The organism is Bacillus sp. JH7 (assembly GCF_001563515.1).
Lineage (GTDB): Bacteria > Bacillota > Bacilli > Bacillales > Bacillaceae_G > Bacillus_A > Bacillus_A cereus.
This window is the reverse complement of the sequence record NZ_LPUS01000001.1, coordinates 2,708,680-3,170,052: the sequence shown is the minus strand read 5'-3', so window position 1 is coordinate 3,170,052 and position 461,373 is coordinate 2,708,680. Positions and strand designations below refer to the sequence as shown.

Here is a 461,373-nt window from a genome sequence, read left to right as displayed (position 1 = left end):
GGATAAAGGGGAACAAGGGGATGACAAACATAGTACAGACAAACGGTATGAAAAAACTTGTTTGTTTTTATGAAGAGTGGCAAAAACACGGCGATGCAGAGAATAGTTTAAAGTTGTTTGAGGTGATTCAAAAATATAAACAAGAACAGCTTATGATAGCGTTCTGTGGTCACTTCTCTGCAGGGAAATCAACGATGATGAATCATCTATATAAAGCGCAGTTGTTACCAACAAGTCCAATTCCGACAAGCGCTAACGTTGTCAAAATTGAAAAAGGAATGGATCGTGTTGTTGTAACGGTTAAATCTGGAGAACAGTACGAGTATGACGGTGCATATTCAGCTGAAGAATTAAAACAAATTTGTAAAGATGGTGATGAGGTAATTGGTGTTCACATTTATCGGAATGATGCGCCAATTCCTGAAGGTGTTATGTTAGTAGATACACCAGGGATTGACTCAACAGATGATGCCCATCAATTAGCGACAGAATCAACGCTACATCTAGCAGACGTAATTTTTTATATGATGGATTATAATCACGTCCAATCGGAAGTGAATTTGCAATTTGTTAAAGAATTGAAACAACGTAATAAAACGGTTTATCTCGTTGTCAATCAAATAGATAAACATAAAGAAAATGAATTGTCGTTTGAGAATTATAAAGATAGTGTAAAGCAATCGTTCTCTAACTGGGATATTGAAGTAGATGGAGTATATTATACGTCATTACGAATGATGAACCATCCACATAATGAAATTGGAAGCTTAGAAACGTTAATTACTTCTATTATGAAAGAAAAAGAGCAGTATGTAAGGACTGGAATGGAGCGAGAAACAGAATATTTAATGGGGGAACATTTCTCGTTTATTGTTTCTGAAAATGAAAAAGCTCTTTTGAAATATGAGGAAGAGTTAGCATCACCACTTTCTATTTCAGAGGTAGTTGAAAAGAAGGAAGAGTTAACGGAAGCGAAAAATCGTGAGGCAAGTAAAGAGTCTCATGTGAGAAATGAATTTATAAAAGGCCTACAAGCTATATTAGATAACGCGTATTTAATGCCATTTGAAATGAGAGAATTGGCAAATGCGTACTTAGAAACGAAATTAACAAAGTTTAAAGTCGGTTTGCTATTTGCGAAAGGAAAGACGGAGCAAGAAAAACAAAGGCGTGTAGAGGCGTTTTATTCTGCCCTTCAAAAGACTGTTGAAACGCAGCTTGATTTTCATGTGAAGGAATTTATTGTAGCCTTCTTAAAAGAAGAAGGATTGTTCACGGAGGAAATTGGGAAAGACATATATGGGTTAGAAATTGCTTTCGGACCAGAAATGTTGGCTGAGGTAATTAAACAAGGCGCAGGTTTCACAGGTGATTACTTACTTCTTTATACAGCGGATGTAGCGAATGAACTAAAGAAGCGTTATTTTATAAAAGCACAGCAAATTTTTGATAAAAGTGCGGTCGTTTTAAAGCAAAAGGTGAGGGAAGCAGTTGCTCGTATTGAAGAAGAGATTGAAACATATACGATGTTGCAAACGGCGAAAGAAACACAATTACAATACAATAACAATTTGGCGGCATATGAAGACTATTTACGAAATGTTTGGCACGATCATGTTGCTACGCCTGAAGGTTTGCAAATAGATGAGATATTGCAAAGGGAAAAGCAAATTGTTAGTGAGAAATTTACACTACAAGAGCAGAAAATCGTAAATGATAACGTAGCGATTCATGAAGAAGAGCTGAAAGGAACGGCGGCTTTAAATATTCAGCGGATATTAGAGAAAGTGAAAAAAGCTGAAACGATATTAGAGCCATTGCCAGCGCTGAAACATGTACAGCAAGAGGTAATAGAGAAAAGAAGACGTGTAGAAACAAAACAATTTACAGTAGCGTTATTCGGGGCATTTAGTGCTGGAAAATCATCATTTGCCAATGCCTTACTCGGTGAGAAAGTACTTCCTGTATCACCAAACCCGACGACGGCAACGATTAATCAAATTTTGCCGGTTACAGAGGGAAAACCACATGGAACAGTAATTGTTCAGTTTAAATCAAAGCAAGCGTTATTAGAAGATATGAAAGCTGTTTATAAGCTGTTTCATTATGAGATTGCTACGTTAGATGAAGCGTTAGCACAAATTGATAAAGTTATGAAATATCCTTCACCAACTGGGAAGCAAAAAACAACATTTAGCTTTTTACGAGCGGTACAAAAAGGGTATGATGCAGTTTCTACTTATTTAGGAGAACAAGTACAAGTTACATTAGAAGAGTTCTCTGATTATGTAGCGAATGAAGAGAAATCATGCTTCGTTGAGTATATGGAACTTTATTATGATTGTGCTTTAACAAGGCAGGGAGTAGCGCTTGTAGACACACCTGGAGCGGATTCTATCAATGCTCGCCATACGGATGTTGCATTTCAGTATATTAAAAACGCAGATGCTATTTTATTTGTAACATATTATAACCATGTATTCTCTCGTGCTGACCGTGAATTTTTAATTCAGCTTGGTCGTGTAAAGGATACTTTTGCCCTTGATAAAATGTTCTTCTTAATTAATGCTGCGGATTTAGCAGAGTCTGAAGAAGAACTTGAAATGGTAAAAGGTTATATCGCAGATCAGCTACTGCAATACGGTATTAGAAATCCGCGTTTATTTGCAATTTCAAGTTTATGTGCGCTTGAAGAGAAACAAGGAAAGAATGTTGAAAAAGAGAAGTATGGTATTTTACAAAACTCTGGGATTACTAAGTTTGAGGAATCATTTACGTCCTTTATGATGAGAGATTTAATGCTTGTTTCTGTGCATGCTCTATATGGTGCGTTGCAAGGGGCAGATCAGCTTTTAGTAAACATGATAAAGGGTGCAAAGCAGGGGAATGAAGAGAAAGAGAAGCAAACGAAAAAATATGAAGCAGAGCGTGATCAACTACTTCATATCATTTCTTCATATAGTGTACTTGCTGAAGAACAGGCGATGCAAAATGAAGTGAAAGAGTTGCTTTATTACGTGCAACAGCGTCTATTCCTCCGCTATAATGATGTGTTTACTGAATTTATTAATCCGGCATCACTTCGAACGGATGGAAATGTGAAAACACAATTGCAACAGTGTGTTATGGAATTAGTAGCATTTATTCAGCATGATTTATTACAAGAAATGCGTGCGACATCATTACGCCTTGAAAAATGGATAGACGAAGCGATGAAGCGTGCAAAGGATGAAATTGTAGTGAACTGTAAAGTAGAAAATGAATCAATTTCTATGAATGGAACAGTGGAGTATGAATACAAAGATATTACACATAAAGAACCGTTCCCTTCAGTTGAAATAAAAGATTTCAAAAAAGCACTGGCACATTTTAAAAATGAGAAAAGCTTTTTTGAAAAGAATGACAAGGCTTTTATGCAAGAAGACGCTAAATCTGTATTAGAACCGCTCGTATCAAACTATGTAGCTGATGAAAAACATTTATTTGTTCATCATTATAAGCAAGAGTGGGATATGAAGTGGAATTTATTCGAAAAAGTGATGCAGCAAGATGTGATGAACTATTATGAAAGTATATTGTTTGCATTGGCTGAAACGATCGATGTATCTCTATATGAACAAAGTAAAGAACAATTGCAAAAGCAGTTAGTAGAGATTGAAAAAGAAATTTATGTTATATAGTCGTTATGAGAAAAAGATTCGTTCAATTTTCTTTTGAAGTACAGTATCTAAAGATTTTACAAATCCAGCAAATTCATCGGTAGAAATCATATGAGTAAGAACGAGTCGTCTGCCATCTGGTGTTTCACCGCATAAGACGAATGAAGAAAATTCATATGTTTTGTTTTCAACTACTAATTTTGGATAGGAATACGTGTCGCTTTTCTTCTTCTTTCCATCAATAGAGATGACGTTGCATTTTTTCTCATTGTTGTCCATGGTGAATCCCTCCTTTCTATTATTTATGGTAGACAAGGAGGGTTTAGAACAATAGAGAAGGGGGAATTTTTTATGTCTGTTGTAATAGAACGTATTTCAAAAGAGGCTATACCGAAGGCTTTATTGTTACTTGCTGATCCAAGTGAACGGCAAATAGCTACGTATGTACAAAGAGGATTAACATACGTAGCTAAGCAGGGGGGGAGCGTTATCGGTGTATATGTTCTTTTGGAAACAAGGCCAAAGACGATGGAAATCATGAATATTGCGGTTGCAGAGCATTTGCAAGGAAAAGGGATTGGGAAGAAGCTATTAAGGCATGCTGTAGAAACTGCTAAAGGATATGGTATGTCAAAACTTGAAGTTGGTACAGGCAATTCTAGTGTTTCACAACTTGCTTTATATCAAAAATGTGGATTTCGTATTTTTTCTATTGATTTTGATTACTTTTCGAAGCATTATGAAGAAGAGATTATTGAAAATGGAATTGTATGTCGTGATATGATCCGGCTTGCAATGGAATTGAATAAAAACGTATAACTATTTAGGGGGAAGAGAAGATGGAAGTACATAAAGCAATTACAGCACATTCTCGTAAACAAAATGAAAGTGTAAAAGCATGTTTACAATTAGATGCACAGCGTGAAGCAGCTATTGAAGCTGCCGTATCTCTTGCGTCAAATGGGAAAGAATTTTCGGTTGATGTAATTAATGTTGTAACGAAGCAGATTAATGATCTTGCAAAAAATGGTGTTACCTTGCAGCGTAAATATGTTACAGAAGAAATGGTTATGGAGTATGTAAGTCGTTTGAAAGAGAAAGAAGGTCGTTAAAGATGATAGTTACAGTCGAATGGTTACGTGAGCATATAGAAGATGAGAATGTCCGTATAATCGATTGTCGTTTTGATTTAGCGAATCCTAATTGGGGTAGAGAAAAGTATGAAGAAGGACATATTCCTCATGCGTTATATTTTGATTTGAATTTAGATTTATCAAGTCCTATAGCAGAACATGGTGGCCGCCATCCTTTACCAAATATTGAGGAGTTTGCAGACAAGCTTTCGAAGGCTGGTATTGATGAACATACGACAGTAATTGCGTATGACAGTCAAGCCGGTGCAAATGCTGCTCGTTTATGGTGGTTATGTAACTATGTAGGACATGAGAAAGTATATATATTAGATGGTGGTTTCCAGGCTTGGAAAGAGAATGGACTACCGACAACAGCGGAAATTCCTGTTGCTATACGAAAAACATTCAAAGCTAATATACAAGATCATATGCTTGTAACGATGGAAACGGTCAGAGAGAATATCCGTGCAGGTGCGGATGTTACATTAATTGATTCAAGAGAGCCGAAACGTTATGCTGGTGTAGAGGAACTTGTCGATCATAAAGCAGGACATATTCCAACAGCAGTAAACCATTTTTGGAAGGATGGAATGTTGCAATCAGGACAATTTAAGAATAAAGCTGACCAACAAGAACGATTCCAAAACCTGTCGAAAGATAAGGAAACCATTGTATATTGTGGTTCTGGTGTTACAGCGTGTCCAAACATCCTTGCATTAAAATTAGCTGGATTCCAAAATGTTAAATTGTATGCAGGTAGCTGGAGTGATTGGATTTCTTATCCAGAAAATCAAATTGCAAAAGAAGAAGATTAATCACTTGCATGCAAAAATAATTTGTATTAAAATAAGGTCACAAGCAAGAGATTGCTCGAAAAACTTTGTATTTTACACATTGGAAACAATGTGATAATATAACGACAAGTAAATAATACATCCTGCGGTGTGCGTAACTTATTTATGTCTAAAACCGATGTTAGTTATACGGAAGCTCAATATTTAGCGACCATCATCAAGCCTTCCTTGTGGAGGAAGATGTACGGTAACTGTGAGGGCATCCACCTGCGAGTAGCGGGTTTTTGGACATTTACGAGGAGCGGCACGTGCGGGGGTCTTATTTCAACTAACCTTATATAAAATTCCTACGGTGTACGTAGCTTATGCATGTCTTAAACCAATAAGTTTAATATGGAAGTTCAATATTTAAATGTAGCTAACATGCCATCTTTTTAAGAAGGAAGTTACAAACATTTGTGAGGGCATCCACCTGTGAGAGCAGGTTTATGGACATCTAGAGAGAACGGCATATGTGGGGCTATATAAAAACCTTACGTTTTATACGTAAGGTTTTTTTGTTGCATAGATATATTAATATTATCTTGATTCACCTGTGAAGTTTCCGTAATAAATGTAGCACTTTCTGTCTTCATCAATCTCTCTTGAATCCAAGGAGAATTCCATAGACATGCCGTCTCGCTGAATATATATAATATCTGAATGAAGAGATGGTAAAATTTCTTCGTAGTTCCATACATCTTGACTATCTACTAAGCTTGAACTCGTTTCACTTAGTTCTCTAATTTCAAAACCGATGTGGGAGTATGTAGGGTCTGAAGGGTCATTGGCGAAAACTTCTTTTTGAATATAAATAACTGCTGTTCCGTCTGGATCAACCGAAGTTGCAGTAACAACATAAGTATTTTTCTCTTTAATAAAATATTCACAAGTCATGCGTGCGATAATTTCAGAATTAGAAATATTGGCGTAGTTCCATAAAGCAGGATACCCTTTCGTTTCATCATTAAGTCGATATTCTAAGCGCATTTAATCCCTCTTCTTCCTTTTTCTTCTACTTTATCATGCCATCCTATATAATAGGAATAGAATTTAAAAAGGGGAGTGCGAAGGTGACAAAAACGAAATGGTTAGTAGGTGGTGTCGTAACGTCTTTAATGACTGGCACTTTATTTGGTTGCGCACAAGATCTTCCCCCAAAACCGAATGATAATAGTTGTTCTGATTGGGATTGGGATGATGAACTTGGGGTATGGCAGTGTGATGATAGTAGTTCAGGTTATCGTGGGCATTATTTCTATGGTGGGCGATACTATCAAAATAAATCCACTTTTAAAAATTCATCGGCGTTTAAATCGTATCAATCGTCTGCTGAATTTAAAGGTGGAATTGGAAGCGGTTCAAAGGGAGGATTTGGGGGCTAAAATATGTCGCAATACATAAGGGATCGAAAAGAATTTTATTTAAAATATCCGAATTTTTGGTCGGATTTATATGAATGTGAGTATAGTTTGTTTCATGTTTTTTCTATAACAAATCAGACTTTGGACCAATTACACTTAGCGACTGAACGAATGGGGAAAATATTTTTTAAGACTGCTAGACTGCTGCGTAATTTAAGTGACGAACAGCTTCTAGATCTTGGCTTTCCATCCGCGAGTTTATCATTCATTAGAATGAAAGGGCTTTATCCTGAATCTGTAATTTCGCGATTTGATTTTGCTGTAACAGAGGATAACAAAATTAAAATGCTTGAGTTTAATAGTGATACACCAACTTTTATTGTGGAATGTTTTCAAATGAATGGAAAAGTTTGTGAAAATCTAGGCTATGATGATCCAAACTCAGATCAAGAACGATTGCTATCTTCTGGTGTTACGAAAGCTGTAATGGAAGCGACAAAGGAATTAGACAATCCAAATGTTGTTTTTACAGCACATCATGAACATATCGAGGATTGGAATACGACTATGTATTTGAGTCAGCTATGCCATGTTGAAAATAAAGTAGTGCCAATGTCAGAACTTAGAATTACAAAAGATGCTCTAGTTGATAAAGATGGGGCGAAGATTGATGTTTTATATCGCCAAACATATCCGATAGAAGATTTAATTGAGGATCAAGATCCTGAAACAGGAGATTTGGTAGGTGTGGAACTGCTGCAACTTGTAAAAGCCGGAAAGCTTTTTATAATAAATCCTTTGTCAGCATTTTTACTTCAGCCAAAATCGATTCAGTGTCTTATTTGGGGGTTAGCAGAAGAAGAGGTCTTTTATACAAACGAGGAACAACAGTGGATTAAAGAATATATGTTACCTACATATTTAGAACCAGATTTATTTTTAGGAAAAGGTTCTTTCGTTCAAAAACCTTCATTTGGTAGAGAAGGAGATACAATTACGATTCGCGATAAGGATGAAAATATTATGCTTCAAAATGCACATCAAACGTATAAAACTGCACTGCCGATATTTCAAAAGTATACAGAACTGCCAGTCGTATCCTTGGAAACAGAAAAGGGGATGGAGAAACTGTCCTATGTGTTTGGTTCTTTTTTAATTGCTGGAAAAGCGAGTAGTATCGGTATTCGCGCGGGAGAAAAGATTACAGGAAATGAATCGTACTATTTACCGGTAGGTATAAAAAGGAGGAGGAAAAATGATTAATTTTTTATTATATTTAGCAGTAACACTTGGACTTTTATGTATTGGTCTGTTCTTGATGGAAGTGACAACGAAAGTTAAGGAATTTAAGTTAATGGCTCAAGGGAATAAGGCGGTAAGCTATGTGCTTGGAGGGCGATTACTTGGGTTAGCTATCGTTTTATATTCGACAGCAGCTAATTCAATTTCACTTCTTGATATGATTTCGTGGGGAGCAGTTGGGATTTTGGCTCAAATTATCGTCTTTTATTTAGCTGAGTGGCTTACACCACGCTTTAATATAAACAAAAGTCTTGAAGAAGATAATCAAGCAGTCGGTCTTTTTCTTATGTTTTTATCGCTTTCAATTGGGATTGTAATCGCTGGTTGTATAACTTATTAAAAACTTTACGTTTAAACGTAAAGTTTTTTATTTTATACCGCTATTTGCCGGACAGCCCGATTGGTGAGGGCTAATAATCAGTGGCGGATGAACAAAACCCCCACTGATGAAAGTTTCACTTTATATACGTTAGTTTGCCATACCATTTGAAAAAATTGTAGGCTACGGTTGACATCTATTTTAAATAAGAGTAACATTTTCAATGTAATGAAAATAAGTCTCTGTTAGGTGAGGCTCCTGTATAGAGAAATGCTACTGCCCAAAAATGTCGAGAGACGCCAATGGGTCAACAGGAATGATCGAATTAAGGTTTTTCTTAACGTAGCTGGTAATGTACCTATGCTATACAGTGCTAAAACTCGGTGAGGGAGAGGTCCGTAGATTTCTAATTATATTAGAAATCGTTTATTTGTGTATGTAATGGCCGCTACTCTCTTAAGGGTAGGGGTCTTTTTTGTTACCAAGCTATGAGTAATTTCATATTATAAACTATAAAATTAAACGAGGAGGTGAGGAGCATGTCAAATTCTGACTCGGTTCCGTTACCCATATACTTCAAATCAAAAATATATGATGTAGGCAGGAAACGATTTGTTCCTCCCTCTATATTTATCACAATGTAGCGTTTATAAAGCGCGAGACACTTTCACAGTAAAGTGGATAAATTGAGAAACAAAGCGTTTCTTCCTATGTTGTAAAGGAGGAGACGATAATATGTTATATGCAAACAAAACTGTGGGTAACACGTCATATAAACTAAGTAAAAAATCAATAAAAGAACAAACAATGCTCCAAAAAAATAAAGATTTATTAATTGAAATTGCAACAAGAGATGTAAAATCTGTATTTGCATATTTTAAAACAACAAGAGACGGACTATCAATGAAAGAGGCACAAAAACGTATTCAAGTATATGGCCGAAATGAACTAACTTCAAAAAGAGCACTTCTTGCGGAAGTAATGATGAAGCTAGGTGGCATGATTCCAGGTTTTTCAAAACAACGTGTGTGTGATGAATTACAACGTGAAACGATTACTGTATCTAGAGTAGAATATTCTAGTAGTACAGGGCTAAATAGTGAACTGAAAATGATGGAGATACCTGTGCAAGAACTTGTACCTGGAGATATGATTTTTCTTTCGGCTGGAGATGCTGTGCCAGCTGATGTACGTATTATTTATGCAGATGATTTATTAGTGAATGAGTCTGTGTTAACGGGAAACGAAGCGAATATAGAGAAGTTTGAGAGCTGCTATCACCTTGAACGTAAACGATTTATTCCATTAAAACGGATGAAAGATTATAATCCACTTGAGCTTGAAAATGTATGTTTTAAAGGTTCGCATATCGTTAGTGGAAATGCAAAAGCTATCGTTGTTTCTACTGGAAAAAATACGTATTCAGGTATCTTGCATACTTGTTGTAGTAGAACGTCTTAATGTGTTAATGATGCTAAATATACAAAAACAATGTATAATAGACAAAGTTGAGCAAAAACGTAGAATGGTAATCTATTTATATAACCTTACGTGATAACGTAAGGTTATTATTTTTTTAATAGGAGAGGAATTATGAAAAAAGTATTATTAGTTGATGGTATGGCACTATTATTTCGTGCTTTTTACGCAACAAGTGTCTACGGACAATTTATGAAACGACAAGATGGAACCCCTACGAACGGGATTCATGGTTATATGAAACACTTATTAACAGCTACGCAAGCGATCGAACCAACACATATCGTTACATGCTGGGATATGGGAAGTACGACATTTAGAACAGAATCGTTCTCGAATTATAAAGCAAATCGTGCAGCGCCACCAGAAGAATTAATTCCTCAATTTGATTTAGTGCAAGAAATGACTGCAAAATTATCCATTCCAGTTATCGGTATGAAAGGCTACGAAGCCGATGATTGTATCGGTACGCTTGCAAAACAATATTGCAATGAAGCTGAAGTTTATATTTTAACAGGTGATACGGATTTGCTTCAACTTGTTGATAAGAACGTTACAGTTATGCTTCTGCGTAAAGGAATTGGAAATTACGAATATTACACACCGGAGAAAATCATGGAAGAAAAAGGTGTAGAGCCGTGGCAAATCGTCCATGCAAAAGCTTTCATGGGAGATACAAGTGATAATTATCCAGGTGTAAAAGGTATCGGTGAAAAAACAGCGTATAAGCTTATTCAAGAGCACGGAACAGTATCCGCTGTACTAGAAAATGTAGAATCATTAACAAAAGCGCAGCGTACGAAGATTGAAAGTGATTTAGAGAACTTAAATATTTCGTTGCAATTAGCACAAATTCACTGTGAAGTTCCAATTTCATGTTTACTAGAAGAGGGATTACACACAATGGATGAAGAAAAACTTAGATTTGTTTGTGAAGAAATGAATTGGGGAAGACCTGAAATATTAATAAATATGCTATAAATAGTTTGGAAAGAGGGATGTTGCATAAGTCGAAATTTGACTTGGTGACACCTTCTTTTTGTTTTTGTAAACAGTATTATAGTAAATAAAATTATGTCGAACTCAATTTTAAATATATAAATGTTTCGACAAGATATAATGATAAAAGTTGAGGGGAATAGTAATTTTTATAATGAAGTGAATTAATTTCAACATAGTTTTAGAGAGTCTTTTTTTCGTGTTCACAAAGTTGTCAGAAAATAAACGGAATTTTCATATGAAGTTCAAATAGAATTCACAACAATCAATTATTATAAGGACACACAGATAATTCTTTATCTTTTATATAAACCATCCCCCAAGGAGGACAATGAAAATGAGAAAAAAAGTGAGAAAATCTTTTAAACAATTATTAATTGAAAATAAACAATCACTATTAAATAATAAAGAAAATATGAAAGAAATTGAAGAGAGAATTGAGAAACGACATGTAGCATATAGTGGTGCTAGTAATTAAATAAAATAAAAAAGATAGCCTATGTAGGCTATCTTTTTTATTTTATATTGAAAAAACGCTATTCATCTCTTTAATTTTGTAAATATGCAAGAAATTTTTATAGTGTTTTTCTATCAATATTACTCATTTTTCGAGGTTGAAATTGGTATATACCAATTTTTGAGATTCGCTATTCATAATATTACAAAAAATGTTACAATACACTCAAATTTATACTATAAAATCATTTTAATATGAAAAATTGGAATGAAAAGAAAGGAGAGGAATATGAATAAAGATGTCGCTTTGAAATGATTATTATCATTTCATTAGGAGTTGATGTAAAAAGATGAAGAGATACGAGGAATTGGATTCTATAAGAGGGATTTCTTCATTAATAGTAATGATCGGTCATCATTTAATGATTTTTTCAGCATTTCAAAATTACAGCTATGAAGATAATAAACCATTTGTTGTGTATCTATTAAAAGAAACGCCTGCTCGTCTTATTTTTAGTAGTGGTAACGAATCTGTTATTATCTTTTTTGTTTTGAGCGGATTTGTTTTGTATGAATCTATTCAAAAAACCTATAGTAGCTATGGGTCATACCTTTTAAAACGTATATGCAGAATATATATTCCTTATATTGTGGCAATAATTATAGCTATTATATGCCAAGCTACAATTAGTGAATATGGTATTTCTTATTTAAGTGAATGGTTTAATCGCTCATGGACGATTGAAAGTTCTCCAAGCTTAATAGCGCAACATATTTTATTGGTTGGGAAATATAATACAGATGCATATAACGGTGTGATTTGGTCACTTGTCCATGAAATGCGAATATCAATAATTTTTCCGTTAATTTTGATGATTTGTTTACGAAAAACGTTAAGGTGTTCATTACTATTATTGTTTAGTTTTAGTATATGTTCTGTCGTAATATTATTTTTGTTTCGCTCGGGCTTAACATTAACAAGCTATGCATTAACGTTGCATTATACGGTGCTGTTTTTACTCGGAGCACTAGTTGCGAAGTATAAAAATAATTTAATAGTTTTTTATAGTAATTGTACTAAAAATACGAAAATTGCATGGTTTTTATTTGCGATTTTACTTTTTATGTATGAAGGACTTATTGGAGAAATTAAAGTACTCAATAATTTTATATTTCGAGACTACGTAGTGGCGATAAGTGCAAGTCTATTTGTCATATTAAGTTTGTCAATATCAACTTTGTCATCCTTGCTACGCAATAAATACTTGTTATATTTGGGGAAGATTTCTTACAGTCTTTATTTATACCATATTATATCGTTGTTTTCCCTTATATACATGCTCCATGAAATATTACCGTTGCCTATTATTTTAATTTTTTCACTTATATTTTCGTTTATATTTGCAATACTTTCGTATATATATGTAGAAAAATTTGCATTCAGAGTCGGAAAGTATGTAACAAAACAAGTGGATAGAAAGAAGAGAGGGGTATCTGTAAAGAGTGACTTGCAGGATGTTATTCAGAAAAGGGCGGTGAAATAATTGAAGCAAGAAATGAGTATAAAAGATTTTCAACAATTATTGAAAAGAAGATTCGTAACGATTATTTTAACGATGTGTTGTTTAACCGCTTCTTTAGTTCTTATCTCTATGTATGTTTTAAAGCCGTCATATCAATATTCAACGCAAATTCTTGTTGGGAATTTAGATGAGTTTAATAAGGAAAATTCAACAAATAAAACACAAGAAAATAAGCAACTAGTAACATCGTATGTTGATATTTTAAAAAGCCCATTAATTATTTCAACAGTCAAAAAAACTTTGAAATTAGAGCAATCAAGTTATGAATTAGCACAAAAAATCTCGGTAGTGAATACGGACAACTCACAAATTGTAACTGTTACAGTAAAAGATTCCAATCCGAAAGTCGTGAAAGACATTGTAAAGACATTGGCAGAGCAATCACAAAAAAGTTTTCAACAGTACACAAATGTACAAGGTGTGAAAGTGTTGACGGATCCTGAGTTACAGGAACAGGCTGAAAAATTGTTTCCGAAATTTCAACTGATCATTCCTATTTCTTTAATTGTTAGTTTTTTTGTTGGGATAGGTTTAGCTGTATTTCGAGATTATTTTGATGAACGTATATACACGGAACAAGATTTAGAGAAAATAACAACAGTCTCTGTTATTGGTCACATAAATATGAAACCGAATAGAAAACAGAAATCTACAGAGGTTGATAAACAATCATCTATATATCGAGGTGAACATGTCGATGTTTAGGACAAAGAAACAGCTGCCATTCGATTTGCATGATGATCTGATGAAAGAGCAGTTTTATACGGTGTATCACGAGTTGAGAAAATCTGGAAAACAACTGTTCACAGTTAGTTCAACGAAGGACAGAGGTGTTGTTGCCTCGCTTATAGTAAATATGGGTCTAGTGTTTGCTGAAATGAAGAAAAAGGTGTTACTTATTGATGTGAATTTTTCTGACCCAAAATTACATGTATTATTACAAAGTGATCACATGATAACAGTAAACGATATAATAAGCTCTTCCCCCTGTAATTATGAATCTTTTTCTAGTAATTTGTCTAAATACTTATATTGTATTCCTGCAAAAAAAACAGTACACACAGGGACGCCCTTAGTTGCTATGGATGAATTTGATAATGCGATTGCTAAGTGGAAAGAAGATTTTGATTACATTTTCTTTTATTCTTCTGAAGTATTTGAGCTTCCTGCTACGCACATTATTGCAGGGAAATGCGATGGAGTGGTTTTAGCAGTTAAAAAGCGAAAAGATTCACTACGTACAGTGCAAAAAGTAATAGCGGATATAAATAGGAAAGAATGTGAAGTAATAGGTATAATTTTATATTCTTGAATGTGGGGGTAACGATCCATGATTCGTGAAACAAATCAAGCCAAGTTGTATACGATTCCGGCTCAAGAAAAGCCTAGCATATTGAATCGAAGTGTAAAACGCTTGTTTGATATTATATTTTCAATCATATTGTTACTATTAACAATACCAATTATGTTGTTCTTTTGTATTATGATTACTTTAGAAACATCAGGGGCTCCAATATACTTTCAAGAACGTTTAGGTATAAACGGGAAGAAGTTTAATGTATTTAAATTAAGGTCGATGGTAAAGGATGCTGAAATGAACGGACCACAATGGGCAACAGAACATGATCAAAGAATTACAAAAGTTGGATTGTTTATAAGAAAAACGAGAATTGATGAATTACCGCAACTTTTAAACATTTTAAGAGGAGATATGTCTTTTGTAGGCCCTAGACCAGAGAGAGAGTTTTTTTATAATGAGTTTGATGCGTATATTCCAGAATTTAAGGAACGTTTAATAGTAAAACCAGGATTAACAGGATGGGCACAAATAAATGGAGGGTATAATCTTGATCCAAAGGAAAAGTTGAGGCTGGACATGGAGTATATTGAAATGAAAACATTTCGGATGGACATCCGTATTTTATGTAAAACCGTTTTAATTGTATTGAACGGTAATGGTGCAAGATAAATATATATGTAAATAAACAACATATGTAAGTAGGTTACTTGCAAAGGAGAACTTGTATGGGTAGATCTATTCTAAACAATATTATCCATCTATTTTATAGTACGATTTTAGCTAACCTTCTTCAGGCCGTCAGTTTAATTGTTTTAGCAAACTTTTTTAACGCACAACATTATGGGATGTTTAGTGTTGCCATAGCAGTGACGTTTGTTATGTTATTCTTTACAGACTTAGGACTTAGTAATACGTTTCTTCGAGAAGGGGCAAAGGATGGAGCAGATTTAGAGCAGATTTTATCATCGTATATAAAAATAAGGATGATTCTACTTATTTTTATTTCTATCATCGGTTATATTGCTATTCATTATATGTATGCGGATAAAAATTTAATTTATATGATGATAAACGTAATGTTTTTCATGTTAATAGGATTAACTTGGCAAAACATAGGGATTGCCTATTTTCAACTGACGGAACGTATGAAGTATATAGCGCTCATAAAAGTTGTATCAGCATCAGTTGTCATTATAATTACATGTTTTTGTATTTTCGGAGAGTTACCGGTGTATGTAACGGCTCGCTTATATGCTTTTGGGTATATGATCGGCGGTTTATTCAGTATATATATCATGAGAAGAAAGACGAAAATGAATATGAAAGTCGTAATTCATAAAGCGTTATTTTGGCAATTAACTCCCTTTATTATAAGCGGTTTTTTAATAATGAGTACGCCACAATTAGCGCCTATCTTGCTTAACTATACATTGCCATTAAGTATAGTAGGTGTTTTTGCAGTGGCGTACCGGATGCCGGCAGCTTTATATCAAGTACCAGGGGTAATTGCAGGTGCATTTTTTCCAGTGCTTTTTAAGCATTATAACCAGAATAATATAGAAGAGCATACGAAATTAAATTTGCTTCAAATTAAATCAATGGCGATTGTAGGAATATGTATGACAATCGGTTTATATCATTTAGCACCATACTTTATTTCTATATTTTTTCATGAAGAATGGAGCGATGCAGTAGAACCACTCCAAATATTATCATTTCTTATTGTGCTACAAAGTTTAAATATTGCCATTGCTGACGGTTTAACGACGAGTGGATGTCAAAATAAGAGGACTGTTGTGCAGTGTGTAGCATTGGTGATAGGTGGGGTTATGCTTTATAGCTTTAGTAGTATTGGTGGAGTGATAGGAGCGGCATACGCTATGGTTTTATTTGAAATCGTCGCTTTAGTGGGATACATAGCGGTAAGTGTAGTGAAGAAAAAAATTGTATTCCAAATTGTAATACCGTATACAATTTATTTTGGTGTAACCTTTATTGGAGTGCAATATATATTGCATACATATCATTTAATTGCGCTTGTTCTTAATATATTAATCGTAGTAGCTGCCATATTCCTATATGATTATGAGCTGAAAAAACTTCTTCTTTCTTTTATAAGAAAAATACGCAAAAAGGATTATATTACGAAACAGGGGATATAGCCTATGGAAAATAATATGAAAGTATCGATGGGATGGATTATTCTTCTAATATTATTTGTTATGTTAAGTAAATACAATTTATATATTGGATTTTCATTGAAGATATATATGATTTTTTTAGTCATATATTTTTGTTTAACAATTAAAAACTTTCATATTCAAAAGTTATATTTTCATGAAGTTGTATTTTTACTGTTTTATTTCATTTATTGTTTAAGTGGAATTCTTTCTATGTATTTAAATGCTAGTATTCGTATGATTTTTGGCGTGCTACTCGTTTTAGGATGCTATTTTATAATGAGGAATTTATTGGGGAATACTGAAATAGTGGTACTTGAATCATCTATTGCTTATGTAGGAGTAGTATTTAATGTTGTAAGTCTAATACTATATATAATTGGTTTACAATACTTTAGTTTATACGGTGGAGAAGAGAGAGAAATTTTTGCTGGGTTATTAGTGGATAGAGGATATCCACGATTAATTGGATTGCTAGATGATCCTAACATTTTTATTTTTTATAATACAATATTTTTTATGTACTATATGACGAATTTACAAAATATTACTAACATCTTAGGATTGATTTTATGTGTTACGACAAGTCTATTAACCTTTTCAAGGGGCGGTATATTAGCGCTTGTACTTGTCGTTTTTGTATATATATGTATGTCTAGTTTCGCCAAAAAAATAAAAATAATTATGAGTTTAGTATTGTTTAGTGTAGTTATTTTTAGTTTATCGAATAGTGTAATGGGGGGCCAATTAGATGATATATTAAATAAACGAATTTCTGATTTTTCCCATGATAATGGAAGTGGTAGATTTACATTATGGGAAGCTGCTTTTAAATATTATTTATCCAATCCATATATTGGAATCGGCGCTTTTAACTTTTCGAATTATTATGAGTATCAATTTAATGAAAAATTATATGTACACAATACATTTTTAGAAATTTTGTCTGAATCGGGTACAATTGGTTTTCTTCTATATAGCGCGTTTTTATTCATATTAATGTTCAAGCTAGCGCAGCATACTTTGTTTCGTGAAAAACCATATCTTCTATTGACTATGATTGCATTTTTATTTCAGATGATGTCATTGTCACTCATTATTAACGAAGCGTTCTTTTTATTTTTAGCAGTTGTTGTGAAGTATATTTCAATATATGAAGGAAGGGGAAAGATAGATGGTAAAATGTCTATCAGCACATAACGAGCCGCCTTATGTTTCTGTAATAACACCTTCTTATAATAGTATACGATTTATAGGTGAGACAATTTCATCTGTACAGAATCAATCGTATGAAAACTGGGAAATGATTATCGTTGATGACGGTTCAACCGACCAATCTGCCGCAAAAATTAAAGAGATAATAGAAGAAGACTCACGAATTAGGTTATTATCATTAAAAGAAAATGTTGGTGCTGCTAAAGCTCGGAATTTAGCGATCCAAGAGGCAAGAGGAAGGTACATTGCCTTTTTAGATAGTGATGATATATGGTTGCCACATAAATTGAAGACACAATTGTTATTTATGGAAGAAATGAATATAGCTTTTTCATATGCGTCGTATAGTTTAATTGATGAAAATGGTAATGAATTAAATCGTGAAGTGAGTGTACCAAAATCTGTTGACTATCATTATTTAGTAGGAAATACAATTATCGGGTGTTTAACAGTGATGATTGATCGTGAAAAAATTCCGTATGTCGAAATGCCTAGTATACAGCCGGAGGATACAGCGTTATGGCTGAACTTATTACATGAAGGGCATGAAGCAAAAGGGATACAGCAAGTATTAGCGAAGTATCGAATTGTAGCAAATTCTGTTTCGAGAAATAAAGTTAGAGCAGCTTTTCGGTATTGGAAATTATTAAGGGACCAAAAAAGTCTTAATGCAGTGCAAAGCTTTTACTATTTTAGTAAGTATGCTTATCATGCTTATAAAAAAAATAAAATCAATGTAGTTGGGAAGACGCAATTATGAATATACTGTTGATGACTGATAAATTGATAACTGGCGGAGCCGAAAATTATTTCTGTAAATTAGAAAATAATTTGCGTTATGAGGATTTTAAGATTTATACAGCTGCAGGTGATGGAGAACTATATGAATCCCTTACTAGAAAAGAAAATTTTATCTTACTTAGTCGATGGAATCATTTGAGAAATATTTATTATTTACGAAACGAAATTTGTAAACGAAAGATAGAACTTATTCATGCAAATAGTTTGCGAATGGTATTATATGCTTTTCTACTTCAAAAGTTTATTAAAAAAAAGATGAAAATTGTTTATACGAAACACAATGTAACGATATTAGAAAAGAAAATGCCAACGCTTTTTCGTTATTTCATGAATAAATATGTGAACAATATTATTACAGTAAGTGAGTTTGAAAAGAACAATTTAATTTCAATTCATGTAGCAGAAGAAAAAATAAATACAATTTATAACGGTGTTGATATTGAAAAGTTTTTATTCCAGCAGAAAAAGAAAGAATCTACATATAAAATAGGGATATTAGCTAGACTATCCAAAGAGAAAAACCATCAACTATTTGTCAAAATTGCAAATGTGTTGAAAAAGAGAAATGATTTTATGTTTTATATTGCTGGTGATGGACCAGAGAAAGAATCGATTATGAAAGAAATAGAAAAATATGGATTGCAGCAAAGGGTGAAGATGCTAGGGAATATTTCAGAGCCGCATGAGTTTATAGGGAATATGGACGCCTTACTTTTATTATCTTTTCGTGAAGTGTTTCCAATGGTAGTAATTGAAGCGATGGCTACAGGGACACCAATTGTTTCAATAGATGTTGGTGGAATACATGAAGCGGTAATAGATGGAGAGTCAGGTGTTTTGATATCTGAATATTGCGAATCTGAATTCGCAAGTGCGCTTGAGGAACTACAAGGGAATGAAGAAAAGGTAACTGCTATTAGATTGAAAGCACGAGAGAAAGCAATGAGATATTTTTCGTTAACTAAAATGATAGAGGAAACGAAAAATATATATGAATTAAACAAATGACCGAGTAGGTCGTTTGTTTTTTTTATTATAGAAACTTTTAAGAGACAACTCACATATTATATGAAAAAGGTAATATGAGGAGTGAATTTATTTTGTCAGAATATATTTCATCCCAAGAAGATTGTGCGCCAGAAAGTAGCGTTCATATTGATTGTTTTGGCGCAGTTCCAAACTCGGGAAATGATAGCTCATTAGCAATTCAGCAAGCTATTGATTATTGTGTAGCGAATCGAATTTCGACGGTTAGAATTACAGGGATAAATACGTACAAAATTGTAAAGCCGATTGTTATTAAATCAAACGTAAGATTAGAGTTGGATCCTACCGTAACACTGCAAATTGATGGGGATTTTAATGCATTTGAGCTACAAAGTAACGCTTCGATAGTTGGTGGTACTCTTCAAGTTATAAATCCATTGTTTCAATCTGCTGTTATTTATGTTTCTGGTTCACAACAAATCGAAGTACCTAATCAATCTGTTATATCAAATATAAATATAATAAATACAACTCCATCGTATAAAGGAAAAGCTATACATTTTTATTGTCAAAAGGCATGGGATTTTATTAGTTTCTTTCAAGTTAAATTTATTCAAATTAAAAACTTTCAAACTGCAATACATTTGAAGACAGAATATATAAATGATATCAATACACCTTGCTGGATTAACGCCAATGTATTTCAATCTATATTTATTGATGGATGTGTGTATGGGATTGAAGTAGATGGAAATAGTGATTTGCCAAATGAAAGTTCAGGAAATACGTTTCATGATATTCAAGTGCAATGTAGACAACAAACGGAAAAAGTAATTCGTTGTTCAGGTGCGTATAATACATTTGATTGTATGATTTGGGATACGTACCGGATGAGTAGTGAACAAATTGTTATTGAATTTTCTTCCAATTCTCATCGTAACTACCTTTTTTCAAATCTGCTTTCGACAACTATTGTAGATAAAGGACAATACAATGTTTGTAAGTCTACTTATGAAGAATCCCTACGAATTCAGTTACCTTTGACGTTAAATAGACCTCATTTAATAGGAAATCAAGATGATATTTTAGTAAATGCTCAGCAGAAATATAATGTTAAACAAGTAAGTGGGAAAGTACCGTATGGGGGAAATCTAGCCAATTGCTTTAATTTAATAGATGAGCAAAGTGTAAACTATATTGACGTTCCAGATAGTAACCCAGTTGTCATTGAACTTGATTTTACGAAAAAACCAATACAAATGTTAAATTGTTTTGGAATGTATTTTGGGTGGGGAGAGAGTCCAAAGAAAATTAAAATTGAATATGCATTAAGTGCAACTGGAAGTTGGGTTATCGCGTTGGATGTTCCATTAAATGTTGGCGATACAATTATATCGAATATGAAGGCGAGTCAGTTATATAAAGTTAGAATTACATTAAGTGGTTATTCTCAAGACCATAAGCGTTTTCGAATTAATCGTATCTTTGCAAGATCTTCTATGGAAAATGGGAGTGCTTGGTTAGCGACAACTGGAGGAAGAATGTTTGGAGATATTGAAATAGAGGCAAGTAAAGGTATAATCATGAAGACTGCTAGTGGAGTGAAATGGAAAGTTACTATTAATGAAGCTGGCCAACTTATTACGACTAAAATAACTTGAGATGGTGTTTAATCGTATATCATTGGACGAGTTACAACGTAGTGGAATATAGGTAATGAAAAAGAGATTGTAATTTGGTTTCAACCAAACTACAATCTCTTTTTTGTTTCAATTACTTCCACCAAATCCAAGTCCAAAGGTAATTTCGTACATTTCGAGGAGTAATACGAATGAAGCGCTCACCGTCAAAGAAGCAATTTAAATTTGGAAGTGTTTCATCTGGATTTTCTGAAACAAAGGTGACGATGTTTTCGTTACTTGTAACGGTTACTGTAATTGGTGGGTCGGTAGGTGAGACTTGAAGTTGTAACGAAATATTGGCCGTATTTTTAAATTCATTATTAACAGGTGGACTTATTACTTGTACTGTGAATAACACGATAATTGTTTCGTTTGGTTCCAAATTAGTAGCGACTAGGAAACCGATATTCGGATTCGCTAGTGGAGAGCGTTCACCGTTAATAAAGACAGTGCCGTTTATAAATTGTAAACCTGCTGGAATAGTATCTTGTAATGAAATATTTGAGAGTGAAATTTTGGAAGTATTCGTAATGCGCACCGTGTAATCAAAATATTGATTTAAATAAGCAGAGCTGACGGAAGCATTTTTCGTGACTGTTGTAGTTATAAATTGAACTGGTATACGAACGATATTTGAATTAACAATGAAAGTAATAATTGGATCCTGTGGTGTCAATTGAAAGGCAGCGGTAACTGTTGCAGAATTTATAATTGTACTGTTTGAAGGAATAGAAGTTACGAGGACTTGAAATGTTATAGTTGCTACTGAATCTGCAGGTAAAGAGCCGATATTAATACCAGTGTCTGGACGAACATTTGGAACGGGAGTACCGTTAATTGTTACGCTGTTTTCTATAAATGTTGTACCAGCTGGAATTGTGTCTATAACAGAAGTGCTGATTGTCGGAATTGGGGAGTGATTAAATACCGCTAATGTGAATGTAATGATATCTCCTATAACGACAATAGATTTGTCAGCTGTTTTTTCAATACGAACCATTGGATCAATGACTGTCGTTGTAACGGTATTTGTTTGCTTTGTAATTGTAATAGGTGGTTTTGTTGGATCAATGATAACGGTATAGGAAACAGAAGCATCGTTATTAATTGTAGGTTGAAGAGTAGAAGAAGATATTGTCACTTGGAACGTAATAATGACAGAGTCATTAGGAGCAAGATTTCCTAACGTAATACCATTTTCAGGATTCTCATTAGGCTGATTGATTCCGTTAATCGTAACACTACCAGCAACAAAAGTCGTATCTATTGGTACGGTGTCTATGGCAAGAAGGTCTTCAATCGTTACATTACCGCTATTCGTAATCGTAATTGTATACGTTAAAGTTTGAGCAGGTAAAGCATTCGTTACATCAACAGATTTTATGGCAATGACATTATCATTTTGGACAGTAGTTGTGACGGTATTTGTTATAGTCGTATTTGTAACGGGTACGTTATTTGGGCTGACTATATAGTTAAAAGTAGTAATTGCGTTGTTGTTTAGTTCATTTGGTGTTGGAATAGAAGTCACAGTTACTTGGAATGAAACGATAGCGTCTCCACCTACAATTATAGTACCAATTGGTATGCCACTTACTGGATTCGCTCCTGGAAGAGTTTCTCCGTTTACAATGACGCTATTTTCTATAAACGTAGTACCTTGAGGGATAATATCTTGAATGATTACATCATTTACTGCAACATTACCGGTTTGATTTAGTGTAATCGTATACGTTAACGTATCACCAACCGTTGCAAATGCAAGATCAACAGCTTTATTACTATTCAAATTCGCGTGATTAATTTCTGTTGCGGCAGCTGATGAAATAATAGTTTCGGTAATAGGTGGTCGATCTGGTACCGTGTATTCATATTCAATTGTACTCGTGTTAGAGATTGGATTTGTTTGTGGAATCGAAGTAACCCGTACTTGGAATAGAATAGTTGCTGTCGTATTAGGCGGAATGTTATCAATTTGTATACCGTTAAGAGGGTTGTCATTTGGCCGAGCGTTGCCGTTCACGATAACACTATTCTCTATAAAGCTCGTATTTGCTGGGATGATATCTGTAACAATAATGTTTTCGACTTGTATATTTCCGTTATTTATGATGGAAATTGTATAAGGGATGATAGTTTGTAAGTCAGCATATTGGATAGGCGTTGTTTTTGTCGCAATTACATTAGCAGAAATAACTTCAGTGAAGGTAATATTGCTAGTCGATATTTGTTCTTCCACGTTTATTGTATAACGAGAAGTTGATTGATTTTGAACATGGCCGCTAGCAGGAAGAGCTACGACGGTAACAGAAAATGTGACTGGGATAGAAATATTAGGAGCAATCGTTCCTACAAGTATACCTACACTTGGGTTGGCGTTAAGCTGAGGAATGTTATTTACTAAAACGCTACCGTCAATAAGGGTTGTTCCATCAGGTATATTGTCTGTAAATACAACAGTAGTGGCATCCGTATTCCCTGTATTCGTTAAAGTTGTTGTATAAGTTAAAATGTCACCAATTGTTACAGAGGTCAAATCAACAGTTTTAAGTGAAATGATATCAGCATCATTAATTTGAACGAAAGTAGTATTGGAAGTAGTAGATTTTTGAATTGGCGCAAAGTCAGGATTGAAAATAAAGTCGTAAACGATGTTTGCAGTATTAGGTGTTGGATTTACAGCAGGTAAATTCGTAACGGAAACTTGGAATGTTATTGTAGCCATTTGACCTGCTGCGACATTAGGAATGGAAAAGCCGATATTCGGATCTGCTGCAGGAAGTACAGTATTGTTAACTATTACACTTCCTGGAATAAATACTGTTCCATCCGCTATAGTATCTGTAAAAAAGATGGAGTTAGTTGTAGTCGATCCATTATTTTGAATGAATACTGTATATTCAATGGTTTCATCAATGTTAGCTAATACAGTATTAGCGGATTTTGTAGCAATAAGAATAGCATCAATAAATTGTATATTTGTACTATTGGAAGAGGTTGTTTCTGAAATTGGTGGTCCGCTTGGGTCTGGTCGATACTCATAGTGAATGACGGCGATATTATTAATGTTATTTTGTGGCGGTATAGAGACTACGCTTACTTGGAACGTAACAATAATCGTATTATTTGGAAGAATTATATCAAGATTAATACCGGTAATTGGATTTTCGTTAAGTCTTGGTACGCCATCTACAAGAATGCTATTTGGAACGAATGTGGTGCCAGAAGCAATTGCGTCAAGTAGGAGAGTATTTGTAATAGGTATTGTACCGGCGTTTGTAACTGCGACTGTATATGTGATGATTTGACCGATACGTGTAATGGATCTGTTAGCGGATTTAATTGCACTAACATTTGCCGTTCGCACTTCAGTATTTACTGCATTTGATAACGATCTACGCTGAATAATTGGAGAACTAGGGTCAATTTGGTATTCGTACGAAGTGTCTGAAATATTAATGACTGTATTGCCCTCTGGTATATTTGTAAGTTGTACTTGGAATGAAATAGTGACTGTTTCATTTGGTTGTATCGTGCCGAGAGTTACTCCGTTTTCAGGATTAGCGCCAGGCTGAGTTACATTATTTATTGCTAAGCTATCCTCAATGAATATAGTACCTTCTGGAATGTTATCAATGAACACGGTATTGTTAGCCGGAACGGTTCCTATATTTTGTAGTGTATTTGTGTAGGTAATAATTTGCCCGATTGATATGAAATTTACATCCGCGCTTTTAACAGAAATAATATTTGCATTTTGAAGTGATGTTGTAACAATGTTAGAATTTGCAGAGCGATTTACTGGTGGGGCTGTAGGAATACTTACATATTGGTAAGTTGCTGAAGATTGATTTGCAATTTCGGTTTCAGTAGGTGGATTATTTGTTTGCACTTGAAATAGTATCGTTTTGGAACTGTTTGCTGGAATTGTTCCAATCGGTATTCCGTTTTCAGGATTTACACCTGGCTGAAGGACACCATTAATTGTGACACTATCGGGAACGAATGTAGTCCCAGCTGGAATAAAATCTGTGAAATTAATATTTATTGCGTCAACATTACCGATATTTTTCACTTCAGAAATATAAAGTATAGTTCCGCCAATATCTACAGTTGTTGGATTGGATGTTTTAGTAATTGTCAATTGTGCTTGCACGAAATTTGTAATGACGATATTACTAGTAGATGTTTCAGTAATAGGCGGTTGCCCTGGGTCTGGTTGGATTGTATATGTTGTATTGGATTGATTTGTAATCGATTCTTGCGAGAATGAATCGTTAATAAGAATTTGGAACGAAATAAGATGAGTAGCGTTTGCTGCTAGGGTAGGTAAAGTAACACCTACATTTGGATTAGCACCAAGTATAGTTGTTCCGTTAAGTGTAAAACTATTTTCTACGAATGTAGTATTTTGGGAGATAGTATCTGAAAATATGAGATTAGTAGCTGGAATATTTCCGGTATTTTCTAGTGTTATTGTGTAAGTCAAAATATCACCTGTTGTTGCTTGAGGTGCATTGACTGCTTTTAAAGAAAGGATAGTCGCATCCGAAATTTGTGTGAAAGCAGGATTAGACGTAATTGTTCGAGAGATGATAGGAGCAGTTGGATCGGCGATAAAAGTATAGTCAATACGGGCTGTATTAGAAATTGGGTTCACGCTTGGTATAGATTGAACGATAACCTGGAATGTTACAGTGACGATTTCTGACGGTGTGATGGAGTTTAATGGTATTCCTACGTTAGGATCGGCACCTGGAACAGAAACACCATTAATGGTAACGCTATTCAGAATAAATGCAGTTCCTTCTGGGACCAAATCTGTTAAAGTAACTGTATTTGCAGTAGTATTTCCGTTATTTTGAACGACTACTGTGTAAGTGATTGTACCGTCAGTAGATTGTACGAGAGAATCTGTACTTTTAATTACGGATAACGATGCATCAACAACAGCTGTATTAACCATATTAGACGAGGATGTTGCTGTAACAGGAGGTTGACTTGGATCGACAATATACGTGTAACTTGTAAGTGCTTGATTTATAATCGCTCCTTGCGGTGGAATAGAACTTGCAAGAAATTGGAACGTAATAGTAGCGGAATCACCTGGTGCGATAATACCAACTGGAATACCAAGAGTTGGACTTGCATCTGGAAGTGAACTCCCGTTGAGCGTAACACTATTTGGAACAAATAATGCTCCTTCAGGAACTCCGTTAATGAGTAATACAGAGTTTGCAGGGAAGTTTCCAGTATTCGTTAATGTTGCTGTATACGTAATTACATCCCCGATAGATACAATTGAACGATTTGCTTGTAAAACAGTTGTAACAGTCGCGTTATTAATTTGTGTTGAAGCGCTATTAGAATTTATCGTGCCTGTAACAGGAGGAGAGGCCGGATCAACGATGAATGCGTATTGAATAGATGCTACGTTTGTAATCGGATTTGAAGGTGGAGTAGATGTAACTATGACTTGGAAAGTAACGGTTAAGGAACTACCTGCGCTAACTGTTCCGATATTCACTCCGTTATTTGGATTTGCGCCTGGAATGGTACTTCCATTTACAGCAAAACTATTTTCAACAAAGGTCGTTCCTGATGGAATTAGGTCTGAGAAATTTACATTCGTAGCGTTTGTATTGCCGTTATTTTGAATCGAAACTGTATAAGTGATCGTATCTCCAATATTTGCAAAGGCTGTATTAGCAGTTTTTACAGCTGAAAGTATTGCTGAATTAATAGAGGTAACGAAGACGTTCGTTTCCACATTGCCAGGCTGAGCTAGTAATGCATTGCCTACGTTATATTGGAAGTTAACAAATCCTAAGTTTTGGAGTTCAGGTGTGAACGTTGTTGGATTACTTACGATTTGTACTTGGAATATGATTGTAACAGTTTGATTTGGATTGATTGTATTTATGCCAACACCGTCAATGATAGAAGCCGATGGTAATGGAGTGCCATCAACAATAACTGATCCTGCAACAAATTGTGTCCACGATGGTAAAGGGTCTGAGAATATAGCGTTGTTAGCAGGAATATTGCCTGTGTTCGTAATAGTCGTTGTATACGTAATCGTATCACCAATCGTTGCAAAAGTTTTATCTCCTATTTTAATAGTATTTAAAATAGCACTTTCAATTTTTGTTGTCACGTTGTTAGAAATAATATTTTTTGAAACTGGAGGATTAGCTGGATTAACGATATGTTGAAAGCTAACGCTAGCTTGATTAGTAATTGGATTTATAGGCGGAATTTCATTGGCGATAATGTGAAATGCTACGATGACAGATTCGTTTGGCGCGATATCACCGATTGGAACGCCTGTAATGATGTCTGCATTTGGGATGGTAGTTCCGTTTAGTGTAAAGCTATTCGGTTCAAAGGAAGTTCCGTCTGGAATAAGATCGGTAAAAATAACATTCGTTGCACTAACATTTCCGCCATTTGTAATTGTAACGGTGTAGGTAATATCCTGCCCGATATCTACCGTTGATACATTTGAATTTTTTTGTGCAGTAAGGATAGCGCTATTAATTTGTGTTGTCGTTGTATTAGATTGATTGGAAGTTGTAATAGGTGGCTGGCTAGGGTCAACGACATAATGATATGTGGTAGAAGCAGAATTAGAAATAGGATTAAGTGTTGGAAGTGTAATAACAGTTGCTTGGAATGTAACGATTGCCGTATTACCACCATTAATGGAACCAATATTTACCCCCGTTGATAAATCAGCGTTTAGAATGGTTTGCCCATTAACTGTGAAACTATTTGGAACGAAACTTAAATTGCTATTAAGAATATCGATAATAGTTACATCAGTTGCGGTCACATTCCCGGTATTAGGGAGGTTAAGTGTAAATGTTATTGTATTACCAATGTCCGCAAAAGTAAGATTAGCTGTTTTTGTGGTAATAATAGTTGCGTTGTTTATTTGAAGAAGTGTAGTGTTGGAAGTAGCTGCACTCGATGCTGGCGGATTACTTGGATTAACAGTAAACTCATACGTCGTTGATGCTGTATTTGGTGCAGGGTTACTAGGAGGAATGCTGTTCACTGTAACTTGAAAGACGATACTATATATTTCATTTGGTGGAAGTGTTGCAAGTAATACACCTGTATTTGGATTCGCGTTAGGTTGTAAAACACCATCAACAGTTAATGTGTTAGGAACAAATGTGAGTCCACTCGGTAATACATCCGTGAATACAATATTAGTCGCATCCGTATTTCCTATATTCGAAATAGAAGTAGTATAAAAAGCAGTTTGCCCGATATCTGCAAAGGATACACTTTCATTTTTCGTCATAGATAATATGGCTTCTTTAATCTGTGTTGAAACAGGATTACTAATTGAAGTTTCTGAGTCAGGTGGTGAGACTAATTGATACGATGTTGATGAGAAATTTACAATTGGGTTTTCGGTTGGTAATGATGTAACAGTAACTTGGAACGAAACTGTTACTGTAGTCCCGGCTGTTATTGTCCCAATATTCACACCGTTCGATGGATCCGCCTCACTTTGAGGAACTCCATTAATAGAAAATGTGTTTGCAATAAATGTAGTTCCACTTGGCACGGTATCTGTGAATATAACATTTTGTGCAGATGAGTTTCCATTGTTTGTTAAAGCGACAGTATAAGTGAGTGTGTCCCCAATACGACTAAAGGATTTATCGACTTGTTTTAATGAAAGAATGGTAGCTGTATTAACCGTAGTAAACACTGTGTTTGAAGTAACGTTTCTTGAAACAATAGGTGCATTGGGATCAGCAATAAATGTGTAAGAAGCAGTAGCGGAATTGGCAATAGGATTTTGAACAGGGGTAGAAGTAGCAGTCACTTGAAATGCTATAGATATTGAGCTGTTAGGGGCAATTGATCCAATCGTTATGCCTGTATTAGGATTCAATCCAATTTGTGTGATTCCATTTATTGTAACGCTGTCAGTAATAAATGTTGTACCATCTGGTATAAGGTCAGTGAAAGTAATATTCGTTGCATTTGTATTGCCGTTATTCGTTAAAATTGTCGTATAGGTAATGGTATCGCCTAGTGTTACAAGCGTTTGATCGACCGATTTTATCATCGTTATCATAGCATCTAATACTGGGTTTGTGACAATATTCGTTGAAGTAGAAGTAGTAGCAGGAGTTCCGTTTGGATCAACAGTATAAGAATATAATATTGTATCGTTACCCATAATTGAACTTGAAGGAGGAACAGAAATAACATTTACTTGGAAGGTAACAGTTACTGTTTCACCAGGCGCGATATTTGGTATATTTACTCCGAGTGCTGGCTGTGCACCAAGCTGTTGGATGCCATTTATTGTGACGGAATCTGGTATAAAAGTAGTACTAGGAGGAATTGCACTTGTAAAAGTTATATTTGTAGCTGGTGTATTTCCTGTATTTGTAATAGTTGTTGTATACGTAAGTGTATCCCCGACGGAAATAATAGATTTATCCACACTTTTTTGGGTTGTTAATATCGCACTGTTAATAGTTGTCGAAACCGTATTAGATACATTCGTTTGTGATACGGCAGGTTGGCTAGGGTCAACCACATGTGAAAATTGTACAGAACTAGAATTAGAAATTGGATTTATACTTGGAATGTTTGTAACAAGTACGTTGAGGGTAATAACGGCCGTTCCATTTGGGTTTATATTTCCAATCTGAATCCCGTTAGCTGGATTTCCGATTTGCTGTGTACCAGAATCGTTTGTAAGAGTGCCAGATATGAATGTCGTTCCGTCAGGTAAAATATCTGTGAAAATTATATTTTGTGAAGTGACATTTCCAGGGTTATTTAATGTAATCGTATAAGAAATTGTATCGCCAATTGTCGCGAAAGTTTTATCTACAGATTTGATTGCCACAATTTCCCCAGAATTTATTTGTGTCGAAACGGGATTAGATGTCGTATTTCTTGAAACGAGTGGTAAATTAGGTCCTGTCATAAATTGATAATCAATGGAAGCTCCGTTTACAACTGGTGAGTTTGGCCCCCCAGGTCCAATTGTGAAAATTGGATTTGGAATGCTAACTACTTGCACACGGAAGGTAACGTTTGTAAAATCTCCTGCAATAATATCCCCAATTGGTATCCCATTCGCGGGATTTACCCCAGGTAATAAAACCCCGCCTACTCGAACGCTATCCTCTATAAACACTGTATTATTTGGAATTGGATCTGTAAAAATGATATTCGTAGCAGTTGTGTTTCCTATATTCTCCAATAAAACAGTATACGTTAAAAATGAATTTCCAGGTGCTACGTCAGAAAATAGTCGATCCACACTTTTCGTTGCTTGAATAATTGCTTCGTTAATTTGAACTAAAGTTGGATTACTTGTAGCTGTTTCTGTCACAGGCGGCTGGGTAGGATCAACAATGATCAAGTATGTTGTGCTAGATTGGTTCAAAGTTGGATTGGTAGCTGGTATTGAGCCAACGATAGCTTGAAAGCTAATTGTTGTCGTTCCTCCAACTGGAATTGAGTCTAAAGAAATCCCGCTATCTGGTCTAAATCCAAGTTGTGGGATGGTATTAATTTGTACGCTATCAGGAACGAATGAAAGTTCAGGTGGTAATATATCGATAAAAACAGGTGTGTTTGCGGTAGTATTTCCGCTATTAGTGAGAGTAGTTGTATACGTAATTGTATCTCCAACAGCAGCAAAAGCACTGCTTGCAGTTTTTGTTGCGATAACAGAAGCAGTATTTACTTGTGTAAAAGTTTTATTAGATTGAACTGTTCGTGAAACTGGCGGTTCATTTATATCTACAATAAAGCTATATTGAAGCGATGATTTGTTCGGGATGGGATTCGGGTTTGGAAGTGTTGTAATGTTTACTTGAAAACTGAGTGTAGCAGATGCATTTGAATTCAAGTTACCAATATTGATACCGTTTTGTGGATTTGCATTCGGAACGGTTACACCATTTATCTTAAAGCTATTTGGGATAAAGGTAGTACCGTTTGGAATTGTATCAGTAAAAATAATGTTGTTCGCAATAGTATTTCCGGTGTTTGTAATAGATGAAGTGAATGTAATTGTATCACCAATTGTAGCGAAAGTTGTACTAGCGCTTTTATTTATTACTAAAGTAGCGTCAATAATTGGTGTAACTGTTGTATTTGTTACGGTGCTACCAACAGCAGGAGATTGGTTTGGATTCACGGTATATTCATAATTTACAAGAGCATTATTTGTTAATGTGCCACTAGGTGGTATCGCTAAAATTTGTGCTTGAAAAGTAATGAATACAGTATCTCCTGGCGAAATATCTGCCAAGTGAACACCAAGTGAAGGATCTAATCCTGGTTGTGGAACATTATTGATAGTTACGGAGTTTTGGATAAATGAAGCTCCTGCGCCAAGCCCATCTGTTAAAACAGTTGCACTAGCAGGGATATTACCTGTATTTGTTACTGCAATCGTATAGGTAACGATATCACCAATTGCAGCTGTCGGTGTATTCACAGACTTCGTAGCGACAATAGTAGCGTTATTAATTTGAGTTGTTATTACGTTACTTAACGTATTAGCGGATGCTGGAGGTAAGTTAGGATCTACGACATACTGGTACGTTGTATTGCTTTGGTTCGGGATTGGATTTGGATTCGGGATAGAATTTACTTGTACTTGGAACGAGATAATCGTATTTGCATTCGGATTTATTGGATCAATGGCAATTCCGCTTGCTGGATTTACATTAGGCAGTGTATTCCTATTTACTGTTACACTATTTGGAATAAAAGACGTCCCGCTTGGGATAGCATCTGTAAATACTATATTTGATGCAGGTGTATTCCCGTTATTCGTTAAAGTAGTTGTGTACGTAATAATATCATTTACGTTAGCAAACTGTTTATCTGCCGATTTAGTAGCGGCAATTGAGGCGTTATTAATAGTTGTCTGTACAGTGTTAGAAGCAACCATCTGCATTACAGCTGGTTTGGATGGATCATACGTATATTGGAATGTTGTGCCTGATTGATTTGTAATTGGGTTTACAGCAGGGATAGTTGGTACAAAAACTTGGAATGCAACGGTGCGTGATGAATTCGCTCCTATCGTACCAATCGAAATGCCGGTAGCAGGATTTGCATTAGCTATAGGGACATTATTAATCGTTACAGTATTAGGAATGAAGAGGGTACCCGCTGGAATGATATCTGTAAATGTTACATTAGCAGCAGGGATATTCCCGTTATTCGTTAAAATAGTCGCATATAGTATGACATCACCAATATCAGCGAAGTTTGTACTCGTTAGTTTTGTAGCAACGATATTAGCAGTATTAATTTGTGTAGTTACTATATTGCTAGCAGTGTTTCTAACAAGAGCAGGTAAGTTTGGATCAGCGATAAAGCTATATTGAAGTGCAGCGCTGTTTTGAATTGGGTTTGGTGAAGGTAGCCCATTTGCACTTATTTGAAACACAATCGTTGTAAAACCACCCGAAGGAATGGAGCCCACTTGAAGACCGGCACTAGGGTCTGCACCTAGTTGTAAAGCACCACCTATAAAAATACTATTTGGAACGATAGTGGTGCCATTAGGGATTATATCGGTAACAATAACATTATTTGCTGTAGTATTGCCAAGATTAGCTAAAGAAATTGTATATGTGATTGGTTGCCCGACGTCGGCGATAGTTAAATCTACTTCTTTGACAATAACTACATTTGCTAAATTAATTTGTGTACTTACAGTGTTACTTACAGATGTTTCTATAGTTGGTGGATCGCCCGGATTTAAAATAAAGCTATACTGTGTACTAGATGAATTTAATGTTGGATTTTGTGTTGGTAAAGAGGTGACGGTTACTTGATAAGAGACGGTAAGTGAGCCGTTAGCAGCAATGGAAGGTAGCGGAACACCTATATTTGGATCTGCGTTATTTTGAAGTACACCATTAATAAGAAAAGTGTTTGGAATAAAGGTAGTACCGTCTGGATTCGTATCTACGAAAGTAGGGCTATCAGCAGAAACACTTCCTGCATTCGTCAAAGTAACAGTATAAGTTAATATATCCCCTACGGTAGCGAACTCTCGATCCACTGTTTTGGCTGAAATGACATTTGCATCGTTTACTTGAGTAAATGTAGTGGTTGAAGTAGTGTTCTTACTTACAGGTGAAGTGTTTGGATCAACGATAAAGTTATAGGAGATGGAAGCGCTATTTGAAATAGGGTTTGGATTTGGAATGCTAGTTATTACTACTTGGAATGAAGCTGTAATTGTAGTATTAGCATTGATGTTACCAATATTGATGCTAGCTGGTGTAACGCCTGGCTGAGTAACACTGTTAACTATAACGCTGTTTGGGACAAAGGCGGTTCCATTCGCAATTGAATCAGATAGTAATACATTGTTCGCTGCAACATTTCCATCGTTAGTAAGAGCAAAGGTGTAAGTTAATACATCGCCAACTTCCGTAAATGTTTTATCTACAGATTTATTAACGTGGAGATTTGCTAGTCTAATTGTTGATGTAACAGAATTAGAATTTGCTGTTTTTGAAGTTGGTGGCAGACTTGGGTTTACAGTATACAGATAAGAAGCAAAGGCATTATTAATGATAGGGTTTTGGGCGGTAATATTGATGACTGTTACTTGGAAAGAGAGGGTAAAAGTAGCTCCACCAGGAATTGTGCCAATAGGTAAGGCGACGAGAGAATCTACATTTTGCAAAACTCCGTTTAGTGTTACAGTACCAGGATTTAATATCGTTCCATTTGGAAGTGGATCTGTTAGTTGTACGTTAGTAGCAGATGTATTTCCACTGTTTGTAATAAGAATTGTATAACTTATCGTTTCGCCAATTGTGGCAAATTGTTTATTAGTTGATTTTGTTAATGTTACATTCGCATTGTTAATTTGAGTGGAAACGAGATTAGAAGAAATGTTTTTCGTAACAGGTGATTGGCTAGGATTGACGGTATATTGATAAGAAGCGCTTGATCCGTTAGATACGACATTTGACACGGGTATTGTGTTTACTACTACTTGAAATGTAACATTTTTTGTTGTGCCTGTTGGGATAGATCCAATATTCACGCTGTTAGCGGGATTTGCGCCTACTTGTGTCGTGCCATCTATTGTTAAACTGTTTAGAACAAAAGTTGTGCCAGTAGGAATGACATCTGTAAAAATAACGTTATTTGCATTGGTATTACCTGTACCTGTAAAGGAAACGGTGTACGTTAGCGTATCACCAATATCTGCAAAATTTTTATCTACTGCCTTCGTCATTGATACAGTAGCATTATTCACTTGAGTGGAGACAATATTTGTCGTATCAGTCCCACTTACTGCTGGTTGATTAGGTACAGGAATGTATTGATATGTTGTTGTTCCACTATTTAATATTGGGTTTGTTTGAGGGATAGAAGGAACGAGCACTTGGAATGAAACAGTAGTAGTGGAATTTGCTGCAATCGAACCAATTGGTATACCATTAGCGGGATTTGCTCCGGCTTGAGTAACTCCGTTAACAGTTACACTACCTGGAATGAAAGTAGTTCCGCTAGGAATCGGATCCGTATATATAACGTTCGTTGCAGCGATATTTCCTATATTAGCTAAGGCAATACTGTAAGTTAATGTTTCACCAATATCGGTAAAAAGTTTGTTAACTGATTTTGTTCCATTAATATCTGCCAGATTAATTTGTGTTCCAGCAGAATTGCTTGTTGCAAGGCCGTTAAAGGTTGTTCCTCCAGCGATTGGTGTATATTGAAATGTAATATTAGCAGTGTTAGAGATAGGATTTTGACTTGGAAGAGAAACGACGGTAGCTTGGAAAGTTACTGTACGAGAAGCACCATTATTGATTGTTCCAAGAGATATACCAGCCGCAGGATTAGCATTTGTTTGTGGTACGTTATCTACTGTTACAGTGCCGGGTATAAAAGAAGTACCGTTAGGGAGACTATCTATAAAAATAGCGTTATTGGCAGGAAGAAGCCCGGTATTAGGGATCGTAACTGTATAAGTGAGAATATCTCCAATTGCAGCAACACTTTTATTCACGCTTTTCGTTGCTTGTATAGTAGGTGAATTTATGTTGATTTGTAAACCGACTGTATTTAACATATACGCATCTCCGTTAGTAGTTAAACGGATTGCGGCGGACACTTGTGAGTTTGTTAAATAAGGAGAAATATCAATAGAAGTAATATCCCAGCCCTGTCTTCCTGCTGAGATGTTTGTGCCTGTAGAAGCACTTTGATTTCGCGTTCCAAATGTCCCAGTTGTATCTAAGTTTCCAGCGGCATTATTAATTTGAGAACCGAAGAAGTTATTTACAGCATTATTTGGCCCAGATAAGGCATTTAATGAACTGAAATTTGGCCCAAATAAAGCTTGATCCCCGATTAAATCTGCATCTCCTTCAGTGGAGCTTAAAAATAATCTCCCGCTTACAGGCCCTCCTGCGGGTGTTAAAAATCCTGAAACAGCTACATCTGCACTACCAGTATCAGCAGAAACACGGTTACCAGCTACGTAAATAGTTAAATTTCTTGCAGGTAATGTCCCGTTTTGATAAGCGACAATGAGTGTCCATCCGGCCGAGTTAATGGATCCATTTGAAGCATCTAAAGGATCAACAAGTCCAGGGACAGCTCCTGTAGTATAAGAACCAGAACCGCCAGCTTGAATAAGAGTTGTTACGTCTGCTGAACGAGTATAAAAGCCAAATGTAATAGAGTTTGAAACGAACGTTTGATTTGAAGCTGTAACAGCTGAAGGAGTAATTGAGTATGTTGAAACGGGTGTTGTAAATGAAACGGGATTACCTAGAACACTCGTAATGTTTTGATCACGAGATAAATAGTTTCCACCCCAAACGAGTTCTGCGTAAAGAATAGTGCTACCAGCAGGGATATTTAAAATAGCGGTAGAACTATTTTGTGTATAGGTTAACGTTGTACCTGTGGGAAAAGTAGGTACTTGTAAAGCGGTATTCGTAGTTATAAACGCACCAATTGCCCCGATTGTACCAGCACGGTTTTGATTACTAATTTTACTTAATCCTAAAGTATTACCTGTAATAGCGAGTGCGCCGTTAGTGGTGGTAGAAAATCGATTCGTAATGGGCATGTTGTCACCTCATTTCCAATATAGTCTTGGTCAAAATAGGATATGTGTGTGATAAATAAATGGAAACATGTACAAGTTGATTTGATAATAATGATTTAAATGTCTAGATAAGGGGATGGAGTATGATTGAATTGGAAATTAGAGTGGAGCGTCTTAGGGAAGCAAAAACAGGGAATATTGTATCATTATCTTCTTATATTGGGTGGGATTATAACAGAGAAGAAATTGAGACTATTTTTAACGCAGGGATTGTATACGGTGTTTGGAATGAGAGAGAGGAACTAATTGCTAGCGCGGCAATAATATTATATGGGGAGAAATTAGCGTCTATCGGAATGGTGATTGTACATCCAGATTATAAGGGGAGAGGGATTGGAAAGATAATAACGGAAGCGTGCGTTAAAAGCGTATCAGCTCATACTCCAATTATGCTGATTGCTACGGATGAAGGGAAACCTTTATATGAAAAGTTAGGATTTAGGGCAGTAAGTTATGTTTCTAAATACATATGTAACTCATACAATGCGAAAGATTATTGTGTAAGAAATGAAGATTATGTGATGAATTATGAAGAGGGTGATTTAGAAAAAATAATAAAAATAGATGAATATGCGTTTGGAACAAATAGAAAAGAGTTTTTAAAGAAAAGAATTATGCAAAGTGAACAGTGTATCGTTGTAAGGGACAAGGAACAAAATGTATTAGGTTACGGTTTAAGCATACAAACACCAGAAAATAAGATAATAGGGCCGGTTGTTGCTAAAAATGATGAGATGGCAATGAGAATAGTACATGATTTAGCAAGAGGGCATAATGGTAAATTAAGAATTGATGTACTAGAAGGAAAGAACGATTTCATGAAAGAATTAGAGATTGCTGGTTTTAAAAAAGTGAATATACCACCAATTATGATGAAAAATAGTAATCGGTTATTAAAAAGAAATAGTGAACTATATAGTATTGCAGCGCAAATTTTTGGATAAAAAAGAATCCTTTTAAATGAAGGATTCTTTTTTGAGCCAATTTAATCACGATATTGGTCATGAGTTGGCTGAAAGAGGTCTTCCTCGATATCTCGCACCATAGAAAAATGATCAACGTTATAATGACCGTGTAAAGTTTTATTGTGATGACCAATAATTTGTTCTGCAGACAATACGTTAGAATCAGTTGTTGAATGACCGTTTTTAATTAATGTAACGTCAAATCCTTGTACAGTTGCTGTCCTAACGGCAGTGTCAATGCAATGTTCTGTTTTACATCCGCCTATAACAATATGATTAATGTTTTCTTCTTTTAAAAGTTCAAGTAAAGAAGTACCGTAGAATGAATTGGTTGCTGCTTTATTAATAAAGATTGCAGACTGGGGTACTTGAATTTGATTATGTACTTCAAATCCTTCGCCACTACCTGAAGCAACATCGATATCTCTTACAAAAACAATAAGAGCATTTGAATCTATTGCTTTCTGCAGGGCTATATTTAGTGTAGATAATAGCTCGGTTTTACGAAAAACTTCATTTTCTTGCTCATTTCCATCAATTAATTCTTGTTGAGCGTCGATAATTAATAGTGCTTGTTTCATCGTGTCTCCCCTTTAATATGAAATAAGTTCCACTGTACATATTCCTTCAGATTGTTAGGAAATCCTCTATTGTAAGAGGAGTAGAAGATTGATTTACAAAGTTGTCAAAGAAATTTCATTCTCATAGCGTGTAAAAACATGTATGATAGGAGATGGAGAATTTTTGAGTAGGTGGGAATAACATGCAAACAGTAGAAGATTATCTTTCATTCTTACATACGAAAGGATTTAAATTATCAGAGGAAGCACAAGGGTTTATTATGTTTGGACAAGGATATACTGGTGCGTCTGATGGGATTGTGAACGCAGCAATAGAAGCGACAATTAAACATCAATTGCAGTTTGATGGTAGTTATTTCGTTGCGTTATTAGAACGATTGAAAGAGGAAGAAATTACAGATAAAAAAAGCGCTAAGGCTTTTATGCGGAAGTTACAAGCGTAACTTCACGCAGCCTGCGCTTCTTTTTTTGTTTTGGAAGGTAATTCAACAAAAATCATGCCTAGAAAAATACATAGACATCCGATAATAGCAGAAATAGAAAGTTGTTCATTTGCAACGAGAACGCCTGTTAATGCAGCAAAAACGGGCTCCATTGCGAAAATAATTGCTACTCTCGTTGGAGAAGTGTGTTTTTGTGCCGATGTTTGAATGAAAAAAGCAATAGATGTTGCAAACAGGGCAGTTAGAAAGAGTGCGAATAAAAAGGATTGATTCGTCCATAGTGATACTGAAAATAACTTTTTCCAATCTTCAAACAAGAAAGCGCAAATAGAAGAAAATATACCAACAGCTAATACTTGAGATGTGCTTAATAATAAAGGTGATATTTTTTTAGAAAAGAAGCCGTTAATAAGAATATGGGCAGCGAAAGCGACTGCACAACCGAGAACAAGTATATCTCCTATATTTAATTGGAAAGAATCAGCAGCTGTTAATAAGTACAAACCTGTTGTAGCTACAGCAATGCCAAGTACGATGAAAATGGTGGCTTTTTGTTTTAAAAAGATAAAGGATAAGATTGGGACCATAACAATGCTTAGCCCAGTTAAGAAACCTGCTTTTGAAGAAGTTGTATAAAGTAAGCCAAATGTTTGTAATAAATAGCCGACAAATAAGAAGAACCCAACCATTAATCCAGCTAAACTACTATGTTTTAATTCTTGTTTTGAAGTTTTCTGTGAAAAAATAATTTGAACGAATAATAAAATAATTCCAGCGAATAAAAAGCGAATACCATTAAACGTAAATGGACCAACGAAAGACATAGCGTTTTGAACGACAACAAACGTAGCTCCCCAAATAAAAGAGACAAATAATAAAGCAAGAGGAGCAATCCACTCTTTTTTCACACTCATACCCCCGTTAATTTTGTAAGATAGCTTTTCTAGCTAATTCATCAGCTACTTTATTTTGACTACTTGGAATCCACTTAATAAAAAAGAGATCGAAGTTTTTTATGTACTGTAGTGCTTCATCTAAAAGAGGTGCAAATATTTTATTTTTTGCGTATTCCTTTTCAACAGCCCGCTCAACAAGCTGCGAATCTGTACGAAAAGAGACAGTGCTATAATTATGCTCAATGCAATATTTTAATGCTAGAAGTAAAGCGCGGTACTCTGCTTCATGATTGGACATTGTTCCAAGTGGTACTGATAATTGTACAGGCGGCTGAACGCCTTTAATAAACACTCCTGCACCAGAAGGACCAGGATTTCCTTTTGATGCACCATCAATATATACTTCAATCAAAATGAGAAACCTCCAAATTATAAGATTATCCCCTACTTAAATATTTTTTTGAAGTAGGGGATAGAGTAGTTATCCGATTGTGATGCTGTAACGACATGTAAATGTTTCATTCGCTTGTAAAGATTGAATTCCCTTTTTGTCCTTGAAATCTTTTGCTGGATTTACTTCATCAGCGATTCCATACCAAGGTTCAATACATAAGAAAGGTGCGTTATCCCCTGGTGTCCATACGCCGACAAATGGAAATCCATCAAATTCTACTTTTACAAATTTATTATGTTTATGAGAACGAATCGAAATTTCATTCGTATTCATATGTTCAAAAATAAGTGCATCATTTTTGAATAAATCGTATGTAAGTGGCAATTCAGTCGTATTTTCAGCGATTAATTGCTTTTTGTTTGAAAGATAAGGTCCTTCTAATACGCTTGTTTCTAAGCGTTCCGAACCATTAAACGATAAGTGATAATCTGTAAATGATTCACCGTCCAATAAAGGGAAGTTGAATCCAGGATGTGCTCCGATTGAGAAGAACATTTCTTTAGAAGTAGGATTGTTTACTTCATATGTTACATGAACACTTTGTCCATCTAGCTCATAAGAAACGAGTAATTCGAATTCGTATGGGTATTTTTTTAATGTTTCTTCATTACTAGTAACGATATAAGTGATCTTTGTTTCGCTTTGTTCTTTCACAGAAAAAGTAAGATCACGAGCGAAACCGTGTTGTGTTAATGAATATGGTTTACCGTCTACGTAGTATGTATTATCTACTAATCGACCGACAATTGGGAACAAAATTGGTGCACGGCGTCCCCAATAAGCAGAATCACCTTGCCATAAATATTCTATGTTGTCTTCTTTTAAGCGAACGCTCTGTAATTCTGCACCTTTGTCAGAAATGGAAACGATCACTTTTTCATTTTGAATTGTTGCTGTCATGAAGTGAAACCTCCTAAATCTTTCATATGTTTCATTATACGTTGTCTAAAAGAAAAAAGGTAGTTCACGATAGGAATCTATTGACGAAAGAGGGGCTACCACGTAAAATATAATCTTGTTGCTTAAAAACGAATAACGTGGTTCGAAACCATCCCACGTAAAAAAACTAAGGAGATTTTGTCATGAATATTAGAACATTAGTCGGTAATGGTATTTTAGCGGCATTATATATTGCTGTTTCTATGCTTATTCAGCCATTTGGCTTTACGAATGTACAGTTTCGTATTTCAGAGATGTTTAATCATCTCGTTGTATTTAACAAGAAAGCAATTTACGGAATTGTATTAGGTGTATTTTTAACGAATCTCTTTTTCTCACCTATGATCGCTTATGATTTAGTATTTGGAGTAGGTCAATCTATTCTTGCATTAGTTGCAACGATTATTTCTATGCGATTTATTAAAGGTGTTTGGGCTCGTATGATTTTTAATACAGTTATCTTTACGATTACAATGTTTATGATTGCAATTGAACTTCATCTTGCATTTGATCTACCATTTATGTGGACTTGGTTAACATGTGCAGCAGGTGAATTCGTAGTAATGGCGATCGGTATGCCTGTAATGTACTGGATTAATAAGCGAGTACAATTTGAAAGATTTATGTAATAGATGAAAGAGCCATTCCTTATATAGGATGGCTCTTTTTGTATGTGATTATATTGAATATAATTCTTTGACTCTTGATAAAATATAATAAAATAAAGTGAGGCTTCAATTAGCCGGATAAATAAGAAGTCTTACATAAGGGGAATGAAGTATGAAATATAAAATTCATTGGTTGTATAAAACAAAGCGCGGATTGCAGACGGAATTAACGACAGAGTATATGAACATAGAAGAAGTACTTCAATTTGCAGAGGATTTTGAGAAAACAGGAAGAGTAAAAGAATTTTCATTTTATGATGAAATGGACGCGGAATGGTCATTAAAAGAGATGAAAAAGTTAAGTAAGCAAGTAGAGGAAGAGCCCCAAGAAATACTCGTTTATTTTGATGGGGGGTATGATGTGCAAACGAAAGAAGCTGGCGTTGGTATATGTGTGTATTATAAAAAAGGAAATACAAACTACCGGATTCGCCGCAATGCATATATAGAAGGTATATATGATAATAATGAAGCGGAATATGCATCGTTACTATACGGTATGAATATACTCGAGGAATTAGGGATTAAGTATGAAGCAGTTACACTTCACGGTGATTCTCAAGTTGTACTGCAGCAATTAGCCGGAGAATGGCCTTGTTATGATGAGCATTTAAACCATTATTTAGATCAAATTGAACAAAAGGCGAAGCAAATGAAATTAAAATTTATATGTGAACCAATATCTAGAAAACAAAATAAAGAAGCACATCAATTAGCTACGCAAGCATTGGAAGGGACAGTTATTGATAGTCATAAAGAAATAACTGAATAGAGAGGTGCAAAGGTGGATAAAAAGCAACTCATTACAGAGGTAAATGACTTATTAGAAACGTATTGTGAAGGATGTTTCTTGCGAGAACATAATCGAAAGACAAATAGTAAATATTATGCCCATTCATTTTGTATACGGCAATGTACAGTTGGAGAAACATTGAAAAAGTATGGAGAACGGTTGTCATGAAAAAACATCCAGAGAAAATTCTCTGGATGTTTTTTAGTGTCTTGCTTCGTTTAGTTGATGCTCACATTTATTTAATTTCTTTTCCTCATTCATTAAAAATGGCTCATCTAAATCAGTTGCAACAGATTTCATAATTTCAAGCTGAGAGCGAGCTGCTTCTACAGCAGTAGTAGCATGCTCTAATGTATCTGGATCCATTGAAATTGTTGCTGATCCTACCATTTTTTGTGCTGTTTCTACACGGAATTTCACTTCTTCAAAATCATTTACTTCTGATCCCATTAATAATTCCTCCTTTGTATAGTGCGCATTTCACATAGTTTTTGCTCTGTAAAACGGAAATATACAAAGGAATAACAAAGGAGGTTACCAAGTAAGGCAACCTCCTGTTATATGTTGGATTAAAGTTTTACTACGTTAGCAGCTTGAGGTCCGCGGTTACCTTCAGTAATGTCGAAAGATACTTCTTGACCTTCTTCTAAAGCTTTGTAGCCGTCTCCTTGAATAGCAGAGAAATGTACGAATACATCGTCAGCGCCTTCCATTTCGATAAATCCAAAACCTTTTTCGTTGTTAAACCATTTTACTTTTCCTTGCATGTTACAATTCCTCCTAAAAGCGTTTACTATTTTCATTTAGTGAAATTCATTAAAAAAATAATATAAACTAAAAATGCTATATTCTTGAATATTCTGCTAAATGATTAATTTAAATATACACGAATTGGGAGAATTTAGTCAAGTAAGCGATTTTATTTTTTTGTATTTTTAAATAATTTTCCAGTCAAATTTTTAAATAGGTATAGGACAGGCCTTGTACGTAATATTCTTAATTGAATGCTATACATAATGAGGTGAAAGAATGAATAAGTCTTACTTATTAGATAATGAAGGAATGAGAACGAGAACCGACATACCGGATTGGGTTGCAAAAGAATTTGAGATTTTTTCAAATGTTGTGTTAGAACCAACTTTTCCATGTTATTTCGGTTTAACAGCTTTGAAAAAGAATGAACTTCGTTATTCATTTCTTTCTCATAATGATTGGAGTCATTTGCCGCATACAATGTTATCTTTTTTAGACTTAATGAAAGAGAGACCGATTGTAAGAAGGGGCTTTTTCCTTTTTGTAGAACCGGAATGTGAAGAACGATCACTCGAATATTACCGTGATTCTTTTTGGAAAGTGTTACAGTATTTACATGAAAACGATAATCAAGCATGGCCAAAGCAAATTCCTGAAGACCCAGACCATTATTTATGGGAATTTTCATTTGGTGGTGAGCCAATATTCGCATTTGGAAATGCGCCAGCTTATAAACAACGAAAAACTAGACATTTAGGGAATTCTCTCGTTATTGGGTTTCAGCCACGCACTATTTTTGATGGATTAGAGGGAGATCGTCCTAAAGGAACATATTCAAGACAAATGGTCCGTGAGCGAGTTGAAAAGTGGGATCAATTGCCGAAACATCCTAACATTAGTCATTATGGTGACCCAGAGCATCGTGAATGGAAACAATATTTCATAGGAGACGATGTAGAGCCAATAAAAGGGAAATGTCCTTTTATTCATAGGAGAGAAAAGTAAGAGCCATCATCTAGATGGCTCTTTTGTATATTTTGGATAAAAAAGGGTATTTTATTATGAAAGCTAGTCTATTTTTTAAAATTACATCATTAACTAGTAGTAAAGAGAGTAGAAAGGATAGAGCGATGATTGGAGCAATTATACAGCAAATCGTATTAGGTATATCATTAGCTGCGCCAGTAGGGCCGATTAATATTGAAATGTTAAAACGAGGAATTGAACGTGGGTTTTGGCACGCTTGGGTTGTTGGAATTGGTGGAATGACTGCAGATGTTTTATTTATGCTTCTCATTTATTTCGGTTTATCTTCTGTGTTTATGTATACATATGTACAAGCCTTCATGTATTGCACGGGTTTTTTCTTGTTATTTTATTTAGGATTTCAAAGTGTAAAACAAGGAATTTTCGAATCGAATATGGAATATAAAAAAGAAGAGGTAGGTGGCCTTAAGCAATCGTTTATGGCAGGATTTTTAATTGCGATATCCAATCCATTAAATCTTGTTTTTTGGTTTGGTATATACGGAAGTACACTTAGCTCATTACTTACGAAGGTAACGAAACAAGAAGCTTTTTTGTACAGTCTTTGCATTATTGTTGGTATTATTTTATGGAATTTAAATATTGCTTTTTCTGTACATTTTGGAAGAACTTTATTAAAACCAAAAGCGCTTGGCTACATAACAGCCGGAGCAGGTATTATTTTAGTAGGTTACTCTATACATTTTGCATACAAAGCTTTACAGTTGTTCACATAAGATTGAAGGGGAGATTTTTATGTATCGAACCACTATTGACGGAAAAGAAATTATAATTACGTTAGCGCCAAAAATCCGAAAAGAAATTACTGATAGAAATCCACTATATGAAGCGGTATTTCATAATGCTGCAAGATTGTTACAAACAAAGCAACCGACGTTTGCAGTAAATCATGAAATATTTGGGCTCATTATTGGAGAAGTGCAAAGAGGAGAAGTAACAGTGTTTGCAGTGGAACATATTATTCCGAAGCAAAATATATTTGGATCAAACAATTTTTTCTCGGCAATAGAACAGCAGGCAAATTTGTAAAGTGAATAGAATAAGAATAGAAAAGAAATAGTCGTAACGATATGTTGCGGCTGTTTTTTTGGAAAAGGGGGAAATAAGATGAAGAAAGTGGGGAAAGAGTTCTTTTTACAACATGATATTGTTATTATGTATAGCATTCTATTTATTTTCATTATTATTTTAAAAATGCAATTTTTTACGTGGTTTGGCATGTTAGCATGTATGTTTGGGATTGTTTTCTATACACTTAATGAATATATGACACATCGTTTTTTATTCCATATAAAGCCACCTAAAAACACATTTCTATTAAAAATGTTAAGAAGATTGCATTATGATCACCACGTATATCCAGATGATTTAAAACTTTTGTTTTTACCTGTATGGTTTAGTATACCTAGTTTTACTATATATTTACTTATAGCATATGGTATTACAAAAAGTGTTACTATTGCACTTTCATTTGGAATCGGAATGATTATCATGCTGCTCGTTTACGAATGGAAACATTATATTGCTCATAGACCGATTCGTCCCGTCACTAAGTTTGGAAGATGGCTAAAAAAACAACATATATTACACCATTATAAAAACGAAAAGTTTTGGTTTGGTGTTTCAAATCCAGTATTCGATTTTATATTTGGAACACTTAAAGACGGAAAAGATGTTGAGTTAAGCGAAACGGCTCGTAATTTAGAAAAGGAAAAAAAGACAAAAGTAGTGCGGTAAGCACTGCTTTTGTCTTAATGAGGATAAATAAGTAAGGTGTCACTTTATTTTGAAAAAGTATATTAAAAATTTAGGGGAAATTGCCGAAAAATGTCTATCAAAAAATCTTTGCATGAATGCATGGATTGTCTAAAATGAATATAAGTTTCTGAATATTTATAAAATTTAGTCTTTAGGTATGCAAGGGGGAAGTGTATTTTAAGTAAGAGAGGGGATCGGTTAATGAAACGAGACGATACGTCAGCACGTAAGTTGCAAAATGAGGTGAATTATACAGAGGTCGTTCAGTCGGAAGAATTTCAATTGTTATTAAATACGAAAAAGAAGTTTATCATTCCAATGAGTATTTTCTTTTTTAGTTTTTTTATCGCATTACCTATTCTAACATCGTATTCAAAGGTGCTTAATACACCTGCATTTGGAGACGTTACATGGGCGTGGGTATTTGCTTTTTCCCAATTTATTATGACATGGGCACTATGTATGATTTATAGCAAAAAAGCAGAATCATTTGATGAAATCTCCCGAAAAATTTTGCAAGATATGCAAAAAGGGAGGGGCTGAACTTGAATACTACTGCATTTGCACTATTTTTAATTATTGTTCTTGGTACGCTCGTCATAACCTATTTTGCATCGAAAAAAACGAAAAATGCGAGTGAATTTTATACGGCTGGAGGGGGATTAACTGGTTGGCAAAATGGTCTGGCCATTGCTGGAGATTACATGTCTGCTGCTTCATTTCTCGGTATAGCTGGAGCAATCGCATTAACTGGGTTTGATGGATTCTTTTATAGTATCGGTTTTTTAGTTGCTTATTTAGTTGTACTATATCTTGTTGCAGAACCGCTTAGAAATTTAGGAAAGTACACTTTGGCGGATATGATTGCAGCACGCTTTGACGCGAAAAAAGTTCGCGGAGTTGCAGCTCTTAATACGATGACGATTTCTATCTTTTATATGATTGCACAATTAGTTGGCGCGGGTGCACTTATTAAATTATTATTAGGGATTGAATATACGACATCTGTATTAATCGTTGGAACACTTATGACGGTGTATGTTATTTTTGGTGGTATGACAGCAACGAGCTGGGTACAAATTGTAAAGGCTGTATTACTTATGGCCGGTACGTTTATTATTTCTGTTATCGTTTTCGCAAAATTCAACTTCAGCGTGACTGAAATGTTTGCCCAAATGAAAACAGCTACACCATTAAAAGATTCATTTTTAAATCCAGGTGTAAAGTATAAGGATGGCCTTGATACACTTTCTTTAAATTTAGGACTAGTACTTGGTACAGCTGGATTACCACATATACTTGTCCGCTTTTTTACAGTACGTGATGCAAAAACTGCACGTCAATCTGTCGTATATGCGACATGGTTAATTGGTGCATTTTATATTATGACGATTTTCTTAGGATTTGGTGCGGCAGCGTTTGTAGGAAATGAAGCGATTATTAAAGCGAACCCAGCGGGTAATATGGCAGCACCTTTATTAGCCAAAGCGTTAGGTGGAGACTTCTTATTTGCTTTCGTATCAGCAATTGCTTTTGCAACAATTTTGGCTGTAGTGGCAGGTCTCGTATTAACGGCAGCATCAGCATTCGCTCATGATTTTTATAATGAGATTATTCGCAAAGGGAAATCAACGGAAAAAGAGCAAGTATCTATGGCTCGTTATGCATCTATTGGGGTAGCGATATTATCTATCATACTTGCATTATTTGCCCAAACATTAAACGTAGCATTTTTAGTATCATTAGCATTTGCAGTTGCAGCGAGTGCAAATCTACCAGTGATTTTATTTACAATATATTGGAAGCGTTTTAATACAACGGGTGCTATTTCCGGTATGATTGTAGGGCTCGTATCAGCAATTGTTCTCGTAGCGTTGAGTCCGAATGTTTGGAACCCTGTAGCTGGAAAAGCTATTTTTGTTGGGGAAGCGATATTCCCATATACGACACCAGGAATTATTTCAATTCCGCTCGGATTTCTTGCAGCATATTTAGGAACTGTTTTATCTAGTAAGAAAGAAGATGCAGCGAAATTTGATGAAATTCTTGTGAAATCTAATACTGGTCACGGTATTAGTGATGCGTCTTCACATTAAATAAAAGAGGAGCTTTTCGATAGATAAGAAAAGCTCTTTTTTCTTTTGTCATTTTCTTGTAAATATTACTGATTTGTAAGTAGGATTTGTCTTAATTTTGTGGAATGAAAATAGCAGGGAGAAATTTAAGTCATCATGGCACCAGCGCAGCTTTTGTGAAAAATAAGTTGTTATGGAAGGTGGAAGTAATGATGAAAACGAAGCAAACTGATGAATTATTAGCAAAAGATGAGCAATATGTTTGGCACGGAATGCGTCCCTTTAGTCCAAATAGTACAATGGTAGGGGCAAAAGCTGAAGGGTGCTGGGTTGAAGATATACAAGGAAAAAGATATTTAGATGGTATGAGTGGTCTTTGGTGTGTGAATAGTGGATATGGAAGAACGGAGCTCGCAGAAGCGGCTTATAAGCAATTACAAACATTATCATACTTTCCAATGTCACAATCTCATGAACCAGCTATAAAGCTTGCTGAAAAGTTAAATGAGTGGCTTGGGGGAGAGTATGTTATTTTCTTCTCAAATAGTGGTTCAGAAGCGAACGAAACAGCTTTTAAAATAGCAAGGCAATACTATGCGCAAAAAGGTGAACCACATCGTTATAAATTTATGTCACGTTATCGTGGGTATCACGGGAATACAATGGCGACAATGGCAGCGACGGGACAAGCGCAGCGTAGATATCAATATGAGCCGTTTGCTTCAGGCTTTTTACACGTAACACCACCGGATTGTTACCGTATGCCTGAAATTGAAGGGCAGCATATCTATGATGTAGAATGTGTGAAAGAAGTCGATCGTGTTATGACGTGGGAATTAAGTGAAACAATTGCTGCGTTTATTATGGAACCTATTATTACAGGCGGGGGCATATTAATGCCACCACAAGACTATATGAAAGCTGTTCATGAGACATGTCAAAAACACGGTGCCTTGCTTATAAGTGATGAAGTGATTTGCGGCTTCGGTCGTACAGGAAAAGCATTCGGATTTATGAATTATGATGTGAAGCCAGATATTATTACAATGGCAAAAGGCATTACGAGCGCATATTTACCATTATCTGCAACAGCTGTGAAAAAAGAAATATATGAGGCTTTTAAAGGTAAAGGAGAATATGAATTTTTCCGCCATATTAATACATTTGGTGGAAATCCAGCAGCTTGTGCATTAGCACTTAAAAATTTAGAGATTATGGAAAATGAAAATTTAATTGAGCGATCTGCACAAATGGGTTCCCTTTTATTAGAGCAACTAAAAGATGAAATTGGGGAACATCCGCTTGTTGGGGATATTAGAGGAAAAGGTCTATTAGTTGGAATTGAATTAGTAAATGATAAAGAGACGAAAGAGCCAATTGATAACGACAAAATCGCAAGTGTCGTAAATGCTTGTAAAGAAAAAGGGCTTATTATAGGACGAAACGGTATGACGACAGCAGGATATAATAACGTCTTAACATTAGCACCGCCGCTTATTATTTCAAGTGAAGAAATTGCCTTTGTTGTTGGAACGTTGAAGACGGCGATGGAACGTATTTAATGAATCGAGCGAGCTGTAATATACAGCTCGCTTTTGTTTATTATGTGAAATATGATAAATTTTTCAAAGGGAGGGGAATTATTATGAAGAAATATGATCCGAATCAACATTATCACATCGGATATTATGAAGATGGATATGATTTAGAAGTGACAGCGTACAAAAGAATACATGAACCAGTTTGGGATGCTTATATTCCGCACTATGAGGTGGACGATTTTTATAAGAAAGTGGAGGAAATGAAACTGGGTGAATATATAGATGATTATGGTATTAAGGTGTATTCATTTAGTAATGATATCAATGATGAAGAAGCACGAACTATTTTTGAAAAATGGTTAAAAACGAATGGAATTGTTTAAAGATAAAATGAAAAAGGAGATTGCTATCTTATAAAATAGCAATCTCCTTTTATTATAGTAAATTTATTTACTTGCTTTCATTGCTTTATCTTTTGCACCAAACGTGTATTTTAACATTGGTGGTGTAATCATTGTAGTTAAAATAACGACAATAACGATTGCTGTAAAGTAATCTTGTGCCAATAGACCTGAAGAAAGTCCTGTTCCTGCAATGATAAGTGCAACTTCACCACGAGAAACCATACCAGAACCGATAATTGCAGAAGACTTAGCATCAAATCCAGTCATGCGTGCACCAACACCACAACCAATTAGTTTCGTTAATACAGCGATTACTGTTAATGCTAAGATGAACCAAATTTGATTGCCAATACCGTCAAATGTAATATTCATACCGATACTAACGAAGAATACTGGAACGAACATAGCGTAAGCAATTGGTTCTACTTTCTTTTCTACTTCATGTTTGTAGTTTGTTTGAGAAATTGCAATACCAGCAGCGAAAGCACCGATAATACCAGCAATTCCTAATAGTTCGCCAAAATATGCGAATGAGAAACAGATGATAAGAGCTGCGCTCACGATAGACTCAGATACGCGCAGTGGTGATAACCAACGCATAATTGCTGGAACACCTTTCCATCCGATTAAAATAATAGAAGCGAAGAATACTACTTTCTTCAAGATAATCATTGTTAAGTTAACATCATCAGTGCCTAAGAAGCTCATTGCGAATGCTAATAAAATAACAACAAGAATGTCATCAAATACAGCGGCTCCAAGCATCGTCGTACTTTCACGTGTTTTCATTTTACCTAAATCACGAAGTGTTTGTACGGAAATACTAACACTTGTCGCACATAGAAGTAATCCTAAGAATACAGCGTTTCCTTGTTCCATTCCCATAACAAGGCCAGAAACGTAACCACCTATGAATGGAAGAATAATACCTCCGAGTGCAACTGCTAAAGAAGAATTACGATTGGCGTTTAATTCTTCTAAGTCTGTTTCAAGTCCAGCCATAAACATTAGAAGAATAACCCCGACATTACTTAATTGAGTTAGAAGCTCTGAATTTTCAATCCAACCTAATAAAGCTGGACCGATAACGATACCGACAATTAATTTACCTAGTACAGAAGGTTGACCTAATCTAACACTAAGATCACCAGCAAGCTTTGTACTTAATAAAATAAGTGCAATTTGAAAGAAAAATTCGAATTCCATCTGATCCTCTCCTCATCATTTTTAGTTTTATCATACGATTTCTCGGAATTTGCCTAATGAAAATATGTAAAACCCATTAAACAAAAGGGTCTGATTACAAGTTCTTTTGAACTCGTAATTTGAACCTGTAATTAATATATAATATATTTTGAAAAAAATCAATGAAAAAATGGGAGCTTTTTTAGAGAGAGATGGTGTTATTAGGGATATACATATAAGAATAGTGTGTGAATTTTTATATGTATAAAATAGTATGAAGTCCTTTTTCATTACAAATAATAAAGCCTAAATGCTATTTCACGAATTATAAATGTGAAAAGGAGGTTTTATCATTTGAATTCATTAAAAAATAACTTGTCTATTGTTGCTTTAGGTGGAGTAAATGAAATAGGAAAAAATATGTATGCTATCCAATATGAAAATGATATTGTCGTCATTGATTGTGGATCTAAATTTCCAGATGAAAGTTTATTAGGGATTGATTTAATAATTCCAGACGTCACATATTTGCAAGAAAATAAAGAAAAAATTCGCGGTTTAGTAGTAACGCACGGGCATGAGGACCATATTGGCGGAATACCATATTTTTTAAAACAACTAAATGTACCAATCTATGCAACAAAGTTAACGTTAGGTTTAATTGAAATTAAATTAAAGGAACACAATCTTCAAAATGATACGGAATTAATCGTTATTCATTCAAAATCAGAAATTGATTGTGGTTCTATTAAGGCAACCTTTTTTAAAACGAACCACAGTATTCCGGATTGTCTCGGTATTGTTTTTCATACACCAGAAGGTACTGTAGTACATACAGGTGATTTTAAATTTGATTTAACACCAGTAAATAATCAACATCCTGATATTCATAAAATGGCTAAAATAGGAAGTGAAGGTGTACTAGCTTTATTATCTGAAAGCACAAATGCAGAACGCCCAGGTTTTACTCCATCAGAAAGGTCAGTAGGAGAACGGGTAGAGGAAATATTTATGAAAGCAAATAGAAAAGTAATTATTTCTACATTTGCTTCTAATGTGAATCGTGTTCAGCAAATAGTTGAAGCTTGCATAAAAACAAATCGAAAATTGGCTTTGCTCGGGAGAAGTATGGTAAATGTAGTAGAAGTTGCTCTAGAGGAAGGGTATTTACATATTCCAGACGGCATGTTAATTGAAGCGAGTGAGATAAATCGTTTAGATTCAAAGCAGGTAGTGATACTTTGTACAGGAAGTCAAGGAGAACCGATGGCAGCTTTAGCGCGTTTAGCTAGTGGAAACTATAGACAAGTGGATATTTTACCAGAAGATACGGTTATTATAGCCGCGACCCCTATCCCAGGAAATGAACGTAACGTTTCTCGAATTATCGATAATTTATTTGCATTAGGAGCAAAGGTGATTTACGGATCAGGTAGTTCTACTGGAGTGCATGTATCCGGTCATGCATATCAAGAAGAGTTGAAGTTAATGCTTACATTAATGAAGCCAAAATATTTTATTCCAATTCATGGAGAGTTTAGAATGCTACATCACCATAGTTTGTTAGCAGAATCAATTGGTATTGAAAAGGAAAATATCTTTATCGTTCGTAATGGAGATGTTGTAGATATTAGTAATGAAGTGGCCGTTCAATCTAGAAAAATACAGGCTGGAAATATATATGTAGATGGATTAGGAATTGGTGATGTTGGAAATGCCTTATTACGTGATCGTAAACAACTTTCGGAAGATGGAATGCTCGTTATAGTTATTACTTTTAATAAAGTCGATGGAGAAATTATTTCCGGTCCTGATATTATCTCTCGTGGATTTATCTATGTTCGTGATTCAGAAGAGTTTTTGAAGGAATTAAATAAATTAGCTGTTATTACAATTAATAATTTGAAGAAAGAGAATGTGAATAGCTGGGGTATTTTGAAAAAAGAAGTAAGAGAGGCTTTAGGGAAGTTTATATATACTAATACGAAAAGAAAACCGATGATCCTCCCTATAATAATAGAGGTTTAATAGTAAAAAAGAATTCTCGTAGGGGAATTCTTTTTTGTTTTGAAGACAGAATGAACATATAATGAAATAAATAGAAATGGAAGGAAATAAAAGATGTTATTAAATAAACGTTTTACAATTGGAGAAATGGCAAAAATGCATAATATCGCAGAATCTACATTAAGGTATTATGATGAAAAAGGAATTTTTCATCCGTCTACTGTGGACTCGCAAACAAATTATCGTTATTACACAATCGATCAATTTTCACTATTAGATACGATTAAGTTTTTACGCCAATTAAACATTCCGTTAAAGGAAATTAAGAAATATATTGATGAAAGAAATCCAGCATACGCACTCAATTTACTGGAAAAACAACAAGAGATGATGCTGAAGAAACAAAGAGAAATTGAGTATGCTTTAGCGAAAATGGAGCATAGAATTCATTTAATTAAGGAAGCAACAAAAGCAAAAGCTGAACAAATGGTAATAAAAGAGATCCCGCAGCGAAAAATAACAGCTATTGCGGTTGCCCCGAATACGACGGATGATATGTTTGAGTACTACATTCATTCGTTGCAAAAAAATATGAGGCAAATGGATGATAGCTTATTTTCTGGAGATATTGGTGTAACTGTTGCGAAAAAAGGGTTAATGCAAAATGAGTTTCAAGCATATAGCAGTGTATTTATTCTTTTGGATTATATGCCTTTTGAAGTACAGAGTTCAGATGAAATTAAAGAAGGTATGTTTGCCTGTGTATATCATCATGGGCCATATGAAGAAACTGATGAAACATATAAGAAGCTAATGAAATATATTGATCAAGAAGGATACGAAATAAGTGGAGATGCAATTGAGATTGCATTAATTGATTGGTCTGTAACAGAAGATCCTGAGGAGCAAGTAACAGAAATTCAAATTCCTATAATGAAAAAACAAAGCAATAAGTTATAGGACTCGTATAATTACAAATGAGCATCAAACGCGATAATTAAGTCACCTATTTTTTAATTCTCTATTGACCTTAAAGTTACTTGAAGGTTTAAACTAAGAAAAGAGAGTTGAAAAAAAGGAGCATATTAGAGTATGGAAGCAACAGAAAAATTAAGAGAAAAACCAATTAAAAGCTTATTTATTTCTTATTTAATACCAGCAGTTCTTGGAATGGTATTAATGTCAGTGAATATTGTAATTGACGCGGTTATGATTAGTAGAGGAGTTGGGGCGAACGGTTTAGCAGGAGTGAACGTGGCTATTCCAGCCTTTTCGATTTTCTTCTCTATTTCATTATGGATCGGAATGGGCGGGGCAACGTTATACTCCATTGCATTAGGTGAAAATAAACGAGAAAGAGCAAGGTCTATTTTTACTCAATCAATGACGGTAGCAGTTGTTATCGTAGGGATTTTAGCAGCGATTTGCTTATGGAGAATAGAAGATTTAGCATACTTATTTGGTGCAAACGAAGTGATTCTACCATATGCGTTAGACTATTTACACGTATTATTAACATTTGGAATGATATACGTTTTAGAAAATATTTTAAGTACATTTATACGAAATGATGGAAATCCTAATTTAGCAATGGCTGGTCTTGTTGTAACGGCTGTATTAAATATAGTGTTTGACTATATCTTTATTTTTATCTTTGGATGGGGCGTAACAGGTGCTGCCTCAGCGACTATTCTTTCGGCAGCGATTGGTTTCCTTGTATTATTAACCCATTTCTTTAGAAAAAGTAGTATTTTAAAGTGGACGAAATTTCATTTTGAATGGGATACTGTCAAACAAATTATGGTGATTGGTTTCCCAAGTTTTACAGCAGAAAGTACGGTTGCAATCGTAACGATTGGTTTTAATATCGCATTTGTCCAATATGCAGGAGAAGTAGGAGTAGCTTCCTATGCGATGGTGAATAGTATTCATGCAATGACATTACTATTATTCTTTGGTGTTGGAGCAGCATTACAGCCAATTGCTAGTTTCCATTACGGGGCAAATTTATCAGAGAGACTTCGTGAAGGATTGAAGTTTGCTGTGAAAATTGCAGTTGTCCTTGGAGGCGTTGCGATAATTGTCGGATTATTCTTCGGGAAATATATCATTGGTTTATTTGATGTTCAATCTCCAGAATTATTGGAGTTAACCTTAACAGGTATTAGTTTATTCTTTATCCAATACGTATTTTTAGGTTATAACATTGTGTATGGAGAGTACTTCCAATCAGTGCGACAAACGAAGAAATCAGTACTTATTATAATGAGCCGAGGATTACTATTTATTATTCCATTGTTATGGATTATGCCGAAACTATTTGGTATAAATGGAATTTGGCTCGTTATGCCAGTTGCAGAAGTAATGACAGCGATTATCGTATTTACGATGAATCGTATGAAACATCCTGTTCCATTAAATATGGCAGGAGAGAAAGAAGCGATATGATAAAAAATCCCCTTAAGCAATTAAGGGGATTTTCTTATTCCTTTAAACTAATAGCAAAAGATCCATCCGTTTCTTGAACAGAAGCAAAGGCAACGTTTTTAATATTTGTAATTCCTTTTTCTTTTAATTCTTTATATAACCATTTTTCATCTTTATGTATTAACTTTAAGTTATCATATTGAATTTGTGAATCGACGATAAGTGCAATTGGTAATCCAGCATACTTAACATCTATGTTTAAATCTTTTGGAGTTAATGGTACAAGTTCTCTTTTTGGTAAAATACTAATAGCGCCGTTCGCTTCTAAAATAGCGTATTCAATTTCATGAACACTTGGATATCCTGCAACGCGAAGATTAGAAAGCAGTTCTGCAATGGGGTATCTACTTTTTTGTAAGTTCTCAAAAATAATATCACCATGTTTAATTAAAATGATAGGGTGTCCGAGAATAAAACGATTTAGTTTGTTGAATAGGCTTAATTTTGTAAGGAGTAAATGTAAACATGTGATAACAACCATACCGAGAAATGCTTGTAAAGCACCAGAGACGGGTATGGCCTGGAAAGCTAAATAAGATAAAAAAATTATAGCCCCAAAATCATGAGGAGTTAGTTGCGCTAACGCGGATTTACCGAGTAACTTAAGCGATAGCAAAAATAAGATGAAAAAGAACGACACGTTACATAAAAAGAGAAGCAATAGAGACACTCCTTCGTGTAAAGTTGTACTTACTATTCCCGAAAGTAATATAAATATTACCTTTCAGAGGATAAATTAGGGTTTATTGGAATTTGTCTGTATACAAACAAATAAATGGATATTATCATGAAGGAAGTAAAAGAAAATAGGAGTATATGAATATGAGAAAGAAGAAAATAATGAAGGGCATTTTAGTTGTTATAATGATTTGCGCCGTGTATGCGGGGTTTTTACAATATCACATTTATAAGCATGGGCATATGAATGCAACATACGATGCTGATTACATAATTGTACTAGGATCGAAAGTAAATGGGACGAAACCATCTTATTCATTGCAATATCGTATTGATAAAGCAGCTGAATATTTAAAATCACATGAGAAAACAATCGCTATCGTATCTGGAGGACAAGGAAAAGGCGAAGACATTTCAGAAGCATTAGCAATGAAACAAGGACTAATAAAACAAAATATCGCAGAAGACCGTATTATAATGGAGGACAAATCTACGAGTACAGATGAGAATATTACATTCTCAAAACCGTTAATTCCAGCCGATATGAAAAAAGGTATGATCGTAACAAACGATTTTCACATGTTTAGAGCGAAAAAAATAGCGGCCAAACAAGGTTTACAATTAGAAGGTCTTCCGGCAAAAACACCGAAACCAATCATCATTCCATCGAATGTACGAGAATATTTAGCAATTACACAGTATTGGTTTATGAATCGAATATAGTGAAAGTGATCCCGTCTGAAACTCAGGCGGGATTTAGTTTGAGGAAAATCTTACAAATATGTCACGTTCGTGAAAGGTAAAGCGATAGTTTCTAGAATGATTTCCTGACATAATGAAGGTAACAAAAACTATTTAGAGGTGAATCGGATGAAAGGAAATAATATTTTATCTTCGTTATGTTACTTTAGTATCTTTTTTGCACCATTTTTACTACCAATTATCGTGTACTTTGTTGCAGAAGATGAAGTGAAGTATCACGCGAAAAAAGCATTTTGGTCACATGTTTTCCCATACGCAATCTTATTTGGAGGACTAGCAGTATCAGGCATGTACGGTTTAGGTTTCAATCAATCTGACGGTGCTGGAATTGGAATGGCTATCACATATGCAGTGTTCATTCTTGTAGGAATTTACTACTTCATTTGGAATATCGTAAAAGGTATTAAAGTTTTGAAAACGGCGTAATAAGATAATTATAATTTCATTTACCGTATCGATAAACGTTTTAAAAAAGGGCAATTCAAAAAGAATTGCTCTTTTTGTGCTTATAAGTTGTGAAAATTGAAAAAGATATGTTAATTTTTCATTATGAAGAGAAAAAAGGAGTGATTTTCATGAATGAGATCATACATAAGATGGAGCAACATGTTTCAGTTCGTAAATATAAAGAAGAATCAATTCCGAAAGATGTAGTAGAAAAGATGGTGCATGCTGCGCAACATGCAGCTTCATCACATTTTGTACAGGCGTATTCTGTTATATATGTAACAGATCAGGAATTAAAGGCTAAACTAGCAGAGCTATCCGGAAATCGCCATGTGAAGGACTGTGCAGCATTTTTTGTTTGTTGTGCAGATTTAAAACGACTTGAAATTGCATGTGAAAAACATAGTACAGAGATAAAGCATGAGGGAGTAGAAGACTTTATCGTTGCGACGGTAGATGCTTCACTTTTTGCGCAAAACTTAGCACTAGCAGCAGAATCGTTAGGATACGGTATTTGTTATATTGGTGGTATTCGTAATAATCCGAGAGAAGTGAGTGAACTGCTTCATTTACCGGATAAAGTATATCCTGTATTCGGAATGACAGTCGGTGTACCAGATGAAGAACATGGAGTTAAACCACGTTTACCAGTAGCAGCAGTTCTTCATGAAAATGGATATGATGAACAAAAATATGATGAATTACTAAACGAATATGATGAAACGATGAACGCGTATTATAAAGAAAGATCATCAAACAAGAAAAACGTAACATGGACGGAATCAATGAGTTCGTTTATGTCTAAAGAAAAAAGAATGCATATGAAAGAGTTTTTAAGTGAAAAAGGATTAAATAAGAAGTGAGTAAAGAGGCAAACCTGTGATGCAGTTTTGCCTTTTTGAGAAGGAGAAATACCTAAGGCCAGAAAGTTGTTTATTCTTTCTGAACTTAGGTATTTTGTTTGTTATCATGTACATAGAAATAAAAATTAATAATTTTTTACAAAAGTGATAGAAAATGAGAATGAAATGCCAATAGTAAGTAAAAGCGGCATAAAAGCCGCTTTTTATCGTTTTATTTAGTATTTGATTTGAAATATTTTCCTTATGAAAGAAAGATTATTGCTAATTGTAAACTGTCAATAAAGTTATTTAAGTTTTGATATGGAATACCCCGCCGGAAAATACAGCAATAATTTCGTTTGAACATATCTGTTATTGCACGATCTAAAGCATCTTCTATAACAAGTTCAAACTTTCAATAAGAAGATAACCCCCTGTACAACTTAAAAGAATGTACGTAAATATTTTAAAAATCCGTTGATTAAGCCATTTAAAAATAATTTGACCTATAAACAAACCTAAAAATACAATTGGAATGGCATAAAAACTTGATTCCCAAATGGTTTTGTTTGTGCCAGTAAAGAGTATTTGAGTTACTAGACTAATGAAATATATAAACAGATAAAAAGCTAATGTAGTTGCTCTTAACTTCTCTTTTTCAGTATTAGTTCCTGTAAAATAAAGTAACAGGGGTGGACCTGGCATACCGATACTTGTCGTTAAAAGACCAGATAATCCGCCAACTATGAAATCTCTAGATTGTGTTGATCTAACCTTAACGTTGCATATTAGCAACAATGTTAATAGTAAGAGTAGGATGCTAACTGCTAATTTAAAAGTGTTTATGTTAACGGAAATGAAAATTAAAATGCCAAAAGGAACACCAACTATACTTCCAAAAATAAACCTTTTCAGTAGAACAAAATCAACGTCCATTCTTATTTTCCAAATGAGTGAAATGGAGATAATTAAAGATAAAATAATGTTTATTTGTATAGCTTCTTGTGGTAGAAATAACATAAGTAAGAAAGGGGTTGCCATTATGGAAAAGCCAAAACCTGTACTTGCTTGCAGAATAGAAGCCACTAATATAATACATATGAAAAAGAATGTGATACCCAAAACAGCCCTCCTATTTAATCAAGTTTAACTAGTTAAAGTCTATTATTTAAGTGCAATGTTTCACAAACTTATTTGTATTTTAACATAAATATCTAGTTTTTTCTCAAATAGTGTTGCCATATAAGGCTCTTTAACTAAAAAATCTGACTTGTGTTTTTAAACAATTTTATTATGGGGAAACAAATAATGAATGGGATCAAAATGTATTGATTATCATTAAATTATTCACTGAGATCCCCGCGATAAAACAAGAACAGCCATATAAAACTTACAAAAATACAGCATGTAGCTAATAAACAGCCAATCATTTGAGGAGAAAGAATTTCTAACAGCCCTCCTGTAAAAAACATCGATAACTGAATAAGAGATCCGTAAATGGAATAATGGAATGAAAAAACTTTACCTATCATATTTTCGTGTGTGTAAGTTTGAAGTAATGTCGTATCAAGTGGAACGATGATTCCTCCTGCTATGCGCATACAGAATAAAGTAATGATACCGATAATAAGTTGATCGGATAGAATGAATCCGAGAAAGAAAATTCCTTGTAATAAGTAGGCCCAACCGAATACTTTTTTCATTTTTTCTTTATTATGGGATATATAAAGATTAACGAGAAGGCTTCCTATCATAAGCCCAGCCCCTTGAACCGTATATAAAATCCCAATGTTCGTATGGAAAATTTTTTCGGCATAGATCGTTAGAAGTAGTTGATAAGCACCTCCAATAATCCCCCATGAAATGCCGACAAGAATTAATGTTAAAATGATTTTTGTTTGTAATATGTATGTATAACCACCTTTTATATCAGTGAAAAATGCTTTGTTCTTGTTACAAGTATCATGAGCAGGAATACTCATGTTATAAATAAAATAGGCTGAAATAAAGTATGATAGGCTATTTACTAAAAAAGCGAACTCAATATGTAAAGATTGTGCAATTACTCCGCCCAAAGAAGCCCCCATAATAGACATAAAACCATTAATTGTACTAGAAAGAGAGTTAGCAGTTACGAAATGATTTTGGTGTACGATATTTTTTAGAGTTGCTTGTTTAGCCGGTTCAAATAAACAAGAAAGTACAGATAAACATATATTAGCAATGAAAATAATCTCAATTTTATAGCCTGCGAGTAAGTATGTAAGGACTAGAATTCCCCGTGTAATATCGGTAAAAATCATAATATTCTTTTTAGAGAAACGATCTACAATTACGCCTATGAATGGACTAAGAAGAAGCTGTGGTAAACTTTTACTTATAAAAGTAAGTGCGATCATAAACGGCGATTCCGTTATGTTGTAGACAAATGTTAATAAAGCTACCGTATGGAACCAATCCCCAAGTACACTTAATGTTTGCCCATAAAATAGTTTATTGAAGTTTTTATTTGTTTTAAGAAGTGTGGAATAAGAAACTGACATAAATAGATTAATCCTTATGTAATGACGATGTTTGAATTTGTTCTTTCCACTCACTTAAATACACTTTTTCCGCTGTGGGAAGTCCAACAGGTAATTGTGCAATCAATTCTAAACTATTTCCATCAGGGTCGTTAAAGTATACGGCTGCATGTGCTAATTCCGGAAAAATAATCGGTTCAATTGGTTCCATTCCAAAGTCTTTTCGTGCTGAAATTCCTTTTTGATTTAGCCAATGAATCGCATTTTCTAAATCATGTAAACTTACTTGAAAGGCGATATGTCGTAAAGAGGGGTGATAATTCACTTTGTATTCTGTGCCTTCCCAAAGGCCGAGCCAACTCTCATTTTCTTTAATCCAAAAGAAAGCAATATTATCTCCTCTTTTATATAATTTTAGCCCTAGTGATTCATAAAAAGGTATTGATACTTTTAAGTTGCGGACAGGTAAATGTGCTTCGTAAAGACCTCTAATCATTGTAATCCCCCTTAGTAAAAATGTTTCTTATTCCATAGTAAACAATATGTTGCTAGTTGAAATCGCAAATAAGAGGGATATAAATTCATACGAAAGTATGAAAAAAACAGCTCATATTTGAGCTGTTTTTCTATAGTTTTTAGTTCATTTTTCAAGGATAGGATATATTAATATCCGTATCCGCCGCCACCCCAACAGCTACATCCGATGATGATTAGAAGGATGAATAGTACGATAAGCAAAGCAAATCCACCGCCGAAACCAGCGCAACTTCCACCATAACTCATATGTTTTCCTCCTTTTTAGTAAGTTAATCTATATGGTTCATGGACTACTATATACAGTATGTTTTTTGTATAGAAAACGAGCCAGTCTCATTTATAATTAGACAAATGCCTGTAGATTCATTAGGATTGCATGTTAGTGATTTGTAAATAAACCTTTACGTAATTCATAATTTAGGCATAAAAAATAAAAAATTGTAAAAAAAACCATTTTCTTATTTTTTTATGAGAGAATATGTACTATAATTTTACAAGTAATATTATGGGAAAAGGGAGTTTTAGTATAGAGATGGAGATGGGACAATTAAAAAATAAAATAGAAAACAAAAAGAAAGAGTTAATTCAACTTGTTGCGAGACACGGATTGGATCATGATAAAGTTTTGTTATTTAGTCGTGATTTAGATATACTTATTAATAAGTTTATGAACATAAAAGACAAAGTGCATAAATAAAAAATTTATAGTTTTTTATATTAAGATGTTTCACAGAAAGGAGAGGACAGTAATTGGAACATTTACAGGAAGAATTGTATAAACAAATAAAAGAAGAAAAAGGTACAGTTACAATTTTCTTAAAGAGTGGCGTTAGAATAGTAGGAGAAGTTGTTGGAGTGGATAAATTTACAGTTTTAATCTTAGTGGATGGAAAACAACAGCTTATTTATAAGCAGGCTATATCAACAATAATGAAATAAGACACTCTTGTTGAGTGTCTTATTTCATTATTGCTTGCATGCCTCAACATCAATGCCGGCAGCAATTAACTTCTTTTCTCCATCTTGTTCAATAATTTTTTGTAATTTAGATAGGAAAGAATCAAAGTTTGTATGCTTTGCTACTTGGAATGTCATTTTATGTTCAATTGGTAGCCACGTATCAATATCAGCTTCGTTATGCTGGATTTTCACCTCAAGTTTATCGAGTGCATTAGCAACTTGTGCTTCGTATGTTTCTTTCGCTTCAAACTCCATCCATAAGTCATATAATTCCTCGCCGAGAGAACCTGTTAACGTTTGTTTAATATTTAAAATAGCCTCCAGTTCATTTTTTTGTTTTTGTAACTGTAATTCGTGACTATTCATTGTATCAAAAGCAGGAATATCACCAGCTTCGGCTTCGACTAGGTCGTGAATAATAACCATTTTAAGTAATTTCTCAATACTTACTTTTTGATCCAAATAAGGTTCAACTAAAATGGCCATTAGAGACATCCGCCATGTATGTTCGGCAACACTTTCTTGACGTCCGTTGGAAAGCCAGCTATGTCGCATTTCATATTTTAGTTTTTCTGCTAATGCAATGACTTGTAAAATGTTGTGTTCCATCGTGATCCTCCTCATTTATTCATACCATAATTCTAATATAGAAATGAAATGTGTCAATTTCATGAGTATATTGCGATAAACAGATGATAAGCGTATAATACATGTTATATGTGAAAACGTATTATTAAAATAAAAAAATGTTATATAAAAATGGAAAGGAAAGGGCAGAAATATGGGAGAGAAAAATCAAGTATTAGCTAGACCACAAAGAAAAAAAAGGAAGTTTGATATTTCTAGCCCAGTGGGCATTATAGTAGGTTTCATTATAGTGATAGCGGCAATTATGCTTGGCGGCGGTGGAATAAAAGCTTTCAAAAACTTTTTAGATGTTTCATCTATTTTAATTGTCATAGGGGGAACAACAGCGACAATTGTTGTGGCATATCGATTTGGAGAAATAAAAAAATATACGAAAAGCATTTTTACTGTTTTACATAGAAGAGAAGAAGATTTAGAACAGTTAACGGATTTGTTTGTCGATTTTTCGAAAAAGTCTAAAAAGCACGGCTTGCTTTCTTTAGAGGTAGATGGAGAGCAAGTAGACAATCCTTTTATTCAAAAAGGAATTCGATTAATGTTAAGCGGTTACGATGAAGATGAATTAAAAGAAGTGTTATTGAAAGATATTGAAACGGAAGTGTATGAGTTAAGAAAAGGAGCAGTATTATTAGATAAAATTGGTGATTTTGCTCCAGCTTGGGGAATGATTGGTACGTTAATCGGTCTTATCATTATGCTCCAAAACTTACAAGATACATCGCAAATTGGTACAGGAATGGCAGTTGCGATGTTAACGACATTATATGGGTCTGTACTTGCGAATATGATTGCAATCCCTCTTGCGGAAAAAGTATATCGTGGTATTGAAGATTTATATACAGAGAAGAAGTTTGTAATAGAAGCAATTTCAGAATTGTATCGTGGACAAATCCCTTCTAAATTAAAGTTGAAACTGGATACATACGTATACGAAACAAAGGTAAAAAAGGTAAAAGGAGCAGCCTAATATTTCAAGGAGTGGTATGATGAGTAAAGGACCGCAAAAGGGATCGCCTCGTTGGATGACGACTTTTACAGATTTAACGATGTTATTATTAACTTTCTTTGTATTACTAGTTGCTACATCAAAGCAAGATGCAGTAAAATTGTCAAAGATGCTTGAAAAGTTTAGTGATACGGGGCAAGTAGATGCAAAAGTAATGGAAAATACAATACCGGATATTTCACATGAAAAAAATGATGAAAAAATGATTTCAAAAAAGAGAATGGATGAATTATATAAGAAGTTAAAAGCGTATGTAGATAATAACGGTATTAGTCAAGTGAATGTATATCGAGAGGATACAGGGGTAAGCGTCGTTATAGTAGATAATTTAATATTTGATACAGGCGATGCGAACGTTAAGCCCGAAGCGAAAGGGATAATAAGTCAATTAGTTGGATTTTTTCAATCCGTACCTAACCCAATTGTTGTAGAGGGACATACAGATAGTAGACCTATTCATAATGAGAAATTCCCTTCTAATTGGGAGTTATCTTCAGCACGAGCGGCAAATATGATTCACCATTTAATTGAAGTGTATAATGTGGACGATAAAAGGCTAGCTGCGGTAGGATATGCAGACACAAAGCCAATTGTACCAAATGATTCACCGCAAAACTGGGAAAAAAACCGTCGCGTTGTTATTTATATAAAAGAGTAGTATATTATTATTTTAATAATAAAATAATAAAAACACGAAAATTCTTTTAAAAAAATATTAAATTTTATCATTTTATTTTGTATAATGAGTGAGAATGATAAGGTGAAATATTAAGATATATTTATACATAGAAGGAGAGAATTAAAAAGAATGGCACATAAAATTTTGGTAGTAGACGATGCGATGTTTATGCGAACGATGATTAAAAACTTATTAAAAAGTAATGCTGAATTTGAAGTTATTGGCGAAGCAGAGAATGGGGTAGAAGCAATTCAAAAGTATAAAGAACTTCAACCTGATATTGTAACATTAGATATTACTATGCCAGAAATGGACGGGCTTGAAGCATTAAAAGAAATTATTAAAATTGATTCAAGTGCAAAGGTTGTTATTTGTTCTGCAATGGGACAACAAGGTATGGTATTAGATGCAATTAAGGGCGGGGCAAAAGACTTTATTGTAAAGCCATTCCAAGCGGATCGTGTAATTGAAGCTTTAACAAAAGTAGCAAATAGTTAATATAGAAGGGGTGCCACAAGGAATCAAAACAGTGATAGCGGATCGACGTGTGGCCCCCTTTTTTCTCATTGTAAAACACTAAATTGTTATACATAAATGAAATGTTTGTTAGACAGGTAGGGGATAAAAATGCAAACAGATCTATTAAATATATTTTTCGAAGAGTCAGAAGAACATTTACAGTCGCTAAATGAAAATGTGCTAGTGTTAGAACAAAATCCTGCTGATATGGATGTTGTAGGAGAAATATTCCGATCCGCTCATACATTCAAAGGTATGTCTGCGAGCATGGAATTTACGGAAATGGCTGATTTAACGCATAAGATGGAAAATGTGTTAGATGAAATTCGTCATGGAAATATAGTTGTAAATTCGGATATTATTGATGTGATTTTTGAGTGCATTGATAATTTGGAGAAGATGGTTGCAGATGTGCAACAAGGTGGAATGGGCAATATTGATGTAGCCTCAACTAAACAGAAATTAGAAGCATTATTGAACGGCAATGTAGAAACTCCTACGGAACATATAGAGCAAAATCATATAGACACCGATGATGCAGTTTCGCATGAAGTGCATATAACAGTTGAACAGCAAGCAATTTTAAAAGCGGTACGTGCTATTATGTGTATTGAAGCATTGCAAAATGTAGGGAATATACAAAAAACAGCTCCGAGTATTGAAGAAATTGAAGCAGATGCTTTCGGATTTGAATTTACAGTATTTATGGATACTGATTGTAGTATAGAAGAATTGAAACAAGTAGTACTTCATGTTTCTGAAATTGAGAAAGTGGAAGTAAAGCAAGGAGAACCTATATCGAAGGAAGTAGCTTCTAAAAAAGTCGTTACACAAGAAGTTGTGCAAGTAGAAGGAAAGCTACAACCAGCTGTGGCTACGCAGGTAGAATCACCAATAGAGGCAACGAATCAACCTTCAAGTGCTATGCCAGCTAAAAGTACTACAAAAACGAAAAATGCTAAAGTGGAGAATCGTTCAATTCGTGTTCAATTAGAGAAAATCGAAAGATTAATGAATATGTTTGAAGAAAGTGTAATTGAACGTGGGCGCATTGATGAATTGGCTCAAACGATTCAAAACAAGGAGCTAATTGAACATTTAAATCGATTAGGCGATATTTCAAAAGATATTCAAAATGTACTATTAAATATGCGTATGGTGCCGATTGAAACTGTATTCAATCGTTTCCCGCGTATGGTACGTATGTTAGCGAAAGATTTAGGGAAAAAAATCGATTTACAAATTACAGGTGAAGATACTGAAGTAGATAAAATTGTTATTGATGAAATCGGTGATCCGCTCGTTCATTTAATTCGAAATGCAATCGATCACGGTGTTGAAACTGTTGAAAAACGACGTGATGCAGGTAAAAATGAGACAGGTACGATTAAATTAGAAGCCTTTCATAGTGGAAATCATGTCGTTATTCAAATTACGGATGATGGAAACGGTATTAATAAAGGGAAAGTATTAGAAAAAGCGATTAAAAATGGCGTTGTAACTGAAGCGGATGCGAATAGATTAACAGATCGTGAAGTGTTTGATCTTATTTTCCAACCAGGATTTAGTACAGCTGAAGTTGTATCAGATCTTTCTGGACGCGGTGTCGGATTAGATGTTGTAAAACATACGATTCATAGTTTAGGTGGACATTTAATTATTGATTCTGAGGAAGGAAAGGGAAGTACATTTAGAATTGAACTTCCATTAACGTTGTCTATTATTCAATCTATGCTTGTTCAAACGAATGATAAGCGTTATGCTTTACCTCTTGGAAATATCGTTGAAGCAATTCGAATTAAGAGAGAAGACATCCAATCCTTACAAGGAAAAGATGTGTTAAATTATCGTAATCAAATTATTGAAGTGAAACATTTAAGTACTGTATTTGGTGAAAAAACAGTAGATGAGGCGTTTGCGTCATATGATGGTCAAATGGTTCCTGTGTTAATTGTTCGTAACACACATCGCAGCTATGGACTTATTGTAAACACAATTATCGGTCAAAGAGAAATAGTCTTAAAGTCATTAGGTGACTTCTTTGCAGAGAGTTCTAACTATTTCTCTGGTGCGACGATTCTCGGTGATGGACGAGTGGTCCTCATTTTAAACCCAGAAGGTTTATAATAGGAATGAAGGAAAGCTCCCCACTTGTATACAATTGGGGAGCTTTTTGGCTAATCGTTACGAATCTAATAATGGATACATAGTAACGTTTTATACTAATGAGTTTGCTAAAATAAGAGTTTATATTATTTGATAGAAAAACAGAAATGAGGAGGCAGGGAAAATGCCTGAGCAACACACAAAAGGGGATACGAGCACGATTGTGCTAGAAAAAGAAAATGAGCATTTAACGCCTCAAGAATGCGATATTCTTGGCGAAATTGCAAATATATCATTTGGTTCAGCTTCGACTGTATTATCAACAATTTTAAATAGGCAAGTAAGCATTACTGCTCCTCGTATAGAGTTGGTAGATTTATATGATTCAAGAGATGTCGAAGTTCCACATGTTGTATTAAACATTCATTTTACAAAAGGATTAGATATGGAAAACCTTCTTGTTCTTAAGCAAGATGTTGCATTGTCCATTGCTGATTTAATGATGATGGGAACAGGTGAAGTGGAGGACGGAAAAGAACTTGGTGAATTAGAGCTAAGTGCTGTACAAGAAGCGATGAATCAAATGATGGGATTCGCAGCTACATCTATGTCGGAATTCTTCCAAGATACAGTAGATATGTCTCCGCCGACGATTAAAGTTGTAAAGTTATCAGAAGAAATGGAGAAAATCTCTGAAATCGATGGGAATCATACGATTGTTAAAGTATCGTTTGATTTAAAGATAGATAATCTTGTAAACTCTAAACTTGTACAAATTGTTTCAGTTGAGCATGCGAAACAAATGGTAAATAAATTAATGCAATTATCTGGTGGAGTAGAAGAAACAGACGAACCAGCAGAAGTAGTGGAAACTGAGATTGTAGAAGAACAAGTTGAAAAAGAGCATTTAACACAAGAAGAGAAAGATGTTCTTGGTGAAATTGCAAATATTTCAATTGGTTCCGCTTCAACAGTATTATCAACGCTTTTAAATCAGCCAGTTACAATTAGTACACCAAATGTGGAAGCAATCAATGTTCGTCATTATGATGGAGTACCAGTACCATTTGTTATTTTAAATGTCGACTTTGTTGAAGGGCTAAAGAATGAGAATGTATTCGTATTTACGAAAGATGTTGCCTTAACAATGGTAGATTTAATGATGATGGGAACAGGGGAAGTTGACCCAGAGAAAGAGCTTACTGAATTAGAACTGAGCGGTATTAAAGAAATTATGAACCAAATGATGGGTCATGCTGCTACGGCGATGTCAGAAATGTTTCAAGAAAAAATGGACATGACGCCGCCAAATGTTAAATTTGTAACGTTAAAAGAAGAAATGGAATATTTGGGAGAGTCAATGGAAGTGGACGAACTCGTTCAAATTACGTTCAATCTTGAAATTGGCGATTTGCTTCAATCGAAGATGTATCAAATTTTGCCAATTTCCGAAGCGAAAGAAATGGTAAGGCGACTTCTGTATCCGATGGTGGAAGAAGAAGAGATTGCCACAGAAGAAATTGAAGAAGAAAAAATTGTAGAACCAGTTGTGCAACCTATTGAATTTAAAGAAGTAAAACAAATGGAACCAGTATATATGGACACGTCCATTCTACAAAATGTAGAAATGAACGTGAAATTTGTATTTGGAAGTACAGTGAAAACGATTCAAGATATATTAAGTTTACAAGAAAATGAAGCAGTTGTACTAGATGAGGATATTGATGAACCGATTCGTATTTATGTAAATGATGTATTAGTGGCGTATGGTGAACTTGTAAATGTAGATGGATTTTTTGGAGTAAAAGTGACGAAATCACTATAAGGCATTGAAATAGGAGTTTGAACTAGTAGATGAAAAACGTAAAGTTTTTTCTAATGAGTTGGCTATGCATACATGTGTGCTTGTTCTTCCCCTTGCAAAGTCAGGCTGAGGAACAAATTGAGTCAGATCAAAAAATAAATGAAGTGAATGTACAAGAAGAAAATAAGGAATCTCAAGAATCGTCAGAACAAGTGGAAACGAAGCAAGATGAAGAGAAACAAAAAGAAGCAGAGCAACAAGAAGTAGAACAACAAGAAGTAGCAAATAAACAATTGAATGAAAGAAAGATAGAAACGGAACAGGGAATTATTACAGTAAATAAGCCGGAGCTTAAAGTTGGCGAAGAAGTGCGAATTGCTGTAGAACCAAATGGGAAAAACATTCAAAGTATGAAAGGTATATTGCAGCTACAAAAAAATGGCGAGCGATATGCGCAAGAAAGAATACTATCTTTTGAGTATGATGAAGAAACGAAGAGCTGGGTTGCTAACTATAAAGCAGGGAATTTTGATTTGCAAGGTGATTGGAATCTTCAGCTCGTTCAAAGTTACAAAGAGAATGAGAAAGAAGAAATCGTAAAAAATGAAGTGAAAGTCCCGCTCATTCGTATTAAAAATGAAACGCCAACTATAGATAAAGAATTGCCTAAGTTACAGAAAGTTACTATTGATGAAGTAAAAGAGAACTTAGTTGAACGAAAACAGGGAGATTCTATACATATACGAGTAAAAGCGTCAGATATAGAATCGGTTGTAAAAGAAGTGCGCGTTACATTAAAAGGGAAAGAAAATAAAGAGCTTTCGTTTTTATTAGACTACAACAAGCATGATATGGATTGGCAAAAAGTATTTGAAATAACAGAAGCATTGCCGGCTGGGCCATACGAATTACTTGTAGAGATAATAGATGCAGCAGGTAATAAACTTGTTGAAGAAAGTGAATATACCATTTCTGTTTTGGCGCCAAAAAACGAAGATGATAAAAAGATAGAAGAGAAAGAGAAAGAAGAGAAATTAGATAATAAACTAGAAAATGAATTAGAAGGTAAGAAAGAAAATGAGAAGCAAGAAGATTTGAAAATCAAAAACCCGCTTCTAGAAGAAAAATTGCCGGTTGTTCAAATTCCGAAGCAAGATGAGAAAGTAAATAAGTTTATAAAAGAACCGTTGAAAGAGAAAGAGAAATTTACTTACGTTATAAAAGAGCCGTTCGAAGACAACAAGGAAGTACATAAGGCGAAGGACCAAAAAGAGAAAAATAACAAACAAGTTGTCTCTAAAAAGAAAGAACAAAAAGAAGAAACGAAAGACAAGGAAGAAGAAAAAGGTGAACAGGGAGTACAAGCTTCGGATGTATTTACTATCATGTCAGGTTTGTTCGTACTGTTTTTAGTTTTAAAGAGTAATAAAGAATGGGGCTAATTATTTCATAGTAGTGGAGGCGCTTAAATGGAGATTAAACGTACGACAATTGAAGATAAGACGCTACAACCATTAAAACAGCCTGCAGCTATTTCGGAACATGAAATCCAGAAAGAACGAAAGCGTAGCAATTTAGTGTTTACTGGACAGTCTAAAATTATTTCGAAAAATAATGAGATAGGTATTTTACTTGCAAGTTTAAGTGATGGAAAGATTATGAAGGAAATGCTTTCTAAAGAGATGGATACAGTGTTACAACTTTTTAAAAAGTTACATACGTTATCTGAAGAAGGAAAGCAATCAGAAAAAGTGTTTGAACAAGTAATTAGAAGCCTGCAAGGACTTGTTAAGCAGGCGCATATAAAAGAACTTCCTTTGTTAGATGGAACATATGATTTCGCTGAAGTGCAACTATCATTTGGTAGAAAAGTACATATTCCTTTACTAGATGTAAGTGCACTCATCTCTAGAGTGGAAAGTGATTCTTCAGAAGGAAATATAAATTTGATGGTAACGGTTATTACTGCTTATATAACGAAATTGTCTAACGAAACGATTTTAATTAGCGTTACAGACCGCATTGCTAAAGATCGGGATGTAAGTGTATGGAGAGCGCTTGCGGAAATGAACATGACACAATTATCACAGGCATTGAAACAAACGATGCAAGAACATAAATGGTCTATGACGTTTCTTTTTCTCTTCATATGGATTGTCGGTATTATTTTAATTCGAGTTATGTAAAAAGGTCGTCACTCCATTGTGACGACCTCTTTTATATTTTTTCGTAGAAGAATGTATCAAATCGCTGAAGATTGTAACGTTCGGGTGTTAAAATTTGTTCCGTACTACCAACAAATAGTACACCGCCTTTTCGTAAAGAACGACTAAATTTTTCGTAAAGTTTTACTCTTGCTTCTTCTGTGAAATATATCATTACATTACGACAAATAATCAAATCATAATTTGTATCGAATGACTGCATTAAAAGGTCATGTTGTTTAAACGAGACGTTTTGTTTAATGTTTTGATGCAATGAATATAGACCATTCTCTTTTGTGAAATGACGTTCTTTCAAATCAGTAGGTAATTCCTTTAACGAACGTTCTGTATATTGAGCGCGTTTTGCGGTTTCTAAAATATGAAAATCAAGATCTGTTGCTTGAATTTCAAAACGAAATGGAGCTAGATGCTTTGATAAAATTAAAGAGAGTGTATATGGTTCTTCACCAGCAGCGCAAGCGGCACTCCATACCTTTAATTTTCCGCTATTTTGTTCGAGTAATTTTGGTAGTGCTTTCGACTCTAAAGTTTGCCATCGTTCTTTATTTCTAAAAAACTCTGAAACGTTAATTGTAATATAGTCAATAAAATTTAAAAATAAATTTTGATCAGCGCGTAATTTGTTTAAAAAATTAGTGTAGTTTTCGAAGCCTTTTCTCGAAATGAAAGCATCGATTCTACGGCGCATTCTATCTTGTTTATATGAAGCGATGTCCATATTGAATTGTTGTTTAAAACTCGCGATAAAATGATCATAATCTTGTTCAATTATCATATTTACAATGGGCACAATAATGGTATTGTGCCTCCCCCTTTACATCATACGAATTTTTTGTTCAAAGCTTTTTTTCATTTGCTTTTCATGTAATCCTGGTAAATCATAAATGACAGCATCAATACCTGCTTCTTTTGCAACATCGACAGGGATGACAGATGTATGTTTGTCCCCGTTATAAAAACAGAGAACTAAATCAGTGTCTTCAATAATTTGTTTAACAAAAAACATATAATCTGATCGGTAAATGGAGTCAGAAGGATGATCAAAAGCAACATATTCGGCTCCGTGTTTTTTTAAGTAATCAACGACTTCTTGAAATTCATCTGTTATCGCTTGTAATGGTTGCAGCGTGTAAAGGCATAAATTTTGAGCGAGTCTTTCATTCTCAACGAAAAAACGAAGAACCTCATTTTCAATAGATTTATAACATAATATGTAAATTTTATGTTTGTGAGCATAGTCAGTTAAAAATTTTTTAATTTCTTCTTGATCTAATGCTGTTAATTGATTTGAACCACAAAGGAAAATATTCATAGAATTGTGCCACCTCATGCTAAATTGTAACATATCTTTTATAAAAAATAACTGCAAAATATTACTGTTCAGAGTATAATTATAAATAACTGGATTTTACGATTAAGTTTAGGAAGAAATAAAAAAATAAATAGGTGATATATATGCTACGTTCTATCTCGCATAATCCAATTTTATCGCATATACCGCCTGCTACTCAAATGCCGAAAGAAGCAAATGTCAGAACAGGACTTGCATTTTCGGATAATTTGCATGCAGATCCGAAAAAAGATAAATTACTAGAACAAATGGAAGCTTTTGTCGATAATATTGGAGAAATTAAAGAGAAAATTGAAATGGAATTAACGCTTGATAATGTAATGGAATACAAAAATACAGTAAAATCATTTTTGAATTTTTACGTGGATAATGTATTGCAGTATAAAGATGTCATGTCTCGTCACCCGCGTTACGGATATTCACAGAAAATGACGATTGTGAAACAGGCAGAAATGGGATTGAATGAATTAGAAGATGTTATGAATTTAATTAATACGAAAACAGGACATTTAGAAATGTTAAATCAAATTGGAGAAATCCATGGTTTAATTGTGAATTTAGTCTTGTAAAAGGAAGGAAGCTATATGTACATACAATTATATGAAAAACTCGTGATTATTCAAAAAGCGTATGAAAATATTCAAGCGCTTGGAGAGCAAATATATGAGAATTTAAAAAATAAAAATGTAAATGCAGTTCAAAAATTGCAAGTAGAGCAATTGCAGTACATTGATGGTTTAAAAGGGTTATCAAGCTCATTAGAAGAAATGGTTGTTCAGTTCTGTAAAGAACAAGGAGTTGAATCGTTTCGTGTAAGTGCGTTATTTTCGTATTTTTCTCAAGAAGAAATTGAAAAAATGGAAGAATTACAAAAAAACGTAACTGAATTAGAAGAGAATGTAAAAATGCTTCTTTTGAAAAATCAATATTACTTAAACGTACTATTAAAAACTACAGAAAGTATTGTGGATTCTGTTTCTGAATATAACTTAGAGCGAAACAATAATTCGCAAATCTTTATGAACGAACTATTGTAAAGGAGAAGTGAAGCTTTATGAGATTATCTGATTATAATACACCGCTATCGGGCATGTTAGCGGCTCAAATGGGGTTACAAACAACGAAACAAAACTTGTCTAACATTCATACACCGGGTTATGTTCGTCAAATGGTGAATTACGGATCTGCTGGAGGAAGTAAAGGGTATGCACCAGAACAAAGAATAGGGTATGGTGTACAAACGTTAGGTGTTGATCGTATTACAGATGAAGTGAAGACAAAGCAATATAATGATCAAATGTCACAGTTCTCTTACTATGCATATATGAATTCTACTTTGTCGCGAGTAGAGTCTATGGTAGGAACGACAGGTAAAAATTCATTATCTAGTTTAATGGATGGGTTTTTCAATGCTTTTCGTGAAGTTGCAAAAAATCCGGAGCAATCAAATTACTACGATACATTAATTGCTGAAACGGGGAAGTTCACAAGTCAAGTAAGTCGTCTTGCGAAAAACTTAGATACAGTGGAAGCACAGACGACAGAAGATATTGAAGCGCATGTTAATGAATTTAATCGACTTGCTGCTAGTTTAGCAGAAGCGAACAAGAAAATTGGACAAGCTGGTACACAAGTACCAAATCAACTATTAGATGAACGTGATCGTATTATGACAGAAATGTCTAAGTATGCAGATATAGAAGTATCGTATGAAGCTACAAATCCTAATATTGCAAGTGTTAGGATGAATGGTGTTTTAACTGTAAATGGTCAAGATACATACCCACTTCAATTACAGAAGGATAAAAAGCCAATGTCTGTACAAATATCTGGAACAGATATCCCATTAAGTGGTGGAACAATTTTATCGGCAATTGATACGAAAGCAAAGATTACAAATTATAAAGATAATCTGAATGAGTTTGTAAATTCGTTAAAAAAACAAGTGAATAATACTATGAAGAAAGAGCTTTTTGTAGGAGAAGATGCGAAGAAACTTGAATTGAATCCTGATTTTATAAAAGATATTTCAAAAATGAAAATTTCGGCTGAAACTGCCAACAACCTTGCGGCTATTACAGATAAAGGCTATAAGGATGGACTTACATATAAGCAAGCCTTAGATCAATTTTTAGTTGGTGTAGCCTCTGATAAAAGTTCAGTAAATGCATATCAAAATATTCATAAGGATTTATTAGAAGGTATCCAGCAAGAAAAGATGAGCATCGAGGGCGTAAATATGGAAGAAGAAATGGTTAATTTAATGGCCTTCCAGAAGTACTTCGTGGCGAATTCTAAAGCTATAACTACTATGAATGAAGTGTTTGATAGTTTGTTTTCGATTATTAGATAAGGAGTAGTCATGTATAGTTGGTAATTGGAAATATTTAAGGAGGAGATAGAAATGAGAGTATCTACATTTCAAAATGCAAACTGGGCAAAGAATCAGTTGATGGATTTAAATGTGCAACAGCAATACCACCGAAATCAAGTAACCTCAGGGAAGAAAAACCTTCTTATGAGTGAAGATCCACTTGCAGCAAGTAAATCATTTGCGATTCAACATTCATTGGCAAATATGGAGCAAATGCAGAAAGATATAGCGGATTCGAAAAATGTATTAACACAAACTGAAAATACTTTACAAGGTGTTTTGAAATCTTTAACAAGAGCAGACCAATTAACAGTACAAGCATTAAATGGGACAAATAGTGAAAAAGAATTGCAGGCTATTGGTGTAGAGATTGATCAAATTTTAAAACAGGTCGTCTATTTAGCGAATACAAAAGAACAAGGTCGTTATATTTTCGGTGGTGATAGTGCAAAAAATCCGCCATTTACAGAAGATGGTACGTACCAAGGTGGAAAAAATGATGTGAACTGGCAATTAAATGACGGTTATGAATTCAAAGCGTTCCGTAACGGAGAAGCATTATTATCCCCGGTTATAAAAACGTTAAAACAGATGAGTGAAGCGATGAAAAACGGTGACCAAAAAGCATTAAAACCGTTATTGGAAGGAAATAAGCAAAACTTAGATGGCATCATTAACCGTACAACTGAAGTTGGTTCGACAATGAACACAATGGAGACGTTTAAAACAATTTTAAACGAGCAAAATGTAGCACTTCAAGAAAACCGTAAAGAAATTGAGGATGTTGATTTAGCTGTCGCAATTTCTGATTTAGCTTATATAAACGCAACATACGAAGCAACATTAAAAGCTGTTAGTACGATGAGTAAAACGAGTATTTTAGATTACATGTAAATGATAAGGAGTGAAAAATATGGCAGGGACAATATCTAATTATGGTGACAGACAGCAAATATGGAATTTAGGAAATAACATAATAGATACAAAGAAGTTAGTAGATTTAGAGTTACAAGCATTGGAAATGAAAAAATCACCATACACTACACAAAAACAAACGTTAACAAATGAAAACAAAGTTTATGCGAGCATGAAAAAAGAGTTTGCAAATTTTGTGCAAGTATTCAAAGATTTAAACACATTTAAAGGTGATGAAAAGAAAACAACTTTATCCAAAGATGGTTTTATGACAGCACAGGCGGATGCTGCTGCAATTCCTGGAACATATACAATTACAGTAGAGCGAGTAGCAGAAAGGCATCAAATAACTACAGCTCCACTTACTCCCCCAAAAACTCCTGAAGGTACGGAGCAAAAGTTTAGTTTAGATTTAAAACTTGGAGTAGATGATGTATTTCAGATAAATGGAAAAGAAGTTAAAATCTCAAAAGATATGACGTATAAAGATCTTGTCAATAAAATAAATAATGGGAATTATGGTGCATCAGTATACACATTAGGGGATCAACTATTTTTCACATCGACTACTGCAGGAGAAGCTGGAGAGCTGAAATTAACGGATGGCGCCAATGGTTTTTTACAAAATATAGGGTTAGTTACTTCTGCGAAAAATCCGGATGGAACGAATGTTGTTGCACATCAAGTGACAGGAGCGATAAATGCTGAGTATACAATAAACGGAATTAAAGGAACTAGTAAAACAAATAAGATTGATACAATTCCAGGATTAACTATTAACTTAGAAAAGGTAACTACAGAGCCAATTAAATTAACTATCGAAGATTCAGATATAAAAAATTCGATAGATTTAATCAAAAAAATGAAAGATGAGTATAATAACGCTGTTAAAAGTTTAGATTTATTTTCTGGTGAAAATGGAGTAATGCAAGGGAATAATGTTTCATTTGCTATCAGTAATGCAATGACAAGCATTTTTAAATTTTCACAAGATGATAAGTATTTATTTTCTTTTGGAATTCAAATTGATAAAACAGGAAATATGACTCTTGATGAAGAAAAATTGAAAATAGCTTTTAAAGAGAATCCAGAATCTACAAAACAATTTTTCTTTGGCTTTAATGGTATTGGTCATGATATAGATAAAAAGCTTGAGGGAATCTTTGGAGATGAAGGGATTATCGGAAAACGCTCTAAAAGTATTGAAAAGCAAGTGACTGATTTAGAGAGAAAAATTCAAGATATTGATACAATTAATAAGAAAAAACAAGAATCAATTATTGATAAATATGCAAAGTTGGAAAGCCAGCTAGCATTGCTTGATAGTCAGCTGCAGACGATCAAAGCAATGACAAAAACCAAAAGTGATGATTAATGAAAGTTGAGGAAGTGATTATATGCAAGCATGGCAACGTTATATGCAAAATGATATTATGACTAGTAATCCAATTAAAAATACAATATTTATTTATGAAAGATGTATCGTAGAGTTTCGTAAATTAGAAGAACTTTTAAATACATTTAAACTTCAAGAAGGAGACGACCTTCTTGAAAAGTTAGAACGTATATTTGAAGAGTTGAAGCTTCAATTAAATCCTGATATTTCAAAAGATTTATATGACAGTCTATTTGGTTTATACGATTGGATTAGCATTCAAATTCAAACGATGAAAGTAACGCGTGAAGCAAAAGACATTGATGCGATTGTACAAGTGTTACAAGATTTAATAGACGGTTACCGTGGAGCACTTGAAAATGAACAATGATATTTATCGAACGTTTGTCAGCTGTTTTAATGAAATCGGTGAATTACAAGTGTCAGATGAAGAGTTTGCTGAGAAGAGTGAGATGTTAAATCGTTGGATGATGACACTAGATGAAGAAAGACGTGCACAAGTTGCAGCAGAAGTAAGCCCATTCATTATTAAGGCAGCGCAGCATATTCGAGATAAGCAAAAGATTTTAGAAGAAATGATTATGGAAAATGATGGGCGAATGAAAGCTAATTCATTTTATGGTAAATATTAATGATAAAGTATGGAAACGGATTGCCCTTTTTAAAAGGGGATCCATTCCTTTTTTAAGTAAAGAGTTCCGCTGATTGAGGTTTCACTTTATGCCTGTAATGAGGGAGTAATCTGAATAATATAAAAATATTTTGATTTATATTTCATATATCAAAATATTTCATGGATTACTGTGTGTATACAGTTTTTTGTATTCTTTTTTATATTTTTTTATTTTTCTAAAGACAACAATGGAAAAATGGAATAAAATATGTAAGGGTACATAATAGTAAATATTTTAATAAACACATATAAGAAAATAAATAATGAAGTGAAACTTCCATCAGTGGATCATTACGTTAGAAAAGAAAGGGTGTGGAATATGCCAGATTTAGTGAGTGATGTAAGCCATTATATGAATTATTTAGTGACGAAACGAAATACTGTTTCTAGTAATATTGCAAATGCGAATACACCTGGCTATAAAGCACAAGATGTAACATTTGCTGAGCAGATGAATAAAAGTAGTGCGTTATATAAAAATAATGCGGCTGATTTAAAGAGCAATCCAGATTTATATCAAACGAATGAAATGCACTTACCGACAGTAAATACGAAAAATACATATGCAAAGATTCAAACAAAATCAATGCAAACGAATAAAGATGGAAATAGTGTGGATGTAACGACAGAAATGCTAGATTTAATGAAAGCAAATCAGTTATACGGTATTTCAATTAACGCAATTAATACACAATATGCAATTAACCAAGCGGCACGCGGACGTTAAAAGTAGAAGGAGAGACAACGGATGTTTCAGGCAATTAATGCAAGTGGCTCAGGGCTAACGACAGCGAGAAAGTGGATGGAAGTTACTTCTAACAATATTGTAAATGCAAATACGACGGCGGCTCCGGGGGCAGATTTATATGAGCGTCGTAGTGTGGTGTTAGAATCAAACAATAGTTTTGCAAGTATGTTAGATGGGGCTCCTACTAATGGAGTAAAAATAAAAAGTATTGAAGCAGACAAAACGGAAAATTTAGTGTATGATCCGACGCATCCGCACGCAAATGAAGAAGGATATGTACGTTATCCAAATATTGATGTAACTGCTGAAATGACGAATGTAATGGTTGCTCAAAAAATGTATGAAGCGAATACGAGTGTATTAAATGCGAATAAAAAAATGCTTGATAAAGATTTAGAAATCGGCCGAGGATAAGGGGGAAGATAGTAATATGAAAATTCAACCAATGTTACATACACAACCATTTGGAGCAATTCAGTCAATTGGTGCACCGAAAACTTCTCAAACATCTGTAGTTGAGGGGAAAAAGTTTATTGATTTATTGGAAGATATGAATCAAACGCAAAACAATGCACAAACAGCAGTATATGATTTACTAACTAAAGGGGTAGGAGAAACACATGACGTTTTAATTCAGCAAAAGAAAGCTGAGTCTCAAATGAAAACGGCTGCTCTCGTACGTGATAATCTTATTGAAAATTATAAGTCACTAATTAATATGCAAATTTAGGAAAGTGGACGGGTGTGTTTAAATGGAAAAGATGAAAAATGTTATCCAATCGTTAAAAACGTGGCATAAGTTAGTAATCGGTGCTGCACTTTTAGCGATTGTAACAGGAGCACTTTTATACTTCACCTTGCCAGATAAATATGTTGTTGTATATCAAAATTTAAATGATGCAGATAAACAAGAGATTACAGCAGAATTATCGAAGTTAGGTGTCGATTACCAATTAGCGGCCGATGGTTCAATTCGTGTGCAAAAGAATGATGCTCCATGGGTTCGAAAAGAAATGAATGGGATGGGCTTACCGTTTAATTCGAAAAGCGGTGAAGAAATTTTATTAGAAAGCTCTCTCGGTTCAAGTGAACAAGATAAAAAAATGAAGCAAATTGTCGGTACGAAGAAGCAATTGGAGCAAGATATTGTAAGAAACTTTGCAACAGTTGAAACGGCAAATGTTCAAATTACATTGCCTGAAAAAGAGACAATTTTTGATGAAGAAAAAGCGAAAGGAACAGCGGCGATTACGGTTGGAGTGAAGCGTGGACAATTGTTAACAGCTGATCAAGTTGCAGGTATACAGCAAATGATTAGTGCAGCGGTTCCTGGTGTGAAAGCAGAAGAAGTAAGTGTTATTGATAGTAAAAAAGGTGTTATCTCAAAAGGCGCAGATGAAGCACATTCTAGTAGTTCCTCTTCTTATGAGAAAGAAGTAGAGATGCAGCACCAACTTGAAGGTAAATTAAAGCAAGATATTGATGCAACGTTAATGACGATGTTTAAACCGAATGAATATAAAGTGAATACGAAAGTATCTGTAAACTACGATGAAGTTACACGTCAGTCAGAAAAGTATGGTGATAAAGGTGTACTTCGTAGTAAACAAGAGCAAGAGGAAAGCTCTACTGCGCAAGAAGGGGCAGATACGAAGCAAGGTGCTGGTATTACAGCGAACGGTGAAGTGCCAAACTACGGTACGAACAATAATCAAAATGGTAAAGTTGTCTACGATAATAAAAATGGTAACAAAATCGAAAACTATGAAATAGATAAAACAGTTGAAACAATTAAGAAACATCCAGAATTAACGAAAACAAATGTTGTTGTATGGGTAGATAATGATACGTTAGTAAAACGAAGAATTGATATGACTACTTTCAAAGAAGCGATTGGAACAGCGGCAGGACTTCAAGCTGATCCGAACGGTAACTTTATAAATGGTCAAGTTAACGTTGTAACTGTTCAGTTCGATCAGCCGAAAGCCGAAAAAGAGAAAGAGCCAGAAAAGAGTGGTATGAACTGGTGGTTATTCGGTGGAATTACAGCTGGCTTATTAGCGATTGGTGGTCTAGTATGGTTCTTATTAGCAAGACGTAAGAGAAAGAAAGAAGAAGAGGAATATGAAGAATACTTAGCAGAAGACGAAATTGCTGCAAGTAATGAAAGTATCTTGGAAATTCCTGAAGAAAAAATAGTGCCAGAGCCAAAACCTGAACCAGAAGAACCGAAAGAACCAACGTTAGATGAACAAGTGCAGGATGCTACGAAAGAACATGTAGAAGGAACTGCAAAAGTAATTAAAAAATGGTTAAACGGACAGTAAGGGAGGAACAACGATGTTAGATGAAATCTCCTCCAAAGAAAAAGCTGCCATCCTTATTCGTACATTAGAAGAAGGGGTGGCAGCAAAAGTCATTGAATATATGACAGCTGAGGAAAAAGAAGTATTACTTCGTGAAATCGCGAAGTTTCGTGTATACAAACCAGAAACGTTAGAAAATGTACTAGGAGAGTTCTTATATGAACTAAATGTAAAAGAATTGAACTTAGTCACTCCAGATAAAGAATACATTCGTCGCATATTTAAAAACATGCCAGAAGACGAACTGGAAAAATTATTGGAAGACCTTTGGTATAACAAAGATAATCCGTTTGAGTTCTTAAATTCACTTACAGATTTAGAGCCACTTCTTACAGTGCTTAATGATGAGTCACCACAAACAATTGCAATTATCGCTTCTTATATTAAACCGCAACTTGCGTCTCAATTAATTGAGAGATTGCCAGATCATAAGCGCGTTGAAACGGTAATGGGTATAGCGAAGTTAGAACAAGTTGATGGTGAGTTAATTAATCAAATTGGTGAGTTGTTAAAATCGAAATTAAATAATATGGCATTTAGTGCAATTAATAAAACTGATGGCTTGAAAACAATCGTAAATATTTTAAATAATGTTTCACGAGGTGTTGAAAAAACAGTCTTTCAAAAGCTGGATGAAGTCGATTATGAGTTATCTGAGAGAATTAAAGAAAATATGTTTGTCTTTGAAGACTTACTTGGTCTTGAAGATCTTGCGCTTCGCCGTGTATTAGAAGAAATTACAGATAACGGTGAAATTGCGAAAGCACTTAAAATTGCAAAAGAAGAAATTAAAGAGAAATTATTTACATGTATGTCTTCAAACCGTAAAGAGATGATTCTAGAAGAATTAGATGGCTTAGGACCGCTTAAGATGACGGATGCTGAAAAAGCGCAGCAAACGATCACTGGTACAGTGAAAAAGCTAGAGAAAGAAGGAAGAATTATCGTTCAAAGAGGTGAAGGGGATGTCCTTATTTAAAAACAGAATTCCGAAGAATTCTGTTTCTTTTTCTGAAGAAACGTATGAATTACAATTTCCAAAACCAGCTTCAGTCCAAATAGAAGAGGAAGAATTACAAGCTGATCATGCAGAACTTCGTGCCCAGCAAGAATCATTACATATGGAAATGCATCAGCTAAGGCAAGAGCAGCAAATGCTAGAACGAGAGCGTCAGCAGTTATTACAAGATAAAGAACAATTTCAAATGCATATTCATGAACAAATGGAACAGATGGAAGCAGCGCGTGTGCAGTTTCAAAAAGAACAACAAGAAATAGCATATGAATGGACAGAGTTATTATGGGATCAATCATTTCATTTAGCAGAAAAAATCGTGAATCAAGCGGTAGATTCACGATTGCTTGATGTGTTACCTATTTTAACTGGCATCGTGCAAACATTGCCAACTTCGTTTGAAAAATTAATCATTACAGTACATCCAGAAACGTTTGAACGTATTCAAGAAGAGAAGGAGAATACGAAAGAATATTGGCTACTACAATTAGTAGAATGGAAATATGATTTCTCCCTGCAGTTTGGTGAATTTGTTCTGGAAGAAGAGAAAGAGTTCTTTGAATTTAAATTTGCACCTATATTTGCGAAACTTCGTCAGAAATGGGAAGAAGAGAAGTTATTTGAGGAGCAAAATGTATGAGCCGTCTGTTAATGAATGAGAACGAAAAATGGAATAAGTTCATTGAAACACCGCTGTATACGAAAGTAGGCAAAGTTCATAGTGTACAAGAACAGTTTTTCGTAGCAAAAGGGCCGAAAGCGAAGATCGGAGATGTTTGCTTCGTTGGAGAACATAACGTCTTATGTGAAGTGATTGCCATTGAAAAAGAAAATAATATGCTACTTCCATTTGAACAGACAGAAAAAGTATGTTATGGAGATTGCGTCACATTAATTTCAGAAGATGTTGTTGTGCCACGTGGTAATCATTTACTCGGAAAAGTGTTAAGTGCAAATGGTGAAGTGTTAAATGAGGAAGCTGAAAACATTCCATTACAGAAAATCAAACTAGATGCACCGCCTATACATGCATTTGAACGTGAAGAGATTACCGATGTATTTGAAACAGGAATAAAATCAATTGATTCTATGCTAACAATTGGTATCGGTCAAAAGATTGGTATTTTTGCTGGGTCAGGTGTTGGTAAATCAACTTTACTTGGAATGATAGCAAAAAATGCAAAAGCTGATATAAACGTTATTAGTTTAGTAGGAGAACGTGGCCGGGAAGTAAAAGACTTTATTCGAAAAGAGTTAGGCGAGGAAGGTATGCGAAAAAGCGTCGTTGTTGTAGCGACGTCAGATGAAAGTCATCTTATGCAACTTCGTGCAGCGAAACTTGCAACGTCTATTGCTGAATACTTCCGTGATCAAGGCAATAACGTATTACTTATGATGGACTCTGTTACTCGTTTTGCCGATGCACGAAGAAGTGTTGATATTGCTGTTAAAGAGTTACCGATTGGTGGTAAAACACTGTTAATGGAAAGTTATATGAAGAAGTTGTTAGAGCGTTCCGGAAAAACACAAAAGGGATCTATAACAGGTATTTATACGGTGCTTGTTGATGGGGACGATTTAAATGGTCCTGTACCAGATTTAGCACGTGGTATTTTAGATGGACATATCGTATTAAAGCGTGAGCTTGCAACGCTTAGTCATTATCCTGCAATTTCAGTATTAGATTCAGTAAGTAGGATTATGGAAGAAATTGTTTCGCCACATCATTGGCAACTTGCAAATGAAATGAGAAAGATTTTATCAATTTATAAAGAAAATGAATTGTATTTTAAGCTAGGAACGATTCAAGAAAATGAAGAAAATGCTTATATTTTTGAATGTAAAAATAAAGTAGAAGGCATAAATACATTTTTAAAGCAAGGTCGATCGGATAGTTTCCAATTTGATGATATCGTTGAAGCGATACAGCATATAGTATAAGGCCTCTGCATAAGAGGTCTTATTTTTTTGTTTTTTAATATTTCACAGATTTTTTTGGAAAAAAACTATATAATAGAAAAAGAGAACGTTATAATAGAAAGGGGTTATGAAAACAGGTGGATAAACAGCAGTACGACACAATAAAATTGCAAATAAATCAAGAAAAAGAACATATTTTAAAAGAAGTGTATGAATTAACAGCTGAAAAAAGAAAAATAGAACAAAAAAAAGAATATGATTTATATGTTGTGAAATCGCGTAGTAAAGTCGTACAAACTGGGCAACGTATTATGGCTGGTATGCTTTCTTCACATACGTTTTCACCTGAAAGAATAGAAGAATGGAATCGGAAAATTAAAAAAACGGAAGGTTTTATTCAAAAAAATGAAAGTCTTTTAGAGCAAGTAAAAGAAAAAGAACGTGTCATTGATGAGATGTATCAAGAAGATTGCAAAAAGCTTGCGAAAGCACAAGAAAAGCTGGAAGAAAAAATGCTTCTGGATTTGAAAATGTGTATGAATGGATGAGGTGAATGTAGTGATACAGTCTGTATTACCGGTGCAACAAAGTTTACCTCCGCAAAAAGAAAAAGGGCTAGAAGTACAATCAAAAAATGAAGATTCTTCATTCGATCGTACGATGAGAATGGAAAATAAAAAACAGCCGCAAACGGAGAAAACGAAACGAGAAGAAGCACCAAAAGAAGAGAGAAAAGATTATATTCTTTCTAAAAAATCGGTAACGGAAGAAGAACCTATTGTAAAGAAAGAAGAAAAAAAAGAGACAGAACAGTTGTTATTAGCTGTATCTGAGCAAATGGTTGCGATTGAGCAATTACATGTGCAGCCGGAATTGTTATATCAATACATACAAAAAATACAAGAGCTATATAAAGAATATGGCAATATTAAACTTAATGAATTACCTGCAGCTGAATTACAACAATTACAAGAACTTCTTTCAAATATGAATATCAAAAATGCTATATGTTTAGAAGATACAATGCAAATGGTATTAGACAAAATGAAGATGCCAGAGCAAACGATGCAAGCATTGAAGGCTGTAGAAACAGAAACTTGTAATATTGCAAAGAAACAAGAAGAGTTTAAAGACGTAGATCTTCCGAAAGCTGAGAGCGATGATGCAAAGGTAGAGTTGCCAGAAATTGATGCATTAAACGATTCGAGCTCTGCAGGTGCAGAATTATTAAATAAAGCGACGAGTATCGAACAGATAGGGAAATCAAATAGTGGTGCTGAGAAAGTTTCATTACCTGACTTAGGAAAGAAAATGGAAGCGCAAGTAGAAGCGCTGCAAAAATTTGTAGTGAAACAAGAACGTGTTTTATTTCAGTTAAATCCAGAAAAACTTGGTACATTAACAGTGTTTATGAAAAAACATGGAGATCAAATTGACGTTCACGTAGAAATGGAAAAACACGATGCGAAAAAACGTGTTGAAATCATTTTTGATGAATTGAAATTAAAGTTAAAAGAAAAAGAAATCAATATTCAAATTAGCTATTCAGATAAAGATGAAAATCGTAAAGAACAGCGAGAACAAGAGCAAAGGCAAAAACAGAAATTAGCAAATACAAATCATGAAAAACAACAATCAACAGAATTTGCGGGATTATTGGAGGAATAACGCGTGCCAACAGTTGGATTAAATACAACGAGTACAAATCATATTCCGTTACAAGCAGGGGCGCAAACAAAAAACGCATCTGTAAATGGTGTGCAATCGCCAGTTCAACAAACAAACGGAGTATCAGCAAGTAATCAAAAAACACCCGGTATTATGGATAAAGATGATTTTTTGAAACTATTTTTAGCAAGCTTTCAACATCAAGACCCGTTTAATGCGATGGATATGAACCAAATGATGAATCAAACGGCTCAACTATCGCTTATGGAGCAAGTACAAAATATGACGAAAGCAGTAGATAAACTACAATCAACGATGTATACGACAGCTCTTGATGGTGGGATGAAATTTTTAGGAAAGTATGTTAGAGGTATAAACAATAAGGGGGAGCAAGTGACTGGTCAAGTGGAAACAGTTCGACTTGCCGAAAATAACGATGTACAACTTATTGTTGATAATCAAGTTGTCTCACTTCGTTTTGTAGAAAGGGTTTCAGATAAACCGATAGCAGAAACAAATCCAGAAGATGAGAAGAAAGATGATATAGAGAAAAATGAAGAGGTTAAGCAAAATTAATCAAAGGAGTGTATATAGGTTATGATTAAAGCGTTATATACGAGTATTACAGGGATGAATGCGGCACAAAATGCATTAAGTGTTACTTCAAATAATATTGCAAATGCACAAACAGTTGGATATAAAAAGCAAAAAGCTATTTTTGATGATCTGCTATATAATAATACGGTTGGTTCACGTGGGGATGGTGCTTATGCTGGTACGAATCCAAAGAGTATCGGTAACGGTGTAAAGTTTAGTGGGACATCTACAGATTTTAGTGATGGTTCTATTACTTTAACTAGTGATAAGATGGAGACAGCCATAGAGGGAAATGGTTTATTTTTAGTTGGTGATCGTAATAGTGGAAATGTAGAGTATACGAGAAAAGGGTCTTTCGGTGTATCGAAAGATAACTATGTTACAAATACAAGTGGACAGTATGTGCTAGGTTATGGTGTGAAAACAGGAACACAAGAAATAGATTTTTCTTCACGACCAAGTCCAATTCATATTCCAATGGGATCAGCTGTTGGTGGAATTCAAACAGATAAAGCAACAATAGGTGGAAACCTTCCTAGAAATCAAAATGCATTATCTCACGAATTCACAGTTTTTGATGAGGAAGGGAACTCGTTAACGTTACGTGTAAATATTAAACAAAAGACTACAAAAGAGACTGTAGATGGTAAAGAAGTTGAAAAGCCTGTGCCAGGTGAATATACATATACAGTTTCTGTAAGAAATGATTCTAAAAACGAAAAAGAGTTTAAGCCTGTTGAAGGCATGACGGGCGAAAAAAATCTTAAATTTGATACATTAGGAAATCTAAAGGAGACAGATGAAGCTGTACAAAAAAATCCAGTAACTGGTGAAATTACTAAAGGTGGAACGGTTAAAATTCCTTTTGGTAAGGGACTGACACTGGACTTAAGTGGTTTAACAAATTATCCGACAGGGAAAACTATTTCTACAACAGAAGTAACGGGGCGTCCAGCTGCAATTGCAAATGACTATTCAATTTCTGACGGTGGTTTCGTTATGATGAGATATTCGGATGGTAGTATGAAGGTTGTAGGACAACTAGCTGTAGCTACATTCCCTAATTCAGGTGGATTAATGAAAACTGGGAATGGCAATTACATTGCCACACCATCAGCGGGGATTCCAGGGATAGGTGTTGCAGGTGAGAATGGTGCAGGTAATGTAAGAGGTTCAGCAAAAGAAAGTTCAAACGTAGATTTATCTGTAGAATTCGTTGACTTAATGTTATATCAACGTGGATTCCAAGGAAATGCGAAAGTAATTAAAGTGTCAGATGAAGTATTAAATGAAGTTGTAAACTTAATTCGATAATGTATTATAAAGAAAGATCGTAATGTAGTAGAAAGGGTTTTTATTCGTATGACAAGACAAGAACGAATTTTACAATTGCCATTTTTCGAAAATAAACGTGAACTTGCTGAGCAAGTGCTAAAAATGGAACGAGAAGAGCATGTATATTTACCAGATCAATTTGAAATTAAGCAAGTGCCCCCGTATTCATTTGCTGAAAAGGAAGTGATTATTGGTCGTATTCATGAGTTTTATTTCGTCAGTGTTGGCAGTGATGGCGCATGGAAGTATCAACTGTTTAAGGACGAGATGAAGTGCCGTGAGTTTTTTGTTACATTATCAGGCATTACGGATCAGCAAATTGCGTTTTGGTTCAACAATATCGAGTTGCTTAAAGGTGCTTAAAAGTGTTTTTAGTCTTAGGTGGCTCGGAGCTGTAAGAAGAGAACTATAGAAATGTACTGGAATGGTTGAACAATAATCTCTTTATAGCAAGCCAGTACTTTTTTATAGTCTGTGAGTTGTGACAATAGGGCAATGAAATGAGAGTATGCTAGTTTCATTTCATATGTTTGTGATGATAGATTTTTATAAAAGGAGAGGTGAGGAGAATGGCGCAAAATAAGTATCGCGTTACATTCATTTCGCCGAGTGAGGTTGAACAGCGGACTGTAATGGCGGCGAATAGTTTGCCAGATTTAATTCGTAAAGTAGAGAGTATTATCGCAGATCCAAACGGTTATTTTGTGAATGATAAAAAAAATAATTGTTATTTTAAAGTGATTAAAGAAAATGTTACGTTTATCCAATATGAGTTACTATTTTCGGATAAGGAAATTCATATTGAAAAATTAAAACATATAGCACCGGTGGTATTAAAGCGATTATTTGAAAAAATAAATGACCCGGAACTATATGCACTCGCGCTACTTGATGTTGATATAGCAACGAAAGAATATGTGCTAGCAGAAATGAATTCTGAGCTGAGAATAAGAGTAGAGACAGAGCTTTCGAAAAAATGGGAAGCAATGCCGACGGAAATTGTAGGAGCACAAGAAGTTTTATTAGAGGCACTTGCTTCTTTTATACAAGATTAATTGTTTTTTTATAAAATGAATCGTTCGACTATCTATATTTTTTATATAGGTAGTTGACTTTTTCTCTTTTATAAAGCTTAATAATTAGATATACGGAATTAATGGAAGGGGAGCGACACCTTTATGTCACAAGCACAAAGTATTTTATTAGAAAGCGGAACAAATGAATTAGAGATTGTTACGTACACTGTTGGTGAAAACCTATTTAGTATTAATGTTATGAAAGTACGTGAAATCATTAATCCATTTCCTGTTACAACTGTGCCAGAATCTCATCATGCAGTTGAAGGTGTTGTTCAAGTACGTGGTGAAATTTTACCTGTTATTAACTTGGCAATGGCTCTTAATTTAAAGTCAACAAAGCCACTTGATCAAACGAAATTTATCATCTCAGAATTAAACCAAATGAAAGTTATTTTCCGCGTTGATGAAGTGCATCGTATTCAACGTATTTCGTGGGAACAAATTGATGAACCAGCTTCATTATCTATGGGACTAGAAGAAACGACATCTGGTATTGTAAAACTAGATGGAAAAATCATCTTATTATTAGATTATGAAAAGATTGTATGTGAAATTAGCGGCACTGGTTATGACAATAAATCAATTGCAGGGTTAGAACAAAAAACAGATCGAGCTGAAAAAGTAATTTACATTGCAGAAGATTCAGCGATGCTTCGCCAAATATTAGAAGAAACATTATCATCAGCTGGATATACGAAAATGAACTTCTTCAGCAATGGTGCAGAAGCGTTAGCACAAATTGAAAAATTAGCGAAAGAGCAAGGCGAAAAAATGTTTGAACATATTCACTTGCTAATTACGGATATTGAAATGCCAAAAATGGATGGACATCATTTAACGAAAGTGGTTAAGGATAGTGAAGTAATGAATCGTTTACCAGTCATTATTTTCTCTTCATTAATTACAAATGAATTATTCCATAAAGGTGAAGCTGTAGGAGCAAATGCTCAAGTAAGTAAGCCAGATATTCAAGAGCTAATTGGTTTAGTTGATAAGTTAGTGCTTTAAAAGCTTCTATTTAGCCGGAATAGAAGCTCTAGCTAAGTGTTGAGCGGTCGGTGCTTAATAGAGCCCTATGCGATGTTGAGACCAGAGATATGGAGTGGTTATAGGTAAGTAGAAGAGCTGGCGTATAACATTTTTCTATTTAGTAGGAATAGAGGAACTACTTATGTAAGGAAGTTTTCAGTGCTTAATAGAGTCTCATGCGATGTGAGTTCAGAGGTATGAAGTAGTTTTAGGTAAGAAGAAGTGAGACTTTGATTGAGGATTTGAAGACTGGGTTTATAACTCTATTCTGTTAGATAGAGGAAGGAATTAGCCAATGCTACATATGGCTAATTCCTTTTTAGTATTCTATACTTTAAGCTGGTAGAAAAATGAAAGGTTTCTTGGGTGTTTGTCGCTGTATGTGTGAATAATCTTTATTTAGAGATTTTTGATTTAAAAATATAAGCAAACGTATTTTCGATTGTTATTTTAGTAATATTTCGTGGTAACGCAAATTTTTTCGGTGAAAAAACATTCAAAATACCATATAATATAATTAAATGTAATTAATATGCAATTTTGCATATTAATAAAAAAACATTTTCCAAATTTTTATACTTTCTATACATTTTTGTATGTTTATTATTTGACAGATAATTTCGAACTGTTATAATATGGATATGTAAAAATTGCTATTTTCTTAAAAGACATGGGAGTCAGATGAGAATTGTGAAAGGATGAGGGGGAGTGGCACAGATTATGTATCACCACACAGCAATTAATGTATTAGGTCTTTTGCAAAACATGTCAAATAATAAAATGAACGATATGCAACTAGAGGTGGAATTTAAAAAAATAGAAAAAGAATTCCAAGTAAAGTATGAAGAATTAGTTGATTTACATAATAGAATGGTATTATTTCAAATAGATATAGAAAAAAATGGCGGGGTGCGAGCATATGAAAAATCAGCAATTACATGGCTGAAGTCTGAACTAGAGCTACTGTATGAAGTGTATCAATTTTGTCAACGTCATGGTTTAAACATTTTAAATATTTCAAAATACGTAAGTAAAAATGAACTAAATCTTTTTCCAAAAACAGAAAGTCAATTGCAAAATACGTATTATAAATTGAAAAAACGTGAAATACCGTTTGAAAATATTGAAAAACAAAAACCAGGACGAAAGCGAAAATATATACCAGTAAAAGAGACAATCGTTGCAAGAAAACAAGAAAACGAGTACGAATTAAAAGGTGAAATTCAGCATAAAGAGGATGAAAAAAATCTTGTAACAGTTATATCTGGTATCGTTGATAACTTTGAAACAATTAATCAATGTAGTGAAAGGAAAGAAGACGAACTACATCAGTTTATGGAAGGTATTTATAAGCTTTCTAGCATGGCAGCAGGGCGTTCTAGAGAAGCAAAGAATACACGTAGTCTAGAAGGTGAATTGCAGTCGTTACAACTAGAAAATGAAAGGCTAAAAGGAGAGAAAGAAGAGCTTGTACAAGATATTAAAGGTATGACGCAGCTTTTAATTCATTTCATTACAAGTTCTGATATCGATCAAATTCGTAAATTACCAACTTTCGTACAAGATTGTAAAATGGAATTACATAAACTTGGGCTATATAATGCACAAGACGGAAAAATGAAAATAATGGTTGACCGTAGCGGACAAGTTATGACGGTAACACAGTAATAAAATTTGGGTACAAAATAAAAGGGAGATACATAGTTTATATGTATTTCCCTTTTGTTTTGTATGGAATCGTTCCAAAGATGGAAGATTCATTTTTATGATTGTAGTAGTTTAGAGACCATTTGCGGAATTTGGTTCGCTTGTGAAACCATACTAAGTGCAACTTCAGTCAATAATTTGAACTTTAAAAAATCACTCATCTCCTGCGCCATGTCTGCATCTTCAATTCGAGATGCAGCATCTGTTAACGCCATACTTTGACTATTTAAATTTTCAATATTAAATTGTAAACGATTTATCATAGCACCAAGGTCGGCACGATGAAGTGACACACTTTGCAAAGCATCTTCAATTTTAAGGATCGCTGCTCTTGCTTCTTGTTCTGTTGAAATCTTGATGTCATGTTGTGTAGGGGAAGGGGGAATTTGTTTCGTCATATGTACCGTATGACCGATATCGTCTAATGTAATAGGACGGTTTTGACCGTCAAATACGGATAAATCATTAAACTCAGTCGTCTCGACAATATAGCCAATTTCTTCTGTTAAAGACTGAAACTCTTTATTCAGCGAATTACGATTTTCATTTGAATTTGTACCGTTTGAGGATTGAACAGCTAAATCACGCATATGCTGCAAAATATTCGTCACAGTTTGAAGGGCAGCTTCTGCCGTGCGAAGCATTGATATCGCATCCTTATTATTACGAATCGCCACGCGCATACCACTTGCTCTCACATGCATTCGAGTCACAATTGCAATATTAGCGGGATTATCAGAAGCATAGTTTAACTTCTTACCAGTCGCCAAATGCTCCATTGACACATTCATACATTTCTCATTCTCATACAACGACTGCCTAGCATTCATACTTAAAACATTCGTACCAATACGCATAATAGACACTCCTTATAGATTGATATAGTCAGTGTTCTAAAGCTAATAAAAGGTCATGAAAAGATAAAAAGGCTTATGCTTATTTGCTATTTGTGTTTTAGCATAAGAGGGGATCAAGATAAGCACTAACCGCTTCTATGCACCGCAGATGCTCTCTTCCATCAAAAAAAAGAAGTTTTTATAAAAAATAAACCTCTCCGCAAGCAGAGAGGTTTATTCAGGAAACTAACTCAAATGGCTTATTGTAATAATTTAGAAACCATTTGTGGAGTTTGGTTTGCTTGAGAAAGCATGCTGATACCAGCTTCATTCAAGATTTTGAACTTAGTCATTTCAGACATTTCTTTCGCCATGTCAGCGTCTTCGATTTGAGAAGCAGCTGAAGCCATGTTAGTAGCTTGGCTTGTTACGTTGTTTAAGTTATGGTCTAAACGGTTTAATTGAGAACCGAAAGTTGCTCTTTCATCAGCAATTTTTTGAATTGCAGTGTCCAGTTTTGTTATTTCAGTTTCAGCAGTGGCTCTATCTGCTAAAGTAGTTAAAGTACCAGTTGTAATTGTTTTTGCATTCAGAGAGTCAATTGTCATTGTATCGCCAGAAGCATCAGAAAGTTGAACTTTGATATCAGCCGCACCACCCTTATCAGTACTTAAGAATTTAATACCATTGAAAGATGTTTTGTCAGCGATATGATCAATTTCACTTTTTAATGCTTCGTATTCTTTGTTTAAAGAAGCAGTATCTTCAGTGTTATTCGTACCGTTAGAAGCCTGTGTAGCAAGGTCACGCATACGAAGTAAGATGTTAGAAATAGATCCCAAAGCAGCGTCACCAGTACGTAAAGCAGACATAGCGTCTTGCGTGTTACGTGCTCCGACGTTTAATCCGCCTTCTTTTGCACGCATACGAGTAGCGATAGCTAAACCAGCCGCATCGTCAGCTGCACTGTTAATAGATTTACCGCTAGATAAACGATTCATCGCAGTATTCATTTTGTCTTGGTTTTGTCGCATGTACTCTTGCGTACGCATGCTGTTAATGTTTGTATTAATTCTCATGTTAAGAAACCCCCATTTTTTTATATTGATTTTTCTGTTAATTGTTAAACGTAAATATGCAAAAAAATCAATTTCGAGATTAATTGTAATCCTTGGTATATATCGTGTCAACGAATAATTGTAATTAATGAATATAAAAAAATGATAATTTCCTATTTGTTCATTTTTTTATTACAATATTATCAAAAGGATTATTGCAAACTTTAAAAAAAAACTCTAATATTAGATTATCTTTGTTTACCGAAAAGGTGATATTATGATAGTTGGAAATATAGTAAAAGAAGTGCTTGCATATAAGAAAGGACAAATTCAGCAAAAGCTAAGTAGTCCACAAGCATTTGTTAGTAGTCGTTTTCAAGAAAAGTTGCAGAGTGAACCTGTGAAGGAGACGAAGGCTACTACGCAACCGGCAAAAGTAGAAGATATGAGTCAGCCGGTACAATCTACGAAAATAGAAACGGTTGTTAATAAGCCGGAACAATCTATTAATAAAGTAGATGAAGCGAGTAAGCTCGAAGAAAAGGGTGAAACGAAAAAAGTAGATGAAGCGAGTAAGCCCGAAGAAAAGGGTGAAACGAAGGAAGCAGATGAAGTGCAAGTTGCGCAAAAAGAGTTTGAACGACGTTTCCCAGAAACGAAAAATGAGGCTGCTGATACGTGGGGATTAACGAAGAAGTATAATATTCAAAAAATACGTTCTTCCAATGAAGGGAAGTATGAGGATATTATTGATCGTGTAAGTCGTACATATGGAATTCCGAAAACGTTAATTCAAAAAATGATTGAGGTAGAGTCTAATTTTAATCCGAAAACGGTGTCACATGCCGGTGCGATGGGACTTATGCAGCTTATGCCAGCGAATGTGAAGGAGATGGGTGTGAAGAATCCCTTTTCACCAGCTGAAAGTATTGAAGGTGGCGTGAAAGAGTTAAGCGGTTATTTAAAGAAAAATAACGGCGACTTAGTATTGGCGCTTGCTTCTTATAATGCTGGTCCTGGTAATGTGAGAAAGTACGGAGGCGTACCGCCATTTAAAGAAACGCAAGGATATATTAAAAAAATATTAAATATCGACGTTTCAAAATAAGAAGTTTCATATATAGAGAGAACATGAAATTTTCGTGAACATGATATGGGAGTTGGCTAGATTTGAAATTACAAGATGATATTCCGTTAACAATTTATTTTGAAATCGGAAATACGAAAAAGAAAATTGAAGATCTGCTTCATATTACGAAAGGTACATTGTATCGTCTTGAAAATTCAACGAAAAATACGGTGCGTCTTATGCTTGAGAATGAAGAGATTGGAACCGGAAAGATTTTGACGAAGAATGGAAAGATGTACGTTGAAATCGTTGAATTGAAAAGGTAGGGAAGGGGATTGTCATGAGTGGCGAAAAATTAAGCCAAGAGCAAATTGATGCCCTGCTGAAGGCGGTAAATGAAGGCGAGGAAATGCCAGCTTTCGCACAAGAAGCAGGAAAGCAAGAGAAATTTCAAGAGTATGATTTTAATAGACCAGAGAAGTTCGGTGTTGAGCATTTACGTAGTTTGCAAGCGATTGCTTCTACGTTTGGAAAGCAGACGTCACAGACGTTATCAGCGCGTATGCGTATTCCAATTGAACTAGAACCTTCAACAGTTGAGCAAGTTCCATTTACGAGTGAATATGTGGAGAAAATGCCGAAAGATTATTATTTATATTGCGTAATTGATCTCGGTTTACCAGAGCTTGGAGAAATTGTTATTGAGATTGATTTAGCATTCGTTATTTATATTCATGAATGTTGGCTTGGCGGAGATAGTAAGCGTAACTTTACGATGCGCAGACCGTTAACAGCGTTTGAGTTTTTAACGCTTGATAATATATTCTTGCTTCTTTGTAAAAATTTAGAGCAATCATTTGAAAGTGTTGTTGCGATTGAACCGAAATTTGTAACGACGGAAACAGATCCGAATGCATTAAAGATTACGACAGCGAGCGATATCATTTCATTACTTAACGTAAATATGAAAACAGATTTTTGGAATACGACGGTGCGTATCGGAATTCCATTCTTATCTGTTGAAGAAATTATGGATAAGTTAACGTCTGAAAATATTGTCGAACATTCTTCAGACAAGCGTAAAAAGTATACGTCTGAAGTGGAAGTGAAAGTAAATCAAGTGTACAAACCTGTTCACGTTGCAATTGGTGAGCAGAAAATGACAATGAGTGAAATTGAACAAATTGAAGAAGGCGATATTATTCCGCTTCATACGAAAGTTTCGGATGAATTACTTGGTTATGTAGATGGAAAGCATAAATTTAATTGTTTTATTGGAAAAGATGGAACGCGTAAGGCGCTCCTATTTAAAAGTTTTGTAGAGTAGGAGGATCCATATGAAGCATGAAGTATCTCCTGTGTCATTAATGGGATTAGAAGATTTTGCAGGAAAGCGAAATGAAGCAGGTAAAGCACATATTGATACTGTCTCAGATATTTCGATTGAACTTGGTGTAAAGCTTGGAAAGTCATCTATTACACTTGGTGATGTAAAGCAGTTAAAAGTGGGCGATGTTCTGGAAGTAGAGAAAAACTTAGGACATAAAGTAGATGTGTATTTAAGTAATATGAAAGTCGGCATCGGTGAAGCAATCGTAATGGACGAGAAATTCGGTATTATCATTTCTGAAATTGAAGCTGATAAGAAACAAGCGGCGCTTATGAAAGCGCAAAGTCAAATGCAAGATAAAGAGTAGAGGAGGAGTCATATGTCGTATATGACGACCTTATTTCAAGTCGTTTTACTGTTTGGTGCGCTCGGCTACGGTGCATATTATATGACGAAAAAGACGCGCAAACAGCAGTTTTTTAAGCAGGGTGAAAATGGCCATATACAAGTAAAAGACGGCGTTTATTTAAATCATCAAACGAGTGCCTTTTTATTTGAAGTGGACGGCAAGCAAGTGTTCACTGTTATTAGTAATAACGGTGTGCAGTCTGTGCAATTAACCGGAACAGGAAATCAGTTTCAACAAGCACTAGAAGACGCGGTGAAGAGTGAAACGAAAAAAGTAGAGGATCCATCATGAGAATAAAGAAACAGTTATCATTATTAGCCGTTATTTTCGTATTTTCTATCGTTTTTTCAATTATTTTTGTAAATCCAGCGTATGCAGCCCCGAACGGTTTTATTAATTTCGAAAATGGGAAAGAGTTTACGAGTAATTCAAGTGTACAACTATTTGCGCTCGTTACCCTTTTATCATTATCTTCTTCTATCGTTCTATTATTTACACATTTTACTTATTTTATGATCGTTCTAGGGATTACACGTCAAGGACTTGGGGTAATGAATTTACCACCAAACCAAGTGCTTGTTGGACTTGCATTATTTTTATCACTCTTTACGATGCAGCCTGTACTCGGGCAACTGAAGAGCGATGTGTGGGATCCGATGACGAAAGAGAAAATAACAGTAAGTCAAGCTGCGGAAACGACAGCTCCTATTATGAAAGAATATATGTCAAAGCATACGTATAAGCATGATTTAAAAATGATGCTGAAAGTACGCGGAGAAGAGTTGCCGAAAGATTTGAAAGATCTTTCACTATTTACGCTCGTACCATCCTTTACGTTAACGCAAATTCAAAAAGGTTTACTAACAGGGATGTTCATTTATTTAGCGTTTGTATTTATAGATTTGATTATTAGTACACTTTTGATGTACCTCGGGATGATGATGGTACCGCCGATGATTTTAAGTTTACCGTTTAAGATACTCGTTTTCGTATATTTAGGTGGATATACAAAAATCGTCGACATTATGTTTAAAACGGTCGCCTGAAGCGTTTGATGCTATGTGATAGGAGTCATATAAATGAATACGTCACCAATTATAGATATTTTTCAAACCTTTTTTTATAAAGGGGTTATGATTTTAATGCCGGTTGCCGGCGTAAGTATGATTGTCGTTATTATCATCGCTGTCATTATGGCGATGATGCAAATTCAAGAGCAAACGCTGACGTTTTTACCGAAAATGGCGAGTATTGTCCTCGTTATTATCATTTTAGGTCCGTGGATGTTCCAAGAGTTAACGACACTTATTTTAGATTTATTTGATAAAATCCCATCGCTATTGCGTTCGTACTAAGATAGGTGAACTGAAATGAATATGGAATTATGGGCGGCAACGTTTTTTGCGTTTTGCCGCATTACTTCATTTTTATATTTTTTACCGTTTTTCTCAGGACGATCCATTCCAGCAATGGCGAAGGTTACAGTTGGACTTGCTCTTTCAATTACAGTGGCTGATCAAGTGGATGTCTCTCACATCAAGACAGTTTGGGACGTTGCAGCTTATGCAGGAACGCAAATTGTAATTGGATTATCACTTTCAAAAATTGTAGAAATGCTGTGGAACATTCCAAAAATGGCCGGGCATATTTTAGACTTTGATATCGGTTTATCACAAGCAAGTTTGTTTGATGTAAATGCGGGCTCACAGTCTACTTTACTATCAACCATTTTTGATATATTTTTTCTCATTATTTTTATTTCACTTGGCGGCATTAATTATTTCGTTGCCACGATTTTAAAGTCGTTTCAATATACAGAGGCGATTTCAAAATTGCTGACGACTAGTTTTTTAGATAGTCTACTCGCAACGCTATTATTTGCGATCACATCAGCGGTTGAAATTGCTCTTCCGCTCATGGGAAGTTTATTCATTATTAACTTTGTTCTTATTTTAATTGCAAAAAACGCTCCGCAATTAAACGTTTTTATGAATGCATACGTAATTAAAATTACGTGCGGTATTTTGTTTATTGCGATGAGTGTACCGATGCTCGGTTATGTGTTTAAAAATATGACGGATGTATTACTTGAAGAGTATACGAAACTATTTAACTTTTTCTTAACGAAGTAGGGGGACGCGCATGGCAAAGGATAATAAAACAGAAAAGGCCACCCCGCAGAAGCGTAAAAAATCGCGTGAAGAAGGGAATATTGCCCGGAGTAAAGATTTAAATAATTTATTTTCCATTCTCGTATTAGCAGTTGTCGTTTATTTCTTCGGAGATTGGCTAGGGTTTGAGATTGCGAATTCCGTATCGGTGCTGTTTAATCAAATTGGAAAAAATACAGATTCAACCGAGTATTTTTATTTAATGGGGATTTTATTACTAAAAGTATCGGCTCCAATATTAATACTCGTATACGCTTTTCATTTATTCAATTATATGATTCAAGTCGGCTTCCTATTTTCTTCTAAAGTTATTAAGCCGAAAGCGTCACGAATTAATCCAAAAAACTATTTTACGAGACTGTTTAGTCGTAAAAGCTTAGTAGATATTTTGAAATCACTGTTTTATATGGGATTAATCGGTTACGTCGCTTACGTTCTTTTTAAAAAGAATTTAGAGAAAATCGTGAGCATGATTGGATTTAACTGGACTGCGTCACTTACTGAAATTATTAGGCAAATTAAATTTATTTTCTTAGCAATTTTAATTATTTTAATCGTTCTTTCTATTATTGATTTCATTTATCAAAAATGGGAGTACGAGCAAGATATTAAGATGAAAAAAGAAGAAGTGAAACAAGAGCATAAAGATAATGAAGGGGACCCGCAAGTAAAAGGGAAACGAAAAAACTTTATGCATGCAATCTTGCAAGGAACAATTGCGAAGAAGATGGATGGCGCAACGTTTATTGTAAACAACCCGACTCATATTTCGGTCGTACTTCGTTACAATAAACACGTTGATGCAGCACCAATTGTCGTTGCAAAAGGGGAAGATGAGCTCGCATTATATATACGAACGCTTGCCCGTGAACAAGAAATACCAATGGTGGAAAACCGTCCGCTTGCTCGTTCTTTATATTATCAAGTCGAGGAAGATGAGACGATTCCAGAAGATTTATATGTAGCTGTAATTGAAGTTATGCGCTATTTAATTCAGACGAATGAACTTGAAGTATAATAGCGCGTTTGGAGGAGATCTCTTTGTTTAAGATAGATTCTGCAAGAACCTATTTTTCTATCTTTTTAGCAGCGTCATTCGTAGTGGCGCTCTTAATTCCACTTCCACCATTTATACTTGATATCATTATCGTTTTTCTACTAAGTATGTCAGTACTTATTTATATGCGAGCGACAAGTATTAACGAGTGGGATGAATTAAAGTCATTTCCAACGATGTTGTTATTAATCGGGATTTTCCGCGTATCGATTAACGTTTCGACGACGCGAGCGATTTTGACAGACGGAAATGCAGGTCATGTTATTGAAGAGTTCGGCCAGTTCGTAATTGGCGGAAACTTATTAATTGGTATCGTTATTTTTACAGTATTAATCATATTTCAGTTTATCGTTGCAAACGGTGCGTCTCGTACAGCTGAAGTAGCAGCTCGTTTTACACTTGATTCTTTACCAGGGAAACAAATGTCTATCGATGCTGATTTAAACCAGCGTATTATTTCAGAAAAAGATGCACAAGCAAAACGAAAAAAATTAAATATGGAAACAGAGTTTTACGGGGCGATGGATGGTGCCGGAAAGTTCATTAAAGGGGACGTTATTTTCGGGATTGTCATTTTATTCGTAAACATTATTTTCGGTTTAATTGTCGGAATGATGCAGCAAGGGATGAGCTTTGCAGATGCGGCTCTTCATTATACACAGTTAACTGTCGGTGACGGAATCGTAAACCAAATTGGATCGCTTATGCTTGCGATTTCAACTGGTATTATCGTAACTCGTGTATTTGACGGTTCACCGGATACAGTAACAGAAGGTATCTTTAAAGAGTTATTAGCGCATGAAGTCGTTGTATATGCGCTCGGTGGTTTATTTATCGCAATGGGTATTTTTACTCCGCTACCGTTTCTACCATTCGCACTCGTTGGCGGAACAATTATCTTCTTGGGCATTCGTAATAAAAATCGAATAAAGAAAGAAAAAGAAGACGAGCTTCAAAAAGAAATAGAAATGATCCAAGGCGAAGATGAGCAACTGCAACAAGTAGAAGATTCATTTGGAGTATTTACGGATAAATATCCAATTATAGTAGAACTCGGTTTAGATTTAGCAGCACTTGTAAAGCAGAAAATTAACGGGGAAACAGCTCGTGATAAAGTTGTTCTTATGAGGAAGTCAATTATTACTGACCTCGGTATTAACGTTCCTGGAATTAACTTTAAAGATAATACGAGCTTTAGACCACGCGGACGTTACATTATTCGAATTAAAGGTGCGAAGGCGGCTGAAGGTGTTTTAAAATCAGGTTATTTATTAGCACTGAAAACACCGAATGTAATGGCTGATTTAGATGCAGAGCCAGCGAAAGATCCAATTTTCGGTGAAGATGGATATTGGATTTTAGAGCATATGGTGCAAGATGCACAAATGAAAGGCTATCAAGTATTAGAGCCACTTAGCATATTAATTACACATTTAGATGTTGTCGTTAGACGTAATCTTCATGAATTAATTCAGCGCCAACATGTAAAAGACTTAATTAACTCGCTTGAAAATGATAATGGCGTTCTATTAGAAGAGATTAAGAAAAAAGAAATTGATTTATCACTTGTTCAAAATGTTATTAAACAACTTCTAAAAGAAGGTATTTCTATTCGTGATTTACCAACAATTATTGAAGGTATTATTGACGGCAAAGAAATTTATCAAAACCACGTGGATGGTGTAACATCATTTGTTCGTGAATGTATTTCAAAAGTTATTTGTGAAAATGCGAAAAATCCGGACGGAAAAATATATGCAGCGCTCTTCTCTGATTCAATCGAGTTAGATGCGGATGTTGTGAATAATTCATATCAAGGTTACTTATTAAACTGGGATTTAGATTTAGAAACACGTGTCGTTGAGCAAGTGCAGCGCGTCTTTAAGCAAGCACGTTTAATGGGAAGAGAACCAGTGTTATTAACACGTAGAAAAGATTTTAGATTTGCGATTGTAAGACTGCTAGAACGTTATCAAGTGGAAGCACAAGTACTTTGTATTAGTGAATTAGCACCAGAAATTGTTGTGGATCAAATTGCCTATATTGAATAGTAGGGGGTGAAGTAATGGAAAGTACAGAAAAGAAAGAAGCGTTAATGCGAATAAAAGCAGCTTCGAAAAATGAATTGTATCGAAAGTTATTTGACCAATATGGTACAGATTATTATTACGTTGTCGATGAAAGTGTAAAACGAAATATACCGTTTTTTTGGAAAAAGGATTATGAAATGTTAGTTGCATTTCCAGAAGAAAAACAGGAAGAAGTGAATGAAGGTACAGCTCAATTTCATGAACAATTAATGGATGTTGTGAATGATCCTTCAGAACAAATTGTGAAGGCGAATGGAATTCAATCAGTACTGCACAATTTAGAAAACGTAACGACTTCTATGTCATACGCGGCGATGCAAACAGGAAATAGTGAAGAATGGGCAAGAAAAAAAGAGAAACTATTAAAGCTGTTTGAAAAAGGAATCGTCGTTGTGAAACCGATGAAAGAAACGGAAGTAACGAAAAAGAAAAAAGTTGTGAAACAAGTCGTTCCAGTAAAGAAAGAAGAAGTAGCTCCAAAGAAAGAAAATCAAGAATCTGTACCGTTTATTATTCAAAAAGTAATTCGGATGCTAGAACAAAACGATGTGGAACAATATTTCATTCATGCATATGCTGAAAAGTTAAAAATAAAGTTTGAAAATGCAACGATGATTACGGAAGAAGAAGTTATCAGGTACATATTGGAAGATATGAAATCTCATTTTAATACGGAAAACGTCTTTGAAAAAGAAGTACAAACAATTGCATTAATAGGTCCAACTGGCGTTGGTAAAACGACGACACTTGCGAAAATGGCATGGCAATTTCACGGTAAGAAAAAAACAGTTGGTTTTATAACGACCGATCATTCGCGCATAGGGACAGTGCAGCAATTGCAAGATAACGTAAAGACAATTGGATCTGAAGTAATTGCTGTGCGTGATGAAGCTGCAATGACAAGAGCGCTTACGTATTTTAAAGAAGAAGCACGCGTCGATTATATTTTAATTGATACAGCAGGGAAAAATTATCGTACGTCAGAAACAGTGGAAGAAATGATTGAAACGATGGGACAAGTAGAACCAGATTATATTTGTTTAACGTTATCAGCTTCAATGAAAAGTAAAGATATGATTGAAATTATTACAAACTTTAAAGATATTCATATAGATGGTATTGTGTTTACGAAATTTGATGAAACAGCAAGTAGTGGCGAATTGTTGAAAATTCCAGCAGTATCATCAGCTCCTATTGTATTAATGACAGATGGCCAAGACATAAAGAAAAATATACATATCGCTACAGCTGAACATTTAGCAAAACAAATGTTACAAACATCGTAGAAAAGAGGTGAAGAATAAGGCGCTTGCCTTATTCAAACGAATATGAACGGTCTTTATATAGGTTCTATGGGCATGATGAATTACATGCAGCGCATTAATGTTCATTCGAATAACGTTGCAAATGCTCAAACGACAGGATTTAAAGCAGAAAATATGACGTCTAAAGTATTTGATGTACAAGACACATATCGCCGCGGAGATGGGGCGGTAACAAATATCGGTTCGGTTGATTACGCTGTAGTACCAGCTGCAACGCATGTGAATTTAGTACAAGGAAATATACAAATGACAAATAGCGCTACAGATTTCTTTTTAGATGACGGCGCGGCCGGCACAACATCATTTTTTGTTACTTCTAAAAATGATGAAACGTTTTTAACGAGAGATGGTAGTTTCACATTAAATAGTGATCGATATTTACAAACATCTTCAGGTGCTTTCGTAATGGGAGAGAATAATGAGCGTATTCGTATTCCAGAAGGAGCAAAGGTTGCTGTACAAGCAGATGGTACATTATATGATGAGGTAACACAAAATAATATTGCTCGTTTGCAAACAAAAACAGTAGATGCCGAAACGAATGCTCGTCTTGTGCAAAGAGAGAACAAAAGCTTTACACTAGCAGAAGGAAACATTGCTAATTTACCGAACGGAACAGGAATAGTAAAAAATCATATGCTAGAAAATTCAAATGTAGATATGACGAAAGAGATGGCAGATCTTATGACAGATCAAAAGATGATTCAAGCATCACAGCGCGTTATGACGTCATTTGATAAAATTTATGAAAAAGAAGCGAATGAAATATTGAGATAGTGGACTCCTAATAAAGGAGTCTTTTATTAATTTTAAATTTCAGAATTATCAATTGACTTCACGGAGTTTCTTTTTTATATTAGTAGGTATAACTATAACTACTAAAGAGGTGAGAGTATGACAACGGCATTATATTTAGAAGATGCATACAAAACGAGTTGCGAAACAGAAGTGATAAGAGTAGAGGGGAATAAAGTATTTGTAAAAGAAACAGTTTTTTATCCAACTGGTGGAGGACAGGAATGTGATACGGGTGTCATTGTACAAGATGGGTCTGTATTTGAAGTTGAAAAAGTAAAGAAGGAGCAAGGAGAAATAGTTCACTATATAAAAGATGAAGCTCAAGTAAAGTTAGGTCCAGTTAAATTAGAGATAAATTGGGAAAGACGTCATAATTTAATGCGTCATCACTCTTTACTGCATCTTATCGGAGCTGTTGTTTATGAAAAGTATGGAGCTCTATGCACCGGAAATCAAATTTATCCTGATAAAGCACGTATCGACTTTAATGAGTTACAAGAGTTATCGAGCGTGGAAGTAGAAGAAATTGTTGAGGAAGTGAATAAACTTATTAAGCAAAATAAAGAAATTTCCACTCGTTATATGAGCCGCGAAGAAGCAGAAAATGCTGTAGGAATGATTAAAACAGCAATAAATCTCCTGCCAACTACTATCCAAGAAATCCGCATTGTTACAATTGAAAATTTAGACGAACAAGCTTGTGGAGGCACACATGTGAAAAATACGAGTGAAATAGGAACACTTGTTATTGATAAAGTAAAAAGTAAAGGGAAGCAAAATCGTCGTTTTGAAGTAAGAGCGATTTAGAGTGTGAGGGGTTACCGATGGATGAAATTATAAAGGAATTACAAAAGTTAGGATTTTCCCAATATGAATGTAAAGCGTATATTGGATTGTTAAAACATTCCCCAGTAACAGGCTATGAAGTAAGTAAACAAACAGGAGTACCTCGTTCTATGATTTACGAGGTACTCGGTAAGTTAATGGATAAAGGAGCGGTGCATATTGTACCTTCTGAACCAGTTAAATATGTACCAGTACCAGCTACCGAATTAATGAATCGAATGCGAAAAGACTTTGAAAAGTCCTTTGAATTTTTAGATGAGAAATTAAATTGTTTAGAACAAGAGCGACAAATAGATGTAATTTCGCATATTCGTTCAAATGATCGTGTTTTGAAAGAAATATGCAATATAATTAGTAGAGCTAAGGAAGAGTTATGGGTTTCTGTATGGGAAGAACAAGTGCATGAAATTGAACCATACATTCATCAAAAGGAAGAGGAAGGCGTACATATATTTTCAATCTTATTTGGAGCTCCAGAAACAAAAATAGGAGCGACGTTTCATCATAATTATATGACGCCCCACGTTGTTGAAAAGAGAATGGGTGGTCATTTAACTGTTATTGCTCGTGATGGAGAGGAAGTATTAATTGCGAACTTCTCAAATGATAGCACTTCATGGGCCGTTACAACGTATGACCCAGCGCTAGTTCTCGTTGCTACAGAGTATGTGCGGCACGATATTATGGTTGAAGAAATCACAAAGGAATTTGGAGCTGATAAGTTAGATACGTTATGGCGTGAAAATATAGATTTAGTTCATGTCGTAACAGGAAAACGAACTTTAGAAGGAATGGAGGATGATAGAGATGAGTAAAGCTCAGGCACATGTAGCTTTGCAGAGTGACGATACATTTCAGCAAGGAGTAAAAGATTGTTTACCAACTGTATTTGGTTACTTGAGTATCGGTATAGCAGCTGGTGTAATTGCAAAAACAGCTGGTTTCTCCATCATTGAAATTGCGTTTATGTCCACTTTAATTTATGCAGGTTCTGCCCAATTTATATTAGCTGGTATGTATGCAGCCGGTGCTCCTGCTTCCGCAATTATTTTTACTGTATTTTTTGTTAACTTGCGCCACCTTCTTATGAGTGCTGCACTTGCACCATACTTTATGAAACTGCCTCTATTTAAAAACTTACTAATCGGTTCTCAAATTACAGATGAAACGTTCGGTGTTGCAGTGCAGCATGCAGCGCAAAAAGGATATTTAGGCGAAAGATGGATGATTGGGCTAAATGTAACGGCTTATTTAAACTGGATTCTTGCTACTATTATCGGCGGGCTATTTGGTGAGTGGATACCAGATCCACATACATACGGGATGGATTATGCATTACCAGCAATGTTTATCGGATTATTTGTACTTCAGCTCATAAGTAGTAAACCGAAACTAGCAATTCATTTAAGTGTTGCAATTGTAGCGATTATTATCGCATACGTTTCACACCTATTTATGCCAGATAGTATAGCGGTTATTATCGCAACCTTACTAGCTGCGACGATTGGAGTGTTGATTGAAAAATGGAAATGAGATTAGATGTATTATTACTTTTACTAGCAGCAGGAGCTGTTACAATCGTGCCACGTATTTTACCTCTACTCGTATTTAGCAAACTACAAATTCCTGACTGGGGTTTAAAATGGTTAAATTACATACCAATTGCGATATTAGCAGCGCTTTTAGCACAAGTTTTATTTATGCATGAAACGATGCAGTGGGATTATCTTATTGCAGCAATTCCAACATTTCTTGTAGCGATATATACTCGTAGTTTATTAGGTACAGTATTAACGGGAGTGATTGTGATTATTTTGTTACGTTTTCTTTTCTAAAAAGGATTACACTCATATCATAGCGAAAAGTGTAATAACATAAAAAATATAGGGGTGGTGTTATGATACTTTTAACGATAGGAGCAATTTTGTTAACGTTATTTATTTTCTTTATTATCGGCTTTATTACGTTTATGATGTTTGTTGATAAGGCGACACCTCAAATATATTATACACCTTGTGAATCAGTGACAGTGAAAACTAAAGGTAAACATAGAAGGAAGAAAAGTTGAACGTTAGCTTTTCTTCCTTCTTCTATTACATCCCGGAAAGAACTAACAACAATAATCCAAATAAAAAACTAGTCAAGGAAAGAAAACCGATACATATGGAGAATACACGATTATTTCCCCATTCACGCCAGAAAGTTATAAAACCTAAAATACAAAGGAAAAACCAAATGGGTAGGAATAGGAACTCACTAATTTTCTCGGGAAGTAACGAATAAAAAGTTATTACATATAAGATCCAATTAGTAAAAAATAAAAGGCAAACGATAATAGATTGTAAGTAGGGGCGGTTGAAAAATCCTCCTTTTTTTACGGTTATAAAAATGATAGTTAGCGCTGAGATAAAGGCAATGAGTATGAAAACAAGTAAGAGTAATGTCAGCGTCATTTTGAGTCTCCTGTATAAGATTGTTTTTATCACGTATGGGCAGTAAGACCCACACCTTAAAACTCAACGTAAGAAAAGAGATTAGGTGGGGGATGAACCCCCCCACTGATTGAAGTTTCACTTTACAAGAAATGAATCTATTAAATTGTATGCTTGTTTTGTAGAGTGCCCGTTATATTTTTCAGTGTACGGATTTAGAAATCCATGTTCACCGTGTAGTTGTTTTATTTCTAATAAAGGATTCTTTTGTTGCTGCAATGTGTGAATTAAAGAGGATACTGAAAAACTAGCCTCTTTTTCAGGGAATATAAGTAATGTAGAGCATGTAGGCTTTATGTGAACATAGTCGCGTATACGAGAACCGTAACATCCGATAATAAAATCTATTTTCGGATTGTTACTACATAGCCATGAGATGGTAGCTCCAACACTAAAGCCGATAAGTCCAATATGTGTATAACTACTAGAAAGATGGGAAATGAATTCTTCAATTTGCTTTTTTCCATCATCAAATCCAATATGATTTACAAAATGTTCATATGCTTTTTCTTCATCACGATAATGAAATGCGTGTTGTGATTGTAGAAGATTAGGACAGAATACATCTATATGAGATGAAGTAAAGTGCTGGGTAACGTGATGCATATGGTCGTTCACACCATATATTTCATGAACAATAACGAGAGCTAATTTTTCCTTCATAGTTATAAATTACCTCTATGAAACTTAAATTCTTTCTCAACAAGGCAAATACGCAGATGGAAGTTTTCATACCATTGCTCACGACCTCTTTTTTTCGCTTCTTTATGTAAGGTGTTCTTCTTCCAATTTTCAATCGCATCAAGTGATTCCCAATAAGAAATTGTTATTCCGAGTCCAGAATTACCTCGTGCACTTTCTACACCTAAAAATCCAGATTGTTGCTTTGCAAGTTTCTCCATTTCTTCGGCAACGGTATTATAGTCAGTTGTATTATTTGATAAATTAGAAGTGAATATAACTGCATAATAAGGCTTGTTTTTTTCTAAATTAGATGCCATTATTTTTCCCCCTTAATGTATAGTACAAATAATTAATCCATAGTTTGTATTTTAGCAGGTCACAAAAAGAAAAGAAGTAGAAAATTCTTATTTTTTTAGCTCATGTAAAATAAAGGATTGAAGAACTTTATAATAAGTAATCTGAAAGAAGAAAAATGCCACTTCAAAAGAGAAGTGGCATTTCTTATATTTCCTCTAAGCTATTAACTGGAACAGTTAATTCGCGTCCTGGGTTTTTTACTTCATATATGCGGGCGGTTTCATTGCTTTCATCGACGTGTTGAATCATAACAGGCATGCCTTGAAAATTGACATTGGCTTGTTCTGCTGACATAGAAAGCTCTATTGCACGTTGTATATTCATTTATATTCCTCCCATCATTATTATCTTTGCTAAAAAAGAGGAATAATATACCATTTAGAGACATTCTTAAAGTTTTTGTATTATTTGTAATATTTCTTTAATAAATGAAGTGAAGATGGAATCAGGATAGCTATCTATTGCTTGAACGGCTTCTTTTGCCTCTTTTAAGGCAGATTTTTTATCTTGAAGTTCTATATAGCAAAGGGCACGATAAGACCCAGCTGTTAATACCCACGATTGATCAAGTGGATGACTCATATAATCTGGTATGGTAGCGTGTTTTAATATTGCCAAAGCTTCCTTATAACGTTTTAAGCCATACAAAGATTTTCCTTTTTCAAGATAATATAATCCATCGTCTTGAAAGATTGGTTCATCTTTTAGTTTTTCTCGAAATTGTTCTAGATGTTTTAATGCGATTGTATATTCATTAGTAATTGTGTTGTAATAGTATGCTTTTAAAATATCAATAATTGCGATGGATAGAATATCTTCTGTAAAAATGGCAAATTGCTCAGATTTTTTTATGTAATATAAATATTGTTCTTTATCAGCTGTAATGACTTTTTGGTAAGATAAAATCCGGTAAAATTCATCTGTTTTATAATACACTTGATGCTTTTTTGAAAATGCAAGTGCATCTAAAATGACTTTTTCACATTTTTCATAATTGCCGTATGCGAGTAAAATAATGGCTTCTTTTAAGTATAGTTGTATATGTGTAATCAGATCCATTTCTAAATTCTTTGCTTTATATTCATCACGAATTGTAGCAATCATCTGTAAACATTCTTTATATTTTTTACGTTTGAAGAGCATATAGTAAAACAGTAGTTTCGTTTCAGTGCTTTCTCGATATAAAGTATATTTTTCAAATATAGAAACAGCAGTTTCAACGTAATATTCAATATGATAATCGTTCATAATAACTGCTCCTGTTAGGAACTGTTTATATAAGCGAGCTGTATTTAAAGTAGAAGGTAGCTCTGTTTGAACGATAGGTAGTAAAGTCTTGTATACTTCATCGCATTTATTTGCTTTTATTAATGGCTCCATTTTTTGAATGAGTTCTACAATTTCTCCTTCATCTTCTTCTAATAAAAAGCTCATTTTACATTCAAGTTTTTCAGCAATATATTGTAATGTTTTCATAGAAGGTGTAGCTTTTCCATTTTCAATTTGACTAAGCATACTTTTTGTCAGTTCCGAACCTACCAGCTCTGTTTGTGTAAGCTTTTTTTCTTTTCTTAATGTTTTAATTTTTTCGCCGAGAGTTGCCATATTATTGCTCCTTTATATTTAAAAAGTTAAATTATATTTAACTTTATGTTGTGGAAATCGGAAAATTGATTATATAATAAGTTTAACACAATTTAACTTTTAAGGGGAGAGAGTCAAAAATGGGAGATATAAGTATAGGACAACATGATTCAAGAATGAAGATTGCAACGAGAAACATCATTTTAATGATGATTGGAAAAATGACGTCTTTATTAGGCGCAAGTATTTATACGTTCGCAATGGGGTTATACGTATTAAAGACTACTGGTTCAGGGATGGGGTTTGCAACTACGCTCGTTTGCGGATCACTTCCAAGGATGATCTGTGGTCCAATTGCTGGTGCTGTAGCAGATCGCGTCAATCGAAAATGGCTTGTCATTGGTACTGATTTATTAAGTAGTTTAACGATGCTTAGTATGTTTATTCTTGCTACTATATTTGGACCATCACTTCTTTTTATTTATATTTCAGCAGCATTATTATCAATTTGTGCAAGTTTTTATTCCGTTGCATTAACTTCGTCTATTCCGAGTTTAGTAGATGAAGGACGTATTCAAAAAGCGAGTGCTTTAAATCAAACGGCGGCTTCTTTATCAAATATTTTAGGGCCGATTATTGGCGGAGTTGTATTTGGTTTCTTTTCAATTCAGTCGTTCTTTTTGTTGAATAGCATTACATTCTTTTTAGCAGTTATTTTGCAATTATTTATTGTATTTGATTTATATAAAAAAGAAGTGGCTGAGAGTAAAGAGCATTTCTTGACGAGTATAAAAGAAGGTTTTTCATATATAAAACGAAAACATGAAATATATGGTTTAATGAAAATAGCATTGTGGGTAAACTTTTTTGCGTGTGGTCTAACCGTTGCACTTCCATACATTATCGTACATACATTACATTTATCTTCAAAGCAACTTGGTATTGTAGAGGGAATGTTAGCAGTCGGGATGTTAATTGGTGCGATTGCTTTATCGGTGCGTAAAGAAGTGAATAATCCGTTTCGTTCAATTTATACTGGACTGTTTTTGTTTGCAGGTTTAAGTTTATGTACAGTCTTTCCGTTGTTAGTTATCATTCCAAAAGTAGCAAGTTTTATTTACTATATTGCTTTTATGATGTTAACTGGTATAGCAATTATGATTGTAAACATTCCAATGCAAGTACATATGCAAAAAACGACAGATCCGAGCTACCTAGGGCGTGTGTTTGGCCTACTTGAAACAATTGCGACTGCAATCGCACCACTTGGTATGATTGTATATGGACTACTATTAGATATGTTGCCAACTAGCATTGTTATGATGACAATAGGTGGAGGTTTATTGTTAGTTGTATTAGTTGGAGTAAAGCAACATATGGCGAAAAAACAACTAGATGTGTCCGCTTGAAAATAAGAAAATAATAAAAATTTGACTTATCATTATAAAAATGACTAAATTAGTATTTTAGTTTTTGAAACTCTTTTTCATGTATGTTAAAGTAAAGTGAGCTTGCAAAGAAAAGGAGACAACAGCATGAAAAAATTAAGTTTTGTTATGCTTTTTCTATTAGTCGTAATGGCTGGATGTAGCAATTATGACACATATATTGAAACAGGTATGCAATCATTGAAAGATGAAAAATATAGTGATGCAACAATGTGGTTTGAAAAAGCAGAAAAAGAGAAATCCGGGAATGAAGCGAAATCATATAAAGAAATGGCCGAGAAAATGGATCACGGAGCAACAGCATTAAAAGACGGTAAGTATTTAGAAGCGAAAGACATTGCAAATGAAGTGTTACAAATGAAAAAAGACGATGCACTTGAAAAAGCTGTAACATCAAATGCAGAGAATATGCTTCAAAAAGCAAAAGATGTGGAAGAGAAAGTAAATGAAAGAGTGGCAAAGCGTAGAAAGGTAGAAGAAGAAGGAATCGATAAAATTATTAAAGCTGTCGATAGTATAGATGAAGTGAAAGAAAAAGAGAAGAAAGTATCAGAAGCATTAGATAAGGCTGAAGAGGCGCAAGCGAAAATTGAGGCAAAGAAAAATAAATAGATTTATAGTTTAAAAGGCTGTCGTGCATAACGACAGCCTTTTAATTTTTTGTTGCAAATGAAGTGATGCTCTGTAATAAAAAAGAAATGATTTTAGAATTCCATCTGTCCTCATGATGAATCGTATAAATATTACGCTGAAATTCAAATTCAGGGATTGGTATATAGCATATCTCATTTCGTTGTATTTCTTGTTCGATAGCAAGTTTAGAAATCAAGGCAATTCCATTACCATATTTTAAAATTTGTTTCATCGTTTCTAATGAATCTAATTCAATTTCTGATTGGAATGTAATGTTGTGCGCTAACGTCCATTGTGTAAGTAAATCTCTCGTTGTAGATGGGTTACGATGCAATAGTATGCGTTCCTTTTCTATATTTTGTAACGATACATTGTCTTTTTTTGAAAAATGATGTTCTTTGGAAAAGGCAAGAACAAGTGTATCGGGCATTATATTCGTTTGTTTTAAAAGTGGTTCATCAAATGGAGCAGCGGAAATTATCCCAAGATCGATTTCGTGATTTTGTAGCATCATTCGAATTTCAGGGGCTGTTTTCACTAGTAGCGTTATTTTTATATTGGGAAATTCACATTGAAATTGATGAACGACTGCTGGCAAAAGATAAGTCGCTGGTACATAACTAGCGCCAATTGTTATAGCACCTTTATGAAAATCTTTAAACTCTTGCGTGACACGTCTAGCTTCTTTCATAAGTGCATCTATTTTACAAGCATAATGGTGCAAAGCCTCACCAGCCTCTGTTAAGAAATACCTTCCAGAACGTAATTCGAATAAAGACACACCGAGTTCTTCTTCTAAGCTTTTTATATGAAAAGTAATAGTTGGTTGTTTAACGCCAAGTTTTTCTGCAACGATTGTAAGCTTTTGGTATTTCTTAATAAGTACTACAATTTCTAATTTTAAGAGATTCATTATGAATTGCCGCCTTTTTTATTTTAACTATAGAAAAAATCTATAGAAATAAATAGTTTATTAGAAGTTTTTTAATTTAATCTTTACAGTGCATTAACATTCAGTATAAATCTTCCATATAGAATGAAAGCAGGTTAAGAATGAGGGGAGAGAGGTGAGACGATGGATATTAAAATTAATGGATTAGAAAAAACATTTGGAAAAACACAAGCGTTAAAGCCGTTGCAGATTGTAATGAAAAAAGGGGAATTCACTACACTTTTAGGACCTTCGGGATGTGGGAAAACGACTTTACTTAGAATGATAGCAGGACTTGAAGAACCGGATAAGGGAGAAATATATTTTGGAGACCAGTGCATGTATTCTGCTACAAAAAAGATAAAGACATCTCCTCATGAACGGAATATCGGTATGGTATTTCAAGATTTTGCTTTATGGCCGCACATGACTGTTTTTGAAAATGTTGCATTTGGTTTAAGAGCTACAAAGCAAACGAATCATTTACGAGAAAAAGTAGAGGATGCGATAAAGCGAGTTCGCCTGCAAGGTATGGAGAAAAGGTATCCACACGAACTTTCTGGTGGACAGCAACAACGTGTCGCATTCGCTAGAGCAATTGTAACAAAACCTCATTTTATTTTGTTTGATGAACCGCTAAGTGCACTCGATGCAATTTTGCGAGAAGAAATGAGAATAGAGCTTATGGATATCGTTCATTCCATTGGTTTAACTGCACTGTATGTCACTCACGATCAAACAGAAGCAATGTCAATGTCAGACCAAATTATTGTCATGAAACAAGGAGAAGTATTACAAAAAGGAACACCGGAAGATATTTATGTGAAACCGTCTCATGAATTTGTTGCCAAATTTGTTGGTAAGGCGAATTGGCTTGTAGAGGGTGAAAAAATGATTCGTCCAGAGCATGTGAGTTGGACAAAAAATGATGTGTGCGAAATGTATACAGGTGAAATTCAGCACGTTACATACGTAGGAGAGCGTTATGAAGTGAAAGTAAATATGGGGACTTTAGGCATCTGGACAGCCTATCACAATAGTAAGCTAAGCATCGGGAAACCAGTATCGTTATATGTACCCAAAAAATGTATTCATCATATAGGGGGAGAATCGTATGAAGAAATTCAGTTCGCTTAAGTCTTTATTTGTATGTACTTTACTATTTTCTACTGTAGTAACAGGTTGTAGTTCAAAGACAGGTAATGCAGATGCAAAAAGTAAAAATATGAATGAAAAGAAAATTGTTGTATATAGTGCAGGGCCAAAAGGGTTAGCAGAAAAAATTCAAAAAGACTTTGAAAAGAAAACTGGTATAAAGGTGGAAATGTTTCAAGGGACAACTGGTAAAATTTTAGCGAGAATGGAAGCTGAAAAGAAAAATCCAGTCGTTGACGTTGTCGTACTCGCTTCCTTACCAGCGATGGAAGGATTAAAGAAAGAGGGTCAAACGTTAGCTTATAAAGAGGCGAAACAAGCTGATAAGCTGCGTTCTGAATGGTCAGATGATAAAGGCCATTATTTCGGGTATAGTGCTTCAGCATTAGGGATTGTATACAATACAAAAAATGTGAAGACGGCGCCTGAAGATTGGAGCGATATAACGAAAGGAGAATGGAAAGGGAAAGTGAATCTTCCAGATCCAGCACTTTCAGGTTCAGCTTTAGACTTTGTAACAGGATACGTGAAAAAGAATGGACAAGATGGATGGAATTTATTTGAGCAGCTTAAGAAAAATGAAGTTACATTAGCAGGAGCAAACCAGGAAGCGTTAGACCCAGTTGTAACAGGTGCGAAAGATATGGTCATTGCGGGTGTTGATTATATGACGTATAGCGCAAAAGCAAAGGGTGAACCTGTTGATATCGTATATCCAAAAAGCGGAACAGTTATTAGCCCACGTGCAGCGGGGATTATGAAGGATAGTAAAAATGTTGAAGGTGCAAAAGAGTTTATTGATTATTTATTATCCGATGATGTACAAAAACAAGTTTCTAAAGCGTATTTATTGCCTGGTAGAACAGATATAAAAGCTGAAAATAGACCAAATGTAGAAGAGATTCCAGTATTAAATATTGATTGGAAAACAGTTGAGAAAGAGCAAGATGAAATAGGGAAACAATTTAAGAAAGTATTTCAATAAGATGGTGATTCCATGGTAAATCGATTCGTATCAGTAAGACAAGTTGGAATGACGATAGCGTTATTACTTGTCGCGATGTTAATCGTCATTCCACTTTTTCTTATTTTATTTTCTAGTGTATATGAAAATAGCAGTTGGAATTTTTTAAAGCCTTTTGAAGTGATGCAGAGTGGTGGATTAGCGGGGATTTTTCTAAATTCGATGCTTCTAGGTGTACTCGTTGTAATAGGTGCTACAATATTTGCATTTCCATTGGCATTTATTATGAGCAAAACAGATGTAGGAAAGTATAGTAAGTTAGATATTGTTTTTATGATTCCATTTATGACACCGCCGTATATTGGATCGATGGGCTGGATTTTGTTCATGCAACCTAACGGCTATTTTGAACAATTTTTCCCGATGCTAAAGACAGTTTCATCATTGTTTTTTAGTTTAGGAGGTATGGTCTTAATTATGAGTCTGCATTTATTCCCATTCCTTTATTTCATGCTGAAAAACACGTTACTTCAGATTGGGAGTAGTAAAGAAGAAGCTGCAGCAGTTCATGGCGGAAGTTTTTTCTATCGCTTAAGAAAAATAATATTGCCGTTATTAGTATCAAGTTATGTAATGGGTGCTTTACTCATTTTCGTAAAGACGATTGCTGAATTTGGAACACCGGCTACATTCGGACGTAGAATAGGATTCCACGTGTTAACATCAGAAATTCATAAATTTATTTCGAGTTGGCCAATTGATTTCAGTAGTGCAACAGCATTATCTTCTTTATTACTTAGTGCTTGTATGCTCATTTGGTATATGCAAAATGTATTGAATCGAAAGTATTCATATGCAATGGTTAGTGGAAAAGGTGTGAAATCTAAAAGATATACTTTGTCTATATTTACGCGCGTTGTAGCATGGATGTATGTAATTGGTTTATTAATCGTATCAATTGGAATTCCATACTTTTCTATACTTATTGCTTCTTTTTCAAAATTAAGAGGCGGCGGTTTACATGTAAATAACTTTACAACAAGCCATTATGAGGCATTGTTTACAATGGGATCTCCGGGATTAGAGGCTTTATGGAATAGTTTTCTTTTTTCACTCGTAACAGCGATTATTGCGGTAATTATTGGAGTCTTTTTGGCACTTATGATTCGAAAAGGGAAAAAAAACTCTGAAAAATGGCTTGATATGTGCGGTATGTTACCGAATATGGTACCAGGAATCGTTATGGTTGTAGGTCTTATTCTATTTTGGAATTCACCATATATGCCTATGTCAATTTATAATACACCAATTATGGTTATCATAACGTATGTTATTCTGTTTTTACCTTACACGGTGCAATATGTAAAATCATCACTCGGACAAATTGATGATTCTCTTGTACAGGCAGGAAGTATTTTTTCGGGAAATTATATTTATATTTTTAGAAAAATAATATTGCCTCTTATTATCCCAGGCATTCTTGCCGGATGGGCGATGACATTTACAATTTCAATAAGAGAGTTAGTAGCATCACTTCTCGTATTACCTCCATCAGTAGAAACGTCAGCAACGTTTATTTTTGCTCAATTTGAACAGGGTGAAGTATCTATAGGAATGGCGATGGCCGTTGTTTCTGTTGGACTTACAACAATGTGCTTATTACTGCTGCAACATATGGAGCAAACACGAAAAGGGGTAGCATGATGAGAATGGAAGTATGGGGAGGAGCAGGGGAGTACGGTCGCTCCTGCTATTTTGTAAAAAATAAAGAGACGAAAATAGTATTTGATTGTGGTATTAATCGATCATATGAGAATAGTTATCCAAAAATAGAGGGAGAAGTTGTTCCATTTTTAGATGCGGTATTTTTATCACATATTCATGAAGATCATACGATGGGTTTACCTTTATTGGCGAAGTATGGATATAAGAAAAAAATTTGGACGACTCGTTATACGAAGGAGCAACTGCCGTTATATTATGAAAAATGGAGAAACTATAATGTGATGCAAGGGTGGAAGTTACCTTATAGGGACCAACATATAAAAGATTTAAATTATGTATGTATTGATGAGATTAGTAATCCAAATGAATGGATACAAATTACTCCTACATTGCGGTTTCAGTGGGGGTATAGTGGGCATGTATTAGGAGCTGTTTGGTTTTTAGTTGATATGTGTAATACATACGTATTTTATTCAGGCGACTATTCAGCAGAGTCTAATATACTACGAGCTAATTTACCTGAGAAATTGGGCCACAATATAAAAGTTGCAATTGTAGATGCCGCTTATCACACAGATGATGTTTCGCAAAATGAAAGATTAGACGATCTATGTGCAGAAATTGAACGAGTTATGCAAAATGAAGGAATAGCATTATTACCGCTGCCACAACTTGGTAGGGCGCAAGATATAGTATTGTATTTATATGAACGATATAAAGAATTTCCGCTTATAGTAGATAAAGAAATTTTGGCTGGATTTGAAGAGATGTTCATATATAAAGGTTGGATAAAAAATAATGAAGAACTTAAATGGATTATGGAGAGTTTAAAAAGAAACATAATAGTGATGGATAATGACATTAGTATGCAAAATAGTTACGGAATAGTTGTAATGAGTGATGCGAATATGCAAACGAAACGAGCACAGTTATACTATGAACAACTTCGGAATGAAAAACGGAATGCCGTTATTTTTACTGGGCATATTGCGAAAGGGAGTTTTGCAGAAAAAGTTATGAAAGAACATGTAAGGAGTACATGTAGGGTGAAGAGAGTTCCGTATAAAGTTCACCAAAGTATAAGAGACGTTAAAGAGATGCTAAATACATTATTACCAGAACATACGGTGTTAGTGCACGCTTTGAAAGAGGATACGGATCGATTACAACAAAAGCTAAGTACAGCAGGGTATGAAAATGTATATTCACTTGCAATGGAACGTATAGAAGTCATTTGAAATGTAAAGGGGATAGGTATATGAAAAAAGTATTTGTATTCGTAAGCATTTTCTTTTGTTGTTTCCTTTATAACGTTAAGGAAGGGTTTGCAGCTAGTCCAATGAAACCTAGTTTTGAAGTAAAGTTATTATTGAAGCCAGAACAAGTATTAGGTGATAACAAAGAGATGAAGCAAGAGGTGCTAGAACATTTCCAGGCTGGTACAAAATATGAAAGAATACAAGTGCAATTTTTAGATACTGCGAATAAAAGTTTAAGCGAGGAAGGTTGGTTTGCTAGAATTCGAAAGAAAGAATTTAGTAAAGATTTTGAATTAACATATAAAAAAAGATATCCTATTCCAAATGGTGTAATTCAAGATGCACTAGAAGTAGCTAAAAAAGAAGGGTTCGATAGTAATACGGATAGTTATGAGGCGGAAATAGATTGGGGATTTGAGAAGAAAACATTAAGCATTTCAAATAAGAAAAGTTACAGCGCTAAAGGATATGGGATACTTGATTTACCAAATGAACAAGCTGCTCAAAACATGTTAGTAGAAAAATTACCAGGGAAAATGAACAAATGGTTGTATACAAATTGGGGAGAGGAAATGTTAAAGAATTCCCGTATTTACGGTCCTGTATTAATGAAACGATATACAGGAGAGTTTGAAAACATAAAAGCAAATATTGAAATTTGGCCATTAAGTAATACCGGAAAATTAGAAGATGACTTCGTAATAGAAGTGTCATTTAAAACAAATGAAGAAAGTATTGCGACAAAACAAAGGGAATTATTAATGGCGAGTTTAGAGAAAAAAGGCTGGTTGTTACCGAAAGATAGTTTGAAGACAGAGCTTATTTTTCAGTAAATGAGAAAAAAAGGAATCCATATTTCTTGGATTCCTTTTTCTAATATATGAGTATTAAGCTAAGTCAGCTGACACGAACATATCACTATTTTGAAGGTTTTTAGAGCGTAAACTATAAGCAACTACCTTCTTTTTATATTGTTTTACAACATCAACATGCTCCTCGTGACTATAAATATAAAATGTAAAATTCTTTTTGCCACGTTTTGCATTGATAATTAAAGGCGTACCCTCATTGTGTGGTGGTGCATAATAGCGATCTAAAAATAAACCTTCGTTAAAATCATGAATAATTTTTGATTTCTGTTCGCCTTCTACGTTATTTCCGTGAATTGTAATAGTCACATTCTCTTCTTCAAGTTTTGGATGTGTTTCGTACTTGCTAATAATGGATTCAATAACAGTGTTAGGAAGGCTAGAAACGATAATTTTAAATGCTCCAAATACAACTAACATTACAATAAACCAAGTCGTCATAGTATATCATCCCCTTTATTCTATTTAATAATATAACTCATATGGTAATAGTACATATGGTGAAGTTTTGTATAATTTGTGAAAAATATGCCATTTTCACGAATGAAATGTTAGAAAAATCAATTTTGTTACAAAAAGTTGAAATCGAAGTATTTTAAAAGAAAAAGGTTTATAATAAAAATATAACTAATAACCACATTACTAATTATAAGGAAGTGTAACTATGAGTACTGTAGCAATCGTATATGGTATTATTCTTTCCACAATTATTGTTTTGTTTTTCGTTGGGGTTTCACGTTATATTCATAAATGGAAAGAAGGCGTTGCGAAATTAAATCACATTGAAGAAGAACTTAGTGATTTAATGTTACATCATGGTAAGTAAACATTTATTTTTTAACTAAACAATGTGAAGAATATCACAAAACGTGCTTTCCTAATGAAGGCATGTTTTTTTGTTGTTTAAGAAAAGAAGTGTTTTTGTATAAATAATCTAATTATTACTTAAAAAGGGAAATTTATTTAGTATAATATATAATATGTTTATTTTAGGGGGAGTATCATGAGGGGATTAAAAGTTGTTGGAATTATAGCTGGAATTACTATAGTAGGCTGTATAGCTTTCTTTTCAGTGAAGGAATATGTCAATTCCAAAGAAGACTCTAATTATGTGCTAAATTACATAAAAGAACATAAGGATGATAAAACAACTTCTTTAATTGTTAAAAGAAATGGTGAAACATTGACATCAATAAATGAAAAAGAAAAATTACCGCTAGCAAGTATGTCGAAAATCGTTATAGCAATTGAATATGCTAAGCAAGTAGCTGAAGGGAAAATAAGAAAAGGCGAGAAAATTTCATTGAAAGAATTAGAAAAATACTATGTGAAAAATACTGATGGTGGTGCACACCCTGCATGGCTAGATGATGTAAAAGATAAAGAGTTAGTGAAGGGTGGTCAAACTTCTTTAGAAGAAGTAGTGAAAGGAATGATCCATTATAGTTCGAATGCGAATGCATCATATTTATTGGACAAGCTTGGAGCAGCGCGGATAAATGAAAGTTTGAAAGAGTTAGGCTTAAATAGTCACGATGAATTTTATCCAACGTATACAGGGGCATTATATATGAGGGGCTATGTTGAAAAAGAACTGCATATTCCTCAAAATAAAGCATTGGACAAGCTACGTAATATGTCTAATGATGAATATGTTAAGCATGTATGGCAAATACATGAATGGATGAAAGACGAGAAAGAATGGACAAAACGCGAGATATCGTTAAAAGCCGATATGGATTTTCAGCGTATTTGGTCAGATCGGTTTATAGGTGCAAATGCGAAGGATTACATGAGTTTATTGGAAAAGATAAATAGCAGAAATTATTTTACACCACAAATGCAAGGTGAGGTTGAGAATATATTTAAAGGAACCGTAGGAGAGGGTATATTCGAATTTGCTGGACAGAAAGGTGGTTCTACGGCATTTGTATTAACAAATAGTTTCTATGGTACTGATAAAAAAGGGAATAAGATTGAGATTGTCTTTATGATGAACAATTTGAGTGAAAAAGCATTTGAAAAACTTTTAAGTAATATGGATTACTTTATTCGAGATATTGTCATAAGTGAGGAATTCAGAAATAAATTATAATGAAATAATTTTATTATGTAAACAAAGGGGCACTTATGAAAAGTGCTCTTTTGTAATACAGGATTTTCCAATATTATTATTGAATATAGATGGAAAATAAGAAAGGAGGTTAAAAAATGACAACAATATATTTCGTTCGCCATGCCCATTCTACATATACAAAAGAAGAACGGGAACGACCTTTATCTGAAAAAGGCCACTGTGATGCAGAAAATGTAACGCATTTATTAAAAGATAAACATATTGATGTTGTTATTTCTAGTCCTTACAAAAGAGCAATCCAAACTGTACAAGGAATTGCGAATACATATAAATTATCAATACAAACTGAAGAAGATTTGCGTGAAAGATTATTGAGCACAGAGCCAGTATCAAATTTTAATGATGCTATGCAGAATGTGTGGAAAGATTGGAGTTTTGCATACGAAGGCGGAGAATCGAATACTGTAGCACAAAAGCGCGCTGTAATATGTATACAAAATATATTAAAAAAATATGAAGGTAAGAATATTGTAATAGGTACGCATGGAAATATTATGGTATTACTAATGAATTATTTTAATTCGAAATATGATTTGGAGTTTTGGAAAACACTTCATATGCCTGATGTGTATAAATTAAATTTTGATAAAAATCGTTTCATTTCTGCTGAAAGAATAGAGAAAACAGGTCATCGGTTAAATATTTTGTAAAAGTTTATCAAAAAAAGAGGAAAGAGAGAAGTTATTGTAGAAGTATGACTTTGTAACATAAAAATTATATGTTAAAGGAGGCTGTTTACATGTTTGAGAAAGAGAAAGAAGGGCTTATTGAAGTTCACAACGTATATGAAATTGCACCAGCAGATGGAACAATTATTGGTATGGCAACAGAAGAAGAAATGGAAATTGCTGCTGAACTAGAGCTGCAGTACTATGCCCATTCTCGTTTGCTAGAAGCAAATATTCAGTTAGACGGTTCCTCCTATAAAGAGTTACTTCAGGAGTTCCAGGAGTACGAAAGAAAATCAATGAGCTTTTGGCGAGCAATACATAAGCGTTTAGCTGTGCCATGGGCATGGGTATTACGTATTGATGTTGCGAATGGCCCTATTTATGTAAGTAATGGGAATGCTTATTACGAAGAAATCGATGATGAAGAAGATTATGAATAGATAAGTAAGGAAGCAACTTTAGTTGCTTCCTTTTTTTATTTATAGAGATTGAACAGCCCCAATAATAATATCAGGCCGATCAATTTCGATTCCGTGACCAGCATGTTCGGCAAGTATATATTGGCTATGTATTGAGAGTTGTAATTGTTCATGGATCAGTTCTTGCCACATTGCTTCAAGTTGTGTTGCTTCCTCTTTTGGCATGCCACCATTAGTCAATTGAGTAATAGAATATTGAGGATCTCTACCGATAACGATTAATGGTATTTCTAATGTTTTACATAGCTCTTTTAGTGAGAGAGCACAGTTTTTCCACTCCGATAGTTCAGAAGCTGTCGCTTTATATAATGAAGGCGAGGTAGAGAATCCAATTTGCTGTTTTGATTGATCGGTGAGAATAGGTTTTAGTTCATTATAAAGTGTGTCTACATCCATTTTGGAGTATGTATTATATTTTTCAAGCCACATATCATCCGAGTCAGTTTGATCAGAAATTGGTAAATGAAGTTCATCTAAACGGTGTAAGTTCATCGAAGTAGAATCAACTAAAATAAGTGCTTGCAGCTTATCTTCATGTAACATCGCAAAATGTTGTGCACATAATCCTCCATAGGAATGACCGATTAGAATAAATGGCTCTTGAATAGCTAGTTTGTTTAGTAACATATGCAGCTCTTTTGTAACTTGCCTTATTGTACGTGGTTGATTTCCTAGCTCACTTTTCCCGTAACCTGGGCGATGGTATGAAACGACTGTAAAGTGCTGTGAAAGCTTTTTTATAATAGGAAGCCAATCATAAAATGAGCAACTCATTCCGGTTTGAATGACTACAGTTTGTTTACCACCTCCTTTTATATGTACTTCTATATTTTGCCCCATTATTTCTACAAATTTATGAATGTTAATTCCTCCTAAGCTTGAAATAATTTTTGACAAGCAAAAACGATACACCAAACACCTATACCGAGTAGGACAGATGTACTAAGTGTAAATGAATTTTTTAAACCAATATAGACAATAAATAATAGTAGTGCTGATGCGGGGAATCCATATAATACCCCTAAAGCAAATTGACTCAATTCTTGTTTATTCCCGCCTTCAAATGAAATCCAAAATAGACTAAGTAAACTCACGAGAGGAAGGGCAGCAATAAAGCCACCTATCGTACTGTAGTGTTTAGCGACTTCAGTGATAACGCCGATAATAAGTGCCGAAACGATTACTTTAACGAGGAAATGCATATTTTGCCTCCTTCGCTAATAACGAAAATGCTTTTTCAATTAATTGTTGTTCTTCTTTTGATAACTGTGATTCTAATATTTTTATCTTTTCTTTATCTAGTAAAGTATGTTTTTCTAATACTTCAATTCCTTCAATTGTTAATGTAAGGTTTACCACTCTTTCATCTTTTTTATTTCTCTCTTTAACGATGAACCCCTTTTGAATAAGGCGCTTTATATGTTCAGATGCTGTGTTATGAGAAAGGCTAAGCTCAGTAGCGACTTTTCCAATTGTTATATCTTTCTCACGAGAAACGATTTGTAAAATACGAATTGCTTGGTGGGAAAGATTGTCCTCGTATTCGTATCGTAAGTGATAATAAATGCTCTCCCAATGTTGATTAATGTTGTTCATAATAATAAATCCCCTTTTTTATATCGTATAATAAGATATATTCGTTGTTTTAGAAATAAAATCCTTTTATTTGGATAAAAAATGTTGAAAAAGTTTATTTTTATTGAAATATAAGGTAATCTATGTGTAAAGGTATACATTTAGCAAGAGAGAGGATGATAGTTGTGAATACATTCAAATGGATGAGTCATGAACAGATGTATGTAGATGAAATACATGTTGAAAAATGTGGTCCTCTTTCAGTCGGCGTATATGGGGGAAATCAAGAAAGTGATGCATATGAACGAGGAGATGCGGTACTTGCTTGGTGGGACCCTGAATTACAATTTGAATTTGTTATGATTTTTGATACACACCACAAAACAAAAAATATTGATTATATAATAGAAGCGATTTCAGAAAGAAAAGAGAAATTAAAAGAGTTATTTTCCTATCCAATACATTTAGCTTTTCATCATACACATATGTACTTATTAGCGTTATTTACAGATGAGTTATTTATTAAAAAGTGTGATCAAGATGATGAGGAACTCGCTTGCTTAATTTGTTTACGAAAAGGCGAATTTTTATATTGGTTATCAGTTGGTGATTGTTTCGCGTATTTATTCCATTCTGAGAAAACGAAAAATGGAAAAGGACGATTAAATAAACGGAAAAATTACGAATATATTGGCAGGAAAAATATTTTTGCAGCAAATACACCTTGCTTTACGTCAGGTGTAAGAGGATTAGAAAAAGGAATGAATCACATTGTAATGGCAACGGACGGTATTTTAGAGTGTGACAAACGAAGGTTTGATGATGATCAATCTTTAGTAGAAATATTACACGACGGAAATAGCTTGCAGATTGAGCCCGTATTAACAAATGTACTGCAGTGGAAAGGTAGAGACTGTGCCACGATTATTGGATGGTCTATTGATACTGATAATAAACAATGTGCTAATTAATATAAAAGGAGTTCAAGGTTTTTATCCTTGAACTCCTTTTTGTTAAGCAATATGGATGTGATATGTTTTCAACCATTCATTTACTTGTAGCATATACTCCATGGCACTTCTTGCTTCAAAATTGTTAATCACTTTATTACTTTGATCAGCAATTGAAAGTAAGATGGAATGGTTAATAAGTGAGAAAATAGGATTGTTTTTATTGTTACACATATCAAGTGTTAAATTACGGATTGTTTGTAAGTAGTGTGGATCTTGTGAAGTTGGATAAGCGCTTTTTCTTCTATTGCGTACATCGTCAGGTAAAGCTGGTTGTAGTGCTCTACGTAAAATGCCTTTTTCAATATTATCAATACTTTTTATGTTGAAAGGAACATTCCATAAATATTCAACTAATCTATAATCGCAAAACGGTACACGAACTTCAAATCCAACAGCCATACTCATACGATCTTTACGGTCAAGTAAGAAAGGAAGGAATCTTGTTAAAAATAAATAAAACATTTGACGTTGTTTCGCGGATTTTTTACTTTCGCCTTCAAGAGTAGGTACTTCAAGTATCGCTTCTTGGAATCGTGTATCAATATAGTCTTCTAGATTACATTGGTTACTTACTTCATTTAGTAGAAGAGGAGATGTATTTTTCCAATTTGTTAGCCAAGGAAACTTATCTACATATAGTAGTTCTTCTTGATGAAACCAAGGATATCCACCGAATACTTCATCAGCCGATTCGCCGGATAAAGCTACGGTCGCATCTTTTTTCATTTCGCAAAATAGTAAATATAGTGAAGTTTCCATTTCACCAGCACTCGGTAAATCTTTTGCATGAAGGGGAACGAATAAGTGATTTGCTAATTCTTCAGCATTCACAATAATATCATGATGCGCTGTCCCGACATGTTCAGAAACGCGTTTTACCCAAGGAGCGTCTAAACCAGTGCGAGCAAATGTCAGTTCGAAATCTTTTGCGCTATTTACAAAGTCAACAGAATACGTATGAAGTGTTTTATTTTCAGCAGCAAATTCTTTACCCGCAAGTGCAGTAATACCGCTAGAGTCTAATCCGCCTGATAACATACAAACGAGAGGAACATCGGCAATTAATTGTCTTTTTACTGTATCTTGTAAAATAGATAAAATATGCGAAGATGTATCTTCTATAGAGTCTGTATGGAACTTACTTTCTAAATTCCAATACTTAGTAACTACTTTTTTATGACGTGTAAATGTTATAGAATGTCCAGCACGTACTTCTTGAATATGTTTAAAGACGCCACATCCTGGAGTGCGAAATAAGCCTAATCCAAATATTTCATTTATTCCATTCGCATCAATTTCAGCAGGGACAGATGGATGCGCTAATAATGCTTTAATTTCAGAGCCGAAAATAATACTGCCATTTCTTTCTGTAAAAAAGAGTGGTTTTACACCTAAATGATCTCGTGCTAAAAACAATTGTTGCTTCTGATCATCCCATAAGGCAAAAGCGAAAATTCCGTTTAAATGTCGTACGCAGTCTTCTTTCCATTCTAAATAAGCATGTAGTAATACTTCTGTATCTGAATGGGTTTCAAATGCATGCCCACATTTTTGAAGCTGCTCTCTCAGTTCACGGAAATTATAAATTTCTCCATTATAAGTAAGAGCATACGTATAATCACCAGCACGAAATGTCTTAGGCTGTGTCCCGCCTTCTGGATCAATTACAATTAAACGCCGGTGTGCAAAGGCCGCATGAGGTGAAAACCAAAATCCTTCAGCATCCGGACCACGATGCTGAATACTATTTGCCATCTTTTTTAAAATAACATGTTGATTTGCAAGGTCTTCTTTCCAATCTACCCAACCTGTAATTCCACACATACACATCTCATCTCCTAATTTTTAAAATAGATTAATGAAATAAAATGTACACTAAATTAAAGAGTGACTATATAAATAGTGTACTACATGAATTAAATTACAGACTTGAGAAAGTTTTCTTTGAATGCATAGTTATGTGAGAAAATGGCTAAGGGAAAGTATTCCATTCCATACAAAAAATAAAAAAGATGAGAGAAAAAATTTTCTCAGACGTTATATAGGGTGTAAAAGCTTTTACAAAACAATAAGGGGAATCGCTACATGAAATCAAATGAGAAAAATTTTATAAAAAGATTACAGCGGCAAAAAGAAGACGCGTTAGAATTCGTTGTCGATACATACTTACCACTCATAAAGGGGATCACGCATAAAGTTCTACTTCCCATTCAAAATGATGGACTCATAGAGGAATGTATAAACGATATATTTCTTTCCATTTGGAATAACGCAAATAAATTCCATGGAGAGCCGAGTGATTTTAAAAAGTGGATTGCAGCGATTGCGAAGTTTAAAGCAATTGATTATTACCGGAAATCGACTAAAACAGTAGAAATCATTTCAGATGAGTTTCATATCAGTACAGAAAAATCAGCAGAAGACGAATTAATCGTTATGGAAGATAGGGAAGAATTATTGAAGCTCATTAATCAATTAGAACCGCTAGATCAAAAGGTGTTCATTATGAAATATTTACTTGGTATGAAGACAGAGGAAATAGGTGACAAGTTAGGATTAACTCGGGCAGCAATTGATAATCGAGTGTACCGGGGGAAAAAGAAACTACAACAAAATGCTACGAATATTAGTTTTGGAGGTAGTGCAATATGAAAGACATTTATGAACTATTAAATGATATTGATATAGATGAAAAAGAACTAGAAGAAATTGAGGCTTCTGAAATTGAAAAGGAAAAAGTAAAACGAAATGTAAAACAATCGATACGTACGAAGAAAAAGATGAAAAGTTGGAAAAAAGGTGTCGCTGCTGCATCAATTTTAGTAGGGTTATCGGTTGCAACTCTTGGTATCGGTTTTCCTACATATGCCGGGGGATTGCCAATTGTAGGTGACATATTCCGATTTTTAGATAATGGTAGAACGGGATTATATGAAAATTATAAGGAATTTTCGACTGAGTTGAATATGACAAAAGAGAGTAATGGGGTTAAGGTTACAATTAATGATGTAATTTCTGATGGCAGAACATTATCTATAACGTATTCACTGGAAAGTGAGCAGGACTTAGGGGAGGATCCTATCATATTAGGTGGATTGGATATAATGGACGCTCATGGTAGTTCAGGCAGTGGTAAAATGACTAAAGTTACTGAAAAAAAGTATGTAGGTATGGTAACAACGACGCATCATGATAGCAATAAAAAGGACAAAGTAAACTTTAGATGGAATATAGAGAGAATAGAGATGCCAGATAGGAAAAAATCAATACAAGGTAATTGGAATTTCGCGTTAACTGTAAAATCAGTGGATAGTAAAGAGAGAACAATTGGTGGGAGTTCGGAAAAAGAAGGTATAAAAGCAAATATGGAAAAGGTCGCAATATCGCCAGTTTCATTTATTCTTTATTACAATCAAGAGGTTTCTAAGGGCGCGAGGAAAGAATGGGATAGTGTAGATGTTGAATTGACGGTTAAGGATGATTTAGGGAATATTTATTCGGGTGAAGGAAATGGGGGAAGTGGCAACGATCCTTACAATATCCATTGGAGTGCCACCTTCCAAAAACTAAACGAAAATGCAACAAAGCTTATCGTTACACCTCGCGTGCACTTGCGAGTACATACACCTGAAAATCATGGTGGAGTAGAGTATGTGAATGGGAAAGAGAAGAAAATAGAAGTACCGAAAAAAGAAGCGAAGAGTAAAGATATTGTGTTAGATGATATTGTCATTGATTTAAAGAAATAAAAGAGAGACTGCCTAAAATCATTTAGGCAGTCTTTTTTTTGTTAAGAACTAGTAACGAGCAATGCATGCGGATGCTGCGTTTTATATTCATCTTTCCACGAAATATTTAGTTGTTCCCACGATTCGCCGCTATCATTGGATTGAAAGACGCCATTGTTATTTAACGTGTAGAACGTATGTGGTTCGGCTTCGTTTGTCGCAAACATCGAAATGACTGTACCGATTGCAGATGGTAATCCTTGTTGTACTTGCTGGAACGGAGTATCTTTCGTTTTTCGATAAATATAAGATTCATAAGGGATACGATGATGAGCGAGATCAGCACTTGGCGCAGCAGAAACGAGAATCGTATCACAATCAGCTGGATCGATAGCCATGCTGTATAAATAATGATGTTCAAGTCCTGCACTACATGAGATCCAGCTGTTTCCATTGTTATAACTCTCAAGATAAGCACGATCAGGTCCGCCCATAAATCCGTCACCACATGATGCATAAAGGCGATTTGGTGCTTCAGGGTGCATAAGTAATTGATGAGCATCGATAGGAGCACCGAATTTTTTATCAATCCATGTATGCCCTTTATCATTACTTTGAATAACAGCACCAGCTTCGATTGAAACGTGTATTGTATTAGGGTTGTTTGGATCAACTGTAATCCAGCGTACGTGATGGGTAAAAGGTCTAGGCGGGAAAGCCCATGTATAAGAAGATAATAATGATTTCATATTTTTAAGTTCAGTCCACGTTTCACCACCATTTTCAGAGCGAAATAAAGCGCTCGGTTCTGTGCCGACATAAACGACCCCATATCCGTTAACTTGTTCATTTGAGCTTATTGTTATGGAAGTGATAGAGGAGTGCAAAATACCATCTTCTTTAGGGAAATCAAAGTAACGATAAGAATCTCCAATTGGTCGCCATGAATCCCCACTATCGTCACTTAACCATAGACCTCGTCCAAATGTTCCGCAATATACACGATTCTTTTGAAATGGATCAACAGCGATACAGGTAGGTTGCATATTTTGTAAGTGATAAGTCGTTTCATAGTTATCATTGTGTTCTTTCACTACAACAAGTTCACGTTCCATACAGAGAAATAAACGTTTCATTTAAGTAACCTCCTTAAAAATTCTTTCATTAGTAAACAATATGAAAATAAAAAAGAAGTAGTCTTGTTTTATTTGAGAAAAAGGGATTGTTTAAAAAATAGCGAAGTGTGTATACAGAGGAAGCGGGCGTTTACAATCAGTCAATTCGGGATAAAGATGGGGAGTTTGTTTCATACTAACATACAGATATTGTACTTAAAGGAGTATAAGTATGGGACATTCGCATGATCATGGTCATTTAAAAAATAAAAAGGCGTTACTAATTGCCTTCCTACTAACAACAAGTTTTATGATTGCAGAAGTTGTTGGTGGATTTGTAACAAATAGCTTAGCACTACTATCTGACGCGGGGCATATGCTAAGTGATGCAGTATCTTTAGCTTTAAGTTTACTTGCGTTTAAACTCGGAGAAAAAACAGCAACAACTGCGAAAACATACGGGTATAAGCGAGTCGAAATGTTAGCAGCATTATGTAACGGTGTCGTTCTTATTGTCATTTCGGTATACATTTTTATTGAAGCAATCCGTCGTTTTAAAGAACCAGTTGAGATTGCTAGTAATGGGATGCTCATTATTGCAGTCCTGGGTCTGCTTATTAATATTTTATCAGCTTGGATATTAATGAGAGGCGGAGATGTGAAAGGTAATTTGAATTTAAGAAGTGCTTTCCTGCACGTACTAGGCGATCTATTGGGTTCCGTCGGAGCGATTATTGCTGCGTTACTTATTAAATTTTTCGGATGGACTGCTGCAGATGCGATTGCTAGTATTCTTGTGTCTATTTTAGTCATTATTAGTGGATGGCGTGTAACACGTGATACGGTTCATATATTAATGGAAGGTGCACCACAGCACATAAATGTTGAAGAGGTAAAAAGTACGTTATTAAATATTCCGATTGTCAAAGAAGTTCATGATTTGCACATATGGTCTGTCACATCAGATTTTCAAGTATTAACATGTCATCTTATTATTAAAGGAAATGAAACGCAAAGTGTATTAAAAGAGGCTACGTATGTATTAAAGGAGAAATTTCATGTAGAACATGTCACCATTCAAGTAGAAATAGATGGTGAATTTAATCATGATGAGACAACTTGCAAAGTATGAAAGAAAAAGGATAAGAAAAAGTGTCATAACATTTTTCGCACGGCATACATATATATAATGTGGCCACAAGTACTTTGCAAGGTAAATATTTCATGAAATTACTTTACTTATAAAGAGTCATCTTTTATAATCAAAAGTGGTAATTGATAGAGATTATCATTTTCAATGATCGTAGAAAGGAGTTTTTTAAAAGATGAGTAGTCAACTCCGTTTTGCTGTTGAAAATCGTAAGAGGCATTTAATTGATGAGTTAATTGGAGCAGGTGTGTTTAAGATTCGCGACCGACAATTATACGAGCTGTCTTTAGAGGAATTGGAAAAAGAGTACGAAGATATGGAAGATTATGCGAATATTCAGGCGTAGCTATATAGATTAGTAAAAGGAGAGCTGGTTACGATTTTGTGTAACCAGCTCTTTTTTTACTTCGTAGAAATTATTTTTTGTATTTCTTTCATGGGACGGAGCCAGTTTTGGGTCATTATTTGTTCCATTTGTTTTTCGTCCTGCTTCTGTAATGCTTGAATGATAGAGTGATGTTCTTCAATAGATTGACTTGCTGGAACAAAGTTTTGGAAAAATAAATATTCAAGACGTAAAACGTGAAGTTGCATATTTTCTAGAAAGGGTTCAATATATTGGTTTTTAGCAATAGAAGAAATTGTATTGTGGAATTGTATATCTAATTCTAAAGCTTGTTTTGCGTTTTTTTTCTCTATAGAGTGCTGAAAATGATTATTTATTTCAGAAAGTAGTTGAATATCAGCGTCTGTAATGTTTTGAAGAGCTTGCTTTCCTATAATAGAGTGAAGACCAGCCATCGTTTCATAAATGATAGATACGTCGTCTAATTTAATAGGAGCAATTTTCGTTTTTTGCCCTGGTACCATTTCCACTAATCCAGAAAGCTCTAATATTTGAAGTGCTTCTCTTACAGGTGTTCTGCTTACTCCTAGTGCCTCAGCCAATTCCCCATCATTAATTTTTTCATTGGGCTTCAGTACACCTTCAATAATCCAATTTTGTAGTTGATTTAAAACGAGTGATTTTGCTGAAATTCTTCCTGGTTTTTTATAATTTTGAGGGACAGGCATAGTGAATTCAATCCTTTCATTGTATATTTTCCTTTTTTGTATGAACAAGCTTTAATTTTTGTTTCCCTTCATCTGGCTTTTGGCCTAAGATGAGCACCATTACAATGACACAAAAAGCGCCTAATAATTGAAAAGATTGAAATGGCACGTGCAATATAAGTACAGAAGAAATAATAGCTGCGAGTGGTTCTGTGCAACCAAATAATGTTGTTTCTTTCGGAGTCAGGTATCGTATGCTGTCTAAGTATAAATAAAAGGCAATAAGTGTCCCGAAAATGACGATAAATGTGATGAGCGGTAGGGTACTTAGTTTTACATATTTCATAGTTGATAATAAAATGAATTCGTTTGTAGAAATAAAGTGTACAATCGTTACACCAATACCCCCAATAATCATGCCCCATCCAACGATAACGGAGGAAGACCACTTTTCTAACAATTCCTTTGAATATAAACTATAAAAAGCGAGAGATAATCCAGATAAAATACCCCAAATAATAGCTGGTGTAGAAACAGCCAAGTTATGAACAGACCCGTTTGTTAGTAAGAGAAAAGTGCCTACTAATGAAAGGGTAATTGAAATGAAATCAATTTTTGATGGACGAACGTTCCATTGGAAAAGTAAGTATACAGTGATGAATATAGGAGCTAAATATTGCAATAATGTTGCGACGGCAGCATTCCCTTCTTTAATTGAAGCGAAATACGTATACTGTACAGCAAGCATACCGAATAGACCAAACAAAATCATTTTAATAGCATCAGATTTTTGTTTCCAAATGCCAAATATCTCTTTTTTTCTCGTTCCGAATGAGGAAATAATGAGCAAAATAATTCCAGATATAAGTAAACGGATCGTAACTAACCATTCGGTTGAAACATTGTCATATTGAAAAAGTTGTTGTGCAGCTGTACCAGATAAGCCCCATAAACAAGCACCGATTATGACCATTATAAGTCCTTTTAATCGATTTGAATCCATATGATCTAAAATTCTCCTTTCTAAAAATACAAATTGAATACAATATGCAATATATCAAAGAATGACTCATTAATAAACTGAAATTTCTAATTTGTTTTTTATGTATAGTAAAATATTGTAGAGGAGGGGGAGTATATGTTAGCTGGATTTTTAGTTTGTTTATTTGTTGGGTTACTTATCATTTTTTTAGGGTATCAAATACATGTGAAAAAGAGGGTGTTTTTGTTAGCAGGATATCAAGAAGAAACGTTTGTTGGAGATAAAAATAAATTAGCGAAGCTTTCAGGATCATTTTCTTATATAGTTGGAGTTGCTACTATAATATTACCGCTTGGCTTAGAAAAAATAGGTAATGTAGTTGGTATCGTATATGCTATATTAATTGTTTTAGGTACAATTGTATTCATAATTAAAGCAAACTTATTAAATAAGAGTGCTATAAAGTAAAAAGGCTTCATTCTACTGAAGCCTTTTATTAATTGTTATGAAGTATAAGTAAAAGCCGGGATAGGATCAATAAATGTATTCCAGTTTTGTTGCATTTCTTTTTCTGTTAATAGACAATCATCTAATGATTGTTCAATTAACGAACGGTTCATATCAATTCCAATAAATACGAGTTCGGTTATTCGATCTCCATATTGTTTATCCCAGTTTTTCAATACTTCTGGTTCTTCTGTAATCATTTGATTTCTTTCAGTTTCAGGTAATGCCGCTATCCACTCACCGGCTCCTTGAATTGTAATAGAGGAACCTGCTTGAGATAGAAGCCCTATCATATTATTACGAGATGCCAGCCAGAAGAATCCTTTCGCTCTTACAACATCTAAAGGCCATCTTTCTAGCCAATTCATAAGGCGCTCGGGATGGAAAGGATATTTGCGGCGGTAAACAAAGGAATTGATACCGTATTCTTCCGTTTCTGGTGTATGATGGTAACTATTTAATTCTTGTATCCAGCCGGCCGATTGACTGGCTTCTTCATAATTAAATAGATTTGTGTTTAAAATTTCTTGTAATGGTACTTTGCTAAACGAAGATTCAAGAACTTTTGCATTAGGATTTAATTTTTTTAGTAAATGATGAAGCTCTATCACATCTTCTTTTTCTAGCAAATCTATCTTATTAAGAATAATTACGTTTGCAAATTCAATTTGATCTATTAATAAATCAATAACTTCTCGGGTATCATTCTCATCGATGGCTTGTTTTCGGTCTAATAAACTTTCTCCATCTGCAAAATCATCCCAAAATCTATTTGCATCTACAACTGTAACCATCGTATCGAGGCGACAATTTTTCGTTAAATCAATGTTAAGGACTTCGTCTGTATAAGTAAACGTTTGAGCAACTGGAATAGGCTCACTTATACCAGAAGATTCAATAATAATATAGTCAATATCACCATTTTTCACAAGACGATTCACTTCTATCATTAAATCTTCTCGTAGTGTACAACAAATACAGCCATTTTGAATCTCTACTAGTTTTTCCTCCGTACGTGAAAAACCACCCTTTTTTATAAGAGATGCATCAATGTTTACTTCGCTCATATCATTAACGATAACAGCTACTTTTAAGTTATTCTTATTAGTCAAAATGTGATGTAGTAAGGTAGTTTTTCCAGATCCTAAAAAACCACTTAATACAGTGATAGGTACTTTTTTCATGAAATGATCTCTCCTTTAAATCGTAATGATTACGTTTTATATTAAACGATAGGGAAAGAAAAATCAATAATAAATCATAATGATTACGATTTAAGAATAGAAATAGACTATAAAATTTGTGCTGTAGTATGAAGCATTTGGACAAGCACATGTTTACATGTAAATAAAATGGAGGCGAGAAGCTTGGTCTTTAATAGAGTTTCAAAAGAATTAGTAGGCATAGCTCTTATCGCTATGTTTCTCTTTTTATTATTTTTTGTAGATTTTACAAGTCTAGTAAATTTGCACAAAAATATACCGCAGGAATGGCTGAATGTGAATACGGTATTTTTAAGTATCATTTTTGAAGCAATACCTTTTATTTTATTAGGGGTAATTGTTTCTTCATTTATTCAAGTGTTTGTGACGGAAGATATGATTCAAAAAGTAATGCCGAAATCTCCAATTGTTGCAATGATTCCAGCAGTATTTGTGGGAGTTCTTTTTCCAATGTGTGAATGTGTCATTATACCAATTGTAAGAAGACTCATTCAAAAAGGGCTACCACTTCATGTAGGCATTGTTATTTTATTGAGTGCACCCATTATGAATCCAGTTGTTCTTTTATCTACTGTATATGCGTTTCCAAAAAATGATTACGTTGTATATGCACGCTTTGGGATAACAATTTTAGTTGCTCTATTTATAGGGCTAATTGTGTATTACTGCTATCGCGAAAGAAATGTTTTAAAAGACGTAGAGGTTTCAGTTCAAATAAGCAAAAAAAAGAGTTGGAAAGATGTTATGAATCACATTGTAGATGAGTTTTTTGATACTGGTAAATATTTATTGATAGGTGCTTTTTTAGCAAGTGTATTTCAGACGTTTTTTGATCGGAATATACTGGATGCAGTAGCACATAACGAAGTAATTGCCCCTTTTATTATGATGGGATTTGGTTATGTTTTATCAATTTGCTCTGCAGCCGATGCTTTTATAGCTGCATCTTTTGGACATGTTTTCTCGGTAAAGGCACTTCTCGCATTTCTTGTGTTTGGGCCTATGCTTGATATGAAAAATACGTTAATGCTATTTGCGTATTTTCAAAAGAAATTTGTATTCTTTTTGATGGGAATTGTCATTGTATCTGTGTATACCATCCTGCAAATCATAATGTTATAGGAGGTGAGAAAGAATGGAGAAAGAGGAGCAGAAGGCGTATCATCGCTATATACGTGGCATTATTTTAATGGGTTTAGCAATGCTCTTATTTAAACTACTTGTAACAGGAAATATTTATAATTTTATCGCTCCAAAAATGATCAAATTTACGTATATAGCTTTTGTAGTAATTTTAATTTTTGGTATTGTACAAGTTTGGGGAGATGGAAGAGAAAAACAGCATGATTGTAATTGTTGTAAACATCATACAACATCAAAATCAGGGATAAAAAGTTTCTTTGTATATGTTTTATTTGTTGTTCCGATAGTTAGTGCTTTTCTCTTTGGAAGTGTAACAATTGATGGAAGTTTAGCAGGAAAAAGGGGTATGAATCAAAGTGTACAGGCGAGAAGTCTGGAAAGAAACGAAAAAGAGGGGAAACAGGTTAAGTTTGATGAGCGAGAAGTATTAGTTGATTCAGAAGAAACATCAAATTTAGCAACGACTTATAAAACGGAAGAGCAAGTAGTAAAAAGTATGTTAGGACAGCGTAAACTACAAGTAAAGGATAAGGATTATGTTCAAACAATGAATGTAATTGGTCAAAATATTAATTGGTTTAAAGGGAAAGAAATTACATTTTTAGGGTTTATATATAAGGATAAAGATGTGACGGGTAATAAAGCAGTAGTGGCTCGATATGGCATAACTTGTTGTATTGCGGATGCATCAGTCTGGGGGATGATTGTTACCGGGAAAAATATTGAAAAAATTCCAGAAGAAACATGGGTGAAAATAACAGGATTATTAGATGAAACGACATATAAAGGAACAGTCTTTCCACTTGTAAAAGTAAACAAAATCGAGAAAATTAATAAGCCAACTGACCCATATGTATATGATGCTTTACCTCAATAGAAAAGAATAAATTCTTCATATTTTCATGAAATAGAATCATAATCAAGGCGATAAAAAAATAAAGATAAGAGTAATTTGGTTTGTTAAAAATATGTGCAGAAGGAGTTATGCGATGAACTGGGTTACTCATAAACCATCATTTGAATTTGAAACATTTAGTCCTATTATTCGGTCACAATCTGCGTGGAGTGGACATTTAGATTTTGCATATGACTTAGTACGATTTGAAAAACCAGAAACTTTAGTTGAGTTAGGTACACATTTAGGAGCTTCCTTTTTTAGTTTTTGTCAGGGAGTAAAAGATGGAGGGTTATCGACTAAATGCTTTGCAGTAGATACTTGGGCTGGAGATGGGCATACAGGTCCATATGGAGAAGGGGTTTTTCAAATAGTAGAAAAAGTAGTGAGCGATAACTACCTTAATATAGGAAATTTAATTCGATCTACTTTTGATGATGCTGTAGACCGGTTTCAAGATGAAACGATAAATCTTTTGCATATTGATGGCTATCATACGTATGAAGCTGTTTCTCACGATTATAATACATGGCTACCGAAAGTCGCGAAAAACGGTATTGTATTATTTCATGATATTGAAGTTAGAAGTAGTGATTTCGGCGTATATAAGTTTTGGGATGAGGTAAAAGCGAAGTACCCTCATTTTCAATTTGCGCATTCATATGGACTGGGAGTGTTATTTCCGAAGGGTTGTAGTGATAAGTTTGAGGAAATACTTAAAAATAAAGAAGAAATACAAAATATGTATAAATAAAGGTAGGGCATGCATCATTTTAATGATGTGTGCCCTATTTTTTATGTAGAAAATAATGGTGTGAATTAAAAAGCGAAGATAGTTGTAAAAAGTTTTATTGCAGCAAATATTAAAAAAGTTAGTATGGTATTTTTCTTTGTAAATAAAGTGAAGCTTTAATACGTTCATATCAATTCGGAATTTTACAGTAGTTAATTTCTTACCTAAGTGCTTTGCACTTACTGAATTTTGAGACGGGGGTCTTATTGGCCGAAAATATCGGGATAAATAAAAATACAACATTTTTTATATTTTTCATTGCGAAAAACGTAATCTACTTTTACAATAGAAAGGGTTGTGAATATATTATACTGGAAAAATAAATCGAAATAATATGAAAATTTTGTTTTGTCTTCGCTAATTGTATATTACATACATGTAAGACGACATACGTCATGTTATCGACTTGTAAGGAGAGAAAAAAATGAAAAGTGTAAGATTACCATCGATGCTAGAAATCATAGTTCTTTTATTACTATTTCTTGCTGTTGTCTTTTCCTTCCAAACGATTTTTGATCTCCCAATTCAATTAGCGCTATTTATTTCATGGTTTTTAGTAATTGCGCTTGGATTAAGATTAGGATTTCGTTATCAAGAATTGCAAGATGCAATTACGAAAGGGATTTCTAACGGATTAGAAGCGATACTGATTTTAGTTGCAGTAGGTGCTTTAATTGGAACATGGATTGCTGGTGGGGTAGTACCAACATTAATCTATTATGGATTAGAATTTATTCACCCTAGCATATTCCTATTAGCAACATTAATTATTTGTTCTATAACTTCTATCGCAACAGGAACGTCTTGGGGAACAGTGGGAACAGCAGGTATTGCTATGATGGCGATTGGTGAAGGACTTGGTTTACCACTTCCGCTTGTTGCTGGTGCAGTTCTTTCAGGAGCTTATTTCGGCGACAAATTATCACCACTTTCTGATAGCACAGTTCTTGCAGCTTCTATGGCGAAAGTAGATGTTATTGCTCACGTTCGAGCTATGCTCGTATTAGATGTTCCAGCTTATATTATTACTAGTATTATGTTTACTGTAGCTGGTTGGATGTATGGCGGCGATAATGTAGATTTGAATCGAGTAGAATTTTTAAAAGAAGCTTTATTAAAGCAATTTGATATTAAAATATGGATGCTTGTTCCGGCGGTCATTGTTATCGTTCTATTAGCGATGAAGAAACCGTCTATGCCAACAATTGCAATGGGAGCTTTAATTGGTGCAATTTGGGCAACCCTTTTCCAAGGGATGAACTTTGGAGAGGCGATTGGAACAGCTTATAACGGATTCTCAATTCAATCTGGTGTTGAGTTTGTTGACAAGTTATTAAACCGTGGTGGAATTAACGGCATGCTTGGCTCAGTAGCCGTTATTATTTTCGGTTTAGGATTTGGTGGATTACTTGAAAAACTAGGTGTTTTAAAAGTAATCGTATCAAAATTTGAGAAGAAATTAAATTCTGCAGGTAATGTAACATTGTCTACATTAATCGTGGCATTCTTAGCTAATATATTTGGTTGTGCGATGTATGTATCACTAATTTTAACACCAAAAATTATGGAAGATAGCTATGATAAATTAAAAATAGACCGTCGTGTATTAGCGCGTAACTCAGAAGTAGGTGGAACGTTAACTTCAGGTATGGTTCCATGGTCTGATAATGGTATTTTTATGGCTGGTATTTTAGGTGTAGCAACGTTCTCATACGTTCCGTTTATGTGGTTAAGCTTCGTATCGTTAATTTTAGCAGTTATTTACGGATATACAGGCAAATTCATCTGGTATGTAGATGATGCCGATAAAGGAAAGCAAGCATCATAAAATAAAAATCACCTTCTACAATATGTAGAAGGTGATTTTTTTATTTTTTAATAGCATTTGCTGAAGTTATTTCATTCTCATATTTAGCAATTTTTTGTTGTATCTTTTTTAAGTTTTTTTCAGTGTCTTGAATGAGCTGTAAGACATTGGTCTCCTGTTGTTTCATTAATTCTAACCTTTGAAGGATGGTAGATTCTCCTTCCATAGACCAGTCGATAAATTGTTTTATTTTTTGAATTGGCATACCAGTGTTTTTTAAACACAAAATCATCTCTAAATATTTCAGTGCTTCTTCATCAAAAACTCGATCTCCTTTTTCGTTTCTTTGCAGAAAAGGAAACAGTCCTTGTTTATCGTAATAACGTATTTGAGAAATAGTTAAGTGTTGCATTTTGGCGACTTGCCCAATTGTATAATACATATCATTCATCCTTTTATTACCAAGGTATAATGCCATCTTTGTTAAGTATTTTACCATTATAGTTTGTTTCACTTAATGCATATTTAATAATAATTTTAGCACTTTCAGTGGTTGTATGGCCACCGGGGGAATTTCCATTAAGATCCGTAGTTGTAAAACCAGGAGTTACCCCAAATACTTCTGGACCGTTAGTGGCAAATTCTTTACTAAAAGCTAATGTTAAAGCATTAATAGCTGTTTTTGAAGAATTATATCCTAGTGTATTAATTGGATGTGTTTCACCATTAGCAAACATTGTTAGTGAGGCCATGTCAGTTGTTACATTTATTATTTTACTGTTGCTTGAATTCTTTAATAATGGTAAAAAGGCTTGCATCATTTGGAAAGTTCCAAAAAAATTAACTTCAAATCCTTGGCGTAAAGTTTCAATATTTAATTCACTAGGTAGCACATTGAAGTCTAGCGCTATGCCTGCATTATTAATTAATAAATGTAAGTAATCAGTCGTTTCGTAAATTTTCTTTGTTGCTTCTTGAATGGATTGTGAATTTGAAATATCTACTTGAATATAGGAAACGTTTGAAACATTTAAAGATTCTACGGCTTGTTGTCCAAGTTGTTCATTACGAGCACCTAAAAATACGTGATAATCTTTTTCTGCTAATTGACGAACAAGTTCATATCCAATTCCTTTATTCGCACCTGTTATAAAAGCATATTTTTTCATATTGAATTCCTCCAGTAATGTTATAGTAGGCTACAATGGAAAGGATACAGCCTAAACTTAAGTTTAGGTCAAGAGGAATTTTTTTAAATAAATATAGAATATCTATATATAAGAGTGAGAATTCTTATCATTTAAGAGAAAGTCTGTTATTATAAGAGATGTAGGTATTATATTTTCAAGGGGATGAAAACATGGAGTACAGAATTGAAAGAGATACATTAGGAGAAATAAAAGTTCCAGCTGATAAATTATGGGCAGCACAAACACAACGTAGTAAAGAAAACTTTCCAATTGGAACAGAGCAAATGCCGCTTGAAATTGTAAAAGCATTTGCAATTTTAAAGAAGAGTGCAGCGCTTAGCAATCAAAAATTAGGAAAGCTATCAGAAGAAAAAGCAGAAGCAATTGTAGAAGCTGCGGATGAAGTGATTGCAGGGAAATGGAATGAACATTTTCCGCTTGTCGTATGGCAAACAGGTAGTGGTACACAGTCAAACATGAATGTGAATGAAGTAATTGCAAATCGTGGGAATCAAATTTTGAAAGAGAAGGGATCTGACGTACATATTCATCCGAATGATGATGTGAACATGTCACAAAGTTCAAATGATACATTTCCAACGGCGCTTCATGTAGCTTGTGTAATCGCAGTAGAAAATCACGTATTACCAGCAATTACGAAATTAAAAGAAACTTTAGCAGAAAAAGTAACTGCATTTGAACATATTATAAAAATTGGTCGTACACATTTACAAGATGCAACGCCGTTAACTTTAGGGCAAGAAATTAGCGGATGGCACCGTATGCTTGAAAAAACAGAGCGTATGATTGCAGAGAGCAATACATATATGAAAGAGTTAGCAATTGGTGGAACTGCGGTTGGAACAGGTATTAATGCTCATCCTAAATTTGGTGAGATGGTATCAGAGGAAATTAGTCAATTTACAGGTAAACAATTTGTTTCTGCACCAAATAAGTTCCATGCATTAACGAGCCATGATGAAGTTGTATATACTCACGGTGCATTAAAAGCATTAGCTGCGGATCTAATGAAGATCGCTAACGATGTACGTTGGCTTGCAAGTGGTCCACGTAGTGGTCTTGGAGAAATTATTATTCCAGCAAATGAACCGGGAAGCTCTATTATGCCAGGTAAAGTAAATCCAACGCAAAGTGAAGCGTTAACGATGGTTGTAGCGCAAGTAATGGGAAATGATGCAACAATCGGATTTGCTGCGAGCCAAGGTAACTTTGAGTTAAATGTATTTAAACCTGTTATTGCTTATAACTTCTTACAATCAGCTCACTTATTAGCGGATGCAATTGTTTCGTTTAATGACAATTGTGCAGTTGGTATTGAAGCAGATGAAGAAGTAATTAATGAAAATGTGAATCGCTCACTAATGCTTGTAACAGCGCTAAACCCACATATCGGATATGAAAATGCAGCGAAAATTGCGAAGCATGCTCATAAAGAAGGATTAACTTTAAAAGAAGCAGCATTGCAATCTGGGCTACTAACAGAAGAGCAATTTGATGAAATTGTAGATCCAAAGAAAATGATTGCTCCAAAAGAGTAATAGAAAAAGCCAGGGTTCTGAGTATAGAATCTTGGCTTTTTTGATGTTCATTTTTATGTTTCATCTACTTGCAATACTACAAGCTTCAAAATATATTATTTGTTAGCAGGCGTATTCATTACTTTCATCTGTGGGCAGTTCTCTTTTAAGAGTGAAATGAATTTTTCTTCTTCTTGTGGTACGAAAGAGGTCACTGAGTCAAATAAATTATAATTAATTTCTAATTGTTGCCTAGTCCATTTTTTTGAACGAAGTTTTTTGCCAGAGTGCTTAATATGGCGAATGTCTTTAAATGGGATTTCAGTACGAAGTATGAAACCGTGTTTTACAACAAGAGATGATTCCGTTACGTTGTAGTGAGAGAAATAGAATGAAGAAAGATTCACGATATTTAGCAGCATCATGAGAGTGAAAAAAATAGAATTTTCATTTTGAAAGAATAACGAAACGAAAAAAATAATTATAAATAATGTAATGAAAATGACGTGGAATGGATTTTTTTTCGCTTTAAATTTCAAGTTAGTCACCTCGGTATACTTGTTCTTTAACTAAATTAAATCATAACATTGTGATAAAACGTGTGAATATGCAGAATTGCATATTCACACGTTTTATTATTCATGTAAAATTTCTTGATGGGATAAATTCAAAAGAAGTTTTGTAATAGTGGAGTGGCATAAAGTGACTTACAAGAATAGAAAGATAGCGTTAGTCATAATTAGTTGTATGATGATTATGAGTAGTTGTGCTAATAAATTTGTTGAAGATAGAAATCGAAAGCATACATTTGTACAAGCAAGTAAGGTTTTAGTAGAGACTGTAAATAGAATATATAAAAAGTAAAGGATGTTTTCTTATACGAAAACATCTTTTTTGTAGTTAAAATTGAATACTGAAGTTTTGTAATGAGTGAATACCAGTTCCATATTCACTAATCGCATATGCGTTCTGTGCAATTTACTTAACGGTAAACCAAGGGTCTTGAAGAATATTCATGTTCTATTTTACATCCTATAAAATGAATTTGTATAAACATATTCGCTTTTCGTTGTATTAAATCCTTTCGATAGATGTTTTTATAAAAGTTTATAAAATGGGCAAACGAAACGTTGAAATGTTTGTTTGTGTTGTGATAAGATGATGAAGTAATAATAAACGATATAGCGATTTGTTTGGTTTTTAAATAAACATTTTGAAGGAGTGTTTAGTATGAGCGATATTTCAGAGAAGTTTTGGGATGCGTCAATAGAGGAATTAAAGAAAGGGTATGTGTTTGATGAAGAAAAAGAGGGGTACATTTGCTTAGCTTGTGGTGAAACATTTATTAAAGGTGTTATTTATCAAGATAATCAAGTTTTGTATGAAGCAGAGAAGTTCGTCCAATTGCATATTCAAAATGAGCATACGTCTATGTTTGATTATTTGCTAAATATGGATAAGAAATTTACTGGATTAACGGATTTACAAAAGAAAATGGTTCAGTTTTTCTATATGGGACTGAATGATAAAGAAATTGTAAAAGAGATGGATGGCGGAAGTACATCAACAATTCGTAATCATCGATTTACACTGCGAGAGAAAATGAAACAAGCAAAAGTATTTTTAGCGCTAATGGAATTATCAGAAGAAAAATCAAAAGTACAAACGAAATTTGTGCCAATTCATAGAACAGCAACGATGGTAGATGATCGATACAATATTACGGAAGAAGAAAATGATGAAGTGTTAAAAGCTCATTTTACAGAAGGGTTAGATGGACCTCTCTCTAAATTTCCGAAGAAACAAAAGCGTAAATTAATTATATTGCGTCATTTAGTGAAGAAGTTTGATAGTAATAAAAAGTATACTGAAAAAGAAGTAAATACAGTGATAGAAAATGTATACCCTGATTTCGTAACGTTAAGAAGATATTTAATCGAATATGGATTTTTAGATCGAACAGCCGATGGAAGTCAATATTGGGTGAAGTTATAATCATATGAAAAGAAAATGAATAGAAGCACAGTATTATAACAACTATACAAAGAGATAGATATTGAAAATAGATTTTTAAGAAAAGGAGAAATGAAATTTGAAACCACCTGCAGATAACAATAAAGAAGGTGCGGAGTCACATAAGTTGGAAAGTGAGAGTAAACCGATTTGGAAATCGATGTCGATGTTTTTAGTACCGTTATTATTAAGTAATGTACTACAATCAGTTGGACAATTATTTGGTATGGTAGTAGTAGGAAGATGGCTTGGAGTTAATGATTTAGCGGCCATATCAGCATTCTTCCCATTATTTTTCTTGCTCGTTTCATTTGTAATTGGTATCGGTTCAGGAAGCTCTATTTTAATTGGTCAGGCGTTTGGTGCTAAAAACGAAGATCGTTTAAAAGCTATCGTTGGTACGACGCTGACATTTACCTTTATTATTGGAGTTGTGTTGGCGATAATAGGAAGTATTTTTGCGATGGATATTATGCGTCTAATGGGAACGCCAGAAAATATTATTGAAATAAGTGTACATTATGCACGGATTTTATTTATATCGATGCCAGTATTATTTTTATATTTCGCATATACAACATTTATGAGAGGTACAGGAGATTCTAAAACGCCATTTTACTTTTTAATTGTAAGTACAGCACTAAATATGATTTTATTACCGGTTCTTATTTTTGGATGGTTAGGAGCTCCGAAATTAGATGTGTATGGAGCAGCCTATGCATCTGTTATATCTACAGTTATTACGTTTATTGTCATGCTTGTGTATTTAAAGAAGAAAAATCACCCATTACAACTAGATGGAACGGTTAGAAAATACCTTCGAATGGATGGGGAGTTATTAAAGCTATTGCTAAGGCTCGGTATACCGGCAAGTATAAATATGATATTAGTTTCATTATCTGAGATTGCCGTAATCGCATTTGTAAATCGTTACGGTTCGGATGCAACAGCTGCTTACGGCGTTGTGAATCAAGTTGCAAGTTATGTACAAATGCCAGCAGTTAGCCTTGGTATTACAGTTTCTATTTTTGCAGCACAATCAATTGGGGCGAATCAATTTGATCGATTGCAGAAAGTTGTGAAGGCCGGAATTATTATGAACTACGTCATCGGTGGTGTGTTAATATCTCTTATTTATTTATTCTCAAGAGACATTTTATCACTATTTTTAACGAGTCAAACTACAATTGAAATTGCTCATAGCTTAGTTATGATTACGTTATGGAGTTATTTAATTTTCGGTCATGCACAAATTATTAGTGCGACAATGCGAGCGAGCGGTACAGTACTTTGGCCAACTGTTATTGGAGTTGTTTCAATTTGGCTTGTAGAAGTACCCGTAGCATACTATCTTTCTTACCATACAAGTCTTGGAATAGAAGGCATTTGGATCGGGTATCCAGCAGCATTTATTGTCAGCTTACTATTGCAGTATGCATATTATAAGCTTTCATGGCAAAAGAAACGAATTACACGATTAGTTAGTTAAATAGAAAAATGTCCCTAAGTTATTAGACTTAGGGACATTTTTTCGTAAGTGCAGGTTTACAAATAGCTTTTTAAAGTTATATCAAAATGTTGTCTAATGAGTGTTTTATCACTCATATAAAACTCCCACGCTTTTTCCGGTTCACCGATAATCTCAAAGGATTCCTCTGTAATATATAAAGCGCAATTATCCTCCAGTGCAATTCCTTCTATATTCCCTTGATGATTTTGTAAAAAGGAATGGAAGGCGTTCATTCTGTTTAATTGATTATAATGTGGACAAAATCTTTTATTAACAATACCCCATCCGTTACTCTCTATGTAACCAGAACCTTCATAATCTGATCGGATACTAGACGTGAACCAACACATAGCACCAGCGCTATAACCAGCAATAAGTGTTCCTTGTTGCAGAGCCAATAATAATTTTTCATCAAGTCTATGTTCTTTCCATTGCGTAAGCATGTGAATATAGTTTCCGCCACCTAGATAAATTAAATCGGCTGAATGAATCATCTCCTCTATTTCATACTTAGAAGGTGAATCTGTTGTAATGCGTAAAATTTGTACTTCACAATGTAATTGTTTTTCAAACGTGTCTAAAAATAATTTTATATAGCTTTCATCATCATGACTAGCCGTTGGAATAAACAATACTTTTGGATACTGTTTATTTGTTAATTCTATAAGGCGTTCATTAATAGGCAAGTGATTTGAATCTTGTAAATCACCGCCACCAATGACAGCTAATTTCATAGTAAAGCACCACCTAATCATTTTTGTTATATAAAAATTCGATAGAAGAGAGTTACATTCCTTCCGTAATGTAATCAATAATTAGAAAATGTAGCTTAAGTATATCGGAATAGTAAAGAAACTACTGACTATATATACCAATACATTAGAAACCATTCATTGATATATAATATTTCATACTAATGTTTCAAAAAATGGAAAAAATATGTTTAAATAGATGTAATGAAGCATTCATTCATATTGAATTTATACTTATATTTTAAAAGGATATCGGAAATAATAGCGATTTTCTAAAACAGTTTTTACTTTTAATAGGAAGTTGTATTACAATATGGTAAAATTATTTCAATATATTTATTTAATATGAAATACAAAGAAGGAGCGTGAAAAAAGTGGATTTTCGATTTGAATTTACAACGAAGCTGAAAGAATACTTAGACGATGAGAAGGATGAAAAAATAATAAAAGATGGACATAGAGATGTAATTTTTCACTATTTATATGCGTTAGAGACTGAAATTGGCGTTGTTAAAAATCCTAATTTTACTTTTTTTGCATCAGGAAGACGTTCACATATAGTGTTAGAAAACGTTGAATTTAAAACAGAAGTAAATGTAAAAAGTAATATAATTGAAATTACAAAAATAGTGGATAATGTAGTTATTCCGTTAGATACTATCGTAGCGAAGAATCGGGAATTATTTGCACTTGGACGTAATGAAAAGTTTAGTGTACAAATATTAGAGCAGTATCTTTTTGATACATTTGGAGAAAAATTAGGTTTAAAATGAATGGAATAGCCTATGTATTTATGGGTAGTTAATTTTCATATATATCATTTACGTTTGACCTTTCATTTAATTTATACTACAATCCGTAGTGTGAAAGGAGTTGTACAATGTTTACTCAAAACTATAAGTTAAATGAGCACGGGTTAAATCATTTCTTTGGACCGCTTGAAGCGAAGATTATGGAGATTATTTGGTCTACTGAAGGTATTACTATTAAAGAAGTCCAGCAGAAATTAAGTGAAGAATCGCCTGTGAATTTTAATACTGTTATGACAGTTATGAACAGGTTAGTAGAGAAATTACACTTAGAAAAACAGACTGTAAAAAGAAGTGGCATATATCGTGCTATACAAACGAAAGAAGAATTCTTATCCAATCAAACGAAGAAAATGACACAGGAATTAGTGGGGGAATTTGGAGATTTAGTTATAACACATATGATAGATGAGTTAGAGCAGGCTGATCCGAATTTAATAAAAAAATTAGAAGACAAATTGAATCAGTTAAAAAAAGAGAATCGATGAAATGAAATGGCAAATGCGTAAAATCGTATTGTTAGCGCTCATTGTTAGTACCCTCTTTTTCAGCTTGTTATTGTATTATGTTACATATCCATTTCTCTTTCAAAATAAGGCATTCTTCCTTTCAAAGTTTTGCTTGTTTCAGTTAGAAAAACATATGAAAGAACTATCAATGGTTCGTATTATAATAGCGGGGTTATTATTAATTACTGTATTGATTGTGTGTAAAAGAATTTGGCGGCAATTTTTCTATAGTAAAAAAGTACAAAAAGTACTTATCCCATTTATTAGAAAAGGGAAACAAATATATATACTGCCGACTGCGGAAGTTGCAGCGTTTACAATTGGATTATTCCGTCCGAAAGTTGTCATGTCGGAAGGTTTGCTTCAGACGTTTTCAGATGAAGAGATTGATGCGATTATTTTCCATGAAGAATATCATCAAAATAATTGGGATCCGCTAAAATTATTTTGTTTTACGTTATTAGCAGAAGGAATGATGTACATCCCGATATTAAAAGAATTGTTACAACGATATCATACGTATCAAGAGTTAGCAGCAGATAAATATGCGATGCAAAAAATGGAATCTTCATTTGAGTTAGGTAGCGCATTATTAAAATTAATTAAAATAAAGACAATGGAAAATCGATGTGTTACAGCTTCATTTGCAAAAACAGCAATAAATTTACGAATCGAGCAAGTGTTAAATGAAAAGGTTGCTAAGCTTACTATTCCGTTACATACGAACTCGGTATATGTAACAATAGGGTTATTCTGTGTGTCGATTGTACTTATTGTCGGAGAGTGCATATAGCCTCTTTTTTTTAGGGTAAACACTACTCTATGTAGTGTGGATAGAGTGTTGTCATTTATATCATTATACTTTTTATCGCTATATATATCTTATTTATCATATATTACAGGTATTTTATTGTATACAAATCAAATGACGAAAATTACAGCATTCTTTATTCGTCTATTCGGTGGATTTACAGGTTTTTAAAAATGAGGAGGAAGAAAAGTGAAGAAACTAATTGCTATTATACTAGTAGGTGCTCTCGCTTGGGCGGGGGTTAACTTTTATAATTCAAAGAAAGAAGAAAAGGAAAGAAAAGCAAAGCAAGCAGAGTTACAAGAGAAAGAAGTATTACCACAAGTAGGTTTTAAAGCACCTGGCATCACATTAAAAGGATTAGACGGAAAGTTGCAGTCGTTAAATGATGCCAAGGGAAAACCATATATTATTAATTTTTGGGCATCATGGTGTGGGCCGTGTGAAATGGAGGCACCTGACTTAGTTCATATGTATGATAAATATAAAAAGGATGTTGAAATTTTTGCGGTGAATGCAACTGTTAGTGACCCAGTACAAGAAGCAAGCGCATTTGCTAATCGCTATGGATTTGAGTTTCCGGTTCTACTAGATATGGACGGAGTAGCTGGATTAGATTATAAAGTATTCTCTTTACCGACGACATTTTTTGTTAATAAGGATGGAATTATAGTAGATCATGTACGAGGTGTATTACCACCAGATCAATTAGAAAAGAAATTTAAGAAATTGATTGAGAGCTAAAAGGGGATTTCGTGATGATGGAGTGGATCGTGAGATTACAACCCGTATCTCTTATAATTGGAAGTCTATTTGGATTTATGTTGATGAAACGAAAGATGAGGCATCAAAATGCATCATATGAAAAAATGATGGATGCCGTAACAAATGCGTTTATTATCATCGTATTTGTATGGAAGTTTGCACCAGCAATTTTAAATCCTGTATGGGCTTTTAAATCGCCATTGCAAGCATTATTAGCTATAGGAAGTATGCAACATATTGTAGTAGGATGCGTAATTGCTAGTGTATACATTGTTTGGAAAAGTAAAAAGGAACAATTTTCGCTTCGTATTTTACTTGATGCATTGCCTTTTGGTCTGTGTGTAAGTATTATCTTTTATTTTCTATTACATCATGAAGTAGGTGTACAAACGACACTACCATGGGGAATGAATATATATGAATCTAAATTTTTGTATCATCCTATTTTCGTATATGAGATTATCCTCAACCTTTGTATAATGGGCTTGTTATGGATGAAAAATGAAAGGATCGGAAATGGAAAGAATATAAGTATTTTTCTAATTGTTGAGGGGTTTGCTCAAATCATTATTTCGCTTGTTAGTGAACAAAATTCGGTACAGTTTGGTCTATCAGCACAGCAAATAATGAGCTTTTGTATTATTAGTTTAGGGATTTTGTTGGTGCCGAAAAAATAAAAAATAGCCATTAACGGATATTCCCCGTACATGGCTATTTTTTATTACATATATTAAAAAATCGGCGGAGTAACAGAAAATAAGACTATCGCATTTTTCTCAAAATGATTCACCCATTTATGCTTTAAATAAGCAGGTATCTTTACACTGTCGCCGGTTTCTAATACGTATTCTTCCTCGTTTAAATATAATGTGATTTTCCCATCTAAGACAAATGCTAATTCTTCTCCTTTATGTTCTAGCACATTTTCTGATGAAGCTGTATTAGGCGGGACGGTCATAATTGCTGTTGCTAAATTTCCAGTGAAATCAGGTGAAAGCATTTCATATGATAAATTATCGATAATCATTTTCTTTCGTTTATGGGAACGTACAATTAAATCGTCTGTATTTGTATCTTCAAGTAAAAAGCTAAATGTTGGCACATCAAGAGCTTTAGCAAGCACTTTTAATGTTTGAATAGAAGGGTTAGCGGACCCACGCTCAATTTGACTTAACATAGATGGTGTAATATCGGCCATCTTTGCTAGTTCTTTACTAGTTAAACCTTTTTCTTTTCTTTGTTTTTCAATTTTTTTACCAATATCTATATTTTCCATAATGAAAATCTCCTTAAGGGTTATTAAATTATATTTAAATAAATTAAATTAAAATTAACTAAAGTTAACGATTTGTGTTAAACTATATTAAAATTAATTTAATTATAATTTATTATATGGTGAGCTACAAGGATATAAGGAGGAAACAAAATGAAAGAAATAGGGGCATTACAAGCAAAATACCCATTAGTGAATAAACTTATTGCAACAGAAGAAGTATTTTGGATAAATCCAAACATAGAAAAGTATGAAAGGGCAATAAAAGATTCACCACTTAATGAAGAGAATGTAAAAGATGCGGAAGAGAGATTAAAGCGTTTTGCACCATATATTGCGAAAGTTTTTCCTGAAACGAAAGGGACGAATGGCATAATCGAATCACCTTTAGTGAAAATATCTTCTATGAAAGAAGCTTTAGAGACAAATTACAAGCAACCTATTTTAGGAGAATTATTATTAAAATGTGATAGTCATCTTCCGATATCAGGATCAATTAAAGCTAGGGGCGGCATTTATGAAGTGTTGAAACATGCTGAACAACTAGCTTTGCAGCACGGTATGTTAACAGAAGAAGATGATTATTCCATTTTAGATAGTGATACATGTAGAGAGTTTTTTGCCAAATATTCAATTGCGGTCGGTTCAACAGGAAATTTAGGGCTAAGCATTGGGATTATGAGTGCGAAACTAGGTTTTAACGTAACGGTTCATATGTCAGCAGATGCGAAACAATGGAAAAAAGATTTATTAAGAAGTAAAGGTGTAAACGTTATTGAGTATGAAGCTGATTATAGTAAAGCAGTAGAAGAGGGGCGTCAGCAAGCAGATGCCGATCCTAGCTGTTATTTTGTAGATGATGAAAATTCCCATGATTTATTTTTAGGATACGCAGTAGCAGCATCGCGATTACAAAAGCAATTAGAAGAGTTAGAGGTTGTAGTAGATGAAAATCATCCTTTATTTGTTTATCTTCCGTGCGGAGTAGGAGGAGGACCTGGCGGGGTAGCATTCGGTTTAAAGTTATTGTATAAAGACAACGTGCACTGCTTCTTTGCGGAGCCTACGCACTCTCCATGCATGTTACTCGGTTTAATGACAGGACTTCATGATAAAATTGCTGTTCAAGATATCGGGATTGATAATGTAACAGACGCGGACGGACTAGCGGTAGGAAGACCGTCTGGATTTGTCGGTAAAACGATGGAACCATTTTTGAGTGGGAATTACACAGTAAGCGATGAAGAGTTATATAGATTGTTAAAAGAACTAGCTGACACGGAGAATATTTATTTAGAGCCTTCTGCACTAGCAGGTATGATAGGGCCAGTGAAAGTATGTAAAGAAGATGAGTATTTACAAAAGCAACAGTTAACAGAGAAGGTGAAAAAAGGTACTCATATTGTGTGGGGAACGGGTGGAAGTATGGTTCCAAAAGATGTAATGAATGAATATTATAGGAAAGGTTTGGAGTTAACGGTATAAGAAAAATGAGGCTAATTGTAGCCTCATTTTTTCATGTACATAAAAATCTTTGTTATTTTCACAATAGTTCTTTATAGTATATATAAAGGATAACTAATATTGAATAAATACAACAAAAAAGCTTTATTTTACATAATAAGAGGATGTGTATACGATGTCATTACAGACTAAATATATAGCGGGTATTTCGCTTGGGGTTATGGGTGTAGGCTTTGCGGCTTCTATCCCTTTTCAAGGAACGATAGCTGGAGAGATTATACAAGGGGGATTTGAAGCTGGGTTAGTTGGCGGGCTTGCAGATTGGTTCGCAGTTACAGCATTATTCCGTCACCCGATGGGAATTCCAATTCCGCATACAGCTTTGTTACCTAAAAACCGTAAACGAGTAACGAAAGGGCTCATCAATACGTTAGAAAATGAGTGGCTAACGAAAGAAAGTATTACGAATAAAGTAAAAGAAATGCAGCTAGCACAAATGGTGCTACAAATTGCAGAGAGAGAAATGCAGTCTGATGCTGTGAAAAAAGGCATTGTAACGATTGCTGAGAAGGCGATTGTTTCAATCGATACAGAAAAATTAGCGGTTATTATTGAAAAAGAATTAAAGACGTATTTACATACAATTAATACAAATAACATTTTACAAGTGCTTGTTGATCAATTAGTTGTGCAAGAATATGATGAAAAGACACTTGATTACATATTAGTGAAGGTAAAAGATTGGACAGCGCAAGATGAAGCTCGTTACCAGCTCGGTAGCTTAGGTATGAAGGCGATGGAAAATATAAAAGTAGATGGATTCTTGCAGTTTACTTTGAAATCATTTATGAATATTGTAGATGAAGATAAGATTGGCGGCATTTTGCAGAAGTTTATCATTAGTAATATTAACAGCTTACAAGAGGCTGATAATAGCACAAGACAACTTATATTAGCGAAGATTCGTCAAGAAATTATCAATGTAAAAGAAAATGAAGCCTTATTACAGGAATTAGAAAATTGGAAAGAAAAGTGGCTTGCGAATTGGAATGCTACTGACAAAATAAAAGAGATGCTAGAGCAAGTACAGCAAAGAGCAGTTGCTTTTGTAAATAATGAAGAATTTGCTGATAAATATGTTATTCCATTTTTACAAAAACAAATGAATAAAATAAAAGAAGATGAACAAACTGTTCAAAAAATAGAGGAGTGGTTACAAAAGCAAGTTGTCACACTTGTGGAAAAGAACCATTCGAAAATCGGTAAGCTTGTACAAGAAAATCTTGATAAGTTAGATGATAAAACGTTAATCGAAATGATTGAAAATAATGTCGGTAAAGATTTACAGTGGATCCGAGTGAACGGGGCGGTTTGCGGATTTATGATTGGATTAGTGTTAGAAGGAATTAAAGCGATTATATGAGAAAAACCTTCCGCAATTGCGGAAGGTTTTTTATTTTTCGAGAACACTCATATTCAAATTATAAGCTTTCTCAATATTTAACTTGTATGTCCCATTTCCAGTTTTAATCGAATTTTTATACCAATGTTCTTGGGTGTTTAATTCTGGATGTTCTTCTGAAGAAGTATTTTCGTTTTTCGTTAAATCTTCTACTTGTTCCCAAGGTGTACTTCCATGTGTTTCTTTTTGATTCGTTACTGCTGTTAAAGAAACATCACTCTCTTTTGCAAGATGGACAGACACTCTTGAGCTTTCCTGTACAAACCAATTATTTTGCAATTGACCTGGATAAAGAGATAGTTCGTTATTTGAAGCACGGATTTCCACATTTTTATTTTGCGGAAGAACAAGCGTTGGTTTCACCTGTGGTGCTGAATTAAATAACGTATGCTGAACAGGTAATGATTTTAAAGTGATATACATCGTTTCTCCAGCCGTTTGAACTGAAAGGAAATCATCTCGTTTTAAATTGAGTTTTTCATTTGCTTTCGTTGTCATTTCATAAGTTCCCAAAAGATGAATTTGATTTGTATTATTTCCCTCTATCGTTAGAGGCTGATGTCCTGCATCTACTACGATTTTTTTGATAGATTCAGGTATATCAAATTGTCCGTCTGGAATATTACTCGTTTGCCTCGTTGTATTAATAGAATGACGAACTTCTTCTAGTAATCCAGTTGATAATAAACAGTAAAAAGCAATTCCGACACTTCCTAAAACGCCGATAAAGAAAATACTAAAAATATCATATTTAATAAAAGATTGCTCTTTTTTAGAGAATAGAAGGTATAGTAAAACTTCAGCTCCAAGTATGATAAGTAAAACTGGCCACCATGCAGTTAGTGTATCTAATACTTGAATTCCTTTTACGACTGAAAAAAGTAAAAAGCATCCTAACGATATAATAGAAAGCCCCATTGAGAATGTTCCAACACGCCATGTTCTCATTCTTTTGTACCACCTTTGTTTTCTTTATTTCCAAGTAACAATTTAAAGCCGCCGCCAATTAAGAGGAGTGCAACGATAGATGTTTGGAAATAGCGATAATATAGCTCGCTAAGATGAATGTTAAATATAGTTGCAAAGTAATCATTCAAAATAGGAAGGACTGTTTGATCTAATAAATAATAACCACCGAGTGTAATTAACCCGATACCGATCCATCTTTGATGATTAATAAAATAATCAATGATAGGCTCGTCATTTACACGTTCTTTTCCATACTTTGCAGTTTGCTGTAAAGCGTCAAAGAAGCTATAGAACCAAATGATTGGAACTAAAAATAAAAACGCAGAAAGTCTTAATAAATCGAGTAAATATATTGAAAGTAAAAAGGCTGCCATAAGCTGAAGGCCGCGGCGTTGTAAGCCTAAATACATATGTCCTGCTCCGGGGAACATCGCTAAAATAGAAGCGAATGTTTTATTCTTCTTTCCTTGTTCACGATGTTCTTCAAACTCTTCGAAAATAGTACGATCATCTAGTTGCTCGCCACGTTCTTTTTTCTGTAGTTGCTGAACAACGTCAAAGAAATTATAAATCCATAAAACAGGTAACGTAATAAGGAAGATAAGAAAACTTTCTTGCGATGTTAAAAGTGCAACGAAAATGATCATACTTCCGATTCCTGTGCAAGCTACTAAAAATGTAAGTCCGCGTTGCATAAGTCCTAATTGGAAATGGCCAAGCCCAGGGATGATGGATAAGAGAATGATATAAAATCGTTCGCTCTCTTTAGAGGAATTTATCACTTCTCCAGCTTCTTGCTTTTTCGTTTGGTTTATAATGGTGATAACTAAATCTAGTAAGTTAATTACCCATAGAACAGCTAGTAAAAATAGAGAAAGAAAAGCAATATCACGTTCTCTTACTACTATGGTACAAAATACTGCAAAGGAGAATAGAAATAGTGATCCCCCGCTATATAAAATAAACCGTCCTAGCTTTTTTAAGTATAAATGTCCAAGCCCAGGAATTAGCCCTAATACAAGTGCTAAAAAGGGATTTTTATTCATGCTTTGAACCTCCGTCCTTTTTCGATGTGTCTACCGATTTGTTTACAATTTGTTGTGAAATAGAAGACTCGTTATGTTTTGAAGATTTCTCTAAATTTGATGTCGCTGTAAAAATATACTGAAATAAACCACTTACCATAAAAATAATTGTAGCCGCAGTCGCAATTATGTAATGAATGATCGTGCGCTTTAGTGAGGTTGTTTTTATATTTTCATTAGACTGTAGTGTTTCAAAATTAATTTGCGTCATAACTTCGTTCGTAAATGAATCATCATTTATCATTGGAAGGTTTTCATGTTGTTCATCAATACTTTCCATATAAAGTGCTAAACAATGATCACATTCATAAAGATGTTCTTCCATAGATTCACGTTCATTACTTTCTATAAAATCTAATGTATAATTGCGCCAATCTTCTTTTGAATAATGCATCATAGAAACTCTTCCTCCTTCCAATGTTTTTTAATCCATTTTCGTGCTCGATACAGTTTCATTTCGACTGTTTTTACTTCGATGTTTTCCTGTAAAGCAATTTCTTGATAGCTCTTTTCTTCTAAGTAATGTGCGAGAACAACGTCACGGTAATTTTCGGGAAGTTCTCGCAGTTTTTGAGCAATGAGTAATTTTTGCTCTTTCGTCAATAATAAAGCCTCAATATTATGAGAGGACTGTATATTTTCCTCAGCTTCTTTACATAAGGAGAGTTCTTCACTTTCTCTAGCTTTCTTTCTCTTATAATCAATAGCGTGATTGGTGGCAATACGTGCCATCCACGTTTTTAATCCGCGAAATTGATAATTTGGGAGAGAGGTGTGAATTTTTACGAATACTTCTTGTGTAACATCTTTCGAATCTTCTTCATGTCTTAAAATAGAAAAGATAACTTGAAAAATATAATGACGATATGTTTGTACAAGGATACGAAAAGCATGCTCGCTTCCTTGCTGTGCTTTTTCAATTAATTGTTTTTCCTCAATCGGTCTCTCCCTCCTTTTTGACGCATTCTATTATATAGACGTAAAGAATGATAAGTCACCCTACACATTTTGTAAAAAAAGAATAATATATTTTTTGCGGGAGAGCTAGATGAAAAAAGGTGTGAAAAAATGGTAAAGAGAAGTATATAATGAGCAAGTAGGAAATGTTACACGGAGAAAGGATGTGAATGTTAGTAGGGCAAGGTCCATACTAACAAACATGAAAATTAAAATATTAATAGCAGATGATAACTCTTTTATTAGAGAAGGCATGAAAATTATTTTAAATACATACGAAGAGTTTGAAGTAGTAGATACTGTAAATGATGGGGAAGAAGCTGTAGCGTATTGTAAAAAGCATGAAGTTGATATTGCTCTTTTAGATGTTCGTATGCCAAATATGAACGGGGTAGAGGCGACGAAGTTCATTTGTGAAGAGACGAAAACAAAACCGCTTATTTTAACGACGTTTGATGATGATGAATATATTTTGGATGCAGTAAAAAATGGAGCGAAAGGTTATTTATTAAAAAATAACGATCCGGAGCGTATTCGTGATGCGATAAAAGGAGTATATAACGGTCAAACTGTTATGCAAGATGTTATTCTCGATAAAATTAAGTCTAATTTAATGGAAAGTAAAGAGGAAGAATGTAAAATTGATAAGAGCCTTTTCACAGAAAGGGAGCTTAGTATTATTGCATTAATTGCAAAAGGTTTCTCAAATAAAGAAATTTCGAAACAGCTTTTTATATCTGAGGGAACAATTGCAAATTATATTACGTCAGTTTTAGGGAAAACTGGACTTGAACATCGCACACAAATTGCGATTTATTACTTAACAGGGAAAGTAGATTAATGATATGGAATTTTGGTTAACTGTAAGTAAATTAATTGTCTTTTTATATATTGTGTTCAGTTATATTTACGCAAATATAGCAAATTTACCGTGGGTTATATTTACTTTACTTATTTACCTCTCTGTAAACGTAATGATTTCTATATTTAAAAAAGATACGTATAAAAAAATATTAATCTGTATGTCCATTGGCGTAGTTATGTTATTTACATGGAGGGTTCATCCATTTTTTATTTTGTTTTTACCTTTGAACTTATACGAAATTACATTCTATTACATAGAAAAGAATTGGCCACGCTTTGTCGTTATGATGCTCCCAATTACGATTGCAGATGAAAGTATTCGAATGACTTATGGATTAATTGTTGCATTTTCTTTTCTCGTTTTAACTATTGCAGATCGATATATATCGCGTGTAGTAAAGCTTGAATCGCAAAATGATAAGATGCGAAAAGATATGCAACGACTTACGAAAAGCTTACATGAAAATAAAGAGTACATAAGACAATCTGAATACACATTTAAGCTAGAAGAGAGAAATCGGTTATCGCAAGAAATTCATGATAAAATTGGTCACTCGATGACGGGTGCACTTATTCAAATGGAGGCAGCAAAGAGGTTAATGGAAATAGATAAAGAAAAATCTGCGGAGTTATTACAAAATGCAATTCACATTTCAAAAGATGGAATTGAAAGTATTCGCATTACATTGAAAAATATGAAGCCACCAACTGAGCAAATTGGTATTCATCGTATGAAATTATTCATAGAGGAATTTGCCGGTAAGAATGATGTGAATATTCCTTTCGTTTATAAAGGGAACTTAGATATGATTTCTCCGATACAGTGGAAAATTATTGCTGAAAATGTTATGGAGGCATTAACGAACGCGATGAAGTATGCTGATGCGACAGTCATCTCAATTGATATTCATGTACTTAACAAGATGGTGAAAGTACAAGTGAAGGATAACGGAAAAGGTGCGGTTCTCGTTAAGAAAGGTCTCGGGATTATGGGGATGGAGGAGCGAACAGCGTCAGTAAACGGAAAAATTATTGTAGATGGAACAAGTGGTTTTGCAGTAACAATGTTGTTGCCGATATGAGGATGAATCATCTCATATGAAAAAAGTGAATAATCTCATGTGAAAAGAATGAACTTCTGCACTGAGCAGGTTCATTCTTTTTGTTTATACTAAAAGCAGAGAAACCGAAATAGGGGTGAAATGATGAATACATTAGAAATTAAAAATTTAACGAAAAAATTTGGTGATTTCATCGCAGTTGATAATATGTCTTTATCTATTAAAGAAGGAGAAATATTTGGCTTTTTAGGATCGAATGGTGCTGGTAAGAGTACAACGATTAATATGATTGCTGGTTTGTTAAGAAGTAATGAAGGCGAAATTAGCATACTAGGAAAAAATATAAAGAAACATAACCGATTTGCGAAGATGAATATCGGTATCGTTCCGCAAGATATTGCGATTTATGAAGAGTTAACTGCCTATGAAAATGTGAAATTCTTTGCTGGGTTGTACGGATTACGAGGAGCCGAATTAAAAGCTAGGGTAGAGGAAGCTCTTCAATTTGTAGGACTTAGTGATAAACAGAAAAGCTATCCGAAGAACTTTTCTGGCGGGATGAAACGAAGACTGAATATCGCTTGTGCGATTGCTCATAGACCGAAGTTAATTATTATGGATGAGCCGACAGTTGGAATTGATCCACAGTCAAGAAACTACATTTTGCAGTCAGTACGTAAATTAAATGAAATGGGAAGTACGATTATTTACACGAGCCACTACATGGAAGAAGTAGAAGAGATTTGTACGAAAATCGCAATTGTCGACCACGGTAAAGTGATTGCAGAAGGTACGAAAGAACAGTTAAAAGCGATTATTACAGATACGAAAGATATTTGGATTGAAGTGAAGTCAGTAGAAAATTTAGATGTAGAAAAGTTAAAAGAGATAAACGGTGTGAAAGCTGTTCAAATTGAAGAGAACGTAATCAAGGTAAACTCGGATGCAGGATTAAATAATTTAAATCAAATTATTCAGCATTTCATTAATCATGACATTGAAATTCGTTCGTTAGAGGAGCAGGCTCCAAACTTAGAAACAGTATTTCTTACGTTAACCGGAAGAAACTTACGAGATAAATAAAAGGTAAATGAAGAAAAGGTAAAGGGAGGTTCATCAATTGAACATCTTCAATATTGCAATTATGCATATTAAAAGAGATTTCAGAGACGTAAGAACTTTAGTTTTTATGTTAGCATTTCCGATTGTACTTATGCTTGTGTTAGGAACAGCGTTAACCAACGCATTTAATAGTGATAGTCATTCAATTAAAGATATACAAGTGCTATATAAAGATGAAGCGAGTAGCACGTTTTCTCAATCATTTGCAGCATTTACGAAAGAAGTGGATAAATCAGGTATTCATTTTAAAAAAGCTTCCGGCAGTATAGATGGGAAAGAAGAAGTGAAGAAAAATAAATATGCTGCTTATGTAGAGTTAAATAAAGATGGTGCAAAATTTTACGGAAGTGACAAAAGTAGTATTGAGGGGAGTATTGTGGAAGGAATGCTTACAACATTTGTTGATAAGTACAATGTAGCGGTCGAAGTTGCAAAAGTAGATCCTACTAAGGTGAGCACAGTTATTTCAAACGGAAACCATAATGATTATATAAAAGAAACATCTTTACAAGCTGCGAAAAAACCAGGTTCTATGGATTACTACGCGGTTGTAATGACAACGATGATTGCACTGTATGCTGCGATGGGAGCGAGTTCTTTAATTCGAGGAGAACGAATACGTAAAACAGGAGATCGTCTCATTGCTGCACCTATAAGTAAAGCTGAAATATTCATTGGAAAAGTACTTGGTAGCCTAGTAGCAAATGCCCTGTGCATATTACTCGTCATGTTATTTAGTAAATTTGTTTTTCAAGCGAATTGGGGCGACCATCTTGGAATCATATTTCTTATTTTATTAACACAAGTCTTTCTAGCAATTAGCTTCGGTTTAGGAATCGGATATATCACGAAAACAGCTGAAGCGTCTAGGGCAATTATTATGGTTGTTGTGCAATTAGCTTCTATTTTTGGAGGTGCATATTTCGTAGTAGAAGAAAATTTCGTTACGAATTTATCGCCATTAACTTGGGCAAATACAGCTGTTATGAAAATTATTTATGCAAATGATGTAGGGGCAGCACTACCAGTCATTTCTTTAAACATTGGAATTTCAGCACTCTTTTTATTAATTGCAATTATTGCATTACGTAGACGGGAGGGGCTATAGTATGAAGGATATTTTATGGCTCATACAAAAAACGTTATCTGTGCTTTTGAAAAATAAAAAAAGTTTACTAATTATAATTAGCTTGCCGATAATAGGGACGCTCATTTCCTTCTCGATATACGGAAATGCAGGGCAAGGAACGTTAAATATCGGGATTGTAAATAAAGAAAATGAGCCGATAGCAAATGATACGATAAAGTTTTTAGAAGGATTAAATCATGTGAATGTGAGTAAGGTTAAGGAGTCTCAAATAGAAGATAAACTCACTTCCAAAAAACTTGATGGAGTTATTACATTAGATTCTGGTTTTTCAAAAAGTGTTCGAGAAGGGAAACCAGAGCATATTGAAATTTCATCGATTAAAGGTGATCAAGTAACAGGATTTATAAAATCATATTTATATAATTATATTGATAATATAGCAGCTATTAGTAAAGTAGCCGGAACAGATCAAAGCACATTCGACAATATGTACGCAGGGTATCAAAAAAGTTCATTTAAAATGAAAACTGAGACGCTAGAAGATACTTCGAAAAATAAAGATATGACAAATCAAACGATGGGTTACCTTATTATGTTTATGCTGTTTTCAGCAGCGAACTTATCAGGTCATATTTTAAAAGAAAAAGAGAATAGAACGTACTTTAGACTATTATCAACGCCGATAGATGGGAAGAAGTTTATATTATCTAATGTCGGAGTAAATATGATAATACTAACAGTACAAATTTTGATTACAATCCTATTCCTAACGAATGTTTTTCATACGAATATCAATATGCCTTTCATAGTGATGATGGGCGTACTAATGCTATTTGCATTAATCGCAATTGGAATATCATTAGTCCTTGTAGCTTTTTCGAAAAACTCAGCATCGGCAAATGCGATGCAAAATATGATTATTGTACCAACATGCTTACTTGCTGGATGTTATTTCCCATATGACATTATGCCAAGTGCAGTACAAAAAGTAGCTAATTTTCTTCCGCAGCGCTGGTTGTTAGATACGATATCAAAACTACAGCAGGGAATACCATTCTCGGAGTTGTATTTAAACATTTTAATTTTATTCGCTTTCGCAATTGCATTCTTCTTAATTGCTATTTATAAGTTTGGAAGAAATAATGACGCGAGAAATTTTGTTTAATGTGAAAAGGTGTGGCTTAATGCCATACCTTTTTTGTTTGAAACTTAGAGTATCTTTTGTAGTATAGGAATGCTTTTGTAGAGCACTTCGTTATGTGAAGCATGCAAAACATATTTATTTCCCTCTAGAAGAAAAACGCTATGTAGAACAGCGTTACCGTCACCATGTTTTGTAAGTAAATCACCGACGACTTTGCCGTCTGTCCATTTCAGTTTGGAATGTGAAGGGACGACTTGTAAATATTGAGTTGTTTCCTCTCCATCTCCGGCAATGAGTGTCGTTTCAATATTTCTTTTTTGTATAATAAATCTATTTGTATTTAATATATCGAGGAAAGGGTTTTTCGTTTTCATCTTACTATAAGGAAGAAATGTAATAGAAGAGTCGGATTTTATAAATAAATAATTTCCGTAATCTTTACAAGGAATAACATCTTGTAATCCTGGAAAGTAAATGTGTATCGCCTCAACTTTATTCATTTTATGTAAGATGCTTAAGTAACAAATATATTGTTCCATATAAAAATGAACGATATTTATTTTAGAAGAGGCATGGATAGGGAGACTGCCTCCAGTCCAATAACTATAATTTGGTGGAGATCCAGCGTTTGGTGTGCAGAGTATTATAAGTTGATTCACATCATTTTTATATTCGTCACTTTGAACGTAAGAACGTCCAAGAAGGCCGCCCATACTATGACAAATTAAATTTAGTTTATCGCAACCTGTAATCTTTTTAGCATAAGCAATCGTTTGTAATAAATATTTTTGTGTAGAAAAAACAATACGCTGCCGCCAGTCATAAAAACAGATGAACAAGTCTTTATTTCGTTCGTAGCCCATACTTTCTAGCATCATGATGAATGGTTCGTAAACAAATGCAGAAAGTCCAAAACTCCAATTACCAGTGCCGGGAATAATAATATTGCTCATTGAACCGAAAAGACCTGGGATAAAAACAATAGGAGTTTTTCTTTTTCTCATATTCATATCTCCTTTAACTGTTTAGTATCAATAAAAATAAGAAATACATTTCGTATGAAAACATATTTAAATGAAACACTACGAAATAGTAAGGAATATGATTGGAAGGAAACCAAAATGATTAAAAAAATATTAAGAGTTACTTCTATTATTATTGCTATTTTCGTTTTTATTGTAATTTGTATGCATATCGATGTTACCTTAGGTAGGAAAATGGAAGCTGGAAAAAACATGCCGACAGAGTATGCGCCTCATTATAGTGATTTTCAATTATATGTAGAAGGGAAATCATTATATGAGCAGCTATTTGAAGATATTAAAAAAGCGAAAAGCTCTATCTACACTTATTTCTTCATTTTGTCGGATGATAAAAGTAGTCATACTTTTTTAAACTTATTAAAAGAGAAGGCAAAAGAAGGAGTAAACGTCTATTTATCAGTTGATCGCATTAATGATTTATCATTTGAAAGAAAGATGATAAATGAATTACGGGAAAGTGGTGTGCATTTTACATATAGTAGAAAACCTGCATTGCCATTCGGATTTTATTCACTTCACCATCGTAATCATCGCCGTATTACGACGATTGATGGGGATATTGGCTATACAGGCGGATTTAATATAGGAGATGAGTACTTAGGGAAAGATAAGCGATTTGGATATTGGCGTGATTATCATGTACGGCTTAAAGGAGAAGGAGCAAAAGATTTAGAACAGCAATTCGCTTTAGATTGGAAACGAGATACGAAAGAAGAGATAAAGAGGAGTACGAATAAAGCTAGTAAAGGGAATACATTACATACTATGACTAGTTACAATGGGCATTACGTTGCTGAAAAATATATAGAGCTCATAAAACAAGCTCAACACTCCATTGTAATTGCAACGCCGTATTTTATAGCAAAAAATAAAGAATCCATGAATGCTTTAATCGCAGCAAAAAAGCGTGGTGTTACAGTAAAAATACTTTGGTCATATAAACCAGATCTACCTCTTATAAAAGAAGCGGCGTATCCATACATACGTCAAGCTGTTAATAATGGGATTACTGTATATGGGTATAAAAAAGGAATGTTCCATGGCAAATTAATGCTTATTGATAATGAATTAACCGTTATTGGTACAACAAACTTTACTTCGCGTAGCTTCAATATAAATGATGAAATGAATTTTTATATTTATGGTGGTCCTATTGTAGGACAAGTTAATAAGGCGTTAACAGAGGATTTTCATGATTCGAAAGAAATGACGAAAGAGTTTTTTGAAAAGTTATCTTTTTGGGAGCGTTGTAAGGAGAAAGTGGCGGGATTGGTTGAGTTCTATTTGTGATGATGGATTAGAAAAGGGTGCCTACAAAAGGCACCCTTTTTGGTGGGAAATCATTATTTTTCATGCACCAGCATCGTAACATCATCATTAATCAACGTCCCCACATGTTCACCTAAACATATTTTTTTCATCACTCCAGGCTCATCAAAGTTAAAGACATGTGCTGGTAAATTGTAGTCCCGGGCAAGCAGTAATGCCGCTTGATCCATGACTTGTATATTTTGTCTAACGACATCATTATAGTTTAGTTTGCTGTACATTTTTGCTGATTTGTTATGCTTTGGATCACTTGTAAAAACACCATCGACACCTTGTTTTGCGACTAATATGGCATCACTATTCATTTCAATAGCCCTTTGTACACTTGGATAATCTGTTGTCACGAACGGTTGCCCGTTTCCGCCTCCAAAGATAACGATATAGCCGTTATCTAAATGGTGGACTGCACGTAAGCGAATGTATGGTTCAGCTACTGCATTAAATGGAATGGACGTCATAACGCGTACTTCTCTATTTGTTTTACTTGTTAAAACACCGCGAAGCATTAAGCTGTTAATGATCGTACCTAGTGTACCGATATTATCAGCTTCTACGCGATCAATTCCCCACTCTTCAGCTAGATGCCCCCTAAAAATATTACCGCCACCGATGACGATGGATACTTCGATACCTAAATCAACAATGGATAAAATTTCGTTTGCGATATGTTCTAATCGTTTGGAGTTAAAGCTATTTCCAGTTTGATCGGCAAGTGCACCGCCGCTTAATTTAATTAAGACACGTTTATATGGCCTCATAACAATTCCCCCTATATAGATCGCAATAAAAAAGGAACAAAGGCGAATGCCTTTGTTCCTTTTTAAGAAAATGAAAAAGAAAAGAAGAAGATAGGACGAATTGCTTTGTATAGTTTTTCATAACATCCACTCCTTTTCATTTTGATTTGTTTTAAGTATATATCTTTTTGATTATACGAAACAATCTGATTACTTATCAAGTTTATTTTATCGTTTTTTAACAAAATGGTGTCAATGAAAAAAAGAAGAAAAATATTTGAATTTTTTGTGACGAACTTGTAGGTTTTTGTATGATTTTGTAGGTTCGCTTATAAGATGTGTGAGTAGCTTTTATAAATTCAAATTGAAAGCGTTCGCATGAAGGGGATGAACATAAATGAAAAAATTCGGATTGGCAACACAAATTTTTGTCGCGCTTGTTTTAGGGATTGTAGTAGGGGCAGTCTTTTATGGCAATAAAACGGCGATTTCTTATATCACACCAATTGGGGATATATTTATTCACTTAATTAAGATGATTGTAGTACCAATTGTTATTTCAGCATTAATTGTTGCAGTAGCTGGTGTAGGAGATATGAAGAAGCTTGGGAAACTGGGTGGTAAGACAATTCTTTATTTCGAAATTATTACGACGATTGCTATTTTAATGGGATTACTTGCAGCGAATATATTCCAACCAGGTACTGGTGTTGATATGAGTAATTTACAGCAAAGTGATATTTCTTCTTATAAACAAACTGCAGATGCAACAGAGAAGAAAGGTTTTGCTGAGACAATTGTTCACATTGTACCGAAAAACGTATTTGAATCGATTGCACAAGGTGACCTATTACCGATTATATTCTTCTCAGTATTATTCGGCTTAGGAGTTGCGGCAATTGGGGAAAAAGGAAAGCCTGTCTTTAACTTTTTTGAAGGCGTACTCGAAGCCATGTTTTGGGTTACAAATCAAGTTATGAAATTTGCACCATTTGGTGTATTCGCATTAATTGCCGTTACGGTTGCAAAATTTGGTGTAGCAACACTACTTCCGCTAGGAAAACTAGTGCTAGCTGTATACGTAACTGTTATACTATTCGTTGTGATTGTATTAGGTATTAATGCACGAATGGTTGGAGTAAACATTTTTACATTAATAAAAATTTTAAAAGAAGAATTGATTCTTTCATTTACGACAGCAAGTTCAGAAGCTGTTTTACCTAATATAATGAGAAAAATGGAAGAGTTCGGTTGTCCAAAGGCAGTTGCCTCTTTCGTAATTCCGACAGGTTATACATTTAACTTGACTGGATCGGCTATTTATCAAGCGTTAGCGGCATTGTTTGTTGCACAAATGTACGGTGTGCACATGTCACTAACGGAGCAAATAACGTTATTATTCGTTCTTATGTTAACATCCAAAGGTATGGCGGGAGTTCCAGGTGCATCGTTCGTTGTTGTATTAGCAACGTTAGGTTCAATGGGGTTACCACTAGAAGGTATCGCATTAATTGCGGGAATTGACCGCATTTTAGATATGATTCGCTCATCTGTCAATGTATTAGGAAATGCATTAGCGGCCATTGTTATGTCGAAGTGGGAAGGCGAATTCGATAATGAGAAAGCAAAACAATATGTAGAAACAGTCAAAGAAACAAAAGCAGCATAAGAAACCGTTAAGGAGTGAATAATCATGGCAACATTAACTGAAGTTAAAAATGGTGTTCGAATTGAAAAAGATTTTTTAGGTGAAAAAGAAGTACCAAACTATGCATACTACGGCGTACAAACAATGCGTGCAGTTGAAAACTTCCCAATTACAGGATACAAAATCCATGAAGGTTTAATTAAAGCGTTCGCAGTTGTAAAAAAAGCTGCAGCGCTTGCGAATACAGATGTAGGAAGATTGGAATTAAACAAGGGCGGTGCGATCGCAGAAGCTGCTCAAGAAATTCTTGATGGAAAATGGCATGATCATTTCATCGTGGATCCAATCCAAGGCGGAGCGGGTACTTCAATGAACATGAATGCAAATGAAGTCATTGCCAATCGTGCTCTTGAATTATTAGGAATGGAAAAGGGAGACTATCATTATATTAGTCCAAATAGTCATGTAAATATGGCCCAATCAACAAATGATGCATTCCCAACGGCGATTCATATCGCAACGTTAAATGCATTAGAAGGCTTATTACAAACGATGGGTTATATGCATGATGTATTTGAATTAAAAGCCGAACAGTTTGACCATGTTATTAAAATGGGACGTACACATTTACAAGACGCTGTGCCAATTCGCCTTGGACAAGAATTTAAAGCGTACTCACGTGTACTTGAACGTGATATGAAACGCATTCAGCAATCACGTCAACACTTATATGAAGTGAACATGGGAGCAACTGCAGTTGGTACAGGCTTAAATGCAGATCCAGAATATATTGAAGCAGTTGTAAAACATTTAGCTGCAATTAGTGAATTACCGCTTGTTGGTGCAGAAGATTTAGTAGATGCGACGCAAAATACGGATGCTTATACTGAAGTATCTGCAGCGCTTAAAGTATGTATGATGAATATGTCTAAAATTGCGAATGACCTTCGCTTAATGGCATCAGGTCCGCGTGTTGGTTTAGCGGAAATTATGTTACCAGCTCGTCAACCAGGTTCATCTATTATGCCAGGGAAAGTAAACCCTGTTATGCCAGAAGTAATTAATCAAATTGCGTTCCAAGTAATTGGTAATGACCATACAATTTGCCTTGCTTCAGAAGCAGGGCAATTAGAATTAAACGTTATGGAACCAGTACTTGTTTTCAACTTACTTCAATCGATTAGCATTATGAATAACGGTTTCCGTGCCTTTACAGATAATTGCTTAAAAGGAATTGAAGCGAATGAAGATCGCTTAAAAGAGTATGTTGAGAAAAGTGTAGGAATTATTACAGCCGTGAACCCTCATATCGGTTATGAAGCAGCAGCTCGCGTTGCGAAAGAAGCAATTGCAACAGGCCAATCCGTTCGAGAACTTTGTGTGAAAAATGGTGTATTGTCACAAGAAGACTTAGAGTTAATTCTAGATCCATTCGAAATGACACATCCAGGGATTGCAGGAGCAACTCTTTTAAAGAAAAATTAAAAGAAGAGGGGGGACAATCCCCTCTTTTTTGTTTACAATATAGAAATGCTATATATGAATAGAGGTAGGGATGTTATGAGCAAGTTTACAGTAGCTTCTAATGGTGCATTAGAAACAACATTAAGAGGAGCAGAAGTATTATCAACACCACTTTTAAATAAAGGGGTAGCTTTCACACAAAATGAAAGAGAAGAGTTAGGTTTAAAAGGGTTATTACCGCCAGCGGTTTTAACGTTAGAAGAACAGGCACGCCGAGCATACGAACAATTTAGTTCTCAGCCGGATGATTTATTAAAGAATGTATACTTAACTGCGTTACATGATCGAAATGAAGTATTATTTTATCGTATATTAACAGATCATTTACGTGAAATGTTACCGATTGTATATACACCAACTGTCGGTGTAGCAATTCAAAGATATAGTCATGAATATCGTAAACCACGTGGTGTTTATTTATCAATTAACGATCCATCAGGTATCGAAGAAGCATTCACGAATATCGGTGCAACAGCTGAGAACATTGATTTAGTCGTTGTAACAGATGGAGAAGGCATATTAGGAATTGGTGACTGGGGCGTTGGTGGTATTAACATCGCAATCGGAAAATTAGCTGTTTACACTGCTGCAGTTGGAATCGATCCTAGTCGTGTATTACCGGTAATTTTAGATGTAGGTACAAACCGTGAGGAGCTATTAAACAATCCATTTTATATTGGAAATCGTCACCCTCGTATAACAGGTGAAGCTTACGATGAATTTATTGATACGTTTGTACAAGCGGTAAACAAACAATTCCCGAAAGCACTTTTACATTGGGAAGACTTTAGCTCTCGTAACGCACGAAAAATTTTAGATAAATATCGTCATGATGTTTGTACGTTTAATGATGATATTCAAGGTACAGGTGCAGTTTCACTTGCGGCAGTATTATCGGCAGTGAAAGCTTCTGGTGTACCGCTAAGTGAACACCGCGTTGTTGTATTTGGTGCTGGTACGGCTGGAATCGGTATCGCAGATCAAGTTAGAGATGCGATGGTCCGCGTAGGCGTATCTGAAGAAGAATCATATAAGCGTTTCTGGTGTATTGATCGTAACGGGTTAGTTACAGATAATATGGAAGATCTTCTTGATTTCCAAATTCCGTACGCAAGAAAAGAAGCAGAAGTAAGTGAGTGGAAAGAAAATGATGTGATCGGACTTGCTGAAGTTGTGAAACATGTAAAACCGACAATTTTAATTGGTACATCTACTGTTGCAGGTGCATTTAAAGAAGAGATTATTAAAGAAATGGCTTCTCACGTAGAAAGACCAATTATTTTACCAATGTCGAATCCGACGCCACTTGCTGAAGCAAAACCAGCAGATTTAATCGAGTGGACAGAAGGAAGAGCGTTAGTTGCAACAGGAAGTCCATTTGAACCAGTTACATATAACGGTGTAACGTATGTGATTGGACAATCAAATAATGCACTTATTTTCCCAGGTCTTGGTCTTGGAACAATTGTAGTACGAGCAAGTGTCATGACGGATGGAATGTTCGCAGCAGCTGCTGAGGCAGTTGCAAGTATGGTAGATACAAGTCAGCCAGGAGCACCTATTTTACCAGAGGTCGAAGAATTACGTAATATCTCAGAAATGGTTGCAATTGAAGTAGCTAAAGTTGCAGTTGCAGAAGGTGTTGCAAGAGTGAACTTAAGTGATAACGATATCAAGATGGCAGTGAAAGAAGCAATGTGGAAGCCAGAGTATCGCCAAATAAAAGCGGTAGAAAAGGTTAGAATATAGAAAAAAAGCCCGTTTATAACAATAAGCGGGCTTTCGCTTTTACTACTGAAAAAAAGTATAGGAAGTGTCACCTTTGAATTGGAATCAATTATGGAAGAAAGATATGTCCCTTTTAATTATATTAATGGTCGTTGTTCCGATTGCTGGGGAGCTGAACTTTCATCCCTTTAATGATACGTTTCGAGTTAGCTTCGGTACACCGCTATTCTTCTTTTTATTATTATTTTTAAGAAGAGTACCAGCAGGAGTTGCAGGTATTCTTGTTGGTATATCTGTAGTCTTATTCCGAGTATGTCTTGACTGGATCATGCAAGGTTCATTTCATATGACAGAATCATTTTATTTGCGTTATCCTGTGTTCTTCTATTATTTTATTTATGGCAGTTTTTTTTCGCTTTGCAGGGTAAATAAGTTCCATCAGAAACCAATCATTATTGGATGCCTTGGGATTTCAATTGAAATTGTTGCAAGTATGTCAGAACTTGCGTTTTATCACATGTTAGTACTAGGTACAACAATAACGATTTCTGAAGTAAATAAACTCATCATTATTGCTATTTTTCGTAGTTTCTTTGCACTTGGTTTTTTAAATATGATGAATTTATATGAAACGAAATTAAAAGAATCGCAAGTTCGAAAAGAAAATGAAAATATGTTAATGCATCTTTCTAATTTATATGTGGAATCTGTTCATTTGAAAAAGACGTTACAAAATGCGGAGTTAATTACACAAGAAGCATATCAACTATATCGAAATTTACAAGTAAGCGCTGATTCAAGTAGTAAAACAGCATTGAAAATAGCGGGGGAAGTGCATGAAATAAAAAAGGATAATCAAAGGATATTTGCAGGATTATCTAAACTGTTATTAGATAAAAATGTAGCTGAATATGTAGAAGGACATGAGTTAGCAGAAATGATTGTTAGAATAAACGAGAAGTATGCTGAAATGCTAGAAAAGGATATACGTTTTTCTAAACATATAGAAGGTGAGCATGCTGCATACCACGTGTATACAGTTCTATCAATTTTTAATAACCTCGCTGCAAATGCAGTTGAAGCAATTGAAGATAAAGGTGTCATTATTATTAAGCTATATAAAAGAGATCAACATATATTTTTTGAAGTAATTGACGATGGACCTGGTATTGCACAAAAATATAAGAAATTAGTATTTAAGCCAGGATTTACTTCTAAGTATGATCAAACGGGAACACCGTCAACTGGTATTGGGCTTTCTTACATAAATGAAATGGTAACAGAGCTAGGCGGAGAAGTGAGATTAGAAGGCCGAGAAAATAAAAGAGGATGTAAGTTTATCGTTTGTTTACCAGAGGGTAGTTTAAAGCGGGAAGGGGAATAGATTTGTTTTATTATATCGTAGACGATGATGAAGTTTTCCGTTCGATGCTTTCGCAAATTATTGAAGATGGAGATCTTGGAGAAGTAATTGGTGAGGCGGATGACGGAGCTTTTATTGAGGCGGATCAACTAAATTTTAAAAAAGTAGATATTTTATTTATTGATTTGTTGATGCCGATGAGGGACGGAATTGAAACAGTTCGTCACATTGCGTCAACTTTCACGGGGAAAATCATTATGATTTCTCAAGTGGAATCGAAGCAGCTTATAGGTGAGGCATATACACTTGGTGTAGAATATTATATTACAAAACCATTAAATAAAATCGAAGTTGTATCTGTTGTACGCAAAGTGATGGAGCGTATTAGATTGGAGCGTTCTATACACGATATTCAAAAATCATTGAATAACGTGTTTCAGTGGGAAAAACCGCAATTGCGTACTGAACCAGTGCAAGAAGGAAAAAAGATAGGGGATTTAGGGCGCTTTTTACTATCAGAACTCGGTATTGCGGGAGAGAATGGAAGTAAAGATTTACTTAGTATGCTGGAATATTTATATGGTCAAGAAAAGGCACAGACATTTGAGTTTGGCTTTCCTGCGTTAAAAGAAATTTTCCATCATATTACGATAAGAAAATTAGGGGATTTAGCTTTAGAGGCGGATATTGATAAAGAGAAAAAAGCGTCTGAACAAAGAGTACGTCGAGCTATTTATCAGTCGTTAAATCATTTGGCTTCTTTAGGATTAACAGACTTTTCAAATCCAAAATTTGAAAGCTATGCTCCAAAATTTTTCGATTTTACCGTAGTTAGAAAACGGATGACAGAAATGACGAAAGATGAACTCGCATCTTCTGGTCATACGCGAATTAATACGAAAAAGTTTATTCAAGTGTTGTATTTTGAGGCGAAGAGGTTGATGGAGATAGAGTGAAGAAGATGCTTATAAATAAGCATCTTCTTTTGTTAAATCAACATTTTATATTTTCTCGTGGAGCATGTAAAATGTTAAGTAAGAGAAAATGGTTTTATATTAAGGAAGTGTCAAAGCAATGAGTTTCACATTGAATAAATCGATTATTAAAGAAGTGTGCGGAGAGACCTCATATAAAAGAGGTGAAGCCTATTATAAATCAAATAAAGTGATAATAGATCAGTACGATGAAAATAAAGAAATTTGTGAGGCGACAGTAAAAGGGAACGAGGATTTCCATGTTACAGTAGCAAAAGGCAAAAAGGGTGATGTTGTTGCAAAATGTAGTTGTCCTTCATTAGCGTCTTTTCAAACGTACTGTCAACATGTTGCAGCAGTATTAATACAAATAAACTATAATCAACAAACAGGTAGAATGAGCTCCACTAGTAGCAGAAATGATCAATTGACAAGTGGTATGTTTCAGCTGTTTGCAGACAAACCACTGAGGCCAAAAAGTAAACAACACCGTTTTGATACACGTGAAATATTAGATATTGAGTTTATATGTACACCAGTAGCTACGAGAAGTGGTGGGGCTCTTCTTGGAATTCAATTGAAACTTGCCAAAGTGTATTTCATAAATCATATTAGAGAATTTCTTTCTAAGGTGGAGAAAAGGGAATCTTTTCATTGTTCAAATGAATTTACATATACACCAGATGTACATAGTTTTAAACAAGAAACGGATGCGATTATTCAGCAGCTCATTAAAATGTATCATAACGAAAAAATGTATGAAGATACGCTAGAAGTACATGCGAAACAAGATGAAAGTATGATATTTATACCACCAGCTTCATGGAAAGATATGCTCTCTTCACTTTCTAAAGTTGAATATGTACAGCTGAAACAAAATGAACAACTGTTTCAGGGATTACAAGTTTCAAAAGGGTTGTTGCCGTTACACTTTGAATTTACGAAGGGAAATAATGGCGGATTTACACTTCATATAGATGGTTTAAATCGTGTACAAGTTATGGATATGTATAACAATGCACTTTACGATGGGAAATTATATCACTTACACATTGAAGATTGTATGCGACTTATTGAATTACAAAAGATGATGAGTCGCTCAAATAGTAATCAGTTTTATATTCCAGAAAGTAAGATGGAACATTTCGTCGCGAAAGTTGTACCAGGATTAATGAAGCTCGGAACTGTACACATTGATGAAGTAATATCGGATCGTGTTGAAACACCTTCGCTAAAAGCGAAATTGTATTTAGACCGCGTGAAAAGTCGCTTATTAGCAGGGCTTGAATTTCACTATGGGAACGTCATGATTAATCCGCTAGAAGAGGATGGACAGCCGTCTGTTTTTAATCGTGATGAGAAAAAGGAAAAAGAGATTTTAGACATTATGAGTGAAAGTGCCTTTGCAAAAACAGAAGGCGGTTACTTTATGCATAATGAAGAAGCTGAGTATAACTTTTTATATCACGTCGTGCCAACATTAAAAGGTTTAGTTGATATTTATGCGACGACAGCAATCAAATTGCGAATTAGTAAAGGGGATGCAGTTCCTCTTATTACAGTGAGAAGAAAAGAAAGAATTGATTGGTTGTCATTTCGTTTTGATATAAAAGGAATACCAGAAGCAGAAATTAAAGGTGTATTAGCGGCCCTTGAAGAGAAACGTAAATATTATCGATTGGCGAACGGTTCGTTTTTATCGCTAGAGAGTAAAGAGTTTAATGAAATTAATCAGTTTATAAAAGAATCAGGTATTCGGAAAGAATTTTTACATGGAGAAGAGGTAAATGTTCCACTTATTCGGAGTGTAAAATGGATGAACGGACTTCATGAAGGCAATGTTTTAAGTTTAGATGATTCTGTTCAAGAGTTAGTAGAAAACATTCAAAACCCGAAAAAATTAAAGTTTGCTGTGCCAAATACTTTAAATGCAGAAATGAGAAAGTATCAAGTATATGGGTTCGAATGGATGAAAACACTTGCTCATTACCGTTTTGGCGGTATTTTAGCAGATGATATGGGACTTGGAAAAACGTTGCAAAGCATTGCTTTTATAGATTCTGTTTTGCCTGAGATTCGAGAAAAGAAACTACCTATATTAGTCGTTTCACCATCATCTCTTGTTTATAATTGGTTTAGTGAATTGAAAAAATTCGCCCCGCATATTAGAGCAGTTATTGCAGATGGAAACCAAGCAGAGCGCCGGAAAATTTTGAAAGATATAACGGAATTTGATGTCGTAATTACGTCATATCCATTACTGAGAAGAGATATAAGATTATATGCAAGACCATTTCATACACTATTCCTTGATGAAGCGCAGGCGTTTAAAAACCCTACAACGCAAACGGCAAGAGCTGTGAAAACAATTCAAGCTGAATACCGTTTTGGGCTAACGGGTACACCTGTAGAAAATTCATTAGAAGAGCTATGGTCTATCTTCCATGTCGTCTTCCCAGAATTATTACCAGGAAGAAAAGAGTTCGGTGATTTAAGGCGTGAAGATATAGCGAAGCGAGTGAAACCATTCGTATTAAGACGATTAAAAGGGGACGTATTAAATGAGTTGCCAGAGAAAATAGAGCACTTACAATCATCGGAGTTATTACCCGATCAAAAGAGTCTCTATGCTGCTTATTTAGCGAAGCTAAGGGAAGAAACGTTAAAGCATTTAGACAAAGATACGTTACGTAAAAATAAAATTAGAATTTTAGCTGGTTTAACGAGATTGCGACAAATTTGTTGTCATCCTGCTTTATTTGTTGATGATTACAAAGGAAGTTCAGCTAAATTTGAACAACTGTTAGAGATTTTAGAGGAATGTAGAAGTACAGGGAAGAGAATATTAATTTTTTCTCAATTTACGAAGATGCTTTCCATTATTGGTCGTGAGTTAAATCGACAAGCAATTCCATACTTTTATTTAGACGGGAGTACACCAGCGCAGGAACGTGTAGAGCTGTGCGATCGGTTTAACGAAGGAGAAGGAGATCTATTTCTCATTTCTTTAAAAGCTGGTGGTACCGGACTTAATTTAACTGGTGCAGATACAGTAATATTATACGATTTATGGTGGAATCCAGCTGTTGAACAACAAGCGGCCGATAGAGCGTATCGAATGGGACAAAAAAATACAGTGCAAGTTATAAAGCTAGTAGCTCAGGGAACAATTGAGGAGAAAATGCATGAACTGCAAGAAAGTAAGAAAAATTTAATTGCTGAAGTGATTGAGCCGGGAGAAGAAAAATTAGCATCCATCACGGAGGAAGAAATACGAGATATTTTAATGATTTAATATGAAAAAGCTATGCTTTCACATGTGAAAGCATAGCTTTTTGTTGTAATAATTATATTTTGTTTTGTACAAAGTAAAGAAATCAAATGTTATTTAAATTACTTCTTTGTACCTTTACTTTTGTATGGCTTTGCAGCTGCCTTTTTCTTTGCACTTGATTGCCAACGGTTCCATCCTTTACTTCCTGTACCTTGTCCTACACCTTTTTTCGGTTTTGCCTTCGTTTTACTCATATGATCACTCCGTTATTTAAAAATCTTATTTGATAATAGTCAATGATTTAGAAAATACTCTTTATAAATGACTATGATTGCTTTAAGTAAAAATAAACTGCTTGAATGCTATAGTATATCATGAAATTGCAAGTAAACTGAAAGGAATTATAAAGAAAATGAAAATAATAAGAAATACTGCGGATTCTATATTCCGAACGATCACATTAATTATTGTGTATACGTTAGTTTCGGTCAGTGAAACATTTTTTGGATTGACGAGGCAGAAAAAGTAAAGATGTTAAATTAACAACAATCAATAAAGCCGTAAAATAAAGAATTGAAAAATATTTTAAAACTTTTTGTTGACTTTCTTTATTTTTTGTATAGAATAATCATTAATAAAATGTTTCAGAGATGTGACAACAAAACGACTATGAAAGGACGAGTAGTAGTAGGACGTAGTTTAAGCGAGTCAGGGGTGGTGTGAGCCTGATACGAAGCCTATTATGAAGAACCTCCTGGAGTTGCTAACCGAAATCCTTTATAGGAAAGTAGACTTAGCCGGGAACTTCGCCGTTACAAGAAGAACAGTATCGAGATATTTCATCTCCGTATTGTATAAGTGAGCAACCTCTGTTGCTAATTTGGGTGGTACCGCGGAACCAAAGCCTTTCGTCCCAGTTTTTTGGGAAAGAAGGGCTTTTTTTGTTGGCTTCTTTTCACAACATCCAAACATTTTAGGAGGAAACCACCATGTATCAATCATTAATGACAGTAAGAGAGACTCAAATTGCAATTAAGGAAGTTAAAACATTTTTCGAGGACCAATTAGCAAAACGCCTTGAACTATTCCGCGTATCTGCACCATTATTCGTAACGAAAAAATCAGGATTAAACGATCACCTAAACGGTGTAGAACGTCCAATTGAATTTGATATGTTACATTCAGGAGAAGAATTAGAAATTGTTCATTCACTAGCGAAATGGAAACGATTTGCATTACATGAATATGGATATGAAGCTGGTGAAGGTTTATATACAAACATGAACGCGATTCGTCGTGATGAAGAACTTGATGCAACGCATTCCATTTACGTTGACCAATGGGATTGGGAAAAAATCGTTCAAAAAGAATGGCGTACTGTCGATTACTTACAAAAAACAGTACAAACAATTTATGGAATATTCAAAGATTTAGAAGATCACTTATTTGAAAAATATCCGTTCCTTGGAAAGTATTTACCGGAAGAAATTGTTTTCGTTACTTCTCAAGAATTAGAAGATAAATATCCAGAATTAACACCGAAAGATCGTGAACATGCAATTGCGAAAGAACATGGTGCAGTCTTCATTATCGGAATTGGTGATGCACTTCGTTCAGGTGAAAAGCACGACGGACGCGCAGCTGATTATGACGATTGGAAATTAAACGGTGACATTTTATTCTGGCACCCAGTACTACAATCTTCATTTGAATTATCATCAATGGGAATTCGTGTTGATAGTAAATCACTTGATGAGCAGTTAACGAAAACTGGTGAAGACTTCAAACGTGAGTATGATTTCCATAAAGGTATACTAGAAGACGTACTACCATTAACAATCGGCGGTGGTATTGGACAATCAAGAATGTGCATGTACTTCTTACGTAAAGCTCATATCGGTGAAGTTCAATCTTCTGTATGGCCTGACGATTTACGTGCAGCTTGTAAAAAAGAAAACATTCATCTGTTTTAATAGAAGTGAGGGAATAGCTTAAATATAGAGCTATTCCCTCTTTTTTATAAAACATTACTTATTTATTACCGAGTTCTTCCGCTAAACCGATTAAAATTCCTTCGACTCCACGAATGTAGCAGAGACGATACGAGTTCTCATACTGAACTACTTCACCAACGAGCTCTGCACCATGCTTAGTGAGTCTCGATACCATTTCGTCAATGTCTTCAACGGTGAACATGACGCGTAGATAACCGAGGGCGTTTACAGGAGCATTTCGGTGATCTGATATAGTAGGTGGGGTGAGAAATCGCGAAAGTTCAATTCGGCTGTGGCCATCTGGAGTGACCATCATAGCGATCTCTACGCACTGAGAACCGAGTCCAGTTACGCGACCAGCCCATTCACCTTCGACATTGGCTCGACCTTCGAGATTCAAGCCAATCTCCTCAAAGAAAGAGATTGCGTTATCAAGGGATTCTACAACGATGCTGACATTGTCCATTCGTAGTAATTTGTTTTTTGCCATAGTCTTATCTCCTTATGTATAAAAGTCTATTATTTAATTATCCTCATAATTATACTACTAAGTAGTTACAAATTCCTTTCAGTCAAAAACACCTTGTCACAGTATAGGAAAATGTGACAAGGTGTTTTTTAATATGTCATATAGCATCGTGTTAACGAACAGCTTTTTATTTAATAGGAAGGTAATACATTAATCTGATTTTTTTAGCATTACTAAATATATCAGATTAGCTCATTTGCACGAAAGGCTCAATTTTCGCCATAAATGATTGATGCAGCGCCTCAACGCCTGTTACTAAATGAAGGCGGTCAATAACGACAGACACTTTAATTTCTGATGTACTTACCATTTTAATATGAATATCTTCTTCTTTTAAAGTAGTGAACATATTTGCAGCGACACCTGGGTTAGATACCATGCCAGATCCTACGATTGATACTTTTGCTAAGTGATTTTCATGTTCTACAGATTCATAGTGAAGAGTTTCTTGATTTTGTTCCAAAACTTCTAAAGTTTCTCTTAAATCATTCGAATGAATGGAGAAGGAGAGGTGTACAGTTCCTTCATTTGTAATACTTTGAATGATGATATCTACATTAATGTGTGCTGCTGCTAATGTAGAGAAAACTGTTGAAAGCGAGCCTTGTTCTAATCCTTTAATTGTGACACGTGTAATGTTATCCTCAAATGCAATACCTTTAACGATTGATTGTTGTTCCATGTTACATTCTCCTTTTACAATTGTTCCGTTTTTTTGTTCCATACTTGAGCGAACTTCTAAAACTACATTATGATTTTTAGCAAACTCAACAGCGCGCGGGTGTAATACGCCAGCACCGAGATTAGCAAGCTCTAACATTTCGTCATAAGAAATTTCGTCTAATTTGTAAGCATCTTTTACAACTCGTGGGTCCGTCGTATATACACCTGTCACATCCGTATAAATATCACATTTTTTTGCTTTAAGTGCAGCAGCTAATGCGACAGCAGTCGTATCAGAGCCACCACGGCCAAGCGTTGTAATTTCATTTTCTACACTTATACCTTGGAAACCAGCTACGATAACAATCGTACCTTCAGCAAGATAAGATTGAATACGATCTGTATGAATGTCAGTAATCCGTGCACTACTATGTACAGATTCTGTCGTAATACCTGCTTGCCACCCTGTTAATGAAATTGCATGATAGCCTTTTGCTTGCAGTGCCATTGTTAATAATGAAATAGTTACTTGTTCTCCTGTAGATAGAAGCATATCCATTTCACGTTTACTTGGATTTTCTGTGATAGCGTTAGCGAGTGCGACAAGTTCATCTGTGCTTTTTCCCATTGCTGAAACGACAGAGACAATGCTATGACCTCGTTCATATTCTTCAATAATTAAATTTGCTACATGTTGAATGCGTTCGACGCTTCCGACAGAAGTGCCACCAAATTTTTGAACAATTGTTTCCATTACAAATTCCTTCTTTCGTCTATTTTTAAGAATAGATTAGGAAATATATAAATCCCAATACTCCTGTAGTTACCAGAAAGACAAACAAAAAACACCATCTCAAATAAGTGAGGATGGTGCTGTTACAGGAAAAGGGAAACAGAAAACGGAGCTAATAAAAAAAACCGCCAAAAAAGGAATATCATAAAAAAATGATATCTCTTTTTTGTAGATAGCTCTTCATACGTACACGTCTGTACATATGACAGTTCTGTTTCTATTCGAAAACAGCCCCAATTGATAAATGCAGAGAAATTTATCAATTTCGGCAATACTTCCTTTCATCTAAGTTCATAGACATCTCTGTGTCTCCATTAGAATACTCATAAGTATCGCAACCTCTATCTCACGTTTTAGGCGAGAGTGTTTGATTTATGAAGTTGTTGGTAACATTTGTTTTATAATAATTTAAATTTTTCGTGGAATCAAGTGTTTTATATATATTTTAAAAATTCTTTCTTTTTTCTGAGGAAGTTTGTGAAAAATGTAGCAAAATAAATTCATTGCATGTACATTAAAGTTATAGTGCATAGGAGGTGGGGAGAATGAAAAGGAAACAGCCTATTTATGTTGCGACAAAAATGAACACGACGATGGAAAAATTATGGGAATATACGCAAGAACCAGATATACATACAGAGTGGGATGCTCGCTTTACTGAAATTTCGTATTTAGAGAAAAAAGAAGGGGAACCACAGAAGTTTTTGTATAAAACAAAGATTGGATTTGGGCTTGAAATAGTTGGAGAAGGGGAATCAATAGGTGAAATAAGAAAAGAAACTGGTGAAAGAATTTCTTCTTTAAAATTTTGGACGGATAATACATTATCTCTTATTCAAATAGGACGTGGTTATTGGAAGTATACGCCCAATAAAGAATACATCCATTTTGAGACACAATATGATTATGATACAAGATTTGGTCGTATAGGAAATGTGATAGATTCCTATATTTTTCGTCCGTTATTAGGTTGGGCGACTGCTTGGAGTTTTGATGCCTTAAAATTATGGTTAGAAAAGGGGCTTCATCCTAGGTTACTAATTAGAAGAACAATGACGTATTGGCTCGTATGTTCTTTATTTGCTTTTGTATGGATATATCAAGGGATAGTGCCAAAACTACTGTTTACTCATTCAGAAGAAGTAAAGATGCTTTCTTTATTAATCGGTTCAAATGAAAGTAGTGTATGTATACTTAAAATAATTGGGGGGTTAGAAATAATTTTCGGTGTCGTATGGCTGTTGCCACTAACAAAACGAAAATTATTTATACTGCATATTATTGTATTACTAGTTTTAACGTTAGCGGCAGGATTTACGAATATCGCAAGCTTTACAGGACCGTTTAATCCGATTACATTAAATGTTCTTTTAATGGGGTTATCAATTGTCGGTTATATAAATAGTTTCGATTTACCAAGCGCGAAAAATTGCAAGAGGGCGAGAAAGGGATAAGTATATGGCTAATATGTATGAACGATTATTAGGGGATACCTATAAAAATCTTCATCCTGAATTGCAGAAGCGTTATGCGATTACAGAAGAGAATAGTTTTACAGGGGAAGGAAAGATGGATGAAATTTACGGTGGCTCTTTTTTCGTGAAATTTATATTGAAAATTGCATCGAAGTTTCGAATGTTTTTCTCGGAACGAGGAGAGGAAATTCCATTTACGATACAAAACATAGCTGAGCGAGATGAATATGGACAAGAATTAGTAAGGTGGAACCGTACTTTTTATTTTCATAATAAGAAAAGATATTTTAATGCAGTTATGCAGTTTGATGAAAACGAAAATGAAATTGTAGATTATTTTGGTGAACCACATTTACTCGTTTCTACACTGCATTTTCATATCGATGAGTTAGGGGCAATGCATATTTCTTCAAAGAAACAATGGTTTTATATGTTTGGAAGAAAAATGCCGTTACCAAAATTTTTGTATGGTGAGGCAAAAATTGTTGAAAGTTATGATGAAACACTACAATGTTTTCGAATTCATGTACAAGTACGAAACCCGTTAATTGGTTCGCTTTTTTCATATAAGGGAACATTTGTGGAAAGGGAATAGACGATATGAAAAATATAATATTTGGGCTTGCTTGTTATGTTGTTTTTCTAATATGTGAGTGGTCGAATATAAATCCTGTTGAAGCAATTATATTATTATCTGTTTTATTATTTATACCAATGTCATTTTGTATTATTGATAAAAGAAAAAGAGATGGATCGCAATTATTATTTTATAAATCCGTATCATTTTTATATCCAATCGCAGCAATTTGTGCAATGCTAGCTTTCGTCACAAATCACTATTTATTTGCGCTAGTTTGGTTTGTATATACAGGAATTGTTGCGTTATTTGGTGTAAGTAGATTGCTAGAAAGAGGATGGAAGCCGTTAGAAGAGATCGCCATAGATAGTGCGTTTATTTATTTGTTTTTAGGTGGTTTTTGGTTTTCTGCTTCAGTAGCAAAACTTTCAATTATGCATTTTAGCTCTGACATTGTTTTACTCACAGCTGCACATTTTCATTATTCGGCGTTTCTATTGCCATTATCAGCTGGTTTAATAGGGAGAAAAAGAGAAAAGAGAAGTAAAGTGTATGATGCTATTATGTTTATCATCATGATTTCACCTATGACAGTTGCAATAGGAATTACATACTCAAGAATATTTGAATTTTTTGCAGTGTTCCTATATTTATGTGCAATTTATGGGTATGGATTTTACGTTTGGAGAGCAAAATTTAATGCTATCAGTGCAAAGATTCTTCTAATCGTTTCGTCTAGTACACTCATGGTTACAATTATGTTCTCACTTATATATTCATATGGAAATTTGAAGCATGTAATGACGATTACAATTGCTCAAATGGTTTGGATTCATGGTGTTGTCAACGGAATTGGAGTAGCTTTACCGGCATTTATCGGCTGGGTGATTGAAAAGAGTGTTCCGAATTATAAATACTATGGGAAACCAATGAGTAAGTTAAGAGGAAATGTGGCAATTGGTGAGGCTTATTTATATAGCAGCAATTTAGTAGACAGTAAGGAATACAACGGTTTAGTCGATAAAGTAAATGACTTTCATAGTGAGGCATTTGATGTGACGAAGGTTCCTTTAAGTATGATTCATTTTTATGAAAATACAGCAGAGTATGAATTGCAATCGAATATTAAATGGGCTCGTTGGTTCCGTCCGTTCGCACTTTGCTATGAGAAAATGAGTAAGCGTGTAGAACAAATACATTTAGGAATGGGCGGCAATTGGGAAACGATGCATGGCTCTATCATTAGTGTCATAGATGAGAAAGATGGAAGAGAGAATGTAAGGGCTTGGCTAAGAAAAAATGAAGCAGGTAAATCTATTTTTGTAGCTCTTTATTCAAAGCATACAAATAAGAATGAGACATATATGAATATCGCCTTACCTTTACCTTATTCGAATATGACTGGTATTTTGAAACTATATAATGATAGTCATGATTTAATTATTACTAGTAAGTTAAGAGAAAATGGTCAGGGAGATGAGGGGATTTATTTACATACTCGGTTCTTGACAATCCGTTTACCGTTAGCAGAGACTTTTATTATAAAAGAGCGCACGGATCACATACTAGAAGCTAATCATAGAATGTGGATATTTGGAGTTAAGTTTTTAGAAATTGATTATAAGATTAAGAAAGTACAGGAGAAGTAAGAAAAGCTTGGAGAGATTCCAAGCTTTTTTACGTATGTGTAATTGTTATAGCAACTTGTTTATCTAGCTCATTATCCCAAACACGTTGAATTTCAAAGGTGCCTTTTTCAAAAAATAATGGGAATCTTTCTTTAAACCAATCTTGCATAGGAAGCTTTAGTGCTGTATCGATTGGTATCCATAATAATTTGCCCTCAGGTGGGTTTAAAAGAAGTTCACCTTCAAATGAGTCTGTCCAGTAGTTAAATACCATGTACCGAACATTCCCTTTCGGATTTACATATTCATCTAATCCCTTAAAATTTAAATCCGAAACAAGTAATCCGGTTTCTTCTTTTACTTCCCTTATAGCGGCTTGAACGATACTTTCGGGAAAATCTACTTTGCCGCCAGGAGCTATGTAGCCAGGGAAACCTCGATGATTGGGTCGTTTTACGAGTAAAACTTCATTGTTGCGCTGGATCATACACATTGTATAGATTTGGTGTTCGATGTTATGTGAATTTGGAGGCATAATGATGCATTCTCCTTTATATTTTTTTGATAATTTTACCATAACATAATGGTTTCTTATATAATTGGGAATATAATATTATGAATTTTCAGTCGTATATTATGTATTCTATAGTCATTTGAAAAGAGGAGAGAGACATGCAAGGGGAAATACAAAAGGAGAAAAGTTTAAGTTATATTGGAAAATTATTATTACCAGTTAAAGTATCAACGCACTTTAAGTTTTTATGGATTGGACAATTACTCTCGGCCTTAGGTAGTTCGATAACTATGGTCATACTTCCAGTTGTTGTGTATTCATTAACTGGCTCAACAGTTGTAATGGGGATGACGATGGCAATGTACATGCTACCTAATATTCTTGCTTTACCGTTTGCAGGTTTAGTTGTAGACCGAATTGATCGGGTTAAATTAATGTTATTTACGGATATAATCCGCTGTATATTAATGCTATTACTTGCATCGCTTATATTTATGGATTTATTAACAATTACGATTTTATATATTCTCGTTGCCATATACGGACTTATGGAAGGGATATTCCAACCAGCATATTCTGCTGTAAGGGCGAAAGTATTCGTTCCTGAAATTCGTAATGCAGCTAACGCACTCACTCAAATGAGTAATCAAGGTATACGATTGATTGGGCCAGCACTTGGTGGGTTAATCGTATCGGTTGCATCTGCAGGGATAGGTTTCGGACTAGATGCAGCAACGTACTTATTATCATTTTTATTTTTATTATTTTTAAAAGAAATTAAGTTTAAAAAAGTAAAACCCATTGAAAAGAGTAAGCTTACTTACAAACAAGAGTTTATGGAAGGTGTTTTAGTTTTAAAAAGTCATCCGTGGCTGTGGATTACAATTTTAGTTTTTTCTTTTATAAATATTTGTTATGCCGGCATTATCGTCGTATTAATTCCATGGTTATTTAATGTTCATCATCATTTTGAAGCTTACGTGTATGGGCTTGGCATGGCCTTTTCTGGTGGTGGGGCTATAATTGCCGCAGTAATATTTGGTGGGAAAGAGCGGTGGCATAAGAGAGGATTACTGGCTTATGGAGGTGTTTTAATGAGTGGCATTGCTTTATTAATTATGCCATTCATTTCTTGGGCACCCGCTTTAATATTCTTAATGGCAATTGAAGGATTTGGCATGATGATATTTGGACTCATTTGGGAAACGAGTTTACAGGAGCTTGTACCAGAAGAAGCATTCGGAAGAGTGGCAAGCCTTGATATGTTGGGTTCTTTTGCTTTATTGCCATTAGGGTATGTAGTTGTAGGCTGGTTAGCTACTGTCATAGGTGGCGAAATAACTATTATAACACTAGCTAGTTTAGTAATTTTAACAATTGGAATAGCATTGTCTGTACCGAGTATTCGTCGATTTAATTGATTATATGGGAAAAGAGGGCTAGACCTATATAGAAAATAACTTAGCATATAATCAACTAGTATTAATAAAACACCTTTGTAATGAAAAACTGTCCGTACATATTTGGCACAACAAAATTAGAAATCACAAAAGAAGTGACGGAAGCGATACAAGCAGGTTTCAAAAAAGAAGACTAAGCCCTAAAGAAATTAGGACTTAGTCTTCATTAAATACAAATGTTTGTTTCATTTTTTTACCTTCATTTACCGGATGGCCATTGTAAGAGAAATTCTTTTCTTCCCAAGTGATTACAACTTTAAAATTATGACTATTAAAGTCTAATGGGAATACCATGTAGTCAAAGCTTGTATGACTTTTAGAAATATTTTCATTAGGTGTAGTAGGTTTAAAGGTAGCTTTAGAGGTAGGGTTGTTATCAAGTATTTCCACAGATACGTTTGATACATCATGACCGATGTTTTTTACGAGTAAACTATACGTATCAAATACACCTTGCTTTGGCTGGATTGCTTGCTTGTTTGAGTTATGAGATTTATCAATTTCGACATACCATTGTTTAGACTTTGACGCAATCGGTAGTGACTGAAATGTGTAAGCACTAGCTTGTATTGGTAGTGCTAAGCATAAAAGTGTAAAGAGAGTTAATATTTTTCGTTTCATTTTTTTAGAGCTCCCATTCTTTAATGGATTTACTTGTTATTATCTTCTTTTTACGAGTAAATATACCATATAATGTAAAGTGGCTATAAGAGTAGTGAATCAATATCTTATTCAATACTCTTATAGCCGGCATAATTACGTATGTAGTAAAAAAGAATAAATTTGTTTTTCTATACTTAGATTGCTGCCCTTTTTAAAAGGACTATTTTTACGTTTTAATAAAAAGAATATACTAAGAGTTCAGTATAAATTATTTATTTTAATGTAGTTAAATGTGCTTATATATGTGAAATTAGAGAAGGAAGCTGTGTAGAGATGTTTCTACACAGTTTTTTTAGGATATGAAAAAATTACCAAAAATATGTTAAAATAACATTGTCATACAACAAGGGGGATTTGTTTTATGGAAAATGGACATCTTGCTAAAGTAGACTTAACGAAAAAAATTGAATCAAAATCTAAGTACAATAAGAAATTAGAAAAATATCAAAGGCGCTTATTAGCATTACAGCAAATTTTGAAAGAAGAAAAAATCGCGGTTATGCTTGTTATGGAAGGATGGGATGCGGCTGGTAAAGGTGGGGCAATTAAGCGGGTGACGGAACATCTTGACCCGCGTGGGTTCCAAGTAAATCCAATTGGAGCGCCTGCACCTCATGAGAAACGTTACCATTATTTGCAACGTTTCTGGCGCAAAATTCCACAGTACGGGCAAATCACCATTTTTGATCGCTCATGGTACGGTCGTGTGTTAGTTGAGCGTGTTGAAGGATTTGCTACAAAGGAAGAGTGGATGAGAGCATATGATGAGATTAATGATTTTGAAAAACTACTAACAGATGACCATTACATAATAGGGAAGTTCTTCTACCATATAAGTAAAGAGGAACAGTTAAAGAGATTTAAAGATAGAGAGAAAAATCCTTTGAAAAGATGGAAAATTACAGACGAAGATTGGCGTAATCGTGAAAAATGGGATGAGTATGTTGAAGCAATGGAAGACATGTTTGAAAAAACAAGTAAGCCAAATGCAAAGTGGCATATTATTGAAAGTAACGATAAATTGTATGCTCGTGTAAAAACGTTAAAAATTATTATTTCATTCATTGAGGATTATTTCTTAGAACATGGTATAGAATTGCCTTCTTATTATTATGAAATGAAAGAGGATATTGAAGTTTTGCAAGGTGTAGGTGTTAAAGAGTAAATAAGAAAATGGCCCTGTGAATTGGTGAAACCAAATTATGGGGCTTTTTTATTTAGAAACATTTTACAATTAACAGAATAAGGTATATAATCAATAATCATATTAACAATGTTAATATGATTATTGATTATATACTATGTGGGGGTTTTACTTTGAAGGGAAGAGATGTTGTTTTAGGTTTATTAATGGAAAAGGAATTGTCTGGTTACGATATTAAAATTGTGTTTGAAGACGTATTTACTCATTTTTTTGATGGAAGTTTTGGAATGATTTATCCAACATTACGGCAATTGGAGAATGAAGGGAAAATAAAAAAAGAGGTTGTCATGCAAGAGGGAAAACCGAATAAGAAAATGTACTTTATTACAGATGAGGGGCGTGAAGAATTTTATCAATACATGCAGACGCCTATAGAGAAGGATGTTTTACGTTCGGATTTTTTAATGAGAATGTATTTTGGCAACTATAGTGATGATGTAACAATAAAAAAATGGATTAAAGATGAAATTGAAAGAAAAGAAGCGTACATTGCAGATCTTCGATTGAAATATGAAAAGTGGAGAATAGGTATTACTTTCGTCGAAGAAATTTCACTAGATGTAGGTATTGCATCGTATAGTGCACAAGTGGAGACTTTGAAGAAAAAATTAGAAGAGTTAGAGGCGAAAGAAAACAATAAAACAGAAGAATGAAAAACGCATTCACAATAAATAAAGGGGTATATAAAGATGGAGCAATCAAAGGGTATTAAGATTGTCTTTTTAATGTGTCTAGGTATCTTTCTTTGTATGATTGATACGACAATTATGAATATAGCTTTACCGGCAATACAATCGAGTGTAAATACTTCATTAGAAAAGATGTCTTGGGTATTAAATGTTTATACAATGACGATTGCAGTACTTGCCATTCCGTTAGGGCGGATAGCTGATATCTTTGGAAAAGCAAAGATGTATATTCTTGGTCTGGTGATTTTTGGGGGTGGATCGGTACTTTGCGCTTTTGCTAATACAGGTGATTTTCTTATTTTTTCTCGTTTTATACAAAGTATTGGGGCAGCAATTTTATTTCCAACAAGTATGGTAATTGGTGTATCAGCTATGCCGTTAGCTAAAAGGCATGTTGCACTTGCAATTTTAGGAGTAACACAAGGATTGTCAGCTGCTATGGGGCCAGTAATAGGTGGAATTATTACGCAAAATTTAGGATGGAGATGGGTGTTCTTCGTTAATGTTCCGGTTTGTATAATAGGAATTGTGTTATGTTGCATCATGCTACAAATAAAAAATGAAGAACGTATTATCTCAAAAATAGATTGGATAGGACTACTATTAAGTAGCACAGCAATTTTTTCATTTACTCTCATATTAGTAAAAGGTAATACATGGGGATGGCAAAGTAATATTGCTTTGTCTTGTTATGCAATTAGCACTATTTCTCTTATTCTATTTATTTTAGTAGAACGAAAGATTCATAACCCAATGGTGAATTTAAAGTTATTTCAAGATCGAATGTTTGTCGGAGCGTCGATCGTTGTTATATTGAGTAATTTATTTTTAATTGGAGTTACTGTATTGCTTCCAACGTTCTTGACGAAACTACAAGGTCGAACGGAAATTGAAGCGGCTTTTTTAGTGACACCTATTTCAGCGATGATATTTTTTGTCTCACCAGTTGCAGCAACTTTAATTAAAAAACTCGGAAAAGTAACTATTATTTTGTCAGGATTTCTTGTTATGGGGCTTTCCTACTATTGGTTGCAAATGATTGATGTTCATTCAACAAATATAGAAATTATTATTCCATGTATGATATTAGGTGTCGGATATGGCTTAGTAGTGGGGCCAATTACAGTTTTAAGTGCGTCTTCGTTTGAAGGAGAATTATTAACTGCTTCTCAAAGTGTTGTATCAATGTTACGACAAGTTGGAATTGTATTGGCGGTCGCAATATTTGTCTCTAACTTAACTCACAATTTAACTGTAAATAAAGAAAAAGTATATCGTTATGCAGAAGAAAAGGTGCGGAATATTCATGTGAATAGTACTGAGCAAACTGAAATTTTACAAATGACTAAAGAAAAAATAGAGAATCAAAGTTTAGAGTCGAATATAAATAAGAAACAAAATGCAATGACAATGGGATTAAGTAAAGAGAAAAAGGAAGAATTGATTCGCGACAAGACGGATGAAATATTAAGAAAAGTTCCAGTAGAATATAGGGATGTAAAAAGAGAAGAAGTTATGAGGCAAGTGACAAAAGAAGTTGAAAAACAAGAGGAAAGTATAAAGAAAGTGGTACTCACATTTTCGAATGATGTGAATCATTATGCCAAGAATCAGATGGCAATGAGTTTCACAGATTTATATAAAGCAAGTGTGCCAATTATTTTAATTTGTGCTTTCGTAAGTTTGTTGTTTTGGGAAGGAAAAGCTTTAAGTAAAAAGAGAAGGGGAAGATTAGTAGAAGATGCGTAAAGAAAAACAGGCTGCTATTAGCCTGTTTTTTTCATTGTTTTCTCCTTGCATATTGTGAATAGTAGTGTTTTTAATATAGCATGGGATAAGTCGAGTATGATTAGAAAGTTTTTTAGAATGAAAGGGATGAATGGAAAATGCCATTGAATATGTAACGTTATACATAGTACATTAACAAGAGGGATTAATTTTAAAAGGAGGATGGGGAATTGCTAGATAAGGCAGGGGCTTTAATAGATAATCATGTGTACACAGAAGAAGAGCAACAAAAACTATACAAACGAACGTTAATAATCGTCAGCATTTCACAAATGTTTGGCGGTGCAGGACTAGCTGCTGGTATTACAGTGGGAGCACTTCTTGCGCAGCAAATGCTTGGAACAGATGCATTTGCAGGATTACCAACTGCTATGTTTACATTGGGATCAGCATTAGCAGCTTTCATAGTAGGGAAGCTTTCGCAACGGTATGGACGCCGGATAGGTCTTGCAACAGGGTTTATAGTAGGTGGATTTGGAGCAATTGGTGTTGTAATGGCAGCTTTAACGAATAGCATTATTCTTTTACTTATTTCTTTACTCATATATGGTGCCGGTACAGCCACGAATCTACAAGCTCGTTATGCAGGTACAGATTTAGCAGATAAGAAGCAGAGAGCAACGGCTGTTAGTATTACGATGGTAATGACGACTTTCGGTGCAGTTGCAGGACCAAATTTAGTAGGAGTAATGGGTAGTTTTGCGCATTCAATTGGAGTTCCTAAACTTGCAGGTCCGTTCATACTATCGGCAGCAGCATTTATACTGGCGGGTCTAGTTCTTTTTGTTATGCTTCGTCCAGATCCGTTAATTATTGCTAACATAATAGAAAGATATAAACAGGAACATACATATAAAGGGCAACCAATAACAGAAGAAGTGAAAGAAAATAAACGAGGTATTACAGTTGGAGCAATCGTAATGATACTTACGCAAATCGTGATGGTTGCGATTATGACGATGACGCCAGTTCATATGGGACACCACGGTCACGGTTTAAGTGCAGTAGGACTTGTGATAGGTTTTCATGTAGGTGCAATGTATCTTCCATCTCTCGTTACAGGAATGTTAATTGATAAAATTGGCCGAACTACAATGAGCATAGCTGGTGGAGTGATTTTACTTGCAGCGGGTGTCATAGCTGCGATAGCGCCAAGTGATTCTTTATTACTATTAATCGTTGCTCTGTCTTTACTTGGGCTAGGATGGAACCTCGGATTGATTAGTGGTACAGCACAAATCGTTGATTCCACAACACCGTCTACACGTGCTAAAACACAAGGGAAAATAGATGTTTTTATTGCGCTAGCTGGAGCTTCTGGTGGAGCGATGTCAGGTATGGTAGTAGCGAATTCAAGTTATGCGGCATTGTCATTGGCTGGAGGCGTGTTAGCGTTATTACTTATTCCTGTTGTGATATGGTCTCGAAAAGGGGCAAGAAATTAAATGAAAAAGAGGTTCTAGTTACTGACTAGAGCCTCTTTTTATACACTTAAATTAAATTCCACTCTACAATAAGCCCTAAATGTGTAAGACCACCACCGAATCCGTATAGTAAAAGTGTGTCTCCATTATTTAACTTTCCTTCTTTTATAGCTAAATCTAGAGCGAGTGGAATGGTGACTGAAGAGGTATTCCCCATATATTCCACGCTCGTTAATGTTTTTTGTATTGGAATTTGAGATTTTTCGCAAATAGATTCAATCATTCGTAAGTTAGCGCTGTGGGGTATGAACCAGTCTATATCATCCCCTTGCATATTTGCGTTATGTAATAAATTTTTTATGCCTTTTGGCACTGTTCGTGTTGCCCATTTATATACTTCTCTTCCATTTTGAACGATTTTTTCATTTGTTTGCAGTGGTGTGCCATTCATAGTAGTAGATAAGTTTGTTCTATATAGATGAATGCCGCCATCACCGTTTGTTCCCATGTGAGCAGCGATAAAGCTTGGGGTGTCTTCATCTCTTTCTAATAAAATAGCTCCAGCACCATCACCGAATAAAATACAGGTCGTTCTATCGGTATAATCAGTAACTTTAGATAATGTCTCTGTCGCTACGACAAGTATTTTTTCATGTGATCCAGAAGTGATTAAGCTATTACCGACGTGTAGTCCATATGTAAAACCAGCACAAGTTGCATTTAAATCAAAAGCTAGTGTATGAGGTATGTTGAAGTATTGTTGTATTTGGCAAGCAACACTAGGGAAAACGTAATCAGTAGTAGTAGTAGCGACAATGATACAGTCGACATCTTCTAAGTTTTTCTTATATGTTGTACATAAATTTTTAATTGCTTTAATGGCTAAGTTTGAGGAATATTCTTCTTCGCTAGCGATTCTTCTTTCCTTCATTCCTGTTCTTTGTACAATCCATTCATCATTCGTATGGACCATCTTTTCTAAATCGTTATTAGACAATATTTGATCTGGAACATAAGTACCAATTGCAGTAATACGAGATTTAGAATGCATAGGAACATCTCCTAATTTTTATTTTTATAACCTGATACTAATATTAGGTTATAAAGATATCAATATAGATTTTTGTTGTATTAAAACGATAATACTTAACTTACTATGAAGGAATTTGGCGAGTGCTGTAAAAATAATATACGAGAAGTTTCTAAAATTGATAATTGCTTTTGTTATTTTTATTGTGAGAAAAACTCGCAAAAAATGACGATTAAAGTAAAAAAATAACGATTTTCTTTAGTGTGATATAGGTTGTTAAACCTTGTGAAAGCGAATTACTTATGCTACACTTTATGTAACTTAAAATGAACGGAGGGGCTTCCTTTGATCTTAATCAGATTACGTCTCAATACTTTGTGCCAATAATTGAATAGCGCTCAAAGGCTCTGTCTGTGTACAGAGTGAACGGGATTGGTCTGCCTATTTTAAAGGAACCCTTTATTAAGCTTATATGTGAAAAAGAGGGAGGGACGAATACGCCCTCTTTTTGTTTTGCCTTTATAAATAGAATGGGATTGTATAGGTGAACGCTTATTGTGTATACGTATACGATCTTGGGACTTTTTGACTATAAAATAGGATGAAAGCATAGCTTTCTTCTATTTCTTTGGTGAACCCTTATCCGTTTACGAAAACACAGGCAGCGACCTGTGTTTTTTATTTTACGTAATCGAAATGGAGGAATAAATATATGGAAGAAGTATTACAAAGAGCAGTTTTAGTTGGAGTAAATGTAGGTAATGAAGATGATTTTGCATATTCGATGGAAGAGTTAACAAATCTTGCGGAAGCCTGTGATGTAGAGGTAATTGGGCAAGTAACGCAAAATTTACAACGAGTAAATCCATCGCATTATATCGGAAAAGGAAAGATTGAAGAAGTAGCAGCGTATGTACAAGAAATAGATGCGAATATGGTCATCTTTAATGATGAATTATCTCCTTCACAAATTCGAAATTTAGAAGAGGATTTAGATTGTAAGGTAATTGATCGTACCATTTTAATTTTAGATATTTTTGCGCAACGTGCGAAAACGAAAGAAGCACAGCTACAAGTAGAAGTAGCACACCTTCAGTACATGATGCCTCGTTTAATCGGTCTTCGTGAATCGTTAGGGAGACAGAGTGGCGGCGTTGGTACGAAAAATAAAGGTGTCGGTGAGAAGAAGTTAGAGTTAGACCGTCGTAAAATTGAAGAACAAATTTCAGTTTTGAATAAAGATTTAGAAGCGCTCGTTGCCCAGCGTCAAACGCAGCGAAAGCAACGTAAGAAAAATGAAATACCTGTTGTAGCATTAGTAGGTTATACGAATGCAGGAAAGTCAACGACGATGAATGCAATGCTTGAAATTTATAATGGTACAGAAGAAAAACAAGTATTTGAAAAAGATATGTTATTTGCGACGTTAGAAACATCTGTACGAAATATTGATTTGCCAGATAATAAATCATTTTTATTAACAGATACAGTTGGATTTGTAAGTAAATTACCACATCATCTTGTGAAGGCGTTCCGTTCAACGTTAGAAGAAGTAGCGGAAGCAGACCTACTTATTCACGTCGTAGATTACGCAAATCCAAATTATGAACAATTAATTGATATTACAAATGAAACGTTAAAGAAAATTGGAGTAGAAAATATTCCAACGATCTATGCTTATAATAAATCAGATATGGTGGATGTTGAAATTCCGAAAGTACAAGAAGACCGCGTGTATTTATCAGCGAAGAAACATGTTGGAATTGAAGAACTTGTAGAAATGATTCGCTCACACATCTATAAAGAATATACGAAGTGTGAAATGTTAATTCCATATGATCAAGGACAGGTAGTTTCGTATTTCAATAATCATGCACACGTTTTATCTACGAGTTACGAAAACGAGGGTACCAAATTAGAAATAGAATGTAAGACGAGTGATTACGAGAAGTATAAGCATTTTGCAATTTAATGTAAGAGGCAACCCAGTATGTGATTGGGTTGTCTTTTTTTTTGTACTGTTTTACCGCTGAAAGTTACAAGGATGCAAGCCAATGACGGGAGTTAAGTTATATTTCTGGAAAAAGAAATGAAAGCAGTATAGAATAGAAATGTTTCAAAAGTCAGAATTTATTACACCTACTGTAATAAATATATATTTTGTAAAGAAAGGGGAGATTCACACATGCAGGCAGTTTCACACAAAAAAACTGTAGAAACACCGACAATATATCGAATTTTATTTGCGATTAGCTTTGGGCATTTTTTAAATGATTCGATGCAAGCAGTTGTGCCGGCGTTGTTTCCTATTTTGGAAAAAACGATGAATTTATCCTATATGCAAGTAGGGTGGATTGCGTTTGCATTAAATATGACGTCATCGATTATGCAACCGGTGTTTGGTATGTATTCAGATAAGAAGCCGTCACCATTTTTATTACCACTCGGCATGTTTTCAAGTATGCTTGGAATGATTGGACTCGCGTTTGCACCAAACTTTATTATTGTTATTATTTCTGTTTTATTTATTGGTTTAGGTTCCGCGGTCTTTCATCCAGAAGGCGCTCGTGTTGCGTATATGGCGGCAGGTGCAAAACGAGGGTTAGCGCAAGCAATTTATCAAGTTGGGGGAAACACGGGGAATTCTTTAGCTCCTATTTTTACAGCGCTAATTTTCGTTCCACTCGGTCAAATTGGTTCATTAGGTTTTACAGCATTTGCAGCAGTAGGAATTGTATTATTAATTTTCGTATCGAATTGGTACAAAAATGAATTAGCAACCGGTGCTGTAAGAAGGAAGAAGAGGGCTGCACTTGAGGCGGAAAATGCAATTGTAAGCACACACATTAAATTCGTTATTATACTTCTTGTTTTTCTTACTTTTGTACGCTCTTGGTACGGTGCTGGTATCGGGAATTTCTATCAATTTTACTTAATAGAGCATTACGGTTTATCTATAAAAAATGCCCAGTATTTCGTATTCGCATTTATGATTGCTGGTGTGTTAGGAACTTTCTTCGGAGGACCGTTAGCAGATCGATTTGGTAAGAAAAATATCATCGTATTTTCAATGTTAGGTTCAGCGCCACTTGCACTGTTATTACCACATGTCTCACTTGTGTGGGTCGTACCGTTATTTTTATGTATTGGTTTTATTAGTTCAAGTAGTTTTAGTGTAATTGTTGTATATGCACAAGAGCTTGTACCTGGAAAAGTGGGAATGGTGTCAGGATTAATCGTAGGTCTTGCGTTTGGACTTGGAGCATTAGGTGCAGTAGTTCTTGGGAAATTAGCAGATATATATAGCCTGCAATTTATTATGCTATTATGTAGTTGTCTACCATTAATTGGACTCACTTCATGGTTACTGCCAAGTGATAAGAAAACGATAGAATAGGGGATGCGCTATGAAATTGTGTGAAAACGTTACGGAATTAATAGGAGATACACCTGTCGTCCGATTATCTAAATTTATTCCGGAAGACGCAGCAGATGTGTATGTGAAACTAGAAATGTTTAATCCATCGCGCAGTGTGAAAGACCGTGCTGCTTATAATTTACTTCACGTTGCAGAAGAAAATGGTCTCATCAAACCAGGAGATACAATTATTGAACCGACAAGCGGGAATACAGGGATTGGTTTAGCGATGAATGCAGCAGCTAAAGGGTATAAAGCGATTTTAATTATGCCAGACAATATGTCAAAAGAGCGTATTAATTTATTGAAAGCATACGGAGCAGAAGTAGTTTTAACACCAGCAGAACAAAGAATGCCAGGAGCAATTGCGAAGGCGTTAGAACTGCAAAAACAAATACCGAATAGTTTTATCCCGCAACAATTTGAAAATCCAGCTAATCCGAATATTCACCGTTATACGACTGCACTTGAAATTTACGAACAAATGGAGGGAGAGCTTGATGCTTTTGTTGCAACGGCAGGAACAGGCGGAACGATTACAGGGACTGGTGAAACGTTAAAAGAGAAATTGCCAAACTTATATATTGCAGTAGTGGAACCGAAAGGATCTCCCGTTTTATCCGGTGGTGTACCAGGTCCTCATAAACTAGTAGGAACAAGCCCAGGATTTATTCCGAAAAACTTAAATACAGAAGTGTATAACGAAATTATTCAAATTGCAGACGAAGAGGCTTTAACGACAATGAGAAACTTAGCTAGACAAGAAGGATTATTAGTTGGGCCATCTTCTGGAGCATCTGTTTACGCTGCAATCATGATAGCGAAACGTCTAGGCGTTGGTAAAAAAGTTTTATGTATTGCGCCTGATACAGGTGAACGTTATTTGAGCATGGGGGTATTTGAATAAAAAGGATAGAAACACCTTAATAGTGAATAGCTGCTATTAAGGTGTTTGTTTTATGGAATGAAGAGGGGGAGAAGAACAATGAAACTATTAAAACCAATCCATGAATATAGTGAGCGTATTACGGCGTATAGACAAGCGTTTTTACACTCAGGGGAACAACCACATGGAAGTAGTTCTTTACAAAACTTTGATTCTCTTGATGAATGGTTTGAAAAAGTGAGTAAACAAGAACTAGGAGAAAATTTACTAGCTAATCGAGTGCCATCTAGTCAGTTTTTAAGTTTTGAAAAAGGGGAACTTATAGGTTTTGTGAATATTAGACATAGATTAAATCCAGAATTATTACGGGAAAGCGGTCATATTGGATATAGTGTCCATCCGAATAAACGTCGCCACGGTTACGCTACGAAACAACTACAACTTGCATTAGCTGAAGCGCAAAAATTAGGATTGCAGAAAGTATTAATAACTTGCGATAAATCCAATATCGGTTCTGCTAAAACGATTCAAAAGGTTGGAGGTGTGTTAGAAAATGAAGTAGTTTCTTCTCGTACTGGTGAAGTTATTCAGCGCTATTGGATAGAAATATGATTAAGTAGGAATTTGAAAAGGTAATGCAAGCTGTAATATCGAAATAGATAAATGAAATATAGGGGATTACTGCAATTTTAGGGGGAAATGAAATGGGATTAAAAGAGAGAGCGATAGAGATGTCAGAGATTTATAGGCAAAATCCGAAAGTAGAAGCTATTATTTTAGCGGGTTCAGTAGCTAGAAAGCTTGAAGATGAACATTCAGATATAGAATTACATATTTTATGGTCAACACCGCCGGAAGATGAGGATCGTAGGGCCCCTATTTATCATATTGATGGGAAAATATTATCGTATCATCCGTATGAGGAAGAAGAATGGTCGGAAACGTATTTAACGAAAGAGGGAATTAAATTAGAGATTAGTAACTTTTTAACAGAGACAGTAGAGAAAGTAATTTCGGATGTGGTGGATCAATATGATATAAATTATGAAAAACAATGTATTGTATCATCCATTCATGATGGTGTTAGTTTGTATGGAGAAGGGAAAGTGAATGAATTAAAAGAAAAAGTAGCGGCATATCCAGATGAACTAGCAAAACTGATGATTTCAGAAAATCTATGGTTAAGTAATCGTTGGCACAATCGAAAGGCGCTTTTAAAACGGAAAGATTGGCTTATGCTTTATGACGTTATTTGCGAAGTACAAAGGAACGTATTCGGTGTTTTATTTGGTTTGAATAAAATGTACGTACATCATCCAGCGTTTAAATGGATGCCTAATAATGTGGAACGAATGACTATTAAACCTGAAAAATTATATGAACGTATGGCGGACACATTAATAGGGAATCCAGAAAAAAGTGTGCAGGAGTTAGAGTTGCTAATAGAAGAAGTGTTGCAACAAGTTCATACATACGCGCCAGGAGTAAATGTGGATGAGCAAGAAAAATCTATTTTTTATTTTGTGAAATAGAAAATAGTAATAAGGGGGAAGTTATGGGTTTTTTTAATAGGTTTTTTAAAAAAGTTGAAAAAGTAAATGAGCAAGAAGCTACTCTTCATGAATTAAGTGAAGAATTGTATGTTGAATCACCGGTAGAGGAAGCGACTAGTTACTGGGTATCAATGGCACAAAATATAATTGTTAATGCTGTAAAAGCGGCTGACAATGATGTGGAACGTGCCTTCGTGTTATTGAATTTGAAGAAAGGTGAGGCTTCATTTGATATTTTTTATCAAATAAATGGGCAATTGTATTTCTGGGATCAGCTAGAAAATGAGACGATAAGAAATAGAATTCAGAACGAGTTGTTACCGCAAGCTCCAGAAGTTTCAAATGCAGTAAATGAGCAATTTCGTGGAGCTGATCACCCTATAATTTCGTTCGCACAATTGCAGTTTGAATGGGAAACGAAAGCCTGGTTCTCACATATAATTTGGGAAGATAGCCTTGCTGCTCAATTGCCCAAAACTCAAATTCTAAATGAATGGTTTCGTGTAATTAAAGAAGAAACAAAAAATAGACCACTGGATAGTGATGCGAAATTTTCTTGGTATCCATCAAACTCTTAAAAAATGAATACAGAGAGACAGGTTATGTTTCTAGATGATTTGTATTATTGAATAAGTATCAATAATACGTAATTCTTTTTCTATTGCCTGTTAGAATTCGTTATGTACTAAGCTACTTGTTTTCTAAACTAAAACTTATATTTCGAATTTTTAAATAGATTGTAATACATAAAAATTCGAAATATAAGTTGACACTATTTTTAATGTGTGATAAAAATGATAGTAATCAATTCGGAAAATAATATTTGGGCAATGAAAGGGTATAGTAGTGAATATCTCCCTATTTCAGAGAGCTGATGGTTGGTGTGAATCAGTATATAGATTATTCATGAAGTTCGTCCTGGAGCATCTTTCATAAATCTCATATTTTGAGGAAATGAAAGACGGTAGTTTATACCGTTATCAAATAAAGTGGTGAAGATTTTTTCACAACTAGGGTGGTACCGCGATATTTATCGTCCCTACGTATTTACGTAGGGACGTTTTTTATTTAGGTCCTAACTTTGGTGTGGCTTCATAACTAGGGTGGTACCGCGATATTTTATCGTCCCTACGTTTTTGCGTAGGGGCGTTTTTATTTAGGTGGTTTCTTAGTGTTCTTCACAACTAGGGTGGTACCGCGATATTTTTGTCGTCCCTACGTATTTACGTAGGGGCGTTTTTTTATTATTAGGGAGGAAGTGAACGTATTAGAAAAGAGTATTGATAGAACAATATAAATACCGAATTGTAACAAAGAAAAAGAGATAGAGAGGAGATTAACAAATGAATTCACAGCAATGGACATCGAAATTAGGTTTCGTATTAGCTGCAGCAGGTTCGGCAATTGGTCTTGGGGCGATTTGGAAATTCCCATATATGGCCGGCATTGGAGGAGGAGGCGCGTTCTTCCTAATTTTCATCGGTTTCACATTATTAATTGGTTTACCACTATTATTAGCTGAATTCGTTATCGGAAGAAGTACACAAAAAGAGGCCGTTGATGCATATAGAGAAATCGCACCAAAAACATTATGGCCATGGTTAGGGAAATTAGGAATTGTAACTTGTTTCATACTACTTTCTTTCTACAGTGTTGTAGGAGGCTGGATTTTATTATACTTATGGAATGCAATTACAGGTAGACTATGGGAAGGAAATGGGGCATACGAAGCTACGTTTGGTGAAATCATTTCCAATCCATATTTAGCAGTTGGGTCACAGCTATTATTCATCCTAATTACTATTTTCATCGTAAGTAAAGGTGTACAAAATGGTGTTGAAAAAGTAAATAAATATTTCATGCCAGCATTATTCGTTTTATTCTTTGTTTTAATCGTTCGTGCACTTACGTTAGATGGTGCTGGAGAAGGAGTTCGTTTCTTCTTACAACCTGACTTCTCACATGTAACATCAGAAGTTATATTATACGCAATGGGGCAATCGTTCTTCTCATTATCTGTCGGGGTAGCCGTTATGGTAACGTATAGCTCATACTTACCGAAAGAAGAAAGCTTACCACGTTCAGCATTTTCTATCGTAGCCTTAACTCTTGTTATTACATTACTTGCAGGACTTGCAATTTTCCCAGTAGTGTTCGCATTTGGAATGGAACCATCTCAAGGACCTGGGCTATTATTTATCGTACTGCCAGCTATTTTCAGTAAAATGGCATTCGGAAAATTATTCTTCATCGTTTTCTTATTACTATTCTTCTTTGCTACTATTACATCAGCAATTTCGATGTTAGAAATTAGTGTTGCATCGTTAACATCAAAAGGTAAAGGGAAACGTGAAAAAATGGCCTTAATCGTAGGGTTATTAATCTTCGTTGTTGGGGTACCATCAGCATTATCATTCGGTATATTAAGTGATCTGAAGATTTTCGGGAAGACAGTCTTTGATTTAGCGGACTATGCAGTAAGTAACGTATTAATGCCACTTGGTGTATTATTAGTTTCTATCTTTGTTCCTTTAAAAATGAAGAAAGATGTATTAATGAAAGAGCTAGGTGTAAGTAAAAATAAAGGATACAAAGTATTTGTGTTATGGTTATTCTTACTTCGCTTTATCGCACCAATTGCGATTATTATCGTATTCTTAAATGTACTTGGCATTATATAAATAGAAAGGTAGCGTATCATACAAAGATACGCTACCTTTTTATTTTGCTCTTTTTTGCAGTTCGTTTACCGTTACGAACTGATATCCCTTCTTAGATAAAGAATCTAAAATACCTTCAATCGTTTGTAAATTTTCATTAGACTCATCATACATAGAGTGCAGTAAAATGATAGAACCTGGTTTTACATTTTTATTAACGTATTTAATTTTATCAGCCGCAGATTTATAAAAAGTATCGGGCTCAAGATCCCATGTGATTGTTTCGATATTGTTTTTATTTAAATAATATGGCAGCCCTATTAACTTCTTACCGTTAGGGGGCCTAAAATCAATTTCGCCTGTAAATCCTGTTTGGCGGATTAATGAATTCGTTTTTTCTATTTCACCTTTAATAAAAGAAGGTGTTTTGAAAACCATTCTATTATGAGAATATGTATGGTTTCCAAGTTGGTGCCCAGATTGCGCGATAGCTTCTCCTAACGATAAATTTTTCTCTAATTCATTTCCAATTAAAAAGAAAGTAGCTTTAGCGTTGTATTTATCTAGTAGCGGTAATATTTGTTTTACATTGTTAGTAGGGCCATCATCAAAAGTTAAAGCGATCACTTTTTCATTTGTTTCTACACATTGTGTTAAATTTCCAAATAATTGAAAGCTTCTTGCGTTCATCAATTTGTATGTTCCGAATAATGCCGTGATAATAAAAAATAGTGTAACGATCGTAATGATAATTTTTTTCTTCATAATGTAACCTCACAATGATTTTTGATTCAATTAAAAAGTATTATATCAAACTAAGTAATTTCGTGCTTTAAGAAGGGCGTGGATGCAAGGAGAAGGAATTTATCATATAATAAAATACAAAAGGTATATTAGGAGGTGTTTATATGGCGATTATAATTCAATTGCCAGACACTGCAACGTCTCATGCAAAGCCAAGTATGGAAATGGCGATACTTTGCGTGAGGTAGACAAGTAATATACAATCGCCTATATGAGCTCGTATCATTTTTTATATTTGGCTTTGCACCTTATTGAAATGAACCATAAAAAATAAGGGGCGAGCAGAAATGAAATACGTAAAAGCTAATGCTGTTTTACCGGAGAGTTTAATTACTGAAATTCAAAAGTATATACAAGGTGAAACAATTTACATTCCGAAACAAGAAACGAAACATTATAAATGGGGTACACGATCTGGCGGAAGAAAACAATTAGATGAAAGAAATAAAGCAATTAAAGAAGCGTTTAAAAGTGGGATTGCTATTCATCAACTTGCAGAAGAATATTTTCTTTCTGGGGAAACGATTAAAAAGATTGTGTATTCTAAATAAGAGGAAAAGAGTCTGATTCATATATTACTTTGAATCAGACTCTTTTTGTTTTATATGTATTGGATATATGAAGTGTGAACGGGCATGATAATAGAAAAAATGTGCCGTTTTTTTATTAAATGCTATACAGAACATTTGAAGAGTAGAAAGGTGAACATATATGAATCATATTGGACAAATAACGATAGAGCTTTTAATTGGTTTTTTTGTTCTATTAATTGCTACAAAAATATTAGGGAAAACACAAATATCTCAGCTAACGCCCTTTGATTTTATTTCTGCAATCGTCCTAGGTGAGCTCGTTGGAAATTCAATATATGATCCTAAAATTAAAGTATGGTCTATTTTATATTCAGTATTTGTTTGGGTAATTTTAATTTATACTATTGAAGTGATAACACAAAAAGTAAGAGGGACAAGAAGGTTTTTTGAAGGATATCCTTCAATTATTATTCGTAATGGAAAGATTGATCGTGAACAATTAAGCGTAAATCATTTGGATATAAACCAATTACAACAAATGCTTAGGCAACAAAAAGATATATTTTCAATCCGAGAAGTTGAATATATGATATTGGAACCTAACGGAAACATAAGCGTTTTGAAAAAAAGTAAATACGAATCTCCTACTGTAAATGATTTAAGTTTAAAACATAAGCCTGTATACTTACCAATTTCATTAATTAGTGATGGAAAAGTAGTTAAGGATAATTTGAGGGAAGCGGGATTTGATGAAGGGTGGCTTTATAAACAAATAAAGCAAAAAGGAATTACTAAATTTGAAGACGTATTATATGCGGAATGGAAAACAGATGATGGCTTCTTTTGTCAGGAAATGCAGCGGTAGAGAATAAGTGATATATGTAATGTTTGTTTCTAAGTTATCTTTTACATATCAAAAAACGTAATCATTGTATACAATAAAACTAGATCAACAATTTGTATGGAGTGATAAAGATGGAAGCGTTTATTAGAAGTGATCAATATAATTTTATAAAATCACAAGCTTATATTTTAGCAAACGGGCATGCAACGGCAAATGATAGAGGTGTAATTCAAGCGTTAAAATCGCTTGCGATTGAAAAGATAATACATGTATTTGAGAATTTAACGGATGAACAGAAAGAGTTAATTGATACGGTATTAACAGTTCAAAATAGAGAAGATGCAGAATCATTTTTAATGAAAATAAATCCGTATGTAATTCCGTTTCAAGAAGTTACAGCACAAACATTAAAAAAGTTATTTCCTAAGGCGAAAAAGTTAAAACTTCCTGATATGGAAGAAATGGATATGAAAGAAATATCTTATTTAAGCTGGATTGATAAGGGATCAAGCAGGAAATTTATTATAGCGAAAAATGATAAAAATAAATTTGTTGGTCTGCAAGGAACGTTCCAAAGTTTAAATAAAAAAAGCATTTGTTCATTATGTCATGGGCATGAAGAAGTAGGAATGTTTTTAGTTGAAATTAAAGGCGATGTACCAGGAACTTTCGTTAAAAAGGGAAACTACATTTGCAAAGATGGTGTAGCTTGCAATCAGAATATGAAATCGCTAGATAAATTGAACGATTTTATTGACCGCTTGAAGAAATAACGAGAAAACCTCTAGTATTTAAACTGGAGGTTTTTATTTTTTAAAGAAGTAAAATAAACTTTCTTTGTAAATGTAGATTTATAATGAAATTTGATAAAAATATCTATTATGATACAGTTGCTTATATGCAAGGAGGTAAAACATGGATTACCTTTTATCGAAAGAAAAAGTGAAGCGATGGCCCAAAGATATGATAGCGGCGGGGCGTTGTCATACTGTTGGCCTTAAATCGGATGGCACGGTAGTCGCGGTAGGTAATAATGAATTTGGCCAATGCGATGTAGGTAGCTGGCGCGACATTCGGTTGCCTGGCAAATAGTCAATTTACAATAAATGATTAGTAATATTATTCTATTTTAGGAGTAATTATGGAATAGGATATGTAGAAAATAATTAAACTTAAATCTACTGAATAAGAATCTCTTTTGAAAAGGGATTCTTATTATTTTTCATAAAATGAGGGTCTAAATGGAATTTTTGAACAAACTATATTTCAAAATTACAGTAGAAGATATAAATAAAGTATAGAGGAGATAAAGAAATGCTTAAAAAGTTTTTGCTTTCTTTACCGGATGTTTTACTTATATGTATCGTTCTCTACATAACGTACACAAATTCTTTTAGTTTTGGACAGATGTTAGTAATTTCAATTGCAATCGGAATTATTGGTGGTCTTGTTATAAGGATTGGTAAGGATGTATTTATGTATATAAGGTGGACAATGAAACAGAGGAAATCTTGAATACGTTGTATTGTTATTAGGAGGAGATGAAATGACTAAGAAAAAGAGTAGAGTGAAAAATGAAGTAGCGCTTTGGGCATTAACAGCGGTTGTTCTCATCATTGTATGGTACTTTTATCAAAAATAAAAACGCATCGTATTAAAAAAGCACGATGCGTTTTTATTATTTTTTTTGCCAATTTTCTTTAATAAAGTCTTCACGACCAGATTCCTTTTGCTCAGTAGCATATTTCTCTGGATTCTTTTTATAGAAATGTTGGTGGTATTCCTCTGCTGCGTAAAAAGGTGCAGCAGGACGAATTTCAGTCACGATTGGATCTTTAAACATACCGCTTTCTGTAAGAGCTTGTTTTGATTTTTCAGCAAGCCCTTTTTGTGTTTCGTTATGATAAAAAATAGCGGTACGATAAGATGGACCACGGTCAAAAAATTGTCCGCCATCATCAGTTGGATCGATTTGTGGCCAATATAAGTCTAGTAATTTCTGATAAGGAAAAATAGAAGGATCGAATGTAATTTGAACAACTTCTAAATGTCCAGATGTTCCAGCTTTTACTTGTTCATATGTTGGGTTTTCTACATGACCTCCTGCATAGCCAGAAAGTACTTTATGAATACCAGGAAGTTCATCAAATGGTTTTACCATGCACCAAAAGCAACCGCCTGCGAAGGTTGCGAGTTCGTATGTTTTTTCGGACATTGCTGTAATCCTCCTAAATGTATATGTTTTATATAGTATTATATAAATTGTTTTATTGCGCAATAAAAAAGATTTGAAAATATATGTTTTTTATAAACAAGATCCTCCGCTCACATCAATTAATTGTCCAGTTACCCAGCGGCTGTCTGGAGAAGCAAGGAATGCAGCAGTATCGGCAATGTCTTCTACTTCACCTAAGCGATTGAAAGCGGAAATAGTAGTAGCGTACTGCTTCATCATCGGGTCGCTCAAGAGTTCTGCATTCATATCTGTTTTAATAAATCCTGGAAGTATTGCATTCACCGTTATTCCTCGTGCTCCAAGCTGTTTTGCTAGCGTAAAAGTCATTGTATTAATAGCGCCTTTCGTCATACTATATGCAACAAAATCAGGTAAAGAAATGCGGGTGGCAGCGGATGAAATATTAATAATTCGGCTATTGTCACGTAAACGTGGCAGTGCTTGTTGAATGATAAAGAATGGTGCTTTTGCATTTACTGAAAACATTCTATCAAAAAATTGTTCAGTCGTTTCTTCAATAAAAGCACCAGGACCAATGCCAGCATTGTTTATTAAAATATCAAATTGTGTTTCACCAGTGCGCTTTTGTAATTCAGTATCTAAAGCGTTATAAAGGTTTTCTACACCGTGTAAGGATTCTAAATTTGCGCCGATAGAAAAAGCTTGGCCACCATCTGATCGAATTTCATGAACAGTTTCTTCAGCGTCATCTTTTCGATTACCGTAATGAACAGCAACCAATGCACCGTCATTTGCTAAACGTTTAGCGATCGCTCGTCCAATTCCTCGGCTTGCTCCTGTAACTAACGCTACTTTCCCTTTTAACATAGTTTCCTCATCTCCTCATAAACTTTATAAGTTTTTCTTTATGTAGTAATGCAAACATACTTAAGTAATATATGAGTGTATGTAAGTAATGCATTCCAATTTTGATTTGAGAAAAAATAAATAGAATGAATTTTGATTTTTTTGAGAAAACATGTTGACAACGAAAAGAACAACGTCCTATAATACGTGTAACAAATAAAAGTTAATTAAGAATTTTCTAACTTTATATGTTGTATATGCAAAGAAGAGGAAAGTAGATGATTATGATCGTTTCAGAGAGCTACTCCAAGGCTGTGAGGGTAGTAACAATCGAATCATTGAAGATCACCTCGGAGCATCGCTTGCGAAAGGGAAACTGAGTAGAGGGCGGCGGCATCGTCTCCGGTAAAAGGACGGAGGTCTGATTGGACCTACAAAGCTTATATTTCGTGAGAAGTATAAGGAAGCTGAGTGGTAACGCGAAACTCTCGCCTCAGCAATCAAAGCTACTAAATTGTAGTAGTTGATTGCTGAGGCGAGAGTTTTTATTTTTAAAAATAGAAGAAGAGAATGCGTAGAAGAGGAGAGTAAATGATAAAGATTGTTTCAGAGAGCTGCCCCGAGGCTGTGAGGGTAGTAACAATTCACTCATTGAAAATCACCTTGGAGCACTACTTTTGAAAACTAGTAAAAAGTAGCGGGGTTGTTCCCGATAGAAAAACAAAAGTCTAATTGGACTTGCAGAGCTTATATTTCGTGAGAAGTATAAGGAAGCTGAGTGGTACCACGATTCCCTCGTCTCAGCAATGGATTGCTACAAGTATGTAAGTAATCGATTGTTGAGACGAGTATATTTTTAAGATTTATATACTGAATATTCTGTTAAAATTACTCATCTCAGCAATCGATGTAGAAATAGATTGCAAAAATAGAGAAAAAAGAGGAGCGATGTGAGATGGGAAACCAGTACATTTACATGAATGGGGAATTTGTAGAAAAAGAAAAGGCAGTTGTTTCAGTGTATGATCACGGTTTTTTATACGGAGACGGTGTATTTGAAGGGATTCGTAGTTACGGAGGAAATGTATTTTGTTTAAAAGAACATGTGAAACGATTGTATGAATCAGCGAAATCTATTTTACTAACAATTCCAATGACGGTAGAAGAAATGGAAGAAGCAGTTTTACATACACTCCAAAAAAATGAATACGCTGATGCTTATATTCGCTTAATTGTCTCAAGAGGAAAAGGTGACTTAGGACTCGATCCGAGAAGTTGTGTGAAGCCGAGCGTAATTATCATTGCAGAACAATTAAAGTTATTCCCACAAGAATTTTATGATAATGGGCTAAGCGTTGTATCTGTTGCATCAAGACGTAATACGCCAGACGCGTTAGATCCACGTATTAAGTCAATGAATTATTTAAATAACGTACTTGTAAAAATTGAGGCGGCACAAGCAGGAGTGTTAGAGGCTCTTATGTTAAATCAACAAGGATATGTTTGTGAAGGTTCTGGCGATAATGTTTTCGTTGTGAAAGATGGAAAAGTATTAACCCCGCCATCCTATTTAGGGGCATTAGAAGGTATTACGAGAAATAGTGTTATCGAGCTATGTGAACGACTGAGTATTCCGTGTGAGGAAAGACCATTCACTCGCCATGACGTATATGTAGCGGATGAAGTATTTTTAACAGGAACAGCAGCGGAGTTAATTCCAGTTGTAAAAGTTGATTCGAGAGAAATTGGAGATGGGAAACCAGGAAGTGTAACGAAACAATTGACCGAAGAATTTAAAAAATTAACGAGAGAAAGAGGAGTACGTGTTCCCGGGCTGACGGAAAGCTTAGCATAAATAAGGAGAGGAGTTAATTGAAATGAAGCAGCAGTATACAGCGTATGAGAAGTTACAGTGTGAAGAAATGACAGGCGCTGGGCACGTGATTCAAGGTTTGAAGAAATTGGGTGTAACGACCGTTTTCGGCTATCCAGGCGGAGCGATTTTACCAGTATACGATGCGTTATACGAAAGTGGTTTGAAACATGTTTTAACTCGTCATGAACAAGCTGCCATTCATGCGGCTGAAGGATATGCGAGAGCTTCTGGGAAGGTCGGGGTAGTCTTTGCTACCTCTGGCCCAGGGGCGACAAATTTAGTTACGGGCTTAGCAGACGCTTATATGGATTCGATTCCTTTAGTTGTCATTACCGGCCAAGTTGCAACGCCTTTAATTGGTAAAGATGGATTTCAAGAAGCGGATGTTGTCGGAATTACAGTACCTGTTACGAAGCATAATTACCAAGTTCGTGATGTAAATCATGTATCACGAATTGTGCAAGAAGCTTTTTACATCGCCAAAAGCGGACGACCGGGACCAGTATTAATCGATATTCCAAAAGATGTTCAAAATGCAAAAGTCACCAGTTTCTTTAATGAAGAAGTTGATATTCCGGGGTACAAACCAGAACTTGTACCAGACAGCATGAAACTTAGAGAGGTGGCTAAAGCAATTTCAAAATCAAAGCGTCCACTTCTTTATATTGGAGGAGGTGTCATTCATTCAGGTGGATCCGATGAACTCTTCGAATTCGCAAGGGAGAACCGTATTCCAGTCGTTTCAACTTTAATGGGACTTGGTGCATATCCACCGGGAGATCCATTGTTTCTAGGGATGCTTGGTATGCATGGGACATACGCTGCTAATATGGCGGTAACAGAATGTGATTTACTACTTGCATTAGGTGTTCGCTTCGATGATCGTGTAACAGGAAAATTAGAACTTTTTTCTCCGCACTCGAAAAAAGTACATATTGATATTGATCCTTCTGAGTTTCATAAAAATGTAACTGTAGAGCATCCGATTGTTGGTGATGTGAAAAAAGCGTTACACATGTTGTTACATATGTCTATTTATACACAAACAGATGAATGGCTTCAGAAAGTAAAGGCATGGAAAGAAGAATATCCACTTTCTTATAAGCAAAAAGAATCTGAGTTAAAACCACAGCATGTGATCAACTTAGTAAGTGAATTAACGAATGGTGAAGCGATTGTCACAACAGAAGTAGGACAGCATCAAATGTGGGCTGCTCACTTCTATAAAGCAAGAAAACCTCGGACGTTCCTTACCTCTGGAGGATTAGGAACAATGGGGTTTGGGTTCCCAGCGGCAATTGGTGCTCAGCTTGCAAAAGAAGAAGAACTCGTCGTTTGTATTGCAGGTGATGCTTCTTTTCAAATGAACATTCAAGAACTACAAACAATTGCTGAAAATAACATCCCTGTAAAAGTATTTATTATAAATAACAGATTTTTAGGGATGGTAAGGCAATGGCAAGAAATGTTTTATGAAAATCGTTTATCAGAGTCAAAAATTGGCTCACCAGATTTTGTGAAAGTGGCAGAAGCTTATGGAGTGAAGGGATTAAGGGCGACAAATTCAACAGAGGCGAAACAAGTGGTGTTAGAAGCATTTGCTCACGAAGGTCCTGTCGTAGTTGATTTTTGTGTAGAAGAAGGTGAAAACGTATTTCCGATGGTTCCGCCAAACAAAGGGAATAACGAAATGATTATGAAGAGGTGGGAAGAATGAGTCATACTTTTTCACTCGTTATTCATAACGAGCCAAGTGTCTTATTACGTATAAGTGGAATTTTTGCTCGGCGTGGCTATTATATTTCTTCTTTACATTTAAACGAAAGAGATACGAGTGGCGTTTCTGAAATGAAACTCACAGCAGTTTGTACTGAAAATGAAGCGACATTACTTGTTAGTCAGTTGAAAAAATTAATTGATGTACTGCAAGTAAATAAATTATAAGGGGTGTATGGAGTATGAAAACGTATTATGAGAAAGATGCAAATGTAGAGTTATTACAAGGGAAAACAGTTGCGGTAATTGGTTATGGATCTCAAGGGCATGCGCAGGCACAAAATTTACGTGATTCAGGTGTGGAAGTTGTAGTTGGTGTTAGACCTGGTAAATCGTATGAAGTAGCAAAAGCAGATGGATTTGAAGTAATGTCTGTTTCAGAAGCGGTTCGAACCGCACAAGTTGTACAAATGTTATTGCCAGATGAACAGCAAGCACATGTATATAAATCAGAAGTAGAAGAGAATCTCCGTGAAGGACAAATGTTACTTTTCTCACATGGATTTAACATTCACTTCGGCCAAATTAATCCGCCAAGTTACGTAGATGTAGCAATGGTTGCGCCAAAAAGTCCAGGTCATCTCGTTCGCCGTGTATATCAAGAAGGAAATGGTGTTCCGGCATTAGTCGCAGTGCATCAAGATGCGACGGGAACAGCGCTACATGTAGCATTAGCGTATGCAAAAGGTGTAGGTTGTACACGTGCGGGTGTAATTGAAACGACATTCCAAGAAGAAACCGAAACGGATTTATTCGGTGAGCAAGCTGTACTTTGCGGCGGGGTAACTGCACTTGTGAAGGCCGGGTTCGAAACGTTAACGGAAGGTGGATATCGTCCTGAAATTGCATACTTTGAATGTTTGCATGAATTAAAGCTAATTGTTGACTTAATGTACGAAGGTGGATTAACGAATATGCGCCATTCTATTTCAGATACGGCAGAATTTGGAGATTATGTAACAGGATCGAGAATTGTTACAGATGAAACGAAGAAGGAAATGAAGCGTGTTCTGACAGAAATTCAGCAAGGTGAATTTGCGAAGAAATGGATTTTAGAAAATCAAGCAGGGCGTCCGACGTATAACGCAATGAAAAAAGCAGAACAAAATCATCAATTAGAAAAAGTGGGGGCAGAGCTTCGTGAAATGATGAGTTGGATTCATGCACCGAAAGAATTAGTAAAGAAATAGAGTGAGAGAGTATAAATGAAAAATATGTAAGAGGGGATTTGACAAGATGAGAAGTGACATGATTAAAAAAGGTTTTGATAAAGCGCCGCACCGTAGTTTATTAAAAGCAACTGGTTTGAAAGATGAAGATTTTGATAAACCTTTCATAGCGATTTGTAATTCTTTTATTGAAATTATTCCAGGGCATAAACACTTGAACGAGTTTGGGAAACTTGTAAAAGAGGCAGTTCGTGCGGCGGGTATGGTACCATTTGAATTCAATACAATTGGAGTTGACGATGGTATTGCGATGGGACATATCGGTATGCGTTATTCTCTTCCGAGTCGTGAAATAATTGCAGATTCAGTAGAAACGGTTGTAAATGCACACTGGTTTGACGGCATGATTTGTATTCCAAACTGTGACAAAATTACACCAGGTATGATGATGGCTGCACTACGTATTAATATTCCGACTGTGTTTGTTTCAGGCGGCCCAATGGCAGCAGGAAAAACATCTAAAGGAGAAGTTGTTGATCTGAGTTCCGTTTTTGAAGGAGTAGGAGCTTATCAATCTGGGAAAATTTCAGAAGAAGAATTAAAAGATATTGAAGATCATGGCTGTCCATCTTGTGGCTCTTGTTCGGGTATGTTTACCGCGAACTCTATGAATTGTTTATGTGAAGTGTTAGGTTTAGCTCTTCCTGGTAACGGGAGTATTTTAGCAATTGATCCAAGACGTGAAGAGTTAATTAAACAAGCAGCAGAGAAATTGAAAATTTTAATTGAAAGAGATATTAAACCAAGAGACATTGTAACGGAAGAAGCAATTGATGATGCGTTTGCGCTTGATATGGCGATGGGCGGTTCAACAAATACAGTGTTGCATACATTGGCGCTCGCGCAAGAGGCTGGATTAGATTACGATATGAACCGTATTGATGCCGTTTCAAGACGTGTACCACATTTATGTAAAGTAAGCCCTGCTTCCAATTGGCATATGGAAGATATTGATCGTGCGGGCGGGATTAGTGCAATTTTGAAAGAGATGAGCCGGAAAGAAGGAGTACTTCATCTTGATCGAATAACTGCTACGGGGCAAACATTAAGAGAAAATATTGCTGAGGCAGAGATTAAAGATAAGGAAGTTATTCACTCTCTTGAAAACCCTCATAGTGAGGAAGGAGGATTGCGTATATTAAAAGGCAACCTTGCGAAAGATGGAGCGGTTATTAAAAGCGGTGCAACAGAGGTAAAGCGTTTTGAAGGACCTTGCGTTATTTTTAATTCACAAGATGAGGCACTTGCTGGCATTATGCTTGGGAAAGTGAAAAAAGGAGATGTAGTTGTCATTCGTTATGAAGGACCAAGAGGTGGCCCTGGTATGCCAGAAATGTTAGCACCAACATCAGCAATTGCTGGAATGGGATTAGGTGCTGAGGTTGCATTATTAACGGATGGACGTTTCTCTGGAGCTTCACGTGGAATTTCAGTAGGACATATTTCACCAGAAGCAGCAGCTGGTGGAACGATCGCACTTCTTGAACAAGGGGATATTGTATGTATTGATGTTGAAGAACGCTTGCTAGAAGTAAGAGTGAGTGATGAGGAATTAGATAAGCGTAAAAAAGAATGGAAACGACCAGAACCGAAAGTGAAAACTGGCTGGCTTGGACGTTATGCACAAATGGTAACATCGGCGAATACAGGGGCTGTTCTGAAAATCCCACATTTTGATTGAGCCAATTTAAAAAAGATAAGGATGATATATAATGGTGCAAAAGGTAAAGGAGAGAGTGAAAATTGAAGATATCTTAATGGCTCATAATTGCATGAAAGATATCGTTATTAAAACACCGTTACAACGTGATACAGTTTTATCTGAGAAATATGATTGTGACGTTTATGTAAAACGAGAAGATTTACAATTAATTCGCTCTTTCAAAATTCGTGGTGCATACAATTTGATTCAAAGTTTACCGAAAGAAAAGTTACAAAACGGTGTTGTTTGTGCAAGTGCTGGTAATCATGCGCAAGGAGTTGCTTATACATGTAATTTATTGAAGATTCCGTCGAAAATATTTATGCCCACAACAACACCGAAACAAAAAGTATCACAAGTACAATTTTTCGGTGGTGATTTCGCAGAGATTGTATTAGTTGGTGATACATTCGATAGCTCTTTCCAAGAAGCACAGTGTTATTGTGAAGAAAATAGAATGACATTTGTTCATCCGTTTGATGATCCGTATGTAGTTGCTGGTCAAGGGACAGTGGCAGTTGAAATTATGCATGATATGGAGAAACCGGTTGATTATATCTTTACGGCAATCGGCGGTGGTGGATTAGCATCAGGTGTTGGTACATATGTAAAAGGTGTTAGTCCTACTACAAAGGTTATTGGTGTAGAACCGATGGGAGCTGCCTCTATGAAAGAGGCTTTTCTTCAAAATGATAATGTCGCATTAGAGAAAATAGATAGTTTTGTTGATGGGGCAGCGGTTAAAAAGGTAGGAAAGTTAACTTTTGAAACTTGTAAAGATGTAATTGATGACATCGTTTTAGTACCAGAGGGGAAAGTTTGTACGACGATTTTAGAACTGTATAAGAAAAATGCGATTGTAGCTGAACCGGCTGGTGCACTCTCTATTGCAGCACTTGATTTATACAGTGATGAAATAAAAGGTAAAACAGTTGTATGTACGCTAAGTGGTGGAAATAATGACATTGATAGAATGCAAGAAATGAAAGAACGATCTCTCATTTATGAAGGGTTAAAGCATTATTTCATCATTGAATTCCCACAGCGTTCAGGCGCGTTAAGAGAATTTCTTGATAAAGGATTAGGGCCAGAAGATGATATTACTCGTTTTGAGTATATTAAGAAACATAATAAGGAAAATGGTCCAGCATTAGTCGGAGTAGAGTTAAAACATAAAGAAGATTATGAGCAATTAATTACTCGCTTTAAAGAAAATAATATTCAATTTATGGAGCTTAATAAAAACCCTGTTTTGTTTGATTTGCTTATTTAATAGAAGGGAAGAATAAGCATCTAAATAAAAAAGATAGATACAAGCGAGGAAATATAGTGCTTGTTCTATCTTTTTTATAGTTAAACTAGATACTCATTAAATTCAAGAAGAATAAAGCTAGTTAACCAAAAAAATATCGCAATGCGAATAATTACATACATAGTAAATTCAAAGGTAGTAAGTTTTCGTTCGCGTTTTATTTTTTTTTAGAAATCTAACAGAAAAAACTGAACATAAAAGTAGAACGGCTATAGACATTTTATAAATATTTTCTAACAAACTTACATTTTCTAATAAGTTTTTCAGCATGTTTATCACCTATTCTATAAAGTAGATTACAGAGAAATAGATCTTGAGCTGTCTAGTTTCGTTTATTTTTTATTTTCCCTGTATCATCAATTTCTACATCAGTTGAAATTGTTTGTAAATATTGAAGAGCTTTTTTCTTTTCTTCCTCATTTACAGGGGAAACTTGGTTGTTGCGAATGATATAAGGATTGAATGACATTTGGACATCCTTTCCTTTAAAAGTTAAAGTTAATACGCCAGTTTCGGCGCTTTTTCCATTCACATAACTTGGGAATAAAAAGTTACCTAATGAGTAAGCGATAGGAACTTTATTATAATACTCAAACCCTTGTAACCAATGTGGATGGCTTCCGACAATCGCGTTAGCTCCTGCTTCAACCATTTTAGGTACATATTGCTTTTGGTATTCTACCGGACGGTTTGATTTTTCAACGCCCCAATGCATATAGACGATTAAATAGTCTGCATCTTGTTTTTGTTCTTTAATTGTTTTTGTTACAAGATTTAAATCATAGCCATTCGCAACGCCAGGTTTATTCTCACCAGCTACCCAATTAGAATCAGGCATAAATCGAACGAAGGAAAGAAATTTAAACTTTTTCCCTTTTACGGTCATTTCTCGTGCTGTATATGTATCTTTCGCATTTTTTCCGGCTCCAATGTAAGGGAACTTTAATTTTTCTACGTGAGAAATCGTATCTAATAATCCATCTTGCCCATAATCAAGTGTGTGGTTATTCCCAATATTTACGATGTCATATCCAGTGTTTTTAATAGCTTGTAGTGTAGATGGATCACTTTTAATCCAAAACAGTTGCCCAGGTGCTTTCTTTTCTTTCGTTGTAAATGCCGATTCTAAATTCACAAAAGAAATATCAGCTTTTTTTATTTCTTCTTTTACATGTTGGAATGGGTAATCAGCCCCATTCTTTTCGATTATAGGACGTAATTGCCAATCAAACATTGTATCACCAGAGAAGGTGAGTGTGATTTCTTGGTCTTCTATTTTCTTTTCGCTTTTTGAAGCGGTTTTACTAGATTTGTTTTGTAAATCGGGTTTGTCTTTTGCTTTTGAAATAAAAGAGTAATTGATTAATAAAACAATCGGTGTAATGAAAAAGGCTATTAACAAAAATCGTTTTAGTAAAGTTTTCATATATACCTTCCCTTTTAATATTATCCCACAATTAAATTAACAATGAATCTATTAAAGGTAATTAAAGTTACAAAAAAACAGCGGGTTATGTAGTGGAAAACATTTGTTAATATTCTCAATATTAAGTTAACATATAGATAACCTGTAAATCAATGTATAAACCAAAATATAGAAATAAAGAATTCGAAGGGTGAAGAATGAGAAATGGTTATATTAGGAGCAGTTGTAAATGGAATTTGCATTATATTTGGTACTTTACTTGGTAAATTATTTAGTAGGATTCCAGAAAGTATGAAAGAAACGATAATGCATGCAATCGGTTTAGCGGTTACTGTGCTTGGGCTTCAAATGGCATTAAAAAGTGAAAACTTTCTTGTTGTCATACTGAGTTTAGTGATTGGTACGGTAATTGGAGAATGGTTACAATTAGAAGAAAAGTTAAAAAATTTAGGGGATTGGCTAGAAAATAAAGTTGGATCGAAGGGGAAAGGAAGCATATCAGAAGGTTTTGTAACAGCTACTTTAATTTTTGCACTTGGTGCGATGGGGATACTTGGTGCACTTGACAGTGGGATTCGCGGAAATCATAATATTTTATTTACCAAGGCAATTATCGATGGATTTATTTCTATTATATTAACGACAACTCTAGGAATTGGCGTAGTATTTTCGGCGATTCCAGTTGTTTTATATGAAGGTGGTATTGCAGTTTTTGCAACACAAATTAATAGTTTTGTCCCGGAAGAATTAATGAACCAATTTATAGTGGAGATGACGGCTACGGGCGGCATTATGATATCTGCTATTGGATTGAACTTGCTTAGTATTATTAAAATCAAGGTGGCAAATTTACTTCCAGGTATATTGGTAGTAGGTGTAATTGTTTCAATTATTTATGGTTACGGTTTGTTAGTAAATTAGTAGAGGGTGGAAACACATATGGAGGAATTTCAATTTACAAAACGTGTGCATAAAATATTGGAGATTGCAGCAGAAGAGAGTGAGTATAACATAATTCAACCAGTCCATCTGTTCATAGGTATGTGTAAAGAAGGTACAGGAGTTTGCGCTGAGTTATTTATGTATTTGTTTCATAAAGTCGGTCCAGATTTTTTAGAAAAACTTTCGTTACGAAAACGATTCGATTTACATCATCAAGAGTATAAAAAAATAGGGCAATATAAACTATCTTATAAGGCGATAGAAATTTTACAAATAGCGAAGAAACGTATGGAACGCTTTCAGCAAGTAGTAATCAATGAAGGACATGTTATGTATGCATTATTTCGTGTAGATACAGATATTGGTGAATTTATACATACACAAATGCAAAAAGATATATTACGTATTACAGCTGTACCGAGAGACTTAGCGGTTGATTTAAATAGTTTTAAATCTATTTATAATACATTATTTTGTCATGTAAGAAGAGCTAGTCCTTCTGATTTTGATAAGTTATCACGATTTGTGGCGGCTGAATTTGGTGAACGGTGGTTACAGTCGGTTGATTACGGATTTCGGACATATAATGAAAAGTTACCTATCTATATTGCACAGCAGGAGGAAGTAATAGTTGGTTTCGTCTGTTACGATGTAGTGAGAGGAAAGAAAGGATTGTTTGGTTCAATGGGCATAGCGAAACAAAATCGTGTGAAAGGTGTAGGAAAAGAATTATTGTATCATTGTTTATATAATATGAAGCAAGATGGATATGAATATGCGATTATTGGACAAGCAGGTCCCATTGAGTTTTACGAGAGAAATTGTAATGCTCGTTTAATACCGATAGATAATAAGTAACCAACTTCATATAGAGGAGTTGGTTTTATTATGAAAATGATGTAGAGATGTAGTGGTTTTTACTAGAAAATAGCGGGTTTTGTAGTAAATCTTGCATAAAAAGCAAATTACTAAACTTTTTACAAGAAAGGGTGTAGAATGGGTATCTAAAGAAAGAAGGTGTGAAAATGGCCAGCTGGAAACGAAATTTAATGATTTGTTGGCTAGGTTGTTTTACCACTGCAGCCGGTATGAGTTTAGTAATTCCTTTCTTATCTTTTTATATTGAGGAATTAGGAGTAACTGGCACTTCAAGTATTGCACAGTGGTCGGGACTTGCATTTGGTGTAACATTTTTAATGGGTGCGATCGTATCGCCAATATGGGGAAAGCTTGGTGATATACATGGACGGAAACTGATGCTTATTCGTGCTAGCCTCGGTATGGCGATTATTATGACGCTTATGGGGTTTGTAACGGATGTATATCAATTAGTCGCACTAAGATTTTTAATGGGAGCAGTATCTGGTTTCCTTTCAACCGCAATGACATTTATTGCAGCAGAAACTCCGAAAGAACATTCAGGTTGGGCAATTTCTACAATTTCAACTGGTGGCGTGAGCGGTTCTTTACTTGGTCCATTACTTGGTGGATATTTGTCTGAGTTAATTGGAATGCGTCATGTCTTTCTTGTTACAGGAGCTTTTTTATTCCTTTCCTTTCTTATCGTTTTTTTCTTCTTGCATGAAGAAAATCACTCTGCTCAAGCAAAAAAAACACAGCCGAAAAAAGTATGGACGATGGTCTCAGCGAAGCATTTAATTATTAGTTTATTTGTAACAACATTTATTATTCAACTTGCTAATATGTCAGTTCAACCAATTGTTACATTGTACGTGAAAAATTTAGTAGGTCCTCATACTGCACATATTGAAACAATTGCGGGAGCAGTTATGTCAGCAACAGGATTAGCCGTTATTTTGGCAGCACCAAGACTAGGAAGATTATCAGATCATATCGGTCCTCAAAAAACGTTAGTTGTAGCGTTATTTGCTGCAGGAATTATTTTTATCCCGCAAGCATTTGTAACCTCAGCTTGGCAACTATTAATTCTTCGATTTTTATTAGGTATCGCACAAGCAGGATTATTACCTTCCGTACAAACTCTACTAAAACAACATACACCAACCCATGTTACGGGACGGATATTTGGATATAATCAATCATTTCAGTTTTTAGGAAATATGATTGGTCCAGTGCTCGGGGGGCAAATTGCAGCACATGCAGGCTTCCAATATGTTTTCCTCTCTACATCATCACTATTATTTATTGCGTGTATCTGGGTTTATTTTCATAATAAGAACGAAGAGGTATCAGAGAAACAACATTTGGAAGTTAGTTAACTTAGTGAATAAAAAAAGGGTGAAGCAATGATTGCTTCATCCTTTTCTTTAAAATTTAAGACATAGATAGCTTAATGTACCAAGCTCATAACTACGGTGAATGACTTCACCGCTATTTTCACCACTTCCCATAGCGATAAATAAAGGAACAAAATGTTCTGCTCTTGGTACTGCTAATTGTGCATGAGGAGCATTTTTCTCCCAATTAAACAATGCATCTTTATCGTTATGCTGCATATGTTTAATAATCCAATCATCAAATTCAATTGCCCATTTTTCAGGTGTAGTTTGATTCCATTTCAAAGCTCGTAAGTTATGGACGGTAACACCACTCCCGATTACTAAAATATCTTCTTGTCCGAGTCCTTTAAGTGCTTCTCCAATTTCAAATTGTTCTTTTGCAGAAAGGAATGGATTGACTGATATTTGCACGACAGGAATATTTGCTTCTGGATACATGCGGTGCAGGAGTGTCCATGAACCATGATCTAAACCTCTCGTCATATTATGATGGACTGAAATACCTTTGTTCTTAAATTTTGTTTCTAACATAGATGCAATGCTAGAAGAGCCTTTCGCACGATATTTGATTTCGTATAACTCAGGGGGAAAACCTCCAAAATCATAAATTGTTTCATACTCGTTATCTGATGAGGAAATCGTTAATACTTCACTTTCCCAGTGAGCAGTGAAAATAACAATTGCTTTCGGTTTATATGTTTCTCCAAGTGTTTTTAAAAATCGTGTATAGTCTGTATCTTGAATAGCGAGCATAGGCGAACCATGTGCTAAAAATAATGATGGCATCATAATAGTAGAAACCTCCTAAAAATTATATAGTTACTTTATGTAAGTAACTATATAATTTTATTTTCGGTTCGTCAAGAGATCAGTTTGAAAGCAAGTCTGAAAAATACATCATTTGTCATAATGAAAGCAATTACATATAATATAAAATAAGAAAAGTGAATGGATATTCATTTCTCTTAAAGGTATACATAATAGAGTTGGGAGCTGACGAAATGAATGTACAGGAAAGTTTCGTTACGGCATTGGATGGATCGGAAATTTATTTGCGTAAGTGGTTACCAGAAGGAGATCCGAGAGGAATTATTCAAATTGCACATGGCATGACAGAGCATGCAGGGGTGTATACAGAATTTGTGGATGCTTTATTGGAAGCAGGGTATGGTGTTTATGCGCATGATCATAAAGGACATGGGAAAACAGTAAAAAAAGAAGAAGATTATGGTCATTTTGAACCAAATATAGGGTGGAATCAAGTTGTATCGGATGTTATCTTTGTTTCAGAAAGGATAAAAGAAGAGCAGTCAAGTCCTTTGTTTTTACTTGGACATAGTATGGGTTCTTTTTTATCAAGACGTGCTGTACAACTTAGAGGCGAATTATATGATGGATTTCTGATTTCAGGAACAGGTGGAAATCCAGGGCTTTTAGGAGTTATTGGTCATAAAGTAGCAACAATCGAAATGAAGTTGCGCGGGGCAAAAACGAAAAGTCCAATGTTAAACTTTTTATCTTTCGGAAACTTCAATTCGAACTTTAAGCCAAATCGTACAAAATTTGATTGGTTATCTTCAGATAATAATCAAGTTGATAAATATATTGCGGATCCGTTATGTGGTTTCATTTGTACGACGAGTTTTTACCGAGAATTATTTTCTGGTGTATTAGAAGTAAATAAACTAGAAGAATACAAGAAGACGCCAAAGAATCTTCCAATACATATATTCTCTGGTGATCGTGATCCTGTTGGCGATATGGGGAAAGGTGTAAAAGAAGTATATGAAAACTATAAAAAATGTGGTGTGAAAGACGTGACACTACGTTTATATGAAAATGGTAGACATGAAATGTTTCATGAAGTAAATAAGGATGAAGTATTTAAAGATTTAATTTCGTGGTTAGATGCGCATAATAAATGAGAAAGATAATCCCAAACTGTTTGTAGTTTGAGATTATTTATTTTACAGAAATACGGGCAATAAATTCTTAAATTTACTTTACTTAATAAAAAATAAATCTTATTCTAGAGTCGTTAAAAAAATAAAGAAATATTGTATGAGAGGAAACCTCACTTTTCTGAAGTGAGGTTTTTTGTAGTAACGAAGTAATAGTGAATAAAACTAATTTTAAAAATAATTTAAAATCAAACTATTTATAAAGAAACAGATGCCTGTTCATAATAGTAGTATAATAGTGAATGAGGTGTTAATAGAATGGAAGATAGAACATTAGGTTTATTACTAGATGTTGTTGGTGAATTATTTTCAGATGAAATTTCAATTGCTGTTTCGAATACGAAAGAATATATTTACTATCGGCCAAGTAAACGAATTGATTTAAAGATTAGCGCTGGGGATCCTATAAAGGAAGGAACGATTGCTCATAAAGCGATGGTGATGAATCAAAAAACATCTGAGTTTATGAATCGGGATGTTTTTGGTATTCCTTATCATGGAATGGCTGTACCATTTTCAAACAATGGAAAGCTTGAAGGGTGCGTAACGGCAATTTATCCAGCTTTAACGGATGGAAAGTCAGTCGTTACTTTAAAAACAACAGATGGCTGGATTCCAGTTCCTTTTTCAAAGGTTATGTATTTAGAGGCTAAAGATAAAAAGACGTATGTGAATTCAGAAGAGTTATCAGGAACACATAAATACTCTCTGCAAGAATTCGAATACTTGCTTCCTAAAGATTCATTTATTAGATGTCACCGTTCGTTTATTGTAAATGTTAATCATATTAAAGCGATTTATCCTGATACCCATTCTACTTTTGTACTTTCGATGGATAATGGTGAGAGAGTACCAGTTAGTCAATCATACGCTAGTTATTTCCGTAAGCTTCTAGGATTCTAAATTTTTCTGCTTTAGAACCTAAATTTGCTGTTCTGTCTGAATTTTCGTTATTGTATACTAAAATCCCTATTTTGATAGTGTAAATGTGTAAAATAATTATGAATATTCAATGAGAGAGGGATTACATATGGAGAATAATTTAGATAGAATCAGAGATCAACGTCTAAAAGATCGGGTAGTTACACCTGAAGAAGCAGCTTCCTGGATTCAAAGTGGAATGACTTTAGGCTTAAGTGGGTTTACACGTGCAGGTGATGTAAAAGCAGTCCCATTTGCGCTTGTAAACCGAGTTAAGAATGATGAATCTTTTAAAGTAAATGTTTATACTGGGGCTTCTTTAGGCTCGGATGTAGACAAATTATTTGCTGAGGCAGGAATTTTAGGGAAAAGATTACCTTTCCAAGCTGACGCGACGATGCGAAAAGGAATTAATAACGGAGACTTTTTATTTGTGGATCAACACTTATCTCATACAGCAGAGTTACTCCGCGCTGACGTTCTGGATATAGATTTCGCTATTTTGGAAGCGGTTGCGATTACAGAGGACGGAATGATTATTCCAACCACTTCAATTGGAAATTCCTTAGCGTTTTCCTTAAATGCTAAGTCTATTATTATTGAAATGAATATGGCTCAATCCACGCAATTAGAGGGACTACATGATCTATATGAACCAGGTAAACAAGGGGAGAGGCTTCCAATTCCGCTTGTGAAAACAGATGACCGAATTGGAACAATCGGTATTCCAATTGATCCTGAAAAAGTAAAGGGAATTGTGTTTACGAATCAATTGGATTCGCCATCGACAATTGTTCCTCCGGATGAAGAAACGGTCATTATGGCACAGCATTTAATAGAATTCCTTCGAGAAGAAGTTAAAATAGGGCGATTAACAAATCGTTTAGCGCCGTTACAATCAGGAATTGGTTCAGTTGCTAACGCAGTATTGCATGGAATGTTAGATTCAGAATTTGAAGATTTAGAAGTGTATTCTGAAGTTTTACAAGATGCAGTTTTTGATCTTATGGATGCTGGAAAAGTCAATTTTGCTTCTTGTTGTTCTATCACGCTTTCTGAAGAGAAAATGCAACAAGTATTTTCTAACTTTGAAAAATATCGTGACAAATTAATGATGCGTCCGCAAGAGATTTCCAATCATCCTGAAATCATTCGTCGCCTTGGATTAATCTCAATTAATACTGCATTAGAATTAGATATATACGGAAATGTTAACTCTACTCACGTTTTAGGTACAAAAATGATGAATGGAATTGGTGGGTCTGGTGATTTTGCAAGAAATGCACGCCTAGCTATCTTTGTTACTAAATCGATTGCGAAAGGTGGTAACATTTCAAGTATTGTTCCTTTCGTTTCTCATGTAGACCATACTGAACATGATGTAGATGTTATTGTTACTGAACAGGGGTATGCCGACTTAAGGGGACTTGCGCCAAGAGAAAGAGTGGAACTTATTATTGAGAATTGCGCACATCCAATGTATCGTGATCAACTACGTGCTTATTACGAAGAAGCAAAAACAAGAGGTGGACAAACTCCTCATATTTTAGAAAAAGCTTTTTCTTGGCATACGAATTATGCTAAAAATGGAACAATGCTTGAAGCGGTAGTAGAAACTGTATAGGTTTGTATCGTACGAAATAGTAAAACGAATGAGTGAGTTTGAAGATTAAATTTTAGAAAAAGAGAACACCAACTTTTAGGGATGGTGTTCTTTTTCTTTAAAAAAATTGTACTGGTTATAATAAAGATTTATAAAAATAACCTCTAATTTATGAAAAAAAAGGTTTTTTGAAGTGCTTTCCGAATCAATTTAGTAGTTTACATATTGAAGGTGAGGAGAAAGAATCATGAAGATAAGAGAAGCGTTATTAAGTGAAGCAAATGAATTAAGTGAATTCGCACTACAATCAAAAGCAACGTGGGATTATAGTGAAGAATTCATACTTGCTTGTAAGGAAGATTTAACAATTACAGAAGAATACATAAAAAATAATTTTGTATATGTTTTAGAAAACGATAATGCGAAGATTGGTTTTTTCTCATTTTTACGTAATGATAAAGCTCTCGATTTCTTGTACATTCATCCTGATTACAAAGGAAAAGGTTACGGGAAAATACTTTGGGAGTACGTAATAGAAAAAGCCAATGAACTAGGATTAAAAAGTTTTACGATTGATAGTGATCCGAATGCAAAAGGATATTACTTGAAAATGGGGGCACAGTTAATAGGAGAGACACCATCAACTGTCTTTAAGGGTCGTGTACTGCCTCTTTTGAAATATGATGTGTAAAACTATTAATAGTAGGGGAAGATTAGAATGGATGATGTAAAGGAAAAAAGAATATATGAAGCACTAATAAAATCGTGGTCGATTGAAACGAGTTCAAAGTGGACAATTGAAAACCCAGCAAAGGGACAGTGTGGTGTAACGGCTCTAGTCGTTCAAGACATATATGGAGGAGAAATTAAAAAGACAAAAGTAAGAGAGGTATGGCACTTTTATAACTTTATAGATGGGCAGAGATTTGATTTTACAGAGACTCAATTCAATGGGAAATTGAATTATATGGATGTGGAATCAAATCGGAAAGAAGCATTTGCAGATACAAATGAAAAACAATATAGCATTTTGAAGGGAAAAATAACGAAAGAATTAAAATTATCTTTTGACTCTTAATCTTTAATAAGTTACTATAATGGTGGTAACTTATTAAAGGGAACTTCATAGAGTTGAAAGGGGAAATACTTTTGAAAACAACTTATGTAAACGCTACAATTGTAACGATGAATGAACAAAACGAAGTGATAGAAAATGGATATATCATTGTAGAAAATGATCAAATTATAGATGTAAAGAGCGGAGAATTCGCTAATGATTTTGAAGTAGATGAAGTAATTGATATGAAAGGAAAGTGGGTTTTACCAGGGCTTGTAAATACACATACACACGTTGTAATGAGTCTCCTAAGAGGTATTGGCGATGATATGTTATTACAACCGTGGCTTGAGACGAGAATTTGGCCACTGGAAAGTCAATTTACTCCCCAAATTGCGGTCGCTAGTACGGAATTAGGATTACTTGAGATGGTGAAAAGTGGTACAACATCATTCTCTGACATGTTTAATCCAATTGGAGTAGATCAAGACGCAATTATGGAAACGGTATCAAGGAGCGGGATGCGAGCTGCTGTTTCAAGGACTTTATTTAGCTTCGGAACGAAAGACGATGAAAAGAAAGCGATTGAAGAAGCTGAGAAATATGTGAAGCGTTACTATAACGAAAGTGGCATGTTAACGACGATGGTTGCACCACATAGTCCATATACATGTAGTACAGAATTGTTAGAAGAGTGCGCACGGATTGCAGTAGAGAATCAAACGATGGTTCATATCCATCTTTCTGAAACAGAGCGTGAAGTACGTGATATTGAAGCACAATATGGAAAACGTCCAGTAGAATATGCAGCGAGCTGCGGATTGTTTAAACGCCCAACAGTTATTGCACACGGTGTAGTATTAAATGAAGATGAGCGTGCATTTTTAGCAGAAAATGACGTTCGAGTAGCTCATAATCCGAATAGTAATTTAAAACTAGGTTCTGGTATAGCGAATGTAAAAGCGATGCTAGAAGCAGGAATAAAAGTAGGAATTGCAACAGATAGTGTTGCATCTAACAATAATTTAGATATGTTTGAAGAAATGCGCATAGCGACTTTACTACAAAAAGGTATTCACCAAGATGCAACAGCTTTACCAGTTGAAACAGCTCTTACACTTGCGACAAAAGGAGCTGCTGAAGTAATCGGGATGAAACAAACAGGATCACTTGAGATTGGAAAATGTGCTGATTTCATTACAATTGATCCGTCTAATAAGCCTCATTTACAACCAGCGGATGAAGTGTTATCACACCTTGTATATGCTGCTAGTGGAAAAGATATAAGCGATGTAATTATTAACGGAAAACGTGTCGTTTGGAATGGCGAATGTAAAACGTTAGATGAAGAGCGTATTATATTTGAAGCAAGTCGTTATAAACGAGGTTTGCAAAGATAACTAATTATGTGGCAGTTGAAAAAGCTATCCTTTTAAAAGGATAGCTTTTTTCTTGAACGAATAAATATTCAAAAGAATGTCGCATCTTTCTGTTCATATTTCTGCTATAATATATAACGCTTTATAATATTTTATACTTAAGGAGAACAACTCATGAAGCGAAAAAAGAGCCATTTAATGGTAATGGCACTTGTTACATCTTTATTATTAACAGCTTGTAATAATAAAGCGAATAAAAGTGATACAGAGGTTAAAAAACAAGTGTTAAATGTAACAGTATCAGAAGAAATTCCTTCTCTGGACACTGCGAAAACGATGGATGGTACATCAGCACACGTTATGCAAAACATATTTGAAGGGTTATATGTATTAAATGATCAAGATCAGCCTACTCCAGCAGTAGCAAAATCGTTTAAAAGAAGTGAAGATGGTAAGAAATATACATTTAACTTGCGTAAAGATGCAAAATGGTCAAATGGAGATAATGTAACAGCAAATGATTTTATATTTGCATGGAAACGTGCAATTAACCCTGAAACGGCATCTCAATATGCATACATGCTCTTTTATGTGAAAAATGCGAAAGAGATTAATAAGGGAACAATGCCTCTTGATGCACTTGGGGTTAAAGCAATAAATAATTATACGTTAGAAGTTGAACTGGAACAGCCAGTTCCGTATTTTTTACAGTTGTTAGCACTACCTATATACTTACCACAGCATGAATCATTTTTGAAAGAACAAGGAAACAATTATGCATTGGAACCTAGTAATCTCATATATAACGGGCCATTTGTATTAGAAAAATGGAAGCATGAACAAGAGTTTCAATTAAAGAAGAATGCTGCATATTGGGATCGAAAGAAAGTGAAATTAGACGAAATAAACTTTCATATCGTAAAGGATACAATGACAGCTGTAAATTTATATGAAGCCGGAGATTTGGATCGAGTACCTATTAATTCGCAAATTGTAGACAAGTATAGAGGGAATAAGGAATTACATATGTCGAGTGATCCTGGAATTGCCATGCTTCGTTTTAATGAAAAAAATACCGCGTTAGCAAATAAAAAGGTGCGTCAATCTATTTCATTAGCGTTAAATAAAGATGATTTCGTTGCTCACTTTATTAATAACGGAGCAAAGCCTGCAAGTGGGCTTGTACCAGTTGGTCATGTAAATGAAGTGACCGGTAAAGATTTTAGAAAAGAAAACGGAGATCTTTCTTCATATGATTTGCAAAATGCGCAAAAGATTTGGAAAGAAGCAAAAAAAGAGCTTGAAGTAGAGCAAGTAAACCTCGAGTTTTTAACGTTTGAACAAGATAATGCAAAACGGATGGCAGAATATATAAAAGGTGATTTAGAAAAGAATTTGCAAGGACTCACGATACAAATTAAACAACAGCCATTTAAGCAAAAATTACAGTTAGAACAAGCAGGTGATTACGATATAACTATGGCAAATTGGGGACCTGACTATAAAGACCCAATTAGTTATTTAGAGTTATTTACGACAGGGAATCCGAATAATAAAATGAATTATTCTAATGTTCATTACGATGAATTAATAAAGAAAGCGAAAACGGATTTTGTACTAGATACGGAAAACCGATGGGAAGCGTTGCGAGAAGCCGAGCAGGTATTATTAGAAGATGCTGCGGTAGCGCCGCTTTATCATATTGGCTCAGCATATGTACAAAAGGATTATGTAAAAGGAATTGAAAAGCATCAATTTGGTGGTATTTATACTTATAAGAATGCTTATATTGCTAATGAATAAATACAAAAAACCTTACTTTTTAAAAGTAAGGTTTTTTACACATGAATTCTATTAAACCGATTTCAATAAAGCGTAAAAATTCGTATCATATGGGACATCATCTTGATACATATAATTTTTTAGAACGCCTTCTTTTTCAAAGCCTAATTTTAATAGTACTTTATTGGAAGCTTCATTTTCAAGAAATACAATTGCTCCAATCCGCTTTAAATGAATCGTATGGAAACCGTATGATATAACCTCAGAAACAGCTTCAGTCGCATATCCTTTTCCCCAGTGTTCAGGCAAAAAGGCATAACTTATATTGGCTCGTTTATGCTCAGAAGACCAATCGTGAAAACCAATGGTACCAATGAGTTCTTTCGTGTCTTTTAATTCGATTCCCCATTTTATACCGCTTCTTGCATTGTAACTCAACTTAAAATTATGAATGATTTGCTTCACTTGATCAATATCTTGTAACGGTTTTTGGCCATAATAGCGCAGTACATTAGTATTAGAAAAGCATTGTAGTATACGCGGTGCATCTTCTTCGGTAAGTTCTCTTAAAATGAGTCGGTCTGTTTTCAATATAGGAAACATGCTTTCACTCCATTTCTTTTGAAACTAGAATGTGTTGTTATTATATAATCTAGTCTGAAAATAAAGATTATTCAAGAGGGGAGTATGGTTTTAATTTATGATAAAATTGATTGTGGAATATATTTCAAAAAGAGGTTTGTATATGGAGAAAAATTCAATTTTAATTGTAGATGATGATCAAGATATTGTTCAATTTATAAAAGTGAATCTAATGCAAGAAGGTTTTAAAGTTTTTAGTGCTCATAACGGAGAAGAGGCTTTAGAAATAATAAATAATAACAGTATTCAACTTGCTATTTTGGATATTATGATGCCACAAATGGATGGGATAGAATTGTGTAGAAGGATTAGAGAGAAACATAGTTTACCAATTATGTTTTTAAGCGCGAAATCATCGGATGTCGATAAGGTAATTGGATTTAGTACTGGGGCAGATGATTATATTGTGAAGCCGTTCAGTACAATTGAATTTATCGCAAGAGTGAAAGCTCAATTAAGAAGGTATACATATTTCAACCAAAATGCTGTCCAAGTAATGGAAAAGAAAATAAATATTAGAGGTTTAGAAATAGATGAAGCGTCGAGAACTGTAATGTTATATGGAGAAACAATGAATCTTACGAAAACTGAATATGATATTTTACACTTAATGGCAGCCGCAAGGAATCGTGTGTTTACAATTGAAGAAATATATGAGAGCGTTTGGAACGAAAGAGCCTATGAAAGTAATAATACAGTAATGGTTCATATTGCAAGATTGAGAAATAAAATTGAAGAGAATCCAAAAGAACCGAAGTTTATACAAAATGTTTGGGGAGTCGGATATAAAATTGAAGATTAGATCTTTACAGGGTATTAGGGCGAAATTTTTTTTAGCTTTCATATGTAGCATCTTGTTAGCGACTGTAAGTATAATAGTGCTTCAAATTTTAGTTGGAAATATATATAGTCATGTTAATGCGTTAGAGGAAAAATATTCATTTTTATACTTTATAGTTTTTTTGATTTTTACTACGACATACTTTGCATGTATGACAAAAACAATGATGAAAAGATTGTCTGAAATTAATAAGAACGTGAAGGAAATAAGTAATGGTAATTTTGAAGTACATATACCTATTTCAAAAAATGACGAGATTGGTGAATTAGCGACGAATGTAAATAGAATGGCCAAAAGTTTAAAAGAGTCTATCGAGAATGAAAAAAAATCACAGGAAATGAAAAATGAAATGATTAGTAATATTTCTCATGATTTACGAACGCCAGTAACATCTTTAATCGGTTATGCGGACCTGTTAGGAAATAAACTCCATTCGAATGGAGAAGAATGTGAACAGTATGTAAGTATATTAAAGCGAAAAAGTTATGAATTAAAACATCAAGTAGATGATTTATTAGAATACTGTCAAATAAATTATAGAGAGATTGAATTACATAAAGATGAAGTAGATATGAAAGCATTAATTGAACAAATCATGATTGGCTTTGTACCACAATTAGATGATGCTAATATGAGCTTTTATATTAAAAGTGATGAAGTGCTGTATGTAGAAGTTGATGTGGCACTTATAGTGAGACTATTTGAAAATATAATAGGTAATAGTATTATGTATGGAAAAGATGGAAAGGAAATTATAATTGGAATTTCCAATAAAACAATGAATGTTGAAGTAGAAATTAAAAATTTTGGACAATGTATTCCGGAAGAGGACCTTCCTTACGTTTTTGAGAAATTTTATCGTAGTGAAAAATCACGTAGTTCTTATACTGGTGGGAAAGGAATGGGGCTTGCAATTTCAAAAAGTATAGCCGAGCTCCATCAAGGGGATCTAACTGTACGTAGTAACGATAAAGAAACAGTTTTCACTGTGAAATTACCGCAGTATAAAAAAGTAAGAAAGTCGTAAGTATTTCTTTTATATGTCGTAATTTTTACTTTGTATCATTGAGAAAAAGGATATGAGAGTAGGGATGCGACATGTGGAAGAAATTTTTATTAGTGATTATAGTTTCTTTTTTAATTATAAGTTGGATCTTAGTTTATGTAGCTAATGGTGTTACATCAGTTTTTGTTTGGTGGAGTATTCAGGCTTTTAGTTTTATTTCAGTTTTCCTCTTGGTAGGATCAGTAATAATATTTTTTTGGAAAGGCATTTTTAGAAAGCGGATAGATAGAACGCTATTTTTAATCATTCTGTTTTCTATCATTGGAGCTTGGCCTGTCGGTTGGTTTGCTAATATAGGTAGAATTGCTTACCCAGCAGATATACAATCTATGAGTCCTAAAGCAGTAGTTCGTGTTCCTTTGAATGAACGAGCATTAATAGGCTGGGGCGGTGATCAGTTAGAAACGAACTATCATGTTATAAAGCCAAATGAAAGGTGGGCATATGATATCCTCATTCCACCTGCTGAAGTGAAAAGTAGTAAGTTAGAGGATTACGGAATATATGGAGCGAAAGTAATGGCACCAGCTTCTGGGACGGTTGTATCAATCAATAATGATGAAAAAGATTTAATTCCCGGATTGGATGATTTTCAGTCAATGGCAGGGAATTACATATATTTACGGATAGATGAAACAGAGACATTTTTGATTCTTGCCCACTTAAAGAAAGGGTCCATTAAAGTTAGAGAAGGACAACGTGTAAATGAAGGAGAATTTCTTGCTCAAGTCGGTAACTCAGGAAGTTCAAGTGAGCCACATTTACATATCCATCATCAAAGGCAAAATCCGTCTAAGGTAAGTATGTTTTTTGCGGAAGGATTGCCACTTTACTTTCGAACTGAAAATGGTGTCATGATGCCGGAAAGAGGGACATACATAAGTGGTAACTAGAAGAAAATCATTTCATCCAAAAAGGGTATTCCAAATTAAAATTGGAATACCCTTTTTCATTATCCTACAAATGTTTGATACAGTAAGAAGATATTTAAAATGATAACGAGTGCTGCAATTATCCAAGCGATAAATGTTGTTATACGGTGGTTAACGAGTGCACCCATAATCTTTTTGTTACTTGTAAACATAATAAGTGGTACTAGCGCAAATGCAATACCGAATGATAAGACGACTTGGCTCATGACTAGAGCGTAAGTTGGATTTACACCTAAAGCGATAATAACTAATGGTGGAATCATTGTAATAAATCGGCGTAAGTATAACGGAATATGCATGCGAATGAAACCTTGCATAATAATATCACCCGACATTGTACCGACAGAAGAGCTAGATAGTCCTGCTGATAAAAGTCCAATCCCAAATAATGCAGCCGATACAGGACCTACTAAATTGGTAAATTGAGTGTAAGCAACATCTAAATCTTCAACGTGCAAGCCGTTTTTAAAGAATAGTGCAGCAGCAACAATTAACATACTTGCATTAATTGCTCCAGCAATAACCATTGCAATAATAATATCGATAAATTCGAAACGAAAAATCTTTTTCTTTTGTTCGTCAGTTGTTCCGACCACGCGGCGTTGTGTTAATGCAGAATGCAAGTATATTGCATGTGGCATAACTGTTGCACCTAAAATCCCTGCTGCAAGTAATATACTGTCTACACCTTGGAATTTTGGAATAAATAGTCCTGAAAGAAGGGGACTTAATTCTGGTTTTGCATAAAAAACTTGAATCCCAAAAGCGATTACTACAATGAAAATCATTCCTGTAATAATAGCTTCTAGTGGACGAAATCCTCTACGTTGAAACTCAAGAATAATAAATGATCCGGCTGCAGTAATTAAAGCGGCAGGTAGCATCGGGATTCCAAATAGTAAGTAAAGCCCCAAAGCAGCTCCAATAAATTCCGCTAAATCTGTAGCCATAATAACTAGTTCACCTTGTATCCATAAGCCGATAGACACAGGCTTTGGAAAGTTTTCACGAGCTATTTCGGGTAAATTGTTTCCTGTAGCAATTCCTAATTTAGCTGATAAAGTTTGGATTAATACAGCCATTAAGTTAGAAGCGAGTATAACCCATAATAGTAAATATCCATATTGTGAACCAGCTGCGATATTTGTAGCAAAGTTGCCAGGATCAATATAAGCAACGGACGCGATAAAAGCGGGTCCTAAAAATGGTAACAGTCTTTTCCAGCCTTTTGTTTCTCCACTTAAAGCTAAGTGAGCTGATTGTACAGTTGTACTTTCAGAAGGGAGATGTTCATCTTTTGTTATATCTTTATTCATAGTAGTTTTCCCCTTTAAAATGTTAACTTGATGAAATTATTGTATTTATTCTTACTCATTATTTCAATACATTTAAATATATTATATGGTAATTTCATTTGAACACGAAAGTTTCCTTAATGCAAATTATATGCCTTTATGCAATGGATGGTGTGATAACGTAAAATGAATTGGGAGTTTATGGTGTGATGACGTGGGGAAACATAGTGAATTAAAGGGCTGTTTTTGAAATTTATGTGAACATAAAGCCGATAATACAGCATATTAATTGATGGAATTGCATTTGTATGATATATAATATATTGGGATTACAACATAACCATAGTGTTTTGGTGTGTAATCTTGTTTTTTATTTTTGTTAACTGATAGAAAATAGTATAAAGAAAAGAAAATGGGATTCATTTTCTTATTATATATGTTTTGATATGAACGTTAACTTATACATGATTTAAAAAATTAGATAGGTGGTAGAAATACATTGGCAACTACAAAACCATACAGAGTATTACTATATTACATGTACACAACAATTGAAAACCCAGAAGAATTCGCGGCAGAGCATTTAGCATTTTGTAATTCACTTGAATTAAAAGGAAGAATTCTTGTAGCAAAAGAAGGTATTAACGGAACTTGTTCTGGAACTGTAGAACAAACAGAGAAATACATGGAAGCAATGAACAATGATCCACGTTTCGATGGCATCGTATTTAAAATAGATGAAGCTGATGGTCATGCATTCAAGAAAATGCACGTGCGTCCTCGTCCAGAGTTAGTTACACTTCGTCTAGAAGATGACATTAACCCGCACGAAATAACTGGGAAGTATTTAGAGCCAAAAGATTTTTATGAAGCAATGAAACAAGAAGATACAGTTATCATTGATGCACGAAATGATTATGAATTTGATTTAGGTCACTTCAAAGGTGCGATTAAACCTGATATCGAATCCTTCCGTGAATTACCAGATTGGATTCGTGAAAACAAAGAAGTACTTGAAGGTAAAAAGATTTTAACTTATTGTACAGGCGGAATTCGTTGTGAGAAGTTTTCTGGTTGGTTAGTTCGTGAAGGCTATGAAGATGTAAGTCAGCTTCACGGCGGAATTGTAACGTACGGAAAAGACCCAGAAGTACAAGGTGAGCTTTGGGATGGACAATGTTACGTGTTCGATGAGCGTATCGCTGTACCAGTAAACCAAAAAGAACATGTTATCGTTGGTAAAGACCACTTTACAGGTGAACCTTGTGAGCGCTATGTAAACTGTTCAAATCCAGAATGTAATAAGAAAATTTTATGTTCTGAAGAAAACGAAGCGAAATATTTACGTGCATGTTCTCATGAATGTCGTGTAAGTCCACGTAACCGCTACGTAATACAACATGAATTAACGGAAGAGCAAGTAGCTACTGCATTAGAGCAAATCGAAGCAGGGAAATAAATTGAATTCGTATAATAAAAAGGGGTACTCCAAGTTTTATTTTGGAGCACCCTTTTTTTATTATACGGTTCTGTCATTTGTCGGTTTTTGTCGGTAAGTCGATATATCTTGAAAATCGCTGATATATTTTGAGTTGCGCTGATATATCTTAAAAATCGCTGATATATTTCGAGTTGCGCCGATATAATCGGAAAATCGCTGATAAAAATTTCACTTACTGCAGCGCACCAAGAATTTGAAAATAACTTTCTTTAATTTTTATCTTCTTTCTCTTTAACGGCAGAAAGTACAGTTTGTTTTACCCAAGCTTTTCTTCGTTTATGCTGTACACCCCATTGGTATAAACTTTGGGCTCCTAAAATAAGTGAAATGACAATGCCGCTAATCGCGATTAATAGAGCGAAAAATTCAAGAGGTGACGATATTTTGTTTGAATCGGTGTTTCTTAAAAGGTCAATCATAGTAAACCCTAACATTTGGCCCACTACAGAGTAGAGCGTTAAAATTAATAATAAGAGGCTATCTTTTTTAGAGGCGACATTTTCTTGATATTTAAACAAACTATCAAGATTTTGTTTCGCGTTCGAGTATAGAACCTCAATATTAAAAAGTTTTCTTAAGCGGAAGAAAATATCTTCACTTTGTGATTGGGATACTAATTCTAAAGAAAAATAATTAGCAGTGAACGAATTGATCGAATAAATTAATTTCTCTATTTCATTAGTATCTTGTTCAATGTTTAGCTCAGCATAGGCGTTTGCCATTTTTAATAAAACAATTTTATGGAATAGGTTTAATAATAAAGCGTAATAAAATTCCCCGTACATTTGACTAGCAAGTTTAGCGATTTCGCGTTCTCCTTCATTTGTTACACATGTAAAAATATGTTCTTCCATTATGAAATAACGATTTGGAGCCCATCTCTGGTAAGCGTGTTTTTTTAAATAGTCATGAATGTAAGGAAGGTTATTTGCACTCACATATGGCTTACCATCACTTGTTAATCCGGAAAGACTAGAAGTACGATAAACATCCACTTCATTAAGTTCCATACCTTCTTTTAGTGACAATAAAGTTTGGACGTACATTCTTTGGTCTTCGAAGAAAGGGAAGGTTTGAAAGTATGAACTTCTTAATCTCTTCTTTTCAAAGAAATCAGTTACGCCATGAAATAAATAACCAAAAATGAATTTTTCAACTTGGGAATACTTTTTTCCGTTACATTCAATACAAATAGTCTCATTTGTATCATTTTTAGTTTCAAGTACACGGAAGCGAGCAGCGAATTCGATTGCTTCAGATAAAGTCATGTTTGGAGCAGTGTTTACTTCTGTTCGAATTGTTAAGAAGCCAAGTTCATAAGGACAAAGTGTTACATCAATAGAGTGTATCTTGAATGGGATTGAAATAAGGTTTGTTGTTAAATATCCAGTTAAGTTAAGGTCCTTTGAATAACGTTGCAAGCCCTTTTGATGCTCTGAGTGAGGAAAGAGAATTTTATTTGTAAATGAAAGATAGTATGCTTCCATATTTTGATGTGAAACTTTAAACTCCCCATAATATGTATTTTCATCATAGAGATGATCAAGCCGAAAAGGACGGAAATCGTTTTTTTGTAAGAAAGGGAACATATTTTGTTCATATCCAGCTTTAAAAGAAAACGGGAATATAAATTGAAATATAGCTGTTGCTACATCTTTTTCCTCAATTGCTTGTATTGCCTCCATCTACATTGTTTCCTTTCCATATATGCTATAGAAACAACATGCCCAAATTTATTTGAAAATAACCACTGTTTTATACTCGATTGAGAGTGAAAATTCAGCTTATTTAGCAGAGGACATGTATAATGTTATGTATACTAAAAGTTATAAAATTGTATTTTGAAAAGGGGGATGCTGTATGCGGATTTTAGTATTAGGCGCTGGTGGAGTCGGAGGATTTTTTGGTGGCAGATTAGTCGAAAAGGGAGAAGATGTTACATTTCTTGTTCGTAGTAAACGGAAAAAACAATTAGAGGAAAGAGGACTTGTAATCCGAAGTGTTAACGGGGATTTTTCCTTTCAACCGAAATTAATAACGAAGGAAGAGAGAACTTCTCCATTTGATGTCATTTTATTTTCAACAAAAGCGTATCACTTAAACGAGGCAATTCAAGATTTGAAGCCGTTTGTTGGCGAAGGTACTGTAATCATTCCATTGTTAAATGGTATCGCTCATTTATCACTATTACAAAAAGAATTCGGCGAAGAAAAAGTACTTGGCGGTTTATGCTTTATCGAGACGACGTTAAACGATCAAGGAGAAATTGTACAAACTAGCGCTGCCAACAGACTTGTGTTTGGAGAAATTAAGTCTCAAAATTCAGAGAGAGTAAAGCATATTTCTAAAGCATTTGCAGGTACGAAATCTAGTTTTGTTTTAAGTGAAAATATTACGCAAGATATGTGGCATAAATATTTATTTATTACTGTAATGTCCGGTGTGACAACGTTAATGCGTGCACCAATTGGACCAATTCGTGAAAGTGAAGGCGGCCGTGATTTTATCCGTAATGTATTTGAGGAATCTGTACAAATTATGAAAGTATTAGGAGCTCCAATAAAAGTTAATATTGCCCAGGAACATATGAAAACAATTGATAAAATTTCGTATGATATGAAGTCATCGATGCAACGTGATATGGAGAAGGGTTCGTTTATTGAAGGGAAGCACTTGCAAGGATATTTACTGGATGTAGCAGAGCAATTTTCTATAGCGGCACCATTATTAGGCACTATATATCAAAATTTAAAGGTGTATGAAGAGATGACCTTTAACAGATAATAGAATTAGATGTATGAAAAAATAAAAAAGATAGCAATATATAAGTGTATTGCTATCTTTTTTATTTTTTTGTATGACAAATTATTTATTTCTTTTCGTTCTATCTGTCAAATTTATTTCCTGTTCACGTTTACCATATAACTGATTAATTTCATTTGCTACTGCATCTAAATATGAATCAGAAAAAATAGGCTTCTTTTCTTTAGACATAGGGGTCTCCTTTGCGGATTTTTTAGTATTCATTATGTATATTTCTCAGTGGATTATGCACAATCATTTTAATTTTTTTCTTATTAAAAATTTTTGTTTACTTTTTGAAAATAAAGGAGTATTATAATCCACAGTTTCAATTTTCTAAATCGCTGAAACCGCATGGTACGGGGGACCCGTTTTTACGGATTAGTACATAATCCGATGGGGTGAATCCTTAAAAAAGGTAGGGCTACTCATAGGCCCGAATCCGACAGCTAACCTCGTAAGCGTTATATTGAGAAGGAAGGTGGAGCTTGTGCGACAAAAAAAATAATGTCTACAAGTCTATTTCGCTATGGCTTGTAGACATTTTTTGTTTTCTGAGTAAATAGTTTACTGGCTGCAACAAGCAGAAAAGTTCGTACAAAATTATTGGAGAGTGGACAGCATTGGTTTCATCTATTAAAAGATTTTTAATTGGAAGACCGTTAAAATCAACGGAGCTTGGAGAACAAAAGCTTAATAAAACGAAAGCTTTAGCTATTTTATCTTCTGACGCATTGTCATCAGTTGCTTACGGTCCAGAGCAAATTTTAATTGCTTTAGCAGGTGTTGGAGCGATCGCTTATTGGTATTCCATTCCGATCGCTGTTGGGGTATTAGTATTATTGACAGCCCTTATTTTATCTTATCGTCAAATTATTTTTGCTTATCCGCATGGCGGGGGAGCGTATGTTGTATCAAAAGAAAATTTAGGGATGAATCCAGGCTTAATTGCTGGAGGATCTTTATTAGTTGACTATATTTTAACTGTTGCGGTAAGTGTGTCCGCTGGTACAGATGCAATTACGTCTGCGTTTCCTAGCTTACATGCACACAACGTAATTATTGCGGTTATATTTGTTATATTAATTACGATATTAAATTTAAGGGGAGTAACTGAATCAGCTTCCGTTTTAGCATATCCTGTTTATTTATTCGTTTTAGCACTATTTATATTAATTGGTGTGGGCATATATAATATTTTAACTGGTCATGTTTCACCCACTTTACATGCGCCAATTGGTACACCAGTTGCAGGGATTAGTTTATTTTTATTACTAAGAGCATTTGCATCAGGTAGTTCTGCTTTAACAGGTGTTGAAGCAATTTCAAATGCAATTCCGAACTTTAAAGATCCTGCGCCAAACAATGCTGCAAAAACATTGCTTGCAATGGGTGCATTACTTGCTGTGTTATTTTCAGGAATTGTATTTTTAGCTTATTATTACGGAGTGACTCCGAGTAAAGAAGTAACAGTTGTTTCTCAAATTGCTGAACAAACATTTGGACGTAATTTCATGTACTATTTCATACAAGGTACAACAGCTTTAATATTAATTCTTGCTGCTAATACAGGTTATTCTGCATTTCCTTTATTAGCGGTTAACCTTGCAAAAGATAAATTCATACCGAGAATGTTTACGATTAGAGGAGACCGCCTAGGTTACTCAAACGGTATTATTATACTTGGAGTTGCTTCGATTATTTTAATTGTAGCTTTCCAAGGGCAAACAGAACATTTAATTCCACTATATGCAGTAGGTGTATTTATTCCATTTACACTTTCTCAAACAGGGATGGTATTAAAATGGCTTCGCGAAAAGCCTGAAGGATGGGCTTTAAGATTAACGGTTAATTTAATTGGTGCAGTTATTAGTTTTATCGTAATGAGCATGTTCTTTTTAACTAAATTTGCACAAGTTTGGTCGATTCTTATTTTCTTACCAGTTATTATCTTCTTATTCCATCGAATTAAGAAGCATTATGATGCAGTGGGTGATCAATTAAGTTTAAAAACTTGCGAGCCTCTTATTCCAATTGAGGGGAATGTAATTGTCGTTCCTGTAGCAGGTATGACGCATGTAGTAGAAAATTCATTGAACTATGCGAAATCGCTTTCGGCAGATCAAGTTATCGCAGTATATGTTGCTTTTGACAGAGAAGAGGAAAAGAAATTTGAGGAGAAATGGAAGAAGTGGCAACCTGAAGTAAGGCTTGTTACATTACATTCTCATTATAGAAGTATTATTCAGCCGCTAACGAAGTTTATCGATACAGTGCAATATAAGGCAAGTGAATCGAATTACCGTGTTACGGTCGTTATACCACAGTTCATTCCGAAAAAAGGTTGGCATAACATTCTTCATAATCAATCCAGTTTACTTATACGTGCGTATTTACTTTATAAAAGAAATGTTGTTATTACGACAGTTCCATATCATTTGAAAAAATAAGAAAATTTTTTAAGGATAGCTTCGCGAAAATGAAGCTATCCTTTTTGTGTATATGCTATGCATAATTGCATATGGGGTTAAAAATTATACTAATATAACTTCATTGGTTATTTGAAAGTAGTGTTTTCTGTTGTGATATGTAGATATTTCAATCGATAAAGTGAATCGGATTATATTTTGAAATAAGGACATGAAAGCTTGAAAATAAAGGGAATGAAAATACTTCTTTACGATATATAAACAGCTGTGTTTAAATGACCTTACAGTACAAAACTTATATGAAAACAAAATGAAATTTCATATTTACGTATGTTGTTTAGTTTAAAATGAATAATATTTTTATGTAATATATTCACTGTGTGAATGTGGGAATTTCGATGAAATAGAAAATTTATACAATATTATTCATACTAAACACATATGAAAAATATTGAAATGTTTTGTGACGATAAGTAAGTACTGTAGCAATACGAGAGAGGTGGTTCATACATAGATCACGTTGAGAACGTTCTCTATTTTAACCATCTCAAATTATGGGCAAGAAAATAGAATAATAAAATGCGATAGTAATAGTTGCTAATACATAGGAGGAGTTAAAGTGAAAAAGACTTTAATTACAGGGTTATTGGTTACAGCGGTATCTACGAGTTGCTTCATTCCTGTAAGCGCTTACGCTAAGGAGGGGCAAACGGAAGTGAAAACAGTATATGCGCAAAATGTAATTGCTCCAAATACATTATCCAATTCAATTAGAATGTTAGGATCACAATCACCGCTTATTCAAGCATACGGATTAATTATTTTGCAACAGCCAGACATTAAGGTAAATGCGATGAGTAGCTTAACGAATCATCAAAAGTTTGCAAAGGCGAATGTACGAGAGTGGATTGATGAATATAATCCGAAGCTAATTGACTTAAATCAAGAGATGATGAGATACAGCACTAGATTCAATAGTTATTATAGTAAGCTCTATGAACTAGCAGGAAATGTAAATGAAGATCAGCAAGCAAAAACAGATTTTATGAGTGCATATGGAAAATTACAATTGCAAGTACAGAGCATCCAAGAGAGTATGGAGCAAGATTTATTAGAGTTAAATCGATTTAAAACAGTATTAGACAAAGATAGTAACAACTTATCAATTAAAGCCGATGAAGCAATAAAAACACTGCAAGGATCAAGTGGAGATATTGTGAAATTAAGAGAAGATATTAAAAGAATTCAAGGGGAAATTCAAGCTGAACTAACTACTATTTTGAATAGACCTCAAGAAATCATTAAAGGTTCTATTAATATCGGTAAACAAGTATTTACAATCACAAATCAAACTGCACAAACGAAAACAATCGATTTTGTTTCTATCGGTACTTTAAGTAATGAAATTGTAAATGCTGCAGATAGTCAAACGAGAGAAGCAGCTTTTCGCATTCAGCAAAAGCAAAAAGAGTTATTGCCACTTATTCAAAAGTTATCACAAACTGAAGCAGAGGCGACTCAAATTACATTCGTTGAAGATCAAGTAAATAGCTTTACAGAATTAATTGATCGTCAAATTACAACTTTAGAAACGTTATTAACGGATTGGAAAGTTTTAAATAATAATATGATTCAAATTCAAACAAATGTTGAAGAAGGCACGTATACAGACAGTAGTTTACTTCAAAAACATTTTAATCAAATTAAAAAAGTAAGTGATGAAATGAATAAGCAAACAAATCAATTTGAAGATTACGTTACAAACGTTGAAGTACATTAAATAGAAAAATAATTAGCGATATAGGGAGAGAAGAAAAATGACAAAAAAACCATATAAAGTAATGGCTCTATCAGCACTTATGGCAGTATTTGCAGCAGGAAATATTATGCCGGCTCATACGTATGCAGCTGAAAGTACAGTGAAACAAGCTCCAGTTCATGCGGTAGCAAAAGCTTATAATGACTATGAAGAATATTCATTAGGACCAGAAGGCTTGAAAGATGCAATGGAAAGAACAGGTTCAAATGCTTTAGTAATGGATCTGTATGCTTTAACAATTATTAAACAAGGTAATGTTAACTTTGGAAATGTATCGACTGTTGATGCAGCTTTAAAAGGAAAAGTGATTCAGCACCAAGATACAGCTAGAGGAAATGCGAAGCAATGGTTAGATGTATTAAAGCCACAGCTTATTTCAACGAATCAAAACATCATTAACTACAATACTAAATTCCAAAACTATTATGATACTTTAGTTGCTGCGGTAGATGCAAAAGATAAAGCGACTCTTACGAAAGGCCTAACTAGATTATCAAGTAGTATTAATGAAAATAAAGCGCAAGTGGATCAGTTAGTAGAAGACTTGAAAAAATTCCGAAATAAAATGACGTCGGATACGCAAAACTTCAAGGGTGATGCAAATCAAATTACATCTATATTAGCTAGTCAAGATGCAGGAATTCCGCTTCTACAAAATCAAATTACAACGTACAATGAGGCAATTAGTAAATATAATGCAATTATTATCGGTTCATCTGTTGCGACAGCTCTAGGACCAATTGCAATTATTGGTGGTGCAGTAGTTATTGCTACGGGCGCAGGAACACCGCTAGGAGTCGCATTAATTGCAGGTGGTGCAGCAGCTGTAGGCGGTGGTACAGCTGGTATCGTATTAGCGAAGAAAGAACTTGACAATGCACAAGCTGAAATTCAAAAAATAACTGGACAAATTACAACTGCTCAATTAGAAGTAGCTGGGTTAACGAACATTAAAACACAAACTGAGTATTTAACAAATACGATTGATACTGCAATTACAGCGTTGCAAAACATTTCAAACCAATGGTATACAATGGGATCGAAATACAATTCTTTACTTCAAAATGTGGATTCAATTAGTCCAAACGATCTTGTTTTCATTAAAGAAGATTTAAACATTGCGAAAGATAGCTGGAAAAACATTAAAGACTATGCAGAAAAGATTTATGCTGAAGATATTAAAGTAGTAGACACGAAAAAAGCATAATTGAATACGAATCGTTAGAGCGTTAAGTGTTGATGAATGATTTGAAGCTCCTGTTCAGTTGTGAGCAGGAGCTTTTGATATCCTTATAAAGAGAATAGGTGAAAAATATGCAGAAACGATTTTATAAAAAATGTCTTTTAGCGGTAATGATTGCTGGGGTGGCAACGAGTAACGCATTTCCTTTACATCCTTTTGCAGCAGAACAAAATGTAAAGGTGCTACAAGAAAATGTGAAAAACTATTCTCTTGGACCAGCAGGATTCCAAGATGTAATGGCACAAACGACATCAAGTATATTTGCAATGGATTCATATGCAAAATTAATTCAAAATCAACAAGAGACGGATTTAAGTAAAATAAGTTCGATTAATAGTGAATTTAAAGGGAATATGATTCAGCATCAAAGAGATGCAAAAATTAATGCAGCATATTGGTTAAATAATATGAAGCCTCAAATTATGAAAACAGATCAAAATATTATAAATTACAATAATACTTTTCAATCGTATTATAATGACATGTTAATAGCGATTGATCAAAAGGATAGTGGAAAATTAAAAGCGGATTTAGAAAAATTGTATGCGGATATTGTAAAGAATCAAAATGAGGTAGATGGATTATTAGGAAATTTGAAAGCTTTTCGCGATAGAATGGCGAAAGATACAAATAGTTTCAAAGAGGATACAAATCAGTTAACAGCGATATTGGCAAGTACGAATGCTGGTATTCCAGCTCTAGAGCAACAAATAAATACATATAACGATTCGATTAAAAAGAGTAATGATATGGTCATTGCTGGTGGCGTACTTTGCGTAGCTCTAATAACATGTCTTGCTGGCGGGCCGATGATTGCGGTTGCGAAAAAAGATATCGCAAATGCAGAAAGAGAAATCGCCAATTTAAAAGATAGAATTTCAGGAGCACAAGCAGAAGTCGTAATTTTGACTGATGTAAAAAATAAAACAACAAACATGACAGAAACAATTGATGCAGCAATTACAGCACTACAAAACATATCAAATCAATGGTATACAGTAGGTGCAAAGTATAATAATTTATTACAAAACGTAAAAGGAATTAGTCCGGAAGAGTTTACGTTTATAAAAGAAGATTTACATACAGCGAAAGATAGCTGGAAAGATGTAAAGGATTATACAGAAAAATTACATGAAGGTGTGGCAAAGTAAACAGTGGACTAGTTCTGCTGTTTATTTTTCATCCTGTTTTTTGTGAGAGTTGAGCTTGCAATTATATATAAGTTTGTCATGTGTTTTATCAATGTGGCTATTGGGTAATAGTTAATCAAATTGATACGAATAACCTAAATAAATTTCTGATCAAGTCTTTTATATGTAATGTTTTAATGAAAAAAGCTATACTGTAAGCAAAACTAAAAATTGGAGAGGAAATACTACAACATGGAAAATTATCTATTATTTATCCTTACAGCAATGTTAATCATAATCATGCCTGGTCCTGGTTTTGCACTAGTTACAAAAAATACTATCTCGCATGGTAAAAATGGCGGGATAAAGACTGTTTTAGGAACGATATCTGGAATGATGATTCATACAATAATGGCTACGTTAGGACTTTCTGCTATCTTAATGAAATTTGCTATGTTATTTACATTTATAAAATATGCTGGGGCTGTTTATTTAATTTATTTAGCTGTAAAGTCAATTAAAAGTGCCTTACATAAAAAAGAAGATATGTCAGGTTCAGCAGAAATAGACTCTAAGGATATTGGGGCAATTAAAAGCTTTAGACAAGGATTTACTACGGCAATTTTAAATCCAAAAACCGCTGTATTTTTCCTTAGTTTTTTACCCCAATTTATTGTGAGTAATCAAAATCATTTCCTCCAATTTCTTTTATTAGGAGTCACATTTACGACTTTGACAGCAATATGGTATTTACTTTACATCTCACTCATACGTCAATTAAGAACTTTTTTAAGAAAAGAAAGAGTGAACCGTACAATAGAGGGTATTACAGGCGCCGTATTATTAGTATTTGGAGTTAGATTGTTTTTCCAAAAATAAATATGTAGATAAAACGAGAAATAAAAAAGTTGATTATTTCTCGTTTTATTCTTTAAAATCTGCAACAGAATCAGGATTTCCCCTCAAAGTATAAATTCCAAGAGGAACCGTTTTTTTATTTACTTATATACGTACAGCTGTACCACTGACAGCAACCATTAACATTCCATCACGAACAACTTCGTAATCTACGTCAATACCAACGATAGCGTTCGCACCTTTTTCTTTTGCAAGTTCTTTCATTTCGCCCATTGCAATATCACGAGCGTCTTTTAGTTTACTTTCGTAAGCACCAACACGGCCACCGACAACATCACGAACGGAAGCGAATACATCGCGGACAATATTTGCACCCATAATAGCTTCACCATTTACAATATCAATATACTCAATAATCTCTTTACCTTGAATTCCAGAAGTTGTTGTTACAATCATGACTGACACTCTCCTAATATTTTATAATTTTTGATTAGCTTTCTTATGTCATAGAAAAAGTAGTTCTGGTGCCAAAAATGCTTGATAGAAACATAGAATATTTTTGGCATCAGAAACAAGTCTAGTTTCTTACAGAATGAAAGCAAGGCAATTGTTTAACATATGTATCGCTATAACATATGCAATGGATCTTTTAGAAATAAGATAAGCCGCAGTAAGTATCAACGATCCAGGTAAATAAATAGCAATATCTGAAAGTTGGTTCGTATGAAGAAGTGTAAAAATCATAATCGAAATGATAGATGCAATAGCAGTACCAATATGGTAAGAAAAACGATTTATTAATATGTGGCGAAACACAATTTCTTCAAGTATTGGACCCAGAATACCAAATACAAGCAATGTAAATACAAGCGGTACCTCTGCACCCGTTTCAAGGAGCTGCTCTTGGTTCTCTGGTTGACCAGTTGCTAGAAAATACATAACACACTGTTCCACAATTAACGTAAATAAAACTACCATAGGAATACTTACTATTTTCAAAATTGTCTTCTCTTTAAAATAAGTAAAACTTTCAATAATTTCTTTCCTAAAGCAAATGATTCCTACAATAGCAGGTACAGTAAAACCGATGGCACTAAGAACAAATTCTGATTCAACTAAATTGACATTAGCTAAAAGTGATATGCCAAATAGTATGTACAAGCCAATTTGAAATGGTACAAACAGTGTAAAGATTATTAGCATAATGATTTCTTTTTTATTCATTTTTATAAAGTTCACTGTATTGCCCCCATAATTAAATTACCTATAATTTTTGATTTTTCTTTCTGCATAACGCTCTCCTTCTAAATATATTTATATAAGATTATAAACCGGACGGTTCGGTCCGAATCGAAATCTAATGATACTACAAGTTTCTAGTTTTTTAAACCCTTTTTATAAAGTATTAACAAAATCAAAATGGAAAAAAGCAAATATATTTATATTTCAGTTGCTTTGTTACAATTTAATTCCAGTAATCATTAATGGTTAATCTTTTATAGAATGAAGTGAAAGTGGGAGTAGTTCAAACACTTTAGCTAAACATATTAATAAAAATTATATATAATAATCATATGTCTATACATTAAAATTAACTATATATTTTTACACCTCTACGATTTTAGATAAAATTAGTTGTATAATATGACTGAACTAAACAATTGGTCATGTCGTTTTGACAGAAGATTCACTTAATTTATGTAGGTAATACAATTTGATTAACTTCTTTTCAAACCGTATTCTTTGAGGTTTCCATAAGATAGGGATTGATAAGATATTTCTGTTCCAAACTTATTTATACTTACAAAAAAATTAAGAAAATAGAGGGTAAACATTACCTAGAATATTAGGATCGTTTTCATTAGGAGGATTACAAAGCATGACTAAAGTTGATAAGGTTAAAGAAAAAATTATTGAAACATCTTTATATTTATTTAATACTAATGGGATAACTCGCACATCCATCCAGGATATAATGACAGCTACTGAACTACCTAAAGGATCTATTTATCGTAGATTCAAAAGTAAAGAAGAAATTGTCCTTGCTGCCTACGACAAAAGTGGTGAGATTATGTGGAGTCATTTTCATAAAGCAATGGAAAATAAAAAGACAGCAATTGATAAAATCCTTGCAATTTTCCTTGTATATCAAGATGCAGCTAATAATCCTCCTATTGCTGGAGGCTGTCCATTACTTAATAGTGCCATTGAAAGTACTGGAGTATTTCCAGAATTACAAAAAGCAGCAGCAAAAGGTTATGATGATACAGTAATGTTAATGGCTTCTCTCATAAAAGAAGGAATAGAGAAACAAGAATTTAAAGAAGATATAGAGGTTATATCACTCGCTTCCTTTCTTGCCTCTTCAATGGAGGGGGCTATTATGGCAAGTCGAGTATCTAACGATAATATACACCATCATTATTTTATTGAACAAATAAAACATCATCTTTTCATTTATTCTAAATAAGTGAGAACTTGCATTGTTTCCATCCAATTTTTATAAAATTAAATTGAGTAAATACCCCTTATAAATAGTAACTTCTGTTTATAAGGGGTATTTGAATAGACTTTAGCAAAGGGAGCTTTTTACACGTTGTTTGGATTATTTCACTAATACGAACTTTAGTTGAAGAGCAAGCCATAATGAAAAAGCTGTTTTAATATACTAATTATGTATCATATGTTAAAAAACTTATGTTATTTTGTTTTTCTAAGTTTATAGCTAAGAAGAATATAAGAATTAGAGGAGGGGGAAAATTGAAATTTTTTACGATATTTGCATCAAGGAATGATACAAGTGATATAGAAGGTTTCATTACTCAAGTTTTTCAAAATGGGTTTAAGGTTGAACGCAATAAAAATGAATATACGATTCAATCGAAAAGACTATTTGGCAAAAATAAAATTATTATTCGAGTGGATTCTGAAGAATCATCTCCTGATTATTTTTTCAATAATATTCCTGGAATGATGCACATGTACGATCAAATCGAATTTCAAGAAGAACATCTTAAGAAGATGGTTTTGGCACAGATTTCTGTAATTAATACCATAATCGCTATAGAGACGAAGAAGGATTATAGTGATGAATACGTGGAGCTGTTTCTTAAATTACTTAATGAGGTGAACGGTATTGGTTTTATTCCTGATCGAACTCTCATCGGGAAGGATGGAAAAGTAATTGTATTTCCGGATGGATCCTCTGGTCCTTCAGAATTTACTCCTCAAGCATGTACGAACAAAATAAGGGGACAGAATAGTACTTCTACCGATGGGGAGAAAAGAAAACAGAAATCGATAAGCTATCTGCAAGATAAAGGGATTCCATATATAGAAGGATTGCCTCAATTGCCTCCTTTGACAAGTATTCAATTAAGAAGCCGAGAAGAGATTACGAAGAGAGCAGTAGCTTTGTTGATTGTCATACAATATGCTTGTGATGTTGCCCAAGAAGGAGATTTGAAAACTTCCAAAGAGTTCGTCATGGAGCTGCTGAATCAATTTGATGTGGTTGAATCATTAACGATGCAGGAAAGGAATTTTCTAAATTCAGAGGAACCTGATGAGAAAGAAGCGATACAGATTGCATGGCAGTATGAAGCCCAATGGGTTTTGCTTTGGTCAATAGGCCTCGTGAATACACTGAAATTCCCAAGAGAAATCTGTGACTGTCATTATGCAATTAAACTTGTTTCTGATTGTAGTTCTTTTAATGAATTTTATCAAAAAACAAAATTGCGAAATGCAGAAGAAATTTTGGACGAGGCCGACCTTATTTATCGGCTTCATTGGGCTTGTGTACATGATAGAATTAATGCGAGAGAAGCAACTGCAGGTATGCATGAAAGTATTGTTATTGAAAGACGAAGAGGCTTGTTTTGGCTAATCAATTATAAAAATGAAGATTGGGATTGTATCTCCATGGATACATAATCCATATTCTTTGTCTGTAGAGCATTTGTATTCTAGATAATCGAATTATTGCTTCATCAGTTTAATCCCTTATAGAAAAACGGGCGAAAATGCCATAGATAGGAGAAAAAATAGTCTTTGATATCCTAAGCCTCATATACAACTTGAACGGCTTTGTTATCGTTACTACAGAAAAATGTGAATTAAATGTTAATCGATTTACATGTTTCAAGCGTATCTATATTGAGTTTGTAAATCTACACAATAAGTTTTCATTATATATTAAGTGTAGTAGAAGTTCAGATAGATAAAATTCGGTAGTCGAATTTTTTTGCATAAAGCTGTATAATGCTTGTAACGAAAGGGAAATACAGGAAGGGATTTGTAATGAGTTACTATGGAAAAAGATAAACAACAATTAAGCGTTGAAGTTGCAAGATTATATTATCAATCAGATTATAGTCAGCAAGAAATTGCTAACAAATTAAATATTTCAAGACCAACAATTTCTAGATTGTTAAAGTATGCGAAAGAAAAAGGGTTTGTTCAAATTAGCATCGCTGATCCATTTGCGGATTTAGATAACGTTGGGAATTTACTGAAAGAAAAATACAACTTGTTAGAGGCACATGTTGTATTTTCTCCAGTACCGGAATATGCAACGATTACAGAGTATATAAGTAAATATGCTGCTGAGTATATGGAAAAGACAGTTAAAAACGGTGATATTGTTGGTGTAAGCTGGGGAATGACTATGTATGAAATCGCTAGAAAAATCGTACCGCAACATGTAAAAGGGGTAGAGGTTGTCCAGCTAAAAGGTGGTATTAGTCATTCAAGTGTAAATACATATGCGAATGAAACGATAGCTTTATTTGCAGATGCTTTTCAAACGACGCCAAGAAATCTACCTCTTCCAGTTATATTTGATAATGCAGTGACAAAAGAATTAGTAGAGCAGGATCGACATATTCATCATATTATCGAAATGGGGAAGCAAGCGAATATTGCAATTTTCACTGTAGGAACAGTGCGAGACGAAGCGCTATTATTCCGATTAGGTTATTTCGATAAGGGTGAAACGAGTTTACTCAAAAAACAATCGGTTGGTGACATTTGTTCACGATTCTTTGATGGGGACGGAAATATTAGTAGTGAAGAAATTAATAAGCGGACCATTGGAATTGAGTTAGAAGAACTGAAATTAAAGAAACGTTCTATTTTAGTTGCAGGTGGTAATAGAAAAATCAAAGCAATTGATGGTGCGTTACGTGGCGGGTATGCAAATGTATTAATTATCGATCAGCATACAGCAAAAGAATTGTTACATTATCAAAAGGATTAGAAATAAAAGGCGTTCTCAAGATGTTAATTTTGAGAACGCCTTTTATTTTGTTATGTATGAATGATAGGAGTTTTTTGAACACAAGTTGCCTTTTTAAAAATAATTATGGATATGGAGATACATACTACCATTGTTAACATAAAAATTTTGATTATATATCTGAAATGTTCTTTGGTAGAATGCGCTTTATTTACTACAAGAAAATTCCTTTTAAAAAAGAATGAACAAAATTTCAAAAGTGTATTTACATTTGTTCAACTAAGAGTTAGAATGAAGTTGTTAAAAGATATGAGGAGTGAAGATAATGAACATTGCAAAGTTAATTGACCATACAATTTTAAAAGCTAATACTACTAAAGAAGATGTTATGAAAGTAATTGAAGAAGCAAAGGAATATAAATTCGCTTCTGTTTGTATTAACCCAACATGGGTAAAATTAGCGGCTGATGAACTAGCTGGACATGATGTAGACGTTTGTACTGTAATCGGTTTCCCATTAGGAGCAAGCACGACTGAAACAAAAGCATTTGAAACAAAAGATGCTATCGCAAAAGGTGCAACTGAAGTTGATATGGTAATCAACGTAGGCGCTTTAAAAGATGGCGACAACGAACTTGTTGAAAAAGATATTTATGAAGTAGTACAAGCAGCAAAAGGAAAAGCTCTTGTAAAAGTAATCATTGAAACTTGCCTATTAACAGATGAAGAGAAAGTACGCGCTTGTGAATTATCAGTAAAAGCTGGTGCTGACTTCGTAAAAACTTCAACTGGATTCTCAACTGGCGGAGCAACTGCTGAAGATATCGCATTAATGCGTAAAACAGTAGGACCAAACGTTGGTGTAAAAGCATCTGGTGGCGTTCGTACACGTGAAGATGCAGACAAAATGGTAGCTGCTGGAGCTTCTCGCGTTGGAGCAAGTGCTAGTGTTGCAATCGTATTAAATGATGCAAAAGGTGCTACAGATAACTACTAATCATTAATGAAGTCAAAAGCAATAGATACACAAAGTAAAGTGTATCTATTGCTTTAATAATTGAAAAAAATGTAAGCGGATACGAATGGGAGGAGACGGCTTATGAAATACTTAATCGGTGTTTTAGGCCTCGTATTGATTTTAGGTATCGCTTGGCTTGCTAGTAATGATAGAAAAAAAGTCAAATATCGCCCAATCATAACGATGGTTATATTACAATTCATTTTGGGATTTTTATTATTAAATACAAGTGTAGGGAATATATTAATTAGTGGAATAGCAGATGGTTTTGGAGAGTTATTAAAATATGCTGCTGACGGTGTGAATTTTGTATTTGGTGGATTAGTAAATCAAAAAGAGTTTTCGTTCTTTTTAAGTGTATTAATGCCAATCGTATTTATCTCGGCACTAATAGGTATATTACAACACATTAAAGTATTACCTATTATTGTGAAATCTATCGGTTTAGCATTAAGTAAAGTAAATGGAATGGGGAAACTAGAATCATATAATGCAGTTGCTTCTGCGATTTTAGGACAATCTGAAGTGTTTATTTCAGTTAAGAAACAACTAGGGTTATTGCCAGAGAAAAGAATGTATACATTATGTGCATCTGCAATGTCTACAGTTTCTATGTCTATCGTTGGATCATATATGGTGTTATTAAAACCACAATATGTTGTAACCGCTTTAGTGCTTAACTTATTCGGTGGCTTCATCATTGCTTCTATTATTAACCCGTATGAAGTTACTGAGGAAGAAGATATGTTAGAAGTGCAAGAAGAAGAGAAAAAGACTTTCTTTGAAGTATTAGGTGAATACATTATAGACGGATTTAAAGTTGCCATTACAGTAGCAGCTATGCTAGTCGGTTTCGTTGCTCTTATCGCATTCATCAATGCAGTATTTAAAGGTGTAATTGGTATCTCATTCCAAGAAATCCTTGGTTATGTATTTGCACCATTTGCATTTATTATGGGTGTGCCTTGGCATGAAGCAGTTAATGCAGGAAATATTATGGCAACAAAATTAGTATCAAATGAATTTGTCGCTATGACAGATTTAGCACAAGGAAACTTTAATTTCTCAGATAGAACGACAGCGATTATATCTGTATTCTTAGTTTCATTTGCAAACTTCTCTTCAATTGGAATTATTGCAGGGGCAGTTAAAAGCTTAAATGAAAAGCAGGGGAATGTAGTGGCAAGATTTGGTTTGAAATTACTATTCGGTGCAACGTTAGTAAGTTTCTTATCAGCAACAATCGTTGGCTTATTATTTTAATAGATTCGTATAATATAAAAAGGAATGGTGATTGTAATGAGAATGGTAGATATTATTGCAAAAAAACGTGACGGCAAAGAATTAACGACTGAAGAAATCAAATTCTTTATTAATGGATATACAGACGGAAGTATTCCTGATTATCAAGTGAGTGCACTTGCAATGGCAATCTTCTTTAAAGATATGACAGATCGCGAACGTGCAGATTTAACGATGGCGATGGTTGAGTCTGGTGAAACGATCGACTTATCAGCAATTGAAGGAATTAAAGTAGATAAACATTCAACTGGCGGTGTTGGTGATACTACAACATTAGTATTAGGACCATTAGTTGCTGCTTTAGATGTACCAGTAGCAAAAATGTCTGGTCGTGGTTTAGGACATACAGGCGGAACAATTGATAAATTAGAAGCGGTAGAAGGATTCCACGTTGAAATTACGAAAGAGCAGTTCATTGATATTGTAAACCGTGACAAAGTAGCTGTTATTGGACAAACAGGAAACTTAACACCTGCAGATAAAAAGATTTATGCATTACGCGATGTAACAGGAACGGTTAACTCAATTCCTCTCATTGCAAGTTCAATTATGAGTAAAAAAATTGCAGCAGGTGCTGACGCAATCGTACTTGATGTAAAAACAGGTGCTGGTGCATTTATGAAAACAGAAGAAGATGCAAAAGAATTAGCACATGCAATGGTACGTATCGGAAATAATGTAGGACGTCAAACTATGGCTGTTATTTCAGACATGTCACAACCGCTTGGTTTTGCTATTGGTAACGCTCTAGAAGTAAAAGAAGCGATTGATACGTTAAAAGGTGAAGGTCCAGAAGATTTAACAGAATTAGTACTTGTATTAGGTAGCCAAATGGTCGTACTTGCGAAAAAAGCAAATACGTTAGAAGAAGCTCGTGAAATGCTAATTGAAGTGATGAAAAACGGAAAAGCAACTGAGAAGTTTAAAGAGTTCTTAAGCAATCAAGGCGGAGATAGCTCAATTGTAGACAATCCAGAAAAAATGCCACACGCGAAGTATGTAATTGATGTACCTGCAAAAACTTCAGGTGTTATTTCTAACATTGTTGCAGATGAGATTGGTATTGCAGCTATGTTACTTGGTGCAGGTCGTGCAACGAAGGAAGATGAAATCGATTTAGCAGTAGGATTAATGTTACGTAAAAAAGTTGGCGATGCAGTAAAAGAAGGCGAGCCATTCGTAACAATCTACGCAAATCGTGAAAATGTAGAAGATGTAAAAGCAAAAATTTATGAGAACATCTCTATCGCTGAAACAGCAGTGGCTCCTAAATTAGTTCATACAGTTATTACTGACTAATCATCATTTCATTTACTTTGAGGGGGAAATAATATGGGTAAGAAAAAATATATTGAAGAAGCAAACAAGATGTTATCGAAAGCGTATATTCCGTATTCTAAATTTCCTGTTGGCGCAGCGTTAGTTACGAAAGAAGGGAAAATCTATACTGGTTGTAATATAGAAAATGCTTCTTACGGTTTATGTAACTGTGCAGAAAGAACAGCAATATTTAAAGCAGTATCAGAAGGTGAGCGCGATTTTAGTTACTTAGTTATTACAGGAGAAACTGATGGACCGATTTCACCATGTGGTGCGTGTAGACAAGTAATTGCTGAATTCTGTGATCCGAAAATGCCTGTATTATTAACGAATGTAAAAGGTGATGAAAAAGAAGTGACTGTTGAGCAGTTACTGCCAGGTGCTTTCTCAATAGAAGATTTAAAATAAATTGAAAAGCCATTCTACAATTATTATTTGTGGAATGGCTTTTTTATTTTCAAAAATTGAATGTAATATTTTGTTCATACTCCGTTCATAAACTTTGCTTAAAATAATTGCAGCGAATATAGAAAGTTTACAACAGGAGGAATAGAATGAAGAAATTATATAATGCGGCATTTATTTACTTAATTATTGGTTTATTATCAGGTGTATTTGCAAGAGAGTATTCGAAAGCACAAGGAATTAAAGGATCCACAATGTTGCAATTAGTGCATACACATGTATTAGTGCTCGGTTTTGTATTCTTTTTAATTGCTTTAGCCTTATGTAAAGTGTTTCATGTACAAGAAACAAAGAGCTTTTGTGCATGGTTTGTTGTTTATAATGTAGGAGTAATCTTTACTATTGCTACAATGCTATGGAGAGGTCTTCTACAAGTAAATGGAACTGACTTTTACGGTTTAAGCCATATGGCTGGATTAGGTCATGTTATTATAAGTGTCGGGCTCGTTTGGTTTATGATTTTGCTCAAAAAGTCTTTTAAATAGATAGGAGTGGGAAGAGTATGATAGCACTTTTATCAAGTATTTTAGCGGTTTGTATGGCTGTTGGTGTCATGTTTTTGCGCTTTAAAGCAGCGAAAAAGCCGGTAACGAAAAAGAAAATTATATTGCCGCCAATTTTTATGAGTACAGGCGCAACGATGTACTTTTTACCAGAGTTTCGATTAACATCGTTAGAAATAGTTGAGGCAATTAGTATAGGGCTTATCTTTTCTATTTTTCTTATTAAAACAACTAAGTTCGAAATAAAAGGCGAACATATATTTATGAAACCGTCAAAAGCATTCATATTTATTTTAGTAGGCTTATTAGCTGTACGCGTGGCATTAAAGTCATATTTAAGCCAATCAATTGATTTGGCAGAGTTAAGCGGCATGTTTTTCTTACTTGCATTTGCGATGATTGTGTCGTGGAGAATTGCAATGTATCGCTCGTTTACTAAATTAAAAAAGACAATAAAAAGAGCTGGAATTTCTATATAGGAAATCCAGCTCTTTTTATGTTTTATTAGAATTCTTTAGCTCGGAACTCATTTGCTTAATTTTAAACGTATTTGAGCATCTTGTAATGCAGCAGGTGTAACGTTAAGACCATTTTGATCAACAATTTTTGTGTTTAATAAAATGGAATCTAAGCTTCCACGAAATGTTTGTGTATAGTTTTGGCGCAACATTTGTTGTTCTTGTTTTTCATCAACTGTTAATCCATTCGCTTTTTCTTTTTTTGACAATTCGTTAATACGGAATAAAATGTTTTGCATTTTGTTCACCTCTTATTTAAATTTAAATTAGTAACTTACTAATTTATAGTTATTGTAACTTGTTTGGTTGCCTGTGTCAATACTATCTAAAATTTAGTTAAAAATTGACGAAAAATTATAACAATAATAGAATGAAGTGTATTGAATAATTAGTTTCACAATTATACATAAAACGCTAGGGGGATTATCATGAAATCAACATTTTTTGCTCAAAATAGAGAACGATTAGCAAACACATTACCAGAGGGGTCTATTGCGATTTTATTTGCGGGACAAGCACCGCATATGTCAGCTGATGCACATTATAAATTTGTACCGAATCGTAATTTTTACTACTTAACGGGAATCGATGAACCAAATGTTATTTTTATGCTGAAAAAGGTTGGAAGTAGTGTTGAAGAAACACTTTTCATTGAAAAGTCAGATCCAGTAATGGAAAAATGGGTCGGTAAAACAGTTTCTAACGAAGAAGCAGAGAAAATTTCAGGTATAAAGAAAGTTGTATATTTAGATAGCTTTGAAAAGACAATGTCAAATATACTTTTTACAGAAAATGCGAAGCATCTATATTTAGATATAGAACGTCGTGATTGGAATGGTACGGAGACAAAAACATTAGCATTTGCTAAACATGTAAGAGAAAAATACCCACACGTAAAAATTGGTAATGTATATCCGAACATTTGTGAATTACGAGTATTTAAAACAGAGGAAGAAATTGAAATTATTAAAGAAGCGATTGCTATAACGAAAGACGGTATTTACAACGTACTTAAGCATGCAAAAGCAGGCATGATGGAGTATGAATTAGAAGCACAATTTGATTTTACACTGAAGTCATCTGGCATTAAGTACCATGCGTTCAATACAATTTTGGCGAGTGGGAAAAATGCTACAGTTCTTCATTATGAAGATAATGATGCACAAATTCAAAATGGTGACTTAGTATTACTAGATTTAGGTGCTCAAAAAGACTACTATAACGCTGATATTAGTTATACATTCCCGGCAAATGGAACATTCTCTAGTCGCCAAAAACAAATTTATAATATTGTATTAAAAGCATTAAAAGAAACAACAGAGATTATTAAGCCAGGATTAAAGTTCGCTGCATTAAATGAGCATACAAAAAAGGTACTGGCAGAAGAGTGTAAAGCAATTGGTTTAATTCAAGAAGATGAAGAGTTATCAAAATACTATTATCATGGTGTCAGCCATTTCCTTGGTTTAGATACACATGATGTAGGAACATATAAAGATAGAGTGTTAGAAGAAGGTATGGTTATAACAATTGAACCTGGTCTTTATATTGAAGGAGAATCAATTGGAATTCGTATTGAAGATGACATTCTTGTAACGAAAGACGGGTATGAAAACTTGTCAAAAGATATCATTAGGGAAGTTGAAGAAATTGAAGAATTTATGAGTGTAAATAATGAACATGTAAAAGGAAACCAAGCTGTAGTAAAATAATAAAAGAGTCATCACTAATTTATTTGAACTTTATCTCGAATCGTGGACAATTAAAAAATCCATGATTCGGGATAGGGTTCTTTTCTTCGAAATACTAATCTTTAATTATTAATCCTAATAAAGTAGCAAACTGAACAGCTTGATATGTCGATACTTTACATCCTCTTAAATCGTTCACTGAAACTGTAAGTGTATCAAAGGTAGAAGAACTAATATCTATCCCCTTCAGTGATGTCTGATCAAAATTAGCTTCATCAAGACTACATAATTGGAATTCAACTTTTTTAAGTTTACAGTCAAAAAAATCTGCATTATTTAATGAAGTTTCATTGAAGATGATTTTTTCTAGTTTAGAATTTCCAAATGCCGCTAAATTCAAAATTGAATTCTCAAATTTAACATTTCCTAAGCTAGATCCTGTGAAATTTACTCCGATTAATTTACTGTTTTTAAATTCGACTCTGTGAACAGAAGAATTGCTTAAATTAACATTTGATAAATCACAGTTTTCAAAACAAACATCTGTAATATCAATATTGCTAAAGTCTGTATTAGTAAACTTACAGTTTTTTATCACCGCATCATATAACCGCACTCTATCTACAGATTCATTTTCGAAAGTGGAGTCTATAATTTCACACACTTCCAATGTTGGATCTTCTTCATAAAAAATATCTTGAAAATTCTTTGAAGATAACTCTGGTGAAATTTTTGGTCTATCAATTTTCATCGTATATCAATCCTCTTCTATTTGATATATTTGTGTAATTTGAGTCCATTGTCTGTGAGGAACATTAGTTCTTATTATACAGAAATCTAAGTTCTTTTGTGAAGAGCATTTTAGCTACATTTTTCTTATTTAATAATAGCAGTGTTATTGTTTCTTAAGAAATAACGTCAAAACAAATACGAGAACGGCTAATATAGTCGCTACAAGGAAAGCATTTTGTATTACTAAAATATTCGTCTCTTGTAATGTCTCCGCTTTTAGTAATTTTCCAATTAGCTTACGTAAGATCTAATTACATCTCCTTATTTTCTTGAAAATCAACTTCTATAATGATTTTGAAAAAGAATAAGGAGGGATTGTCCATGAAGCGAGTTGTATTAGCAGCCGTTACTGTCTCTGTAATATTTTTAATTGCTGCCTGTTCTGTGACGACAAATACAACAAATGATCATAAAAATATGAATGATAACAAAACACTACAGACTGAAACAGCTACAAAACCATTGAAGGTTGAAAAAGGGCCAGAAGTTACTTTAATAGCGAAAGAAGAAAAGCAAAAATTAAGTAACGGTGTTATTGTTCCAGTCTGGACATTTAATGGCTCATCTCCTGGTCCAGAAATTCGAGTGAAAAAAGGTGAAAAGGTGAAAGTGACATTAAAAAATGAATTATCTGCACCAGTATCTATTCATTGGCATGGATATCCTGTCCCAAATAACATGGATGGAATTCCGGGCGTGACACAAGATGCAGTTGAACCAGGAAAAAGTTTCACTTACGAATTTGAAGCGAACGTACCAGGAACGTACTGGTATCACTCGCATCAAGATTCTGTAAATCAATTAGATAGAGGTTTGTATGGAGCGCTCATTGTAGAGGATACAAAGGAAAAATATGATAAAGATTACACATTACTGTTGGATGAATGGGTTACAGATAAAGAAGAAATTAAAAAGCAGTTAAAAGAAATGACAAAAGGGCAAATAGGTAATAAATCTAAAGGTGATGAAAATACGAAAAAGAATGATGATAAGAACGGCATGGATCATTCTGGTATGGACATGGGCAGTGATCAAAAAGACTCTGGCAATATGGCAGGAATGGACCATGGAAATATGAAGATGGAAGGTCATGATATGAGTATGTATGATTTATTCACAATCAATGGAAAAAGCGGTGATTTAGTAGTGCCATTGAAAGTGAATAAGGGAGATAAAGTTCGTCTTCGACTTGTTAATGCTGGTTATCTATCACATGATATACATGTTCACGGTCATGATATAAAAGTAATTGCGACAGATGGTCAACCAATAAACAATCCAAAAGTTATAAAGGATAAAGTAATTTCAATCGCACCGGGTGAACGTTATGATATTGAATTTACTGCTAATAATCCTGGGAAGTGGTATGTTGAGGACCATTCAAAAAATAAAGGTGCAAAAGGAATGAAAGCTGTTATTGAGTATGATGGCAGCAAAGAGATGAAAGATAAAGCAGATGAAAAGGGAAAATTAGCGAAATTAGATATGACGAAATATGGTGCTAAAAAATTAGGTAGTTTCACGTTAAATCAAGAGTATACTGCCACATATAATATGGACTTAAATACGCAAATGAATGAAAATGAAATGGTATATACAATTAACGGAAAGGTATTTCCGGATATTGACCCAATTCAAGTAAAAAAGGGTGATTTAGTAAAAGTGAAATTGGTAAATCGTTCTAAAATGGATGATCACCCAATGCATTTACATGGTCACTTCTTCCAGGTGTTGAGTAAAGATGGAAAACCGATAGAAGGTTCTCCAATTGTAAAAGATACATTGAACTTAAAACCAGGAGAAGAATATGAAGTAGCCTTTGTAGCAGACAATCCCGGTGAGTGGATGTTCCACTGTCACGACCTACATCATGCTTCAGCAGGGATGGTAACGGAAGTGAACTATACAGATTATAAATCTGACTATGTTCCAAACCAAAACATTCCTAATAAGCCAGAATAATAGGAAGCAGTTATCCTATGGATAGCTGCTTATTCATTTTTGTTGCAAGTACTAATTTATATGTTGATTATGCCCAGGTGAAGGTGCAGGAGTATGATGTGGGAATGTCGCGAATACGGCAACGATAATTACTACACTAATTGAAAGTAATAACAAAAAACGCTGTTGGATAAAAGTAGAAAAGTTCTCCGATAACAATTGAATCACACAGGACATAGTAATCGTTATAGTAAGTAAAAGGCTAATGAACAATATACTATGAGCTTGTTGAGCGTTTAACATTTCTGTAATCATTGCTCCCATCATACTTGCCATTAATCCAGAGAACAGTCCTTCTAAAGCAGTATATAGGTGAAAACGTAGACCCACTAAAAAACCGATAAAACCACTAATTAAAATAGCAAGTAAAGTAGAATATAGTAATTCCCCCTTAAAGAGAATGCCTAAATAAAAACCAATACTTAAACCGATACTCATACTAAAAGACATAATAAATACCATATACTCCATTAGGGTACCCTTACGTTTAGAAATATTGGATGCAATAAGAATTGAGGTACAGCAAAGTGTTAAGGTAGTTAACGTATAAGCAAACATTATGATACCTCCTTGTCCTATCGTTCATTTCATCATATGTGTACTTATGATAATTTATATCTGCATATTATCTGCACAATTTCATAGATGTAAGCAAAGGAACGCTTGATTTTTTAGGGCGTCTTTTTTAATTGTAAGCATGTGAAAGAAATTGTTATATTATGAGTTTCTATTGTGAAGCCATAAAGAATAAGCGTATAATATTATAGGTCTCACATTTGCGAGACAAACCGCGAATGATAAATAAGATTGTTGTTTTATCATCGCTTCTAAACATATAGACAATGAAAGTAACACTGGAATACAGATAGGGAGTTATAAAATGAAATTAATTATTGCCGAGAAACCAGATCAAGGGTTGGCTCTTGTTTCACAGTTTAAATATCGCCGGAAAGATGGATATTTAGAAGTAGAAGCAAATGAGTTATTTCCAAATGGAGCGTACTGTACATGGGCAATTGGTCATTTGACGCAGTTATGTAATCCAGAGCATTATCACGCAGAGTGGAAAAAATGGTCACTTAATACATTACCGATGATTCCAGAGCGTTTTCAATTTGAAGTAACAAAGTCAAAGTATAAGCAATTTAACGTTGTGAAACAGCTGTTACATAATCCACAGGTAACAGAAATTATTCACGCAGGCGATGCTGGGCGTGAAGGGGAACTAATCGTACGAAATATTATTAATCTTTGTAACGTGCAAAAGCCGATGAAGCGTCTATGGATTTCGTCTTTAACGAAGCAAGCTATTTATCAAGGGTTTAAAAATTTACTTGACGAATCAGATACAATTAATACGTATTACGAAGCATACACAAGATCTTGTGCCGACTGGGTTGTTGGTATGAATGCATCACGTGTGTTTAGTATTTTGTTAAAGAAAAAAGGAATGAATGATGTATTTTCTGCTGGTCGTGTCCAAACACCAACGTTAGCATTGATTGTAAAGCGTGAGAAAGAAATTGAAAACTTTAAGTCAGAGCCTTTCTGGGAAGTGTTTGCAACCTTTAATATAGAAGGAAAGAAATATGACGGGAAATGGGAGAAGGATAATGAATCCCGCTTAAAAGACCCTGATATGGCGAATAAAATTGCGGCATTTTGCCAAGGGAAACCGGCTGTTGTGAAGGAAATGAAAACGGAGCGTAAAGAGTTTCAGCCGCCGCTTTTATTCAACTTATCATCACTGCAAGCAACGGCAAATAAAGCCTTTAAGTTTTCACCGAAAAAGACGCTTGATATAACGCAAGCACTCTATCAAAAAGGGATTGTTTCTTATCCACGTTCAGATTCTAACTATGTTACTCAAGGAGAAGCAGCGACGTTCCCTGATATTTTACAGAAGTTAAGTCAGTTTGATGAATATAAAGGTTTATTACCGGCTCCGGTTGAATCCATTATGAACAATAAGCGTTATGTAAATGAAAAGAAAGTAACAGATCACTACGCGATTATTCCGACAGAGCAAGTTACAAACCCAAGCAGACTATCAGGTGATGAAAAGAAAATATACGATATGATCGTAAGAAGGCTTATTGCAGCTCATTATGAAGTTGCAATCTTTGACTATACAACGATTGTAACGCTTGTAGATGAACGTGCTGAATTCATTTCAAAAGGAAAACAGCAAATTCAAGAAGGTTGGCGTAAAGTTATTTTCCAAGACGATAAAGATGACGAAACCATTCTTCCAATTGTAGCTGAAGGTGAAGAAGGAAAAGTTGTAAAGGTGAAAGTGAAAGAAGGAAAAACACAGCCACCGAAGCGTTATACAGAAGGACAACTTATTACGTTAATGAAAACAGCTGGTAAGTATTTAGAGAATGAAGAGCTAGAGAAGGTATTGAAGAAAACAGAAGGTTTAGGTACGGAAGCGACCCGCGCAGGGATTATTACGATGCTGAAAGACCGTAAATATATAGATGTAAAGAAAAACCAAGTGTATGCGACTGATAAAGGAAAAGTATTAATTACCGCAATTGGTGACAAAATACTAGCTTCACCGGAAATGACTGCGAAATGGGAACAACGTCTTGCGGAAATTGGTGAAGGTACAGCTTCACCAGCAACTTTTATGGAACAGACGAAAAAGCTATCAGCTAAAATTATTGAAGACGCAGTGGAAATGTCTGAGAAGTGGGATTTCACGGGACTACATGTTGAATCGATTGAACGAAAAGGATCGAAATTTACAACGGGTAAAAAGGTTGGTAGCTGTAAAAAATGTGATGGCGATGTAATTGATAAGTCAACGTTTTACGGTTGTTCTAACTATAATACAACGCAATGTGATTTCACCATTTCAAAGAAGATATTAAGTAAAACAATTTCGCAAAAGAATATGACAAAGCTCTTAAAAGGTGAAAAGACTGATTTAATTAAAGGTTTTAAAAAGGGCGAGAAAACGTTTGATGCGAAATTAGAGTGGAAAGATAATAAGATTAATTTTGTATTTGAGAATTAATTTGTTAAAAGAGCATGACATAAAATTGTCATGCTCTTTTGTTTTTCTTTGATATAAAATTTAACGATAAAAAAAATCCTTTAAATAATAATTTTTTATTGTAAAACGATAAATTTTGTATTAAAATCAAAATCATAATAAATGAGTGAGGTGCTCTTGTTAAAAGGTAACAACCTTATTTTAAAATTAGAGGAGGTATAACTATGAACAGTAACAATTTGATTGTTAAAAATATGGATAACCCCCATGAGTTGGAGAAGATGTATAGAAAAGATCCGAAAGCTTTTAAAAAAGCATTCTCACAAGCATGGGACCAAAACCCTGATTCTCAAATTCTAGGTGCTTGGTATGAAAGGTTGCATTTCAAGGAGAAAGTAAATAAAGAAAAAACATCTTTGTTTCAAAAAGGTTTCTTATTCATGGGCCTTTTAGCTATTCTGGCCGGCATAAGCACCAGGATCATTTTCCACTTTGTTGAGCAGGAAGCAATTGCTCCAATAAACTTGGCTTTTGGTGTAATTCCCTTTATTGCTGCTTATTTTGTTTACAATAATAAGCCGAAAAAAAGTATTATTTATTCCCTTATAGCGTTATTCCTAGTTTCCGGGGTGTATCTTAATACATTGCCAATAAATTATAAAGACAGTACCATACTTGCTTATTTACATCTTCCTATATTTTTATGGGTCTTAGTAGGGCTTGCGTTTACAGGAAATGAATATTCAAAAGGCGGTACAAGATTAGCCTATATTAAATTTAATTTAGAATATTGTCTTCTCTACGGGAGCATGGCAGTGAGCGGAATGATACTAGCAATATTCACCATGCGTTTATTTAGCTTTGTTGACTTAGATATAGGAGAGTTCTATTTTAGTAATGTTGTTTTATTTGGAGCAGCCGCTCTCGCTATTGTGACTGCATACTTAGTATCAATGAATCTTAAGCTTGCTAAAAATATTACACCATACATATCTAAAATTTTTAGTCCTCTCGTCCTGATCACCTTGCTTATCTATCTTATAACGGTAATTTGGGTCGGGAAAAATCCATTCTTGGATCGCAATTTCCTAATGGCCTTCAACGGAATACTGCTTGGTGTATTGGCTGTTACTATATTTTCTATCGTTGAGAGTGACTCGGACGAGAAAAAGAACATTTCAGATTATATAAATTTTTCCTTAATTGTTTTGGCACTTATTATTGATACTGTTGCATTGTCAGCCATCGTATTTAGACTTTCTTCTTACGGGATTACACCTAATAGACTAGCTGTTTTAGGTGTAAACATACTGATCTGGGCAAATCTAATTTGGATTATGTTTTCCTATATGCGTTTCTTGCAAAATAAATCAGGACCAAAAGCTATCCAAGATGCCGTTACGAAGTATTTGCCAATATACGGACTTTGGGCAGCTTTCGTTATATTTACGTTTCCTATCATTTTTAATTAGAAAGGATCTGTTAATGTAACGAAAAGTTAATTCTCTATAACATATAACATTTTTAGAGCCCATCGATTTATAATGGATATTATTACGTTTGTAGTTTCGGTAATTTCATTTGTATTGATAAATAAGAAGTAAGTGTTGTATGTAATCTTTCCATAATAAAAAACGTCCCAAAATGGGACGTTTTTTATTATGCATATTGCCGTTTTTTCTTAATAAGCAACAAAACTTGTGACACACAAGCTAGTACCGGTAACTCAATCAATGGTCCAATAACGAGTGCAAGTGCGATAAGAGGTTCGTCTGGAAAAGCGGTCACAGCGATAGCGAGTGCAACAGGTGAGTTTCTTGCTAACGTTGTTAAGCTTAGACTTACTGTATCTTTGTAAGATAAATGCATCATGCGCCCGATAAATTGTCCTAGTAAAAAATTAATGATGAAGAACAATAGAACAGGAACGAGTAATAATAAAACAACATTCATATTTTGTAGTAAATATTTACCTTGTGATGCAAACATCGCTACTATTGCTAAACTTAAAAATACAATTTGAGCAGAGCTGAAAAACGGAATGAGTTTATTCTCGAGAGGTTCAGCTTTTTTCATTTTATTCATAATGAACTTTGTAGCGTGTGCAAGTATAAATGGTAAGACGATTACGATAACAATACTTTCTACTAAAACAGAAATCGCTACAGTTTTCATGACACCAGCAAATAAAAATAAATAAATGGGAAGGAGCAGTACTTGCAAAATTAAATTTACAGGTAAAATTGCAGTAGAAAGTGCTACATTACCTTTCGCTATTTCAGTAAAGATTAAGTACCAATCTGTACATGGAGTAACCATTAACATTATAAATCCAACCCAAAGTGCTGGATGATCGGAAAGAAATAGTGCCCCTAACCCCCAAGCGAGTAAAGGTGTCCATAAGAAGTTAATAGTAAGACTTGTTCCAGCAAATTTTAAATTGCGAAATCCTTTTTTTATTTCTTTTAATGGGATGCTGAGGAATAATCCATATAGCATGAAAAATAAGAAGGGGACAATAAATTTGTCTGAATACGTATGTATCATATTAAATTGTCCGAGTACGATGCCGCATGTAACAGCAAAAAGAATAATAAAAGTTTGAATCTTTTCTATAGTGCTCATGAATAAATCCTTTCTATATATGAATTTTCCTCTCTAAGTTTATTATACAAGTAATAAAGATGTATTTGGTGTTCAATTGTATCTCGCTTAATATTTTTAAGTCGAGATTTTATTTTTTATTAAAAGTTACTTGACTAAAGTAAGTGGCTATATTACAATCACTTACATAAGGTAATTAAATAACAAAAAGTTACAATGGCGTAACTTAAGGTATCTATTGGAACTTTTTCTTAGAATAAGAATTTTTATGATGATGAATAATGAATATGAAAAGAAAGATTAGGTGAAGAAAATGGGACTATTTAGCTCATTATTTGGTAAAAAAGAAGAAAATAAGAATGTAGAGGGGAATAAAAAAATGTCAAAAGTATTATTTGTAAAAGCAAACGATCGTCCAGCGGAGCAAGCAGTTAGTTCAAAAATGTATGAAACATTTGTAAGTACTTATAAAGAAGCAAATCCAAATACAGAAATTACGGAATTAGATTTATTTGCATTAGATCTTCCTTATTACGGAAATATCGCGATTTCAGGTGGATATAAACGTAGCCAAGGTATGGAGTTAACAGCTGAAGAGGAGAAGGCAGTTGCTACAGTAGATCAATATTTAAATCAGTTTTTAGAAGCTGATAAGGTTGTATTTGCATTCCCATTATGGAACTTTACAGTACCAGCACCATTAATCACATATATTTCATACTTATCTCAAGCTGGAAAAACGTTTAAATATACAGCAAATGGCCCAGAAGGTTTAGTTGGTGGTAAGAAAGTAGTTGTGTTAGGTGCTCGTGGTTCAGATTACTCTTCAGAACAAATGGCTCCTATGGAAATGGCAGTTAATTACGTAACAACTGTACTTGGATTCTGGGGAATTACAAATCCAGAGACAGTTGTAATTGAAGGACACAATCAATATCCAGATCGTTCACAACAAATTGTTGAAGAAGGTCTAGAAAACGTTAAAAAAGTAGCAGCGAAATTTTAATTTATGATAGTAAATGGAAAAACCAACATGGATGACCGTGTTGGTTTTTTAGTCTATTTTTCATGTTAAAAAATGTATATTTATAAAATAAAAGAAAAGTTCGAAAATAGTATTGCAAAATATTATATAGCAAACTATAATGAGTTCAAGAATAGTTGATACTTAAATTAAATATTCAGAAAATTCAATTAGTTAAAATTGGAAAATGAGATAAGGAAATTTGAATGGGGGTTATATTATGGCGAATAAAGTACCGTTTTCGTTCATAGTAGTTATTGGATTAATGTTATTTGCACTATTTTTTGGAGCAGGAAATTTAATTTTCCCAGCGATGCTTGGTCAATCAGCAGGAGAGAATGTATGGATTGCTAACGCTGGATTTTTAGTAACTGGTGTTGGATTACCATTACTAGGTGTACTAGCATTTGGTTTTTCAGGTAAAGATGATTTACAGTCATTAGCAAGTCGTGCTCACCCAGTGTTCGGGATTGTATTTACAACAGTTTTATACTTAGCGATCGGTCCATTATTTGCAATACCGAGAACAGGAAATGTATCTTATGAAATTGGTCTTAAGCCGTTTATGCCAGAGGGAGTAGGTTCTACACCTTTAATTCTTTTCACAATTATATTCTTTAGCATCACTTGTTTTTTTTCGCTAAATCCCGCGAAAATTGTCGATATTGTTGGAAAAATTTTAACGCCAATTAAGTTGACTTTCATCGGTATTTTAGTAATCGTTGCTTTTATACATCCGATTGGAGATATGCAAGCACCAGTGGAAGCTTATACATCACATGCATTCTTTAAAGGATTCCAAGAAGGATACTTAACGATGGATACGCTTGCATCATTCGTATTCGGGATTATCATCATCAATGCTATTAAAGAAAAAGGTGCGAAAACGAAAACACAAATTATGGTCGTTTGTGCAAAAGCGACAATAATTGCAGCATCTATTTTAGCAATTATCTATACAGCTCTTTCTTATATGGGTGCTTCAAGTGTTGCAAAGCTTGGACATTTAGAAAACGGCGGAGAAGTATTAGCGAAAGTTTCTAACTACTATTTCGGATCATATGGCGGAGTATTATTAGGATTAATGATTACAGTAGCTTGTTTAACAACTAGTGTGGGACTTGTATCAGCATGTTCTTCATTCTTCCATAAGTTATTCCCAAATGTTCCTTACAAAGCAATTGCAATCACGCTATGTGTATTTAGTGCAATTGTTGCAAACGTAGGATTAACACAGTTAATCGCAGTTTCTGTTCCAGTATTAACAGCAATTTATCCACTAGCAATCGTATTGATTTTCTTAACATTCTTCCATTCATTATTCAAAGGAAGAGCTGAAGTTTATCAAGTGAGCTTAATCGTAACATTTATCATCAGCTTATTCGATGGATTAAGTGCAGCTGGAGTTAACATTGAAGTAGTAAGCCAAGTGTTCACTAAATTCCTTCCGATGCAGGAAGTAGGATTAGGCTGGATCTTCCCAGCGATTATCGGTGGATTTATCGGATATGGCATTAGCGTTGTAAAAGCAAAAAATCAAGTTCAACCAGCAACTAGAGCGGATAAGAAAATAGGTTAAATAAAAAAGTTATAGAACTTGTTTCTATAACTTTTTTTGTTACTATTAATAATGAGAAAAAATAAAGTAGTAGGGGAAATAAAATGAAAAAAACAATTGATCATATCGGAATCGCAGTTCGTGATATAGATAGTACCATACGTTTTTATGAACAGGTTCTATCAGGAGAATTAATAGATCGTTACGTAAGTGAGGCACCAGGTGTAGAAAGCGAAGTAGCCATTCTTGAAGTGGATGGAGATAGAATTGAATTACTTGCGCCGACAAATAACACCACTTCACCAATTGCCCGATTTATAAAACAAAAAGGTAAAGGTGTACATCATGTTGCGTATCGTGTCGATGATTTAGATGTGGCTCTAGAAGAGTTAAAAGAACAAGGTATTCGGACATTAGAGCATACACTACGCATTAATAAGCACGGTAGAAGGTTAATTTATCTTAACCCAGCGGATACAGAAGGAACGATTATCGAGTATTGTGATTATCCGGAAGAGAAATAGAAGAGGGATATTTTTTTAAAGGTGTTACGTAATAACGTAATACCTTTTTATTTATGTATTTCACATTTTCTTCACAAATGATTCACGATAACTTTTCTTCTTTGATAACTTACATAAATATATTTTATGATATAATAACAATCGGCTTTAAAAATGTAAGTTGTATCTATCGTGATAGTTACTATTATATTAGAAGTTTATATTTAATCAGGTTAATATTTCGCCCGAGAATCAAACTTCGGAAGTTAAAGTAATGAAAATAGAGCAATGAGGAAGAAAGAAGTGAAATGAGTGTGAAAGTAATGAGAAGATTAGGGACATGGCTATTACTTGTGTGTGTGCTTATCATATTGATACCGCAAAGTGCATCTGCTCATGCGTACGTTGTGAAATCAAACCCTACTGAAAATGAAACATTGAAGAAAGCACCATCTGTTGTAAAAATCGAATTCGATGAGGACATACAAGTTTCAAGTTTTAATACATTGTACGTGAGAGATACATCAGGTAAAAGGGTCGATTTAAAAGATGCTCATATTGATAAAAAAAATAAAAAGCTATTAGAAGCTGGATTAAAAGACAATCTCAAAAATGGTCTTTACTCTATTCAGTGGAAAGTGATTTCAGCTGATGGACATCCAATTCAAGGAGTTATCCCGTTCCGGGTTGGATTAGCGGAAGCGGAAACAGACGATATACAAGTGGAAGAGATGGGCTACGTCCCACAAATCGATATGATTATGGAACGTGGAATTTTATATACAAGTTTCTCACTATTTATAGGAGTGCTATTCTTTAATCTTATTATGTATAAAGGCAATGCAACCTCGGTTCGATCAAGGAGTAAGAACATAATATGGATCTCTTTATTTGGGATATTGATTAGCTTGTTATTCAATCTACCACTGCAAGCGAAAATAAATGCTGATGTTTCATGGCTAGAAGCATTCAATCCTTTACTATTAAAAGAAACATTACAGCTTTCTGTTTTTGGTTATGTATGGATTACTCAAATGGTTCTCATTAGTACGCTTATAATTGTTACGTATTTTGCGGTGAAGCATGAGAAGTTTTCGTCGTTTAAAGTATGGAGTATTCCAATACTATTGTTTATAGGGCTACTTGTTATGAAGGCCTTTAATAGTCACGCATACGGTTTAAAGTTTAAAGACATTGCTGTCGTTATGGATTTTCTACATTTATTAGCAGCTTCATTATGGGTTGGTGGTTTATCATCTATTATTCTTCTTTTATGTAAAGAGGATAATAAGTGGCATATGTATTGGGATATGATTAAGCGTTTTTCACCGTGGGCAACAGGTGCTGTCATTGTGATTTTAATAACAGGCCTTTTTAATAGTACATTTTTTATTCCAACAATCCACTCGTTATTTGATACGAAGTATGGATTGGCTTTATTAGCAAAGATACTATTATTTATTTTCATGGGGATATTGGGAATTATTCATTATGTGAAAGGGAGAATAAGAGCGCAGCAAGGATTAGGAGCTACGGTGAAAGTAGAGTTTGTCATTGGAATTATCATTTTCGTAATCGTAGCTTTTATGACAAACGTACAAACACCACCGATGCCTCCTACTGGACCATTTACAGAGAGTAAGCAATTAGATAATGGATATGAACTTACGCTAAATGTAAGTCCGAATAAGGTAGGACAAAATAAATTCCATATTACACTAAAGGACGAAAAGGGACAGCCTGTTACTGATATGGAACAAATGATATTGACGACTCAATCATTAGATATGAACATGGGAAAAGGTTCATTTAAAGTTTCAGTAGTTTCACCAGGAGAATATGAAGCAGAAGGTATGTATATTAATATGACAGGAAACTGGAATATACATGTTCATGGATTAACAAAATCTCTTGATAGTTTCGATACAGATTTTAAATTTATTGTAGGTGGCAGATAAAATTTTACCAATCATGCTGCTAGCGAGTAGCAGGATAAACAGATGTTATAGATGAAAAGGAGTAAATAGAAAATGAAACGTATAAAAAAATTAGGAACAACAATGATCGCAACAATTATTGCAATGGGAATGTTTTCGTTACCTGTTAGTGCGCACGTCACTGTAAAACCAGCAACTTCTGACGTTGGTTCTTGGGAGACTTATACGATAAAAGTACCAGTTGAAAAAAATGTAGCAACGACAAAAGTTACACTGAAAATACCGTCTGGAGTGGAGTTCCAACAGTATGAACCAGTGCCAGGATGGAAAGTTGAGGAGCAAAAAGATAATGCCGGAAAAGTTAAAACTGTAGTATGGGAAGCGACAGGAGAAGGAATTTTAACAGGTCAGTTCCAGAGATTTACTTTCGTCGCTAAAAATCCGGATAAAGAGCAAAAAATAGCTTGGGACGCATATCAACAATATAAAGATGGAGAAATTGTTGAATGGACAGGTGATGAAAAAGCTGAAAAACCGCATTCACTTACTACAATTGCAAAAGGTACGTCATTAACAGGAGAACATGGTGAAGTGTCTAGTGTAGAAAAAAATGAAGGTACTAGTAATATGCAATTGATAGCAATTGTCTTATCTATTTTTGCCATAGTATCGTCGGTAAGTGCGTGTGTTTTTGTAGTACGTCGTAAAAAGTAAGACGTAAGAAAGAGCCTACAAACAGTAGGCTCTTTCTTACGTTTATTTCAATTCAACTTGCTGCCTTACAGCAAGTGTTTTCGGTTTTATATTTACAAAACAAATACTCACAACAATAAATAATAGTCCGATGAATAAGCTAATGGTAATAGCCTCATGTAAGAAAATTGAACTTACAATAATAGCTATTAGTGGAATGAGGAATGTATAAGCCCCAACTTTACTTGCTTCACCAGCTCCAACAAGTGTGAAGTATGCAAGCCACCCCATTGCAATAACAAAGAATGAAATAAAGAGAAGTACGCTAACAAATGGCATACTCCAAGCGATACTAGACCAGCTTTCAAACTCTGAACCAAATCCAATTAAGCAAAGGCCACCAATAATAAGCTGAAGTGTTACCATCCAAATGGCATTAACACGGTGACCAGTCTTCTTAATAAATACTGTGCCAAGTGCCCAGCCGATAGCGCATCCTAACGCGAGAAGGATTCCAATGATAGAAATATGTCCTGTTAAACTGCTAGAGCTAATAACACCTACACCAATAAATCCGAGAACAAGCCCGAAAATTTTCAAGCCGTACATTGATTCTTCAAGCCATATCCACGAGAAAATACCGAGTAAAACTGGTTGTAGAAATACAATGGCGGAAAATAACCCAGCAGGCATATATTGAAGGCCGACAGTTTGTAATCCGTAAAATATAATGATGTTAAGTAAAGAAGAAATAACGTATAAATGCCACGTTTCTTTTAAATGTAACTCTTTGTATTTCGGTAATGCGAACAGGAGTAAAATGAATCCTCCAATTAAAGTTCGAACGCCTGCAAATAAAACAGGTGGTGTATAATGCAGGGCAAACTTTGATAAAGGCCAATTGATTCCCCACATGAAAACGAGAAAGGTAAGGATGATGGCCGTCTTAGTTCGAGAAAGCTGTGTCACTGAAAGACCTCCTTGTTGTTATTCATTTCACTATGATATGATATCGACTGTAATAAATAAAATGAATCTTTTTTATGAGGAGTATAAGTGATTAGTTATGACCATTACACAACTGCAAGTATTAATAAAAACTGTTGAGTTAGGTAGTTTTACGAAAGCTGCCAGGGTATTAAATATGACGCAGCCAGCTGTTAGTCATGCGATTTCAAGTATTGAGTCAGAGTTAGGAGTTACTATTCTTATACGTGATAAACGAAAAGGGCTCCTCGTTACGGATGTAGGAAACAGGATTCTTGTACATATTAGAGAGATTTTGAACGGTGTAGAGAAGATTGAACAAGAAGTTGCGATGGAGAAAGGACACGAAGTTGGGACGATTCGAATTGGTAGTTTTCCGAGTGCTTCTGCACATTTCTTACCCAAAATGATAAACCTTTTTAAGGAGAAGTATCCGAAATTAGAAGTGGTTCTTTGTGAAGGAACGATTAAAGAAGTTGAAGATTGGTTAGTATCGAGGGTTATTGATATAGGAATTGTTATTTTGCCTAATAAAGATATGGAGATTGTTCCATTAACGAAGGGGAAAATGGTTGCTATCTTAAGAGAGGATCATCCTCTCTGTAAGAAGGACTCTATTACAATTAGTGATTTAGAGAATGAACCAATCATATTATGTAAGGGCGGATACGAACCACCTATTATTGATATGTTTAAACAAGCAAACGTACCACTTCGGGCTGAGTATGTAATTTCGACAGTTACTACAGCTTTAAATATGATTCAAGAAGGATTAGGCATTGCAATATTAGCTGAATTATCTTTAACGAATTTACCAAAAAATGTGCAAACGAGAGAATTGGAACCACAAGTATGGAGAGAAATTGCTTTAGCTGTTCCTTCATTAAAGGATTCTTCAATCGCTGTGCAGCTATTTATTGAAGAATTTCAATCGCTATTTGCAGAATAAAAAGAGGTGTCTCATATATCATAATGGGACACTTTTTAATTTACTTATAAAAAATCTATGAAAAGGATTGACTTATTTTTCAGTTGTAACTATAATGATTACATCGAGGTGGTGATTACGATGAAAATTAGTAGCCGCTTTTCCATAGCTGTTCATATTTTATCTATTTTGAAAAACAATCCATCTTCACTTTGTACTTCAGACTATATGGCTGAGAGTGTCAATACAAATCCAGTAGTCATTCGTAAAATCATGTCGTACTTGAAACAAGCTGGCTTTGTTTACGTAAATCGTGGACCGGGTGGCGCGGGATTACTAAAGGATTTACATGAAATCACATTGTTAGATGTGTATCATGCAGTGAACGTAGTCGAAGAAGACAAGCTATTTCATATTCACGAGCAACCAAATCCAGATTGTCCAATTGGGGCGAATATTCAAGCGGTGTTAGAAATTATTTTAATTCAAGCACAATCCGCGATGGAAGAAGTTTTGAGAAATATTACGATGGGGCAGTTGTTTGAAACTTTGCAAGAAAAAATGAATGCTTAAATAATATTTATATTTTTTTATCATTAATGTAACTGATTTGATTACAACGATAAGGTAAGGTGTAAAAGTTATGACTGTAAAAATGAAAGTATACTCAGATTTTATATGTCCGTTTTGTTTTTTAGCAAAAGGTCCATTAGATGAGGTAGCGAAAGAGAAAGATGTAGAGATTGAATGGATGCCATTTGAATTACGTCCAAGTCCATATTCAAAAATAGATCCATGGAATGAACCAGAAAAATTAGGTTCATGGGATGCTTTCATTCTTCCGACAGCGAAGAAATTAGGAATCGATATGCGCTTGCCACGTGTTTCACCGCACCCATATACACATTTAGCTTTCGAAGGATGTCAATTTGCAAAAGAACGTGGACTAGGTAATGAGTATCACCACCGCGTATTCACAGCATTTTTCCAAGAAGAGCAAAACATTGAAGATATTGATGTGTTAACAAAATTAGCGGTAGAAGTAGGACTTCCTGAAGCAGAATTTAAAGATGCTTTAGTAACTCGTAAATATAAGGAAAAACATCAAGAAGCAATTCAGCACGCATATGATGAAGCGAATATTATGGCTGTTCCAACTGTCATGATTGGAGATGAAGTCATTCAAGGGCTTGCTAGTAAAGAAACACTAGAAAGGGTCATTGATAAAGAAATTGAAAAGGATAAAACAAATTCATTTGAAGGTATGCAATGTAATACCGATGGATATTGCTAATTAGCTTGTTATGAAATAACAAAATAAATTATAAAACAAACATTTGGAGGAATTAAAATGTCAGCAACTACAACAAACTTAAAAGAAGCAATTGTGAACCGCCGTTCAATTCGTAAAGTAGCAAAAAACGATGCAATTACGAAAGACAGAATTGAAGAAGTGTTAAAAACAGCTTTACACGCACCAACATCTTTCAATATGCAAAGTGGTCGTATGGTTGTATTAATGGATGGAGAGCATGAAAAGTTTTGGGATATCGTTAAAGAAACACTAAGAGCCCGCGTACCAGCAGAAAACTTTGAAGCGACTGTAGAAAGACTAAAAGGCTTCCATGCAGGTGTAGGAACAGTTCTATTCTTTGAAGATCAAGCAACTGTAGAAAAAATGCAAGAAAATGCGCCATTATATAAAGATCAGTTCCCATTCTGGTCTCATCAAGGAAATGCGATGTTACAACATACTGTGTGGATGCTATTATCTGCTGAAGGAATTGGAGCGTCATTACAACATTACAACCCAATCGTAGATGCTGAAGTGAAAGAAACTTGGAACATTCCGGCAGAGTGGAGCTTAGTAGGTCAAATGCCATTTGGTGAACCAAACGAACAACCAGCAGAAAGAACGTTCTTACCTACTGAAGATGTAGTGAAATTTTATTAAGAAATACAATATGTAACGAGAAGGAAGCTGTGCTTAAAAACAGCTTCCTTTTTTGTAGTGGTGTTAATTTATGCGTATTTAGGGAAGAAATATAAGAAATAATACGGTGAGAAGGGAATTAGAAAAATGAATGATGAGAAAAAATATACAGTGGTAGGTACTGATGTTGAGGAAGTAAAGCGTTTAAATAAAAATTCAGGGTTAACGTATAATCAAGTGAAAGAAATGTTAGCAAAGCAAATGCAAAAAAAGAAGTAATTAGATTGAAATCTTTCATTTTTTCATTTAGCATTTTGATTGGAGAGAGTTAAGTAAAAGGTAACTCTCTTTTTTGTATAGCTAAGCATCTTATAGAGTGGAGGAAGCAACATGAAGAAATGGGTAAAGGTAACGCTGTCTATCACTGGAGGCATTGTCTTATTAGCGTGTGCTGGTGGATATTACGTGTATAAAAATTATTTTCCAAAGGAATCTGAGCGTATTGTATATGATAAAGAAAGAGTGCTACAACCGATACATAATCAGCTTAAAGGAATCAATATAGAAAATGTAAAGATAAAAGAAAAAGAAGTCGTAAATGCGACTGTAGATGAGCTTCAAAAAATGATTGATGATGGAAAGTTGTCATATGAAGAATTAACGAGTATTTATCTCTTTAGAATACAAGAACATGATCAAAATGGAATAACATTAAATTCTGTTACAGAGATAAATCCTAATGCGATGGAAGAAGCAAGAAAGTTAGATCAAGAGCGGGGTAGAAACAAAAATTCGAATTTATATGGTATTCCTGTCGTTGTAAAAGATAATGTACAGACGGAAAAAGTGATGCCGACTAGTGCAGGAACTTATGTATTAAAAGATTGGATTGCAGATCAAGACGCAACAATTGTGAAGCAGTTGAAAGAAGAAGGAGCATTTGTTTTAGGAAAAGCGAATATGTCTGAGTGGGCGAACTATTTATCTTTTACAATGCCAAGTGGGTATAGCGGGAAGAAAGGACAAAATTTAAACCCGTACGGTCCGATTACATTCGATACTTCAGGATCAAGTTCAGGATCTGCTACAGTAGTTGCAGCAGATTTTGCACCGCTTGCAATTGGAACAGAAACGACGGGATCGATTGTTGCACCAGCGGCGCAGCAATCAGTAGTTGGGTTACGTCCATCTTTAGGTATGGTAAGTAGAACAGGAATTATTCCGTTAGTTGAAACTCTTGATACAGCAGGACCTATGGCAAGAACGGTAAAAGATGCAGCAACGTTATTTAATGCAATGATAGGTTATGACGAAAAAGATGTTATGACAGAAAAAATGAAAGATAAAGAAAGAATTGATTATACAAAGGATTTATCAATAGATGGATTAAAAGGGAAAAAGATAGGGCTTCTTTTTTCTGTAGACCAACAAGATGAAAATAGAAAAGCAGTAGCAGAAAAAATTAGAAAAGACCTTCAAGATGCAGGTGCGATATTAACTGATAATATCCAGTTAAGTGCTGAGGGTGTAGATAATTTGCAAACATTAGAATATGAGTTCAAGCATAATGTAAACGACTATCTTTCACAGCAAAAGAATGTACCGGTAAAATCGTTAGAAGAGATTATAGCGTTTAATAAAAAGGATAGTAAAAGACGAATAAAATACGGACAAACATTAATTGAAGGGTCTGAAAAATCTGTTATAACGAAAGAAGAGTTTGAAAACGTAGTGCAAACGAGTCAAGAAAATGCAAGAAAAGAGCTAGATAGGTATTTAGTAGAAAAAGGTTTGGATGCTCTAGTTATGATTAATAACGATGAAGTTCTTCTATCAGCTGTAGCTGGTTATCCGGAATTAGCGGTTCCTGCTGGATATGATAAAAATGGAGAACCAATCGGTGTAGTGTTTGTAGGGAAACAGTTTGGTGAAAAAGAGCTTTTCAATATTGGATATGCGTATGAACAGCAGTCTAAAAATAGAAAATTACCTAGTTTATAAAAGATTATATGAAAAATAACTGGAATCCACCGAAATATGTTGGTGGATTCCAGTTAAACGAATCTAACAATATGAAAAGAAAAAAAGGATTCTTCTCAATTAGTAAGAAAGATTGTCTATAGGAGTTCATAAAATGTAATATATTCAATTTCCATCCATTGAAGGGGGAGGTTAATTCTTAATGAATGAAGTAAAGAGTTTTTTTCGAAGTAGAGGGTTTCAACGGTTTCTCGTTTTAATAATAGTAGCGCTTGTATTATACGCATTAAAAAGTATGATTAATTTAATATTAATTACGTTTATACTGACGTTTTTAATGGATCGATTTCAACGTTTTATTTCAAGAAAATTGAAAGTAAACCGGAAAATTGTTATTGCATGTTTATATATAATACTAGTTTCCTTTATAGGCACAACGTTATATAAATATTTACCTGTGCTGACGATACAAATTTCACAATTAATTTATCAGTTTAAACTATTTTTTCAAAATCCACCTGATAATGAAATCGTTAAATATGCACTTTCGACAATTAATGGGATGGAAGTATCAAAATATATAGAACAAGGTGTAGATGTCATATATCAATCAATAGCAAATATAGGGAAGGTAAGTTTACAAATATTATTATCTCTAATTTTAAGCTTATTTTTCTTATTAGAAAAAGAGCGTATTATTACATTTACATCTAAGTTTAAAGATAGTAAGTTAAAAATCTTTTATGAGGAAATTGCATATTTTGGTGAAAGATTTGCAAGATCGTTCGGAAAAGTAATTGAAGCTCAGTTTTTAATTGCCGTGGTAAATTGTATTCTTACTGTTATTGCATTAATCGTTTTAGGATTTCCACAGCTACTTGTATTAGCTGTTATGATTTTCTTACTAGGCTTGATTCCTGTTGCAGGTGTGATTATTTCTTTGTTTCCACTTTGTATCATTGCTTACAACGTAGGCGGAGTTATGTACGTAGTATACATACTCGTATTCATAACAGTAATCCATGCTCTTGAAAGCTATTTTTTAAATCCGAAGTTTATGTCTGCAAAAACAAATTTACCAATATTCTACACATTTATGATTCTTATCTTCTCAGAGCATTTCCTCGGAATATGGGGGCTTATTATCGGGATACCAATCTTTATCTTTTTATTAGATGTACTTGATATAAATAATGAGGATGCGACTAAAAAATAAGAAATGATAGAAAATCACAAAAAGTCATAGGAGATAATGAAAATAAAAAGCAATCCAAAATAAATTGGATTGCTTTTTATTTTCATTAAAGAACCGGAGCCATTGTTTCTTTCAATACTTGAACAGAGTGATCGAATTTTAATTCTTCATCTTCACTTAATTCAACTTCTAAAATTTCACGAACACCGCCGCGATTTAAAACAGCAGGTACCCCTATATAAACATCTTTTTGACCATATTGCCCTTCTAAGTAAGCTGATACAGTTAATACACTATTTTCGTCGTTTAAAATTGCTTTTGTAACACGTAGAAGTGACATGCCGATACCATAATAAGTTGCGCCTTTACGCTCAATAATATGGTAAGCTGCATCACGGACGTTTATGAAAATTTTGTCTAAATCTTCTTGATTATACGTGTTGTCTTTTTCAAGCAGTGTTTGTAGTTTTTGGATACCAACGGAAACATGGCTCCAAACTGGAAGTTCAGTATCGCCGTGTTCTCCGATAATATAAGCGTGAATGTTGTGTGGACCAATATCGAAGTACTCACCTAACATATAGCGGAAACGAGCAGAATCAAGCGTTGTACCAGAACCGATTACACGTTCTTTCGGTAAACCAGATTCTTTCCAAGTTACATAAGTTAAAATATCTACAGGGTTTGTTGCGATTAAGAAGATGCCATCAAATCCGCTATCCATAATACTGCGAACGATTTGTTTAAAGATTTTGGCGTTTTTCTCAACTAAATCTAAACGTGTTTCGCCTGGCTTTTGTGGTAATCCAGCTGTAATAACTACAAGGTCAGCATCTTTACAATCTTCGTAGCTGCCTTTCCATACTCTAGTTGGAGCTGGTGCGAATGGAACAGCATGACTTAAATCCATTGCTTCTCCTTCAGCTTTTGCCTCATTTACATCGACTAAAACAAATTCTTCAGCTACGGCTTGGTTAATCATGCAGTAAGCATAACTACATCCAACTGCTCCTGTTCCTACTAATACAACACGGTTAATACCTTTTTTCATTTCAAAATTCCTCGCAATTTCATTGGTTTTGTTATGTAAGATAATACGTCTTACTTCTATAGAGTCATATCTAGTTTATTACATTTTATAAAAGATATTCAAGTATTTGAAAATGTATCCGTGCAAATCCGCGAACAAAACATAGGAATTCAGTGAACCGAATATAATTCAGTAAAATCCTTTGTAAAAGGGGAAATGGCATGGGGAACCCATTAGCAATGGAAGAAATGCTTCATATTATTCATGCAGGGCTTTTTAAAAAGAATAACCCAAAACGGATTACGATTGCAGGTGCAGGGATTTCTGGATTAGTTGCAGGTTCTTTATTAAAAGAGGCTGGGCACGAAGTAACGATTATAGAAGCAAATAACAGAATAGGTGGCAGGGTGTATACGATTCGGGAACCATTTAGTGTGGGTTTATATTTTAATGCGGGACCGATGAGAATCCCTGACACCCATAAGTTAACCTTAGCGTATATTCATAAATTTAAACTACCTTTAAACCTTTTTATAAATAAAACTTTTGCAGATATCATTTATACGAATAACATTCAAACGAGATTGAATGTGTTTGAAAATGATCCAAGTGTACTTGAATATCCGGTTTTGGATAAAGAAAAAGGAAAAACGGCAGAAGAGCTAATGATTGAAGTATTAGAACCAATACTAAATTATATTAAGAAGGATCCTGATAAAAACTGGCTTATCGTTGAAAAAAAGTATAAAACGTATTCGCTTGGTTCATTTTTAATGGAGTATTATTCAGATGGTGCAATAGATATGATTGGGGTACTTCTTGATATGGAAGCTTATATGGGAATGTCCTTAATTGAAGTATTACGTGAAATGATTTTCTTTACTTCAACAACGAAATATTATGAAATAACTGGTGGAATGGATAAGTTATCGAATGCATTCTTACCACAATTAAGGGAACATATTTTAATGCAGTATAAGGTTGATAAAATTATACAAGAAGATAATAAAGTAATGTTACAAGGAAATCATGAACAAACGCTAGAGCAATTTACAATAACAAGTGATTTTGCTATTATTACAATTCCATTTTCAGCGTTAAGATTTGTAGAAGTTCAGCCATACTATTTATTCTCTTATTTTAAAAAAAGAGCAATTCGTGAATTAAATTATATTGCTGCAACTAAAATTGCAATAGAGTTTAAAAGTAGATTTTGGGAGAAAGCGGGACAGTGTGGAGGTAAATCTATTACTGATTTACCGATACGGTTTACATACTATCCGAGTTATGGCATTCATACTCCAGGACCAGCTATCGTTATAGCAAGTTATACGTGGGCAGATGAGGCGTTAACATGGGATAGTCTCCCGCAAAGAGATCGTATTCGTTACGCATTAAAAAATTTAGCGGAAATATACGGTGACATCGTCTATAGTGAGTTTGTCACTGGAACATCTTTTAGCTGGAGTAAAAATCCGTATTCTTGCGGTGCATTTACAGCTTTCGAACCAGGCCAAGAGCTCGAGTTATTTCCGTATATTACACCACCATCTGGAAAAGTACACTTTGCAGGAGAGCATACGACATTAACACATGGGTGGATGCAAGGGGCAATTGAGTCTGGAGTTAGAGTTGCATATGAAGTAAATGAACAGTGAATCTCTTATATTTACAAATGGTCATTCTTTTAATAAAATAATAAGTATAAATCGTAATTATTACGCTTTGAATACATTTGAAGTAAAGAAATGGATGGTCGGTTGAATGAATAAAGTGGAGATTCATATATTAGGTGGTTTTTTAGGTAGTGGAAAATCAACATTATTACAAAATTTATTGTTAGCAGAGAAAAAGAAGAATAGAAAAGTTGCAGTATTAATGAATGAAATTGGTGAATACTCAGTAGATACAGATATTATTGGAAAAGAGAATGTTTTAAGAGAACTTCTTAAAGGATGTATTTGTTGTACATTAAAAGAAGAGCTTGAAATACAATTACATTCGTTATACCAACAAGAAAGACCAGATGTAATTTATATAGAAACGACAGGTGTTGCGCATCCAATTGAAGTGTTAGACGCGTGTGTCTCGCCAATTTTAGCTCCTTTTCTGGAAGTGAAATCAATTGTAGTCGTTTTAGATGCAGTAAGGTGGTTAAATCGAAGTATATTAAGTGCAAATGTACAACAGCTATTGCATGAGCAACTTAAATTTGGTAGTCACATTCTTGTTAATAAAGCAGATTTACTAACAGATGAAGATAAGAACACAGTATTTGAAGAAGTAAAGGCAATAAATGATCATGCGAAAATGTATGAGACAAAGTATTGTAATATATCTTTAAAAGATATAGAAGAAGCAGAATTTCCAAATGATGAGGAACATGAGACACTACATGTCAAACAGCATTTACATATACAAACGATGACATATCAATTTACGAAACCGATTGATCAAGACAAATTATATGAATGGCTTTCGAATTTACCAGATAGTATTTATCGAGTGAAAGGTTTTGTGAAATTCCATGGAGATAAATACCCTCACCTATTCCAATATTCGTTCGGAGTACCAACTTTATTAGAACAAGACTTCGGTTTCCCGACAAACTTAGTAGTAATAGGAGAAGGACTAGATAAGAAACAATTGGCTGAAGGGTTAGAGAAAGTAGAACTTAACTCTAATTAAGGGGAAAAGACTAACTTAAAAATAAGTTAGTCTTTTTGTATGGTCATTACTGAAATGAAACAGTATTTTCAATTGGATTGCAGAATATATATTGATTGTATGTCCGTTTCCATTACATAGGAAGGTGATTATATATTTGTGCCGAATGTAGAGGGTACTACAAGAGTTTTCCATTATCTATCGAATTAGTTAGTCATGATTACGGACAGGGGATTTTGGCGTGTTTGATTCTATCAGAAAGTAAAGTATGGGGAGGATCACAATGTCGATGAAAAAACGTAAGTGGCTAAAGACAATGTTTACTGGTTGTGTTTTAGGTTCGTTATTAATAACGGCAGCTTGTTCAGGAAAGAAAACAAGTACAGAGGATGAAAAAACGATTAAGGTAGGAGTTCTTGCTTCTTTAACAGGACCGCTAGAATCGTATGGAAAACAAACAGTGAACGGATTTGAATTAGGGTTAGACTATGCAACTGGTGGAACTGGGAAAGTAGATGGGAAAAAGATTAAGTTTGTTGTAGAAGATACAGAAACGAAAGCGGATGTAGCAGTTAAAAAAGCTACGAAGTTATTAGAAGAAGAGAAAGTTGATTTTTTAGTTGGATCGTCTAGTTCAAGTGATACGTTAGCGGTTTTACCACTGGCCGGGGAATATGAAAAGATTATGGTTGTAGAACCGGCAGTTGCGGATAGTATTACCGGGAAGAACTGGAATAAATATATTTTTAGAACTGGAAGAAGTTCCTCACAAGATGCGATTGCAGGAGCAGCAGCAATTGCGAAAAAAGATGTAAAGATTGCGACATTTGCCCCAGATAACGCTTTTGGTCGTGAAGGGATTGCTGCATTTAAAGCGGGTGCGAAAAAATTAGGTGCGAACATTGTGAATGAGCAATACGCGGATACAAATTCAACAGATTTTACAGCGAATATTCAAAATATCATTAGTTCAAAACCAGATTATTTATTTATCGTTTGGGCAGGGGCAAATTCACCTTGGAAACAGTTGAAAGATATGAATGTGGAAGCGCAAGGTATTAAAATTTCTACAGGTGCGCCAGATATACCAGCATTAAAAACAATGGATGCATTAGTAGGTATGCAAGGTTTTTCTGTATATTATCACACACTTCCAAAAAATAAAGTGAATGATTGGCTAGTTGAAGAGCATAAAAAACGTTTTAATGGTGCAGTGCCAGATTTGTTTACAGCGGGAGGAATGTCGGCAGCAATTTCTATTGTAGAAGCCTTAAAGAAAACAAAAGGTGATACAGATGTAGATACATTGATTAAGAAAATGGAAGGAATGGAATTTGATACACCGAAAGGAAAGATGAAGTTTAGAGAGAAGGACCACCAAGCGATGCAGACGCTGTATTCTATCACATTGAAAAAGCAAGATGGTGTTGATTATCCGGTGCCAGTGTTAGAGCGAGAATTAACGATGAAAGAAACAGAACCACCAGTTCAAAATAAATAGACTGAATTTTCTGTTGTTTTTGTATAAAGAGGGGGGACCCTCTTTATACATATTTCTTTCATACTCACGGCTTTAAAGGGAGGGATTTCGTGACACATTTGCTAGAGACGAAAAATCTTAGCGTATCTTTTGGTGAACATCATGTTATTAAAGATGTAAATTTAACTGTCCAAAAAGGAAAGCTCATTTCTATTATCGGGCCAAATGGTGCGGGGAAGACAACATTATTTAATTTACTAAGTGGACAGATTTTACCTACAACAGGTGAAGTGTATTTTAAAGGGCAAGATATTACAAAACTATCGATTTCAGATCGAACACGCTTAGGAATCGGTCGCTCTTTTCAGCTTACAAACATATTCCCAGAATTAACGGTACTTGAAAATGTCCGTTTAAGTGTTCAATCATTCGTACAAGATTACTATAGTTTTTTCCCGAGTTCAGCAAAATTAAAGCAACAAGTTGGAGAGGCGAGACGTTTCTTAAAAACAGTATTACTTCACGAGAAAGAGAACGTATTAGCGAAAGATTTGGCACATGGAGAGAAAAGAAAGCTAGAACTTGCGATGTTATTAGCTTTAAAAACGGATGTGTTATTGCTTGATGAGCCGACGGCAGGTATTTCGGTTGAGGAAGTCCCTGCTATATTACAAGTGATTGAAAATATTAAGAAACATCCAGAGAGCACAATTGTACTTATCGAACACAAAATGGATATGATACTAGGTTTGTCAGATCATCTTATCGTTTTATTTCATGGAGAGTTATTGGCTGAAGGATTGCCAGAAGAAATTATGAAAGATGAGCGTGTACAAAGTGCTTATTTAGGGGGATTATATAGTGGCACTATTACAAGTGAATAATATAGAAACGTATTTAGATCAGTTTCATATTTTGCAAGGAGTATCTCTTGCTGTTGAGAAAGGGACGATTACTGTACTGTTTGGTAGAAATGGGGCAGGGAAAACAACGACATTACGTTCAGTGATGGGGTTTCACCGCATTGCAGATGGTGAAATTTATTATGATAGTGCAAAAGTGAGTGGATTACCTACACATTTAATTTCAAGGAAAGGAATAGGGTATGTACCAGAAAATCAAGGTATTTTTCATGATTTGACAGTAGAAGAAACTTTCGCTCTTGCTAGGGGAAAAGGTGAGGAAGTAGAAGGGAAAATAGAGTGGATGCTGGAACTATTTCCGGATTTAAAGCAGTTTTGGAATAAGAAAAGTGGGCTCTTGAGCGGAGGGCAAAAGCAAATGTTGGCTATTTCAAGAGCGTTTATTAATAGTGATGGATTATTACTTATTGATGAACCGAGCAAAGGGCTATCCCCGATAATGGTGGAGAAATTAATGGTAGCTATTTTGAAGATGAAAGAGAAAACAACAGTTTTACTTGTTGAGCAAAATTTTATGATGGCCAGTCAAATTGGCGATTATTTTTACATTATGGATAACGGACGAATTGTTCATAACGGTTTTATGAATGAATTAAAAAAGGATAAGGAAATGTGTCATAAATATTTAGGAATCTCTTAACATGAATCCGAGGTGAAAAGGATGGATGTGTTAATCAATTTATTTGTAAATGGGATTTCAACAGGGATGCTCATTTTTTTGTTAGCATCAGGTCTTTCACTTATTTTCGGTCTAATGAGCGTTTTAAACTTTGCACACGGTGGTTTATTTGCATGGGGAGCATTTACAGGTGTTTGGTTATTTAATATGACAGGAAGTTATATATTAGCTTTAGTTGGAGCAGTAGCCATGGGAATGTTCCTAGGATTTATTTTAGAAAGGTTTCTTATTAGACCGGTATATGGAAATCATGTTCGACAGCTGCTCGTTACGCTTGGAGGAATGCTCGTTCTTAGTGAGTGTATTAAAATATTTTGGGGGCCAAACCCTATTAGTGCAAAATTACCGTTATGGTTACAAGGAAGTTTTACATTCGGAGGTATTATATTAATTAAATATCGTCTATTCGTTATTTTAATTGGGATAATTATTTACATTGCACTACTACTATTACTCAAAAAGACGAAGATAGGTCTTATGATCCGTGCAGGTGTAATGGATAAAGAAATGGTTCAAGCGCTTGGTATTAATGTAAAAGCGATATTTTCTTTCGTCTTTTTATTAGGGGCAGGGATGGCAGCTTTGGGAGGATTCTTATTAGCACCGTATTCGGGCGTTATTTTCGCCGAGATGGGCATGCAGTATGCAATTTTAGCTTTTATAGTAGTAATTATCGGTGGATTAGGAAGCGTTCAAGGTTCAGCTATTGCTTCTTTAATTGTCGGATTAGCTGGTGCTTTTACAGCGTATTTTATACCAGATTTATCACTTGCAATTAATATGTTAATGTTACTATTTTTCTTAATAGTGAAGCCAACTGGACTTGTTGGTGAAAAGGGGTGAAATGGTGAACAACACATCGGACCGAATTAAAGTATACTTCGGAGTATGTATGCTCATTTGTTTAAGTGGATTTCCGTTCGTAAATGATTCACGGAGCCTGTTAATTTTGTTCACTCAAATCTTCATCTTTGCTATTTTTGCAATGAGTTTTGATGTATTGCTTGGGTATACAGGAATTGTATCGTTCGGTCATTGTATGTTCTTTGGGATAGGAGCATATGGGGTAGCGCTTTTATTTGATCGACAAGGCGTATCAATAACGAACTTTTTAATTGGAATAGTAGCTGCAATTATCGTTTCAGCAATCGTTAGTTATATAATTGGTTTGCTTTCTTTACGATTGAAAAGTCATTTTTATGCAATGTTAACACTTGCTATTTCACAGTTATTTTTCGTACTTGCTGAAAAATGGCGTGGGCTTACTCACGGAGGAGATGGTTTTACATTTGGGGTACCAGACGTATTCCGTGATCGTTTTACGTTTTATTATGTAACACTTATATGTTTACTTATCATTTTTGTTCTGTTACGTCTTTTCACCAAATCTTCTATTGGAAAAGTATTAAAGGCAATTTCCCAAAATGAGCAACGTGTTGAAGCACTAGGATATAAAGTGCTTCATTATAAAATTATTGCTAGCATTGTTGCAGGAGTAGTAGCTGCGATTAGCGGTGGTTTATTTGTTATCACATTGCGTTTTGTTAATACGACTGTATTTTCAATTGAAATGACATTAAATGCATTATTGATGACGATGATTGGTGGGGTTGGAACGTTAATTGGAGCAATTGCAGGAGCTGGAATTATTGAATCTCTAAAATATTATTTATCAGAACTAGCTACAGAGTATCCGATCTTTGAACGATGGACAATTATTCTTGGTTTATTGTACATTATCGTATTGCTAGTTTTCCCGAAAGGATTAGTTGGCACGGTTAAGGGACTGAAGAATATGAAACGGAATAAGAAGGAGAAAAGTGCAGAAGTGGAGCAAAATGTGTGAAAAATCAATTGTATAGAATATGAAAATCCCTCTTTTAGATTCATAAAGGAGGGATTTTTTATTAACCAAATAGTTCATCAGGGATTTGTTTGAAAGAGTTTTGATTTGTAAAAAAATGAACAGCTAATTTCTCAACTGGAACATCTTCAATTGGTACCAATTTATCATTTTTAATCGGCAAAAAGGCTATCCCTTTTCCGTCCTGAATAAACTCTTCCATAAGCGAATAAGAATCTAATTGTTGAAGTTGACGCCGAGATAAATTATTTTCTTTTAGAAATTGTATCGTCTTATTTCTAAAAGGGCACTTTTTGTCATTACTAACGAAGAAAATTTCTTTTGAATAATCAATGGTACATTTTTCTTTCGCTTTTAATAAGCCTACAGAAATTGAGGTCGTGAACACTTTTTTAAACGATGCGTCAGGATAATCCTCATAAGTTATGACCATATCAACTTTTTGTTGCTGCAGTAATTTTTGCAAATGACTACTACTTTCTACATATATTTGATAATTTCTAAAGTTTTCTTCAATACGCTTACTTAAATAATTTGTCAAAATAGATTGTGACGTCGCTATTATATAAGAAGAACCACTCGTTTTAATTTCATCTTTTACTTCTTCTAATAGAGTTAATATTTTATTCGTGTAATCTAATAAAATGTCACCAGCAGGTAATAAGGAAACGCCTTTGTTATCTCTATGTAGTAAAGGTGTTTCTAACTCTTGTTCTAATTTTTTAATTCGCTCAGTTACGTTCGGTTGAACATATCCTAACTCTTTAGCAGCTTTACTAATAGAACCCTCACTGGCTACAGTTTTGAATATAATAAGATCATTTATTTCCAAGTATCTCAGCCCCTTATGCACTATCATTATAAATGATACCAAACATAATTTATACCTATTTTACGTTAGCCACTTATCGATTTATCATAATGTATATAAGATTGAAAGTGAGTGATAAACATGATTGGAATGCAATATAAGGTCATTCTTCCAAAGGATTATGACATGGAAATTATTAAGAAAAGGGTAAAGGATAATGGCTATAAAACTGATGGTTTCCAAGCACTAAATTTTAAAGCTTATTTAATTACGGAAACGGAGAAAGACGGGGATTTTTATAACTGCTATGCACCTTTATATATTTGGAATGGGCATGAAGGGATGAATAAATTTATCTTTGAAGGGTATTACGATAATATTTTACAATCGTTTGGTTGGCAACAAATACATATAGGTGTTCCATTAGTTGTTAATCTAAGTGATGGATTTAAGAAAAGTAGATATGTTGTTGAATATGCAGGAAGTATTTCGCAAAGTAAAACGCTGATTGGGACTCAATTAAACACGATGAATGAAAATGTACAAAACAATGAAAAGTGTTTAGGGAATATAATCGTTTATAATCCGGATAAATGGGGATATAGTAGGTTTGAGTTTTATGAAGAGAAGCCTGAAATTGTAGTGAATAAGGGTGTTACAGTATATGAGATTTTACACATTTCACGATGAAATTTTGTTGTATATTAAAAATAAGAAAAGGAATGAAAGTCTATGCCTTTTGTGAAGATTTATTATCCTGAAAACATATTAAATGAAGAAGAGTTGGAAAAAATGGGGGAATGTATCCATCTTTCATTAATTGAACATTTTAACATCCCTGAAAATGATTATTTTCAAATGTTCTTACCTTACCAACAAAACAAATTTTTATATAATCCATATTATTTGTTGGAAAGAGGAGAAAAGAGAACAGAGAATATGATTTATGTTTCTATTACATGTGGACCGGGAAGAACGGTGCAACAGAAAAAAGATTTGTATCAATCGGTATCCTTGAAGATTACGGAATATTCCGATGTTAAAACTTCGGATATTTTTATTACAATAAATGAGACAGCTGCTGAAAACTGGTCATTTGGTCAAGGAATAGCACAAATGGTGAAAATAAAGGGAGAAAAAATGAAAAATGAACTTATTGAAGTACATATTAAAAAGAAAATGAGAGAAATGGCACCTGCATTTGCTCATTATAGTGAAAAGATATTATTTGAGGAAGTGTGGCGGGATGCCACTTTAACATTAAGGGAAAGAAGTTTGTGTACTGTGTCAGCACTAATCAGTCTCGGTAATACAGAACAATTACCATTTCATCTGAAGCTAGCTAAACAAAATGGGATTAAGGAGAATGAATTGGTTGCATTAATAACACATATGGCTTTTTACGTTGGTTGGCCAAAAGCTATGTCAGCTTTAAATATAGTAATGAATGAAATGAAAAGCTAAGAATAATGAAAAGTAAGAATTCATGTTTATATGAATTCTTACTTTTCATTATTTATGCAATACTCTATCGCTATATTTATTACATTTTCTCTTGCTTTTTTATCACTTGCGTAGTAAAGTGATAGTAAGATTCACGATAGGAAGTGATCAAACATGCGTGATAATACGATAGGATCATTAATATGGTTACGTTTAATACGATTTACGAACCAAAGTAATCAAATGTCAAATGAGTTTTTAAAACGTTTTGATTTAACGACAGCTCAATTTGATGTGCTTTTGCAAATACGTACGTATCAACCACTAACACAAATGGAGTTAGCTGAAAAGGTAACTGTTACACAAGGTGGCATTTCTCGAATGTTAACTCGTCTTGAAAAGGAAGGGTATATTGTACGAAAACAAGATTGGAAAACGAAAACAATTAGTCTTACAGAGCAAGGAGAAGCAGCTTTAGAGAGAGCATTGCCAGAGCAACTTGCATTTCAATCATCGTTTTTTGATGATGTATTAAATGAAGAAGAGCAGAAAATATTATATGAGCTGATGACGAAAGTTCATAAGCATAGTGAAAAAAAAGAATTACCGCAAGAGTAATTTTTTTTACACTATCAATTGACTAATCAAGTGAAGTTATAGGCAATAGGAAAATACATTTGACTTACAAACGTTTTTAAAAGAGAAACTAATAACACTTCATTAAAGGAGAGAGTAATGATGGAAAAATACCGTATGGATACAAGTAAAGGGATGGAGTTTGGATTATATTCGATTGGGGATCATGTTTTAAATCCGCATAATGGAGAGAAAATTAGTACGGAACAAAGAATTCATGAATTAATTGAAACAGCTAAGTTAGCAGATGAGGCAGGGCTTGATGTGTTTGCTGTCGGTGAAAGTCATCAAACACATTTTACAACACAAGCTCATACAGTTATTTTAGGAGCTATTGCACAAGCTACGAAAAATATAAAAATTGCAAGTTCAGCAACGATAATAAGTACATCTGATCCGGTACGAGTATATGAGGATTTTGCTACAATTGACTTGATTTCTAATGGACGTGCAGAAATTGTGGCTGGTCGTGGATCTCGTATTGGAGGATATAGTTTACTTGGTTATGACGTGAATGATTATGAAGAATTATTCGAAGAGAAGATGGATCTTTTATTAAAAATTAATAACGAGGAACATGTAACATGGAATGGACAGTTTAGAGCACCGCTCGCACATGCATCGGTTATTCCAAGAGCGAAAAATAATAACTTACCAATTTGGCGTGCAGTTGGAGGTCCACCAGCTAGTGCAATTAAAGCAGGACGTGCAGGTGTGCCAATGATGATAACAACACTAGGTGGTCCAGCTATTAACTTTAAAGGATCAGTAGATGCTTATCGTGAGGCGGCTGCGCAAAGTGGATTCAATCCAACAAGTTTGCCAGTTGCAACAACGAGTTTATTTTATACGGCAAAAAATTCACAAGATGCACTTAGTGAATATTACCCTCACATTAATGCTGGTATGCTTACACTGCGCGGTGGTGGGTATCCGAAACAGCAATTTACAAATGCAATAGATTACCGTGATGCTTTAATGGTTGGTAGCCCACAACAAATCATTGAGAAAATGCTTTACCAATATGAATTGTTTGGCCAACAACGCTTTATGGCACAAATTGATTTTGGCGGTGTATCATTTGATAAAATTGAGAAAAATATTGAATTCATCGCTACTGAAATTTTACCAGCCGTTAGAAAACATACAGCAAAATAAATAAAAAAAACTGAGAGTTTAATCGACTCTCAGTTTTTTTATTTGTTCTGGAAACATGACAAAAAAATGAACTTTTAGTCGAGGAAGAGGGAAGTTATTTTCTATTTTTGAATAACATTATTTCGAGTTTGAATTTTGGAAATACATTTTTCTCTTGACAAAAAATAAGCATTTATCGAGGTTTCTTTCGAGGACATTTTTTCGGGTAAAAGTCAAGCGTATGAAGAAAAAACGATTGTTTTATAGATATAAAAGTAAGAAGTATATTGAAAAAACACATTTTGCTAATGAGAAAAATCTGCTTCAAAAAAATGACAAAAGACATATTTCAGACAAAATGATGTCAATAATACGTCAAAAATAACCTGAATTTACTATGCAGGTATATTATACAATTCGATTAACGAATAAAACACTACAGAAATAGTGAAAAGGTAAAAAATAGCATTACAATAGTTTGAAAAACTGAAACTTCATATTTTTCGACAATACATACAAAATGTTTTTGTCTTTTCGTATTTCTTAATAATTGAGTTTGATAAGATTGCTCAATTAACTTTTATTATAAAAACTATGAAGGAAGTGATTTTAGTATGGAAACGCTCGAATTGGCACGAATACAGTTCGCATCAACAACGATTTTCCATTACTTTTTTGTTCCGCTATCAATTGGTTTAGCTTTTATTATTGCGATCATGCAAACGTTGTATGTGGTAAAAGGGCAAGAAGTATATAAGAAGATGGCAAAGTTTTGGACGCAATTATTCCTTATTAACTTTGCAGTAGGTGTAGTAACAGGTATTTTACAAGAATTTCAGTTTGGTATGAACTGGTCAACGTATTCACGTTTTGTAGGTGATGTATTTGGTCCCTCGCTTGCAATTGAAGGATTACTGGCATTTTTCATTGAGTCTACATTCCTAGGTTTATGGGTATTCGGTGAGGACAAATTACCGAAGCGAATTCACTTAATGTGTATTTGGCTCCTTTCAATTGGAACGATGTTATCAGCATTCTGGATTTTAACTGCAAGTGCATTTATGCAGTCACCTGTCGGGTATGAAATGGCAGCTGATGGTCGTGCGCAAATGAATGATTTCTTAGCCATTATTCAAAACCCACAACTATGGGTACAATTCCCGCATACAATTACAGCGGCAATTGCAACAGGTGCATTCTTTATTGCTGGTGTAAGTGCATGGAAAATTACAAAAGGACAAGAAACTGTAGTATTTAAAAAATCTTTCCGAATTTCTATCATTGTTGGAACAATTACAACGGCGCTTGTATTATTCTTCGGTCATGCACAAGCGCAACAATTAATTAAGACACATCCAATGAAGATGGCGGCAGCTGAAGCGCTATGGAATACAAGTGAGGATCCAGCACCATTTACAGTATTTTCGAAAATTGATACAGAGAAGAAAGAAAATTCGTTTGAAATTCAAATCCCTTATATGCTAAGTCTATTATCGTATGATAAGTTTAGCGGTCAAGTTGAAGGGATGAATCAAATTCAAAAACAATATGAGGAAAAATATGGACCTGGAGATTATATTCCTCCAGTGCATACAATGTTTTGGAGTTTTAGAGCGATGGTAATGAGTGGAACATTCATGCTTCTTCTAGGAGCTTACGGATGGTTCTTATCAAGAAAAGATCGTTTAGCGGAAAAAACGTGGTATTTAAAATTAATGGTGTATGCAATTTCTCTTCCATTCATCGGTAATACAGTAGGGTGGATTATGACTGAAATGGGTCGTCAACCTTGGGTTGTATTTGGTGTAATGAAAACAGAAGATGCTGTATCACCAAATGTAACATTCGGTGAAGTATTATTCTCACTTATTTCATTCACATCAATGTATTTAATTATGGGTGGAATTTGTGTGTACTTATTTGTTCGTACCATTAAGGGCCACAAGAATAAGAAAACGAAAAAGGATTATCAAAGCCATGATCCATTTGATAAGGAGGAAGAGTATGTTATCTCTTAATGAGTTATGGTTTTTAGTTATTGCAATCTTGTTTGTTGGATTCTTCGTACTGGAAGGTTTCGACTTTGGGGTAGGAATGGTTTCGAGGTTTTTAGGAAAGAATGATTTTGAAAAACGAGTTTACTTAAATACAATAGGACCGTTCTGGCACGCGAATGAAGTATGGCTTGTTTGTGCTGGTGGAGCCATGTTTGCGGCATTTCCGCACTGGTATGCAACTTTATTTAGTGGTTTTTATATTCCATTTGTATTTATGCTTCTTGCTTTAATTTTAAGAGGTGTTTCCTTTAAATTTCGTGCGAAAATAGATAATCATAAATGGAAGAGTGCATGGGATTGGGGGATGTTTATTGGAAGTATGTTACCTCCTATCCTTTGGGGAGTTGCGATTGCAAACTTTATGGTAGGTGTACCTATTGATGAGAGTAAAAATGTTGTAGGTGGATTCTTGCAATTACTTCATCCATTTGCGTTACTTGGAGGAGTAATGTTTCTCCTACTATGTATTGTTCACGGATTACAATTTCTTACGATACGTACAACTGGTAAATTGAGAGAACGTGCACGAATTGCTGCAATAAAAATTGCACCATTTTCATTAATTACACTTCTTGTTTTTGCTGGTGTGGGGTTATGGAAAACCGACATTTTCACTGCTCATGGAACAGAATGGATTATGGTACCAATCGGAGCTTTTGTAGCACTATTAGTGTCCACTTTATTAAATAAAAGAAGAAGAGATGGTTGGGCTTTCTTTATGACGAGTTTAACAATCATTTTACTAAGTGCGAGTGTATTTATCGGTATGTTCCCACGTGTTATGATTAGCTCTTTAGGAGCAATGAATGATTTGACAATTTACAACGCAGCATCAGGAGCTTATGCATTAAAACTTATGACTTACTTTGCGATTGCTATTTTGCCTTTCGTTATCGGAAGTCAAATATGGAGTTATTATGTATTTAGACAACCTGTTAAGTCAGACAACGATTTGGAGTACTAATGAAAAGAAAAAGAGGACTTCCGTCTTATCCCGGTAGCCGTATTTTATATGTAGCGTTAACGATTATTAGTATTTTAGAAGCTTTTAGTATTATTGCGCAAACAATCTTTTTAGCACGAGCTATTACGTTTTTATTTCATGGAGAGACAGTACAAACAATATTAAGTGAAATTGTTTATTTTGGTATCGCGTTTGCAGCGCGTCATATAGTAGTTCGAACATCACAAATATTAGTGGAACGTTTTGCTGAAAAAACAGGGTCGTTACTAAGAAAACAACTAGTAGAGGCATATTTCACATTAGGTCCAAGGTATGTTCAAACTGTTGGGACTGGTCATCTGGTTACCTTATCAATTGAAGGGATTGAGAAATTTAAAACATATATTGAATTAACGATTCCTAAAATGATTAGAAGTAGCATCGTTCCAGGTCTAATTGTACTATACGTTTTTACGCTAGATATTGAGTCTGGAATCATTTTAGTTGTAACGATTCCTATCGTGATCATATTTATGATTCTTCTCGGATTAGCAGCGCAAAAAATGGCAGATAGTCAGTACGAGATATATCGTGTACTTTCGAACCATTTTGTAGATACGTTAAAAGGTTTAGAAACATTAAAGTATTTAGGGAAAAGTGAACAGCACGAAGGAAAGATTGAAAAAGTAAGTAAAAGGTATAGAAAAGCAACGATGCGTACTTTGCGAGTTGCTTTTCTTTCTTCTTTTGCATTAGATTTCTTTACGAGTTTATCAATTGCGTTTGTGGCAGTTGGATTAGGGATACGTTTAATAGATGGAACGATTATACTATTACCAGCCCTTACAATTTTGATTTTAGCTCCGGAATATTTTCTGCCGATTAAACAAGTGGGAGCAAATTATCATGCGACATTAGATGGACAAATTGCGATGGAGCAAATAGAAGAGATTTTGCAACAACAAAAAGGAATACAAAAGAAAGATTTAAATGAAGATATAGTATGGAATGCCTCTAGTAGCTTGAAATTACAAGACATCAAAGTTAATAATACTGAATCTGAAAAGGCTATATTAGAAGGAATTAATTTTACTTGGGAAGGTAACGGTGCTATTGGTGTTATTGGTGAAAGTGGTGCAGGCAAATCGACGTTAATCGACGTATTAGCAGGATTTTTAACTCCTTCAGCTGGAAAGATGATTGTAAATGGTGTGGAAATTGACGGGTCTACTCGTGAAGATTGGCAAAAAAATATCGCTTATATTCCGCAGCAACCTTATATTTTTCCGCTTTCATTAAAGGATAACATTCGTTTTTATGAAACAAATGCAACAGATGAAGAAGTTGAAAGAGTTATTAATGAAGTCGGCCTTCGTTCACTCGTTACATCACTTCCAAATGGGATGCACGAAAGAATTGGAGAAGGTGGACGTATGCTAAGTGGCGGACAAGAACAGCGTGTTGCTATGGCGCGTGCGCTTTTAAGTAAAAAACCAATCATTTTATTAGATGAGCCTACGGCACATCTTGATATTGAAACCGAATTTGAAATAAAGCAAGCGATGTTACGTCTATTTAATGGAAAGTTAGTATTTTTAGCAACCCACCGTCTACATTGGATGAAACAAATGGACCATATTCTTATTTTAAATAAAGGGGAAATGAAAGAAAGTGGGACGTATGAAGAACTTTTAGAGAATGAGACATTACATTTTCATAGGGAAGAGAGGGGAGAGAAATGAGTAACTGGGTTAAACCTTATATAAAACAAAATAAAGGTAGAATGACTTTAACTATTTTCCTTGGTCTTCTTGGAGTTAGTTCAGGAGCGATGTTACTTTTTATTTCAGGTTATTTGATCTCAAAATCTGCCCTTAGACCAGAAAATGTAATGGCTGTATATGTTCCTATTGTTGCAACAAGAGCGTTTAGTATAGGGCAAGCTGTATTTCATTATATAGAGCGCTTAGTCGGACATGATGTCGTACTACGTATATTAGAAAAAATGAGAACGAGGCTATATAGAATAGTAGAACCACAGGCGTTATTTTTCCGTTCTCGATTTCAAACGGGTGATATGTTAGGAGTGTTATCCGAAGATATAGAGCATTTGCAAAACCTATATTTACGTACAATATTTCCTAGCATATTAGCGCTAGTTGTTTATAGTATCTTCGTACTTGTTATCGGTGCATTTGATTTTGTTTTTGCACTTATTGTAGGTTGTATGTTAGCTATTATCGTTTTTCTTCTTCCGTTTGTATCATTACTTTTGATGAAGAAACATCATGTTACTTTAAAGCAAGGAAGAAACCGTTTGTATCAACAACTGACAGATGCTGTTTTTGGATTATCTGATTGGCAAGCAAGTGGTCGTAAAGATGAATTTATTAATGAGTATGTAAAACAAAATGATCAGTTGTTAAAAATCGAAAAGAGAGTGAAACGCTGGTATCATATTCGGGACAGTATCATTCAATTAGTAGTAGGTATTGTAGTTATTTCGATGATCATATGGACTGGGAATGAAGCGGCAAGTGAACAAATTGCTCCTACAGTTATCGCAGCTTTCGTATTAATGACTTTATCTGTAACGAACGCGCTTATTCCTATTGCAGATGCCATTGATCGAATACCGTCGTATGTAGAATCTACCCATCGTCTTAATGGCGTAGAAAGTGATAGTGTTTTACATGATGAAACGGATTTGCATGGAGAGAAAGATTATATTGAACCAAAACATGTAGATATTGAACTGAATCACGTATCGTATAGTTATCCAGATAGTAATGAGATTGTATTAAAAGATGTATCATTACAAATAAAAGCAGGGAAGAAAATTGCTATTTTAGGGAGAAGTGGGACAGGGAAATCTACTTTACTAAAATTGTTAACAGGGGCGTTAAGCCCAGTAAATGGCCAAGTTGTACTAAATGGTGAACGAGCTCATACGAATCTTTTATCTAAATATATTTCTGTATTAAATCAAAAGCCGCATTTGTTTGATACGACAATTGGAAATAATGTACGAATTGGCAAACCAGAGGCGACGGATGAAGAGATATGGAAAGCTTTAGAGAAAGCACAATTAGCTTCACATGTTACTTCTCTTCCAGACGGATTACAAACAAAAATGCATGAAATGGGAAAGCGGTTTTCTGGTGGGGAAAGACAAAGGGTTGCTTTTGCTAGAACTCTTATGCAAGAAACACCAATTATTGTACTTGATGAACCGACTATCGGTTTAGATCCAAAAACAGAATTGTCTTTAATTGAAACAATGTTTTCTGCAACGGAAGAAAAGACTGTTATTTGGATTACGCACCATCTTGTAGGAATAGAACATGTAGACGAAGTTATATTCCTTGATCGTGGCCAAATTGTCATGCAAGGTAGTCATAAACAACTTCTGAAAGAAAATGAAAAGTATCGTAAACTTTATGAATTAGATAAAGGAATATAATTTGAATAAGCAATAATTGTAAAAATAGCTACGCCTAATGGTGGAGCTATTTTTTTTGTTAGATTGCAGGTGTATATGATTGTTACGAATTAAAAATGAATTTCATATTATACATATAATGGAGGGGATGTACATGAAGGAACAATATAAAATCATTGTTTTAAGTGATGAATTATCAGGGGATAGGATTCGAAATACGTTAGACAAAAATAAATGTAAAACAATAGTTCATGTTGTGGACGTTTCAGATGTTGTTCGTCTAGAAAGTTCTTTTCAATATATAGTCATTTGGAGAGGGGACGCAGAAAAACTTACAAATGACTTGATAAATAGGGGCGTGCAAAGTTCAAAAATTATTAATTTAACAAAATACATGTATGAATGGAAGGATAAATTAATTTCTATCTATCAAATAAATCCGGATCTTATGTCTTTATACATTTCTATGAAAAAAGCAAAGAGTGATCCGACGTATGAATTGTTTGCTACCGGTTTGTCTTATCCGCATTGTGGCATAAGTACGGAGCTTCTCTCAAAAAAGTCAATAAAATTAACACTTCCATCGCAAGATCTATACTATGATTATTTAATAGCGTCACAACTTTTATCAAACAATCATTCATTTCAATATTGTTTAATAGGAATAGCCTATTTCTCGTTTTACTTTGATATGTCGTTATCCTCCGAATCATATAGAATTCACAAAGTATATTATCCATTGTTTCAAGATGGTCATCATACTGTAGTTCACTCTCCTCTACCCACTGATGGATTCTCCCATCTAAATACTCCGAAACCACTTCTTTCTATTTTTAATTTGCATTTTGAATATATTTTATTAGATGAACTAAAAGATGAATCATTGATACTGCCTTGGATAAATGCTGAGTGGAATACCACTCCTCTTCACATTCCTTTTGAAGAACACGGGAAAATAAGAGCAGCTTCACATGCTAAATTGGCGTATCCTCAAACTTTAGTTGAAAATAAAATAATTTTTAAAAAATATTTAGAATTACTGTTAAAAAATGATATAAAACCATTGATTGTTGTATTCCCAGTTACTTCACATTATTTCAATTGTAGTAGTAAGAAATTAAAAGAAGATTTTTATAAAGTTATAAATGATTTTCAAACTCAATATTCTTTTCAAATTATAGATCTATTTGATTCGCCATTATTTTGTGACGATGATTTTTATGATAGTGATCATATGAATAAAAAAGGTGCAAATAAAATGTCCGCATTATTAAATATGTTTATTCAGGAACGAAAAGTATGATAATTTGTTTCATGTTTGCATAAAAGTATATAGGCTCCATACAGTTAAAGTAATGTGATTTTTGTGTCGCGTATATAAATAATATGCGAAGAGGTGAGAGAGTTAAAATGAGAACTCGTATTGAAAGAACTGAAGAGGTGGTAGAGCAACTTCCGTTGGTAAGTGTATTAATTCCTACGTATAATCGTCCTCGTTACTTTGAAAAGGCGCTATGTAGTGTGTTAGAACAAACGTACCCTAATATAGAAATTATAGTTGGAGATGACAGCACGAATGATGAAACAGAAAAAGTGTTACAAAAATACTTATGTGATCATTCAAATATTATTTATATAAAAAATAGATCAACTCTCGGACAATTTGAAAATGCGCTAATGTTATTTAATGAAGCGAACGGTGAATATATAAATTTTTTAATGGATGATGATGTATTTCATGTGAATAAAATTGAAAAAATGATGAAGTATTTTTTCGATGATTTAGATAATGAAATTAAGCTTGTAACATCTCATCGTCAAGTCATTGATGATAAAGGAAAAGAGCTACGACATATTTATTCGACTGTCCGTTTATTTGAAGAGGATACCATTATAGCGGGAACAGAATTAGGAAATAAGGTAATTGTGGATCAAAAAAATTATATTGGAGAACCGACAACAGTTTTATTTCGTAAAAATGATTTACAAGAACCGTTTGGGATTTTTGATAAGAGGCGGTATTTATGTAACGTAGATATAGCTTCATGGTTATCTTTATTAAGTAAAGGAAAAGCTGTATATATAGCAGAGACACTTAGTTACTTTCGATTACATCCAGATCAACAGTTAAATGAATCTAATAAAATGATGGATGGGTTAGAAGATTTTTCACACAGTATTATAGCAGGAGAACAATATGGTTTCTTATCCACTGAAAAAGAGTTAGACAAAGCGATAACTAATTTTCTAGATTATGCAAGAAGGATAGTTCCATCATCAATATTATATACATTAGACTATTACCAAAAAATTAGAGCGAAGAAAATAAACATAGAAAAGAAAAAACAACATATAAATAATAATTCTTCTTTACCGAAAGTAAGTATACTTATTCCTGCATACAATAGACCTTATTACTTGGAATTAGCACTCAACAGCGCTTTGAATCAAACATATGAAAATATTGAAATTATTATTTCTGACGACAGTACAAATGATGAAGTCAATGCTATGATTCAACCGTACTTACGTGAATATGAGTGTATTACATATGTTAAAAATGAAACGCCGTTAGTTGCCGAAAACTTTAATAAGTGTGTAGAACTTGCGAATGGGGACTATATAAACTTTTTATTAGATGATGATTTATTTCATCATGAAAAGATCGAGAGAATGATGAAATACTTTTTGACGTTAGAAAATATTTCATTTGTGACGTCATATCGTGAACTGATTGATGAGAATGGAGAGATATTACCACCTTCAACATTAAATATGAAAATCGCGAAAGAAACTACACTTTTTGAAGGAAAAGAATTAGGGAATTATATGTTAAAAAACTTGAAAAATGTAGTTGGTGAGCCGACAACTGTTTTGTTTAATCGGAATTTGTTTGACGGGAAGTTTGGATATTTTAAAGGAAAGGCTTATTCCGCTATTAATGACATTGCAACTTGGCTAGATATGATGAGGAAAGGAAAAGTAGTTTATATACATGAACCTCTTAGTTATTTTAGACAGCATAGTGGACAAAATCAAAAACAAATGCATTTTATTTTAATGACAATTGAAGAGTGGATTGAATTAATTATAGATGCATATAATAGTGGGTTTTTAAGCTCCGAAAGTGAGTATAAAGAGAGTTTATCTTATTGTTTAGAAAATGCGGGATTTATAGTTAAGGATGCAGTAAGAAATGGCGAACTAGATCAAATTTATAATGAAAAGATAAAAAAAGGCTTAAACAAGTTAGTTGCTCATATGTTCGAGAAAGAATGTTGTTATTGTCAATATTGCAATCAACAATTTGAAAAATTTTCACCTTGGCCAGCACATTATGATTTTCCGAAATATAAATTTGAAATGTGGAATAAAGATACAGGGATATGTCCAGTTTGTAATTCGATGGATCGTGAAAGATTGTACCGTGCGTACATTGAAACGGAAACGGACTTGTTAAATAGAAAATATACTATGCTTCATATTGCACCTGAAGCAAAGTTAAGAGATTGGTTTAACGAGTATAAAAATATTACGTATGTATGTGGTGACTTAGAACCAAAGGATCCATTAATGAAGGAAATTGATGTTACAAGGATTACATATGATAGTAATACTTTTGATGTAATAGTATGTAGCCATGTGTTAGAACACGTTCCTGATGATGACAAAGCAATGCGAGAGTTATATAGAGTGTTAAAGCCAAATGGATGGGGAATTATTCAAGTACCGATCGTAATGAATGTAGATTTTATTATAGAGAATGAATTAATTGTAACACCACAATTGAGGAAATTAGCTTTTGGTCAAGAAGATCATGTGAGAATTTACAATCAATCGGGATTTATTCAACGATTAATGAATGCAGGATTTAAGGTAGAATTATATAACATAGCGGAAAAACAAGGAATGAAAAGTGCTAGGAAATTTGGATTATCTGAAACAGATATGCTCTATATTGTCCGAAAATGATAGGAAGGAATAGATAGATATGGAGAGTATTCCTTTTTTACGTGCTTCAACTGTACCTGTAAGTGAGTATTTGGATGAATTGAAGGAAATTGATACATCTCACATATATACGAATTATGGACCTATAAATCAACGTTTTGAGGAAACAATTATGTCGTCATTTTTTCAAAACAGGGGAGCTGTTACAACAGTAGCAAACGCAACGTTAGGGTTAATGGCGGCTATTCAACTAAAGAAAAGAAGAAAGGGAAAGTATGCTCTCATGCCTAGCTTTACATTCCCTGCGACTGCCTTAGCCGCTATTTGGTGTGGATTGGAACCTTACTTTATTGATATTTCAATAGATGATTGGTATATGGATAAAACCGTACTTTTGCATAAGATAGAAGAATTAAAAGAAGAGGTTGCGATTGTTGTCCCGTACGCCACTTTTGGATCATGGATGAACTTAGAAGAATATGAAGAATTAGAGAAGAAGGGGATTCCGGTTGTCGTAGATGCGGCGCCGGGATTTGGTTTAATGAATGGAGGAATGCATTACGGTCAAGATTTTAGTGGAATGATCGTATATAGCTTTCATGCAACAAAGCCTTTCGGAATTGGTGAAGGAGGGCTCATATATAGTAAAAACGAAGAAGATATACAACGTATTAAAAGAATGGGGAATTTCGGATTTGATAGAAATCGTGAATGCACGATGATGGGGTTTAATTGTAAAATGTCTGAATACGCAGCAGCTATTGGGATTGCGACTATAAAAAAGTGGGATCAAAAATTAAAAGAACGCACTCGTATTTCTGAATGGTATAAACAGTTGTTACAAAATACTGGGTTAATGAAAAAAGGGTGGAAAGTCCAAAAGACAGAAGCAGTTATTCACCAATTTATGCCTATCATTTGTCCAGAAGAAGTTCGCAACATACAAGTAATAGAAGAACTGAAAAAACAGAAAATAGAAGCTAGATTATACTTTTCACCATCTTGCCACCAACAAGTTCTTTTTAAAAACTATAAGTCTACAGATTTAACAAAGACGAATAAAATAGCAAAACGAATCGTAAGTTTACCTTTATGGGAAGGAATGACGAAAGAACTAGTAGAGCAAATTGTAATCTGTTTAGAGCAGAAGGTGGTGTCGGTAGATGAATAGTTTTTATAGTCAAGAAGAACTAAAGGAAATTGGATTTTTATCTGTTGGGAAAAATGTATTGGTTAGTAAAAAAGCAAGTATATATAATCCGAGTGCTATATCAGTTGGCAATCATGTAAGAATTGATGATTTTTGCATTTTAAGTGGTAAAATCACAATTGGAAGTTATTCGCACATATCAGCGTATACAGCGTTATATGGAGGGGAAGTTGGGATTGAAATGCATGATTTTGCAAACATATCAGCTAAAACAATCGTATATGCAGTACTTGATGATTTCAGTGGAAATACATTAATGGGGCCAACCGTCCCGAATCAATATAGGAATGTGAAAGCAGAAAAAGTTATTTTAAAAAAACATGTGATTATTGGTGCTAATTCTATTATTTTTCCAAATGTAATTGTAGGAGAAGGTACGGCAGTCGGCGCGATGAGTATGGTAAAAGAGAGTTTAGATGATTGGTATATTTACGCTGGAGTTCCCGTAAGGAAAGTAAAACCTCGTCAAAAAAAGATGCTAGAGTTAGAAATTGATTTTTTTAAAAGCATTTATTCTTAACAAAAAAGAATGAATGCTTTTTATTTTTATCCCGCTATTTGCCGATAAAGAGTCGACTGGTGAGGGCTAATTAAAGTTTCACTTTATGATAGAGCAGAGTGTATCTTAACTTATTATGTTTTAAATTTTGCTGACCAAGGCAATACTGAGCCATAGTGAATGTAAAGTTGGAGGGCGAGCGTATATGTTTGATGAGGATGGGATTGTTTTAATTATGGAACCAGCTGATGAAAGAAACTTGAGGAGATTTATTTTTTCAGTGCCAAAGTCAGTGTATGAAAAGAAGGGGCTTACATTACACTATGGAACAGCTATAGGACAAGGGTATATGGATATAATTGAAGATATTATAAGCGTACATATAGAAATAGATGTTGTAACGATAATAGGGCATGTAAGAGGGTAAATAGCTATTTGAAAAAGGTTATAAACAATTTAGCTAGAAGTTATGTATAGAGAAAATTACAGACAATTATAAGAACGAAGGGGGTCTAAAATGAAAATAAAATCAATTGTATTAGTATTCATAGTTTCAATTGGTTTAATGGGATGTTCAATAGTGGAAGAAGGAAAGAACTCCATAGATTATGCTCAAAAGGCGACAGACTATGTAAATGAAATAAGTGCATTTGCAAATGATGCACCAGCATTAGCAGAAAAGGCCGTTAATGATAGCGAGGCTCGAAAAGAATTAGAAACGAAGCTTAGTGAAATTAAACAAGATATACCCGCATTCAATGAATTAACGCCACCTGATGTAGCAAAGGATCTTCATCAACAAATCGTCGGATATAACGAAAAGTTAAATACGTTAATTGATACGGCGAAGACAAAGATAGAAGAAGGCAAAGTGGATGTAGAGCAATTTAAAAGCTCTGAGCTTATGCAGACGGTAGATCAAGTTCGAGATTTGAAAGATAAAGTGCAAAATTTAGGTCAATAGTAAAAAGCTCCGTTTGTGATAAACGGAGCTTTTTACTATTGGATACAATAAACGATTACACCAACGATAATAATCATGTTGCCGATGAGTTTACGTTTCGTTATTTTTTCTCCTAGGAAATACCAACCAAAAATTAATATGATGATATAACTTAAGGATTCTAATGCTGATGCTTGTTTTAATGCCATGCCCTTCATGGCGATAACATTTAATCCGGCGTTAATTACAAATAAAGAGTAGCCGATAATAACATAAGGATTCACATATTCTTTTATTCTAGAATCGTATTGTTGCAAAGTAGCTTTTTTTAATAATATTTGTGAGTAATTAGCTAAAATTATCCCGAAAATAAATAATAACATATAACTATTCATCTTTTGTCACCACCACAATTCCGACGATAATAATAGCCGCACCAAGTAAATGATTCCACTGAATCGTATCTCCAAATAGAAATACTGACCAAAGCATTGACCATAGTATAATAATTCCGCGATGTGAATATGCTTTTGAAATTTCGAAATGTTTAATTACTTGTTGCCATAAAATTGCATATCCGAATAAAAGTATAACTAGTCCGAAATAAGCAACAAAAAATGAGATGGAAGCAATGGGGAATTTAGCTGCCCATTTCATGTAAACCATAATGATAGAATATATCAAAAAAGCTACATGTAAAAATACGTAATTTTTAATAGTTGGTTTCATTTATTCACTCTCTTTTGCATATAAATATATATTTATACCTAATTTTTCTAATGATATATATTGGAACGTATTTTGTTTAACCTTTCACATTCCAAATTACATAGTATCATGGCTTTTATTGTAAAACAATAGAAGCTATGCATTCATTTTTTCCAAGGTTCTACAATATGTATCGATTTATTTTTTGCATCCAACTCTACTTGAACACCGATAGGTATGGTAATCATTGGATGTGTATGACAACAATCGAAGTCAGCTAGAAAAGGAATTCTTTGATTTTGAAGTACTTCTAATAGTATTTCAAAAGGTTTTCGATTGGTACCACAATCATCAAATTGCTCGTGTTTTCCAAGAATAATACCTGAAATTTTATCGAATACACCGTTAATTTTAAGTAATGAAAAGCTTCTTTCAATAGTAGCTGCATCTTTTGAACTGTCCTCAATAAAGAGAATGTCGCCTTTTTGAATATGTGGCATATAGGGACTACCCAAAATTCCTTGTATCGTGTTTAAATTCCCGCCAATAATACGCCCAGTAGCTTTTCCATCAATTACTGAAATCCAATCGTTTGGTCGAAGTTCTTTCTCCTTCGTCTTTTCTTCCCAATTAATAAATTCATCTGACCAAAATAATGGTTGTTTTATATGATAAGGAAGAGAATGATCATGTAGTAAAGTTTCAGAAAAATATTTGTATGTACAATCAACAAAAGGTTCAAATTCGCCAAAGGAAGGGACGAGAGCTGGTCCATAAAATGTAGGGATTCCTGTTTTGGCGTAAATTCCTAGTAATAAAGCAGTTGCATCTGAATACCCAATCATTATTTTAGGGTTCTTTAGAAAAGCATCATAATCAATATAAGGTAATATTGAATTTGAATTCATCCCACCAATTGTTGACATAATACAAGAAACATTAGGATTTCTTATCAAGACATTTAGCTCCTCAGCACGCTCTTGTATACTACCAGAACGATAAAAATCATATCGACCTGTTAATGAACCTTCTAATATATGAAACCCTTTCTGTTGTAAGTAAGATTTTGCTCGTTCAAATCTTTTTGGAGAAGTGTAGGTTACTGGTGAAGAAGGGGAGTAGATCCCAATTGTGTCTCCGTATTTTAATGATTTTGGAAGTAGCATTTGTATGAATCCCTTCTATTAAATAGTTTATCTCGCTATTTGACGGGTAGCCCGATTGGGGGGCTGATTAAAGTTTCGCTTTATTTACGAGATTTTATTATTGAATATTCTTACGTTTCAATATTGTAAGTTTAACATAAATAAATTAAAATAATCATTGCTGTATATGAATAAATATACCTTTTACCTTGACTATATAAAGGAATTGTTGTTAAGGTTAAATATGAGTGTATAAAAGGTTTGCTAAAGGAGTTTTGAAATGAATCGGTTAAAATGGGGAAGGATGACAGTCCTATTAGTTATTATTTTAGGGATATGTTGGTTCTTATTCCAAGGAAATCAAAAGAGCATAGCGAATGTAGAGGGACAACCTTTGCAAGTGGCAGAACTACCTAAAGCAGGATTTACTGAAAAAGTAGTCCCGCCAAAGTACATCCCACCAGAAATTAACGCAAAAGCAGCTATGATTATCGATGCGAGTGATGGAGATATTATTTATCAATATAATGAAAATGAAGCTTTTGCACCGGCTAGTATGTCTAAGATGATGACAGCGTATCTCTTACTAGAGAGTATACATAACGGGAAAGTTCGCTGGGAAGATCCAGTAAAAATGAGTGCGAAGGCGGCACAAACAGAAGGAGCGAGAATCCCAGTACAAGTTAATGACACATTAACTGTTAAAGATTTATATCATGCATTAATGATTGAGTCAGCTAATAATTCGGCTGTGGCCTTAGCAGAACATATGGCAAAATCGGAGAAAGATTTCGTTCAGCTTATGGATGCAAAAGCGAAACAGTTAAAAATGTCGGAACATGCTAAATTTGCAAATGCTTCTGGATTACAAGAGCCAGATGGAAGTGAAACAAAAATGACGGCTGCTGATGTAGCGCAATTGGCGTATCATCTTATAAAAGATTATCCGGAAATATTAGAAGTGACTCACTTACGTCAAAGTCAGCTAGCATTTAATAATATTAATGTTATAAGCACAAACGACATGTTAAACAAAAATAATAAAAGTTTATATATAGAAGGAATGGACGGACTAAAGACTGGATTTACAGATAGCGCAGGATACTGTTTTACTGGGACTGCAAAGCAAGGTGATAATCGAATTATTACAGTGGTCATGGGGACATCAAGTAAAACAAAACGTTTTACAGAGACAAATAAGTTAATGTCGTATGCATTTGGATTAGTTAATTAAGTAAGTAAAATACGAATCTAGATCGCTACATAAGTAAGACTGTTTGTTGTTACTAATTTTAGATAACAACAAACAGTCTTTTTATTTTTATTTTAAAAAGGAAAAAGCTTCTAAATATAAGTGTTATTATTTGAGTTTGTTTGTTGCTGTGATATTATAAAGTTATAAGCTTATTAATAATAAGTTTGAGGGGCGTAATATGATATATACATATGAAATAGCCTCAATTGAAAATTGGAGGGAATTATGATGGCAAAAGATTTTTACTCAGCAATTGAAGACAGAAGATCTATTTATGCAATTAGTAAAGAGCAAGTAGTTTCTGATGAGAAAATTCAAGAAGTGATTTATCATGCTGTAAAACATACACCTTCAGCTTTTAATTCTCAAAGTGCTCGCGTTGTTGTTTTATTAGGAGAACAACATGATAAATTATGGGATATTACGAAAGAAACGTTACGAAAAATTGTACCTGAAAATAACTTTGCACCTACTGAAGAAAAAATGAATGCATTTAAAAGTGGTTATGGAACGGTTTTATATTTTGAAGACAGTGAAGTAGTGGAAAGCCTTCAAGCTAACTTTGCATTATATAAAGATAATTTCCCAACTTGGTCTCAGCAATCATCAGGAATGTTACAATTTGCAATTTGGACAGCTTTAGAAATTGAAGGGTTTGGTGCTACGTTACAGCATTACAATCCGCTAATTGATGAAGAAGTGAGAAAAGAGTGGGATGTTCCAGAGAATTGGAAACTTATTGCACAAATGCCATTTGGTAAACCGGTAGTACATGCTGGTGAAAAAGAATTCCAACCGCTAGAGGACCGTGTGAAAATTTATAAATAATTTAAAAAGGTGAACAGGAATATAACCTGTTCACCTTTTTTATACGTAATAAGGGTTTTTTTGTCCTGCATTTTTCATCTGATTTTTTAATTCGTTTTTACGTGTTTCAATAGCTGATACTTTTTGTAATGTTATCATTGAAACGAATTGAATAAAAGCATAGTATAGCTCTATATTTTTTTGTATTGGATCATCTATTATATTTCTCACAAATATGCCTCCTCTTTTTATTCCAATAAAACTCCGTATTAATGGGCAGCCCGAGTGGTGAGGGTTAATAATTAGCGGAGGATGTATAAAACCCTTACTGATTAAAGTTTCATTTTATAAGGGAATGAAACTTTAATCAATTCGCTAAAATTCTTTTTTATTAAGATATGTATATAATACTATAAATATCCTATAAATTCCATTATGGGAAAAAGAGAACAGTTGATATAGTGTGTGTTTTCTTTAAAGGAGAAATGGCTTTTTTGAAATAAATCTTACAATTCGTCAAATTATTTCAAAATTGTAGATAGTATAGAAATTTAGTTTTCTAAAAATATTATACTATTGATAAATAGAGTGATTTTTGTCATGATGAAAGTATACTTCATGTAAGGAGCTTTATAAGGAAATACATAATGTGGTTTGTATTAGGTTAATAGAATTTTTTATAGAAGATAGAAAAGGGATGTTTTATATTAAGATATTAAATGGAATGTCGAATTTTCATGCGATATATGAGAAATTTGAAAAAATCATTGCAAAAATACTATAATTAATGATAAAGTTCACATGAAGTTCACACAGATTTCACTTCGTTCATTTAAAATGAACTCTGTGTGAAAAATAAAACTCTTGCTAAAAAATGGAACTGGATGAATATTTTACTTTGATAATATTGTAAAGTATTAAAGTTTTAGTTTTTTTTAAGAGGATAGTAGGGAAAGGAAGTAAAGACAACTTATGAAAAAAGTAATTGCAGGTTTAGCAGCAGCTTCTGTAGCTGGCGTTGCAGTTCCAGGAATGGATTCTGCTCATGCACAAGTTTCAAATGAAGCGCTAAAAGAAATTAATGGACAAACTCAAACTCAAACTCAAACGACTGTAACTGAAACAAAAACTGTAGAAACAACTTCTGAATTAAAATACACAGTAACTGCTGATGTATTAAATGTTCGTTCAGGTGCTGGTACAGGACATAACGTTATTTCTAAAGTAAAGTCAGGCCAAGTGCTACAAGTAGTTGGACAAGAAAATGGTTGGTTCAAAGTAAACGTAAATGGTCAAACAGGTTATGTAAGTGGTGACTTCGTAACGACTGGTGGCAAAACAGGAACGACTGTTCAACAAGGAACAGGTACTTACACAGTAAACGTTTCTTCACTTAACGTACGTACAGGCCCAAGTACATCTCATACAGTATTAGGTTCTGTAAACAAAGGTAAAACAGTACAAGTTGTAGGTGAAGTACAAGATTGGTTTAAAATCAACTTCAATGGTGGAACTGGATACGTAAGCAAAGACTTCGTAACAAAAGGTGGTTCTGCTGTATCTAACGAAACACAACAACCAACTACAAACAACAATACTACAACAGTTCAAACTGGTGGTTCTTATGTTGTTAACACTGGTGCTTTAAAAGTACGTACAGGCCCAGCTACATACAACGCTGTAATCGGTGGAGTAACAAATGGTAAAGTATTAAACGTTACTGGTGCTGAAAATGGTTGGTACAAAATTAACCATAACGGCCGCACAGGTTACGTAAGTGCAGACTTCGTTAAGTTTGTAAAAGGCGGAGTAAACAACGTTACAAATAACAATAATGTTACAAATAACGTTCAACAACCAGGTAAAGACGTACAAAAACCAACAACAGGTGGAGATACATCTTCAATCGCTGGATTCGCTAGATCTTTAAATGGTTCACCATACAGAACTGCTGGTACAACACCTGCTGGTTTTGACTGCAGTGGATTCATTCACTACGTATTAAATCAAACTGGTCATAAAGGCGCTCGTCAAACAGTTGCTGGATACTGGAGCTCTAAAACAAAAACTAGCAATCCACAACCAGGTGATTTAGTATACTTCCAAAATACTTATAAATCAGGTCCTTCTCACATGGGTGTTTACTTAGGAAACGGTCAGTTCATTAGTGCAGAAACAGATGCAACTGGTGTACGTATTAGTTCTGTAAGTAACTCTTACTGGAGCAAGCACCTATTAGGTTACACAAAAGCATACTAAGAAAAAGTAGTTTTATATACTTTTCGTATAGAGAAAAGGCTTTCCAAGGAAACTTGGGAAGCCTTTTTATAGTTGAATAAATTGGAAGTTTAATAGTTTTTATTTTAACTTTCCATTTAAAAATCGATCATATAAGTCATGGAAATAGTTAGGACGAAATAAGTTCGCTGCATGTCCCGCTAACGGTATTTCCTTATATAGAACGTTAGGCAAAATAGATTTCAAATCAAATAGACAAGATTTATAGAGATGATCATGTTCTCCCATTACCCATAGTATAGGGTGAGGAAGTGATTTTAATTTAGATTTTAAATCGAATTCTAACCGATGTCGTAATGACTGGGCAATTATGGATGAATGTAATTGTAATCCGAAACGGTAGTAAATATTTCTTGAAATGACTGCGAACGGATTTGCTTTTAATATACCGCTTGGAAAAATAGTATTTGCGTATTGAGAGAGCCATTTAGAGTATTCATCTCCTCGCTTCTCCCAAAAATTTTGAAATACATTATATAAACGAGAAGGGTTATTGTAATGTCCTCCAATATGACAAATACTTAATACTTTTTCTGGATGCATTTGTGCAAAAATTGTAGAGATGTAACAGCCGTAACTTAGCGCACAAATATGTGCTTTTTTAATACCTTCTTGTTCATATAAGTTTAATAATTGATCTACGAGGCGCTGTAATGAAAAGTCGATTGCTTCTCCTTTATCATCACCGTGACCTAATAAGTCATAAGTTATAATGTTGTAGGAGGCAGAAAATCGTTTTTGCTCTTTTTTGAAGGCGCGACGATTGCCAACTAATCCATGAATAAAAATAATTGTTTCCTTTTCAGAATGTATATTTGTTTGCAAAAAGGATACTCCTTTCACTAACTGGAGATTTATATCGTGTTGTAAATTATTTATCTATAATTTACATAGAATAATATTAAGTACCAGGTAATAATATCAGATGTTTATATCTGTTGTAAAGATGAGTTTTTATGTATATTTTGTAAAAATAGAAAAAGTGTGTTTACATTCAGTTTACATTTGTATCGTATTCTAATTTTAGAAAGAACAGTTTTGTTTAACATGAGGAGATGAACAGGAATGGAAGTTAGAAATGAAATAAAGAAAAAAGGGAGTTGGAGGCAGTTTTTACGCCTTATTCAAGATACAAATCCTCCGAAAGGAATTTTAGTTTTTGCGTTGTTAATGAGTTTGCTTTCTACGGGAGCGAGTTTATTTATTCCTATGCTGACAAAAGGATTAGTAGATAATTTTTCGCTTTCTTCAATTAGTGCAGGACAAATTGTTGGGTTAGTTGCTTTCTTTGTAATGCAAACTATTGCGGCAGGGTTGTCTATATATTTACTAAATTATATTGGGCAGAAGATTGTAGCGGGACTAAGAGAACGTTTGTGGAAAAAGGTACTTATCTTGCCGGTATCTTATTACGATCAAAATAGAACAGGTGATACTATTAGCCGTATGACGAATGATACAGGTGTTGTGAAAACGTTAATTTCTGAGCATTTGTCAAACTTATTAACAGGTGGTATTTCAATTGTTGGATCGTTAATTGTATTATTTGTTTTAGATTGGAAAATGACTGCGTTACTTTTAACGGTTATTCCGTTGTCTGTGTTAATTTTAGTTCCACTTGGACGAAAAATGTATAAGATTTCAAAAGCGCTTCAAGATGAAACTGCATCTTTTACAAGTGTGTTAACGCAAGTGTTATCAGAAATTCGTTTAGTGAAATCTTCAAATACAGAAAAGAGAGAATATGAAACGGGTAATACAGGTATACAAAAGTTATTACAATTTGGTTTGAAAGAAGGAAAAGTGCAAGCATTAATTTCGCCAGTTATGTCGTTTGTTTTAATGGCACTACTTGTTATTATCGTAGGGTATGGCGGGATGCGAGTTTCTAGCGGTGCATTAACAACCGGTGAACTTGTAGCGTTTATTTTGTATTTAGTTCAAATTGTAATGCCAATGAGTCAATTATCTATGTTCTTTACACAATTCCAAAAGGCAATTGGTGCAACGGAAAGAATTAGTACGATTTTAGAATATGAAGTAGAAGATCATGAAACTGGTGTGAAAGTGACAAATGCTAAGCAACCGATCGTTCTTGAAAATGTACATTTTGAGTATAACGAAGAAGAGCAAGTTTTGAAAAATATTGATTTCACAATTGAATCTGGAAAAGTGACAGCGATTGTAGGACCAAGTGGTAGTGGGAAAACAACGTTATTCTCATTACTGGAACGTTTTTATGAGCCAACTAGTGGTGCCATTAAATTAGGGGAAGAATCAATTACGAGTTATTCATTAGAGTCATGGCGACGTCAAATCGGTTACGTATCACAAGATAGTCCGTTAATTGATGGAACGATTCGTGATAATATTTGTTATGGTGTCGAGGGCGAAGTAACGGATGAAGAAATTGAAAAAGTAGCTGCAATGGCATATGTTGATGCATTTATTCATGACTTACCAAACGGTTATGCAACAGAAGTTGGAGAACGCGGTGTGAAACTTTCTGGAGGACAAAGACAGCGAATTGCCATTGCCCGAGCGTTACTTCGAAATCCGCAAATTCTTATGTTAGATGAGGCGACTTCAAGCTTAGATAGTAAATCTGAGTCTGTCGTTCAAAAAGCGTTAAATAACTTAATGAAAGGCAGAACAACGTTAGTGATTGCGCATAGACTTTCTACTGTTGTAGATGCAGATAAAATTGTCTTTATTGAGAAAGGGAATCTTACAGGTAGTGGTACGCATGATGAATTATTACAGACGCATGATATGTATCGTGAGTTTGCAACGCAGCAATTGAAAATTAAAGAGGGGGCATTATAAAATGAATCATCAGTGGGATTTTACTCAACTGATGATTCATTTTTAAACAATATATTAGATGCTAAGTAGAAAGGAAATGGTTCCTTTGATACCTAAAATTTTAATAGTAGATGACGATCCACACATTAGAGAACTCGTTTCGGTATTTTTAGAACGAGAAGGTTTTCAAACATATGAGGCAATTGATGGAGTAGATGCACTTCAGAAAATGGATGACGTAAAAGTCGATATGGTTATTCTTGATATCATGATGCCAAATATGGATGGATTTGATGTATGTTTTGAATTAAGAAAATACTATGATATCCCGGTTCTGATGCTAACTGCCAAAGGGGAAACATCACAAAAAGTAAAAGGATTTCACCTTGGGACAGATGATTATCTTGTAAAACCATTTGACCCTATAGAATTAGTAGTGAGAGTAAAGGCATTATTGAAACGTTACCAAATTACAGTTTCCCAATCGATTCAAGTTGGAAATGTATTATTAAATCGTAAAACATTCGAAGTTACATCTGGAGAACAAACGGTTACATTACCGTTAAAAGAATTTGAGCTGCTCTTTACTTTAGGGTCTAAATCGGGAAGAACTTGTTCGAGAGAGCAATTAATTGAAGAAATATGGGGATATGATTTTGAAGGGAATGAGCGTACACTAGACGTTCATATTAATCGGTTACGTGAGAAGTTTCAAGAAGAGCAGTCGAAATTTAGTATTAAAACAATAAGAGGATTAGGGTATCGCTTAGAGGTAAGTAAATGAGAAAAAGAAAACGAATGAGTAAGTTGAAGATGCTGAAAGTATTTGGAGCGGTATTAGCGCTCTTTTCTTTTCTTACTATCATTTGGTCTATCGCATTTTATGTAGCAACTAGTATATTGAATGCTTTTGACGTAAACGTATCGCCGTTTGTTGCCTTTCTAATTAGTGATATGGTCGGTTTTGTATTTATTATTCTTATTTGGACATTGATTGGAATATTAATGAGACCAAAACGAGAGGCGATGATTTGGACTATTATTGAACCGATACAAAAAATTGCAAAAGGAGACTTCTCCGTAAAAATACGAAATGAAGAAAAGTATGATGGCGAAATTGGCGTGCTCGTAAAAAGTATAAATGATATGACAGATGAACTGAATGCGATGGAGAAAATGAGACAAGAGTTTGTATCAAATGTTTCTCATGAAATACAGTCACCATTAACTTCTATAAAAGGATTTGCTAGAGCACTACAAGACGATAATCTTTCTGAGGAAAAAAGAAAGCATTATCTTACCATTATTGAAACTGAAACAACGAGATTATCTAAACTAAGTCAAAATTTACTAAAGCTAACTCTTTTAGAATCAGAAGAATATATACCAGAAAGAGTGAGCTATCGATTAGATCAACAATTAAAGCAAATTGTGTTAAATAGTGAACCACTCTGGGCTGAAAAAGAAATTGAGTTAGAACTAGATTTAGAAAAAGTACATGTTATTGCTGACCAAGAAAGTATGAGTCAAGTGTGGATTAATTTAATTCATAATAGTATTAAATTTACTCCAAGCGGTGGTACGATTACTATTCAGTTAAAGGAACATGAGACAGTAGTGGAAGTGCGTATCCGTGATTCAGGAATTGGCATATCAGAAGAACAGAAACAACATATTTTTGAGCGTTTTTATAAAGCGGATTCTTCACGAAATCGTGCCTATGGAGGAAGTGGCTTAGGTTTAGCTATTGTAAAGAAAGTACTCGACCTTCATCATGGGGAAATAAAAGTTGAGAGTGAGGAAGGAAAAGGTACTGAATTTATTGTGCGTATGCCAAATCATGAAGAGAAATAGTGTTAGAAGGAGAACCTTCTAACACTATTTCTCTTTAAAAATGCATTTACCGTTACTGCAATTATATTGATAAGCTTTTCCTTCGCTTTCATACTCATACACTCCCCTATGCTGGATTTGTTTTTATTTTACATGAATAATGGTAAAAAAATGAAACTTATAAATAAAAACTTTCTATAGTTACCTACAAGTAACCTACGCACATGAAAGTGCATCATTGCCTTTTTACATAAAGATAGATACAATTTTAATATAATACATAACTGAAATGATTAAGGAGTGTTATACTTGGCAGAATTATTACAAGGTAAAAATGCTTTAATTACAGGAGCAGGTAGAGGGATTGGTCGCGCTGTAGCGATTGCATTAGCGAAAGAAGGCGTAAATGTAGGACTTTTAGCTCGCTCAGAAGAAAACTTAAAAGCTGTAGCGAAAGAAGTAGAAGCAGAAGGCGTAAAAGCTGTTATTGCAACTGCAGATGTTTCTTCATACGAAGAAGTAACAACTGCGATTGAAACGTTAAAAAATGGTTTAGGATCTATTGATATTTTAATTAATAACGCTGGTATTTCTAAATTCGGTAAGTTTTTAGAACTAGACGTTGCTGATTGGGAAAAAATCATTCAAGTAAACTTAATGGGTGTATACTATGCAACTCGTGCAGCTTTACCGAGCATGATTGAACAACAATCTGGTGATATCATTAACATTTCATCTACAGCAGGACAAAAAGGTGCACCTGTAACAAGTGCATATAGTGCTTCTAAATTTGGTGTCCTTGGTTTAACAGAATCGTTAGCGATGGAAGTTCGCAAACATAACATTCGTGTAACAGCTTTAACTCCAAGTACAGTAGCAACTGATATGGCTGTAGATTTAGGATTAACTGATGGAAACCCTGATAAAGTAATGCAAGCGGAAGATATTGCAGAATTTATCGTAGCGCAGCTGAAATTAAATAAACGTACATTTATTAAATCTGCTGGGCTTTGGTCTACTAATCCATAGGAATTAAATTTAACTTTAAAAGAAGGGATATCTATTCTGTAAGGGGTAGATGTCCCTTCTTTATTTTTTGTATTCGAGACAGAATTTTCGGTATAATTAAAGGTGAATGGTAGAAAGCATTGGTAAATTGAAAGGAATGGCAGTTGTAAAAGAGTGATGTAAGGAGGGAAAAGGATGAGAAAGAAGTTTCAAAAATTATAACATGTATCGTGTATAACGAGATTAGCTCGTGGACCTCCAGTATACATAGCATTATTGTATATTAAAAAATTGGAGGCTATAAGTAGATGAGAACTGAAAAAGAAATGTTAGATTTAATTATAAATACAGCAATAGAGGATGAAAGAATTCGAGCTGTCATCATGAATGGATCGCGTGTAAATCCAAATGTGAAAAGAGATTGTTTTCAAGACTATGATATTATGTATGTTGTAAATGATATACAATCTTTTACGTCTAATCATAATTGGATTCATAGATTTGGAGAAATAATGATTGTACAAATGCCAGAAGAAATGTCGTTAGTTCCACCAGATGAAGATGGGAAGTTTCCATATTTAATGCAGTTCATGGATGGGAATCGGATTGATTTAACGCTAGTTCCAGTTGAGTTAATAAAAAAGTTCGTTGGACAAGATAGTTTAAGTAAACTGCTTCTTGATAAAGATAATTGTCTGGAAGAATTCCCGCCAGCAAGCGATAAAGATTACTTAGTAAAAAAGCCTACAGAAAAAGAGTTTTTAGATTGCTGTAATGAATTTTGGTGGTGTAGTACGAATATCGCAAAAGGGTTATGGAGAGAGGAGCTTTCTTATGCAAAAGGAATGCTTGAAGGACCAGTGCGAGATATGTTCATCGTAATGCTAGAATGGTATATTGGTATGAAAACAGACTTTACAGTTAATACAGGGAAGTTTGGAAAGCATTTTGAGCAATATATTGAAGAAGATATGTGGGAGCAATTTAAAAGAACATTTTCTAATGCAGAATATGAAAACATATGGGATTCATTCTTTGTCATGGGTGATTTATTTAGGGAAGTGGCGAACGAAATTGCTAACACGTATGAATATCAATATCCGCAAGATGATGATGATAAAGTGACGAACTATTTAAAACATGTGAAAGCTTTGCCGAAAGATAGTACATCGATTTATTAATAATATAAAGCAGCAAGACTGTCCTAATTAAGGACAGTCTTATTTTTTGTTTATGAATAACAATTTCTCTAACAAAGTGCAGATGAATCACATATGAAACTTTAGGGAGGTTTTTATTATGTATTATTTTTATTCGCCACAAATGTTTGCCCCATATCATTGGGGACTAGAACGAGATGTTTCATACGCCTATATGCCATATGACTCATTTTATTATGGAGACTATATAAGTTCATTGCCATACGTATATACCCCTCAAAACTATGAAGTACAAATGAAAGCAGATGATCGTGGATCGTGGACACCATTTTCATGGGTCGAAAAATATGCGTACGCATTTTCCGGACCGTACAATAAAGCGGAAGTAGCTCTTACATTTGATGATGGACCAGATTTAGAATTTACGCCAAAAATTTTAGATAAGTTAAAACAACATAATGTAAAAGCGACTTTCTTCTTACTTGGTGAAAACGCAGAAAAATTTCCGAACGTAGTAAAGCGTATTGCGAATGAAGGGCATGTAATTGGTAATCATACGTATAGTCATCCGAACTTAGCGAAAGTAAATGAGGATGAGTACCGTAATCAGATTATAAAAACGGAAGAAATATTAAATCGTTTAGCTGGTTATGCACCGAAGTTTATACGTCCGCCATACGGTGAAATACTTGAAAATCAATTAAAATGGGCCACAGAGCAAAATTTTATGATTGTACAGTGGAGTGTTGATACGGTTGATTGGAAAGGTGTGAGTGCTGATACGATTACAAATAATGTGTTAGGGAATTCATTTCCTGGAAGTGTCATCCTCCAACATTCAACACCAGGTGGGCATTTACAAGGATCTGTAGATGCACTAGACAAAATCATTCCGCAGTTAAAAACGAAAGGGGCACGTTTTGTAACACTTCCAAGTATGTTCCAGACATCAAAAGAAAGAAAGTGAATGTGTTATGAATTGGGAAAATAAGGTTTATGTCGTATAATGAAAGTGTAAGTTAGGGGGGATATAATTGATTTATGCACTAGTAAACATAGGAATAAGCATATTGATTAGTATTATTTTTATATTTGCGGCAATTATTCTTCAAAAGAATCCACCGACCGATATTAATGCGGCATATGGTTATCGTACGAAACGATCTATGAAAAATAAGGAATTATGGGGTGCGGGTAACAGGTATAGTGCAGAAGTGATGAAGCAAAATGGATTCATCATGATGTTAATTGGAAGTGTTATTAGTATACTGTTTAGATACTCCCATACAACGTTAGCTATAATGATCTTTATGCTAGTACTAATCATTCGCTTATTCATACGAGTAGAGAAAAGATTGAAGGCACTTGAGCAATAATGAAAAATAGGACTCCACGCAATATAATGCTAGGAGTCCTATTTTATTTATAAACTATTATTTTCTAGTAAGTCTTTTCCTTGTTCAACAACAAATTCATAGTATGCAAGATCATATGGATAAATATCATCAAAAGTTATCGTTATCGGTTTATTGCTCAAAACAGAAGTAGCTGTAAAAGATGAAATTTCACCATTTAATAGTTGTAGAAAAGAAGTTGCATGTACTTTCATCACATCGTCTACTTCTTCACCTGGTGCGAATGGAAGTGGATTGATGACATTGTGAAAATACATATGACAAAATTCACGATCAGTAAGATTTGAAATTTCATAATCTATTTTAAAGATTCCTTTGTATACTAAATCAGTAGTTTGAAAGGAAAGCCCCAATTCTTCTTCGATTTCACGAAGACCACCAATTTGTACATCTTCATCATGCATAATATGTCCAGCTGAAGTAATATCCCATATAAGTGGAGCTTCTTTTTTATTTTTAGAGCGTAATTGGAAATATAAGAATATATCTTTAGCATCTTTTTCTACAAACCAACAATGAAATGTTTCGTGCCAATCACCGTCACGATGCACTTCATCCCGTAATTTCTTCCCAAGTGTATTTCTTTCAGAATCAAATATTGTTAACCACTCTGTCATTTTAATTCCCCTTTCTGCAAATTTTATTATACAATATTCGTATTGAATTTTGGGAAAATAAAGAAAAAGGGGCGATTATAAGTGGAGATAGAGCGTATGGAAATAAAATCGATTATTTCAACAGAGGAAGAGTTACGGAAAATATTGGGGAAACCAAGTGAGCGAGCATTGAAAAAAGTTATTTCATCATTAGACCACCATTGTGTAGATTTCCTTTCTAAATCTCCTTTTCTAGTATTATCTACTGCAAATAAGTTGGGGGAGTGTGACGCCTCGCCGAGAGGAGACGCACCTGGATTTGTATACGTACTCAATAATAATAAAATTATCATTCCAGAAAGGCCAGGAAATCGTCGTATAGACTCCATTTTGAATATTATTTCAAATCCACGTGTAGGACTAATCTTTTTTATTCCAGGTCTTGGGGAGACACTTAGAATAAATGGCCGAGCGTATATTACAAACGATGAAGAAATTTTGAAAGAAATGCAGGCGAATGGACGTAATCCGTTGCTTGGAATTGTTGTTGAAATAGAAGAGTGTTACATTCATTGTGCAAAAGCGTTTATTCGTTCGAAGATGTGGGATCCAGAATCTTGGTTACATAAAAAAGAGTTACCTTCAGCAGCAAAAATGTTGTTAGAGCATGCGAAAGTGAATGCTTCAGAAGAAGATGTTGCACGTTCTTTAGAAGAAAGTTATACAAAAAGATTGTATTAAAAATTTTATTGATATAATTTTGCAAGGTGAGTATGTACGGGTTTTAGAATGGGGATTTATCCCGCATTAACGGGCAGTAACACCCCTACCTCAAAATTCAGCGAAAGCAAAGAAGTTAGGTGGGGATCAACTGCCCGTAAAAGCCCGATTGGTGAAGGCTAATAATCAGTGGGGATGAACAAAATCCCCACTGATTAAAGTTTCACTTTATATATGAACCGTTGATTTATAAACTGGAGAAATGACAAAATAGGTAAATTGAGTGGCAGTTGCATAATGCTATTGTGAAATATAATAAAAAATTATTTTGAAAATAGTTAGTAAAAATAGGCTTGCTTTTTAAAAATTTGATAACTATAATAAGTTAACAAATAGACATGAACGAAAAAGTAATGATAAGGACACGAAATCATTTTTACGGTTTACAGAGAGGGAAGCCAAGGGTGTGAGCTTCCTAACACGAGAAATGATTTTACCACCTTTGAACTTCAATAGTGAACGAGTAATCTAGTAATTATTGGCGGTATCAGCCGTTATCTGAACTTGAGCAATCTAGAAGGAGATACGTCTAGATTGGAACAAGGGTGGAACCACGAAAACACATTCGTCCCTTTCCTAGGGATGAGTGTGTTTTTTATGGTATAAGAGATTGAAAATTTAAAATAATTAAAAAATAGTATTGATTTTGTTTTTTATGCGAGTATAATGAGTTAACAAATAAACATGAACGAAAAAGTAACGATAAGGACACGAAATCATTTTTACGGTTTACAGAGAGGGAAGCCAAGGGTGTGAGCTTCCTAACACGAGAAATGATTTTACCACCTTTGAACTTCAATAGTGAACGAGTAATCTAGTAATTATTGGCGGTATCAGCCGTTATCTGAACTTGAGCAATCTAGGAGGAAATACGTCTAGATTGGAACAAGGGTGGAACCACGAAAACACATTCGTCCCTTTCCTAGGGATGGGTGTGTTTTTTTACTTTGAAAGGAGGTGCGGTAATATGAAACGATTTATAAGTACGGAAATAACCACCACCTGCATGACAAAAAAGCAGAGTAAGGTGATTTATAGATGTAATAATTAAACTTTTAGGAGGAGATTAGAAGATGAATAACGTTATAAATGTTGGGGTATTAGGTTTAGGTACGGTCGGAAGTGGTGTTGTTCATATTTTGAAAGAACATTATAAAAAAATCGCACTTGATACAGGATACGAAGTGAAAGTGAAAACAGTCGTTGTACGTGATTTGGAAAAAGAACGCGATGTTTGTATTGACGGGATTGCAGTAACAAGTCATGCAGATGAAGTTCTAAATGATTCAAATATTGATATTGTAGTAGAGGTAATGGGCGGAATTGAAGAAGCAAAACAGCATATTGTTAAGGCTTTACGAAATAAAAAACATGTCGTAACAGCAAATAAAGATTTAATGGCTGTATATGGTGCAGAGCTTCTTCAACTGGCGAACGATAATGATTGTGATTTATGTTACGAAGCGAGTGTAGCGGGCGGTATTCCAGTGTTAAGAGGACTAACTGATGGGCTAGCATCAGATCAAATTGAAAAAATAATGGGAATTGTAAATGGTACAACAAATTATATGTTAACAAAAATGAGTCAAAATGGATGGTCTTATGAAGAGGCTTTACAGGAAGCACAAAAATTAGGCTTTGCAGAATCGGATCCGACAGCAGATGTAGATGGACTAGATGCGGCGAGAAAGGTAGCAATTCTTGCAAACTTAGGTTTTTCGATGAATGTTTCATTAGATGATGTGCAAGTAAGAGGGATTCGAAAGGTCGAAAAAGAAGATTTACAAATGGCTGAAAAGTTAGGATTTACTATGAAGTTAATTGGTAAGGCTGAAAAACAAGGACCAGCCATTCATTTAAGTGTAGAACCGACGCTTTTACCGAGCCAGCATCCATTATCAAATGTGAATAATGAATTTAATGCGGTGTATGTCCATGGCCAAGCGGTAGGAGAAGTGATGTTTTATGGACCCGGAGCTGGGAAGTTACCGACTGGTTCTGCTGTAGTAAGTGATATTATTTCAATCGTTAAAAATATGAATCAAGTTCCGAAAAATAAAAGTGCGTTAAAAGAACCAGTTCCTTATGAATTACAAGGTGATGAAGAAGTAGTTTCGAAATATTTCTTACGCATTTCATTACAAGATGAGCCTGGGATGTTACAAAAAATAACAGAATGTTTCGTTAATTATTCTGTAAGTTTAAAAGAGGTTATTCAATTACCTTTAAACCGTGAACTGGCAGAAGTCGTTGTTGTGACACATCGAACTTCCAAGTATCAATTTGAACGAGTTTTAGAAGCGATAGAAGCTGTCGCAAGTGAAATAAACAGTTACTACATTATTGAGGAGGAAAAACAATATGTATAAAGGACTATTAAAACAATATGCGTCTTATTTACCGGTGAATGAAAATACACCTGATGTCAGCTTAATGGAAGGAAACACACCACTTATTCCATTATTAAATATATCAAAACAATTAGGGATTCAGCTATATGGTAAGTACGAAGGAGCGAATCCGACAGGTTCTTTTAAAGATCGTGGTATGGTCATGGCAGTTGCTAAGGCGAAAGAAGAAGGTTCAGAGGCAATCATTTGTGCATCAACAGGTAATACATCAGCATCAGCTGCAGCATATGCGGCACGTCTTGGGATGAAATGCATTATCGTAATACCGGAAGGAAAGATTGCACATGGAAAATTAGCGCAAGCGGTCGCTTATGGAGCTGAAATTATTTCAATAGAAGGAAATTTCGATGATGCGCTTAAGGCTGTAAGAAATATTGCTGCAGAAGAGCCGATTACTTTAGTAAACTCAGTAAATCCTTATCGAATTGAAGGGCAAAAAACAGCAGCGTTTGAAATTTGTGACCAATTGCAAAATGCACCAGATGTTCTAGCTATCCCTGTTGGGAATGCAGGGAATATTACAGCGTATTGGAAAGGCTTCTGTGAATATGAGAAAGAAAAAGGTTATAAAAAGCCAAGAATTCATGGCTTTGAAGCGGAAGGAGCAGCTGCAATTGTAAAAGGGCATGTAATTGAAGAGCCTGAAACAATTGCAACAGCGATTCGCATCGGTAACCCAGCAAGTTGGGCGTATGCAGTAGAGGCTGCCGAGCAGTCTCGTGGTGAAATAGATATGGTATCAGATGAAGAAATTTTACATGCGTATAGGTTATTAGCAAAAACTGAAGGAGTTTTCGCTGAACCAGGATCAAATGCTTCATTAGCCGGCGTAATTAAACATGTTCAATCTGGGAAAATCAAAAAGGGAGAAACAGTTGTTGCGGTATTAACTGGAAATGGTTTGAAGGATCCTGATATCGCTATTTCTTCAAATCAACTAGACATCGCAAGTGTGTCAAATGATATAGAACAAATTAAAGATCATATTAAAGGGGTGATTATGTCGTGATACCATTTAGCGTTCGTGTCCCTGCTAGTACGGCGAATGTTGGTCCTGGATTTGATTCAGTTGGAATAGCTTTGTCATTGTATTTAGGTGTGGTGGTTAAAGAAAAAGCTGATAAATGGCAAGTAATCCATTCCTTTGAAGAATCAATTCCGACAGACGATAAAAATTTAATCGTTAGCACGGCATGTAAAGTATGTCCTTCTATATCACCCCATATAATAGAAGTTACTAGTAATATCCCATTAACGAGAGGGCTAGGAAGTAGTGCATCAGCGATTGTAGCTGGGATAGAGCTTGCGAATCAACTAGGCAATTTGAACTTAACTGCTGATCAAAAAGTTCAAATTGCTACAAATTTTGAAGGACATCCTGATAATGTTGCTGCTTCTATATTAGGTGGAACTGTAATTGGAGCACTTGATGGAAAGGATGTTTCCGTCGTAAGAATTGAGAGCAAGGAATTGGGTGTAATTTCTCTCATTCCGAATGCAGAATTAAATACAGATGAAAGTCGATCTGTATTACCAAAGATGTTTCCGTTTCATGAGGCAGTTAAAGCTAGTGCGATAAGTAACGTATTAGTAGCTGCATTATGTCAAAAGCGGTGGGAAGTTGTAGGTGAAATGATGGAGAGAGACCATTTTCACGAACCATATCGTTTAGAACTCGTACCATTATTACCATCTATTCGTAAATGCGCAAAAGAATTTGGTGCGTACGGCACAGCACTTAGTGGTGCGGGGCCATCTATTTTTATATTAACGCCATATGAGAAGCGTCAAGAAATCGCTGAGCAATTAGCGAGAGTATTTACAGATATGAAAGTATGTGAGCTTGAAATCGACCATAAAGGTATTATTGTAAATAAGGAAGAGCATATTGGATCGTAAAGAAAGCTGGCATGGCTAGCTTTCTTTACGTTGCAAACCTATTTTAAATTAGGTTTTTTCGGAAAAATATAAAACAAATGTTGATTTTGAATAATGTAAGTAAAGAGTGCATTCATTTTGGAGGTGATTAAATGAATAAAGAGTCACCAGAAGAAAAAAGAGAGCGTATGAGACAAAGTGAATTAAAAAGTAATCCTACGGGTTCTTTACGTGACGGACTCAATAGAGCGGAAACGGGTAGTCCAGTTGATATAGCAGGCGGTATGAATTGGAAAGGTACAGGAATAATCATTTTAGTACTACTTTTAGGATACATTGTATACACTTATTTTTTCAGTTGAAGAATGCTTGTTAAAATTTTGATTTGTTTAGTTTCATAATTGTTGAGAAAAAATGTAGTTACTGTATTACATATCTTCTAAGCGAATTATAGTTGTTCATATCAACTTTTAATACTCCAAACAGAGCTAGCAAAATGCTAGCTCTATTCTTTTTTGCCACATTCCTGTAACAAAGCATCTGTATATTCATTGGTGGAGGTGCAGAGGATGAAAAAAACGATAGCGATATGTCTTCTTACAACTATGTCGTTTTCGACTTTAGTCGGTTGTGACGTAAAAGGTAGTAATGCTGTACAAGAGTCTAAAATAAAGAAAGCGACGTATAAAGATTTTACTTATGATGTAAATCCAGAAACATTCACATTAACTGTAGAACATGAGGGGGCAAAGGAACAGGCATCACAACCCCTACCGAAAATGAAGGTATCGAATGTAAAAAAAGAAAAGGATCGTACATCGTGGGAATATCCAGATCAAAAAGTAAAAATAAAATTAGAAAAGAAAAAAGACCACTTAAACATTGAAGTGGAATCGACTGGTGCAGAAAGCTTTACATGGCCGAAAGTAGAAGCTGAAAATTATACACTTCCGTTATGGGAGGGTAAGCAAATTCCGAGCAATGATGAGAATTGGAAAAAGTTTTTAAAGGATGATGCATATTCATTTGCTGAATCATTTTCTATGAAGTTTTTCGCATTAAATGGTTCGAAATATTCAATTGTATATATTGCAACAAATATGTTTAATAATGAATTGAAATTTCATTCGGATCCGAAAATAGGATTTGATTTTACACATGAATTTCCGAGCATAAATAAAAATAAAACATATGGATTTCAATTATATGTGACAAATAATGATGCGGTAAGCATTGCTAAACTGTATAAGGATGATATTGTTCGAAAAGGTGAATTTAAAACATTACAAGAAAAGGCTAGAAAAAATAAAGAAATCGAAAAGTTATATGGAGCGGCGCATTTTTATTTTTGGAATCAAAATGGTTTATTAGAAAATAATATAAATTGGCCAAAACTAAGGGAGCAAATAAATAGCCCGCTGTTTAGTCATATAAAAGAACTTATTCAAAAGAATAGTTCCGAGCCTGGGGAACTGAATGTATTGGATCAAGTAAGTAAACAAGATTTCATTGATAAGTATCAAAAAAATGTTATTTTACGTTATATAAACGAAGTATTATCGATGAAGGAATTTTATAAAGAGGATATTTTTCAAAACGTTAATCAGGAAGCTAGTGTGCTATTAAAGAAAGGTGTAGGTCACTTAACGAATACAGAATTGTATAGCTTAAATAAGCATTTATTAAAGTCGCTACTTGGTGATGCGGTTGAAGAGGTAAGTAAATGGGGTAATGCAGATGGAACGGATATATTAAAGGAAATGAAAGAGGCAGGAATAGAAAAAGCGTGGATTGGTCTGCCGAACTGGGAACAAGGATTTATGCAACCTAATTTCGTAACAAAAGCTAAGGAAATGGGGTATTTAGTTGGTCCGTATGATTCGTATCATTCCATTCACGAAAAAAGTGATAAAAATTGGAACACAGCATCCTTTAATGACCCGTCATTATACGAAGAGGCTACTGTAACGAAGAAAAACGGAGAAAAGGTGCAAGGCTTTTTAGGAAGAGGTCGCAAGTTAAACCCGACTTTATCGCTGCCTAGTGTAAAGGAACGCATGAATGATATATTACAAAATGGTCCTAAATATAATTCATGGTTTATTGATTGTGATGCGACAGGTGAAATTTACGATGACTATTCAGCGAAACATATAACGACGCAAGAGCAAGATTTAAAAGCACGTTTAAAACGAATGGACTACATTGCGCAAGAAAAGGGTATGGTCGTTGGTTCTGAAGGCGGAAATGATTTTGCTAGTAGTACGATTGCATTTGCACATGGAATTGAAACACCTGTTATTAAATGGGACGATGAAGATATGCGGAAAAATAAAACAAGTCCGTATTATGTCGGTGGATATTGGTCACCAAATCAAAATGTGCCTGAAAAATATGCAAAACAAGTACCATTGAAAGAAGAATATAAACAAGTATATTTAAACCCAGTATATTCGGTACCATTATATAAATTAGTATACAATGATTCCGTTATTACAACACATCATTGGGAATGGGGAAGTTTAAAGGCAAAAGATGAAGTTGGAAATCGAATGCTGTCTGAATTATTGTATAATGTTCCTCCGTTGTACCATTTAGATGAAGTAGAGTGGAATAAGCATAAAAAAGAAATTACAGAGCATCTAAAAGTTTGGAATGAAGTTCATGAAAAAGCAGTAAAAGAAGAGATGACGAATTTTGCGTATTTGTCAGAAGATAAGCTAGTACAATCTGTTTCTTATGGAAAAGATATTAAAATCATTGTGAACTTCTCAAATGAAGACATGGAAGTAGAAAAAACAAAAATAAAAGCAAAGTCGGCTTACATTGATAATCAGGGGAAGAAAAGCGTGTATACGCCGTTTGAGAAATAATAACGTCAAATATACTGTATTCATAGAGATTTTATAATTAGCTGGATTCTTTATTCATATCGTTTGTTAAGAAAAAGACATCCTAATTTAAAATGAAAGAGTTAATAAATTTGTAAATTCATATGTTGCGAAGTGCTAAATTTTTGAAATTGGTAAATAGTGACTTGCCAAAAATAAGTACGAGAGTATAATGTGAAATGGAATACGTATTGGGTTTAAGTAGTAACCTTACAAAATTGTAAGGTTAGTGAAAGGAAATTCAATATGAAGATAAATAGACTTACATTATACTTGGTAAAGAGAAAGAGAGGCGAATGGGTATGAGCTCTGAATTAGAACAAAATACGAGAAGTAATAAAAAGCGTTCTAAAAGAAAGTCAATAAAATGGTTCATATTAATTCCATTTTTCCTACTTATTTTTGGAGGAGTAGGATATGGTTCGTTTATATATAATAAAGCAAAAGCTGTTGTAAATGATGCGTATGCAAAAATTGATAAGTCATCAAAGCGTGATAAAGAAGTCGAACCTTTAAAGGATAATATTTCAATATTAATCATGGGTGTAGATGGAAGTGAAATGAGAAAAAGCCAATATGGCGAAGCAGTTCGAACAGATGCACTTTTATTAGCAACAATTAATAAAGATGATAAGTCTGTTAAGCTAGTAAGTATTCCACGTGATTCACGTGTTTACATTCCAACTAGAAAAAAATTAGATAAAATTACTCATGCTCACGTATTTGGTGGCGTAGAAAGCACACGCGATACGGTGGAAAGATTTTTGAATGTACCTGTTGATTATTATGTGAAGTTTAACTTTGAATCATTCGTACAAATTGTCGATTCAATTGGTGGTATTGATATTGATGTACCAGTTACTTTCACTGAACAAGATAGTAAAGACCAAGCTGGTATGATCCATTTAGAAAAAGGTTACCAACATTTAAATGGAGAACAAGCTCTTGCACTTGCAAGAACGCGTAAAATTGATAGTGACGCAATGCGTGGACAGAGACAGCAACTTGTAATAGAAGCAATTGCTAAAAAAGCGATGTCTGTTCAATCAATTAGCAAAATGGGCTCTTTACTAGATGCGGTTGATAAAAACATGAAAACGAACTTAACATTTGACGATATGCTTGCTATTACAAAAAATATGGCAGGATCTAATTTGGAAATGGAAAAAATGCAAATAGAAGGTACAGATAAACGTATCGGTGGTATTTATTATTACATTCCAAATGAAAAAAATGTAAAAGATATTTCCAAAAAATTAAATGATCATTTAGGTGTAACGCCAAAATCAGTCCGAAACGAATAATAAAAAAAGATTGGCTTTTGCCAATCTTTTTTTTTGGAATGTATTTGTAACTTTTCTGTAACGATTTTTTAGTTTAGAAAAATTATACTCATATGTATGAGTATAATGGATAGGTAAAAAAGTAAAAGGACATATTCAAAATTTGTGGTAAGGAAAGATATCATATGCAGAAATGGTTAAGCATGATGGGAATTATCTTTATATTGACTGGATGTAAAATGTCTGAAGCTCCAACAAGTCTAATGGAAGCTCCTACAAATGAAAAATGGATTAATGAATTAAAGGAAGAAATTGATAAAGATTTACCTGTTAATTATCGCTTACTTACTCCAATGTCTAACAAAGATAAACAGATGATTTGGTCAATGAATTTTAAACAAGATAATAAGAAGGAAGCCATCTTATTTTATAAATTGCCGAATGAAGATCATAGCGTATATTTAGCCGTATATGAAGAAATCGGAAATGGCTGGAGAATAAAGTCCACACATAAATTTGATGGAGGAGATGTAGATATCGTTGAAGTCGGTGATTTTACAGGGAACGGGAAGAGAGAGTTGTTAATCGGAATCTCTGTAAATCGTGAATCGTTAGAACATGTTATGTATGTTTTTTCGGAAGAAAATGAAGAGATGAAGGAAATATATAATCGAAGTTATACGAAGTTATTCATAGAGGATCTAAATGAAAATGGACTGAAAGATATAAGCCTTGTTACATTTGAAAAAGATGAGAAGCTGACAGTTGAGTTCATGGAACAATTTAAGACTTTATCTGAAGTGTCATACGATCCATTTATAAATAGTATTCAAAGAATACAAATGGGTCGTATATCTAAATCACTAAAGGCGGTAGTAATTGATGCAGGAGTTGGCGCTCATTCAGGTATAACTTATGTAGCAAAATTTGATCAGGATCATTATGAAGTATTACCTATAGATGGGAAAGAAGATTTATTTAATGAATATGTTGTAGAAAGTAAAGATGTTAATGAAGACGGCATTATTGAATTTGTTCGTACTGTACGTCCAAAAGGTTGGGAGGATAAATCACATGGCGATAGTCCGCTTTTTGAACGTTACATACAGTGGAGTGAATCTGGAATTAAACCAATTGAAGAACGATATATAGATATAGAAAAAGGGTATTATGTGAAAATTCCTAAAGAGTTAATAGGGAAAATTACAATACCAGATCAGCAAAAAGAATCAAATTCTCAAAAGTTTTTGGATACAAGAACAAATAAAATATGGCTTGAAGTTCATATTTTTAAGCGGAAAGAATGGTTCAATATAAAAGGCTACAGCGCAGCAATTAAAACGGCTTCTCACGTATATGCAGTACCGAAGCAATCGGAATTTGAAAAAGTGAAAGCATATATAAAACCGCTAGCGGATTATCAACAAGAGTAGGAGGTGGGAATTATGTCAAAAATTTTAGTTTTAGAAGATGAATTAACGATCCGTAGCTTTATTGTTTTAAATTTAAAACGTGCTGGATTTTATGTAATAGAAGCTACTACTGGAGAAGAAGCGTTACAGATTTTGAGTGAACAAACTGTTGATATAGCACTGCTGGATGTTATGTTACCGGGAATTGATGGTTTAGAAGTTTGTAAGGCTATCAGGAAAGAAAATGAAAAAATAGGTATTATTATGTTAACCGCACGTGTACAAGATGAAGATAAGGTGCAAGGACTAGGAATAGGGGCAGATGATTATATTGCAAAACCGTTTAGTCCAGTAGTATTAACTGCACGTATACAGTCTTTATTAAGAAGAATAGAAGTACATGAAGAAAAAACGAATATTGTTACGTCAGGTCCATTTTCGTTAAATATTATAGAAGAAAGATTGTATAAAGATGGACAATTAGTCGATTTAACACCTACAGAGTATATGATATTACAGTATTTAATGAATCAGGCTTCAAAGCCAGTTTCGCGTGATGAAATTTTAAATATGATTTGGGGAACCAATTACGTAGGCGAGACGAAAGTAGTAGATGTAAATATGAGACGGTTACGTCAAAAGATAGAATGTAATCCATCAGAACCTGAATTTATTCTTACGGTGTGGGGAAAAGGATATGTGTGGAAGGAAAGTATGAGATGAAACGGAAAGTGACTTTATATTTTATGACGGTCATTACACTTATGCTTGTATTATTTGAAGTTGTATTTTCAGTCTCAATTTATCGATACTATTATAATGGTATTGTGCAATATATAGAGTCTCATGCGAAAACGAGTACACGTTTTTTTTCAGAATACAATTCACTATACTTTATTCGATTACAAGAATATAGTGGTGACATAATTAGTAGCTTTCAATTAGAAGGAACAGAATTACAGTTAATTGATCGTCACGGCTCGGTTATACAATCTTCAAGTGGTGAAAAGGTAGAAGGTAAAGTGAATATTCCACAATCATTATTAGAAGGTGAAATGTATAATCAAGTTACTACGAAAGGTAATAAAAAACAACTAGAGGTGCTAAGCCCACTTATACATCAAGGACAAACTATTGGTGTTTTAAAATATACGACTGTTTTAACAAATGTAAATAAAAAGATTATTGAAATTATTACGTTTACTATTTCTGTAGGTATTGTTATTTCGGGAGTCGCCTTCTTAATTAGTAGACGTTTGGCAAATTCATTTGTTGAGCCAATTGAATCCATTATTCAAGCCTCTTCACAAATTGCAGAAGGCACATTAAAGCAAAAAATTAAAGAAGATTATCCTGGAGAATTAGGTGAATTGGCACATAGTTTAAATTATATGGCCTATAAAATAGATAAGGCTGAGCAGATGAAAAATGAATTCATTGCTTCTATTTCGCACGAAATACGAACGCCTTTAACAGGAATTAAAGGTTGGAGTGAGACGTTAAAAACAGTAGATTATTTAACAGAAGAAGAAATAAAGCAAGGTATGGGCATTATTTCAGGTGAGACAGATAGATTGATTCATTTAGTAGAAGAATTGCTAGATTTTTCAAGATTACAATCAAATCATTTTAATTTATATAAACAAAAGGTGCAGTTGTACGATATACTAGAGGAGACGATTTGGCAATTAACTCCTAAATCGGAAGAGAAGGAAATTCAATTTATTACTACCATAGACCGAATTGAATTGATGGGAGATCGAAATAGGTTAAAGCAAGTTTTCTTGAATATTGTTCAAAATGCAATTAAGTATTCACATAAAAAAAGTACAATACACATTGAAGCGACTAAAATAGAAGGACAAGCAGTGATTAAGGTAAGAGACGAAGGGATTGGAATTGCTAAAGAACATTTACCATATATTGAGCAATCATTTTACCAAATTAATAATCATGCTGCAGGTGCAGGTATTGGTTTAGCTATCGTTAAAAAAATGGTAGAGCTTCATGGTGGTGTGTTTAGTGTTACAAGCAAAGAAGGAATAGGAACAACAATTTTGATAAAACTCCCATTATAATACAAATAAAATCTATTTATATGGTGAAATAAAAATAAATAGATGTATAATTATATTGGGCGATTTATATATAAGATTAATAGGGAGAGGAATTCGATAGAATGGAAAAAGCTTTAAAAATTAAACAAATAGTAGTCGTTTTAATAGCGATTGCCGCAGTAGCTATTGGGTATTACATGTTCCAATCAATTACTTCACCAGCAAAAGCTGTTGCGAAACAAGAAAATGTAGTGCAGCTTGCAAGTGAACAGCCGAAAGTTGAAATGAATAAAACGGCACCAAGTCGTTTTAATGGAAAAGAAAGAAAAGTTGCTTATCTTACATTTGACGATGGGCCAGGGAAATATACGGCTGAATTATTAAATACGCTAAAACAACATGATGCGAAGGCGACGTTCTTTTTAATTGGAGCGAATGTAAAAGAATTTCCTGATTTAGTGAAACGTGAAAATGCTGAGGGTCATTATGTAGGCATGCATAGTATGACACATAATTTCGCAAAGTTATATAAAAATGGCGAGTATGTAAATGAGATGAAAGAAGATCAAGGTTTAATCGCTAATATTATTGGGAAATCACCTAAATTAACACGTCCTCCATATGGTTCGATGCCTGGATTAAATGAAGGTCTTCGAAATAAAGTGGTAGAAGGCGGATTTAAAGTATGGGATTGGACAATTGATTCATTAGATTGGAGATACAATAAAATGCCAGTTGATGCAGCTGCAGCACAAATTGCTCAAAATGTATTAACAAACGCAACAAAACCACAAGAAGTAATTTTAATGCATGATATTCACCCGCAATCAGTTGCTGCTGTGCCAGCAATTTTAAAGGGGCTAAAAGAAAAAGGTTATGAGTTTGAAGCTTATCATGAAGAAAGTCACTTCCCAGTGAACTTCTGGCATGATAACCGTATGTAATGGAGGAATGAACGTTGAAGTATGGAAAAGTAGCAGTAGTTGGAGCATTATCAGTAGGGTTGTTAACAGGTTGTTTCGGTGAAAAGCCAGAAGAAAATTTATATACAGCTTTTGAAACAGCAGCAACACAAGAAAAATCTTTAGTGGATGAAGCAAAAAAATTAGAGCAGTTAGAGAAACAAGGCCAAGAATTATATTCTCAAATTTTGCAAGAAGGCAAAGATCATAATGAAGCAGTTGTGAAGAAACTAGAGCAAGCTACTGCAAATGTAGATGATCGTGAAAAAGTATTGAAAAATGAAAAAGAAATGCTAGAAAAAGCTCAGAAAGAAACAAAATCTGTACAAGGAAATATAGAGAAGCTTGAAGATAAAAAGTTACAAAAACAAGCAAAAGCAGTAGAAGAGTCGTATAAGAATCGTTATGATGCATTCCAAAAGATGAATGAAAATTACACGAAAGTGTTAGCGACTGAAAAAGAACTGTATGAAAAATTAAAAGTAAAAGAAACGAAATTAAAAGAAATCGGTGAAAAAGTTAAAACTGTTAATGAATTAAATGTGGAAGCACAAAAGTCGAAAGAGCAGTTTAACAAATTTACAAAAGAGTATAATGACAGTAAATTAGCATTCTACAAAGATGCAGAAATTAAGATTAAAGATCAGAAATAAAGAAGAATCTAAAGTGTAATAAAAAGCCGGAGAAACATCGTTATAAATGTTTTTTCGGTTTTTTACGTTAAATGAATAGAAAAGACTGGAATTGATATCATAAAAGAGTTATAGTGAGTTATTCTAAGGGAAACATTGTAAAGTAAGGAGAATGGGAATATGTCATATGAATTTTTACTCAAATTAGGTTTAGCACTCTTTTTAGGATTATTCATCGGGATAGATAGGCAGCTAAAGAATAAACCACTTGGTGTGAAAACAAGTATGGTTATTTCTGTAGCAAGTTGTTTAATTACGATGGTTTCAATTGAATCTGTGCATGTATATTCTGTTCCAGGACATACAAATATGGATCCGATGCGACTGGCCGCTCAAATTGTTAGTGGAATTGGTTTTCTTGGCGCAGGTGTCATTTTACGAAGAAGTAATGACGTTATTTCTGGATTAACAACAGCTTCTATGGTGTGGGCTGCTTCAGCTTTAGGAATCGCAATTGGTGCAGGATTTTATTTACAAGCGACAGTTGCTATGGTTTTAATTATTTTAGCGATTAATGTACTTCCGCAACTTGTGAAAATTGCAGGACCGTATTCATTAAGACAAAAGGATTTATCTATAAAAATTACTGTTAAAGAGCATCATGAGTTAGATGGTATATTTAAGCAAATTAAAAATTTAGGCATGCATGTGAAACGCGTGAAAATTAAAGATATAGATAGTGGAGCATTTCAGCAACTGGAGATGGTTATTTTAGCTCCAGAAGATTTATATACAACAGAGTTATATAGTTCCCTGAAAGAGATTGATCGAGTAGTTTCAGTTGAAGTGGAAAGTAGATAATTGTGATAAAAAAGAGTGAAGTGAATTCACTCTTTTTTATTTGGATTTTTAAGGAATGAAATTGATATAATGATGAGTAATAAGGGGGGGAGAAATGATGGGAATACATATTAGAAGAGCAATAAAGGATGATATACAAGGTATAGCAAAGGTGCATGTTGATAGTTGGAAGACAGCGTATAAAGGGATATTTGCTGAAGAAATTCTAGATAATATAGCATATGAGAAACGAGAAAAACAATGGGAAGATATTTTTCAAAAAGAAGGTAATCATCAATTTAGATTTGTAGCAGAGAATTTAAATGGAGAAATAGTTGGATTCATCGATGGGGGAGTAGAAAGAACTGGTACATATAATTGTGATGGAGAATTATATGCAATCTACCTTTTACAACAGTATCAAGGAATGAAAATAGGACAAAAGTTATTTCAAGCTTTATTATCGGATTGTATAAACAATGATATGCAATCACTTTTAGTTTGGGTTGTTACGAATAATCCTTCTAAAAAGTTTTATGAAAAATTTAACCCTGAAAAAATTGATACGAAATTTTTAGAGAGAGTAAGGGTAGAAGAAACAGCGTATTGTTGGAGAGATTTGAATTTGTTATACAAAAAGTTATATAGATTTGCTTAAATAATATTATTATGTAAACTTTATGTTTGAAAGAGGTATACCAATTAAGGTATACCTCTTTTGTTTAACCATTTTGGATAGATTACTAATGAAAAATAATAAGTATGTAGTTTGAAACTGAGTATTTTTTTTGTGTATTTTTAACTAGATTAAAGAAAAGAGAGAAAACAAGAAAAATTAAATCAGATAAAAAAATTCTGAAATATACTCTTGAATTGAATATCATTATCAATTAGAATCATAATTGATAACGACATTCAATTATCGTTTATTATATAAAATTTCGATAGCTTTAATATAAAGAGGAGGACCAACATGCAGCTTGCGAAACAAATCGCAGAACATGCAACATTACAAAGCTTTTTAAACTGTTATTTAAGAGAAACAGGGAGTGGAGAATGGATTACAGAGGATGAAAGAATGAAAAGTATCTTCAGTAATACGTTGAATAGAGATACAGTCCCCACATATTTATGTTGTCGGCTATCGGCACAGAACGTTACTTTGTATGGAGAAGTTATATATAAATCACCAACAGATCGCCATTTGTTTGGAGAACAATTTTATTATCAAATTGGAGATAGTAATTCTGTTATTACAGCAGATTACGTTACAGTTATTACGTTTTTAATAAAAGAGATGTCGATCAACTACGGAGAAGGAACGAATCCTGCGGAACTTATGCTTCGAGTTATCCGTAGTTGTCAAAATATTGAGGAATTTACAAAAGAGAGAATAGAAGATACATCCGCATTATACGGTTTCCATACAACTTTTATAGAAGCGGAGCAGTCTTTATTATTTGGGCATTTAACTCATCCTACACCAAAGAGTAGACAGGGGATATTGGATTGGAAAAGTGCAATGTATTCTCCAGAATTAAAAGGGGAATGTCAGCTTCATTATTTTCGGGCACATAAAAGTATAGTAAATGAAAAATCATTATTATCAGATTCTACAACAACGATTATAAAAGAAGAATTAAGTAATGATGAGATGGTTAGTAAGGAATTTATAGCGAAGTACTGTAAGGAAGATCAATATGCATTAATTCCAATTCATCCGCTTCAGGCAGAATGGCTCTTGCATCAAGCTTACGTACAAGATTGGATAATTCAAGAATTGCTTGAGTATATTGGTCCTGTAGGTAAGTATTATATGGCAACATCATCACTAAGGACGCTATATCATCCCAATTCGAAGTATATGCTTAAGTTTTCATTTCCGGTGAAAGTAACGAATTCAATGCGTATTAATAAACTGAAAGAACTTGAGAGTGGTCTTGAAGGGAAGGAAATGTTAAATACGGCTATTGGTGAAGTACGAGAAAGATTTCCAGGATTTGATTTTATTTGTGATCCAGCCTTTATTACATTAAATTATGGAACACAAGAATCTGGATTTGAAGTGATTATTCGTGAGAATCTTTTTTATAGCGAACATGCAAACGACGCAACATTAATTGCTGGGCTAGTTCAAGACGCTATACCTGGGGAGCGTACGCGGTTATCGAATATTATTCATCGCCTAGCAGATTTAGAAAGTAAAAGCTGTGAAGAAGTAAGCTTAGAGTGGTTTAGACGATATATGAATATTTCTTTAAAGCCAATGGTATGGATGTATTTACAGTATGGTGTTGCATTAGAAGCTCATCAGCAAAATAGCGTTGTTCAGCTAAAAGATGGTTATCCGGTCAAATATTATTTCCGTGATAATCAAGGATTTTATTTCTGTAATTCAATGAAAGAGATGCTTAATAATGAATTAGCTGGTATTGGAGAACGTACTGGAAATTTATATGACGACTATATTGTGGATGAGAGATTTCGTTACTACTTAATTTTCAATCATATGTTTGGCCTCATTAATGGTTTTGGCACAGCAGGATTAATTAAGGAGGAAATTCTTCTCTCGGAATTAAGGTCTGTACTTGAATCATTTCTTCCATATAACCGGGAACCTTCTACATTTTTAAGAGAATTATTGGACGAAGATAAGTTAGCGTGTAAAGCAAATTTACTAACGAGATTTTTCGATGTCGATGAGTTAAGTAATCCATTGGAGCAAGCTATTTATGTGCAAGTACATAATCCACTCGTTAGAGAAGTGGCTGTTCGTTCATAAATAACGTTAAAATTTCACGTAATACAAATAATGGTATTTTGTCATAAAGTGGAGGGTTTTATGAGAGTGGACATGTATCATACGAAAGTATTGAAGGCGCTCGAATCAGAAGATTACATTTCAGTACGAAGAAGAGTGCTACGTCAATTAGTAGAATCGTTAATTTATGAGGGGATTATTACACCGGTTCGCATAGAAAAAGAAGAACAACTTCTTTTTCTAATACAAGGACTTGATGAAGAAGGCAAAAGTGTCACGTACAAATGCTATGGCAGGGAACGGATGACATTTGGACGTATTTCGTTAGACTCATTAATAGTAAGAGTTCAAGATGAACAGCAAGAAATACAATCTGTCTCGCAATTTCTAGAAGAAGTTTTTCGGGTTACTAGTGTAGAACAAGCTAAATTAGATTCTTTTATACACGAATTAGAACAAACAATATTTAAAGACACGATTGCACAATATGAAAGAAATAATAAGAGAGAATATACTCAAAAATCTTACGATGAGTTTGAAAGCCATTTAATAGACGGCCATCCATATCATCCTAGTTATAAAGCACGTGTTGGATTTCAATATCGTGACAATTTTCAATATGGTTATGAATTTATGCAGCCAATAAAACTCATATGGATTGCAGCGCATAAGAATTATGCGACTGTAGGTTATGAGAATGAAGTGATGTATAACAACCTTTTAAAAGAGGAGATTGGCGATCGTAAATTAGAAGAATTTATGGAACGAATTCGTAATAAGGGATGTAATCCAAAACAGTACGTGTTTATACCTGTTCACCCATGGCAGTGGGTGAATTTCATCATTTCAAATTATGCGGATCATATACAGGGGAAATTTATTATTTATTTAGGAACATCAGAGGACGATTATTGCGCGCAACAGTCAATGAGAACATTAAGAAATATTACGAGTCCAAAGAAACCGTACGTTAAATTATCGATGAATTTACTCAACACTTCAACACTTCGTACGCTGAAACCATACTCTGTTGTGAGTGCACCAGCAATATCAAATTGGTTAAATGATGTTGTAAGTAATGACGCCTATTTAATGGATGAAGCACGTTTAATCTTGTTAAATGAGTTTTCCAGTGTAACGTATGACACGAATAAAAAAGCTATATATGGTTCATTAGGATGTATTTGGCGCGAAAGCATTCATAAGTATTTAGATGCACAAGAAGATGCAATTCCTTTTAATGGTTTATACGCTAAAGAGAAAGATGGTACACCAATTATTGATGCGTGGTTGAATAAATATGGAATGAAGGATTGGCTACAATTACTTATTCAAAAAGCGATAATACCAGTTATACATCTTGTTGTAGAGCATGGCATCGCACTGGAATCACATGGACAAAATATGATTCTAGTTCATAAAGAAGGGGTGCCTGTTCGTATTGCGTTAAAGGATTTTCATGAAGGGCTTGAGTTTTATCGTCCATATTTGAAAACGGTTGACAAATGTCCCGACTTTACTAAAATGCATAAAACATATGCGAATGGAAAAATGAATGATTTCTTTGAAATGGATCGCATTGAATGTTTGCAAGAGATGGTGTTAGATGCACTATTCCTGTTTAATTTAGGAGAATTAGCATTCGTACTTGCGGATGAATATGGATTGAAAGAAGAACATTTTTGGATGATGGTTGTTGAAGAAATTGAAAATCATTTAAGAATATATCCACATTTGAAAGGTAGATTTGAAAATATTCAATTATATGCACCTACATTCTATGCTGAACAATTAACGAAACGTCGATTATATATGGATGTGGAATCGCTTGTTCATGAAGTTCCAAATCCATTGTATAGAGTAAGACAACTTATGAAACAAAAATCAGCTGTTACAGGGGGAAATTATGCTAATCGTTAATAAACAAGAGTATAGCAAAAGTGATTTTGAATTGAGATTACAAGTTTATGAGGAAATGGAACAATTTAAAGAAGCAGAAGGAAATAGATTTGCACTTTGTCTGAAAGATCCATTCGATATTATTACGATTGTGTTTTTCTTAAAAGAAAAGAAATCATCAGTATTACTTATACATGAAGATACACCAAAAGAAACAGCTATTGAAATGGCAAAGCGTGCAAATTGTGTAGGAATTTTATATGGAGAATATGGCGATTGTACAAAATTAGAAGTAGGGAACTTTTTACTAGAAGAGCCTTCTTTACTGCAATATAGTTCTGGAACTACAGGGGAACCGAAACTAATTCGTAGAGCATGGACGGAAGTTGATACGGAAATTACCGCTTATAATGAAGCTTTAAACTGTGAAGTAGATGAAGTGCCAATCGTTATGGCTCCTGTTTCACATTCATACGGACTAATATGTGGTACTTTATCAGCAATTACGAGGGGGAGCCAGCCTGTAATCATTACGAATAAAAATCCTAAATTCGCATTAAATATAGTTCGCAATACAGAAAAACATATTATATATGCAGTACCACTTATGTTACACATTATGGGGAGTTTTCCATTAGGAACGTTCCAGTTTCATAAAATTATGACATCAGGATCGCCTTTGCCAGAAGCACTATTTTATAAACTAAAAGAAATGACAACATATATGATGCAGCAATATGGTTGTTCTGAAGCAGGTTGTATTAGTATATGTCATGATATGAAGAGCCATTTAGATTTAGGAAACCCTCTACCTCATGCGAGTATAAGCATAGGTTCAGATGAAAATGCACCGGAAGAAATCGTCGTGAAAATGAATGATAAGGAAATCTTCACAAAAGATTTAGGGTATAAATCTGAGCGTGGCATTCATTTTATGGGGCGTATGGACGATGTAATTAATGTTTCGGGATTAAAAGTCTTTCCTATAGAGGTAGAAGAAACGATGCTTCGATTGGAAGGTGTTCAAGAGGCAATTGTATATCGAGGGAAACATCCTGTCATGGGCGAAATAGTTAAAGCGAAAGTGATCTCTCATGTTGATCCAGTACAAATAAGAGAATGGTGTATTCAGCACTTACCTTCTTATAAAGTTCCCCATGAAATTGAAAGTGTAAATGAAATTCCTAAAAATAAAACTGGAAAAGTAAGTAGAAAGTTACTAGAGATGGGAGAGGTTACAACATGAGACGGGAAGCGTTAAAGAATGCCGTGTTAAAAATTATGATTGAAAAAATGGAACTGAAAAATGTAACGCATTTAGAAGAAACGATGCGCTTAAATCAAGATTTATATATAGATTCGGTAATGATGTTACAGCTTATTGTATACATAGAAATGGATGTAAAGCTATGCGTTCCAGAGGATGAGGTAGATCCAAAGGCATTTCTTACTGTAGGATCTTTGCTTGATTTTATGGAGGAGTTACAGGAAATAAATGTGAATAACTAACCTTTAGGAAAGTGGATGAGAGTATGACTTCAATTAAAGTGCACTGTTTAGTGAGTTGTTTTTGTGAAATTATAAAAAGGCGTAGCGACATTGATTTTCGTCCATTTTATTTTGGACTATGGGATGGAGATTTTGATATAACAGAAGGCGGAATTATTTCATATCACTCTGAAAACATTAACCATGATCATTATTTACTTTGGTTTGAAAAATTGTACGGTATTAAAGTAAACGAATGGTATGATCATGCAAAAGATAAAGATAGCAATGTAGAAACGTTTTTAGAATTAGTAGAAAACAAGCCGGAAAATCGTTATGTCATTGTAATGGTTGATATGTCTCTATTACCAGAGAGGGAAAATAAATTTCATCAAAAACCGTTTCCACATTATTTAATGATATCAAAAACAGAGAAAGAAGAAGAGTGGTTCATGCTAGATCCTGATTTTCGTTGGGAAGGAAATATGGAAAGAGAAAAAGTACTTCACTCTATTCAAGATAACCCATTTGGTGGAGGGTATTTCATTGATATAGAAGGAATTGGGGAGCCAACGCAAGAAACAGTAGCTAGTTATTTCACAGAAACATTCAAAAAGAACGACAATGAACTGACTATGGAGCTGAAAAATTTAATTGTAAAAATGGCAAATGAGGAAGAAGGATATGCGCTTTCTGGACTTGTAGCAGCAGTAAAACAAATACCAGTACTTGCAATTCGTAAATATAGTTATGAGCATGCCTTTGCATACTTCCGTGAAACGTTGCAATATTCGGAGCAAGAATTTGATTATTGGTGTGATCGGGTAGAGGATATTGTACAAGGATTTACAAATGTACAGTATCGTGCAATTAAAATGGCAATGACGAATAATAAAGGTATGCTAGTATCGATTATTGAAAAACTGGATGAAATGAATGCAATTGAACTGCAAATTAAGAAGGAATTAGAGAGACAGTTTCTATCATGGAAAGGTATGAAAACAAATCAGTCTGTCGCAACTTTTTAATAAGCTAACTGAATTTAAGATAGGGGAGTTTAATGCTATGAAATATTCGCTATGTACCATTTCATTTCGTCATCAATTAATTTCATTTACTGATATTGTTCAATTTGCATATGAAAACGGTTTTGAAGGAATTGAATTGTGGGGGACTCATGCACAAAATTTGTATATACAAGAACGCGAAACGACAGAACGAGAATTGACTTTTCTAAAGGATAAAAACTTAGAAATTACGATGATAAGTGATTACTTAGATATATCATTATCAGCAGATTTTGAAAAAACGATAGAGAAAAGTGAACAACTTGTAGTACTAGCTAATTGGTTTAATACGAATAAAATTCGCACGTTTGCTGGGCAAAAAGGGAGCAAGGACTTCTCGGAACAAGAGAGAAAAGAGTATGTGAAGCGAATACGTAAGATTTGTGATGTGTTTGCTCAGCACAATATGTATGTGCTGTTAGAAACACATCCCAATACACTAACAGACACATTGCCTTCTACTATAGAACTATTAGAAGAAGTAAATCATCCGAATTTAAAAATAAATCTTGATTTTCTTCATATATGGGAGTCTGGCGCAGATCCAATAGACAGTTTCCATCGATTAAAGCCGTGGACACTACATTACCATTTTAAGAATATATCTTCAGCGGATTATTTGCATGTGTTTGAACCTAATAATGTATATGCTGCAGCAGGAAGTCGTATTGGTATGGTTCCGTTATTTGAAGGTATTGTAAATTATGATGAGATTATTCAGGAAGTGAGAGGTACGGATCTTTTTGCTTCCTTAGAATGGTTTGGACATAATACAAAAGAGATATTAAAAGAAGAAATGAAAGTATTAATAAATAGAAAATTAGAAGTAGTAACTTCGTAATGTGAAATGATGTGAGAGTCTCGTTTTAGAGGCTCTTTTTTTATGGTAAAAAATAACCAAAAATTTCCATGTATTTTAATTTGAATTTAACACAATTTATATATAAATAAGGAGGTGATTGGTAATGGCTAGAAATCGTAATTCTAATCAATTAGCATCACATGGAGCACAAGCAGCTTTAGATCAAATGAAATATGAAATTGCACAAGAGTTTGGTGTACAACTTGGCGCTGATACTTCTTCACGTGCAAACGGTTCTGTAGGCGGTGAAATTACAAAACGCCTTGTAGCGATGGCAGAACAACAACTTGGTGGCGGATATACTCGCTAATTGTAGAAGGTTATAGGAGAAAGGAAGGATTCTTCCTTTCTTTTTTTTTCAATTAATTGGTATGGATATATTGTGAACTGGATTCAAAGAATAGGAATAATACTATAATTTCCCCAATTTCTTTTGTTGTGAATGGGAAGTAGTAAAGATGTAATAGCCCTGGTGGAATGAAAAGTTACGTTCCAGCGGGGCTATTATATGGTAAGAAATATATGATGAAAGGTTTCGAAGCCAACATGTTAAAAAAAGAAAACTGTTGTTTAATTGCGCTTGCATCAGTTCCACTTGTTATGACATTAGGGAATTCAATGCTCATCCCAATTCTGCCGACTATTGAAAAGAAATTACATATTTCATCGTTTCAAGTATCCATGATTATTACAATTTACTCTATCGTAGCCATTCTACTTATACCGATTGCTGGTTATTTATCAGATAGATGGGGACGAAAGATGGTAATGGTTCCGAGTTTGCTGATTGCAGCTATAGGAGGAGCGATAACTGGTTGGGTATCTTGGAAAGTTGATAATCCCTACAATTGGATATTGATTGGTAGAGCGATTCAAGGTATTGGTGCTGCTGGTGCAATGCCAGTTGTTATACCGTGTGTTGGTGATTTATACAAAGACGAAAAACAAGTTAGTACAGGTTTAGGAATCATAGAAACATCCAATACATTTGGGAAAGTGCTGAGCCCTATTTTAGGGTCTGCTCTTGCTGCCGTTGTATGGTTCTTACCATTTTGGGCGATTCCAATTTTATGCGTAGTATCAATTGTTTTATTACTTGTTCTAGTAAAGGCAAAGAAACAAGAAGGAGAAGTACCACCACTTAAAGAGTTTATAAAATCTATTCTGTCTACGTTTCGAGAAAAAGGAAGATGGTTAATTGCCATTTTTGCATTAGGTGCAATTATTATGCTTATTTTATTCGGAATTCTCTTTTATTTGTCGACTATACTGGAATCAAAGTATGACATTCATGGTATATGGAAAGGGTGTGTGCTTGCTATCCCGTTACTTGTACTGTCACTTAGTTCATATATGGCCGGTAAAAAAATTGGAGATAATCAAAATGTTATGAAGAAGTGTATCTATATTGGTTTTTTAATGGCAGCTGCATCAGTCATCATTCCTTTATTTATAAAAGGGATTTATTTACTACTTCTTTGTCTCGTTATTATGGGGATAGGGATTGGTATGGCACTCCCATGTTTAGATGCCCTCATTACACAAGGAATTGAAAAGGAGCAAAGGGGAACAGTTACGTCATTTTACAGTTCAATGCGATTTATCGGTGTAGCAGCTGGACCACCTTTATATTCTTTTTTCATGAAAGGGGCGGACCATGAAGTGTTTTATTTGACTAGTATTTTCGCTGCCATTGGTGCTGCCATAGCAATCATTTGGATTAAACCAGCAAAGGATGCAAAGGCGGTAAAACAGAAACCGGAACCTACTTCATAATTTGTAAGAGAATTGCATGATGTTTTGAGTAACATGCAATTCTCTTTCGTTCATTAAGAATAAATAACTTGTTTTAACATATAAAGTGCGACACCCCATATGATGAGACCAGAAAATTTATTTAATAATAAAATTGTCTTTCCGGTTGAGTCTAGTCTTTTTAGAAATTTCCCCGCTAAAGCTAAGCTTATAAACCAAATCCAAGAAACGATAATAGTTGCAAGTGTGAAAGCCCATTTTTCACTTCCTATGTATTGAATAGAATTTGTTCCAATTACACCGATTGTGTCTAAAATAGCATGTGGATTTAATAACGAAACTGATGCTGCGAAAAGGATTTGCTTTTTTAAGGGCATACTTTTTTCTTGTGTTACATCGTTGGAAGGGCTACTTCTCCAAATAACAAAGCCCATGTATAGGAGAAAGAAAAATCCAATTATATATAATGAGTTAGTTAGCCAAGAAAAAGTAAGGAGTACAAGGGAGACACCTTGCACTGCAATCAATATGAGTAACGTATCACATATAGAGGCAGTTAATACTACAGGGGCTGCCCTCCAAATGTTTGGTTGGCTCGCACCTTGGTTAAAGACAAAAACATTTTGTACACCTAATGGAATGATAAGTCCAAATGCAAGAATGATACCATGAATAATTGCTTCACTCATCATATTACCTCCTATTTTAATTCATTATGATAGTGTATATTGTATAGAAGAAATGAAAATTTGTATCCATCCATATGGTTGGGGAGGTTACCAACCAAAAAGAATATAAGGTGATATGATGGAAAGATTCGTTTGGAAACCGGATATGTCTCTAGCGACGCCGCTGTATAAACAAATAGAAACGTATATAAAAGAAAGGATCGTTAATGGAGAATGGACCGTTGGAACGAAATTACCTTCACAAAGAGATTTGGCCCATACATTTGGTGTGAATCGAAGCACAATTGTAATGGCTTTCGATGAACTAGTTGCGAAGGGATATATTGAAGGGAATGGCAGGAAAGGAACAATTGTTGTAAATAATAATGAGAATGTTTCAACTTACGCACCCCCGCCTAATTGGCAGTCTTATGTAGAAACAGGACTTCATTATCCGAATCTCCCAGCTATTCAAGAGATTAATCAAGCTGAATTTTACCCACATGTAATTCGGTTAGGAACAGGTGAGCTCGCGCCGAGTCTCTTACCTGAGAAAAAGATGAAAGAAATTATGAATAACCTTTTAAAGTCAAATGTGACGCTTGGGTATGAAGAGCCGAAAGGAAATCTTTATTTAAGGGAAAAGATTTCCGAATACTTAAAGGAGCATGGCGTATATGTATCTCCTGACTCTATATTAATTGTTTCAGGAGCAATTCAAGCGCTGCAACTTATTTCTATGGGGCTTCTTTCGAAAGGGGCATCAATCTTATTAGAGAAACCATCCTATTTATATTCGCTTAATGTTTTTCAATCAGCAGGAGTACGTTTAATTGGAATCCCAATGGATGAAAGCGGGTTACATACATCATATATTAAGAAATATAAGAAGCAATTTAATGCCTCTATTTTATATACAATCCCGTCTTTTCATAATCCAACGAACTTTAGTATGAATGCGAAGAAACGAATAGAAGTGATGGAAATATGTAATGAAATTGGATTACCTATTATAGAGGACGCAGTGTATCAAGACTTATGGTTTGATGCACCTAGTTCGAAACCTTTAAAAGCCTATGATAAAAATGGAATCGTACTACATATTGGAAGCATGTCCAAAGTAATTAGTCCAGGTTTAAGAATTGGATGGATTGTTGGACCCGAGCCAGTAATTCAAAGATTGTCAGACATAAAGATGCAAACAGATTATGGTTCAAGCACTATATCCCAGCAAATTGCAGCAGAGTGGTTTACAAATGGTCTATATGATGAGCATTTGCGATTTGTAAGAAGTGAATTGAAAAAACGAAGAGATTTTATGTTACTAATGTTAGATAAATATCTTCGTGAAATAGCAACTTGGCATGAACCAACAGGCGGGTTTTATATATGGGTACATATAAAAGTACCCATTTCATATCGCAGTTTATTTGATAAAGCTCTGCAAGAAAAGGTTTTATTAAACCCAGGTACTTTATATGATAGAAGTGCAAATCAATTTTTGCGCCTATCGTATTCATACGCAACGTTAGAAGAAATTGAAATAGGTATAAAAAAACTTGCACAACTAATGAAAAAGTAAGAGGAGAAAGTAATGAAACAATATGTAATTTGCCAAATGATCAATGGAGAAAAATATTTAGCTGCTTATGCGGAGACGAAGCAAGAGGCGATTGAAAAAGCAGAACTGTTAGGATTAAGAACGGGAAATCGTTACATAGTTATAACTGCAGAAGAAGCCGAAGGCTTAACGTATCCTTAAACAATGTATGAGATTATATAGGAAGTAAATAAGTCTAGTAATATAAGAATTTACTAGGCTTATTTACTATTAAGTTGTTAAACGTTCTCGTATTTATACGCAAAGTAATAATATTATGAGTCAAGTTGACGAAAAAATCGATTTGTCTTTCGGTCTTGATTTCCTTTTCTATACTCATCAATATATTGCCTAAAGTTCCAAGCTTGTAAAAATTTATTAGCAGAGTTATAACCAGAATTGTAAAGCCAGTCTTTTTCTTCCTTCGTCAGTTCAAAATTAGTACTTGTAATCGTTCCTGTTGGAATTGTAATCGTTCTTGCTTTTGATTCCTTATCTAAATGACGTAAATCATGAGCTTGCATCATTGTTTTAAATAGTCCTTTGAACATAGAAATAGGCTCGTTATAGTGAGCAGGGTCAGCTTGAATCTCATCTTTTACAAAATGAAATCCGAAAGTCGGCCAGCGAGGAGCGGTAGGTGAATCGAAGATCCAAATTGGATAATTACTTAGAATTCCTCCGTCAACCATATAACAAGGCTGCTTCCATTTTGGAGTTCTCCATTTTACGGGTTCAAAGAAGAAGGGGATTGTACTACTCATTCTTACCGCTTTAGCGATAGAGAAGCGATAATTTAAAAATCCATAGTTTGGTAAGTCGTCAGGAAAGACAACCATTTTACCATTACTAATATCAGAAGCGATGATTTTGAGTTTGTTTAGATCCGGTAAATCAGTAAATAAATGAACACCTTTTTTTCGAAGTAATTCTTCAATCCATTCTTCTATAAATACATTAGAGTATATACCTAGAGTAGTCCATGCACTTAGTCCTTTTCCGATAAAGGGGATTTTGTCAATAAAGGTTTTCTTCGTAAATTTGTTATAATCGATATCAGTTATAATGGTTTTTAGCTCTGAACAAGAATATCCTGCAGCTAAAAGTGCCGCGATAATTGCACCAGCTGATGTTCCAGCTACACGTTCCCATTCATAACCTTTTTCGGCTAACGCGCAAATTGCCCCAACATGCGCAATACCGCGCACACCGCCTCCTTCAAAAACACCATCAATCTTCATTAAACATACTTCCTTTCAAATAAAAGATTTGGAAATGGCAAAAAAGCACGTATTGTACGTGCTTTTTTACAATGGTTTTTAAGTTTACTAGCAGCCTACAAAGCCGCCCCAACAGCTAGCTCCGATGATGATTAGAAGGATGAATAAAACGATTAATAAAGCGAAACCTCCGTAACCACAACCACCACAGCTACCGCCGTAACCGTAACCGCCGCAACTATATCCGTAACCCATGTGGAATTCCTCCTTATATTAAAAATAAAAATGAACGAGGGGAAAATGTACTGGAAGAACTAAAGAACTATCGTGTTTGTAGGAACAATGTATAGTATGCTTTTTTAAACTTGTTCGCGTACGAAGGATAAGCCCGTTTTTGGAGGCTTGTTGATTTTGTAAAGAATGAAGTATAATCTTTGTACTATGATATAAATAAGTATGTAAATGTAAGGAGAATTTATGAATAAAAAAATTGAAGTATTAATTGATAAATATGAACTAACACACTTGAAAGAGGAACTTATTAATACTGTATTTCCTTGTATAAAAGTTGTGCCAAAGCAGCAGGAAACTGTTGCGATAGGTAGTTCGAAAATGGGAGGAGTTCCTGATTTACCAGCTTTATTTGAATATCCAAAGCATAAAGGAAATCCACTACAATTTATCGCGCAATTTAACTTAAGTGATTTACAAAACGTTGGTATGGATCACAATCTTCCTAAGACGGGGATGCTGTATTTCTTTTGCATTGAAAATTATTTTGAAGAAAATGTGAAGCTAACAGAGGGTGGGCGTGTACTTTATTATGATGTTCCTGTAGAGCAATTACGAAGAGGAAATGAAGTACAAGCGAAATATAACCAGTGTGCAATTACTTTTGAACTGACATACAAATTACCAGAACTTTTCATTGAAGATGAGGCTGATTCAGATCGTTTCTTGCAATTACTTGAAGAGCTAATTCCGGATAACTACGATAACCATCAAATGTTTGGTGAGCCATTCTCTGTACAAGAAGAAGTGTTATATGAGACGGGAGAATATATGGGAGTAGACCCGCAGCAAATGACTCTTTTATTCCAAATTGATTCAGATCATAAAAATTGTAATATGGTTTGGGGAGAACTAGGGATGCTATATTTCTGTATTAGTAATGAAGATTTGAAAAATCAACGTTTTGAAAATACATGCTGCGTATTACAAACATGCTAATGAAAAAAGGTTGTTCTTTTTAAAAGAACAACCTTTTTATGTGAATTAGTTAATATGCATAATCTCATATGACCTATACGAAAAAGTATTGTATACTCTGAAACTATACGATACTTTTTCGTATAGTTATAGAATATAAGGAGTGACAAGATGGGAAAGACAAGTAAGTATGTGACAGCTGCCGCACTTTGTTCAACTATAGTAATGGGAGGCTTACAAGCGTCATCTGTATCTTATGCAGCTACAAATCCGACTACAGTGACAGCACAATCAGATGTAAAGTTATTAGATGATTTCAGAAAAGAATTAAAAAAACAGATTGATAATCGAGAAGAAAATATTACAATCACATATAAAACAAAAGATAGAAATGCTAGAAATATTATGGATCAATTGTATGGTGAGTTTAATAAAATTGTAGATGCTGATGAGTATGTAAAATATAATGTAGCGTCTACTAGATATTCCATTAAAGGAATGCCAGGGGACTATACGTTTACACTGCAAGTAAAATACCGTGAATCAAAAGAACAAACTCAATATGTAAAAGCTCAGGCGAAATCAATTGTTGGATCAATTGTAAAACCAGGGATGGATGAGCATGAGAAAGTAAAAGCTATTCACGATTACGTTGTTAAGCATGTGTCTTATGATACGTCTTATCAAGCGTATACAGCATATGAAGCATTAGCGAATCGTTCTGCCGTTTGCCAAGGATATACATTATTGACGTATGAGTTGTTAAAAGAGGCAGGTATTCAAAATCATATTGTAACAGGCACAGGAAACGGACAAGCTCACGCGTGGAATTTAGTGAACATTGAAAACAAATGGTATCACCTAGATACTACATTTGATGATCCAGTACCAGATAAAGCAGGGCGTGCAACTTACTCATATTTTAATATGTCTGACGAACAGTTAAGTAAAGATCATGAATGGGATCGTAGCAAATATCCAGCGGCAACTACAAGTTATTTTGGTGAATTAACAAATAAAATAAAAGCTGGTAGCTCAAAAACTGTCGTATATGAGCAGATGTTAAAAGAAACAAATTTACAATACTTATCTGCAGAATACGGAGCAGAAAATTATAATGAATTTAAGCAAAAGTTGCAGCAAAAGTTTGCAGCCAAGCCAGAAAAAGTAGAAGTGCGATATAAGCAGTCCATGGATGGAACGATGCAAGATATAAAGAAAGTATTAAATGAAATAAATTGGCCAAAAGGTGCAAAGCGTGTGTCTTATCAAGTAGCGCCTTACAGTGCATTGGCGGGTTATTCATTAGCGACAATTACATTTACGTATTAAGCAATGGGAAAAAGCATCTGTAAAAGGTGCTTTTTTTATTAATTGATTGCTTTTGAATATTAAGAATTGTGTGATAGAATAAATGAATAAGGATGTGAATGCTGAATGAACTTGTTCGAAAGTAATATTTTTACATTGATATATACTTGTTTAGTAATCGGACTTATCGTTTTGTTTTTCATATCATTTACTTTGTTTATTAGAAGAGTATTACAAAGCAGTGCTGCAAAGAAACACCACGTGATTGATATGAACCAGAAGCTAGATCGAATCATTGAATTGCTTGAAAAAGATAAGAAATAGCGATAGAAGAGGTATGAAAAGGGGAAAGAGAATGGCCAATTATATAAAAGAATTACGTGAAAAAGTAGGACATGATTATGTTTTCTTAAACTTTGCCGGTGGTTGTGTATTTAATAAAGAAGGAGAAGTATTACTGCAAAAAAGAGGAGACTTTAACGCTTGGGGATTTCCAGGTGGTGCAATGGAGATAGGAGAATCAGCTGCGGAAACTGCAATCCGAGAAATAAAAGAAGAAACCGGGTATGATGTAGAAATAAATGAGCTTATTGGAGTGTATACAAAATATTTTCAATCATATCCAAATGGAGACAAGGCCCAGTCAATTGTGATGTTCTTTTCATTCTCAATAGTTGGAGGTGACAAAAAAGTAGATGGTGATGAAACGTTGGATTTGAAGTTTTTCCCGTTAGACGACATGCCACCGTTATTTTGTAAACAACATGAAGATTGCCTGCAAGATTTATTGGAGAAAAGAGTAGGGGTATATCGTTAACATATAAAAAAGAAGCTAAATGAAGATTAGCTTCTTTTTTATGTTTCATTTATTTCCACCAATCATCAAACATTGACGCTGGTACTTGTCTTTTATGCTCACTCACTGTGTAACGTTTTTCAATTTTCTCTGCAACGTCAGCTGGAACTGCTTTACCTTCTAAATAATCATCTAATTGATCATAAGTAATACCTAACTCTGTTTCATCAGCTTGACCTGGTTTTTCATCTAATAAATCAGCTGTTGGCATTTTTAAGTACAGTCGCTCGTCTGCGCCTAACTCTTGTAATAATGCACGTCCTTGGCGCTTCGTTAATCCCGTTAATGGTAATAAATCTGCACCACCATCTCCGAATTTTGTAAAGAACCCTGTTACAGCTTCTGCAGCGTGATCTGTTCCGATAACAAGTAGCCCTTTTTGTCCACCAATTGCATATTGAGTAACCATACGGATACGTGCTTTCACGTTACCTTTATTGAAATCTGTTAATGATTCACCCAATAAGTTTTCATATTGATTTGAAAAAGCATCAACAGTTGAAGCAATATCAAATGCAACAGATTGATCTGCTTGAATGAATTGTAATGCTAATTGTGCATCATCTTCATCTTTTTGTACTTTATAAGGAAGACGCACGGCGATAAACGTTGCATTACCACCTTCGTTACGAATTTCTTCAACTGCAAGTTGTGCTAAGCGTCCTGCTAATGTAGAGTCTTGTCCGCCGCTAATACCAAGTACAAATCCTTTTGCACCTGTTTTTTTTACATAATCCTTTAAGAAATCAACTCGTTTACGAATTTCAACTTTTGGATCAATTACAGGCTGAACATGTAATGCTTTCATAATCTGTTCTTGTAATGTCATTATGTTTCCTCCTATTCATATTAAAGCGGTAATTAAGTTTATATGTATAATGGTACATACTTCTATCCTTTATTATTTCGCAAAATTAACGAATATACAATAGGATGTGTGTATGAATATGAATGTAGTCATTATAAATAAAGTACTACGTATAAGCAATTTTTTTAAACCTTTCAAAAATGTAAGGTTTTTGTCATTTGAATCGATGGAAGGTATTTCCGCACTTTACTAATATAAAAACATAGATAGTAGAAGGGCGGAGAAGTAATATGAACATTAGAGAACTAGCATATCGGAATGTAACCCGAAATAGACGGACATACTCAGCCTATTTTTTGAGTAGTGCATTTGCAATTATGGCCTTTTTTGTGTATTCATTTTTTGCGTTTCATCCGGCATTAAGTGCAGGAGAATTAGGTCAGTACGTATTCGTAAGTATGTCTTTTGCACAGTCTATTATTTACTTATTTACATTCTTCTTTATTTTATATTCGATGGGAATGTTTTTAAAAACGAGAAAGCGTGAACTAGGAATTTTAATGATGTTAGGTATGACGAAATATCAATTAAAGCGTCTAATCTTTTTTGAAAATATTATGATTGGAATAGGGGCAATTATTTTTGGTATTCTTTCAGGTATGTTATTTTCAGGGGTATTACTATTTGTCGCTCCGATGATATTGAAACTAGATATCTCCTTATCCTATTACATACCGATGAAAGCAATTGTTGTAACGAGTATTATGTTTTTTATTTTATTTATGATCATATCATTGTTTAGTGCAGGAATGATTCGTAAAAATAAGATTATGAAGTTGTTTAGAGGATCGGCAGAGGCGAAACCTGAACCGAAAGCATCAATCATTTCTTCCATATTAGCAGTAGTATTGCTTAGTGCTGGCTATGTAGGAGCTCTTCTATCACATGGAGCAATGGTATTTATTATGATGATTCCTGTTACAACGGTAGTTATTATTGGGACGTATTTGTTGTACAAGCAGCTGAGTGTCTTTATTATTCGATTATGTAAAAAAAGTAAACGTTTCTATTGGACACAGACTAATATTATTACGTTATCAGATTTAGCGTATCGCATGAGAGATAACGCAAGAATGTTCTTTATTGTAACCATTATTTCTACTGTAGCATTTTCCGCAATAGGGACATTAGTTGGCTTCGCATCCATGACGAAAGGGATAATGGAGAGACCGATTTCGTTTCATTACCATTCTAAGCAAGGGAATAGTAACGAATCACAGCATATACAAATGATTGACAAAGGATTAAAGAAACATAGTATAGCAGCTTCAAAAACTAATATTTCGACAAAGAAAACGGAGGAACAGTCGTTAAGAAGCGCCATTTTTATAAAAGAATCAGACTATAAGAAATATGCAAAGTTAACAGGAGAACCATTTAATACTGTAGCAAATAAAGAAGTTGTATTTTTGTCAGCTAATATACCAGGGCCAACGATGAAAGAAAGAAAAGAAATTACTTTACCTAATATGAATGAAAATTTAAAAGTGAAAAAAGTTACTTCATCTTCATTGGGGAAAATATTAAGAGGAAATGTTTATGTAATCTCTAATAATCAATATGATTCATTACAAGATGGGTTTATAGAGACAAAAGATTATATGTATAAAACTGAAAGAACGAAAGATGAGATTGAAATTGGTAAAGAGCTTACGCATCAAATTAAACCGTATCAAGAATATTCAACGTTTAGTGCGGAAGAGTACGAGCAAAACCAAAGTTTACAAATTGCAGGACCGATTTTATTTGTAGGTTTCTTTATTGGTATAGTATTTTTCGTTTGCGCAGGAAGTTTCCTTTACTTCCGTTTATTCTCCGATTTGGAGGATGATGTTCGTTTGTTCGAAATGATTCGTAAAGTTGGATTGACAAGTAGGGAATTATCGAAGGTAGTTACAATTCGATTGGCGCTTTTATTCTTCGTTCCAATTGGTGTTGCAACATTACATGGAGCAGTAGCTTTAACGGCGTTAGGGCAAATGTTTGAGTACTCATTGTTTAAAGAAAATACAGTTGTATTAAGTATTTTCATAGGTATTCAAGTTGTATACTTCTTACTTATAAGATCCCGTTATGTAAAACAATTGAAAGAGAGATTACGTATGCATTAAATGTGTTTTTTTAACTCGAGTACAAAATTTTCTAAAAAGAGGCAAGTATTGTCAAAAAGTGATAAAATGGAAAAAGCGAGGTGAAAAAATTAATAGAGAGTAAGGGGGGAGAAATATGAAAGCAACAGGAGTTATTCGAAAAGTAGACGAATTAGGACGAATTGTTATCCCTAAAGAATTACGCGATGTATTGGGAATACAAATCAAATCACCGCTTGAAATTTTTGTAGAAGCAGATAAAATCATTTTACAAAAATATCAACCTTACAATGCTTGCCAAATCACAGGTGATGTTTCAGGGCAGAATATTACATTAGCAAATGGAAATATTACAGTTGGCATAGAGGGAGCGGAATATTTAGTAAAAGAAATAGAAAAGTTTTTAAACAAGAGTGAGGTTTAGTCTTAATTTATATTATTTTTCAAATTACATATCATTCTTTTAAAAAGACTGTAAGAGGACCATTAATTGGTCCTCTTATTTTGGTTAGTAGTTGAACGACTCGGGTTGTTACTTCCTACAAATCATAGGGAAAATAAAGAAGTATTATAGAGGTAGTAAATGATGTTGAGAAATATTTGAAAAGAAGGAAAACAAAAAGAATAAAACGAATGTTACATTTACACGTATTCAAAAGTGGTCTGAAATGAAAATAATACATTTTCAGGAGGGATTACGATGAGTAGTACAGTGAATAAACAAAAAGGTATACAATTGATTCCGTTTACCGTAAATAAGGTGGTAGAACAAGTAAATGAAATTCCACCAGGTGTACAACTGATTCACGCTCCGCAAGTATGGGAAAAGAGTGTGAAGGGGCAAGATGTAGTCGTTGCCGTATTAGATACAGGGTGTGATACTAATCATATAGATTTAAAAGATCGTATTATCGGCGGAAGAAATTTCACAAAAGATTATGAAGCTGATCCAAATGTGTATCTTGATAATAACGGACATGGTACTCATGTTGCGGGAACGATTGCCGCGACTGAAAATGGTGTCGGTGTATTAGGAGTTGCACCACTTGCTAAAATGTTAGTATTAAAAGTTTTAGCGGGAGATGGTTCTGGAAGTTATGAGCAAATTATTGAGGCGATTCATTATGCTGTAAATTGGAGAGGGCCGAATCAAGAGAAAGTGAGAATTATTTCAATGTCACTTGGTGGTCCGCAAGATGTTCCAGAATTACATGAAGCAATTCAAAATGCGGTAAAGCAGGATGTTCTCGTTGTATGTGCTGCTGGAAATAATGGAGATTGCGATGATGAAACAGAGGAACTAGACTTTCCGGGTGCGTACTCCGAGGTAATTGAAGTTGGTGCCGTTAATTTAGAGAGGAAGATTGCATGTTTTAGTAATTCAAATCAAGAAATTGATCTAGTAGCGCCAGGTGATGAAATATTATCTACGTATCCAGAAGGAAAATATGCTGTGCTAAGTGGAACTTCCATGGCGACGCCGCATGTTGCTGGAGCGCTCGCCTTGCTCATTAAACAGTGTGAGAAAGAATACGGTCGAAAGTTATCGGAGCCGGAAATATATGCACAACTCATTAAAAGAACTGTACCTTTAGGGTACGAACGTACATCTGAAGGGAATGGATTAATAGATTTATTAAAAGAATAGCCATAAAAAAAAACATCTCATATGAATATGAGATGTTTTTTTTTTATGGCTCTGTCGCATGTAATACTTCCCTATTTAAAGAGTCTTATTGTTGTTGAATACTTTTTCTTTGTTTTATTTTTTGTGACAGGAATTTTGTTTGTATTAATGATGAGGCACTTACAAAACATGTCTAGTGTAGCAAGAGGAACAGGAGCCGTGCTTGCAAATGCTTCTATGTACATTGGTCAAATGATTGATGCGGCAATAGCTGGAATGTTATTTGCAACATCTCACAATTTTATACTTATAGGTAGTTTTACTGCGTTACTATATATAGGAGCTTTATTTTTGTTTAGAAAAAGTGAAAAACTTACTGAAAATAGTGAAACAGGAATTGCATCATAAAGCTTGTATAAATATTTCACAAATCAGAATTAATAAGAGTGTGAATACATGAATGTGCTTTTAATTAAAGTGGTTACTAAAAGTATAGAGATAGTAGAAGAAATGTATTGTAACAAAGTTATGAGGAATCAAAAAATAAAAATCCCTATAAAGATAGGGATTTGTATATCGGCATATAGTTCCTTGGAAAAGGATATACTTAGTTTAGCATATCGGACTACTTATATTTGTGAAATAGATGTGAAAGTAATGTGAAAAGTATTGTAATAAAAAGCACTGTTTTAGCTAATGTAGCTAAAACAGTGCTTTTCTCTTTGATTGAACAGTTGCAGCATTTTCATCATGTATACCTGCATCTTTTATAATTCGTTGTTTTGCTTTATTTAATAGATGGTTTACTGCTTCGCCAAAATAGTTAGCTTCGCTTTTTGTGCGGGCTTCTCGTAAACATTTATAGTTTTCTAGCAGTTCCTCTTTTTCGGAGTTTGTTAAGAAATCTTCTATTTTCTTTTTTGTCATACGAAACACCCTTTCTCCTGACAAACGACGCAATAGAAAATATTTATTTCTCATTATAACAATAATTTTAAAAGAAAGTATACACTAACGTCGCAATAATTTGTCAATTTCTTGAATCTTCTCATCAGCTTTCCCAATTTGCGTATTTTTAGCCTGTTCGCCACCAAGAGCTTGATGTAGTAAAAAAGTTTGACCGGAAATAGCAGTTACAATGGATACTTTTATAATTTCTTTTATTGCGGTGACATCGAATAAAACGAGCCCAAGAAGTGCGGCTAGGCTACCAGTAAAAATATCAGTTAAAAATCCAAAATGAAAAAATGTTTTCAAACGGCGTGGAAGCAATAACTTACCTTGGTTATTGATTAGATGGGAAACGAAGCCGGTAATGCCACCAACGAGAACAGCGGTTAGCCATTGATACATTTCCATCGAATCCACTCCTTTTAGTGAATAAGATTCGATTATTTTATATTGATTCCTTTTAATATTTCATATAAGCATATTGAGAAAGTTTGTTTGGGTATATTTTGTATTCAAATTAATTATAACAGAAAATTTAGATAGATTTCAGTCTATTATATGAATCATTTTTACAATAATATGAATGCAGAAAGGGGTGCGTGATATGAATATAGATTATCGAATAAGAAGTGTAGATGGTTATACAAAAAAATAGGGGAATTAGTAAGCCTGCTTGAGCATACGAGAGCTGTAACATTAGGCGAAGTGAAAAATTTATCAGTTGAGCAATTAGATTTAATTATGCAAAGCAGCGGAAATTCAATTGGCGCCTTATTAAAGCATATAGCAGCTATTGAAAAAGTTCATCAGCTTATTTCATTTCAAGATCGTGACTTTACAAAAGAAGAATTAGAAATATAGGAAGATGCACTGTATTTAGGGGAAGCGGGTAGAGCAATCCGTGGTCATGAAATAAAGTATTATGTACAACTTCTACAAAGTGTTCGAGAAGAATCTCTGAAGTATTTAAGTGAACAAGGTGATGAGTGGCTCATGTCAGAAAGAAAGTGGCCTAACGGTGTAGCATATAACCAGCACTATCTATGGTTTCATGTGCTAGAAGATGAAATTAGTCATCGAGGACAAATTAGAATGCTCAAAAACAAGTTGTTTGAAAATTACGTAAAATATTGTAGCTTTTTACAGGAGAATTCCATATAATGAGAATAATCAAAATAAGAACGGGGTGATGTATTATGGCGAAAATAACTTATATGAATAATCAACCAAATACAAAGGTGGATGGAAAGGGCGATATTATATAAGGTAATTCGCAATCCTTCCACTTAGTACAAACTAGGGAGGATATTTATTTGAATCAAAATATTTTAGAATCTTTCGGCTGGGATTCATTTTTTGAAGAACAAGTTACAGAGAAAAATTATGAAGTAGGTCGTATTTTACTTGAGCATAAGCATATATATCGCATTATTTGTAATGATGGTGAATATATGGCAGAACTGTCTGGGAAGTTTCGGCATGAAGCGATTACGAAAGGCGATTATCCAGCAGTTGGTGATTGGGTGTATATAAAGAAAATAGAAGATGAAAAGAAAGCGATTATTCATCGTATTTTCCAGCGAAGAAGCTCTTTCTCAAGACAAGAGGCTGGAACAAGAACAGAAGAACAGATTATAGCAGCAAATGTAGATTATTTATTTTTAGTGAATGCACTTAATCATGATTTTAATGTTAGAAGGATGGAACGTTATTTATTATTAGCGTATGAAAGCGGCGCTATGCCAGTTATTGTTTTAACAAAGAGTAGTATATGTAATGATGTGGAAGAGAAAATTGTAGAAACGGAAGCTATAGCAATTGGTGTTCCTATTTTCGTTGTTGATAGTTTAGAGCATACAGGTATAGATTCGTTGAAACAATTCGTTTCTTCAGGGAAAACAATTGCTTTAGTTGGATCATCAGGGGTAGGAAAGTCAACTTTGTTAAATGCTCTAATAGGAATTGATGTAGCAAAAACGGGAGATATACGTGAAGAGGATAGTAGGGGGAGGCATACGACAACGCATCGAGAATTATTCCAATTGCCTAGTGGCGCTCTCGTGATTGATACGCCTGGCATGAGGGAATTGCAACTTTGGGAAGGCAGCGAAGCGATTCAAACAGCATTCTCTGATATTGAAGAACTTGCGACAACATGTCGTTTCCGTGATTGTAAGCATGAGAATGAACCAGGATGCGCGGTGTATAGTGCAATTGAAAACGGACTTATTACGATAGATCGTTTGAAAAGCTATAAAAAATTACAAAGAGAACTGGCGTATTTTATGAGGAAACAAGATGCAATCCTTGCCAGAGCAGAGCGTGATAAATGGAAGAAAATTTCTAAACAACATAAAAAAATGTAAAAACCAAAGGGGCCCCTTTGGTTTTTTCTATTTGTAAATTTTATAATAATGTTATTCATATATATAGACAAAGAGAAATTAATTGTTTAAACTTTACAAAGTATTCACCATAATAGGTTATGAAAATAATAATTAAGGAATGGGAAATATTCATAATTAACTCAATTTAACTTTTAAATTTGAAAATTAGGAGGTTCATAATGGGTAAACTATTAAATTTGTTTCGTGATATGAAAGTAGCAAAAAAGCTATTAATTTCATTCTTTGTAATTTTAATTGCAGCCGTTTCTATAATCGGGGGCATGTCTTATCAAACTGCTAAAAAGAATTTTGAATCACAAATTACGAGTAGTGCTAACGATAATATAAAAATATTAGATAATTTAATCAATCAAATGATTGAAGCAAAATTTAACGATGTGAATAACTTTGCACGAGTAATTCAAGGGAATATGTATCAAGGGGATAATCAGGATGAGCTAAGAAAGACATTATCTCAGTATATCAATTTGAATATAGATGTTGAACAAGTGTATGTTGCCGGTAATGATAAGAAATTTGTACAGGAACCAAATATACAAATGGCAGCAGATTATGATCCAACAACACGACCTTGGTATAAAGATGCAGTGGCAAAACAAGGTGGTATTGTTGTTAGCGAGCCATATAAGGCAAAAGGAAATGGACATATTGTCGTAACGATTGCAAAACAAACAGAAGATAAAAATGGGGTTGTTGCGCTAGATTTAAGTTTAGACAATTTATTAAAAACAACAAAGTTAATCAATATTGGTAAAAAAGGATATGCCTTCATTTTAGATGGAAAGCAAAAAATCATTGCTCATCCACAAGAAAAATCAGGGGATAAAGCAGCTGATTCTTGGGCAAAGAAAATTTATGAAGATAATCATGGTGCTTTTACATATTCTTATGGTGGTAGTGAAAAGAATATGGTATTTGCTACAAACGTAAAAACAGGTTGGAAAATTGGTGGGACGATGTACGCAACTGAAGTAATTGAAGCTGCTCAACCTGTATTTTATAATATGTTAATTGTTATGCTTATTTCGTTAGTAGTAGGTGGAGTACTTATTTATTTTGTGACACTTTCAATTACGAAGCCTTTAAAGAGATTAGTTATCACTTCTAAAGAAATAAGTGAAGGAGATTTAACGCAAACAATTGAAATTCATTCTAATGATGAAATTGGTCAACTTGCGAAAGGTTTTAACGAGATGACAAATTCATTACGGACGTTAATTGGAAGGATTAACACTTCGGCAGGACATGTTGCAGCAGCATCAGAAGAACTAACTGCAAGTGTAAGACAAGCGAGTGAAGCAACTGAGCAAATTACAACAGCAATGGATGAAATATCAAGTGGGGCAACGACGCAAACAACAAGTGTAGAAAATGGTGCTATGTTACTGTTTGATGTAACGGAAGGAATTCAGCATGTAGCAAATAGTTCATCATCTATTAATATCGCTTCTGCTCATACTCGTGAAAAAGCAGAAGATGGTGGGAAACTAGTAGGAAGAACAGTAAACCAGATGCAGTCTATTGCAGAATCGGTTTCACAATCAGATGCTGTTATACAGTTATTAAATAATAAATCAAAACAAATTGGTGATATATTGGAAGTAATTCAAAACATTGCAGATCAAACAAATCTTCTAGCTTTAAATGCGGCAATTGAAGCGGCAAGAGCTGGTGAACATGGAAGAGGTTTTGCAATTGTTGCAGATGAAGTACGTAAATTGGCAGAGCAGTCTAGCATATCTTCCAGTGAAATTAGTAAATTAATAGGCGAAATACAAGACGATATGGGTAAGACAGTCAAATCAATGAATCATGTAAATGAAGAAGTTCAATCTGGACTTGTTATTGCAAATGAAACGAAGCAAAATTTTGCTGAAATTTTACAATCTACAAATGAAATAGCTAATCAAATTAAGACGATGGTTGAAACGGCTAATGGAATGTCAAAAGGGGCAAATGAAGTATCTATTTCAGTAGGACAAATTGCAATGACAGCACAAAATAATGCGACAAGCACACAAAATGTTGCGGCTTCAGCTGAAGAACAGCTAGCTTCGATGGAGGAAATTGGATCAGCGGCGGGTACGCTATCTCAAATGGCTGAAGAATTGCAAGTATTAATTGAGAGATTTAAAGTTTAATAGAGAACAGACTCCCCCTAGTAGCATTATGACACTAGAGGGTAGTCTGTTTTATTATGTAAAATCAAATGAAGATGTAAACTTCCTTTATGACGTTTAAAATGGTATTTTGCATAATATTTGTCGAAAAATAGAGGTGTTTGTTAGCTTTGTGTATAATTATTAACCTATAGAATACAAATAAAAGGAGAGTATTATGGGAGTGTATTGGGGGACAAAAAGACATTCTTGGCTTAGTTACGTCTCATTTTGGCTAAGTATTTCATTTTTTATTGTTTTTCTAATTGAAGTGTTTATATTAAAAACACTTTCGAATAGCTCGGTGCAAATTGTTAAATATTTTTATTTTATACTTGTACCAGTAAATATTTTTCTTAGTTTAAAGTTACTATTTAAGAAGAATGAAAAGAAAGCGTTACCTATTTTTAGTTTCATTGTCTCATTATTATTTGCAATTTTAATAATCGTATTAGTTTTAGCAGCTATAGGGAAGTTCTTTTAAGGGGAGTGGTATAAGTCACTCTCCTTTTTTATTTGTGATAGTCTTACTATATGTAAAAGTGTGAATGCTGTGAGCTAATAAAAGCGGAGAGTAGACAATATTTGCATGGATTAAAGTCTGTCGTTATTTGAACTTGTAAGAGTGTATGGAGTAATGAGGTAATATACATAATAATGGAGATAGAATTAGTTATTTTATAAGTGTGTATGAAGCAAATGAATACGGTAAGAACGGTGATATATGGTACAATAGCTATGGATAGTGATAGAGATAAAGGGTATATAAAATACTCATCGTTTTTTAGTAAGAGAGGGGTTATCTTATGCTATACGAGGATTTGGAGACATTATTTCAAACAGCTCCGAAAGAAGATAGAGGCGGATGGAAATATATAATCCAAGAACAAAATGATACATTTAAAATTGGTGATGAAATACTGAAAAATCAAATGAGTGTCGAATTGTATTTTAATGAATACGATGAGGTGAAAATCACTTTATATAAAGATGGAATTCCCATTACGACTATGCAAAAAATTACGATTTCAAAAGTTGAATTAGACGAAGATGAAGAAGGTATTCAATTTGTTTTAGAACGCATGCCTAGTCGAATGATTCGGTTGCAGTTAAAGCCGTATTTAGCATTAGAAATGGGACCGTACTGGGAAGTATGTGATGATTGTGAATGAACATAAAAAAGCATCCAATAACATGGATGCTTTTTTATGTTTTTTGAAGTTGTTTAAACGCAATGATTGGAAGTATAACAATACTTACCCATCCGATGATAGGATATAGAATGTGAAGTAAGTCACTGTAACCGATGTAACTAAAGCAATAACTAATTAGTAAAATGAAGAAAATAATATTGTGATTTTTCCACCCAGTAATAGATTGCATCTGTTTTGTCATTCCGAACACATTACCAACTAAAGTTGTGAAAACTTCACCGAAAATAATGAGAACGAAGAAGAAGTGAAAAGTTGCATTAAATCTTCTTATGACTTCAGCCATTGGGATATTATATTGATAAAATTGATCGACTGATAAGATTGCTAAATGGCTGCATAATAAAATTAAAGAAAGTCCAGCACCACCTAAAATCCCACCCCAAAAAATGGCTTTTCGATCCTTTACTTCACTGGCTAATGGGACGAGAACACTTTGGGCGAGAGAAAGGTTTAAGGCGACATATGTAATAGGGCTAGTAATCCATTTCATATTCCAGCTCTCTGCAGGAATAGTGTTATTAATAGGAGGTGTACCGTGAAAAAAGGTTGTAATAGCAAGTCCGATAATAAAAATCATCATAATAGGTACGACAAGTGTATTTACTTCAAAAACACCTTGTAACCCGCGGCTACTTATAATGAGACAAGCGATAACTGTAATGAGAATACCGAGTTGTCTTGGTAAGCGAAGTTGCTCTTCAAATACTGCACCGGCCCCTGATAACATAACGCTCGTTACGCCGAATAAAACGAGTAATAATAATGTGTTTACAACATTCCCAAATACATCCCCAAATAAATATTTGTTAAATTCTTGCGCTGAAAATGCCCCGATTTGTGATGAAAGTAACATCATCTTTGTGCCAAGCCAAATAAAAAAAAATCCACTTACACATATGCCAATTGTCCCGTATAATCCATTCACTGTGAAAAATTCAACAATTTCTCGTCCAGTAGCAAATCCAGCTCCAACGACAGTTCCGATATAAGTAGCAGCTACTTTCTTTGCTACTTGCCATTGTTGATTGTCCATGTTATCCCTCTTTCTACTATGATGAGCTTGATGTACTATTATGCATATGTATGAGCTTGGACAATTAGACGTATGAAGTGGTTGAAAAAATACATGAATTAAATGATATTAGGGAAGCATTAAAGGTGTTAAAACTTTGTTACATATAAGCCAATTGTTCGAAAGGAAAGGGAATGTATGGTAAAATGTAATTAAGTTATTAAAAGATAAACATTACAAAATGATAAGAGGAGTGATTGTATGAGTACGAAAACAAATGTTGTTGAAGTATTAAACAAGCAGGTAGCAAACTGGAATGTGTTATATGTTAAATTACATAATTATCACTGGTATGTGACAGGGCCACACTTCTTTACATTACATGAGAAATTTGAAGAGTTTTATAATGAGGCTGGAACGTATATTGATGAGTTAGCAGAACGTATTTTAGCTTTAGAAGGTAAACCATTAGCGACAATGAAAGAATATCTCGCAACATCTAGTGTCAGCGAAGGGACAAGCAAAGAATCTGCAGAAGAAATGGTGCAAACATTAGTGAATGATTATTCTGCACTTATTCAAGAATTAAAAGAAGGTATGGAAGTTGCGGGTGAAGCTGGCGATGAAACATCAGCTGACATGCTGTTAGCAATTCATACAACATTAGAACAGCATGTATGGATGCTAAGTGCATTCTTAAAATAACGATAAATATATAGAAACCCATTGAAAAATTATTTCAATGGGTTTTTTTATGATTTTTCAGTTTTCTTTTATGCTATAATATAGTAAAAAGGAGGCGATGCGATGTTTCGCTTTTTCAGAACTGGAAAAGAAGAGCGGGAAATTACGAAAGATGAATTAGAACAAGCGATGGCTCAGTTTTTAGAAACGAATGCTAATATCGTTTATACAGTATTAGTAAATGATGATTATACAGTAAATTATGATTTGTTAAAACCATATTTACCTGCATTTCCAACAAATGTTTTTCTCATAACGAAGGAAACGCTTGAGGTATTTGAACATACAGCAGAAAATTTAAACCTAGTGAAAGAAATTGATGTCGTACAAAAAGCAGTAGATCAATACGTAACAGAAAAAGAAATGTTCCCAATTGTTGAAGGTAGCGAAGATCGCCTCATATGTGGAATGAAATTAGGACCTTACTTAACTCGTAGCTTAAAAAGAGACTTATATATTTCAGAAAAACATTATTTAGTTTCAAGTAAACCAGATAGAAAAAAACAAAAGAGTGGGTAGACGTAATGAAAACAACAATACATATATTGTTGTCTTTTTTTGTTTGTTAAAATATTGATTTTTCAGTCTATTATTATTTATACTAAATGTATTGGGCAGGGAAGAGCAACTATTAAGCATCATTCTGAGAATAAGGTATTGTTAGCGTGGGTTATACAAAGTGGTATAAAGATTCGCAAACAAATATTATAAAAGGTTTCGGGGGAATTGGTACATGAAAAATAGTATGACTTACATTCAATTATTAAATGAAACGTTACGTTGTTATGCAAATAAAGGAAGTTTTGAAGCGTACAATTATATAATGGAAAACGCTACAGGTGTAATAGGGAATGAGGCGCAAATATATAATTTTAAGTATGCACTCGCAAGTGCATCGGGACTTGAAAAAGAAGCATTACATTTAATGAGAGAGGCCATTATAGAAAAGGGATTCTGGTATGGAAATGAGTATTTAATTTCCGACGAAGATTTAAAATCACTACATAAATTTGAAGAATTTCATACAATGGTGCAATTATGTAAAGAAAGAGAAGAATTAGCACATAAAAAGGAAAGACCAGATGTGAAATATATATACAGTAAGAAAGAGGGAAATCTACTACTTACATTGCATGGTAACCAAGAAAATATACAAATAGTAGAACCATATTGGAAATCTGTTTTGATACAAGATTATATGTTAGCTTTACCACAGTCTTCACAAATTGAGTTTTCAGATGGATTTGTTTGGGAGGATATAGAGAGAGGGAAAGAGGAATTAAAAGAGCATTACAATAAGTTTATAGAAAATCATACAGTAGAAAGTGTAATCATTGGTGGTTTTTCTGCAGGGGCGAGAGTAGCTTTATATACGATTTTACAACAAGATATAAATGTAGATGGTTTTGTTTTTATGGCACCATGGATTCCCGAGATTGAAGAGTGGGATGAGTTGCTAAGAGTGCTGAAGGATAAACATATAAAAGGATATATAGTATGCGGGGATCAAGATGAAGATTGTTTCGAATCCACGCAGCAATTTGTACAACTATTAAGAGAGAAAAATATAGAACATAAGTATAAAGTTGTGCCTGACTTAGATCATGATTATCCTATTAACTTTGAAGAGCTATTAAAAGAAGCTATTGAATATATAGGAAATGAAAACAATAAGTAGTAAGAAAAAGAGATGCATCACATGTGATGCATCTCTTTTTAGAATTATAAATTAAAAGCATTTGCTAGTAAGCGATAAGAATTTAATTTATGTTCAAATTGATGAGTAATCGTGACAATCATAAATTCGTCAGTATTGTATGCTTTGCTTAAGTTTATTATTTTTTCTTTTACAGAAGACGGATCACCAACAATCATACGTTGACGATTTTCTTTTATACGGAATAAATCATAAGCGCTGTATGAATAATTTTGAGCAGTTTCAATAGAAGGAGTACCAGTAGTTCGTTTTCCTTGCTCTAATAATAAGATTGATAAATCTAAACTAGAAGCAATTTTTTCCGCTTCTTCATTTGTTTCTCCGCATATAACAAAGATGGCAACGATTGAATTAGGCTTATCTCCTAAAAATGAAGGCTCATATTGTTCTTGGTAAGCCCTCATAACTTCAGGGCCTCCGAAGCCGTTAATAAATTGTGCAAATGCGAAAGAAGCTCCGTTGTTTGCAGCAATTTTAGCACTCTCTCCGCTAGAACCGAGCATCCACATTTCAGGAGACGTTGGGATAACTGGAGTGGCTTTTAAGTTTGCATAGTGATGGTTTTCTGGTACTTGATCATGTAAGTACATTGCAACGTCTGCAATTTGTTCTGGGTATTGATCAAGTGAGACCATTTTCCCTTCTTGAAGTGCGCGAGTTGCTATTGGCATACCACCAGGCGCTCTACCAACACCGAGATCGATGCGGTTCGGATACAATGCTTCTAGAACACGAAAATTCTCAGCAACTTTATATGGGCTATAATGCGGTAACATAACACCACCTGAACCGACTCTAATACGGTCCGTTTTTGCGGCAATATGAGAAATAAGTATTTCTGGACTTGAACCAGCTAAGCTTACGGAATTATGATGTTCGGATACCCAAAAACGTGTGAATCCGAGTTTTTCAACTTCTTGTGCAAGCGTAACTGTATGTGAAAAAGCTTGGGCTGCTGTGCTACCATCTGAAATAGGTGATTGGTCTAATACACTTAACTTGATCATAGAATATACCTCTCAATCTTAATGTACATCCTATTATATATTTACTTATGAAAAATGCGTAGTGAAATGCTCAAAATGAAAAGCGGATAATCTTATTTCCGCTTTTAACGAGAAAATCCGCGTTCATAATGATTCATTTCGACTAGATTTAAAATATATTCATAGTTGTCAATTTCACGCTTTAGTTGTTCACGTTCTTTTTCAGATAGTGTCATATTGCTAAGTTTTTTACATAAGTTTTGTTTCTTTAATTCTAAATGTTTTTTTGTAGCATCGTAGTCATAAGTATGTTTCATTTTTAACCACTCCTTCTTTGTAGTTGCTATATTATACGAAGTATAAAGAAAAGTGAGATCTGTCTCTTATGTACTTTTAGTGAATATTCAAATTGCAATGGTGTTATGTTTATGGGGATTTATGAATAAAATGCACTAAACCACTAACGTCCATTTGATGAAGTAAGGGGTGGAATTGTGCAGAAAGATATAATGTATAATACTGAAATGGATGAAGCGTTAAAAGTTATAGATAAAGGATTGAAGAAGACGATAAGCCCAAAACAAATTATTGTAGTGGGAGCTGGTATGGCTGGGTTAGTTTCAGCTTCTTTATTAAAGGCTGCAGGACATGATGTGAAAATTTTTGAAGCAAATAACCGGGTAGGTGGTCGTATAGAAACAGTTAGAATGGAAGATACCGGATTATATTTAGATGTTGGAGCAATGAGGATTCCTTATTCACATACATTAACGATGGCATATATAAGAAAATTTAGGCTACAGGTGAGACCTTTTATTAATAGGAATGAGACGGATATTATATACGTAAATGGACGGAAAACGACGTTAAAACAATATGAAAAAGATCCAAGTATTCTAAGATATCCTGTGGAAATGAATGAAGTTGGAAAAACGTCAGAGGAATTATTATTGTTAGCGGTACAGCCCATTATAAATTTTATAAAAAAGAACCCAGAAAAAAATTGGGATATTGTTGTAAAGGATTTTGGGAGATACTCTACTGGACAATTTTTAAAGTATCATCCTTATCAGTATAATACTTACTTTTCGCCAGTAACAATTGAGATGATTGGTGTTCTATTAGATTTAGAAGGTTTTTTGGAACGGTCGTTTGTAGAGACTTTACGCTTTCTATACATTATGCAAGAGGAGAGCGGATTTTGTGAAATTGTGGGCGGGAATGATAGATTGCCAAAGTCATTTTTACCGCAATTAGAAGAGAATATTATATATAATCAAAAATTAATGAAGTTACATCAACACGATAATGGTGTGACAGCTTTCTATCGGAACGAGGAAACTTTTGAATATAGTAGTATTACAGGAGATTTAGTTATTGTTACCATTCCGTTTTCGACAATGCGTTTTGTAGAAGTAGATCCGTTTGATTCTATATCTCATGAAAAATGGAAAGCAATTCGTGAATTACATTATATGCCTGCGACGAAAATAGGAATTCAATTTAAAAGCCGATTTTGGGAAGAACAAGGACAATTAGGTGGCAGAATTATAACAGATTTGCCAATTCGTTATGCCTATTATCCAAGTTATGGAATTGGGGAGAAAGGACCGGCTATGATGTTAGGTAGCTATACATGGTCTTATGACGCGTTGTTATGGGATGGTTTATCAAAAGGGGATCGTATTTATTACGCATTACACAACTTAGCAACAATATTAGGTGGTCAAGTGTATGATGAGTTCATATCTGGAATTTCAAAAAGCTGGACATTGGATCCGTATGCGCTTGGAGGATTTGCACTTTTTCAAGCAGGTCAAGAAACTGAGCTGCAACCAGCGATTGTCAAACCAGAGGGGAGAATATTCTTCGCTGGAGATCATACAACGCTATATCACGGATGGATTCAAGGTGCGATTGAATCTGGAATTCGTGTAGCGGTGGAAGTGAATGAGTAAAAGGTTTTCAATTCAGAAAATTCTTTACTATATAACTTCAGATGGATATTATTATATATAAAAGAAATATAGGGAGTGTTTACAGTGAATCCGTTATTATTCGATTTTCCTTCTGAATTTTATACTGACAGGCTTTTTATTCGAATGCCGAAACCAGGAGATGGTAAAGTTGTATATGATGCAATTCAGGCTTCAATACAAGAACTAAAACCTTGGATGGTGTTTGCACAGAAAGAGCAAACAGAGGAAGAAGTAGAAGTGAGCATTAGAAAATCGCATATTCAATTTTTGCAGCGTGAGGATTTAAGATTACTAGTATTTTCGAAAGAAACAGGTGAGTTTATTGCATCAGCTGGATTACATCGTATTAATTGGGATATACCTCAATTTGAAATTGGATATTGGATTGATACAAGGTTTAGCGGAAAAGGCTATATGGTAGAGGCTGCGAAAGGTATAACGGATTACGCTTTTTCTGAATTAAAAGCAAATCGTGTAGAAATTCGTTGTGATTCTTTAAATAAGAAGAGTAGAGCGATACCTGAGAAATTAGGTTTTAAGTTAGAAGGTACGTTAGAAAGTGCGAGTGTTGCGGTAGATGGAAACGGATTAAGGGATATGTGTGTATTTGCTATGACTAGAAATACATATGAAAAAGAAGAGCTGTAAGAAAACAGCTCTTCTTTTTATGCATTATGGTACAGGATGTCCATTAGAGCTTTCGAAAATTGTAAACCATTGTTGACGGTCTAAGTTAACTTTTGTAGCAAGAGCGGCAGTTTTTACGCGATCTAATTTACCAGAGCCAACGATTGGCATCATATTAGCTGGATGAGCAAGTAACCAAGCATACATAACCGTATCTATACTAGAAACACCTAGCTCAGTAGCAACTTTTTGCACAGTTTCACGTACACGTACAGCACGTTCTGATTGACCAGTAAAAATCTCCCCACCAGCAAGAGGTGACCAAATCATTGGATTGATTCGTTTTTCTTGGCATAAGTCAATTGTTCCTTTTTCAAAATGCTCAAGCTGCAATGCAGAAACTTCAATTTGGTTCGTAATAAGTGGAAAATCTAAGTACGAATTTAACATATTAAATTGTGAAGGTAAGAAGTTAGATACACCGAAGTGACGAACTTTTCCTTCTTGTTTTAATTGTGAAAAGGCTTTTGCCACTTCATTTGGATCCATAAAAGGATCGGGACGATGAATAAGTAATACGTCAATATAATCTGTATGTAAATTTTTAAGTGATGCTTCTACACTTTGCATAATATGCTCTGTACTAGTATTGTAGTGAGCAACATATCGTTCTGGAAATTTCGGTGATGGGGGAGCGATTCCACACTTTGTAATAATTTGCATGTTTTCTCGTAAGGAAGGCTTTAATTGTAAAGCTTCGCCAAATAACCCTTCACACGTATATGCGCCGTAAATATCAGCGTGATCAAAAGTAGTAATTCCCATATCCATACAATCTTCAATGAAAGAAAGTAATTCTTGTTTTGTCATATTCCATTCTGCTAAACGCCAAAATCCTTGAATAATACGAGAAAATTCTAGCGTTTCAGCCATTTGAACTCGTTCCATTATAAGTACCCCCTTGATGAATAATAATGTTTTGAAAAGGCTTTCTTACTACATATTATTATATAGTTAATTAGGTGTACAGACAATAAATATGTTTTGCTACAAAAACGATTTTCTCTATATGCTATAATATAGAAACATATAGCTATAAGGAGATGTACGAAATGATTCCAGTAACAATATTAACTGGTTTTCTTGGATCGGGGAAAACGACATTATTAAATCGTATTTTATCAGAAAATCACGGTAAGAAATTAGCGGTGATTGTAAATGAAATAGGGCAAATTGGCATTGATAATCAGTTGATTATGAATGTGGAAGAAGAAATTATGGAAATGACAAATGGCTGTTTATGCTGTACTGTACGTGAAGACTTACTTGTTGCTTTGAAACAGTTATTGGACGTAAAAGCAGAAGGGAAAATGGATTTTGATGGTTTAGTAATTGAAACGACTGGCCTTGCAAATCCAGGCCCGATTATTCAAACATTCTTTTTAGATCCAGTCATTCAATCTGCTTACCAAATTAACGGTGTTGTAACGGTAGTAGATAGTTATCATATACATAAACATTTTGTAAAAGGATTAGAAGCAAAAGAGCAAATTGCGTTTGCTGATGTCGTTTTAGTAAATAAATTAGATTTAATTGAAGAGAATGAGAAAGAACATCTCTTGCATGAAATTCAAGGAATTAACCCGACTGCAAAGTTAATTGAGGCGACTAACTGTGAGGTAGATATACCATCTTTATTACAAATCCAAACGTTTAAAATGAAAGATACGTTGCAAATTTACCCTCATAAAGAACATAACCACTTAGAAGGTGTGAAATCATTTGTATTACGTGAAGAACGTCCGCTGGATTTACAAAAGCTTAATGAGTGGATGTCAGCTGTCGTTCAAGAGCTAGGGGAATATTTATATCGTTACAAAGGAATTTTATCAATAGATGGAGTAGATAAACGTATCGTTTTCCAAGGTGTACATACGTTATTTGCTGCTTCGTACGATAGAGAGTGGCAAGAGGGCGAAGAGCGAGTAAGTGAAGTAGTTTTTATCGGAAGAGATATTAATAAAGAGTGGTTCCAAGAACATTTCGAGGAGTGTGTGAAATAAGTCTGCGTAAATTGCAGGCTTATTTTTTATGAGCATTCTATTAGATTGCAAAACAGAATTAAATAAGGGGGAGAAACTAAAAATTGATAAATGTATAATAAAAAGCCTGTTTTCACAGGCTTGTATTTTCGTCTATTAGTAACTCCATTACAACACCTACAACTGGACCTTCATCATCAATATCCCCATTTAAGCGGAAACCAAATGATTCATACAGTCCCATTGCAAGTTTGTTGTCTGGATGTAAACTTAAGTAAATTATTTTGCATTCAAATTTTTCTTGTAAGAATTGAATGAGTAAGCGAAGGAAACGTTTTGCGTATCCTTTTCCTTGATATTGTTGGTCAATCATAAAGCGATCGAGCCATACACTTTTATGTTTTACTGAATACCATCCATACATTGCGTATCCTACAAGTGTTTCTCCATCATATAAACCTACTGACGTTCCGTTTCCTTCATATAATGATTCTGCTAAAGAAAACGCGTTACTTTCAATAAATTGTTGCTGATCTTTTGCGACGTCTAAAGCAACTACTGAACGCCAATTTTTTGCTGTTACTTCACAAATGTGAAGATTCATAATTCCAACTCACCTTCTAAATTAATATAGCTTTAAAGCTAATATGGATAATTTTACTTGTTATTTTGGTCAAGTCAAGGATAAATACATAAAAAGGCAGCTGAATAACAAATTCAGCTGCCTAGAAAGTATAATGGATTAGTTTGTTGCTTCTTTCAATGTGTTTACGTTTTCTTCCATTAAAGTAAAGTAATCTTTATTATTTTTTGCATCATCTTCAGAAATAGTAGCTAAGTGATTTAAGCGTAAAACTTTTGTACCAGTTTCTTTTTGAATTACGGATGCTACTTTTGGAGTAGAGAATGTTTCGAATAAAATATATTTTAGGTTATGTTCTTTTACTGTTTTTGTAATGTCAGCAAGCTGCTTTTGAGATGGTTCATCAGAAGCTGAAATTCCAGCGATAGGAATTTGTTTTAGGCCGTATCGTTGTTCCCAGTAACCATAGGCAGCATGAGAAACTAAAATTTCTTTCGTTTTTGCGTTCGCTACAGCTGCCTTAAATCCATCGTCTAAATCAGTAAATTTAGTTTGAAGTGCTGCAAAGTTTTTTTCGAATTCTTGTTTATGTTCAGGTTGTAACTCTACAAGTGCATTTTTAATTTTTTCTGCCTGTTTCATTGCTAGAGTAGGGTCTAACCAAACATGCGGGTCTTTATCGTGATGATGTTCATCTTCTTTATGGCCATCTCCATGATCATGATGCTCTTCTTCAGTAGAAGCACGAAGCTCAATACCTTTAGATGCATTTACAATTTTAACATTTTCTTTTTGTAATGTTTTTTCCATTTTTTCAGCAAATGGTTCTAATTCAGCGCCGTTATAAACAAATAAATCGGCTTTTGCAACTTGTACTGTTTGTTTTTGACTTGGTTCAAATGTATGTGAATCTGCACCAGGTGGGTAAATCGCTTCAACATTTACATAGTCGCCACCGATTTTCTTTGCGAAATCAGCAAGTGGAAAAATCGTTGTATAAACTGTTAGCTTTCCATCTTTCTTGGCATTACTTTCTTTTTTATTTGAGCAGCCAGCGAAAATTAAGGTAAAAATAAGTAAGAATGAAAATATAGTCAATCTTTTAGGCATGAAGTTCTCCTCTTTTCTTTTTTACGGATATATTTTCCCCAATTATAGAAGAAAAATATCATTTTAATACAAAACGGAATAATTACGTTTTAGTTTGCGAACTTAGTATAATACATCTTTAATAAAGTTGCAATAAATAATAATCATTCCGATTTGTTTTTGTTATAAAGTTGTCAAATATAGGTGTATTATTTTTGCAAATGCATGCATATGTGACAACGCTGTTTTCATATATTGAAAAGGAGGTAAAGAGGGGGATGAGCGCTTGGGTTACTTAATGGAAGCTATTTTATTAATATTAGCGGTAGTATTGCCATTATCTTTCGTATTAATTTTTTTAAGAAGATTAATAAGTAATTTAGGGGACGCTACAACAATAACGAAATTACAAGAGAGAGATGAGAAAAAAGAGTGAGTAAAGCACTATGCGTACGCATAGTGTTTTACTTGTGGTAAAATAAGAGCAGGAAACTCCTAAAGGTTGTATTTTACTAAAGGAGAGAAAAGTAAAATAAGAGGTATATGCATATATGAATAAGCGAACAGCGTTAATACTTGGTGCAAGTGGTTTAGTTGGACAAGAGATAACGCGTCTATTACTTGAATCAGATTACTACGATTCGGTTACTATTTTTGTAAGAGAGCCAATGCAATTGCAACATGAGAAGTTACAGCAGAAACAAGTTGATTTTTCGGTATTAGAGGAATATAAAGAGTTCTTTGCTGTGGATGATGTTTTTAGTTGCTTAGGAACAACAATAAAAAAAGCAAAAACAAAAGCAAATTTTAAAAAAGTAGATTATGAATATACGTTACGGGCTGCGTGTTTAGCTGAAAAACAAGGGGTACAAAATTTCCTTGTCGTGTCTTCTATGGGAGCGAATCCTAAATCATTCTTCTTTTATTCACAAGTGAAAGGAAAAATGGAAGAAGAATTGCAAAAGTTAGTGATTGGTGGTATTCACATTTTTAGACCATCATTATTAGTAGGAAATCGACAAGAATTTCGTTTCGGCGAACGAATGGCTGAAAAGTTATCTCGTATTATTCCGTTTATCTTTAAAGGAGCTTTCAAAAAATATAAACCAATTTCAGCTAAAGATGTGGCGAAAGGGATGTATATAACCGCGCTGCGAGAAGAATCGGGTATCCATACTTATAATTCAAATGAAATTACAACGATAGAATAAATAAAACCGAGAAGAATGACTTCTCGGTTTTATTTATTCGTATGAATTTTTCCTGGTGCTCGCTTATATTGGTGAGGTTCTTGCAATTCAAAGCCAAGTTCATTGGCCGCTATTCTCGGAAAATACGGATTGCGAAGTAATTCACGTCCGATGAAAATTAAATCTGCTTCGTTATTATTTAAAATTTGCTCTGCTTGTACTCCGGTCGTAATCAATCCAACTGCACCAGTTGCAATGTTAGCATGCTCTTTAATATGTTTGGCATATTGTACTTGATAACCGGGATACACATCAATATGTGCTGGTACAACTGCGCCAGAACTACAATCGATTAAATCTATTCCCTGTTCTTTCATCCACTTTGTATACTGAACATAATCTTGAACTGTTAACCCGTCAGGATGATAATCATTTGCTGAAATACGGACAAATAACGGCCCGTCCCAAACTTCATTTATCGAGTCAATGATTTCGCGTAAGAAACGATAGCGGTTTTCAGGTGAACCACCATATTCATCAGTCCGCTTATTGGAAAGCGGAGAAAGAAATTCATTAATAAGATAACCGTGAGCACCGTGTATTTCAATAACATCAAATCCAGCTTGTTTTGATCGTACTGCAGCTTGCTGAAAAGCTAATACGGTATCTTTAATTTGGTGTTTGCTCATTTCTATTGGCATTTTCATTGTTTCATTAAATGGAATGGCTGAAGGAGCTAACGCATCTGTTTCTAGTTCTGCTTTTCTTCCGGCGTGAGCGAGTTGAATGGCAGCTTTTGCACCATTATCATGTATAAAAGTAGTCGTTTTATGTAAGCCTTCAATTAAACTGTTATCCCAAATGCCTAAGTCTTTATTTGAAATTCGACCTTCAGGTAACACGGCTGTTGCTTCAATCATAACTAAACCAACTTGACCGGCAGCTCTTGTTCCATAATGAATGAGATGGAAATTCGTTACTTGGCCATCCCCGTTTTCCGATGAATACATGCACATAGGTGACATAACAATCCGGTTTTTTAATGTAACGTCCTTAATTGTATAAGGTGAAAAAAGTTCGGAATTCATCCAATAGCCTCCTAGATTGAATTTTCTTACATTGTATCATTCTCTTTTTTGTTTCTCTAATAAAACGCTTATACGAAAAATTTTGTATATTCGTGTTACAATGACTAATATGAACTGAATTGGAGGATGGCATATGTACCAGGCTTATTATGAAAGCGAAGTAGGTTTGCTTGAAATTACAGCGAATCAAGAAGGAATTACGTCTGTTATATTTGTTGATGAACGACAAGAAGAAAATAAAAATGAAATGATAGAACAATGTATAAATGAGTTAGATGAATATTTTAAAGGGAAAAGAAAAGAGTTTACGGTCCCGCTGTCTGCGGAGGGAACAGCATTTCAAAAAAATGTATGGGATGCACTTTATACTATTCCATACGGCGTAAGTGCTTCATATTTAGATGTTGCAGAGAAAGTTGGAAATACAAAAGCTGTACGGGCAATAGGAGGGGCAAATAGTCGGAATCCAATTTCAATAATTGTTCCATGTCACCGTGTAATAGGAAAGAGTGGAAAGCTTGTTGGATATGCTGGTGGTTTATGGAGGAAAGAGTGGTTATTAAAACACGAAGGTATTTTGAAATGACGTATGGATGGGAAGAGGGATTGTTTTGAAATGTATAAATTGTGGGCAACCTTGCGAGGAGGAACAGTTAAATTGTGCAAGTTGTCAGCGAAACTTGGATAATGAACAAGATGAAGGTAGCTCGTTAATAGATAAAGAACTAGAAGTATATGTAGGGAGACAATATCCGTATTACAAAAGGAAATGGGAACTTGAGAATAAGCGGATTGCTAGGTGGAGTTGGAATGGTTGGGCTGCTATTTTCAATATAGGCTGGCTAGGATATCGTAAGTATTATGTACCAGCTGCTTTATTTATGTTGTTATTAGTAGCGTGTGATGCATTTTCGTATTATATGGGATTTAATGTAGCGTTGCCAATCATTAATATGGTGCCTCTTACGTTTTTATTACTCATTTTTATTCTGTTTGGAATGGGGATTTTTGCAAATGGATTGTACTATCAATTTGCGGAAAGACGTATATACCGAATAAAAGCAAGAGAAATAAAAGATAAATCAGTTGAAAACTATCTAATCAATGATAGCGGCGGAACGAGCAAAATGGGAGCGACAATTGTTACTATTTTAGCAGTTGCCAGCATATTTTTTAGTCATTTCTTTTTTCCGACTGATCGAGACGTTATTCAAAAGGTTCGTACAAGCTCGCTTTATGAATATCCTTTCTTTTCAATAGGTGAATCTTTCGAAAATTATTTTCAAAATTCAGGTTGGATATATTATCGTGGAACGGAAGGGTTAGAATTAGTAGAATTCCAAGGATATAACACCGGAACGCCAAGACAAAAGGTGAAGATTCAATTTGTTGTCGATTATAAATTAGGTGAAGTGGAACCATACTCATTTATGGTTAATGGTGAATCTAAAACTGAAGAAGAGTTTTTGAAGCTGATGGAAGAAATATTTAAAGTTCAAAATCCATTTGATATAGAGGATGGATTACAAGTAAATGCTATTCAAGAAAGCGGCTGGAAAGAAATTTCCGATCGCTTTTTTCTATGTTTGTTAAAATAAATATTTAAAATAATCAGAATCTTTTGTATAATGAAATATATTATATAGGATTTAACTTATACATATAGATTGGGGGAAGGAAGAATGAAGAGAAAGACAACAACAATTGCTGCACTTGCGTTAACGACGAGTGTATTGGTTGCAGGATGTGGGAATGGTGAGAAGGCTTCGACAACGAAGAAAGAATCGAATAAGGGAATGGCAGATAAACAAGTTTTAAATTTGCTAGAAACAGCTGAAATTCCTTCAATGGATACATCTAAATCAACGGATTCTGTATCTTTCCGTGTATTTGTAAATGCAATGGAAGGTTTATATCGTCTAGATAAAGATAATAAACCAACACCAGGTATGGCAAAAGATGTGAAGATTAGTGAAGATAAAAAGACATATACATTTGAATTACGTGATGCGAAATGGTCAAATGGTGATCCAGTTCGAGCACAAGATTTTGTATATGCATGGCAACGTACATTAGACAAAGCAATAGCGGCAGAATATGCATTCATTTTATTTGATGTGAAAAATGCACAGAAAGTAAATAAAGGTGAATTACCATTAGATCAATTGGGTGTTAAAGCGAAGGATGATAAAACGTTGGTAGTAGAATTAGAGCAACCAGCACCTTATTTTCTTGAGCTTACGTCGTTCCCTACATTTTTCCCATTAAATGAAAAATATGTGAAAGAGCAAGGAGATAAATACGGATTAGAAGCAGATAAATTAGTATATAATGGACCATTTACAATGAGTCAATGGAAACATGAACAAAATTATCAGTTAAAGAAAAATCCTAATTATTGGGATAAAGATACTGTAAAGTTAGACGAAATTAATGTAAGTATTGTGAAGGAAACAAGCACGGGAGTAAATTTATATGATAGTGATCAAGCAGATCGAGTTATTTTAACTTCTGAATTTGTTGATAAATATAAAAAGAATAAACCAGATGAATTTAAAACGAAGTTAGACCCGCGTATGTATTTCTTACGCTTTAATCAAAAAAATGCAACATTTAAAAACCAAAAAGTACGTGAAGCGATTGATTTAGCATACGATAAAAAAGGAATTGCTGATGTCATTTTAAATGACGGTTCATTGCCAGCATATTTCTTAGTACCTGAAAAATTCACGACAGGTCCGGATGGAAAAGATTTCCGCTCTGTAAATAAAAACTTCCGTGATAGTAAAGATAACGCAGAGAAAGCAAAAAAATTATGGGAAGAAGCGAAGAAAGAGCTTGGTCAAGATACAATTACGGTTGAATTACTAAACGATGATAACGGTAGCCGTAAAAAAGTAGGCGACTTTATTAAGGAAGAACTAGAGAAAAACTTGCCTGGTATTAAAGTGAATTTGAAACAGCAACCATACAAGCAGAAGCTAGATTTAGAAAAGAAATTCCAATATGAATTCTCATTATCTGCATGGAGCCCTGATTATCCGGATCCAATGACTTATATTGATATGTTTGTTACTGGAAGCTCATTTAATGAAATGGATTATTCTAATCCGAAGTATGATGATTTAGTAGCGAAATCAAAAGGAGAGCTATTAAAAGATGATAAAGCACGCTGGAATGCACTTGCGGAAGCTGAAAAAATCTTAATTGGTCAAGACGCAGCAATTTCTCCTACGTACCAACAAAGTACAGCTTATTTAGAGAAGCCATTTGTAAAAGGCATTGCTAACCATACGTTTGGCGGGGACTTCAGTTATAAATGGGCATATATTACAAAAAAATAGTATAATAAAAGATGAGTGAATTTTCGCTCATCTTTTATTTGTATAAGGAGGAATTATAGTTGTTAAGAGGAATCAATCATATTTGTTTTTCGGTATCTAATTTAGAAAACTCTATTATGTTTTATGAAAAAGTATTAGAAGGAGAATTATTAGTTAAAGGAAGAAAATTAGCTTATTTTAACATATGTGGAGTATGGATAGCGCTTAATGAAGAGACGCATATTCCGAGAAATGAGATTCATCAATCTTATACGCACATTGCATTTTCTGTTGAACAAGAAGACTTTAAATGTCTAATACAGCGATTAGAAGAAAATGATGTTCATATTTTACAAGGAAGAGAACGTGATGTAAGGGATTGCGAATCTATATACTTTGTTGATCCTGACGGTCATAAATTTGAGTTTCACTCAGGGACACTGCAAGACCGTTTAAATTATTATAGAGATGAGAAACCTCATATGACATTTTATTAGGAGGGATAGCATTTGCATGCACTTGTAATTGGTGGAACAGGAATGCTAAAGAAAGTTTCTATGTGGCTTTGTGAGAAACGATTTTATGTTTCTATTATCGGGCGAGATGAAGTGAAATTAGAAAATGTTAAGCGAATGAGTTCTGCACCAGAAAATATTACATGCCTTTCGTTAGATTATTATAATGATGAAGATGTAAAGCTAGCTATTAAAAGTACAATTAAGAAAAATGGCCCGATCACATTAGTTGTTGCATGGGTACACACAAGTGCAAAGCATGCACTATCAAATATTTGTAAAGAACTAGATTTGTCGTCTAAAACATATAGTTTATTTCATATTTTAGGTAGTAAAGCATCACGTATGCCTGCACAAAAAATAGGGAGTACGCGATGTATTTATCATAGAATTATTTTAGGGTTTATTTTAGAAGATACATATGGAAGATGGCTTACTCATGAAGAGATAGCTGATGGAGTTATAAAAGGGATTGAAAGTAAACGAGCGGAGTGGATTGTAGGGAGAGTTGAACCGTGGGAATTACGACCAATATGGTGAGGGGGAGTATGAAATGAAAACAACTATATATGTAACAAGGCATGGTGAAACAGAGTGGAATGTAGCGAAGCGAATGCAGGGACGGAAAAATTCTGCTTTAACTGAAAATGGTATAGTTCAGGCGAAACAATTAGGGAATCGAATGAAAGATTTACCAATCCATGCGATTTATAGTAGTCCGAGCGAAAGAACACTTCATACGGCAGAGTTAATAAAGGGGGAACGTGATATACCCATTATAGCGGATGAGCATTTCTATGAAATCAACATGGGTATATGGGAAGGACAAACAATCGCAGATATAGAAAAGCAATTTCCAGAAGAAGTACATCTGTTTTGGAATGAGCCACATCTTTTTCAGGCAACATCAGGCGAAAATTTTGAGGCCGTTTATGAAAGAGTAATTGAAGGTATGCAGCTTCTTTTAGAGAAGCATAAAGGACAAAACATATTGATTGTTTCTCATGCGGCAGCAGCAAAATTACTTGTAGGGCATTTCGCGGGAATTGAAATAGAAAATGTGTGGGATGATCCATTTATGCATAGTGCCAGTTTGAGCACAATAGAATTTGAAGAGGGTATTGGTAAAGTGAAACAATTTGCAGATATAAGTCACTTTCAATAAATGTAAAAAAGGCCGCAAAACGGCCTTTTTTGGGTGGTATAAAAACTAGCAGTTACGTTTTTTATACCAGAAGTGATCGAATTTCTTATTTTTGCAAGATGGGAATTTATGTCCGCCTTTGCAATCATTCCATTTGTGTCCGCTATCGTGACAGTCTTTACCATGATCACATGAATCATCGTAAGAGTGACCGTGTCTGTTAGGGAAGAATTCGCATTTTTTACAGAAACTTCGTTTTGTCCAGAAAAATTTCTTTTCAAAGCGTATGCATTTTGTAATGAATGTACAATGTTTTCTGCGAGTACGTTTTGTAACTAATACGCATTCTTTTCTACGCGTTACTTTCGTAACGAACGTCCATTTTTGAACACGTACACGTGTACATTTCGTAACAAATGTCCATTTTTTTACATGTGTACATTTTGTAACGAACGTACAATGTTTCACGCGAGTACATCTTGTTCTTGGACATTTACCCCCAGTTGTACATTTACATCCAGTTGTACAATTATGATGAGTGAACTTATCATCATCGCATTCAAAAGTACTTGGATCTTGGTGTAAGAAATCCTCCATCCCAGCACTTTTGATTTCTTCGACAGCTTTTCTAATATCACGTTTCATAGAAATCCTCCTTATCATGTATTAAAGTGAAAAGGTATTCTTTTTCCTTAACATGATATGTATGTAGGCATCTTTCTGAACAGGACAAGAGTGTAATTTTATATAAATAGATGATTGCGGATGTATGGACAAGACAAGGCGCATACATTGAATGAAGAGAACTGAGAAGGGATGAGAAAACATGCTGCCTTCATATGATTTTTTTGTTCATCCAATGTACTTAGTGGAATTGAAAAAGGACATTTGGTCAGATAGTCCAGTGCCAGCAAAATTAACTTATGGAAAAAAGAAGTATGATATTGATATCGTATACCGAGGAGCTCATATTCGCGAATTTGAGAAAAAGTCTTATCATGTTATGTTTTATAAGCCTAAAAAATTTCAAGGTGCGAAAGAGTTTCATTTGAATTCGGAGTTTATGGATCCGTCTCTCATACGAAATAAATTATCTTTAGATTTTTTTCATGATATTGGTGTACTTTCACCAAAATCACAACATGTATTTATAAAAATTAATGGTCAAATTCAAGGTGTATATTTACAGTTAGAATCGGTTGATGAAAACTTTTTGAAAAATAGAGGATTACCGAGTGGTTCTATTTATTATGCGATAGATGATGATGCGAATTTTTCATTAATGAGTGAGCGAGATAAAGATGTTAAGACAGAGCTCTTTGCGGGTTATGAATTTAAATATTCGAATAAAAATAGTGAAGAACAACTGAGTGAATTTGTATTTCAAGCGAATACTTTGACGAGGGAAGCCTATGAAAAAGAGATTGGGAAGTTTCTACATGTCGATAAATATTTACGATGGTTAGCAGGAGTTATTTTTACGCAAAACTTTGATGGTTTCGTTCATAACTATGCACTATATCATAATGATGAAACAAATTTATTTGAAGTTATACCGTGGGATTATGATGCGACTTGGGGGCGAGATGTACAAGGGAGACCGCTTAATCATGAATATATTCGTATTCAAGGTTATAATACGTTGAGTGCAAGATTGCTAGACATACCTGTATTTAGAAAGCAGTATCGAAGTATTTTAGAAGAAATATTAGAAGATCAATTTACAGTTTCGTTTATGAGGCCGAAAGTAGAAGGGTTGTGTGAATTGATTCGTCCATATTTACTACAAGATCCATACATGAAAGAAAAATTAGAAACATTTGATCAAGAGGCTGATATGATTTATGAATATATAAATAAGAGAAGAAAGTATATACAAGACCACTTACATGAATTGGATTAATTTTGAAAGAGATTGAAACGTTATCAATCTCTTTTTTTTTTGTATAATAAAGATGTATCAATAAAAATGAAGTAATATATTTGATAGAGAATGGGGATGCGGATATATGACGATTAAATGGATTGATTGGGTAAAACAAATACAATCTATAGCTCAAGCAGGTTTAACGTATTCTAAGGATGTGTATGATATTGAACGTTTCCAGCAATTACGAGATATTTCTATTTCAATGATGTCACATTACACGAAAACAGATTGGGAAATCGTAGAGAAGTTATTTGCAAGTGAGACAGGCTATCAAACACCTAAAGTTGATATAAGAGCGGTTGTTTTTCAAAATGAAAAGTTATTATTTGTGAAAGAAAAAAGCGATGGGAAATGGGCATTGCCAGGTGGATGGGCTGATGTCGGTTATACGCCAACCGAAGTTGCAGCAAAAGAAGTTTTCGAAGAGACTGGTTATGAGGTAGATCATTTTAAGTTACTAGCTATATTTGATAAAGAAAAACATCAACCATCTCCATCGGCGACGCATGTATATAAGATTTTCATTGGATGCGAGATTATTGGTGGAGAAAAGAAAACTAGCATTGAAACAGAAGAGGTGGAGTTTTTTGGTGAAAATGAATTGCCTAATTTATCAATTGCTAGAAATACAGAAGACCAAATTAAAGAGATGTTTGCCTACATGAAAGACCCGCAGAAAGAGAAATTAATAGATTAATCCTGCTTGAATTGTACATATTGTTAAAATGAAGATATTGGCAGATTGCAGCCTTTATGTAATAATGGGATGGTATGTGAAGAAAAAAGGAGATAAAAAAGAACATGTTAGCAAACATAATAGATCAGTTATTGCAATTTTTTGCAAGCTTAGGTTACTTTGGAGTAGCTCTTGCTTTAATGATTGAAGTAATCCCGAGTGAAATTGTACTTTCGTATGCTGGCTTTTTAGTAGCAAATGGTAAAATTAGTTTTGTGGGTGCAGTTATCGCCGGAACGATTGGTGGTACTTTAGCGCAAATCTTTTTATACTGGCTTGGATACTACGGAGGGCGTCCGGTTGTAGAGAAATATGGGAAATATCTACTTATTAATAAACATCATTTAGACATAGCGGAAGGTTGGTTTAAGCGTTATGGAGCAGGCGTAATATTTTCTGCGCGCTTTATCCCAGTAGTGCGTCATGCGATCTCTATTCCAGCAGGACTAGCTAAGATGCCATTAAAACTATTTACACTTTATACGGTTGTAGCGATCATTCCATGGTCAATTCTATTTATATACTTAGGTGAAAAACTTGGTGGGAATTGGCGACAAATTAAAGAGTATGCATCTGATTACACACATTACATAATTATAGGAGCTGTTCTTTTTATTGCTCTATACTTTGGTTTAAAGTATTTCAAAAAGAAAAAAGCAGCGCGTTAAAGTCAATGATAATTCATTGGCTTTTTTTGTTTGTTTCGGTTCTAAAGAAAAGGAGTTGTCCATAATGTGTAATAATAAAGCGTAGCGGAGGAATGTGATGAAAGGGTCACCGTTTATACGTGGAACGATATTTTTAACGATGGCAACGATGATATCAAAAATGTTAGGGTTTATATATGTTATACCATTTACAGCGATGGTCGGTACGAGTGGTTACGTTCTATACACATACGCATATCGTCCTTATACCATCATGCTCAGCATAGCAACAATGGGATTACCGCTAGCTGTTTCAAAGATGGTATCAAAATATGATCAACTGAATGATTATCATACGGTTAAGAGAGTGTTGAAAAGTGGAATCGTGTTTATGTTTATAATGGGAGTCATTTCGTGTTTTACGTTATATATGCTAGCTCCGCATTTAGCTAAACTTGTCATCGATGGGAATGATCAAACGGGGAATAGTGTAGGAGCGGTTACTACTAATATTCGAATTGTAAGTTTTGCGTTAATACTTGTGCCAGTAATGAGTTTATTAAGGGGCTTCTTTCAAGGATTCCAATCGATGGGGCCTTCTGCATTAAGTGTAGTTGTGGAGCAATTTTTTCGGGTTTTAACCATTTTAATAGGAAGCTTTGTTGTTTTATATGTTTTAAAAGCTTCTGTTTCGCTAGCAGTTGGTATTTCAACGTTCGGTGCCTTTATGGGAGCTGTAGGTGGATTAACTGTTTTAAGTGCGTATTATATGAGAAGGAGAAGGCACTTAAAGAAAAAAGAAATGGCAAGTATACCACAAACAACGAAATCTTTTTTCTCGCTTTATAAGGAGCTCTTTACATATTCTATTCCATTTGTTGTAGTAGGCTTAGCAATTCCGTTGTATCAGACGATTGATACATTTACAATTAATAAACTACTTATACAGATAGGGTATATGCAAGGCGAAGCGGAAAAAATTAATGCAATAATTGGCCTTGTTCAAATGGTTGTGCTTATCCCGGTATCCGTTGCGACAGCTTTTAGTATGTCTCTCGTACCAGAGATGACGAAAGCTTATACAGCAGGAAATACGAAGCTATTGTACAAACATTTTACGAGAACAAATGTATTAGTAGTAGCGATTACGGTACCGGCGGCAATTGGAATGATGGTGTTAGCCAAGCCTGTATATACCCTTTTATTTGGTGCTGGAAATGATCCAGAGATGGGGAGAATCATTTTACAGTATTATGCTCCTGCTTGCATACTATTTTCTCTTTTTACAGTAACGGCTGCTATGCTACAAGGAATCAATCAACAGCAGAAGACGGTGCTAGGACTAGTGATTGGAATTATTGTGAAGATAGTTTTAAATATTGTATTGCTTCCGTATTTCGATTATGTAAGTTTTATCATTTCAACATACGCGGGCTATACGATTTCAGTTGGGTTTAACTTGTGGATGCTTTCTAAATATGTTATAAAGGCAACATAAGCTTTTAAGGCAGAGAGCACTCTGTCTTTTTCTATGTTTATCCCGCTCTAACGGGCAGTAAGATCCTCATCTCAAAATTCAGCGAAAGAAAAGAAGTTTGGTTGGGGGCGGGCAGCCCGTAAAAGCCCGATTGGTGAGGGCTGAAAATCAGTGGGGGATGAAGCCCCCACTGATTAAAGTTTCACTTTATAATATTTTTCTTATAAAAACGTTTTCAAAATAATTTTTCTATTGAAATTTAAACGTATGTTTCATATGCTGAGAATGGCGGTTTAAAAACTGTGATTTAAGAGAGGTAGATTCCTACATGTAAAAAGAATCGGGGTGATAGTATGTTAAATATATATTTAACAGACCGAAACGGAAAACTACAAGAGATTGAGGAAATGCAAAAGGGGTGCTGGATTAATGTACTTCATCCAACAGAAGAAGAAATTCAATATCTAGTACAAACTTTAAATGTAGACTTAGATTTCATTAAAGACCCTTTGGATGATGAAGAACGCTCTCGTATTGAAAAGGAAGACAATAATACTTTAATTATCGTCGATATTCCGACAGTTAGACATGACGAAGAAGGAAATTCGATTTATGACACGATTCCAATAGGTATGATTGTGATGCCGGATTGTTTTGTTACAATCTGCTTAGAAGAGAATCCAATTTTTGAACGTTTTATTAATCAACGTATTAAAGAATTTTATACGTTTAAGAAGACGCGCTTTGCACTTCAGCTCTTATATACGATTTCTACTTATTATTTAAGATACTTAAAGCAAATAAATCGAAAAACAATTGATTTAGAGCATCAATTAAATCAGTCAATGAAAAATAAAGAGATTTTCACATTGTTAGGCCTTGAGAAAAGCTTAGTATACTTTACAACGTCATTAAAGGCTAATAAAATTGTAATTCAAAAGTTAATGCGTAATAGTACATTTTTAAAAATGTATGAAGACGATCAAGATTTATTAGAAGATGTATTAATTGAAAATAAACAGGCTATTGAAATGGCGGAAATATATAGTCATATTTTAAGTGGAATGATGAATACTTTTAGCTCCGTTATATCAAATAATTTAAATAGTGTTATGAAACTGTTAACGTCAATTACGATCATTTTATCTTTACCGACGATGGTTTCTAGTTTCTTTGGAATGAACGTAAAGGTTCCGTTTGAAGGAGAAGCCCACGGTTTTGTAATTGTACTCATCATATGTGTAACACTATCTTTCACGTTAGCTTTTGTTTTTTGGAAGAAACGTTACTTTTAAAGATAAGAAAGCTGCTCTAGCATAGTTATACAACTACGCTAGAGCAGCTTTTTTGCTATGAAATCTCAAATTTTGAATAGAATATAACTTGTACAATGTAATGTATATAAAGGGTATGTATTCCATATAAGCCTTGTTCAATTAATGAAATGGGGTTAAAATTACATATTGTTAATGAAAAGTTGGAGGAAATACATCATGGAATTGTTTCAATTACCGAAAGCATTCCTGCAAATGAATACAATTTTTATCTCCATATTGATCGAAGCACTTCCTTTCGTGCTCATTGGTGTATTTATTTCAGGATTCATTCAAATGTTCGTGACAGAAGATATGGTGGCAAAATGGATGCCGAAAAACCGATTTCTGTCTGTTTTATTAGCTACTTTTTTAGGTATGTTGTTTCCGGGCTGTGAATGTGGAATTGTTCCGATTGTAAGACGATTAATTGGAAAAGGTGTTCCACCATACGCAGGGATTGCATTTATGTTAACTGGACCTATTATTAATCCAGTTGTATTATTTGCTACTTATGTTGCCTTTGGGAGTAGTATGCACATGGTATGGTATCGTTCTATTGTAGCGATTATCGTAGCCATTATCGTTGGAATTATATTATCCTTTATGTTTAAAGAACATCAATTAAGAGATGATCACTTCCCAGAAGTGAATAATAAGCGTCCACTGCGTAAAAAAATGTGGGATGTATGTACACACGCTGTTGAGGAATTCTTCTCAATGGGAAAATATTTAGTACTAGGTGCGTTAATTGCAGCAGCGGTACAAACGTTTGTACAAACTTCAACACTTCTTGCTATTGGACAAGGTCCGTTTTCTTCATCAGCTGTTATGATGGGACTTGCTTATATATTATCACTTTGTTCAGAGGCAGATGCATTTATCGCTTCTTCGTTCCAAAGTACGTTTTCAACAGCTTCACTTGTCGCGTTCCTCGTTTACGGACCGATGGTGGATATTAAAAATATGTTTATGATGCTTGCGACATTTAAAACGAAATTTGTAATTGTTGTTATAGTTACAGTTACTCTTGTTGTTTATGCAAGCTCACTACTCATTTATGCGATGGGGTGGTAGGTTATGTTTCGAGCATATATATTATTAGGTTTTACAATATTAATTGCGCAGCTTCATATTTCTGGTAACATTACGAAGTATATCAATATGAAGTATGCCTATTTATCAACAACAGCAGCAATTATTTTAGGTTTCTTAACGATTATACAAATTATCGTCGTTTTCCAAAAAGAGCACCAAAAGGAAAAAGAGAAAAATGATTGCAGTTGCGACCATAGCCATTGCGGGCATGATCATTCAAAAGATGAGAATACATGGTGGAAAAAAGCATTTTCGTACTCATTGTTTTGTTTTCCAATTATCTCAGGGTTATTTTTCCCAATTGCGACGCTAGATTCGGATATTGTTAAAGCGAAGGGCTTTCACTTTCCTGTTGCACAAGCAGAAAGTAAGGATCCATTTATGACAAGACAATTCCTAAGACCTGATACGAGCATTTATTACGGGAAAGAAGGATACCGCGGTGTAATGGAAAAAGGGAAGAAAGAGTTTGTTACGAAAGACAATATTAATTTGAAAGATGAAGACTTCCTAAAGGGTATGGAAACAATTTATAATTATCCTGGCGAGTTTACTGGGAAAAAATTATCTTTTAAAGGGTTTGTTTTTAGAGATGATTCTTCTAAAAAAGAACAATACTTCTTATTCCGTTTCGGTATTATACATTGCGTAGCAGATTCTGGTGTGTATGGTATGTTAGTGAAAAAACCAGAAGGCGTAGAGTGGAATAATGATGACTGGATTCAAGTAGAAGGAGAGATAACTACTGAGTTTTATCAGCCGTTTCATGCGAATATTCCTGTATTAGAAGTAACAAAATGGAATAAAGTTGAACAGCCGAAAGAACAATATGTATTTAGAGGAGCCGATTGATAAAATCGGTTCTTTTTTGTGGACTAAAAGTTCTGAATGTTGTTAATATTAAACGTGTAGTTCATTTAGTATAGTGATTATTGAAATATTAGGGATAGATCATTAAAGGGGTGATAACAATGACAGAAGTAAAGGGGAAAACAGCCAATGAGTCAAGGGTGTTCAAAACGAGCCGAGTCTTCCCAACAGATTTAAATGATCATAACACGCTATTTGGTGGGAAGATATTAGCGGAGATGGATATGGTTGCTTCTATTTCAGCATCCAGACATTCAAGAAAGGAATGTGTCACAGCATCTATGGACTGGGTCGATTTCTTACATCCTGTTCGTTCTTCAGATTGTGTTAGTTATGAATCTTTCGTAATTTGGACGGGAAGAACTTCGATGGAAGTGTTTGTGAAGGTAGTGGCTGAAGATTTAATTTCAGGTGAGAAGCGTATAGCGGCAACGTCATTCGTTACTTTTGTGGCACTTAGTAAGGAAAATAATCCAGTTCCAGTACCGCGTGTTATCCCTGAAACCGAAGAAGAGAAAGAATTACATCGTATTGCTGTGTTACGTGCAGAACAGCGTCATATACGTAAGGCAGAGAGTAAGAAAGTAGCCACATTGTTAACCTTTTGAGATGAATATTTAGCCATTTAAGTTACTATAGCAGTCGGAAATGGTTTTAAAATGAAAAGCGGACACCTAAAAATAGGTGTCCGCTTTTATAGTTTTTTCATCCACATATCATATGACAGTAGCTACTTAGCAGAAGCAAGCAGCACCGACGATGATTAAGAGGATAAATAATACGACTAATAGCGCAAATCCATTACCATGTGCGAAGCCCATTGTTATTTCCTCCTTTTATTTTAAGATACAACATACAATATGCAAATGAGCTATTGTTTGATATGGACATATATCATGCAATGACATATTTTCTTGAATGATAATGTAATAAAAAAGGGAAGATATAGAAATAACAGTAAGTGGAGAAAGGAATTTATCCATGAAGCACTTTTTCGCTATAATCCTTTGTTTAATAGGTGTATTCATTTGGATGAACATCGATGTGGAAATGGGGAAGGAAATGGCTAGTGAATATGAATTAGGACAAGTTCGATTAGGTGAATTTCAACTATATACGAACGGTGAAGAGTTATATAGAAAATTATTTGACGATATAAACGATGCAGAAAAGTATATATATATCCATTTTTATATTGTAGGAAAAGACGAAATAAGCCAAGAGTTTTTACAGTTATTAGAGAAAAAAGCATCTAGCGGAGTAGAAGTGAAATTGTCAGTCGATCGGGTAGGCGGATATAAGCTGAAGAAAAAGGTAATTAGCCGATTAAAGGAAAACGGTGTGAAGTTTACATTTAGTAAAAAACCGAAACTGAAAAATATGTTCTATTCTTTGCATCAACGAAATCATAGACGTATTGTTACGATAGATGGAAAGGTATCATACGTCGGTGGCTTTAATATCGGAAAGGAGTACCTTGGACAAAATCCAAAGTTTGGGCCATGGCGTGATTATCACGTGCGTATCCATGGTGAGGGTGCAGCGGATATGGAAAGAAAGTTCGCCGAAGATTGGAAAGAAGATACAGGAGAAAAAATGCCTATACATGAAAGTATACCTACATTAGGGAATATAAAATATCAATATTTATTTTCAAATGGAAAAGGCTTATGGGAAAAATATGGAGCACTATTAAAGCAGGCTAAAAAGTCTTTAATTATCGCTACACCATATTTTGTACCAAGTAAAGAAATGGTGAAAGAGTTAAAAGCTGCATTAAATCGTGGTGTTAATGTGAAAATTCTCGTGCCATTTAAAAGTGATGCCATATTGTTAAAACAAGCTGCCTATCCATATTTGAAAGATATGTTACATGCTGGAGCGGAGATTTATCAATATCGAAATGGATTTTTTCATGGGAAAGTAACAATCATTGATGGAGAAATTGTTGATATTGGGACAGCGAATTTTGATAATAGAAGTTTTTATTTAAATTGCGAGTCTAACTGTATCATATATGATAAAACAGTTGTTGATGAAGTATGGAGTCGATTACAGGTAGACTTTCATAAATCAAAACGATTTTCTGAAGAAGATTTTGAGAAAATTAGTAGATGGGATTGGTTTTTAGCAAGAATAGCGAATGTTTTAGCATCATATTTATAGTATATGGACAAAAGAGAAGGGAGGCGCTTTAATGGACTGTATGAAAGAATTAATGAGATATAGTTATATGCTAATATACAAGGTTGGAGAGTATACTGGAAAGGTCAGAGACGAAGAATTAAAAAATCTATTACAGCACCATTTACCATATATGTTACAAGCATATAATGAACAAGTAAATTTTCAAGAAGGAGAGAATGTGCAGCATATAACCTGTGAACCAACGGAGTTTGATTTGCATGAAATGGAAAAGGAAACAGTTAGTAAATATACAGGGGATATTCATATTGCAACCAGTTATATTGCGCACTTGAAACGATTAGCTTTAAAGTTTGCTCAAGTTGCAGTGGAAGTTGCTAATCCAGAGTTTCGCTCATTTTTGGAAAATTGTTTCCTGAAAATGAACCGTTACGCTTATAGTGTGTGGCAATATGTTATGAAGAAGGAATATAAGATTACACATCTATATGAAAATGAAAAGTTTGCATGAGAAACTAAGGCGAAATGGTATGCGCCTTAGTTTTTTTACGTCCATTGAGAGAAAAAACTAGTTTTATTGTGTATCGATTGGAAATAAAATAAAATCAGGTTTTGTTATCAGAAAATTTACAAAAATTTACCGTATATTTACTGTTTTTCAATCTCTCCTTTAAAAATAGAGAGTAATATGAGGTTGTACATATTCTATCACAAGGAGGAAACGCAAATGAACAAATGGGTTAAATCATTAACTGCTATGGCACTTGCAAGTTCTTTATTAATGGTAGGTTGTAGTAAAGGTGAGGACAAGAAGAAAGAAGACGACACAACAACACAACAAGAGGATAAAAAGGATAAAGAAACAAGCGGAACCGAGAAGTCTACTGATTCTAAAGAAAAGAAATAAAGTAATAATAAAGCTTCCTCTCATATATGAGGAAGCTTTTTTGTTGTAAATTGACTGAGATTATTGAAAAATAGAAAGAGAATGAAAGAGGGGGAAAACAAATGAAAGTATGTATATTGGGAGCAACAGGACGAGTAGGTTCAAACATAATTAATTTAGCATTAAAGGATTCAGCTGAAGTGACTGCATTAGCGCGTGATTTAAATAGAATAGAAATACAACATGAAAGGCTACGAGTGATAGAAGGTAATGTATTGAACGAAAATGATATAAAGAAAGTGATAGAAGGAAGCGATATAGTAATTAGTACACTTGGAACGGATCAAAATGGAACATTAGGGAAGAGTATGCCACAAATCATTAAGCAAATGGAAGAAGAAGGGGTTCGTAGAATCATAACAATAGGAACAGCTGGTATTTTACAAGCAAGAACAAATCTAAATTTATATCGTTTTCAATCAACGGAATCAAAAAGGAAAACGACAACGGCAGCGGAAGATCATTTGGCTGCATATAAAGTACTAAGTAATAGTAATAATTTATGTTGGACAGTTGTTTGTCCGACACATTTAATAGATGGTGAGGCGACAGAGGTATATCGAACTGAAAAAGATATATTGCCAGAGGGTGGATCAAAAATTACAGTGGGTGATACAGCACACTTTGCATGGGATCTATGTAAGAAAAACATATATGAAAATAGTCGAGTAGGTATTGCATATTAAAAAACCATCCCGAAGTCGGGATGGTTAAAAGATGATATAACACAAGAAGATGATAATCATAATGATTTGGAGAATTGCTTTCGCTACTGTACTGCTTAAAAAACCAACTACAGTAGCGACTCCAACTAGAAAGGCATCTTTTGGCGCTTTTTTATGCACTAGTTCTGTTATAAATACTGATAAGAACGGTATGATAATAAGTCCGAATGGTGGGAAGAAGAACGATCCGACAATGATAGAAATCATTCCGACACGTTCGCCCCATTTAGAACTACCGTATTTTTTTAAGAAATATCCATTTGCAATAAAATCAGCAACGAAAATGAAAAGAGTGAAAATGACTTGAATAATCCAAAAAGAAGTTGTTAATTCGCCTCCATTTATACCGAAATGGTAAATCAAATATCCAGCCCAGACAGCTAGTATGCCAGGGATAATTGGATAAATAAAGGCGAGAAATGAAACAATGAAACAGGCAATGATACAAATTGTTAATAAAACGGTCACTTTATAGCTCCTTTTTAATATCTAGTTTATGTACAGCAACTTTTTTGACTTGATGTCCATCAAGTTCTAATACTTTAAATTGAAAACCAGCATATTCAATGGAATAGCCAGCTTCAATATTTAAGTCAACTGCTTGAGAAAGAAGCCATCCTCCGATTGTATCTAAATCACTATCATCAATATGTAGGCCAAACATATCATTTACTTCAGAAATAAGCACCTTTCCATCTAAAACAGTAAGCTTAGGTGTACGCTTTTCAATCATAGGTGATTCATCCGCATCGAATTCATCTTGAATTTCTCCAATGATTTCTTCAAGAATATCTTCCATCGTTAAAAGTCCGGCAGTACCACCATATTCATCCATAACGATTGCCATCTGAACGCGATTTTTTTGAAGATGGACTAACGTTTTACGAATTGGAACTGTTTCAAATACAGTTAGAACAGGATGTATATAAGATTCAAGTGGTTTATAAATACCTTTCGTTTGATCATGGAATACTTCTTTCGTATTGATCATCCCAATGATATCATCTTTATCTTTTTCGATAATTGGATAGCGTGTATATTTTTCAGTAGCGACGATATCCATATTTTCTTCTAACGTATTTTCAGTAGATAAGCAAATCATTTCGGTACGAGGAACCATAATTTCTTTTGCAACTCGATCATCAAATTCAAAAATGTTATTTACATATTTATATTCGGTTTGGTTTATTTCACCGCTTTTAAAACTTTCACCTAAAATGAGTCGCAATTCCTCTTCAGAATGAGCAAGTTCACTTTCTTTCGCAGGTTCTAATCCGAGTAATTTTGTGAAAAATATAGCTGTACTATTGAGTAGCCAAATGAATGGGTACATAATTTTATCAAATAAAATAAGCGGTCTTGCAAATTTGAGTGTGATCGCTTCTGCTTTTTGAATTGCGAAAGACTTTGGAACTAATTCACCTAATACAACGTGGAAAAATGTAATAACACTAAAAGCGATAACAAAAGATAAAGTGTTAGCCATTGTTCCAGTAATATTAATTTTTTCAAAGAGCGGTCGTAGTATATGCTCCACAGTTGGTTCACCAAGCCAACCAAGTCCTAAAGAAGTGATTGTAATTCCGAGCTGACAAGCTGATAAATAAACATCTAAATTAGATAGGACGCTTCTTGCAGCTAAAGCTTGTTTATTACCTTCATTTGCAAGTTGGTCAATTCGACTTTTTCGTACTTTTACAACAGCGAATTCTGATGCAACGAAAAAGCCAGAAATAAGAATAAGTACAAAGATGAGAAAAATATTTAATATGTCCAAGCGTGTTCTCCATTCCAAGGTTTGGAATAAAGATGTCACCTCCTGCAATTATGTTATACTTTTATAATAAATCCAAATGAAAAGAATAGTCAAAGGAAAAGGGTAAATATTGGTATGTTTCTGTAATAGTTTTTGAATTTGCTGTTATTTTGTCCGCTATACAAAAGGAATAACCCCCTACTTTTAGATTATAGAGGGTTATTTTAAATTAAGGTTTTGGAACACTTCTCGTCAAAGTGTATGACTGTTGTTTGGAGTAGTTTGTGGTCCATAGTGTTTGAAGGAAAGAAAGTATGCTATATGGGATATAGAGTAGTAATAAGCCGATTGTAACAATTATGGGTGAATTTCCGCCAAATTGAACGATAAATTGTAACAGTCCATTTGCATGAAAAACGCATTCCATAAAAACGAATGAAAGAATAATGGAACCTAAAATTGATTTATGATTCGAAGTAAGCGCCAAAAACAATGTATCCACAAGAAAAGAATCATGTTTTATTTCATATTCATTTGTGTTTTTTAAGAAAGGAATCCATTTTTTTACTGCTTGCATAACGATAATCATGGAAGTACTACATACGATGATAAATGATGAGTAGTAAGGAAGGTTTATAAATTGTGCGATGTATAGAAGTAGTAATAAGACTGAACATTGTAATACTACAGTGCAAAAAGAGTAAGGTATCCATTTCAATACAGTAGTAAACTTTTTAAACGAATTAGGTAATTTGAAAAATAAATGGCCGATACCCAAACTTATGAAAAATCCGATCGCAAGGGTAAAAGTAAAACGAACAATCGATATAAAATATATTTCCCATATGTAAGGGAATAATGGTGTTGAATGATTAGAAGTATGTATCATTTGGTTTGCTGAGAAAAAGATAGATTCATGCATCCAATCAACCTTTGGAATTGATATAGAAGAAAGCTGTGCGAAGTTTTGAAAAATGCTAATAAATCCATTTTGATAAGAATAATTGTGTGTAATAAAAAGAGCTGGAATAGGACTTATGGCAAAAATAACAATAATACCAATTATAAATTTACATACATGTGAGCGTAATAAGGACATATAACCACCTACTCTTAGAATATTCAGAAAATTCTTATTCTTATTTTAGCTTTTTTTGAAAGAAGTTACAATATATTTTTCATTCAGTAATTCAGAGAGAAGATTTGATAGCAAAAATATGCAAGTGAAGGATTCATGAATAAATTATGACAAGAAAATGAATAATTTTCAGAAAAATAAAATAAATTATTTATTTTTTTCTGAAAATATAATATAGTTATGGCACAGAAAGTATTTTAACATAAGGAGGCTTTTTATGAGGATTAAAGGGAATTACGTGCCGAAAAGGGAAGTTTTACTGTGCTCAAGTTCGATTACGATAGGGGAAGCGTTAGAGCATTTAAATAAAACGGGGTATCGTTGTGTACCAGTTTTAGATGAAAAAAAAGAGAAATTTTTAGGGAATATATATAAAGTAGATATTTTAGAATATAAAGGATCACTTGATGAGAGTGTAATACAATTATTAAACGATAAAGAAGGATTTGTGAGAGAAGATTCATCTTTCTTTAAAGTATTTTTTACAATAAAAAAATTGCCTTATTTATCAGTAGTTGATGAAAAAGGGGTTTTCCTTGGAATTTTAACGCATAAAAAAGTTTTTGAGTTATTAGAGGATGCATGGGGTGTTCACTCTAGTAAATACTCTGTCATGATTGGAACGCAAGACTATAATGGAGCAATCCAAAAGTTATCGACAGTTTTAAAGAAATACACTGGTATTCAAAGTTTGATGACTTTTGATAATGATGCCTTATTAGTTCGTAGAATTATGTTTACATTAGGAGAAGAGTTTAACGACGGTGAATTAGAGACATTATTGAAAGATTTAGAAGATCACGGATTTAGAGTTGTGTATGTGGAAGAGATGAAAAATCCACGTGAAGTTGAAACGATAGAGTAACATACAAAAGCCATCTAAATTATATTAGATGGCTTTTGTATGTTACGTGTATAAAGTTATTTGAAAATAACGATCGAATAATAGGTGAGATTATAACAATATTTGTGTAAGAGAATAAAAAATGTAGATAATTTCGATTTTCAAAAAAATCAATTTGAAAATATGTTTTTATTTTGCAACTAAATATGTTACTATATGTGTGATAAAAACAAAGAGGTCTGACAACTATACTCCACGTAATAACACTCTAATGATTTAAAAATTCAAAAAAATCAAAAATTAAAATAATAATTATATTAATGATTAGAGTAAAAATAAGGGGAATGGAGAAATTATGGAGAAAGACACTGCTTTGTAAGGGGCATATTTTATCATCTTGAGCAGAGAGGAGGATGCATAGCATATTGTAAAATATAGAGATAAACAATGAAAAAGTGCTATGCAAATGAAGAGCATGAAGGGACGTTTAAGGCCAGGTGATACGGTAGCAATTGGTTTAATGCTATTTGCATTATTTTTAGGAGCAGGAAATTTAATTTTTCCGCCAGTTTTAGGTCAACAAGCAGGAGAGAATGTTTGGATTGCTACAATAGGATTCCTTGTAACGGGAGTCGGATTACCCCTACTAGCTGTAACAGCTGTCGCGTTTGTAGAGGGGGACTTGAAAGCGCTATCTTCTAGAGTCCACCCTATATTTGCGTTTATTTTCCCATTGATTAGTTATTTAGCAATTGGACCATTTTTCGCGATTCCTCGTACTGGAGCTGTTTCGTTTGAAATGGGTATGAAGCCTTTTTTATCAGAGGCAATGGTTTCAGAGTGGTACATGCTATTTCTTTTCACGATAGTTTTCTTCGGAATAACGTGGTATTTATCATTAAATCCATCTAAATTAGTGGATTGGTTCGGAAAGTTTCTTACACCATTATTAGTATTAATTGTGGCTGTTATTGTCGGAAAGGCAATTATTGATCCAATTGGAGAGCCAGCTGCGCCGTTAGCTGCTTACAAAGAAAATGCTTTCTTTGGTGGATTTATTCAAGGATATTTAACGATGGATGCAATTAGCGCGCTCGTATTCGGAATTGTCGTTGTACAAGTTATCCGCTCTAAAGGGATAAAAGAGAGTAGTCAAATTGCAAAAATAACAGTAGTATCAGGTATTATTGCTGTACTTGGTTTAACGTTAATTTATTTATCACTTGCTTATCTTGGTTCAACAAGTACATCACTTGGTATCTCAGAAAACGGTGGTCTTATTTTAACGAATGTTGTAAATGAGCTATATGGGACGAGTGGTAAAATTTTATTAGGGCTTGTTATTATACTCGCTTGTTTAACAACTTCTGTTGGGTTAACATCTGCGTGTGCGGGTTTCTTTACAAACTTATTCCCAAAACTTTCGCATAAAACGATTGTAACAATGGTATGTGTATTTAGTTTAATTGTATCTAACCTAGGTTTAACACAATTAATCGCAGTAACATTACCTGTGTTAATGATCATTTATCCAGTTGCAATCGTATTAATTGTACTTTCGTATTTCCATAAGTGGATTGGGAAGCGTAATACAATTTATATTGGAGCTATTTTAGGTGCATTGTTAATTAGTTTCTTTAACGGTTTAGAAAGTGCGAAAATTAAAATTGACGCGATTTCTAATGTACTACAAATGTTACCGTTATATAACGAAGGAATCGGATGGTTAATTCCATCATGTATTGGCGGGATTCTCGGTTTCTTCTTCTATAAATCAAATGAATCAAGTGAATTACAAAAGAAAGGTGCTTAGGCACCTTTCTTTTTTTGAAGGGGATTTTTGTATTTTGTCTAAGTAATAATTGGGGGGGATGATAAATGGCTAATTTTGAAGATTTTTTAAATTTGGATTTGAGAATTGGAACTGTAATACATGCAGAGGAATTTAAAGAAGCGAGAGTACCAGCGATTAAACTAGCAATAGATTTTGGAGAAATCGGGATAAAGCAGTCAAGTGCTCAAATTACGAAAAGGTATAGTCCAGAAGATTTAATCGGTCAACAAATCGTTGCTGTTGTAAACTTTCCACCAAAGCGTGTAGCTGGATTCAAATCAGAAGTGCTTGTGCTTGGTGGTGTTCCTGAAGCTGATGATGTTGTGTTACTTCAGCCTAATATGAAATTGCCAAATGGAACAAAAATTAGCTAGGGTGAAGGTAGGGGCTAATATGGATATCGGACGAGAATATTTGCAATGTGCGATTTCGAACTTTAAAGCAACAAAGAAACAAGGGGAGCGGGCACTTTCTCAATTATCATATGAACAAATACAATGGTCTTCTCATGAAGAAACAAATAGTATAGCGATTATTATTAAGCATCTTCACGGTAATATGCGTTCTAGATGGACGGATTTTTTAACGTCTGATGGTGAAAAAACAGATCGTAATCGAGATGGTGAATTTGAAGGATGCTATCACTCAAAAGAAGAAACCCTTATAGCTTGGCAAGAAGGATGGAAATATGTTTTTAATACGATGAATACTTTAACGCCGGAACACTTATTGAAGACGGTATACATTCGCGGTGAAGCACATACTGTCATGCAAGCAATTGAAAGGCAAATTGCTCATTATGCATTGCATATTGGTCAGATTATTTACATTGGGAAGATGTTAAAAGAAAATGAGTGGGAATGTTTAAGTATTCCGAGAGGTCAGTCTACGCGTTCTGTAGAGAAAAAACGTTCAACATAATAATAAGAAAGAAACCGATAAAAAATGGGAAAAAAGAAAGTCAGCCAAATAATAGATGGTTCTGTAATCATAAGAATACTGCCAAAAATAAGTCCATATATAATAAGAAAGAAATTGAAAAGTGTATTCACAGGGAGAAATCGTGAGATAAACACTTGCTGTCGTTTAAAACAATCACTGTGAAATAAATAAAAGCGGAAGTACCATGTGGCTGTAATAAGGTCTTTCTTTCTCACAATTCTTTTTTTGCATGTATGACAGATAAATGGTGGTTGCATTTCATTACGCTCCATTTTTTATTTTCATAATAATGTGAGACAAAAGTAGGTACAAAGTGTATGTTCCTATATACGCTCCTGCAATAAGGAAAAATGGATTCAGTAAAATTCCATGAATGCTCGTCATGAAAACTAAATCTTGTATTAAAACATCGTATATATTAATGGAAATAATTATACCGAGTACATACAGTGCCAAGTACGCAGAAATATGTAGCACAATAGCGATTTTTGGTTGCTTAGCGGACAAATAAAAAATGAATGATAGAGCAATTGGTAATATTCCTATTAATAGCTTCAATTCATTTCACCTCATTAACAATATAGCCGAAATTTTAACGGTCTATTCTCTAGGGCTTGTACATAACTTGAAATAGAGAGGTGATAGTATGAATCGGGGCTTTTTTTTTATGAAGTTTACAAGTATGCGTAAGTTAGTTTTATTTGTTATTACTACAATGCTAGCGACTTTTTTTCTTATTAGTATGATGGTAACCTCTATGAAAGAGACAAAGTCAACGTATTTATATAATTGGTTAAATGAGTTATCGATGAATGGTTACATGTATGTACTTGGAAAAGAGAATCATTATTTTACACAGGAGTATCGAAATTTGAATCAAGATTTTTCAATTTCTTCTTTTCTCTTTTCTATGGCTACAAATATTCGCTTTAATGATGTACGCAGTTTCGTCGGGAAAGAGCTCCCGGGGTTTGGTAAGTACGATACAGAAATTGTTATTGCGGGTGAGGGTACAAATTATTCTAACTTACCGATAGAGTCGAGTGTTCCTCTTGAAGAAGTGGTGAAGGAACGGACTAGTGGAACTGGACAAGTACCTAAACAAGATACGAGTAAAGAGAAAAAACAGCCGTCCCAAACGACTGGGAAGAGACAAGTTGCGTTTATTTATCATACACATAGCTGGGAATCTTATTTACCTTTACTTAACTTAACGAATGACCCGAATCCGAATAAAGCAACGAGTTCTGTATCGAATATTTCTATATTAGGAGATCGTTTCCGTGAACAACTAGAAGGTGAAGGGATTGGAGCTACTAACGATAAGAGTGATGTTGGTCAAAAGTTAATAAGTAAAGGTTTAAACAGTAATAGTTCGTATAAAATGTCACGAGAAATTGTGCAGCAAGCTATGGCTGGAAATAAAGATCTTCAATACTTTTTTGATTTGCATCGTGATAGTGCCCGAAAGAATGTAACGACAAAAACAATTGGAGATAAGTCATATGCAAAGCTTGCATTTGTAGTAGGGAAAGGAAATAAAAACTATGAAAAAAACTTACAATTAGCGACAGCTTTACATGAGGCGATTAATAAGAAATATCCAGGAGTGAGCCGTGGGGTCATTCAAAAAGGGTTCCAGACAGGAAATGGAATCTATAATCAAGACCTATCAGGACAAGCAATATTAATTGAAGTTGGCGGTGTAGATAATACAGAGGAAGAATTGAATCGATCAATTGATGCACTTGCTAAAGCATTTGGTGAATATTTTTGGCAGGCAGAAAAAGTGAATGGATAAAGTGAAACGTGAATTAGCCAGGACATCTATCGATAATTATTAGCGCACTTCAATCTTGAAAAAACGTAAGTGTAATGCTTGCGTTTTTTCTTTGTAATGGTGAGACGTCACAGAATAGACATAATTTGTCGTTGTTATAGTAATATCGAAATTTGTCAATTTATAGTAGGAGATTTACAAAGGAATTTTCGGGAAAGTAGAGAAAATCTTTTTATAAGGAAAACTTTTTATTATGAAACTGGTAGGGTGATTGAAGTGATTAGGGAAATCGAAATAGAAGATGCAGCATCATTTTTGCAATTAAGTAAGCAATTAGATGAAGAAACGAAGTTTATGCTATATGAACCAGGAGAAAGGAAAACTACAGCTGAGCAACAAGAAAAAATGATCCATCGATTTATGGAAAATGAATATGCAACAATATTTGTAGCAGTTGAAGATGAGAGAATAGTAGGTTTTATATTAGTGAATGGAAATAACATTCAAAGAAAGAGGCATGTGGCAAGCATTGTAATTGGTATTTTGCAAGAGTATAGCGGGCGAGGTATTGGGACGAGATTGTTTAAAGAGGTTGAGAAGTGGGCAAAATTACATGATGTATGGCGTTTAGAATTAACAGTAATGGCCCACAATACAAGAGCTCAGGCACTATATAAAAAAGCTGGATTTGAGAAAGAAGGTGTCAAAAAAGCTGCTCTTATTATCGATGGAAAGGGCATCGATGAGTATGAAATGGCCAAATTATTAAAATAAGAGGTCGTTATATGAAAAAAAGATGGGCACTACTTGGTATTGTAGCTGCAATAATTATTATTGGAGTAGCAGGAATCAATTATAAAATGTATAAGGATAAGCAGGCGCGGGAAGTAAGTGTAAATAGCATATTTCCGAAAGCGAAAGAAACGATTGCTAATATGGATGGGGATATTGCGGTAATTAATAATCCGAATTCAATGCTTGTACTTGTAAATAAAAGTAGGCGTTTACCAGATGGGTATAGACCGCCAGATTTAGTTATTCCGAAAGTGCGCTACTCTAGTGAAGGTGATCAAGAAAAGAAAAAGATGAGAAAAGAGGCAGCGAGGGCGCTTGAGGATATGTTTCAGCAGGCTGACAACGAGCGTATTTTTCTTTTTGCAGTTTCTGGATTTAGATCTTTTGATCGACAAAAAGCATTAAATACGATGTATAAAAAACAAGACGGGGAAGCAAAAACAGCAATGTCTAGCGCGGTTCCTGGCACAAGTGAGCATCAAACTGGACTAGCTATGGATATTACGTCTCAATCTGCTAAATTTCAGTTAGAGACGGTTTTTGGGGAAACGAAAGAAGGTCAGTGGCTTTCTGAAAATGCCCATAAATTTGGTTTTGTTGTTCGATACACAAAAGCGAAAGAAACGATTACGGGTTATCGGTATGAACCATGGCACGTAAGGTATGTGGGAAATCCACAAGCTACATATTTGTATGATAATCAACTGACGCTTGAAGAAGTAACAGAGTAAATGATTGAGGGGAGAGACGTATAATGACGATGTTATATAAGAAAAAAGTACATGCATATATTACAAGAGAAAAAGAGGGGGTTATGCAATTACTTGTTTTTAAACATCGTGATATACATGAAGCTGGTATTCAAGTGCCAGGAGGAACGGTTAATGAAGGTGAAACGTTAGAAGCGGCTATATTGCGTGAAGTACAGGAAGAATCCGGATTGCGTCATTTATGCATAGAACGTTTTTTAGCAGATTACATCATACATATGAAAGAAAAACAGGAATATGAAAAACGCCACTTTTTTCATGTAACTTTACTAACAGATGTAAAGGATACTTGGGAACATATTGTAAGTGCTGGTGAGGAAGATAAAGGATTAGTATTTTGCTACGAATGGGTTGATATTGCAAAATGCCATGAATTAGCTGGGAAACAAGGTGAGTTTTTACATTTGTTAGATGAAGTATACGCACAGTAATGTAAGAGTCTGAAGCGAAGTTTAATCCGTTTCAGACTTTTTTTATTTTTCGGGAAATTAAAGGTGTTTAAATAAGGAAATTGAATTTCTTTAAAGGGATATTAATTTAGGATGTGTTGAGGTGAAAAATTGAAAAATTAAGGGTTATACGCTAAAAAAGTTCATATAAGGGAGAATATAAATGGAAATTCAGTTTAATCCAATCTTAAAAAAGGAATTAACAATTCAAGATATTCAAAATGAAATGGAATCTGGAAAGTTAACTTCAAAAGAGCTAGTAATGTATTATCTCTATAGAATCGCAAAGTATGATCAAGACGGACCGAAAATCAATTCAATTTTAGAAATCAATCCAGATGCTATTTTTATTGCAGAAGCGTTAGATTATGAAAGAAAGACAAAAGGCGTAAGGGGACCATTGCATGGAATACCTGTTTTGCTTAAGGATAATATTGAAACGAATGACTCCATGCATACAAGTGCAGGTACAATAGCTCTAGAACAAAATATAAGCAGTGAAGATGCATTTCTTGTTACTAAACTGCGAGAAGCAGGGGCAGTGATAATTGGAAAAACGAATATGACAGAATTAGCAAATGCAATGTCTTTTGAAATGTGGGCTGGATATAGTGCAAAAGGTGGTCAAACAATCAATCCATACGGAACGGGCAAGGATCATATGTTTGTTGGCGGATCTAGTACAGGATCTGCGATAGCAGTTGCTGCTAACTTTACAGTAGTATCTGTTGGGACAGAAACCGATGCTTCTATTTTGAGCCCCGCTGTTCAAAATTCTGTAGTAGGTATTAAACCGACTGTCGGTTTAATTAGTCGTAGAGGAATTATTCCATTTACTTATTCACAAGATACAGCTGGACCATTTGCTAGAACGGTAACCGATGCTTCTATTTTGCTAGGGAGTTTAATTGGGGTAGATGAGAAAGATGTTGCTACTCATAGAAGTGAAGGTAGGGCAGAGCATGATTATACAAAATATCTTGATGTTAATGGCTTAAATGGAGCGAAGATTGGTGTGTTTAACGCTGCACCAAAAGATTATTACGAAAATGGTGAGTATGATGAAATCTTGTTTAAGGAAACGATCCAAGTATTACGTAATGAAGGAGCGACAGTAGTAGAAAATATTGATATTCCTTCTTTTCATAGAAAATGGAGTTGGGGAGTTCCGCTTTATGAACTGAAGCATAGTTTAGATAACTATCTTTCTAAATTACCTTCTACTATTCCGGTACATTCTATTTCAGAGTTAATGGAGTTTAATAAAAACATAGCAGAAAGAGCTTTAAAATATGGACAAACCAAGTTAGAGGGAAGAAAAGACTTTCCAAATACGTTACGAAATCCAGAATATTTAAATGCGAGATTAGAAGATATATATTTTTCTCAAGAACAAGGCATTGATTTTGCATTGGAAAAATATAATCTTGATGCGATACTGTTTCCTTCCTATATAGGTTCTACTATATGTGCGAAAGCGGGTTATCCGTCTATAGCAATACCAGCTGGGTATATGGAAAGCGGGAGACCTTTTGGAATTACGATTGCAAGTACTGCCTTTAGTGAAGGGGTATTAATTAAGCTAGCTTATGCTTTTGAACAAGCGACAAAGCATAGAAAAATCCCCAACTTATCATGAATAGAATAAACAAAGAGGACAGGAATCCCTGTCCTCTTTGTTTTAGTGATTAAATTGAAATATCGTTCTGCTCTGTCTTATGATATTTTAATAAACTAAAAGATAAACAAGCGGAACATAAAATAAGAATAGAAGCAATGATATAAATTGTACGAACACCGAACATATCAGTAATAATGCCAATGCTAAGCATAGATAGTCCAGAGGCTGTTGAAAGAAGTGCACCATGTGCTGTATACATTTTGAATAATAAAGCAGGGGCGACACTTGATTGTAAAACAGTCGTTTGGGAAATATCTCTAATTTGATAACATGGTCCCATTAGAACACATAGAAAAAGCGCAATAAATCCGCTGCTTGTCATACCGTATAAAAATGTAAGAATACTAAACATAAGAGAGCCAATCGACATAGATCGTATTAAATTGTTTTGAATATAGGAACTCATTTTCCAGGCTAATAGACCACCGATTAACGTGCCAACATAATAACTTGTATTAATATATCCCCACCATTCTTCGCCCTTATGAAGGATAGTCGTAACGTATGCCATCGTAATAGCACCAATCCATATTGTCCCTGCGAAAGTTTCGATTAAGTCCATATATGTAACGGTACGGAGAGAAGGATTTTGAAATAGGAGTTTCCAACCTTCCAATAAAACAGTACTTTTGGAAGAGGGAGAATCTGCTATTCTTTCAGTATGTATGGAACGTAATGAAAAATGTAATGCAATGCATCCGAAAATCATTAAAATGTTATTAATCATGAGTGTAGAAGTAGCGCCAATGAGAAGAACGACAATACTCGTAAATGAATAAGCAACGGCTTGCACAATTTGTGTTGAAAAGGAAAAGATACTATTTACTTTTACTAATTTTTCTTTCGGTGTAAGGCGCGGAAGAATACTGTATAATAATGGAGCACTCCACCCACTACATAATGAAATGACAAAAATAAAAGTTAATAGAGCCATAATGTTTGCTGAGAAGAACGGGAACAAAATCATTAATAATAGTAAAAAGACTGTTTTCAGCCATTGGAGCGTATATAACAGCGTATAAGATGGAAAACGATTTATTATAAGTGGTGCAGAGATGTTAGCAATTAGATTTGTGATAACTTGTAATAATGGAAAAAGAGCAGTAATAGTAGCTGATTTAGTTGCTATATAAATATGAGTTGTAATAATCATTACATATACGATGTCAGCGAGAGTAATGCATATTTTGGAACCTAAATAGTAGATTAGTGACAGGTTTCTCAATAAGATTATCACCTCTATAAAAAATAGTATTTAGTAATTAGAATAATTGTAATTTAAAAATTAAAATTTTTAAAGAATTTAATTTTTTGTCACTTTTTGAAAGGGATTTTCATGTATAATGAAGAATATATTGATATAGTATTATATTAATAATCATTGTAACAGTGAGTATGTACAATAGCTTGTAGCAAACGCCCAAGTGTAAGAAAGGGCGGATAAACCATTCTTTTCTTCATATACATATAGAAAATGAGAAAGAAAGTGAGGGTTGCATATGGCTGCTTGGGTAATTTGGTTTATAATAGCTGGTATTTTATTTATCGCAGAAATGTTGTCGATTACATTTTACATGCTTTGGCTTGGAATTGGAGCTGTTGTCGGAGGTCTTATTGCTTTGTTTGCTCCTGATGCACTACTGTTACAAATTACTGTTGGTGCAATTGTAAGTTTAACTTTGACATTCTTTACGAAAAGAATTTCAAAAAACTTTCGAGAAGCAAAAGGTTTTACTGATACAGTAGATATGCTTGTTGGTAAAAAAGGGATTGTTATGCAAGCGATTACAAATGAAGCGAATGGTATTGTGAAAGTGGATGGAGATACTTGGACAGCTATTGCAGATTCTTCAATTGATGCTGGAGAAAAAGTCGTTGTTATAAAGAGGCATAGTACTATATTACAAGTGAAAAAGGAGAGTGAATAAATATGGTAGCATTAACGTTAACGATTATATTCGCACTAATTGTAGTTACATTTATCGCATTAACAATTAAAATTATTTCTCAGCAAAAAGTTGGGGTTGTTGAAAGATTTGGTAAGTTTCAACGTATCATGCACCCAGGGTTAAATATTTTAATACCAATTGTAGATCGTGTTCGTGTATATCATGACTTACGTATTCAACAAACGAATGTACCACCGCAAAAGGTAATTACGAAAGATAATGTTCAAGTAGAAATTGATACTATTATTTTCTATCAAATTGTTGAACCAGAACTTGCGACATATGGTATTTCAAACTATGAATATGGTGTTCGTAATATTACTTCAGCAACGATGCGTCAAATTATCGGTAAAATGGAACTGGATGAAACGTTATCTGGTCGTGAAAAAATTTCAACAGAAATCCGCTTAGCGCTTGATGAAGCAACAGAAAAATGGGGCGTACGTATTGAACGTGTCGAAGTTGTTGATATTAACCCGCCAAAAGATGTGCAAGCATCAATGGAAAAACAAATGAAGGCTGAGCGTAATAAACGTGCGATTATTTTAGAAGCTGAAGCAGCAAAACAAGATAAAGTCCTTCGTGCTGAAGGGGAAAAGCAAAGTAAAATTTTGATGGCTGAAGGGGATAAAGAAGCGCGTATTCGCGAAGCTGAAGGTATAAAAGAAGCAAAAGAATTAGAAGCGCAAGGGGAAGCAAGGGCAATTGAAGAAATCGCAAAAGCAGAACAAAATCGTATTGAATTGCTTCGTGAAGCGAATTTGGATGAGCGTATACTTGCTTACAAATCATTTGAATCATTAGCTGAAGTTGCAAAAGGACCAGCAAATAAAGTCTTTATTCCGTCTAATGCAATTGAAACACTTGGTACTCTTGGGGCAATTGGAGAAATATTTAAAGAAAAACAAGTGAAGAAACTACCTTCAAATGATACAGGAAAAGAACAATAAAAGTGAGGAAGAGAAATGGGATACCATTTCTCTTTTTTTTGCGTATATTCCGAAAAGCTTGTACATATCCATGTATAAAGAAGGTGATGCAGTGAAAAAGTATGCAACTCGAATACATGGGAAGAAACTGATTTCGTTACTCCTTTTATATGCGCTAATAGTAATTATGATAGCGTCGATTTTGACGTCATTTTTACATACAATGAAATCGAATTATGCAAATCAATGGTTTGGAAAAGTATCGATGCAAGGTTTTGTTCAAATGATAGAAAGTGAGAATCGCTATTACGGATTTGATTATTTTAAGAAGAATAAAAGAGAGTCAGTTGGAAATTTAATGTTCTCTATTGCGACAGATTTGAAAATTAAAGATTTAAGAACATTCGTCGGTAAAGAAGTACCTGGTATGTCAAAGTATTATTCTAATATTATCGTAGCTGGGGAAGGGACAAACTTGACGAATATCCCAAATGAATCTAGTGTACCGATTGAAGAAGTAACGAAAGAACGGGAAGTAGCAAAAGATAAAGTTACAGAAGCGGAAAAGAATAATCCGGTTCAGAAAAAGAACGGAGCGAAAAAAGGTGAAAGTGCAGTATATATTTATCATACACATAGCTGGGAATCCTTCTTTCCATTATTACCAGGGGCTACGGATCCATCAAGTCCAGATGTAAATGTGTCCTTACTAGGGAAACGTATGAAAGAGCAACTTGAAGGACAAGGAATTCCGGTAGTTCACGATAAAACGAATATGGGTGATTTATTAGCGAGTAAAAAATGGAAATGGCCGCAATCATATAAAGCGTCTCATGAATATGTAAAAGAAGCATTAGCACAAAATAATAAAATTGCGTTTCCAATTGATATACACCGTGACGATCAGCGTAAGAAAGTAACAACAAAAGTAATTAACGGAAAATCGTATGCAAGATTATATTTTATAATTGGGATGGAAAATGAAGGCCGTGCTGAAAATGAAAAAATTGCAAGAGCGATCAATAGTTATTTAGATGAAAACTACTACGGATTAAGTAGAGGGATTTTTCCCAAGTATAAAAAAGATGGAAATGGCGTTTATAATCAAGATTTATCGAAAAATGCGATGTTAATTGAAGTTGGTGGTGTTGATAATACGTTAGATGAATTATATAACACAATTGATGTGTTAACAGAAGCGTTTAGTAAATATTATTGGAATGATGCGGAAAAAGTGAATGGATGAGGGACGGGAGACCGTTCCTTTTTTATTTTGGAATCTTAAAATGTGATATAATGGAATTTTATGAATGTTAAATAAAGGGAGAGAGAAACATGCAAATACTACTAATACGCCACGGAGAATCAGAAGCTGATATTTTACATGTGCATGAAGGTCGAGCTGATTTTGAGTTAACTGACAAAGGGAGACAACAAGTACAAAGACTTGTACAGAAAGTGAAAAAAGATTTTGCGCCAGATTTCATTTGGGCAAGCACATTAAAACGCGCTCGTGAAACGGGTGAAATATTAGCAGAAGCAATTGGTTGTCCAATTCAATTAGAAGAGGAATTAATGGAGTTTAATAATGGAGTGCAAGCAGGCTTATCATTTGAAGAAGCAAAGAAATATCCAGAGCCAAAGTTTCTTCATGACCGTTTTGAAAACGGAGAATCATTTATTGAGTTTCGAATGAGAATAGAAGGAATCTTTTCTAAAATTATGATAGAGAATACATATGATCGAATTGCAATTGTTGCCCATGGAGGCGTAATTAATAGTCTATTACGTGCATTTTTCAAAATGCCAATTTCAATGGACTACTATTTCAAAATGGGAGATACGGGAATAAGTTTAATTGAAATTGAGGGTGAACAAAAAACGGTGCATTTCATTAATGATACGAATCATTTGGACGGGATGTAAAGACTTATGTACAAAGTTGTATTTTTCGATGTTGACGGTACGTTATTAAGTGAGATTGATAGAAGCATGCACGAAAGTACAAAAGAAGCGATACGAAGGTTAATAGATAAAGGAATTCACGTAGTTGTTACAACTGGAAGACCGTATAGTTTATGCTCACAATTTAAGGAACTAGGTATAAATACGTTTATTTCAGCAAATGGTGCACATATAAAATGTGGGAAAGAAGTTATACATAAATCAGTACTTTCAAGCGAAATCGTTCATGATATTTCAAATTTTGCTGAATTACATGGTCACAGTGTTTCTTACTTTACAGAAGAATTTGCAATGAATAATATTGCTTCCAAAGATGAACGTGTCATGCGAGCGTTAAATGAAACTTTAAATTTAGAGCGGTATCCTGACAAAGTTAGAAACTTATCAGATGAGATGTATTGCATATGTCTGTATGCTGATGATACAGAAGCTCAAAAATTCATTGAAAGATATCCAGCACTTACGTTTGAGCGTTTTCATGGTTACGTTATAAATGTATTGGAAGATAGTAAAGTATCGAAGCTAACTGCAATTCAAAAAGTATTGGAACATTTAAACATTAGTAAATTAGAAGCCATTGCTTTTGGCGATGGTGGAAATGATATTGAGATGTTGCAGTATGTAGGATTAGGAGTTGCGATGGGAAATGGTGGAGAGGAGTTGAAGAGAAGGGCTGATTTCGTTACAACGAAGGCGAGTGAAGGCGGAATTTCTTATGCCTTAAAGAAGTTGCGAATTATTTAAAACTAATAGTTAGTCAGTGTGAAAAATCCTGTTTTAATAATGGCTTTTGTTAATATGTATACTGTTTTAGGGAATTATTTGAGCTCTCCTACTTACAATTTAACTGCAGAACAAATCCTTTATTTTCGCTTAGCAGGGCTGTTTGGTATGTTGCTGTCACCACTTGCAGGTCTTTTAACAAAGAGGTTTGAAGTAAGGAAAGTTCTTCAAGGAGGATTGTTGATTGTTATTTTTAGTCTAAGTTCAATGGGCTTTGTTTCGGATCTATCTCTACTTGTAATGATGAGTGTCTGTTTTGTAATAGGTATTGCTATACCCGTTCCGTCTTTAGTTTCTCTTGGAGGTCAATTAGGAGGGAAAGCAAGGGGAATATACTTTTATTTTATTTTTAGGTACTAGTATAGGACCTATCATTTCTATTTATCTTATGAAAATAGGAGGTTATGCTCAAACATTTATTTTATTAGGAATGATACTTTTTATTGGTTTTGTAGCTAATTAATGAATGAGTGGAAAATCACTCAAATAAAGGAATGCGAGGATCTTTCATATGCTCGCATAATAAAATATGAATTTGTCCACGATGATGATAAAAGTGTGCAACGATTTCAAGTAACCATTCAAAGCGCGAATAAGAAATCCCCCAATAGGCAGTCATAACTTCTGCTAATTCTATTTGGGAGTAGGAAAGAAATGTTTTAGAGAGAAGGTTGTATCCTTCAATCATCGTTTGTTGCATGTGAGCAACTGTTACGGGTGTATGTTCTATATAAAAGGTATGTAATTCTTTTTCTGAAATACCATTTAAAATGAGTAAATCAGCATGACAAATAAGAGAAAGATGTGCACACATTTCAAATAATGATCGTTTTGAGTGAATCGGTTGTATTTTTAAATCGTTTTCACTATATTGGTTAAGCATATAAATAGAAGTATCAATAGCAACTTTTAGTTGATGCAATGCAGATTGAACAAACATTGTAATTCTCCTCGTCTCCGTATATAATAGTTTCTTGAGGATATTATATCATACTCAAAATTCCGAAAATTCTAGTAGTTTGACTAGCATAATGAAAAGTATTATATTGTAAAAGGTCATATGAAACGTGAAATAGAATGGAATGCAATTATTGAGTTAGGAGTTAGACCAATGAGTTTGAAATATGGAAGAGATACAATTGTAGAAATTGACTTAAATGCTGTAAAACATAATGTAAAAGAATTTAAAAAACATGTAAATGATGAAGAAATTAAGATGATGGCTGCTGTAAAAGCGAATGGGTATGGCCATGGGGCAGTTGAAGTTGCCAAAGCTGCAATTGAAGCTGGGATACATCAACTTGCAGTTGCATTTGTAGATGAAGCAATAGAATTAAGAGAAGCAGGAATTACTGTGCCGATTTTAATTTTAGGATACACACCAGTAGCGGCTGTAGAAGATGTAATTCAATATGACGTTATGATGACTGTTTATAGAGTAGAAGATTTACATGGTATAAATGAAATTGCAAACCGTCTTCAAAAGAAAGTACAAATTCAAGTGAAAATTGATACAGGAATGAGTCGTATCGGTTTACAAGAAGAAGAAGTTAAACCATTTTTAGAAGAATTAAACCGTATGGAGTATGTAGAGGTAGTAGGGATATTTACGCATTACTCTACGGCAGATGAAATCGATAAATCATATACGAATATGCAAACAAGTTTATTTGAAAAGGCTGTTAATACAGCGAAAGAATTAGGAATTCAAATACCATATATTCATAGTTCAAATAGTGCGGGATCAATGGAATTAAGTAACACATTTCAAAATATGGTACGCGTTGGAATAGGAGTGTACGGTATGTATCCATCAAAAGAAGTGGATCATTCAGTCGTTTCTTTACAGCCTGCGTTGTCGTTAAAATCAAAAGTAGCTCATATTAAACATGCGAAGAAGAATCGTGGTGTAAGTTATGGGAATACGTATGTAACAACTGGTGAAGAATGGATTGCGACTGTACCAATTGGTTATGCTGATGGTTATAATCGTCAATTATCTAATAAAGGCTATGCGTTAATTAACGGGGTTCGAGTACCTGTTATTGGCCGTGTTTGTATGGATCAGTTAATGTTGGATGTTTCAAAAGCGATGCCAGTACAAGTAGGAGACGAAGTAGTATTCTACGGTAAACAAGGTGAAGAAAATATCGCAGTAGAAGAAATAGCGGATATGTTAGGCACAATAAACTATGAAGTTACATGTATGCTAGATAGAAGAATTCCGCGTGTCTATAAAGAAAATGACGAAACAACTGCAATTGTAAATATATTAAGAAAAAACTGAATCATTTCGATTCAGTTTTTTTATTCATATCAAATGCGAATATACCCTCGTTATGTAATACGGAGTAAACTTTGCGAAACACACTTTTTAGTTCATCTAAATTAAACTATCACCGGCAGAGATGACCAGTCCCGCAACAAAAATCTAATATACGAGAGTAGGGAAGAGCATCTTGTAAAACGAGGCTGGATAGGAGTATTCAACAAAATGTCCCCAATGTTTATTATAGATGTCTGCTAAAATATCATAATTAAAATAAATTGTTTTTTTAACATATGTATTCACCTAAAAATTCATTAAATTATAATAGTCATGCCTCGTGTTAATTTCAAAACCACATTGTGTATATAGTTTTAAAGCGTGGATATTTTTCGTTTCGACGTCTAACTCAATTGTTGAAACTCCTTCTGTAATAAGAGTATGTACTATATTACAAAGAATATCTTTTCCGTATCCTTTACCTTGATAAGAAGGATGAACGGCGAATCCTGATAGTGTAGTAGATTGCTCTTGTTTAGAAACTGTAATTGTTCCTATCACTTTTTCAGCAATAAGGGCACTGTAAACTTGATGGGAAGATGAATTCATCATTTTTTGTAACCATGTGGTCGTATTTTCTACTGAATCACCAAAAGCTTTACTAGAAATTTTAATAAGATCAAGAAGTGATTCTGAAGGTGCAAGAGTAAGCTGTATATTATTATCTGTTGTTTTTTGAATTTTGTTTGTTTTGCACTCCATACTATATTCACTATATAAATATGGTAACTTCATATGTTTTACAAATTCATTCCCAGAAATAGAATCCCCATTAATAATAAGAAGAGCTTCATCTGTCTCTCTATTTTGTATTTCTTTCATTGCAGTTTGTAAAAGGATAGTTCCGAAACGTTGTTTTCTAAAATGAGGATGTACAAAGCCTATTAGTTCAAGCTTTGTTGGTCTTTCGAAATCATACATATTTAAAGCGCCAATTAATTGAGTACCGTTATAAAGAAGAAAATCGTTTATATAATCTTCATTTCGATTTTTTAAAAAGTTGATATGTAAATCTGAAGAGTAATCAAGATTGTCTTGTTGCCCACAAATATAAGCCAAATCCTTCATTTGCTGTATTTCACTTTCTGTTACATAACGCTTTTTCTGAATATCCATTGTATACTCCCTCTCATTTGTATTTAAAAATAGGATGGGTGACTTAACCATTTCTTTAATTCCACATTACCTTGCACAGATAACAGTCGGTATAAATAACGATAAGGCTGTCTATATTCTTCTAATTGAGGAATAGACATAATTGTTTCGTAACCACTTTTAAAGGTATGCGATTTTTTCTGTAAATTCTATAAATTCATTATATAACAGATGATGTGTTATGAGGATAAAGATAAAAAGATAGACAGCATACTTACATTTATAGTGAAAACTCATTAAAAATATTATATTTCTCTATTTTTGTATGAATTGTCTAAAAATAATGGTGGTAATACTTGAATGTAAGACTCGTATCTTTAAATCTATGAAGAGTAAAAGTAAAATTAAGCATTCATTTATAAGATTGTGAATCACAATAATGTAGACTATAGAAAATATTTCTCAATAATAAAATGAAGAGAAAAGCATGAAGAAGTAGAATGCATTCATTTATAATAGACTTAAATTAATTAATATAATTAATTGTTAATTTTATTATATTAATTGGATAGGAGAGAATGTTATGGCAAATGTACTCGTAATAAATTTTCCTGGGGAAGGTCATATTAATCCGACTTTAGCTGTTGTAAGTGAGTTAATTCAGCGAGGGGAAACAGTTGTTTCTTATTGTATTGAAGATTATAGAAAGAAGGTTGAAGCAACAGGTGCGGAATTCCGAGTGTTTGAGAATTTTCTCTCTCAAATTAATATTATGGAACGAGTAAATGAAGGTGGGAGCCCTTTGACGATGCTATCTCATATGATTGAAGCATCAGAGCGTATTGTTACTCAAATTGTAGAAGAAACAAAAGAGGAAAAATATGATTATTTAATATATGATAATCATTTTCCAGTAGGACGTATTATAGCGAATATTTTACAATTACCAAGCGTTTCATCCTGTACAACGTTTGCTGTTAATCAGTACATTAATTTTCATGATGAGCAAGAATCAAGACAAGTAGATGAAATGGATCCATTATATCAATCTTGTTTAGCGGGAATGGAAAGATGGAATAAGCAGTATGGAATGAAATGTAATAGTATGTATGATATTATGAACCATCCTGGTGATATTACGATTGTATATACTTCAAAAGAATATCAGCCACGTTCAGAGGTATTTGATGAATCGTATAAATTTGTAGGTCCATCAATTGCTACTCGAAAAGAAGTGGGGAGTTTTCCTACCGAAGATTTAAAAAATGAAAAAGTGATTTTCATTTCTATGGGAACAGTTTTTAATGAACAACCTGCTTTGTATGAAAAATGTTTTGAAGCGTTTAAAGATGTTGATGCGACAGTCGTATTAGTCGTTGGTAAGAAGATAAATATAAGTCAATTTGAAAATATCCCGAAAAACTTTAAGTTGTATAATTATGTCCCGCAATTAGAAGTTTTACAGCATGCTGATGTATTCGTGACACATGGTGGTATGAATAGTTCGAGTGAAGCGTTATATTACGGTGTTCCATTAGTTGTAATTCCGGTAACAGGAGATCAGCCATTCGTTGCAAAACGATTGACTGAAGTAGGGGCAGGAATAAGACTTAATCGCAACGAGTTAACTTCTGAATTATTACGTGAGACTGTAAAGAAAGTAATGGATGATGTGACGTTTAAGGAGAATAGTCGTAAAGTGGGAGAGTCGCTTAGAAATGCCGGTGGATATCAAAGGGCAGTTGAGGAAATATTCAAATTAAAAATGAAGCCGTACGTAAAGATTAAATAGATGTTAAAAACACACTTACTTTTAATTTGTAAGTGTGTTTTTAGTATTACGCGTTACATGTGTTACATAAAAATAGCGATAAAGGAGAAACTTTTGTGTATATAAATCGATACCTTTGAATTAGTAGTAAAATTACGTTAAAATAATACTAAGAAAATATATAAGTTTTGGGGGTAATGAATGAAGAAAGTATTTGAATACGTATTATTAACAATTGGCTCAATTATAGTAGCAGGTTCATTAGAGCTTATTTTAGCACCTAATGGATTAGTAGATGGCGGGGTAACGGCTATTGCTATTATGGCAAATAAAGTTGCAGGATTGCCGCTTTATGGTGTGTTCTTAGGAATTAATATCCCAATTTTATTATTTACTGCAAAAGTAATGGGAAAGAAATTTTTTATCCGTACATCTTATGCGAATGTAGTTACAACACTCGGATTAATTTATTTAAAACCCTTTCCAGCAATTACGACTTCTGAGTTATTAATTGTACTTTATGGTGGAGTACTGTTTGGAATTGGTGTTGGGATTGTTGTTAAAATGGGTGGAGCAATTGACGGTTCGGAAATGTTAGCAGTTTGGATGAATAAACACTTTAATGTACCGATTAGTACATTTTTACTTGCAGTAAATGCAGTTATTTTCATCTTTGTTGCCATTTTATTTTCAATCGAACAAGCGATGTTCTCATTAGCAATTTTCTATATTGTTACGAAGATGATTGATTTTATATTAGATGGTATTAATCAAGGTAAGAGCGTTATGATTATTTCTGGTAAGAATAAAGAAATAGGCGATTTACTTATGAAAGAATTGCAACTATCTGTTACGTATCTACATGGAGAAGGTGGTTTTTTAGGGGAGCATAAGAGAATCATTTATTGCATTACAAACCGATTCATTTATCCGAAAATGAAAGATCTCGTTCTCTCTGTAGATCCAGCCGCTATAATCGAAGCTTCCTATTCAACAGAAACGACTGGTGTGAAACGTCCGGGAAGGAAAGCTAGGTCAGGTGAATAACTAGAAGAAGGCTGTCCAAAAAGTTATTTTGGACAGCCTTCTTTTTTATTTTGTTGAATTGTTAACATGTTACAAGTTAAATCCACTGTTAAAAAGTTTCCTTGCAACTAGGAAACCAAGCGTCTTTTAATAATGTAGCCAACGTTTCAATTTTATTTTCTGGAATACTACCAAAGCCGAGTAATACGTATGATTCCTTACGTAAATCATTCACGAAATCATATGGAGAAAGTGGGTATAATTTAACGCTTTGTTTTTTAGCGGATTCAATCAGTTCATTTTCATTCATACTGTTATGGACACATAAAACAATATGAAGTCCGGACTGTTCGCCAAGAATTTGAACATTAGCCCCCATTTCTTTCATAATGGATTTTACTAACGCATGATGTTTTCTTTTATATAGTGTACGACTCCGATTAAGGTGACGTTCCCAATTCCCGCTTTGTATAAAGTTAGCAAAAGCAAGTTGTTGTATTGTAGCGACTGTTTGTTTGAAAATTCCATGCAGTTCTTGATATGTTTTTAAAAGGTGTGGTGGTAAAACAACATATCCCATTCGTAAAGAAGGTAAAAAAGATTTTGAGAAAGTTCCCATATAAATAACGCGTTCATTTGAATCAAGACTTTGTAAAGAAGGAATCGGCTTACCAGCGTAGCGAAACTCTCCGTCATAGTCATCTTCAATAATGTATCCGCTGCAATTATTAGCCCACTTTAACAATTCTAATCTTCTAGATAAAGGCATAATAATCCCGAGCGGAAATTGGTGTGATGGTGTAACGTATGCGACATTGGAATTTGTATTGTATAAACTAGAAATATCAATCCCTTTTTCATCCAATGGTATGGGATGAATTTGTCTATCACAGCTTTTAATGATTGCGTGTATACGGTGAAATCCAGGGTTTTCAATGCCGTATTCTTTTGTAGGGCCAAGCAGTTGAAGTAGCAGCCAGAGAAGTGGCTGCGTTCCGGCGCCAATCACAATTTGATCAGGTGAAGAATGGACACCGCGAGAATGATATAAATATGTTGATATATGCTCTCGAAGAGCGAATTCACCTTGAGGGTCTTCTTTGGCAAATAGTGCATTTTCGTATGTAAGTATGGATTCTTGTAATGCTCGTTTCCAATTTGTAATCGGAAATGCATTTTGATCAATAAGTCCTTGGCTACAATCATATTCAAATTTTTCGTCTATCAAATTGCTCGTCTTCTTTGCTGCATTTCGCTTTTTATTTGGGATAACGTCAATATCGAAATTTGCTACAAAAATACCACGTTTCGGTTTACTTTCTACATAACCTTCAGCTAATAATTGTTGATAAGCTGATTCAACAGTAATGCGGCTAATATTAAGTTGTGATGCTAAATTTCTGTGTGAGGGTAGACGTGTGCCGACAGAAATAGTCCCTTGTATAATTTCAGCTTTTATATATTCGTAAATTTGCAAGTAAATAGGTGTGTTACTTTGTAATTGCAATGGGATAGTAAAATCCATATAAAACTCTCCTTTAAAACTGGCCTTATAAAAAACACTTAAACTGTCACTTAAGTGAAGGGCAGTTACTTTCTATAATAATGATATAACATTTAGAAAATTAAATAAATAGTTAGAGGAGAGTTAAAAATGAATGTTAAAGAAGTAGTAACAGAAGAGCAATTACATGAAGTATTACCTGTTTTACAGCAATTACGAATGAAACTTTCAAAAGAGGAAACAAGCTCTTTATTTCGAAATATGAAAGAAGAAAATTATAAACTATTTTCGCTGCGTAATGAGAATGATGAAGTTGTTAGCCTTGCAGGTGTAGCGATTTGTACGAACTTTTATAATAAGAAACACGTTTTCGTATATGACCTTGTAACAGCAGAAGCACATCGTTCAAAAGGACATGGGAAAGTATTACTCTCGTATATAGAGAACTGGGGAAAGGAAAACGGATGTGAGTCTATCGTCCTCACGTCAGCATTTTCAAGAATTGATGCTCATCGTTTTTATGAAAGAGAAGGGTATGATAAGGTGAGTTATTCTTTTTATAAAGAATTATAAAAAATAAGAAGAAGCTGTCCTGCAAAAGTTGGGAACAGCTTCTTCTTATTTTTTTAAGTTATTATTGAACCGTAAATAGGTTGTAAGTTATGGTATATGTATTTGAAAAGGTTATATAGTGTATTTTGTCGAATTGTTTTAATTTAATAAAGAGGATGATTGGAGCGCTTATACTTGAAAAAAATAAAGAAACTATCAATCCCTAATGATGCTAGAGTTATTGTCATATCTGATATTCATGGAGAATTAAATCTTTTAAAAGAAGCACTACATAAAGTTAACTTTAAAGATGAAGATTATTTAATTATTAATGGAGATCTTTGCGAGAAAGGACGAGATAGCGTAGGCGTAGTAAACTACGTTATGAATCTTGTAAAGAACAATTCAAAGGTTCACGTTGTTGAAGGGAATTGTGAAGTTTTAGTTGATGCTCTTCTAAATGAAAATCCTGGTCTTATTAATTATTTATGTACGAGGAAGCATTCAATTTTTAATGAATGGCTAGAGCAATTGGGTTTTTCAGTTCATGAGGGCACTTCAATTCGTGAAGTGAAAGAAGCATTGTTAAGTGAATTTTCACAAGAACTATATTGGCTAACAGAGTTGCCAACAGCGATTGAAACAGAAGATTATATTTTTGTGCATGCCGGTCTAGAAGATAGAGTAGATTGGAAAGAAACTGAGCGCAAAAATGCGATAGCAATGCCGGAGTTTTTCAATCAATCACATAAAGCAAATAAGTATGTAATAGTCGGTCATTGGCCTGTCGTGAACTATTCTGAAGAAGCACCGTCTAATAATCCAGTTATTGATAAGGAGAAAAAAATTATTGCAATTGATGGAGGAAATGCAATTAAAGAAGCAGGGCAATTAAACGTATTTATTATTCAGAGGAAACAAACGGGCGATACGTTTTCTTATACATATGTAGACTATTTTCCAGAGTACGAAGTAATAGCGGATTTTAATGCGAATTCAGAAATGCAGGGCGGAGTGACATATCCGTATTATTACATAGAGCCTATCGAGAAGATGCAAGATTACACCGTATGTAAACAAAAGGAAACGAATAATGTGCTCACTGTAAAAAATGAATATATGAAACAACTTAAGTCAGGTGAATATACAGTGAAAACCGATATTTCTTGTGCGCAAATAAGCGTTAGGAAGGGAGATATCGTTTCTCTCATTGATGATAGCTGTTCAGGATATGATTTAATTAAAAAAGATGGCGTAGAGGGTTGGATAGAGAAAGGGATTTTAGTTGAGATAGAAAAAGTGAAAAATAAAACATTAAGCTGAAATAGGAGGGATATAACCTCCTATTTTTTTAAAGGAGTAGATTGCTTGCTGTCTTTAATAAGTAAATAAATCGTACTTGGCAGAATGATAAGCGTCATTCCTAAAAGAATTGCTAGTATAGCATAACCTCTATAGGGATCAGAAACGATAAAAGGAAGTATCGCTAAAAAAATACCTGCTATCATCATTGAAATACTACTAATATTTGAAGCTCTTTTTTCAAGGTACTTATCATTCCATTCTAATGAAACGGTTGATTTAGTCGTATCAATTTTGGAACTGAAATAACCTATTAATATAAATAAAAGCCCTAATGCTAAAAATATGAAATGATCAAGAGGAAGTGAAAAGCCAAGAGCGATGAGGGCGATGACAATATCGACAAAAAATAAGAATAGTAACATTGTGTTGCCGATCCAATGGAGAAATTTCTGGTTACTCGCTGCTTTAGATAAAGCTAAAAATACAAAGAATAAGAAGGAACATATAATTATATTTACGATTACAAAAGTGCTTTTATCCATTGTTGATGTAGGCGTTCCATTAAAGTCCCATTTCGTAACAATACTTAATGGTAAGAAGAAATAGAGAATAATATTTGTCATAATAATAGTAAGAAATAAAGCAATACTAAATCGTTTATTCATTGAATCACCAGCTTTCTAAATCAATAATTGGTACCTTATAACAAAATTATACAATATAATAAATGATATTTGTTTTGATTTTTCAGAAAAAATATTATAATTATATTATGAAATAAAGAGGAGTGTAGGAGGAAATTATGAATAGCGTAATAGTAAAAGGGGATAAAGTAACAATTCGTACAATTGAAGAATCAGATATAAAAACATTATGGAATCTCGTGTTTAAAGAAGAAAATCCAGAATGGAAAAAATGGGATGCACCGTATTTTCCGTTTTCAATGCAAGAATACTCATCCTATAAGGAAAAGATGCAAACTCGTTTAAAAGAAGAACCGCTATCCAATTTAATTATAGAAAATAACGGTCAAATCATTGGGACAGTTGGGTTTTATTGGGAATACAAACCGACGCGTTGGTTAGAGATGGGGCTTGTGATTTATGACCCAACATACTGGAATGGTGGATACGGTACAGAAACATTGACATTATATAGAGATTTGCTATTTGAAAAAATGGAGATTGGTAGAGTAGGAATCACGACTTGGTCTGGCAATGAACGAATGATGAAAGTAGCGGAGAAAATAGGAATGAGCTTAGAAGGTAGAATGCGAAAGTGTCGTTATTATAACGGAACATACTATGATTCTATTCGAATGGGCATGATTCGTGAAGAATGGGAAGCGCTATGTGTAACGAAGGGGTGAGAAAGATTGTACGCTATTATTGCTACATTTGATCGTGTGTTTACTAATAAAATTACAGAACTGCAAAATGAATTAACAAATGTAATTGGAACAAATCAACTAGCTGGAGTAGAACCTCATATTACGTTAGCTGATTATAATGAGTTAGATGTTCATTTGTATACTGAGAAACTAGGGGAGTTTGTAGCTATTCAAGAAAATATGGATGCAGTAACTTTTCCTTCTGTTGGAATTTTTCCTACTAATGGAACGGTCTTTCTAGCGCCGACTGTTACCAATGAATTGTTAAAACTTCATCATTCTTATCATGATTATTTTAAAACTTTTCATGACAACCCAAATTCATATTACGTACCGGGAAAATGGGTACCGCATTGTACAATTGCAAATAGATTACATACAAAGCAGTTTTTAAGTGTAATGGAATATATTTATGAGAAATTTGATTTTGTAACAGCTTCAATTGAGAAATTAAAATTAATTAAGGTGAATTATGAAAATGGTTCTGCCATTTCTTCTAGTATATTAGCAGAATATAATTTAAAGAGAATGGAGACATCGAGATGACATATATAATTAGAGAAATGAAGCAAGAAGATATTCATGCTGTACAATCAGTAGCAAAAATAGCTTGGCATGATACATATGAAGGCATTATTCCAAGAGAAATTCAAGACAGTTTTTTAGACGAGGCATATTCTGATGAAAAAATGAAATATCGTCTTAAAAATACGCATTTATTCGTTGCGGAAGAAGAAGGAGAAGTAATAGGGTTTGCGAACTTTTCACCTGTTAGACTACAAAATGAAGCGGAATTAGGTGCGATTTATTTGTTACCAGATCAGCAAGGAAAAGGGATCGGAAGTGCTTTATTACAAAAAGGAATTAAAGCATTAAATGGGATACGGAAATTGTACATACATGTAGAAGCAGCAAATGAAAAAGGAAAACGCTTTTATGAAGCGAAAGGTTTTGCTGAATTAGAGCAATTTGAAGAAGACTTTGAAGGACATATGATGCAGACAGTAAGGATGGTTTTATACGTATAAGGAGAACTAGTAATGAAAATTTTTGATTTTAGTGAAAAAGTAGGAAAGCACCTATCAGTATTTCAACCTAATTTCATCATGTCGAAAATATTAAACCATCGAGGGAATATACATATCGGTGCTATGCATTTACACGAGAATGGAATCATCGGTAATCATGAAGCAGTTGTATCTCAACTGCTTCTTATTGTGAAAGGAGCAGGATATGTATGTGGGGTAAATAAAGAAAAGATAAATATAGAGGCGGGACAAGCTGTGTTTTGGGAAAAGGGAGAGCTCCATGAAACAAGTACAGAACACGGATTAACAGCAATTGTTATGGAAGCGGAGAATCTTGAACAAGCGATAGTAATGCCTATTATTCAAGGGGAGTTGTGAAAAATGATTGTTAAGGCGAATCAAGAAGATACCAATGAAATATTAAAATATTCGGCTCAATCGCTTTTTGAAGGGACGAGAGGGAATTGTCAATTAAGTACCGAGAAAGCAATTGAGATTACAAAGCCGATTGTAGAAAAAGGAGCATGCTATTTAATTATTAAAGAAAAAAATAAAGTAATGGGATGGATATTAATAGGGGAAAATACAGACTATTTTTCTCGTGAAAAACTTGGATTTATATATGAATTGTACGTTTTCCCAGAATATCGCGGGAGAGGATTATCGCGAGAACTGATGGAAGCTGGTATTAAGGAATTAAAGGAGAAGTATTCAGAAATTCGGTTGAATGTATTTGCTGGGAATTTTGCAAAAGAGATGTACGAAGAGTTTGGGTTTGTTGAAAGGCAGGTAATTATGACTTTGAAGTGAGTAGAATAGTCTGAATGAGAGAAGAGAAAATAATGATTTAGTGGCTACTTTATCGCTGGAATTTAAAGCGAATAAGTATAAAATAGATGGTTTGCCTTTATTTTATAGTAGATTTATAGAGTGTGCTTAAAAAACAAATAAATTAGTATTATACAATATATCGTTATTATAGTAAAAGAGAAATTTTGGAAAAATATCATTTTTTTGTTTAGAAATTTTTAAATTATTGATATAATCAATTTGTAGAATTGATTATTGGTTAATTTTACTATTTTTTAATTTTAAGGGGGATTTAATAATGGCAGGACAAATTCGTATGTCACCAGAGGAGCTTAAATCGAAAGCGACTCGATATGGACAAGGTGCAAATCAAATTGAGGACATTTTACGTCAACTACAAAACTTACAAAATGAATTAAGAGGAGAATGGGAAGGTCGTGCTTTCGAAGGTTTTGACCAACAGTTCAATCAATTAAAGCCAAAAGTACAAAACTTCGCACAGCTATTACAAGAAATTAATATGCAGCTTAATAAAACTGCAGAAGCTGTTGCTAGACATGACGAAGATCTTTCTCGTAATTTCGGTCTACAATAAGACAGATAAAAAGAAATATATAATTTAGCCATGCAACCATACGTTGTATGGCTAAATTACTTTAAAACTAGAGTAAGATACGAAGTCTTTCATTAGATAGACTCGCAGTCGCAGGAGTGATAAGTAGTGAAAAAGTTCAAATGGAGCATCTTGTTGTTTATTATTTTAGCTCTTGTACTATCAACAGGGGTCTCCTATTTAGCATTAAATCAAAATGTTAAGAAAGCTAATGAGAATACTACACCAAAAATGACAGTTGCGTTGGTAAATGAAGATCAGGGCACTGTATTTGAGGGCAATAAAATAGCGTTTGGAGATCAATTTGTTAAAAATGTAAATAAAAATACGAAACAAGAATGGTACGTAGTTAGCCGCGGGGTAGCGGAAAATGGATTGAAAAATAATAATTACAATATGATGATTGTTATTCCAAATGATTTTTCTAGGAAGGCAGTTGCGATTGATTCAGAGATTCCAGAGAAATTAACGTTAAACTACAAAGTAAATGCAACTGGGAATAAGGATTTGAAAGCTGAGGCAGAAAATACAGCTTCTGTTATTTTAGAAGATTTCAATAAGCAAATAATCGACGTTTATTTTGCGAGTATTATCGGTAAGCTACAAGGTGCACAAGATAATATAGGTAAAATAATTGAAAAAGGAAACGTTCAAACAACTATGTATAAAAAAGATATACATAGTCCGTTAGCAAATTACACAAATCAATTTAAAACAGTACAAGATTATACAGGTGTTTCTGTTAATAGTTTCAAAGGATTTCAGGATGTTTTAAAAGGTTTCGGTCAAGCGTTAGATGAAGGGAATAAATCTAACAGTACGTACTTAGATGGTTTTAATAACTTTCAAAAAATGCAAACTGATAACAATTTGTTAGCGAATAATTTCACAAATCAATTCAATCAATATATGAATGATATGAATACAGGCGATGCTTTAAAGCAATTAAGTGCATTGGAATCCGCTAATAAAATTATTTCAAATCAATTTACGTTTTCAGAGAAAGAACCGAATATTTTAACTGATGCTGCAGCGATTCAAAAATATTTAGCAGATGTAAAAAAACAAGTATCTGAATATGATACAGAACTTGCAGGAAAGTTAGAAAGTGATATTCAAGAGACGGTAATTAAGAAGTTAAAGCAATCTATGTCGAATGATGGAAAGCAAGAAATCTTCATAAATACATTAATGAAACAACCAGATGCTCGAATAAAGAAACAAATCGAGAATTTAATTGCGAAATTACCTAGTTTAAACATGGAAGAAATCGGTCAAAGTGATTTGCCAGATACAACGAAATTACAACTGCAAAATGTAATTCAATTTACAAAAAAATATAATAAAGAAAATAATTTTTATTATGATCCTGTAAATAAAATATCTTTAGGAAACGCTATTAAAGAAGTAAAGGATAGACTTTATACAGAGGGAATTACATTTAGTGATACTGCGAAAGTAATTAAAATGGAATCTCCGCAAATTTTGAAGATAAGTATTCCGGAAGAGTTTGAACTATATGGAAGTACAGAAGCTTTGAAGATTGATGATGTGGATTACACAAGTATGTTTCTGGAGAAAAACGGAGAAATCACTATACCTCCTCGTAATGAAGGGGATATAAAAATTAATTTGAATGTGAAGTTAAAAGATCCAAACATCAATATAGATGTTTTCTCTCCTGTAATGTGGCAGTGGGAATTGAGTGGGACTCATAAAAAAGAAACTAGTCCTGAAAAAGAAAAACCTAACAAAGAAGATAAAGGAACACAAACGGAAAATAGCAAGGTGGAAAATGTGGTTCATAAATCACAGTATGGCATAATGCCGTTAGTACACAGTGCTAAAAACCCTATTATTAAAAAAATGGAAAACACAACAGGGAAAGATAACGGAACTGGAGGAAACCCAGGAGGCGGAACGGGAACAGACAACGGAACCGGAGGAAACCCAGGAGGCGGAACGGGAACAGACAACGGAACCGGAGGAAACCCAGGAGGCGGAACGGGAACAGACAACGGAACCGGAGGAAATCCAGGAGGCGGAACGGGAACAGACAACGGAACCGGAGGAAACCCAGGAGGCGGAACGGGAACAGACAACGGGACCGGAGGAAATCCAGGAGGCGAAACGGGAACAGATAACGGTAAAGTTACTGAAAGTACAACGAATCAAGTAGTACATCAAAAAGCAGAAGTATTAACAAAAAATATATCTAGTGTATTAATAAAAGAAGCAGTAGATACAGTCGAAAGTTATCAAGGTTTAATGAGCCTTTACGAAATGTATTATGGGATTGATTTAAGAACGAAAGATGTAGGTCCTAAGTTAGAAGAGGGAAGTTTAGATGCAATTGCGACGGATCAATCTTTGTACTACGTATTAAATAAACAAAGTTTAATTGATTTAATTTCAAATCTTGTTTCATCAAGTATTACTACAGAAATAAAGCAAGATATGTCAGGTTTAAAACAAAAAATAAACTCTTATCAACAATCTATTACTAGTGCGGATCAAAATTCTATGCTACTAGCGGAGAAATTAAATGGAACGACGCAACAAGCAACTAGTATGAATGAAAATTTAGGAGAGTATTTAAAAGGTTTAGCGAAATGGCGTGAGAATAGCTTAAAGCTAGTTGAAGAGCAGCAAGTATTAACAACAAATCATGCTGGTGAGCAAACAGCTATTTTATCGTTAGATTCTGGTATTAAATCATTAATGATGCAAAGTCAGTCATTGGTCGAAAGTTCGAAGCATAGTTTAGCAACTTCAGACGATGTATATAAAACATTTGATCAAATTAATGGACAAGCAAAAGAAATTCAAGACAGCGGAACGACAATTGTTTCAAAAGCTGATCTATTATTAAATGACTTTACGAAGAAAATGGAAGATGATAAATCATTCTCCAAAAACTTTACGAAAATTTTAGCGAATAGCCGTATTGGAGATCGTCAAAATGAGATGCTATATGACTTTTTAGCTAGTCCAGTTCAAAAGCAAAATGATGGAGTAATTGTAGCAGGAAATGCTTTTACACCATACTTAATTGTATTAACTTGTTTCATTGTTGCATTATTTACAGCATACGCAATTGCGAATCAAGAAAAGAAACGAATGCAATCAGATCATTTTGAAGAGAAATTCTCATTAATTGATATGAATGTACCAACTACAGTAGTAGCTTTCGGTATATCAATTGTGGAAGGGATTAGTATAGGTATCATTTCTGGGCGTCTTTTAAAGTTCGGTCAGGATCAAAGTTTACTATGGATTGCGTTCATCACATTTATTATGATGGCGTTTGTATTGGTCTCAACCTACTTATTACGACAAATAAAAATGGTAGGTATGTTTATACTATTAGTATTTTTAAGCATGTACCTATTTTTAACTGAGGCAGTTGGAAGTAAAGTAGATCAAATGTCTTCTGTCGGAAAGATACGTCAATTCTCACCGCTTCAGTATATAGAAAGTTTTCTAAATGATTTTATTAGTGGTAAAGATACTGGGAAAGTTATTTTTGTCGTATTGTTTGTAATTGCCATTATTGGATTGGTTAGTAATCTATTTGTATGGCATAAGAAATGGGAGGAAAAAGAAGTAAATGATCAAACAATGGAGCATAGTGGCTAAGTTATCATTTCTCTCTATCCTTTTACTGTTTGTCGCGCTACCGATAAGGAGCGCGGCTGACAGTTATCTTGGTGATGATGGGAAGATTAAGTTTAAAGTGGATCGACTTGAAGAAAGCGACCAAGAAAAAAATAAAAAGGAACATAAGGAAACAGAATTAGATAAAGCATCGATTGAGTTATTTAACAAAGATATAGAAGAAGAAATTGAGAAAAAGAAAAAGAAAGAACAAAAAGATATGGAAGCTTTGCGAGATTCTCTTTTTACAAAACCAAAAGAGAATAATAGTGTTAAAGATACGAAAAATAGTTTGTTTAGCAGTGAATACATTGTCAGAAAAAGTGCAGATGAAGTAGCGAGTAATGAAACAATGAATGAAGAGCCAATTAGTATAACAATAATATTATTATTTGGCGGCGGCATTCTACTTATTTGCATCGGTATTTATACGGTTCTTCGTAAAAGTTGGAGGTAAAGCGATGGCAATACAAACACATATCAATGTGACAGTAGATTTTAGTAAATGGAATGGAAATACATATGATTTGCGTATTCCGAATCATCAATCTATTAAATATTTATTAAAAAACTTATTAGATACGCTAAAGATTGATAATCATGAAGGTTCACATTTTGTAATTAAAGTGAAAAATAAGTCAATTGTTTTAACAGATAATGATCGTTTAATTGATCACCAAATAACAGATGGAGATATTTTGCAAGTTTTATAAAGAATATTTTTTACTTTTAGTTATTTGAAAATAAGTTATTACGGGTTATAAAGAAAAGGAGAAGAGGATAAACATGACGGAAAAAATAATTCAAATTGATGCAATGAACTATCAATTTCAAATAGAAAAAGAAAATTGGAAATTGGAGATGACCAAATCTCAAACACGTATAAAAGACTTCCGTCAATTCGATATAATTACGGGCGAATCATCTGAATTTGTACCATTAACAATAGAAGAAACGGATGATATGTTTACGTTTCTATATCAAGTAGATAAAAAATTATATAAGTGGGACGATCTTAGCCGTTTTGGAAGAAATGAGAAATTAAGACTACTTCGGAATGTTGCGCAGTTTCGTAAATATTTAAATAAACGAATCACGTTCTTTTTACATCCAGACAATATAGTTTTTAATGCTAATTTAATACCAAGTATTATACATAGAGGAATTCGAGATATTGTTCCGCCAACCCCGTTATTAGAAGAGCAATTTTTAACACAATATAAGTGTCTAATTATTGCTTTATTCTCCCAAAAACATAACTTTGATGATTTGTATGCTGGGTTACTAAAAGATGCAAAAGAAACAACATTTGAACAGACCGTTGCTCAAATGGAAAGCTTAGATGCATTACTGCAGTTTCTTGATGACAGCTTTGAGAAGGAACAAACAAAAACAGAAAAAAATATGCAGTTAGTACCTAAAAAAAGCTATAAATCATTTAAATACTTAGCTTTTTCCTTCATAGCGGCGACAGTTATTTTAGCTGCTCCTTTAATATATTTCACTTTTATAAAATTTCCTTATCAAAATAAATTGTTAGAAGCAAATGCAAGTTTCATAGCAACTGATTATGACAAAGTCATTACGCAATTGAATGAAGAGGAGTTTGAATCATTACCGATTGCATCTAAATATGAGTTAGCATTTGCATACATTACAGCTGAAAAACTAGGTGAAGCTCAAAAGAAATCGATTATGAAAAACATTAGTTTGAAAAGTGATGAAAAGTATTTGCTGTATTGGATGTATAACGGAAAAGGTAATTTTGATAAATCATTAGATTTAGCTAAGACACTTGATGATCCTCAGCTTATTATGTACGGCCTTGTTAAACAAATTGAATCACTGAAAAATAATCCGGATTTATCAGGGGAAGAACGTGATCAAAAGTTAAAAACATATGAGCAACAATTAGATGAATATAAAAAGAAATATGGCAATTCATCAAACGATAAAAATTTGTCGGACACAGAGAAAAAAGAGTAAGCACTTGATGAGACAGTTGAAAAGGAGCAGTGAACACGGATGGAGCAACTATTAGTATTGACTTATGGAGACAAAATATATAAGTGCACATTACATCCAAATGAGCAATCAATAGTGTCGATTGGAAAAGAGTGGACAAATGATATTACGAATCCAAGTTTAGAACAAGAAGTAGAGTTAAAGTGGAATAATGAAGTAAATGCTTGGATGGTACAGGATCAATTAATAGAATTCAATAAGGAAATTGAGATTGGGAAAACAAGAGATGTGAGCTTGAAAATCTTTATATCTATTGTTGGTACAACTAAAGTGTTTGATATTGGAACGAAACATTCTCTTACAGTGAGTCAAAACGATTACGATGATATTTCTATTACCGGGACTAGTGTAGATTTAATGCTATCTCGCGAAACGTTGTACGATTCTTTTAAAGTGAACGTGTATGGCGGGGATGTATTTCATAATTATACGAAGTTAAAAGATAGCGTTATGTTGGAATCAGGAGACGTATTATATTTTGATGGTATTTTATTGGAGATTGGTAGTGAAGACATTCAAGTACTTTCTTCAGAAGATAAAGTGAAATCTGCGTTACCTATTTTAGTAGAATCAGAAACGAATTATCAAAGTGGTTATCCAGACTATCATCGTTCACCACGTATTATTTACCGTGAACCAGAAGAGAAAATGACAATTGCAAAGCCTTCAAGTATGCCATCAAAACCAACGGAGCATTTAGCAAGAATCATTGCACCTTCACTTGTCATGATTGTCGTAACTGTATTACTTGCTATTTTCATGAAATATGGAATGTTTATTATCGCATCGATTGCGATGACATTAGTAACAATCATTGTTTCTGTCACATCGTATATTAAAAATTTGAAGCAATATAAAGTCGACATTGTTGAACGAGATAAAAGCTATAGAGAGTATATAAAACAAAAAACGAAAGATTTACATGCAGAAAGTGAAAAACAGCGTCACGCATTACATTATCACAATCCAAATGTAGAAGTAATACGTAATATGGCAGTTCAAGTAAATCCTAGAATTTATGAAAAAACAATGTTACATCATGATTTCTTAACATTTAGCGTTGGAACAGGACAAGCTAATACGAGTTTTGAAATTCAATTTAATGAAGAAGAGTTTAGTCAAACGAAAGATGAATTAATCGATATAGCACGTGAACTAAGACAGCGTTATCTATCATTGGAAGATGTACCAGTTGTAACAGATTTAATGAATGGACCAGTCGGTTATATTGGCCAACGCTCTTTAGTGTTAGAGCAATTACAATTATTAGTTGCACAAACGGCTTTATTCCATAGTTATTATGACTTGCAGTTTATTACTATTTTTCCGGAAGAAGAAAAAGAAAAATGGGATTGGATGCGCTGGTTACCTCATGGAAGTGTTCGCGATATAAATGTACGTGGATTTGTATACCATGATCGTAGCCGTGATCAAGTGTTAAATAGTTTGTATCAAATATTGAAAGAACGAAAATTAAAACTAGATGAAAAAAGTTCTACTAATGAAAAAATGTACTTTGCACCGCACTATGTCGTTCTCATTACAGATGAAAAACTAATATTAGACCATGTTGTTATGGAATTCTTTAATGATGATCCGAGTCAATTAGGTGTATCACTTGTATTTGTACAAGATGTTATGCAAAGTTTACCGGAGCATGTGAAAACGGTAATAGATATAAGAGATGCAAAACAAGGGAACATCATCTTAGAGCAAGGAGAGCTTGTTAACCGTCAATTTAAACTAAATCACGTACCGAAAGGGTTCAATTTAGAAGATATTTCACGGGCATTAGCACCATTAAATCATTTGCAAAACTTAAAAAATAGTATTCCAGAAAGCGTAACATTTTTAGAAATGTACGGCGTTGAAAAAGTAAAAGAACTGAATATCACAAGTCGTTGGGAGAAAAATGCAGCGCATAAATCTTTAGCTGTACCACTTGGATTACGTGGTAAAGAAGATATCGTAAACTTAAACTTACACGAAAAAGCACACGGACCACACGGATTAATAGCAGGTACAACAGGTTCAGGTAAATCGGAAATTATACAATCGTATATTTTATCTCTAGCAGTCAATTTTCACCCGTACGAAGTAGCCTTTTTACTAATTGACTATAAAGGCGGCGGAATGGCGAATTTATTCAAAAACTTACCGCATTTATTAGGAACAATTACGAACTTAGATGGAGCACAAAGTATGAGAGCGCTCGCATCAATTAAAGCTGAATTACAAAAAAGACAACGATTATTTGGCGAAAATGATGTAAACCATATTAATCAGTATCAAAAACTGTATAAAGAAGGCTTAGTAAGTGAACCGATGCCACATCTATTTTTAATTAGTGATGAATTCGCGGAACTGAAGTCAGAACAACCAGAATTTATGAAAGAGTTAGTTTCAACAGCGCGTATCGGTCGTTCACTCGGAATTCATTTAATATTAGCTACGCAAAAACCAAGTGGTGTTGTAGATGATCAAATTTGGAGTAACTCGAAATTCAAACTAGCACTAAAAGTTCAAAATACGTCAGATAGTAATGAAATTTTAAAAACACCAGATGCTGCTGAAATTACATTACCAGGACGTGCTTACTTACAAGTTGGGAATAATGAAATTTATGAACTATTCCAATCAGCTTGGAGCGGAGCAGACTATGTAGAAAACAAAGAGGATAAAGAACATTTAGACGCAACAATCTATGCAATAAATGATCTAGGACAATATGAAATATTAAGTGAAGATTTAAGTGGACTTGGTAGCAGTAAAGAAGTAATAAGCGTACCATCTGAACTGGATGCTGTTATTGACTACATTCACGATTACGCAGAAATAAATGAAATTGAAGCATTAGCAAGACCGTGGTTACCACCACTTCCAGAAAGCGTATATTTACAAGACTTACATGCTATTCAGTTCAAAGAAGCATGGACGAAAGAAAAGAAACCATTACAAGCAACAATTGGCCTACTAGATCAGCCTGAATTACAATCACAAACACCATTAACACTAGATATTAGTAAAGACGGACACGTAGCGGTCTTCTCAAGTCCAGGCTACGGAAAATCAACATTCTTACAATCAGTCATTATGGATGTAGCTCGTCAGCATAGTCCGGAGCATTTGCATGTGTATTTATTAGACTTCGGAACAAATGGCTTAATGCCATTAAAATCCTTACCGCATGTGGCAGATATCATTACATTAGACCAAGTTGAAAAATGCGAGAAATTTCTTCGTCGCATAGAAGACCTATTAAAAGATAGAAAGCAATTGCTAAGTAAATATGGTGTTGCGAGTCTTGAAATGTATGAGAGAGCTAGTAAAGAAGTATTACCAACAATATTAATTACGTTAGATAACTATGATGCTGTTAGAGAAGCTGGATTTGTCGAAGACTTTGAACGCATTATTGCACAAATTGTACGTGAAGGGGCAGCAGTAGGAATTCATTTAATGCTTACGGCTACACGTCAAAATGCATTGAGAGTACAAGTAAATACAAATATTAAACTACAAATTGCGCTATATATGATAGATGAGGCAGAATCTAGAGCTATTGTAGGAAGAACAGAGTTGAAAATTGAAGAATTAGCAGGCCGTGGTTTAGTTAAAATTGACGAACCAACAATCTTCCAAACAGCTTTACCGACAAATGGAGAAGATGTCCTTACTCGAATTGAAAATATACAAGCTGAAGGAAAAGAGATGGATTCCTTCTGGGATGGAGAAAGACCGAAAGCAATTCCTATGGTACCTGAAGTTCTGGAATACAAGGAATTCATTGCATGGCCAGAAACAAGAAAAATTATTGAAGCAGGCAAACTAACATTTGGTGTAGAGACAGAAAACGTTACGCCTCTCGAATTAGATTTAACGGAAGCGTCTAATATTGTTGTAGGGGGAATTAAGAAAGATGAAGTTGAAAATGTAGTTCATCAATTCCTTCAACAGTTAGCAGACAGTGGACACTTTGACCTAGGTTTAATTGATACAAGAACACGAAATTTCTCAAACTATAGAGAGAGCGCTGCTTTATATGTAGCTGAAAAAACAGGAATTGAGAAAACGATTAAACAAGTTACAAACGCTTATAAATCGAGAGAAGCGGCGTTTAAAGAGGAGCAGGAAGCATCAAGTGAAACAGTGAACCCGGCAGAATTTATTAAGAAATTTAAGCCGATTGTAATCGTAATTGCAGATGTAAATGATATTTTAAGTAATTTAGAAGATAGCGATATATATAGTTTAGCGGAATTAATAACAAATGGTGCATTTATGGGCATCCACTTCGTAATTGGCTGTGATGTTGATTCAATTGACAGTCGATACGACTTAGTTTCAAAAACAATAAAAACGCAATCTCATGTTATTTTACTTAGAAAATCATCAGGCCAAATGGTCTTCGATGTATCTAATAAAGATTTAAGTAGTACAAAATTAAATCCATTTGAAGGGTATTTTGTTGAAAATCGTTTTGCTACTAGAATTAAAGTGCCAACTATTTAAGGGGGGATTTGCATGGGGATAGAGGAATTAAATAGTCAAAAATCTGGTTTATTAAGTAGTATAAGTCATCAACAAGGGCAATTGGCTGAACTACAAATGAAACTAAGAAGGCTAATAACTGCTAAAGGGAAATTTGTAAATAATCTTGAAGCAATTAAACAAAATCAAGAGCAATTTAAGTCTTTAGAAATAAACGAGAGTAGTTGGAAAGGGCAAAGAGCAACTACTTTTAAAGAAACGTATGAACAACAAGTCATTTCGAATTTGGGGAAGTTTATCGGAGAACTAGGGAGAGTGCAAGAAGACATCGATCAAGCTATACGGCGGCTTGAAAGAGAAATCGCTACATGTGAGTCTAGTATTCTTTCTCTAAGTAGAAGTGTTTCAATGGTTGACGCTAGTATTCAAGTAGAAGTACAGAAGGCGGGGAAATGATAAATGGGGGAAATTAAATTAAATAAAGGGGTATTTGATGCGAAAGTAAGTGATTTGAAAAGTGGTGCTAGTGATTTAGGTAAGACTAAATTTAATGGTATGCAGTTACATCGTACGAATTTAAGTAAACTGAAAAAATATTGTGAAGCGATTGAAAAGTTATCGAAAAAAGTGCAGCAATATGAACAAATACTACAAAAGGATATTAGTAGCATTCAGCAAACAGGACAAGAAATGGTTCAGCAAGATGAAAAGCTGGGAAAAGATTTGAAAGACAGTTCAGCTCACCGTGCTATGTAAAGGGATAGGAGGGAGAAAATATGAGCAAAATCATAGAGTTACAAGAAGTAAAAGAACTGCAAGAGCGGTTTAATTCAAGTGCTGAAGAGTTAAATCAACATTTGGAAACATTGCAACAAAAAATAGAGGACTTTACACAAATTAACTCTTTTCAAGGGAAAGCTGCTGATACTATTAAGAATCATTTATCTACAGTTCATGGAGCTGTTATCACGGGATTTACAGTTACAACGGAAATGTTAAAAAATCAATTTCAAAAAGCAATAGAGGAGTTTAACAGTGAGGTTGACAGTGATGCAGATGCAAAAATTCATGGAAGTTATTTGGATGATGTAAAGAAAAAAGTTAATGGATATAGTGAAGGGTTTAGCTACTCTAATGAAGAGGCGAAAAAAACAGTAGGTACGATTAGTGACATCGTCGCAATTCAATATCCATCATCATCAAGCATCACTGAAGGCGCTGTAAAAAGCCAAAAAGAAATTAGTGATACATTAGAAAAATTAGAGACTTATAACAGTAAGCAAAGTGACCTGCAAGAGTTTGATGAATTAATGCGTAAGATAGATGAGGGAATGAAGCAAATAAAAGTGAATAATGGGAATTTGTCTATCGCTTCAATAGGGAAACTTATATCTAGCGTGGCAATTGGAAATATCATTAAGGTAATGGCAGATACAATGACCAAATTCGACATTAGTGTTAAGGGAACTAAGGCTCTTTTAGCTTCCTATATACGCATGCATTATGTTAAAAAGAATTATGCTTTAGACGTCCTTTTTGATCCTAAAGGTCGAAAAGGGAAAGGAGTATATGAACTATCGACATTAAAGAAAGAAGATTTGGTTAAAGTAGCAAAAATCCTTACAATGGATAATAATGATGATGTTTTAGTTCGATTTATCAAGAATAAATTAGAATTTGAATTTGGTAATTTAAAAACAACAAATTCACAAATAAAAAAAGCAAGAAAAACTATTTTAAAATTACCAGAGTTTCAAAGTTATCAAGATTTCCACGTTGATTGGGAGAAGAAAGGATTGCCTACTGCAATTGGGGAGAGAGGATTGAGTGCATTTAAGACTGCTTATGCAGACGGTTTAAAGGATTTACATCCTGGGAAATGGAAAGAAATGTTTAAAGGTATGGGGAAACCGGCCACAGTATTAAAAGGAGCAGGTATTTTTGGGGCTGTTGTGTCAGTCGGAGGGAATGTTGTAGACGCTACTAAAGATGATGGTTGGCAGTTACATGATGTAGCTGATATAGCAACAGATTCAGCTGTAGATATTGGAGCAAATGCTGGAGCGATGGCAGCTGGAGCTGTAGCAGGATCGTTTTTCCTTCCGCCGCTTGGAACTGTGGTTGGAGCTGGTGTTGCCGTAGGACTTACATGGGCAATTAATAAAAAATGGTCTTTTTTAGGAGGAGAAGACAATGCAATTGATCTTGCTAAAAAAGGAGTTAAAAAAGTAACACACAAACTTGGATCTATATTTTGGTAATAAGACTACAAGAAAGGTGCATATAGGTAATGTGGAATATAAAAGAAGAAGATTTAGATAAATTTCGGATGACATGTAAACGTCGATTAAGTCCTGAAGGTGCTTTTGGATTTATGATAGGAACAATAGTGTTTGTTTCAATAATGATGTTTTTTCTTATTGGTACTTTAGTAACGTTTGGTTGGGACTATTATACTACTTTCTTTGAGAAAACAATCGTTAGAATGGAACTTGTGCTATATAGCTTGCAAATAATTTTTTTAATTCTATATTCATTTCCAAAAGCTCGATTTAAATTTCAAAAGTTACAAACTTTTGTTGTATTATTATATGCATTTCAATTAGGTACGATATTATTCACGGCTCTAATTCTTCCTGGAATGTCTGATTATACAGTTGATCGAATTACATTAGTATATGTAGGTTTCTTATTTTTAGGAGCAGTGATTATTCATATTGTGACAACGATTGATACGTTTAAACAGGCAAGTGAAGGTGCGTTTAGTATGAATGAAAGATCCACTTCCTTTTTTAGTAAAACAAAAGGAACTATGATGAAAGTGGCTTCAATATACGCATTAATCCTACTTATTTTAATTTATTTTCATAATGATTATACGTTTGACACTTTTATTGGATATGTAATAGGTACTGTTTTAATGTATACAGTAGCTATAGGTGCAGCTGAATTTCAGCTATTAGTGTATTGTAGGTTTAAATTCCCTTCATTTAACATATCATGGGAGCAACATAAAAGAGAGACTCCAAGATATCAAAAGAAAAATAAAAAAGGTAAATCAAAACGTAAGGCGTAAAGGAAATGAGTATAGTAGATTTAAATGTTCGTCATTTACTATAATGTGGAAGGAATATGAAGGAGAGCGTAAGTGACATTTGAAGAAACATAAAAAATATAGCCAAGATATAGTAAAAGGAGTAGTTATTATGAAAATTCAATATAAAGCATTATCACTTTTAAATTTAATTAGTATTACTCAAATTGTAAAAAAAGAAGATTGGTTATTACCTGCTATCGCACTGAGAAATCAAGTTGTTCATAATGGAATATATGCAGTAGGTCCTGTTCTTTTTAAATATCAGCCATTGGAAAATGAACCAGAGTACGGTGAATATACGTATTCTGTTCCAGTAAATGAGCGTGTTAAATTGGGAGAGAATTCTGCATATGAATACGTTGATGGATTAATTATTGAAGAGGCATTAAGTGTTCGATTTACAGATGAAGATGGTGATATTGAGGAGGCTTATAATTTAATACATGAGTTTGCAGAACAGCATCATATTAAATTAGATAACGGTTTTTATCACGTATGTTTAGACGTATACGGTGACATGTGGCTAGATATTTATGCTCCTATTATAGAAGTAGGTGAAACAATAAAATGATAATTGAAGGACAAAGTATTGCATATACAAATGTTGTTTCGAAGGAGTACTATTTTCATTACGAAGATATGGAAGAAGCAATTGAACATTTTATGTCAGAAATTGCAACAGCGAATTTAACAGTAAAAGGTCCGATGTTTTATGCTTTGAAAAATATACCATCTGATGAAAATATGTACGTTGAATTATTCATGCCAGTAAATGAAGATAAAATTCCAGCATCAGAAACACTTCAATTTAGGAGCTATTATTATGTTGATGAGATGCTCATGAAACGATATACGGGAGATTATGAAAAATTAACAGAGCAGGTATATGGTGAAATGCTTCTGTATATGGAGGATAATAATCTGAATTTAGCCTCGCCAATTTATCATGTGTTTAGCGGTGATGAGTCTTTACAGTATGTTGAAGTGAAGATTGCTGTATTTAATGAAGAATAATATTTTAAGCTTGTGACTTTTAACATATGGAAACATCATGAAATATCATAAAAGAGATAGTTTTGAATAGGGTTTGGGGAAATATCATAAATAAAACCTTCTCTTCTCGTTAGAATGAGGAGGTTTTGCGTTCTCAAATTTATATGTAATTAACTTAATATTTCGACATGTGATTTTCAACGGGCTCATTCTGTATTGGTAGTAGTTACGTGCTATAGTTCGCTTTGTTGCTAGTTTGAAGGGGAAAGTTTATTCAAAAGTCAATTTGTAAAGAGTGGAAGGTGTTATTTTGATTAAGGATCGGAATGTTTCAGAAACAGAGCAAAGTTTTTTTCAAAGGACAATAGTATCTATCTATCAAGCGTTAGAATTTATAATGAAATATACAATGATTCTAATAATAATAATGTCAATATTTGTGATAATTGCTGCTGTTTATTTTAAAATATATGAGGGTATAGGGGCGGGTGTATTCCTCTTAATTTCGTCATTATTTGCATATTTGGTGTTTTTTAAGAAAAGTAAAAATGCCTAAATTAATAGCAAAAATACAAAGATTAACAACTATAATACGTTATTTGAAGAGGGAAAGTTTTGAATATGGCATGAATGTATAACAGTAAGAAAACCTTCTCTTTTCGTTAAAATGAGAAGGTTTTTATTTTTAATCTACATGATTTAAGTGAATGTAGTTAAGGGTGGGACAATTGGATGTGGAATATAAAAGAAAAAGATTTAGATGAATTTAAAATAACATGTAGAAATCGTTTAAGTCCTGAGGCTGCTGTAGGTTTTATGCTAGGTTCAATCATATACACCTCATTAATCATGTTAGGTGTAATTTATGGTTTGGTGAAATTTGGTTGGTCCGTATATCCTAGTTTACTAGAGGAAACAATTATTAAAATAGAGTTATGTTTGTATAGCTTACAAATCATTTTTCTTATTGTATATTTATTTCCCAAAGCCCGTTTTAAATTTCAAAAGTTACAAGCTATAGTTATATTGTTATATGCACTTCAACTTGCGACTATAGGATTTGTAACAGTAGTTGTTTCGAGTATTTTTGGTTATTCAAATGATCGTATTACATTGACTTATGTAGCCTTATTATTGTTAGGAGCTTTTATTATTCATATTTTTACAACGATTAATACCTTTAAGCAAGCTAGCGAAGGCGCATTTAGTAAGTGGGAAAATTCAGTTTCATTTTTTAGTAAGACAAAAGATTTTTTAATGATTGCCTCTATATTATGTGTATTAACTCTCTTAATCTTAATTTATATTAATAATGATTATACGATGGAGCAAATAGGTTGGTATTCTGTATTGACCCTTATACTATACACGGTAGCCATAGGTGCAGCTGAGTTCCAATTATTAGCCTATTGCAGATTTAAATTTCCATCATTTTATATTTCGTGGGAGGAACATGAAAGAGAGCGTCAGAAAAGACTAAAGCTTTATGAAGGGAAGGAAAAAAAGAAAACTAAAGAAATAAAATAAGTTTTGCGTCGAAATGGGGAAAGATGAATGCTTAAAATAAAGGAAGAAGATTTAGGTTTTTTTCAAATTACAAATAAAAACCGATTAAGTCCGGATTATATAAGAATCTTTTATGGGGGAGTTTTTGCATATACTTCTATACCCATGCTTATTATGTTTTTAATTCTTTTGCTAAATGGTGATAAGATTTCTTTAACTCCTTTTGAGAAGATGGTTGTACAAACTGAAGTGAAATTGTATATTTTGGAGTTCGTTTTTTTAATGTTATTCATGTCTAAAAAAATTGCTTTTAAATTACAGAAACTCCAAACCATTGTGACTGTATTTTATTCTTTTCAGTTAGCAACATTACCATTTATGGCTATGGTGGTGGAAGAAATCTTTGATTTTCCATGTGATAATAAAACACTGGTTTATGTTGGTTTAATACTATTAGGTGCAATCTGTACTCACATTGTAGTAACGATCGATGTTTTTAGAAAAGCAAAGCATGGAGGATATAAATTAGAAGGACCGGCTGTCTCATTTTTTACTAACACGAAATTATATTTATTGATTGGAATAACGATCGGTGTAATAGTTCTACTTGTATTAATTTTTTTAAACCTTAATTATACATTTGATGAAATGGCAATTTATGTGACACAAACAATAATATTATATATATTCGCTGTAGTATCAGCAGAATTCGTCCTATTGGTGTATTGTCGCTTTAAATTTCCATCATTTAATATTACGTGGGAACAACATGAAAAGGAACGCCAAGAATTTATAGCAAATAGAAAAAGAATAAGAGAGAAAGAACAAAGGCGAAACAAAAACTGAAATGAAAGTTATAAATGATACTCGTAAACTTACATTGAAGATAGAATGAATACATTATTCATAAATTAACTAGTAAAGGGAGGAATGTAATATCTTGAATAAAGATTCTAAAGCCGTAAAAAAAGAAAAAGTTTTTTTTGAAGGTGTAATAGCACCTATTATTGTTGGGATTATGTTTATCTTTTTAATTCTATATAAAGTAGCAGAGTTTCTGGGGAAGTGGCTCATTATTTTGTCAATACCGGGCTATATTGTTACTATGTTTATTTTTTTATACCAGAAAGAATATGGAGGTGTATTGGTTTGTGGAATAGGCTTAATACTAATGCTATCGCTGTATTTTGTGTTTGTTAAAAAAAGTAAAAAAGGCTAGTTTAATATGAAATACTAAAAACATTTATTTACTTTCAGTTTGTCTACAAAAATAGAGTTATTACATGATTTTAGAAAAGATGGTGTAATTATATGTGGAATATAAAAGAAGAAGATTTAAATGAATTTAAAAGTACTTGTAAGAACCGCTTAAGTCCCGACTGGGCTACAGGGTTTATGTTTGGAACGATGTTTTTTATTTCATTAATAATGTTTTTTCTTATTGTAGGGTTAATAAGGTTTGGTTGGAGTTATTACCCGACTCTCTTTGATAAAATAATTGTTAGCTTTGAGTTAGTGTTTTATAGTCTTCAAGTAATTTTTTTAATTATTTATCTGTTTCCTAAGATGTCATTTAAATTTCAGAAACTACAAACACTTGTGGTACTGTTATATGCGTTTCAGCTAAGTACTATAACATTTACAATACTGATAATCCCAGGGATGTCAAATTATTCGATTGATCAAATTACATTAATGTATGTTGGGTTATTATTTTTAGGAGCAGTCATTTTGCATATTTTAGCGACTATTGATACTTTTAGACAGGCAAGTAAAGGGGCATTTAGTACGGAAGAAAAATCCTCTTCATTTTTTAGTAAAACAAAGAGGATTGCAATTAAGTGTGCTCTAATTTATGTGTTAACGCTTCTCATTTTAATTTATGTGCATAATGATTATACACTAAATATTTTAGGATTGTATGCGGGAGGGACTCTAATCATGTACGCGGTAGCCATAGGTGCAGCAGAGTTCCAATTATTAGCCTATTGTAGATTTAAATTTCCTTCATTTTATATTTCGTGGGAGGAACACGAAAGGGAGCGTCAGGAATTCTTAAAGCGTTATAAAGAGAGAGAAGAAAAGAAAGAAAAAGAAATAAAATAAGTTTTGATTTCTGAAAATTCGAATAGAATATATAAGCAATTAAGGATTGTATATAAATCGATGCTATTAAAAATTAAAGTATCTTCAATATAATCTGTATGAGTAAATAAATAGCAGTAAGTAAAGGTGAAATGTATTACTTTCCAAAAAGGAACATAATGAACTTAAAAATGCCTAGAGAAATCAACGGGGTGTCAGTATGAAGTTAAAGAAGAAAGCTAAGATGATGATAGTTCTGTCAATAGTATCAAGTTTATTAGGTGGATGTGGTTTTGGGGAGATGAAGATAGAGTATGAGAGATTAGTAAAGGCATTGGATGAAGGTGATATGAAAACGGTTATGTCTGCGAGTGATGATGGATATGCATATGTGAAAGAAGAGACTAGCGAAAGTACTTATGAAGAAAAAGAAGATGGTGAACATAGCAGGATAATATATCAAACAACCCATGGAATATATAATGTGAAAGAAAACGACTTATATGGGAAAACAACTCAAAAGATTGCTACTGATATAAAAAATGATAAAAACGTTGGTAGTAATCAAAATTACAAAAAAGAAACTGTCTATAGTACAAATTTGAAAAATGAAAAATCTCGTTCAATAGCCCAGAATCAAGGCATAGATGTTTCATATGTAAAAATAATGTTTAGAGGATTAAATGAACTTAGTAAATTGAAACCGAGTGAAGATACAAAAAGATTTAGTGAACCGAGCATAATAAGCTATGATTTAACTGAATTACAGTTTAAAAGCATAATAAATGACAAGTTAAATTTAAAATATGATAAATTTGATTCTGCAATATTGATGATTGAATTTAATACGCCTAATGATACAAAAGAAAATCAAATGAGAATAATACAAATAACAATATCGGTAAATTATGAAGAAAGAAAAGAAGATAAGCTTATAAAACGCAATCAAGAAATTTCAACATATTATCATACCAGGGAAGATAATAATCAAAGTTCTAAAAAAGAATATGTAAATTATGAAAAAGAGTATATAAATCAAAAATAATATATTTTAATTGAATTTTGAGAACGATAAATGTTGTGAGGATATGAGTAAAGGGGTATTGAAAAATAGTTACTGTGATGACAGTTATGTTTTGCTGAGCGCGTGTAGTTTTGGGAAATCAAAATAAAGTATGAGAGCCTAATAAAGGCAATGGATGAAGGTGACAAGAAGACGGTTATACTTAAGTGAAAGAGAGAAGAGTATTTGGAAATTTTGAGGAGAAAGGATACTATTTGGACTATCAAAAAGCAATCTGATTATATGATTATGGTAATTAATGTGGTAATGGTATACCTAAAAGATTATCTGAATTTAGTTGTACAAAAATCTATGTACTTAAAAATGTTAAGAAGGTAATAGGGTTTTAGTGCATGGAACTTATTAAAACTGTATAGAAGGTGAAGTGTCAGGGTGTGGAATATAAAAGAAGAAGATTTAGATAAGTTTCGAATGACATGTCAAGGACGTTTAAGTCCTGAAGGTGCTGTGGGTTTTATGCTTGGAACGATATTTTATATTTCAATATTTATGTTTATTATTTTTGTAGGGAATTTGAATTACTACAACAATTTTTTTGATAGAACAATTGTTAAAACTGAAATTGTGTTATTTAGTATTCAAATTATATTTTTAATTATATATCTATTTCCGAAAGCATGTTTTAAATTTCAAAAGTTACAAACGCTAATCGTATTACTATATGCGTTTCAATTTGGAACGATATTATTTGTAGTTTCGATTGTTTCTGAAATGTCTGACAATTCAATTGGTAGGATGTATACCGGGCTACTAGTTGTAGGAGCAGTTATTATCCATATTGTAGCAACACTAGATACATTTAAACAAGCAAGTGAAGGTGCATTTAGTAGTGATGAAAGATCCACCTCGTTTTTTAGTAAGACAAAAGGAGCTATGATAAAGGGGGCTATAATATATATATTCATACTACTTATTTTAATGTATTTTCAAAATGATTATTCAATTGATTTTTTTGTTATGTATGGAGTGGGAACTGTATTAATGTATGCGGTTGCAATTGGAGCGGCAGAATTCCAACTATTGGCGTACTGTAGATTTAAATTCAAGTCATTTAATATGTCATGGGAAGAGAATGAGAGAATGGGTGGGAGAATTCGAAAACAAAATAAGAAATTCAAAACGAAAAATAAATAATATATTAATAGAATTTTAGTGTTCGAAAAATAATTGAAACGTATAGGAGGTGAAGAGCCAGGATGTGGAATATAAAAGAAGAAGATTTAGATGAATTTCGAATGACATGTAATAATCGTTTAAGTCCTGAGGGGGCTATGGTTTTCTTTATTGGAGGGATAGTTTATACTTCAGTATTTATGTTTTTTATTTTTATGGGGGGCTTGGAGTATTATAATACTTTCTTTGACAAAACAATTGTTAAAATTGAAATTGTTTTATATAGCTTACAATGCATCTTTTTAATTCTATATTCATTTCCAAAAGCACGTTATAAATTTCAAAAGTTACAAACGCTCGTTGTATTATTATATGCATTTCAATTAGGTACAATAACATTTACAGCGTTAGTTCTTCCTGGGATATCTGATTATTCAATTGATCGAATGACTTTAATTTGTGTAGGGTTATTATTTGTAGGAGCAGTTATCGTTCATATTGTGACAACAATTGATACATTTAAACAAGCGAGTGAAGGTGCGTTTAGTAAGGATGAAAGATCCATCTCATTTTTTAGTAAAAGAAAAGGAGATGTGATGAAGTGGGCTACAATATATGTGCTAATCCTGTTTATTTTGATATATTTTCATGATGGTTATGGAATTGATGTTTTAGTTCTTTATGCGGTAGGTATTGTTTTACTGTATACAGTAGCCATTGGAGCGGCAGAATTTCAACTATTGGTGTACTGTAGATTTAAATTCAAGTCATTTAATATGTCATGGGAAGAGAATGAGAGAATGCGTGGGAGAATTCGAAAGCGAAATACAAAATCCAAACCGGAAAGTAAATAAGAGTGAAATAGAATTGAAGTGAATGAAATTTATTTAAACTGTATAGAGGGTGAAGAGTCAGGGTGTGGGATATAAAAGAAGAAGATTTAGATAAGTTTAGGATGACATGTCAAGGACGTTTAAGTCCTGAAGGTGCTAAGGGTTTTATGCTCGGAACGATATTTTATACTTCATTATTTATGGTTATTATTTTTGTGGGAGGAATGGATTATTATACTACCTTGTTTGATAAGGTAATTGTTAGGATTGAATTAGTGTTATATGGTTTGCAAGTAATGTTTTTAATTCTATATTTATTCCCTAAAGCACGTTATTTGTACTTTCTGGGATGATAGAGCATTCAATTGATCTCAATACACGTGTTTATGTAGGGCTATTAGTATTAGGTGGAATTATTGTTCATATTGTGACAACGCTTGATACGTTTAAACAAGCGAGTGAAGGTGCGTTTAGTATGGATGAAAGGTATGCTTCTTTCTTTAGTAAAACAAAGGGAAAGATGATGAAGGGGGCTACATTTTACGCAGCAACTAGTTTTATTTTGATATATTTTCATAACGATTATGGGTGGGATACTTTAGGTATGTAGTAGGGCCCCTTTTAACGTATTATCCGAAAGAAGTATCCTCCCAGAGGCGTGTGAAAGACGATAGTCTAGCGGTAAGTGGGGGATGAATGTCGATTTGGCGTAGCCAAACATTTGAGTTTCCTATTTATTTCGCCCCTGATATAATCAGTCTTATAAGAGGTAAAGTTTGGTATAACAATGAAAGTAGATAATAATCTTGTAGTGTTCAGGTTGTGTGATCACCGTCATAGCTTATGGGAAATGAAGCGGAAAATGAGGTGAATGGATATGCCAAAGCAGAATAAGGCGTATAAATTTCGTCTGTATCCAACAGAAGAACAAGCACATCTCATATGTAAAACGTTCGGATGTGTACGCTTTGTGTATAATAAAATGCTGGCTGAACGGAAAGAAATATATGAAAAACACAAAGCGAACAAGGAAGAGCTGAAGAAACAAAAATTCCCTACTCCTGCGAAATATAAAGTGGAGTATGAATGGTTGAAAGAAATTGATTCATTGGCATTGGCCAACGCTCAATTAAACTTGCAAACTGCGTATAAGAATTTTTTTAGTGGTCAAAGTGAGTTTCCTACATTCAAAAATAAAAAGAGTAGAAAATCCTATACAACGAATCGAGTAAACGGAAATATTATGTTATTTCATGGTTATATCAAATTACCAAAATTGAAAATGGTGAAACTGAAGCAACATAGAGAGATCCCGCCAAATCATATCATCAAATCATGTACGATTTCGATGACACCAACTGGTAAGTATTACGTGTCTATTTTGACCGAATATGAAAAAGAAATCACTCCAAAAGAAGTAGAACGTGTAGTTGGATTAGACTTCGCAATGGCTGAATTGTACGTGAGTAGCGAAGATGAGAAAGCCAATTATCCTCGCTTTTATCATCAGATATTAGACAAATTAGCGAAGGCACAACGAGTATTAGCAAGGCGTGTAAAAGGTTCAGTGCGCTGGAATAAACAACGTATTCGTGTAGCGAAGTTGCATGAAAAGGTCGCCAATCAACGTAAAAATTTTCTTCATCACAAGTCTAAAGAATTAGCTACGAATTTTGACGTTGTAGCAATTGAAGACTTACATATGAAAGGAATGGCACGAGCACTTCGCTTTGGTAAAAGTGTAGCGGACAACGGTTGGAGGATGTTCACGACATTTTTAGAATATAAGCTGCAAGAACAAGGAAAACAGCTTGTAAAAATAGATAAATGGTTTCCTTCTACAAAGATGTGTAGTCGTTGTAGAAATAAAAAAGAAATGCCATTATGTGAACGCATGTATGCGTGTTCGTGTGGACTCACAATCGGCCGTGATTATAACGCAGCTATCAATATCAAAAAAGAAGCCATACGCTTACTAGCGTTGGCATAAATAGTAACAAAATAACCTTTGGAACAAGGGAGTTAGCTCGGCTGTCCTAGGACAAATTCGTTAGCTATCAAAAGTAGCGATGAACCGAGAAGCCCCCACTTAGGGGTATGCTCATAAGAGATACTAAGTGGGGGGGAGTTCACTGTATACGATAGCCATCGCAGCAGCAGGATTTCAGCTATTAGCATATTGCAAGTTTAAATTTCAGTCATTTAATAAAACGTGGGAGCAACATAAAAGGGAAACTCCAAGATATCAAAGGAAAAATAAAAAAGGTATATCGAAACGTAAGGCATAAAGAAAGTGCGTATTGTAAGTTTTGGTGGTAAAAAAGTAATAATTTATAGGAGAGTATTTTAACTTCTAAAATAAAATTTAATTATGTAAGGTGATTAAAGTGATTAGTAGGTCGACCTCTTTTTTTATTTTTCTAAATATTACAACTTAAGTTTTTTGAAATCAATATAAAATTTTATGTTTAGTTCACAAACTTTCGGAAAAACTAGGAAAGATATGACAAAGGAGGTTATGAACGGTGGATCATCCAATTCAAGGGTTAATGAAAGCAGCAATGGAAAATTTAAAAGAAATGGTTGATGTAAATACGATTGTTGGAGAGCCTGTTCAAACGGCTGACGGTGGTGTGGTGTTAACGGTTTCTAAAGTAGCGTTCGGTTTTGGAGCAGGAGGTTCTGATTTCCAAACGAATGATGGACAAAGAGCAAACGGTAACGCTGCATTTGGTGGCGGTAGCGCGGGTGGTGTTTCTATTACACCAGTAGCATTTCTTGTGGTGAATAAAGATGGAGTAAATATTCTTCATCTACAAAATGCGACACATTTAGCAGAAAAAATGATTGAATTAGCTCCACAAACAATTGATAAAATTCAATCGATGTTCCAAAAAGAAGAAAAGAAAGAGGGAAATCATCATCCTCAAAACCCAGATGAAATCCTTTAAAAACGCCTGCTTATGAGCAGGCGTTTTTTCTTGTAATCACTATGTAATAAAACACATGAAATTGTAAATAGTTTTTGAAGTTTTTTCTATGTTTCTAAAATTTTTCATGTTAAAATATGCTATAGAATTGAAACATATAAAACGAAGGTGGCTAGGTGCTTTGTCTGGAGGATCTGACCAAGTAAAGAATATGATATATATTAATGGTAATCGTCGAGGTCATTGTTTTATTACATCAGGAATTACGTTTAAAGAGTTTGCGAGTAACATCCCTTCACCGCTTCATCAAGTGTTGCTTTTGAAGCACAACTTTGAATGGACGGATTTTCATTATCATACTTTATTTGAATATGTTGAGGAAGAAAATATACATAAGTTAATTCAAGCAGAGATTGATGAATTTGATGAATTTTGTTGGGTAGATTTTGATGATGCAAGCGATTTAGATGAATTAGAGCCGAAAGAAATTGCAGAATTATTATATTTGGCTCACAAAAAAGAACCACTTGCAAGAACATTCTTTCCGCTGTTGAAAAATCGATTTGTTTATTTTTCACATGATGACGGATGGTACAACAAAGTGTATTATCGTAGAATTGCTGATTTTGTAGGAATGTTAAGTAAAGTCATTCCGTATAAACTCGGTGCTTTCGGTAAGAAACGTTTTTCTTTCTTCCAAAAATCAAAAATTTTCCCAGCAATTTCAAAAGAATTGATCATGGGACTGATTCCACTAATGGAAGATGGTCTTTACATAGATCTAGCAGGGAAGATTGAGTCAAGAAGAGGTCTTGAAATTCCGGTATATGTAGTTGGTTCGTATGAAAGTACGGATGAGGTGTTAGATAATATCGATGAATTGAAAGAGGAAGCAACAGAAACAGGTTGGCTCATTTTTGATAAGAAAGAACAAGAGTGGCAATGGGTTGTTGACTAAGAAAACTTGGCGTATGAAGTCAAGTTTTCTTGTCATTTGAAAGGAGTACAAATGAAGAAATATTATACAATTGTGGGTATTATAAGTATTATTCTCGTGGCAATATTACTTATAACTTGTCCGAAAGAATCAGATTTTAAAGTGTATGTAGAGGATAAGTATGCGTTGAATTGTAATGAGAGTAGTTTTGAATGCACGCAAAATGTAGATGGTAAAAAAGAAAAACTACAATTTGAAAGTACAGATGCACGAAATGGTGTATTCTTTATGACTGTAAAGCAAACATTTAAAACAGAAGCTGGTGTTTCAAAAGAATATAGCGGAGTAGGAATGTTTGGTACATTTCTTTTTGTTTCAGAGAAGACTTTCTAGTAATAGAAGGTCTTTTTTTTATGCTTATGTTCATATAGATGAAGTAAGACAAGCATAGGAGGGATAGCGATGAAGAACACATGTATCGTTTGCGGTGGTGAGGAGTTTTTTTCCTCAACGTTATATGCACGTACGAAACAAGATTGGGCATATGCACCAAACATGTATCGATTTGAAAAAGTATTTATTGAGCATCGAGATGAAGAAAATTATCCAGTGTTTCAAGAAATTACAGCGAAACATTGTTGTGGATGCGGTCATATTATGTTGTATCATGAATGAACACACCAAGTATAACTTGGTGTGTTTTTTTAAAACGCTGACAAAGCAAGCGGATAAAGTAAAGTAAATAAAACAGAAAAACTACCAAAACCAATTGCTGTATATCCAAGTGTTCTTGCTCCGAAATTGACAGCTAATAAGCCGACTAAAATCGCAAGAGAGCCGAGTGTAACCGGATAAAATGCAATTGAGAAAAGCGAAAGAAATAAAGCGACATAGCCTACCATTGCACCGGTATTTGTACCTTCTATTTCATTTGCAATTTCTTTACGCTTATGTCTAATCGGAATGCCAGCTGGTGATATTTCAGCTGCATACTCTTCGTTTTTTTCACCACTTTTAAAATGATGATTTCTCTTTCTTCGCATGTACATCCCTCTCTTTCAATTGGGTGTACCTATAGTATCTTACATAAAGAGAAGAACATGAGTATGAGTTAAACCCAAGTAAAGCAAAAATTGGAGAATAAAGATTCCATTATTAGCTTGTACATCTCCTAATGAAGATAAACAGGAATTTTGGAAAATGATGTAGAATGAAATGAATGATAAAGCGTGAAGGTAGGGGAATGTATGACGAAATTTAATTGGCATGAATCAGCAGAAAAGAAATGGGATAGTAGTGCAGAGTTTTGGAATCAAAATAGTCAAGAGATGTGGGACAGTGGTAGCAGAAGTACAATTATTCCGTTTTTTGAACAATACGTGAAGAAAGAAGCACAAGTGCTCGATGTTGGTTGTGGTGATGGCTACGGTACATATAAATTAAGTCGCGCAGGCTATAAAGCAGTGGGAGTAGATTTATCGGAAGTGATGATTCAAAAAGGTAAGGAGCGCGGAGAAGGACCGAATTTATCTTTTATAAAAGGAGATCTTTCTGCATTACCATTTGAAAATGAGCAATTTGAATCAATTATGGCAATTAATTCTTTAGAATGGACGGAAGAGCCATTACGAGCGTTAAATGAAATAAAGCGTGTGTTAAAGAAAGATGGATATGCATGTATTGCAATTTTAGGACCGACAGCAAAGCCACGAGAGAATAGTTATCCTCGCTTGTACGGAAAAGACGTTGTTTGTAATACGATGATGCCTTGGGAATTTGAACAGTTAGCGAAAGAACAAGGTTTTAAAGTTATAGATGGCATCGGCGTATATAAGCGCGGAGTAAATGAGAAGATGTTAGGTCAACTACCTACAGAGTTGCAACAATCGTTAACATTCTTATGGGTATTTATGTTAAAAAACGTATAAAGAAATGAAAGAATTTTTAGGAGGTAAATAAGTGCAGAAAATACAAAAAACTGATACAATATCATCAGAACCAATTAAAGGGGGACTAGGGTATATGACAACTACTACAACAGTGAAATCCGATATTGAAATCGCACAAGAAGCGAGTATGAAGAAGATTCAAGAAATTGCAGCTGATTTAAATATTTTAGAAGATGAATTAGAGCCATACGGGCATTATAAAGGTAAGTTATCTCTTGATATTTTTAAGCGCTTACAAGATGAGGAAGACGGTAAAGTTGTTTTAGTAACAGCGATTAACCCAACTCCAGCTGGAGAAGGTAAATCAACAGTAACAGTTGGTTTAGGTCAAGCTTTTAACAAAATTGGTAAGAAAACAGTAATTGCACTTCGTGAACCATCTCTTGGACCGACGATGGGATTAAAAGGTGGAGCAGCGGGTGGCGGTTTTTCACAAGTCGTACCTATGGAAGACATTAACCTTCACTTTACTGGAGATATCCATGCGATCACAACTGCTAATAACGCATTAGCAGCGTTTATTGATAATCATATCCAACAAGGAAACACACTTGGAATTGATACACGTAAAATCGTTTGGAAACGCTGTGTTGACTTAAATGATCGTGCCCTTCGTAACGTAGTAATTGGTCTTGGTGGACCAGTTCAAGGTGTACCACGTGAAGACGGTTTTGATATTACAGTAGCATCTGAAATTATGGCGGTATTCTGCCTTGCAACAGATATTCAAGATTTAAAAGCGCGTCTATCACGCATCGTAGTTGCTTATAACTTTGCAAATCAACCTGTAACGGTTAAAGATTTAGGTGTAGAAGGTGCGTTAACATTATTATTAAAAGATGCATTAAAACCAAACTTAGTACAAACGTTAGAAAATACACCAGCTATCATTCACGGCGGACCATTTGCGAATATCGCTCACGGTTGTAACAGTGTTATCGCTACAACAATGGCAGCAAAATTAGGTGATTATGTTATTACAGAAGCTGGATTCGGTGCTGATTTAGGCGCTGAGAAGTTTTTAGATATTAAAGCTCGTGCAGCTGGCATTAAACCAGAAGCAGTTGTTATTGTTGCGACGATTCGTGCGCTTAAAATGCATGGCGGCGTTGCAAAAGATCAATTAAAAGAAGAAAATGTAGATGCATTAGCAAAAGGTATGGAAAACTTACAGAAGCATGTTGAAACAATTCAAAGCTTCGGTGTGCCTTTCGTAATTGCAATTAATAAATTCATTACAGATACAGATGCAGAAGTTACATACTTACAAGAGTGGTGTAATGAGCGTGGCTATGCAGTATCCTTAACAGAAGTTTGGGAGAAAGGTGGCCAAGGCGGAGTTGACCTTGCTGAAAAAGTACTAAAAGAAATCGAAAAAGGTGAAAACAACTACGCACCACTTTATGAATTAGAATTACCCTTAGAAGAAAAAATTCGTACAATTGCTCAAAAAGTATATGGCGCAAAAGATATTGAATTTGCTCCGAAAGCACGTAAGCAATTAGCTCAATATGAAGGAGAAGGTTGGAGTAACCTACCAGTTTGTATGGCGAAAACACAATACTCTCTTTCTGACGATGCAACAAAATTAGGTCGTCCATCTGACTTTATCGTTACAATTCGTGAGTTAAAACCATCTATCGGTGCAGGCTTTATCGTTGCGTTAACAGGTACAATGTTAACAATGCCAGGTCTTCCAAAACAACCAGCAGCACTTCAAATGGATGTAAATGAAGATGGAAAAGCAGTAGGTTTATTCTAAAAGGTTGTAATTCATCTCGTTTATCTGTAAACTATATATACATCAAGTGGCGCCTTTCCATCGAAAGGCGCCTGTTTTTTGGAGGAAATTATGTTTGATCCAACTGCTTTTGACAATTTAAAAGTAATCGTAGAAGGTGCTGTGTATGATTTTGATCTACATGGAGATATTCTTGTAACAGATCGAAAAGATATGATGGATCTTGCTTCATTAAGTCGTATATATCATATCTCATTTCAATTAACAGAACCGTTTGAACCATTAGTAGAAGCAACATTTTCATTATCTGTGGATGCAAAGAACTTGTCTGGTGAAATACTAGAAGTGCCTCAGTTTACACCAGGTTGTGAAATGAAGCTAGCATTTTCATTCCCGTTAGAGCAACCAGAAGTAAAATGCGAAGAAATTGAAACATTAATGCGTTCTATATGGGGAAAAGAAAGAATGATTATGCAGAAAGTTTCATACGAATATAATAAGCAAGCGATTTCATATCATAATAAGGTAGAGATTCTATTTCAAAAAGCGATTACAGAAGACCATGTTGATGATTTAATAGCTGTTATTTCACACATGATAGAAACGGTGCGAACAATACAGCATTTTCTTCAAAAATAGAGATAAAGGAGAAAAACAAATGATAAAAGATATGCAACCATTTTTACAACAAGCTTGGGAGAAGGCTGGTTTTAAAGAGTTAACTGAAATTCAAAAACAAGCGATTCCAACTATTTTAGAAGGACAAGACGTTATAGCTGAATCTCCAACTGGAACAGGAAAAACATTAGCGTACTTATTACCACTTTTACATAAAATTAATCCTGAAGTAAAACAGCCACAAGTTGTTGTTTTAGCGCCAACACGTGAACTTGTAATGCAAATTCATGAAGAGGTTCAAAAGTTTACAGCAGGAACTGAAATTTCAGGTGCATCTTTAATTGGTGGTGCAGATATTAAGCGCCAAGTTGAAAAATTAAAGAAACACCCAAGAGTAATTGTCGGTTCACCAGGCCGTATTTTAGAATTAATTCGTATGAAAAAGCTAAAAATGCATGAAGTAAAAACAATTGTATTTGATGAGTTTGATCAAATTGTAAAGCAAAAAATGATGGGCGCAGTGCAAGATGTAATTAAATCAACGATGCGCGATCGTCAATTAGTATTCTTCTCGGCGACAATGACAAAAGCGGCAGAAGATGCGGCACGTGATTTAGCAGTTGAACCACAATTAGTACGTGTAACACGTGCAGAATCAAAAAGCTTAGTTGAGCATACGTATATCATTTGTGAGCGACGCGAAAAAAATGATTACGTAAGAAGAATTATGCATATGGGCGATGTAAAAGCAGTTGCTTTCTTAAACGACCCATTCCGTTTAGATGAAATTACTGAGAAATTGAAATTCCGTAAAATGAAAGCAGCGGCTCTTCATGCAGAAGCAAGTAAACAAGAGCGTGAAGCGACAATGCGTGCTTTCCGCGGAGGGAAATTAGAAATTCTACTTGCTACTGATATTGCAGCGCGCGGTATCGACATTGACGATTTAACACACGTAATTCACCTAGAATTACCAGACACAGTAGACCAATATATTCACCGCTCAGGACGTACTGGACGTATGGGCAAAGAAGGAACTGTCGTATCTCTTGTAACACCACAAGAAGAGCGCAAATTACTGCAATTTGCGAAAAAACTAGGCATCGTATTTACGAAGCAAGAAATGTTCAAAGGATCATTTGTAGAAACGAAACCGAAAGCACCAAAGAAAAAGAAACCAGCATTTACTGGGAAGAAAAAGCCTAGATAAATGATGGAGAAGGCGTAACTATTTGTAGTTACGTCTTTTTTGTTTGTAAACAAGTGATAATGGGAATTGTATTAGTGTTTTTAATGTGCCTATCATATATATGCTTCTACTGGGAGTATCGAAAAAAGGGTAGTTTATTTATTTGGTTTATACGAGGAAATAATATAAAAAAGTCGTATATTAAAATGATGCGAAATAATAAAAAGAAGGTACATATATGGATAGGAAATTAGGAATGTTTTTGAATACGAAATATATTGAAGTAAACGAAGGAATAAAAAAGGCGAGAGAATGGGGGTTAGAATATATTCAATTATATGCTATGAATAAAAACTTTAACTTAGCTAATATTCCAATGGCAGAGTGGAATGCTTTAAAGAAAAGCGTATCTTTTAATGGAATAAAGATTCCATCATTAGCAATTAGTTTTGGAGAAAATGGAATTATGGGAATAGAAGCTGAGAGTGCAATAGATCAGTTTAAATATATTACTGACAGAGGTTTGGAGCTTGGGGCAAAGATCATAACAGCTCATATTGGGAAAGTTCCAGATGATAAAAAAAGTGCCTACTATGATAAAATGCTACGTGTTTGTAATGAAATAGGGGACTTAGCGTTCAGATTTGGAGGATTCTTTGCCATTGAGACGGGATCTGAAAAAGCAATAGTATTAAAACGATTTTTAGAAACTGCAAACTCGAAAGGACTAGCTGTTAACTTTGACCCAGCAAATTTAATAAGTGATGTAAATGAAAATCCGGGAGAAGGTTTATTACTATTAAAAGATTATATAGTACAAACTCATATTAAAGATTGTAAAGAAGTGAAAAGTGATCGTTCAACTAAGTATATAGAAGTCGCAGCAGGGAATGGTGAAGTAGATTTCGATATATTCTTCAAAGTATTAGATAAAATTGGATTCGACGGATATAACATGATTGAAAGAAATGATTATTTTGATGAACTGGATGGGATGAGTCAGTCGATAAATTTTGCAAAGAAGTACATACCAACTCAAAAGGAATAACGATAGTATTTGTAGAAAGCTACATAGAATATAAAAACCATTAGGGGGAAATGTAATGATTCATAAAGTAGGACAAATTATGTTATATGTAAATAATCAAGATGAGGCAGTAAATTTTTGGACGGAGAAGGTAGGGTTTCATGTAGTTGCAGAGGAAGATAATAAGCAAGGAATGAGATGGATTGAAATCGCTCCGAAAAGCGGTGCGGAAACGAGCATTATATTACATAATAAAGAAGTTATTTCGAAAATGAGCCCAGAATTGAATCTTGGTACACCGTCTTTAATGTTCTTCTCAGAAAATCTTGATCAACTATATACAGATTTAACAAATAAAAATGTTACTGTTGGAGAAATGGTAACTATGCCTTCTGGTAAAGTGTTTAACTTTGCTGATAGCGAAGGGAATTATTTTGCAGTTATGGAGAAGAACCAATAATAATATTGCTATGTGAAAATCCCCCTCAAATATATTTGAGGGGGATTAAATTTTTGAAGTGGATTTTTCATTAGAGAGTTGTTTAATAAAAAATACTCCTTTTTCAATAGCTGTCTCAATATAGCCAACGATTTGATCAAACGTAAATACTTGTAAGTCTTCATGCAGATGTTGCTTTGGATACAACATATCTTCAAAAAGATACTTTCGAAAAGCTAAAACGTTTTCTTTAGAAACCTCTTCAATATCCACAATGTGAGCCTCTTGATTGAGAAGAGAGAAAAGCTGTTGTTCTTGATCGTAATGATGAAGCAAATTTGCATTTAACAATTTAAAATCGTTATAGTACAGGGGTGCGATAGTTTCGTCATTCTCTATTCTATTTTTTAGCCAAGGTAGAAAAAATCCACTTAGCCAATTATCATCGGCAATGAGGTGGGTATAATAGCCTAAAATAAATGGGGAATCTATATGTGATTCATATTTATGAAAAAATGAATCATAATCTATTCTTCTCGTATAGTTCTTCGTTGTACCGGCATAAAAATGTGAGGTTCCTTTTTCTTTTTTTGAATGAACAGCATCAGGGGCTACAGCTCCAAGTAAGAAAGAAGTCTTATCGTGAATTGATAGTTTCTCAGCAATACCACTAGCGATAATAACATGCATAATTCGTGATCCCATGAATGCCACCTCTGTTTCCAGTATTCATTTCAGGAAGAGGACTAAACAGTTAGTATTACTTTCCCTGTACTTTTTCTACTTTCGACCCATTCATGTGCTTTCCCTGCATTTTGAAGTGGAAAAGATTTCGTAGCCTTAATTTGTAAACGTCCGTCACGCAAATAACGGAAAACTTCATTTGCAGTTTCTTGGAGCAGTTCAGGACGCTTTTTTCGTGTGGTTCCAAAGCTAAAACCGAGTATAGAGCGGCAACTTGCATGTAAATCTTTCGTTTGAAAGTTACCAATTTCACCGCTAGCATTACCGAAATGAACGAGGCGACCGTAATAAGCAAGGCAGTTTAAACTTCTTTCAGAAACCGTTCCAGAAATAGAGTCTAAAATTACATCAACCCCTTCACCATTTGTCAGTTCATTGACTTTCTCTACAAAATCTTCATCTTGATGACAAATAACATAATCAGCTCCAGCATCTAAAGCAATTTCTTTTTTTGCTTCACTTCCGACAGTGCCTATAACTGTTCCAGCCTCTAATAGTTTAGCAAGTTGAATAGCAGTAGTGCCAATTCCACCAGCAGCCGCATGAATGAGTACAGATTCACCTTGTTGAAGCCTTGTAACATTTGCGAGTAAATTATAGCTTGTAAAAGATACGATTGGACAAGCGGCTGCAGTTTGAAAGTCAACTTCATGGGGTAATACGAAAGTAAGATTTTCATTTGCAACAACGTATTCTGCGTAAGATCCATTTTGAGGAAAAGCAATGACACGTTGTCCAGGGTGAATATTTTTCACATGAGAACCGACACGTTCTACAATACCAGTGGCATCTATACCTGGAATAAAAGGTAGTGCTTTATTTCCTTTTTTACCATAACGTGATTTAATATCAGCGAAATTTACACTAGTAGCAACAACGCGAATTAAAACTTGATCTTCTGAAATAGACGGTATATCCAAATCTGTATATTTCATCACTTCAGGACCACCGAACGACGTTACAACGATAGCTTTCATCATATCTCCTCCTAAATTTGACTATATAAATTATTTTAAATCTTTATCAGAAATTGGAAAAATATATAATAGTTATGTGTGGTTATAAGTGAAGCTTATGAACTCAATGAATCATAATATTAATTTATATAAAAAAACTTTAAAAAAATCGAACGAAATATGAATTACTTTCCAATATATAGTGTAAGACAAAGGAGGGCTGGAATATGAAGGGTGAAATAGATTACGCACATTTAATCCAATTAACTTTATCAGGAAATAAAGAAGCATATAGCAAGTTGTATGATAAAACGATTCAAGAAATATATAAAACAGCACATTTTTTAATAGAGGATAAAACGGATGTAGATGATGTCGTTCAAGAAATATACATACAACTATATGAATCGCTTCGTAAGTATGATAGCGAGAAGCCATTTCGTCCTTGGCTAATTGGACTTGCGATTAAACAAATACACTCTTATAGAAGAAAGAGGTGGATGCGACTACGAATTATAAAAAAAGCAGAAGAGCAAAGAAAGTCAGTGCAAATTGATTTTTCTAACGATGTTGTAAGTAAAATATCAAACCAAAAACTAATTGAACTCATTCATAAATTACCGTATAAATTGAAACAAGTTATTATCTTAAGATACTTACATGATTATTCACAAGAAGAAGTAGCACAAATATTACATATTCCAATTGGTACTGTGAAATCTAGAATTCATGCGGCATTAAAGAAACTACGTCAAAAAGAGCAAGTAGAAGAAATCTTTTTAGGAGAGGTAGGGAATGTGAAATGAGTTTAGATTGTAGAGTTAGGGAATCTATACAAGAAGAAGCAAAAGGTATTGTTGCCCCGCCGGATTTAAAAGAAAAAGTAATCGTACAAATAAAAATGAAGCACGGGCGGAGTAAGAGGAAGAAACGCCTTATCGCAGGAGTACTTGCAGCAGCTCTTTTAATCCCGACGACTGGTTTTGCGTATCAATCTATTATGGCGGATGGTATATACGGATCTTTCGAGAATTTAAAAAAACATGCCGGAACGATGACATTAGAGGCGTATATGCGTTTTAGTGCAAAATTATCAGAGGCGAAAGATGAAATGGGTACGAAGGAATATGAAGAGTTTACAAAAGAACTAAAAAAATTAACAAATGCAAAACTTACGTACGGAGATTCGAACGGTAATATTGATTATGATCAATTATCACCAGCAAAAAGAGAAGAAATGAAAAAGGTAAGTATGGGTCTTCAGCCATACTTTGATAAATTAAATGGTCATAAGTCTAGTAAAGAAGTATTAACACAAAAAGAGTTTGACCGTTATGTGGAAGCTTTAATGACATATGAAATCGTACAAGTGAAGACAAAATCAACTGGTGGGATGAAAGTAGAAGAAGTACCTGAGGCGTACAAAGAAAGATTTATTAAAGCAGAGCAGTTTATGGAATATGTAAATGAAAAGGTGCAATAATTAGAAAAGCTCATAGCCTTAGCTTTGAGCTTTTTTATTGAAACAAAAAAGAGTGTTCAATTATACTTTTTCATATTTGCATTATCTTTTTGTATAAAACAATCTAAAAGGGAATAACCAGCTATTAAACTAATTATCGTAACAAAAGTTGTATTTATTAGAATAATATTAACTAAATAAGGTAGGTATTCTGCAAGTGGTGAAAAGAGTAGTGCTGGGGAAAAGGAAATGAATAGTGTAGGCACTGTAATAGCAATAAATTTATCCGGTTGAAAGCTCCAGTTTTGTTTACTTGTTTCGCGATTAATAGATTGAAGGAATCGTAATAAAATGCCAACTATAAGAGGGAAGAGTGTAAAGTAGAATAATCTTGGATAAACGTTAAAGTTCACTTGCGTGTCTGTATCTAAATAAAATTGAATTTTTACTCCTACAAATAATAATAAGACGATAAATAATGTAAAGCAGAGGTATAGCATCAATTTTTGCATTATATTCCACCATCCTTTACTCAAAATATATTCAAAAAAAGAAGAGATATACAATAACTACTGTTGTATATCTCTTCTTTTACTGTTAGTTAATAGTGGAGTTTGCTTTTTCTTGCTTCGTGAAATAATCAATAATGCCCATTGCACTAATTTCTATATCTAGATGTAAAATATTATAAACGGAATGATCTGATGGAACGTTTAACTTTGTAAGATGAGAAGATATTTTATCCATTAACAAAGTTTGTAAAGCTTTAGTCGCTTCATCGAAATCATTATACTTTTCAAAGACTTCCTTACCAGTCTGAACGAAAATAGGTAGCCAATGTTCCAGTTGATTGTATACTTCTGTAACATGAGAGGATGCGCCGTAATGACCGAAATAAATAGTATCTACATCCATACTTTGAATATGATTTTTAGAAGCAATCATCGCATCTGGTTGAAATTGTGAAGGGGACGTTGATGGTAGATACAGTTCTACACCAACGTTTGCGAGTTCTCTATAATAAATTCCAATTGTATCACCAGTGAAAATCCCGTTTGTTAATGAATCGTGAATGCTAATATGGTGCTTAGCATGCCCCGGTGTATCGTAAAATGTAAGGATACGTTCTTCGGCAATTTTTAACGTATCACCATGTTGTACAATACGAACACGTTCTTCTTCTATAGGAAGAATTGGATCAAATAGTTTATCAAAATCTTCTTTGTATACAGCTTTTGCACCTAAAATGAGTTTTGTTGGGTCAATCATATGACGAGCACCGCGAGAATGCACATATAAAGTAGCATTTGGGCACTTCTCCATCATTAAACCAGCTGCGCCAGCGTGATCTAAATGCACATGTGTAACGATAATGTTTTTAACATCGTTTAAATCAATATGTAATTGTTGTAAGCCGTCTAAAATATACGGAAGAGAAGGGGCTGCACAAGTTTCAATTAAAGTAATATCGTCACCTAATAAAACGTACGTACCTGTTCGTTCATTATGCTGTAAATCGAAATCATCAATAAGATATAGGTGAGAAGATAATTGCTCTACTTTTTTCATATTTACCACTCCTTATATACTGCATGTTTCTATTATACGATAAAATAGAAAAAAGGCAGAAAACGAAGCTCGTCTTCTGCCTTTTTGTAATATTATTATTTCGTTTGTTGTTTATTAATAGACATAATGAACAGTCCAACAATCCCGCCTACTAATGGAAGCATAATCTCTCCTGCTAAATTAAAGTAGGAGCTTAAGAATAAACCATTTACATCGATTACCCAGCCAGTAACATACAATAACATCATATATAGTACGAAATAAAACTCGCGATTTGAAATCGTTTCATGTTGTGCAGTTTTCATAATGGACACCATCCTTTTCTTTTATAATGGAATATAAACTGTCACATTTTGTTCACATTTCAATTGTAAAACTTTCCATCATAAAAGTCTAGTAGTATGTGTCGAATTTTGAACGAAAATAAAGCGCTATAATTATATCTTATAAGTACGTAATAAGAGATGTATATTCACGAATGTAGTATAGTATAAACATAGAATGATAGTGAAGAGAGGGGCAAAGACAATGACAGTTTATGATTTTTCAGCTAAAACAATTACCGGTGAAGAAAAATCGTTAAAAGATTACGAAGGAAAAGCACTTCTTATTGTAAATGTAGCTAGTAAATGTGGTTTCACACCGCAATATAAAGGATTACAAGAGGTGTATGATAAATATAAAGACCAAGGACTTGAAATACTCGGATTCCCTTGTAACCAATTCGGAGGACAAGAACCAGGTACAGAAGCGGACATTACTAGTTTTTGTGAATTAAACTACGGTGTAAACTTCCCAATGTTTGCAAAGGTTGATGTGAAAGGTGATAAGGCTCATCCTTTATATACATACATGACAGAACAAGCACCAGGTTTACTCGGTATGAAAGCAGTGAAATGGAATTTTACGAAGTTTTTAATCGGAAAAGACGGGAAAGTAGTAGGGCGTTTTGCGCCGCAGACGAAGCCGGTAGATTTAGAGGTTGAGATTGAGAAGGTACTTGGAGAATAATTAGGAGTTTCACTTTATTAAAAAACGTCTCAAAGAACAATGTAGTTCTTTGAGACGTTTTCTTTAAACTCACATTTTCAAGATTAAATTACTGTATCAAAGCCATCTGATTTAGGTAGAGAAGCTGCTTTTTTCATAAGCACTTCCCATAAGTGTACGGATTTCTTCCATTCTGCTGCAACCTGCCCCTGTTTATACATAGCATTCTCATAACTGGCAGTAAGTTGTTGCATATCGGCCGAGTTGTAAAGTGTATCGATATGGAGAGCGTATTCTCGGAATGTTTGACTTTCACCCCGTGGCATGCCAATTCTCGCAAATTGTTTTAAAAGTGCACCGTAAGCTTTTTGATAAACAGCATCATCTTTTCGGTATTTATAGAAATGAATAATAAGAAATGTCATCCATTTCATTCTAGTGGTGAAGAGAATGTATCCTATAATACTAATTAGTATCGTAGAGAGGAATACGTACCACCAAGAAAAACTAGTTTTAGAATTTGTGACCTTTTTAGTAGAAGCTTCTTCTGTATTTTCAATTAAACTTTTAAGTTTTGCTTCATTATTTCGTTGTTGTATTTGCTCGTTATTAGAATTATTTGCTTCGCTATTTTGTGAAATAGGAGCAGGCGTATTATTTATAAAATTATAGGGATTAGTAAATCCTTTTGTCGGTTCGAATGGAATCCATCCGTATTCTGGGAAATATACTTCGACCCAAGAGTGTGCGTTATCGTTCGTGATTGTATAAACATCCTCACCTTCTGCAGAGGCAAGTGTATTGTCAAGAGTTCCTTCTGTATAGCCTTTCACCCAGCGAGCTGGAATCCCGGCAGAACGAAGTAGTACAATCATAGACGTCGAAAAATTATTACAGTAGCCGCTTTTTGTATCGAAAAGGAATTGATCTACATAATCTTGGCTTTTGGCAGGGAATAAGACATTCGTTGATTCGTATGTAAAAGAGTTGTCTGTGAAGTAATTTTCAATAGCTAATACTTTATCATATCGGTTGTCGTTATCATTTGTAAGATTGACAGCCAAGTCTTTTACGCGCTGTGGTAATGACTTGGGAAGTTGTGTGTACTTTGTCATAAAATAAGGATTTGTTTCTTGACCTTCATTTGTTTTTACAGCTTTCAAGTTTTCTATGGAAAACTCAGGGATCTCATATGTTACTTTATACGAATGTAAAGTAGTAGAAGAGTCTCCATTCATTGTATAAATTTTTTCTGAAAACGGGTCAACACTGTATGATACATCAGAAGCAGCCTCAACTGATACTAATCCTGCTGGATAGGTAAGGTGAGGGTAACTTTTTTGCATGGTAATTGTTGCCTCAGTCGTTTTCATTTTTGTATTTTGTTCGTACCAGCTTACGACGTCGTTTTTATTTTTAAAAGAAATCTTTTTCGGATTTTCAGAAATTTCCCAGCCTTTTCCTGTATAAAAATCTTTTGTTTCTACTCTCCAATATTGTTTGTTTTGCGTTCGTGCTGTGAAAACAACTGTAGGATCCGCCTTAAAAGGACCGCCTAATCGCGAGTCATCTAAACCATACCCAATTGTAGAAATTTTTTGTTCTTTACTTGCTTCAGATGTGTTGAATTTTAAAAAATCCATTGGGTTTGGCCATTGAGGGCCAAATTTTGGAGCAAAGTATGCAATGGTTGCTAATAATACGATAAATATTGTAAGTGGTCTAAGTAATTTTGAGATTTCTCTAGCATAATTTTGTAAGTGTTCACGTTCTTTTATTCGTTCTACTTGAAGAAGACTAAGCATAAAAAAGCCGATGACAACAGTACGAATAATAGCGTAGTTTGCATTGTATAAATGTAAGTTATGAAAAGTTGCGATATAAATAATAGTCAATACAAGGAATAGAAACCCACGTTTTTTATGAATAATCCAAAATGAAGTGAAAGAACTCAAAAACCAAAATGAGAGAAAAAATAAAACCGTCGGAAAAACTGGAGAAATATCTAGTAAATTCCCTTGGAAAAACAGGGAGGAATTTCGAAACATATCAGAAAAGAATGTTGTTAGCCAAGATGGATTTATAAAAGCATTTTTATAATATAGGGAATGAATGATAAATAAGACTGTGACAATTTTTATAGGAATCTGCCACCTCGTTTGAAAAAAAGAGAGAGCGAAGCAAATTCCTATAAATGTTACGAAAATATCTAATCTACCTACATTTGTAATACCTATAAGAGGTCTTAGCCATTCTAGTAAAAGAAGAAATACACATGCATGCATGAAGAATCTGTTCGTATCCCACTTGTATTTTGCTTGTAATATCATCATTTGTTCACCTCAAAAAACACGTTTGTATACCGGTTTTCATAAACCGTGTTTACAAATATTTGTCGTTTTTTTAGAGTTTCTAGTATACTGAGTTCTCGGTGTGAAAGTTGATTCGCTTTTTCTTTCACGACAAAAACCATACATTTTCTATTTCTTATAGCAGCACAATCAGCCGCCTTTTGAATATCGGGAGAAAGATTACTGGTCACGAGTATAACCGTGACGGGCTCATAAATTTTTCTTAGTTCCATGTCTACACTCTGGGAGAGCGGGAATACACTGTCTGCTTGTACTTTTGCTAAATGACAAAGGATTTGTTGTAACTGCGTATCTCCATTGTCTAAAGGGAAAATAGTTTGTTCTTTTCCGATAGACACGAATGATGCTGGTGAATTTTGTTTCAAGACAGCCCTTACGATAGAGGCAGTAAATGTGACGACTGATTCGAATAGAGGAGACTCGGTTCTGTCTATGAATATCATGATATTATGGCTGCGCTGTTGTTCAAACTCTTTTGTCATAATATTGTTTGTTCGTGCAGTTGCTTTCCAATCGATCCATGAAAAGCGATCGCCAGGTTTATAGTCTCTGACACCGACCGAGATTGTAGAGTCTTTTGCTGAATTTATATTTGCTGAAAGCGCTCCTTGTTCGAAATGATTTTCCAATTGTCGATACGCTATATCTACATACTGGGGATAGACTAAAAATGTATTTGGAACTGAAAAAGTTACTTCTTTCTCCATCATGCCGAATAAATCGCCAGTTTTGACACGAACGCTTGAAAAAGTGTGCTCGCCTCTAGGGATTGTGTCAATAACATATTGAAACGAAATATTTCGTTTCAATCCTGGGAAGAG

At 34.2% G+C, this 461,373-nt stretch carries 462 protein-coding genes, 2 other RNA genes, 10 pseudogenes, 4 riboswitches and 6 other annotated features (1 of these 484 only partly in view); of the genes and pseudogenes, 362 read left to right on the top strand and 112 right to left on the bottom strand.

Features of this window, described 5'->3' with window-relative positions:
- The first annotated feature begins 20 nt into the window (after positions 1–20).
- Complete coding sequence (locus AU379_RS15845) at positions 21–3,680, top strand: dynamin family protein (RefSeq protein WP_061139483.1); 3,660 nt, start codon at positions 21–23, stop codon at positions 3,678–3,680.
- A 3-nt stretch (positions 3,681–3,683) separates the two neighbouring features.
- Here AU379_RS15845 and AU379_RS15840 read toward each other — a convergent pair whose 3' ends face one another.
- Positions 3,684–3,938: a DUF3931 domain-containing protein gene (locus AU379_RS15840; protein ID WP_000369740.1), complete on the bottom strand. Its 255-nt coding sequence runs from the start codon at positions 3,936–3,938 to the stop codon at positions 3,684–3,686.
- 72 nt (positions 3,939–4,010) lie between these two features.
- Here AU379_RS15840 and AU379_RS15835 point away from each other — a divergent pair, with 72 nt between their 5' ends.
- The 5 genes from AU379_RS15835 (at position 4,011) to ssrS (AU379_RS15815) (ending at position 6,111) form a co-directional block, all read left to right on the top strand.
- Positions 4,011–4,478, top strand: a complete 468-nt coding sequence (locus AU379_RS15835) for a GNAT family N-acetyltransferase (RefSeq protein WP_061139482.1) — start codon at positions 4,011–4,013, stop codon at positions 4,476–4,478.
- A gap of 20 nt (positions 4,479–4,498) precedes the next feature.
- On the top strand, positions 4,499–4,771 hold the full coding sequence (locus tag AU379_RS15830) for a YpbS family protein (protein ID WP_000451818.1): 273 nt from the start codon (positions 4,499–4,501) through the stop codon (positions 4,769–4,771).
- Between the two features lie 2 nt (positions 4,772–4,773).
- A complete protein-coding gene (locus AU379_RS15825) occupies positions 4,774–5,607 on the top strand; it encodes a sulfurtransferase (RefSeq protein WP_061139481.1) in 834 nt (277 codons plus the stop codon).
- Between the two features lie 116 nt (positions 5,608–5,723).
- Positions 5,724–5,906: non-coding RNA, 6S RNA (gene ssrS / locus AU379_RS15820), on the top strand.
- A 21-nt stretch (positions 5,907–5,927) separates the two neighbouring features.
- Positions 5,928–6,111, top strand: a non-coding RNA gene (gene ssrS, locus AU379_RS15815) — 6S RNA.
- A 54-nt stretch (positions 6,112–6,165) separates the two neighbouring features.
- On the opposite strand, the gene AU379_RS15810 is transcribed toward ssrS (AU379_RS15815), so the two are convergent.
- Complete coding sequence (locus AU379_RS15810; protein ID WP_001235522.1) at positions 6,166–6,615, bottom strand: hypothetical protein; 450 nt, start codon at positions 6,613–6,615, stop codon at positions 6,166–6,168.
- An 83-nt stretch (positions 6,616–6,698) separates the two neighbouring features.
- Here AU379_RS15810 and AU379_RS15805 point away from each other — a divergent pair, with 83 nt between their 5' ends.
- The 15 genes from AU379_RS15805 to AU379_RS15735 all read left to right on the top strand — a co-directional run bounded on the left by AU379_RS15805 (position 6,699) and on the right by AU379_RS15735 (position 21,271).
- Positions 6,699–7,010: a hypothetical protein gene (locus AU379_RS15805; RefSeq protein WP_000169030.1), complete on the top strand. Its 312-nt coding sequence runs from the start codon at positions 6,699–6,701 to the stop codon at positions 7,008–7,010.
- A 3-nt stretch (positions 7,011–7,013) separates the two neighbouring features.
- The gene (locus AU379_RS15800; RefSeq protein ID WP_000084935.1) at positions 7,014–8,252 is read left to right on the top strand and encodes a glutathionylspermidine synthase family protein; all 1,239 of its coding nucleotides are present in this window, start codon (positions 7,014–7,016) and stop codon (positions 8,250–8,252) included.
- Positions 8,245–8,631 carry a DUF350 domain-containing protein gene (locus AU379_RS15795; RefSeq protein ID WP_000606857.1) on the top strand — a complete coding sequence of 129 codons (387 nt, stop codon included), beginning with the start codon at positions 8,245–8,247 and terminating at the stop codon, positions 8,629–8,631. Before AU379_RS15800 ends, AU379_RS15795 begins: the two co-directional genes overlap by 8 nt.
- A gap of 213 nt (positions 8,632–8,844) precedes the next feature.
- Positions 8,845–9,008, top strand: a riboswitch (M-box (ykoK) riboswitch).
- A 337-nt stretch (positions 9,009–9,345) separates the two neighbouring features.
- Positions 9,346–10,071 carry a cation-transporting P-type ATPase gene (locus AU379_RS15790; protein WP_000964951.1) on the top strand — a complete coding sequence of 242 codons (726 nt, stop codon included), beginning with the start codon at positions 9,346–9,348 and terminating at the stop codon, positions 10,069–10,071.
- A 132-nt stretch (positions 10,072–10,203) separates the two neighbouring features.
- Positions 10,204–11,070 (top strand): 5'-3' exonuclease, encoded by an 867-nt coding sequence (locus AU379_RS15785; RefSeq protein WP_000757069.1) that lies wholly within the window; start codon positions 10,204–10,206, stop codon positions 11,068–11,070.
- 355 nt (positions 11,071–11,425) lie between these two features.
- The gene (locus AU379_RS15780; RefSeq protein WP_001228048.1) at positions 11,426–11,566 is read left to right on the top strand and encodes an FbpB family small basic protein; all 141 of its coding nucleotides are present in this window, start codon (positions 11,426–11,428) and stop codon (positions 11,564–11,566) included.
- Positions 11,567–11,894: 328 nt separating this feature from the next.
- Positions 11,895–13,088, top strand: a complete 1,194-nt coding sequence (locus AU379_RS15775) for an acyltransferase (protein ID WP_025967084.1) — start codon at positions 11,895–11,897, stop codon at positions 13,086–13,088.
- Positions 13,089–13,832, top strand: coding sequence for a Wzz/FepE/Etk N-terminal domain-containing protein (locus AU379_RS15770; protein WP_000807059.1), 744 nt, complete (start codon positions 13,089–13,091; stop codon positions 13,830–13,832).
- Positions 13,819–14,439, top strand: coding sequence for a CpsD/CapB family tyrosine-protein kinase (locus AU379_RS15765; protein WP_025967085.1), 621 nt, complete (start codon positions 13,819–13,821; stop codon positions 14,437–14,439). Before AU379_RS15770 ends, AU379_RS15765 begins: the two co-directional genes overlap by 14 nt.
- A gap of 18 nt (positions 14,440–14,457) precedes the next feature.
- Complete coding sequence (locus AU379_RS15760) at positions 14,458–15,096, top strand: sugar transferase (RefSeq protein ID WP_000617652.1); 639 nt, start codon at positions 14,458–14,460, stop codon at positions 15,094–15,096.
- Positions 15,097–15,152: 56 nt separating this feature from the next.
- On the top strand, positions 15,153–16,589 hold the full coding sequence (locus AU379_RS15755; protein WP_025967086.1) for an oligosaccharide flippase family protein: 1,437 nt from the start codon (positions 15,153–15,155) through the stop codon (positions 16,587–16,589).
- Between the two features lie 3 nt (positions 16,590–16,592).
- Positions 16,593–17,807, top strand: coding sequence for an O-antigen ligase family protein (locus tag AU379_RS15750; RefSeq protein ID WP_000429880.1), 1,215 nt, complete (start codon positions 16,593–16,595; stop codon positions 17,805–17,807).
- Entirely contained in the window at positions 17,782–18,582 is an 801-nt protein-coding gene (locus AU379_RS15745; protein WP_061139480.1) for a glycosyltransferase, read from the top strand. The genes AU379_RS15750 and AU379_RS15745 overlap by 26 nt, the downstream gene beginning before the upstream one ends.
- On the top strand, positions 18,579–19,631 hold the full coding sequence (locus AU379_RS15740) for a glycosyltransferase family 4 protein (protein ID WP_001023685.1): 1,053 nt from the start codon (positions 18,579–18,581) through the stop codon (positions 19,629–19,631). Before AU379_RS15745 ends, AU379_RS15740 begins: the two co-directional genes overlap by 4 nt.
- A 92-nt stretch (positions 19,632–19,723) precedes the next feature.
- Positions 19,724–21,271, top strand: a complete 1,548-nt coding sequence (locus AU379_RS15735; RefSeq protein WP_061139479.1) for a hypothetical protein — start codon at positions 19,724–19,726, stop codon at positions 21,269–21,271.
- Between the two features lie 112 nt (positions 21,272–21,383).
- Here the strand turns inward: AU379_RS15735 and AU379_RS15730 are convergent, their stop codons facing one another.
- Positions 21,384–36,416 carry a DUF11 domain-containing protein gene (locus AU379_RS15730; RefSeq protein ID WP_061139478.1) on the bottom strand — a complete coding sequence of 5,011 codons (15,033 nt, stop codon included), beginning with the start codon at positions 36,414–36,416 and terminating at the stop codon, positions 21,384–21,386.
- A 122-nt stretch (positions 36,417–36,538) separates the two neighbouring features.
- Here AU379_RS15730 and AU379_RS15725 point away from each other — a divergent pair, with 122 nt between their 5' ends.
- Positions 36,539–37,399, top strand: coding sequence for a GNAT family N-acetyltransferase (locus AU379_RS15725; RefSeq protein WP_000571011.1), 861 nt, complete (start codon positions 36,539–36,541; stop codon positions 37,397–37,399).
- A 41-nt stretch (positions 37,400–37,440) separates the two neighbouring features.
- On the opposite strand, the gene AU379_RS15720 is transcribed toward AU379_RS15725, so the two are convergent.
- The gene (locus AU379_RS15720) at positions 37,441–38,001 is read right to left on the bottom strand and encodes a cysteine hydrolase family protein (protein WP_000806320.1); all 561 of its coding nucleotides are present in this window, start codon (positions 37,999–38,001) and stop codon (positions 37,441–37,443) included.
- 182 nt (positions 38,002–38,183) lie between these two features.
- Here AU379_RS15720 and AU379_RS15715 point away from each other — a divergent pair, with 182 nt between their 5' ends.
- Entirely contained in the window at positions 38,184–38,444 is a 261-nt protein-coding gene (locus AU379_RS15715) for a DUF6123 family protein (RefSeq protein ID WP_001195212.1), read from the top strand.
- A 2-nt stretch (positions 38,445–38,446) separates the two neighbouring features.
- On the opposite strand, the gene AU379_RS15710 is transcribed toward AU379_RS15715, so the two are convergent.
- The 3 genes from AU379_RS15710 to AU379_RS15700 form a co-directional block, all read right to left on the bottom strand.
- Positions 38,447–39,352: a DMT family transporter gene (locus AU379_RS15710; RefSeq protein ID WP_000712611.1), complete on the bottom strand. Its 906-nt coding sequence runs from the start codon at positions 39,350–39,352 to the stop codon at positions 38,447–38,449.
- Between the two features lie 13 nt (positions 39,353–39,365).
- Positions 39,366–39,752 (bottom strand): reverse transcriptase-like protein, encoded by a 387-nt coding sequence (locus AU379_RS15705; RefSeq protein WP_000573880.1) that lies wholly within the window; start codon positions 39,750–39,752, stop codon positions 39,366–39,368.
- Between the two features lie 69 nt (positions 39,753–39,821).
- A complete protein-coding gene (locus AU379_RS15700; protein WP_000127390.1) occupies positions 39,822–40,694 on the bottom strand; it encodes an aldose 1-epimerase family protein in 873 nt (290 codons plus the stop codon).
- 131 nt (positions 40,695–40,825) lie between these two features.
- Positions 40,826–40,870, top strand: a riboswitch (PreQ1 riboswitch).
- Positions 40,871–40,876: 6 nt separating this feature from the next.
- Here AU379_RS15700 and AU379_RS15695 point away from each other — a divergent pair.
- From AU379_RS15695 to AU379_RS15685, 3 genes are all read left to right on the top strand, one after another.
- Positions 40,877–41,362 (top strand): QueT transporter family protein, encoded by a 486-nt coding sequence (locus tag AU379_RS15695; protein ID WP_001026471.1) that lies wholly within the window; start codon positions 40,877–40,879, stop codon positions 41,360–41,362.
- 151 nt (positions 41,363–41,513) lie between these two features.
- Positions 41,514–42,173, top strand: a complete 660-nt coding sequence (locus AU379_RS15690; protein WP_061139477.1) for a ribonuclease H family protein — start codon at positions 41,514–41,516, stop codon at positions 42,171–42,173.
- A gap of 12 nt (positions 42,174–42,185) precedes the next feature.
- Positions 42,186–42,362 (top strand): zinc-finger domain-containing protein, encoded by a 177-nt coding sequence (locus AU379_RS15685; RefSeq protein WP_001987028.1) that lies wholly within the window; start codon positions 42,186–42,188, stop codon positions 42,360–42,362.
- A 33-nt stretch (positions 42,363–42,395) separates the two neighbouring features.
- Here the strand turns inward: AU379_RS15685 and AU379_RS15680 are convergent, their stop codons facing one another.
- Both AU379_RS15680 and cspB read right to left on the bottom strand, forming a co-directional pair.
- On the bottom strand, positions 42,396–42,644 hold the full coding sequence (locus AU379_RS15680) for a DUF2564 family protein (protein ID WP_000534392.1): 249 nt from the start codon (positions 42,642–42,644) through the stop codon (positions 42,396–42,398).
- Positions 42,645–42,763: 119 nt separating this feature from the next.
- Positions 42,764–42,961 carry a cold shock-like protein CspB gene (cspB, locus tag AU379_RS15675; RefSeq protein WP_001161731.1) on the bottom strand — a complete coding sequence of 66 codons (198 nt, stop codon included), beginning with the start codon at positions 42,959–42,961 and terminating at the stop codon, positions 42,764–42,766.
- Positions 42,962–43,223: 262 nt separating this feature from the next.
- On the opposite strand from cspB, the gene AU379_RS15670 reads away from it, so the two are divergent.
- The 8 genes from AU379_RS15670 to AU379_RS15635 all read left to right on the top strand — a co-directional run bounded on the left by AU379_RS15670 (position 43,224) and on the right by AU379_RS15635 (position 49,751).
- Complete coding sequence (locus tag AU379_RS15670) at positions 43,224–43,952, top strand: YqcI/YcgG family protein (RefSeq protein ID WP_061139476.1); 729 nt, start codon at positions 43,224–43,226, stop codon at positions 43,950–43,952.
- 14 nt (positions 43,953–43,966) lie between these two features.
- Entirely contained in the window at positions 43,967–44,710 is a 744-nt protein-coding gene (locus tag AU379_RS15665) for a LysE family transporter (protein ID WP_001196839.1), read from the top strand.
- Positions 44,711–44,729: 19 nt separating this feature from the next.
- Entirely contained in the window at positions 44,730–45,023 is a 294-nt protein-coding gene (locus AU379_RS15660) for a hypothetical protein (protein ID WP_000286362.1), read from the top strand.
- 78 nt (positions 45,024–45,101) lie between these two features.
- On the top strand, positions 45,102–45,731 hold the full coding sequence (locus AU379_RS15655; protein WP_000755396.1) for a sterol desaturase family protein: 630 nt from the start codon (positions 45,102–45,104) through the stop codon (positions 45,729–45,731).
- A gap of 222 nt (positions 45,732–45,953) precedes the next feature.
- Entirely contained in the window at positions 45,954–46,295 is a 342-nt protein-coding gene (locus tag AU379_RS15650) for a DUF485 domain-containing protein (protein WP_000817366.1), read from the top strand.
- A gap of 2 nt (positions 46,296–46,297) precedes the next feature.
- Positions 46,298–47,848 (top strand): sodium/solute symporter, encoded by a 1,551-nt coding sequence (locus AU379_RS15645; RefSeq protein ID WP_001098235.1) that lies wholly within the window; start codon positions 46,298–46,300, stop codon positions 47,846–47,848.
- Between the two features lie 191 nt (positions 47,849–48,039).
- Positions 48,040–49,389 carry an aspartate aminotransferase family protein gene (locus AU379_RS15640; protein ID WP_000850983.1) on the top strand — a complete coding sequence of 450 codons (1,350 nt, stop codon included), beginning with the start codon at positions 48,040–48,042 and terminating at the stop codon, positions 49,387–49,389.
- The gene (locus tag AU379_RS15635) at positions 49,389–49,751 is read left to right on the top strand and encodes a DUF3986 family protein (RefSeq protein ID WP_165852336.1); all 363 of its coding nucleotides are present in this window, start codon (positions 49,389–49,391) and stop codon (positions 49,749–49,751) included. The genes AU379_RS15640 and AU379_RS15635 overlap by 1 nt, the downstream gene beginning before the upstream one ends.
- Positions 49,752–49,814: 63 nt before the next feature.
- Here the strand turns inward: AU379_RS15635 and AU379_RS15630 are convergent, their stop codons facing one another.
- Positions 49,815–50,978: a cation:proton antiporter gene (locus AU379_RS15630; RefSeq protein WP_000393877.1), complete on the bottom strand. Its 1,164-nt coding sequence runs from the start codon at positions 50,976–50,978 to the stop codon at positions 49,815–49,817.
- Between the two features lie 333 nt (positions 50,979–51,311).
- On the opposite strand from AU379_RS15630, the gene AU379_RS15625 reads away from it, so the two are divergent.
- From AU379_RS15625 to AU379_RS15615, 3 genes are all read left to right on the top strand, one after another.
- Entirely contained in the window at positions 51,312–52,985 is a 1,674-nt protein-coding gene (locus AU379_RS15625) for a ribonuclease J (RefSeq protein WP_061139474.1), read from the top strand.
- A 93-nt stretch (positions 52,986–53,078) separates the two neighbouring features.
- Positions 53,079–53,924 carry a MerR family transcriptional regulator gene (locus tag AU379_RS15620; RefSeq protein WP_000925956.1) on the top strand — a complete coding sequence of 282 codons (846 nt, stop codon included), beginning with the start codon at positions 53,079–53,081 and terminating at the stop codon, positions 53,922–53,924.
- Between the two features lie 132 nt (positions 53,925–54,056).
- Positions 54,057–55,412 carry an MATE family efflux transporter gene (locus tag AU379_RS15615; RefSeq protein WP_000388390.1) on the top strand — a complete coding sequence of 452 codons (1,356 nt, stop codon included), beginning with the start codon at positions 54,057–54,059 and terminating at the stop codon, positions 55,410–55,412.
- A gap of 34 nt (positions 55,413–55,446) precedes the next feature.
- On the opposite strand, the gene AU379_RS15610 is transcribed toward AU379_RS15615, so the two are convergent.
- Entirely contained in the window at positions 55,447–56,112 is a 666-nt protein-coding gene (locus AU379_RS15610; protein WP_000923922.1) for a DUF421 domain-containing protein, read from the bottom strand.
- Between the two features lie 161 nt (positions 56,113–56,273).
- Here AU379_RS15610 and AU379_RS15605 point away from each other — a divergent pair, with 161 nt between their 5' ends.
- The 3 genes from AU379_RS15605 to nfsA all read left to right on the top strand — a co-directional run bounded on the left by AU379_RS15605 (position 56,274) and on the right by nfsA (position 58,201).
- A complete protein-coding gene (locus tag AU379_RS15605; protein WP_001227676.1) occupies positions 56,274–56,852 on the top strand; it encodes a YdcF family protein in 579 nt (192 codons plus the stop codon).
- A gap of 147 nt (positions 56,853–56,999) precedes the next feature.
- Positions 57,000–57,317: a DUF4870 domain-containing protein gene (locus tag AU379_RS15600; RefSeq protein WP_000678055.1), complete on the top strand. Its 318-nt coding sequence runs from the start codon at positions 57,000–57,002 to the stop codon at positions 57,315–57,317.
- 149 nt (positions 57,318–57,466) lie between these two features.
- A complete protein-coding gene (gene nfsA, locus AU379_RS15595; RefSeq protein WP_001002392.1) occupies positions 57,467–58,201 on the top strand; it encodes an oxygen-insensitive NADPH nitroreductase in 735 nt (244 codons plus the stop codon).
- Positions 58,202–58,576: 375 nt separating this feature from the next.
- Here nfsA and AU379_RS15590 read toward each other — a convergent pair whose 3' ends face one another.
- From AU379_RS15590 to AU379_RS15575, 4 genes are all read right to left on the bottom strand, one after another.
- Positions 58,577–59,302, bottom strand: a complete 726-nt coding sequence (locus tag AU379_RS15590; RefSeq protein ID WP_000513081.1) for a sulfite exporter TauE/SafE family protein — start codon at positions 59,300–59,302, stop codon at positions 58,577–58,579.
- A 221-nt stretch (positions 59,303–59,523) separates the two neighbouring features.
- Complete coding sequence (locus AU379_RS15585) at positions 59,524–60,723, bottom strand: MFS transporter (RefSeq protein WP_061139473.1); 1,200 nt, start codon at positions 60,721–60,723, stop codon at positions 59,524–59,526.
- A gap of 7 nt (positions 60,724–60,730) precedes the next feature.
- Complete coding sequence (locus AU379_RS15580; RefSeq protein ID WP_061139472.1) at positions 60,731–61,198, bottom strand: VOC family protein; 468 nt, start codon at positions 61,196–61,198, stop codon at positions 60,731–60,733.
- A 167-nt stretch (positions 61,199–61,365) separates the two neighbouring features.
- Positions 61,366–61,485 (bottom strand): YjcZ family sporulation protein, encoded by a 120-nt coding sequence (locus tag AU379_RS15575; protein ID WP_000120179.1) that lies wholly within the window; start codon positions 61,483–61,485, stop codon positions 61,366–61,368.
- A 232-nt stretch (positions 61,486–61,717) separates the two neighbouring features.
- On the opposite strand from AU379_RS15575, the gene AU379_RS15570 reads away from it, so the two are divergent.
- On the top strand, positions 61,718–61,936 hold the full coding sequence (locus tag AU379_RS15570) for an aspartyl-phosphate phosphatase Spo0E family protein (RefSeq protein WP_000291688.1): 219 nt from the start codon (positions 61,718–61,720) through the stop codon (positions 61,934–61,936).
- Between the two features lie 53 nt (positions 61,937–61,989).
- Positions 61,990–62,178: an RNA chaperone Hfq gene (gene hfq, locus AU379_RS15565; RefSeq protein ID WP_000400665.1), complete on the top strand. Its 189-nt coding sequence runs from the start codon at positions 61,990–61,992 to the stop codon at positions 62,176–62,178.
- Positions 62,179–62,205: 27 nt separating this feature from the next.
- Here hfq and AU379_RS15560 read toward each other — a convergent pair whose 3' ends face one another.
- Positions 62,206–62,808 (bottom strand): HD domain-containing protein, encoded by a 603-nt coding sequence (locus AU379_RS15560; protein ID WP_000400781.1) that lies wholly within the window; start codon positions 62,806–62,808, stop codon positions 62,206–62,208.
- Between the two features lie 172 nt (positions 62,809–62,980).
- On the opposite strand from AU379_RS15560, the gene AU379_RS15555 reads away from it, so the two are divergent.
- The 7 genes from AU379_RS15555 to AU379_RS15525 all read left to right on the top strand — a co-directional run bounded on the left by AU379_RS15555 (position 62,981) and on the right by AU379_RS15525 (position 71,147).
- The gene (locus AU379_RS15555) at positions 62,981–63,814 is read left to right on the top strand and encodes a flagellar motor protein MotP (protein WP_025967094.1); all 834 of its coding nucleotides are present in this window, start codon (positions 62,981–62,983) and stop codon (positions 63,812–63,814) included.
- 19 nt (positions 63,815–63,833) lie between these two features.
- Positions 63,834–64,511, top strand: coding sequence for an OmpA family protein (locus AU379_RS15550; RefSeq protein WP_000033627.1), 678 nt, complete (start codon positions 63,834–63,836; stop codon positions 64,509–64,511).
- 150 nt (positions 64,512–64,661) lie between these two features.
- Positions 64,662–65,030 (top strand): response regulator, encoded by a 369-nt coding sequence (locus tag AU379_RS15545; protein WP_000940568.1) that lies wholly within the window; start codon positions 64,662–64,664, stop codon positions 65,028–65,030.
- A gap of 129 nt (positions 65,031–65,159) precedes the next feature.
- Positions 65,160–67,178, top strand: a complete 2,019-nt coding sequence (locus AU379_RS15540) for a chemotaxis protein CheA (RefSeq protein WP_030024801.1) — start codon at positions 65,160–65,162, stop codon at positions 67,176–67,178.
- A gap of 163 nt (positions 67,179–67,341) precedes the next feature.
- Positions 67,342–68,982, top strand: a complete 1,641-nt coding sequence (locus AU379_RS15535; protein ID WP_001115010.1) for a flagellar motor switch protein — start codon at positions 67,342–67,344, stop codon at positions 68,980–68,982.
- A 29-nt stretch (positions 68,983–69,011) separates the two neighbouring features.
- A complete protein-coding gene (locus AU379_RS15530) occupies positions 69,012–70,403 on the top strand; it encodes a hypothetical protein (protein ID WP_061139471.1) in 1,392 nt (463 codons plus the stop codon).
- Positions 70,404–70,430: 27 nt separating this feature from the next.
- Positions 70,431–71,147: a hypothetical protein gene (locus AU379_RS15525; RefSeq protein WP_030024807.1), complete on the top strand. Its 717-nt coding sequence runs from the start codon at positions 70,431–70,433 to the stop codon at positions 71,145–71,147.
- Positions 71,148–71,178: 31 nt separating this feature from the next.
- Here the strand turns inward: AU379_RS15525 and AU379_RS15520 are convergent, their stop codons facing one another.
- The gene (locus AU379_RS15520) at positions 71,179–71,961 is read right to left on the bottom strand and encodes a protein-glutamate O-methyltransferase CheR (RefSeq protein WP_021728666.1); all 783 of its coding nucleotides are present in this window, start codon (positions 71,959–71,961) and stop codon (positions 71,179–71,181) included.
- Positions 71,962–72,000: 39 nt separating this feature from the next.
- Entirely contained in the window at positions 72,001–72,498 is a 498-nt protein-coding gene (locus tag AU379_RS15515; RefSeq protein WP_001020110.1) for a flagellar motor switch protein FliG, read from the bottom strand.
- A 143-nt stretch (positions 72,499–72,641) separates the two neighbouring features.
- On the opposite strand from AU379_RS15515, the gene AU379_RS15510 reads away from it, so the two are divergent.
- The 22 genes from AU379_RS15510 to AU379_RS15405 all read left to right on the top strand — a co-directional run bounded on the left by AU379_RS15510 (position 72,642) and on the right by AU379_RS15405 (position 91,320).
- Positions 72,642–73,106: a YaaR family protein gene (locus tag AU379_RS15510; protein ID WP_000946323.1), complete on the top strand. Its 465-nt coding sequence runs from the start codon at positions 72,642–72,644 to the stop codon at positions 73,104–73,106.
- 15 nt (positions 73,107–73,121) lie between these two features.
- The gene (locus AU379_RS15505) at positions 73,122–73,574 is read left to right on the top strand and encodes a hypothetical protein (protein ID WP_000275885.1); all 453 of its coding nucleotides are present in this window, start codon (positions 73,122–73,124) and stop codon (positions 73,572–73,574) included.
- Between the two features lie 17 nt (positions 73,575–73,591).
- Complete coding sequence (gene flgK, locus AU379_RS15500) at positions 73,592–74,890, top strand: flagellar hook-associated protein FlgK (protein WP_016109692.1); 1,299 nt, start codon at positions 73,592–73,594, stop codon at positions 74,888–74,890.
- A 51-nt stretch (positions 74,891–74,941) separates the two neighbouring features.
- Complete coding sequence (locus tag AU379_RS15495; protein WP_001266411.1) at positions 74,942–75,805, top strand: flagellar hook-associated protein 3; 864 nt, start codon at positions 74,942–74,944, stop codon at positions 75,803–75,805.
- Between the two features lie 19 nt (positions 75,806–75,824).
- Entirely contained in the window at positions 75,825–77,201 is a 1,377-nt protein-coding gene (locus tag AU379_RS15490) for a flagellar hook-associated protein 2 (protein WP_061139470.1), read from the top strand.
- Between the two features lie 22 nt (positions 77,202–77,223).
- Positions 77,224–77,592, top strand: coding sequence for a flagellar protein FliS (locus AU379_RS15485; protein WP_012260665.1), 369 nt, complete (start codon positions 77,224–77,226; stop codon positions 77,590–77,592).
- On the top strand, positions 77,582–77,854 hold the full coding sequence (locus AU379_RS15480) for a hypothetical protein (protein WP_001058085.1): 273 nt from the start codon (positions 77,582–77,584) through the stop codon (positions 77,852–77,854). Before AU379_RS15485 ends, AU379_RS15480 begins: the two co-directional genes overlap by 11 nt.
- 360 nt (positions 77,855–78,214) lie before the next feature.
- The gene (flgB, locus tag AU379_RS15475; RefSeq protein WP_001113108.1) at positions 78,215–78,622 is read left to right on the top strand and encodes a flagellar basal body rod protein FlgB; all 408 of its coding nucleotides are present in this window, start codon (positions 78,215–78,217) and stop codon (positions 78,620–78,622) included.
- A 21-nt stretch (positions 78,623–78,643) separates the two neighbouring features.
- On the top strand, positions 78,644–79,057 hold the full coding sequence (gene flgC / locus AU379_RS15470) for a flagellar basal body rod protein FlgC (protein WP_000484680.1): 414 nt from the start codon (positions 78,644–78,646) through the stop codon (positions 79,055–79,057).
- A gap of 16 nt (positions 79,058–79,073) precedes the next feature.
- Positions 79,074–79,373 (top strand): flagellar hook-basal body complex protein FliE, encoded by a 300-nt coding sequence (fliE, locus tag AU379_RS15465; protein WP_000701672.1) that lies wholly within the window; start codon positions 79,074–79,076, stop codon positions 79,371–79,373.
- A gap of 22 nt (positions 79,374–79,395) precedes the next feature.
- A complete protein-coding gene (locus tag AU379_RS15460) occupies positions 79,396–80,970 on the top strand; it encodes a flagellar M-ring protein FliF C-terminal domain-containing protein (protein ID WP_000413931.1) in 1,575 nt (524 codons plus the stop codon).
- 13 nt (positions 80,971–80,983) lie between these two features.
- Positions 80,984–81,988: a flagellar motor switch protein FliG gene (gene fliG / locus AU379_RS15455; protein ID WP_000883365.1), complete on the top strand. Its 1,005-nt coding sequence runs from the start codon at positions 80,984–80,986 to the stop codon at positions 81,986–81,988.
- Positions 81,975–82,664 (top strand): FliH/SctL family protein, encoded by a 690-nt coding sequence (locus tag AU379_RS15450; RefSeq protein WP_061139469.1) that lies wholly within the window; start codon positions 81,975–81,977, stop codon positions 82,662–82,664. Before fliG ends, AU379_RS15450 begins: the two co-directional genes overlap by 14 nt.
- Entirely contained in the window at positions 82,661–83,965 is a 1,305-nt protein-coding gene (gene fliI, locus AU379_RS15445; RefSeq protein ID WP_061139468.1) for a flagellar protein export ATPase FliI, read from the top strand. The genes AU379_RS15450 and fliI overlap by 4 nt, the downstream gene beginning before the upstream one ends.
- Before the next feature lie 116 nt (positions 83,966–84,081).
- Entirely contained in the window at positions 84,082–84,492 is a 411-nt protein-coding gene (locus AU379_RS15440) for a hypothetical protein (protein ID WP_000360855.1), read from the top strand.
- A gap of 10 nt (positions 84,493–84,502) precedes the next feature.
- Positions 84,503–85,612, top strand: a complete 1,110-nt coding sequence (locus tag AU379_RS15435; protein ID WP_061139467.1) for a flagellar hook-length control protein FliK — start codon at positions 84,503–84,505, stop codon at positions 85,610–85,612.
- Between the two features lie 3 nt (positions 85,613–85,615).
- Positions 85,616–86,188 (top strand): flagellar hook assembly protein FlgD, encoded by a 573-nt coding sequence (locus AU379_RS15430; protein ID WP_001143477.1) that lies wholly within the window; start codon positions 85,616–85,618, stop codon positions 86,186–86,188.
- A 21-nt stretch (positions 86,189–86,209) separates the two neighbouring features.
- Positions 86,210–87,523: a flagellar hook protein FlgE gene (gene flgE, locus AU379_RS15425; RefSeq protein ID WP_000588310.1), complete on the top strand. Its 1,314-nt coding sequence runs from the start codon at positions 86,210–86,212 to the stop codon at positions 87,521–87,523.
- Between the two features lie 48 nt (positions 87,524–87,571).
- The gene (locus tag AU379_RS15420) at positions 87,572–87,907 is read left to right on the top strand and encodes a DUF3964 family protein (protein ID WP_021728678.1); all 336 of its coding nucleotides are present in this window, start codon (positions 87,572–87,574) and stop codon (positions 87,905–87,907) included.
- Between the two features lie 206 nt (positions 87,908–88,113).
- Positions 88,114–88,599 (top strand): hypothetical protein, encoded by a 486-nt coding sequence (locus tag AU379_RS15415; RefSeq protein WP_000068301.1) that lies wholly within the window; start codon positions 88,114–88,116, stop codon positions 88,597–88,599.
- Between the two features lie 123 nt (positions 88,600–88,722).
- The gene (locus AU379_RS15410; RefSeq protein WP_000075943.1) at positions 88,723–89,631 is read left to right on the top strand and encodes a chemotaxis protein; all 909 of its coding nucleotides are present in this window, start codon (positions 88,723–88,725) and stop codon (positions 89,629–89,631) included.
- Between the two features lie 741 nt (positions 89,632–90,372).
- Positions 90,373–91,320: a DNA-binding domain-containing protein gene (locus AU379_RS15405; RefSeq protein ID WP_061139466.1), complete on the top strand. Its 948-nt coding sequence runs from the start codon at positions 90,373–90,375 to the stop codon at positions 91,318–91,320.
- Between the two features lie 95 nt (positions 91,321–91,415).
- Here the strand turns inward: AU379_RS15405 and AU379_RS15400 are convergent, their stop codons facing one another.
- A complete protein-coding gene (locus AU379_RS15400; RefSeq protein WP_061139465.1) occupies positions 91,416–92,216 on the bottom strand; it encodes a flagellin in 801 nt (266 codons plus the stop codon).
- A gap of 239 nt (positions 92,217–92,455) precedes the next feature.
- Complete coding sequence (locus AU379_RS15395) at positions 92,456–93,274, bottom strand: flagellin (protein WP_061139464.1); 819 nt, start codon at positions 93,272–93,274, stop codon at positions 92,456–92,458.
- 256 nt (positions 93,275–93,530) lie between these two features.
- On the opposite strand from AU379_RS15395, the gene AU379_RS15390 reads away from it, so the two are divergent.
- The 17 genes from AU379_RS15390 (at position 93,531) to AU379_RS15310 (ending at position 106,416) form a co-directional block, all read left to right on the top strand.
- Entirely contained in the window at positions 93,531–94,361 is an 831-nt protein-coding gene (locus AU379_RS15390; RefSeq protein WP_061139463.1) for a lytic transglycosylase domain-containing protein, read from the top strand.
- Between the two features lie 62 nt (positions 94,362–94,423).
- On the top strand, positions 94,424–94,648 hold the full coding sequence (locus AU379_RS15385) for a flagellar motor switch protein FliN (protein WP_000775712.1): 225 nt from the start codon (positions 94,424–94,426) through the stop codon (positions 94,646–94,648).
- Positions 94,649–94,662: 14 nt separating this feature from the next.
- A complete protein-coding gene (gene fliM / locus AU379_RS15380; protein ID WP_000012360.1) occupies positions 94,663–95,649 on the top strand; it encodes a flagellar motor switch protein FliM in 987 nt (328 codons plus the stop codon).
- A 10-nt stretch (positions 95,650–95,659) separates the two neighbouring features.
- On the top strand, positions 95,660–96,019 hold the full coding sequence (gene fliN / locus AU379_RS15375) for a flagellar motor switch protein FliN (RefSeq protein ID WP_000680010.1): 360 nt from the start codon (positions 95,660–95,662) through the stop codon (positions 96,017–96,019).
- A gap of 12 nt (positions 96,020–96,031) precedes the next feature.
- Positions 96,032–96,352, top strand: a complete 321-nt coding sequence (locus AU379_RS15370; protein ID WP_000121176.1) for a hypothetical protein — start codon at positions 96,032–96,034, stop codon at positions 96,350–96,352.
- Complete coding sequence (locus AU379_RS15365; protein ID WP_001220582.1) at positions 96,349–97,107, top strand: flagellar type III secretion system pore protein FliP; 759 nt, start codon at positions 96,349–96,351, stop codon at positions 97,105–97,107. The genes AU379_RS15370 and AU379_RS15365 overlap by 4 nt, the downstream gene beginning before the upstream one ends.
- 33 nt (positions 97,108–97,140) lie before the next feature.
- Entirely contained in the window at positions 97,141–97,416 is a 276-nt protein-coding gene (locus AU379_RS15360) for a flagellar biosynthetic protein FliQ (RefSeq protein WP_001098085.1), read from the top strand.
- A gap of 15 nt (positions 97,417–97,431) precedes the next feature.
- Complete coding sequence (locus tag AU379_RS15355) at positions 97,432–98,193, top strand: flagellar biosynthetic protein FliR (RefSeq protein WP_001055718.1); 762 nt, start codon at positions 97,432–97,434, stop codon at positions 98,191–98,193.
- 10 nt (positions 98,194–98,203) lie between these two features.
- Positions 98,204–99,250 carry a flagellar type III secretion system protein FlhB gene (locus AU379_RS15350; RefSeq protein WP_001030108.1) on the top strand — a complete coding sequence of 349 codons (1,047 nt, stop codon included), beginning with the start codon at positions 98,204–98,206 and terminating at the stop codon, positions 99,248–99,250.
- A 23-nt stretch (positions 99,251–99,273) separates the two neighbouring features.
- Positions 99,274–101,340, top strand: a complete 2,067-nt coding sequence (gene flhA / locus AU379_RS15345) for a flagellar biosynthesis protein FlhA (RefSeq protein ID WP_000472534.1) — start codon at positions 99,274–99,276, stop codon at positions 101,338–101,340.
- A 14-nt stretch (positions 101,341–101,354) separates the two neighbouring features.
- A complete protein-coding gene (flhF, locus tag AU379_RS15340; RefSeq protein WP_000446169.1) occupies positions 101,355–102,665 on the top strand; it encodes a flagellar biosynthesis protein FlhF in 1,311 nt (436 codons plus the stop codon).
- A 42-nt stretch (positions 102,666–102,707) separates the two neighbouring features.
- Entirely contained in the window at positions 102,708–103,481 is a 774-nt protein-coding gene (locus tag AU379_RS15335; protein WP_001013934.1) for a flagellar basal-body rod protein FlgG, read from the top strand.
- Positions 103,482–103,598: 117 nt separating this feature from the next.
- Positions 103,599–104,309, top strand: a complete 711-nt coding sequence (locus tag AU379_RS15330; protein WP_000205398.1) for an alanyl-tRNA editing protein — start codon at positions 103,599–103,601, stop codon at positions 104,307–104,309.
- Between the two features lie 17 nt (positions 104,310–104,326).
- Entirely contained in the window at positions 104,327–105,163 is an 837-nt protein-coding gene (locus AU379_RS15325) for a helix-turn-helix domain-containing protein (protein ID WP_000343362.1), read from the top strand.
- Positions 105,156–105,881: an AzlC family ABC transporter permease gene (locus tag AU379_RS15320; RefSeq protein ID WP_000030474.1), complete on the top strand. Its 726-nt coding sequence runs from the start codon at positions 105,156–105,158 to the stop codon at positions 105,879–105,881. The genes AU379_RS15325 and AU379_RS15320 overlap by 8 nt, the downstream gene beginning before the upstream one ends.
- A complete protein-coding gene (locus AU379_RS15315) occupies positions 105,872–106,183 on the top strand; it encodes an AzlD domain-containing protein (protein ID WP_000425938.1) in 312 nt (103 codons plus the stop codon). Before AU379_RS15320 ends, AU379_RS15315 begins: the two co-directional genes overlap by 10 nt.
- 62 nt (positions 106,184–106,245) lie before the next feature.
- Positions 106,246–106,416 (top strand): DUF3951 domain-containing protein, encoded by a 171-nt coding sequence (locus AU379_RS15310; RefSeq protein WP_000602236.1) that lies wholly within the window; start codon positions 106,246–106,248, stop codon positions 106,414–106,416.
- Between the two features lie 25 nt (positions 106,417–106,441).
- Here AU379_RS15310 and AU379_RS15305 read toward each other — a convergent pair whose 3' ends face one another.
- The 5 genes from AU379_RS15305 to AU379_RS15285 form a co-directional block, all read right to left on the bottom strand.
- Positions 106,442–106,801 (bottom strand): hypothetical protein, encoded by a 360-nt coding sequence (locus AU379_RS15305; protein WP_044584281.1) that lies wholly within the window; start codon positions 106,799–106,801, stop codon positions 106,442–106,444.
- Positions 106,802–106,918: 117 nt separating this feature from the next.
- Positions 106,919–107,503, bottom strand: coding sequence for a dienelactone hydrolase family protein (locus AU379_RS15300; protein WP_044584282.1), 585 nt, complete (start codon positions 107,501–107,503; stop codon positions 106,919–106,921).
- A 2-nt stretch (positions 107,504–107,505) separates the two neighbouring features.
- Positions 107,506–107,841, bottom strand: coding sequence for an antibiotic biosynthesis monooxygenase (locus AU379_RS15295; protein WP_000157880.1), 336 nt, complete (start codon positions 107,839–107,841; stop codon positions 107,506–107,508).
- Between the two features lie 184 nt (positions 107,842–108,025).
- Positions 108,026–108,205, bottom strand: a complete 180-nt coding sequence (locus tag AU379_RS15290) for an H-type small acid-soluble spore protein (protein ID WP_001025731.1) — start codon at positions 108,203–108,205, stop codon at positions 108,026–108,028.
- Between the two features lie 66 nt (positions 108,206–108,271).
- Entirely contained in the window at positions 108,272–109,486 is a 1,215-nt protein-coding gene (locus AU379_RS15285; RefSeq protein WP_061139462.1) for a helix-turn-helix transcriptional regulator, read from the bottom strand.
- A gap of 119 nt (positions 109,487–109,605) precedes the next feature.
- Between AU379_RS15285 and AU379_RS15280 the strand changes: the two genes are divergently transcribed.
- Together AU379_RS15280 and AU379_RS15275 are read left to right on the top strand one after the other, a co-directional pair.
- On the top strand, positions 109,606–110,874 hold the full coding sequence (locus AU379_RS15280) for an MFS transporter (RefSeq protein ID WP_030024887.1): 1,269 nt from the start codon (positions 109,606–109,608) through the stop codon (positions 110,872–110,874).
- 126 nt (positions 110,875–111,000) lie between these two features.
- Positions 111,001–111,525, top strand: coding sequence for a DUF4398 domain-containing protein (locus AU379_RS15275; protein WP_000736428.1), 525 nt, complete (start codon positions 111,001–111,003; stop codon positions 111,523–111,525).
- Between the two features lie 40 nt (positions 111,526–111,565).
- Here the strand turns inward: AU379_RS15275 and AU379_RS15270 are convergent, their stop codons facing one another.
- Positions 111,566–112,459 carry a LysR family transcriptional regulator gene (locus AU379_RS15270; protein WP_001050632.1) on the bottom strand — a complete coding sequence of 298 codons (894 nt, stop codon included), beginning with the start codon at positions 112,457–112,459 and terminating at the stop codon, positions 111,566–111,568.
- A 162-nt stretch (positions 112,460–112,621) separates the two neighbouring features.
- Here AU379_RS15270 and AU379_RS15265 point away from each other — a divergent pair, with 162 nt between their 5' ends.
- Genes AU379_RS15265 through AU379_RS15245 form a run of 5 tightly spaced genes read left to right on the top strand, consistent with a single transcriptional unit; the run spans position 112,622 to position 118,413 of the window.
- Positions 112,622–113,614 (top strand): ABC transporter ATP-binding protein, encoded by a 993-nt coding sequence (locus AU379_RS15265; protein WP_000351796.1) that lies wholly within the window; start codon positions 112,622–112,624, stop codon positions 113,612–113,614.
- Entirely contained in the window at positions 113,592–114,617 is a 1,026-nt protein-coding gene (locus tag AU379_RS15260; protein WP_061139461.1) for an ABC transporter substrate-binding protein, read from the top strand. Before AU379_RS15265 ends, AU379_RS15260 begins: the two co-directional genes overlap by 23 nt.
- Positions 114,618–114,629: 12 nt before the next feature.
- Complete coding sequence (locus AU379_RS15255) at positions 114,630–116,300, top strand: iron ABC transporter permease (protein ID WP_061139460.1); 1,671 nt, start codon at positions 114,630–114,632, stop codon at positions 116,298–116,300.
- Positions 116,297–117,559, top strand: coding sequence for an MBL fold metallo-hydrolase (locus AU379_RS15250; protein WP_033685690.1), 1,263 nt, complete (start codon positions 116,297–116,299; stop codon positions 117,557–117,559). The genes AU379_RS15255 and AU379_RS15250 overlap by 4 nt, the downstream gene beginning before the upstream one ends.
- 20 nt (positions 117,560–117,579) lie before the next feature.
- A complete protein-coding gene (locus tag AU379_RS15245) occupies positions 117,580–118,413 on the top strand; it encodes a hypothetical protein (RefSeq protein WP_044584287.1) in 834 nt (277 codons plus the stop codon).
- A gap of 54 nt (positions 118,414–118,467) precedes the next feature.
- Here the strand turns inward: AU379_RS15245 and AU379_RS15240 are convergent, their stop codons facing one another.
- Complete coding sequence (locus AU379_RS15240) at positions 118,468–118,890, bottom strand: YfmQ family protein (protein WP_000214592.1); 423 nt, start codon at positions 118,888–118,890, stop codon at positions 118,468–118,470.
- Positions 118,891–118,931: 41 nt separating this feature from the next.
- On the opposite strand from AU379_RS15240, the gene AU379_RS29255 reads away from it, so the two are divergent.
- The 5 genes from AU379_RS29255 (at position 118,932) to AU379_RS15220 (ending at position 121,697) form a co-directional block, all read left to right on the top strand.
- Positions 118,932–119,048 carry a hypothetical protein gene (locus tag AU379_RS29255; protein WP_001987133.1) on the top strand — a complete coding sequence of 39 codons (117 nt, stop codon included), beginning with the start codon at positions 118,932–118,934 and terminating at the stop codon, positions 119,046–119,048.
- 65 nt (positions 119,049–119,113) lie between these two features.
- The gene (locus tag AU379_RS15235) at positions 119,114–119,275 is read left to right on the top strand and encodes a hypothetical protein (RefSeq protein ID WP_000108701.1); all 162 of its coding nucleotides are present in this window, start codon (positions 119,114–119,116) and stop codon (positions 119,273–119,275) included.
- A gap of 177 nt (positions 119,276–119,452) precedes the next feature.
- Positions 119,453–120,544: a serine hydrolase gene (locus AU379_RS15230; RefSeq protein ID WP_061139459.1), complete on the top strand. Its 1,092-nt coding sequence runs from the start codon at positions 119,453–119,455 to the stop codon at positions 120,542–120,544.
- Between the two features lie 116 nt (positions 120,545–120,660).
- A complete protein-coding gene (locus tag AU379_RS15225; protein WP_000208266.1) occupies positions 120,661–121,236 on the top strand; it encodes a histidine phosphatase family protein in 576 nt (191 codons plus the stop codon).
- 89 nt (positions 121,237–121,325) lie between these two features.
- Complete coding sequence (locus tag AU379_RS15220; RefSeq protein WP_000461766.1) at positions 121,326–121,697, top strand: hypothetical protein; 372 nt, start codon at positions 121,326–121,328, stop codon at positions 121,695–121,697.
- A 39-nt stretch (positions 121,698–121,736) separates the two neighbouring features.
- On the opposite strand, the gene AU379_RS15215 is transcribed toward AU379_RS15220, so the two are convergent.
- The 3 genes from AU379_RS15215 to AU379_RS15205 are packed head-to-tail and all read right to left on the bottom strand — an operon-like array spanning position 121,737 to position 123,332.
- On the bottom strand, positions 121,737–122,648 hold the full coding sequence (locus tag AU379_RS15215; protein ID WP_061139458.1) for an alpha/beta hydrolase: 912 nt from the start codon (positions 122,646–122,648) through the stop codon (positions 121,737–121,739).
- The gene (locus tag AU379_RS15210) at positions 122,609–122,938 is read right to left on the bottom strand and encodes a DUF3147 family protein (RefSeq protein ID WP_000545640.1); all 330 of its coding nucleotides are present in this window, start codon (positions 122,936–122,938) and stop codon (positions 122,609–122,611) included. Before AU379_RS15210 ends, AU379_RS15215 begins: the two co-directional genes overlap by 40 nt.
- Positions 122,922–123,332, bottom strand: coding sequence for a MarR family transcriptional regulator (locus tag AU379_RS15205; RefSeq protein ID WP_001059785.1), 411 nt, complete (start codon positions 123,330–123,332; stop codon positions 122,922–122,924). Before AU379_RS15205 ends, AU379_RS15210 begins: the two co-directional genes overlap by 17 nt.
- 122 nt (positions 123,333–123,454) lie before the next feature.
- Here AU379_RS15205 and AU379_RS15200 point away from each other — a divergent pair, with 122 nt between their 5' ends.
- Positions 123,455–124,282, top strand: coding sequence for a protein phosphatase 2C domain-containing protein (locus AU379_RS15200; RefSeq protein WP_001999549.1), 828 nt, complete (start codon positions 123,455–123,457; stop codon positions 124,280–124,282).
- A gap of 42 nt (positions 124,283–124,324) precedes the next feature.
- On the opposite strand, the gene asnB is transcribed toward AU379_RS15200, so the two are convergent.
- Complete coding sequence (gene asnB / locus AU379_RS15195; protein WP_044584289.1) at positions 124,325–126,148, bottom strand: asparagine synthase (glutamine-hydrolyzing); 1,824 nt, start codon at positions 126,146–126,148, stop codon at positions 124,325–124,327.
- A gap of 261 nt (positions 126,149–126,409) precedes the next feature.
- Between asnB and AU379_RS15190 the strand changes: the two genes are divergently transcribed.
- Positions 126,410–126,976, top strand: a complete 567-nt coding sequence (locus tag AU379_RS15190) for a sigma-70 family RNA polymerase sigma factor (RefSeq protein ID WP_000840007.1) — start codon at positions 126,410–126,412, stop codon at positions 126,974–126,976.
- Positions 126,973–128,073: a DUF4179 domain-containing protein gene (locus AU379_RS15185; protein ID WP_003312848.1), complete on the top strand. Its 1,101-nt coding sequence runs from the start codon at positions 126,973–126,975 to the stop codon at positions 128,071–128,073. The genes AU379_RS15190 and AU379_RS15185 overlap by 4 nt, the downstream gene beginning before the upstream one ends.
- A gap of 41 nt (positions 128,074–128,114) precedes the next feature.
- On the opposite strand, the gene AU379_RS15180 is transcribed toward AU379_RS15185, so the two are convergent.
- A complete protein-coding gene (locus tag AU379_RS15180; protein ID WP_000825300.1) occupies positions 128,115–129,188 on the bottom strand; it encodes a hypothetical protein in 1,074 nt (357 codons plus the stop codon).
- A 211-nt stretch (positions 129,189–129,399) separates the two neighbouring features.
- On the opposite strand from AU379_RS15180, the gene AU379_RS15175 reads away from it, so the two are divergent.
- Entirely contained in the window at positions 129,400–130,299 is a 900-nt protein-coding gene (locus tag AU379_RS15175; RefSeq protein WP_061139457.1) for a cation diffusion facilitator family transporter, read from the top strand.
- A 193-nt stretch (positions 130,300–130,492) separates the two neighbouring features.
- Positions 130,493–130,663 (top strand): Fur-regulated basic protein FbpA, encoded by a 171-nt coding sequence (gene fbpA / locus AU379_RS15170; RefSeq protein WP_000098302.1) that lies wholly within the window; start codon positions 130,493–130,495, stop codon positions 130,661–130,663.
- Positions 130,664–130,719: 56 nt separating this feature from the next.
- On the opposite strand, the gene AU379_RS15165 is transcribed toward fbpA, so the two are convergent.
- Complete coding sequence (locus AU379_RS15165; RefSeq protein ID WP_061139456.1) at positions 130,720–131,391, bottom strand: GntR family transcriptional regulator; 672 nt, start codon at positions 131,389–131,391, stop codon at positions 130,720–130,722.
- A 16-nt stretch (positions 131,392–131,407) separates the two neighbouring features.
- Positions 131,408–132,373, bottom strand: coding sequence for a DMT family transporter (locus tag AU379_RS15160; RefSeq protein ID WP_061139455.1), 966 nt, complete (start codon positions 132,371–132,373; stop codon positions 131,408–131,410).
- A 135-nt stretch (positions 132,374–132,508) separates the two neighbouring features.
- Here AU379_RS15160 and AU379_RS15155 point away from each other — a divergent pair, with 135 nt between their 5' ends.
- The gene (locus AU379_RS15155; protein WP_000879381.1) at positions 132,509–132,820 is read left to right on the top strand and encodes a DUF3784 domain-containing protein; all 312 of its coding nucleotides are present in this window, start codon (positions 132,509–132,511) and stop codon (positions 132,818–132,820) included.
- Between the two features lie 35 nt (positions 132,821–132,855).
- Here AU379_RS15155 and AU379_RS15150 read toward each other — a convergent pair whose 3' ends face one another.
- Positions 132,856–134,043 carry a GTP-binding protein gene (locus tag AU379_RS15150; protein ID WP_050821756.1) on the bottom strand — a complete coding sequence of 396 codons (1,188 nt, stop codon included), beginning with the start codon at positions 134,041–134,043 and terminating at the stop codon, positions 132,856–132,858.
- A gap of 168 nt (positions 134,044–134,211) precedes the next feature.
- On the opposite strand from AU379_RS15150, the gene AU379_RS15145 reads away from it, so the two are divergent.
- The 4 genes from AU379_RS15145 to nhaC all read left to right on the top strand — a co-directional run bounded on the left by AU379_RS15145 (position 134,212) and on the right by nhaC (position 138,741).
- Positions 134,212–135,204 carry a permease gene (locus tag AU379_RS15145; RefSeq protein WP_002061090.1) on the top strand — a complete coding sequence of 331 codons (993 nt, stop codon included), beginning with the start codon at positions 134,212–134,214 and terminating at the stop codon, positions 135,202–135,204.
- A 13-nt stretch (positions 135,205–135,217) separates the two neighbouring features.
- Complete coding sequence (locus AU379_RS15140) at positions 135,218–136,102, top strand: TIGR03943 family protein (protein WP_061139454.1); 885 nt, start codon at positions 135,218–135,220, stop codon at positions 136,100–136,102.
- A 112-nt stretch (positions 136,103–136,214) separates the two neighbouring features.
- Entirely contained in the window at positions 136,215–136,874 is a 660-nt protein-coding gene (locus AU379_RS15135) for a class I SAM-dependent methyltransferase (protein ID WP_001104673.1), read from the top strand.
- Positions 136,875–137,337: 463 nt separating this feature from the next.
- Positions 137,338–138,741, top strand: coding sequence for a Na+/H+ antiporter NhaC (nhaC, locus tag AU379_RS15130; protein ID WP_000843992.1), 1,404 nt, complete (start codon positions 137,338–137,340; stop codon positions 138,739–138,741).
- A gap of 40 nt (positions 138,742–138,781) precedes the next feature.
- Here the strand turns inward: nhaC and AU379_RS15125 are convergent, their stop codons facing one another.
- Positions 138,782–139,162, bottom strand: a complete 381-nt coding sequence (locus AU379_RS15125; RefSeq protein ID WP_000291861.1) for a MerR family transcriptional regulator — start codon at positions 139,160–139,162, stop codon at positions 138,782–138,784.
- Between the two features lie 16 nt (positions 139,163–139,178).
- On the bottom strand, positions 139,179–139,889 hold the full coding sequence (locus tag AU379_RS15120; protein ID WP_030024934.1) for an SDR family NAD(P)-dependent oxidoreductase: 711 nt from the start codon (positions 139,887–139,889) through the stop codon (positions 139,179–139,181).
- A 191-nt stretch (positions 139,890–140,080) separates the two neighbouring features.
- Between AU379_RS15120 and fumC the strand changes: the two genes are divergently transcribed.
- On the top strand, positions 140,081–141,469 hold the full coding sequence (gene fumC, locus AU379_RS15115) for a class II fumarate hydratase (RefSeq protein ID WP_000456608.1): 1,389 nt from the start codon (positions 140,081–140,083) through the stop codon (positions 141,467–141,469).
- Positions 141,470–141,564: 95 nt separating this feature from the next.
- Here the strand turns inward: fumC and AU379_RS15110 are convergent, their stop codons facing one another.
- Complete coding sequence (locus AU379_RS15110) at positions 141,565–141,987, bottom strand: PH domain-containing protein (RefSeq protein WP_000669071.1); 423 nt, start codon at positions 141,985–141,987, stop codon at positions 141,565–141,567.
- 691 nt (positions 141,988–142,678) lie between these two features.
- On the opposite strand from AU379_RS15110, the gene AU379_RS15105 reads away from it, so the two are divergent.
- Entirely contained in the window at positions 142,679–143,443 is a 765-nt protein-coding gene (locus AU379_RS15105) for a DUF2087 domain-containing protein (RefSeq protein ID WP_001280278.1), read from the top strand.
- 97 nt (positions 143,444–143,540) lie between these two features.
- On the top strand, positions 143,541–144,950 hold the full coding sequence (locus tag AU379_RS15100; protein ID WP_000804128.1) for an MATE family efflux transporter: 1,410 nt from the start codon (positions 143,541–143,543) through the stop codon (positions 144,948–144,950).
- 56 nt (positions 144,951–145,006) lie between these two features.
- Here the strand turns inward: AU379_RS15100 and AU379_RS15095 are convergent, their stop codons facing one another.
- The gene (locus tag AU379_RS15095) at positions 145,007–145,705 is read right to left on the bottom strand and encodes a peptidase E (RefSeq protein WP_000762121.1); all 699 of its coding nucleotides are present in this window, start codon (positions 145,703–145,705) and stop codon (positions 145,007–145,009) included.
- A gap of 392 nt (positions 145,706–146,097) precedes the next feature.
- Between AU379_RS15095 and AU379_RS15090 the strand changes: the two genes are divergently transcribed.
- From AU379_RS15090 to AU379_RS15070, 6 genes are all read left to right on the top strand, one after another.
- Positions 146,098–146,496 (top strand): DUF3942 family protein, encoded by a 399-nt coding sequence (locus AU379_RS15090; RefSeq protein ID WP_000347528.1) that lies wholly within the window; start codon positions 146,098–146,100, stop codon positions 146,494–146,496.
- Positions 146,497–146,603: 107 nt separating this feature from the next.
- Positions 146,604–147,020 (top strand): BlaI/MecI/CopY family transcriptional regulator, encoded by a 417-nt coding sequence (locus AU379_RS15085; RefSeq protein WP_061139453.1) that lies wholly within the window; start codon positions 146,604–146,606, stop codon positions 147,018–147,020.
- 1 nt (position 147,021) lies between these two features.
- Positions 147,022–147,834 carry a M56 family metallopeptidase gene (locus tag AU379_RS15080; protein ID WP_061139452.1) on the top strand — a complete coding sequence of 271 codons (813 nt, stop codon included), beginning with the start codon at positions 147,022–147,024 and terminating at the stop codon, positions 147,832–147,834.
- Between the two features lie 48 nt (positions 147,835–147,882).
- Positions 147,883–148,023: a hypothetical protein gene (locus AU379_RS30600; RefSeq protein WP_015382254.1), complete on the top strand. Its 141-nt coding sequence runs from the start codon at positions 147,883–147,885 to the stop codon at positions 148,021–148,023.
- 18 nt (positions 148,024–148,041) lie between these two features.
- Positions 148,042–148,596 carry a TlpA disulfide reductase family protein gene (locus AU379_RS15075; protein ID WP_000733174.1) on the top strand — a complete coding sequence of 185 codons (555 nt, stop codon included), beginning with the start codon at positions 148,042–148,044 and terminating at the stop codon, positions 148,594–148,596.
- A 17-nt stretch (positions 148,597–148,613) separates the two neighbouring features.
- The gene (locus AU379_RS15070; RefSeq protein WP_021728690.1) at positions 148,614–149,294 is read left to right on the top strand and encodes a prolipoprotein diacylglyceryl transferase family protein; all 681 of its coding nucleotides are present in this window, start codon (positions 148,614–148,616) and stop codon (positions 149,292–149,294) included.
- A 53-nt stretch (positions 149,295–149,347) separates the two neighbouring features.
- Here AU379_RS15070 and AU379_RS15065 read toward each other — a convergent pair whose 3' ends face one another.
- On the bottom strand, positions 149,348–149,893 hold the full coding sequence (locus tag AU379_RS15065) for an XRE family transcriptional regulator (protein WP_000427637.1): 546 nt from the start codon (positions 149,891–149,893) through the stop codon (positions 149,348–149,350).
- Between the two features lie 150 nt (positions 149,894–150,043).
- Here AU379_RS15065 and AU379_RS15060 point away from each other — a divergent pair, with 150 nt between their 5' ends.
- Positions 150,044–151,375 (top strand): D-serine ammonia-lyase, encoded by a 1,332-nt coding sequence (locus AU379_RS15060; RefSeq protein ID WP_030024949.1) that lies wholly within the window; start codon positions 150,044–150,046, stop codon positions 151,373–151,375.
- A gap of 154 nt (positions 151,376–151,529) precedes the next feature.
- Entirely contained in the window at positions 151,530–152,777 is a 1,248-nt protein-coding gene (locus AU379_RS15055; RefSeq protein ID WP_000058298.1) for a DUF445 domain-containing protein, read from the top strand.
- Between the two features lie 30 nt (positions 152,778–152,807).
- Here the strand turns inward: AU379_RS15055 and exsE are convergent, their stop codons facing one another.
- From exsE to AU379_RS15035, 4 genes are read right to left on the bottom strand one after another with little or no spacing between them, the layout of a single operon-like run.
- Positions 152,808–153,764, bottom strand: coding sequence for an exosporium protein ExsE (exsE, locus tag AU379_RS15050; RefSeq protein ID WP_001261429.1), 957 nt, complete (start codon positions 153,762–153,764; stop codon positions 152,808–152,810).
- The gene (locus tag AU379_RS15045) at positions 153,761–154,831 is read right to left on the bottom strand and encodes a hypothetical protein (protein ID WP_001039119.1); all 1,071 of its coding nucleotides are present in this window, start codon (positions 154,829–154,831) and stop codon (positions 153,761–153,763) included. Before AU379_RS15045 ends, exsE begins: the two co-directional genes overlap by 4 nt.
- The gene (locus tag AU379_RS15040; protein WP_000972351.1) at positions 154,824–155,267 is read right to left on the bottom strand and encodes a hypothetical protein; all 444 of its coding nucleotides are present in this window, start codon (positions 155,265–155,267) and stop codon (positions 154,824–154,826) included. The genes AU379_RS15045 and AU379_RS15040 overlap by 8 nt, the downstream gene beginning before the upstream one ends.
- A complete protein-coding gene (locus AU379_RS15035) occupies positions 155,264–155,752 on the bottom strand; it encodes an RNA polymerase sigma factor (protein ID WP_071686419.1) in 489 nt (162 codons plus the stop codon). The genes AU379_RS15040 and AU379_RS15035 overlap by 4 nt, the downstream gene beginning before the upstream one ends.
- A 277-nt stretch (positions 155,753–156,029) precedes the next feature.
- On the opposite strand from AU379_RS15035, the gene AU379_RS15030 reads away from it, so the two are divergent.
- The 5 genes from AU379_RS15030 (at position 156,030) to AU379_RS15010 (ending at position 161,129) form a co-directional block, all read left to right on the top strand.
- A complete protein-coding gene (locus AU379_RS15030) occupies positions 156,030–156,668 on the top strand; it encodes a response regulator transcription factor (RefSeq protein ID WP_000694092.1) in 639 nt (212 codons plus the stop codon).
- A gap of 4 nt (positions 156,669–156,672) precedes the next feature.
- Positions 156,673–157,773, top strand: a complete 1,101-nt coding sequence (locus tag AU379_RS15025) for a sensor histidine kinase (RefSeq protein ID WP_061139451.1) — start codon at positions 156,673–156,675, stop codon at positions 157,771–157,773.
- Between the two features lie 123 nt (positions 157,774–157,896).
- Entirely contained in the window at positions 157,897–158,835 is a 939-nt protein-coding gene (locus tag AU379_RS15020; protein ID WP_001093820.1) for an ABC transporter ATP-binding protein, read from the top strand.
- A gap of 37 nt (positions 158,836–158,872) precedes the next feature.
- Complete coding sequence (locus AU379_RS15015) at positions 158,873–159,982, top strand: ABC transporter permease (RefSeq protein ID WP_001020151.1); 1,110 nt, start codon at positions 158,873–158,875, stop codon at positions 159,980–159,982.
- 1 nt (position 159,983) lies between these two features.
- Complete coding sequence (locus AU379_RS15010; protein ID WP_058839107.1) at positions 159,984–161,129, top strand: ABC transporter permease; 1,146 nt, start codon at positions 159,984–159,986, stop codon at positions 161,127–161,129.
- 44 nt (positions 161,130–161,173) lie between these two features.
- On the opposite strand, the gene AU379_RS15005 is transcribed toward AU379_RS15010, so the two are convergent.
- The gene (locus AU379_RS15005; RefSeq protein WP_001231637.1) at positions 161,174–162,112 is read right to left on the bottom strand and encodes a hypothetical protein; all 939 of its coding nucleotides are present in this window, start codon (positions 162,110–162,112) and stop codon (positions 161,174–161,176) included.
- Between the two features lie 117 nt (positions 162,113–162,229).
- Between AU379_RS15005 and cls (AU379_RS15000) the strand changes: the two genes are divergently transcribed.
- Entirely contained in the window at positions 162,230–163,441 is a 1,212-nt protein-coding gene (gene cls / locus AU379_RS15000; protein WP_048568562.1) for a cardiolipin synthase, read from the top strand.
- A 53-nt stretch (positions 163,442–163,494) separates the two neighbouring features.
- Here cls (AU379_RS15000) and pyrH read toward each other — a convergent pair whose 3' ends face one another.
- A complete protein-coding gene (gene pyrH, locus AU379_RS14995; protein WP_001248059.1) occupies positions 163,495–164,238 on the bottom strand; it encodes a UMP kinase in 744 nt (247 codons plus the stop codon).
- Between the two features lie 376 nt (positions 164,239–164,614).
- Between pyrH and AU379_RS14990 the strand changes: the two genes are divergently transcribed.
- From AU379_RS14990 to AU379_RS14965, 6 genes are all read left to right on the top strand, one after another.
- Positions 164,615–165,886 carry a cation:dicarboxylase symporter family transporter gene (locus AU379_RS14990; RefSeq protein ID WP_000713291.1) on the top strand — a complete coding sequence of 424 codons (1,272 nt, stop codon included), beginning with the start codon at positions 164,615–164,617 and terminating at the stop codon, positions 165,884–165,886.
- A gap of 24 nt (positions 165,887–165,910) precedes the next feature.
- A complete protein-coding gene (gene aspA, locus AU379_RS14985) occupies positions 165,911–167,350 on the top strand; it encodes an aspartate ammonia-lyase (protein ID WP_000224190.1) in 1,440 nt (479 codons plus the stop codon).
- 75 nt (positions 167,351–167,425) lie between these two features.
- A complete protein-coding gene (malS, locus tag AU379_RS14980) occupies positions 167,426–169,138 on the top strand; it encodes an oxaloacetate-decarboxylating malate dehydrogenase (RefSeq protein WP_016109742.1) in 1,713 nt (570 codons plus the stop codon).
- Positions 169,139–169,202: 64 nt separating this feature from the next.
- Entirely contained in the window at positions 169,203–170,501 is a 1,299-nt protein-coding gene (locus AU379_RS14975) for a sensor histidine kinase (RefSeq protein WP_002004878.1), read from the top strand.
- Positions 170,502–170,503: 2 nt separating this feature from the next.
- The gene (locus AU379_RS14970) at positions 170,504–171,436 is read left to right on the top strand and encodes a response regulator (protein WP_000500302.1); all 933 of its coding nucleotides are present in this window, start codon (positions 170,504–170,506) and stop codon (positions 171,434–171,436) included.
- A 118-nt stretch (positions 171,437–171,554) separates the two neighbouring features.
- Positions 171,555–174,749, top strand: coding sequence for a DEAD/DEAH box helicase (locus tag AU379_RS14965; RefSeq protein WP_061139450.1), 3,195 nt, complete (start codon positions 171,555–171,557; stop codon positions 174,747–174,749).
- A 98-nt stretch (positions 174,750–174,847) separates the two neighbouring features.
- Here AU379_RS14965 and AU379_RS14960 read toward each other — a convergent pair whose 3' ends face one another.
- A complete protein-coding gene (locus tag AU379_RS14960; RefSeq protein WP_000047588.1) occupies positions 174,848–174,982 on the bottom strand; it encodes a DUF3934 domain-containing protein in 135 nt (44 codons plus the stop codon).
- A gap of 406 nt (positions 174,983–175,388) precedes the next feature.
- Positions 175,389–175,647 (top strand) — a binding site (T-box leader).
- 70 nt (positions 175,648–175,717) lie between these two features.
- Here AU379_RS14960 and asnA point away from each other — a divergent pair.
- The gene (gene asnA / locus AU379_RS14950; RefSeq protein WP_000284914.1) at positions 175,718–176,701 is read left to right on the top strand and encodes an aspartate--ammonia ligase; all 984 of its coding nucleotides are present in this window, start codon (positions 175,718–175,720) and stop codon (positions 176,699–176,701) included.
- Between the two features lie 58 nt (positions 176,702–176,759).
- On the opposite strand, the gene AU379_RS14945 is transcribed toward asnA, so the two are convergent.
- Positions 176,760–177,212, bottom strand: coding sequence for a VOC family protein (locus tag AU379_RS14945; protein WP_001107260.1), 453 nt, complete (start codon positions 177,210–177,212; stop codon positions 176,760–176,762).
- Between the two features lie 226 nt (positions 177,213–177,438).
- Positions 177,439–178,668, bottom strand: a complete 1,230-nt coding sequence (locus tag AU379_RS14940; RefSeq protein ID WP_000448035.1) for an aspartate kinase — start codon at positions 178,666–178,668, stop codon at positions 177,439–177,441.
- Positions 178,669–178,872: 204 nt separating this feature from the next.
- A riboswitch (Lysine riboswitch) is annotated at positions 178,873–179,059 on the bottom strand.
- A 193-nt stretch (positions 179,060–179,252) separates the two neighbouring features.
- On the opposite strand from AU379_RS14940, the gene AU379_RS14935 reads away from it, so the two are divergent.
- Genes AU379_RS14935 through AU379_RS14925 form a run of 3 tightly spaced genes read left to right on the top strand, consistent with a single transcriptional unit; the run spans position 179,253 to position 182,408 of the window.
- Positions 179,253–180,161, top strand: a complete 909-nt coding sequence (locus AU379_RS14935; protein WP_000823948.1) for a DoxX-like family protein — start codon at positions 179,253–179,255, stop codon at positions 180,159–180,161.
- A gap of 4 nt (positions 180,162–180,165) precedes the next feature.
- On the top strand, positions 180,166–180,777 hold the full coding sequence (locus tag AU379_RS14930) for a DUF4166 domain-containing protein (RefSeq protein WP_000002647.1): 612 nt from the start codon (positions 180,166–180,168) through the stop codon (positions 180,775–180,777).
- A gap of 5 nt (positions 180,778–180,782) precedes the next feature.
- Positions 180,783–182,408 carry a YndJ family protein gene (locus tag AU379_RS14925; RefSeq protein ID WP_061139449.1) on the top strand — a complete coding sequence of 542 codons (1,626 nt, stop codon included), beginning with the start codon at positions 180,783–180,785 and terminating at the stop codon, positions 182,406–182,408.
- A gap of 28 nt (positions 182,409–182,436) precedes the next feature.
- Here the strand turns inward: AU379_RS14925 and AU379_RS14920 are convergent, their stop codons facing one another.
- Positions 182,437–182,922, bottom strand: coding sequence for an 8-oxo-dGTP diphosphatase (locus AU379_RS14920; protein ID WP_001134949.1), 486 nt, complete (start codon positions 182,920–182,922; stop codon positions 182,437–182,439).
- Between the two features lie 137 nt (positions 182,923–183,059).
- Between AU379_RS14920 and AU379_RS14915 the strand changes: the two genes are divergently transcribed.
- On the top strand, positions 183,060–184,322 hold the full coding sequence (locus AU379_RS14915) for an MFS transporter (RefSeq protein ID WP_044795688.1): 1,263 nt from the start codon (positions 183,060–183,062) through the stop codon (positions 184,320–184,322).
- A 195-nt stretch (positions 184,323–184,517) separates the two neighbouring features.
- On the opposite strand, the gene AU379_RS14910 is transcribed toward AU379_RS14915, so the two are convergent.
- Positions 184,518–184,982, bottom strand: a complete 465-nt coding sequence (locus tag AU379_RS14910) for a hypothetical protein (RefSeq protein ID WP_000823343.1) — start codon at positions 184,980–184,982, stop codon at positions 184,518–184,520.
- 403 nt (positions 184,983–185,385) lie between these two features.
- Here AU379_RS14910 and AU379_RS14905 point away from each other — a divergent pair, with 403 nt between their 5' ends.
- From AU379_RS14905 to AU379_RS14890, 4 genes are all read left to right on the top strand, one after another.
- Positions 185,386–186,189 carry a UDP-galactose-lipid carrier transferase gene (locus AU379_RS14905; protein WP_000427320.1) on the top strand — a complete coding sequence of 268 codons (804 nt, stop codon included), beginning with the start codon at positions 185,386–185,388 and terminating at the stop codon, positions 186,187–186,189.
- A gap of 152 nt (positions 186,190–186,341) precedes the next feature.
- The gene (locus AU379_RS14900; RefSeq protein ID WP_000678329.1) at positions 186,342–186,881 is read left to right on the top strand and encodes a PadR family transcriptional regulator; all 540 of its coding nucleotides are present in this window, start codon (positions 186,342–186,344) and stop codon (positions 186,879–186,881) included.
- 36 nt (positions 186,882–186,917) lie between these two features.
- Complete coding sequence (locus AU379_RS14895; RefSeq protein WP_061139448.1) at positions 186,918–188,666, top strand: MDR family MFS transporter; 1,749 nt, start codon at positions 186,918–186,920, stop codon at positions 188,664–188,666.
- A 209-nt stretch (positions 188,667–188,875) separates the two neighbouring features.
- A complete protein-coding gene (locus tag AU379_RS14890) occupies positions 188,876–190,150 on the top strand; it encodes an MFS transporter (protein ID WP_000884517.1) in 1,275 nt (424 codons plus the stop codon).
- 46 nt (positions 190,151–190,196) lie between these two features.
- Here the strand turns inward: AU379_RS14890 and AU379_RS14885 are convergent, their stop codons facing one another.
- Positions 190,197–191,180, bottom strand: a complete 984-nt coding sequence (locus tag AU379_RS14885; protein ID WP_061139447.1) for a ketoacyl-ACP synthase III — start codon at positions 191,178–191,180, stop codon at positions 190,197–190,199.
- A gap of 691 nt (positions 191,181–191,871) precedes the next feature.
- On the opposite strand from AU379_RS14885, the gene hflX reads away from it, so the two are divergent.
- The 7 genes from hflX (at position 191,872) to AU379_RS14850 (ending at position 199,697) form a co-directional block, all read left to right on the top strand.
- Positions 191,872–193,131 (top strand): GTPase HflX, encoded by a 1,260-nt coding sequence (hflX, locus tag AU379_RS14880; protein WP_000393281.1) that lies wholly within the window; start codon positions 191,872–191,874, stop codon positions 193,129–193,131.
- 213 nt (positions 193,132–193,344) lie between these two features.
- Positions 193,345–194,556 (top strand): MFS transporter, encoded by a 1,212-nt coding sequence (locus tag AU379_RS14875; RefSeq protein WP_001149399.1) that lies wholly within the window; start codon positions 193,345–193,347, stop codon positions 194,554–194,556.
- A 10-nt stretch (positions 194,557–194,566) separates the two neighbouring features.
- Positions 194,567–195,484, top strand: coding sequence for a cysteine synthase A (gene cysK, locus AU379_RS14870; RefSeq protein WP_061139446.1), 918 nt, complete (start codon positions 194,567–194,569; stop codon positions 195,482–195,484).
- A 78-nt stretch (positions 195,485–195,562) separates the two neighbouring features.
- Positions 195,563–196,075 carry a GNAT family N-acetyltransferase gene (locus AU379_RS14865; protein ID WP_000771279.1) on the top strand — a complete coding sequence of 171 codons (513 nt, stop codon included), beginning with the start codon at positions 195,563–195,565 and terminating at the stop codon, positions 196,073–196,075.
- Between the two features lie 92 nt (positions 196,076–196,167).
- Positions 196,168–196,995 (top strand): DUF4037 domain-containing protein, encoded by an 828-nt coding sequence (locus AU379_RS14860; protein WP_000523213.1) that lies wholly within the window; start codon positions 196,168–196,170, stop codon positions 196,993–196,995.
- Between the two features lie 23 nt (positions 196,996–197,018).
- The gene (locus AU379_RS14855; protein WP_000505545.1) at positions 197,019–197,594 is read left to right on the top strand and encodes a hypothetical protein; all 576 of its coding nucleotides are present in this window, start codon (positions 197,019–197,021) and stop codon (positions 197,592–197,594) included.
- Between the two features lie 243 nt (positions 197,595–197,837).
- Positions 197,838–198,060: a binding site (T-box leader), on the top strand.
- A gap of 299 nt (positions 198,061–198,359) precedes the next feature.
- Positions 198,360–199,697, top strand: a complete 1,338-nt coding sequence (locus AU379_RS14850) for a sodium-dependent transporter (RefSeq protein WP_001088188.1) — start codon at positions 198,360–198,362, stop codon at positions 199,695–199,697.
- A gap of 39 nt (positions 199,698–199,736) precedes the next feature.
- Here AU379_RS14850 and AU379_RS14845 read toward each other — a convergent pair whose 3' ends face one another.
- Entirely contained in the window at positions 199,737–200,441 is a 705-nt protein-coding gene (locus AU379_RS14845) for a polysaccharide deacetylase family protein (RefSeq protein ID WP_000726864.1), read from the bottom strand.
- A 326-nt stretch (positions 200,442–200,767) separates the two neighbouring features.
- On the opposite strand from AU379_RS14845, the gene AU379_RS14840 reads away from it, so the two are divergent.
- From AU379_RS14840 to AU379_RS14820, 5 genes and pseudogenes are all read left to right on the top strand, one after another.
- A complete protein-coding gene (locus tag AU379_RS14840) occupies positions 200,768–201,031 on the top strand; it encodes a CD3324 family protein (RefSeq protein WP_000878325.1) in 264 nt (87 codons plus the stop codon).
- Positions 201,032–201,191: 160 nt separating this feature from the next.
- Positions 201,192–201,878 carry a DUF421 domain-containing protein gene (locus AU379_RS14835; protein ID WP_001015535.1) on the top strand — a complete coding sequence of 229 codons (687 nt, stop codon included), beginning with the start codon at positions 201,192–201,194 and terminating at the stop codon, positions 201,876–201,878.
- Positions 201,879–201,988: 110 nt separating this feature from the next.
- A complete protein-coding gene (locus AU379_RS14830; RefSeq protein ID WP_000387073.1) occupies positions 201,989–202,630 on the top strand; it encodes an elongation factor G-binding protein in 642 nt (213 codons plus the stop codon).
- A gap of 142 nt (positions 202,631–202,772) precedes the next feature.
- Positions 202,773–202,931, top strand: a pseudogene (locus AU379_RS14825) (RCC1 domain-containing protein); the annotation flags it as partial.
- Between the two features lie 240 nt (positions 202,932–203,171).
- A complete protein-coding gene (locus tag AU379_RS14820; protein WP_000913386.1) occupies positions 203,172–203,372 on the top strand; it encodes a hypothetical protein in 201 nt (66 codons plus the stop codon).
- Between the two features lie 163 nt (positions 203,373–203,535).
- Here the strand turns inward: AU379_RS14820 and msrA are convergent, their stop codons facing one another.
- Together msrA and AU379_RS14810 are read right to left on the bottom strand one after the other, a co-directional pair.
- Positions 203,536–204,072 carry a peptide-methionine (S)-S-oxide reductase MsrA gene (gene msrA, locus AU379_RS14815; protein WP_001291887.1) on the bottom strand — a complete coding sequence of 179 codons (537 nt, stop codon included), beginning with the start codon at positions 204,070–204,072 and terminating at the stop codon, positions 203,536–203,538.
- Between the two features lie 90 nt (positions 204,073–204,162).
- A complete protein-coding gene (locus AU379_RS14810; protein ID WP_000911808.1) occupies positions 204,163–204,921 on the bottom strand; it encodes an SDR family oxidoreductase in 759 nt (252 codons plus the stop codon).
- A gap of 232 nt (positions 204,922–205,153) precedes the next feature.
- Positions 205,154–205,399: a binding site (T-box leader), on the top strand.
- Positions 205,400–205,466: 67 nt separating this feature from the next.
- Positions 205,467–205,706: a binding site (T-box leader), on the top strand.
- 149 nt (positions 205,707–205,855) lie between these two features.
- Here AU379_RS14810 and ilvE point away from each other — a divergent pair.
- Genes ilvE through ilvA form a run of 6 tightly spaced genes read left to right on the top strand, consistent with a single transcriptional unit; the run spans position 205,856 to position 212,756 of the window.
- Positions 205,856–206,755 (top strand): branched-chain-amino-acid transaminase, encoded by a 900-nt coding sequence (gene ilvE, locus AU379_RS14805; RefSeq protein ID WP_000528156.1) that lies wholly within the window; start codon positions 205,856–205,858, stop codon positions 206,753–206,755.
- Positions 206,756–206,777: 22 nt separating this feature from the next.
- The gene (gene ilvB, locus AU379_RS14800) at positions 206,778–208,493 is read left to right on the top strand and encodes an acetolactate synthase large subunit (RefSeq protein ID WP_000813474.1); all 1,716 of its coding nucleotides are present in this window, start codon (positions 206,778–206,780) and stop codon (positions 208,491–208,493) included.
- Positions 208,490–208,720, top strand: a complete 231-nt coding sequence (locus AU379_RS14795) for an ACT domain-containing protein (RefSeq protein ID WP_000019916.1) — start codon at positions 208,490–208,492, stop codon at positions 208,718–208,720. The genes ilvB and AU379_RS14795 overlap by 4 nt, the downstream gene beginning before the upstream one ends.
- Before the next feature lie 14 nt (positions 208,721–208,734).
- A complete protein-coding gene (ilvC, locus tag AU379_RS14790) occupies positions 208,735–209,742 on the top strand; it encodes a ketol-acid reductoisomerase (RefSeq protein WP_000861136.1) in 1,008 nt (335 codons plus the stop codon).
- Between the two features lie 46 nt (positions 209,743–209,788).
- Positions 209,789–211,462 (top strand): dihydroxy-acid dehydratase, encoded by a 1,674-nt coding sequence (ilvD, locus tag AU379_RS14785; protein ID WP_001255817.1) that lies wholly within the window; start codon positions 209,789–209,791, stop codon positions 211,460–211,462.
- A 31-nt stretch (positions 211,463–211,493) separates the two neighbouring features.
- Positions 211,494–212,756 carry a threonine ammonia-lyase IlvA gene (ilvA, locus tag AU379_RS14780; protein ID WP_000250325.1) on the top strand — a complete coding sequence of 421 codons (1,263 nt, stop codon included), beginning with the start codon at positions 211,494–211,496 and terminating at the stop codon, positions 212,754–212,756.
- Between the two features lie 80 nt (positions 212,757–212,836).
- Here the strand turns inward: ilvA and AU379_RS29220 are convergent.
- A pseudogene (locus tag AU379_RS29220) lies at positions 212,837–213,065 on the bottom strand (hypothetical protein).
- A 52-nt stretch (positions 213,066–213,117) separates the two neighbouring features.
- Complete coding sequence (locus AU379_RS14775; RefSeq protein ID WP_000854542.1) at positions 213,118–214,221, bottom strand: CapA family protein; 1,104 nt, start codon at positions 214,219–214,221, stop codon at positions 213,118–213,120.
- A gap of 204 nt (positions 214,222–214,425) precedes the next feature.
- Here AU379_RS14775 and AU379_RS14770 point away from each other — a divergent pair, with 204 nt between their 5' ends.
- The 3 genes from AU379_RS14770 to AU379_RS14760 all read left to right on the top strand — a co-directional run bounded on the left by AU379_RS14770 (position 214,426) and on the right by AU379_RS14760 (position 217,403).
- Positions 214,426–215,142 (top strand): DUF554 domain-containing protein, encoded by a 717-nt coding sequence (locus AU379_RS14770; RefSeq protein WP_061139445.1) that lies wholly within the window; start codon positions 214,426–214,428, stop codon positions 215,140–215,142.
- An 18-nt stretch (positions 215,143–215,160) separates the two neighbouring features.
- Positions 215,161–216,021, top strand: a complete 861-nt coding sequence (locus AU379_RS14765; RefSeq protein ID WP_061139444.1) for a GNAT family N-acetyltransferase — start codon at positions 215,161–215,163, stop codon at positions 216,019–216,021.
- Positions 216,022–216,188: 167 nt separating this feature from the next.
- The gene (locus AU379_RS14760; RefSeq protein ID WP_061139443.1) at positions 216,189–217,403 is read left to right on the top strand and encodes a multidrug efflux MFS transporter; all 1,215 of its coding nucleotides are present in this window, start codon (positions 216,189–216,191) and stop codon (positions 217,401–217,403) included.
- A gap of 48 nt (positions 217,404–217,451) precedes the next feature.
- On the opposite strand, the gene AU379_RS14755 is transcribed toward AU379_RS14760, so the two are convergent.
- Positions 217,452–218,213 carry a class III extradiol ring-cleavage dioxygenase gene (locus AU379_RS14755; protein WP_000982910.1) on the bottom strand — a complete coding sequence of 254 codons (762 nt, stop codon included), beginning with the start codon at positions 218,211–218,213 and terminating at the stop codon, positions 217,452–217,454.
- 212 nt (positions 218,214–218,425) lie between these two features.
- On the opposite strand from AU379_RS14755, the gene AU379_RS14750 reads away from it, so the two are divergent.
- The 7 genes from AU379_RS14750 to AU379_RS14720 all read left to right on the top strand — a co-directional run bounded on the left by AU379_RS14750 (position 218,426) and on the right by AU379_RS14720 (position 226,148).
- On the top strand, positions 218,426–219,349 hold the full coding sequence (locus AU379_RS14750) for an alpha/beta hydrolase (RefSeq protein WP_001102587.1): 924 nt from the start codon (positions 218,426–218,428) through the stop codon (positions 219,347–219,349).
- A 294-nt stretch (positions 219,350–219,643) separates the two neighbouring features.
- Positions 219,644–220,288 carry a LytTR family DNA-binding domain-containing protein gene (locus AU379_RS14745; protein ID WP_000390207.1) on the top strand — a complete coding sequence of 215 codons (645 nt, stop codon included), beginning with the start codon at positions 219,644–219,646 and terminating at the stop codon, positions 220,286–220,288.
- A gap of 127 nt (positions 220,289–220,415) precedes the next feature.
- Positions 220,416–221,930, top strand: a complete 1,515-nt coding sequence (locus tag AU379_RS14740) for an acetyl-CoA hydrolase/transferase family protein (protein ID WP_000429821.1) — start codon at positions 220,416–220,418, stop codon at positions 221,928–221,930.
- Between the two features lie 226 nt (positions 221,931–222,156).
- On the top strand, positions 222,157–222,600 hold the full coding sequence (locus AU379_RS14735) for a GNAT family N-acetyltransferase (protein WP_000701894.1): 444 nt from the start codon (positions 222,157–222,159) through the stop codon (positions 222,598–222,600).
- Between the two features lie 27 nt (positions 222,601–222,627).
- Complete coding sequence (locus tag AU379_RS14730; RefSeq protein WP_061139442.1) at positions 222,628–222,987, top strand: hypothetical protein; 360 nt, start codon at positions 222,628–222,630, stop codon at positions 222,985–222,987.
- Positions 222,988–223,040: 53 nt separating this feature from the next.
- The gene (locus tag AU379_RS14725; protein WP_002004854.1) at positions 223,041–224,366 is read left to right on the top strand and encodes a bifunctional S-methyl-5'-thioadenosine deaminase/S-adenosylhomocysteine deaminase; all 1,326 of its coding nucleotides are present in this window, start codon (positions 223,041–223,043) and stop codon (positions 224,364–224,366) included.
- A gap of 153 nt (positions 224,367–224,519) precedes the next feature.
- Positions 224,520–226,148 carry a peptide ABC transporter substrate-binding protein gene (locus AU379_RS14720; RefSeq protein WP_000823520.1) on the top strand — a complete coding sequence of 543 codons (1,629 nt, stop codon included), beginning with the start codon at positions 224,520–224,522 and terminating at the stop codon, positions 226,146–226,148.
- 51 nt (positions 226,149–226,199) lie between these two features.
- On the opposite strand, the gene AU379_RS14715 is transcribed toward AU379_RS14720, so the two are convergent.
- Complete coding sequence (locus tag AU379_RS14715; RefSeq protein ID WP_000483972.1) at positions 226,200–226,730, bottom strand: GNAT family N-acetyltransferase; 531 nt, start codon at positions 226,728–226,730, stop codon at positions 226,200–226,202.
- Positions 226,731–226,872: 142 nt separating this feature from the next.
- Here AU379_RS14715 and AU379_RS14710 point away from each other — a divergent pair, with 142 nt between their 5' ends.
- From AU379_RS14710 to AU379_RS14700, 3 genes are all read left to right on the top strand, one after another.
- A complete protein-coding gene (locus tag AU379_RS14710) occupies positions 226,873–227,571 on the top strand; it encodes a response regulator transcription factor (protein WP_000414525.1) in 699 nt (232 codons plus the stop codon).
- Positions 227,537–228,637 (top strand): HAMP domain-containing sensor histidine kinase, encoded by a 1,101-nt coding sequence (locus AU379_RS14705; protein WP_050552124.1) that lies wholly within the window; start codon positions 227,537–227,539, stop codon positions 228,635–228,637. Before AU379_RS14710 ends, AU379_RS14705 begins: the two co-directional genes overlap by 35 nt.
- A gap of 71 nt (positions 228,638–228,708) precedes the next feature.
- The gene (locus AU379_RS14700; protein WP_000265535.1) at positions 228,709–229,569 is read left to right on the top strand and encodes a M23 family metallopeptidase; all 861 of its coding nucleotides are present in this window, start codon (positions 228,709–228,711) and stop codon (positions 229,567–229,569) included.
- 59 nt (positions 229,570–229,628) lie between these two features.
- Here the strand turns inward: AU379_RS14700 and AU379_RS14695 are convergent, their stop codons facing one another.
- Positions 229,629–230,924, bottom strand: a complete 1,296-nt coding sequence (locus tag AU379_RS14695; protein WP_001030677.1) for an Nramp family divalent metal transporter — start codon at positions 230,922–230,924, stop codon at positions 229,629–229,631.
- 478 nt (positions 230,925–231,402) lie between these two features.
- On the opposite strand from AU379_RS14695, the gene AU379_RS14690 reads away from it, so the two are divergent.
- Complete coding sequence (locus AU379_RS14690; RefSeq protein ID WP_000246215.1) at positions 231,403–232,362, top strand: rhodanese-related sulfurtransferase; 960 nt, start codon at positions 231,403–231,405, stop codon at positions 232,360–232,362.
- 251 nt (positions 232,363–232,613) lie between these two features.
- On the opposite strand, the gene AU379_RS14685 is transcribed toward AU379_RS14690, so the two are convergent.
- Complete coding sequence (locus tag AU379_RS14685) at positions 232,614–234,089, bottom strand: hypothetical protein (protein WP_061139441.1); 1,476 nt, start codon at positions 234,087–234,089, stop codon at positions 232,614–232,616.
- Positions 234,090–234,264: 175 nt separating this feature from the next.
- On the opposite strand from AU379_RS14685, the gene panE reads away from it, so the two are divergent.
- Positions 234,265–235,188, top strand: a complete 924-nt coding sequence (panE, locus tag AU379_RS14680) for a 2-dehydropantoate 2-reductase (RefSeq protein ID WP_061139440.1) — start codon at positions 234,265–234,267, stop codon at positions 235,186–235,188.
- 81 nt (positions 235,189–235,269) lie between these two features.
- Here the strand turns inward: panE and AU379_RS31145 are convergent, their stop codons facing one another.
- On the bottom strand, positions 235,270–235,398 hold the full coding sequence (locus AU379_RS31145) for a hypothetical protein (protein WP_000031873.1): 129 nt from the start codon (positions 235,396–235,398) through the stop codon (positions 235,270–235,272).
- Between the two features lie 140 nt (positions 235,399–235,538).
- Positions 235,539–235,685, top strand: a riboswitch (cyclic di-AMP (ydaO/yuaA leader).
- A gap of 144 nt (positions 235,686–235,829) precedes the next feature.
- Here AU379_RS31145 and AU379_RS14670 point away from each other — a divergent pair.
- The 5 genes from AU379_RS14670 (at position 235,830) to AU379_RS14650 (ending at position 242,706) form a co-directional block, all read left to right on the top strand.
- On the top strand, positions 235,830–237,656 hold the full coding sequence (locus AU379_RS14670; protein ID WP_000254887.1) for an APC family permease: 1,827 nt from the start codon (positions 235,830–235,832) through the stop codon (positions 237,654–237,656).
- A gap of 598 nt (positions 237,657–238,254) precedes the next feature.
- Entirely contained in the window at positions 238,255–239,415 is a 1,161-nt protein-coding gene (nheA, locus tag AU379_RS14665; protein ID WP_000751832.1) for a non-hemolytic enterotoxin NHE subunit A, read from the top strand.
- 37 nt (positions 239,416–239,452) lie between these two features.
- Positions 239,453–240,661 (top strand): non-hemolytic enterotoxin NHE subunit B, encoded by a 1,209-nt coding sequence (gene nheB / locus AU379_RS14660; protein WP_000162975.1) that lies wholly within the window; start codon positions 239,453–239,455, stop codon positions 240,659–240,661.
- Positions 240,662–240,768: 107 nt separating this feature from the next.
- Positions 240,769–241,848 (top strand): non-hemolytic enterotoxin NHE subunit C, encoded by a 1,080-nt coding sequence (gene nheC / locus AU379_RS14655; protein WP_001171982.1) that lies wholly within the window; start codon positions 240,769–240,771, stop codon positions 241,846–241,848.
- 231 nt (positions 241,849–242,079) lie between these two features.
- Positions 242,080–242,706 (top strand): LysE family translocator, encoded by a 627-nt coding sequence (locus AU379_RS14650; RefSeq protein WP_061139439.1) that lies wholly within the window; start codon positions 242,080–242,082, stop codon positions 242,704–242,706.
- A gap of 123 nt (positions 242,707–242,829) precedes the next feature.
- Here the strand turns inward: AU379_RS14650 and AU379_RS14645 are convergent, their stop codons facing one another.
- On the bottom strand, positions 242,830–243,141 hold the full coding sequence (locus tag AU379_RS14645; protein ID WP_000637518.1) for a heavy metal-binding domain-containing protein: 312 nt from the start codon (positions 243,139–243,141) through the stop codon (positions 242,830–242,832).
- Between the two features lie 129 nt (positions 243,142–243,270).
- Positions 243,271–243,924, bottom strand: a complete 654-nt coding sequence (locus AU379_RS14640) for a type II CAAX endopeptidase family protein (protein WP_001009300.1) — start codon at positions 243,922–243,924, stop codon at positions 243,271–243,273.
- Between the two features lie 640 nt (positions 243,925–244,564).
- Between AU379_RS14640 and AU379_RS14635 the strand changes: the two genes are divergently transcribed.
- The 9 genes from AU379_RS14635 (at position 244,565) to AU379_RS14590 (ending at position 253,011) form a co-directional block, all read left to right on the top strand.
- Positions 244,565–245,155, top strand: a complete 591-nt coding sequence (locus AU379_RS14635) for a TetR/AcrR family transcriptional regulator (RefSeq protein ID WP_061139438.1) — start codon at positions 244,565–244,567, stop codon at positions 245,153–245,155.
- 290 nt (positions 245,156–245,445) lie between these two features.
- Positions 245,446–246,621 carry a DUF4272 domain-containing protein gene (locus AU379_RS14630; RefSeq protein ID WP_000668091.1) on the top strand — a complete coding sequence of 392 codons (1,176 nt, stop codon included), beginning with the start codon at positions 245,446–245,448 and terminating at the stop codon, positions 246,619–246,621.
- A gap of 376 nt (positions 246,622–246,997) precedes the next feature.
- Complete coding sequence (locus tag AU379_RS14625) at positions 246,998–247,945, top strand: sugar-binding transcriptional regulator (RefSeq protein WP_000409785.1); 948 nt, start codon at positions 246,998–247,000, stop codon at positions 247,943–247,945.
- A gap of 304 nt (positions 247,946–248,249) precedes the next feature.
- Complete coding sequence (gene deoC, locus AU379_RS14615) at positions 248,250–248,921, top strand: deoxyribose-phosphate aldolase (protein WP_001017441.1); 672 nt, start codon at positions 248,250–248,252, stop codon at positions 248,919–248,921.
- 102 nt (positions 248,922–249,023) lie between these two features.
- A complete protein-coding gene (locus AU379_RS14610) occupies positions 249,024–250,205 on the top strand; it encodes a NupC/NupG family nucleoside CNT transporter (protein WP_000876192.1) in 1,182 nt (393 codons plus the stop codon).
- Positions 250,206–250,241: 36 nt separating this feature from the next.
- The gene (locus tag AU379_RS14605; RefSeq protein ID WP_061139437.1) at positions 250,242–251,543 is read left to right on the top strand and encodes a pyrimidine-nucleoside phosphorylase; all 1,302 of its coding nucleotides are present in this window, start codon (positions 250,242–250,244) and stop codon (positions 251,541–251,543) included.
- A 33-nt stretch (positions 251,544–251,576) separates the two neighbouring features.
- On the top strand, positions 251,577–251,972 hold the full coding sequence (locus AU379_RS14600; RefSeq protein ID WP_000516778.1) for a cytidine deaminase: 396 nt from the start codon (positions 251,577–251,579) through the stop codon (positions 251,970–251,972).
- 146 nt (positions 251,973–252,118) lie between these two features.
- Entirely contained in the window at positions 252,119–252,514 is a 396-nt protein-coding gene (locus AU379_RS14595) for a DUF2871 domain-containing protein (RefSeq protein ID WP_000737863.1), read from the top strand.
- A 17-nt stretch (positions 252,515–252,531) separates the two neighbouring features.
- On the top strand, positions 252,532–253,011 hold the full coding sequence (locus AU379_RS14590; protein ID WP_000561046.1) for a cytochrome c biogenesis protein CcdC: 480 nt from the start codon (positions 252,532–252,534) through the stop codon (positions 253,009–253,011).
- Between the two features lie 47 nt (positions 253,012–253,058).
- Here the strand turns inward: AU379_RS14590 and AU379_RS14585 are convergent, their stop codons facing one another.
- Positions 253,059–253,289, bottom strand: a complete 231-nt coding sequence (locus AU379_RS14585) for a DUF896 domain-containing protein (RefSeq protein ID WP_001179612.1) — start codon at positions 253,287–253,289, stop codon at positions 253,059–253,061.
- Between the two features lie 189 nt (positions 253,290–253,478).
- On the opposite strand from AU379_RS14585, the gene AU379_RS14580 reads away from it, so the two are divergent.
- On the top strand, positions 253,479–254,762 hold the full coding sequence (locus tag AU379_RS14580; protein ID WP_061139436.1) for an aminopeptidase P family protein: 1,284 nt from the start codon (positions 253,479–253,481) through the stop codon (positions 254,760–254,762).
- A gap of 94 nt (positions 254,763–254,856) precedes the next feature.
- Here AU379_RS14580 and AU379_RS14575 read toward each other — a convergent pair whose 3' ends face one another.
- Entirely contained in the window at positions 254,857–255,492 is a 636-nt protein-coding gene (locus AU379_RS14575) for a pentapeptide repeat-containing protein (protein ID WP_000687273.1), read from the bottom strand.
- Positions 255,493–255,854: 362 nt separating this feature from the next.
- On the opposite strand from AU379_RS14575, the gene AU379_RS14570 reads away from it, so the two are divergent.
- Complete coding sequence (locus AU379_RS14570; protein ID WP_030025079.1) at positions 255,855–257,495, top strand: multicopper oxidase family protein; 1,641 nt, start codon at positions 255,855–255,857, stop codon at positions 257,493–257,495.
- Between the two features lie 51 nt (positions 257,496–257,546).
- Here the strand turns inward: AU379_RS14570 and AU379_RS14565 are convergent, their stop codons facing one another.
- Positions 257,547–258,092 (bottom strand): hypothetical protein, encoded by a 546-nt coding sequence (locus AU379_RS14565; RefSeq protein WP_000458530.1) that lies wholly within the window; start codon positions 258,090–258,092, stop codon positions 257,547–257,549.
- Positions 258,093–258,414: 322 nt separating this feature from the next.
- Between AU379_RS14565 and topB the strand changes: the two genes are divergently transcribed.
- On the top strand, positions 258,415–260,559 hold the full coding sequence (gene topB, locus AU379_RS14560; RefSeq protein WP_000766771.1) for a DNA topoisomerase III: 2,145 nt from the start codon (positions 258,415–258,417) through the stop codon (positions 260,557–260,559).
- Positions 260,560–260,762: 203 nt separating this feature from the next.
- Positions 260,763–262,010 (top strand): DUF4153 domain-containing protein, encoded by a 1,248-nt coding sequence (locus AU379_RS14555; RefSeq protein WP_001087657.1) that lies wholly within the window; start codon positions 260,763–260,765, stop codon positions 262,008–262,010.
- 187 nt (positions 262,011–262,197) lie between these two features.
- On the opposite strand, the gene AU379_RS14550 is transcribed toward AU379_RS14555, so the two are convergent.
- Positions 262,198–263,163 (bottom strand): bile acid:sodium symporter, encoded by a 966-nt coding sequence (locus AU379_RS14550; protein ID WP_061139435.1) that lies wholly within the window; start codon positions 263,161–263,163, stop codon positions 262,198–262,200.
- 292 nt (positions 263,164–263,455) lie between these two features.
- Here AU379_RS14550 and AU379_RS14545 point away from each other — a divergent pair, with 292 nt between their 5' ends.
- From AU379_RS14545 to AU379_RS14525, 5 genes are all read left to right on the top strand, one after another.
- On the top strand, positions 263,456–264,148 hold the full coding sequence (locus tag AU379_RS14545; protein WP_000522502.1) for an FMN-dependent NADH-azoreductase: 693 nt from the start codon (positions 263,456–263,458) through the stop codon (positions 264,146–264,148).
- Between the two features lie 238 nt (positions 264,149–264,386).
- The gene (gene brnQ / locus AU379_RS14540; RefSeq protein WP_001284785.1) at positions 264,387–265,745 is read left to right on the top strand and encodes a branched-chain amino acid transport system II carrier protein; all 1,359 of its coding nucleotides are present in this window, start codon (positions 264,387–264,389) and stop codon (positions 265,743–265,745) included.
- Positions 265,746–265,828: 83 nt separating this feature from the next.
- Positions 265,829–266,248: a VOC family protein gene (locus tag AU379_RS14535; protein ID WP_000750855.1), complete on the top strand. Its 420-nt coding sequence runs from the start codon at positions 265,829–265,831 to the stop codon at positions 266,246–266,248.
- Between the two features lie 287 nt (positions 266,249–266,535).
- Positions 266,536–268,185, top strand: a complete 1,650-nt coding sequence (locus AU379_RS14530) for a copper resistance CopC/CopD family protein (RefSeq protein WP_000114337.1) — start codon at positions 266,536–266,538, stop codon at positions 268,183–268,185.
- 72 nt (positions 268,186–268,257) lie between these two features.
- The gene (locus AU379_RS14525) at positions 268,258–268,878 is read left to right on the top strand and encodes a DUF1775 domain-containing protein (protein ID WP_000821399.1); all 621 of its coding nucleotides are present in this window, start codon (positions 268,258–268,260) and stop codon (positions 268,876–268,878) included.
- A 42-nt stretch (positions 268,879–268,920) separates the two neighbouring features.
- Here AU379_RS14525 and AU379_RS14520 read toward each other — a convergent pair whose 3' ends face one another.
- Entirely contained in the window at positions 268,921–269,826 is a 906-nt protein-coding gene (locus AU379_RS14520) for a DMT family transporter (protein WP_000192805.1), read from the bottom strand.
- A 97-nt stretch (positions 269,827–269,923) separates the two neighbouring features.
- Here AU379_RS14520 and AU379_RS14515 point away from each other — a divergent pair, with 97 nt between their 5' ends.
- From AU379_RS14515 to AU379_RS14485, 7 genes are all read left to right on the top strand, one after another.
- A complete protein-coding gene (locus AU379_RS14515; RefSeq protein ID WP_000156771.1) occupies positions 269,924–270,793 on the top strand; it encodes a LysR family transcriptional regulator in 870 nt (289 codons plus the stop codon).
- 120 nt (positions 270,794–270,913) lie between these two features.
- Complete coding sequence (locus AU379_RS14510) at positions 270,914–271,345, top strand: Rrf2 family transcriptional regulator (protein ID WP_000704073.1); 432 nt, start codon at positions 270,914–270,916, stop codon at positions 271,343–271,345.
- 70 nt (positions 271,346–271,415) lie between these two features.
- A complete protein-coding gene (locus AU379_RS14505) occupies positions 271,416–272,066 on the top strand; it encodes a DsbA family oxidoreductase (RefSeq protein ID WP_000216673.1) in 651 nt (216 codons plus the stop codon).
- Positions 272,067–272,123: 57 nt separating this feature from the next.
- Positions 272,124–272,726 carry a nitroreductase family protein gene (locus AU379_RS14500; protein WP_001277009.1) on the top strand — a complete coding sequence of 201 codons (603 nt, stop codon included), beginning with the start codon at positions 272,124–272,126 and terminating at the stop codon, positions 272,724–272,726.
- A 126-nt stretch (positions 272,727–272,852) separates the two neighbouring features.
- A complete protein-coding gene (locus AU379_RS31140) occupies positions 272,853–272,984 on the top strand; it encodes a hypothetical protein (protein ID WP_000997344.1) in 132 nt (43 codons plus the stop codon).
- 111 nt (positions 272,985–273,095) lie between these two features.
- Positions 273,096–274,706: an amidase family protein gene (locus tag AU379_RS14490; protein ID WP_025966224.1), complete on the top strand. Its 1,611-nt coding sequence runs from the start codon at positions 273,096–273,098 to the stop codon at positions 274,704–274,706.
- Positions 274,707–274,887: 181 nt separating this feature from the next.
- Positions 274,888–275,901: an AI-2E family transporter gene (locus tag AU379_RS14485; protein ID WP_001006597.1), complete on the top strand. Its 1,014-nt coding sequence runs from the start codon at positions 274,888–274,890 to the stop codon at positions 275,899–275,901.
- A gap of 85 nt (positions 275,902–275,986) precedes the next feature.
- Here the strand turns inward: AU379_RS14485 and AU379_RS14480 are convergent, their stop codons facing one another.
- Positions 275,987–276,931, bottom strand: coding sequence for an L-lactate dehydrogenase (locus tag AU379_RS14480; RefSeq protein WP_000715321.1), 945 nt, complete (start codon positions 276,929–276,931; stop codon positions 275,987–275,989).
- Between the two features lie 200 nt (positions 276,932–277,131).
- On the opposite strand from AU379_RS14480, the gene AU379_RS14475 reads away from it, so the two are divergent.
- The 7 genes from AU379_RS14475 (at position 277,132) to AU379_RS14445 (ending at position 284,505) form a co-directional block, all read left to right on the top strand.
- Positions 277,132–278,568: a flavin monoamine oxidase family protein gene (locus AU379_RS14475; protein WP_000527994.1), complete on the top strand. Its 1,437-nt coding sequence runs from the start codon at positions 277,132–277,134 to the stop codon at positions 278,566–278,568.
- 106 nt (positions 278,569–278,674) lie between these two features.
- Positions 278,675–279,598 carry a GTP-binding protein gene (locus AU379_RS14470; protein ID WP_001044939.1) on the top strand — a complete coding sequence of 308 codons (924 nt, stop codon included), beginning with the start codon at positions 278,675–278,677 and terminating at the stop codon, positions 279,596–279,598.
- Positions 279,599–279,860: 262 nt separating this feature from the next.
- On the top strand, positions 279,861–281,078 hold the full coding sequence (locus AU379_RS14465) for a substrate-binding domain-containing protein (protein ID WP_000062000.1): 1,218 nt from the start codon (positions 279,861–279,863) through the stop codon (positions 281,076–281,078).
- An 89-nt stretch (positions 281,079–281,167) separates the two neighbouring features.
- Positions 281,168–281,941: an ABC transporter ATP-binding protein gene (locus AU379_RS14460; RefSeq protein WP_000149321.1), complete on the top strand. Its 774-nt coding sequence runs from the start codon at positions 281,168–281,170 to the stop codon at positions 281,939–281,941.
- Positions 281,919–282,620, top strand: coding sequence for an ABC transporter ATP-binding protein (locus AU379_RS14455; RefSeq protein ID WP_001196696.1), 702 nt, complete (start codon positions 281,919–281,921; stop codon positions 282,618–282,620). The genes AU379_RS14460 and AU379_RS14455 overlap by 23 nt, the downstream gene beginning before the upstream one ends.
- Positions 282,621–282,641: 21 nt before the next feature.
- Positions 282,642–283,502: a branched-chain amino acid ABC transporter permease gene (locus AU379_RS14450; RefSeq protein ID WP_000382787.1), complete on the top strand. Its 861-nt coding sequence runs from the start codon at positions 282,642–282,644 to the stop codon at positions 283,500–283,502.
- Positions 283,503–283,551: 49 nt separating this feature from the next.
- The gene (locus AU379_RS14445; protein WP_041184025.1) at positions 283,552–284,505 is read left to right on the top strand and encodes a branched-chain amino acid ABC transporter permease; all 954 of its coding nucleotides are present in this window, start codon (positions 283,552–283,554) and stop codon (positions 284,503–284,505) included.
- A gap of 61 nt (positions 284,506–284,566) precedes the next feature.
- Here AU379_RS14445 and AU379_RS14440 read toward each other — a convergent pair whose 3' ends face one another.
- The gene (locus AU379_RS14440) at positions 284,567–285,355 is read right to left on the bottom strand and encodes a LysR family transcriptional regulator (RefSeq protein ID WP_061139434.1); all 789 of its coding nucleotides are present in this window, start codon (positions 285,353–285,355) and stop codon (positions 284,567–284,569) included.
- Positions 285,356–285,475: 120 nt separating this feature from the next.
- Between AU379_RS14440 and AU379_RS14435 the strand changes: the two genes are divergently transcribed.
- From AU379_RS14435 to AU379_RS14370, 15 genes and pseudogenes are all read left to right on the top strand, one after another.
- A complete protein-coding gene (locus AU379_RS14435; protein WP_061139433.1) occupies positions 285,476–286,024 on the top strand; it encodes a DUF4865 family protein in 549 nt (182 codons plus the stop codon).
- 42 nt (positions 286,025–286,066) lie between these two features.
- Positions 286,067–286,471 (top strand): annotated as a pseudogene (locus AU379_RS30990) (tautomerase family protein); the annotation flags it as partial.
- 3 nt (positions 286,472–286,474) lie between these two features.
- A complete protein-coding gene (locus AU379_RS30985) occupies positions 286,475–286,798 on the top strand; it encodes a carboxymuconolactone decarboxylase family protein (RefSeq protein ID WP_033687717.1) in 324 nt (107 codons plus the stop codon).
- Between the two features lie 153 nt (positions 286,799–286,951).
- Positions 286,952–287,395: a MarR family transcriptional regulator gene (locus AU379_RS14425; protein WP_001205523.1), complete on the top strand. Its 444-nt coding sequence runs from the start codon at positions 286,952–286,954 to the stop codon at positions 287,393–287,395.
- Positions 287,396–287,515: 120 nt separating this feature from the next.
- Positions 287,516–288,571 carry an LLM class flavin-dependent oxidoreductase gene (locus AU379_RS14420; protein ID WP_000417583.1) on the top strand — a complete coding sequence of 352 codons (1,056 nt, stop codon included), beginning with the start codon at positions 287,516–287,518 and terminating at the stop codon, positions 288,569–288,571.
- Positions 288,572–289,164: 593 nt separating this feature from the next.
- On the top strand, positions 289,165–290,568 hold the full coding sequence (gene cydA / locus AU379_RS14415) for a cytochrome ubiquinol oxidase subunit I (RefSeq protein ID WP_000448869.1): 1,404 nt from the start codon (positions 289,165–289,167) through the stop codon (positions 290,566–290,568).
- Positions 290,555–291,571: a cytochrome d ubiquinol oxidase subunit II gene (gene cydB / locus AU379_RS14410; protein WP_000950083.1), complete on the top strand. Its 1,017-nt coding sequence runs from the start codon at positions 290,555–290,557 to the stop codon at positions 291,569–291,571. Before cydA ends, cydB begins: the two co-directional genes overlap by 14 nt.
- Complete coding sequence (gene cydD / locus AU379_RS14405; RefSeq protein WP_000824028.1) at positions 291,571–293,292, top strand: thiol reductant ABC exporter subunit CydD; 1,722 nt, start codon at positions 291,571–291,573, stop codon at positions 293,290–293,292. Before cydB ends, cydD begins: the two co-directional genes overlap by 1 nt.
- On the top strand, positions 293,289–295,013 hold the full coding sequence (cydC, locus tag AU379_RS14400) for a thiol reductant ABC exporter subunit CydC (protein ID WP_000073645.1): 1,725 nt from the start codon (positions 293,289–293,291) through the stop codon (positions 295,011–295,013). The genes cydD and cydC overlap by 4 nt, the downstream gene beginning before the upstream one ends.
- Before the next feature lie 133 nt (positions 295,014–295,146).
- Positions 295,147–296,295, top strand: coding sequence for a hypothetical protein (locus AU379_RS14395; protein WP_061139432.1), 1,149 nt, complete (start codon positions 295,147–295,149; stop codon positions 296,293–296,295).
- A 107-nt stretch (positions 296,296–296,402) separates the two neighbouring features.
- Positions 296,403–298,964: a glycosyltransferase gene (locus tag AU379_RS14390; protein ID WP_001260425.1), complete on the top strand. Its 2,562-nt coding sequence runs from the start codon at positions 296,403–296,405 to the stop codon at positions 298,962–298,964.
- Positions 298,965–298,983: 19 nt separating this feature from the next.
- The gene (locus AU379_RS14385; protein WP_000443946.1) at positions 298,984–300,114 is read left to right on the top strand and encodes a DegT/DnrJ/EryC1/StrS family aminotransferase; all 1,131 of its coding nucleotides are present in this window, start codon (positions 298,984–298,986) and stop codon (positions 300,112–300,114) included.
- Positions 300,107–300,673 (top strand): acyltransferase, encoded by a 567-nt coding sequence (locus AU379_RS14380; RefSeq protein ID WP_061139431.1) that lies wholly within the window; start codon positions 300,107–300,109, stop codon positions 300,671–300,673. The genes AU379_RS14385 and AU379_RS14380 overlap by 8 nt, the downstream gene beginning before the upstream one ends.
- Before the next feature lie 184 nt (positions 300,674–300,857).
- Positions 300,858–301,079 carry a hypothetical protein gene (locus AU379_RS14375; protein WP_000459099.1) on the top strand — a complete coding sequence of 74 codons (222 nt, stop codon included), beginning with the start codon at positions 300,858–300,860 and terminating at the stop codon, positions 301,077–301,079.
- Between the two features lie 90 nt (positions 301,080–301,169).
- The gene (locus AU379_RS14370) at positions 301,170–301,616 is read left to right on the top strand and encodes a DUF6376 family protein (protein ID WP_000695230.1); all 447 of its coding nucleotides are present in this window, start codon (positions 301,170–301,172) and stop codon (positions 301,614–301,616) included.
- 35 nt (positions 301,617–301,651) lie between these two features.
- Here the strand turns inward: AU379_RS14370 and AU379_RS14365 are convergent, their stop codons facing one another.
- The 3 genes from AU379_RS14365 to AU379_RS14355 form a co-directional block, all read right to left on the bottom strand.
- Entirely contained in the window at positions 301,652–301,990 is a 339-nt protein-coding gene (locus tag AU379_RS14365; RefSeq protein WP_001089868.1) for an EamA family transporter, read from the bottom strand.
- The gene (locus AU379_RS14360) at positions 301,983–302,324 is read right to left on the bottom strand and encodes an EamA family transporter (protein WP_000805125.1); all 342 of its coding nucleotides are present in this window, start codon (positions 302,322–302,324) and stop codon (positions 301,983–301,985) included. The genes AU379_RS14365 and AU379_RS14360 overlap by 8 nt, the downstream gene beginning before the upstream one ends.
- Positions 302,325–302,467: 143 nt before the next feature.
- The gene (locus AU379_RS14355) at positions 302,468–303,469 is read right to left on the bottom strand and encodes a S66 peptidase family protein (protein WP_061139430.1); all 1,002 of its coding nucleotides are present in this window, start codon (positions 303,467–303,469) and stop codon (positions 302,468–302,470) included.
- A gap of 259 nt (positions 303,470–303,728) precedes the next feature.
- Here AU379_RS14355 and AU379_RS14350 point away from each other — a divergent pair, with 259 nt between their 5' ends.
- The gene (locus AU379_RS14350; RefSeq protein WP_001080870.1) at positions 303,729–304,682 is read left to right on the top strand and encodes a D-alanyl-D-alanine carboxypeptidase family protein; all 954 of its coding nucleotides are present in this window, start codon (positions 303,729–303,731) and stop codon (positions 304,680–304,682) included.
- 246 nt (positions 304,683–304,928) lie between these two features.
- Positions 304,929–305,531, top strand: a complete 603-nt coding sequence (locus AU379_RS14345) for a nitroreductase family protein (RefSeq protein ID WP_001987122.1) — start codon at positions 304,929–304,931, stop codon at positions 305,529–305,531.
- Positions 305,532–305,570: 39 nt separating this feature from the next.
- Here AU379_RS14345 and AU379_RS14340 read toward each other — a convergent pair whose 3' ends face one another.
- Positions 305,571–305,741 carry a hypothetical protein gene (locus AU379_RS14340; protein WP_001244279.1) on the bottom strand — a complete coding sequence of 57 codons (171 nt, stop codon included), beginning with the start codon at positions 305,739–305,741 and terminating at the stop codon, positions 305,571–305,573.
- 741 nt (positions 305,742–306,482) lie between these two features.
- On the opposite strand from AU379_RS14340, the gene entFM reads away from it, so the two are divergent.
- Positions 306,483–307,769, top strand: a complete 1,287-nt coding sequence (entFM, locus tag AU379_RS14335; protein WP_000755513.1) for an enterotoxin EntFM — start codon at positions 306,483–306,485, stop codon at positions 307,767–307,769.
- A 99-nt stretch (positions 307,770–307,868) separates the two neighbouring features.
- Here the strand turns inward: entFM and AU379_RS14330 are convergent, their stop codons facing one another.
- Positions 307,869–308,633 carry an alpha/beta hydrolase gene (locus tag AU379_RS14330; protein WP_001194306.1) on the bottom strand — a complete coding sequence of 255 codons (765 nt, stop codon included), beginning with the start codon at positions 308,631–308,633 and terminating at the stop codon, positions 307,869–307,871.
- A 240-nt stretch (positions 308,634–308,873) separates the two neighbouring features.
- Here AU379_RS14330 and AU379_RS14325 point away from each other — a divergent pair, with 240 nt between their 5' ends.
- The 7 genes from AU379_RS14325 (at position 308,874) to AU379_RS14295 (ending at position 315,990) form a co-directional block, all read left to right on the top strand.
- On the top strand, positions 308,874–310,634 hold the full coding sequence (locus tag AU379_RS14325) for an ABC transporter ATP-binding protein (protein WP_000453865.1): 1,761 nt from the start codon (positions 308,874–308,876) through the stop codon (positions 310,632–310,634).
- Between the two features lie 85 nt (positions 310,635–310,719).
- Positions 310,720–311,397 carry an envelope stress response regulator transcription factor HitR gene (gene hitR, locus AU379_RS14320; RefSeq protein WP_000612414.1) on the top strand — a complete coding sequence of 226 codons (678 nt, stop codon included), beginning with the start codon at positions 310,720–310,722 and terminating at the stop codon, positions 311,395–311,397.
- Positions 311,394–312,467 (top strand): envelope stress sensor histidine kinase HitS, encoded by a 1,074-nt coding sequence (gene hitS, locus AU379_RS14315; protein WP_001231615.1) that lies wholly within the window; start codon positions 311,394–311,396, stop codon positions 312,465–312,467. Before hitR ends, hitS begins: the two co-directional genes overlap by 4 nt.
- A 288-nt stretch (positions 312,468–312,755) precedes the next feature.
- Positions 312,756–313,475 (top strand): 3-ketoacyl-ACP reductase, encoded by a 720-nt coding sequence (locus tag AU379_RS14310; protein ID WP_000818985.1) that lies wholly within the window; start codon positions 312,756–312,758, stop codon positions 313,473–313,475.
- A 287-nt stretch (positions 313,476–313,762) separates the two neighbouring features.
- The gene (locus AU379_RS14305) at positions 313,763–314,635 is read left to right on the top strand and encodes an aminoglycoside 6-adenylyltransferase (RefSeq protein ID WP_001258503.1); all 873 of its coding nucleotides are present in this window, start codon (positions 313,763–313,765) and stop codon (positions 314,633–314,635) included.
- Positions 314,636–314,753: 118 nt separating this feature from the next.
- Positions 314,754–315,581: a peptidoglycan-N-acetylglucosamine deacetylase gene (locus AU379_RS14300; protein ID WP_000291215.1), complete on the top strand. Its 828-nt coding sequence runs from the start codon at positions 314,754–314,756 to the stop codon at positions 315,579–315,581.
- A gap of 70 nt (positions 315,582–315,651) precedes the next feature.
- Positions 315,652–315,990 carry an SdpI family protein gene (locus tag AU379_RS14295; RefSeq protein ID WP_025966230.1) on the top strand — a complete coding sequence of 113 codons (339 nt, stop codon included), beginning with the start codon at positions 315,652–315,654 and terminating at the stop codon, positions 315,988–315,990.
- Between the two features lie 47 nt (positions 315,991–316,037).
- On the opposite strand, the gene AU379_RS14290 is transcribed toward AU379_RS14295, so the two are convergent.
- Positions 316,038–316,646 (bottom strand): NUDIX domain-containing protein, encoded by a 609-nt coding sequence (locus tag AU379_RS14290; protein WP_000141384.1) that lies wholly within the window; start codon positions 316,644–316,646, stop codon positions 316,038–316,040.
- A gap of 81 nt (positions 316,647–316,727) precedes the next feature.
- Between AU379_RS14290 and AU379_RS14285 the strand changes: the two genes are divergently transcribed.
- The 22 genes from AU379_RS14285 to AU379_RS14180 all read left to right on the top strand — a co-directional run bounded on the left by AU379_RS14285 (position 316,728) and on the right by AU379_RS14180 (position 341,624).
- Entirely contained in the window at positions 316,728–317,366 is a 639-nt protein-coding gene (locus AU379_RS14285; RefSeq protein ID WP_000402131.1) for a pyridoxamine 5'-phosphate oxidase family protein, read from the top strand.
- A 383-nt stretch (positions 317,367–317,749) separates the two neighbouring features.
- Positions 317,750–317,981, top strand: a binding site (T-box leader).
- Positions 317,982–318,095: 114 nt separating this feature from the next.
- Positions 318,096–318,327: a binding site (T-box leader), on the top strand.
- 151 nt (positions 318,328–318,478) lie between these two features.
- Positions 318,479–319,774: a homoserine dehydrogenase gene (locus AU379_RS14280; protein WP_001066899.1), complete on the top strand. Its 1,296-nt coding sequence runs from the start codon at positions 318,479–318,481 to the stop codon at positions 319,772–319,774.
- Positions 319,767–320,825: a threonine synthase gene (gene thrC, locus AU379_RS14275; RefSeq protein WP_000276433.1), complete on the top strand. Its 1,059-nt coding sequence runs from the start codon at positions 319,767–319,769 to the stop codon at positions 320,823–320,825. The genes AU379_RS14280 and thrC overlap by 8 nt, the downstream gene beginning before the upstream one ends.
- A complete protein-coding gene (thrB, locus tag AU379_RS14270) occupies positions 320,822–321,715 on the top strand; it encodes a homoserine kinase (RefSeq protein WP_000612105.1) in 894 nt (297 codons plus the stop codon). The genes thrC and thrB overlap by 4 nt, the downstream gene beginning before the upstream one ends.
- 131 nt (positions 321,716–321,846) lie before the next feature.
- Entirely contained in the window at positions 321,847–322,056 is a 210-nt protein-coding gene (locus tag AU379_RS14265) for a DUF6366 family protein (RefSeq protein ID WP_001031483.1), read from the top strand.
- A 207-nt stretch (positions 322,057–322,263) separates the two neighbouring features.
- Positions 322,264–324,567 carry a glycoside hydrolase gene (locus AU379_RS14260; protein ID WP_000750825.1) on the top strand — a complete coding sequence of 768 codons (2,304 nt, stop codon included), beginning with the start codon at positions 322,264–322,266 and terminating at the stop codon, positions 324,565–324,567.
- Positions 324,568–324,887: 320 nt separating this feature from the next.
- Positions 324,888–325,889 (top strand): LCP family protein, encoded by a 1,002-nt coding sequence (locus tag AU379_RS14255; RefSeq protein ID WP_001987131.1) that lies wholly within the window; start codon positions 324,888–324,890, stop codon positions 325,887–325,889.
- A gap of 164 nt (positions 325,890–326,053) precedes the next feature.
- Positions 326,054–327,301, top strand: a complete 1,248-nt coding sequence (locus tag AU379_RS14250; protein WP_044584364.1) for a hypothetical protein — start codon at positions 326,054–326,056, stop codon at positions 327,299–327,301.
- A gap of 12 nt (positions 327,302–327,313) precedes the next feature.
- A complete protein-coding gene (locus tag AU379_RS14245; RefSeq protein ID WP_044584365.1) occupies positions 327,314–328,003 on the top strand; it encodes a response regulator transcription factor in 690 nt (229 codons plus the stop codon).
- Entirely contained in the window at positions 328,000–329,358 is a 1,359-nt protein-coding gene (locus AU379_RS14240; RefSeq protein WP_044585073.1) for a HAMP domain-containing sensor histidine kinase, read from the top strand. Before AU379_RS14245 ends, AU379_RS14240 begins: the two co-directional genes overlap by 4 nt.
- Positions 329,359–329,459: 101 nt before the next feature.
- Positions 329,460–330,281, top strand: a complete 822-nt coding sequence (locus tag AU379_RS14235) for a peptidoglycan-N-acetylglucosamine deacetylase (protein ID WP_000409484.1) — start codon at positions 329,460–329,462, stop codon at positions 330,279–330,281.
- A 14-nt stretch (positions 330,282–330,295) separates the two neighbouring features.
- Positions 330,296–330,952: a YkyA family protein gene (locus AU379_RS14230; RefSeq protein WP_000873574.1), complete on the top strand. Its 657-nt coding sequence runs from the start codon at positions 330,296–330,298 to the stop codon at positions 330,950–330,952.
- A 159-nt stretch (positions 330,953–331,111) separates the two neighbouring features.
- Positions 331,112–331,792: an MgtC/SapB family protein gene (locus AU379_RS14225; protein WP_000119510.1), complete on the top strand. Its 681-nt coding sequence runs from the start codon at positions 331,112–331,114 to the stop codon at positions 331,790–331,792.
- 94 nt (positions 331,793–331,886) lie between these two features.
- Entirely contained in the window at positions 331,887–332,429 is a 543-nt protein-coding gene (locus AU379_RS14220) for a GNAT family N-acetyltransferase (protein WP_043328419.1), read from the top strand.
- A 315-nt stretch (positions 332,430–332,744) separates the two neighbouring features.
- Positions 332,745–334,553, top strand: coding sequence for an IucA/IucC family protein (locus AU379_RS14215; RefSeq protein WP_061139429.1), 1,809 nt, complete (start codon positions 332,745–332,747; stop codon positions 334,551–334,553).
- Positions 334,554–334,613: 60 nt separating this feature from the next.
- Entirely contained in the window at positions 334,614–336,452 is a 1,839-nt protein-coding gene (locus tag AU379_RS14210) for an IucA/IucC family protein (RefSeq protein WP_001261835.1), read from the top strand.
- On the top strand, positions 336,439–337,677 hold the full coding sequence (locus AU379_RS14205; protein WP_000909569.1) for an AMP-binding protein: 1,239 nt from the start codon (positions 336,439–336,441) through the stop codon (positions 337,675–337,677). Before AU379_RS14210 ends, AU379_RS14205 begins: the two co-directional genes overlap by 14 nt.
- Positions 337,674–337,940 carry a petrobactin biosynthesis protein AsbD gene (asbD, locus tag AU379_RS14200; RefSeq protein ID WP_001250561.1) on the top strand — a complete coding sequence of 89 codons (267 nt, stop codon included), beginning with the start codon at positions 337,674–337,676 and terminating at the stop codon, positions 337,938–337,940. Before AU379_RS14205 ends, asbD begins: the two co-directional genes overlap by 4 nt.
- Positions 337,941–337,963: 23 nt before the next feature.
- Complete coding sequence (locus tag AU379_RS14195) at positions 337,964–338,947, top strand: DUF6005 family protein (protein WP_000200704.1); 984 nt, start codon at positions 337,964–337,966, stop codon at positions 338,945–338,947.
- 37 nt (positions 338,948–338,984) lie between these two features.
- The gene (locus AU379_RS14190; RefSeq protein ID WP_061139428.1) at positions 338,985–339,827 is read left to right on the top strand and encodes a sugar phosphate isomerase/epimerase family protein; all 843 of its coding nucleotides are present in this window, start codon (positions 338,985–338,987) and stop codon (positions 339,825–339,827) included.
- Positions 339,828–339,951: 124 nt separating this feature from the next.
- Positions 339,952–340,158: an alpha/beta-type small acid-soluble spore protein gene (locus tag AU379_RS14185; protein ID WP_000113545.1), complete on the top strand. Its 207-nt coding sequence runs from the start codon at positions 339,952–339,954 to the stop codon at positions 340,156–340,158.
- Between the two features lie 236 nt (positions 340,159–340,394).
- The gene (locus tag AU379_RS14180) at positions 340,395–341,624 is read left to right on the top strand and encodes an MFS transporter (protein WP_033693874.1); all 1,230 of its coding nucleotides are present in this window, start codon (positions 340,395–340,397) and stop codon (positions 341,622–341,624) included.
- A 53-nt stretch (positions 341,625–341,677) separates the two neighbouring features.
- Here the strand turns inward: AU379_RS14180 and AU379_RS14175 are convergent, their stop codons facing one another.
- Positions 341,678–342,292, bottom strand: a complete 615-nt coding sequence (locus AU379_RS14175; RefSeq protein WP_001287305.1) for a LysE/ArgO family amino acid transporter — start codon at positions 342,290–342,292, stop codon at positions 341,678–341,680.
- Positions 342,293–342,410: 118 nt separating this feature from the next.
- On the opposite strand from AU379_RS14175, the gene AU379_RS14170 reads away from it, so the two are divergent.
- Positions 342,411–343,853, top strand: a complete 1,443-nt coding sequence (locus tag AU379_RS14170; protein WP_000439399.1) for a PLP-dependent aminotransferase family protein — start codon at positions 342,411–342,413, stop codon at positions 343,851–343,853.
- Between the two features lie 12 nt (positions 343,854–343,865).
- Positions 343,866–344,033, top strand: coding sequence for a DUF3933 family protein (locus tag AU379_RS14165; protein ID WP_000816389.1), 168 nt, complete (start codon positions 343,866–343,868; stop codon positions 344,031–344,033).
- Positions 344,034–344,146: 113 nt separating this feature from the next.
- On the opposite strand, the gene AU379_RS14160 is transcribed toward AU379_RS14165, so the two are convergent.
- Complete coding sequence (locus AU379_RS14160; RefSeq protein ID WP_000686789.1) at positions 344,147–345,112, bottom strand: patatin-like phospholipase family protein; 966 nt, start codon at positions 345,110–345,112, stop codon at positions 344,147–344,149.
- 87 nt (positions 345,113–345,199) lie between these two features.
- Positions 345,200–345,346, bottom strand: a complete 147-nt coding sequence (locus AU379_RS14155; protein ID WP_000540425.1) for a YjcZ family sporulation protein — start codon at positions 345,344–345,346, stop codon at positions 345,200–345,202.
- Positions 345,347–345,568: 222 nt separating this feature from the next.
- Between AU379_RS14155 and AU379_RS14150 the strand changes: the two genes are divergently transcribed.
- The 4 genes from AU379_RS14150 to AU379_RS14135 all read left to right on the top strand — a co-directional run bounded on the left by AU379_RS14150 (position 345,569) and on the right by AU379_RS14135 (position 348,428).
- The gene (locus tag AU379_RS14150) at positions 345,569–346,321 is read left to right on the top strand and encodes a YwqG family protein (RefSeq protein WP_001034837.1); all 753 of its coding nucleotides are present in this window, start codon (positions 345,569–345,571) and stop codon (positions 346,319–346,321) included.
- 150 nt (positions 346,322–346,471) lie between these two features.
- Complete coding sequence (locus tag AU379_RS14145; protein ID WP_000520857.1) at positions 346,472–347,632, top strand: transglutaminase domain-containing protein; 1,161 nt, start codon at positions 346,472–346,474, stop codon at positions 347,630–347,632.
- 105 nt (positions 347,633–347,737) lie between these two features.
- A complete protein-coding gene (locus AU379_RS14140; RefSeq protein WP_001048101.1) occupies positions 347,738–347,935 on the top strand; it encodes a DUF4083 domain-containing protein in 198 nt (65 codons plus the stop codon).
- 31 nt (positions 347,936–347,966) lie between these two features.
- Entirely contained in the window at positions 347,967–348,428 is a 462-nt protein-coding gene (locus AU379_RS14135; protein WP_000024999.1) for an NUDIX hydrolase, read from the top strand.
- Positions 348,429–348,477: 49 nt separating this feature from the next.
- Here the strand turns inward: AU379_RS14135 and nadE are convergent, their stop codons facing one another.
- Complete coding sequence (gene nadE, locus AU379_RS14130) at positions 348,478–349,296, bottom strand: ammonia-dependent NAD(+) synthetase (protein WP_000174901.1); 819 nt, start codon at positions 349,294–349,296, stop codon at positions 348,478–348,480.
- 269 nt (positions 349,297–349,565) lie between these two features.
- Here nadE and AU379_RS14125 point away from each other — a divergent pair, with 269 nt between their 5' ends.
- The 5 genes and pseudogenes from AU379_RS14125 to AU379_RS31225 all read left to right on the top strand — a co-directional run bounded on the left by AU379_RS14125 (position 349,566) and on the right by AU379_RS31225 (position 353,715).
- Positions 349,566–351,446 carry an ABC transporter permease gene (locus AU379_RS14125; protein WP_001026001.1) on the top strand — a complete coding sequence of 627 codons (1,881 nt, stop codon included), beginning with the start codon at positions 349,566–349,568 and terminating at the stop codon, positions 351,444–351,446.
- A 115-nt stretch (positions 351,447–351,561) separates the two neighbouring features.
- Positions 351,562–351,849, top strand: coding sequence for an AbrB/MazE/SpoVT family DNA-binding domain-containing protein (locus AU379_RS14120; protein ID WP_000648325.1), 288 nt, complete (start codon positions 351,562–351,564; stop codon positions 351,847–351,849).
- 276 nt (positions 351,850–352,125) lie between these two features.
- Positions 352,126–353,073 (top strand): serine protease, encoded by a 948-nt coding sequence (locus tag AU379_RS14115; protein ID WP_000099756.1) that lies wholly within the window; start codon positions 352,126–352,128, stop codon positions 353,071–353,073.
- Positions 353,074–353,121: 48 nt separating this feature from the next.
- Positions 353,122–353,460, top strand: a pseudogene (locus tag AU379_RS14110) (MFS transporter permease); the annotation flags it as partial.
- Between the two features lie 48 nt (positions 353,461–353,508).
- The gene (locus AU379_RS31225) at positions 353,509–353,715 is read left to right on the top strand and encodes a hypothetical protein (protein ID WP_001101740.1); all 207 of its coding nucleotides are present in this window, start codon (positions 353,509–353,511) and stop codon (positions 353,713–353,715) included.
- A 39-nt stretch (positions 353,716–353,754) separates the two neighbouring features.
- Here AU379_RS31225 and AU379_RS14100 read toward each other — a convergent pair whose 3' ends face one another.
- Positions 353,755–353,979 carry a hypothetical protein gene (locus AU379_RS14100; protein ID WP_000162602.1) on the bottom strand — a complete coding sequence of 75 codons (225 nt, stop codon included), beginning with the start codon at positions 353,977–353,979 and terminating at the stop codon, positions 353,755–353,757.
- Between the two features lie 84 nt (positions 353,980–354,063).
- Positions 354,064–354,411, bottom strand: a complete 348-nt coding sequence (locus tag AU379_RS14095; protein ID WP_000426317.1) for a DUF4257 domain-containing protein — start codon at positions 354,409–354,411, stop codon at positions 354,064–354,066.
- A 196-nt stretch (positions 354,412–354,607) separates the two neighbouring features.
- Here AU379_RS14095 and AU379_RS14090 point away from each other — a divergent pair.
- From AU379_RS14090 to AU379_RS14070, 5 genes and pseudogenes are all read left to right on the top strand, one after another.
- Positions 354,608–355,164, top strand: a pseudogene (locus tag AU379_RS14090) (DinB family protein).
- 152 nt (positions 355,165–355,316) lie between these two features.
- On the top strand, positions 355,317–356,369 hold the full coding sequence (rsgA, locus tag AU379_RS14085) for a ribosome small subunit-dependent GTPase A (protein WP_001073075.1): 1,053 nt from the start codon (positions 355,317–355,319) through the stop codon (positions 356,367–356,369).
- Between the two features lie 200 nt (positions 356,370–356,569).
- The gene (locus AU379_RS14080) at positions 356,570–358,552 is read left to right on the top strand and encodes a methyl-accepting chemotaxis protein (protein ID WP_000517294.1); all 1,983 of its coding nucleotides are present in this window, start codon (positions 356,570–356,572) and stop codon (positions 358,550–358,552) included.
- A 196-nt stretch (positions 358,553–358,748) separates the two neighbouring features.
- Complete coding sequence (locus AU379_RS14075; RefSeq protein ID WP_000539571.1) at positions 358,749–359,054, top strand: hypothetical protein; 306 nt, start codon at positions 358,749–358,751, stop codon at positions 359,052–359,054.
- Between the two features lie 322 nt (positions 359,055–359,376).
- Positions 359,377–359,742, top strand: coding sequence for a DUF3979 family protein (locus AU379_RS14070; protein WP_000965059.1), 366 nt, complete (start codon positions 359,377–359,379; stop codon positions 359,740–359,742).
- Between the two features lie 34 nt (positions 359,743–359,776).
- Here the strand turns inward: AU379_RS14070 and AU379_RS14065 are convergent, their stop codons facing one another.
- Positions 359,777–360,817 (bottom strand): GerAB/ArcD/ProY family transporter, encoded by a 1,041-nt coding sequence (locus AU379_RS14065; protein ID WP_000370203.1) that lies wholly within the window; start codon positions 360,815–360,817, stop codon positions 359,777–359,779.
- Positions 360,818–361,057: 240 nt separating this feature from the next.
- Here AU379_RS14065 and AU379_RS14060 point away from each other — a divergent pair, with 240 nt between their 5' ends.
- From AU379_RS14060 to AU379_RS14050, 3 genes are all read left to right on the top strand, one after another.
- On the top strand, positions 361,058–361,501 hold the full coding sequence (locus AU379_RS14060; protein ID WP_000105199.1) for a Dps family protein: 444 nt from the start codon (positions 361,058–361,060) through the stop codon (positions 361,499–361,501).
- A gap of 102 nt (positions 361,502–361,603) precedes the next feature.
- Positions 361,604–362,059 (top strand): DUF3939 domain-containing protein, encoded by a 456-nt coding sequence (locus AU379_RS14055; protein ID WP_000488207.1) that lies wholly within the window; start codon positions 361,604–361,606, stop codon positions 362,057–362,059.
- Between the two features lie 214 nt (positions 362,060–362,273).
- Entirely contained in the window at positions 362,274–363,218 is a 945-nt protein-coding gene (locus AU379_RS14050; RefSeq protein ID WP_000798318.1) for a hypothetical protein, read from the top strand.
- A gap of 44 nt (positions 363,219–363,262) precedes the next feature.
- Here the strand turns inward: AU379_RS14050 and AU379_RS14045 are convergent, their stop codons facing one another.
- On the bottom strand, positions 363,263–364,264 hold the full coding sequence (locus AU379_RS14045) for an LLM class flavin-dependent oxidoreductase (RefSeq protein ID WP_000594042.1): 1,002 nt from the start codon (positions 364,262–364,264) through the stop codon (positions 363,263–363,265).
- Positions 364,265–364,368: 104 nt separating this feature from the next.
- The gene (locus AU379_RS14040) at positions 364,369–364,560 is read right to left on the bottom strand and encodes a DUF3896 family protein (RefSeq protein ID WP_000683359.1); all 192 of its coding nucleotides are present in this window, start codon (positions 364,558–364,560) and stop codon (positions 364,369–364,371) included.
- A 177-nt stretch (positions 364,561–364,737) separates the two neighbouring features.
- On the opposite strand from AU379_RS14040, the gene AU379_RS14035 reads away from it, so the two are divergent.
- Both AU379_RS14035 and AU379_RS14030 read left to right on the top strand, forming a co-directional pair.
- Positions 364,738–366,201: a flavin monoamine oxidase family protein gene (locus tag AU379_RS14035; RefSeq protein WP_061139427.1), complete on the top strand. Its 1,464-nt coding sequence runs from the start codon at positions 364,738–364,740 to the stop codon at positions 366,199–366,201.
- Positions 366,202–366,285: 84 nt separating this feature from the next.
- Positions 366,286–366,870, top strand: coding sequence for a GNAT family N-acetyltransferase (locus AU379_RS14030; RefSeq protein WP_001068743.1), 585 nt, complete (start codon positions 366,286–366,288; stop codon positions 366,868–366,870).
- A gap of 24 nt (positions 366,871–366,894) precedes the next feature.
- Here AU379_RS14030 and AU379_RS14025 read toward each other — a convergent pair whose 3' ends face one another.
- Complete coding sequence (locus AU379_RS14025; protein ID WP_000442784.1) at positions 366,895–367,797, bottom strand: aldo/keto reductase; 903 nt, start codon at positions 367,795–367,797, stop codon at positions 366,895–366,897.
- 164 nt (positions 367,798–367,961) lie between these two features.
- Here AU379_RS14025 and AU379_RS14020 point away from each other — a divergent pair, with 164 nt between their 5' ends.
- Positions 367,962–368,912, top strand: coding sequence for a GTP-binding protein (locus AU379_RS14020; protein WP_000613430.1), 951 nt, complete (start codon positions 367,962–367,964; stop codon positions 368,910–368,912).
- 112 nt (positions 368,913–369,024) lie between these two features.
- On the opposite strand, the gene AU379_RS14015 is transcribed toward AU379_RS14020, so the two are convergent.
- Both AU379_RS14015 and AU379_RS14010 read right to left on the bottom strand, forming a co-directional pair.
- Entirely contained in the window at positions 369,025–369,495 is a 471-nt protein-coding gene (locus tag AU379_RS14015) for a GNAT family N-acetyltransferase (RefSeq protein WP_001048677.1), read from the bottom strand.
- Positions 369,496–369,633: 138 nt separating this feature from the next.
- Complete coding sequence (locus AU379_RS14010; protein WP_001126151.1) at positions 369,634–370,584, bottom strand: metal ABC transporter substrate-binding protein; 951 nt, start codon at positions 370,582–370,584, stop codon at positions 369,634–369,636.
- Between the two features lie 265 nt (positions 370,585–370,849).
- Here AU379_RS14010 and AU379_RS30595 point away from each other — a divergent pair, with 265 nt between their 5' ends.
- Positions 370,850–370,999: a hypothetical protein gene (locus tag AU379_RS30595; protein ID WP_000540932.1), complete on the top strand. Its 150-nt coding sequence runs from the start codon at positions 370,850–370,852 to the stop codon at positions 370,997–370,999.
- Between the two features lie 115 nt (positions 371,000–371,114).
- On the top strand, positions 371,115–371,774 hold the full coding sequence (locus AU379_RS14005) for an oxidoreductase (RefSeq protein ID WP_001042736.1): 660 nt from the start codon (positions 371,115–371,117) through the stop codon (positions 371,772–371,774).
- A 29-nt stretch (positions 371,775–371,803) separates the two neighbouring features.
- Here AU379_RS14005 and namA read toward each other — a convergent pair whose 3' ends face one another.
- Positions 371,804–372,841 carry an NADPH dehydrogenase NamA gene (gene namA / locus AU379_RS14000; RefSeq protein ID WP_001083647.1) on the bottom strand — a complete coding sequence of 346 codons (1,038 nt, stop codon included), beginning with the start codon at positions 372,839–372,841 and terminating at the stop codon, positions 371,804–371,806.
- A 133-nt stretch (positions 372,842–372,974) separates the two neighbouring features.
- On the opposite strand from namA, the gene AU379_RS13995 reads away from it, so the two are divergent.
- The 6 genes from AU379_RS13995 to AU379_RS13970 all read left to right on the top strand — a co-directional run bounded on the left by AU379_RS13995 (position 372,975) and on the right by AU379_RS13970 (position 377,844).
- Positions 372,975–373,427, top strand: coding sequence for a methylated-DNA--[protein]-cysteine S-methyltransferase (locus AU379_RS13995; protein WP_000283915.1), 453 nt, complete (start codon positions 372,975–372,977; stop codon positions 373,425–373,427).
- A 25-nt stretch (positions 373,428–373,452) separates the two neighbouring features.
- The gene (locus tag AU379_RS13990; RefSeq protein WP_002098546.1) at positions 373,453–374,439 is read left to right on the top strand and encodes a DUF2628 domain-containing protein; all 987 of its coding nucleotides are present in this window, start codon (positions 373,453–373,455) and stop codon (positions 374,437–374,439) included.
- Between the two features lie 84 nt (positions 374,440–374,523).
- Complete coding sequence (locus AU379_RS13985) at positions 374,524–376,185, top strand: peptide ABC transporter substrate-binding protein (RefSeq protein ID WP_000824274.1); 1,662 nt, start codon at positions 374,524–374,526, stop codon at positions 376,183–376,185.
- A 59-nt stretch (positions 376,186–376,244) separates the two neighbouring features.
- On the top strand, positions 376,245–376,661 hold the full coding sequence (gene fosB / locus AU379_RS13980; RefSeq protein ID WP_000943769.1) for a FosBx1 family fosfomycin resistance bacillithiol transferase: 417 nt from the start codon (positions 376,245–376,247) through the stop codon (positions 376,659–376,661).
- A 12-nt stretch (positions 376,662–376,673) separates the two neighbouring features.
- A complete protein-coding gene (locus AU379_RS13975; protein WP_061139426.1) occupies positions 376,674–377,219 on the top strand; it encodes a short-chain dehydrogenase in 546 nt (181 codons plus the stop codon).
- A gap of 13 nt (positions 377,220–377,232) precedes the next feature.
- Positions 377,233–377,844, top strand: coding sequence for a phosphoserine phosphatase 1 (locus AU379_RS13970; RefSeq protein ID WP_061139425.1), 612 nt, complete (start codon positions 377,233–377,235; stop codon positions 377,842–377,844).
- Between the two features lie 45 nt (positions 377,845–377,889).
- On the opposite strand, the gene exsB is transcribed toward AU379_RS13970, so the two are convergent.
- Complete coding sequence (gene exsB, locus AU379_RS13965; RefSeq protein WP_061139424.1) at positions 377,890–378,468, bottom strand: exosporium protein ExsB; 579 nt, start codon at positions 378,466–378,468, stop codon at positions 377,890–377,892.
- 181 nt (positions 378,469–378,649) lie between these two features.
- On the opposite strand from exsB, the gene cotH reads away from it, so the two are divergent.
- The 8 genes from cotH to AU379_RS13925 all read left to right on the top strand — a co-directional run bounded on the left by cotH (position 378,650) and on the right by AU379_RS13925 (position 386,502).
- On the top strand, positions 378,650–379,726 hold the full coding sequence (cotH, locus tag AU379_RS13960) for a spore coat protein CotH (protein ID WP_000937999.1): 1,077 nt from the start codon (positions 378,650–378,652) through the stop codon (positions 379,724–379,726).
- 106 nt (positions 379,727–379,832) lie between these two features.
- Positions 379,833–380,450 (top strand): NUDIX hydrolase, encoded by a 618-nt coding sequence (locus tag AU379_RS13955; RefSeq protein ID WP_000153576.1) that lies wholly within the window; start codon positions 379,833–379,835, stop codon positions 380,448–380,450.
- A 104-nt stretch (positions 380,451–380,554) separates the two neighbouring features.
- A complete protein-coding gene (locus tag AU379_RS13950; protein ID WP_000880691.1) occupies positions 380,555–381,157 on the top strand; it encodes a DedA family protein in 603 nt (200 codons plus the stop codon).
- A gap of 97 nt (positions 381,158–381,254) precedes the next feature.
- Positions 381,255–382,634, top strand: a complete 1,380-nt coding sequence (locus tag AU379_RS13945) for a polysaccharide biosynthesis protein (RefSeq protein ID WP_000678847.1) — start codon at positions 381,255–381,257, stop codon at positions 382,632–382,634.
- Positions 382,635–382,966: 332 nt separating this feature from the next.
- Complete coding sequence (locus tag AU379_RS13940; protein WP_000932389.1) at positions 382,967–383,908, top strand: magnesium transporter CorA family protein; 942 nt, start codon at positions 382,967–382,969, stop codon at positions 383,906–383,908.
- A 198-nt stretch (positions 383,909–384,106) separates the two neighbouring features.
- On the top strand, positions 384,107–385,003 hold the full coding sequence (locus AU379_RS13935) for a permease (RefSeq protein ID WP_000418716.1): 897 nt from the start codon (positions 384,107–384,109) through the stop codon (positions 385,001–385,003).
- 3 nt (positions 385,004–385,006) lie between these two features.
- Positions 385,007–385,876: a TIGR03943 family protein gene (locus tag AU379_RS13930; RefSeq protein WP_000488043.1), complete on the top strand. Its 870-nt coding sequence runs from the start codon at positions 385,007–385,009 to the stop codon at positions 385,874–385,876.
- Between the two features lie 119 nt (positions 385,877–385,995).
- A complete protein-coding gene (locus AU379_RS13925; protein ID WP_000141164.1) occupies positions 385,996–386,502 on the top strand; it encodes an acyl-CoA thioesterase in 507 nt (168 codons plus the stop codon).
- Between the two features lie 126 nt (positions 386,503–386,628).
- Here AU379_RS13925 and AU379_RS29185 read toward each other — a convergent pair whose 3' ends face one another.
- Positions 386,629–386,715: a YjcZ family sporulation protein gene (locus AU379_RS29185; protein WP_000505094.1), complete on the bottom strand. Its 87-nt coding sequence runs from the start codon at positions 386,713–386,715 to the stop codon at positions 386,629–386,631.
- A gap of 160 nt (positions 386,716–386,875) precedes the next feature.
- Between AU379_RS29185 and cls (AU379_RS13920) the strand changes: the two genes are divergently transcribed.
- From cls (AU379_RS13920) to AU379_RS13905, 4 genes are all read left to right on the top strand, one after another.
- Positions 386,876–388,060, top strand: coding sequence for a cardiolipin synthase (gene cls, locus AU379_RS13920; protein WP_030025390.1), 1,185 nt, complete (start codon positions 386,876–386,878; stop codon positions 388,058–388,060).
- A 31-nt stretch (positions 388,061–388,091) separates the two neighbouring features.
- Entirely contained in the window at positions 388,092–388,550 is a 459-nt protein-coding gene (locus AU379_RS13915; RefSeq protein ID WP_044584381.1) for a spore coat protein, read from the top strand.
- Positions 388,551–388,766: 216 nt separating this feature from the next.
- Positions 388,767–388,946: a hypothetical protein gene (locus AU379_RS13910; protein WP_001045960.1), complete on the top strand. Its 180-nt coding sequence runs from the start codon at positions 388,767–388,769 to the stop codon at positions 388,944–388,946.
- Between the two features lie 101 nt (positions 388,947–389,047).
- The gene (locus AU379_RS13905; RefSeq protein WP_000861655.1) at positions 389,048–389,671 is read left to right on the top strand and encodes an NAD(P)H-binding protein; all 624 of its coding nucleotides are present in this window, start codon (positions 389,048–389,050) and stop codon (positions 389,669–389,671) included.
- A 24-nt stretch (positions 389,672–389,695) separates the two neighbouring features.
- On the opposite strand, the gene AU379_RS13900 is transcribed toward AU379_RS13905, so the two are convergent.
- The 3 genes from AU379_RS13900 to AU379_RS13890 form a co-directional block, all read right to left on the bottom strand.
- Complete coding sequence (locus tag AU379_RS13900; RefSeq protein WP_000217334.1) at positions 389,696–390,178, bottom strand: DUF456 family protein; 483 nt, start codon at positions 390,176–390,178, stop codon at positions 389,696–389,698.
- A 1-nt stretch (position 390,179) separates the two neighbouring features.
- Complete coding sequence (locus AU379_RS13895; protein WP_000353738.1) at positions 390,180–391,487, bottom strand: hemolysin family protein; 1,308 nt, start codon at positions 391,485–391,487, stop codon at positions 390,180–390,182.
- Positions 391,488–391,695: 208 nt separating this feature from the next.
- A complete protein-coding gene (locus AU379_RS13890; protein WP_061139423.1) occupies positions 391,696–392,565 on the bottom strand; it encodes a hypothetical protein in 870 nt (289 codons plus the stop codon).
- Between the two features lie 256 nt (positions 392,566–392,821).
- On the opposite strand from AU379_RS13890, the gene cbpA reads away from it, so the two are divergent.
- From cbpA to AU379_RS13870, 4 genes are all read left to right on the top strand, one after another.
- Positions 392,822–393,469, top strand: coding sequence for a cyclic di-AMP binding protein CbpA (gene cbpA / locus AU379_RS13885; RefSeq protein WP_001220526.1), 648 nt, complete (start codon positions 392,822–392,824; stop codon positions 393,467–393,469).
- A gap of 439 nt (positions 393,470–393,908) precedes the next feature.
- On the top strand, positions 393,909–395,261 hold the full coding sequence (brnQ, locus tag AU379_RS13880; RefSeq protein WP_001999653.1) for a branched-chain amino acid transport system II carrier protein: 1,353 nt from the start codon (positions 393,909–393,911) through the stop codon (positions 395,259–395,261).
- Positions 395,262–395,326: 65 nt separating this feature from the next.
- A complete protein-coding gene (gene csaA / locus AU379_RS13875) occupies positions 395,327–395,656 on the top strand; it encodes a chaperone CsaA (protein ID WP_001263016.1) in 330 nt (109 codons plus the stop codon).
- Positions 395,637–396,203 carry a DUF1572 domain-containing protein gene (locus tag AU379_RS13870; RefSeq protein WP_000435829.1) on the top strand — a complete coding sequence of 189 codons (567 nt, stop codon included), beginning with the start codon at positions 395,637–395,639 and terminating at the stop codon, positions 396,201–396,203. The genes csaA and AU379_RS13870 overlap by 20 nt, the downstream gene beginning before the upstream one ends.
- Here AU379_RS13870 and AU379_RS29180 read toward each other — a convergent pair.
- Positions 396,164–396,481: a hypothetical protein gene (locus AU379_RS29180; protein ID WP_002098535.1), complete on the bottom strand. Its 318-nt coding sequence runs from the start codon at positions 396,479–396,481 to the stop codon at positions 396,164–396,166. The genes AU379_RS13870 and AU379_RS29180 overlap by 40 nt on opposite strands.
- Positions 396,482–396,485: 4 nt before the next feature.
- The gene (locus AU379_RS13865; RefSeq protein WP_000770734.1) at positions 396,486–396,782 is read right to left on the bottom strand and encodes a hypothetical protein; all 297 of its coding nucleotides are present in this window, start codon (positions 396,780–396,782) and stop codon (positions 396,486–396,488) included.
- A gap of 88 nt (positions 396,783–396,870) precedes the next feature.
- Between AU379_RS13865 and AU379_RS13860 the strand changes: the two genes are divergently transcribed.
- From AU379_RS13860 to AU379_RS13840, 5 genes are all read left to right on the top strand, one after another.
- Positions 396,871–398,025 carry a stage II sporulation protein P gene (locus AU379_RS13860; protein WP_001079280.1) on the top strand — a complete coding sequence of 385 codons (1,155 nt, stop codon included), beginning with the start codon at positions 396,871–396,873 and terminating at the stop codon, positions 398,023–398,025.
- A gap of 255 nt (positions 398,026–398,280) precedes the next feature.
- A complete protein-coding gene (locus AU379_RS13855) occupies positions 398,281–398,778 on the top strand; it encodes a GNAT family protein (RefSeq protein ID WP_000617574.1) in 498 nt (165 codons plus the stop codon).
- Positions 398,779–398,789: 11 nt separating this feature from the next.
- Positions 398,790–399,530: a M15 family metallopeptidase gene (locus AU379_RS13850; protein ID WP_000747647.1), complete on the top strand. Its 741-nt coding sequence runs from the start codon at positions 398,790–398,792 to the stop codon at positions 399,528–399,530.
- 23 nt (positions 399,531–399,553) lie between these two features.
- Positions 399,554–400,000: an NUDIX domain-containing protein gene (locus AU379_RS13845; RefSeq protein ID WP_061139422.1), complete on the top strand. Its 447-nt coding sequence runs from the start codon at positions 399,554–399,556 to the stop codon at positions 399,998–400,000.
- Positions 400,001–400,181: 181 nt separating this feature from the next.
- Complete coding sequence (locus tag AU379_RS13840) at positions 400,182–401,657, top strand: amidase family protein (RefSeq protein ID WP_061139421.1); 1,476 nt, start codon at positions 400,182–400,184, stop codon at positions 401,655–401,657.
- A 49-nt stretch (positions 401,658–401,706) separates the two neighbouring features.
- Here AU379_RS13840 and AU379_RS13835 read toward each other — a convergent pair whose 3' ends face one another.
- The gene (locus tag AU379_RS13835; RefSeq protein ID WP_061139420.1) at positions 401,707–402,924 is read right to left on the bottom strand and encodes an MFS transporter; all 1,218 of its coding nucleotides are present in this window, start codon (positions 402,922–402,924) and stop codon (positions 401,707–401,709) included.
- A 274-nt stretch (positions 402,925–403,198) separates the two neighbouring features.
- Between AU379_RS13835 and AU379_RS13830 the strand changes: the two genes are divergently transcribed.
- From AU379_RS13830 to AU379_RS13805, 6 genes and pseudogenes are all read left to right on the top strand, one after another.
- Positions 403,199–403,627 carry an NfeD family protein gene (locus AU379_RS13830; protein WP_061139419.1) on the top strand — a complete coding sequence of 143 codons (429 nt, stop codon included), beginning with the start codon at positions 403,199–403,201 and terminating at the stop codon, positions 403,625–403,627.
- A gap of 2 nt (positions 403,628–403,629) precedes the next feature.
- Positions 403,630–404,598, top strand: a complete 969-nt coding sequence (locus AU379_RS13825) for an SPFH domain-containing protein (RefSeq protein WP_061139418.1) — start codon at positions 403,630–403,632, stop codon at positions 404,596–404,598.
- Entirely contained in the window at positions 404,576–405,823 is a 1,248-nt protein-coding gene (locus tag AU379_RS13820; RefSeq protein WP_000613905.1) for a stage II sporulation protein P, read from the top strand. Before AU379_RS13825 ends, AU379_RS13820 begins: the two co-directional genes overlap by 23 nt.
- An 89-nt stretch (positions 405,824–405,912) precedes the next feature.
- Positions 405,913–406,503 (top strand): histidine phosphatase family protein, encoded by a 591-nt coding sequence (locus AU379_RS13815; RefSeq protein ID WP_001166433.1) that lies wholly within the window; start codon positions 405,913–405,915, stop codon positions 406,501–406,503.
- Positions 406,504–406,509: 6 nt separating this feature from the next.
- Positions 406,510–407,286 (top strand): Cof-type HAD-IIB family hydrolase, encoded by a 777-nt coding sequence (locus tag AU379_RS13810; protein ID WP_000278964.1) that lies wholly within the window; start codon positions 406,510–406,512, stop codon positions 407,284–407,286.
- A 30-nt stretch (positions 407,287–407,316) separates the two neighbouring features.
- Positions 407,317–407,788: pseudogene (locus AU379_RS13805) on the top strand (MFS transporter); the annotation flags it as partial.
- Positions 407,789–407,803: 15 nt separating this feature from the next.
- On the opposite strand, the gene AU379_RS13800 reads toward AU379_RS13805, so the two are convergent.
- A complete protein-coding gene (locus tag AU379_RS13800; RefSeq protein ID WP_000498002.1) occupies positions 407,804–408,265 on the bottom strand; it encodes a hypothetical protein in 462 nt (153 codons plus the stop codon).
- Positions 408,266–408,436: 171 nt separating this feature from the next.
- On the opposite strand from AU379_RS13800, the gene alr reads away from it, so the two are divergent.
- Positions 408,437–409,612, top strand: coding sequence for an alanine racemase (gene alr, locus AU379_RS13795; RefSeq protein ID WP_001987589.1), 1,176 nt, complete (start codon positions 408,437–408,439; stop codon positions 409,610–409,612).
- Between the two features lie 16 nt (positions 409,613–409,628).
- Here alr and AU379_RS30980 read toward each other — a convergent pair.
- The 3 genes and pseudogenes from AU379_RS30980 to AU379_RS29170 form a co-directional block, all read right to left on the bottom strand.
- A pseudogene (locus AU379_RS30980) lies at positions 409,629–409,897 on the bottom strand (class I SAM-dependent methyltransferase); the annotation flags it as partial.
- Complete coding sequence (locus AU379_RS13790) at positions 409,898–410,767, bottom strand: GNAT family N-acetyltransferase (protein WP_061139417.1); 870 nt, start codon at positions 410,765–410,767, stop codon at positions 409,898–409,900.
- 23 nt (positions 410,768–410,790) lie between these two features.
- Positions 410,791–410,949: pseudogene (locus tag AU379_RS29170) on the bottom strand (nitrate reductase); the annotation flags it as partial.
- Positions 410,950–411,329: 380 nt separating this feature from the next.
- Here AU379_RS29170 and AU379_RS13785 point away from each other — a divergent pair.
- Together AU379_RS13785 and AU379_RS13780 are read left to right on the top strand one after the other, a co-directional pair.
- Positions 411,330–412,538 carry a macrolide family glycosyltransferase gene (locus tag AU379_RS13785; protein ID WP_000024492.1) on the top strand — a complete coding sequence of 403 codons (1,209 nt, stop codon included), beginning with the start codon at positions 411,330–411,332 and terminating at the stop codon, positions 412,536–412,538.
- 180 nt (positions 412,539–412,718) lie between these two features.
- Positions 412,719–413,564: a YitT family protein gene (locus tag AU379_RS13780; protein WP_000755125.1), complete on the top strand. Its 846-nt coding sequence runs from the start codon at positions 412,719–412,721 to the stop codon at positions 413,562–413,564.
- Positions 413,565–413,652: 88 nt separating this feature from the next.
- Here AU379_RS13780 and AU379_RS13775 read toward each other — a convergent pair whose 3' ends face one another.
- Entirely contained in the window at positions 413,653–415,068 is a 1,416-nt protein-coding gene (locus tag AU379_RS13775; protein WP_000348039.1) for a PLP-dependent aminotransferase family protein, read from the bottom strand.
- Positions 415,069–415,197: 129 nt separating this feature from the next.
- Between AU379_RS13775 and AU379_RS13770 the strand changes: the two genes are divergently transcribed.
- Positions 415,198–415,620: a GNAT family N-acetyltransferase gene (locus AU379_RS13770; protein ID WP_001101112.1), complete on the top strand. Its 423-nt coding sequence runs from the start codon at positions 415,198–415,200 to the stop codon at positions 415,618–415,620.
- 174 nt (positions 415,621–415,794) lie between these two features.
- Positions 415,795–416,922, top strand: coding sequence for a metallophosphoesterase (locus tag AU379_RS13765; RefSeq protein ID WP_000721385.1), 1,128 nt, complete (start codon positions 415,795–415,797; stop codon positions 416,920–416,922).
- Positions 416,923–416,942: 20 nt separating this feature from the next.
- On the opposite strand, the gene AU379_RS13760 is transcribed toward AU379_RS13765, so the two are convergent.
- Entirely contained in the window at positions 416,943–417,569 is a 627-nt protein-coding gene (locus AU379_RS13760) for a DUF1648 domain-containing protein (RefSeq protein WP_061139416.1), read from the bottom strand.
- Between the two features lie 137 nt (positions 417,570–417,706).
- Between AU379_RS13760 and AU379_RS13755 the strand changes: the two genes are divergently transcribed.
- The 32 genes and pseudogenes from AU379_RS13755 to AU379_RS13605 all read left to right on the top strand — a co-directional run bounded on the left by AU379_RS13755 (position 417,707) and on the right by AU379_RS13605 (position 446,171).
- Positions 417,707–418,273 (top strand): GNAT family protein, encoded by a 567-nt coding sequence (locus AU379_RS13755; RefSeq protein ID WP_001089593.1) that lies wholly within the window; start codon positions 417,707–417,709, stop codon positions 418,271–418,273.
- Between the two features lie 6 nt (positions 418,274–418,279).
- A complete protein-coding gene (locus AU379_RS13750) occupies positions 418,280–418,840 on the top strand; it encodes a 2'-5' RNA ligase family protein (protein ID WP_000270892.1) in 561 nt (186 codons plus the stop codon).
- Positions 418,837–419,322, top strand: a complete 486-nt coding sequence (locus tag AU379_RS13745) for a GNAT family N-acetyltransferase (protein ID WP_000221048.1) — start codon at positions 418,837–418,839, stop codon at positions 419,320–419,322. Before AU379_RS13750 ends, AU379_RS13745 begins: the two co-directional genes overlap by 4 nt.
- Positions 419,323–419,334: 12 nt before the next feature.
- Positions 419,335–419,700 (top strand): cupin, encoded by a 366-nt coding sequence (locus tag AU379_RS13740; protein WP_030025429.1) that lies wholly within the window; start codon positions 419,335–419,337, stop codon positions 419,698–419,700.
- Between the two features lie 3 nt (positions 419,701–419,703).
- Positions 419,704–420,132 carry a GNAT family N-acetyltransferase gene (locus tag AU379_RS13735; RefSeq protein ID WP_000635649.1) on the top strand — a complete coding sequence of 143 codons (429 nt, stop codon included), beginning with the start codon at positions 419,704–419,706 and terminating at the stop codon, positions 420,130–420,132.
- A 298-nt stretch (positions 420,133–420,430) separates the two neighbouring features.
- Positions 420,431–420,727 carry a WXG100 family type VII secretion target gene (locus tag AU379_RS13730; protein ID WP_000918601.1) on the top strand — a complete coding sequence of 99 codons (297 nt, stop codon included), beginning with the start codon at positions 420,431–420,433 and terminating at the stop codon, positions 420,725–420,727.
- Positions 420,728–420,853: 126 nt separating this feature from the next.
- Complete coding sequence (gene esaA / locus AU379_RS13725; protein WP_061139415.1) at positions 420,854–424,384, top strand: type VII secretion protein EsaA; 3,531 nt, start codon at positions 420,854–420,856, stop codon at positions 424,382–424,384.
- On the top strand, positions 424,356–424,859 hold the full coding sequence (gene essA / locus AU379_RS13720; protein ID WP_000595655.1) for a type VII secretion protein EssA: 504 nt from the start codon (positions 424,356–424,358) through the stop codon (positions 424,857–424,859). The genes esaA and essA overlap by 29 nt, the downstream gene beginning before the upstream one ends.
- 4 nt (positions 424,860–424,863) lie before the next feature.
- Entirely contained in the window at positions 424,864–425,115 is a 252-nt protein-coding gene (locus AU379_RS13715; RefSeq protein ID WP_001007571.1) for an EsaB/YukD family protein, read from the top strand.
- Positions 425,116–425,188: 73 nt separating this feature from the next.
- A complete protein-coding gene (essB, locus tag AU379_RS13710) occupies positions 425,189–426,388 on the top strand; it encodes a type VII secretion protein EssB (RefSeq protein WP_000136611.1) in 1,200 nt (399 codons plus the stop codon).
- Positions 426,389–426,427: 39 nt separating this feature from the next.
- Positions 426,428–430,939, top strand: coding sequence for a type VII secretion protein EssC (gene essC / locus AU379_RS13705; protein WP_061139414.1), 4,512 nt, complete (start codon positions 426,428–426,430; stop codon positions 430,937–430,939).
- A gap of 12 nt (positions 430,940–430,951) precedes the next feature.
- Positions 430,952–431,374, top strand: a complete 423-nt coding sequence (locus tag AU379_RS13700; RefSeq protein ID WP_000510565.1) for a DUF5082 family protein — start codon at positions 430,952–430,954, stop codon at positions 431,372–431,374.
- A gap of 3 nt (positions 431,375–431,377) precedes the next feature.
- Positions 431,378–431,674, top strand: coding sequence for a TIGR04197 family type VII secretion effector (locus AU379_RS13695; RefSeq protein ID WP_000503887.1), 297 nt, complete (start codon positions 431,378–431,380; stop codon positions 431,672–431,674).
- Positions 431,675–431,694: 20 nt separating this feature from the next.
- Entirely contained in the window at positions 431,695–433,179 is a 1,485-nt protein-coding gene (locus AU379_RS13690; protein WP_044584389.1) for a T7SS effector LXG polymorphic toxin, read from the top strand.
- Positions 433,180–433,208: 29 nt separating this feature from the next.
- Complete coding sequence (locus AU379_RS13685; protein WP_061139413.1) at positions 433,209–433,994, top strand: hypothetical protein; 786 nt, start codon at positions 433,209–433,211, stop codon at positions 433,992–433,994.
- A gap of 130 nt (positions 433,995–434,124) precedes the next feature.
- Positions 434,125–434,586, top strand: coding sequence for a DUF5085 family protein (locus tag AU379_RS13680; protein ID WP_000701784.1), 462 nt, complete (start codon positions 434,125–434,127; stop codon positions 434,584–434,586).
- Positions 434,583–435,029: a DUF5085 family protein gene (locus AU379_RS13675; protein WP_000582716.1), complete on the top strand. Its 447-nt coding sequence runs from the start codon at positions 434,583–434,585 to the stop codon at positions 435,027–435,029. The genes AU379_RS13680 and AU379_RS13675 overlap by 4 nt, the downstream gene beginning before the upstream one ends.
- A 289-nt stretch (positions 435,030–435,318) precedes the next feature.
- Complete coding sequence (locus tag AU379_RS30975) at positions 435,319–435,564, top strand: hypothetical protein (protein ID WP_000588631.1); 246 nt, start codon at positions 435,319–435,321, stop codon at positions 435,562–435,564.
- Between the two features lie 176 nt (positions 435,565–435,740).
- A complete protein-coding gene (locus AU379_RS13665) occupies positions 435,741–436,535 on the top strand; it encodes a hypothetical protein (RefSeq protein ID WP_000267169.1) in 795 nt (264 codons plus the stop codon).
- A gap of 27 nt (positions 436,536–436,562) precedes the next feature.
- Positions 436,563–437,360 (top strand): hypothetical protein, encoded by a 798-nt coding sequence (locus tag AU379_RS13660; RefSeq protein ID WP_044584390.1) that lies wholly within the window; start codon positions 436,563–436,565, stop codon positions 437,358–437,360.
- A 94-nt stretch (positions 437,361–437,454) separates the two neighbouring features.
- Positions 437,455–437,733 (top strand): hypothetical protein, encoded by a 279-nt coding sequence (locus AU379_RS13655; RefSeq protein WP_044584391.1) that lies wholly within the window; start codon positions 437,455–437,457, stop codon positions 437,731–437,733.
- Positions 437,734–437,825: 92 nt separating this feature from the next.
- The gene (locus AU379_RS13650) at positions 437,826–438,620 is read left to right on the top strand and encodes a hypothetical protein (RefSeq protein ID WP_044584392.1); all 795 of its coding nucleotides are present in this window, start codon (positions 437,826–437,828) and stop codon (positions 438,618–438,620) included.
- 199 nt (positions 438,621–438,819) lie between these two features.
- Positions 438,820–439,644, top strand: a complete 825-nt coding sequence (locus AU379_RS13645) for a DUF3952 domain-containing protein (RefSeq protein ID WP_044584393.1) — start codon at positions 438,820–438,822, stop codon at positions 439,642–439,644.
- A gap of 117 nt (positions 439,645–439,761) precedes the next feature.
- Positions 439,762–439,833: a hypothetical protein gene (locus AU379_RS31220; RefSeq protein WP_116891186.1), complete on the top strand. Its 72-nt coding sequence runs from the start codon at positions 439,762–439,764 to the stop codon at positions 439,831–439,833.
- A 222-nt stretch (positions 439,834–440,055) separates the two neighbouring features.
- Positions 440,056–440,817 (top strand): hypothetical protein, encoded by a 762-nt coding sequence (locus AU379_RS13640; protein ID WP_044584394.1) that lies wholly within the window; start codon positions 440,056–440,058, stop codon positions 440,815–440,817.
- Between the two features lie 62 nt (positions 440,818–440,879).
- Positions 440,880–441,650, top strand: a complete 771-nt coding sequence (locus tag AU379_RS13635) for a hypothetical protein (RefSeq protein WP_044584395.1) — start codon at positions 440,880–440,882, stop codon at positions 441,648–441,650.
- A gap of 62 nt (positions 441,651–441,712) precedes the next feature.
- Positions 441,713–442,230, top strand: a pseudogene (locus AU379_RS13630) (hypothetical protein); the annotation flags it as partial.
- Between the two features lie 276 nt (positions 442,231–442,506).
- Positions 442,507–443,669: pseudogene (locus AU379_RS13625) on the top strand (RNA-guided endonuclease TnpB family protein).
- A gap of 485 nt (positions 443,670–444,154) precedes the next feature.
- Positions 444,155–444,580, top strand: coding sequence for a GerW family sporulation protein (ytfJ, locus tag AU379_RS13620; RefSeq protein WP_000349986.1), 426 nt, complete (start codon positions 444,155–444,157; stop codon positions 444,578–444,580).
- Positions 444,581–444,740: 160 nt separating this feature from the next.
- Entirely contained in the window at positions 444,741–445,517 is a 777-nt protein-coding gene (locus tag AU379_RS13615; protein ID WP_000014087.1) for an oxalate:formate antiporter, read from the top strand.
- A 51-nt stretch (positions 445,518–445,568) separates the two neighbouring features.
- A complete protein-coding gene (locus AU379_RS13610) occupies positions 445,569–445,889 on the top strand; it encodes a hypothetical protein (RefSeq protein WP_000761171.1) in 321 nt (106 codons plus the stop codon).
- 69 nt (positions 445,890–445,958) lie between these two features.
- The gene (locus tag AU379_RS13605) at positions 445,959–446,171 is read left to right on the top strand and encodes a hypothetical protein (RefSeq protein ID WP_000798747.1); all 213 of its coding nucleotides are present in this window, start codon (positions 445,959–445,961) and stop codon (positions 446,169–446,171) included.
- A gap of 29 nt (positions 446,172–446,200) precedes the next feature.
- Here AU379_RS13605 and AU379_RS13600 read toward each other — a convergent pair whose 3' ends face one another.
- Complete coding sequence (locus AU379_RS13600; protein ID WP_001253201.1) at positions 446,201–446,539, bottom strand: hypothetical protein; 339 nt, start codon at positions 446,537–446,539, stop codon at positions 446,201–446,203.
- Positions 446,540–446,743: 204 nt separating this feature from the next.
- Between AU379_RS13600 and AU379_RS13595 the strand changes: the two genes are divergently transcribed.
- From AU379_RS13595 to AU379_RS13570, 6 genes are all read left to right on the top strand, one after another.
- Positions 446,744–447,424, top strand: a complete 681-nt coding sequence (locus AU379_RS13595) for a class I SAM-dependent methyltransferase (protein WP_000160043.1) — start codon at positions 446,744–446,746, stop codon at positions 447,422–447,424.
- A 94-nt stretch (positions 447,425–447,518) separates the two neighbouring features.
- On the top strand, positions 447,519–449,207 hold the full coding sequence (locus AU379_RS13590) for a formate--tetrahydrofolate ligase (RefSeq protein WP_013141915.1): 1,689 nt from the start codon (positions 447,519–447,521) through the stop codon (positions 449,205–449,207).
- A 90-nt stretch (positions 449,208–449,297) separates the two neighbouring features.
- A complete protein-coding gene (locus tag AU379_RS13585; protein ID WP_061139412.1) occupies positions 449,298–449,825 on the top strand; it encodes a hypothetical protein in 528 nt (175 codons plus the stop codon).
- 19 nt (positions 449,826–449,844) lie between these two features.
- On the top strand, positions 449,845–451,014 hold the full coding sequence (locus tag AU379_RS13580) for a DEAD/DEAH box helicase (RefSeq protein ID WP_000588613.1): 1,170 nt from the start codon (positions 449,845–449,847) through the stop codon (positions 451,012–451,014).
- A gap of 217 nt (positions 451,015–451,231) precedes the next feature.
- Positions 451,232–452,041: a sugar phosphate isomerase/epimerase family protein gene (locus AU379_RS13575; RefSeq protein ID WP_000375211.1), complete on the top strand. Its 810-nt coding sequence runs from the start codon at positions 451,232–451,234 to the stop codon at positions 452,039–452,041.
- A gap of 55 nt (positions 452,042–452,096) precedes the next feature.
- Positions 452,097–452,480, top strand: a complete 384-nt coding sequence (locus AU379_RS13570) for a VOC family protein (protein ID WP_000581467.1) — start codon at positions 452,097–452,099, stop codon at positions 452,478–452,480.
- Positions 452,481–452,525: 45 nt separating this feature from the next.
- On the opposite strand, the gene AU379_RS13565 is transcribed toward AU379_RS13570, so the two are convergent.
- Together AU379_RS13565 and AU379_RS13560 are read right to left on the bottom strand one after the other, a co-directional pair.
- Positions 452,526–453,164, bottom strand: a complete 639-nt coding sequence (locus tag AU379_RS13565) for a zinc dependent phospholipase C family protein (RefSeq protein WP_061139411.1) — start codon at positions 453,162–453,164, stop codon at positions 452,526–452,528.
- Positions 453,165–453,205: 41 nt separating this feature from the next.
- Entirely contained in the window at positions 453,206–454,180 is a 975-nt protein-coding gene (locus AU379_RS13560; RefSeq protein WP_030025448.1) for a quinone oxidoreductase, read from the bottom strand.
- Between the two features lie 206 nt (positions 454,181–454,386).
- On the opposite strand from AU379_RS13560, the gene AU379_RS13555 reads away from it, so the two are divergent.
- Complete coding sequence (locus AU379_RS13555; RefSeq protein ID WP_000675559.1) at positions 454,387–454,965, top strand: sigma-70 family RNA polymerase sigma factor; 579 nt, start codon at positions 454,387–454,389, stop codon at positions 454,963–454,965.
- A complete protein-coding gene (locus tag AU379_RS13550; protein WP_000050676.1) occupies positions 454,962–455,642 on the top strand; it encodes a DUF3600 domain-containing protein in 681 nt (226 codons plus the stop codon). The genes AU379_RS13555 and AU379_RS13550 overlap by 4 nt, the downstream gene beginning before the upstream one ends.
- A gap of 56 nt (positions 455,643–455,698) precedes the next feature.
- On the opposite strand, the gene AU379_RS13545 is transcribed toward AU379_RS13550, so the two are convergent.
- From AU379_RS13545 to AU379_RS13535, 3 genes are all read right to left on the bottom strand, one after another.
- A complete protein-coding gene (locus tag AU379_RS13545; RefSeq protein ID WP_001170916.1) occupies positions 455,699–456,133 on the bottom strand; it encodes a hypothetical protein in 435 nt (144 codons plus the stop codon).
- Positions 456,134–456,218: 85 nt separating this feature from the next.
- Positions 456,219–457,190, bottom strand: a complete 972-nt coding sequence (locus AU379_RS13540; protein ID WP_000754970.1) for an MBL fold metallo-hydrolase — start codon at positions 457,188–457,190, stop codon at positions 456,219–456,221.
- Positions 457,191–457,285: 95 nt separating this feature from the next.
- Positions 457,286–457,495, bottom strand: a complete 210-nt coding sequence (locus AU379_RS13535; RefSeq protein WP_000844984.1) for a DUF3925 domain-containing protein — start codon at positions 457,493–457,495, stop codon at positions 457,286–457,288.
- Between the two features lie 223 nt (positions 457,496–457,718).
- Here AU379_RS13535 and bsaA point away from each other — a divergent pair, with 223 nt between their 5' ends.
- Complete coding sequence (gene bsaA / locus AU379_RS13530) at positions 457,719–458,201, top strand: glutathione peroxidase (RefSeq protein WP_000219434.1); 483 nt, start codon at positions 457,719–457,721, stop codon at positions 458,199–458,201.
- An 83-nt stretch (positions 458,202–458,284) separates the two neighbouring features.
- On the opposite strand, the gene AU379_RS13525 is transcribed toward bsaA, so the two are convergent.
- Positions 458,285–460,513, bottom strand: coding sequence for a transglutaminaseTgpA domain-containing protein (locus AU379_RS13525; protein ID WP_061139410.1), 2,229 nt, complete (start codon positions 460,511–460,513; stop codon positions 458,285–458,287).
- Positions 460,510–461,373: the 3' portion of a DUF58 domain-containing protein gene (locus tag AU379_RS13520; protein ID WP_000827541.1), read on the bottom strand. It continues 351 nt past the right edge of the window; 864 of the gene's 1,215 nt are visible here — the last part of the coding sequence; its start codon lies off the right edge, out of view; the stop codon is at positions 460,510–460,512. The genes AU379_RS13525 and AU379_RS13520 overlap by 4 nt, the downstream gene beginning before the upstream one ends.

Bases quoted from the DNA above. Each gene is read 5' to 3' on its own strand.
- AU379_RS15845 (WP_061139483.1), top strand. From the start codon at position 21: ATGACAAACATAGTACAGACAAACGGTATGAAAAAACTTGTTTGTTTT.
- AU379_RS15840 (WP_000369740.1), bottom strand. From the start codon at position 3,938: ATGGACAACAATGAGAAAAAATGCAACGTCATCTCTATTGATGGAAAG.
- AU379_RS15835 (WP_061139482.1), top strand. From the start codon at position 4,011: ATGTCTGTTGTAATAGAACGTATTTCAAAAGAGGCTATACCGAAGGCT.
- AU379_RS15830 (WP_000451818.1), top strand. From the start codon at position 4,499: ATGGAAGTACATAAAGCAATTACAGCACATTCTCGTAAACAAAATGAA.
- AU379_RS15825 (WP_061139481.1), top strand. From the start codon at position 4,774: ATGATAGTTACAGTCGAATGGTTACGTGAGCATATAGAAGATGAGAAT.
- AU379_RS15810 (WP_001235522.1), bottom strand. From the start codon at position 6,615: ATGCGCTTAGAATATCGACTTAATGATGAAACGAAAGGGTATCCTGCT.
- AU379_RS15800 (WP_000084935.1), top strand. From the start codon at position 7,014: ATGTCGCAATACATAAGGGATCGAAAAGAATTTTATTTAAAATATCCG.
- AU379_RS15795 (WP_000606857.1), top strand. From the start codon at position 8,245: ATGATTAATTTTTTATTATATTTAGCAGTAACACTTGGACTTTTATGT.
- AU379_RS15790 (WP_000964951.1), top strand. From the start codon at position 9,346: ATGTTATATGCAAACAAAACTGTGGGTAACACGTCATATAAACTAAGT.
- AU379_RS15785 (WP_000757069.1), top strand. From the start codon at position 10,204: ATGAAAAAAGTATTATTAGTTGATGGTATGGCACTATTATTTCGTGCT.
- AU379_RS15780 (WP_001228048.1), top strand. From the start codon at position 11,426: ATGAGAAAAAAAGTGAGAAAATCTTTTAAACAATTATTAATTGAAAAT.
- AU379_RS15775 (WP_025967084.1), top strand. From the start codon at position 11,895: ATGAAGAGATACGAGGAATTGGATTCTATAAGAGGGATTTCTTCATTA.
- AU379_RS15765 (WP_025967085.1), top strand. From the start codon at position 13,819: ATGTCGATGTTTAGGACAAAGAAACAGCTGCCATTCGATTTGCATGAT.
- AU379_RS15760 (WP_000617652.1), top strand. From the start codon at position 14,458: ATGATTCGTGAAACAAATCAAGCCAAGTTGTATACGATTCCGGCTCAA.
- AU379_RS15755 (WP_025967086.1), top strand. From the start codon at position 15,153: ATGGGTAGATCTATTCTAAACAATATTATCCATCTATTTTATAGTACG.
- AU379_RS15750 (WP_000429880.1), top strand. From the start codon at position 16,593: ATGGAAAATAATATGAAAGTATCGATGGGATGGATTATTCTTCTAATA.
- AU379_RS15745 (WP_061139480.1), top strand. From the start codon at position 17,782: ATGGTAAAATGTCTATCAGCACATAACGAGCCGCCTTATGTTTCTGTA.
- AU379_RS15740 (WP_001023685.1), top strand. From the start codon at position 18,579: ATGAATATACTGTTGATGACTGATAAATTGATAACTGGCGGAGCCGAA.
- AU379_RS15730 (WP_061139478.1), bottom strand. From the start codon at position 36,416: ATGCCCATTACGAATCGATTTTCTACCACCACTAACGGCGCACTCGCT.
- AU379_RS15725 (WP_000571011.1), top strand. From the start codon at position 36,539: ATGATTGAATTGGAAATTAGAGTGGAGCGTCTTAGGGAAGCAAAAACA.
- AU379_RS15720 (WP_000806320.1), bottom strand. From the start codon at position 38,001: ATGAAACAAGCACTATTAATTATCGACGCTCAACAAGAATTAATTGAT.
- AU379_RS15715 (WP_001195212.1), top strand. From the start codon at position 38,184: ATGCAAACAGTAGAAGATTATCTTTCATTCTTACATACGAAAGGATTT.
- AU379_RS15700 (WP_000127390.1), bottom strand. From the start codon at position 40,694: ATGACAGCAACAATTCAAAATGAAAAAGTGATCGTTTCCATTTCTGAC.
- AU379_RS15695 (WP_001026471.1), top strand. From the start codon at position 40,877: ATGAATATTAGAACATTAGTCGGTAATGGTATTTTAGCGGCATTATAT.
- AU379_RS15690 (WP_061139477.1), top strand. From the start codon at position 41,514: ATGAAATATAAAATTCATTGGTTGTATAAAACAAAGCGCGGATTGCAG.
- AU379_RS15680 (WP_000534392.1), bottom strand. From the start codon at position 42,644: ATGGGATCAGAAGTAAATGATTTTGAAGAAGTGAAATTCCGTGTAGAA.
- cspB (WP_001161731.1), bottom strand. From the start codon at position 42,961: ATGCAAGGAAAAGTAAAATGGTTTAACAACGAAAAAGGTTTTGGATTT.
- AU379_RS15670 (WP_061139476.1), top strand. From the start codon at position 43,224: ATGAATAAGTCTTACTTATTAGATAATGAAGGAATGAGAACGAGAACC.
- AU379_RS15665 (WP_001196839.1), top strand. From the start codon at position 43,967: ATGGCTCTTTTGTATATTTTGGATAAAAAAGGGTATTTTATTATGAAA.
- AU379_RS15660 (WP_000286362.1), top strand. From the start codon at position 44,730: ATGTATCGAACCACTATTGACGGAAAAGAAATTATAATTACGTTAGCG.
- AU379_RS15655 (WP_000755396.1), top strand. From the start codon at position 45,102: ATGAAGAAAGTGGGGAAAGAGTTCTTTTTACAACATGATATTGTTATT.
- AU379_RS15650 (WP_000817366.1), top strand. From the start codon at position 45,954: ATGAAACGAGACGATACGTCAGCACGTAAGTTGCAAAATGAGGTGAAT.
- AU379_RS15640 (WP_000850983.1), top strand. From the start codon at position 48,040: ATGAAAACGAAGCAAACTGATGAATTATTAGCAAAAGATGAGCAATAT.
- AU379_RS15635 (WP_165852336.1), top strand. From the start codon at position 49,389: ATGAATCGAGCGAGCTGTAATATACAGCTCGCTTTTGTTTATTATGTG.
- AU379_RS15630 (WP_000393877.1), bottom strand. From the start codon at position 50,978: ATGGAATTCGAATTTTTCTTTCAAATTGCACTTATTTTATTAAGTACA.
- AU379_RS15620 (WP_000925956.1), top strand. From the start codon at position 53,079: ATGTTATTAAATAAACGTTTTACAATTGGAGAAATGGCAAAAATGCAT.
- AU379_RS15615 (WP_000388390.1), top strand. From the start codon at position 54,057: ATGGAAGCAACAGAAAAATTAAGAGAAAAACCAATTAAAAGCTTATTT.
- AU379_RS15605 (WP_001227676.1), top strand. From the start codon at position 56,274: ATGAGAAAGAAGAAAATAATGAAGGGCATTTTAGTTGTTATAATGATT.
- AU379_RS15600 (WP_000678055.1), top strand. From the start codon at position 57,000: ATGAAAGGAAATAATATTTTATCTTCGTTATGTTACTTTAGTATCTTT.
- nfsA (WP_001002392.1), top strand. From the start codon at position 57,467: ATGAATGAGATCATACATAAGATGGAGCAACATGTTTCAGTTCGTAAA.
- AU379_RS15585 (WP_061139473.1), bottom strand. From the start codon at position 60,723: ATGTCAGTTTCTTATTCCACACTTCTTAAAACAAATAAAAACTTCAAT.
- AU379_RS15580 (WP_061139472.1), bottom strand. From the start codon at position 61,198: ATGATTAGAGGTCTTTACGAAGCACATTTACCTGTCCGCAACTTAAAA.
- AU379_RS15575 (WP_000120179.1), bottom strand. From the start codon at position 61,485: ATGAGTTATGGTGGAAGTTGCGCTGGTTTCGGCGGTGGATTTGCTTTG.
- AU379_RS15570 (WP_000291688.1), top strand. From the start codon at position 61,718: ATGTACTATAATTTTACAAGTAATATTATGGGAAAAGGGAGTTTTAGT.
- AU379_RS15560 (WP_000400781.1), bottom strand. From the start codon at position 62,808: ATGGAACACAACATTTTACAAGTCATTGCATTAGCAGAAAAACTAAAA.
- AU379_RS15555 (WP_025967094.1), top strand. From the start codon at position 62,981: ATGGGAGAGAAAAATCAAGTATTAGCTAGACCACAAAGAAAAAAAAGG.
- AU379_RS15550 (WP_000033627.1), top strand. From the start codon at position 63,834: ATGAGTAAAGGACCGCAAAAGGGATCGCCTCGTTGGATGACGACTTTT.
- AU379_RS15545 (WP_000940568.1), top strand. From the start codon at position 64,662: ATGGCACATAAAATTTTGGTAGTAGACGATGCGATGTTTATGCGAACG.
- AU379_RS15540 (WP_030024801.1), top strand. From the start codon at position 65,160: ATGCAAACAGATCTATTAAATATATTTTTCGAAGAGTCAGAAGAACAT.
- AU379_RS15535 (WP_001115010.1), top strand. From the start codon at position 67,342: ATGCCTGAGCAACACACAAAAGGGGATACGAGCACGATTGTGCTAGAA.
- AU379_RS15530 (WP_061139471.1), top strand. From the start codon at position 69,012: ATGAAAAACGTAAAGTTTTTTCTAATGAGTTGGCTATGCATACATGTG.
- AU379_RS15525 (WP_030024807.1), top strand. From the start codon at position 70,431: ATGGAGATTAAACGTACGACAATTGAAGATAAGACGCTACAACCATTA.
- AU379_RS15520 (WP_021728666.1), bottom strand. From the start codon at position 71,961: ATGATAATTGAACAAGATTATGATCATTTTATCGCGAGTTTTAAACAA.
- AU379_RS15515 (WP_001020110.1), bottom strand. From the start codon at position 72,498: ATGAATATTTTCCTTTGTGGTTCAAATCAATTAACAGCATTAGATCAA.
- AU379_RS15510 (WP_000946323.1), top strand. From the start codon at position 72,642: ATGCTACGTTCTATCTCGCATAATCCAATTTTATCGCATATACCGCCT.
- AU379_RS15505 (WP_000275885.1), top strand. From the start codon at position 73,122: ATGTACATACAATTATATGAAAAACTCGTGATTATTCAAAAAGCGTAT.
- flgK (WP_016109692.1), top strand. From the start codon at position 73,592: ATGAGATTATCTGATTATAATACACCGCTATCGGGCATGTTAGCGGCT.
- AU379_RS15495 (WP_001266411.1), top strand. From the start codon at position 74,942: ATGAGAGTATCTACATTTCAAAATGCAAACTGGGCAAAGAATCAGTTG.
- AU379_RS15490 (WP_061139470.1), top strand. From the start codon at position 75,825: ATGGCAGGGACAATATCTAATTATGGTGACAGACAGCAAATATGGAAT.
- AU379_RS15485 (WP_012260665.1), top strand. From the start codon at position 77,224: ATGCAAGCATGGCAACGTTATATGCAAAATGATATTATGACTAGTAAT.
- AU379_RS15480 (WP_001058085.1), top strand. From the start codon at position 77,582: ATGAACAATGATATTTATCGAACGTTTGTCAGCTGTTTTAATGAAATC.
- flgB (WP_001113108.1), top strand. From the start codon at position 78,215: ATGCCAGATTTAGTGAGTGATGTAAGCCATTATATGAATTATTTAGTG.
- flgC (WP_000484680.1), top strand. From the start codon at position 78,644: ATGTTTCAGGCAATTAATGCAAGTGGCTCAGGGCTAACGACAGCGAGA.
- fliE (WP_000701672.1), top strand. From the start codon at position 79,074: ATGAAAATTCAACCAATGTTACATACACAACCATTTGGAGCAATTCAG.
- AU379_RS15460 (WP_000413931.1), top strand. From the start codon at position 79,396: ATGGAAAAGATGAAAAATGTTATCCAATCGTTAAAAACGTGGCATAAG.
- fliG (WP_000883365.1), top strand. From the start codon at position 80,984: ATGTTAGATGAAATCTCCTCCAAAGAAAAAGCTGCCATCCTTATTCGT.
- AU379_RS15450 (WP_061139469.1), top strand. From the start codon at position 81,975: ATGTCCTTATTTAAAAACAGAATTCCGAAGAATTCTGTTTCTTTTTCT.
- fliI (WP_061139468.1), top strand. From the start codon at position 82,661: ATGAGCCGTCTGTTAATGAATGAGAACGAAAAATGGAATAAGTTCATT.
- flgE (WP_000588310.1), top strand. From the start codon at position 86,210: ATGATTAAAGCGTTATATACGAGTATTACAGGGATGAATGCGGCACAA.
- AU379_RS15420 (WP_021728678.1), top strand. From the start codon at position 87,572: ATGACAAGACAAGAACGAATTTTACAATTGCCATTTTTCGAAAATAAA.
- AU379_RS15415 (WP_000068301.1), top strand. From the start codon at position 88,114: ATGGCGCAAAATAAGTATCGCGTTACATTCATTTCGCCGAGTGAGGTT.
- AU379_RS15410 (WP_000075943.1), top strand. From the start codon at position 88,723: ATGTCACAAGCACAAAGTATTTTATTAGAAAGCGGAACAAATGAATTA.
- AU379_RS15405 (WP_061139466.1), top strand. From the start codon at position 90,373: ATGTATCACCACACAGCAATTAATGTATTAGGTCTTTTGCAAAACATG.
- AU379_RS15400 (WP_061139465.1), bottom strand. From the start codon at position 92,216: ATGCGTATTGGTACGAATGTTTTAAGTATGAATGCTAGGCAGTCGTTG.
- AU379_RS15395 (WP_061139464.1), bottom strand. From the start codon at position 93,274: ATGAGAATTAATACAAACATTAACAGCATGCGTACGCAAGAGTACATG.
- AU379_RS15390 (WP_061139463.1), top strand. From the start codon at position 93,531: ATGATAGTTGGAAATATAGTAAAAGAAGTGCTTGCATATAAGAAAGGA.
- fliM (WP_000012360.1), top strand. From the start codon at position 94,663: ATGAGTGGCGAAAAATTAAGCCAAGAGCAAATTGATGCCCTGCTGAAG.
- fliN (WP_000680010.1), top strand. From the start codon at position 95,660: ATGAAGCATGAAGTATCTCCTGTGTCATTAATGGGATTAGAAGATTTT.
- AU379_RS15370 (WP_000121176.1), top strand. From the start codon at position 96,032: ATGTCGTATATGACGACCTTATTTCAAGTCGTTTTACTGTTTGGTGCG.
- AU379_RS15365 (WP_001220582.1), top strand. From the start codon at position 96,349: ATGAGAATAAAGAAACAGTTATCATTATTAGCCGTTATTTTCGTATTT.
- AU379_RS15360 (WP_001098085.1), top strand. From the start codon at position 97,141: ATGAATACGTCACCAATTATAGATATTTTTCAAACCTTTTTTTATAAA.
- AU379_RS15355 (WP_001055718.1), top strand. From the start codon at position 97,432: ATGAATATGGAATTATGGGCGGCAACGTTTTTTGCGTTTTGCCGCATT.
- AU379_RS15350 (WP_001030108.1), top strand. From the start codon at position 98,204: ATGGCAAAGGATAATAAAACAGAAAAGGCCACCCCGCAGAAGCGTAAA.
- flhF (WP_000446169.1), top strand. From the start codon at position 101,355: ATGGAAAGTACAGAAAAGAAAGAAGCGTTAATGCGAATAAAAGCAGCT.
- AU379_RS15335 (WP_001013934.1), top strand. From the start codon at position 102,708: ATGAACGGTCTTTATATAGGTTCTATGGGCATGATGAATTACATGCAG.
- AU379_RS15330 (WP_000205398.1), top strand. From the start codon at position 103,599: ATGACAACGGCATTATATTTAGAAGATGCATACAAAACGAGTTGCGAA.
- AU379_RS15325 (WP_000343362.1), top strand. From the start codon at position 104,327: ATGGATGAAATTATAAAGGAATTACAAAAGTTAGGATTTTCCCAATAT.
- AU379_RS15320 (WP_000030474.1), top strand. From the start codon at position 105,156: ATGAGTAAAGCTCAGGCACATGTAGCTTTGCAGAGTGACGATACATTT.
- AU379_RS15315 (WP_000425938.1), top strand. From the start codon at position 105,872: ATGGAAATGAGATTAGATGTATTATTACTTTTACTAGCAGCAGGAGCT.
- AU379_RS15310 (WP_000602236.1), top strand. From the start codon at position 106,246: ATGATACTTTTAACGATAGGAGCAATTTTGTTAACGTTATTTATTTTC.
- AU379_RS15305 (WP_044584281.1), bottom strand. From the start codon at position 106,801: ATGACGCTGACATTACTCTTACTTGTTTTCATACTCATTGCCTTTATC.
- AU379_RS15300 (WP_044584282.1), bottom strand. From the start codon at position 107,503: ATGAAGGAAAAATTAGCTCTCGTTATTGTTCATGAAATATATGGTGTG.
- AU379_RS15295 (WP_000157880.1), bottom strand. From the start codon at position 107,841: ATGGCATCTAATTTAGAAAAAAACAAGCCTTATTATGCAGTTATATTC.
- AU379_RS15290 (WP_001025731.1), bottom strand. From the start codon at position 108,205: ATGAATATACAACGTGCAATAGAGCTTTCTATGTCAGCAGAACAAGCC.
- AU379_RS15285 (WP_061139462.1), bottom strand. From the start codon at position 109,486: ATGGCAACTCTCGGCGAAAAAATTAAAACATTAAGAAAAGAAAAAAAG.
- AU379_RS15280 (WP_030024887.1), top strand. From the start codon at position 109,606: ATGGGAGATATAAGTATAGGACAACATGATTCAAGAATGAAGATTGCA.
- AU379_RS15275 (WP_000736428.1), top strand. From the start codon at position 111,001: ATGAAAAAATTAAGTTTTGTTATGCTTTTTCTATTAGTCGTAATGGCT.
- AU379_RS15270 (WP_001050632.1), bottom strand. From the start codon at position 112,459: ATGAATCTCTTAAAATTAGAAATTGTAGTACTTATTAAGAAATACCAA.
- AU379_RS15265 (WP_000351796.1), top strand. From the start codon at position 112,622: ATGGATATTAAAATTAATGGATTAGAAAAAACATTTGGAAAAACACAA.
- AU379_RS15260 (WP_061139461.1), top strand. From the start codon at position 113,592: ATGAAGAAATTCAGTTCGCTTAAGTCTTTATTTGTATGTACTTTACTA.
- AU379_RS15255 (WP_061139460.1), top strand. From the start codon at position 114,630: ATGGTAAATCGATTCGTATCAGTAAGACAAGTTGGAATGACGATAGCG.
- AU379_RS15250 (WP_033685690.1), top strand. From the start codon at position 116,297: ATGATGAGAATGGAAGTATGGGGAGGAGCAGGGGAGTACGGTCGCTCC.
- AU379_RS15245 (WP_044584287.1), top strand. From the start codon at position 117,580: ATGAAAAAAGTATTTGTATTCGTAAGCATTTTCTTTTGTTGTTTCCTT.
- AU379_RS15240 (WP_000214592.1), bottom strand. From the start codon at position 118,890: ATGACGACTTGGTTTATTGTAATGTTAGTTGTATTTGGAGCATTTAAA.
- AU379_RS29255 (WP_001987133.1), top strand. From the start codon at position 118,932: ATGGTAATAGTACATATGGTGAAGTTTTGTATAATTTGTGAAAAATAT.
- AU379_RS15235 (WP_000108701.1), top strand. From the start codon at position 119,114: ATGAGTACTGTAGCAATCGTATATGGTATTATTCTTTCCACAATTATT.
- AU379_RS15230 (WP_061139459.1), top strand. From the start codon at position 119,453: ATGAGGGGATTAAAAGTTGTTGGAATTATAGCTGGAATTACTATAGTA.
- AU379_RS15225 (WP_000208266.1), top strand. From the start codon at position 120,661: ATGACAACAATATATTTCGTTCGCCATGCCCATTCTACATATACAAAA.
- AU379_RS15220 (WP_000461766.1), top strand. From the start codon at position 121,326: ATGTTTGAGAAAGAGAAAGAAGGGCTTATTGAAGTTCACAACGTATAT.
- AU379_RS15210 (WP_000545640.1), bottom strand. From the start codon at position 122,938: ATGCATTTCCTCGTTAAAGTAATCGTTTCGGCACTTATTATCGGCGTT.
- AU379_RS15205 (WP_001059785.1), bottom strand. From the start codon at position 123,332: ATGAACAACATTAATCAACATTGGGAGAGCATTTATTATCACTTACGA.
- AU379_RS15200 (WP_001999549.1), top strand. From the start codon at position 123,455: ATGTGTAAAGGTATACATTTAGCAAGAGAGAGGATGATAGTTGTGAAT.
- asnB (WP_044584289.1), bottom strand. From the start codon at position 126,148: ATGTGTGGAATTACAGGTTGGGTAGATTGGAAAGAAGACCTTGCAAAT.
- AU379_RS15190 (WP_000840007.1), top strand. From the start codon at position 126,410: ATGAAATCAAATGAGAAAAATTTTATAAAAAGATTACAGCGGCAAAAA.
- AU379_RS15185 (WP_003312848.1), top strand. From the start codon at position 126,973: ATGAAAGACATTTATGAACTATTAAATGATATTGATATAGATGAAAAA.
- AU379_RS15180 (WP_000825300.1), bottom strand. From the start codon at position 129,188: ATGAAACGTTTATTTCTCTGTATGGAACGTGAACTTGTTGTAGTGAAA.
- AU379_RS15175 (WP_061139457.1), top strand. From the start codon at position 129,400: ATGGGACATTCGCATGATCATGGTCATTTAAAAAATAAAAAGGCGTTA.
- fbpA (WP_000098302.1), top strand. From the start codon at position 130,493: ATGAGTAGTCAACTCCGTTTTGCTGTTGAAAATCGTAAGAGGCATTTA.
- AU379_RS15165 (WP_061139456.1), bottom strand. From the start codon at position 131,391: ATGCCTGTCCCTCAAAATTATAAAAAACCAGGAAGAATTTCAGCAAAA.
- AU379_RS15160 (WP_061139455.1), bottom strand. From the start codon at position 132,373: ATGGATTCAAATCGATTAAAAGGACTTATAATGGTCATAATCGGTGCT.
- AU379_RS15155 (WP_000879381.1), top strand. From the start codon at position 132,509: ATGTTAGCTGGATTTTTAGTTTGTTTATTTGTTGGGTTACTTATCATT.
- AU379_RS15150 (WP_050821756.1), bottom strand. From the start codon at position 134,043: ATGAAAAAAGTACCTATCACTGTATTAAGTGGTTTTTTAGGATCTGGA.
- AU379_RS15145 (WP_002061090.1), top strand. From the start codon at position 134,212: ATGGAGGCGAGAAGCTTGGTCTTTAATAGAGTTTCAAAAGAATTAGTA.
- AU379_RS15140 (WP_061139454.1), top strand. From the start codon at position 135,218: ATGGAGAAAGAGGAGCAGAAGGCGTATCATCGCTATATACGTGGCATT.
- AU379_RS15135 (WP_001104673.1), top strand. From the start codon at position 136,215: ATGAACTGGGTTACTCATAAACCATCATTTGAATTTGAAACATTTAGT.
- nhaC (WP_000843992.1), top strand. From the start codon at position 137,338: ATGAAAAGTGTAAGATTACCATCGATGCTAGAAATCATAGTTCTTTTA.
- AU379_RS15125 (WP_000291861.1), bottom strand. From the start codon at position 139,162: ATGTATTATACAATTGGGCAAGTCGCCAAAATGCAACACTTAACTATT.
- AU379_RS15120 (WP_030024934.1), bottom strand. From the start codon at position 139,889: ATGAAAAAATATGCTTTTATAACAGGTGCGAATAAAGGAATTGGATAT.
- fumC (WP_000456608.1), top strand. From the start codon at position 140,081: ATGGAGTACAGAATTGAAAGAGATACATTAGGAGAAATAAAAGTTCCA.
- AU379_RS15105 (WP_001280278.1), top strand. From the start codon at position 142,679: ATGAGCGATATTTCAGAGAAGTTTTGGGATGCGTCAATAGAGGAATTA.
- AU379_RS15095 (WP_000762121.1), bottom strand. From the start codon at position 145,705: ATGAAATTAGCTGTCATTGGTGGCGGTGATTTACAAGATTCAAATCAC.
- AU379_RS15085 (WP_061139453.1), top strand. From the start codon at position 146,604: ATGTTTACTCAAAACTATAAGTTAAATGAGCACGGGTTAAATCATTTC.
- AU379_RS15080 (WP_061139452.1), top strand. From the start codon at position 147,022: ATGAAATGGCAAATGCGTAAAATCGTATTGTTAGCGCTCATTGTTAGT.
- AU379_RS15070 (WP_021728690.1), top strand. From the start codon at position 148,614: ATGGAGTGGATCGTGAGATTACAACCCGTATCTCTTATAATTGGAAGT.
- AU379_RS15065 (WP_000427637.1), bottom strand. From the start codon at position 149,893: ATGGAAAATATAGATATTGGTAAAAAAATTGAAAAACAAAGAAAAGAA.
- AU379_RS15060 (WP_030024949.1), top strand. From the start codon at position 150,044: ATGAAAGAAATAGGGGCATTACAAGCAAAATACCCATTAGTGAATAAA.
- AU379_RS15055 (WP_000058298.1), top strand. From the start codon at position 151,530: ATGTCATTACAGACTAAATATATAGCGGGTATTTCGCTTGGGGTTATG.
- exsE (WP_001261429.1), bottom strand. From the start codon at position 153,764: ATGAGAACATGGCGTGTTGGAACATTCTCAATGGGGCTTTCTATTATA.
- AU379_RS15045 (WP_001039119.1), bottom strand. From the start codon at position 154,831: ATGAATAAAAATCCCTTTTTAGCACTTGTATTAGGGCTAATTCCTGGG.
- AU379_RS15040 (WP_000972351.1), bottom strand. From the start codon at position 155,267: ATGATGCATTATTCAAAAGAAGATTGGCGCAATTATACATTAGATTTT.
- AU379_RS15030 (WP_000694092.1), top strand. From the start codon at position 156,030: ATGAAAATTAAAATATTAATAGCAGATGATAACTCTTTTATTAGAGAA.
- AU379_RS15025 (WP_061139451.1), top strand. From the start codon at position 156,673: ATGGAATTTTGGTTAACTGTAAGTAAATTAATTGTCTTTTTATATATT.
- AU379_RS15020 (WP_001093820.1), top strand. From the start codon at position 157,897: ATGAATACATTAGAAATTAAAAATTTAACGAAAAAATTTGGTGATTTC.
- AU379_RS15010 (WP_058839107.1), top strand. From the start codon at position 159,984: ATGAAGGATATTTTATGGCTCATACAAAAAACGTTATCTGTGCTTTTG.
- AU379_RS15005 (WP_001231637.1), bottom strand. From the start codon at position 162,112: ATGAGAAAAAGAAAAACTCCTATTGTTTTTATCCCAGGTCTTTTCGGT.
- cls (WP_048568562.1), top strand. From the start codon at position 162,230: ATGATTAAAAAAATATTAAGAGTTACTTCTATTATTATTGCTATTTTC.
- pyrH (WP_001248059.1), bottom strand. From the start codon at position 164,238: ATGAGGCCATATAAACGTGTCTTAATTAAATTAAGCGGCGGTGCACTT.
- AU379_RS14990 (WP_000713291.1), top strand. From the start codon at position 164,615: ATGAAAAAATTCGGATTGGCAACACAAATTTTTGTCGCGCTTGTTTTA.
- aspA (WP_000224190.1), top strand. From the start codon at position 165,911: ATGGCAACATTAACTGAAGTTAAAAATGGTGTTCGAATTGAAAAAGAT.
- malS (WP_016109742.1), top strand. From the start codon at position 167,426: ATGAGCAAGTTTACAGTAGCTTCTAATGGTGCATTAGAAACAACATTA.
- AU379_RS14965 (WP_061139450.1), top strand. From the start codon at position 171,555: ATGAGTTTCACATTGAATAAATCGATTATTAAAGAAGTGTGCGGAGAG.
- AU379_RS14960 (WP_000047588.1), bottom strand. From the start codon at position 174,982: ATGAGTAAAACGAAGGCAAAACCGAAAAAAGGTGTAGGACAAGGTACA.
- asnA (WP_000284914.1), top strand. From the start codon at position 175,718: ATGTATCAATCATTAATGACAGTAAGAGAGACTCAAATTGCAATTAAG.
- AU379_RS14945 (WP_001107260.1), bottom strand. From the start codon at position 177,212: ATGGCAAAAAACAAATTACTACGAATGGACAATGTCAGCATCGTTGTA.
- AU379_RS14940 (WP_000448035.1), bottom strand. From the start codon at position 178,668: ATGGAAACAATTGTTCAAAAATTTGGTGGCACTTCTGTCGGAAGCGTC.
- AU379_RS14935 (WP_000823948.1), top strand. From the start codon at position 179,253: ATGAAAAGGAAACAGCCTATTTATGTTGCGACAAAAATGAACACGACG.
- AU379_RS14930 (WP_000002647.1), top strand. From the start codon at position 180,166: ATGGCTAATATGTATGAACGATTATTAGGGGATACCTATAAAAATCTT.
- AU379_RS14925 (WP_061139449.1), top strand. From the start codon at position 180,783: ATGAAAAATATAATATTTGGGCTTGCTTGTTATGTTGTTTTTCTAATA.
- AU379_RS14920 (WP_001134949.1), bottom strand. From the start codon at position 182,922: ATGCCTCCAAATTCACATAACATCGAACACCAAATCTATACAATGTGT.
- AU379_RS14915 (WP_044795688.1), top strand. From the start codon at position 183,060: ATGCAAGGGGAAATACAAAAGGAGAAAAGTTTAAGTTATATTGGAAAA.
- AU379_RS14910 (WP_000823343.1), bottom strand. From the start codon at position 184,982: ATGAAACGAAAAATATTAACTCTCTTTACACTTTTATGCTTAGCACTA.
- AU379_RS14905 (WP_000427320.1), top strand. From the start codon at position 185,386: ATGGAAAATGGACATCTTGCTAAAGTAGACTTAACGAAAAAAATTGAA.
- AU379_RS14895 (WP_061139448.1), top strand. From the start codon at position 186,918: ATGGAGCAATCAAAGGGTATTAAGATTGTCTTTTTAATGTGTCTAGGT.
- AU379_RS14885 (WP_061139447.1), bottom strand. From the start codon at position 191,180: ATGCATTCTAAATCTCGTATTACTGCAATTGGTACTTATGTTCCAGAT.
- hflX (WP_000393281.1), top strand. From the start codon at position 191,872: ATGGAAGAAGTATTACAAAGAGCAGTTTTAGTTGGAGTAAATGTAGGT.
- AU379_RS14875 (WP_001149399.1), top strand. From the start codon at position 193,345: ATGCAGGCAGTTTCACACAAAAAAACTGTAGAAACACCGACAATATAT.
- cysK (WP_061139446.1), top strand. From the start codon at position 194,567: ATGAAATTGTGTGAAAACGTTACGGAATTAATAGGAGATACACCTGTC.
- AU379_RS14865 (WP_000771279.1), top strand. From the start codon at position 195,563: ATGAAACTATTAAAACCAATCCATGAATATAGTGAGCGTATTACGGCG.
- AU379_RS14860 (WP_000523213.1), top strand. From the start codon at position 196,168: ATGGGATTAAAAGAGAGAGCGATAGAGATGTCAGAGATTTATAGGCAA.
- AU379_RS14855 (WP_000505545.1), top strand. From the start codon at position 197,019: ATGGGTTTTTTTAATAGGTTTTTTAAAAAAGTTGAAAAAGTAAATGAG.
- AU379_RS14850 (WP_001088188.1), top strand. From the start codon at position 198,360: ATGAATTCACAGCAATGGACATCGAAATTAGGTTTCGTATTAGCTGCA.
- AU379_RS14845 (WP_000726864.1), bottom strand. From the start codon at position 200,441: ATGAAGAAAAAAATTATCATTACGATCGTTACACTATTTTTTATTATC.
- AU379_RS14840 (WP_000878325.1), top strand. From the start codon at position 200,768: ATGAAATACGTAAAAGCTAATGCTGTTTTACCGGAGAGTTTAATTACT.
- AU379_RS14835 (WP_001015535.1), top strand. From the start codon at position 201,192: ATGAATCATATTGGACAAATAACGATAGAGCTTTTAATTGGTTTTTTT.
- AU379_RS14830 (WP_000387073.1), top strand. From the start codon at position 201,989: ATGGAAGCGTTTATTAGAAGTGATCAATATAATTTTATAAAATCACAA.
- AU379_RS14820 (WP_000913386.1), top strand. From the start codon at position 203,172: ATGCTTAAAAAGTTTTTGCTTTCTTTACCGGATGTTTTACTTATATGT.
- msrA (WP_001291887.1), bottom strand. From the start codon at position 204,072: ATGTCCGAAAAAACATACGAACTCGCAACCTTCGCAGGCGGTTGCTTT.
- AU379_RS14810 (WP_000911808.1), bottom strand. From the start codon at position 204,921: ATGTTAAAAGGGAAAGTAGCGTTAGTTACAGGAGCAAGCCGAGGAATT.
- ilvE (WP_000528156.1), top strand. From the start codon at position 205,856: ATGGGAAACCAGTACATTTACATGAATGGGGAATTTGTAGAAAAAGAA.
- ilvB (WP_000813474.1), top strand. From the start codon at position 206,778: ATGAAGCAGCAGTATACAGCGTATGAGAAGTTACAGTGTGAAGAAATG.
- AU379_RS14795 (WP_000019916.1), top strand. From the start codon at position 208,490: ATGAGTCATACTTTTTCACTCGTTATTCATAACGAGCCAAGTGTCTTA.
- ilvC (WP_000861136.1), top strand. From the start codon at position 208,735: ATGAAAACGTATTATGAGAAAGATGCAAATGTAGAGTTATTACAAGGG.
- ilvD (WP_001255817.1), top strand. From the start codon at position 209,789: ATGAGAAGTGACATGATTAAAAAAGGTTTTGATAAAGCGCCGCACCGT.
- ilvA (WP_000250325.1), top strand. From the start codon at position 211,494: ATGGTGCAAAAGGTAAAGGAGAGAGTGAAAATTGAAGATATCTTAATG.
- AU379_RS14775 (WP_000854542.1), bottom strand. From the start codon at position 214,221: ATGAAAACTTTACTAAAACGATTTTTGTTAATAGCCTTTTTCATTACA.
- AU379_RS14770 (WP_061139445.1), top strand. From the start codon at position 214,426: ATGGTTATATTAGGAGCAGTTGTAAATGGAATTTGCATTATATTTGGT.
- AU379_RS14765 (WP_061139444.1), top strand. From the start codon at position 215,161: ATGGAGGAATTTCAATTTACAAAACGTGTGCATAAAATATTGGAGATT.
- AU379_RS14760 (WP_061139443.1), top strand. From the start codon at position 216,189: ATGGCCAGCTGGAAACGAAATTTAATGATTTGTTGGCTAGGTTGTTTT.
- AU379_RS14755 (WP_000982910.1), bottom strand. From the start codon at position 218,213: ATGATGCCATCATTATTTTTAGCACATGGTTCGCCTATGCTCGCTATT.
- AU379_RS14750 (WP_001102587.1), top strand. From the start codon at position 218,426: ATGAATGTACAGGAAAGTTTCGTTACGGCATTGGATGGATCGGAAATT.
- AU379_RS14745 (WP_000390207.1), top strand. From the start codon at position 219,644: ATGGAAGATAGAACATTAGGTTTATTACTAGATGTTGTTGGTGAATTA.
- AU379_RS14740 (WP_000429821.1), top strand. From the start codon at position 220,416: ATGGAGAATAATTTAGATAGAATCAGAGATCAACGTCTAAAAGATCGG.
- AU379_RS14735 (WP_000701894.1), top strand. From the start codon at position 222,157: ATGAAGATAAGAGAAGCGTTATTAAGTGAAGCAAATGAATTAAGTGAA.
- AU379_RS14730 (WP_061139442.1), top strand. From the start codon at position 222,628: ATGGATGATGTAAAGGAAAAAAGAATATATGAAGCACTAATAAAATCG.
- AU379_RS14720 (WP_000823520.1), top strand. From the start codon at position 224,520: ATGAAGCGAAAAAAGAGCCATTTAATGGTAATGGCACTTGTTACATCT.
- AU379_RS14715 (WP_000483972.1), bottom strand. From the start codon at position 226,730: ATGTTTCCTATATTGAAAACAGACCGACTCATTTTAAGAGAACTTACC.
- AU379_RS14710 (WP_000414525.1), top strand. From the start codon at position 226,873: ATGGAGAAAAATTCAATTTTAATTGTAGATGATGATCAAGATATTGTT.
- AU379_RS14705 (WP_050552124.1), top strand. From the start codon at position 227,537: ATGTTTGGGGAGTCGGATATAAAATTGAAGATTAGATCTTTACAGGGT.
- AU379_RS14700 (WP_000265535.1), top strand. From the start codon at position 228,709: ATGTGGAAGAAATTTTTATTAGTGATTATAGTTTCTTTTTTAATTATA.
- AU379_RS14695 (WP_001030677.1), bottom strand. From the start codon at position 230,924: ATGAATAAAGATATAACAAAAGATGAACATCTCCCTTCTGAAAGTACA.
- AU379_RS14685 (WP_061139441.1), bottom strand. From the start codon at position 234,089: ATGGAGGCAATACAAGCAATTGAGGAAAAAGATGTAGCAACAGCTATA.
- panE (WP_061139440.1), top strand. From the start codon at position 234,265: ATGCGGATTTTAGTATTAGGCGCTGGTGGAGTCGGAGGATTTTTTGGT.
- AU379_RS31145 (WP_000031873.1), bottom strand. From the start codon at position 235,398: ATGTCTAAAGAAAAGAAGCCTATTTTTTCTGATTCATATTTAGATGCA.
- nheB (WP_000162975.1), top strand. From the start codon at position 239,453: ATGACAAAAAAACCATATAAAGTAATGGCTCTATCAGCACTTATGGCA.
- nheC (WP_001171982.1), top strand. From the start codon at position 240,769: ATGCAGAAACGATTTTATAAAAAATGTCTTTTAGCGGTAATGATTGCT.
- AU379_RS14650 (WP_061139439.1), top strand. From the start codon at position 242,080: ATGGAAAATTATCTATTATTTATCCTTACAGCAATGTTAATCATAATC.
- AU379_RS14645 (WP_000637518.1), bottom strand. From the start codon at position 243,141: ATGATTGTAACAACAACTTCTGGAATTCAAGGTAAAGAGATTATTGAG.
- AU379_RS14635 (WP_061139438.1), top strand. From the start codon at position 244,565: ATGACTAAAGTTGATAAGGTTAAAGAAAAAATTATTGAAACATCTTTA.
- AU379_RS14625 (WP_000409785.1), top strand. From the start codon at position 246,998: ATGGAAAAAGATAAACAACAATTAAGCGTTGAAGTTGCAAGATTATAT.
- deoC (WP_001017441.1), top strand. From the start codon at position 248,250: ATGAACATTGCAAAGTTAATTGACCATACAATTTTAAAAGCTAATACT.
- AU379_RS14610 (WP_000876192.1), top strand. From the start codon at position 249,024: ATGAAATACTTAATCGGTGTTTTAGGCCTCGTATTGATTTTAGGTATC.
- AU379_RS14605 (WP_061139437.1), top strand. From the start codon at position 250,242: ATGAGAATGGTAGATATTATTGCAAAAAAACGTGACGGCAAAGAATTA.
- AU379_RS14600 (WP_000516778.1), top strand. From the start codon at position 251,577: ATGGGTAAGAAAAAATATATTGAAGAAGCAAACAAGATGTTATCGAAA.
- AU379_RS14595 (WP_000737863.1), top strand. From the start codon at position 252,119: ATGAAGAAATTATATAATGCGGCATTTATTTACTTAATTATTGGTTTA.
- AU379_RS14590 (WP_000561046.1), top strand. From the start codon at position 252,532: ATGATAGCACTTTTATCAAGTATTTTAGCGGTTTGTATGGCTGTTGGT.
- AU379_RS14585 (WP_001179612.1), bottom strand. From the start codon at position 253,289: ATGCAAAACATTTTATTCCGTATTAACGAATTGTCAAAAAAAGAAAAA.
- AU379_RS14580 (WP_061139436.1), top strand. From the start codon at position 253,479: ATGAAATCAACATTTTTTGCTCAAAATAGAGAACGATTAGCAAACACA.
- AU379_RS14575 (WP_000687273.1), bottom strand. From the start codon at position 255,492: ATGAAAATTGATAGACCAAAAATTTCACCAGAGTTATCTTCAAAGAAT.
- AU379_RS14570 (WP_030025079.1), top strand. From the start codon at position 255,855: ATGAAGCGAGTTGTATTAGCAGCCGTTACTGTCTCTGTAATATTTTTA.
- AU379_RS14565 (WP_000458530.1), bottom strand. From the start codon at position 258,092: ATGTTTGCTTATACGTTAACTACCTTAACACTTTGCTGTACCTCAATT.
- topB (WP_000766771.1), top strand. From the start codon at position 258,415: ATGAAATTAATTATTGCCGAGAAACCAGATCAAGGGTTGGCTCTTGTT.
- AU379_RS14555 (WP_001087657.1), top strand. From the start codon at position 260,763: ATGAACAGTAACAATTTGATTGTTAAAAATATGGATAACCCCCATGAG.
- AU379_RS14550 (WP_061139435.1), bottom strand. From the start codon at position 263,163: ATGAGCACTATAGAAAAGATTCAAACTTTTATTATTCTTTTTGCTGTT.
- AU379_RS14545 (WP_000522502.1), top strand. From the start codon at position 263,456: ATGGGACTATTTAGCTCATTATTTGGTAAAAAAGAAGAAAATAAGAAT.
- brnQ (WP_001284785.1), top strand. From the start codon at position 264,387: ATGGCGAATAAAGTACCGTTTTCGTTCATAGTAGTTATTGGATTAATG.
- AU379_RS14535 (WP_000750855.1), top strand. From the start codon at position 265,829: ATGAAAAAAACAATTGATCATATCGGAATCGCAGTTCGTGATATAGAT.
- AU379_RS14530 (WP_000114337.1), top strand. From the start codon at position 266,536: ATGAGTGTGAAAGTAATGAGAAGATTAGGGACATGGCTATTACTTGTG.
- AU379_RS14525 (WP_000821399.1), top strand. From the start codon at position 268,258: ATGAAACGTATAAAAAAATTAGGAACAACAATGATCGCAACAATTATT.
- AU379_RS14515 (WP_000156771.1), top strand. From the start codon at position 269,924: ATGACCATTACACAACTGCAAGTATTAATAAAAACTGTTGAGTTAGGT.
- AU379_RS14510 (WP_000704073.1), top strand. From the start codon at position 270,914: ATGAAAATTAGTAGCCGCTTTTCCATAGCTGTTCATATTTTATCTATT.
- AU379_RS14505 (WP_000216673.1), top strand. From the start codon at position 271,416: ATGACTGTAAAAATGAAAGTATACTCAGATTTTATATGTCCGTTTTGT.
- AU379_RS14500 (WP_001277009.1), top strand. From the start codon at position 272,124: ATGTCAGCAACTACAACAAACTTAAAAGAAGCAATTGTGAACCGCCGT.
- AU379_RS31140 (WP_000997344.1), top strand. From the start codon at position 272,853: ATGAATGATGAGAAAAAATATACAGTGGTAGGTACTGATGTTGAGGAA.
- AU379_RS14490 (WP_025966224.1), top strand. From the start codon at position 273,096: ATGAAGAAATGGGTAAAGGTAACGCTGTCTATCACTGGAGGCATTGTC.
- AU379_RS14485 (WP_001006597.1), top strand. From the start codon at position 274,888: ATGAATGAAGTAAAGAGTTTTTTTCGAAGTAGAGGGTTTCAACGGTTT.
- AU379_RS14480 (WP_000715321.1), bottom strand. From the start codon at position 276,931: ATGAAAAAAGGTATTAACCGTGTTGTATTAGTAGGAACAGGAGCAGTT.
- AU379_RS14475 (WP_000527994.1), top strand. From the start codon at position 277,132: ATGGGGAACCCATTAGCAATGGAAGAAATGCTTCATATTATTCATGCA.
- AU379_RS14470 (WP_001044939.1), top strand. From the start codon at position 278,675: ATGAATAAAGTGGAGATTCATATATTAGGTGGTTTTTTAGGTAGTGGA.
- AU379_RS14465 (WP_000062000.1), top strand. From the start codon at position 279,861: ATGTCGATGAAAAAACGTAAGTGGCTAAAGACAATGTTTACTGGTTGT.
- AU379_RS14450 (WP_000382787.1), top strand. From the start codon at position 282,642: ATGGATGTGTTAATCAATTTATTTGTAAATGGGATTTCAACAGGGATG.
- AU379_RS14445 (WP_041184025.1), top strand. From the start codon at position 283,552: ATGCTCATTTGTTTAAGTGGATTTCCGTTCGTAAATGATTCACGGAGC.
- AU379_RS14435 (WP_061139433.1), top strand. From the start codon at position 285,476: ATGATTGGAATGCAATATAAGGTCATTCTTCCAAAGGATTATGACATG.
- AU379_RS30985 (WP_033687717.1), top strand. From the start codon at position 286,475: ATGAAAAATGAACTTATTGAAGTACATATTAAAAAGAAAATGAGAGAA.
- AU379_RS14425 (WP_001205523.1), top strand. From the start codon at position 286,952: ATGCGTGATAATACGATAGGATCATTAATATGGTTACGTTTAATACGA.
- AU379_RS14420 (WP_000417583.1), top strand. From the start codon at position 287,516: ATGGAAAAATACCGTATGGATACAAGTAAAGGGATGGAGTTTGGATTA.
- cydA (WP_000448869.1), top strand. From the start codon at position 289,165: ATGGAAACGCTCGAATTGGCACGAATACAGTTCGCATCAACAACGATT.
- cydB (WP_000950083.1), top strand. From the start codon at position 290,555: ATGTTATCTCTTAATGAGTTATGGTTTTTAGTTATTGCAATCTTGTTT.
- cydD (WP_000824028.1), top strand. From the start codon at position 291,571: ATGAAAAGAAAAAGAGGACTTCCGTCTTATCCCGGTAGCCGTATTTTA.
- cydC (WP_000073645.1), top strand. From the start codon at position 293,289: ATGAGTAACTGGGTTAAACCTTATATAAAACAAAATAAAGGTAGAATG.
- AU379_RS14395 (WP_061139432.1), top strand. From the start codon at position 295,147: ATGAAGGAACAATATAAAATCATTGTTTTAAGTGATGAATTATCAGGG.
- AU379_RS14390 (WP_001260425.1), top strand. From the start codon at position 296,403: ATGAGAACTCGTATTGAAAGAACTGAAGAGGTGGTAGAGCAACTTCCG.
- AU379_RS14385 (WP_000443946.1), top strand. From the start codon at position 298,984: ATGGAGAGTATTCCTTTTTTACGTGCTTCAACTGTACCTGTAAGTGAG.
- AU379_RS14380 (WP_061139431.1), top strand. From the start codon at position 300,107: ATGAATAGTTTTTATAGTCAAGAAGAACTAAAGGAAATTGGATTTTTA.
- AU379_RS14375 (WP_000459099.1), top strand. From the start codon at position 300,858: ATGTTTGATGAGGATGGGATTGTTTTAATTATGGAACCAGCTGATGAA.
- AU379_RS14370 (WP_000695230.1), top strand. From the start codon at position 301,170: ATGAAAATAAAATCAATTGTATTAGTATTCATAGTTTCAATTGGTTTA.
- AU379_RS14365 (WP_001089868.1), bottom strand. From the start codon at position 301,990: ATGAATAGTTATATGTTATTATTTATTTTCGGGATAATTTTAGCTAAT.
- AU379_RS14360 (WP_000805125.1), bottom strand. From the start codon at position 302,324: ATGAAACCAACTATTAAAAATTACGTATTTTTACATGTAGCTTTTTTG.
- AU379_RS14355 (WP_061139430.1), bottom strand. From the start codon at position 303,469: ATGCTACTTCCAAAATCATTAAAATACGGAGACACAATTGGGATCTAC.
- AU379_RS14350 (WP_001080870.1), top strand. From the start codon at position 303,729: ATGAATCGGTTAAAATGGGGAAGGATGACAGTCCTATTAGTTATTATT.
- AU379_RS14345 (WP_001987122.1), top strand. From the start codon at position 304,929: ATGATGGCAAAAGATTTTTACTCAGCAATTGAAGACAGAAGATCTATT.
- entFM (WP_000755513.1), top strand. From the start codon at position 306,483: ATGAAAAAAGTAATTGCAGGTTTAGCAGCAGCTTCTGTAGCTGGCGTT.
- AU379_RS14325 (WP_000453865.1), top strand. From the start codon at position 308,874: ATGGAAGTTAGAAATGAAATAAAGAAAAAAGGGAGTTGGAGGCAGTTT.
- hitS (WP_001231615.1), top strand. From the start codon at position 311,394: ATGAGAAAAAGAAAACGAATGAGTAAGTTGAAGATGCTGAAAGTATTT.
- AU379_RS14305 (WP_001258503.1), top strand. From the start codon at position 313,763: ATGAGAACTGAAAAAGAAATGTTAGATTTAATTATAAATACAGCAATA.
- AU379_RS14300 (WP_000291215.1), top strand. From the start codon at position 314,754: ATGTATTATTTTTATTCGCCACAAATGTTTGCCCCATATCATTGGGGA.
- AU379_RS14290 (WP_000141384.1), bottom strand. From the start codon at position 316,646: ATGACAGAGTGGTTAACAATATTTGATTCTGAAAGAAATACACTTGGG.
- AU379_RS14280 (WP_001066899.1), top strand. From the start codon at position 318,479: ATGAATAACGTTATAAATGTTGGGGTATTAGGTTTAGGTACGGTCGGA.
- thrC (WP_000276433.1), top strand. From the start codon at position 319,767: ATGTATAAAGGACTATTAAAACAATATGCGTCTTATTTACCGGTGAAT.
- AU379_RS14265 (WP_001031483.1), top strand. From the start codon at position 321,847: ATGAATAAAGAGTCACCAGAAGAAAAAAGAGAGCGTATGAGACAAAGT.
- AU379_RS14260 (WP_000750825.1), top strand. From the start codon at position 322,264: ATGAAAAAAACGATAGCGATATGTCTTCTTACAACTATGTCGTTTTCG.
- AU379_RS14255 (WP_001987131.1), top strand. From the start codon at position 324,888: ATGAGCTCTGAATTAGAACAAAATACGAGAAGTAATAAAAAGCGTTCT.
- AU379_RS14250 (WP_044584364.1), top strand. From the start codon at position 326,054: ATGCAGAAATGGTTAAGCATGATGGGAATTATCTTTATATTGACTGGA.
- AU379_RS14245 (WP_044584365.1), top strand. From the start codon at position 327,314: ATGTCAAAAATTTTAGTTTTAGAAGATGAATTAACGATCCGTAGCTTT.
- AU379_RS14240 (WP_044585073.1), top strand. From the start codon at position 328,000: ATGAAACGGAAAGTGACTTTATATTTTATGACGGTCATTACACTTATG.
- AU379_RS14235 (WP_000409484.1), top strand. From the start codon at position 329,460: ATGGAAAAAGCTTTAAAAATTAAACAAATAGTAGTCGTTTTAATAGCG.
- AU379_RS14225 (WP_000119510.1), top strand. From the start codon at position 331,112: ATGTCATATGAATTTTTACTCAAATTAGGTTTAGCACTCTTTTTAGGA.
- AU379_RS14220 (WP_043328419.1), top strand. From the start codon at position 331,887: ATGATGGGAATACATATTAGAAGAGCAATAAAGGATGATATACAAGGT.
- AU379_RS14215 (WP_061139429.1), top strand. From the start codon at position 332,745: ATGCAGCTTGCGAAACAAATCGCAGAACATGCAACATTACAAAGCTTT.
- AU379_RS14210 (WP_001261835.1), top strand. From the start codon at position 334,614: ATGAGAGTGGACATGTATCATACGAAAGTATTGAAGGCGCTCGAATCA.
- AU379_RS14205 (WP_000909569.1), top strand. From the start codon at position 336,439: ATGCTAATCGTTAATAAACAAGAGTATAGCAAAAGTGATTTTGAATTG.
- asbD (WP_001250561.1), top strand. From the start codon at position 337,674: ATGAGACGGGAAGCGTTAAAGAATGCCGTGTTAAAAATTATGATTGAA.
- AU379_RS14195 (WP_000200704.1), top strand. From the start codon at position 337,964: ATGACTTCAATTAAAGTGCACTGTTTAGTGAGTTGTTTTTGTGAAATT.
- AU379_RS14190 (WP_061139428.1), top strand. From the start codon at position 338,985: ATGAAATATTCGCTATGTACCATTTCATTTCGTCATCAATTAATTTCA.
- AU379_RS14185 (WP_000113545.1), top strand. From the start codon at position 339,952: ATGGCTAGAAATCGTAATTCTAATCAATTAGCATCACATGGAGCACAA.
- AU379_RS14180 (WP_033693874.1), top strand. From the start codon at position 340,395: ATGTTAAAAAAAGAAAACTGTTGTTTAATTGCGCTTGCATCAGTTCCA.
- AU379_RS14175 (WP_001287305.1), bottom strand. From the start codon at position 342,292: ATGAGTGAAGCAATTATTCATGGTATCATTCTTGCATTTGGACTTATC.
- AU379_RS14170 (WP_000439399.1), top strand. From the start codon at position 342,411: ATGGAAAGATTCGTTTGGAAACCGGATATGTCTCTAGCGACGCCGCTG.
- AU379_RS14165 (WP_000816389.1), top strand. From the start codon at position 343,866: ATGAAACAATATGTAATTTGCCAAATGATCAATGGAGAAAAATATTTA.
- AU379_RS14160 (WP_000686789.1), bottom strand. From the start codon at position 345,112: ATGAAGATTGATGGTGTTTTTGAAGGAGGCGGTGTGCGCGGTATTGCG.
- AU379_RS14155 (WP_000540425.1), bottom strand. From the start codon at position 345,346: ATGGGTTACGGATATAGTTGCGGCGGTTACGGTTACGGCGGTAGCTGT.
- AU379_RS14150 (WP_001034837.1), top strand. From the start codon at position 345,569: ATGAATAAAAAAATTGAAGTATTAATTGATAAATATGAACTAACACAC.
- AU379_RS14145 (WP_000520857.1), top strand. From the start codon at position 346,472: ATGGGAAAGACAAGTAAGTATGTGACAGCTGCCGCACTTTGTTCAACT.
- AU379_RS14140 (WP_001048101.1), top strand. From the start codon at position 347,738: ATGAACTTGTTCGAAAGTAATATTTTTACATTGATATATACTTGTTTA.
- AU379_RS14135 (WP_000024999.1), top strand. From the start codon at position 347,967: ATGGCCAATTATATAAAAGAATTACGTGAAAAAGTAGGACATGATTAT.
- nadE (WP_000174901.1), bottom strand. From the start codon at position 349,296: ATGACATTACAAGAACAGATTATGAAAGCATTACATGTTCAGCCTGTA.
- AU379_RS14125 (WP_001026001.1), top strand. From the start codon at position 349,566: ATGAACATTAGAGAACTAGCATATCGGAATGTAACCCGAAATAGACGG.
- AU379_RS14120 (WP_000648325.1), top strand. From the start codon at position 351,562: ATGAAAGCAACAGGAGTTATTCGAAAAGTAGACGAATTAGGACGAATT.
- AU379_RS14115 (WP_000099756.1), top strand. From the start codon at position 352,126: ATGAGTAGTACAGTGAATAAACAAAAAGGTATACAATTGATTCCGTTT.
- AU379_RS31225 (WP_001101740.1), top strand. From the start codon at position 353,509: ATGAATGTGCTTTTAATTAAAGTGGTTACTAAAAGTATAGAGATAGTA.
- AU379_RS14100 (WP_000162602.1), bottom strand. From the start codon at position 353,979: ATGACAAAAAAGAAAATAGAAGATTTCTTAACAAACTCCGAAAAAGAG.
- AU379_RS14095 (WP_000426317.1), bottom strand. From the start codon at position 354,411: ATGGAAATGTATCAATGGCTAACCGCTGTTCTCGTTGGTGGCATTACC.
- AU379_RS14080 (WP_000517294.1), top strand. From the start codon at position 356,570: ATGGGTAAACTATTAAATTTGTTTCGTGATATGAAAGTAGCAAAAAAG.
- AU379_RS14075 (WP_000539571.1), top strand. From the start codon at position 358,749: ATGGGAGTGTATTGGGGGACAAAAAGACATTCTTGGCTTAGTTACGTC.
- AU379_RS14070 (WP_000965059.1), top strand. From the start codon at position 359,377: ATGCTATACGAGGATTTGGAGACATTATTTCAAACAGCTCCGAAAGAA.
- AU379_RS14065 (WP_000370203.1), bottom strand. From the start codon at position 360,817: ATGGACAATCAACAATGGCAAGTAGCAAAGAAAGTAGCTGCTACTTAT.
- AU379_RS14060 (WP_000105199.1), top strand. From the start codon at position 361,058: ATGAGTACGAAAACAAATGTTGTTGAAGTATTAAACAAGCAGGTAGCA.
- AU379_RS14055 (WP_000488207.1), top strand. From the start codon at position 361,604: ATGTTTCGCTTTTTCAGAACTGGAAAAGAAGAGCGGGAAATTACGAAA.
- AU379_RS14050 (WP_000798318.1), top strand. From the start codon at position 362,274: ATGAAAAATAGTATGACTTACATTCAATTATTAAATGAAACGTTACGT.
- AU379_RS14045 (WP_000594042.1), bottom strand. From the start codon at position 364,264: ATGATCAAGTTAAGTGTATTAGACCAATCACCTATTTCAGATGGTAGC.
- AU379_RS14040 (WP_000683359.1), bottom strand. From the start codon at position 364,560: ATGAAACATACTTATGACTACGATGCTACAAAAAAACATTTAGAATTA.
- AU379_RS14025 (WP_000442784.1), bottom strand. From the start codon at position 367,797: ATGGAACGAGTTCAAATGGCTGAAACGCTAGAATTTTCTCGTATTATT.
- AU379_RS14020 (WP_000613430.1), top strand. From the start codon at position 367,962: ATGATTCCAGTAACAATATTAACTGGTTTTCTTGGATCGGGGAAAACG.
- AU379_RS14015 (WP_001048677.1), bottom strand. From the start codon at position 369,495: ATGAATCTTCACATTTGTGAAGTAACAGCAAAAAATTGGCGTTCAGTA.
- AU379_RS14010 (WP_001126151.1), bottom strand. From the start codon at position 370,584: ATGCCTAAAAGATTGACTATATTTTCATTCTTACTTATTTTTACCTTA.
- AU379_RS14005 (WP_001042736.1), top strand. From the start codon at position 371,115: ATGAATAAGCGAACAGCGTTAATACTTGGTGCAAGTGGTTTAGTTGGA.
- namA (WP_001083647.1), bottom strand. From the start codon at position 372,841: ATGAATTCCGAACTTTTTTCACCTTATACAATTAAGGACGTTACATTA.
- AU379_RS13995 (WP_000283915.1), top strand. From the start codon at position 372,975: ATGTACCAGGCTTATTATGAAAGCGAAGTAGGTTTGCTTGAAATTACA.
- AU379_RS13985 (WP_000824274.1), top strand. From the start codon at position 374,524: ATGAAGAGAAAGACAACAACAATTGCTGCACTTGCGTTAACGACGAGT.
- AU379_RS13970 (WP_061139425.1), top strand. From the start codon at position 377,233: ATGAAAACAACTATATATGTAACAAGGCATGGTGAAACAGAGTGGAAT.
- exsB (WP_061139424.1), bottom strand. From the start codon at position 378,468: ATGAAACGTGATATTAGAAAAGCTGTCGAAGAAATCAAAAGTGCTGGG.
- cotH (WP_000937999.1), top strand. From the start codon at position 378,650: ATGCTGCCTTCATATGATTTTTTTGTTCATCCAATGTACTTAGTGGAA.
- AU379_RS13955 (WP_000153576.1), top strand. From the start codon at position 379,833: ATGACGATTAAATGGATTGATTGGGTAAAACAAATACAATCTATAGCT.
- AU379_RS13950 (WP_000880691.1), top strand. From the start codon at position 380,555: ATGTTAGCAAACATAATAGATCAGTTATTGCAATTTTTTGCAAGCTTA.
- AU379_RS13945 (WP_000678847.1), top strand. From the start codon at position 381,255: ATGAAAGGGTCACCGTTTATACGTGGAACGATATTTTTAACGATGGCA.
- AU379_RS13940 (WP_000932389.1), top strand. From the start codon at position 382,967: ATGTTAAATATATATTTAACAGACCGAAACGGAAAACTACAAGAGATT.
- AU379_RS13935 (WP_000418716.1), top strand. From the start codon at position 384,107: ATGGAATTGTTTCAATTACCGAAAGCATTCCTGCAAATGAATACAATT.
- AU379_RS13930 (WP_000488043.1), top strand. From the start codon at position 385,007: ATGTTTCGAGCATATATATTATTAGGTTTTACAATATTAATTGCGCAG.
- AU379_RS13925 (WP_000141164.1), top strand. From the start codon at position 385,996: ATGACAGAAGTAAAGGGGAAAACAGCCAATGAGTCAAGGGTGTTCAAA.
- AU379_RS29185 (WP_000505094.1), bottom strand. From the start codon at position 386,715: ATGGGCTTCGCACATGGTAATGGATTTGCGCTATTAGTCGTATTATTT.
- cls (WP_030025390.1), top strand. From the start codon at position 386,876: ATGAAGCACTTTTTCGCTATAATCCTTTGTTTAATAGGTGTATTCATT.
- AU379_RS13915 (WP_044584381.1), top strand. From the start codon at position 388,092: ATGGACTGTATGAAAGAATTAATGAGATATAGTTATATGCTAATATAC.
- AU379_RS13910 (WP_001045960.1), top strand. From the start codon at position 388,767: ATGAACAAATGGGTTAAATCATTAACTGCTATGGCACTTGCAAGTTCT.
- AU379_RS13905 (WP_000861655.1), top strand. From the start codon at position 389,048: ATGAAAGTATGTATATTGGGAGCAACAGGACGAGTAGGTTCAAACATA.
- AU379_RS13890 (WP_061139423.1), bottom strand. From the start codon at position 392,565: ATGTCCTTATTACGCTCACATGTATGTAAATTTATAATTGGTATTATT.
- cbpA (WP_001220526.1), top strand. From the start codon at position 392,822: ATGAGGATTAAAGGGAATTACGTGCCGAAAAGGGAAGTTTTACTGTGC.
- brnQ (WP_001999653.1), top strand. From the start codon at position 393,909: ATGCAAATGAAGAGCATGAAGGGACGTTTAAGGCCAGGTGATACGGTA.
- csaA (WP_001263016.1), top strand. From the start codon at position 395,327: ATGGCTAATTTTGAAGATTTTTTAAATTTGGATTTGAGAATTGGAACT.
- AU379_RS13870 (WP_000435829.1), top strand. From the start codon at position 395,637: ATGGAACAAAAATTAGCTAGGGTGAAGGTAGGGGCTAATATGGATATC.
- AU379_RS29180 (WP_002098535.1), bottom strand. From the start codon at position 396,481: ATGCAACCACCATTTATCTGTCATACATGCAAAAAAAGAATTGTGAGA.
- AU379_RS13860 (WP_001079280.1), top strand. From the start codon at position 396,871: ATGAATCGGGGCTTTTTTTTTATGAAGTTTACAAGTATGCGTAAGTTA.
- AU379_RS13850 (WP_000747647.1), top strand. From the start codon at position 398,790: ATGAAAAAAAGATGGGCACTACTTGGTATTGTAGCTGCAATAATTATT.
- AU379_RS13845 (WP_061139422.1), top strand. From the start codon at position 399,554: ATGACGATGTTATATAAGAAAAAAGTACATGCATATATTACAAGAGAA.
- AU379_RS13840 (WP_061139421.1), top strand. From the start codon at position 400,182: ATGGAAATTCAGTTTAATCCAATCTTAAAAAAGGAATTAACAATTCAA.
- AU379_RS13830 (WP_061139419.1), top strand. From the start codon at position 403,199: ATGGCTGCTTGGGTAATTTGGTTTATAATAGCTGGTATTTTATTTATC.
- AU379_RS13825 (WP_061139418.1), top strand. From the start codon at position 403,630: ATGGTAGCATTAACGTTAACGATTATATTCGCACTAATTGTAGTTACA.
- AU379_RS13820 (WP_000613905.1), top strand. From the start codon at position 404,576: ATGATACAGGAAAAGAACAATAAAAGTGAGGAAGAGAAATGGGATACC.
- AU379_RS13815 (WP_001166433.1), top strand. From the start codon at position 405,913: ATGCAAATACTACTAATACGCCACGGAGAATCAGAAGCTGATATTTTA.
- AU379_RS13810 (WP_000278964.1), top strand. From the start codon at position 406,510: ATGTACAAAGTTGTATTTTTCGATGTTGACGGTACGTTATTAAGTGAG.
- AU379_RS13800 (WP_000498002.1), bottom strand. From the start codon at position 408,265: ATGTTTGTTCAATCTGCATTGCATCAACTAAAAGTTGCTATTGATACT.
- alr (WP_001987589.1), top strand. From the start codon at position 408,437: ATGAGTTTGAAATATGGAAGAGATACAATTGTAGAAATTGACTTAAAT.
- AU379_RS13790 (WP_061139417.1), bottom strand. From the start codon at position 410,767: ATGGATATTCAGAAAAAGCGTTATGTAACAGAAAGTGAAATACAGCAA.
- AU379_RS13785 (WP_000024492.1), top strand. From the start codon at position 411,330: ATGGCAAATGTACTCGTAATAAATTTTCCTGGGGAAGGTCATATTAAT.
- AU379_RS13780 (WP_000755125.1), top strand. From the start codon at position 412,719: ATGAAGAAAGTATTTGAATACGTATTATTAACAATTGGCTCAATTATA.
- AU379_RS13775 (WP_000348039.1), bottom strand. From the start codon at position 415,068: ATGGATTTTACTATCCCATTGCAATTACAAAGTAACACACCTATTTAC.
- AU379_RS13770 (WP_001101112.1), top strand. From the start codon at position 415,198: ATGAATGTTAAAGAAGTAGTAACAGAAGAGCAATTACATGAAGTATTA.
- AU379_RS13760 (WP_061139416.1), bottom strand. From the start codon at position 417,569: ATGAATAAACGATTTAGTATTGCTTTATTTCTTACTATTATTATGACA.
- AU379_RS13755 (WP_001089593.1), top strand. From the start codon at position 417,707: ATGAATAGCGTAATAGTAAAAGGGGATAAAGTAACAATTCGTACAATT.
- AU379_RS13745 (WP_000221048.1), top strand. From the start codon at position 418,837: ATGACATATATAATTAGAGAAATGAAGCAAGAAGATATTCATGCTGTA.
- AU379_RS13740 (WP_030025429.1), top strand. From the start codon at position 419,335: ATGAAAATTTTTGATTTTAGTGAAAAAGTAGGAAAGCACCTATCAGTA.
- AU379_RS13735 (WP_000635649.1), top strand. From the start codon at position 419,704: ATGATTGTTAAGGCGAATCAAGAAGATACCAATGAAATATTAAAATAT.
- AU379_RS13730 (WP_000918601.1), top strand. From the start codon at position 420,431: ATGGCAGGACAAATTCGTATGTCACCAGAGGAGCTTAAATCGAAAGCG.
- essA (WP_000595655.1), top strand. From the start codon at position 424,356: ATGATCAAACAATGGAGCATAGTGGCTAAGTTATCATTTCTCTCTATC.
- AU379_RS13715 (WP_001007571.1), top strand. From the start codon at position 424,864: ATGGCAATACAAACACATATCAATGTGACAGTAGATTTTAGTAAATGG.
- essB (WP_000136611.1), top strand. From the start codon at position 425,189: ATGACGGAAAAAATAATTCAAATTGATGCAATGAACTATCAATTTCAA.
- essC (WP_061139414.1), top strand. From the start codon at position 426,428: ATGGAGCAACTATTAGTATTGACTTATGGAGACAAAATATATAAGTGC.
- AU379_RS13700 (WP_000510565.1), top strand. From the start codon at position 430,952: ATGGGGATAGAGGAATTAAATAGTCAAAAATCTGGTTTATTAAGTAGT.
- AU379_RS13695 (WP_000503887.1), top strand. From the start codon at position 431,378: ATGGGGGAAATTAAATTAAATAAAGGGGTATTTGATGCGAAAGTAAGT.
- AU379_RS13690 (WP_044584389.1), top strand. From the start codon at position 431,695: ATGAGCAAAATCATAGAGTTACAAGAAGTAAAAGAACTGCAAGAGCGG.
- AU379_RS13685 (WP_061139413.1), top strand. From the start codon at position 433,209: ATGTGGAATATAAAAGAAGAAGATTTAGATAAATTTCGGATGACATGT.
- AU379_RS13680 (WP_000701784.1), top strand. From the start codon at position 434,125: ATGAAAATTCAATATAAAGCATTATCACTTTTAAATTTAATTAGTATT.
- AU379_RS13675 (WP_000582716.1), top strand. From the start codon at position 434,583: ATGATAATTGAAGGACAAAGTATTGCATATACAAATGTTGTTTCGAAG.
- AU379_RS13665 (WP_000267169.1), top strand. From the start codon at position 435,741: ATGTGGAATATAAAAGAAAAAGATTTAGATGAATTTAAAATAACATGT.
- AU379_RS13660 (WP_044584390.1), top strand. From the start codon at position 436,563: ATGCTTAAAATAAAGGAAGAAGATTTAGGTTTTTTTCAAATTACAAAT.
- AU379_RS13650 (WP_044584392.1), top strand. From the start codon at position 437,826: ATGTGGAATATAAAAGAAGAAGATTTAAATGAATTTAAAAGTACTTGT.
- AU379_RS13645 (WP_044584393.1), top strand. From the start codon at position 438,820: ATGAAGTTAAAGAAGAAAGCTAAGATGATGATAGTTCTGTCAATAGTA.
- AU379_RS13635 (WP_044584395.1), top strand. From the start codon at position 440,880: ATGTGGAATATAAAAGAAGAAGATTTAGATGAATTTCGAATGACATGT.
- AU379_RS13610 (WP_000761171.1), top strand. From the start codon at position 445,569: ATGAAGAAATATTATACAATTGTGGGTATTATAAGTATTATTCTCGTG.
- AU379_RS13605 (WP_000798747.1), top strand. From the start codon at position 445,959: ATGAAGAACACATGTATCGTTTGCGGTGGTGAGGAGTTTTTTTCCTCA.
- AU379_RS13600 (WP_001253201.1), bottom strand. From the start codon at position 446,539: ATGCGAAGAAAGAGAAATCATCATTTTAAAAGTGGTGAAAAAAACGAA.
- AU379_RS13595 (WP_000160043.1), top strand. From the start codon at position 446,744: ATGACGAAATTTAATTGGCATGAATCAGCAGAAAAGAAATGGGATAGT.
- AU379_RS13590 (WP_013141915.1), top strand. From the start codon at position 447,519: ATGACAACTACTACAACAGTGAAATCCGATATTGAAATCGCACAAGAA.
- AU379_RS13585 (WP_061139412.1), top strand. From the start codon at position 449,298: ATGTTTGATCCAACTGCTTTTGACAATTTAAAAGTAATCGTAGAAGGT.
- AU379_RS13580 (WP_000588613.1), top strand. From the start codon at position 449,845: ATGATAAAAGATATGCAACCATTTTTACAACAAGCTTGGGAGAAGGCT.
- AU379_RS13575 (WP_000375211.1), top strand. From the start codon at position 451,232: ATGGATAGGAAATTAGGAATGTTTTTGAATACGAAATATATTGAAGTA.
- AU379_RS13570 (WP_000581467.1), top strand. From the start codon at position 452,097: ATGATTCATAAAGTAGGACAAATTATGTTATATGTAAATAATCAAGAT.
- AU379_RS13565 (WP_061139411.1), bottom strand. From the start codon at position 453,164: ATGGGATCACGAATTATGCATGTTATTATCGCTAGTGGTATTGCTGAG.
- AU379_RS13560 (WP_030025448.1), bottom strand. From the start codon at position 454,180: ATGAAAGCTATCGTTGTAACGTCGTTCGGTGGTCCTGAAGTGATGAAA.
- AU379_RS13555 (WP_000675559.1), top strand. From the start codon at position 454,387: ATGAAGGGTGAAATAGATTACGCACATTTAATCCAATTAACTTTATCA.
- AU379_RS13550 (WP_000050676.1), top strand. From the start codon at position 454,962: ATGAGTTTAGATTGTAGAGTTAGGGAATCTATACAAGAAGAAGCAAAA.
- AU379_RS13545 (WP_001170916.1), bottom strand. From the start codon at position 456,133: ATGCAAAAATTGATGCTATACCTCTGCTTTACATTATTTATCGTCTTA.
- AU379_RS13540 (WP_000754970.1), bottom strand. From the start codon at position 457,190: ATGAAAAAAGTAGAGCAATTATCTTCTCACCTATATCTTATTGATGAT.
- AU379_RS13535 (WP_000844984.1), bottom strand. From the start codon at position 457,495: ATGAAAACTGCACAACATGAAACGATTTCAAATCGCGAGTTTTATTTC.
- bsaA (WP_000219434.1), top strand. From the start codon at position 457,719: ATGACAGTTTATGATTTTTCAGCTAAAACAATTACCGGTGAAGAAAAA.
- AU379_RS13525 (WP_061139410.1), bottom strand. From the start codon at position 460,513: ATGATGATATTACAAGCAAAATACAAGTGGGATACGAACAGATTCTTC.